340 protein-coding genes, 2 tRNA genes, 1 rRNA gene, 1 other RNA gene and 2 pseudogenes (1 of these 346 cut by a window edge) are annotated in these 461,373 nt (G+C 72.6%); 167 read left to right on the top strand and 179 right to left on the bottom strand.

Annotated elements, in window-relative coordinates; genetic code table 11:
- From WMF31_RS41530 to WMF31_RS41520, 3 genes are all read left to right on the top strand, one after another.
- Nucleotides 1-227 carry the 3' portion of an RHS repeat domain-containing protein gene (locus WMF31_RS41530; RefSeq protein WP_436607406.1) on the top strand. Its footprint begins 952 nt before the window's first position, so 227 of the gene's 1,179 nt are visible here — the last part of the coding sequence; the start codon falls outside the window, past its left edge; its stop codon occupies nt 225-227.
- Between the two features lie 87 nt (nt 228-314).
- Entirely contained in the window at nt 315-3,101 is a 2,787-nt protein-coding gene (locus tag WMF31_RS41525; protein ID WP_436607405.1) for an RHS repeat-associated core domain-containing protein, read from the top strand.
- 8 nt (nt 3,102-3,109) lie between these two features.
- Nucleotides 3,110-5,545: a hypothetical protein gene (locus WMF31_RS41520; protein WP_436607404.1), complete on the top strand. Its 2,436-nt coding sequence runs from the start codon at nt 3,110-3,112 to the stop codon at nt 5,543-5,545.
- 516 nt (nt 5,546-6,061) lie between these two features.
- Here WMF31_RS41520 and WMF31_RS41515 read toward each other — a convergent pair.
- From WMF31_RS41515 to WMF31_RS41495, 5 genes are all read right to left on the bottom strand, one after another.
- Nucleotides 6,062-6,568 carry a hypothetical protein gene (locus WMF31_RS41515; RefSeq protein WP_436607403.1) on the bottom strand — a complete coding sequence of 169 codons (507 nt, stop codon included), beginning with the start codon at nt 6,566-6,568 and terminating at the stop codon, nt 6,062-6,064.
- A gap of 234 nt (nt 6,569-6,802) precedes the next feature.
- On the bottom strand, nt 6,803-8,032 hold the full coding sequence (locus WMF31_RS41510; RefSeq protein WP_436607402.1) for a formylglycine-generating enzyme family protein: 1,230 nt from the start codon (nt 8,030-8,032) through the stop codon (nt 6,803-6,805).
- Complete coding sequence (locus tag WMF31_RS41505) at nt 8,029-10,041, bottom strand: M20/M25/M40 family metallo-hydrolase (RefSeq protein WP_436607401.1); 2,013 nt, start codon at nt 10,039-10,041, stop codon at nt 8,029-8,031. The genes WMF31_RS41510 and WMF31_RS41505 overlap by 4 nt, the downstream gene beginning before the upstream one ends.
- Complete coding sequence (locus WMF31_RS41500; RefSeq protein WP_436607400.1) at nt 10,035-10,448, bottom strand: hypothetical protein; 414 nt, start codon at nt 10,446-10,448, stop codon at nt 10,035-10,037. Before WMF31_RS41500 ends, WMF31_RS41505 begins: the two co-directional genes overlap by 7 nt.
- Before the next feature lie 308 nt (nt 10,449-10,756).
- Nucleotides 10,757-13,441 (bottom strand): HEAT repeat domain-containing protein, encoded by a 2,685-nt coding sequence (locus WMF31_RS41495; protein ID WP_436607399.1) that lies wholly within the window; start codon nt 13,439-13,441, stop codon nt 10,757-10,759.
- A gap of 229 nt (nt 13,442-13,670) precedes the next feature.
- Between WMF31_RS41495 and WMF31_RS41490 the strand changes: the two genes are divergently transcribed.
- The 3 genes from WMF31_RS41490 to WMF31_RS41480 all read left to right on the top strand — a co-directional run bounded on the left by WMF31_RS41490 (nt 13,671) and on the right by WMF31_RS41480 (nt 16,840).
- The gene (locus tag WMF31_RS41490; protein WP_129356034.1) at nt 13,671-14,216 is read left to right on the top strand and encodes a TlpA family protein disulfide reductase; all 546 of its coding nucleotides are present in this window, start codon (nt 13,671-13,673) and stop codon (nt 14,214-14,216) included.
- A gap of 28 nt (nt 14,217-14,244) precedes the next feature.
- Complete coding sequence (locus tag WMF31_RS41485; protein ID WP_436607398.1) at nt 14,245-15,447, top strand: SUMF1/EgtB/PvdO family nonheme iron enzyme; 1,203 nt, start codon at nt 14,245-14,247, stop codon at nt 15,445-15,447.
- Between the two features lie 856 nt (nt 15,448-16,303).
- The gene (locus WMF31_RS41480; protein WP_436607397.1) at nt 16,304-16,840 is read left to right on the top strand and encodes an AAA family ATPase; all 537 of its coding nucleotides are present in this window, start codon (nt 16,304-16,306) and stop codon (nt 16,838-16,840) included.
- A 350-nt stretch (nt 16,841-17,190) separates the two neighbouring features.
- Here WMF31_RS41480 and tnpC read toward each other — a convergent pair whose 3' ends face one another.
- From tnpC to tnpA, 3 genes are all read right to left on the bottom strand, one after another.
- On the bottom strand, nt 17,191-18,795 hold the full coding sequence (tnpC, locus tag WMF31_RS41475; RefSeq protein ID WP_436600135.1) for an IS66 family transposase: 1,605 nt from the start codon (nt 18,793-18,795) through the stop codon (nt 17,191-17,193).
- Between the two features lie 120 nt (nt 18,796-18,915).
- On the bottom strand, nt 18,916-19,287 hold the full coding sequence (tnpB, locus tag WMF31_RS41470; RefSeq protein ID WP_436600136.1) for an IS66 family insertion sequence element accessory protein TnpB: 372 nt from the start codon (nt 19,285-19,287) through the stop codon (nt 18,916-18,918).
- On the bottom strand, nt 19,284-19,625 hold the full coding sequence (gene tnpA / locus WMF31_RS41465; RefSeq protein ID WP_436600137.1) for an IS66 family insertion sequence element accessory protein TnpA: 342 nt from the start codon (nt 19,623-19,625) through the stop codon (nt 19,284-19,286). The genes tnpB and tnpA overlap by 4 nt, the downstream gene beginning before the upstream one ends.
- Before the next feature lie 202 nt (nt 19,626-19,827).
- Here tnpA and WMF31_RS41460 point away from each other — a divergent pair, with 202 nt between their 5' ends.
- Nucleotides 19,828-21,714 carry an AAA family ATPase gene (locus tag WMF31_RS41460; RefSeq protein WP_436607396.1) on the top strand — a complete coding sequence of 629 codons (1,887 nt, stop codon included), beginning with the start codon at nt 19,828-19,830 and terminating at the stop codon, nt 21,712-21,714.
- A gap of 79 nt (nt 21,715-21,793) precedes the next feature.
- Here WMF31_RS41460 and WMF31_RS41455 read toward each other — a convergent pair whose 3' ends face one another.
- The 4 genes from WMF31_RS41455 to WMF31_RS41440 all read right to left on the bottom strand — a co-directional run bounded on the left by WMF31_RS41455 (nt 21,794) and on the right by WMF31_RS41440 (nt 43,267).
- Nucleotides 21,794-22,618: an FkbM family methyltransferase gene (locus tag WMF31_RS41455; RefSeq protein WP_436607395.1), complete on the bottom strand. Its 825-nt coding sequence runs from the start codon at nt 22,616-22,618 to the stop codon at nt 21,794-21,796.
- 61 nt (nt 22,619-22,679) lie between these two features.
- Complete coding sequence (locus WMF31_RS41450) at nt 22,680-31,142, bottom strand: amino acid adenylation domain-containing protein (RefSeq protein ID WP_436607394.1); 8,463 nt, start codon at nt 31,140-31,142, stop codon at nt 22,680-22,682.
- Between the two features lie 39 nt (nt 31,143-31,181).
- On the bottom strand, nt 31,182-36,614 hold the full coding sequence (locus tag WMF31_RS41445; protein ID WP_436607393.1) for an SDR family NAD(P)-dependent oxidoreductase: 5,433 nt from the start codon (nt 36,612-36,614) through the stop codon (nt 31,182-31,184).
- Between the two features lie 2 nt (nt 36,615-36,616).
- On the bottom strand, nt 36,617-43,267 hold the full coding sequence (locus WMF31_RS41440; protein ID WP_436607392.1) for an amino acid adenylation domain-containing protein: 6,651 nt from the start codon (nt 43,265-43,267) through the stop codon (nt 36,617-36,619).
- A 448-nt stretch (nt 43,268-43,715) separates the two neighbouring features.
- Here WMF31_RS41440 and WMF31_RS41435 point away from each other — a divergent pair, with 448 nt between their 5' ends.
- Both WMF31_RS41435 and WMF31_RS41430 read left to right on the top strand, forming a co-directional pair.
- Nucleotides 43,716-45,710 (top strand): carbamoyltransferase family protein, encoded by a 1,995-nt coding sequence (locus WMF31_RS41435; protein ID WP_436607391.1) that lies wholly within the window; start codon nt 43,716-43,718, stop codon nt 45,708-45,710.
- Nucleotides 45,711-45,808: 98 nt separating this feature from the next.
- Entirely contained in the window at nt 45,809-46,855 is a 1,047-nt protein-coding gene (locus WMF31_RS41430) for a methyltransferase (RefSeq protein WP_129356016.1), read from the top strand.
- 17 nt (nt 46,856-46,872) lie between these two features.
- Here the strand turns inward: WMF31_RS41430 and WMF31_RS41425 are convergent, their stop codons facing one another.
- The 4 genes from WMF31_RS41425 to WMF31_RS41410 are packed head-to-tail and all read right to left on the bottom strand — an operon-like array spanning nt 46,873 to nt 49,667.
- Entirely contained in the window at nt 46,873-48,033 is a 1,161-nt protein-coding gene (locus WMF31_RS41425; protein ID WP_129356014.1) for an NADH-quinone oxidoreductase subunit D, read from the bottom strand.
- Nucleotides 48,030-48,578 carry an NADH-quinone oxidoreductase subunit C gene (locus WMF31_RS41420; RefSeq protein ID WP_436607390.1) on the bottom strand — a complete coding sequence of 183 codons (549 nt, stop codon included), beginning with the start codon at nt 48,576-48,578 and terminating at the stop codon, nt 48,030-48,032. The genes WMF31_RS41425 and WMF31_RS41420 overlap by 4 nt, the downstream gene beginning before the upstream one ends.
- Before the next feature lie 31 nt (nt 48,579-48,609).
- Complete coding sequence (gene nuoB, locus WMF31_RS41415) at nt 48,610-49,137, bottom strand: NADH-quinone oxidoreductase subunit NuoB (protein ID WP_420878057.1); 528 nt, start codon at nt 49,135-49,137, stop codon at nt 48,610-48,612.
- A 23-nt stretch (nt 49,138-49,160) separates the two neighbouring features.
- Nucleotides 49,161-49,667: an NADH-quinone oxidoreductase subunit A gene (locus WMF31_RS41410; RefSeq protein ID WP_129356008.1), complete on the bottom strand. Its 507-nt coding sequence runs from the start codon at nt 49,665-49,667 to the stop codon at nt 49,161-49,163.
- Nucleotides 49,668-49,840: 173 nt separating this feature from the next.
- Here WMF31_RS41410 and WMF31_RS41405 point away from each other — a divergent pair, with 173 nt between their 5' ends.
- Together WMF31_RS41405 and WMF31_RS41400 are read left to right on the top strand one after the other, a co-directional pair.
- Nucleotides 49,841-50,653, top strand: coding sequence for an undecaprenyl-diphosphate phosphatase (locus tag WMF31_RS41405; RefSeq protein WP_436607389.1), 813 nt, complete (start codon nt 49,841-49,843; stop codon nt 50,651-50,653).
- A gap of 89 nt (nt 50,654-50,742) precedes the next feature.
- Nucleotides 50,743-51,891, top strand: coding sequence for a mannose-1-phosphate guanylyltransferase (locus WMF31_RS41400; protein WP_436607388.1), 1,149 nt, complete (start codon nt 50,743-50,745; stop codon nt 51,889-51,891).
- A 10-nt stretch (nt 51,892-51,901) separates the two neighbouring features.
- Here the strand turns inward: WMF31_RS41400 and rsmI are convergent, their stop codons facing one another.
- Together rsmI and WMF31_RS41390 are read right to left on the bottom strand one after the other, a co-directional pair.
- Nucleotides 51,902-52,780: a 16S rRNA (cytidine(1402)-2'-O)-methyltransferase gene (rsmI, locus tag WMF31_RS41395; protein WP_436607387.1), complete on the bottom strand. Its 879-nt coding sequence runs from the start codon at nt 52,778-52,780 to the stop codon at nt 51,902-51,904.
- Nucleotides 52,781-52,783: 3 nt separating this feature from the next.
- Nucleotides 52,784-54,142, bottom strand: coding sequence for an RNA polymerase factor sigma-32 (locus tag WMF31_RS41390; protein WP_436607386.1), 1,359 nt, complete (start codon nt 54,140-54,142; stop codon nt 52,784-52,786).
- Nucleotides 54,143-54,288: 146 nt separating this feature from the next.
- Here WMF31_RS41390 and WMF31_RS41385 point away from each other — a divergent pair, with 146 nt between their 5' ends.
- From WMF31_RS41385 to miaA, 3 genes are read left to right on the top strand one after another with little or no spacing between them, the layout of a single operon-like run.
- Complete coding sequence (locus WMF31_RS41385; RefSeq protein ID WP_436607385.1) at nt 54,289-54,957, top strand: hypothetical protein; 669 nt, start codon at nt 54,289-54,291, stop codon at nt 54,955-54,957.
- Nucleotides 54,954-56,960, top strand: coding sequence for a DNA mismatch repair endonuclease MutL (gene mutL, locus WMF31_RS41380; protein WP_436607384.1), 2,007 nt, complete (start codon nt 54,954-54,956; stop codon nt 56,958-56,960). Before WMF31_RS41385 ends, mutL begins: the two co-directional genes overlap by 4 nt.
- Nucleotides 56,957-57,964: a tRNA (adenosine(37)-N6)-dimethylallyltransferase MiaA gene (gene miaA / locus WMF31_RS41375; protein ID WP_436607383.1), complete on the top strand. Its 1,008-nt coding sequence runs from the start codon at nt 56,957-56,959 to the stop codon at nt 57,962-57,964. The genes mutL and miaA overlap by 4 nt, the downstream gene beginning before the upstream one ends.
- A gap of 27 nt (nt 57,965-57,991) precedes the next feature.
- Here miaA and WMF31_RS41370 read toward each other — a convergent pair whose 3' ends face one another.
- From WMF31_RS41370 to WMF31_RS41345, 6 genes are all read right to left on the bottom strand, one after another.
- On the bottom strand, nt 57,992-58,795 hold the full coding sequence (locus tag WMF31_RS41370; protein WP_436607597.1) for a phytanoyl-CoA dioxygenase family protein: 804 nt from the start codon (nt 58,793-58,795) through the stop codon (nt 57,992-57,994).
- 143 nt (nt 58,796-58,938) lie between these two features.
- Nucleotides 58,939-59,616 carry a hypothetical protein gene (locus WMF31_RS41365; protein ID WP_436607382.1) on the bottom strand — a complete coding sequence of 226 codons (678 nt, stop codon included), beginning with the start codon at nt 59,614-59,616 and terminating at the stop codon, nt 58,939-58,941.
- 453 nt (nt 59,617-60,069) lie between these two features.
- Nucleotides 60,070-62,457 (bottom strand): methyltransferase domain-containing protein, encoded by a 2,388-nt coding sequence (locus tag WMF31_RS41360; protein ID WP_436607381.1) that lies wholly within the window; start codon nt 62,455-62,457, stop codon nt 60,070-60,072.
- Nucleotides 62,458-62,711: 254 nt separating this feature from the next.
- Nucleotides 62,712-64,046 (bottom strand): DUF1552 domain-containing protein, encoded by a 1,335-nt coding sequence (locus WMF31_RS41355; RefSeq protein ID WP_436607380.1) that lies wholly within the window; start codon nt 64,044-64,046, stop codon nt 62,712-62,714.
- 49 nt (nt 64,047-64,095) lie between these two features.
- Nucleotides 64,096-65,838: a DUF1592 domain-containing protein gene (locus tag WMF31_RS41350; protein WP_436607379.1), complete on the bottom strand. Its 1,743-nt coding sequence runs from the start codon at nt 65,836-65,838 to the stop codon at nt 64,096-64,098.
- 663 nt (nt 65,839-66,501) lie between these two features.
- A complete protein-coding gene (locus WMF31_RS41345) occupies nt 66,502-67,044 on the bottom strand; it encodes an inorganic diphosphatase (protein WP_436607378.1) in 543 nt (180 codons plus the stop codon).
- Between the two features lie 282 nt (nt 67,045-67,326).
- Here WMF31_RS41345 and WMF31_RS41340 point away from each other — a divergent pair, with 282 nt between their 5' ends.
- On the top strand, nt 67,327-68,991 hold the full coding sequence (locus tag WMF31_RS41340) for a hypothetical protein (RefSeq protein ID WP_436607377.1): 1,665 nt from the start codon (nt 67,327-67,329) through the stop codon (nt 68,989-68,991).
- A gap of 11 nt (nt 68,992-69,002) precedes the next feature.
- Here WMF31_RS41340 and WMF31_RS41335 read toward each other — a convergent pair whose 3' ends face one another.
- Nucleotides 69,003-70,160, bottom strand: a complete 1,158-nt coding sequence (locus WMF31_RS41335) for a DUF6882 domain-containing protein (RefSeq protein WP_436607376.1) — start codon at nt 70,158-70,160, stop codon at nt 69,003-69,005.
- A 124-nt stretch (nt 70,161-70,284) separates the two neighbouring features.
- Complete coding sequence (locus WMF31_RS41330) at nt 70,285-72,282, bottom strand: thioredoxin domain-containing protein (protein ID WP_436607375.1); 1,998 nt, start codon at nt 72,280-72,282, stop codon at nt 70,285-70,287.
- A 435-nt stretch (nt 72,283-72,717) separates the two neighbouring features.
- On the opposite strand from WMF31_RS41330, the gene WMF31_RS41325 reads away from it, so the two are divergent.
- Nucleotides 72,718-73,881, top strand: coding sequence for an IS481 family transposase (locus tag WMF31_RS41325; RefSeq protein WP_129346352.1), 1,164 nt, complete (start codon nt 72,718-72,720; stop codon nt 73,879-73,881).
- Between the two features lie 532 nt (nt 73,882-74,413).
- On the opposite strand, the gene WMF31_RS41320 is transcribed toward WMF31_RS41325, so the two are convergent.
- Nucleotides 74,414-75,064, bottom strand: coding sequence for a hypothetical protein (locus tag WMF31_RS41320; protein WP_436607374.1), 651 nt, complete (start codon nt 75,062-75,064; stop codon nt 74,414-74,416).
- 1,656 nt (nt 75,065-76,720) lie between these two features.
- Between WMF31_RS41320 and WMF31_RS41315 the strand changes: the two genes are divergently transcribed.
- The 4 genes from WMF31_RS41315 to WMF31_RS41300 all read left to right on the top strand — a co-directional run bounded on the left by WMF31_RS41315 (nt 76,721) and on the right by WMF31_RS41300 (nt 83,521).
- Complete coding sequence (locus WMF31_RS41315; RefSeq protein ID WP_436607373.1) at nt 76,721-78,016, top strand: GNAT family N-acetyltransferase; 1,296 nt, start codon at nt 76,721-76,723, stop codon at nt 78,014-78,016.
- A gap of 72 nt (nt 78,017-78,088) precedes the next feature.
- Complete coding sequence (locus tag WMF31_RS41310) at nt 78,089-80,941, top strand: DUF4175 family protein (protein ID WP_436607372.1); 2,853 nt, start codon at nt 78,089-78,091, stop codon at nt 80,939-80,941.
- Nucleotides 80,938-82,521, top strand: coding sequence for a hypothetical protein (locus WMF31_RS41305; protein WP_436607371.1), 1,584 nt, complete (start codon nt 80,938-80,940; stop codon nt 82,519-82,521). Before WMF31_RS41310 ends, WMF31_RS41305 begins: the two co-directional genes overlap by 4 nt.
- 319 nt (nt 82,522-82,840) lie before the next feature.
- Nucleotides 82,841-83,521, top strand: coding sequence for a hypothetical protein (locus tag WMF31_RS41300; RefSeq protein ID WP_436607370.1), 681 nt, complete (start codon nt 82,841-82,843; stop codon nt 83,519-83,521).
- Between the two features lie 66 nt (nt 83,522-83,587).
- Here the strand turns inward: WMF31_RS41300 and WMF31_RS41295 are convergent, their stop codons facing one another.
- Both WMF31_RS41295 and WMF31_RS41290 read right to left on the bottom strand, forming a co-directional pair.
- On the bottom strand, nt 83,588-85,069 hold the full coding sequence (locus WMF31_RS41295) for a sigma-54-dependent Fis family transcriptional regulator (protein WP_436607369.1): 1,482 nt from the start codon (nt 85,067-85,069) through the stop codon (nt 83,588-83,590).
- 56 nt (nt 85,070-85,125) lie between these two features.
- Nucleotides 85,126-85,968 (bottom strand): MBL fold metallo-hydrolase, encoded by an 843-nt coding sequence (locus WMF31_RS41290; RefSeq protein WP_436607368.1) that lies wholly within the window; start codon nt 85,966-85,968, stop codon nt 85,126-85,128.
- Between the two features lie 564 nt (nt 85,969-86,532).
- Here WMF31_RS41290 and asd point away from each other — a divergent pair.
- Genes asd through WMF31_RS41275 form a run of 3 tightly spaced genes read left to right on the top strand, consistent with a single transcriptional unit; the run spans nt 86,533 to nt 91,704 of the window.
- Nucleotides 86,533-87,267 (top strand): archaetidylserine decarboxylase, encoded by a 735-nt coding sequence (asd, locus tag WMF31_RS41285; RefSeq protein WP_436607367.1) that lies wholly within the window; start codon nt 86,533-86,535, stop codon nt 87,265-87,267.
- Nucleotides 87,264-89,630, top strand: a complete 2,367-nt coding sequence (locus tag WMF31_RS41280) for a methyltransferase domain-containing protein (RefSeq protein WP_436607366.1) — start codon at nt 87,264-87,266, stop codon at nt 89,628-89,630. The genes asd and WMF31_RS41280 overlap by 4 nt, the downstream gene beginning before the upstream one ends.
- 22 nt (nt 89,631-89,652) lie before the next feature.
- On the top strand, nt 89,653-91,704 hold the full coding sequence (locus WMF31_RS41275) for an FAD-binding protein (protein ID WP_436607365.1): 2,052 nt from the start codon (nt 89,653-89,655) through the stop codon (nt 91,702-91,704).
- A gap of 57 nt (nt 91,705-91,761) precedes the next feature.
- Here WMF31_RS41275 and WMF31_RS41270 read toward each other — a convergent pair whose 3' ends face one another.
- The 5 genes from WMF31_RS41270 to rpmE form a co-directional block, all read right to left on the bottom strand.
- Nucleotides 91,762-92,100 carry a histidine triad nucleotide-binding protein gene (locus WMF31_RS41270; RefSeq protein ID WP_436607364.1) on the bottom strand — a complete coding sequence of 113 codons (339 nt, stop codon included), beginning with the start codon at nt 92,098-92,100 and terminating at the stop codon, nt 91,762-91,764.
- Between the two features lie 9 nt (nt 92,101-92,109).
- Nucleotides 92,110-92,667 carry a hypothetical protein gene (locus tag WMF31_RS41265; protein WP_436607363.1) on the bottom strand — a complete coding sequence of 186 codons (558 nt, stop codon included), beginning with the start codon at nt 92,665-92,667 and terminating at the stop codon, nt 92,110-92,112.
- Nucleotides 92,664-93,767, bottom strand: coding sequence for a peptide chain release factor 1 (prfA, locus tag WMF31_RS41260; protein WP_436607362.1), 1,104 nt, complete (start codon nt 93,765-93,767; stop codon nt 92,664-92,666). The genes WMF31_RS41265 and prfA overlap by 4 nt, the downstream gene beginning before the upstream one ends.
- Before the next feature lie 68 nt (nt 93,768-93,835).
- Nucleotides 93,836-94,960 carry a DUF1385 domain-containing protein gene (locus WMF31_RS41255; protein ID WP_436607361.1) on the bottom strand — a complete coding sequence of 375 codons (1,125 nt, stop codon included), beginning with the start codon at nt 94,958-94,960 and terminating at the stop codon, nt 93,836-93,838.
- 312 nt (nt 94,961-95,272) lie between these two features.
- Nucleotides 95,273-95,479 (bottom strand): 50S ribosomal protein L31, encoded by a 207-nt coding sequence (gene rpmE / locus WMF31_RS41250; protein ID WP_129355960.1) that lies wholly within the window; start codon nt 95,477-95,479, stop codon nt 95,273-95,275.
- A gap of 528 nt (nt 95,480-96,007) precedes the next feature.
- On the opposite strand from rpmE, the gene dnaK reads away from it, so the two are divergent.
- The 3 genes from dnaK to WMF31_RS41235 all read left to right on the top strand — a co-directional run bounded on the left by dnaK (nt 96,008) and on the right by WMF31_RS41235 (nt 100,756).
- Nucleotides 96,008-97,921 (top strand): molecular chaperone DnaK, encoded by a 1,914-nt coding sequence (dnaK, locus tag WMF31_RS41245; RefSeq protein ID WP_436607360.1) that lies wholly within the window; start codon nt 96,008-96,010, stop codon nt 97,919-97,921.
- A gap of 161 nt (nt 97,922-98,082) precedes the next feature.
- Complete coding sequence (locus WMF31_RS41240) at nt 98,083-100,101, top strand: hypothetical protein (RefSeq protein WP_436607359.1); 2,019 nt, start codon at nt 98,083-98,085, stop codon at nt 100,099-100,101.
- Between the two features lie 232 nt (nt 100,102-100,333).
- Nucleotides 100,334-100,756: a TraR/DksA family transcriptional regulator gene (locus tag WMF31_RS41235; protein ID WP_436607358.1), complete on the top strand. Its 423-nt coding sequence runs from the start codon at nt 100,334-100,336 to the stop codon at nt 100,754-100,756.
- Between the two features lie 99 nt (nt 100,757-100,855).
- Here WMF31_RS41235 and def read toward each other — a convergent pair whose 3' ends face one another.
- On the bottom strand, nt 100,856-101,431 hold the full coding sequence (gene def, locus WMF31_RS41230; protein ID WP_436607357.1) for a peptide deformylase: 576 nt from the start codon (nt 101,429-101,431) through the stop codon (nt 100,856-100,858).
- Nucleotides 101,432-101,551: 120 nt separating this feature from the next.
- Between def and WMF31_RS41225 the strand changes: the two genes are divergently transcribed.
- Nucleotides 101,552-102,475: an acyl-CoA thioesterase gene (locus WMF31_RS41225; RefSeq protein ID WP_436607356.1), complete on the top strand. Its 924-nt coding sequence runs from the start codon at nt 101,552-101,554 to the stop codon at nt 102,473-102,475.
- Between the two features lie 155 nt (nt 102,476-102,630).
- Here WMF31_RS41225 and WMF31_RS41220 read toward each other — a convergent pair whose 3' ends face one another.
- Nucleotides 102,631-103,419 carry a hypothetical protein gene (locus WMF31_RS41220; protein WP_436607355.1) on the bottom strand — a complete coding sequence of 263 codons (789 nt, stop codon included), beginning with the start codon at nt 103,417-103,419 and terminating at the stop codon, nt 102,631-102,633.
- Nucleotides 103,420-103,650: 231 nt separating this feature from the next.
- On the opposite strand from WMF31_RS41220, the gene ffs reads away from it, so the two are divergent.
- Nucleotides 103,651-103,740, top strand: an RNA gene (ffs, locus tag WMF31_RS41215) — signal recognition particle sRNA small type.
- A gap of 48 nt (nt 103,741-103,788) precedes the next feature.
- On the opposite strand, the gene WMF31_RS41210 is transcribed toward ffs, so the two are convergent.
- Entirely contained in the window at nt 103,789-104,229 is a 441-nt protein-coding gene (locus WMF31_RS41210) for a deoxycytidylate deaminase (protein ID WP_129355946.1), read from the bottom strand.
- 249 nt (nt 104,230-104,478) lie between these two features.
- Here WMF31_RS41210 and purD point away from each other — a divergent pair, with 249 nt between their 5' ends.
- From purD to WMF31_RS41190, 4 genes are all read left to right on the top strand, one after another.
- Complete coding sequence (purD, locus tag WMF31_RS41205) at nt 104,479-105,816, top strand: phosphoribosylamine--glycine ligase (protein WP_436607354.1); 1,338 nt, start codon at nt 104,479-104,481, stop codon at nt 105,814-105,816.
- A gap of 17 nt (nt 105,817-105,833) precedes the next feature.
- On the top strand, nt 105,834-106,283 hold the full coding sequence (locus WMF31_RS41200; protein ID WP_436607353.1) for a hypothetical protein: 450 nt from the start codon (nt 105,834-105,836) through the stop codon (nt 106,281-106,283).
- 170 nt (nt 106,284-106,453) lie between these two features.
- Nucleotides 106,454-107,335, top strand: coding sequence for an FHA domain-containing protein (locus WMF31_RS41195; protein WP_436607352.1), 882 nt, complete (start codon nt 106,454-106,456; stop codon nt 107,333-107,335).
- Between the two features lie 3 nt (nt 107,336-107,338).
- Entirely contained in the window at nt 107,339-108,187 is an 849-nt protein-coding gene (locus tag WMF31_RS41190) for an FHA domain-containing protein (RefSeq protein WP_436607351.1), read from the top strand.
- Here WMF31_RS41190 and WMF31_RS41185 read toward each other — a convergent pair.
- From WMF31_RS41185 to WMF31_RS41175, 3 genes are all read right to left on the bottom strand, one after another.
- On the bottom strand, nt 108,078-108,749 hold the full coding sequence (locus tag WMF31_RS41185; RefSeq protein WP_436607350.1) for a DUF721 domain-containing protein: 672 nt from the start codon (nt 108,747-108,749) through the stop codon (nt 108,078-108,080). The two genes, WMF31_RS41190 and WMF31_RS41185, sit on opposite strands and share 110 nt — an antisense overlap.
- 431 nt (nt 108,750-109,180) lie before the next feature.
- Nucleotides 109,181-109,263: transfer RNA gene (locus tag WMF31_RS41180), tRNA-Leu, on the bottom strand.
- Nucleotides 109,264-109,380: 117 nt separating this feature from the next.
- Nucleotides 109,381-110,304 carry a Crp/Fnr family transcriptional regulator gene (locus WMF31_RS41175; RefSeq protein WP_242515678.1) on the bottom strand — a complete coding sequence of 308 codons (924 nt, stop codon included), beginning with the start codon at nt 110,302-110,304 and terminating at the stop codon, nt 109,381-109,383.
- A 149-nt stretch (nt 110,305-110,453) separates the two neighbouring features.
- On the opposite strand from WMF31_RS41175, the gene WMF31_RS41170 reads away from it, so the two are divergent.
- Both WMF31_RS41170 and nadE read left to right on the top strand, forming a co-directional pair.
- Nucleotides 110,454-111,422 (top strand): hypothetical protein, encoded by a 969-nt coding sequence (locus WMF31_RS41170; protein WP_436607349.1) that lies wholly within the window; start codon nt 110,454-110,456, stop codon nt 111,420-111,422.
- Between the two features lie 11 nt (nt 111,423-111,433).
- The gene (gene nadE / locus WMF31_RS41165) at nt 111,434-113,353 is read left to right on the top strand and encodes an NAD(+) synthase (RefSeq protein WP_436607348.1); all 1,920 of its coding nucleotides are present in this window, start codon (nt 111,434-111,436) and stop codon (nt 113,351-113,353) included.
- Nucleotides 113,354-113,409: 56 nt separating this feature from the next.
- Here nadE and add read toward each other — a convergent pair whose 3' ends face one another.
- Both add and WMF31_RS41155 read right to left on the bottom strand, forming a co-directional pair.
- On the bottom strand, nt 113,410-114,573 hold the full coding sequence (gene add / locus WMF31_RS41160) for an adenosine deaminase (RefSeq protein ID WP_436607347.1): 1,164 nt from the start codon (nt 114,571-114,573) through the stop codon (nt 113,410-113,412).
- Nucleotides 114,574-114,690: 117 nt separating this feature from the next.
- Nucleotides 114,691-116,010, bottom strand: a complete 1,320-nt coding sequence (locus WMF31_RS41155) for a vitamin K epoxide reductase family protein (protein WP_436607346.1) — start codon at nt 116,008-116,010, stop codon at nt 114,691-114,693.
- A gap of 89 nt (nt 116,011-116,099) precedes the next feature.
- Between WMF31_RS41155 and rnr the strand changes: the two genes are divergently transcribed.
- From rnr to WMF31_RS41110, 9 genes are all read left to right on the top strand, one after another.
- On the top strand, nt 116,100-118,481 hold the full coding sequence (gene rnr / locus WMF31_RS41150) for a ribonuclease R (protein WP_436607345.1): 2,382 nt from the start codon (nt 116,100-116,102) through the stop codon (nt 118,479-118,481).
- A gap of 316 nt (nt 118,482-118,797) precedes the next feature.
- Nucleotides 118,798-119,280, top strand: coding sequence for an MSMEG_0572/Sll0783 family nitrogen starvation response protein (locus WMF31_RS41145; RefSeq protein WP_436607344.1), 483 nt, complete (start codon nt 118,798-118,800; stop codon nt 119,278-119,280).
- Between the two features lie 19 nt (nt 119,281-119,299).
- Complete coding sequence (locus WMF31_RS41140; RefSeq protein WP_436607343.1) at nt 119,300-120,328, top strand: Nit6803 family nitrilase; 1,029 nt, start codon at nt 119,300-119,302, stop codon at nt 120,326-120,328.
- Complete coding sequence (locus tag WMF31_RS41135) at nt 120,273-121,610, top strand: MSMEG_0568 family radical SAM protein (RefSeq protein ID WP_436607342.1); 1,338 nt, start codon at nt 120,273-120,275, stop codon at nt 121,608-121,610. Before WMF31_RS41140 ends, WMF31_RS41135 begins: the two co-directional genes overlap by 56 nt.
- The gene (locus WMF31_RS41130) at nt 121,495-122,001 is read left to right on the top strand and encodes an MSMEG_0567/Sll0786 family nitrogen starvation N-acetyltransferase (protein WP_436607341.1); all 507 of its coding nucleotides are present in this window, start codon (nt 121,495-121,497) and stop codon (nt 121,999-122,001) included. Before WMF31_RS41135 ends, WMF31_RS41130 begins: the two co-directional genes overlap by 116 nt.
- Nucleotides 122,001-123,074 (top strand): sll0787 family AIR synthase-like protein, encoded by a 1,074-nt coding sequence (locus tag WMF31_RS41125; RefSeq protein ID WP_436607340.1) that lies wholly within the window; start codon nt 122,001-122,003, stop codon nt 123,072-123,074. The genes WMF31_RS41130 and WMF31_RS41125 overlap by 1 nt, the downstream gene beginning before the upstream one ends.
- Nucleotides 123,071-124,324 (top strand): MSMEG_0565 family glycosyltransferase, encoded by a 1,254-nt coding sequence (locus tag WMF31_RS41120; protein ID WP_436607339.1) that lies wholly within the window; start codon nt 123,071-123,073, stop codon nt 124,322-124,324. Before WMF31_RS41125 ends, WMF31_RS41120 begins: the two co-directional genes overlap by 4 nt.
- Entirely contained in the window at nt 124,303-124,590 is a 288-nt protein-coding gene (locus tag WMF31_RS41115; protein ID WP_436607338.1) for an MSMEG_0570 family nitrogen starvation response protein, read from the top strand. The genes WMF31_RS41120 and WMF31_RS41115 overlap by 22 nt, the downstream gene beginning before the upstream one ends.
- 16 nt (nt 124,591-124,606) lie before the next feature.
- On the top strand, nt 124,607-125,518 hold the full coding sequence (locus WMF31_RS41110) for a methylenetetrahydrofolate reductase (RefSeq protein WP_436607337.1): 912 nt from the start codon (nt 124,607-124,609) through the stop codon (nt 125,516-125,518).
- A 20-nt stretch (nt 125,519-125,538) separates the two neighbouring features.
- On the opposite strand, the gene WMF31_RS41105 is transcribed toward WMF31_RS41110, so the two are convergent.
- The 4 genes from WMF31_RS41105 to WMF31_RS41090 all read right to left on the bottom strand — a co-directional run bounded on the left by WMF31_RS41105 (nt 125,539) and on the right by WMF31_RS41090 (nt 130,391).
- Entirely contained in the window at nt 125,539-126,702 is a 1,164-nt protein-coding gene (locus tag WMF31_RS41105; RefSeq protein ID WP_436607336.1) for a flavin reductase, read from the bottom strand.
- 62 nt (nt 126,703-126,764) lie between these two features.
- On the bottom strand, nt 126,765-127,214 hold the full coding sequence (locus WMF31_RS41100; protein ID WP_436607335.1) for a 1,2-dihydroxy-3-keto-5-methylthiopentene dioxygenase: 450 nt from the start codon (nt 127,212-127,214) through the stop codon (nt 126,765-126,767).
- Between the two features lie 71 nt (nt 127,215-127,285).
- Nucleotides 127,286-128,347, bottom strand: a complete 1,062-nt coding sequence (locus tag WMF31_RS41095; RefSeq protein ID WP_436607334.1) for an FHA domain-containing protein — start codon at nt 128,345-128,347, stop codon at nt 127,286-127,288.
- Nucleotides 128,348-128,381: 34 nt separating this feature from the next.
- A complete protein-coding gene (locus WMF31_RS41090; RefSeq protein WP_436607333.1) occupies nt 128,382-130,391 on the bottom strand; it encodes a methyl-accepting chemotaxis protein in 2,010 nt (669 codons plus the stop codon).
- A 416-nt stretch (nt 130,392-130,807) separates the two neighbouring features.
- Here WMF31_RS41090 and WMF31_RS41085 point away from each other — a divergent pair, with 416 nt between their 5' ends.
- A complete protein-coding gene (locus WMF31_RS41085; RefSeq protein WP_436607332.1) occupies nt 130,808-132,625 on the top strand; it encodes an ATP-binding protein in 1,818 nt (605 codons plus the stop codon).
- A 16-nt stretch (nt 132,626-132,641) separates the two neighbouring features.
- Here WMF31_RS41085 and WMF31_RS41080 read toward each other — a convergent pair whose 3' ends face one another.
- Nucleotides 132,642-136,529 carry a DUF4215 domain-containing protein gene (locus WMF31_RS41080; RefSeq protein WP_436607331.1) on the bottom strand — a complete coding sequence of 1,296 codons (3,888 nt, stop codon included), beginning with the start codon at nt 136,527-136,529 and terminating at the stop codon, nt 132,642-132,644.
- A 533-nt stretch (nt 136,530-137,062) separates the two neighbouring features.
- Between WMF31_RS41080 and WMF31_RS41075 the strand changes: the two genes are divergently transcribed.
- From WMF31_RS41075 to WMF31_RS41045, 7 genes are all read left to right on the top strand, one after another.
- Complete coding sequence (locus tag WMF31_RS41075) at nt 137,063-139,453, top strand: type VI secretion system Vgr family protein (RefSeq protein ID WP_436607330.1); 2,391 nt, start codon at nt 137,063-137,065, stop codon at nt 139,451-139,453.
- Nucleotides 139,454-139,457: 4 nt separating this feature from the next.
- Complete coding sequence (locus tag WMF31_RS41070; protein ID WP_436607329.1) at nt 139,458-142,121, top strand: DUF2169 domain-containing protein; 2,664 nt, start codon at nt 139,458-139,460, stop codon at nt 142,119-142,121.
- On the top strand, nt 142,118-143,182 hold the full coding sequence (locus WMF31_RS41065) for a pentapeptide repeat-containing protein (protein ID WP_436607328.1): 1,065 nt from the start codon (nt 142,118-142,120) through the stop codon (nt 143,180-143,182). The genes WMF31_RS41070 and WMF31_RS41065 overlap by 4 nt, the downstream gene beginning before the upstream one ends.
- Before the next feature lie 76 nt (nt 143,183-143,258).
- Nucleotides 143,259-143,534, top strand: coding sequence for a hypothetical protein (locus WMF31_RS41060; RefSeq protein WP_436607327.1), 276 nt, complete (start codon nt 143,259-143,261; stop codon nt 143,532-143,534).
- A gap of 94 nt (nt 143,535-143,628) precedes the next feature.
- Nucleotides 143,629-144,270: a DUF3540 domain-containing protein gene (locus WMF31_RS41055; RefSeq protein WP_129355896.1), complete on the top strand. Its 642-nt coding sequence runs from the start codon at nt 143,629-143,631 to the stop codon at nt 144,268-144,270.
- 27 nt (nt 144,271-144,297) lie between these two features.
- Entirely contained in the window at nt 144,298-144,699 is a 402-nt protein-coding gene (locus WMF31_RS41050) for a DUF4150 domain-containing protein (RefSeq protein WP_436607326.1), read from the top strand.
- 308 nt (nt 144,700-145,007) lie between these two features.
- Nucleotides 145,008-145,973, top strand: a complete 966-nt coding sequence (locus WMF31_RS41045; RefSeq protein ID WP_436607325.1) for a hypothetical protein — start codon at nt 145,008-145,010, stop codon at nt 145,971-145,973.
- A 648-nt stretch (nt 145,974-146,621) separates the two neighbouring features.
- Here the strand turns inward: WMF31_RS41045 and WMF31_RS41040 are convergent.
- A complete protein-coding gene (locus WMF31_RS41040; RefSeq protein WP_436607324.1) occupies nt 146,622-149,228 on the bottom strand; it encodes a DUF2169 domain-containing protein in 2,607 nt (868 codons plus the stop codon).
- 373 nt (nt 149,229-149,601) lie between these two features.
- Here WMF31_RS41040 and WMF31_RS41035 point away from each other — a divergent pair, with 373 nt between their 5' ends.
- Nucleotides 149,602-151,110, top strand: coding sequence for a DegQ family serine endoprotease (locus tag WMF31_RS41035; protein ID WP_436607323.1), 1,509 nt, complete (start codon nt 149,602-149,604; stop codon nt 151,108-151,110).
- A gap of 24 nt (nt 151,111-151,134) precedes the next feature.
- Here WMF31_RS41035 and WMF31_RS41030 read toward each other — a convergent pair whose 3' ends face one another.
- From WMF31_RS41030 to WMF31_RS41005, 6 genes are all read right to left on the bottom strand, one after another.
- Nucleotides 151,135-152,064, bottom strand: coding sequence for a phosphatase PAP2 family protein (locus tag WMF31_RS41030; RefSeq protein WP_436607322.1), 930 nt, complete (start codon nt 152,062-152,064; stop codon nt 151,135-151,137).
- A gap of 31 nt (nt 152,065-152,095) precedes the next feature.
- The gene (locus WMF31_RS41025) at nt 152,096-153,442 is read right to left on the bottom strand and encodes a S1 family peptidase (RefSeq protein WP_436607321.1); all 1,347 of its coding nucleotides are present in this window, start codon (nt 153,440-153,442) and stop codon (nt 152,096-152,098) included.
- A 75-nt stretch (nt 153,443-153,517) separates the two neighbouring features.
- Complete coding sequence (locus WMF31_RS41020; protein WP_436607320.1) at nt 153,518-154,204, bottom strand: hypothetical protein; 687 nt, start codon at nt 154,202-154,204, stop codon at nt 153,518-153,520.
- Nucleotides 154,205-154,473: 269 nt separating this feature from the next.
- Nucleotides 154,474-156,669 carry a beta-propeller domain-containing protein gene (locus WMF31_RS41015; RefSeq protein WP_436607319.1) on the bottom strand — a complete coding sequence of 732 codons (2,196 nt, stop codon included), beginning with the start codon at nt 156,667-156,669 and terminating at the stop codon, nt 154,474-154,476.
- Nucleotides 156,670-156,999: 330 nt separating this feature from the next.
- Nucleotides 157,000-157,317 (bottom strand): DUF1330 domain-containing protein, encoded by a 318-nt coding sequence (locus WMF31_RS41010; protein ID WP_436607318.1) that lies wholly within the window; start codon nt 157,315-157,317, stop codon nt 157,000-157,002.
- Nucleotides 157,307-158,038, bottom strand: a complete 732-nt coding sequence (locus WMF31_RS41005) for an SDR family NAD(P)-dependent oxidoreductase (protein WP_436607317.1) — start codon at nt 158,036-158,038, stop codon at nt 157,307-157,309. Before WMF31_RS41005 ends, WMF31_RS41010 begins: the two co-directional genes overlap by 11 nt.
- A 110-nt stretch (nt 158,039-158,148) precedes the next feature.
- Here WMF31_RS41005 and WMF31_RS41000 point away from each other — a divergent pair, with 110 nt between their 5' ends.
- Nucleotides 158,149-159,084 (top strand): LysR family transcriptional regulator, encoded by a 936-nt coding sequence (locus WMF31_RS41000; protein ID WP_436607316.1) that lies wholly within the window; start codon nt 158,149-158,151, stop codon nt 159,082-159,084.
- A gap of 64 nt (nt 159,085-159,148) precedes the next feature.
- Here the strand turns inward: WMF31_RS41000 and WMF31_RS40995 are convergent, their stop codons facing one another.
- Nucleotides 159,149-159,979: a DUF4328 domain-containing protein gene (locus tag WMF31_RS40995; RefSeq protein ID WP_436607315.1), complete on the bottom strand. Its 831-nt coding sequence runs from the start codon at nt 159,977-159,979 to the stop codon at nt 159,149-159,151.
- Nucleotides 159,980-160,291: 312 nt separating this feature from the next.
- Entirely contained in the window at nt 160,292-162,007 is a 1,716-nt protein-coding gene (locus WMF31_RS40990; RefSeq protein WP_436607314.1) for a hypothetical protein, read from the bottom strand.
- Nucleotides 162,008-162,173: 166 nt separating this feature from the next.
- Here WMF31_RS40990 and WMF31_RS40985 point away from each other — a divergent pair, with 166 nt between their 5' ends.
- Together WMF31_RS40985 and vapC are read left to right on the top strand one after the other, a co-directional pair.
- Entirely contained in the window at nt 162,174-162,419 is a 246-nt protein-coding gene (locus tag WMF31_RS40985; RefSeq protein WP_129355861.1) for a hypothetical protein, read from the top strand.
- Complete coding sequence (gene vapC / locus WMF31_RS40980) at nt 162,416-162,817, top strand: type II toxin-antitoxin system tRNA(fMet)-specific endonuclease VapC (protein ID WP_129355859.1); 402 nt, start codon at nt 162,416-162,418, stop codon at nt 162,815-162,817. Before WMF31_RS40985 ends, vapC begins: the two co-directional genes overlap by 4 nt.
- A 105-nt stretch (nt 162,818-162,922) precedes the next feature.
- Here the strand turns inward: vapC and WMF31_RS40975 are convergent, their stop codons facing one another.
- Nucleotides 162,923-163,138, bottom strand: a complete 216-nt coding sequence (locus WMF31_RS40975; protein ID WP_436607313.1) for a hypothetical protein — start codon at nt 163,136-163,138, stop codon at nt 162,923-162,925.
- Nucleotides 163,139-164,124: 986 nt separating this feature from the next.
- Here WMF31_RS40975 and WMF31_RS40970 point away from each other — a divergent pair.
- Both WMF31_RS40970 and WMF31_RS40965 read left to right on the top strand, forming a co-directional pair.
- Nucleotides 164,125-165,054, top strand: coding sequence for a hypothetical protein (locus WMF31_RS40970; protein WP_436607312.1), 930 nt, complete (start codon nt 164,125-164,127; stop codon nt 165,052-165,054).
- 526 nt (nt 165,055-165,580) lie between these two features.
- Complete coding sequence (locus WMF31_RS40965; protein ID WP_436607311.1) at nt 165,581-166,522, top strand: hypothetical protein; 942 nt, start codon at nt 165,581-165,583, stop codon at nt 166,520-166,522.
- A 293-nt stretch (nt 166,523-166,815) separates the two neighbouring features.
- On the opposite strand, the gene WMF31_RS40960 is transcribed toward WMF31_RS40965, so the two are convergent.
- The 5 genes from WMF31_RS40960 to WMF31_RS40940 all read right to left on the bottom strand — a co-directional run bounded on the left by WMF31_RS40960 (nt 166,816) and on the right by WMF31_RS40940 (nt 173,251).
- Entirely contained in the window at nt 166,816-167,823 is a 1,008-nt protein-coding gene (locus WMF31_RS40960) for a UDP-glucuronic acid decarboxylase family protein (protein WP_436607310.1), read from the bottom strand.
- A 186-nt stretch (nt 167,824-168,009) separates the two neighbouring features.
- Nucleotides 168,010-169,281 carry a CgeB family protein gene (locus tag WMF31_RS40955; RefSeq protein WP_436607309.1) on the bottom strand — a complete coding sequence of 424 codons (1,272 nt, stop codon included), beginning with the start codon at nt 169,279-169,281 and terminating at the stop codon, nt 168,010-168,012.
- Between the two features lie 180 nt (nt 169,282-169,461).
- Complete coding sequence (locus WMF31_RS40950) at nt 169,462-170,541, bottom strand: NAD-dependent epimerase/dehydratase family protein (RefSeq protein WP_436607308.1); 1,080 nt, start codon at nt 170,539-170,541, stop codon at nt 169,462-169,464.
- Nucleotides 170,538-171,656: an SDR family NAD(P)-dependent oxidoreductase gene (locus WMF31_RS40945; protein WP_436607307.1), complete on the bottom strand. Its 1,119-nt coding sequence runs from the start codon at nt 171,654-171,656 to the stop codon at nt 170,538-170,540. The genes WMF31_RS40950 and WMF31_RS40945 overlap by 4 nt, the downstream gene beginning before the upstream one ends.
- A gap of 485 nt (nt 171,657-172,141) precedes the next feature.
- Nucleotides 172,142-173,251 (bottom strand): hypothetical protein, encoded by a 1,110-nt coding sequence (locus WMF31_RS40940; protein ID WP_436607306.1) that lies wholly within the window; start codon nt 173,249-173,251, stop codon nt 172,142-172,144.
- Nucleotides 173,252-173,378: 127 nt separating this feature from the next.
- On the opposite strand from WMF31_RS40940, the gene WMF31_RS40935 reads away from it, so the two are divergent.
- Together WMF31_RS40935 and WMF31_RS40930 are read left to right on the top strand one after the other, a co-directional pair.
- Complete coding sequence (locus tag WMF31_RS40935) at nt 173,379-174,593, top strand: hypothetical protein (protein ID WP_436607305.1); 1,215 nt, start codon at nt 173,379-173,381, stop codon at nt 174,591-174,593.
- A gap of 515 nt (nt 174,594-175,108) precedes the next feature.
- Complete coding sequence (locus tag WMF31_RS40930) at nt 175,109-175,687, top strand: hypothetical protein (RefSeq protein ID WP_436607304.1); 579 nt, start codon at nt 175,109-175,111, stop codon at nt 175,685-175,687.
- 19 nt (nt 175,688-175,706) lie between these two features.
- On the opposite strand, the gene WMF31_RS40925 is transcribed toward WMF31_RS40930, so the two are convergent.
- From WMF31_RS40925 to WMF31_RS40905, 5 genes are all read right to left on the bottom strand, one after another.
- Complete coding sequence (locus WMF31_RS40925; protein ID WP_436607303.1) at nt 175,707-176,894, bottom strand: glycosyltransferase family 4 protein; 1,188 nt, start codon at nt 176,892-176,894, stop codon at nt 175,707-175,709.
- Nucleotides 176,891-178,261: a phenylacetate--CoA ligase family protein gene (locus tag WMF31_RS40920; RefSeq protein ID WP_436607302.1), complete on the bottom strand. Its 1,371-nt coding sequence runs from the start codon at nt 178,259-178,261 to the stop codon at nt 176,891-176,893. Before WMF31_RS40920 ends, WMF31_RS40925 begins: the two co-directional genes overlap by 4 nt.
- Nucleotides 178,262-178,444: 183 nt before the next feature.
- Entirely contained in the window at nt 178,445-178,627 is a 183-nt protein-coding gene (locus tag WMF31_RS40915; protein WP_436607301.1) for a hypothetical protein, read from the bottom strand.
- A gap of 38 nt (nt 178,628-178,665) precedes the next feature.
- Complete coding sequence (locus tag WMF31_RS40910) at nt 178,666-178,854, bottom strand: hypothetical protein (RefSeq protein ID WP_436607300.1); 189 nt, start codon at nt 178,852-178,854, stop codon at nt 178,666-178,668.
- A 238-nt stretch (nt 178,855-179,092) separates the two neighbouring features.
- Nucleotides 179,093-183,127 carry a protein kinase domain-containing protein gene (locus tag WMF31_RS40905; RefSeq protein ID WP_436607299.1) on the bottom strand — a complete coding sequence of 1,345 codons (4,035 nt, stop codon included), beginning with the start codon at nt 183,125-183,127 and terminating at the stop codon, nt 179,093-179,095.
- Nucleotides 183,128-183,519: 392 nt separating this feature from the next.
- On the opposite strand from WMF31_RS40905, the gene WMF31_RS40900 reads away from it, so the two are divergent.
- Both WMF31_RS40900 and WMF31_RS40895 read left to right on the top strand, forming a co-directional pair.
- Entirely contained in the window at nt 183,520-183,669 is a 150-nt protein-coding gene (locus WMF31_RS40900; protein WP_436607298.1) for a hypothetical protein, read from the top strand.
- A 153-nt stretch (nt 183,670-183,822) separates the two neighbouring features.
- On the top strand, nt 183,823-184,230 hold the full coding sequence (locus tag WMF31_RS40895; protein ID WP_436607297.1) for a hypothetical protein: 408 nt from the start codon (nt 183,823-183,825) through the stop codon (nt 184,228-184,230).
- 160 nt (nt 184,231-184,390) lie between these two features.
- Here WMF31_RS40895 and WMF31_RS40890 read toward each other — a convergent pair whose 3' ends face one another.
- Nucleotides 184,391-184,546, bottom strand: a complete 156-nt coding sequence (locus WMF31_RS40890; protein WP_436607296.1) for a hypothetical protein — start codon at nt 184,544-184,546, stop codon at nt 184,391-184,393.
- Nucleotides 184,547-184,609: 63 nt separating this feature from the next.
- Nucleotides 184,610-188,434, bottom strand: coding sequence for a hypothetical protein (locus tag WMF31_RS40885; protein ID WP_436607295.1), 3,825 nt, complete (start codon nt 188,432-188,434; stop codon nt 184,610-184,612).
- A 543-nt stretch (nt 188,435-188,977) separates the two neighbouring features.
- Between WMF31_RS40885 and WMF31_RS40880 the strand changes: the two genes are divergently transcribed.
- On the top strand, nt 188,978-189,655 hold the full coding sequence (locus tag WMF31_RS40880; protein WP_436607294.1) for a hypothetical protein: 678 nt from the start codon (nt 188,978-188,980) through the stop codon (nt 189,653-189,655).
- 301 nt (nt 189,656-189,956) lie between these two features.
- Here the strand turns inward: WMF31_RS40880 and WMF31_RS40875 are convergent, their stop codons facing one another.
- Nucleotides 189,957-191,105, bottom strand: coding sequence for a glycoside hydrolase family 11 protein (locus WMF31_RS40875; RefSeq protein ID WP_436607293.1), 1,149 nt, complete (start codon nt 191,103-191,105; stop codon nt 189,957-189,959).
- A 234-nt stretch (nt 191,106-191,339) separates the two neighbouring features.
- On the opposite strand from WMF31_RS40875, the gene WMF31_RS40870 reads away from it, so the two are divergent.
- The gene (locus tag WMF31_RS40870) at nt 191,340-191,909 is read left to right on the top strand and encodes a dihydrofolate reductase family protein (RefSeq protein WP_436607292.1); all 570 of its coding nucleotides are present in this window, start codon (nt 191,340-191,342) and stop codon (nt 191,907-191,909) included.
- Between the two features lie 27 nt (nt 191,910-191,936).
- Here the strand turns inward: WMF31_RS40870 and WMF31_RS40865 are convergent, their stop codons facing one another.
- Both WMF31_RS40865 and WMF31_RS40860 read right to left on the bottom strand, forming a co-directional pair.
- Nucleotides 191,937-192,941 (bottom strand): hypothetical protein, encoded by a 1,005-nt coding sequence (locus tag WMF31_RS40865; protein WP_436607291.1) that lies wholly within the window; start codon nt 192,939-192,941, stop codon nt 191,937-191,939.
- 32 nt (nt 192,942-192,973) lie between these two features.
- Nucleotides 192,974-194,164, bottom strand: a complete 1,191-nt coding sequence (locus tag WMF31_RS40860; RefSeq protein WP_436607596.1) for an nSTAND1 domain-containing NTPase — start codon at nt 194,162-194,164, stop codon at nt 192,974-192,976.
- On the opposite strand from WMF31_RS40860, the gene WMF31_RS40855 reads away from it, so the two are divergent.
- The 3 genes from WMF31_RS40855 (at nt 194,083) to WMF31_RS40845 (ending at nt 198,561) form a co-directional block, all read left to right on the top strand.
- Nucleotides 194,083-196,149: a M12 family metallopeptidase gene (locus tag WMF31_RS40855; RefSeq protein WP_436607290.1), complete on the top strand. Its 2,067-nt coding sequence runs from the start codon at nt 194,083-194,085 to the stop codon at nt 196,147-196,149. The genes WMF31_RS40860 and WMF31_RS40855 overlap by 82 nt on opposite strands.
- Before the next feature lie 15 nt (nt 196,150-196,164).
- Nucleotides 196,165-197,643, top strand: a complete 1,479-nt coding sequence (locus WMF31_RS40850; RefSeq protein ID WP_436607289.1) for a trypsin-like serine peptidase — start codon at nt 196,165-196,167, stop codon at nt 197,641-197,643.
- 156 nt (nt 197,644-197,799) lie between these two features.
- The gene (locus WMF31_RS40845; protein WP_436607288.1) at nt 197,800-198,561 is read left to right on the top strand and encodes a hypothetical protein; all 762 of its coding nucleotides are present in this window, start codon (nt 197,800-197,802) and stop codon (nt 198,559-198,561) included.
- A gap of 80 nt (nt 198,562-198,641) precedes the next feature.
- Here the strand turns inward: WMF31_RS40845 and WMF31_RS40840 are convergent, their stop codons facing one another.
- Complete coding sequence (locus WMF31_RS40840; RefSeq protein ID WP_436607287.1) at nt 198,642-199,370, bottom strand: 2TM domain-containing protein; 729 nt, start codon at nt 199,368-199,370, stop codon at nt 198,642-198,644.
- A gap of 489 nt (nt 199,371-199,859) precedes the next feature.
- On the opposite strand from WMF31_RS40840, the gene WMF31_RS40835 reads away from it, so the two are divergent.
- The 7 genes from WMF31_RS40835 (at nt 199,860) to WMF31_RS40805 (ending at nt 205,964) form a co-directional block, all read left to right on the top strand.
- Entirely contained in the window at nt 199,860-200,054 is a 195-nt protein-coding gene (locus WMF31_RS40835) for a hypothetical protein (protein WP_436607286.1), read from the top strand.
- 241 nt (nt 200,055-200,295) lie between these two features.
- Nucleotides 200,296-201,744, top strand: a complete 1,449-nt coding sequence (locus tag WMF31_RS40830) for an endo-1,4-beta-xylanase (RefSeq protein ID WP_436607285.1) — start codon at nt 200,296-200,298, stop codon at nt 201,742-201,744.
- Between the two features lie 185 nt (nt 201,745-201,929).
- Complete coding sequence (locus WMF31_RS40825; protein ID WP_436607284.1) at nt 201,930-203,465, top strand: non-reducing end alpha-L-arabinofuranosidase family hydrolase; 1,536 nt, start codon at nt 201,930-201,932, stop codon at nt 203,463-203,465.
- A gap of 129 nt (nt 203,466-203,594) precedes the next feature.
- Nucleotides 203,595-204,110, top strand: coding sequence for a putative immunity protein (locus tag WMF31_RS40820; RefSeq protein WP_436607283.1), 516 nt, complete (start codon nt 203,595-203,597; stop codon nt 204,108-204,110).
- 288 nt (nt 204,111-204,398) lie between these two features.
- On the top strand, nt 204,399-204,770 hold the full coding sequence (locus WMF31_RS40815; RefSeq protein ID WP_436607282.1) for a hypothetical protein: 372 nt from the start codon (nt 204,399-204,401) through the stop codon (nt 204,768-204,770).
- A gap of 39 nt (nt 204,771-204,809) precedes the next feature.
- Nucleotides 204,810-204,980 carry a hypothetical protein gene (locus WMF31_RS40810; protein ID WP_436607281.1) on the top strand — a complete coding sequence of 57 codons (171 nt, stop codon included), beginning with the start codon at nt 204,810-204,812 and terminating at the stop codon, nt 204,978-204,980.
- 24 nt (nt 204,981-205,004) lie between these two features.
- Nucleotides 205,005-205,964 (top strand): alpha/beta hydrolase family protein, encoded by a 960-nt coding sequence (locus tag WMF31_RS40805; protein ID WP_436607280.1) that lies wholly within the window; start codon nt 205,005-205,007, stop codon nt 205,962-205,964.
- Nucleotides 205,965-206,049: 85 nt separating this feature from the next.
- On the opposite strand, the gene WMF31_RS40800 is transcribed toward WMF31_RS40805, so the two are convergent.
- Nucleotides 206,050-206,964: a LysR substrate-binding domain-containing protein gene (locus WMF31_RS40800; protein WP_436607279.1), complete on the bottom strand. Its 915-nt coding sequence runs from the start codon at nt 206,962-206,964 to the stop codon at nt 206,050-206,052.
- A gap of 116 nt (nt 206,965-207,080) precedes the next feature.
- Between WMF31_RS40800 and WMF31_RS40795 the strand changes: the two genes are divergently transcribed.
- The gene (locus tag WMF31_RS40795; protein ID WP_436607278.1) at nt 207,081-207,584 is read left to right on the top strand and encodes a MauE/DoxX family redox-associated membrane protein; all 504 of its coding nucleotides are present in this window, start codon (nt 207,081-207,083) and stop codon (nt 207,582-207,584) included.
- A gap of 330 nt (nt 207,585-207,914) precedes the next feature.
- Nucleotides 207,915-209,054 (top strand): hypothetical protein, encoded by a 1,140-nt coding sequence (locus tag WMF31_RS40790; RefSeq protein ID WP_436607277.1) that lies wholly within the window; start codon nt 207,915-207,917, stop codon nt 209,052-209,054.
- 283 nt (nt 209,055-209,337) lie between these two features.
- On the opposite strand, the gene WMF31_RS40785 is transcribed toward WMF31_RS40790, so the two are convergent.
- Nucleotides 209,338-209,874, bottom strand: a complete 537-nt coding sequence (locus tag WMF31_RS40785; RefSeq protein ID WP_436607276.1) for a GNAT family N-acetyltransferase — start codon at nt 209,872-209,874, stop codon at nt 209,338-209,340.
- A 726-nt stretch (nt 209,875-210,600) separates the two neighbouring features.
- On the opposite strand from WMF31_RS40785, the gene WMF31_RS40780 reads away from it, so the two are divergent.
- A complete protein-coding gene (locus WMF31_RS40780) occupies nt 210,601-212,133 on the top strand; it encodes a serine/threonine-protein kinase (RefSeq protein ID WP_436607275.1) in 1,533 nt (510 codons plus the stop codon).
- Nucleotides 212,134-212,138: 5 nt separating this feature from the next.
- On the opposite strand, the gene WMF31_RS40775 is transcribed toward WMF31_RS40780, so the two are convergent.
- On the bottom strand, nt 212,139-213,080 hold the full coding sequence (locus WMF31_RS40775; RefSeq protein WP_436607274.1) for a PEGA domain-containing protein: 942 nt from the start codon (nt 213,078-213,080) through the stop codon (nt 212,139-212,141).
- Between the two features lie 243 nt (nt 213,081-213,323).
- Between WMF31_RS40775 and WMF31_RS40770 the strand changes: the two genes are divergently transcribed.
- Together WMF31_RS40770 and WMF31_RS40765 are read left to right on the top strand one after the other, a co-directional pair.
- Entirely contained in the window at nt 213,324-216,170 is a 2,847-nt protein-coding gene (locus WMF31_RS40770; protein WP_436607273.1) for a hypothetical protein, read from the top strand.
- 220 nt (nt 216,171-216,390) lie between these two features.
- Nucleotides 216,391-219,012, top strand: a complete 2,622-nt coding sequence (locus WMF31_RS40765) for an FG-GAP repeat domain-containing protein (RefSeq protein ID WP_436607272.1) — start codon at nt 216,391-216,393, stop codon at nt 219,010-219,012.
- Nucleotides 219,013-219,160: 148 nt separating this feature from the next.
- On the opposite strand, the gene rnk is transcribed toward WMF31_RS40765, so the two are convergent.
- Entirely contained in the window at nt 219,161-219,583 is a 423-nt protein-coding gene (rnk, locus tag WMF31_RS40760; RefSeq protein ID WP_129355789.1) for a nucleoside diphosphate kinase regulator, read from the bottom strand.
- Nucleotides 219,584-220,342: 759 nt separating this feature from the next.
- On the opposite strand from rnk, the gene WMF31_RS40755 reads away from it, so the two are divergent.
- On the top strand, nt 220,343-221,038 hold the full coding sequence (locus tag WMF31_RS40755; protein WP_436607271.1) for an HAD family hydrolase: 696 nt from the start codon (nt 220,343-220,345) through the stop codon (nt 221,036-221,038).
- Between the two features lie 107 nt (nt 221,039-221,145).
- Here WMF31_RS40755 and WMF31_RS40750 read toward each other — a convergent pair whose 3' ends face one another.
- Nucleotides 221,146-221,865 carry an RNA polymerase sigma factor gene (locus WMF31_RS40750; protein WP_436607270.1) on the bottom strand — a complete coding sequence of 240 codons (720 nt, stop codon included), beginning with the start codon at nt 221,863-221,865 and terminating at the stop codon, nt 221,146-221,148.
- Between the two features lie 203 nt (nt 221,866-222,068).
- Between WMF31_RS40750 and hisZ the strand changes: the two genes are divergently transcribed.
- Both hisZ and WMF31_RS40740 read left to right on the top strand, forming a co-directional pair.
- The gene (gene hisZ / locus WMF31_RS40745; protein WP_436607269.1) at nt 222,069-223,430 is read left to right on the top strand and encodes an ATP phosphoribosyltransferase regulatory subunit; all 1,362 of its coding nucleotides are present in this window, start codon (nt 222,069-222,071) and stop codon (nt 223,428-223,430) included.
- Between the two features lie 112 nt (nt 223,431-223,542).
- The gene (locus WMF31_RS40740) at nt 223,543-224,826 is read left to right on the top strand and encodes an adenylosuccinate synthase (RefSeq protein WP_436607268.1); all 1,284 of its coding nucleotides are present in this window, start codon (nt 223,543-223,545) and stop codon (nt 224,824-224,826) included.
- A 78-nt stretch (nt 224,827-224,904) separates the two neighbouring features.
- Here the strand turns inward: WMF31_RS40740 and WMF31_RS40735 are convergent, their stop codons facing one another.
- Both WMF31_RS40735 and WMF31_RS40730 read right to left on the bottom strand, forming a co-directional pair.
- The gene (locus WMF31_RS40735) at nt 224,905-225,291 is read right to left on the bottom strand and encodes a hypothetical protein (protein ID WP_436607267.1); all 387 of its coding nucleotides are present in this window, start codon (nt 225,289-225,291) and stop codon (nt 224,905-224,907) included.
- Nucleotides 225,257-225,466, bottom strand: coding sequence for a hypothetical protein (locus tag WMF31_RS40730; RefSeq protein WP_436607595.1), 210 nt, complete (start codon nt 225,464-225,466; stop codon nt 225,257-225,259). Before WMF31_RS40730 ends, WMF31_RS40735 begins: the two co-directional genes overlap by 35 nt.
- Between WMF31_RS40730 and WMF31_RS40725 the strand changes: the two are divergent.
- Nucleotides 225,446-226,109: pseudogene (locus WMF31_RS40725) on the top strand (adenylosuccinate synthetase); the annotation flags it as partial. The gene WMF31_RS40730 and the pseudogene WMF31_RS40725 overlap by 21 nt on opposite strands.
- Before the next feature lie 106 nt (nt 226,110-226,215).
- Here the strand turns inward: WMF31_RS40725 and WMF31_RS40720 are convergent.
- Nucleotides 226,216-226,593 carry a hypothetical protein gene (locus WMF31_RS40720; RefSeq protein ID WP_436607266.1) on the bottom strand — a complete coding sequence of 126 codons (378 nt, stop codon included), beginning with the start codon at nt 226,591-226,593 and terminating at the stop codon, nt 226,216-226,218.
- Between the two features lie 288 nt (nt 226,594-226,881).
- A complete protein-coding gene (locus WMF31_RS40715) occupies nt 226,882-227,427 on the bottom strand; it encodes a hypothetical protein (RefSeq protein ID WP_436607265.1) in 546 nt (181 codons plus the stop codon).
- 318 nt (nt 227,428-227,745) lie between these two features.
- Between WMF31_RS40715 and WMF31_RS40710 the strand changes: the two genes are divergently transcribed.
- The 4 genes from WMF31_RS40710 to WMF31_RS40695 all read left to right on the top strand — a co-directional run bounded on the left by WMF31_RS40710 (nt 227,746) and on the right by WMF31_RS40695 (nt 232,020).
- Nucleotides 227,746-228,744 (top strand): SDR family oxidoreductase, encoded by a 999-nt coding sequence (locus WMF31_RS40710; RefSeq protein ID WP_436607264.1) that lies wholly within the window; start codon nt 227,746-227,748, stop codon nt 228,742-228,744.
- 274 nt (nt 228,745-229,018) lie between these two features.
- Nucleotides 229,019-229,759 carry a type 1 glutamine amidotransferase domain-containing protein gene (locus tag WMF31_RS40705; RefSeq protein ID WP_436607263.1) on the top strand — a complete coding sequence of 247 codons (741 nt, stop codon included), beginning with the start codon at nt 229,019-229,021 and terminating at the stop codon, nt 229,757-229,759.
- Between the two features lie 205 nt (nt 229,760-229,964).
- The gene (locus tag WMF31_RS40700) at nt 229,965-230,768 is read left to right on the top strand and encodes a class I SAM-dependent methyltransferase (RefSeq protein WP_436607262.1); all 804 of its coding nucleotides are present in this window, start codon (nt 229,965-229,967) and stop codon (nt 230,766-230,768) included.
- Nucleotides 230,769-231,207: 439 nt separating this feature from the next.
- Nucleotides 231,208-232,020 (top strand): DUF4142 domain-containing protein, encoded by an 813-nt coding sequence (locus WMF31_RS40695; protein ID WP_436607261.1) that lies wholly within the window; start codon nt 231,208-231,210, stop codon nt 232,018-232,020.
- A gap of 84 nt (nt 232,021-232,104) precedes the next feature.
- On the opposite strand, the gene WMF31_RS40690 is transcribed toward WMF31_RS40695, so the two are convergent.
- Nucleotides 232,105-232,773, bottom strand: coding sequence for a hypothetical protein (locus WMF31_RS40690; protein WP_436607260.1), 669 nt, complete (start codon nt 232,771-232,773; stop codon nt 232,105-232,107).
- Nucleotides 232,774-233,006: 233 nt separating this feature from the next.
- Between WMF31_RS40690 and WMF31_RS40685 the strand changes: the two genes are divergently transcribed.
- The 3 genes from WMF31_RS40685 to WMF31_RS40675 all read left to right on the top strand — a co-directional run bounded on the left by WMF31_RS40685 (nt 233,007) and on the right by WMF31_RS40675 (nt 236,604).
- Nucleotides 233,007-234,155 carry a hypothetical protein gene (locus WMF31_RS40685; protein WP_436607259.1) on the top strand — a complete coding sequence of 383 codons (1,149 nt, stop codon included), beginning with the start codon at nt 233,007-233,009 and terminating at the stop codon, nt 234,153-234,155.
- Nucleotides 234,152-235,219 carry a tetratricopeptide repeat protein gene (locus WMF31_RS40680; protein ID WP_436607258.1) on the top strand — a complete coding sequence of 356 codons (1,068 nt, stop codon included), beginning with the start codon at nt 234,152-234,154 and terminating at the stop codon, nt 235,217-235,219. Before WMF31_RS40685 ends, WMF31_RS40680 begins: the two co-directional genes overlap by 4 nt.
- Before the next feature lie 290 nt (nt 235,220-235,509).
- Nucleotides 235,510-236,604, top strand: a complete 1,095-nt coding sequence (locus tag WMF31_RS40675; protein ID WP_436607257.1) for a hypothetical protein — start codon at nt 235,510-235,512, stop codon at nt 236,602-236,604.
- Nucleotides 236,605-236,769: 165 nt separating this feature from the next.
- On the opposite strand, the gene WMF31_RS40670 is transcribed toward WMF31_RS40675, so the two are convergent.
- Nucleotides 236,770-237,621 carry a Uma2 family endonuclease gene (locus WMF31_RS40670; protein ID WP_436607256.1) on the bottom strand — a complete coding sequence of 284 codons (852 nt, stop codon included), beginning with the start codon at nt 237,619-237,621 and terminating at the stop codon, nt 236,770-236,772.
- Between the two features lie 429 nt (nt 237,622-238,050).
- On the opposite strand from WMF31_RS40670, the gene WMF31_RS40665 reads away from it, so the two are divergent.
- Both WMF31_RS40665 and WMF31_RS40660 read left to right on the top strand, forming a co-directional pair.
- Nucleotides 238,051-238,536 (top strand): SRPBCC family protein, encoded by a 486-nt coding sequence (locus WMF31_RS40665; protein WP_436607255.1) that lies wholly within the window; start codon nt 238,051-238,053, stop codon nt 238,534-238,536.
- 325 nt (nt 238,537-238,861) lie between these two features.
- The gene (locus WMF31_RS40660; RefSeq protein ID WP_436607254.1) at nt 238,862-241,399 is read left to right on the top strand and encodes a beta-propeller domain-containing protein; all 2,538 of its coding nucleotides are present in this window, start codon (nt 238,862-238,864) and stop codon (nt 241,397-241,399) included.
- Nucleotides 241,400-241,426: 27 nt separating this feature from the next.
- Here the strand turns inward: WMF31_RS40660 and WMF31_RS40655 are convergent, their stop codons facing one another.
- Complete coding sequence (locus tag WMF31_RS40655) at nt 241,427-242,245, bottom strand: Uma2 family endonuclease (RefSeq protein WP_436607253.1); 819 nt, start codon at nt 242,243-242,245, stop codon at nt 241,427-241,429.
- Nucleotides 242,246-242,343: 98 nt separating this feature from the next.
- Between WMF31_RS40655 and WMF31_RS40650 the strand changes: the two genes are divergently transcribed.
- A complete protein-coding gene (locus tag WMF31_RS40650) occupies nt 242,344-243,129 on the top strand; it encodes an HAD family hydrolase (protein WP_436607252.1) in 786 nt (261 codons plus the stop codon).
- Nucleotides 243,130-243,180: 51 nt separating this feature from the next.
- On the opposite strand, the gene WMF31_RS40645 is transcribed toward WMF31_RS40650, so the two are convergent.
- From WMF31_RS40645 to WMF31_RS40630, 4 genes are all read right to left on the bottom strand, one after another.
- Nucleotides 243,181-244,119 carry a hypothetical protein gene (locus WMF31_RS40645; RefSeq protein WP_436607251.1) on the bottom strand — a complete coding sequence of 313 codons (939 nt, stop codon included), beginning with the start codon at nt 244,117-244,119 and terminating at the stop codon, nt 243,181-243,183.
- A gap of 229 nt (nt 244,120-244,348) precedes the next feature.
- On the bottom strand, nt 244,349-244,729 hold the full coding sequence (locus tag WMF31_RS40640; protein ID WP_436607250.1) for a hypothetical protein: 381 nt from the start codon (nt 244,727-244,729) through the stop codon (nt 244,349-244,351).
- Between the two features lie 5 nt (nt 244,730-244,734).
- Entirely contained in the window at nt 244,735-244,983 is a 249-nt protein-coding gene (locus WMF31_RS40635) for a hypothetical protein (protein WP_436607249.1), read from the bottom strand.
- An 84-nt stretch (nt 244,984-245,067) separates the two neighbouring features.
- Nucleotides 245,068-245,622, bottom strand: a complete 555-nt coding sequence (locus WMF31_RS40630) for a glycine cleavage system protein R (RefSeq protein WP_436607248.1) — start codon at nt 245,620-245,622, stop codon at nt 245,068-245,070.
- A 249-nt stretch (nt 245,623-245,871) separates the two neighbouring features.
- Here WMF31_RS40630 and hisC point away from each other — a divergent pair, with 249 nt between their 5' ends.
- The 5 genes from hisC (at nt 245,872) to WMF31_RS40605 (ending at nt 252,010) form a co-directional block, all read left to right on the top strand.
- Complete coding sequence (hisC, locus tag WMF31_RS40625; protein ID WP_436607247.1) at nt 245,872-246,960, top strand: histidinol-phosphate transaminase; 1,089 nt, start codon at nt 245,872-245,874, stop codon at nt 246,958-246,960.
- Between the two features lie 333 nt (nt 246,961-247,293).
- Nucleotides 247,294-248,751: a hypothetical protein gene (locus WMF31_RS40620; RefSeq protein WP_436607246.1), complete on the top strand. Its 1,458-nt coding sequence runs from the start codon at nt 247,294-247,296 to the stop codon at nt 248,749-248,751.
- A 41-nt stretch (nt 248,752-248,792) separates the two neighbouring features.
- Nucleotides 248,793-249,041, top strand: coding sequence for a hypothetical protein (locus tag WMF31_RS40615; protein ID WP_436607245.1), 249 nt, complete (start codon nt 248,793-248,795; stop codon nt 249,039-249,041).
- Nucleotides 249,042-249,050: 9 nt separating this feature from the next.
- Complete coding sequence (locus WMF31_RS40610; protein ID WP_436607244.1) at nt 249,051-250,952, top strand: hypothetical protein; 1,902 nt, start codon at nt 249,051-249,053, stop codon at nt 250,950-250,952.
- A gap of 215 nt (nt 250,953-251,167) precedes the next feature.
- On the top strand, nt 251,168-252,010 hold the full coding sequence (locus tag WMF31_RS40605) for a hypothetical protein (RefSeq protein WP_436607243.1): 843 nt from the start codon (nt 251,168-251,170) through the stop codon (nt 252,008-252,010).
- Between the two features lie 144 nt (nt 252,011-252,154).
- Here the strand turns inward: WMF31_RS40605 and WMF31_RS40600 are convergent, their stop codons facing one another.
- From WMF31_RS40600 to WMF31_RS40590, 3 genes are all read right to left on the bottom strand, one after another.
- Nucleotides 252,155-252,397, bottom strand: a complete 243-nt coding sequence (locus WMF31_RS40600; protein WP_242515658.1) for a hypothetical protein — start codon at nt 252,395-252,397, stop codon at nt 252,155-252,157.
- The gene (locus WMF31_RS40595; RefSeq protein WP_436607242.1) at nt 252,394-252,555 is read right to left on the bottom strand and encodes a hypothetical protein; all 162 of its coding nucleotides are present in this window, start codon (nt 252,553-252,555) and stop codon (nt 252,394-252,396) included. The genes WMF31_RS40600 and WMF31_RS40595 overlap by 4 nt, the downstream gene beginning before the upstream one ends.
- 387 nt (nt 252,556-252,942) lie before the next feature.
- On the bottom strand, nt 252,943-253,101 hold the full coding sequence (locus tag WMF31_RS40590; protein ID WP_436607241.1) for a hypothetical protein: 159 nt from the start codon (nt 253,099-253,101) through the stop codon (nt 252,943-252,945).
- Between the two features lie 186 nt (nt 253,102-253,287).
- Between WMF31_RS40590 and hsdR the strand changes: the two genes are divergently transcribed.
- From hsdR to WMF31_RS40565, 5 genes are all read left to right on the top strand, one after another.
- Nucleotides 253,288-256,728: a type I restriction-modification system endonuclease gene (gene hsdR / locus WMF31_RS40585; protein ID WP_436607240.1), complete on the top strand. Its 3,441-nt coding sequence runs from the start codon at nt 253,288-253,290 to the stop codon at nt 256,726-256,728.
- A gap of 95 nt (nt 256,729-256,823) precedes the next feature.
- Nucleotides 256,824-257,987 carry an AAA family ATPase gene (locus WMF31_RS40580; protein ID WP_436607239.1) on the top strand — a complete coding sequence of 388 codons (1,164 nt, stop codon included), beginning with the start codon at nt 256,824-256,826 and terminating at the stop codon, nt 257,985-257,987.
- Complete coding sequence (locus WMF31_RS40575; RefSeq protein WP_436607607.1) at nt 257,944-258,354, top strand: hypothetical protein; 411 nt, start codon at nt 257,944-257,946, stop codon at nt 258,352-258,354. Before WMF31_RS40580 ends, WMF31_RS40575 begins: the two co-directional genes overlap by 44 nt.
- A gap of 79 nt (nt 258,355-258,433) precedes the next feature.
- A complete protein-coding gene (locus WMF31_RS40570; RefSeq protein ID WP_436607238.1) occupies nt 258,434-259,861 on the top strand; it encodes an N-6 DNA methylase in 1,428 nt (475 codons plus the stop codon).
- Complete coding sequence (locus tag WMF31_RS40565) at nt 259,858-261,501, top strand: restriction endonuclease subunit S (RefSeq protein ID WP_436607237.1); 1,644 nt, start codon at nt 259,858-259,860, stop codon at nt 261,499-261,501. Before WMF31_RS40570 ends, WMF31_RS40565 begins: the two co-directional genes overlap by 4 nt.
- Nucleotides 261,502-262,235: 734 nt before the next feature.
- On the opposite strand, the gene WMF31_RS40560 is transcribed toward WMF31_RS40565, so the two are convergent.
- Nucleotides 262,236-263,132 carry a hypothetical protein gene (locus WMF31_RS40560; RefSeq protein ID WP_436607236.1) on the bottom strand — a complete coding sequence of 299 codons (897 nt, stop codon included), beginning with the start codon at nt 263,130-263,132 and terminating at the stop codon, nt 262,236-262,238.
- Nucleotides 263,133-263,701: 569 nt separating this feature from the next.
- Entirely contained in the window at nt 263,702-264,586 is an 885-nt protein-coding gene (locus WMF31_RS40555) for a hypothetical protein (protein ID WP_436607235.1), read from the bottom strand.
- A 247-nt stretch (nt 264,587-264,833) separates the two neighbouring features.
- On the opposite strand from WMF31_RS40555, the gene WMF31_RS40550 reads away from it, so the two are divergent.
- The 3 genes and pseudogenes from WMF31_RS40550 to WMF31_RS40540 all read left to right on the top strand — a co-directional run bounded on the left by WMF31_RS40550 (nt 264,834) and on the right by WMF31_RS40540 (nt 266,389).
- A complete protein-coding gene (locus WMF31_RS40550; RefSeq protein ID WP_436607234.1) occupies nt 264,834-265,217 on the top strand; it encodes a hypothetical protein in 384 nt (127 codons plus the stop codon).
- Between the two features lie 67 nt (nt 265,218-265,284).
- Nucleotides 265,285-265,524, top strand: a pseudogene (locus WMF31_RS40545) (c-type cytochrome); the annotation flags it as partial.
- Between the two features lie 178 nt (nt 265,525-265,702).
- Nucleotides 265,703-266,389, top strand: a complete 687-nt coding sequence (locus tag WMF31_RS40540; protein ID WP_436607233.1) for an HAD family hydrolase — start codon at nt 265,703-265,705, stop codon at nt 266,387-266,389.
- A gap of 67 nt (nt 266,390-266,456) precedes the next feature.
- Here WMF31_RS40540 and WMF31_RS40535 read toward each other — a convergent pair whose 3' ends face one another.
- A complete protein-coding gene (locus WMF31_RS40535) occupies nt 266,457-268,424 on the bottom strand; it encodes a hybrid sensor histidine kinase/response regulator (protein ID WP_436607232.1) in 1,968 nt (655 codons plus the stop codon).
- Nucleotides 268,425-268,830: 406 nt separating this feature from the next.
- Here WMF31_RS40535 and WMF31_RS40530 point away from each other — a divergent pair, with 406 nt between their 5' ends.
- Nucleotides 268,831-269,442 carry an NADPH-dependent FMN reductase gene (locus WMF31_RS40530; RefSeq protein WP_436607231.1) on the top strand — a complete coding sequence of 204 codons (612 nt, stop codon included), beginning with the start codon at nt 268,831-268,833 and terminating at the stop codon, nt 269,440-269,442.
- Nucleotides 269,443-269,662: 220 nt separating this feature from the next.
- Here the strand turns inward: WMF31_RS40530 and WMF31_RS40525 are convergent, their stop codons facing one another.
- From WMF31_RS40525 to WMF31_RS40505, 5 genes are all read right to left on the bottom strand, one after another.
- Entirely contained in the window at nt 269,663-269,884 is a 222-nt protein-coding gene (locus WMF31_RS40525) for a DNA-binding protein (protein ID WP_436607230.1), read from the bottom strand.
- A gap of 169 nt (nt 269,885-270,053) precedes the next feature.
- Nucleotides 270,054-270,419: a GFA family protein gene (locus WMF31_RS40520; RefSeq protein ID WP_436607229.1), complete on the bottom strand. Its 366-nt coding sequence runs from the start codon at nt 270,417-270,419 to the stop codon at nt 270,054-270,056.
- A 23-nt stretch (nt 270,420-270,442) separates the two neighbouring features.
- Nucleotides 270,443-271,669, bottom strand: coding sequence for an RNA polymerase sigma factor (locus WMF31_RS40515; RefSeq protein ID WP_436607228.1), 1,227 nt, complete (start codon nt 271,667-271,669; stop codon nt 270,443-270,445).
- On the bottom strand, nt 271,666-272,037 hold the full coding sequence (locus WMF31_RS40510; protein ID WP_436607227.1) for a YciI family protein: 372 nt from the start codon (nt 272,035-272,037) through the stop codon (nt 271,666-271,668). Before WMF31_RS40510 ends, WMF31_RS40515 begins: the two co-directional genes overlap by 4 nt.
- A gap of 435 nt (nt 272,038-272,472) precedes the next feature.
- Complete coding sequence (locus tag WMF31_RS40505) at nt 272,473-273,135, bottom strand: glutathione S-transferase family protein (RefSeq protein WP_436607226.1); 663 nt, start codon at nt 273,133-273,135, stop codon at nt 272,473-272,475.
- 835 nt (nt 273,136-273,970) lie between these two features.
- Between WMF31_RS40505 and WMF31_RS40500 the strand changes: the two genes are divergently transcribed.
- Together WMF31_RS40500 and WMF31_RS40495 are read left to right on the top strand one after the other, a co-directional pair.
- Nucleotides 273,971-274,906 carry a transposase gene (locus tag WMF31_RS40500; protein ID WP_436607225.1) on the top strand — a complete coding sequence of 312 codons (936 nt, stop codon included), beginning with the start codon at nt 273,971-273,973 and terminating at the stop codon, nt 274,904-274,906.
- Between the two features lie 319 nt (nt 274,907-275,225).
- A complete protein-coding gene (locus WMF31_RS40495) occupies nt 275,226-275,501 on the top strand; it encodes an enolase C-terminal domain-like protein (protein WP_436607224.1) in 276 nt (91 codons plus the stop codon).
- Nucleotides 275,502-275,910: 409 nt separating this feature from the next.
- On the opposite strand, the gene WMF31_RS40490 is transcribed toward WMF31_RS40495, so the two are convergent.
- The gene (locus tag WMF31_RS40490; RefSeq protein WP_436607223.1) at nt 275,911-277,329 is read right to left on the bottom strand and encodes a vWA domain-containing protein; all 1,419 of its coding nucleotides are present in this window, start codon (nt 277,327-277,329) and stop codon (nt 275,911-275,913) included.
- A gap of 182 nt (nt 277,330-277,511) precedes the next feature.
- Nucleotides 277,512-278,624: a family 43 glycosylhydrolase gene (locus tag WMF31_RS40485; RefSeq protein ID WP_436607222.1), complete on the bottom strand. Its 1,113-nt coding sequence runs from the start codon at nt 278,622-278,624 to the stop codon at nt 277,512-277,514.
- A gap of 444 nt (nt 278,625-279,068) precedes the next feature.
- Here WMF31_RS40485 and WMF31_RS40480 point away from each other — a divergent pair, with 444 nt between their 5' ends.
- Together WMF31_RS40480 and WMF31_RS40475 are read left to right on the top strand one after the other, a co-directional pair.
- The gene (locus WMF31_RS40480; RefSeq protein ID WP_436607221.1) at nt 279,069-279,233 is read left to right on the top strand and encodes a hypothetical protein; all 165 of its coding nucleotides are present in this window, start codon (nt 279,069-279,071) and stop codon (nt 279,231-279,233) included.
- A gap of 238 nt (nt 279,234-279,471) precedes the next feature.
- Nucleotides 279,472-280,761: an endo-1,4-beta-xylanase gene (locus WMF31_RS40475; RefSeq protein WP_436607220.1), complete on the top strand. Its 1,290-nt coding sequence runs from the start codon at nt 279,472-279,474 to the stop codon at nt 280,759-280,761.
- Between the two features lie 232 nt (nt 280,762-280,993).
- On the opposite strand, the gene WMF31_RS40470 is transcribed toward WMF31_RS40475, so the two are convergent.
- Entirely contained in the window at nt 280,994-282,022 is a 1,029-nt protein-coding gene (locus tag WMF31_RS40470) for a hypothetical protein (protein ID WP_436607219.1), read from the bottom strand.
- Between the two features lie 1,581 nt (nt 282,023-283,603).
- Nucleotides 283,604-284,662, bottom strand: a complete 1,059-nt coding sequence (locus WMF31_RS40465) for a GDSL-type esterase/lipase family protein (protein WP_436607218.1) — start codon at nt 284,660-284,662, stop codon at nt 283,604-283,606.
- A 529-nt stretch (nt 284,663-285,191) separates the two neighbouring features.
- Between WMF31_RS40465 and WMF31_RS40460 the strand changes: the two genes are divergently transcribed.
- From WMF31_RS40460 to WMF31_RS40430, 7 genes are all read left to right on the top strand, one after another.
- Nucleotides 285,192-287,096 (top strand): DUF4215 domain-containing protein, encoded by a 1,905-nt coding sequence (locus tag WMF31_RS40460; protein ID WP_436607217.1) that lies wholly within the window; start codon nt 285,192-285,194, stop codon nt 287,094-287,096.
- Between the two features lie 451 nt (nt 287,097-287,547).
- Nucleotides 287,548-290,298 carry a YncE family protein gene (locus tag WMF31_RS40455; RefSeq protein ID WP_436607594.1) on the top strand — a complete coding sequence of 917 codons (2,751 nt, stop codon included), beginning with the start codon at nt 287,548-287,550 and terminating at the stop codon, nt 290,296-290,298.
- A gap of 80 nt (nt 290,299-290,378) precedes the next feature.
- Complete coding sequence (locus tag WMF31_RS40450; protein ID WP_436607216.1) at nt 290,379-295,511, top strand: AAA family ATPase; 5,133 nt, start codon at nt 290,379-290,381, stop codon at nt 295,509-295,511.
- A 561-nt stretch (nt 295,512-296,072) separates the two neighbouring features.
- Nucleotides 296,073-296,639: a hypothetical protein gene (locus WMF31_RS40445; protein WP_436607215.1), complete on the top strand. Its 567-nt coding sequence runs from the start codon at nt 296,073-296,075 to the stop codon at nt 296,637-296,639.
- A 269-nt stretch (nt 296,640-296,908) separates the two neighbouring features.
- Nucleotides 296,909-298,360 (top strand): peptidoglycan-binding domain-containing protein, encoded by a 1,452-nt coding sequence (locus WMF31_RS40440; RefSeq protein WP_436607214.1) that lies wholly within the window; start codon nt 296,909-296,911, stop codon nt 298,358-298,360.
- A 421-nt stretch (nt 298,361-298,781) separates the two neighbouring features.
- Entirely contained in the window at nt 298,782-299,558 is a 777-nt protein-coding gene (locus WMF31_RS40435) for an ABC transporter ATP-binding protein (protein WP_129355675.1), read from the top strand.
- Nucleotides 299,555-301,114: an ABC transporter permease/substrate-binding protein gene (locus tag WMF31_RS40430; protein WP_436607213.1), complete on the top strand. Its 1,560-nt coding sequence runs from the start codon at nt 299,555-299,557 to the stop codon at nt 301,112-301,114. Before WMF31_RS40435 ends, WMF31_RS40430 begins: the two co-directional genes overlap by 4 nt.
- Before the next feature lie 38 nt (nt 301,115-301,152).
- On the opposite strand, the gene WMF31_RS40425 is transcribed toward WMF31_RS40430, so the two are convergent.
- Nucleotides 301,153-301,911 (bottom strand): methyltransferase domain-containing protein, encoded by a 759-nt coding sequence (locus tag WMF31_RS40425; protein ID WP_436607212.1) that lies wholly within the window; start codon nt 301,909-301,911, stop codon nt 301,153-301,155.
- 977 nt (nt 301,912-302,888) lie between these two features.
- Here WMF31_RS40425 and WMF31_RS40420 point away from each other — a divergent pair.
- The gene (locus WMF31_RS40420) at nt 302,889-305,423 is read left to right on the top strand and encodes a hypothetical protein (protein ID WP_436607211.1); all 2,535 of its coding nucleotides are present in this window, start codon (nt 302,889-302,891) and stop codon (nt 305,421-305,423) included.
- On the opposite strand, the gene WMF31_RS40415 is transcribed toward WMF31_RS40420, so the two are convergent.
- The 3 genes from WMF31_RS40415 to WMF31_RS40405 form a co-directional block, all read right to left on the bottom strand.
- On the bottom strand, nt 305,354-306,172 hold the full coding sequence (locus WMF31_RS40415; RefSeq protein WP_129355667.1) for a hypothetical protein: 819 nt from the start codon (nt 306,170-306,172) through the stop codon (nt 305,354-305,356). The two genes, WMF31_RS40420 and WMF31_RS40415, sit on opposite strands and share 70 nt — an antisense overlap.
- Before the next feature lie 117 nt (nt 306,173-306,289).
- Complete coding sequence (locus WMF31_RS40410) at nt 306,290-307,414, bottom strand: hypothetical protein (RefSeq protein WP_436607210.1); 1,125 nt, start codon at nt 307,412-307,414, stop codon at nt 306,290-306,292.
- Nucleotides 307,415-307,509: 95 nt separating this feature from the next.
- The gene (locus tag WMF31_RS40405) at nt 307,510-308,088 is read right to left on the bottom strand and encodes a DUF4423 domain-containing protein (RefSeq protein WP_436607209.1); all 579 of its coding nucleotides are present in this window, start codon (nt 308,086-308,088) and stop codon (nt 307,510-307,512) included.
- A gap of 168 nt (nt 308,089-308,256) precedes the next feature.
- Here WMF31_RS40405 and WMF31_RS40400 point away from each other — a divergent pair, with 168 nt between their 5' ends.
- The gene (locus WMF31_RS40400) at nt 308,257-308,883 is read left to right on the top strand and encodes a hypothetical protein (RefSeq protein WP_436607208.1); all 627 of its coding nucleotides are present in this window, start codon (nt 308,257-308,259) and stop codon (nt 308,881-308,883) included.
- 105 nt (nt 308,884-308,988) lie between these two features.
- On the opposite strand, the gene WMF31_RS40395 is transcribed toward WMF31_RS40400, so the two are convergent.
- The 3 genes from WMF31_RS40395 to WMF31_RS40385 form a co-directional block, all read right to left on the bottom strand.
- Nucleotides 308,989-309,531, bottom strand: coding sequence for a hypothetical protein (locus tag WMF31_RS40395; RefSeq protein WP_129355663.1), 543 nt, complete (start codon nt 309,529-309,531; stop codon nt 308,989-308,991).
- Nucleotides 309,532-309,727: 196 nt separating this feature from the next.
- Entirely contained in the window at nt 309,728-310,081 is a 354-nt protein-coding gene (locus WMF31_RS40390; protein WP_436607207.1) for a hypothetical protein, read from the bottom strand.
- Nucleotides 310,082-310,532: 451 nt separating this feature from the next.
- The gene (locus WMF31_RS40385; protein ID WP_436607206.1) at nt 310,533-311,258 is read right to left on the bottom strand and encodes an SDR family oxidoreductase; all 726 of its coding nucleotides are present in this window, start codon (nt 311,256-311,258) and stop codon (nt 310,533-310,535) included.
- 479 nt (nt 311,259-311,737) lie between these two features.
- Between WMF31_RS40385 and WMF31_RS40380 the strand changes: the two genes are divergently transcribed.
- The 9 genes from WMF31_RS40380 (at nt 311,738) to WMF31_RS40340 (ending at nt 323,983) form a co-directional block, all read left to right on the top strand.
- Nucleotides 311,738-312,499: an ABC transporter ATP-binding protein gene (locus WMF31_RS40380; RefSeq protein ID WP_436607205.1), complete on the top strand. Its 762-nt coding sequence runs from the start codon at nt 311,738-311,740 to the stop codon at nt 312,497-312,499.
- Nucleotides 312,496-314,604: a TonB-dependent receptor gene (locus WMF31_RS40375; protein ID WP_436607204.1), complete on the top strand. Its 2,109-nt coding sequence runs from the start codon at nt 312,496-312,498 to the stop codon at nt 314,602-314,604. Before WMF31_RS40380 ends, WMF31_RS40375 begins: the two co-directional genes overlap by 4 nt.
- A 40-nt stretch (nt 314,605-314,644) precedes the next feature.
- Nucleotides 314,645-316,078, top strand: coding sequence for a DUF3526 domain-containing protein (locus tag WMF31_RS40370; RefSeq protein ID WP_436607203.1), 1,434 nt, complete (start codon nt 314,645-314,647; stop codon nt 316,076-316,078).
- Nucleotides 316,075-317,568 (top strand): DUF3526 domain-containing protein, encoded by a 1,494-nt coding sequence (locus WMF31_RS40365; RefSeq protein ID WP_436607202.1) that lies wholly within the window; start codon nt 316,075-316,077, stop codon nt 317,566-317,568. The genes WMF31_RS40370 and WMF31_RS40365 overlap by 4 nt, the downstream gene beginning before the upstream one ends.
- A 3-nt stretch (nt 317,569-317,571) precedes the next feature.
- The gene (locus WMF31_RS40360; RefSeq protein ID WP_436607201.1) at nt 317,572-318,372 is read left to right on the top strand and encodes a methyltransferase; all 801 of its coding nucleotides are present in this window, start codon (nt 317,572-317,574) and stop codon (nt 318,370-318,372) included.
- Between the two features lie 11 nt (nt 318,373-318,383).
- Complete coding sequence (locus WMF31_RS40355; RefSeq protein ID WP_436607200.1) at nt 318,384-319,748, top strand: MATE family efflux transporter; 1,365 nt, start codon at nt 318,384-318,386, stop codon at nt 319,746-319,748.
- Nucleotides 319,749-319,788: 40 nt separating this feature from the next.
- Nucleotides 319,789-321,594: an asparagine synthase (glutamine-hydrolyzing) gene (asnB, locus tag WMF31_RS40350; protein WP_436607199.1), complete on the top strand. Its 1,806-nt coding sequence runs from the start codon at nt 319,789-319,791 to the stop codon at nt 321,592-321,594.
- A 347-nt stretch (nt 321,595-321,941) separates the two neighbouring features.
- A complete protein-coding gene (locus tag WMF31_RS40345) occupies nt 321,942-322,778 on the top strand; it encodes a nicotianamine synthase family protein (protein ID WP_436607198.1) in 837 nt (278 codons plus the stop codon).
- Between the two features lie 53 nt (nt 322,779-322,831).
- Nucleotides 322,832-323,983, top strand: a complete 1,152-nt coding sequence (locus tag WMF31_RS40340; RefSeq protein ID WP_436607197.1) for a methionine aminotransferase — start codon at nt 322,832-322,834, stop codon at nt 323,981-323,983.
- Between the two features lie 15 nt (nt 323,984-323,998).
- On the opposite strand, the gene mtnC is transcribed toward WMF31_RS40340, so the two are convergent.
- The 3 genes from mtnC to WMF31_RS40325 are packed head-to-tail and all read right to left on the bottom strand — an operon-like array spanning nt 323,999 to nt 325,925.
- Nucleotides 323,999-324,727: an acireductone synthase gene (mtnC, locus tag WMF31_RS40335; RefSeq protein ID WP_436607196.1), complete on the bottom strand. Its 729-nt coding sequence runs from the start codon at nt 324,725-324,727 to the stop codon at nt 323,999-324,001.
- Nucleotides 324,724-325,269, bottom strand: a complete 546-nt coding sequence (locus tag WMF31_RS40330) for a 1,2-dihydroxy-3-keto-5-methylthiopentene dioxygenase (protein WP_436607195.1) — start codon at nt 325,267-325,269, stop codon at nt 324,724-324,726. Before WMF31_RS40330 ends, mtnC begins: the two co-directional genes overlap by 4 nt.
- On the bottom strand, nt 325,266-325,925 hold the full coding sequence (locus WMF31_RS40325; RefSeq protein ID WP_436607194.1) for a methylthioribulose 1-phosphate dehydratase: 660 nt from the start codon (nt 325,923-325,925) through the stop codon (nt 325,266-325,268). Before WMF31_RS40325 ends, WMF31_RS40330 begins: the two co-directional genes overlap by 4 nt.
- A 564-nt stretch (nt 325,926-326,489) precedes the next feature.
- Here WMF31_RS40325 and WMF31_RS40320 point away from each other — a divergent pair.
- From WMF31_RS40320 to WMF31_RS40295, 6 genes are all read left to right on the top strand, one after another.
- Complete coding sequence (locus WMF31_RS40320) at nt 326,490-326,789, top strand: hypothetical protein (protein WP_436607193.1); 300 nt, start codon at nt 326,490-326,492, stop codon at nt 326,787-326,789.
- Between the two features lie 142 nt (nt 326,790-326,931).
- Nucleotides 326,932-327,423 carry a GreA/GreB family elongation factor gene (locus tag WMF31_RS40315; RefSeq protein ID WP_436607192.1) on the top strand — a complete coding sequence of 164 codons (492 nt, stop codon included), beginning with the start codon at nt 326,932-326,934 and terminating at the stop codon, nt 327,421-327,423.
- 118 nt (nt 327,424-327,541) lie between these two features.
- A complete protein-coding gene (locus WMF31_RS40310) occupies nt 327,542-328,663 on the top strand; it encodes a Spy/CpxP family protein refolding chaperone (RefSeq protein ID WP_436607191.1) in 1,122 nt (373 codons plus the stop codon).
- A gap of 63 nt (nt 328,664-328,726) precedes the next feature.
- The gene (locus WMF31_RS40305) at nt 328,727-329,266 is read left to right on the top strand and encodes an RNA polymerase sigma factor (RefSeq protein ID WP_436607190.1); all 540 of its coding nucleotides are present in this window, start codon (nt 328,727-328,729) and stop codon (nt 329,264-329,266) included.
- A complete protein-coding gene (locus WMF31_RS40300; RefSeq protein WP_436607189.1) occupies nt 329,259-329,693 on the top strand; it encodes a hypothetical protein in 435 nt (144 codons plus the stop codon). Before WMF31_RS40305 ends, WMF31_RS40300 begins: the two co-directional genes overlap by 8 nt.
- The gene (locus WMF31_RS40295; RefSeq protein WP_436607188.1) at nt 329,690-330,151 is read left to right on the top strand and encodes a hypothetical protein; all 462 of its coding nucleotides are present in this window, start codon (nt 329,690-329,692) and stop codon (nt 330,149-330,151) included. The genes WMF31_RS40300 and WMF31_RS40295 overlap by 4 nt, the downstream gene beginning before the upstream one ends.
- Nucleotides 330,152-330,366: 215 nt before the next feature.
- On the opposite strand, the gene WMF31_RS40290 is transcribed toward WMF31_RS40295, so the two are convergent.
- Entirely contained in the window at nt 330,367-331,290 is a 924-nt protein-coding gene (locus WMF31_RS40290; RefSeq protein WP_436607187.1) for an NAD(P)/FAD-dependent oxidoreductase, read from the bottom strand.
- Between the two features lie 710 nt (nt 331,291-332,000).
- Here WMF31_RS40290 and WMF31_RS40285 point away from each other — a divergent pair.
- Nucleotides 332,001-332,852, top strand: coding sequence for a hypothetical protein (locus WMF31_RS40285; RefSeq protein WP_436607186.1), 852 nt, complete (start codon nt 332,001-332,003; stop codon nt 332,850-332,852).
- Between the two features lie 3 nt (nt 332,853-332,855).
- On the opposite strand, the gene WMF31_RS40280 is transcribed toward WMF31_RS40285, so the two are convergent.
- The 5 genes from WMF31_RS40280 to polX all read right to left on the bottom strand — a co-directional run bounded on the left by WMF31_RS40280 (nt 332,856) and on the right by polX (nt 339,255).
- Nucleotides 332,856-333,755, bottom strand: a complete 900-nt coding sequence (locus WMF31_RS40280; protein WP_436607185.1) for a cyclase family protein — start codon at nt 333,753-333,755, stop codon at nt 332,856-332,858.
- Between the two features lie 115 nt (nt 333,756-333,870).
- Nucleotides 333,871-335,268 carry a pyridoxal-phosphate dependent enzyme gene (locus WMF31_RS40275; RefSeq protein WP_436607184.1) on the bottom strand — a complete coding sequence of 466 codons (1,398 nt, stop codon included), beginning with the start codon at nt 335,266-335,268 and terminating at the stop codon, nt 333,871-333,873.
- A gap of 448 nt (nt 335,269-335,716) precedes the next feature.
- Entirely contained in the window at nt 335,717-336,250 is a 534-nt protein-coding gene (locus WMF31_RS40270; protein WP_436607183.1) for a DUF6223 family protein, read from the bottom strand.
- 110 nt (nt 336,251-336,360) lie between these two features.
- Entirely contained in the window at nt 336,361-337,251 is an 891-nt protein-coding gene (locus tag WMF31_RS40265; RefSeq protein WP_436607182.1) for an AraC family transcriptional regulator, read from the bottom strand.
- A gap of 282 nt (nt 337,252-337,533) precedes the next feature.
- Nucleotides 337,534-339,255: a DNA polymerase/3'-5' exonuclease PolX gene (gene polX / locus WMF31_RS40260; RefSeq protein ID WP_436607181.1), complete on the bottom strand. Its 1,722-nt coding sequence runs from the start codon at nt 339,253-339,255 to the stop codon at nt 337,534-337,536.
- A gap of 197 nt (nt 339,256-339,452) precedes the next feature.
- Between polX and WMF31_RS40255 the strand changes: the two genes are divergently transcribed.
- A complete protein-coding gene (locus WMF31_RS40255; RefSeq protein ID WP_436607180.1) occupies nt 339,453-339,908 on the top strand; it encodes a carboxymuconolactone decarboxylase family protein in 456 nt (151 codons plus the stop codon).
- A 198-nt stretch (nt 339,909-340,106) separates the two neighbouring features.
- Here WMF31_RS40255 and WMF31_RS40250 read toward each other — a convergent pair whose 3' ends face one another.
- From WMF31_RS40250 to WMF31_RS40215, 8 genes are all read right to left on the bottom strand, one after another.
- Nucleotides 340,107-341,642: a hypothetical protein gene (locus tag WMF31_RS40250; protein WP_436607179.1), complete on the bottom strand. Its 1,536-nt coding sequence runs from the start codon at nt 341,640-341,642 to the stop codon at nt 340,107-340,109.
- The gene (locus tag WMF31_RS40245) at nt 341,633-344,467 is read right to left on the bottom strand and encodes a hypothetical protein (protein ID WP_436607178.1); all 2,835 of its coding nucleotides are present in this window, start codon (nt 344,465-344,467) and stop codon (nt 341,633-341,635) included. Before WMF31_RS40245 ends, WMF31_RS40250 begins: the two co-directional genes overlap by 10 nt.
- 139 nt (nt 344,468-344,606) lie before the next feature.
- Nucleotides 344,607-345,029: a hypothetical protein gene (locus tag WMF31_RS40240; protein WP_436607177.1), complete on the bottom strand. Its 423-nt coding sequence runs from the start codon at nt 345,027-345,029 to the stop codon at nt 344,607-344,609.
- Between the two features lie 289 nt (nt 345,030-345,318).
- Nucleotides 345,319-346,731 (bottom strand): SIR2 family protein, encoded by a 1,413-nt coding sequence (locus tag WMF31_RS40235; protein WP_436607176.1) that lies wholly within the window; start codon nt 346,729-346,731, stop codon nt 345,319-345,321.
- Between the two features lie 53 nt (nt 346,732-346,784).
- Nucleotides 346,785-347,936, bottom strand: a complete 1,152-nt coding sequence (locus WMF31_RS40230) for a hypothetical protein (protein ID WP_436607175.1) — start codon at nt 347,934-347,936, stop codon at nt 346,785-346,787.
- A 307-nt stretch (nt 347,937-348,243) separates the two neighbouring features.
- Nucleotides 348,244-350,370 (bottom strand): biotin carboxylase N-terminal domain-containing protein, encoded by a 2,127-nt coding sequence (locus WMF31_RS40225; protein WP_436607174.1) that lies wholly within the window; start codon nt 350,368-350,370, stop codon nt 348,244-348,246.
- 323 nt (nt 350,371-350,693) lie between these two features.
- A complete protein-coding gene (locus WMF31_RS40220; protein ID WP_436607173.1) occupies nt 350,694-352,040 on the bottom strand; it encodes a tetratricopeptide repeat protein in 1,347 nt (448 codons plus the stop codon).
- Entirely contained in the window at nt 352,037-352,816 is a 780-nt protein-coding gene (locus tag WMF31_RS40215; RefSeq protein WP_436607172.1) for an RNA polymerase sigma factor, read from the bottom strand. The genes WMF31_RS40220 and WMF31_RS40215 overlap by 4 nt, the downstream gene beginning before the upstream one ends.
- 291 nt (nt 352,817-353,107) lie before the next feature.
- Between WMF31_RS40215 and WMF31_RS40210 the strand changes: the two genes are divergently transcribed.
- Together WMF31_RS40210 and WMF31_RS40205 are read left to right on the top strand one after the other, a co-directional pair.
- Nucleotides 353,108-353,344 (top strand): hypothetical protein, encoded by a 237-nt coding sequence (locus WMF31_RS40210; protein ID WP_436607171.1) that lies wholly within the window; start codon nt 353,108-353,110, stop codon nt 353,342-353,344.
- A 431-nt stretch (nt 353,345-353,775) separates the two neighbouring features.
- Nucleotides 353,776-354,870: a hypothetical protein gene (locus tag WMF31_RS40205; protein WP_436607170.1), complete on the top strand. Its 1,095-nt coding sequence runs from the start codon at nt 353,776-353,778 to the stop codon at nt 354,868-354,870.
- A gap of 115 nt (nt 354,871-354,985) precedes the next feature.
- Here WMF31_RS40205 and WMF31_RS40200 read toward each other — a convergent pair whose 3' ends face one another.
- Nucleotides 354,986-356,134 (bottom strand): ferritin-like domain-containing protein, encoded by a 1,149-nt coding sequence (locus WMF31_RS40200; RefSeq protein ID WP_436607169.1) that lies wholly within the window; start codon nt 356,132-356,134, stop codon nt 354,986-354,988.
- 242 nt (nt 356,135-356,376) lie between these two features.
- On the bottom strand, nt 356,377-357,864 hold the full coding sequence (locus WMF31_RS40195; RefSeq protein ID WP_436607168.1) for a serine/threonine-protein kinase: 1,488 nt from the start codon (nt 357,862-357,864) through the stop codon (nt 356,377-356,379).
- 195 nt (nt 357,865-358,059) lie between these two features.
- Here WMF31_RS40195 and WMF31_RS40190 point away from each other — a divergent pair, with 195 nt between their 5' ends.
- The 3 genes from WMF31_RS40190 to WMF31_RS40180 all read left to right on the top strand — a co-directional run bounded on the left by WMF31_RS40190 (nt 358,060) and on the right by WMF31_RS40180 (nt 364,444).
- On the top strand, nt 358,060-358,890 hold the full coding sequence (locus WMF31_RS40190; RefSeq protein WP_436607167.1) for a hypothetical protein: 831 nt from the start codon (nt 358,060-358,062) through the stop codon (nt 358,888-358,890).
- 125 nt (nt 358,891-359,015) lie between these two features.
- Nucleotides 359,016-363,233 (top strand): serine/threonine-protein kinase, encoded by a 4,218-nt coding sequence (locus WMF31_RS40185; protein WP_436607166.1) that lies wholly within the window; start codon nt 359,016-359,018, stop codon nt 363,231-363,233.
- Nucleotides 363,234-363,661: 428 nt separating this feature from the next.
- Complete coding sequence (locus tag WMF31_RS40180; protein ID WP_436607593.1) at nt 363,662-364,444, top strand: sugar phosphate nucleotidyltransferase; 783 nt, start codon at nt 363,662-363,664, stop codon at nt 364,442-364,444.
- Between the two features lie 50 nt (nt 364,445-364,494).
- Here the strand turns inward: WMF31_RS40180 and WMF31_RS40175 are convergent, their stop codons facing one another.
- From WMF31_RS40175 to aceB, 5 genes are all read right to left on the bottom strand, one after another.
- Entirely contained in the window at nt 364,495-368,445 is a 3,951-nt protein-coding gene (locus tag WMF31_RS40175; RefSeq protein WP_436607165.1) for a protein kinase domain-containing protein, read from the bottom strand.
- Between the two features lies 1 nt (nt 368,446).
- Entirely contained in the window at nt 368,447-369,277 is an 831-nt protein-coding gene (locus WMF31_RS40170; RefSeq protein WP_436607164.1) for a hypothetical protein, read from the bottom strand.
- A 192-nt stretch (nt 369,278-369,469) separates the two neighbouring features.
- Nucleotides 369,470-371,860 (bottom strand): glutamine--tRNA ligase/YqeY domain fusion protein, encoded by a 2,391-nt coding sequence (locus WMF31_RS40165; RefSeq protein ID WP_436607163.1) that lies wholly within the window; start codon nt 371,858-371,860, stop codon nt 369,470-369,472.
- Between the two features lie 392 nt (nt 371,861-372,252).
- Complete coding sequence (gene aceA, locus WMF31_RS40160; protein ID WP_436607162.1) at nt 372,253-373,551, bottom strand: isocitrate lyase; 1,299 nt, start codon at nt 373,549-373,551, stop codon at nt 372,253-372,255.
- A 74-nt stretch (nt 373,552-373,625) separates the two neighbouring features.
- Entirely contained in the window at nt 373,626-375,248 is a 1,623-nt protein-coding gene (gene aceB / locus WMF31_RS40155) for a malate synthase A (RefSeq protein WP_436607161.1), read from the bottom strand.
- Nucleotides 375,249-375,460: 212 nt separating this feature from the next.
- On the opposite strand from aceB, the gene WMF31_RS40150 reads away from it, so the two are divergent.
- Nucleotides 375,461-376,891, top strand: coding sequence for a helix-turn-helix domain-containing protein (locus WMF31_RS40150; protein WP_436607160.1), 1,431 nt, complete (start codon nt 375,461-375,463; stop codon nt 376,889-376,891).
- Between the two features lie 241 nt (nt 376,892-377,132).
- Here WMF31_RS40150 and WMF31_RS40145 read toward each other — a convergent pair whose 3' ends face one another.
- From WMF31_RS40145 to WMF31_RS40135, 3 genes are read right to left on the bottom strand one after another with little or no spacing between them, the layout of a single operon-like run.
- Nucleotides 377,133-377,504 (bottom strand): response regulator, encoded by a 372-nt coding sequence (locus WMF31_RS40145; RefSeq protein WP_436607159.1) that lies wholly within the window; start codon nt 377,502-377,504, stop codon nt 377,133-377,135.
- A complete protein-coding gene (locus tag WMF31_RS40140) occupies nt 377,501-378,199 on the bottom strand; it encodes a histidine kinase (protein ID WP_436607158.1) in 699 nt (232 codons plus the stop codon). Before WMF31_RS40140 ends, WMF31_RS40145 begins: the two co-directional genes overlap by 4 nt.
- A gap of 25 nt (nt 378,200-378,224) precedes the next feature.
- Entirely contained in the window at nt 378,225-379,658 is a 1,434-nt protein-coding gene (locus WMF31_RS40135) for a sigma-54-dependent transcriptional regulator (protein ID WP_436607157.1), read from the bottom strand.
- 302 nt (nt 379,659-379,960) lie between these two features.
- Here WMF31_RS40135 and WMF31_RS40130 point away from each other — a divergent pair, with 302 nt between their 5' ends.
- Both WMF31_RS40130 and WMF31_RS40125 read left to right on the top strand, forming a co-directional pair.
- Nucleotides 379,961-380,425, top strand: coding sequence for a hypothetical protein (locus tag WMF31_RS40130; protein ID WP_436607156.1), 465 nt, complete (start codon nt 379,961-379,963; stop codon nt 380,423-380,425).
- Between the two features lie 77 nt (nt 380,426-380,502).
- Entirely contained in the window at nt 380,503-380,982 is a 480-nt protein-coding gene (locus WMF31_RS40125) for a hemerythrin domain-containing protein (RefSeq protein ID WP_436607155.1), read from the top strand.
- 88 nt (nt 380,983-381,070) lie between these two features.
- Here the strand turns inward: WMF31_RS40125 and WMF31_RS40120 are convergent, their stop codons facing one another.
- Genes WMF31_RS40120 through WMF31_RS40110 form a run of 3 tightly spaced genes read right to left on the bottom strand, consistent with a single transcriptional unit; the run spans nt 381,071 to nt 382,191 of the window.
- Nucleotides 381,071-381,355, bottom strand: coding sequence for a hypothetical protein (locus WMF31_RS40120; RefSeq protein ID WP_436607154.1), 285 nt, complete (start codon nt 381,353-381,355; stop codon nt 381,071-381,073).
- A 16-nt stretch (nt 381,356-381,371) separates the two neighbouring features.
- Nucleotides 381,372-381,590, bottom strand: coding sequence for a hypothetical protein (locus WMF31_RS40115; RefSeq protein ID WP_436607153.1), 219 nt, complete (start codon nt 381,588-381,590; stop codon nt 381,372-381,374).
- A 46-nt stretch (nt 381,591-381,636) separates the two neighbouring features.
- Nucleotides 381,637-382,191, bottom strand: coding sequence for a hypothetical protein (locus WMF31_RS40110; RefSeq protein ID WP_436607152.1), 555 nt, complete (start codon nt 382,189-382,191; stop codon nt 381,637-381,639).
- An 805-nt stretch (nt 382,192-382,996) separates the two neighbouring features.
- Between WMF31_RS40110 and WMF31_RS40105 the strand changes: the two genes are divergently transcribed.
- From WMF31_RS40105 to WMF31_RS40095, 3 genes are all read left to right on the top strand, one after another.
- Nucleotides 382,997-385,843 (top strand): PAS domain-containing hybrid sensor histidine kinase/response regulator, encoded by a 2,847-nt coding sequence (locus WMF31_RS40105; protein WP_436607151.1) that lies wholly within the window; start codon nt 382,997-382,999, stop codon nt 385,841-385,843.
- A gap of 329 nt (nt 385,844-386,172) precedes the next feature.
- Nucleotides 386,173-386,589 carry a response regulator gene (locus WMF31_RS40100; RefSeq protein ID WP_129357101.1) on the top strand — a complete coding sequence of 139 codons (417 nt, stop codon included), beginning with the start codon at nt 386,173-386,175 and terminating at the stop codon, nt 386,587-386,589.
- The gene (locus tag WMF31_RS40095; protein ID WP_436607150.1) at nt 386,586-388,223 is read left to right on the top strand and encodes an ATP-binding protein; all 1,638 of its coding nucleotides are present in this window, start codon (nt 386,586-386,588) and stop codon (nt 388,221-388,223) included. The genes WMF31_RS40100 and WMF31_RS40095 overlap by 4 nt, the downstream gene beginning before the upstream one ends.
- A gap of 59 nt (nt 388,224-388,282) precedes the next feature.
- On the opposite strand, the gene WMF31_RS40090 is transcribed toward WMF31_RS40095, so the two are convergent.
- Together WMF31_RS40090 and WMF31_RS40085 are read right to left on the bottom strand one after the other, a co-directional pair.
- On the bottom strand, nt 388,283-389,065 hold the full coding sequence (locus WMF31_RS40090) for a hypothetical protein (protein ID WP_436607149.1): 783 nt from the start codon (nt 389,063-389,065) through the stop codon (nt 388,283-388,285).
- A 264-nt stretch (nt 389,066-389,329) separates the two neighbouring features.
- Nucleotides 389,330-389,620 carry a hypothetical protein gene (locus WMF31_RS40085; RefSeq protein ID WP_436601510.1) on the bottom strand — a complete coding sequence of 97 codons (291 nt, stop codon included), beginning with the start codon at nt 389,618-389,620 and terminating at the stop codon, nt 389,330-389,332.
- Nucleotides 389,621-389,845: 225 nt separating this feature from the next.
- On the opposite strand from WMF31_RS40085, the gene istA reads away from it, so the two are divergent.
- Entirely contained in the window at nt 389,846-391,333 is a 1,488-nt protein-coding gene (istA, locus tag WMF31_RS40080; RefSeq protein ID WP_436607148.1) for an IS21 family transposase, read from the top strand.
- Complete coding sequence (locus WMF31_RS40075) at nt 391,330-392,091, top strand: ATP-binding protein (protein WP_436607147.1); 762 nt, start codon at nt 391,330-391,332, stop codon at nt 392,089-392,091. Before istA ends, WMF31_RS40075 begins: the two co-directional genes overlap by 4 nt.
- Before the next feature lie 79 nt (nt 392,092-392,170).
- Here WMF31_RS40075 and WMF31_RS40070 read toward each other — a convergent pair whose 3' ends face one another.
- Nucleotides 392,171-392,305 carry a hypothetical protein gene (locus tag WMF31_RS40070; RefSeq protein ID WP_436607146.1) on the bottom strand — a complete coding sequence of 45 codons (135 nt, stop codon included), beginning with the start codon at nt 392,303-392,305 and terminating at the stop codon, nt 392,171-392,173.
- A 515-nt stretch (nt 392,306-392,820) separates the two neighbouring features.
- Here WMF31_RS40070 and WMF31_RS40065 point away from each other — a divergent pair.
- Together WMF31_RS40065 and WMF31_RS40060 are read left to right on the top strand one after the other, a co-directional pair.
- Entirely contained in the window at nt 392,821-393,135 is a 315-nt protein-coding gene (locus WMF31_RS40065) for a hypothetical protein (protein ID WP_436607145.1), read from the top strand.
- 1,518 nt (nt 393,136-394,653) lie between these two features.
- On the top strand, nt 394,654-395,409 hold the full coding sequence (locus WMF31_RS40060; protein ID WP_436607144.1) for a hypothetical protein: 756 nt from the start codon (nt 394,654-394,656) through the stop codon (nt 395,407-395,409).
- Nucleotides 395,410-395,563: 154 nt separating this feature from the next.
- On the opposite strand, the gene WMF31_RS40055 is transcribed toward WMF31_RS40060, so the two are convergent.
- The 11 genes from WMF31_RS40055 to WMF31_RS40005 all read right to left on the bottom strand — a co-directional run bounded on the left by WMF31_RS40055 (nt 395,564) and on the right by WMF31_RS40005 (nt 417,830).
- Complete coding sequence (locus WMF31_RS40055; protein ID WP_436607143.1) at nt 395,564-396,379, bottom strand: hypothetical protein; 816 nt, start codon at nt 396,377-396,379, stop codon at nt 395,564-395,566.
- Nucleotides 396,380-396,506: 127 nt separating this feature from the next.
- A complete protein-coding gene (locus tag WMF31_RS40050) occupies nt 396,507-397,370 on the bottom strand; it encodes a hypothetical protein (RefSeq protein ID WP_436607142.1) in 864 nt (287 codons plus the stop codon).
- Between the two features lie 74 nt (nt 397,371-397,444).
- Complete coding sequence (locus tag WMF31_RS40045) at nt 397,445-398,233, bottom strand: hypothetical protein (RefSeq protein WP_436607141.1); 789 nt, start codon at nt 398,231-398,233, stop codon at nt 397,445-397,447.
- A gap of 15 nt (nt 398,234-398,248) precedes the next feature.
- Nucleotides 398,249-399,325 (bottom strand): hypothetical protein, encoded by a 1,077-nt coding sequence (locus WMF31_RS40040; RefSeq protein ID WP_436607140.1) that lies wholly within the window; start codon nt 399,323-399,325, stop codon nt 398,249-398,251.
- Between the two features lie 507 nt (nt 399,326-399,832).
- Nucleotides 399,833-400,798 carry a PEGA domain-containing protein gene (locus WMF31_RS40035; RefSeq protein WP_436607592.1) on the bottom strand — a complete coding sequence of 322 codons (966 nt, stop codon included), beginning with the start codon at nt 400,796-400,798 and terminating at the stop codon, nt 399,833-399,835.
- A 1,193-nt stretch (nt 400,799-401,991) separates the two neighbouring features.
- Nucleotides 401,992-402,073, bottom strand: a tRNA-Leu gene (locus tag WMF31_RS40030).
- A gap of 267 nt (nt 402,074-402,340) precedes the next feature.
- Nucleotides 402,341-403,495, bottom strand: coding sequence for an ATP-binding protein (locus tag WMF31_RS40025; RefSeq protein WP_436607139.1), 1,155 nt, complete (start codon nt 403,493-403,495; stop codon nt 402,341-402,343).
- A gap of 135 nt (nt 403,496-403,630) precedes the next feature.
- Nucleotides 403,631-405,388 (bottom strand): carboxypeptidase-like regulatory domain-containing protein, encoded by a 1,758-nt coding sequence (locus WMF31_RS40020; protein ID WP_436607138.1) that lies wholly within the window; start codon nt 405,386-405,388, stop codon nt 403,631-403,633.
- A 493-nt stretch (nt 405,389-405,881) separates the two neighbouring features.
- Entirely contained in the window at nt 405,882-413,642 is a 7,761-nt protein-coding gene (locus WMF31_RS40015) for a tetratricopeptide repeat protein (RefSeq protein ID WP_436607137.1), read from the bottom strand.
- 233 nt (nt 413,643-413,875) lie between these two features.
- Nucleotides 413,876-415,744: a S49 family peptidase gene (locus tag WMF31_RS40010; RefSeq protein ID WP_436607136.1), complete on the bottom strand. Its 1,869-nt coding sequence runs from the start codon at nt 415,742-415,744 to the stop codon at nt 413,876-413,878.
- On the bottom strand, nt 415,737-417,830 hold the full coding sequence (locus WMF31_RS40005; protein ID WP_436607135.1) for a zinc-ribbon domain-containing protein: 2,094 nt from the start codon (nt 417,828-417,830) through the stop codon (nt 415,737-415,739). The genes WMF31_RS40010 and WMF31_RS40005 overlap by 8 nt, the downstream gene beginning before the upstream one ends.
- A 416-nt stretch (nt 417,831-418,246) precedes the next feature.
- On the opposite strand from WMF31_RS40005, the gene WMF31_RS40000 reads away from it, so the two are divergent.
- The 3 genes from WMF31_RS40000 (at nt 418,247) to WMF31_RS39990 (ending at nt 420,622) form a co-directional block, all read left to right on the top strand.
- Complete coding sequence (locus WMF31_RS40000) at nt 418,247-419,386, top strand: hypothetical protein (protein ID WP_436607134.1); 1,140 nt, start codon at nt 418,247-418,249, stop codon at nt 419,384-419,386.
- A gap of 186 nt (nt 419,387-419,572) precedes the next feature.
- Complete coding sequence (locus WMF31_RS39995) at nt 419,573-419,896, top strand: YtxH domain-containing protein (RefSeq protein ID WP_242515637.1); 324 nt, start codon at nt 419,573-419,575, stop codon at nt 419,894-419,896.
- Between the two features lie 312 nt (nt 419,897-420,208).
- Nucleotides 420,209-420,622: a hypothetical protein gene (locus tag WMF31_RS39990; RefSeq protein ID WP_436607133.1), complete on the top strand. Its 414-nt coding sequence runs from the start codon at nt 420,209-420,211 to the stop codon at nt 420,620-420,622.
- A gap of 265 nt (nt 420,623-420,887) precedes the next feature.
- On the opposite strand, the gene WMF31_RS39985 is transcribed toward WMF31_RS39990, so the two are convergent.
- From WMF31_RS39985 to WMF31_RS39970, 4 genes are all read right to left on the bottom strand, one after another.
- Nucleotides 420,888-421,199, bottom strand: a complete 312-nt coding sequence (locus WMF31_RS39985; protein WP_436607132.1) for a hypothetical protein — start codon at nt 421,197-421,199, stop codon at nt 420,888-420,890.
- A gap of 11 nt (nt 421,200-421,210) precedes the next feature.
- Entirely contained in the window at nt 421,211-421,417 is a 207-nt protein-coding gene (locus WMF31_RS39980) for a hypothetical protein (RefSeq protein WP_436607131.1), read from the bottom strand.
- Between the two features lie 282 nt (nt 421,418-421,699).
- A complete protein-coding gene (locus WMF31_RS39975) occupies nt 421,700-422,413 on the bottom strand; it encodes an HAD family hydrolase (protein ID WP_436607130.1) in 714 nt (237 codons plus the stop codon).
- A gap of 2 nt (nt 422,414-422,415) precedes the next feature.
- On the bottom strand, nt 422,416-424,194 hold the full coding sequence (locus WMF31_RS39970; RefSeq protein ID WP_436607129.1) for an AMP-dependent synthetase/ligase: 1,779 nt from the start codon (nt 424,192-424,194) through the stop codon (nt 422,416-422,418).
- Nucleotides 424,195-424,701: 507 nt separating this feature from the next.
- Between WMF31_RS39970 and WMF31_RS39965 the strand changes: the two genes are divergently transcribed.
- Nucleotides 424,702-426,735, top strand: a complete 2,034-nt coding sequence (locus tag WMF31_RS39965; protein ID WP_436607128.1) for a serine/threonine protein kinase — start codon at nt 424,702-424,704, stop codon at nt 426,733-426,735.
- A gap of 24 nt (nt 426,736-426,759) precedes the next feature.
- Here the strand turns inward: WMF31_RS39965 and WMF31_RS39960 are convergent, their stop codons facing one another.
- The 4 genes from WMF31_RS39960 to WMF31_RS39945 form a co-directional block, all read right to left on the bottom strand.
- The gene (locus tag WMF31_RS39960) at nt 426,760-427,455 is read right to left on the bottom strand and encodes a hypothetical protein (protein ID WP_436607127.1); all 696 of its coding nucleotides are present in this window, start codon (nt 427,453-427,455) and stop codon (nt 426,760-426,762) included.
- Nucleotides 427,456-427,600: 145 nt separating this feature from the next.
- The gene (locus tag WMF31_RS39955) at nt 427,601-427,960 is read right to left on the bottom strand and encodes a YXWGXW repeat-containing protein (RefSeq protein WP_436607126.1); all 360 of its coding nucleotides are present in this window, start codon (nt 427,958-427,960) and stop codon (nt 427,601-427,603) included.
- Nucleotides 427,957-428,919, bottom strand: a complete 963-nt coding sequence (locus WMF31_RS39950) for a prepilin peptidase (protein WP_436607125.1) — start codon at nt 428,917-428,919, stop codon at nt 427,957-427,959. The genes WMF31_RS39955 and WMF31_RS39950 overlap by 4 nt, the downstream gene beginning before the upstream one ends.
- 7 nt (nt 428,920-428,926) lie before the next feature.
- Nucleotides 428,927-429,202, bottom strand: a complete 276-nt coding sequence (locus tag WMF31_RS39945) for a hypothetical protein (protein WP_436607124.1) — start codon at nt 429,200-429,202, stop codon at nt 428,927-428,929.
- 73 nt (nt 429,203-429,275) lie between these two features.
- Between WMF31_RS39945 and WMF31_RS39940 the strand changes: the two genes are divergently transcribed.
- Nucleotides 429,276-430,562, top strand: coding sequence for a formylglycine-generating enzyme family protein (locus WMF31_RS39940; RefSeq protein WP_436607123.1), 1,287 nt, complete (start codon nt 429,276-429,278; stop codon nt 430,560-430,562).
- Nucleotides 430,563-430,604: 42 nt separating this feature from the next.
- Here WMF31_RS39940 and WMF31_RS39935 read toward each other — a convergent pair whose 3' ends face one another.
- The 5 genes from WMF31_RS39935 to WMF31_RS39915 form a co-directional block, all read right to left on the bottom strand.
- Nucleotides 430,605-431,054, bottom strand: a complete 450-nt coding sequence (locus tag WMF31_RS39935) for a YbjN domain-containing protein (protein ID WP_436607122.1) — start codon at nt 431,052-431,054, stop codon at nt 430,605-430,607.
- Nucleotides 431,055-431,118: 64 nt separating this feature from the next.
- Nucleotides 431,119-432,255: a hypothetical protein gene (locus tag WMF31_RS39930; RefSeq protein WP_436607121.1), complete on the bottom strand. Its 1,137-nt coding sequence runs from the start codon at nt 432,253-432,255 to the stop codon at nt 431,119-431,121.
- Nucleotides 432,252-433,223: an alpha/beta fold hydrolase gene (locus tag WMF31_RS39925; protein ID WP_436607120.1), complete on the bottom strand. Its 972-nt coding sequence runs from the start codon at nt 433,221-433,223 to the stop codon at nt 432,252-432,254. Before WMF31_RS39925 ends, WMF31_RS39930 begins: the two co-directional genes overlap by 4 nt.
- Nucleotides 433,224-433,265: 42 nt before the next feature.
- On the bottom strand, nt 433,266-433,496 hold the full coding sequence (locus WMF31_RS39920; protein ID WP_012241296.1) for a TIGR04563 family protein: 231 nt from the start codon (nt 433,494-433,496) through the stop codon (nt 433,266-433,268).
- Nucleotides 433,497-433,630: 134 nt separating this feature from the next.
- Nucleotides 433,631-435,613 carry an aconitase family protein gene (locus tag WMF31_RS39915; protein WP_436607119.1) on the bottom strand — a complete coding sequence of 661 codons (1,983 nt, stop codon included), beginning with the start codon at nt 435,611-435,613 and terminating at the stop codon, nt 433,631-433,633.
- A gap of 254 nt (nt 435,614-435,867) precedes the next feature.
- On the opposite strand from WMF31_RS39915, the gene WMF31_RS39910 reads away from it, so the two are divergent.
- From WMF31_RS39910 to WMF31_RS39895, 4 genes are all read left to right on the top strand, one after another.
- Nucleotides 435,868-437,217 (top strand): protoporphyrinogen/coproporphyrinogen oxidase, encoded by a 1,350-nt coding sequence (locus WMF31_RS39910; protein WP_436607118.1) that lies wholly within the window; start codon nt 435,868-435,870, stop codon nt 437,215-437,217.
- A complete protein-coding gene (locus WMF31_RS39905; RefSeq protein WP_436607117.1) occupies nt 437,214-437,957 on the top strand; it encodes a glycosyltransferase in 744 nt (247 codons plus the stop codon). The genes WMF31_RS39910 and WMF31_RS39905 overlap by 4 nt, the downstream gene beginning before the upstream one ends.
- Nucleotides 437,958-438,149: 192 nt before the next feature.
- Nucleotides 438,150-439,934, top strand: coding sequence for a glycerol-3-phosphate dehydrogenase/oxidase (locus tag WMF31_RS39900; protein WP_436607116.1), 1,785 nt, complete (start codon nt 438,150-438,152; stop codon nt 439,932-439,934).
- Nucleotides 439,913-441,160 (top strand): FAD-binding protein, encoded by a 1,248-nt coding sequence (locus tag WMF31_RS39895; RefSeq protein ID WP_436607115.1) that lies wholly within the window; start codon nt 439,913-439,915, stop codon nt 441,158-441,160. Before WMF31_RS39900 ends, WMF31_RS39895 begins: the two co-directional genes overlap by 22 nt.
- 34 nt (nt 441,161-441,194) lie before the next feature.
- On the opposite strand, the gene WMF31_RS39890 is transcribed toward WMF31_RS39895, so the two are convergent.
- Nucleotides 441,195-442,526, bottom strand: coding sequence for a S41 family peptidase (locus WMF31_RS39890; RefSeq protein WP_436607114.1), 1,332 nt, complete (start codon nt 442,524-442,526; stop codon nt 441,195-441,197).
- A gap of 418 nt (nt 442,527-442,944) precedes the next feature.
- Between WMF31_RS39890 and WMF31_RS39885 the strand changes: the two genes are divergently transcribed.
- The 4 genes from WMF31_RS39885 (at nt 442,945) to rpsT (ending at nt 445,705) form a co-directional block, all read left to right on the top strand.
- Nucleotides 442,945-443,532 carry an RNA polymerase sigma factor gene (locus WMF31_RS39885; protein WP_129355492.1) on the top strand — a complete coding sequence of 196 codons (588 nt, stop codon included), beginning with the start codon at nt 442,945-442,947 and terminating at the stop codon, nt 443,530-443,532.
- Nucleotides 443,529-445,079, top strand: a complete 1,551-nt coding sequence (locus WMF31_RS39880; protein WP_436607113.1) for a hypothetical protein — start codon at nt 443,529-443,531, stop codon at nt 445,077-445,079. Before WMF31_RS39885 ends, WMF31_RS39880 begins: the two co-directional genes overlap by 4 nt.
- Before the next feature lie 139 nt (nt 445,080-445,218).
- Nucleotides 445,219-445,407 carry a hypothetical protein gene (locus tag WMF31_RS39875; protein WP_129355490.1) on the top strand — a complete coding sequence of 63 codons (189 nt, stop codon included), beginning with the start codon at nt 445,219-445,221 and terminating at the stop codon, nt 445,405-445,407.
- Nucleotides 445,408-445,420: 13 nt separating this feature from the next.
- The gene (rpsT, locus tag WMF31_RS39870) at nt 445,421-445,705 is read left to right on the top strand and encodes a 30S ribosomal protein S20 (protein WP_436607112.1); all 285 of its coding nucleotides are present in this window, start codon (nt 445,421-445,423) and stop codon (nt 445,703-445,705) included.
- A gap of 180 nt (nt 445,706-445,885) precedes the next feature.
- On the opposite strand, the gene polA is transcribed toward rpsT, so the two are convergent.
- The 4 genes from polA to WMF31_RS39850 form a co-directional block, all read right to left on the bottom strand.
- Entirely contained in the window at nt 445,886-448,588 is a 2,703-nt protein-coding gene (gene polA / locus WMF31_RS39865) for a DNA polymerase I (RefSeq protein WP_436607111.1), read from the bottom strand.
- Between the two features lie 34 nt (nt 448,589-448,622).
- Entirely contained in the window at nt 448,623-449,963 is a 1,341-nt protein-coding gene (locus tag WMF31_RS39860; RefSeq protein ID WP_436607110.1) for a carboxypeptidase regulatory-like domain-containing protein, read from the bottom strand.
- A gap of 20 nt (nt 449,964-449,983) precedes the next feature.
- Nucleotides 449,984-450,184, bottom strand: a complete 201-nt coding sequence (locus WMF31_RS39855) for a hypothetical protein (protein ID WP_436607109.1) — start codon at nt 450,182-450,184, stop codon at nt 449,984-449,986.
- Nucleotides 450,185-450,268: 84 nt separating this feature from the next.
- On the bottom strand, nt 450,269-452,137 hold the full coding sequence (locus tag WMF31_RS39850) for a S8 family peptidase (protein WP_436607108.1): 1,869 nt from the start codon (nt 452,135-452,137) through the stop codon (nt 450,269-450,271).
- 311 nt (nt 452,138-452,448) lie between these two features.
- On the opposite strand from WMF31_RS39850, the gene WMF31_RS39845 reads away from it, so the two are divergent.
- A complete protein-coding gene (locus tag WMF31_RS39845) occupies nt 452,449-453,687 on the top strand; it encodes a pyridoxal phosphate-dependent aminotransferase (protein ID WP_436607107.1) in 1,239 nt (412 codons plus the stop codon).
- 306 nt (nt 453,688-453,993) lie between these two features.
- Here WMF31_RS39845 and WMF31_RS39840 read toward each other — a convergent pair whose 3' ends face one another.
- From WMF31_RS39840 to WMF31_RS39825, 4 genes are all read right to left on the bottom strand, one after another.
- Nucleotides 453,994-455,538: an aminopeptidase P family protein gene (locus WMF31_RS39840; RefSeq protein WP_436607106.1), complete on the bottom strand. Its 1,545-nt coding sequence runs from the start codon at nt 455,536-455,538 to the stop codon at nt 453,994-453,996.
- A gap of 92 nt (nt 455,539-455,630) precedes the next feature.
- On the bottom strand, nt 455,631-456,371 hold the full coding sequence (locus WMF31_RS39835) for an SDR family oxidoreductase (protein WP_436607105.1): 741 nt from the start codon (nt 456,369-456,371) through the stop codon (nt 455,631-455,633).
- 141 nt (nt 456,372-456,512) lie between these two features.
- A complete protein-coding gene (locus WMF31_RS39830) occupies nt 456,513-457,118 on the bottom strand; it encodes an HdeD family acid-resistance protein (protein WP_436607104.1) in 606 nt (201 codons plus the stop codon).
- Nucleotides 457,119-457,427: 309 nt separating this feature from the next.
- On the bottom strand, nt 457,428-458,009 hold the full coding sequence (locus WMF31_RS39825) for an Hsp20/alpha crystallin family protein (RefSeq protein ID WP_436607103.1): 582 nt from the start codon (nt 458,007-458,009) through the stop codon (nt 457,428-457,430).
- 334 nt (nt 458,010-458,343) lie between these two features.
- On the opposite strand from WMF31_RS39825, the gene WMF31_RS39820 reads away from it, so the two are divergent.
- Nucleotides 458,344-459,192 (top strand): hypothetical protein, encoded by an 849-nt coding sequence (locus tag WMF31_RS39820; protein WP_436607102.1) that lies wholly within the window; start codon nt 458,344-458,346, stop codon nt 459,190-459,192.
- A 152-nt stretch (nt 459,193-459,344) separates the two neighbouring features.
- On the opposite strand, the gene WMF31_RS39815 is transcribed toward WMF31_RS39820, so the two are convergent.
- A complete protein-coding gene (locus WMF31_RS39815; RefSeq protein ID WP_436607101.1) occupies nt 459,345-459,890 on the bottom strand; it encodes an HdeD family acid-resistance protein in 546 nt (181 codons plus the stop codon).
- A 456-nt stretch (nt 459,891-460,346) separates the two neighbouring features.
- Here WMF31_RS39815 and WMF31_RS39810 point away from each other — a divergent pair, with 456 nt between their 5' ends.
- Nucleotides 460,347-460,808: a hypothetical protein gene (locus tag WMF31_RS39810; RefSeq protein WP_436607100.1), complete on the top strand. Its 462-nt coding sequence runs from the start codon at nt 460,347-460,349 to the stop codon at nt 460,806-460,808.
- A gap of 444 nt (nt 460,809-461,252) precedes the next feature.
- Here the strand turns inward: WMF31_RS39810 and rrf are convergent.
- A 5S ribosomal RNA gene (rrf, locus tag WMF31_RS39805) occupies nt 461,253-461,369 on the bottom strand.
- Nucleotides 461,370-461,373: the final 4 nt, after the last annotated feature.

The raw sequence follows: 461,373 nt of genomic DNA, 5'->3' as shown, positions 1-461,373 counted from the left end.
CATGGGGCACCCACGCCGACGCGGGGCGCCTCGGCCTCGCCGAAGGGGTGCCCGACACCCTCGCCGACGGCACGAAGGCCCGAGGGATCTACCATTGCAAGCTCCTCTATGGCGACGACGGCTACTCGGAGGTCGCGGACTCGAGCACCGTGCACCGCTACTTCGCCAACGAATTCGGCAAGCTCGACAAGGCCGTGTCCGGCGGGGCCGTCTACAGCCGCACCTAGGATGAGAACGGCAACCTCCTCTCGTTCACCGATCCGCTGGGCTCGACCACGACCTGGGAGCGCGACGCCCGGGGCCGCACGCTCCGCGTGACCGATCCGCTGGGCCGCTCCACCTTCATCGACCGCGAGCCCGACGGGCATATTCGCCGCGTCACCGATCCGGCGGGCGGCGTGACGGAGGTCACGCGCACGGCGAACGTCCTTTACTGGACCGACCCGATCGGCGCGACCTTCGAGGTCCGCATCGACGCGCGCGGGCTCATCACGGAGACCGTGGCGCCGAACGGCGCGCGCACGCGCTTCCTCCACGACGCGCACGGCAACGTCGTCCAGAAGATCAATGGCATCGGCGCCGTCACCGAGCACGTCTACGATTTCTGGGGACGCTGCCTGTCCGTGCGCGATCCCCTCGGCAACGTCGAGTCGTACGCCTACAACAACCGTGGCGAGCGCGTCGCCGTGCGCCACGCCGACGGGAGCGTGACCCGCTATACCTACAACGGCGCCGGCGACGTCGTGCGCGTCGACCACCCGGACGGCACGGCGACCCGCTTCGAGAGGGGAGGGCTGCACAAGGTCTGCGCGATCCATCGCCCGAACGGCGAGGTGAACCGCCTCGGCTACGATCGCGAGGGCCGGCTCGTACGCGCCGAGAACGCGCGGGGAGACGTGTACCTCATGCGTTACGACACCGCGGGTCGCATGGTGTACGAACGGACGTTCACCGGGCTGGAGAAGTACTATCAGTACGACGTGGCAGGCCAGCTCATCGTCGAGCGGACCAGCGCGCACGAGACCACGGAGTTCGCCTACGACGCGGCCGGCCAGCTCGTGGAGCGCACCCTGCCGGACGGCGCCACGGAGACGTTCGACTACGACCTTTGCGGCAGCCTCATCGCCGCCTTCACGCCCGCGGGGGAGCTCACGTACAAGCGCAACGACGTGGGGTGGGTGCTGGAGGAGCGGCTGGTCGCCTCGGGAGAGACGTTCACCGTCAAGCGAACCTACGATCTCATGGGGAACGTCACGCAACGCGCGACGTCGCTCGGGCACACGGCACGCTTCGAGCGGGACGCCTGCGGCCGGGCCACGCAGGTCGTGCTGGACGGGCGTGTGTCGGTCGGCGTCGCGCACGATGCGCTCGGGCGCGAGATCGCCCGCGTGTTGCCCGGCGGCGGGCGTATCCAGGTGGTCTACGACGCGCTCGGCCGCATGGCCCAGCGCTGGGTGGGCAATCCCGCGCAGGCCAGCGCGGGCGCGGGGCGGCCCGACTGGGTCGGCCCTCGCCCACCGGGCACGACGGTCTACCAGGCGTATCGCTACGGACCGTGCTCCGAGCTCGTGGAGGCGTGGGACGATGCGTTCGGCCGGAGGCTGTTCGAGCACGACGCCGCGGGGCAGATCCTGGGTGTCCGCGGCGAGCGAGGCCAGGGGGAGCGATTTGCCTACGACGCCGCGGGCAACCTGCATGAGCCGGGCGGCGAGCAGCGCGCCTACGGGCCCGGGAACCGCCTCAAGCAGAAGGGCGAGTTCACCTATGAGTGGGACGAGTCAGGGCGCCTCGTCGCCGCGCGGGACGCGCAGGGCCGCTCGACCCGATATCGCTGGAACGCCCTCGGGCTGCTCGCGGCGGTCGAGAAGCCCGACGGGAGGGTGGTCGAGCTCAGCTACGATCCATTCGCACGGCGCATCGGGAAGCGCACGCTCGAGCGTGCGCCCGACGGGCAGCGGCGCGAGGTGTCGAGCGTGCGCTTCGTGTGGGACGGAGGCGTGCTCGTCCACGAGATCAAGCGCGTGGCGCAGGCGTCCGGGGATCCCGTCGTGCAGGAGCGCACGTACTGCTTCGAGGAGGCCCGGTACGCCCCCTGGGCGCACCGCGATGCGCGGGTCGCGGGCGGGCAGCGCGAGGAGAGCCCGTGGTTCCACTACCTCAACGACGACGTGGGCGCCCCCGAGCGGCTGGTCGGTCCGAGCGGCGAGGTGGTGTGCGAGCTCGAACGATCCGCGTTCGGCGCGAGGGTGAAGGAAGGCGGGCGGACCACGACGCCGCTCCGCTTCCCGGGACAGTACGAGGACGAGGAGACGGGGCTCGTCTACAACCGCTACCGCTACTTCGATCCGGCGGTCGGCCGGTACCTGAGCGCGGACCCGGCCGGGCTGGACGGCGGCTTCAACGGCTTCGACTACGCGGGCAACGCGCCGACGCGCTTCGTCGATCCGAACGGGCTGATGCCGTTCTCGACCGTCCGGAACGCGGCCGGGAACAACCCTGGGGGCAAGGACCTCACCGATCCGAGGAACCGCCGCGGGGTGCCGGGTGATATCGAGGGCAAGAGCCAGGGAGAGCGCGGCGGGGCAAAGGCAGAGGCCCAGCGCGAGCGGTTCGGCAAGGACGACGCGATCACCGAGGCCGTCAAGAACGCGCAGAGAGCGCGGGAGCCGAATAAGACCCCAACGGGAGACACAACGTGCGCGGAGGTCGACGCGCTGCACAAGATGGCGCGTCAGATCCGCGCCGAAGGCAATGCCCAGCGAACGGCGAAGGGGAAGGCTGAGATGACCAATGAGGAGGTGCGCGCTGCGCTTCAGAAGCGCTTCAGGAACGGCGCGACGATCGAGACCACGAACAAGGCGGGCGAGGGCATGGCGCCGTGCCCCATGTGCGCGCAGATCTTCCGGGAGCTCGGCCTCCACCCGGCGAACATTGGCGACGACGCGAAGGGGGGCGTGGTCGGCCCAAACAACGACACGGAAACCAAGGTGAACAAGATGGGACGGTGGGACGGGACCTTCACGCAGAGTAGCCAGGATACGAACTCTCGACGAGAGAACATCCGGACGGTGCGCTCCACGACACCCCCGTTCACCACCTGACGCGTGCGATGACGACACCGCCGCCCCAACTCCTCGCCCCGGCGCCCGTCGAGCGCGCCTGTCGCTCCGCCTGGGACGAAACGTCGCGCACCACGCTCGACCCCTCGGAGCAAACCGCGCTCGCCGCGCTCGGCCGGTGGCTGGAGGAGCCGGCCCGCCCCTATGCGATCCTGCACGGCCCACGCTCGAGCCGGCGCGCGGTCGTGGCCGCCCACCTCGTCCGCGCGTCGCAGGAGAACCCGGCCTGGAACACGCAGATCGCTCCCATCGGGCCTGATCTCAGGCTCGAGCGCGACCTGGTCGCGCTGCTGGTCTCGCGGCTGCTCAGCGCCTACGGAGGCGGTGCACCTCGGCGGATGCGCATGCGGATCGGAGAGGAGCATCTGCGCGTGGGGCTGGCGCAGACCACTCCCTCGCTGCTGCTCGCGATCACCGATGTCGAGGAGGCGGAGCCGCTCGTCTCCTGGCCGGCGCTGTTCTCCGCCGTAGGGCCCCGCATCAAGGTGCTCGCCACCGTCGAGGGCGACGATGCCGCGGCCCGCGCGTGGATCCAGCGCCTCGGCTTCGATCCTGCGCGCACGCGGGTCCATCCGCTGCCGGCGCGGCGATGGCCGGCGCTGGGCGATCCCGCGAAGCTCCTCGCGGCCGCCGGCGCCGTGCCGGCCCGGCTGCTCGGCCTGCTCGCGTGCGCGTTTGGGCGGCTGCGCGAGGACGAGATCACAACATCGCTCGGGACCTCGATCGAAGGGGCCCTCGCCGGGATCGAGCCGCTCGTCGCAGCCTTCGAGGGCACGTACGCGTTCCGCTCGAACGCGGCCCGTCGCGAGGTGGAGGAGCGGCTCGACCACGGCGCGCGGGACGCCTCGATCCGCCGGCTCCTATCGCTCCCGCCGGACGGCTATCCCTGCGCCTACGTGCGCGCGCACCTCGAGCAGACCGCCGCGCCGCTCCAGGCATTCGCCGCGCTGGTCACCGAGGAGCACCTCGCCCGCTGGATGGCTCGGCCCGAGGCCTACCTCGGCTTCGTCGCGGACCTCGAGCGCGTGCGCCGTCGGGCCGTTGAGGCGCTTCCAATGGGTCACGAGGCAGCGGCCCTCGCGGTGCGCGCGGCGCTGGTCGAGGCGAGCGTGAGGTGGTACGCCCTCCGCGAGGATCACGACGCCCCGGTGGGTGTCGAGGCGTTCGCTCGGAAGACGCCGATCGCGGACGAGCGAGATCAGGCCAGGGCGCTCACCGCGCTCGGCGCGGCGATGACGGCCGACCCGGCGCGCGCCGAGGTGATCGCATGGGCCGCGAACGCCGCACGGCGCATCCCGGACGTCGAGCTCCGCGGCGACGCATTCCTGAGCCTCGCCGGAGTCGTCGAGGGCGAGGCGGGATACGCGTTCGCGCGGGAAGCGCTCGCCGCGTTCCGGGCCGTGGAGAACGCGGAGGATCGAGCGCACCAGATGCTCGTCGCGACGGGGAGACTGCCTCCGGAGGAAGGCGTCACGGCCGCGCGAGAAGCGCTCAGAAGCCTCCGCGATGGCGCCGGAGATCCTGGCGATGCCGACTGCTTCGCCAAACATTTCCCGCGCGCGGTCGCCGAGGCGCTTTGGCCCGACGCGGAGGCGCTGCCTGGGCCCGCGCGGGCGCGGGTGCTCGCTGCGCTCGCGGGGGTCCTCGGCGATCCCGAGCGCGTACGCGCCGCGTTCGTCGCGGTGGAGCAGCACCTCGAGCCGTACGACCTGGACATGCACTGGACGCTCAAGCAGCTCGTGCCGGTCCTCGATGCCCCGGAGGCCCGCCGCGCCGCGGCGCTCGCTCCCCGGTTCGGCGAACAGGCCGCCGAGCTCTTCGAGGAGCTGATCCCGCGCCTCATCGCGCTGGGCGATCCCGCCGAGGACGTGCTCGAGGTGCTGCCGGAAGCGGCGCGCGTGCGTGCGCTGGCCCGGAGCCTCCCCTTCGCCGCGGAGCCGGCGCGGCTGCGGGCGCGCATCGACGAGGCCATTCAGAACGCCGAGCCGCGCGAGCGCGGCTGGATGCTGTTCGATGTGTGCCCATGGTTCGCGGCGACGGGCCACAGCGACGCGATGCTCACCGCGGCCGCGCCGCTCAGCGACGGTGCCCGCCTGACCGCCCTCGGCATCCTGGCCCGCCACGATCCCGCGCGCGCGCCCGAGCTGGTGCGTCAGGCCTTCCCCTTGGCCCTGCACTTCGGCGCCGACGAGCCGGATCGCCTGCTCGATCTGGTCCCGCTGGCCCGCCATTTCCCGGCCGAGGGGGCCGCCACAGCACTCGGGATCCTGCTCGACGCGCTCGCAGGCGATTACCGCCATGCCGCGCTCGCGGGCGACGGCGTGAGCCTCGTGAAGCTCGTGCCGCTCATCGCGGCGCTCGCGGGCGACGACGGCCTGTCCGGCGCGGCGCGCGAGGTGGTGCAGGTTGCTGCATGGTTCCCTTGAGCGCGCCGCCTTCTCCATCCCGCAGCCGCCCGGCGCTCCGACGGCGCCCACGCCCAGCGTCGCATCCACCAGCGAGGTATCGGCACGACCGGATCCGCTTCCCAGGAGGCTCCCGGCTGCCCGGCAACGACCGGATCCGGTGGCCGGCAGGCTGCTCAGCTGCCCGGCAACGACCGGATCCGCTTCCCAGGAGGCTCCCGGCTGCCCGGCAACGACCGGATCCGGTGGCCGGCAGGCTGCTCAGCTGCCCGGCAACGACCGGATCCGCTTCCCAGGAGGCTCCCGGCTGCCCGGCAACGACCGGATCCGGTGGCCGGCAGGCTGCTCGGCTGCCCGGCAACGACCGGATCCGCTTCCCAGGAGGCTCCCGGCCGCCCGGTCACGACCGGATCCGCTTCCCAGGAGGCTCCCGGCTGCCCCGACGAGGGCCGCTCTCTGTAGCGCCGCGACAGGCGGCGCTCCTGTCAGGATGCTCGAGGCCGCCGCACGCGCCGTGCGGCTGGGCCCAGGCGCTCGCTACTGGCCGCCGGGCACGCAGATCGCCGTCGCGGTGCCGGCGCCCATGCACGAGAAGCCCGCCGCGCAGTCGGTGTTCGCGGTGCAGGGGAAGGCGCACTTGCCCACCGCCGTGTTGCACCGGTGCGTGCCGCAGACCATGTCGTTCTGGCACGGGAGCGCGAGCGGGCTCGGCTGCGCCGACGTCGTGGCGGTCGGGGCCGGCTGCGGGTACTGCCCCGGCTGCTGATACCCCGGTTGCTGGTACTGCCCCGGCTGCTGATACTGCCCAGGCTGCTGGTACTGCCCAGGCTGCTGGTACTGCCCAGGCTGCTGGTACTGCCCAGGCTGCTGGTACTGCCCGGGCTGCTGGTACTGCCCCTGCTGGTAGGCGTTGTACTGCTGGTCCGACGGGTCCTCGGCGTCGCGGCCCCGGCTGCACGCGGAGGACAGGAGCCCGACGCTTCCGAGGGCAACGACGACCGCCGCGGCCGCGCGCGCGCTGGCAAAGCACATGGATCGCTTCATCAAAGTCTCCCGCTGGTGCGGGGTCGTCCCCCGCGTGGGCGGCGGGCCGATGTCGACCCGCCGCCGAGATCTGAGCCACCGCCCCCGGAGGGGCAACCGCAGGCCCTTCGTCGGTGAGCGCCGCGCCGCGGCGCCCGCTGGCCGAGGGTAGCCTCGGTCGGCGGCCGCGCGCGCTCCAAAAAAGCGCCGCCGGGAGATGGGGCCCCCGGGTGCTCACCTCCCGCCGCCGCGCGCTCACCGCGGCGACGCGTTCCGCGGCGACGCGCTCCGCGGCGACGCGTCCGGCGACGAAGCGTCCGGCGACGACGCGTCCCGCGGCGACGCGTCCTTGCAGCAGCGGAAGCCCGCCTCGTACCCGTAGTCCTCTTCCAGGTGGAACCCCACGGTCGGGCGGCATCGACCGCGCATCGGCCCCCACCAGCCCCCCTTCAGCCCGCTCCGCTCCGGCGCCTTGCGGCCCGCCCGGACGACCCACTCGTTGATGTTGCCGTTGAGATCGTGGACGCCGAACGGCGACACGCACCCGGGCATCGAGCCGGTCGGCACGCGCTGGTCCAGCCGCTCGAGCTCCGCCTTGCACTTCGGGTCGCGCATGCACCGCTCGTACCGGTAGAGCGCGATCTGACGCTGGCGAAACGGCCGGTCGATGTTGCACTTGGTCGCGTCGCGCACGTAGCCGTACGTGTACGGGAGCATCTCCTCGCCCTCGCAGGCGAAGTTGAACTCCTCCTCGGTGCAGAGGCGCTTGCCCACGCCCTCGCACTTCTTGACCGCCTCCCGCCACGAGACGAGCAGCGCGGGGAGCTCGCCCTTCCGGTTCGGCCACTCGTACCGGTCGACGCAGTACCGCATCGCCTTGCGCCGCTTCGAGAGGCACGTGGAGGGCTGCTTGTACTCGAGGCACCGCTCGCTGACGCTGCTCGGGGCCTCGGCCTCGGCGTACTCCAGCTTCGCCCGCCGCGCCCGGTCCTTCAGGTACTCCTGGTGGTGCTTCAGGCAGACCTGCGAGACCAGCGGGCAGTAGTCGCCCTCGACGAGGACCATGTCGTCCGGGCACCCCTCGGCGCCGCCGGCCAGCCCGCCGTCCGCCGCGCCCCCGCCGTCCGCCGCGCCACCCCCGTCCGCCGCGCCTCCGTCCGCTGCGCCGCCCCCATCCGCCGCGCCGCCCCCGTCCGCCGCGCCGCCGTCGAGCGGCGTCATGAGCGCCGCGCCGTCGAGCGACGCGGCGGCGTCGGGCTCCGCGGGCCCCGGGCGCGTCTCCGCGTCCGCCGCCGCGCCGGCGCTCGTCGCCGCGAGGGGCGCCGCGGCGTCGGCCGGGGTGGGGCCCGGGCGATCGCAGGCCGGGAGCGCGGCCGCGAGGCCGCACACGAAGGCGACGAGACCGCCCGCGCCGCGCCCGCGCGCGGCCCGGCGCCGCGGGACCGGCGCCTCCGGCAGCGCGGCGCGACGGGGACGCCGGCTCATCGGCCCGGGGCGGGGATGACCTTGAGCGGGACCCGGGTTCCCCCGCGGTCCACCTCGACCTCGACCTCGCGGCCCGGCTCGAGCTCGCGGAGCGCGAACATGAAGTCGTGGATGTTCGTGATCGCATGCGTGCCGATGCGCACGATCACGTCGCCGCCCTGCATGCCGGCGCGGGAGGCCGGCGCGTCGGGGCGCACGCCGGTCAGCTTCACGCCGGGCCCCTGGTAGGCGTAGTCCGGCATCGTGCCGAGCGACGCGCGGAAGCCGCCGCGCATGCCGCGGTGTGGGTCGGCCGGCGGATCGGTGAAGGCGAGCCGCGCGTCGCGCTGCGAGAGCGCGAGCGCCATGCGCGCCGCGAGCACCGAGCAGCGCGCGATGCCCGCGGCGTCGATCTTCTCCGCGGTGTCGCTCGGCCGGTGGTAGTCCTCGTGGACGCCCGTGAACAGGAAGGCGACCGGGACGCGCGCGGCGGTGAACGAGGTGTGGTCGCTCGCGCCGAACCCCTCGACGCCGTACTGGAGCGCGAGGCCGAGCCCGCGGGCGGCGCCGTCGACGATCGGCCGCCAGTCGGGCGAGGTGCCCAGGCCGTCGACGAGGAGCTTGTCGTCCCGCATCCGGCCGACCATGTCCGCGTTGATCATGGCCACGACGGGCTTCATCCCGGCGAGCTGCGCCGGCGGGTGCTCCACGAAGTGGCGCGAGCCGAGGGCGCCGAGCTCCTCGGCGCCGAAGGCGACGAACACGAGGTTCCGGTCCGGCCGCGCGGGCATCGCGGAGAACCGCCGCGCCACCTCCAGCAGCATCGCGGTCCCGGAGGCGTTGTCGTCGGCGCCCGGGTGGACGGCGCGCACGCCCGGCGCGCGCGAGGCCGACGTGCCCCCGTGGCCGAGGTGGTCGAAGTGCGCCCCAAGGACGATGTACTCGTCCGCGTGGGGGGAGCCCTCCCGCGCCCGGAGCAGGCCGATGACGTTCGACGCCGGCGCCATCCGCGGGGTGACCCGGGTCGTGATCTCGACGGTGACGCCGGCGAGCGGCCGCGGCGCGGGGGCCTTCGCCGCGGGCTTCTCGGCCGCGGCCTTGCCGGGCGGCGCGAGGCCGGCCGCCGGAAAGAGCGCCCGCGCCGCGGAGCGCGTGATGACCACGGCCGGGATGCCCATGCTCGCCGCGTCGCTGGACACGGCCGGGAGCTCGTCGCCTGCGGCGACGAGGATCACGCCGGCGGCCTTGTGCTCGCGGGCGGTGCGGAGCTTGTACCGCACGCTGCCGAAGTCGCGCAGCGCGTCCGCCGGGTGCGCGGCCGGCGCGTGGTGGTGCGCGGCGCCCTCCGCGCCCGCCGGCGCGTGGTGCGCGGCGCCCGCCGGCGCGTGGTGCGCGGCAGCCGTCGCCCCCGGGCCGCTGCTCAGCGTGGGGACGCCGTCGAGCACGAGCGCGATCTTGCCCTCGATGTCGCGGCCGCCGTAGTCGTCCCACGAGACCGCCGCCGCGGTCACGCCGTGGCCGACCAGCACCACGGATCCCGACACCGTGCCGCTCGCGCTGCCGTCCGCCGTGACCAGCTTGTCGGCCTCGACGCCCTGCTTCCGGCCCGCGCGCTGCACCGCGAGCGACGGCGGCGCCACGTCCGCGCCGACGCGCGCCTCGAACACCTGCCGGTACGGCTTCGCGTCCCTCGGCGCCTCGCCCAGGAGCTCCAGCTTGAGCTCGGCGAACCGGCGCGCGATGAACTCGGCCGCGAGGTCGGCCCCCGGCTCGCCCGTGCCGCGCCCCGCGAGCTCGGGCGACGCGAGGTACGCCACGTCCGCCTTGATCCGCGCCTCCGCGGCGGGATCGAGATCGATCGACGCCGGCGCGGCCGGCGCGGCCGCCGGCGGCGGCGCGGCGGGCGGCGCGGTGGCCTCGCGGGGCGGCGCGGCGGGCGGAGCGCACGCCGCGAGCGCGACGAGGAGCCCCGCCACGGCGGCGCGGCGGAGGCGCGCCGGCCGCAGCGCTGCGAGGCCGGCGCTCACCACGGCGCGGCCTTCTGCGCCGCGCGGACCAGCTCGAGCGCGCGGCGGCCGACGTACTCCTCCACGTCGGCGGGCGCGATGTGGCGGTCCTTCGCGAAGTCGAACTCGCGCGGCTTGCCGTCGCCGAAGGTCACCCGGACGACCGCGGACTCGCGCACGAGCTCCAGCGTCAGGCTGAACTCCCCGAGCGCGAGCCGGTGCTTGTCCGGCTCCTGCGAGAAGACGACGGGCTGCCCCTTCTCCTCGACCCGCGCGTGCGCGAACTTGAGCGACTCGGCCCCCAGCGCCACGGCCGACTCCGCGGCCGCGAGCGCCTCGGCGACCCGCTTCTTGTGCCGCGCGAGCTCCTCCGCCTCGCGCTCCGCCTTCGATTTCACGGCCTCGATCAGCTCATCACGCCAGGTTGCCACGCTGCACCTCGGCGCGAACACTCTTCCGAATCGTGCGTTTTGTCCAGCCCGAGACGCGCGTGGATCGCCCTGGCCAGCGCGCCGCTCGAGCGCCCCGCCGCACGCTTCGAAGAAAAAACAGGAAGCCCGGGCTCACTCGATGAAGCGGCCTCCGCCGATCGAGCGCGCCCGTCTTCCTGTTCGTTGTCCCCGAGGCTGTGCCCCTGCCGCCGCCTCGCCCGGGCTCGTCCTCGGCCCCGGCAGCCCGTCGAGATCACCGCCGGGATCGACCGCACCGGCGGCCACCCGCCCCCGAAAAGGGCGCCGCTCTACAGGTTGGCGCTGCCTTTTTCCGGCGCGAACTTGCTCAGATCCTCGGCCACCGTGGCCTTCGGGTTCATGAGCTCGTGGAACGCGCGCTTCGCGAGCGCGCCCGTCTCGCCCTGCTCGTGCCGCAGGGCCATGAGCGCGCCCTTCTCCTTCATGAACTTGAGCGTCTCGATCGCGCCCTTCTTCTGCGCGCCGTCGCCGCTCTTCGCCGCCTGGTAGAGCCGGTAGCGCAGCACGACGCGCGTCTCCGAGTGCGGGCCGTTGTCGAACTTCAGGTTGTCGAACTGCGCCTGGAGCCGCTGCCGCGCCCACTCCTGCGGCGCCTCGGCGATCTTCACCCGCGTGATCGCCTCGGCGTTCGCGACGTACCGGTACAGGTTGCCGCGCTTGAAGTCCTCCTCCGACCAGTAGCCGAAGGCGCGGTAGTAGTGGTCCTTCAGGTCGTCGAGCGCCGCCCTGTCGAGGTCGGCGTACGTCGCGACCGTCCGCGCCGCGATGTCGGTCGTGCCGCCGAGGATGAGCGCGAGCGCCGCGGCGTTCCGGACCTCGGTGTCCTTCAGCTTCTCGAAGAGCTGGTTCTGCACCGGCTCGTCGAAGCCGCCGATGCCGATCGCGCGCGCGAGCGCGATGCGCACCCCGGGCTCCATGTCGGGCGTGAGCAGCGACACGAGCTCGGCGGCCGCGCCGGGCACCGGGCGGAGCGCGAGCGACGACGCGTAGCAGGCGCCGATGAGCTGCTTGCGCGGCTCCTTCTGGCTCGCGAAGTCCTTCGCCTTCTTCGCCACCTCGATCATCGCCTCGTCGTCGGCGCACCAGGCGAGCGCCTCGCACGCGGCCTGGCGGGCCTCCTCGTGCCACGTCTCGTCCTCGATGAGCTTCGTCAGCGGCTCCACGGCGCGCGGATCGCCCCACTCGGCGAGCCCCTGCGCCGCGCCGTAGGCGACCGCGCGCAGCGCCATGCCCATCATCGCGAGGCCCGCGCCCTGGAGCCCGGCCTGGGTGATGTCCATCTTCGGGTCCTCCTTCCGACTGAACTGATCGATCAGCCGCGGGAAGGAGGGCTCGTCCTTCATCCGCCCGATGTAGCGGAGCGCGCTCTGCGCCGTCTCGAACGCCGCCGGGAACGGCGGCTGCTGCCCCTCCTTGGGCAGCGGGTCCGTCGGGAACGCCCAGTCGCGCATCGGCTTCAGGATCTTGTCGGACCTGACCGTGGCGAGGAACCGGAGGCCGTTGGCGTGCGGCTGCGGGCGATCCTTGAGCCACAGGATGACCGGATCCTCGGCCGCGGCCTTGAGCTCGTCGCTCTTGTCCGCGTGGATCACGGCGAGATCGGCGAGCATCCGGGCGCCGACGACGCGCGGCAGATCGGTGCGCGACAGGTGCCCGCCCTCGTCCGCCTCCCAGAACTTCTCGACCTTGTAGAGCTTGAGCGGGTCGGCCAGCATCCGCTCGCCGATGTACTTGGCGCCGCGGATGTCGCCGATCTCGGCGAGCCGCGTCCCCGCCTCGCCCTGCCAGTGGAGCGACGGCTTCTTCTTCTCGATCCACGCGACGAGCGGGTCGGCCGCGCGCGGATCGGCGAGCTCGCGCAGCATCTCCATGATCTGCTTCGTCTGGAACCAGGTCGTCTCCTCCGGCTCCTGCTTCACGCTGTCGAGGGCGAGGACGAGCCCCTCGCCGCCGATGCCGTCGCGCAGCGCCTCGAGGAAGCGCTGGCGGCTGTCCTTGTCGGCGTTCGCCAGGGCCTCGAGGAGCGGGGCGCGCGCGGTCTCGTCGCCGATCCGCCCGAGGCCGTTCGCGGCCTCGCGCGCGACCTCGACGTCCTTGTCCTTCACGAGCGCGATGAGCGCGCTCGTCCACTTGGACTCGGCGTTGCGCGACAGGACCGTCGCGACGAGCTGCCGCACCGACGGGCTCTCGTCGCCCGCGAGCTTCGCGAGCTCGTCGAGCGACACGAGGCCGGCGAGCTTCTCGGGATCGAACGCGGCGCCGCCGCCGAGCCGCTGGACCTTCGACAGGAACCCCTTCCTGTACTGGTCCATCGCGTCCTTGAACGCGGCCGGCTCCTTGAGCTCGACCAGCGCCCAGACGATCTGCGGTCGGTCGCTCTCGTCGGCGGCCTTGAGCGCCTCGAGCAGCGCGGGCTTCGCGCCGTCGGCCTTGGGCGAGCCGTAGTAGGCGAGCACCTGCGCGGCGACGCCCTTCACGCGGTGGTCGGGCTGCGAGAGCGCCTTCGTCGCGAGCGCGACGCCCTCGGCGTCGCCGGCCCACGCGAGCTGCATGAGCGCCTCCTGCTGGAGCGACGGCTCGGTGCTGGCGGCGGCCCACTTGCGCCAGAGGGGGATCTGGTCCTTCTGGGGCAGGACGAAGATGTTCTTCTTCTCCTTGGCGACGGCCTCGACGGACATCTTCTGGCTCTCCTGCTTGACGCCGAGCCAGACGGCGCCCGCGCCCCCGAGCACGAGGAGGACGCCGACGAGGATCGACACGGGGCTGAAGCGACCGCGCTTGAAGTTGCCGTCCTCCGCGAAGCCGCCGCCGCCGCCGCCGGGCGCCGGCGGGGCCCCGGGGCCGCCGAGGTCATCGTCATCGGGCGGCCACTTTGCCGCCAGGAGCCCGGGCGGCGGGCGCCGCTCGCGCGGCCCCGCAGGATTCTCTCGTGAAAGATTGGGACGATCGAGCATGGTTCCTCCAGCGCGCGGGCGACGACGTTACCCGAACGGCGGCGGCGTCGCGCGGCGAGCCGCGCTGCGCCCCCGACCCCCACCGGCGGGCGGCGGCGTCGCGCGGCGGGCCGCGCTGCGCCACAGACCCCGGGCCAGGCGCGAAGCGCCCGGCCGGTCGAGGCGCCGGACCCTACCAGAGCCGCTCGGACGCCGGCCCAAAGATTTGCTATGAAAGCCGTGGCCCCGTATGGCCGAACCCGAGTTCAATTCCAGTAAGATTCTCTACCCCGCCATCGCGGTGTTGATCGCCCTGAGCGCGCTCTTCGGGCTCGCGGTGCTCCCGCGCCTGTCGCCCGGCGCCGGGGGGATGATCGGCGCGGCGGCCCCCGACGTGACGCTGCCGGTCGCGGCGAACGGCGATCCCGGCGCGCGCATGCAGCTCGCGGAGCTGAAGGGGCAGCCGGTGATCCTCGACTTCTGGGCGACGTGGTGCGGCCCGTGCGCGGTGCAGGCGCCGATCCTCGAGCGGATCTCGCGTCGCTACCAGAAGAAGGGGCTCGTGGTGCTCGGCGTCAACGTGGACGATCCTCCGCACGTGGCCAGCCAGTACGCGATCCAGAAGGGCCTGTCGTATCCCATCCTCATCGACGCCGAGAAGCACGCGTCGGTCCGGTACGGGGTGGAGCGGCTGCCGAGCCTCGTGGTGATCGATCGGCAGGGGAAGGTCGTGGCCTACCTGACCGGCGTCATCGACGAGGCGAGCCTGTCCGAGATCGTCGCGGCGACGCTGTGATCTCCCCTCGCCGCTGACGTCCGTCAAGGTGCCCGCGCCGCTCCGCTCCTTGCGCCTCGCCCTCGCGGCGCTCGCCGTGGCCGCGCCGTCGTGCTCGCGGGACGGCGGGGGGTGCGGCCGCGAGGAGGGCGGCGCGCCGCCGTCGGGGAGCGCGCCCGCGCCCGCTCCTGCGCCCGCCGCGTCTGCGCCGGGGGGACCCGCGCCCGTGAGCCCGGCCGGCGAGCCGACGGGCTCGGCGGGCGGGCCTGCGCAGGCTCCTGGCGAGGGGCCGGGCGGCGAGGGGCCGGGCGGCGCGGCGCCGGGCGGCGCGGCGCCGGGCGGCGACCCGATGGCGATCCACCACGAGGCGCGGGAGGAGCTGCTCGGGCTGTTCTCGCTGAAGGCGTTCACGGAGCGGGAGCGCAGGCTCAGGAACCCCGAGCTCTTCCTGGAGAAGAACTTCGGCGGCGGCACGCCGGCGCGCATCCACCACGGCAACAAGGCGCTCGCGCAGCACACGCGCTCGAAGGAGCAGTGTCTCGCGGGCCTGTCGGGGATCGTGCTCCAGACGGAGGAGCAGCGCGCCCGGTGCGGCGGCGAGGAGAACATGGTGCCCGTCCACCGGTACCGGCGCGGGAAGCCGGCGCCGGCGGCGTTCTGCATCGACATCTTCGAGTTCCCCAACCGGGCGTGCGAGCTGCCGATGGTGTGGGCGAGCCCGACGCAGGCGGCGGCCGTCTGCAGCCTGCAGGGCAAGCGGCTCTGCACCGAGGAGGAGTGGAGCCTCGCGTGCGGGGGCGATCCGGAGGGCGGAGCGCCGAGGGTGTACGCGTACGGGGACGAGCTCGATCTGGCCGTGTGCAACACGCAGATGCGGCTGCGCGGGATCGACGGCAAGCCGTGCGACGGCGACACGGCGCGCTCGGCGTACGAGACGTGCGGGACCGATACCGAGCCTTCGGGGGCGTATCCTGCGTGTCGATCGCGGTTCGGGGTGTTCGATCAGCACGGCAACGTGGCCGAGATCATGACGCGGCGCGACCGGGACGACGGGAAGGTGTACAGCCAGCTCAAGGGGAGCGCGTGGTTCTACGCCGAGGTCGCCCGCGAGCACGACGCGCCCAGGCCGGCGGGGCGGGAGACGTACCCGGATCACTGCGCGTTCAGCCCGCGGTGGCACGTGGAGCCGATGGAGAACGCGTGGCACGCGAACTACCACCTGGGGTTCCGGTGCTGCAAGACGATCCGGTGAGGGGCGGGCGGGAGAGAGGGAGGAAGGGAGGGAGGGAGGGAGGAAGGAAGGGAGCGAGGGAGGAAGGGAGCGAGGGAGGAAGGGAGCGAGGGAGGAAGGGAGCGAGGGAGGAAGGGAGCGAGGATATGCCGAGCTGCCCGGCCCCCGGAGAGGGTGTTCGTGGGGCGGCGTGGGGGCCCCACCGAACTCGCCTGGGACGTTCTTTCACCGGCGTGTACTGCACGCCAGTGAAAGAACGTCAATCGGGCTCAGACATCGGTCCGTCCCCCACGCCGCCCCACGAACACCCTCTCCGGGGGCCTACCGCTTCCTTGATGGACACCCACTCGCACGGTAGCCGTTCCTGTTGCCCTCGAGTTCCGTGCCGCTCTATTTAGAACAACGAACAGGTTGAATTACCGCGAGACTCGCTGGGCACCATGGTCCGTTGCAGCCACGGGCTTCTGGTGCCTCGACGAACGAGGATCCGACCACCTGCGGCATACACCGGCCCATAAGCCAGCATTTTTGACACACTCGACGCCCTTCGATATTCTAGAAGATGATTTAACCGGGAGAATAGCACACAAAATCGCACCTGCCGTTTATACTGCCGCGAAGGTGCCAACGCCACAAACCACACAAACATCCTCACACAAATCATACCAACGAGAACCAAACCAGATCCACAACAACGAAGAGATCGATCCCAACGAGAAACCACAGACACGACACAACCAACAACAAAAGCAAATAACCAACCAGAAACATCAACGACACGATCAACAACATCAGAGCCCCGACACAAAACAAAAGATCCACAACCAAGCACAAGAACACGCTCGCCCAAACTTCACACAACCACCCAGACCACAGAATGCGACTAGCAAAGCTCATTATAAGAAATTTCAAATCCATCAGAGAGCTCGAGCTAACCATCCCCAAAACCGATCAATCGAGACCTGGCTCTGCCGACTTCTTATCCATTGTTGGAGAAAACAACGTTGGCAAGTCATCCGTGCTTGAGGCACTGTGCTTGGCATGCCCAGAAGTGCCGCCAATAAAGCCAACTGACGACCACTTTCCAGAAGGAAAAATCGATGGGACGGCTATCGAGGTTGAACTTGAGTTCGACAGTATAAACAGCGAAGACCTTAAGGAACCGGCAATTCATCCAAACGCCTACAATAATCGATTTCGAATAAAGAAGGTATGGAACAAGCCAAGCACAGAGCCAACGTGCTGGGCATACAAAACACGAACAAGATTTCCCACATGGCCTGACAATGCTCGCAAACGCATTGATCTCGAGCGGGCCAGTGGTTGGAACAAAGTCATAGATCTGTATGAACAAGCACACGGAAAGATAACGAACATAACAGCAGCACTCAGGACTAAGGTATCCGTTCTGTAGACCCCATCCTCGCGAGGTGCGTGCCGCCGCCGTAGATTCGCGACGCGATGCCAGAGCAAGAGCGGCCTGCGACGAAGGGAGGCTGGGCGCAGCAGCGAGCGGGGGACGCGGCGGTCGACGCCGACATCGCCGCCCGAGTGCAGGTCGCCCGCAGCCGCACGGCGGCGAAGCCGCGTGCCGCCGATGCCTCTGCCGAGCCCGAGTCGTCGACGCGGCGCCGGCGGCCACGCGCCGGCCGAGCGAGGGCCGAAGAGGCGGCACCAGCGCGTCAACGCCGGCGAGCCGCGAGTCTGGCGGCCGGCAACGGTGCGTCCGTGCCCGCGGCAGCGGATGGCGAGGCCGAGCAGCGATCAGCTCGGGGCTGCGGCCGGCGCCCGAGACCACGGACTGGCCGCGAGCCGTTGCCGAGTGTCAGCGTTCTCGAGGGTCTGCTTCCAGGACTTGGGAGCGAGCTCGATGACCCGCTCGTGAGGCCAGGTTGGCAGCAGGATCAGCACATCGCGCAAGTAAGCCCAGGGCTCGATGCCGTGCAGCGCACAGGAGGCGATGAGCGACACGATGGTGGTGTTCCACTCGGCGCCGTCCTGGCTGCCCACGAAGAGCCAGTTCTTCCTGCCCACGGCTTCACGGCGGAGCTCGAGCTCGCTCCGGTTGTTGTCCAGGCGGAGCTGACCATCCTCGAGGAAGCGAGTGAGTGCGACCCATTGGTTGAGCGCGTAGCCGATGGCGCCGGCGATGGGGCTCCTCGGCAGGACGAGCAGGTCCTCTGTCTCAAGCCAGGCGCGGAAGGCCACGAGCACGGGCTCGGCATCCGTCCGGCGCTGCTCGGTTCGACGGTTCGGAGACAGCTTCTTGGTCGCCTTGTCGATCGCGTAGAGCTTGCGGATGAAGCCGATGGCTACCGTCGCGCGGTCTCGGTCGGAGGTCATCGCCTCGAAGAACTTCCGCCGGCAATGGGCCCAGCAACCGACCTCGGTCACCTTTTCGGTGCGGAAGAGCTGCTCGTAGACGCTCGAGGCGTCGGCCTGAACATAGCCCTTGTAGCCGCGAAGGAACTCTTTGGGGCCATCCTGGTTGTGATGGGGCGTGAACCGGAACAGGACGTGATCCCGGTCCGCCACCAGGACCCAGAAGTGGCCCCGCCGGCACTTCTCCTTTGCTTGCACGAGCACGCCGGTGGCGTCGATGGCGATGCAGTGCGCATTCAGGGCGTCCTTGGCCATCGCCCCGACGAGGATCGCGAGCTGGTCGGCGCACGACTCGACCCAGCCGCACAGCGTCGAGCGCGACAGGTGAACGCCCCAGCGCTCGAACATCTTCTCCAGCCGGTTGAGCGGCAAGTGATCCGCGTACTTGCTCACCAGCACGTGCGCGAGCAACCCCGGACCGGCGAGGCTGCGCGGGATGGGGCTGTCGGGGACGTCCGCAATCGTGATACCTTGCTCGGGCTCACCCTTGACCGCGAACTTCGGCCTCACGATCTGCAGCCGCACGAAGCTCGCGGGCCGCCACTCCAGCGTCTCCGACACCTCCTCGCCGATACGGACAAGCGTGGTTGCGCGTTCATCCTGCGCCTCCGGCGGCAACAGCTCGATCCGCTCGACAGGCAGATGCTCGGGCAGGCGCTGCCGCCCGTGCGGGCGGGCCTGGCGCTTCTTGTCCCCGCCTCCGGAGGAGCCGTTCGGCGCCGCGCCATCGTGGCCGTCCGGCGAGCTGGTCGCGCCCGCGTCCGGCTGCGCACCGGCGCCCGCGAGCATCTGCACGATCGCGTCGAAGGCGAGCTGCATCTGCGCTGGGTCGACGTGCTCGGCCTTCTGGCCGAAGATGTGCCGGCGAAGCCGCTCCAGCTCGATGCTGGCGAGCTCGTAGAGCTTGCGGTACTCGTCCCGTTCGTGGGAAGCGCGCGCAAGCTTGTCCTTGAGCTCACGAATCTGCTCCTCGAGCGGCTTGCTCACGGCGCCGTAAGTACTCGTGAGCTCATGTTTTTTGAAGAGGATTGTTGAGGAAAATTACTACCTCTCACGGGAATGCAGCTATCGATGCACCCCGGAAGCATGCAGAGCTCTCGGGTAGGATCAGGGCGCTGGAGGCGGTGCAGCCTCGGCGAGCCGGACCTCTCGCCGCAGCTTCGAGGGCGAAAGCGCGATGCCTTCAAGGATCTTCGCGAGCTCGGCGGCGTCGATGACGACGCTCGTGCCGCCCGGTGTGATCGCGCGCGGGACTCGGAACGTTCCGCGCTCTAGCCTTTTGTAAAGCAGGCAATACCCGCTGCGGTCCCACCACAGGGCCTTGCAGCGGTCGGCTGCCCGGTTGAAGAAGAGGAACAGCGCGCCGGAGAGGGGATCCTGCCGCAGCACCTCGCGCACGACGGCGGCAAGGCCATCGAACGACCGGCGCAGGTCGAGCGGCTCGGTGGCAACGTAGATCGAGACACGGCCCGGGATCATCGCGCACCCCCGAGCGCACGAACGACGCGCGCCAGCGTGGCCTCGTCGAACGACGGCGGGACACGGACGACCGCACCGTCCGGCAAGACGATCTCCAGCGGTGCGCTCGACGAGGGCGCCGTAGCTCCTGCCGGGGCGACCACCACGGGCAGCAGCGCCGGCAGCGTCGCCCCCTCCGAGCGCTGCCGGTGCTCGCTCCGCTTCATGCCCAGCCGGCGGCTCCAGGAGTAGAGCGTGCCGGCGTTGACCCCCTCCTGCTCTGCGAACACGCGGGCGGAGTGCCCGCTCTTGTGCCAGCGCGCCACACGGTCGCGCCAGGTGCGTGTGCTCTCGTCCATCGATACCTCCGGTGCGGTTTTCTACGCAGCCCGGAGGCTCGAAGACAGTATGGGGACCGCCGAACGCATACGGACTAAGCTAGAGGAAATTGCTCTTGAGTCATGCTCCGATACGATTCCAGTTACATCTGAGGTGGACTGGGCAGAGAACCCCGGAGGGCTAAAATCTGTACTCGACTCAGTTTTGCCGCGAGTAATATACGTGCCTGCCATTCGCGAAACGAGAGAGGAGGCAGACGTTTCGCAGCGCAAGTCGGCGGTCAGACAGATCGTTGAGGCAATGTTTGAGAAGGAACTCGCAAATCATCCCGCCATAGCTGGATTTCATACCGAAATGGCTAGGTTGGCACGGATATTTGATGACGCGACAAAAGACGACGTTGTAGCTGACCTCGAGAGAGAGATTACTAACAAGCTTGAGGAGATGTTTCGCGCTGGCGGAATCGGAGCCAAGCTACAGTTTGATGCCCCGAGCTTAAGTGCTGATCTTGCTGCAAATACGAGATTATTGATAAGGGACGGCACTGTCATCACGAAACCTGAACATCAGGGCCATGGGGCACAGCGTTCGCTCGTCCTAGCCCTGCTTCAGTTGCTGGTCAAGCATAAGCAGTCGCATGATAGCGCTCGTCGACGCCCGATACTGCTGCTCGTCGAGGAGCCTGAAATATATATGCATCCCGAGATGTGCCGGCGCATGCGTGACACCTTGCTCCGCATTGCTCGTTCGGGAACAGCACAAGTAGTATGCACCACACACTCACCAACGTTTCTCGACCTGGCAGATCGCCACGATGGCATAGCCATTTTACGAAGAATCAACGGAAACGTCCACAAGACGCAGCGAGAGGACGACATATTTCATGGAGAGACAGCTTCCCAGCAGCGTCGCAGATTGAGAATGATGCTCAATTTCGATCCTACCGCAAACGAAGTGTTTTTTACCAACGAGGTGTGCCTAGTAGAGGGCGACTCTGAGGTTGCTGCGGTATCTGCGATCGCCGAAAGACTGTACCAGGAGAAACAAATTGACATCAATGTCTGCCTCTCACATCGGCGCCGCGTCGCCATCGTCAACTGCCGAGGGAAATGGACCATAACCGCATTTCAACACGTCTTAAACGCGTTTAACATCGCATACCGTGTTGTTCATGATGAGGATGCAGTCAACAATGACGAGAACATAGCTCCGGAAGGCTCTGCTGCACGTGCGAACCGCGTCATACTCGATTATATAAACAATGACAAAACTCGCCTCTTAAAACATCAGCCAAATTTTGAGCGTCAGATATTTGGAGAACAGTGGAAGAAATCGTGGAACAAGGACAAGCCATTTCGAATAACCCAAATGATTCAGGACATGCCGGAGATCTCTGCTGACCTACTCAGGTTTTTCGAGTTTGTACTAAACAAGAAAGTCTCAGAGCTTCGTGCCGCACCGAGACATTCTACTCGGACGTCTCCGGCCCCCTCCGTCTCAATCATCAAACTGCGACTTCCAGAGAGACGAAATTACCGATCAAGACTGGAGCGCATTGACTTTCGCACTCGAAAGTTTAATCGCGCCTGCGCTTTTGGTCAATTCGTCGAAATCGCCGCAGGCCCCGGTCGCGTGATCGAACTCTCGAGCGATGGCTATTTGGCGTCAGCACGAGATGGGCACACAGAATTTTTTGCACATGTTCGAGGCGACTCCATGGCCGACACTCTCGTGAGGGGTGATATGGTCGTGCTTCGAAAGAAGGACTTCCTCCTTGGTCGCACTGTGGACAACATGCTGCCCGCCGAGGCGTTCCTCGGCAATATTCGCAATGGCGGCGTGTACGCCATTGCGATCAACGAGCATATAGAGATGGCCTCGTACACGCTGAAGCGTGTTCAGGTATCGAGGCTTACCGATGGACGATGGCTGTGCGAGATTAGCGCTGACAATCCGGAGGCTGAGTGGGGTGATCGCGGAACAGTTGTAATTCACCGTCACGACTCGATACACTTTGCGGCAGAACTTGTTGGTTTAGTGGATGCCGAGTCGGCCGATGGGGCACTGGCTGCCATGTCGGGGGAGCAAGAATATCAATGGACCGAGTAGCGAAGAGTTTCTCCGAGAGCTAAGCAACCTCGCAAAACATCCATACGACCAGGAACGAGCGGGACCTGGCGACAATGTACTAACGATACCCCATCATGGTGATGATCACATCCTCGGGACACACGCGGTCGGTCTCGACTTCGAAACCGTGATCGACCAGCATCCGCTGGACGCGCTCGGCCCTCCCCTCGAAATCGTGGAGCTCGATGGCGATCGTCCGGATCTTGCCCCAGTCCCCAGGGCGGATGCCCTCCAGCACGTCGAGCTCGGCCTTCTCCGCGTCCACCTTGAGCACGTCGATGCGCTCGAGCCCCTCCCGCGCCATGAACCCGGAGAGCGTCGTCAGCGGGCAGGTCACGCGCGTCATGCCGCGCTTCATCCACCAGCCGTGACCGTCGATGAGCGCCGAGTTCACCGAGCGCGGGAGATACCTCATGTACGCCGGCAGCTCCGCGTGGTGCTTGTCGCATATCCGACGATCGTAGATGGCCGCGAGCGTCGCCTCCTTGTCGTCGCTCGCCATCATGTCGTACATGCTCGAGATCGCGCTCTGGCGCGGCGAGTAATGGAACGTCGCCTCCCCCGCCGCCCGCCCCAGGCCCGCGCGGTGCGCGCGGACCCGCTCGGACCAGGGCCGCACGTTCCTCGTGAGGAGCTCGAACGTCTCCGGGATCGGCTCGAAGCAGTGAATCCGCGCTCGACCCCGGGTGCGCTGGAGGACCTCGATCGCGAAGATCCCGATGTTGGCGCCGACGTCGACGACCGTCACCTCGTCCGCAGCGAGCGCGCCCAGCAGCCTCGGGCGAAAGTAGCCCTGCACCTGCTGGTACAGCGTCCTCGCCATGTCGGGCACGCGATCGTGCACGACCCTCCGGTTCGGCAGCGTGATCATGAAGGTCTTCATCTCGATGGCTCCCGTCGCCCCGCGGCCGCTCGCGCCGCGGATGCACCTCTCTGGACGCCGATCACCGGACCGCGCCCGCCACGTCCCGCAGGAACGCGATCACGTCGGCCGCGAGCCGCTCCACGGTCGCGAGCTCGTGCACGTTCGCGCTGTAGCGCCACCGGAACACGAGCTGCCCCCCGCGCACCAGGACGTGACACTCGAGCAGGTTGAACCGGAGGTTCGTCGCCGGCTCGTCGTATCCCGTGCTCTCCGCCGCCATGCGCATCACCGAGCCCGGGCCGGGCTCGTCGATCTGCCCCTGGTAGTTGAACAGGATCCCCGGCCGCTTCCGGAGCCGCCCGAGCGCCGCGGAGAGCTCGGCGTCGCCGCCGAGGTACCGGAGCAGGTTGTAGCCGTGTCCCCCGCTCGGGACGCGCTCGATCTGCTGGCTCAGGTCGAGCAGCGCCGCGACGGGCTCTCGCGCGCTCGGGCGCCGGAGCACGAGCACCCGCTCGGCGCTGAGCCACCCCACCGTGCGCGACACGTCGAGATCCGGGCGATGGGGCATGAGATCTCGGCCCGCGTGGAGCACCATGACGTCCTGCCACGCGCGCCCCGTCCAGCCGGTCACGCCGCGGAGCAGCGCGGCGATGAGCGCGCTCTCCGTGCTCACGCCGAGCCGCGCGGGCACCTCCCGCAAGAGGGCTCTGGACTCGCGCTCCGGGAGCGAGGCCCAGTGATCCCGGATCGACGCCACCGTGTACCGATGGCGCGTCGACGGGTGATCCGCCGGGAGCAGGTCGATCTCGCCCCAGGGCAGCCCGAGCCAGTACCCCCGCTCGGCCGGCACCAGCTCGTCCTGGACCCAGCGCTCGAGCGCCCGCGCCCAGCGGCCGATCGAGGTCCCCACGGGCGGTAGACGAGCCTCCGCCGCCGCGGTGAGCTGGTCGTAGATCGCCTGCAGATCGCGCGCGACGAGCACGATCGACATCCAGTCGACCACGAGGTGGTGCGCGTTGAGCCACAGCCGGCCACGCCCCGCCTCGTCCCACCGGAAGTACACGATCCGGAACAGCCGCCCGCGATCGAGCGCGTGGCCGTCCTGCAGGCGATCGCAGCGCCGCTCGAGCGCCGCCGCGCGCTCCTCCTCCGGCAGCCCGGACAGGTCCACGCACGTGAACGGCGCCTCGGTGAAGGGCGGATCGATCCGCTGGAGAAAGCCGCCGGGGGCGCGCTCGAAGCGCGCGCGGAGCGCCTCGTGGCGGTTCACGACGCGCAGGGCGGCGCGCCCGAGCCGGTCGAGATCGAGCGGCGCCGTGACCTCGAGCAGGAGGTTGACGTTCCAGCGCTCCGGCCGGCCGCGATGATCGACCTGCTCGAGGTACCAGCGCTGCAGCGGGGTGAGCGGCCGCTCCCCGGACGGGTCGTCGTCGTCGAGGACCGGGCTCGCCGCCGCGGGGCGCTGCGCCACGAGCCCGGCGACGGTCTGGTGCTGGAAGAGCTGCCGCGGCGTGATGTCGAACCCCGCCTCGCGCGCCCGGTCCACGAGGGCGATGCCCAGGAGCGAGTCGCCGCCGAGCGCGAAGAAGTTGTCGTCCACGCCCACCCGATCGAGCTTGAGGACCTCGGCCCAGAGCGCCGCCATCCGCCGCTCGGCCTCCGAGGACGGCGCCCGGGTCGCCGGGCCGGCCGCCTGGCCCCGGGAGCGCGCGCGATCGAGGAGCGCGGTCCGATCGACCTTGCCGTTGGCCGTCAGGGGCACGCGATCCAGCGCGACCCAGGCGCCGGGCACCATGGTCCGCGGCAGCCTGGCCGCGAGGAAGTCCGAGAGCGCCCGCGGCTCGACGGACGCCCCCGGCGCGGGCACGTAGCAGGCGACGAGGCGCTTGCCCCCGGCCGGGGCCGTGTCCACGACGACCACCGCGCGCTCGACGCCGGGATGCCGCGCGAGCGCGGCCTCGATCTCCCCGAGCTCGATGCGGTTGCCCTGGATCTTGACCTGGAAGTCCTCGCGGCCGACGAACTCGATGTTCCCGTCGGGGAGATACCGCCCCAGGTCTCCTGTCCAGTAGAGCCGCTCGCCCGTGTCGGGGTGCTCGATGAAGCGCTCCGCGGTCTGCGCGGGATCGCGGTGGTACCCGCGCGCGAGGCAGACGCCGCCGACGTACATGCGGCCCGTGACCCACTCCGGACAAGGCCGCATGCGCGCGTCGAGGACGTGGACGCGCTGGTTCCTGAGCGGCTTGCCGTAGGGGATGCTCGTCCAGGTCGGGTCCACCTCGCCGATGGGATAGAAGATCGACCAGATCGAGGTCTCCGTCGGTCCCCCCGAGCCGATGACCCGAGCCCCCGGGCAGGCGCGGCGGATCCGGTCGGGCAGGGGCACGGGGATCCAGTCGCCGCTCAGGATGACCCACCGCAGGGAAGCGCAGGCCCGCGCGCCGGCGCCGAGGTGCTCGACCAGCATCTGCATCAGCGCGGGCACCGAGTTCCACACCGTGACGCCGTGCGCGTCGATGAGGTGCCGCCAGTGCGCGGGATCCCGCAGGCCCTCCGGCGAGGGGACGACCAGCGCGCCCCCGGCGCCGAGCAGCCCGAAGAGGTCGTACACCGACAGGTCGAAATGCGCCGCCGAGAGCGCGATCGCGCGGTCCGACGGCGAGATCTGGAGGCGCTCGTTGAACTCCAGGATCGTGTTCAGCGGCCCGCGGTGGTCCAGCGCCACGCCCTTCGGCTTGCCCGTGGATCCCGACGTGAACAGCACGTACGCGAGATCGTCCGGCCCCTGGGCCGCCGGGAGCGGGGCGTCGTCCTCCGACGCGAGCGCGCCCTCGTCGTCGACCACGACCAGCCGGGCCCGCTCGGGCCAGGCCGGCGACGCGGCCAGGCGCGCCTGCGTGACGACGATCTCGGCCTCCCCCTGGTCCAGGACGGCGCGGATGCGCTCCGCCGGCCACTCCGGATCCACGGGCAGGTACGCCGCCCCCGACTTGACGACGCCCAGGATCGCCGCGATCTGCTCCCAGCCCTTCACCGCCGCCACCGCGACGAGCGCGTTCGGCCGGGCGCCGAGCCGGCGGAGCCGCCGCGCGATCGCGTTGCTGAGCCGGTCGAGCTCGCCGTAGCTCAGCGTCCGCTCGGGACCGATGACCGCCGGCGCGTCGGGCCGGAGCGCCGCGCGCCGCACGAAGCCGCTGTGCAGGAGCTCGTCGGGCAGCGCCCGGACCGCGCCGTTGACGCGCGCGCGGATCGCCCGCTGCCGCGCCGGCAGCGCGACCGGCGTGGCCTCGTGCCAGGGCGCGTCCCCCTGCGCGAGCCGCGTCAGGAGCGCCTCGTACGCCTCGAGCAGGTCCGCGGGGAGGCCCTCGGGGAAGAGCGCCTCGGCGGCGCTCCACGAGAGGGCGGCCCCGCCCCCGTCCCATCGCGCCTCGAGCGCCAGGCAGGCGCCCGGCGCGGCGGCGCCGCCGCGCTCGCCAGGAGAGGGCGCGGGGACGCGCAGCCGGAGGGCGGCGCCGCCGGGGTGATGCTCGCCCTGCGGCGCGGGCGCGCCCCTGGCCGCGAGGGCCCCGTCGATGGCCCGCGCGAGGCGCGCGAGCGTCACCTCGCCTTCCGGGATCCCCTCGAGGTGGCCGCCGCCCGAGCCGATCTCCACGTCGATCGCGCCGCTGTCCCCGCGCGACGGCGCGCGCGCGGCCTGGAACGTCATGGCCAGCGGCGACGTGCTCCAGTACGCCACGACCTCGGCGAACGCCGCGGCGACGGCCGCCGCCGGGCTGACCCCCGCCCTCGTCGCGCGCTCGGCCAGCCCGCGGACGACGCCGCCGTCGAGGCGCAGCGCGCGCCGGACGAGCCGGACGGGCTCCCCTCCGGCCAGGCCCCGCGCGAACGGGAGCGCGGGCGCCGAGAGCGCGCCGCGCCCGGGCGCCGGCGCCGCGAGGGGCTCGCCCTGGAGGAGCGCGGAGATCCGGGTGTCCGCCCGCCGCGCGGCCTCGACCAGGATGCGCTCGAAGAGCGCGGCGTGACGCGCGATCGTCTCGCCCTCGAACAGCGCCGTGTCGTACTCGAAGTGCCCGCTCAGGCACGATCCGTCGTGCTGCATCGACAGCGTGAGGTCGTACTGCGCGGTCCCGGGGTCGAGATCGATCGGGGTCACCCGCGCCCCGCCCAGCGTGATCGGCTCGGGCACCCTGGGCTGGAACGCGAACATCACCTGGAACAGCGGCGTCCGGCCGAGATCCCGCTCCGACCGGAGGGCGTTCACGAGCCGCTCGAACGGGATCTCCGCGTGCGCGAAGATCCGCACGGCCGTGTCCCGCACCCGATCCAGGAGCGCGGCGAACGTCGGATCGCCCTCCAGCCTCCCGCGGAACACGAGCGTGTTCACGAAGCACCCGATGACGTCCTCGAGCTCGGGGCGGTCGCGCCCCGCGATCGGGGTACCGACGAGGAGGTCCGTCTGCCCGCCGAGGCGGTGGAGCAGCGCGAGGAACCCGGCCATCAGCGTCATGAACGGCGTGGCGCCGCGCTCGCGGCCGAGGCGCTCGATCGCCCCGGTCAGCTCCCGCGAGAACCGGAAGGGGTGGCGCGCCCCCGCGTACCGCTTCTCCTCGGGGCGCGGGTGATCCGTCGGCAGGTCGAGCGCGTGGCTCGCCCCCGCGAGCTCGGCCTCCCAGAACTCGAGCTGCTCGCCCCGCGCCGCGCCGTCCCAGCACCGCCGCTCCCAGAGGGCGTAGTCGCCGTACTGGACCGGGAGCTCGCCGAAGCTCGGGCGCTCGCCCTGCTCGATCGCGGCGTACGCGGCGGCGAGCTCGCGCACGAAGATCTCGTGCGACCAGCCGTCGGTCACGATGTGGTGCATCGCGAACGCGAACAGGCTGCGCTCGTCGCCGATCCGCACGAGCTCGGCCCGCGAGAGCGGGCCGCTCGCGAGGTCGAAGGGGCGCGCGACCACCTCCCGCAGCCGCGCGACGGCCGCCGGGGCGCGCGCCTCCTCGGCGAGCCCGCGGTGGTCGGTGACCCGGAAGTCGATCGCCGCGGGCGCCTGCACGATCTGGACGGGCGCCCCGCCCACGGCGCGGAACACGGTGCGGAGCGCCTCGTGCCGCGCAATCACCGCGCGGAGCGCCCCCTCGAGGGAGCGCTCGCAGAGCGGCCCCTCGAGGACGGCGGCCGAGCCGACGTTGTACGCGCCGGTCCCGGGCGCCAGCCGGTCGAGGAACCAGAGCCGGGTCTGCGCGAACGACAGGGGGACCACCGCCGCCGGATCCCGCCGGCGCAGCGGCGGGCGCGCCGAGGACGCCGTGAGCTGCCCGATCGCCTCGGCCAGATCGGCGAGCGCCGGCCTGTCGAACAGCCACCGCAGCGGGACCTCGAGCCCCGCGCGCTCGCGGAGGCGGGAGACGACGCGCATCGCGAGCAGCGAGTGGCCCCCGAGCTCGAAGAAGCGATCGGTCCGGCTCGGGGCGCGCCCGAGGAGCTCCTCCCACACGGCGGCCACGAGCCGCTCCGCGTCGGTCGACGGCGGCTCCCGGTCCCGCTCTCGCGCCGCCGCGCCCCCCTGCTCGCCCGGGTCGGGGAGCGCGTTCCTATCGATCTTGCCGTTCGGCGTCTGCGGCAGCCGGGGCAGCGCGACGAAATGCGCCGGGACCATGTACTCGGGGAGCGAGGCGCGCGCGTGCGCCCTGAGCGCGTCGGGCGTCGCCCCCTCCGCCGCCGGCACGTAGTAGGCCACGAGCACGCCCTCGCCCACCGCGTCCCGGCGCGCCGCGCACACGCACTCCGCGACGCCGGGGTGCCGCGCGACGGTCACCTCGATCTCGCCGAGCTCCACGCGATAGCCGCGGATCTTGACCTGATGATCGAGCCGGCCGAGGTACTCGATGAGGCCGTCGTGCGTGATCCGGGCGAGATCGCCGGTCCGGTACATCCGCGCGCCCGGCTCGTCCGAGAACGGATCGGGGAGGAACCGCTCCCGGGTGAGCTCGGGCCGGTCGTGGTAGCCGCGGGCGAGGCCCGCCCCGCCGATGACGAGCTCCCCGGCCACGCCGATCGGGAGCCGATTCCGCCGGTCGTCGAGGATGTAGACGCGCGTGTTGGCGATCGGCGTTCCGAGGGTGATCCGCGCCGGATCGTCGATGCGCGCCACGGCGGACCACACGGTGGTCTCCGTCGGGCCGTACATGTTCCAGAGGGCGCCCACGCGCGCCCGGAGCGGCCCGGCGAGATCCCGCGGCAGGGCCTCGCCGCCCGCGAGCGCTCGGAGGCGCGGGCTGCCCGTCCACCCGGCCGCGAGGAGCAGCCGCCAGGTGCTCGGCGTCGCCTGCATCACCGTGGCCCCGGAGCGCTCCAGCGCCCCGACGAGCGCGGCGCCGTCCCGCGCCTCGGCCGCGGACAGGAGGACCGTCCTCGCGCCCACGCTGAGCGGCAAGAACAGCTCCAGGACGAAGATGTCGAACGACGCCGTGGTCACCGAGAGCAGCACGTCGTCGGCGTCGAGGCCGGGCCTGTCCTTCATGGCCCAGAGGAAGGTCACGACGCTGCGGTGCTCGACCTCGACGCCCTTGGGGCGCCCGGTCGAGCCCGACGTGTAGAGGATGTACGCGAGGTCCCGGCTGCTCGCCGGGGCCACGGGGGGCGCCTCGTCCGGATCGGTCTGCGCCTCGAGGTCCTCGAGGAGCAGGACGCGCCGGGGCGCGCCGGCGATCTCGAGGCGGAGCGCGCGCTCCGTGAGCAGGACGGCGCTGCCCAGATCGCTCAGGATGAACGCGATGCGCTCGCCCGGCAGCGCGGGATCCAGCGGCACGTACGCGCCGCCCGCCTTGAGGATCGCGAGCAGCGCGACGACGAGCCCGGGCGAGCGCTCCAGGCAGACGGCGACGGGGACGCCCGGGCCGACGCCCTCCGCGCGCAGCCGCCGCGCGAGCCGGGTCGCGGCGCGATCGAGCGCCCCGTAGGTGATCTCCTGCCCTGCGAACACGAGCGCGACGCGCTCCGGGCCGCGCTGCGCCTGCCGCTCGAAGAGCTCGTGGACGCGCGCGTCCGCGGGGAAGGGGCGCTCGGTGCGGTTCCACTGCTCGAGGCGCCGCGCGTCGTCCTCGGGCACGATCGGCAGGTCGAGCACGGCCGCCTCGGGCCGGGCGACCGACGCGCGGAGGAGCGCCTCGTAGCTCCTCAGCAGCCGGTCGGCGGTCTCGCGGCGGAAGAGGTCGGTGTTGTACTCGAGATCGAGCCGGAGGCCCTGCGGGCGGTCCCACGCCTCGATCGTCCAGTCGACCTTCGACGCCCTCGCCGGGACCTCCACCGGCTCGGCCGTGAGCCCCGTGAACGCCGGCAGCTCGGCCGCCGCGCTCTGGAGGATGAGCATCGTCTGGAACAGCGGCGGGTGCGACGGGCTCCGCTCGGGCTTCAGCGCCTCGACGAGCAGCGCGAACGGCAGCTCGGCGTGCGCCAGGGCGTCGAGCGTGTCGCGCCGGGTCCTCTGGAGGAGCTCCAGGAACGTGGGGTTGTCCGAGAGGTCGGCGCGGAGCGCGAGGTTGTTGACGAACATCCCCGCGAGCGGCTCGATCTCCCGCGCCGTCCGCCCGGCGACCGGCGACCCGACCACGACGTCCGGCCGCCGCGTGTACCGGCAGAGGAGCGTCTGGTACGCGGCGAGGAGGGCCATGAACAGGGTGACGCCCTCCCGCTGGCACAGGGCCTTGAGCGACTCGCACAGCGCGCGCGGCAGCGTGAGCGACGTCCTCGCCCCGCGGTAGGTCTGCGTCGCCGGGCGCGGCGCGTCGAGCGGGAGCTCGAGGAGGCCGGGCGCGCCGCGCAGCCGCTCCTCCCAGTACCCGAGCTCCCGCTGGAGGCGCTCCTGCGTCCACTGGCCGCGCTGCCAGACGGCGTAATCCCCGTACCGGACGGGCAGCTCGGGGAGCTCCGGGGCGCGCCCCGCGACCAGCGCGTCGTAGAGGGCGCCGAGCTCCCGGATCAGCACGCCCCACGTCCAGTGATCGCTCGCGATGTGGTGCGTCACGAGGAGCAGGACGTGCTCCTCCGCGGAAAGGCGGTGGAGGACGGCCCGCAGGAGGTGGCCGCGCTCGAGGACGAACGGCGCGTGGGCCGCCTGCGCGCACCGCTCGGCGAGCTCCCGCTCGCGGGCCGCCGGATCCATCGAGGACAGGTCCGTGAGCGCCACGGAGACCGCGGCCGCCGGCAGCACCTCCTGGTACGCGTCCCCGGCGTCCTCGTCGAAGCGCGTCCGCAGGATGTCGTGCCGCTCGGCGAGGCGCGAGAGCGCGCCCTCGAGCGCCGCGCCGTCGAGCGCGCCGCGGAAGCGCACCGCCGCGTGCAGGTTGTACGCCGGGCTGTCGGGCGCGTAGCGGTACAGGAACCAGAGCCGCTGCTGCGCGAACGACAGGGGGAAGCGCGTCCGCGCCCCGGTCCGCACCGGCCCCGGGGCCGCTCCGTCCGCGCGAGGGCGCCTCTGCTTCAACGTCGCGACGAGCGCCCTGAGCTCCTCGGACGACAGGCCTTTGATCCGCTGCGCTAGCTCGGTCACCTTCGCGCTCCTCTTCCGGCTCCGGTGCGTTCCCCCGCCTCAGGACGGCTCGTCGGCGGGGGCGGCGCCGCCCGCCAGGAGCTCGAGCTCCTCGAGCCGCGCGGCGAGCGCGCCCGTGATCTTCTCCGCGACCCGGGCGACGGTCGCCCCCTCGAACAGGTCGCGCGTCGACAGGTCGATGTCGAACGCCTCCTTGATGCGCGAGAGGGCCTGGACGGCCAGGAGCGAGTGCCCCCCGAGCTCGAAGAACGCATCGTGGATGCCGATCGGCCGGCGGCCGAGCAGCTCCTCCCATTGCGCGGCGAGCGTTCGCTCGATCTCGTCGCGGGGTAGCTCGTCCTCCCGGAGCGCGCGCGCCGACGCCGCGGGCGGCGCGACCCGGGCGAGGCGCCGCTGCTCGACGAGCGACGAGAGCTCGTGCGGCGACACCACGATCTGCTCGGGCCCGGCGAGCGCGAGGACCTGCTCGATGGCCTGGATGCCGTCCGCGGGGTCGATGCCCGGCGCGGTCCTCTGCGCCGGTGCGGAGAGCGCGGCGCCGGCGTCGCCCTGGACGCGCTCGAGCACGAAGCCCTCGATGGCGGCGATGACGCGCCCCTGCTCGTCGAACAGCGTCACGTCGGCGGAGAGCGCGCGCCCGGGCGCGGTGTCGTCGCGGCGCAGGCGAGCGTGGCTGAACAGCCTCGCGGGGGTGGGCGCGAGGCACACGACGCGGCCGCACGCCACGGGGAGATAGGCCCCCCGGGGGTCGAGCGCGGCGGCGATGGCGGTCGCCACGTCGAGCAACGCCGGGTGCAGGCCGTACTCGGCCAGGTCGGACGCGAGCTCCGGGCGCAGCGAGAGGAGAGCGAGCGCCTCGTCGCCCCCGACATGGAGCGATTCGATGCTGTCCCAGCGAGGCCCCCACCGCATGAGCCCGCTCGCGTTCACGGCCTCGAACAGCCGCCACGACGAGGCCGGGCCGCAGCGCTCGCGGATCGACGCGACGTCCACGACCGGGCGCGCGGCGTCCTCGTCCGCCCGGGTCCAGGAGCCCGACGCGATCCGGCCCTCGGGCCCGTCCAGGTCCGGGACGGCGATGGAGAAATCGGTCCGCGCCCCGCGCTGCCGGATCGTCAGGCAAACGGACCGCGGCGCGCCGTCCTCCACGCGGCAGGGGGCGTGGAACCGGAGATCGTGGATGGCGACGGCGCGCAGCCCGGTGAGCGCGGCCGCCGCACGCGCCATCTCGAGGAGCGCCGCGCCGGGCACCACCGCGTCCTCGCGCATCCGGTGCTCGGCCACGGTCCAGTCGCGCGCCAGGCTGAACGCCTTGTGGAACGCCCGCGGCGAAGGCGCCGCGCCCTCGACCCGGTCGATCAGCGGGTGCGGCCCCCGGCGCCGCGACGCGGGCCCCGGCCCGAGCGGCCCCGCCGCGGTGATCCCGGCCCTCGCCGCCATGCCGACCTGCGCCCAGCCGTCCCAGGCGATGGCGAACCCGGGGTTGCCGGTCTGGTCGTGGTACGCGCCGGCGAAGGCGTCGAGGAACGCGTTCGCGGCGGCGTAGTCGGCCTGGCCGATCGCCCCGACGTGGGAGAAGATCGACGAGCACAGCACGAGGAACGCCTGCGGCTCCTGCGCGAGCTGCGCGGCGAGGTTCCACGTGCCCGCGGTCTTCGGCGACAGGACCCGGAGGAGCTCCTCGTCCGTCCTTCCGCGCAGCGGGCCCGCGCCCGGGATCCCGGCGCAGTGGAAGACGCCGTCGATGCGCCCGAAGCGCGCCCTCGCCTCGGCGAACACCCGATCGACGTCCTCTCGCACGGCCACGTCCGCGGCGGCGACGAGCAGCTCGGCGCCTTCCTCCTCGAGCCGCCCGAGGACGTCGAGGATCTCGGCGACGGCGGCGCGCGCGTCGTCGCGCTCGCGGTACTGCGGCCATGCGGGCCGCGGCGGGAGCGGCGTCCGCCCGATCAGCACGAGCCTCGCCGCGTGGGTGCGCGCGAGGTGCTCGGCGAGGCGGAGCCCGATCCCGCCGAGGGCGCCCGTGATCACGTAGACGCCCCGCGCGCGCAGGCGCGACGGGCCCGGCGCGCGGGCGAGCGGCTCGAACGTCGGGATCCAGCGCTGCTGCGCGCGCAGGAGCACGAGGTCGTGCTCGGCGTCGGCCAGGAGCTCGCCGGAGAGCGCCCGGGCCCACGGCGCGCTCGCCCCCGCGCCCTGCGGGGTGAGCACGTCGACGACGCGGCAGCGGAGCGACGGGAGCTCGCTCGGCAGGCTGCGGCAGAGGCCGATGAGGGCCGCCTGGTCGGGCGCGTGCCTCGCCTCGCCGGCGACCGCGTGTGCCTCCCGGGTCACGACGGTCAGCTCGAGGTCCGCCGCGCGCGCGCCCGTGAGCGCGTCGGCGAGGCTCCGCGCGAGGGCGCACACGCTGAGCACGCCCCGCGAGAGGGCCTCCTCGGGGCGCGCGCCCGGGTCCGGCAGCGCGCTCCACAGGTGCACGATGCGGCGGGGCGAGAGGCCTCGCGCGTCGAGGGCCGCGAGGAGCTCCCGGAAGTCGCGCTCGCTGTCGGGGCGCACGACGAACGCGCCGGGGCTCGGCTCCGCGAAGCCCGGCCCGGGCCGCACGGGGAGGAGCCGGACGCCCGCGGCGCGGAGCTGCTCCTCCAGCGCGCGCGCGCCGTCGTGCTCGTCGGCGAGGAGCAGCCACGGCCGCTCGCGCGCCCGCTCGGACGCCGGCGCGGCCTGGAGGAGGCGCGACCACCGCAGCCGGAACAGCCGCGCGCTGCCCGCGCGCGCGGGGGCCTCCCGCTCCGCCGCGCGCGCGGGCGGCTCGGGGGCCGCCGCCTCCACGACGTGGCGCGTGCGCTCGAAGGGGTAGGTCGGCAGCGGCACGCGGCGCGCCTGCGCGCGCGGGGACACCCTGGGCCAGCGCAGGTCGGCGCCGCGCGCCCACAGCGCGCCCATCGCCTCGAGCAGCACCTGCCGGTCCTTGCCGGCCTCGCCGGGCCCGGGCAGGACAGGGACCGCCGCGCTGCCCTCCACCCCCCGGAGCTGCGCGCGCACCAGCGAGCACAGGGTCGAGCCCGGCCCGACCTCCACGAACAGGTGCGGCTCCCCGCCCTGGAGCAGCGCCCTCACGCCGTCCGCGAACCGGACCGTGCGCCGCAGGTGATCCGCCCAGTACTGCGGGCTGCGCGCCATGGCGTCCGTCATCCGCTCGCCCGTGACGTTGGAGAGGAGGGGGATCCGGGGCTCGCGCAGCGGGATCCCGGCCATCACCTCGCGAAACTCGAGCAGGATCGGCTCGGTCACGTGGGAGTGGAAGGCGTGGGAGGTCTGGAGCCGCCGGCCGCGCACCCCGCGCGCGCCGAGCCGCGCCTCGTACTGCGCGACGGCCGCCTCGCCGCCGGCCACGACGCAGAGCTCTGGCGCGTTCACCGCGGCCAGCGAGAGCTCCGCGGGCAGGCCGTCGAGCACCGCCCGTTCGGAGAGCGGCACCGCGAGCATCGCCCCGCGCGGCAGCGATTGCATGAGCCGCGCCCGCGCGGCGACCGCCCGCAGCGCGTCGTCGAGCGAGAGCACCCCCGCGACGCAGGCCGCGGCGAGCTCGCCCACGCTGTGGCCGAGGAGCGCCCTCGGGCGGACGCCCAGCGACTCGATCCACCGGGCCACGGCGACCTCGAGCACGAACAGCGCCGGCTGGGCGATCCCGGTGTCCCGGAGCGCGTCGCTCGATCCGTCGAACGCGACGCGGCGCACGTCGACGCCGAGGAGCGGCTCCAGCTTCCCCGCGCACTCGTCGACGATCTCGCGGACGAGGGCGTGCTCCTCGTAGAGCCACCGGCCCATCCCCGGGTGCTGGCTCCCCTGCCCCGTGAACAGCATCACGACGCCCGCGTCCTCGGCGCCCGCCGCACGCCCCTCGCCGGCGCCCGCCGCACGCCCCTCGCCGGCGCGCCGCAGCCGCGCGACGGCCTCGGACAGCGAGGAGGCCACCACGTGGTCGCGGCGCGAATGCCGCCGCCTCCCCTCGAGCAGCGTGAACGCCACGTCGCGCAAGGAGAGCTCGCCGTGGCGCTCCAGGTGGTCGGCGAGGCGCGACCGCAGGCGGGAGAGCGCCGCGTCGGTCCGCGCCGAGAGGACCAGGAGCTCGCCCTCGCCGCCGGGCGCCGCCTCGTAGCGCGGGCCCTCCTGCAGGACGACGTGCGCGTTGGTCCCCCCGATCCCGAACGAGCTCACGCCGGCCCGGCGGGGGACGCCGCCCCGCGGCCAGGGGCGGAGCTCCGTGTTCACGAAGAACGGCGTGCGGTCGAGGGCGAGCTCGGGGTTCGGCGTCTCGTGGTGGATCGTGGGCGGGATCTGCTCGTCGCGGAGCGCCAGCACCGCCTTGATGAGCCCGACGATCCCCGCCGCCGTGCCCGCGTGCCCGAGGTTCGCCTTGACCGACCCCAGCGCGCACCGGCCGAGCGGGCCGGGGTCGCGCCGGAACGCCTGCTCCAGGGCGCGGATCTCGATGGGATCGCCCAGCGGCGTGCCGGTCCCGTGCGCCTCGATGTACCCGAGGGTGCCCGGGCGGACGCCGGCCACCGCGTGCGCCATGGTGATCACCGACGCCTGCCCCTCGACGCTCGGGGCGGTGTAACCGACCTTCGCCGATCCGTCGTTGTTCGTCGCGGAGCCGAGGACGATCGCGTGGATGAAATCCCCCTGATCGAGCGCGTCCTCGAGCCGCTTGAGCAGGACCGCGCCGGCCGCGTCGCCGAACACGGTGCCCGCGGCCCCCGCGTCGAACGGGCGGCAGCGGCCGTCGGGGGAGAAGGGCCCGCCGCGCTCGTACAGGTACCCGCGGCGCTGCGGGAACATGAGCGAGACGGCGCCCGCGATCGCCATGTCGCACTCGAGGGCGCGCAGGCTCTGGCACGCCTGGTGGACGGCCACGAGCCCGGTCGAGCACGCCGTCTGGACGGTGACGCTCGGGCCCTTCAGGTCGAGCTTGTACGAGACGCGCGTCGCCAGGTAGTCCTTCTCGCTCGCGATCAGGAGCTCCAGCCCCTCCGCGGCGTCGAGCGCGACAGGCAGCGCGCGCTGGTGCTCGAGGAGGTAGGTGTTCAGGCTCGCGCCGGCGAAGACGCCGATCCAGCCGGCGTACCGCGCCGGGTCGTAGCCCGCGTGCTCGAGCGCCTCGTGCGCGCACTCGAGGAACAGCCGCTGCTGCGGATCCATCCACTGCGCTTCGCGATCGCTGTAGCCGAAGAAGCCCGCGTCGAACCCCTCGGGGTCCTCGACGCAGGGCCGCGCCTTGACGTACCGCGGGTCCTCCACGCGCGCCCGGGGGACCCCGGCGGCGAGCAGCTCCTCGTCGGTGAAGCGCGCGATGGACTCCTTGCCCTCGCACAGGTTCCTGAAGAACGCCTCCGGATCGCTCGCCTGCGGGAACCGCCCGCTCAGCCCGATGATCGCGATGGCGTCGCGAAGCTCTCCGAGCTCCCGCATGCTCACCCCTCCTGCCTGTTCCGGCGCGCGGCCTGCTCCTCGGCGAGCGCGCGCCGCCCGAGGCCGCGCTCGCGCTGCCGCTGGGCGCGCAGGGCGACGGCGTCGAGCCTCGCGTCCTCGGCCGCCCGCGGCGCCGCCGGGTCGTCCGCCCCGCTCCCCCCGTCCCCTCCGGCCGAGAGGGCGGCCCTCGGCCCGAGCGTCCTCAGATACGCGGCCTGTCGGGCCACGGTCGGGTGCTCGAAGAGGCGCACCAGGGCGACGTCGACGCCGAGGCGCTCCCGGAGGGCCCGCGCCACCCCGACGAGCAGGAGCGAGTCGCCCCCGATCTCGAAGAACCTGTCGTCGCGCCCCACGGCCGGCCTGCGGAGCGCCTCGGCCCAGATGCGCGCGATGGCGTCTTCGAGGTCGTCGTTCGCCGCGACCTCCGCGCTGGCCGGGCTTCCCCCCTCCGCGTGCGCGCCGAGCGCGCGAGGCGCCGCCGCGCGCTCGGCGCCGGGGCGCGCCCCGGGGAGCTCGTCGACGACGACGACCCGGACCGGCCGCTCCTGCCAGCGCTCGGCGAGGTAGGCCGAGAGCTCCTCCGCGAGCTGCCCGGGCGAGCGCTCCTGCGGCGCCGCCGGCCGGATCGGCCGCTCCGCCGCGGCGCGCACCGCGAGATCGACCATGGCGCGCAGCCCCTCCGACGCGCGGGCCAGCGCCTCGACCGTCGTGTCCGCGGGCGAGATGGCCCCGCCGACGAGGCCGTGCAGGTACTCGTGCCGGGGCCCGACCTTGAACAGACGGGCGACGGACGCGAAATCGAACCCGCCCGTCTGGCACAGGCCCAGATCCAGGTCCGGCGCCGACGCCTCGAGCAGGTGGGCGATGATCCCGGCCTCCATGAGGCAGAAATCGCGCGCCATGGCGCCGTAAACCGGCTCGATCGCGCCGAGGTCCGCCACGAGGAGCACGCTGAAGGCCGAGCTCTCGAACGCCGGCGCGTTGATCCCCGCGTGGGCAGAGACGTCGATGTGCGCCCCGATCTCGATGGGGACGAGCTCGTGCCGCTCCGGGTGATAATAGAACGTGCCGCCCGGGACCCGCTCGATCCGGCCCGGCTTCGCATAGAGATAGACCTGCACCGGGTAGAGGCCCCCGGCCGAGGCATAGGACTGCTTGGGGACCGGATAGCCGGGCAGCTCCACCTGCGCGAGCCGCGCCAGCAGGCCGGCCAGCCGCGCGAAGGCGATGGGCTCGCTCCGGAACTGGCGATGGCTGCGCCGCCTGGCGAAGGCGCGCAGCCGGTCGTCCGCCGGCCCGGGGCCGAGGGGGATCGCGGCCCCGGCGAGATCGGCGCGGAGCGCCGGCTTGCTCAGCTTGTGAATCGTCTTCTCGATGGGATCGAGCAGCAGGGGGGCCTGCGCCGCCCCGCGCTCCCGCGCGACCACGTGCGCGAGCCACCCGCCGCTCCCGTCCGTCGCCCGCTCGAGCCGCACGTCGCGCACGCGCGGGTGCGCGCGGAGCAGCGCTTCGGGGCTCCGCTCGCCCGCCGGCTCGGCCAGGGCGCCGCGGTCGACCTTGCCGTTGCTGGTGAGCGGCAAGCACGGCAGCTCCATCAGGGCGCTCGGGACCATGTAGTCGGGGAGCTGCGAGGCGACGAACGCGCGCAGCGCGGACAGGTCGACCGCCTGGCCCGGGGCCGGCACGACGCCGGCGATAAGCCGCTTGCCGCCGCTCGCGGTGGTCCCCACCGAGGCGACGGCGCTCCCCACGCCGGGGGCCCTGAGCAGCGTCGCCTCGATCTCCTCGAGCTCGATCCTGTGCCCCTGAACCTTCACCTGGAGGTCCTCGCGCCCCAGGAACTCGATGTGTCCATCCGGCAGGGCGCGGCCCAGATCCCCGGTCCAGTACAGCCGCTCTCCGGTCTCCGGGTGCGTCACGAAGCGCTCCCGGGTCCTCTCCTCGTCGCGGAAGTAGCCGCGCGCGAGGCCCACGCCGCCAATGTAGAGGCGCCCGGGCACCCAGTCGGGGCACGCGTCCATCTGCCGGTCGAGCACGTGGAATCGCTGGTTGGCCAGCGGCTTGCCATAAGGGACGCTCTTCCAGCCCGGATCGACGCGATCGATCGGATAGGCGATGGACCAGATCGACGCCTCGGTGGCGCCCCCGAGGCCGAGGACCCGGGCGCCCGGGAACGCCGCGCGGACGCGATCGGGGAGGGACACCGGGATCCAGTCCCCGCTGAGGAGCGCCGCGCGCAGGGGGGCGCAGGGGTCGGTCCGGAGCGCGCGATCCTCGATGAGCATCTGCATCAGCGCCGGGACGGTGTTCCACAGCGTCACGCCGTGCCGGACCATCAGGTCGTGCCAGTGGCCCGGATCCCGCGTGCGCGCCGGGTGCGGCAGGACCACGGCGCCGCCCGCGGCCCACACCCCGAACAGGTCGTACACGGAGAGGTCGAAGGTCAGCGACGAGAGCGACAGGACGCGATCCGAGGCGCCCACGCCGAGCCGCGCGTTCACGTCGTCGAGGGTGTTGACGGCGCCGCGGTGCGCGATCGCCACCCCCTTCGGCGTGCCGGTGGAGCCCGAGGTGAAGATGACGTACGCGAGGTCGTCGGGCCCCTGCGCGACGTCGAGCGGCGCGTCGTCGCCTGCCCCGCCGCCCTGGGCGTCGATCGGCAGGACCTGGACGCCCGCGGGCCACCGGCCCGGCTCCGCGAACCGCGCCTGCGTGAGCACGACCTGCACCTGGCCCTGCTCGAGGATCCCCCACGCCCGATCCCGCGGCCAGCTTGGATCCACGGGCAGGTAGGCGGCGCCGGACTTCAGGACGCCGAGGACGCCGAGCGCCTGCTCCACGCCCTTCTCCGCGGCGATGGCGACGAGCGCGCCGGGGCGCGCGCCGCGCGCGCGCAGCGCCCGGCCGAGCGCGTTGCTGCGCCGGTCGAGCTCCCCGAAGGTCGTGATCCCGTCGGGCGCGATCACCGCGGGCGCGCTCGGGTCGCTCGCCGCGCTGCGGGAGAACATCGTGTGGAGGAGCGCCTCCGGCGCGGCGCGCTGCGTCCGGTTCACCGCCTCGCGGGCCGCGCGCTGCGCGGGCGGGAGCGCCGCCCTCGCCGCCTGCCGCCACGCCGCGTCGCTGCGCGAGAGCTCGGCGAGCAGGTCCTCGTAGGACTCGAGCATCGCGTCGACCATCCCTTCAGGGAAGAGCGCGTCGACGACATCCCACGAGAACGTGAGATCGCCCCGGTCCTCGGCGACCTGGTGATCGAACGCCACGTGCGGGGTCTGGCTGATGCCGAAGGCCTCCCGGCCGAGCCAGGCGAACGGCGCCCGGGCGCTCGGCCCCCCCTGGCCGAGCAGGCTCGTGAACACGACGGGCACGCCGGGCGACGCGCCGGGCGCCCGCCGCTCGCGCAGCGCGGGGATCGCCCCGACGCGCCGGTGCTCGAGCGCGCCCCAGATCTGCTCCTGGGCGGCGCGGGCCGCCTCGCAGAACGGCCGGCGCCGCCCCAGGTCGAAGCCGACGAGCGCCACGGTGGTGAAGTCGCCGACGACCTCGTAGACGTCGTCGTGCAGCGGCGGCCGCTCGAACGACGTCAGCGTCAGCGCGAACTCCGGGCGAGCGCTCCACTTCCCGATCACCTGGGCGAACGCGGCGAGCACGGCGCCCGACGGCGTGAGGCGGTGCGCGCGCGCCCGCTCCTTGATCCGCTCCCACGCGGACCGGGCGAGGCGCCCTCGTCGCCTCACGAAGCGCGGCGGCGTGACGTCCCGCGGGCTCGCCGCGAGCGGCAGCTCGGGCGCCGGCGGGAGGCTCGCGACCCGCTCGCGCCAGTACGCGACGGAGCGCGCGTAGGCGGCCGTCTGCCGGTGCCGGAGATCATCGAGGACACAGTCCCTGAAGGTCACCCCGAGCGAAGGCAGCTCGAGGTCGGGCTGCTCGTAGAGCAGCGCCAGGTCGCGCGAGAGGATGCCGACGCTCCAGGCGTCGAGCGCGAGGAGGTCCAGGTTGAGGTGCACGCGACGGCGGCCGTCCGGCAGGAGCGACACCCCGACGTCGAACAGCGGCCACGCGCCGGCGGCGAACACGCGGTGGGACAGCCGGGCCCGCGCCGCCTCGACGGCGCGCTCGGCGGCGGCCGGCGCGTCCGCGCGGTGGTCCCACACCTTCGGCCGGAAGGCGGGCACGTCCCGCTGCACGCGCTGGAGGCCGTCCGACGAGACGACGGCCCGCAGCATGTCGTGCCGCGCGATGAGCCGGCTCCACGCCCGCTCGAACCGGTCGAGATCGAGCTCGTCCCGCTCGATCTCGAGGTAGGCGTGACAGCCGACGCCGCCGAGATCGAGGCTCTCCTCGCGCCCGACCAGGTAGGCCCGTTGCACCTCGGTCTGGGGAAAGGGCGCGTGCGGGTCGCCGCGATCCGGCTCCGAGCTCGAGACGGCGGCCTCCTCCCCGGCGAGCGAGGCGCCGGCGAGCGAGGCGCCGGCGGGCGAGGCGCCGGCGGCCTCCTCCCCGGCGAGCGAGGCGCCGGCGGGCGAGGCGCCGGCGGGCGATCCGCACCAGAGTGCGCCGCTCCGGGCGAGCAGCTCCTCCAGCTCGGCGAGCGTCATCCCCTCGAACAGGCGCACGGGCGAGATCGGCGCCGCGCCGAGCCGGGCGAGGCGGTTCGCGAGCTGGACCGCCTTGAGGGAGTCGAGCCCGTACTCGACGAGGGGCACATCCCGGCGCAGCGACCCGGCCTCGACCTGCAGGACGTCCCTGGCGAGCGCCTCGAGGCGCGTGGTCGCGCCCGCTCCGGAGGTCGGCGCCGCCTCGTCCTCCGCGGGCTCGCCGTGCGCGAGCGCCGCGCCCGGCTCCCCGTCGCGGTCGTCGTGGAACACCCCGAGCGTCTCCAGCTCGCCGCGCAGGAACGCCGCCTTGCACGCCCGGCGCTGGATCTTCCCGCTGGTGGTCTTGGGGAGGCGGCGCGGGCCGAGGAGGACGATCGCGGCCACGGGCAGGCCGAACTGCTGCGCCACGGCGCGCCGCGCGGCGCGCGCGAGCTCCGCGAGGTCGAGCCCGCGCTGGCCGCGCCGGAGCTCCTGGCAGACGACGAGCGCCTCCGGCTCGCCTGCGGGCAGGCGGAGGCCGTCCTCGGGGCCCACGGCGAAGGCCGCGCCCCCGTCGGGCGCGAACGCCTCGTGGGCGCTCGCGACCGCGAGCTCGACGTCCTGTGGATAGTAGTTGCGACCCCGGACGATGATGACGTCCTTGATCCGCCCGGTGATGAACAGCTCCCCCTCGTGCAGGAAGCCGAGATCGCCGGTGCGCAGGGACGGGGGGCCGTCGCCGCCGCGCGGCCGCGCGCCGAACGACGCCCGGGTGGCCTGCTCGTTCTGCCAGTAACCGCTCACCACCGCGTCGCCGGCGACCCACACCTCGCCGACCTGCCGCTCGGGCGCGGGCTCCCGGCTGCTCGGGTCGACGATCGCGACGCGCACGCCGGGCATGGGCGCGCCGCAGCTCACGAGCTCCTGCGCGCCCGGGTCCGCCGGGGAGCACGCGCGCGCCCGCCCCTCTTGCAGCGCCGCGGCGCTCACCGCGAGGACGCGCGGCGACGGGCGCCTCGGCGCGCACGTGACCCCGAGGGTCGCCTCGGCCAGGCCGTAGGCGGGCCGCAGGACGTCGGCCCGCAGCCCGCACGGCGCGAAGGCGTCCACGAACCGGGAGAGGGTGCGCGCGCGGACGGGCTCGGCGCCGTTGATGACCGTCTCCCAGCACGAGAGATCGAGCCGGGCGCGCTGCTCGGCGGTCGAGCTCGCCACGCACAGGTCGAAGGCGAAGTTCGGCGCCGCGCTGTGCTGGCCGCGGAAGCGCGAGATCGCCTCGAGCCAGCGCAGGGGGCGGAAGAGGAACGCCGCCGGGGGCATGACATAGCACCTGCCGCCCAGGAACAGCGGAATCATGAGGCCGTAAATCAGGCCGAGGTCGTGGAAGTGCGGCAGCCACGAGACGAAGGTGTCGCCCTCCTCCAGCCCGAAGCCTTCGGCGAGCATGCGGCAGTTCCGAAGGGCGTTGTGGTGGCTCACCATCACCCCCTTCGGGCTGGAGGTCGAGCCGGAGGTGTACTGCAGGTACGCGACGTCCTCGGGGGCAGCGCGCGGCCCCGGAGGGCCCTCTGCGTCCTCGCCTCGAGCGATCTCGCCCAGCGCGTGGACGGGCACCCCGGCGCGCGACGTCGAGCGGCTCCGCTCGCGCAGCGCGTGTCCTCCGGTGAGCGCGCACGCAGGCGTGCAGTCCGCGACGATGGCGTCGAACCGGGACTCCGCCTGATTCGGGCGCGGCAGCGACGTCGGTATGGCCACCATGTCGGCCAGGAGGCACCCGAAGAACGCCTCGATGAACTCCAGCCCCGGGGCGAACAGGAGGAGGACTCGGCTCCTCGGGGGGTAGCGCCGCCGGAGGAAGGCGGCGATCGCCCGCGCGCGCGCGTGGAGCGCGTCGAACGACAGCGCCGCGGTCTCCGCCTCGCCCTCCTGCAGGTAGATATAGGCCGGCGCGCCCCCGCGCTCCTCGGCGCGGCGGGCGAGCAGCTCGGGGAGCGACGCGATGTCGCCCCGCGCCCCCGGCGCCTCGAACGGCGCGGGGCGCCGCGCATCCTGGCCGGGAGGGGTCATGCCACGTGTCACGAGCAGGTCCTTTCACTGAAGCCGCGCTGGATCACGAGCTCGCACCGGACCCTGCTCCTCTGCGGAGCCAGAGCGCAGAGAGGGCGGCGCGTCGACGCGTCTCGAAGGGTCCGTAAAGCGCGCAGGCTGTCACAACGATTGACCGGGGTGGAACGCTCGTCGCCCGCAGTCGGGCGGAGATAGCGTATCTCGAAGGGTCGTTCCGGCGACCGGCGCAGGTGATGCCACGCCGGACAGGAGCTGTCCAGCGAGTTACCTGGCAGAGACGCCGCCCTGCGGCCATCCGCTTGACACTTCTTAACGGAATGCGCCGTTGACGCACCGTTGCCCCCAAACAGCAATTCTTGATTATTGCACCGCGCCCTCTGACACCGACGCACCCTCTGACACCGACGTACCGTCGTCTCCCGTGGTCGACACGGGCGGCGCTCCGATCCATGGTCCGCCCATGCGAATTCTTGGAATCAGCGGTGGGTACGAGCCAGATCACCAGGGTTATCCGAGGCCGGCCTTCAACGCGATCTCGGCGCATGACGGCGCGGCGGTCCTCCTCGAGGACGGGGAGGTCGTCGCGGCGATCGAGCAGGAGCGCCTGAGCCGCCTCAAGCATTCGAACAAGGCTCCATTCCAGGCGGTGCGCTACTGCCTCGAGGGCCAGGGGCTGCGCATCGACGACATCGATCGCGTCTGTTTCTACATCAGCGAGGCGTGGTGCAACGACCAGCTCCGGCGGGGATTCCTCCCCTTCGGCCCCGAGGTGCGCACGGCGCGCGACGTCATGCGGCGGCTCCTCGGCGCCGAGCTCGGCGTCGATCTCGACCCCGAGCGTATCCGGTTCGTCAAGCACCACACGGCCCATGCGGCGAGCGCGTTCTTCGGCTCGGGGTACGACGAGAGCCTGGTGCTGACGCTGGACGGCTGCGGCGACGGGGAGTCGGGCTCGCTGTCCATCGGCTCGGGCGGCGAGCTCGAGCCGCTGCGGGACATCCCCGAGCGGGACTCGCTGGGCATGTTCTACGTCCAGACGATCCGGTTCCTCGGCTATGGCATGTTCGACGAGTACAAGGTGATGGGCCTCGCCCCGTACGGCGATCCGAGCCGGCACCGCGCGCTGTTCCAGGCGATGTACACGCTGCTCCCGGAGGGCGGGTGGGCCGTCCACTTCGACAGGATCTTCGACCTCTACGACGTGCTCTCGCCGCGCGCTCCGGGGGAGCCGATCACCCAGGTCCACAAGGATGTCGCCGCTGCGCTCCAGGAGGCGCTCGAGACCATCGTCCTCCACTGCCTGCGCCATTTCCGCCGCGAGACCGGGCAGGAGAGCCTCTGCTTCGCCGGGGGAGTCGCCCACAACTGCACGATGAACGGCAAGATCCTCCGCTCGGGGCTGTTCAATCGGGTGTTCGTCCAGCCGGCCGCGCACGACGCGGGCTGCGCCCTCGGCGCCGCCCTGGCCGTGCACATGCGAGAGGCGCCGGGGCGGCGGCCTCCCGCGATCGAGCACCTGTACTGGGGCAGGCCCATCGGCGCGCGGGACGAGGTGCGCCGGGCGCTCGAGGCGTGGGGCGACTTCGTCACGGTGGAGGAGCTCGCCGACGCGCCGAGGACCGCCGCCGAGCTGATCGCGGGCGGCAGCGTGATCGGGTGGGCCCAGGGCCGCTCCGAGTTCGGGCCGCGCGCGCTCGGCAACCGCAGCATCGTGGCGGATCCCCGGCCGGCGAAGAACAAGGACCTCATCAACGCGATGGTCAAGAAGCGCGAGGAGTTCCGGCCCTTCGCCCCCTCCGTGATCGAGGAGGCCGCGCACGAGGTGTTCGATCTCGGCGGGGCAGAGGCCATGCCCTTCATGATCTTCACGGTGCCGGTCCACGAGGACAAGCGCGCGCTCCTCGGCGCCATCACCCACGTGAACGGGACCGCGCGGGTGCAGACCGTCTCGAGGCGCCATAACGAGCGGTTCTGGCGGCTCATCCGGGCGTTCGGCGACCTCACCGGCGTCCCGGTGGTGCTCAACACGTCCTTCAACAACAACGCCGAGCCGATCGTCGATTCGGTCGACGACTGCGTGACGTGCTTCCTCACGACGCGGCTCGACGGCCTGGTCGTGGGCGACTACCTCGTCCGCAAGAGGCCAGCGCCGCTCTCCGCCCACGCGGCGCTCGTCCCCGCCTTGCCCGCCTTCGTCAAGCTGCGCTCGCTGCGGGGCCGGACGCCGGGCGGCTACGCGCTGGAGCACGCCATCGTCACGACCTACAGCGAGGCGACAACCCCGGTGTCGCCCGGGGTGTTCGAGGTCCTGTCGCGCGCGGACGGCCAGCAGCGGCTCGGCGACCTGCTCGGCGCGGCGGCGGATCGGGAGTCGCTCATCGCCGAGCTGCTCGACCTCTGGTCCCAGCGCCTGGTGCGCCTCTCGCCCGCGGCGGGCGCGAACGGCGCCGCGTGAGGGCGAGACCCCGGCGGCGCGCGCGCGGGGGGAGGGAAAATCTTTACAATACCCCCGGCGCGGCGGTTCGTAGGGTGGGGCTCGAAGGAGCGATTGCCATGTCCAACGGGTCTCCCACGAACGTGCCCCCTGCATTTCGCCTGAACCGGATGATCATGAGCCTCTGGGTGCCGCAGGTCATTCACGCGGCCGCGGAGCTCGGCGTCGCGGACGTCCTCGCCGAGGCGCCGCTCCCGAGCGGCGCCGTGGCAGAGCGGCTGGGCACGCACCCCGACGCGACGGATCGCCTGCTCCGCGCGCTCGTCACGCTCGAGCTGCTCGAGCTGCGGGGCGATCGGTTCGAGCTCACCGAGGTGGGGAGGTGCCTCGAGACCCGGTCGCCGGTCTCGAAGCGCGCGTGGTCTCGCCTCATGGGCGGGCCGGGCGTCTGGCAGGCCTGGGGGCGCTTGACCGACTGCATCCGCACCGGCCGGATGGCGTGGAGCGCCGGCGAGGGGGAGTCGACCGGGACCGAGCATTTCGACGCGATGGCGCACGATCCCGCCGCCGCCGCGATCTTCCACCAGGCCATGGTCGAGCTCACGCGCGGGGTCGCCCCCGGCATCGTCGGCGCCGTGGACCTCGGCGGCGTCCGCCGGGTGGTCGACGTCGGCGGCGGTTACGGCGCGCTCCTCTGCGCGATCCTGGAGGCCCACCCGGCCGTGGAAGGGGCCGTGTTCGATCTCGAGCACGCGCGCCAAGGCGCGCTCGATCTGTTCGCGTCACGCGGCGTCGCCGGCCGCGCGTCGTTCGTCACGGGGAGCTGCTTCGACACGGCGCCGCCGGCCGCGGACGTCTACGTGCTCAAGAGCGTGATCCACGACTGGGACGACGCGCGGAGCCTGCGTTTGCTCGGCAAGTGCCGCGAGGCGATGGACGACAGGGCGCGCCTCCTCGTCGTGGAGCCTCCCGCGCCGGTCCGGCGCGGGGACCCGACCGCCGACTGGGTCATCACGTTCAGCGACATCAACATGCTGGTGAACACCGGGGGACGCGAGCGCACGGAGGCCGAGTACCGCGCGCTCATCGAGGCGGCCGGGCTGCGCGTCAAGGCCGTACGCGAGACGCCGACCCTCTTCCGGATCTTCGAGGCGGCGCGGGCCTGAGCCCCCGACAGCGCATCTTAGCGATCGATCTCCGGCGCGACGACATCGAAGCTCGCGATGAGCGCCACGAGGTCGGCGAGGAACAGGCCGGGGCTCTTCGCCTCGATCATCCCCATCGCGGTGAAGCTCCCCGTCCTGAACCGCACGCGGTACGGCTCCTCGGCCCCCCGGCCGATGACGTAGCAGCCCATGTCGCCGCGGGCACTCTCGATCCGCGCGTAAGCCTCGCCCTCGGGCCGCATCTTCTTGGGCAGCTTGCCCAGGATGTCGTCCTCCGGGTGCTCGTCGATCTTGTCGAGCGCCTGGCGCAGGATCTTCGCCGACTCGCGGCACTCCTCGACCCGGACGTAGAACCGGTCCCAGCAGTCTCCCACCGTCCCGTAACGCCCCTGCCCCACCGGCACGTCGAACTCGAGCTCCGGATACACCGAGTAGCCGTCTTCCTTCCGGAGATCCCATTTCACCCCGGACGCGCGCAGGTTGGGGCCCACGAGCCCCCAGTCCTTCGCCTCCTCGGCCGTGATCACCGCGACGTTGGCCAGCCGCTTGACGAAGATGTCGTTCAGGCTGATCAGCCGGTCGAACTCCACCATGATCGGCTCGAAGTGGTCGAGCCACCGCTTCACCTTGTCGGCCCACCCCTTCGGCATGTCGAACGAGACGCCGCCGATGCGGTGGTAGTTGTAGGTGAGCCGCGCGCCGCACAGCTCCTCGGTGAAGTCGTTGATGTGCTCGCGCTCGCGCAGCGCCCACGGGAACGGCGTGACCGCGCCGACGTCCATCGCCATCGCGCCGAGCGCGATCATGTGGCTCCCGATCCGGTTGAGCTCGCAGGAGATGACCCGCAGGTACTGCGCCCGCTTCGGCACCTCGATGCCCATCAGCTTCTCGCAGGCGCTCGCCCAGGCCTCGTTGGCGAACATCGCCGCGATGTAGTCGACGCGGTCCGTGTACGGCATGAAGCCGCTGTACGTGCAGCGCTCGCCGATCTTCTCGATGCTCCGGTGGAGGTAGCCCACGTCGGGCACCGCCTTGCGGATGATCTCCCCGTCCGTGGAGATGACGAAGCGGAGCACGCCGTGGGTCGACGGGTGATGAGGCCCCATGTTGAGCGTCATCTCGTCTTCCAGGTCGGGGCCCGCGCCGCCCCGGTCGACGCTGAAGACGACCTGGCTCATGACGCCTCCGCCTCCTTCTTCGGGAGCTTGATCTTGAACAGCTCCACCGGGTTCGGGCGCTGCGTCGGGATGCCGTGGTACTCCGCCTTCTCCTGCCAGTCCTTGCGGAGCGGGTGCCCCTCCCAGTCGTCGGGCAGGAGCAGGCGCCGGAGGTCCGGGTGCCCCTCGAAGCGCACCCCGAGCAGGTCGAAGCACTCGCGCTCTTGCCAGTTTGCCGACGACCACACGTCGACCAGCGTCGGCAGCGCCGGGCTCTCCCGGTCGAGGAACGCCTTGAGCACGATCCGGTGCTTCTTCGCGTACGAATAGATGTGATAGACGACCGCGATCTTCTTGAGATCGGGGTAGTCGACCCCGGTGATGCACTCGAGGGAATCGCAATCGAGCTCCGGCGCGTCGCGCAGGTGCTGGCACACCTCCTCGAGCTCGCCCGGCGCGACCTGGAACCAGGCGTCGCGGTCCTTCGCGGACACGGGGTGGAGATCGAAGACCGCCGCTTCGCCGAACTTCGCCTGGAGCGCCTGGAAGGTCTCTTCGGGTGTCATCAGGGTGCAGGGTGCGCAGGAGGACGCGGGATCAGCCGCCCGTCGCGCCGCGGCGGCCGAGGGCCCGCTCGCTCTTGATCTTCTCCTGGATCTTGAGGAGCCCTTCGAGGAGCGCCTCGGGGCGCGGCGGGCAGCCGGGCACGTAGACGTCGACCGGGATGATCTGATCCACGCCCTTGCAGACCGAGTACGCGTACTGGAAGAGGCCGCCGCAGTTCGCGCAGCTCCCCATCGAGATGACGAAGCGCGGCTCCGACATCTGGTCATAGAGGCGCCGGACCCGCAGCGCCATCTTGTACGTCAGCGTCCCCGCGATGATGAACAGGTCGCTCGACCGCGGGCTCGGCCGCGGGGCCGCGCCGAAGCGCTCGAGATCGCCGCGCGGGCCGCCCGTCTGCATGAGCTCGATCGCGCAGCACGCCAGGCCGAAGAGCATGTACCAGACGCTGTTCGAGCGCCCCCAGTTGAGCAGCCAGTTGAGCGTCTGGTCCACGTTCGTGGTGATGACGCCGCCGCCGTCCCCCTCGTACTTCGCCTCCCAGCTGCGGGGCGGGGCCATCAGGTTCAGGTTCGGGTTCGATGTCATGACTCCGCACCTCCTTCAGCGACGGCCACCCGCTCCCCGAGCGCCGCGGGCGCGCCCTCGGCGGCCGCGCGCGCGGCCGGACGAGCCCGGCTGCTCACGCCCTGAGCCCCCCGCGGATCCCCCTTGATGGCGCGGATCCAGTTGAGATCGCCCTTCGCCCAGACATAGGCGAAGCCGAGCATCAGGATCGCCACGAAGAGGAGGATCTCGACGAGCGCGTAGAGCCCGCTGCCCTGGTCCACCCAGCGCTTGAACACCGTCGCGACCGGGTAGATGAAGGCGATCTCGACGTCGAAGATGATGTAGATGAGCGCGATGATGTAAAACCGCGGGTTGAAGTTGAACCACGCGGGGCCGACCGGCGCCTCGCCGCACTCGTACGTCTCGACCTTCTCCGCGTACGGGTTGCTCGGGCGCACGAGCTTCCCGAACAGCATCGAGCCGAGGACGAAGCCGATCGCCACCAGGAAGAACGCCGCCACGCTGGCGTATGCCATCAACATCGAACGGGAACCTCGCCCGGCTCGCCTCGCTCGCCCCGGGCGAGAGAGCGCCAGATCCGTGGGTTATGTAGGTGAAATGATGAACCGCGGCAAGCCGGCAAACCCTGAACGCGGGGCGCGCGCCGGCGAGGTGGTGGTCGACAGGACGCGGCGGGCTGGGGTATCGGTCGGGCGTGGGTCTCGTGGACGTGGCAGTGCTCGCGGCCGTCCAGGGGGCGGCCGCGGCGCTGCCCGTCTCGGCGACGGGGCACGGCGCGGCGGCTCGGCTCTGGCTCGCGGGCGACGCCTGGGTCGACGCCGCGCACGCGCTCGCGGCCGCCGCGGCGCTCGCGCTCGCCGTGCGGCGGCGGCTGCTCCACGCGCTCGGCGAGGGCCTCCGGGCGGTCGCGCGGCCGTCGCTCTTCCGGGCGTCGCCGCCCGCGCGCGACGCGGCGCTGCTCACGCTCGGCGCCGCGGCCAGCCTGCTCGTCGCGGCCGCGCTCGACCGCGGCGCCCCGGCGCCCGGGCCCGAGGCGCCGCTCGCGGCGGGGCTCGGCCTGCTCGCGACCGGGGCCGCGCTCGCGAGCACCGCGCTCGCGCCCCGGCGCGCCGATCGCGCGAGGGCCGACGCGCCGTCGCTCGCCGGCATGCTCGCGGCCGGCGCGGCGCACGGGGCCGCCGCGCTGCCGGGCGGGTCGCGCGTCGGCGCGGCGCTCGTCCTGCTGCTCTGGCTCGGCGTCCGGCCGGCGCGCGCCGTCGAGCTCGCGCTCGCGCTGAGCATCCCCGCCCTGCTCCTCTCCGGGCTCGCGGACGCGCGCGCGCTCCTTCGCCCCGCGCCCGGCGCGGTCGCGCTCGGCCTGCTCGCCGCCTTCCTGAGCGCCCTGGGCGGCGCGGCGGCGCTCCACGCGCTCGCCGAGCGGCGGCGCACGGGCGCGCTCGCGCTGTGGGTCGTCCCGCTCGGCCTCGCGATGGTGGCCTACGCGCGCGCCGTGCCCGGCCCTGCCTGAGCGGGCCTCCCCTGCCCGGCCCGCCCGAGCGCTCGGCCCCAGGAGCCCGCCTGCCATGCTGTAGCCTACGTAGCCTACGAGGATCACCGATGAACGAGACCCACCCCCCCGTCCATGTCCTGATCCTCGCCGGCGGCGCGGGCACGCGCTTCTGGCCGGCGTCGCGCGCCGCGCGCCCGAAGCAGCTCCTGCCGCTGCTCGGCGGCGAGCCGCTCATCGCCGCCACGGCGCGCCGGGTGCTCCCGCTGTGCGCCCGCGGGGCGAGCGCCGGCTGGGAGCGCCTCTGGGTCGCGACCGGCCGGCGCCTCGTCGCGCCCACGCGCGCCGCGCTGCCGGAGGTGCCGGAGCGGCGCCTGCTCGTCGAGCCCGCGCCGCGCAACACGGCGCCGTGCATCGGCTGGGCGGCGGCGACCGTCGCGCGCGACGACCCCGAGGCGGTCTTGGTCGTGCTGCCGAGCGATCACCACATCGCCGACGTGCCGCGGTTCCTCGAGGTGCTGCGGGCCGCCGTCGCGTCGGCCCGGGGCGGCGCGATCACGACCGTCGGGATCCGGCCGACGCACCCGGAGACCGGCTTCGGGTACATCGAGGCGGAGGAGGCGGAGGAGGCGGCGGGCGCGCGGGGCGCCTCGCCCCGGAGGGTGCTGCGCTTCGTCGAGAAGCCGAGCCGCGAGCGCGCGGAGGCGTTCCTCGCGAGCGGGCGCTTCCTCTGGAACGCCGGGATGTTCATCTTCCGCGCCGGCGACATGACGGCGGCGATCCGCGCCCACCTGCCGGCGCTCGCCGAGGGGCTCGACGAGATCGATCGCGCGGCCTCGCTGGGCGCCGAGGCCGAGGCGGAGGCCGTGGAGCGGGTGTTCCCGCGCCTGCCGGCCATCAGCATCGACCACGGCGTGATGGAGCACGTCTCGGGCCTCGCGGTCGTGCCCGGCGACTTCGGCTGGAGCGACGTCGGGAGCTGGCAGAGCGCGTGGGAGCTCGCCGACAAGGACGCGCGGGGCAACAGCGCGCCCGAGGGGTCGGTGCTGATCGACGCGCGGGACAACCACGTGGTCGACCTGCGCGCGCGCCCGGGCGACGCGCCGGGGGCCCGCCGGACGATCGCGCTCCTCGGCGTGGAGGGCCTCGTGGTGGTCGAGACCGACGACGCGCTGCTGATCGTGCCGCGCGATCGGTCGCAGGACGTGAAGCTCGTGGTCGACGCCCTGAAGGCGGAGGGGCAGGACCGGCTGACGTGACCGGCGGGGCCTACGCGCGCCCCGCCCCGCGCCGCGCCACGGCGCGCGCGTAGATCTCCCGCCGCGGCAGCCCGAGCTCCACCGACAGCTCCTCCGCGATGTGCTTCGCCCGCCGCCCCGCCGCGAGCTCCCGGTCGATGCGCGCGTCGAGCTCCTCGTCGCTCGGCCGCGCGCCCTCGGGCGACACCTCCGCGGGCCCGAGCACGAGCGTGATCTCGCCGAGCCACTCCCGCTCGATCGCGGCGAGCTCCTCCACCGTGCCGCTCAGGATCTCCTCGTGCACCTTCGTCAGCTCGCGCGCGATCACGGCGCGCCGCCCGCGCATGCGCTCGGCGAGCTCGGCGAGCGTCTCGCGGAGGCGCCGCGGCGACTCGAACAGCACCACCGCCTCCTTCGTCGCCGTGGCCAGGGCCAGCGCCTCGCGCCGCTCGCGCCCGCCGCGGGGCAGGAACCCGAGGAAGCGGAAGCCCCCCGTCACCAGCCCCGACGCGCTCACCGCCGCCATCACCGCGCTCGGCCCGGGGATCGCCACGACGCGCGCCCCGGCCGCCGCGGCCGCGCGCACGAGCGCCGTCCCCGGATCGCTCACGACCGGCGTGCCGGCGTCCGTCATGAAGGCGATCGACTCGCCCGCGGCGAGCCGCGCGGCCGCCCGGGCCGCGTCCGCCTCCGAGGCGTGCGCGTCGAACCGGTCGACCGGCTTGCCCCCGACGCCGAGGTGGCCGAGCAGCGCGCGGGCGCGCCGCGTGTCCTCCGCGAGGATCCGGTCCGCGCCCCGCAGCGTCTCGACCGCGCGCAGCGTGATGTCGCCGAGGTTACCGATCGGCGTGGCGACCACGTAGAGCCGCCCCGGGCCGCCCGCGCCGCGCTGCTCGTCGCCGGTCGACAAGGCTCAATCCGCCTCGACGGCGTCGCCGAGCTCCTCCTGCAGGTACACCCTGAGCTTCGACTGGAGCCGCGCCTCGAGCTGGCGCACGCGCTCGCGCGAGATGCCGAACTCGTTGCCGAGCTCCTGGAGCGTGAGCGGATCCTCCGCCGCCATGCGCTTGTCGAAGATGATGACGTCCTTGCCCTTCAGCGTCTCGCGGAACTTCGCGAGCCGATCGTGGACGAGCATGCCCATCTCGCTCGCCTCGAACGCGCTGTCCGGGCCCGCCCCCGACGAGACGAGCAGCTCCACGCGCGGGATCGACCGGCCCTCGAGATCGCCGACCGGGGCGTCGAGCGACGCCTCGCCGCTCGAGAGGCGGCGGTCCATGTCGACCACCTCCTTCTCGTCGACCGACAGGCGCTTCGCGATCTCCGCCGCCGTCGGCTCGATGCCCATCGCCGAGAGCTTCGCCTTCTCCTTGTTGAGGTTGAAGAAGAGCTTCCGCTGCGCCTGGGTCGTGCCGAGCTTCACCAGGCGCCAGTTGTTGAGGATGAAGCGGAGGATGTAGGCGCGGATCCACCAGGCCGCGTAGGAGGAGAGCTTGACGCCGCGGTACGGGTCGTAGCGCTTCACGGCCTGCATCAGGCCGATGTTGCCCTCCTGGATGAGGTCCATGATGTTCTTGTAAGCGCGCCTGTACTCGTACGCGAGCTTCACCACGAGCCGCAGGTTCGCCGTCACGAGCCGCGCGGCCGTCGCGACGTCCTGCGTCTTCGCGTACTTGATCGTCAGCTCCTTCTCCTCGTCCGCCGTGAGCAGCGGGTGGCGCTGCACCTCGCGCAGGTAGGCCTGCAGCGGGTCGGTGCGGGAGAGCGCGGCCTCCCCGCTGCCGCGGGCCTCGCCGGCGCCGCGCGCGACGCGGGGGAGCTCGATGTCGTTCACGTCGATGCTCGCGTCGTCGATGACCTCGCCGACGACCTCGACGACGTCGCCCTCCTCGACGTCGCCCGCCTTGTCCGCGCTGCTCTCGGGCGCGGCCTCCGCGTCGTCCTCGTCCTCGCGCGCGCCTTCGGGCTCGCCGGCCGCGGGCTGCGCCTCGGCGCGCGCGCGCCCCGCGGCCCGCGTGGCGGAGCGCTCGCGGCGCTTCGGCGCAGGCCGGGGGTTCGCGGCGACCGCCTGCGCCTCAGGCTGGAGGGCCGCATCGCCCCCTCCTGGCCCCACGACCTCCTCGATCCCGGGTCGGGGGTCCGCTGCCGCGGCCTCCATCGCCCCGGGTCGGGGGCCTGCGTTCGCAGCAGCCCCCTTCAACCGGGGTCGGGGGCCTGCATCCGCAGCCCCCTCCGTTCGCTTCCCACGCGGCTCACTCTTGCTCTTCGCCACCCGGACCTCGTCTCTCGAAGTTCTAGTACAGCCCCGCCGCGTCGCGCCACCTGCGCCGGCGCGCAGGCACGCGGGCCCCTCGCGGTCCGGAGGCTAGCCGCTCCGCGATCTGCGGGTAAGGAAGGGAGCGCGCGAGATCGGAGAACGTGCTACACGGCAGCCTCTACGTGGACTCGATCCGACCCCCGCGCCCGCGCTCGCTGCGCCCCTGGTACCTGGTGGCCACCATGCTGCTCACCTGGATCATCGGCGTGCGCGGGTTCATGGCCGGGTGCGGGACGGCCATGTACCTGCGCAGCGGCATGGCCCCCGACGTCACGGCCGTGGCCGAGCAGGCGCGCGACCAGGGAGATCCCTTCCAGTTCACGTTCGCCGTGCTCGAGGCCGCCCAGGCCCACGCGATGAGCGCGCACCAGGACGTCGCCTTCCCGCTCAGCATCGCGAAGGTGCTCCTCGGCGGGCTGCTGGTCGTCGCGAGCGGCCTCGCGCTCGGCGGGCGGCCCGGCACCCGCGGCTTCGTCCTCCAGGTCCTGGCCGCCAACCTGGCCTTCGCCGCCGTCGAGTACGCCCTCACCCGCGACGTCCGCGGCGCCTGGATCGACATGGTCGCGCAGGCGGGCGCGCTCCTGCCGCCGGGCGTCCCCGAGCGAGAGGGCCTCACGAACCCGGGCCTCTGGTGGACGGCCGAGCGGGTGCGCTTCGTGCTCTTCGAGCTCTGCATCCTCGGCTTCGCCGCGCTGGCGCTGACGCGGGAGCGCACCAAGCTGTACTTCCAGGCGGTCGCCCGGGCGACCGATCCCGGCGACGAGCCATGAGCACCGTAGAAGAGAGGATCGCCGGCGCGGATCCTCGACCCATGCCCGCGCGGGCCGAGGAGCGGCGGGTCGCCCTGCTGCCGGACGACCTCGCCAACCAGATCGCCGCGGGCGAGGTGGTCGAGCGGCCGGCGAGCGTGGTGAAGGAGCTGGTCGAGAACGCGCTCGACGCGGGCGCGCGCCGCGTCCGCATCGACATCGAGGGCGGCGGCGTCGGCCTGGTGCGGGTCGCGGACGACGGCCGCGGGATGAGCCGCGAGGACGCCTCGCTCGCGGTGCTGCGCCACGCCACGAGCAAGATCGCCCGGCTCGACGATCTCCGCTGCATCCAGAGCTTCGGCTTCCGCGGCGAGGCGCTCGCGAGCATCGCCTCCGTGAGCCGCTTCTCGCTCCGGACGCGGCGCGACGGCGAGGCCGAGGGGACCGAGATCCGCATCGAGGGCGGCGGCGCGGCGCAGGCCGCGCCCTGCGGGTGCGCCGCCGGGACCGTGGTCGAGGTGCGCGACCTCTTCTACAACGTCCCCGCGCGCCGCAAGTTCCTGCGCGCCATCGGGACCGAGTCGGCGCACGTGACCGAGATCGCGCAGGCGATCGCGCTCGGCGAGCCGGGCGTGACGCTGATCCTGTCGCGCGACGGGCGCGTCGTGCGCGAGTGGCTGCGCGCGCCGAACCGCGCCGAGCGGGTGCGCGCGATGCTCGCGGGCGAGGAGCTCGCGACGTGCGCGGGGCAGCGGGGGCCGCTCACGGTCGAGGCGTTCGTGTCGCGGCCGGAGCGCGCCCGCTCGGGGGCCGGCTGGCTGTGGATGTTCGTGAACGGCCGGCACGTGCGCGACCGCTCGCTCGCGCGCTCGGTCGCGCTCGCCTACGGCAGCGTCCTCGAGCCGGGCCGCTACCCCATCGGCGCGGTGTTCATCGATCTGCCCGCCGAGCTCGTGGACGTGAACGTCCACCCGCAGAAGGCGGAGGTCCGCTTCGCGGACGGCCGCGCGGTCGCGGACGCGATCTACAAGATCGTCGCGGCGCAGGTGGCCGCGGCGTTCGGCCTGCCCGCGCCGGCCCCCGGCGGGTTCCAGGGCCGCAAGGGCAAGCTGTTCGAGGACGCGGCGCCGCCCCCCGGCGACGCCTGGGCCTGGTCGAACGGCCCCGGCGCGGCGCCGCCCGCGGCCGGCGCCCCGGCGGAGCGGCAGGAGCCGCCGGGCGATCCCTGGGGTCTCGGCGGCGACCTCGGCGGGGCCCCGCCGCCGGCGCGCCCGGACGCCGTCCAGGCGGGCCCGGGGGCGCCGGCGCAGGCCGGCGGGTGGACCGACGCCGCGCTCCCCTGGCAGGGCGGCGGGCCGGGTGGGCCGGCGATCGCGCCGGGGTCGCCGCCGGTCCCCTACCCGACCGGCAGCGGGCCCACGCTCACGGCGGCGGAGCGGGCCCCGGCCTGGAAGGCGCTGCGCTTCCTCGCCCAGGTGCGCAACACCTACTTCGTGTGCGAGGGGCCGGACGGGATCTATTTCCTCGATCAGCACGCCGCGGCGGAGCGCGTGACGTTCCACCGGCTGCGCGCGTCGTACGACGGCCGCGACGTCGCGACGCAGAAGCTCCTGTTCCCGGCGCTCGTCCCGGCGGCCCCCGCGGAGGTGTCGCTCATCGAGGAGGCGCAGGAGGCGGTCGCGCGGCTCGGGCTCGACGTCCGCCCGGCGGGCGCGGCGCAGCTCGCGGTGCACGCGGTGCCGACGCTGCTCCGCCGCGCGGCGCCGGAGCGCCTCGTGCGCGATCTCCTGGACGAGCTGAGCCACTCGGGCGAGCGCGCCTTCTCGGGCGCGGTGGACCTCGCGCTGGCGACGATGGCCTGCCACGGCTCGCTGCGGGCGGGCGATCCGGTCGCGCCGGAGGAGGCGCGCGCGCTGCTCGCGTCGCTCGACGAGGTCGACTTCGCCGGCCACTGCCCGCACGGCCGGCCCGTGGTCATGCGCATCGGCTGGCCGGAGCTGGAGCACCGCGTGGGGAGGCGGTGACCGGGGCGCTGCGCTGGCCCGATCGGCACGCGAGCGCGGCCGCGGCGAGCGCGCCGGGACCGAGCGCGCCGGAGCCGAGCGCGTCGGAGCCGAGCGCGGCCGTCGCGCCGGCGTCGTGGGAGGCCCTCCCGCCGCCGTCGCCGGGCGAGCTGATCGTCGTGGTCGGCCCGACGGCGAGCGGCAAGACCGAGCTGGCGATCCGCCTGGCCGAGCGCTTCGGCGGCGAGGTGGTGAGCGCCGACAGCGTGCAGATCTACCGGGAGTTCGACCTCGGCTCCGGGAAGCCGACGCCCGCCGAGCGGGCGCGCGCGCCGCACCACCTGGTCGACGCGGCCGATCCGCTCGAGGCGATCGACGCCGCGCGGTTCGCCGAGCTCGCGGACGCCGCCATCGCCGACATCCGCGGCCGCGGCCGGGTGCCCATCGTCTGCGGCGGCACCTTCCTCTGGGTGAAGGCGCTGGTCTTCGGCCTGTCGCCCGCGCCGCCCGCCGATCCCGGGGTGCGCGCGCGCCACCGCGCGATCATCGAGGCCGAGGGGCGCGCCGCGCTCCACGCGCGCCTCGCCGAGGTGGACCCGGAGAGCGCGGCCCGCCTCGCGCCGAACGACGCGGTGCGCGTGAGCCGGGCGCTCGAGATCTTCGAGCGCTCGGGGCGGCCGCAGAGCGCGTGGCACGCGGAGCACGGCTTCCGCGAGCGCCGGTACGCCGCGCGCCTCGTCGCGGTGCACCGCGACCGCGTCGAGCTCGATCGCCGCATCGAGGCCCGGATCGCCGGCTGGCTGGAGCAGGGCTGGGTGGACGAGGTCCGCGCGCTCCTCGGCCGCGGCTACGGCGACGCGCGGGCGATGGGCTCCGTCGGGTACAAGCAGGTCCGCGAGCACCTGGAGGGGCGCCTGCCGGCCGCGGAGCTCGCCGGCTCCATCGTGCGCGCCACGCGCGTCTTCGTGCGGCGGCAGCGGACCTGGCTGCGGGACCAGGCCATCGCCCATGTCGCGCTGGACTGACCCGCCGTCGGCCGGCGGCGGCGCGCGTCAGTAGGCGAAGGCCTGGTAGATCTCGGGCTCCACGGGCCCGTCGAGCGACTCGACGACGGGGTTGAAGCGGAGCAGCTGCCTCGCGCGGCCGGAGAGGTGGGGGAGGCTCGCGCGGGGCACCCGGATCGAGACCTCCGGGCGGAAGAGCCAGCGGCGGCTGTAGCCGATGACCACCATGGGCCGGGGCTCGCGCGTGCGGTTCGGGGTGCCGCGGTGGAGGCCGCGCACGTCGCGGACCATGACGTCGCCGAGCTCCATCATCACCGGCTCGAGCGCGATCTCGCCCGCCGCGAGGCGCCGCAGCCCCTCGGCCCGGGTGAGCAGGTGCGTGCCGCGGGCGATCTCGATGGGGCCATTGTCGGCCGTGACATCGACGAGGGGGAAGTTGACCGCGAGCTGGAACGCCGGCGTCTCCTGCGCTGTCTCGGGAAAGAGCGGCGGCGCGTCGCGGTGGACATCCTGGTAGTCGGACCCGAGCAGCGGCGTATCGGTCGCGAGCTGGACCATGATCATGTCATCGCCGACCAGGCGCGAGACGACCCCGAGGACGGTCTCGTCCTCGTAGATCCGCGGCTCCGCGAAGGGGGCCTTGAACGGGAGCGTCACGTAGTAGCGCTCGGGCCCCCGATTCCTGAGGTGGCCCTCCCGCGCGATGTGCGCGTCGAGGAGCGGCATGAAGGCCTCACGCCACGAGAGCAGCAGGCCCTTCGGGATGAGATTCTTTATCACACAGAACCCGTCGCGCCGGGTCGCACGGGCGAGCTCTTCAATTTCGGCGCTCGTGTAGCGGGAATGGCTCATCATTCGACGGCAAGCTTGGTCGGGCGTCGCCGCGGCCGTCAAGGTCACGACATGCGTCCTCGCCGGCGCATCGGCGCATTTTCTCCATGAAAAACGACGCTTTCGGAGAGCCCCCCCGCCGGCGGGGCGCGCCCCACCAGGGCTCAGAGGGCCTGTCCCTTGATCTCCCCGTCACAGCGCGGGCAGCCCGCGCCGCGCGGCCGGGCCTCCTGCGCGAACGCGACGCGCCCGCAGGCCGCGCACACGGTCATGTGACTCCGGTACAGCTCCGCGCCGGACAGGATCTCCGCGGCGAACAGGCTGAGCACGATATCGCTCAGGAAATCGCTCTCGCGCGGCGCCGGCAACCAGCCCGCGCGGTCGACCGCCGCGCTCCATCGCACCCGCGCGCTGTACAGCGCCGCGCGGAGGAACCCGCCCTCCGGGTTCGGCGCCACGAAATCGAGCAGCGCGAGCGCCACGCGCCGGCGCGCGCGCTCGGCGAGCGCCGCGACCTCGTGGCGCCGGTCCTCGATGCCACACAGCGCCACGACGTCCGCGCCGGGCTCGCGCACCGCGCGCGGCGCCTTCATCCAGCCGGGAGCGACAATGTGCTCGTGCAGCCACGCCGTGAGCTCGTGCGGCTCCCACGGCCGGGTGGTGACCTGCATGAACTGGAGCGCGCCGGCCAGGCTGGGGCTCGCGAGCATGCGCGCGCGCAGCGCGAGGAACGATCGCGCCCGTCCGACGTCGGCCCGGGCGCCCGGCCCGGACGTCTCGCTCTGGACGGAGAGGCGCGTTGTCCTGAGGCCAGCTACCGTGATCTTCGACGAATTGCTCACAAGGACCATGGAGTTTCCGTCCCGCGTCGCGCCGCCGGGGGAGCGGCCGGCGCGCCGACGAGTTGCGATGTTGTAAGCACCCGGCGACGCTGTAAGCGCCCGGCGTGCCAGCCTCGGTGTGCGCCTGGAACCCATCCCCACGCGTGGAAAACCCGCTGAGTGCGAGAAACCTGCTCGACGTGGCCAATGCGGCGGATGTCCGGGGACCGCCGTCCAGCGCACGACGCCGCGGAATGGGGCGTCGGCGAGCAGCTCGCGCGCAATCGAGCGTCGACCGAACGTCGACCGAACATCGACCGAACGTCGACCGAACGTCGACCGAACCCCGACGAACGCCGACCGAACACCGGCGCTCGTCGCGCAGAACGCGGAGCGCGCGCTCGAATTCCGTCGGTATGGCGCTCCCGCGCCGCCGAGCGGCGTGTGTCGCGGAGCGAGGGCGCGCTCCCCGCCTCAGCGTGAGCGCGACGGCCAGGTCGACGCGCCGAGGGCGTGGGCGGCGCGCAGGGCCACGACCCGGAGATGGCCGTCCGGCAGGTGCTCCCGTCCGGCGGCGAGCGCGGCCAGCGGCACCCAGTGCAGCCGGCGCGCAGGGCCGGACGGCGCGCGCTGCGGCGCTGCGTCGGCCGGGGCCGGCCCCGGCGCGGCGGTCGCGGTGACCACGAAGGCGAGCGGCTGGACCAGCTCCGGCGTCAGCCCGGCCGAGGGGCGGTACGCGCCCCCGAGCTCGACGGCCTCCCCCGCCTGAACCCCATATTCGGCCTGCAGGCGCGCCCGCACGAAGGCCTCGGCGGCCGCGAGCGAGCGCACGTCCCGCGGCAGCCGCCACGCCGGCGCGACCAGGATGCCGCTGTTCCCCGAGAAGCTCTGGGCCGCCGGCAGGTCGTCGTCGTCGACGCCCAGCACGACCTCGCCCGAGGGCGCGCGCGCGAGCAGCGCGGCCGAGGCGGTCAGCGCCCCGAGCGACCGCGGCACCACGTACTCCAGCTCGCGCGCGGCCACCACGCGGTCGCCCTCGGCGAGCTCCTCGAAGCGCGCGCGCCGCACCTCGAGGAACCCGGCGCTGGCGCTCGGATCCACCCGCGAGAAGCAGCGGCGGCTCGGCCGCTCGAGCAGCGCGCTCAGCGGCGTCGGCTGCACGGTGGCGACCGCGCCGCCGCGCTCCTGCGCCCCGGCGCCCCCGGGGTCCGCGCCGGGCTGCGCCGCGCGCGCCCCGGCGAGCGGGATCTCGTCGCCGATCCACGGCCCGAACGGCAACCCGAAGCGCGCCAGGAGGTCGTAGACGTTGAGCTCGAGCCGCGCGTCGGGGAGGCCCCCGACCTGCGCGGCGCGCAGCAACTGGCGCGCCTCGATGGCGCGGATGCGGCCCGAGGTGCCGAACCCCGAGACGTCCTCGGAGGGCGCATTCACGAACGTGGGCTCGACCTCCACCAAGACCGAGCGCACCTCTTCGAGGATGCCGCCCGGCGACGGGTAATAGGTCGTCCCCGCGATCATCCGCTGGATCGAGGCCGGGGACACGCCGGCTGCCCGCTCCAGCGCCCGCTCGACCGTGTGCCCGACCGGGAGCTCGGTCTGCACGACCGCGATCGGCTCCGCCAGGTAATCGGCGGGGCCGCTGCCGTCGAGGGGCGGAGTCTCCTCGCGGCAGGCGCGCGCGATCGGCCGCGGGTAGCTGGTCCGCGCCAGCACGTACGCGGTGTCGCCGGAGAAGAAGAACGGCACGATATCGAGCGTGGGATGGGGTCGCGCCGCCAGATCGAACACCCGGCCGGTGCGGCGATCCCGGTGGTGCTCTGTCCGCAAGAACTGCTGCGGGCTCTCCGCGGGCCTCAGCCGGAACGCGACCCCCTGGCCGGGCTTCACCTTCTCGCCCACGATCAGGTAATTCGTGGGCGGCCAGGGCAGCGGGGCGCCGTCCTCGTCCCGCAGCGCGAACCGGCCGACGAACCGGTTGCGCACGATCCACGGATTGCGCAGCGGCGTCGACGCGAGGACGCGCAGGCCGAGGCGCGCGAAGAGCGCCTCGAACTGCGCTTGCGAGAAGTAGGTATACTCCTCCTTGACCTCGGCCTCCCAGTCGGCGCGATAGTCCTTCCGCAGCACGAACTCGACAGCATGCTTGTGGGCGAGCCGGTACCGGCGCCACCCCGGCCGCGGCGCGGGCAGCGCGGGAGACGACGCCGGGGTGGCCCCCGCAGGCCGCCCGGGCGCCACGCGGGACAGCGGAAACCCCGGCTCGGGCGACAGCGAGCGAAACTCGCGGGCGAACCGCTCGAGCAGCGCCGCGGTCGAGGCGCTCCGCGGATCAGGGCCGTCGTCGCCGTCGTCGGCGGGCACGTCGAGCAGCACCGCCCCCGGCCCCGGGTCGACGAAGTCCCGCACGACCAGCACCCCGCCCGGCGAGAGCTGCCGCACCTGCGCCGCGAGCGCGTCCGCGGCGTTCTCGTGGCGATAGCCGCCGTAGGAGGTCACGTGGTGGAGCACGGAGGAGTCGAAGATCCCGTCGAGGCTCTCCGGGGGGAACACCGCCGTCGCGATGTCCCCGAGCTGGAAGCTCAGGTTCGGGCGCTGGTGAGCGCGGCGCGCGAGCTCGACGACCGTGGGATCGAGGTCCACGCCGATCACCTCGAGGCGCGGATAGAGCCGGGCCAGCGCGGCGCTGCCCTGCCCCGAGCCCATCCCCATGTCGGCGACGCGCCCCTCGCACAGGAGATGGGCGGCGGTCAGCGCGACCTTCTGGCGCATGGACGCGTCCATCGCGGCCAGGTACCGCGCGTAGGCGGACAGGTCGTCTCGCTGTTGATCCGCCTGGTACCCCGCCGCCGCGCGCGCCGTCATGAGGCCCAGTGTACGCCGGGCGCCCGGCGCGGATCGACGGCGACGTCCGCCCGCGCGCGGGCGCGGCCAGCGCGGCCGAGAGGAACCCCCGGTGACGCGCCGGGTGCTGGACATGTGCGGGGATCTCGATGAGGAGGTCGCGCGCGCCGAAGGGGCGCGCGCGCTGGGCTGACACGGCGCGGCGCCCCCGGCGCTCGCCGCGACAGGCGCGTGGGGGCGCGCCTGTCGCGGCGAGGAGGCGCGCGCCTTGGCGGTCAGGTCGCCGCGATGCCGGGCAGCGGCGACTTGGCCGAGAGGGTCGGATCGCCGAAGCCGTCGTAGTCCGTGACGCCCATCGCGTCGCACAGGTTGAGCAGCACCCGCTCGTGCCGCTCGGAGCTCTTGATGAACCGGCCGTTGGGGCTGGTCTTCAGGTAGCCGTTCGTGCCGCTCGCCAGGACGAACTTCATCTCGTTCTGGGTATGGGCCGGCGCGTCGCCCATGTCGCGGCACCAGGCGACCAGCGTGTTGTCGAGGAGGCTCCCCGAGCCGTCCGCCTCGGGCGTCTCCTTCAGCTTCTTGACGACGCGGACGAACTGCTGCGAGAGCCACCTCTCGAGCTCGGCGAGCTGCCCCTTCTCCGGGCCGTGGATCATCTGGTTATGCTGCTCGGCGCTGATGCTCATCTTGAGCTCCCACTGTTCCTTGTTCAGCCCCGTCACCATGTTCTGATCGTTGCCGAACTGGATCCCGGCGACCCGGGTGATGTCCGACGCGAAGGCGCCGGCGATGATGTCCAGGTGAAGGACGTTGCGCTCCAGCGGGACGGTCGGGTCGCTGGTGGGCGCCGTAGGGATCTGGGGGCCGCCGCCGCCCTCGCCCCCTCCGTTCCCCGGCATCGTCGCCGAGAGCCGCTGCTCGATCTGCCGGATCGACTCGAGGTGCAGATCCAGCTTGTACTGCTGCTCCTTGCCCAGGTTCCCCTTCAGCGTCGCGATCTCGCTCTTGAGGTTGTCGAGGACGCTCTTGCGCCGACGCAGCATGGCCTCCAGGGCGGCGGTGTTGTCGGTGCCCGGGGTGGTCGGGACCGCGTTCCCGAACACCGTCTTGAAGGCGGACACGGGCGAGTCGATGGGGACCAGGTTGTCCTTCTTGTAGAACCCCGTCTTGCCTTGCACCTCCTCCTTGGCGCCGAGCAAGAGCGTGGGGATCATCCCCGCCGGCCAGGTGGCCTTCAGCTTCTCGGCGATGAACTGATCGACCGAGATCAGCCCGTACTTGCCGTTGCTGTAGTAGCCCATGCCGGTGAGGCCGTCCGCGGACCCGTGGTTGTTGCTGGGGCTCCCGCTGGGGAGACCGTCCAGCATCACGATGTGCTCCTTGATCTCCGCGAGCGGCGACGTGGCCTCGCTGAACGTGGGGGTCTCCCCGGAGACGCTCGTGGGCCTCCAGATTCCGGGGTCCGTCCCCATCGTGAAGAACACGAGGAGCCGCTTCATCTTCTTGGGCGCCGCGTTGGCGATGGAATCATAGAACGGAGAGAACAGCAGGCTGGCTCCGACGCTGGCCCCGACACCCTTGAGAAAACATCGACGACTGTGGCTGCGCATGACCGATCCTTTCACTCGCTACGAACTTCTGGTGTTGCAGCCGTGGGGCTCACGGATCTTGAACTCTGCGGGTGAAGTGCGGCACGCGCGCGAGCGCGAGCCATACGCTCTTGAGGGCGAAGTTGCCGGCCTCCGCCTCTTGCCGGGCCGCCTCGTACGTGCAGCCGTCCTCATTCCAGGTGTCGCCGAACGCGTAATACGACCAGTGGCGGATCATGCAGTCCTTGACGTCCTCGCTCGCCGCGAGGTAGTCGGCCAGCTGGTTCACGCCGTCGAACACGAAATTTTCGCCCGAGGGCGGCTCGACGATCTCGCCGCTCGAGTCGATGGCGATCCCGTTCTCCTGGTCCCGCCATCGACCGATCGCGTCGTAATGCTCGAAGCCGAGCCCGATCGGGTCCATGTCGATGTGGCAGCTATGGCAGAAGCCCGGCTCCGTGTGCTGCTCGACCATTTCCCGCGTGGTGGCCGGCGTCTCGGGGATCTTGATGTTCGGATCCACGCCGGGCGGCGGGGGCTCCAGCGGCTGGCACAGCAGGCGGGTGCGGATCATCTTGCCGCGCTGCGTCGGCGAGGACAGCTTGGAGCCCGCGTGCCCGGCCAGGAAGCTGCCGTGGGCCAGGATGCCCTTGTCGCGCTGCCCTCCGGAGAGATCCACCCGGGTGAAGTCGGGGCCCCCGGCGCCCCCCATGCCGTAGTGCTGGGCCAGGTTGCTGTTGAGGAACGTGTAGCTCGCCGTCAGGAGATCGGAGAACGTGCCGGGGTTCTGGGGGTTGAACGCGACATCCATGATGAGCGCCCGCGACTCGTTCATCATGTCCTGGCGCAGCGCGTCCGGGAGATCGTAGAGCGCGGGGTCCTTGACCGTGGTGATCAGGCGGTTGAGCTGGAGCCAGCCGCGCATGAACCGCATCAGCTCCTCCTGGGCACGCGGGTCCTGCAGGAGGCGCTGCGCCTGCGCGTCGATCTGCTCGGGCGTCGAGAGCTGCCCCTGGTCGGCCGCCTGGAGCAGCGTGTCGTCCGGCATGCTCCCGGTCAGGAGGTACGAGAGGTTGCTCGCGATCTCGTGCTGGCCGAGGTTGAAGAGGGCCGGGTTGCTCGGGTCGGGGCTGCCGATCTCGCGGCGGTACAGGAAGTAGGGCGACTGCAGCATGGCGCCCACCACCACCTTGGCGCCGTCCTCGAACGAGCTCTCCGCGGCGAACAGCGCGTCGTAGGCGGCCACGCGATCTTCCGCGAGCGGCTCGCGGAACGCGCGGCGGCCAAAGTCGGTGATGAACTGCCGCCGACAGGCCTCGTCCGTGGTCCTGCAGGTGACGGAGGTGATGCCGCCGAGCTTGTTCGTCACCGCCCAGTCCGCGGTCGACTCGGCCCAGTCCATGATCTGGCTGGCCGTCAGGTCGCGGATCACCAGCGCGTTCGCGTCGCTCGCGAACCCGAGCACATGCGGATCATTGAAGATGCTCGGAAGATCGACGCTCGGATCCCTGAAGAGATCGCGGACGGTGGCCTCGAACTGCTGCACCGAGAGGCGCCGCACCATGCGCGGGCCGGGGGTGCTGTTGTCGGCCTGCATGCAGGCCGACACCTCCGGGATGTCGTGGGGCATCTCCGGCGGCTCGCCGATCGGGGTCTCGCCGCCGCCAGGACCGGAGCTGCTCCCGCTATCGCCGCCGCTGCTGCTGCTGCTCCCATCGCCGCCGGCAGGGGTGCCGTCGAGATCGCCCAGGTTGCCAAGACAACCGAGCGGGCCGGCGAGGAGGAGCGCCACCGCGGCGTAGCGACGGCACACGCTCGCCGGGACTAAGCTACCAAGCGTACTCATCATTGTTCGAGAAAAACCGATGTCTCTCATATTGTCAAGCCCCGATCATGCGGTGTCGACTCGATGTGCTCGAGTGCTCCAGCTGCAATCGCTGCTATCGCCGATTGACTCAGCGCCTCGGCGCTTCTGGCGGCCTCCGCTCGCGCGGCCGCACCCACAGTGACATTGTCATGATGAGACCGAGCCCAGACGCGCCGCGTCGAGCCGATTCACATGCTGGCCACCACGTGAGATCGTGAAGCGCGCACCGGCACCGGGATTCGAGGCGAGCAGCTGGCGAGCACCTCGGTCGCCGTGAGCATCGGAATGCGGTCCATGCCCGGATGTAAAGCAAGCGGTATGCCGCGGCGTTTCTCGCGGATTGCGCGGGAATCGTGCGCCGGCTTCTGAATTTTTTCGGGAGTTTGTCGGGTGGACCCGAGGAGGTCCAGGAAGCGCGATCCACCGCTACCGGGATCCAGCGGCGCCTTCCTGTGCCCGAGCCACGGGCCGGGAGCCGGGTCGGAGCGCCGAGCACGATCGGGCCGCACCAGGCCCCGGAGGGCGAGCGCAGCGCCAGGCGCGACGCGGAGCGGCAACGCGCTGCGCCAGCCCTGGCCGCCTGGCGACGGGGGGTGTCGAGAGGTGCTGTTAGCCCTTGGACCAGGCGCTGATCGACCGGTAGCTCGCGACGGACTCCTCGATGACCTCGAGGGCGCGCTTCCGGTCGTACATCGTGTCGACCTCGGCGAGCTTGTTCTCCAGCGTCTTGTAGTCGACGAAGAACCGCATGAGCTCCCTGGTGACGTGCGGGGGCAGCTCCTCGTGATTCATGTAATGGGCCACGGACGGGTCGTCGACGGCGACCGCGATGATCTTGTCGTCGACGCCCTTGTCGTCCCGCATGAAGAAGCCGCCGATCGCGCGCGCCCGCACGATCGTGAGCGGCACGACCGGCTCCTGCATGAGGACGAGGACGTCCAGCGGATCGCCGTCGCCCGCGTGCGTCTGGGGGATGAAGCCGTAATTGGCGGGGTAATGCACGGACGAGTAGAGGACGCGATCGAGCATCAGGAGGCCGGTCTTCTTGTCGACCTCGTACTTGCACTTGGACCCCTTCGGGATCTCGATGACGACCGGGAAGAAGTCGTGTCGACTGTCGGGAAGCAAGATGTCGTGGAGAGGATGAGTCATTGAGCGTCCTGGTCTGTCGCCCCACCCGGGAAGCGAGCCGGGCGAGGTGCGCGCAGGTATAGCAGACGCCCGGCGGATCGCCGCGGTGAGATGCCCCACCGGGCGAGGCGATGCGGGAGCGCCTCGCGCCGGCGATCGGACGAGCCCGAGCTCGGCGGTCGCCGGAGCTGGGGTGGGTGACGGACCCGCCCGGATGGATGAGCGTGACCGGCGGCCGCCGCCCGTGCGATGAGCTAGGCCCCATCGCGACGACGCCCCCAAGGCGGCTTCCAGAGGGATTTCATGCTCTCCAAGCGATCGTGCTCCACGCAGGCACCCTCCCGGCGACCCGAGCGGGCGTCTGCCACCCTGGACGCGACCGCTCCGCCGCCGTGGCGACGCGCGGCGCTCGCGGCGCTCGCGCTCGCCGGTCCCGTTGCCGGCCTCCAGGTCGCGTGCGCGCCGGAAGCAGCCGCGCCGCCCGCGCCGGAAGCAGCCGCGCGGCCCGCGCCGGAAGCAGCCGCACGGCCCGCGCCGGAAGCGACCGCGCTGCCCTCGGCGCTCGCGACCTCCGCCGGCGCTCAGGGCCGCGCGCCCGCGGCGGACGACGCCGGGGCGGCCCGCGGCCCCGCGGAGGGCGACGCCGGGGCCGCCGGCTCCACGGCCGATGCGCGCCCCGTGGTCTCGCCGGTGCTGCGACCCGCGCCGCACGAGGCCCCGCAGCGCGCCTGCTCCTTCACGCTGCCCCTCTGCGTGCACGCGCCCGCGGGGCTCCCCGGCGCGGCCCTCCTCGAGAGCCTCGCCCACGCCGAGGCCGCCCTGCGCACGTACGACGCGCTCGGCCTCCCGCGGCCGCTCCCGGACGGAGACCGGGGCGGCAGCCCATCGTACGACCTCTACCTCGAGCGCGACCCGCGCCGCGGCTTCCTCGCCCAGGACCCCCGCCACCACGACCCCCACCCCCGCCCCATCCGGGTCGGGCACGACCTGCGGGCGCCGGCCGAGCGGTTCGACGCCGCCAGCGCGTTCGCCGTCATCGCGGCGCCGGAGGGCCGCGGCTGCGCGGGCGCGTCCGACGCGGCCTACGCCCTCGCCCACGCCGCCGCCATGCGCCTCGACGCCGGGGCGGAGGAGAGCGCGCTCGCCATGACGGCGAGCTACCTCGCCACGATCGCGGCGCCGTGCGCGGCCGAGGAGCTCGCCGCCGTCGACGCCTTCCAGCGGGCGCCCGAGCGGGCGCTCACCGGCGCGACGCTCGGCGCGCTCGACGGCTCCCTGCTCTTTCCGTGGTACCTCGACCACGCCTACGGCACCGGGCCCCCCGCGCAGGTCGCCATGTCGCTGCTCGCCATCGCGGCGCAGTCCACGCCACCGGGCGCGCCCCGCTTCCGCGCCGAGCCCGACGTCTTCGACGCGCTCCGGGCGTCGCTCCGGGCCCGCGGCAAGGACCTCGACGACCTGCTCCTCGAGTTCGCGATCGCGCGGGCGTTCCTGGGCAGCCGCGGCGACGGCGCCCACCTGCCAGGCGCCGAGCGCTTCGGCGACTTCGGCCGGGTGCGCTTCGAGTGGTCGCTGCCGTACGCCTCGCTCCCGCGGCGGGTCGCGCCCCTGCGGCCCATCGAGCCGACCGGCGCCACGTACCTCTGGCTCGATCTCGGGGCCGGCGCCGCGGCCGCGGGGCCCGACCTGAAGGCGGCCGAGATCACGCTCGTGGCCGACTGGGAGCTGCCCGCGCTGTTCCGCTGGGCCATCGTGAAGGTCGACCGGCAGGGCGCCGAGGCGGGCCGCGTCGAGGTGGCCGGCATCTACGGCAGCACCCGCGCGCAGCGCACCGTGGTGGGCCTCGACGGCCTCGCGGGGCTGCTCATCGTGGGCGTCAACGCGGGGAGCATGATCCGGAGCCGGCCGTTCGACCCCGACGAGGCGCCGTTCATGCCGCACGCGTACACGGTCTGGCTGTCCAGGTAGCCGCCGGGCCGTCAGCCGAACAGGCTCCACTCGTCCTCGATGAGCGACAGCGCGTCGAGCAGCTCGACCGCGAGCTCGCGCTCCAGCCACTCGCCGACGCGCTGGCCGGCCGCGATCGCGCTGAAGCTCTCGCGCGGGATGCGCTTCGCGAGGTGCATCAGGCACGCGCCGGTCCGGTCGAGGCGCGCGACCCAGTCGGTGTCCCGGTACGCGTACCTGGCCTGGTGGAGCAGCGACTCGCTCAGCGCGGAGAGCCGGTCGCGGATCACGTCGGCGGGCTCGGCGCGCGACGCGATCGCCTCGCGCGCGTCGCGGATGCCGCGCAGCACCAGGCCGACCGGCGCGCCGGGGTGGAACGACGAGCGCTCCGGCGAGAACGTCAGCGCGTCGAGCGCCAGGAAGTACCAGGCCTGCGGCGACGCCACGCGGTAGAGGTACGCCGCGCCGCACGCGTCGGCCGCCTCCATCGCGATCTGCCAGGCGCCCTCCTCGTCGACGTCGTCCTGCTCCGCGAGGAGGCCGTCGATGCGCTCGACCCCCGTGTCGCGAAAGAACGGATCGGCCCACGCCATGACCAGGACCGACGTGGCGCGCGACCAGCTGCACAGCAGCCGCGCGCGCGCCTCTGCGGACACGCGGCCGCCCGGCGCGAGCCAGACGAAGCGCCCCTCCTTGAGATCGGCCCGGTACTCGTGCAGCGAGGCGCCGTGGGCGGCGAGCTCCTGGAAGAGCTGCTCGCCCCGCTCGGTCCAGCGCTGGGCGAGCACCTCGGCGGGGCTGCCGGACTGCGTGTCGTCCCAGTCGAGCTCCGGCGCCCGGGGCGGCGAGAGCGCCGCGTCCTCCTCCGCCGAGGCGGGCCGGACCCGCCGCTTCCGCGGCGCGGCGCGGGCCGGCTCGGCGGCGCGCGCGCGCCCGGCGCGCGCCTTCGGCGAGGCAGGCCGCTCCGCCGCGGCGCGCGCCGCCTTCGCCTTCGCGGCCTTCGCGCCCTTGGGCCGGGCTCGCGAGCTGGCGGGCCGCTCCGCCCCGTCGCGCAGCGCGGCCGGCGAGCCCGCCGTCGCGCCGCCGCGCGCGCGCGGCTCCTCGGGAGGCGCTGCGCGCGCGCGCCCGCTGGATGCCTTGACGGTGCGCCTGGGTTCGGCCGATGTCCCCCGACCGCGCGGTTTGGGCATTGGGACAGGGTACCATGAGGCCCGACGGCCACACCGTTCGAGCCGCGCGGGCGACCTGGGTTGCGGGCGGGTGGTGGTCGCGTCGGGCGCCCCGAGCGCCTCGTCCTGTGGGCTGCCCCGCGGGTCAGCCCGCCTCGCCGAGGGCGCGGCGCACGACCTTCTTGAACTTGACGAGCGGCTGGGCGCCGTTGACGAGGTAGCCGTTGATCACGAACGCCGGCGTCCCGTTGATGCCGGCGCCCCGCGCGACCGCGGCGTCGGCCTCGACGGCGGCCCTGTGGGTGCGCTCGTCGAGCGCCCGGGCGAAGCGCGCCGCGTCGAGCCCGAGGAGCGCGGCGTGCCGCTCCAGGGCCGCGCGATCGAGGTTCGAGGAGGCGGTGTCCTCGAAGAGCAGGTCGTGCATCTTCCAGAAGCCGGACGGCCCCTTTTGCGCCAGCGCCTCCATCGCCGCCTCGGCGGCGAGCTGCGCGTCGGGGTGGAAGGGGAGCGGCATGTGCCGGAAGACCACGCGCACCTTGCCCGGAAAGGCCTTGAGCAGCGCGTCCATCGTGGCCGCGCCGCGCGCGCAGTAAGGGCACTGGAAGTCGGCGAACACCTGGATGACCACCTTGCCGGCGGCCGCGCCCTTGCCGGGGTGGCCCTTCGGCGGCGGGGGCACGGACACCTTCGGCGGGGGCGCCGGCGGGACCGCCTGCTTCTGGATCGCCTCGTACACCGCCGCGCGCGGCGTCCCCGCCACCACCAGCGCCTCCGCCCGCCGGATCTCCTCGTCGATGATCGCCTGGAACTCCTCGATCGGCCGCGCGCCCGCCAGGCTGCGCCCGTTGATGAAGAAGTGCGGCGTCCCCCGCACGCCGAGGTCGTCCGCGAGCTCCATGTCGGCGTCGATCCGGGCCGCGTGCTTGCGCGAGGCGACGGCGCGCTTGGCCGCCGCGACGTTGAGCTTCAGCGCCGCGGCGACGGCCTCGAGCGCGGCGTCGTCCAGGGTGCCCTGACCGGAGAGGAGGCGCTCGTGGGCCTGCCAGAAGGCCGCGTCGCCCTTCTGGGCGCGGGCCTCGCGCGCGAGCTCTGCGGCGGGCTCGGCGCGCGCGTGGAACGAGAGCGGGTTGTCCTTCCAGACGACGCGCAGCCTGTCGCCGTACTGCGCCGTGAGCTTCTCGATCGTGGACATGGCCCGGCCGCAGAACGGGCACTGGTAGTCGCCGAACATCACCAGCGTGACGAGCGCGGTGTCCTCGCCGCGCACGGGCGAGTCCCCGACGGGCACGAGGTGCACCGTCGCGCTGTCCTCCTCGCCGGCGTCGTCGCGCGCGGCGGCGGCCGCGGCGGCGGCGAGGTTCTTCTTCGTGAGCGCCGCGTACACCTGCGCCGGCGGGGTGCCCTCGTCGCGCAGCGCCCGCGCCTCGGCGAGCTGCGCGTCGATGATCGCGGCGAACCGCGCGGCCGGCTGCGCGCCGACGAGGGGCACGCCGTTGATGAACGACGCCGGCGTGCCGGTCACGCCGAGCCGCGCGGCGAGCGCCATGTCCGCGTCGACCTTCCGCGCCGCCCCGCTCTTCTCCAGGAGCTGCTCGAGCTGGCCGGGCGTGACCCCCGCCCTCCGGAGCGCCGTCGCCTCGACCTCGGGCGAGAGCCGCTCGTCGGCCTGGAAGATCGCGTCGTGGAAGGCCCAGAAGGCGCTCGCGCCGGCGTGCGCGAACACGGCCATCGCCGCCTCGGCGTTCGGCCGGGCCCGCTTGTGGAACGCGAGCGGGAAGTTCTTCCACGCGATCCGCAGCCGCTCCGGGCCGTACCGCTGCTCGAGCTGCCTGAGGGTGCCGGCGAGGTGCTTGCAGTAGGGGCACTCGAAGTCGGAGAACACGACGATCGTCACGGGGGCGAGCCGGCTGCCGCGCGCCGGATCGGCGCGGGTGACCGGCACCGGACCTGGGTCGGCCTCCTCCTGCGGGGCGTCGGAGGGCGGCGCTTGCGGCGCGGGGCCCGCGCCCGGCGGCCGCGCCGCGACGCCGCCGACCTTCGCCGGCCGCGAGCCGTCCGGTGCGGGCGGTGACAGGGCGGGGCTGCATGCGAGCGAGAAGAGCAGCGAGATCCAGGCGACAGCGGCGAGGGTGCGGCGGAGCATCGCGCGACTGTACCCGCATTTGCGCTTCGCGCAGGATCCGCGAGGGCCGCCGCGTCCGAGGGAGCAGCACGGACGCGGCGCCGGCCGGGCTCACGGCGTGAAGCGGCCCGCGCTCGGCGAGCTCGCCTAGCCGCCAGCTTCCGCGGCCGCCGCGCCAGGCTGCGCATGTCCGGGTCGCGGCGAGCGGCTCCGGGCTCTCCAGCGCGGCGAAACGGCTCTGGCGCTCGCGATCGGGGCACCATGGATCGCGCATCGAGGGCGGATCCACCGCCGGGGCGGGCCTGGAGGTCGCCGGCGGGGGTCCCGAGGTCGCGTGGCGGGGGGTACGGACCGGTGGCCTGGGTAACGGTTCAGACCGGGAGCCTGGGTAGCACCCGGACGGACCGGGAGCCTGGGTGACATATGTCGTAGAGGGTCGGCGACGGAGGATCGCTGGTGCCCTGGAAAGAGACATGTTCAGTGGACGAGAGGCTTCAGTTCATCGCGCAGGTCAACGAGTCGGACGAGACGTTCGCGGAGCTGTGCCGACGGTTCGGCATCAGCCGGAAGACGGGGTACAAGTGGGTGGAGCGTTACGAGCAAGCCGGACCTCGTGGTCTGGAGGAGCGGCGGCCCGTGGCGCACACGTTCCCGCATGCGACGCCAGCGGCGATCGTCAACGCGCTGGTCGAGCTGCGGAAGGAGCGACCCACCTGGGGTCCGAAGAAGCTGCGCGCCCGGCTGGAGAGCATGGGCCTTGAGGGGCTGCCGGCGACGAGCACCATCGGCGAGCTGCTCAAGAAACACGGGCTGATCCGGCCCCGGCGGCGCCGCGTGGTGATGCCGACGTCAGCGATGCCGTCGACGCTGGCTCCAGCGGAGCAGCCTAATGACACATGGTGCGCCGATTTCAAGGGGCATTTCGCGCTTGGCGACAAGACCCGGTGCCACCCGCTGACGTTGACGGACCAGGCGTCGCGGTACTTGCTCAAATGCGAGGGCGTAGCGAAGCCGGACGAGGCCTCGGTGCGGCCGCACTTCGAGCGCGCGTTCCGCGAGTTTGGGCTGCCGAATCGTATCCGCTCCGATAACGGCCCGCCGTTCGCCACGCAGGGCATTGGAGGGCTCTCGGCGCTGTCGGTGAGCTGGATCAAGCTCGGCGTGGTTCCCGAGCGCATTGAGCCCGGCAAACCGCAGCAGAACGGCCGGCACGAGCGCATGCACAAGACGCTGAAGGCGGAGGCGACATCGCCGCCCGAAGCCACGCTCGCGGCGCAGCAGCGCGTCTTCGACCGCTTCCGGCACGAGTACAATGACCAGCGGCCTCACGAGGCGCTCGGCCAGAGGACGCCGGCTTCGCGCTACACGCCGTCGCGGCGGACGATGCCGAGCAAGCCCTCCTCGCCGGAGTATCCGGACACGATGGCCGTGCGACGCGTGGGGGACATGGGTCGGCTTCAGTTCGGTGGCGCGAACACCTTCGTCTCCAAGCTGATCGCCAACGAACCCGTGGGGCTGCTTCCGATCGCCGACGACGTCTGGGAGCTGTACTACGGGCCGGTTCTGCTCGCGCAGGTCACCTTGAAGAACAAGGAGCTGCAGCTCGCCAAGGCACGGTGACCTGCGCGCACTCACGCCGGAACGTGAGGAGAGGCTCGCGTGTACCGAGACCGCGGGAAGCGGTTCGTGTATAGATCCTGGCGGTCCGAGAGAGCGCGGTGAGCGTGTCGCGTCGACGAGGATCCGGCCCCTGTTCCCAGTCCTCCCGGAGCAGGGGCCCGTAGCTCAAGGAAGTGTCACCGCTGCTCCCGGTCAGAACTGTTACCAGGGCTCCGCTCGTACAGGGTCGGGGGCATCTCGAGACCCCCCTCGACCGTTCTCGAGACCCCCTCGACCGTCCTCGAGACCCCCCTCGACCGCTCTCGGGACTGCCGATCTCGCTGCCGAGACCCCCCTCGACCGCTCTCGGGACTGCCGATCTCGCTGCCGAGACCTCCCTCGACCGTTCTCGGGAGCGCGCGGCGGGTTCACCGCGCCGATTTGCACGACCCGGCCGCAGGCCTGCGGAGCCGCGCGGCCGGTGCTCCGCGGCCGCGCTGCATCCTCACGATTCCCCGCCTGGCAACCAGGTTCGTGAGGCGATCTCGATAGGCTACGGCTCCGCCGGCTCATCCACCTCTCCGCCGAGACGGCGCTTCACCCAAGGTGGAGCATCTCGACGCACCCTGATCGCCCCGTCTGCCTCACGCACGACGTTGGGCGCCAAGACGATTGTGGACTGGGTTGGCCGGAATGCGGCAGGGTCCGAGCGCGATCCGGCGTCTGGTCCGGCATACCATCCGATCTGTCCGTCGGGAAACTTGCGCCCGATGATGAGCCCATCACCGTCGATCGGCCATTCGTCGGGCTTATGATAGCCAATGGTTCCATCCGCGTGCTGGACGATCACAGCCTCGGGTAAGCTGTCCAATTGCTCGCGCACGCGCCGGATCTCCGCGGCGATTCGGGGCTCGATATCGGAGGAGCGATCGAGATCGGATGGCTCAGGGGCATCGGGCGCTTTCGTCTCGGAGTTCCATGCGCCAAGAGCCAGGCAGAAAGCCAGTTGCGCCTGCACCGGAGCGATCTCGTCGCGTTCAGCCTCGCAGCCCTTGCCGGCGGGCCCCGTGGGCGAAGGTGCGGGCGGCGCGGTCGGAGGCGCCAGGGCGCTTGATGCATCGCGTGGCACGAAGCGTCCAACGTAGGCGCCAGCAATGCCGATGGCGGCGATGAGCGCGACTGCGACGGAGCGATGAATTATCATGGACACATCTCACTGTGACCGCTTCACCGGTTCATCCACCTTTCCGCCAAACATGCGTTGCACCGCAGGCGGAGCAGGCCTCCCATCGATGGTGATCGTCCCGTCTGGCTCGACCCCCCAGTCAGTCGGCGGGATCTGTGCAGGATCGGAGGGTCGGAACGCGGCAGGGTCCGAACGCGGTCCGGCATCTGGTCCGGCATAAAATCCGATTTCGCCGCTTGGCAGCTTTCGCGCGATGATGACCCCATCACCGTCGTTCCCCCACTCGTCGGGTTCATAGACACCTGTGCTTCCATCGTAGTGCTGGACGATCACCGCCTCGGGATAACCATCCAAGAGCTTGCGATTCCGCCGGATCTCATCCGTGCTTGACCGGCCTCGCGAGCCTATGGAATCAGCCAGAGAATCGGGCTCAGATCGCTCGGGAGCCGTGGACGGTTCGGCGTCGGGGGCCCGCGTGCCAAGAGCCGTGCACATCGCCAACCTTGCCTTGATGGAGGCGAGCTCGGCGCGTATAGACTTGCAGCTAGGGTCAGAGGCCTTCGCGTCCGAAGGCGCGGAGGATGCGCTTGGAGCCGCTTGGGCGCTTGCCGCATCGCGTCGCAGGGCGCGTCCAATGAAGGCGCCAACGAAGCCTGCAATGAGCGCTAGTACAAGCCAGCTACGAAGGGTCATCGCGCATCTCTCTACTACATAGGACATCCTGGGGGTACAGGCTGGCAAGCCTCGTGGTCTTGATCAGCCCACTCCTTTGGAGGAATACCAACGTCGCATGGCGTCACGAACGTGCCAGGATTGGATGGGGGACATACCTCGAACCCTTGCGCTTCCAGCTCTCTCACGCCATTTATCACTTTAAGTTCGAATTCTATTTCCCGCTCATGAGCACCAACATCTTTGCATTCGGGCGTAAACGAGACTTCACGAACATTCGAACAATATGCAGCGCAGTAGATGGGCGGGTCCGCATGACAGAAAGGCAGGTCCGAGCCTTGACCGGAAATTCCAGCGCTAGGGAGGCAGTCCTTTCCTCCGATCGAGGAAAGAGCAAATACGAGCACCATAGTACGCGAAACGAAGCGCTTCATGCGAATCTCCTGTGGGGTTAAGCTCACGTCCCGCGCCGCGCACGCGTGAAGTCCGGCGACGCGTGGCCCATTCGCGCTCGCGTCCACGGAAGCGGCGTTGCGTCCGAACTGCACGCAGGCGCCTTCCTGGCGAGCAGCACCACGCCGCAGAACGGGCATGGTGAGCAATATAAGTCACAAAACGCTGAGGGGTCGCCGTGTGCATTCCGAATTTGGCGACGGTTGTCTGGCTGAAGCGCGGCGTCAACAGTGCCCTGGCACACACAGACGTCCTTGCGAGGCCATCCAGGGCCGCGGCGTCCGAGCTGGCGGTCGTCTGGACGGATCTCGGCGTCGTTATGGCCGACGCGATCGAGCTCCGGGAGGTGGCCGGCGCGGACTCGGCCAGCTCACCGGCTGCCGCGTGTCCCATGGACCGCGCCTCCGGCCCCCGCCGCAGGGCCGTAACCGAGCAACCCCCGGGTGGAGGCAGGCGTCATTGACGCCCCCGTCCCCTTCGGCCATGACGGGCCCGGCGCGCCGCTCGGCTGCGCCGCGCACTGCCAGGAGAAGCGCACCGGGGGAGCCCATGGAGAAGGTCTACAGCGCCGCCCGCATCCGGCCGGAAGAACACAGGGACGTCCTGGCAGAGCTCTGGAGAGTGAACCTCGCCGGCGGCGACGTGCCGCAGGAGCTCGTCGAGCGGCGGATGCGCTGGTTCCAGGAGCAGAACCCCGCGGGCCCCGCCAGGACCTGGATGGGCTACCACGGCCCCGAACGCGAGGTGATCGGCAGCGGCTCGTTCATCCCGCGCGACGTCCATGTCAGCGGGAGAATGCTCAAGGCCGGCGTCCTGGGCGACTTCGCCGTGACCAAGGCCCACCGCATCGCCGGCGCCGCCATGAGCATCCAGCGCGAGATCGCGAAGGGCTGCCGCGACGCCGGGGTCGACTTCCTGTACGGCTTTCCCAACAAGGCCTCTTTCCCGATCTTCCAGCGCGCCGGGTACAGGAAGATCAGCGATTCCACGACCTGGGTCCGGCCCCTCACGGCCGCGTACAAGATCCATGAGCTCGCCGCCCTGTCGGCCGGGGAGCAACAGGACATCGTGAGCGCGGTGACGCAGCGCGTGGCCGAGCGGGCCGCCTCGGCGGTGCCCCACGCCCGATGGCGCGCGCTCTGGGAGTCGGCCGATCCGGGCGCCCCGCCGGCGCCGCTCGCGCGGGCGCTGTCGACCGCGGCGGAGCGCGCCGTGCAGCGGGCGACGGTCCGGCCGGACAGCGCGCTGGTCCGCGCCGCGGGGCGCGCGCTCGACGCCTCGATGGCGCTCAGGGACACGGCGGCGCTGCTCGCGAAGCGGGTGAAGGGCGGGCGCGTGCGCACGGAGATCACGGAGAGCGCCGATCACCGCTTCGACGCGCTGTGGTCGCGGGCGAAGCCCTCGCCGATCGCCGGCGAGCGGAGCGCCGCGTTCCTGAACTGGCGGTACGCGCGGCTCGGCGCCGTCCACTACCGCTTCTTCTGCATGCTCGACAGGCACGACGGGCGGCTGCTCGGCTACGCCGTCTACACGGTGCGGAACAACAAGGTCGAGGTGGTCGACCTGTTCTGCGAGGACCACGGGCCCACGGCCGACCTCCTGCTCCTCGAGCTCTGCCAGGCGATGCGGCGCGAGGGGCACGCCTCGGTCGGCATCCTCCTCGTGAGCCCCCCCTCGTTCGGCGCGCGCCTTCGGGCGCTCGGCTTTTTCGCCCGCCCGCACCCCCCGGGCGTCGGCTCGCGGTGGCTGGTCGTGCACGTCGACCCGAGCTCCCCGGACGAGCTGCGGCGCGCGCTGCTCGACCCGAACAGCTGGTTCATGACCGACGGCGAGCTCGACGTCTGATCGCCGGACCCCGGGCCCCCGCGTCGCACCGAATCGCTGGACCGCCTCCGGCCGCCGATTACCCTTGCCTCCATGGATAACGAGGCGCCGGCCCTGTCCATCGCCCGGCTGCGCTCCGTCTGGGATGCGGAGGTGGGGCCCTCCGCGCGGCGCGCGCTCGCCGCGGCGGCCTGCGCGGGGCTGTTCGTCGCGGCGCACGTGGCGCGGCTCGGGTTTCCGCTCGCCCGCGGGCTCGCCGGCGCCGGCGTCGCGCTGCTCGTCGCGGCGATCGCCGCGCGGGCGATCGTCGTGCGGCGGCGCCGCGGCGACGCCCGGCGCACGGTGCGCGACGTCATCGGCCGCACCGACGCGGCGCTCGCCGCCGCGACCCTGAGGGCGCTCGCGCTCGTGGATCGCGCCGCGGTCGACGACCGCGTGGGCTCGCCCGCGCTCGCCGGCCTGCACCTCCGGCGGCTGCTCGGCCGCGCCTCGCAGCCGCGCATCGTCACCCGCGCGCAGCAGGCGGCGGCGCGGTGGGCGACCGCGGGCCTCGCCCTCGGCGCCCTCTCGCTCGCCGCCGCGGCGTTCGAGCCGGCGCGCGTCGTCGAGGGGCTCGACGTCCTCGCCGCCCGCGGCGGCGAGGCGCCGGTCGAGCTGCCGTGGATCGAGGACGTCGAGATGACGGCCACGCCGCCCGAGTACCTGCACGAGAGCGCCGAGGTGCTGCTGCCGTTCGCGCCGACGATGCAGCCCCGGGGGACCGTGATCACGGTGCGGGGCCGCCCGATCCGGGAGGGGCGCGCGCTCGTGCTGACGGACGGCGACGCCGAGGTCCCCTTCGTCGACGACGGCGCGGGCGGCGTGGTCGCGCGCTGGACGCTGGGCGACTCGACGACCCTCCAGGCGGCCGCGCGCTTCGGGCGGGTGCGCATCCGGCAGGCCGACGCGCAGCGCGTGGTGTCGATCGCGGACGACGCGCCGCGCGTCACGCTGGAGGGCGCGCCGCGCACGGTGAAGCTCCTCGAGGAGCCCAGCATCCCGCTCCGCTACACGGTCACCGACGATCACGGCCTGCGCGAGGTGGTCCTCGTGCTGCGCGCCGGCGCGAAGGAGGAGCGGCGCGTGCTCTCGCGGCCGGCGGGGGACGCGCGGGTCGACCGCGGCGGCTACGAGCTCAGGGCGCGCGATCCGTTCTTCCGCAGGACCTATGTCCCCGTCGAGGCGCGGATCGAGGCGCGGGACAACGATCCGATCGAGGGCCCCAAGTGGGGCAGGAGCGAGGCGATCGTGATCGTCCCGCCGCAGGTGGGCGAGCCGGAGGCGCGGCGCTACGTCGCGCTCGCGAGGGCGCGCGACGCCCTGACGGATCTGCTCGCCGATCGCATCGGCCAGCAGCCGCCGGGCGCGCCGGGCGCGGCGGCGCACGCGGCGCACGAGGCCGAGGTGCAGGCGGCCGCGGTGGCGGAGGTCGAGAAGGCGCTCGCCGCCGAGTACGGCGGCCTCCGGGTGCGGGGGCGCGCCGCCTCGCTCGCCCGGGGTCAGCTCGCCAGGCTCGACGAGGCGCTCGCCGCGGAGCGCAAGTCGACGACCCGCGCCGCGCACCAGAGGCTGCTCGACGAGACCGAGGGCGTGCTGCTCGCGTTCGACGCGGGCCTGCGCGGCCTGGGGTACCGGGACGCCCGGGCCGTCGCGCAGCGGCTCGCCGACGTGGCGGACGAGGCCGCGCTCGCGGCGGAGCTCCTGGAGAGCGGCGGCCGCGAGGACGGCGAGGGGCGCCTCACGGCGGCCGTCACGGTGCTGGACGGCGGGGGGGCCGAGCTGCGCAAGCTCGGCGAGCTCGGCCGCGATCTCGGCGAGATCGTCGCGAACGATCTGCGCCGGATCGCGCGGGCCCGCGGCGCGCGCGACTGGATGCACGCCGAGCTCGCGGCGCGCGACCTCGCGGCCCGGCTCCGGCGCCCGGAGCCCTCGTTCGGCGGCGGTCGCGGCGGGGTGGAGTCGGGCGCGCCGCGCGGGCCCGAGCCCGGGGACGCCTCGCGGGCCGACGAGAGCGTCGCGCAGGGCGAGCGGGATCTCGAGGAGCTCGCGCACGATCACGCCGCGGAGACGAGCGCCGTCGCCGAGGAGCTCGCGCGCGCGTCGTCGCCCGAGGACATCGCGGCGCTGCGCGAGGAGGCGAAGCGGCACGCGGAGGCGATCCGCGAGGCGGTGCGGCGCCTCCCGCAGCCCGGCGCGGCGCCGGGCTCCGCCGAGTCCGCGGCCGCGGCCGGCAGGGAGCAAGCCGAGGCGATGGCCGGCGCGCTGGAGCAGGGCCGCCCCGAGGACGCGGTCCAGAGCGGCAAGGGCGCGATGCGCTCGCTCGGCGAGGCGAAGCGGCTCGGCGCGCAGAGCGGCGGCTTCTTCCCCGAGGAGCGGGCGGGCCGCGAGGCCGCGGCGGCAGAGCAGGTGCTCGCCGGGGAGCTGGCCTGGGCCGAGGAGGCGCTGCGCAGGCTCCGGCAGGCGGCGGCGGAGCGGGCGCGGGAGGGCCTGGAGCGGTCGAGCCGGCGCGAGGGCGCGCTCGCCGATCGCGCGCGCGAGCTCCGCGAGCGGGGCGAGCGCGGCGACGCCCGGATGCCGGAGGAGATGCTCGAGCGCCTCGACGAGGCCGAGCAGGCGATGCGCGACGCCCAGCGCGCCCTCGCGGAGGGGGACGGCGAGCGGGGCAACGAGCGCCAGCGCGAGGCGCAGCGGCTGCTCGAGATGTCGCGCGGCGAGGACCTGGGCCAGGAAGGCGACGCTGAACCGGAAGGGGAGAGGGACATGGCGAGGAAGGCCGACATCCCGGACAAGGACGAACACAAGGGCCCCGAGGAGTTCCGGCGGCGCGTGCTCGAGGGGCTCGGGGGCACCTCGGAGCCGCGGCTGAAGGAGGCGGTCAAGCGGTACGCGGAGGGGCTCCTCCGATGAGGCGCGACGACCAGGGAGGCGCGGGGCGGCCGGCCGGCGCCCCGCGGACCGCGGCGGCGGCCGCGAGGCGCGGCCTCAGGGCGGTGATCCTCGCCGCGCTCGCGACGGCGTCGGCGACCGCGTCCGGCCGCCTGCCCGCGGTCGATCTCGATCGCGTCATGCGGGCGCGCGCGGCGATCCTGGAGATCGACGCCCCGGCGGCGCGGGAGATCCTGAAGGACGCCGATCCCGCGGACCTCGCGCTCGCGCTCGAGCGCGGGCGGCTCGCCCTCTACGAGGGCGACTGCGACGCCGCCTCGGCGATCCTCGCGCGCCCCGATCTGGCGGCGACGGCGGAGGGCGCGGCGCTCGGCGACATCGCGCGCGGCTGCGCCCGCGCCACCGCCGCGACGGTCGTCGTCCACGACGAGGCGCGCGGGGTCTGGGTGCGGCTCCAGGACGACGAGGATCGCGCGCTCGTGCCGCTCCTCGTCGAGGTCTCCTCGAAGATGCGCGACGTGCTCGCGGAGGATCTCGGCGTCGAGCTCCTCCGGCCGATCCGGATCGATCTCGTCCGGGACCAGTTCACGCTCTCGGCGATGACGGGCTTGCCGGAGGAGGCGGCGCGGACGACGGGCACCGTCGCCATCGCGAAGTGGGGGCGCGTCACGATGCTCTCCCCGCGCGCGACGCCGAACGGCTATCCCTGGCTGGACACGCTCGCGCACGAGCTGACGCACCTCGCGCTCTCGCGCGGGACGCGCGACAACGCCCCGCTCTGGCTGCAGGAGGGCGTGGCCAAGCGCGAGGAGGTCCGCTGGCGCGAGCCCGACCCGCTCGACGACGTCCCGTCCGCGGACGCGATCGCGCTGCTGGGCAACCAGCGGGGGCTCGGCCACCCGCTCGACAAGCTCGGCCCCTCGATCGCGATGCTCCCGAGCGCGGAGGAGGCGGCGGTCGCGTTCGCCGAGGTCGCGAGCTTCATCCGGTACTGGACGAAGCAGTCGGGCGACCGGGCGCTCCCGGAGCTCCTGCTCCGGCTCAAGGCGGCGACGAGCGACGCGGATCTCGAGCGGGCGATCACCGAGATCTCGGGGGCGGATCTCGCGACCTGGGACAAGCGCTGGCGCGCCTACCTCGCGACGGTGCCGGCCGACGTGCCGCCCGACCTCGCGCCCGGCGGGGACATGCCGCACCGGCAGGAGGTGGGCAAGCGGGTGCGCCTCGGCCAGCTGCTCCACGACCGCGGCCACTACCACGCCGCGGCGATCCAGCTCGCCCGCGCGCAGGCGCTCGCGCCGCACGAGCCGGCGGTGCGCTGCCACCTCGCCGCGGCGCTGCTCGCGTCCGGCGAGCGCGCGAGCGCCGCGCCGCTCGTCGAGCGGGCGCAGGACGTGAACAGCCGCTACGGCCGGTGGTGGTCGCTGCACGGGCTGCTCCACGGGGGGCAAGGGCCCGACGCGGACCGCGCCTTCTCCGTGGGCATCGAGCTCGATCCGCTGAGCCCGGAGGTGGCGTGCGAGGAGAAGCTGCCGCCCGAGCTCCCCGGGGATCCGATCCGGTCAGCGCTGTGCGAGGCCGCGCGCCGCGTGGCGCCCTAGCGCTACTGCGGGAAATCGGCCGGAGAGGCGAACCGCCATGACGCCAAGGGCGCCAAGAAACCAGGGAAGTAGAAGGGGAAAATGGAGGGACAACCCTTCCCCTCTCTTCTTGGCGTCGCTGGCGCCATGGCGGTTCTTCTGCTGATCCGGGGCAACTTCTCCTCCCGCTTCGCCGGACGCCGCCCTTGCGGGGGCGAGCGCGAAATCATGTCGATAAAATTGCTCCTCTGAACGTAATGGCATCGTCACGCCGGTTTCTGCGCCGGCGCGCTCGCTCCGGCTTTCCTTGCTCTGGAGCGCGGTCCTAGGGTGACGCCCGATGTCCAACGCCGGTCGCGCCGGTCGCATCGCCCTGGTCACCGCGCTGAGCCTCGCCACGCCAGCGTGGGCTCACGCGCTCGACCGGCAGGAGCCGTCCCTGGCGGATGTATCTGATGTATCCGGCGAGCTCAGCGCCGTCTCCGTGATTGCGTTCGGCCTGCTGCCCACCGCGGCCCTGGGCTTCTCGCCCGCCATGACCCTCCGCTGGCCCGCCGTCTCCCTGACGTTCGAGCCCCGCGTGCTCGTGGAGGTGGCGAGCGGCGCGCCCCCCGGCTCCGCGCTCGCGAGGATGAGGCGCAGGACCACGCTCGGGGCCATGTCGGCGTGCAGGCACGAGGACGCGCTCTTCGTGTGCGGCGTCTTCCAGCTCGGCGTGCTCAGCGCCTCGCCCCGCGAGGACGCGGCGCTGGAGACCGGGACCCCCCTGCTCGTCACGTTCGGCGCGCGCGGGGGCGTCGACTGGCGCTTCTCGCGGTCCGTGCACCTGCGCAGCTTCCTCGAGCTGCACGGCACCCTCGGGCGCCCCTTGCTGACGGTGGGCGGCGCCGAGGCGTGGCGGGCCCCGGCCGGCGCGCTCATCGCCGGGGTCGGCCTGACGTGGCCCATGGCCCCGGCCAGGGCGCCGCGCGCGCCCCGCACGGCGGGCCGGGGCGCCGGGGCGCAGGCCGGCGCCGAGTAGGTGCGGGGGCCCCGCGCGCGGCAGGTGCGGGCGCCCCGCGCGCGGCGCGCACGGCCGGACCTGGGGTCAGCCCTTCGACCGGAGCGCGCGCGAAAGGGTGTTCCTGCCGACGCCGAGCCGCTTCGCCGCCTCGGTCTTGTTCCCCTCGCACGCCCGCACCGTCGCCCCGACGTAGCGCCGCGTCACCTCGTCGAGGGTGAGGCCGAGCGGCATCGCGACCTGGGCGTCCCCCTCGGCCGCCGCGGCGGCGGGCGCCGGGGCGCCCTCGCGCCGCCGCGCCGGCAGGTGACCCGCGGTGATGCGGCCGTCCGGCGTGAGGGCGATGGCGCTCTCGACCCAGTGCTCGAGCTCGCGCACGTTGCCCGGCCAGGTGTGCGCGCGGATGTGGCGGAGCGCGTCCGGGTCGAAGCGCGGCGACGGCCTGCCGTACCTGGTCGCGTAGACGTCCGCGAAGTGCCGGGCCAGCGTCTCGACGTCCTCGGGGCCGCGCTCCCGCAGGGCCGGCAGGTCGATCTCGACGACGCGCGCGCGGTAGTAGAGGTCCTTCCGGAAGCGACCCTCGGCGACCGCGCGCTCGAGGTCGCAGTGCGTCGCGCACACGACGCGCACGTCGGCGCGGAGCGTCTCGCGGCCGCCGACGCGCTCGAAGGCGCGCTCCTGCAGGAAGCGGAGGAGCTTGCCCTGGATGTCGAGCGGCAGATCGCCGAGCTCGTCCAGGAAGAGCGTGCCGCCCTCCGCCAGCTCGACCTTGCCCGGCACGCGGCGATCCGCGCCCGTGAAGGCGCCGCGCTCGTGGCCGAAGAGCTCGCTCTCGACGAGCTGCGCCGGCAGGGTCGTGCAGTCGACGGTGACGAAGGGCCGGGTCTGACGCCGCGAGTTGACGTGGATCGCCCGGGCGAACAGGCCCTTGCCCGTGCCGGTCTCCCCGCGCAGGAGCACGGTCGCGTCGGTCTGCGCGGCGAGCTGGACCTTCTCGTACACGGCGGCGAGCCGCGCGCTGCGGCCGACGATGCGGTTGAACGGCCCCTGCAGCACGACCCCCGGCCCGCCGCCCTCGGCGGCGCGGAGCGTCGTCAGCGAGAGCGCGCGGGCGAGCTGCGTGGAGAGCGCGACCAGGTAGCGCTCGTCCTCCTCGTCGAAGGGCGCCCCGGCGCGGTTCAGGAGCTGGACGACGCCGCGGACCGGCGCGGCGCCGTCCTCGCGGATCGGCGCGACGAGCATCGAGCGCGTCGTGTAGCCCGTCGCGCGATCGGCGGACGGATCGAAGCGCGGATCGCGCGCGGCGTCGTCGACGCGCACGACCTCCCCCGTCCGGGCGACGTGCCCGGCGATGCCGCGCTCGAGCGGCTGCCGGAGCGCGGGGAGCTCGGGCAGGAGGGCGACGCGCGTCACGAGATCGCCGCGCTCCGCGTCGACGAGCCAGATCGTGGCGCGATCGGCGCGCAGCGCCCTCGCGAGCCGCTCGCACGCCGTGCCGAGGAGGGCGTCGAAGTCGACCTCCCGGGCGAGGAGGGAGGCGAGATCGACGAGCAGCGACAGGCGCGACATGGATAGCGGAGCAGGATCCAGCATAGAGGGCGCAGCCCCTGTCGTCACGGGGGTCGTCACGCGGCCCGCGCGAGGGCCCCCGCGTCGAGGCAGAGCCCCTCGCGCGCGGCGACCGAGGCCGGGAAGAGCTCGCGCGCGAGGCGCTCGATCTCCGCGACGCCCACGTCCGTCCGCTGCGGGTCGTGGTGGAAGAGCACGAGCTGGCGCGCGCCGCTCGCCCGCGCGATCTCGGCCCCCGCGACGTACGTCGAGTGCCCCCAGCCGACCCTCGAGCGCCCGTGGTCGCCGCGGTACTCCTCGGGGGTGTACTGCGCGTCGTAGATGAGCACGTCGGCGCCGTCCGCGAGCGCGCGCAGCGCCGGATCGACGCAGGCGTAGTGCTCGGTGTCGGTCGCGTACACGACGCTGCGGCCGTCGTGCTCGACGCGGTAGGCGAGCACCCCGCCGGGGTGGTTCAGCTTGGCGACGCGCACGTGCGCGTCGCCCACGTCGAACGCCTCGACGGGGCGCGCCTCCCGCAGGGAGATCTGCGCGCTCAGCTCGTCGAGCCGGACGGGGAAGCTCGGCGCCGCCATCTGGGTGGAGAGCGCCTCGCGCAGGCTCCCGACCCCGTGCGCGCTGCCCACGATCGAGAGCTTCGAGCTCGGCAGGTACGCCGGCACGAAGAACGGCAGGCCCTGGATGTGATCCCAGTGCAGGTGCGAGAGCAGCACCGTCGCCTCGACCGGCCCTTCCCGGAGCAGGGCGTCTCCGAGCTTGCGAACGCCCGTCCCCGCGTCGAGGATGATCCGGGACGCCCCGCAGCGGACCTCCACGCAGCTGGTGTTTCCGCCCACCGAGGCCGTCTCCGGCCCAGGCGAAGCGATGCTCCCGCGAACCCCCCAGAACCTGATCTCCATCGCTGTCTCGTGCCTCCTCGGGCCCCCTTCAGCGAGCGGCGTAGCGAGCCGCGTGCCAGCGCGCGGACGCATGAAACGGCTGGATTCGTCGGTCGATCCCGCGGTGGCCGCTCGAGCTTGCAGCGCGACGTCCGGATCGGCGCTTCAAAATGGATCGCACGGCCGAGGCGGCCTGCCGGCTCACGCTCCCGCTTCTTGCGCGGAGCGTCGCTTCACGGTTGACGCGCTGGCGGCGACGTGGATGGAACAGCGCCGCGGGCGGGCGGGCCTGCACCATGCCGCGGGGGCTGCGCGTTGTGTGTCGCGCGTCGCGTCACGGCTGAGCTCCTCCGCTGGATCGCGGGATCACGGCGGAGCGGGCACGTTCGCCCGACCCGAACGTTGACCCGGGTCCATCCCGGGGCCTAGCATTCCCGCACTGCTCTCTTTCCCGCATCGTTACCGCCGCTCCGCACAATGACCGTTGCTACCTACGCCGCCGCACAGCTGTTGCGGGTGCTTCCGCGAGAGCGCATTACCCGGGCCGTTGGCCGCCTCTGCGACGCCAGGGCACCCGCCGCTGTCATGAACGCGGTGGTCAAGCTCTACGCGCGCGCCTACCGCGTCGACATGGACGCCGCAGAGCCGCTGACGTGCCCTTACGAGAGCTTCGACGCGTTCTTCACGCGTCAGCTCCGCCCGGGGGTGCGCCCTGTCTGCTCCGATCCCGGAGCCATCACGAGCCCCGCCGACGGGCGGATCGAGGCCATCGGCCCCGTGACCGAGGGCGGGCGCCTGTTCATCAAGGGCCAGCCCTACCGGGTGGAGGACCTCGTGGGCGATCCCGCCGAGGCCGCGCGGTACGACGGCGGGCAGTTCGCGGTCGTCTACCTGTCGCCCCGCGACTACCACCGGGTCCACGCGCCCGTCGCCGGCCAGGTGAGCCTCATCCGCTCGATGCCGGGGGAGCTGTTCCCGGTGAACGCGATCGGCGAGCGCCACGTGCCAGGGCTCTTCGCGCGCAACCGTCGCGTGGCGATCGTGATCGACACCGAGCGTCAAGGGCGCGTGACCGTCGTGATGGTCGGCGCCATGATCGTCGGACGGATCACGGTGAGCGCCGTCGAGGCGCGCGACGTGCCGCTCGGCGTGCACACGATCACGCCTGCCCTCCCGGTCCGGTGTGGCGAGGAGATCGGCAAGTTCCACCTCGGCTCCACCACGGTGATGTTCGTGGAGCGCGGGGCGGCGCCCCCCTGGACCAGGGCTCCGGGGCCGATCCTCTACGGTGAGCCGCTCGGCGGAGGGGTCAAGGCATGACGAGCGAGCGGCCGCGCAATCCCCTGGCTGCGCCCGCCCTGGAGGGCGGCGCCTCCGGAGCCCCCGACGCACCCGCGCCGGGCGAAGCAGGGAGCGCGGCCGCGAAGGCACCGCAGGGAGAGCAGGGGCCGCCCCCCGCGCGCTCGTTCGTCCCACGCCCGGAGCGCGCGCCCAGCGTGCGCCCGCCCCTCGCGACGACCACGCCGCTGCCGCGCCTCGACGCCATCCCGGGCGTGGCCGGCAGGGGCGCCGCCGGGCAGGTGTCGGAGCTCCCGGATCTCGATCTCGATCCGCGCATCGCCGGGCCTCCCACGGAGCGATCGCGGCCCACGACCCCGTTGCCGAGCCCTGCAGCGCGGCGCACCGGGCAGTCGCTCGCCCCGGCGATGGAGCAGACCGCGGAGGTCGAGCGCGACGAGGGCGCGAGGGCCTCGCGGCGCCGCTCGCGGCGGCTCGTGAACGAGCAGGGCGACGCGCCGCCGCAGGGCGGAGACGAGGTCGCGCCCGGCGGGCCGGGCGCCGGGAGCCCGAGCCTTGCGCCGCGGTCGAGCGGGGCGAGCGCGCTCCAGGACGTCGACGACGACGGCTGGCTCAGCGCTGCCGCGAAGGCCCCCGCCGCTCCGGCGGCCGAGGAGCCCCGGCAGGCCAGCAGGCCGGCGCCGGCGCCGAACGCGGCGGAGCTGGTCGCGCCCCGGGCCGTCCCTCGCCCGTCGCCGAAGCCCTCGAGCATTCCGCCCGTACCGGCGCCCGCGCCGGGGGGGTTCATCGTCGATCCGGACTCGGTCGCGGTGATCCGGCCCCTGCAGATCGTCAGCATCGAGTCCAACCTGCCGCCGGTCGCCTCGCTGTCCGAGCCCACCAAGCCGCCGCTCTTGACCGAGCCGTCCGAGCACGACTGGCCGCCGCTTCAGTTCAGGATCAAGTCGGACGACCGGACGACGAAGCTCGGGCTGGAAGCGTTCCAGGACGGCGTCCCGGACGGCCCGCCGACGGCGCGCGACACGGCTGTCGATGCCGATCCGTCGGGGCCTCGCGGGTCGCGCGGCGAGGCGCTGACCTCGGCGCCGACGATCGAGCTGGGCGGCTCGATGGCCTGGTCGGCCTCAAGCGCGGACGATCTCGCGGAGGTCGAGCCCGAGCCCGAGTCGACCGACGAGAAGGCCGAGCTCCAGGGCGCCTCGCGGCGGGGCGACGAGGGCGGCGCGGGCGAGCAGGGGCAGGCCGACCCGACGCGCAGCACCCTGCCGCCCAGGAGCGGCGAGATCGAGCTGGAAGAGGTCGAGCCCGAGCGCGACGGGGACGGCGCCGACGAGATCGCGGCCGCCCCCGCCGACGCGGCGGCGGCGCATCCCAAGAAGCCGCCCCCCCCGCCCCCGCTGCCGCCGCGACGCGCGCAGGCGCTCGCCTCTCCCGATCTCGCGACGTTCACGAGCTCGGTGCCGCCCCCGCCCACGTCGGTGCCCCCCCCGCAGGGCGAGCCGCTCTCGGCCGTCCGGCCAGCCGCTCCCCCCGCGTCTCCCGCCGCTGCGCCGGCGACGCCCGCGGCGGCGGCGCCCGCGGCGAAGCCGGCGGAGATCGACTCGACCTCCGGCCCCTCGACCGAGCCCGCCGTGCGGCGGAAGCGCCCGTGGTGGGAGGAGCTCTTCGGGGACGATTTCCTGCGCACGCTCGACAAGCTCGACCCGAAGGTGGTGCGCCGCGAGGTGGACTTCATCGAGGAGCGGCTCGGCGTCGAGAAGGGCGCGGTGATCCTCGATCTCGCGTGCGGCGCCGGCGGCCACGCGATCGAGATCGCGAGCCGCGGCTACAGCGTGGTCGGCTTCGATCTGTCGCTGGCCATGCTCGCCCGCGCCGCCGATGACGCGCAGGACCGCGGCCAGAAGCTGAACTTCCTCCAGGGCGACATGCGCGAGATGACGTTCGAGGAGACCTTCGACGGCGTCTACTGCTGGTCGACCAGCTTCGGCTATTTCGACGACGAGAAGAACGCGGACGTCCTCGCCCGCATCCGCCGCGCCCTCCGCTCGGGCGGCATGCTCCTGCTCGACGTCGTGAACCGCGACTACGTGGCGTCCCGACAGCCGAGCCTGGTCTGGTTCGAGGGCGACGGCTGCGTCTGCATGGATGAAATGCAGGTGGATTTCTTCACGAGCCGGCTCAAGGTGAAGCGGACCGTGATGTTCGAGGACGGGCGCTCGCGCGAGATCGACTACTCGATCCGCCTCTACGGGCTTCATGAGCTCGGCAAGCTGCTGCACGACGCGGGCTTCAAGGTCACCGAGGTGACCGGCCACCCCGCGCATCCGGGCGTCTTCTTCGGCTCCGAGTCGCCGCGGCTCATCATCCTTGCCGAGCGGAGCTGAGGAGCGGGGGGGTGGTCACGGCATGAACATCGAGGCCGCGATCACGCGCGCGCTCCCGGGGATCCCGCGCAGCACCTCCCCGGTCGACCAGATTGCCTACGCCCGCGATCTCTGGCCGCGGCACCACCTCGCCGTGACGGAGGGCCGCATCGCCGAGCACCGGCCCGGGATGATCGTGTGGCCGGGGTCCACGGAGGAGGTCGCCCAGGTGGTCCGCTTCTGCGCGGACGAGGGGCTGCCGCTCGTACCGTACGGCGCCGGGTCGGGCGTGTGCGGCGGCGTCTTGCCAGACGATCGCACGGTCGTGCTCGACCTGAAGCGCCTCTCCCGCCGCCGCTCGATCGATCGGCAGGCGCCCTCGGTCGACATCGAGGCGGGCGCGCTCGGCATCCGCTTCGAGGAGGAGCTCAACGCCGAGGGCTTCACGCTCGGCCATTTCCCGTCGTCGATCCTGTGCTCGACCGTGGGCGGGTGGGTCGCGGCGCGCAGCGCCGGCCAGTGCTCGGGGCTCTACGGGAAGATCGAGGACATGGTGGCGTCGCTCGAGTGCGTCGTCGGCCGGGGCGAGATCGTCCGCTTCGAGCGGCGCGTGCGCGGCCCTGACCTGACGCCGCTCCTCATCGGCAGCGAGGGCGTGCTCGGCGTCGTCACCGCGGCGACCCTCCGGCTCCACCCTGCCCCCCCGGCCCGCGCGTTCGGCGCCTTCTCGTTCCCCACCCTGGAGGCCGGCTGGAACGCGATGCGGGAGATGTTCCAGGCCGGCCTCCGCCCCGCGGTCTCGCGGCTCTACGATCCGTTCGACTCCTTCATGGCGCGGCTCGGCGCGGTGCGACGGCATCGGGCGCGCCCGGACGCCGGCGCCGGCGCCTCGGACGGGGCCGCCGGGCGGGCGCGCGGCGCGCGGGGCCCGGGCGCCGGCGCCGCCGTGCTGCGCGGCCTGCTGCGCGCGCCGGGGCTCCTCAACGATCTCGTCGACGCCGTGGGGGCGCGCGTGCTCCGGGGCGCGACGCTCATCCTCATCTTCGAGGGCACGGCGCGCGCGAGCGCCGACGACCTCGCCCGCGCCGCGGCGATCGCCGAGCGCGGCGGGGCCAGGCCGCTCGGCGAGGAGCCGGCGCGCCACTGGCTCGCGCACCGCTACAGCGTGAGCTATCGCCAGGCGCCCGTCTTCATGGCCGGCGCGTTCAGCGACACCATGGAGGTCGCGGCGCCCTGGTCGCGCCTCGACGCGCTCTACCGCGCCGTCCGCGGCGCGCTCGGGCGCCACGTGTTCGTGATGGCGCACCTGTCCCACGCCTACCCGGACGGCTGCAGCATCTACTTCACCTTCGCCGGCAGCGCGCCGAGCGTCGCGGAGGCCGAGGCGAAGTACGACGCGGCGTGGCGGGCGGCCCTCGACGCCGCCATCGACGCCGGCGGCACGCTCTCGCATCACCACGGCGTGGGCCGCAGCAAGGCGCCCCGGCTCGGCGCCGAGCTCGGCCTCGGCGCCGACGTGGTCCACGCGCTCCGGGGCGTCTTCGACCCTGCCGGCATCATGAACCCTGGCAACCTGCTCCCGCGCGACGCCGCCGCCCCGCGCCGGCCGGTGCCGCCCCCCCCTGCGGCGCCCGCCCTCGACGCGGCCTCCCTGCTCGTGCACGCCGCCGGGAGCGCGCGCCTCGGCGACGTCGAGCGCGCGCTCGAGCCGCGCGGCCTCACGCTGGGGCTCGACCCCGGCGCCGCGCCGCGCGAGATGACGCTCGACGCCTGGATCGCGGCGGGCGCCCCGGGCGCCCCGGATCCGTGGAGCGATCCGGTGGACCACCTGGTCGCCGGGTTCACCGCGCGGCTCGCGTCCGGCGCCGATCTCGCGGTGCGGCCAGCGCCGCGGCGCGCGGTGGGCCCGGATCTCCTCGCGCTCTTCCTCGGCATGCAAGGGCGCGTCGGCGCGATCACGTCCGTGCACCTGCGCGCCCACGGCGCCTCGCGCCCCCGCGCGCTCCCGGCCTCGCTGCCGCGGCAGCCGCCGCTCGGGGACGCGGAGGCGGCGTGGCTCGACGCGGTGGTGAGCGCCGCCCGCGGCGTGCGCTGAACGGGGTCAGCCGGGCGGCCAGGCCATCGGCCGCCGCCCGCGGCGCGCTGAACGGGGTCAGCCGGGCGGCCAGGCCATCGGCCGCCCGCCGAGGACGTGGACGTGGATGTGGAAGACCGTCTGGCCGGCGTTCGCGCCGTGGTTGATCACGGTCCTGAAGCCGCTCTCCGCGATGCCGGTCTCCTCGGCCACCCGCCTCGCCGCGAGCAGCAGCCGGCCCAGGACGATCTCGTCCTCGGGCACGGCGTGGCCGATCCCGGTGATGTGGCGCTTCGGGACGACGAGCACGTGCGTGGGCGCCTGCGGGTTCAGATCGTGGAAGGCGAGCACGTCCTCGTCCTCATACACGACCTTCGACGGGATCTCCTTGTTCGCGATCTTGCAGAAGATGCACATGGTCGCCTCCTACGGTGCTTGCGTATCGCGCTGCGCCCGGTCACGCGGCAGCGGCCTGGTCGCGGCGTCCGGCTCTCCCGGCTCCGCAGGGCCAGGCGAATCCAGCGCTCCGCCCTGCCGTTCCTCGGGGAGCAGCCGGGCGAGCGCGCGCTCGATCCGCGACGTGTCCGCCGGCTCGGGGAGCAGATCCCTGGGCAAGGCGGCGCCGTTCGACGGGCGCTCCGGATCGATGTCCTGCTGCGCGGACGGCGGCGGCGCGCCGCGCGCGACCGCGATGCGCAGCACCGCGACCTCGAGGGCGTCGAGCGCGGCCGTGCGCTTCAGCCCGAGCGACGGCACGTCGTAGGTGAGCAGCGCGCCGCCGCTCTCGGCGGGCGCGAGCCCGGCGCGGTCCGCGCCCGAGACGAGCTGCCGCACGAGGCTCCGGAGCAGCGCCGCCCGCCGCCGCACCCGGCGCGCCCCCGGATCGGCGTAGAGCGAGAAGAAGCGATTGCGCGAGAACGTGGACGGCGCCAGCACGAGCGCGACGAGCAAGGCCTCCAGGTCGATGGGCGGCGCGCCCCTCACGTCGCGTGCTCCAGGGCGCCGCCGTCGGGCCCCGCGCCCCCGCCGCGCCGCAGAAGCTCGGCCTGGCGGTGCGTGCGCAGCGCGCCGATGAGCTCGTCGAGGTCGCCTTCCATGATCTTGTCGAGCTTGTGCAGCGTGAGGCCGATCCGGTGATCGGTCACGCGGTTCTGGGGGAAGTTGTAGGTCCGCACCTTCTGCGCGCGCTCCCCCGTGCCGACCATCGTCCTCCGCTCGGCGCTCTGGACCTCCTCCTGCCGGCGCTGCTCGAGCTCGAGCAGCCGGCTGCGGAGCACCTTCATCGCCTTCGCCTTGTTCTTCAGCTGCGAGCGCTCGTCCTGACATTTCACGATCATGCCGGTCGGGAGGTGCTTGATCTGCACGGCGCTGTTCGTGGTGTTGACGCCCTGGCCGCCGGGGCCGCCCGACGCGGCGATCGAGATCTCCAGGTCCTTGTCGTCGATGTGCACGTCGACGTCGTCGGCCTCGGGCAGCACGGCGACGGTCGCGGTCGAGGTGTGGATGCGCCCCTGGGTCTCGGTGGAGGGGACGCGCTGCACGCGGTGCACGCCGCCCTCGTAGCGCAGGTGGGAGTAGACGTCCTGCCCCGAGATCAGCGCCGCGACCTCCTTGTAGCCGCCGGCGGAGGCCTCGCTCACGTTGAGCACCTCGACCTTCCACCGCTTCGTCTCCGCGTAGCGGCAGAGCATCCGGAAGAGGTCGGCCGCGAAGAGCGCCGCCTCCTCGCCGCCCTCGCCGCTCCGGATCTCGATCACGGTGTTCCGCGCGTCGTTCGGGTCCTTCGGCAGGAGGAGCAGCTCGAGCTCGCCGGCCAGCCGCTCTCGCTCGAGCTCGAGCTCGGGCAGCTCCGCCTGGGCGAGCTCCGAGAGGTCGGGGTCGCTCAGCGCCTCGCGATCCTCGGCGATGCGCCGCTCGACGTCGCGGAGCCGGGCGAACGCCGCGACCACGGGCTCGATCTCGGTCCGCTCGCGGTTGAGCCGCTGGAGCTCGGCCGGAGCGGAGAGCACCGCGGGGCTGCACATGAGGTGCTCGAGTTCCTGAAAGCGGCGCTGGACCGCCTCGAGTTTCGCGATAGGTAGCATCTGCAATCCGAAGACGACGCGGGAGTTGACAGGCCGGCGGACGGGCCGGGCGGCGGCGCCGGCCCGCGTTAGCTGTGCGCGCCAGCGTAGCCGGGGTCGGCGAGCAGCTTGGCGTAGTCCGCGAACACCCGATCGGGCTGGGCCGGAGCGGCCACCGCCTCCTCGCGCCAGAGCGTCGCGCGGAGCGAGGCGAGCGCGACCTCGAGCTGCGCGTCATCCGGCTCGGCGGTCGTGATCTTCTGGACCAAGAACCCCGGCCAGAGCAGCACGCGGAGCGGGCCCGTGGTGCAATAGCGCGCGAAGAGCCGCTGGATCTCGAAGGTCACCGCGGCGATGAGCGGCAGGAACGGCAGCTTCAGGACGAAGAAGGTGAGCCACTCGACCGGCCGGCCGCCGGGCGGCTTGGGCAAGAGCGAGCCGAGGAACGCCCCGGCGATCGAGAACACCACGATCGACACGAGCGCCACCATCACCAGGAACGTCGTCCCGCAGCGCGGGTGCATCGCGGTCTTGCGCCGCGCGTTCGCGACCTCGAGGAGCTCGCGCGCCTCGTAGGTGGAGATCGCCTTGTGCTCCGCCCCGTGATACTGGAAGACGCGCCGCACCTCGGCGATCTGGCGGATCAAGAGGAGGTACGCGACCACGATGGCGAGCTTCGCCACGCCGGTGATCGCCTGGTACACCGGCGACGTGACCTCCAGCCCGAGGCCGAAGAGCTTGTTGATCAGCTCGGCCCCGCCCTGGGGAGCCGCCACGAAGAGCAGGATCGCGAAGGCGATCGGCAGCAGGCCCATCCCGCCGCCGCCCTTCTTCTTCGCGCCGGCACCGTCTCCGCCCGGCGCGGGGCTGCCTGCCGGCAGCGCGGGCTCCGCGTCCTGCGTCGCGATCGCCGCCATGCTGAGCGCCAGCGCGGAGAGGCTCACCCCGCTCGCCTGCCCGGAGCCCGGCCGCTTGGACGCCGGGCCCTTCCCCGAGGCCGCCTCCTCGGCCGAGAGATCCTGCTCGTAGAGGTCCGCGGACCAGCGCAGCGCCTGCGATCCGAGGCGCAGCGACTCCACCAGCGTCGCGACGCCTCGCACGAACGGCCAGGTGCGCGGGCCCCTCGACACGGCGGTCATCGGCTGCTCGCGCACCATGAGCTCGCCCGAACGACGTCGGCAAACGATCGCGACCGAGCTCGGCGATCGCATCATCACTCCCTCAATCACCGCTTGGCCGCCGATATACGGACGTGCAGGCTGCTCGCTCATACGCGTTCCAATCTAGCGCATAACCCGGCGGGCGCATCGCGCCCGGCCGATCCGCGCCGTCGATGGACGGCATCGCGTCCACCCGCCACGGCTAGCCCCCGCTGCGATCGAGCGCTCACGTCGAGCAGCGAACGGGCTCCGGACGTACCGAGCCCTCCGCCACGCCCCGGGCGGGCGCGGCGCGACGGGCGTACTTGAAATCAGGAGGGATGCGTCTCTGGGCGGAGGGGCGCGCGGCCGCCCTCTACCCGGCCTCTACTTGCCGGCAGCCGCGTACTTCCTGCGGAAGCGGTCGACGCGGCCGGCGACATCCATGATCTTGTGCTTGCCCGTGTAGAACGGGTGACACGCGGAGCAGACGTCGGTCGTGAAGCTGCCGCGGGTGGAGCGGGTCTCGACGACGGCGCCGCACGCGCAGGTGATCGTTGCTTCCTTGTACTCGGGGTGGATGCCGGGCTTCATGGTGAGTCCTTCGGGTGTTACGAGGGTGGGCGCCTATAGCTCAGACTGTCCGGGGCCGCAAGAAGCCCTCTCCAGACGCATCGCACGCTCGTCGTTCGCAGCGCCTGCCGCGCCTGCTGCCGTCCGCACGCCGGGCGCCGCGTGAAGTCGCCGGCGCGGGTGCCGCGTGAAGCTGGGCCCTCTGGCCTCTCCGGCAGGGGCCCGCCCCAGGTCCGCCCCGCGGCGCCGAGGGCGAGGTGCGCGGACGCGGCTTCTGCGTCCCGGAGGCGCCTCGGTCAAGGTCCCGAGGGCGCGCGCACGACAATTGCTAGGGCCGGCGTTGACGCTCTGGTGCACATGGTTAGTTTCGCGGTCGCGAGCCAGCGAGCTCGCGAAAACCGGCGAAAGTATCCGAATTCCCAGCAGATTTGACGGCTCTGGAGCAGGGGCTCTCGGCAGCTGTCAGCCGGCCCCTGCTGACCGGTCGGGTCTTCTCGCCCCCCGCGGTTACCACGCCGTCGCGCACACACTTCTCGGAGGGTTCACGTCATGGGCAAGATCATCGGCATCGATCTCGGCACGACCAACAGCGTCGTCGCGGTGATGGAGGGGAAGGAACCCAAGGTCATCGTGAACGAAGAGGGCTCGCGCCTCACGCCGTCCGTCGTGGCCTGGGACGACAAGGGCGAGGTGCTCGTCGGGCAGATCGCCAAGCGCCAGGCGGTCACGAACCCCACCAACACCATCTACTCGGCCAAGCGCTTCATGGGGCGTCGCCTCGAGGAGGTGCAGGAGGAGACGAAGCGCGTCCCGTACAAGGTCAGCAAGGGCAAGAACGGCGACGCCTCGATCGAGGTGCGCGGCAAGCAGATGTCGCCGCCCGAGATCTCGGCGAAGGTCCTCCAGAAGCTCAAGAAGGCCGCGGAGGACTACCTGGGCGAGAAGGTGACCGAGGCCGTCATCACGGTCCCCGCTTACTTCAACGACTCGCAGCGGCAGGCCACCAAGGACGCCGGCCGCATCGCCGGGCTCGACGTGAAGCGCATCGTCAACGAGCCCACGGCGGCCGCGCTCGCGTACGGGCTCGACAAGAAGAACGAGCAGGTCATCGCGGTCTACGACTTCGGCGGCGGCACGTTCGACATCTCGATCCTCGAGGTCGGCGACAACGTCGTGCAGGTCATCTCGACCAACGGCGACACGCACCTCGGCGGCGACGACGTCGACCACCTCGTGATGGACTGGCTCGCGGCCGAGTTCAAGAAGGACACCGGCATCGACGTCTCGAACGACAAGATGGTCGTGCAGCGGCTCAAGGACGCCGCCGAGCAGGCCAAGATCGAGCTGTCGAACGTGCAGGAGACGACGATCAACCTGCCGTTCTTGACCGCGGACGCCTCGGGGCCGAAGCACCTCCAGAAGCAGCTCACCCGGGCGAAGCTCGAGCAGATGATCCGGCCGCTCATCGAGCGCACGCTCGAGCCGACGCGCAAGGCGCTCGCCGACGCGAAGAAGTCGCCGCAGCAGATCGACGAGGTCGTCCTCGTCGGCGGCTCGACGCGCATCCCGCTCGTGCAGGAGACGGTCAAGAAGTTCTTCGGCAAGGAGCCCCACAAGGGCGTGAACCCGGACGAGGTCGTGGCGGTCGGCGCCGCGGTCCAGGCGGGCGTGCTCTCCGGCGACGTGAAGGATCTCGTGCTCCTCGACGTCACGCCGCTCTCGCTCGGCGTCGAGACGCTCGGCGGCGTGATGACGGTGATGATCCCGAGGAACACCACGATCCCGACGCAGAAGAAGGAGATCTTCTCGACCGCGACCGACAGCCAGCCGAGCGTCGAGGTCCACGTCCTCCAGGGCGAGCGCACCGAGGCCCGCTACAACCGGACCCTGGGCCGCTTCCACCTGGAAGGGATCATGCCGGCGCCCCGCGGCGTGCCGAAGATCGAGGTGACGTTCGACATCGACGCGAACGGCATCCTGTCGGTGCACGCCAAGGACACGGCCACCGGCAAGGACCAGCGCATCACGATCACGGCGTCCGGCGGCCTCAAGGAGGACGAGATCAACCGGATGGTCCAGGAGGCGGCGGCGCACGAGGCCGAGGACAAGCGGCGGCGCGAGGAGATCGAGCGGCGCAACAAGCTCGACAACCTCTGCTACACGCTGGAGAAGACGATCAGCGAGAACAAGGAGAAGCTGGCGGACAGCGACGTCTCCGCGCTGAACGAGATCATCGCGGAGAGCCGGTCGGCCATCGAGAAGCAGGACGACGCGGCGGTGACCGCGGCGCTGGAGAAGCTCGAGAAGGAGTCGCACCGGATCGCGAGCGTCATGTACGAGAAGGCCGGTCCGCCGCAGGACGGCGCGCCGCCGCCCGCCGGCGCCGCGGGAGGCCAGCCGCCCCCCGCCGGCGGCAAGGGGAAGGACTCGGTCATCGACGCGGAGTTCGAGGAGTCGAACTGACCGCCGCGAGGTGAGCGGACCTTGAGCGAGCGCGGCTTCGGCCGCGCTCGTTTTCGTTTGTCGCTCGCGACGCCGAGGAGATCGGCGGAGCCGCCCTCTTCCCCCGCGGCGCGCTCGTTGGGCGTCGACTCGGATGTCCGGGGGCCGTATAACGGGCGCTCATGCGAACCCTCCTGCCGCTCGCCACCCTGGTCCTGCTGGCCGGTCCCACCGCGTGTGGGCCGTCCCCCACGCCTGTCGCGCCGACAGGAGGTGGCGAGGTCCAGGTCGCGCCCGCACAGCCCGCCCCCGCCGGCCCGGCCTACGATCTCTCCCCCGTCGCCGAGCCCGCCGATATCGTGGGCGTGCTCCGCTGGAGCAACCCCTCGGCCACGCTCTCGAGCGTCGCCACCTGCGCCGGGCTGCCGCCGACGCTCGCCGAGTCGGGCGCGCAGGGCCTCTTCGCGGGCGTCCTGAGCGAACTCGTGAGCCCCTCCATCGACGCGGACCAGCTCGCCACGGTGGTCGCGCTCGATGCGCCGCTGCACCTGCTCGTCGCGCTCGACGACAGCTCGAAGCGGGGCAACCCGGTCGCGGCCGTGTCGCTCGGGCTCGCGTCGCTCGAGCGGGCGAGGGGCGCGCTCGAGGCCGGCGCCACCCTCACCGAGGTGAAGCCCGGCATGTGGAAGGTCGGCGGCAAGGAGCCGTCGAAGTCGAGCTGCTTCCTCGCCGCGTCCGCGGGCTCGACGCCGGCGCGGCTCCTCTGCGGCGACCGAGACCGGGACGTCTTGACCCTCGGGCCCTACCTCGCGCGCACGCTGCCGACGCTCGCGAGCGAGGCGCGCGACCTCCACGGCGAGCTCCGCTTCGTCCCGCTCAGCGCGAAGTACGGCGACATGGCGAAGCAGCAGCTCCGGGGCCTGCCGATCCTCGCGCAGAGCCAGCTCTCCATCGACCACCCCGGGTTCGACCGGGCGCTCACCGACGCGGCCACCGCCGTCCAGGGAGAGCTCGAGGCGCTGATCAACGACGCCAGCAAGGCGGACATCGACCTCCGGGCCGACGACCAGGCCTGCGTGAGCCTCACGGCGGGCCTCGAGCTCCGAGGCCAGTCGTCGTGGCTCGCGGGGACGATCGCCGACAGCGCGAAACGCGCCGGGCCCGCGCCGGCGCTCTACTGGCGCGTACCCAAGGACAGCCACGGCGCGTTCTTCGACCACGGCAGCAACCCCGCGCAGTACGAGGGCATGCTGAAGACGCTGCGCGCGATGCTCGAAGGGTGGATGGAGAAGGAGAAGATCGGCAAGCCGGCCGATCGCAAGGCGCTCGCCAGCGTCCTCTCGCTGCCGCTGAGCCAGGCGACCCCCAGCGTGTCCGCCCACGGCTACCCCGAGGCGCCGCCGGCCGGCGCGAAGGCCGGGAAAGCGACGCCGGACGAGCTCGTCAACAGCCTGATGGGCGGGCTGGTCGGCTGGAACCTGATCGGCATCGAAGCGGCGCCCGATGCGATCGTCAAGTACCTGAAGAACGCCGTCACGGCCTACAACACGACCGGCCTGCGCGCGCGGCTCCGGGACATCGACATCGACCCGAAGGAGCTGCCGACCGTCAGGACGGTGCCAGCGCCGAAGGAGCTCGGGAAAGGGTCGCTCGCGGTCGAGGTCCAGATCAAGGGTCTCCCGGACCTCGACGCCGGCGTGGTGTCGGGGTCGGCCCCCAAGGCCAAGCCCGTGACCGCCACGCTGCATGTCCTGGTCATGGGCGAGGACAAGGCGACGTGGATCGCGTTCGGTCACGACAAGCGCGATCTCCTGAGGCGGCTCGCCATCGTGAAGGCGGGCGCGCCGGAGGCCGAGACGCTCGCGTCGCGCCCGGGGCTCGAGGCGCTGAAGACCGGGAAATTCCCCTACGCTGGCTTCATGACGCTCGCCCCGGTCACCCGCAGCGTCCAGACGATGCTCTCGACGCTGTCGGACGCCGGCGCGAGCCCGGGCGTGCTGCCTCCGGAGGCGAGGCAGTTCGGCGAGGCGCTGGCAAAGCTGCCCCACAAGGGCGAAGGGCTGATGTTCCTCACGACGCAGGCCCGGGGCGGCGGTTCGCCGCGCGTCGAGCTCTCGTTCACCCTGTCGAAGCCCGTGCTCGAGGACATCGGCGCGCTCCTCGTGGCAGGGCTCCAGATGGCCGGCGTCACCAAGCCCTGAGCGCGCCACGCGCCCGATCCAGGGAGGAGCCGAGCGCGACCGCTCGCGCTCGGCATCGCCTCCGGCCGCCGGACATCGCCCGTGCGCCGCCCGCCCACGTCCACGCTCGGTACGCGAATTGCCCGCCTGCCCGTAAAGATGAGAGGAAGCAATGACCAATCGTGAAGGTGCGAGCCGCAACGGAACGAGCCCGGCGCGGCCAGAGGCATCCGGGAGCGCCACGACGGCACCCATGCCGAAGTCGCCCGTTCGCCGCCCGGCGGTCGAACCGGACGCCGAGCTGCCCGAGCTGACGCCGGAGCAGCTCGCCGAGCTCAGGCAGGCCCTCGAGGAGCGCCGGGCGAGCCTCGTCGCCATGATCGACGAGCGGCAGCACGCGGAGCGCGACATCTCTCGCGAGGTGGGCGACGAGATGGACGAGGCCAACGCCGAGGGCGCAACCTCGCTGACCTCGAAGCTCCTGGAGCGCGATGTCCGGGTGCTCGCCGAGATCGATCGCGCGCTGGCCAAGATGAAGGAAGGGACCTACGGGATGTGCGAGGGCACCGGCGAGCCCATCGGGTATCGCCGCCTCAAGCTGCGTCCGTGGGCGCGCTACAGCGTCGCCTACCAGGAACAGATCGAGCGCGAGGAGCGGACCGGCGGCGGCTCGTGACGCCCACGCCGCCCTGAGGAGGCGCGCCTCCAGCGGAGCGCTCGGGCTCGTCCCGAGCGCTCCGGTCCATGGGTCGAGCGAGCGCTGCGGCGAGGCCGTTCAGCCGCCCATCCGCTGGATGAACGGGACGATGCGCTCGACGAACGCCTGCTTGTGATAGCGGTCGAACTCCGCCCACGTGCAGAGCGTCCGCGGATCCCTCACGCGATCGACGAAGAGCACACCGTCCACGTGGTCCTTCTCGTGCTGGAAGGTGCCCGCCGAGAGCCCGCGCAGGACGCGATCGATCGGCCGCCCGTCGCGATCCAGGCCGGTCAGCCGGATCTCGGCGTGGCGATCGACGACGCCCCTCAGGTTCGGGACGCTCAGGCACCCTTCGTAGTTCTCGAACGTCTCCTCGGTGAGCGACTCGATCACCGGATTGACCACGATCGTGAGCGGAATGTTGGGCTTGTACGGATAACGAGGGTTGTCCTTCACCTCGACCGCGAAGATGCGCACCGGCACGTGGACCTGCGGGGCGGCGATGCCCGCGCCGTTCGCGTCGCGCATCGTCTCCACCAGATCGTCGATGAACGCCTGCATGACGGGGGAGGAGAGCTCCTCCGGCGTGACCTCGCGCGCGCGCTGCCTGAGGACGGGGTTGCCGATGTGGGCGATCTTCAGGAGCGTCACGCGGCCATCGTACCATACGGCCACGCCGCCGGACGCCTGTGACCCCGGGATTCGCCGCTCTGCCTGCCCGCGTCGGCCCGATCATGCGGCGAGCGGCTGCGTCGGCTATGGAGAGGGCGCATGGATCACTTCCCCGATGCGCCGCGTGTCCCCGAGCAGCAGCAGGCGACGGCCGTCATGCACCTCCGCTTCGAAGACGTGAGCCAGACCGGCCACGTGATGCTGGACGCGCTCCCGCACGGCCTCGGGCCCGCGATCTGGAGCAAGCTCATCCAGGGGAGCCCCATCGCGGCGCTCATGGGCTCCCACGGGATCATCCCGATCCTCACGCGCCTCGTCATCGAGGGCGGCGAGGGGCCGATCGCGGCGCGAGAGCCGCTCCATGTGCGCGGCCTCTACCAGCTCGCGCACACCGAGGACGCCGCCTCCGACGTGAACCGGCTGATCCTGGCCATGTGGCTCTCGGCCACGGCGCGCCGCAGCCGGACCTATGGCCCCCCGCCGCCCGGCGCCGGCGAGCCGCTCCCGGCGGGTCGCGTGTTCGCGGAGCACGTCTTCACGCGGCCGTTCGCGGCGCCGGGGGAGCGCAAGGTGCTGCGCTTCGAGTCGCCGGATCTGCCGGCCGTGCCGCCGGAACGCTACCCCTGGCGCTCACCGGAGTCGCTGATGGGCCTGCCGGAGGGCGCGCAGCCGCTCGACCCCGAGCCGACCCTGGATCCGATCACCGTGGCGTTCGGCCTCGATCACACGGACGCAAACCAGCACGTGAACTCGCTCGTGTACCCGCGGATCTTCGCGGAGGCGGCGCTCCGGCGCTTCGCCGCGCACGGGCGCAGCACGGCGCTGCTCGCCCGCCGCGTGGAGGTCGCCTACCGCAAGCCGTGCTTCGCGGGCATGCGCGTGAGGATCGTGCTGCGCGCGTTCACGATCGGCGGCGCGCCCGGCGCGCTCGGCGCGTTCGTGCCGGAGCCGCCGGAAGGCCCGGCCGACGCAGCCCCGGAGGCGCGCGCTTGCTGCTACATCCGCACGCTGTTCGAGGGCTGAGCGGCCTCCACACGGGCGCGCAGCGCGGAAACGCCGGCCGGGCGCGCAGCGCGGAAACGCCGGCCGGGCGCGCAGCGCGGAAACGCCGGCCGGGCGCGCAGCGCGGAAACGCCGGCCAAGCCGGCCTCCGCGCGCGGATCGGGAGCTCCGGAGCGTCAGGCGCCCAGCGGGCGGGCGAGGCCCGCGCGGTCGGCGATCTCGTCGTGGAAGGCGCGGAAGGTGGACTCCTGCGGCCACGGCGGCGCGTTGGCGAGGAGCTCCTCGACCCGGGCGAGCTCGCCCTCGTCGATGGCCACCACGGCCGCGGCGTAACGCATCGCCCAGAACACGAGCGGGCTGGCCTCGCTCGCGCGCTCCAGCAGCGCGCGATCGCCCGGGACGCTCTTGTGGGCGAAGGCGCGAGCGAGCGCGCCGGCGGCGGCGCGCAGCGTGACCACGCGATCGCGGAAGGCAGCGCTGACGTCCGGGAGGGGGAGGCGCTGCAGGCGCCCCGCCTGCTCGAGCGCCGCGTCGCGATCGCCCTCGAAGGTGTAGAGGAGCGTGTCGAGGAAGAGCCGGTGCTCGAGCGCCGCGTCCCACGCAGGCCCGCGCTCGGCGGCGGCCATGGCCGCGCGCGCCTTCTCGACCCAGCCATACGCCGCGAACGCCGTGGCCGTCATGAGCGGGGCCATCGTGGCCGGGTGCGGGATGCGGTGCAGCGTCGGCGACCAGCGCTGCAGCACCGACCGCACGTCGCCCGAGCGGAGCAGCCTGCGCAGCTTGCGGCGAGCGAGCCAGCGGCCCGCCGCGAACGCGAGGACACCGCCGAGCACCACCGCCATGACCGCCGGCTGCTGCCAGGCGAACCGGAGCGCAGCGGCCGCCAGCGCCGCCGTGCCTATGAAGAGGAGCGCCGGGATGAGCCGGCTGCCCCGCCCCTCGTCCTCGGAATCGAACGGATCCACGACATCTCCAAGCGTACGGGGCTTCCCGTACGAGGCAAGTCCCGGGCGCCCCGCCGCTTCGACCCGAGCGCCCCAGGAGAAACCACGAGGGGCCCGGCCCGCCGGACGCCGCGCCCCGGCGGCGCTGAACCCTGATGGCCTGACAGAAGCGCGCCGCGAGCGCCATGGGGCTCGACAAGGAACCGAGGTTCGACTACGAAGTGTCCCCGTCAGGCGTGAGCGCCTGGGACCTCATGGGTCCGCCGACAGCGCGCCGTGAACCCCGCCAGGCCCGGAAGGGAGCAACGGTAGCGGAAAGCGAGTGTGGCGGGCCCACTTATTTTTTGTGGTCGCATCAGCGCGCTGCGCCCACCCCCGCCGCGTGACGCCTCAGGCGGGCGGCTCGCGCCGCGCCAGCGGGGCGAGCTCGATCCCGAGCTCCGTGGCGAACCGGAAGATGCGCTCGTCCCGGTAGAACTCGCCGAAGACGATCCGCGAGAGCCCCGCGTTGGCGATCATCTTGAAGCAGCCCCAGCAGGGCGAGGCCGTGGCGTAGATCGTCGCGCCGTCGATCCGCACCCCGTTCCGCGCGGCCTGGATGATGGCGTTGGCCTCGGCGTGGATCGTGCGCACGCAGTGGCCGTCCTCGATCAGGTGCCCCTCCTCGTCGCAGTGAGGCAGCCCGCGGATCGAGCCGTTGTACCCGGTCGCGAGGATGCTCTTGTCGCGCACGATCACCGCGCCGACGTGCTTCCGATCGCAGGTCGCCCGCGACGCGACGACCTCGGCGATGCGCATGAAGTATTCGTCCCACGAAGCCCGGTGAGTCATCGCTCGTCTCCACGGCGGGGATCCGCGTTCGTCGTCCCCTCCAGAATGCACAAGGAGCCGCCCTCCGATCCCGTCACGAGATTCCCCTCACGAGACGGCCCGGCGACGCGCGCCCCGACCCCGGCTGAGCCGCGCCGCGCGCTCCTCGGCGCGCTTCTATCACGATGTCGGGCGCCGCGGAGCCCCCGCCGGCCGGAGACCGCGCGAGGCGCCTCGACAGCGAGGGGCGCCGCGTGGTAGCGCGCGGGGGTGAGCTCCACCGCGAACATCCGTCGATCAGACCGCCGCATCCTCGTGCTCGGCTCGGGCGGGCGCGAGCACGCCCTCGCGCGCGCGCTCGCGCGATCGCCCTCGGTCGCCGAGGTGATCGTGGCGCCCGGGAACGCCGGGACCCACGCGGCGGGCGGCGCCGGCCGCGCCCCGATCCGCCGCGCCGCGCTGGCCTCGCTCTCGCCCGAGGAGGCGACCCGCCTCGCCGTCCGCGAGCGCGTCGACCTGGTCGTCGTCGGGCCCGAGGCGCCGCTCTGCGCGGGCGTCGCCGACGCGCTCGCCGCCGCGGGCGTGGCCGTCTTCGGGCCGAGCCGTGAGGCGGCGCGCCTCGAGGGGTCGAAGGCGTTCCTGAAGGAGTTCGCGGCCCGCCACGGGATCCCGACCGCGCCGTTCACGATCGCGCGCTCCTTCGACGAGGCGGCGCGCGTCATCCGCGAGCGCGGCGCGCCCATCGTCGTGAAGGCCGACGGGCTCTGCGCCGGCAAGGGCGTCGTCGTCGCGACGGCCGTCGACGAGGCGCTCGCGGCCGCGAAGGACATGCTCGTCGAGCGCCGCTTCGGCGACGCCGGCGCGGCCGTGATCCTCGAGGACGCGATCCGGGGCGAGGAGGCCAGCCTGCACGCCATCAGCGACGGCCAGGCGATCTTCGTCCTGCCGGCGGCGCGCGATCACAAGCGGGTCGGCGAGGGCGACACCGGGCCGAACACGGGCGGCATGGGCGCGTTCGCGCCGAGCCCCCGCGTCACCCCCGCCCTGGCCGCGCGCGTCGAGCGCGAGATCCTCCGGCCGACGATCGACGGCATGCGCGCGGAGGGGCGGCCCTTCCGCGGGGTGCTGTTCGCGGGCCTGATGATCACGCCGGAGGGCGACCCCATCCTGCTCGAGCACAACGTCCGCTTCGGCGACCCGGAGTGCGAGGCGCTCATGGAGCTCCTCGAGGGCGACGTCGCCGAGCTCTGCGCGTCGGTCGCGGCGGGCGCGCTGGATCCCGGGGCGGCGCGCGTCGCCCCCGGCCGCCACGCGCTCACCGTCGTCCTCGCGGCCCGCGGCTACCCGGCGGCGCCCGTGACCGGCGACGTCATCCGCGGCCTCGACGCCGCGGCCGCCGTCGAGGGCGCGTTCGTGAACCACGCGGGCACGGCCGAGCGGGACGGCGCGATCGTGACGGCGGGCGGCCGCGTGCTCGCGGTCACGGCCGCGGGCGGCTCGCTCGCGGAGGCGCGGGAGCGCGCGTTCCGCGCGGCCGACGCCATCGACTTCGACGGCAAGGTGCTCCGCCGCGACATCGGGGTCGACGCGACGCGCGCGGCCGTTTGAAGGCGGAGCGCGAGCCCATGCAGCCCATCATCGACCTTGCCCCGGGCGCAGAGGAGAACCCGCTCGCCGCCCACTTCGGCCGGCTCATCCGGGAGCACCTCGCGCGCGACGCGAGGCGCGTGTCCGATTTCCGGACGCTGCGCGGCTCCGTGCTCGTGGTCGCGCAGGACTCCGGCACGTCGATGACGATGCGCTTCGATCACGGGCGCCTCACGATCCACGACGGCGCCATCGGCATCCCGTCCGTCACGTTCTGCGGCGACGAGGACGTACTGTTCCGCCTCCCGGAGGTCGCGTTTCACCGCTGGCTGCGGTTCCCGATGCTGGGGCTCTTGCACCGCCGCCAGAGCGGCCCCCTGCGCGAGCTCACGCGCCTCGTGGCACGCGGCGACCTCAAGATCTACGGCCTCGTCGCGCACCCGCGGCTCATCCTCACGCTGCTCCGGGTCCTCTCGCGCCACCCCTGAGCCCCCCGTCCAGACATGCCGGACGGACGTCCCGCCAGTGCGATACTGTGAGAGGACAACGGACGTCTCCGTCCCCGCTCCAGGACGGTTCTTGTGGGCTTGCAAACCAATGCTACGCGGGCCAGAAGCTGACTTTTGACGGCCTCTTGGGCTGTTGGTATGGCTCGATCATGGGCATCCGATTGCGCTACCTCGCCCACGATCTCGAGGTGCCGCTCGGCGAGTTCTTCATCGGACGGAGCGCCGACTGCCAGCTGTCGCTCGACGACCCGCTGGTGTCGCGCCGGCACGCGCTGCTGACCGTCAGTGAGAGCGGCGTCGCGATCGAGGATCTCGGCAGCCGCAACGGCGTGCTCATCAACGGGGCCCGGATCTCGGGGCGCCACATCCTGTCCGACGGCGACAAGATCGCGATCGGGGGACAGGAGATGTTCCTGCTCGGGGCGATCGAGCCGAGCTCGGCGCACTCGCCGCGGAGCGCGCCGCTCTGGATGCGGCAGGCGCAGAACGCGCGCACCGTCGACATGAGCGAGATGCCCGCGGGCGAGGACGACGGCGCGACGGCCATCGCCTCGCGACGGTCGCTGCCGGGGCTCATCCCGCAGCACCCCGACAAGCGCGTCCACGCGCTGAGCCTCATCGGCAGCGTCGCCGACAAGGCGCTCGCCCTGGGGCGCGTCGACGAGGCGGAGCGCATCCTCCAGCGCTCGCTCAGCGACATCCTCACGAAGGCCCGGGAGGGGGGCGTCGGCGCCGTGCAGCCCGAGCTGGTCGAGAAGGCGAGCACCTACGCGGCCCGCCTCGCCGCGGCCACCGGGCGCGGCTCCTGGATCAACTATATTTTCGAGCTCAACACCCGGCTCGAGCTCCTGCTCCCCGCCTACCTCGTCGATGAGCTGTATAGTGTCCTGCGCAAGGTGAAGGCCGTCGACATGTCCGTCCTCCGTGGCTACGCGAAGCGGCTCCGCGAACGAGCAGGAGAGCGTACCCCGGCGGAGAAGTTCATCCTCCAGCGCATCGAAGGGCTCGAGCGCCTCGGCGCACTGAAATAGACCATGCCTTTCCGCCTCCGGTATTTGGCGCACGACTTCGAGCTCCCCGAAGGGCCCTTCGTGATTGGCCGGAGCGGCGACTGCCAGCTCTCGCTCGACGATCCGCTGGTGTCGCGGCGCCACGCGAGCCTGCAGGTGCGCGCCGACGGCGTCTCGGTGCTCGATCTCGAGAGCCGGAACGGCGTGTACGTCAACGGGTCGCGCATCAGCGGCCAGCGCGAGCTGAACGACGGCGACCGGATCGTCATCGGCAGCCAGGAGATGCTGCTCTACGGCGGGGAGGAGTCGCGGCCCCACGACGCGTACGGGGTCGAGTTCCGGCGCGCGACGGCGACGCTCGGCGCGATGGCGCTGACCGAGATGCGCAAGATGTCGGACGACCCGACCGAGCTCACGAGCCCGACGGGCGACGGCGGCTCCAAGGGCTTCCAGTCGCTGCGCCTGCTCGCGAGCCTCGCCGACAAGGCGCTCGCGATGGGCCGGAGCGAGGAGGCCGAGCGCATCCTGCAGACCGTGCTGATCGACATCCTGAGCCGCGCGCGGACGAACGTCCCGCTGGAGATGCCGGCCGCGGAGCTCGCCGCCCGCTACGCGGCGCGCCTCGCGGGCGCCACGACCAAGGGGAGCTGGGTCAACTACGCGTTCGAGCTGTTCACGATCGCGCGGCGCCCGCTGCCCGGGCCCGTCGTCGACGAGCTCTACACCGTGGTCCGGCGCGTCAAGTCGCTCGATATCCAGCCGCTCAGGACCTACCTCGACGACCTGCGCCGGATGGCGCCCTCGTTCGGTCCGACCGAGCGGTTCCTGATGCAACGGATCGAGGGTCTCGAGCGGCTCGTCGCAGCGAAGTAGCGTCCGAGGCCTCGTCGCCCGGCGAGGCGGGCGCCGCGGCGGCGGGTCGCGCCACGCGCACGGCGGCGTCCGGCGAGGCGGCGGTGGGGGGCGCCACGCGCACGGCGGCGTCCGGCGAGGCGGGCGCCGCGGCGGCGGATCGCATCGCGCGCGCTCCCGACGGCGACGGGTCGCGGGGAAGCGCGCTCGCCTCCGCCTCCTGCCAGCCGAGGTTGCGCGCGGCGGCCTTCGCGATCGCGTCGCGCAGGTCGGGATCGACGACCTTGCCGAGCTCTCGCCGGACCTCGGGCGGGAGCGGCGCCTCCCGCGGCGCGGGGCGCACCTCCTCGCGCCAGGGGGGCCGCGCGACCGGCGCCACCTTGCCGACGCGGAACCGGAGCGACTGCACCGGGAGGCCGCGCGACCGGAGCTGCGCGAGGATCACGTCGCCGAGCATCGAGAGCTCCTGCGCCCAGGTCGAGCTCGCCGCCTGGACGTGGAGCACGCCGCGCTCCAGCTTGAGCGGCCTGGCGCGCGCCGCGATGCGTGACCCCACGGCCGCCTCCCACTCGCGAAACGGCATCGGCGAGGTCTCCACCTCAGCCGGCGCCGCCAGCGACGTATTCCGCTGGATCAACGCGCCCAGGCGCTCGACGGCTCCGCTCCGACGCGACATGGACGCCGAGCGTAGCAGGCCTTGCGGCGTGTGGTTTCGGCGGAGCGCGCCGCCCACGCGCGCCCAGCGTCGCGGACGACCGCGCGCCGCCCGAGGCAGGACAGCAACCCGCCCGCGCAGCCCGCTCAACCGCGGAGGACTGGCCGCATGTGCAAGCGCGCTCGCCTGGCTGGCGCGGCCCTTTGGGGGCTCACCTCCGGGGCTTGCGTTCCGGCGAGCCCCTTTTGTCGCTCGCCTGCACTTCAGCCCCTCCGGTGAGCCCCCAAAGGGCCGCACCACCCTCGCCTGCAAGGGGCGAGCTCCACCTGGACGACCTCCGTCCAGGGATTCGTCAGCGGTACCGAAGGTGGGACTCGAACCCACAAGCCCGTGAGGACAGCGGATTTTGAATCCGCCGCGTCTGCCATTCCGCCACTTCGGCTCGGCGTTGCGATGTCAGTGAACCGATCGAACGGTAGATCACCGGGCACGACCCTGGCAATGGGCGACGCAGCGAGGCCGCGATCACGGCGGCCGCGCCCGGGATGCCGCGAGGGCGTCAGACCACGAAATCCAGCATCTGCAGGCGCGTCAGGTAGTCCTGGAGCGCGGTGGCGTACTCGTCGATCAGGAGATCGAGCTTCACGAGCGCGCCCTGCTCGCTCACCGAGTCGATGGTCCCGCTCACCGGGATCTCGCGCGTCGGCAGGATGAGCACGCCGCTCCAGTACGCGCCCTTCTCGGCGTCGCGCAGGCCGGCGAGGCGCAGCCAGCCGTCGGAGAGCTCGGTGACGGGGACGAGGGCGCCGCTGTCGAGGCGGACCGAGCTCTTCAGCGTGTGGGCCGGCTCGACCAGGTAGTGCGAGCGCCGGTTCTTCTCGATCAGATCCTCGAGCGTCGAGCAGATGACCTTGCTCAGCGGGGTCTCCTCGCTGTCGAGCACGAGCTCGAGCAGCCGCTTCATCGACTTCTGCGTGCGGATCAGGTTCGCGCGGACCTCCTCGAGGCGCCGCGCGTCCCGCCGGATCTTGCCGGCCACGACGTTGAGCAGGTTGTTGTAGAACGGATAGGCGACGTCGCCGTGCGCCTCGAAGAAGTCCCGGAGCTCGGCGATGCCGATGCGCCAGATCTCCGACGGCTGCGTCGTCACCGCGGTCGTCATCCGCCGGATGCCGGTCAGCGCGCCGAGCTCGCCGATGGGCGAGATGGGGCTCAGGCGGAAGCGCGTCTCGCCCGCCTCGATCAGCGCGACCTCACCCTGGACCAGGAGGAGCAGGTGCGAGGGCGCGCTCCCGGCCTCGAAGAGCACGTGGCCGGAGGGGACCTCCTGGCGCTGAAACGCCTTCATCAGCGCGTCGAGGTGCTCCTCCGTGATTCGCTCGAACAGGGGGATCGCGTGCAGATCAGCAGGGCGGACCGCCATGGGGTGACACTCCTCGTTCAACGTGGGATCGGGCTCCGCGCCCGCGGCCTTGCGAGACACGGTCCTCGCGGCGCGCACAGCCTCGGCGTGGACCGCGGAGGGGGCATCCTACTCCAGGTCTCGACCTGAGGAAGGGGGATGGGCGGGCCGCGCCCCGGACGGGCCCGCTCCGCTGGCGGGATCCGGTGGGTGCCGGTAACGTCGCCCGGGTGAAGCAGCCCGTCCGCCCACGGCCCCTCGCGGCGACGCGCCGGGCATCGCTGCGGCTCCTCGTCGCCGGCCTCGCCCTCCTCGCCGTCGCGTGCGGCGCCACGCCGGGCAAGCCGCCCGACGCCGAGGCGCCGCCTCCCCCGAGGCCGCGCAACGCCGCCGCGATCGCGCAGTCGATCGCGGGGGGGCGGGTCTCGGTGCTCGTCTACGCCGACAGGACCCGGGGCCACCCCATCATGGCGCGGCTCGCGGCGCTCGATCTGTGGGGCCCCGTGCTCGCGGGCACCGGGCTCGATCCGGAGCGGGACGTCGAGCGCGCCTTCGTCACCGCGCCGCGGGTGGACGCGGCGAACGAGGCGGTCGTCGTCCTGGAGCACAGCGTGCCGGAGGACCGCCTGCAGGCAGCGCTCGACACGCTCCTCTCGCGCAGCGACCCGCCGGGGGCCCGGGAGAGCGGGCTCGGCGTCCCGGCCGTGCGCGTGACGATCCGGGGGCACACCCGCGTGGTGGCGAGCGTGGAGCCGACGTTCCTCGTCGTGCTGCCCGAGGCCAAGGCGCGCGAGGCGCGGCGCTTCGTCGGCACCGGGGGCTTCCCCGACCCGACGGGCGACGAGGCCGCGCGCGCCGTGGCGATCGACCCGGCGAGGACGCTCCGGGCGCCGCGCGCGCCGCGCGTGCCGCCCACCCTCGGCGCGCTCGAGGCCGCCGTGACGCTGGCCGACGACGGCGGCGCCGTGGTCGCGCTCGACGGCGCGAGCGCGAGCCCGGAGCAGGCCGCCCGCGACGCGGCCGCCCTCAACGAGGAGATCGAGCGCGCGACCACGGTCCGCATCGCCATCGTGAAGCTCCGCGTCGTCGACCCGATCGGGTTCTTCGCCGAGGGGGACCGGGTGAGGGCGAAGCGGCGCGTGACGCCGGGGGAGCTCGACAAGCTCTTCGGCCTGCTCAGCGCCGTGTTGCCGCGCTAGGCTGCCGCCCGATGCGACTCGTCAAGATCGGAATCGCCAACGTGAACTCGACCGTCGGCGCGGTCCGCTCGAACACCGACAGGTGCATCGCGCTCGCCCGCTCGATGGCGCGCGAGGACGTGACCCTGGCGGTCTTCCCCGAGCAGGCGATCGGCGGCTACGCGGCCGAGGATCTCGTGCAGTGGCCGGCCTTCGTCGAGAGCCAGCGGCGCGAGCTCCACCGGTTCGCGCAGGAGACGGCGGCGCTCCGCACCGTGTTCGTCATCGGCGTGACCGTCGGCGTGGGGGGCGACCTGTTCAACGCGGGCGCGGTCGTCCACGGGGGCCGGGTGATCGCCTTCTCCCCCAAGGAGAAGCTGCCGACGTACAACATCTTCTACGAGGCGCGGACGTTCTCGCGCGGCATGCCGTTCATGGAGCTCGACGCCGGCGGCGTGCCCTGCGGCGACCGCATCTTCACCTTCGATTTCGGGACGATCGCCGTCGAGGTGTGCGAGGACATCTGGTCGCCCGAGGGCCCGATGCGGCGCCGCTGCTACGCGGGCGCGGAGATCGTCTGCAACATCTCGGCGTCGCCGTTCCGCGCCGGCGTGGTGGGCACCCGGCGCGAGATGATCGCGACCCGCGCGTCGGACAACCAGTGCACGATCGTGTACGCGAACCTGGTCGGCGGCAACGACGGGCTCGTCTTCGACGGCGGCGGGCTCATCAACCAGAACGGCCGCCCGATGCTGGAGGCGCCGAGGTTCCGCGAGGGGTTCGCCGCGGCGGTGGTCGATCTCGACCGGACGACGCGCTGCCGCCGCGAGGCGAGCACCTGGCGCAGCGACCTCGAGGAGTTCCGCCGCACCTCCCCGCAGATGGTCAAGGCCCTCCGGATCGACGGCGAGACGGCGGACCGCTCGCGCCTCGCCTACCCTGCCCCGCCGCCGGGCACGACGCCGTTCCTGCCCGCCGCGGCGCCGCCGTCGGCCTCGCCGCGCGACGAGCTGCTCGACGACTTCTACGAGGTGCTCGCCCTCGGCGTCGCCGACTATTACCGCAAGATCGGCGCCTTCAAGAGCATCGGCCTCGCGCTCTCGGGCGGCCGCGACTCGCTCCTCACGCTGCTCGTCGCGCACCGCGCGGTGGAGCTCCTCCACCCGGGGCTCGAGGGCGCGGCGCTGCGGGAGCGGGTCGGGGCGTCGCTCCACGCGTTCTTCATGCCCTCGCGCTACTCCAGCGACGCCACGCACCGGGCGGCCGCGCAGATCGCGGCCGATCTCGGGGTGTCGTTCGCGGTGATCCCGATCGAGGACGCGTTCCCGCGGGAGCTCGAGGCCGCCCAGTCGATGCTCGGCGACGATCGCTCGTTGACCGAGCTCACCAGGCAGAACGTGCAGGCGCGCATCCGCGGCGGGCGCATGTGGAACTGGGCGAACTCGAGCGGCGCGCTGTTCCTGCAGACGGGGAACATGAGCGAGAAGGCGCTCGGCTACACCACGATGGGCGGCGATCTCGAGGGGGCGTTCAGCGTGATCGCCAACCTGCCGAAGACGGTGGTCATCGCCCTGCTCGAGCGGCTCTCCCGGCGCTTCGGCTGGAAGGGGATCCAGCAGACGCTCGCCACCACCGCGGGGCCGGAGCTCGCCGAGAACCAGTCGGGCGAGGCCGAGCTCATGCCGTTCGAGGTCCTCGACGCGTGCCTCTACCTGTACGGCGCGGAGAAGCTCGCGGCCGACGAGGTGGCGGCGGCGCTCCCCAGCCTGTTCCCCGACAGGGATCCCGCGGCGCTCTGCGCCTGGGCGGAGAAGTTCGCCGCGCTGTTCTCCCGGTCGATCTTCAAGTGGGTCCAGTCGCCGATCGCGATCCACCTCGGGTCGCTCGACCTCGACCGCGAGCGGGCGCTGCAGCTCCCGGTGGTGCAGCGGACCGAGTGGAAGGGCGGCTGAGCAGGAGGGCCTGAGTGGAAGGGCGGCCGAGCGGGGGGGCCTGCTCGACGCGGCGCTCAGTTGACCGCCTTCTCGACGGTCGCGGGCGCGCCCGGCCTCGCTCCGTCCCTGGGGACGCCCTCGACGGCGGGGGGCGCGGCGCTCGCGGCGCGGATGGATCCGTCGGCCGAGAAGCGCTCGAGATCCTCGGTGACGCGGCGGAGGTAGGCCTGCTTGATGTGGAACGGCAGGAAGGCGCTCTTGAAGCCCGCCACGATGATCGACTTGATCTCCTTCAGCCCGAACCCCATCCGCGTGTGGCAGTGCCAGAGCTCCTGGGACACGGTCGTGTCGGTGACGAGCCGGTTGTCGGTGTTGACCGTCACGCGCAGGCCGAGGCTCTGGTAGAGCTTGAGCGGGTGCGAGGCGAGGTCGCGCACGGCGCCGGTCTGCACGTTCGATGACGGGCAGCACTCGAGCGGGATGCGGTGATCGTTGATGTAGTGCAGCAGGTCGCCGTCCTCCCGAAGGCGGCACCCGTGGCCGATGCGGTGCGCGCCGCAGACGTGCAGCGCCTGCGCGATCGACTCGGGGCCGTACGCCTCGCCCGCGTGGATGGTGCAGTTGATGTTGTTCTGGCGCACGAGCTGGAAGGCGGCCTTGTGGTGCTTCGCCGGGTGGTCGTACTCGGCGCCGGCGAGGTCGTACCCGACGACGCCGCGGCCCTTGTAGGCGACCGCGAGCTCCGCCATCTCCAGCGACGACTCCGGCGAGATGTTGCGGATGCCGCAGAGGATGACGTTGCTCTCGATGCCCAGCGCGTCGTGCGCCGCGCGGAGCCCGGAGAGCACCGCCTCGACCACGCTGGTCAGGCGCAGCCCGAGGCGGGTGTGCAGCATCGGCGAGTAGCGGACCTCCATGTACCGGACGTTCTCGCGCGCGGCGTCCTCCGCGAGCTCGTAGGCGACGCGGGAGAGCGCCTCCTCGGTCTGCAGGACGCGCAGCGTGATGTCGAACGCCTTGAGGTACTCGACGAGCGAGCCGCAGTTCTGGCCCAGGTTCATCACCCGGCGCAGCTCGGGCGGCTCGTACGCCGGGAGCTCGACCCGGTGGCTCCGGGCGAGATCGATGATCGTCTCGAGGCGCAGGGAGCCGTCGAGGTGAACGTGGAGATCGGTCTTGGGTAGCTGGCGAAAGAACTCCAGAGGGAGCTTGCCGGATAGCTCGGGATGATCGGACATGAACCATTGTGTCACCCGGCGACCGGCCGCGGAAGGCGGCGGCGGGCGCGGAGCACCCCGCGTCCGATCCCGCCCCGACCCCCGCGCCCGCCCTCGCCGACGTGGGCGACGGTGTGGTCACGTCCGCGCGGACGACGCGGGCGACGAGCCGGGCGAGGGCGACGAGGGCGGGGAGCCGGGCGAGGGCGACGAGGGCTGCGAGCGACGCAGGAGCTCCCCGCTGCTCACGGCCACCGCGACGGCGGACACCCCGAAGAGGGCGACGAAGAGCCACGCGAGCGGCAGGCCGAGCTGCTCTCCGGCCGCCTCGCGGCGCAGCGCCTCGCGGAGCCGCTCGGGGTTGTACCCCAGGACCACGCGCCGCCCGACGTAGGTCAGCGGGAGCCCGCGCGCCTCCATCCGCGCATAGAGCGCCATGTCGGCGTCGATCGCCGCCCTCGTCGCGGGCGAGGACATGCACGCCGAGAGCTCGGCGGGCGAGAGGCCGAGCGGGCGCAGGACGGAGACCACGCCCTCCTCGGTCAGCCTGCGCGGCGACGCGCTGTAGAGGAGCGCGGCGGCCTGCTCGCGCTTCTCCTCGGGCGTACAGACGTAGGCCTGCGCGGCGGGGAGCGCGCCGGGGTGGCCGGGGAGCGGCACCATCTTGCGCACGTGGCGCAGCCGCTCGCCGTAGGGCTCCTCCATCTTGCTCATCTCGGGGTGGAGCCTGCGGCAGAACGGGCACTCGAAGTCGGTGAAGGCGACGACCGTGATCTTGCCCGGCGCCTGCATCGCCGCGATCTCCGCCGGGAGCGGCGGGATGACCGGGTGATTCCCCCAGAGGAACGGCAGGCCGATGGCGGCCGCCGCGGCGGCGCCCCACGCGGCGGTGCTCACGGGGCCGCCCTGCGCGGCGCGATCGAAGGCCTCGCGCGGCGTGCGTCGCGCCTGCCGCGCGAGGAGCGCCGCGGCGACGGCCGCGGCGAGGGCGGCGAGGTCGACCGCGACGCACCACGCGCAGAGCGCGCCGATCGCGAAGACCTGCAGGCCGAGCAGGACCAGGGCGGCGAGCCCGCCGGCGGCCGAGGCGGCCGCGAGCGCCGCGTGGTGCCAGCGCTCCCGCGCGAGCAGCGAGCCGGCGAGGAGCGTCGTGTACGCGGCGAGCCCGAGGTTCGGCAGCGGGACGCCGAGGAGCCGGCTGTACGGCGATACCCTGACGGCGAAGCAGCCCGAGGTGACGCCGCAGAAGGCAGGGTCGCCCGCGTTCTGGTACTCGACGATGAGCACCGCGCTCGCCGCGATGGCGAGGAAGAGCGCGAGCCGGAAGAGCGTGACGAGGAACCGGGCACGCCCAGCCTGTCGATCGCTGCCCGGACGTACGGCGAAGACGGCGCCTCGGCCGGCGAGGACGAAGAGGAGCACCAGCGCGAGGAGCAGGGCGATCGAGTTCAGCAGCATCGGTCCCGGTGGCTCGTGGTTGGGCTCGAGGCATACCGGACCGGAGCCGGGGCAGCCAGCGAGAGGAGACTCGTGCTAGTCGACTCGGCATGTGTCCCTCCTCCCGCGGAGACTCCCCGACGACCGGCTCCGGCGCGCGCCGCCGGGAGGCGGTCGTCGACCTCCTGTCGTCCTTCAAGCGCGCCCTGCACGCGAACGAGATCGCGGAGCGGCTCGGCGTGGCGCCGAGCCGGTACCCGAAGCTGCAGCGCCTGCTCGAGGAGCTGTCGCTGGAGGGGAGCATCGTCGCCCTCCCGGGCCAGCGGTTCCGCCTGAGCCAGCGGCAGGTCGAGGGGCGCGGCGCCGAGCACGAGGGGACGCTCAGCGTGAACCCGCGCGGCTTCGGCTTCGTGTCGCTCGGCGGCGCGGCCGAGGACGTCTACATCCCGCCCGAGGCCATGGGCGGCGCGCTCCACGGCGACACCGTGGCGGTGCGCATCGCGACGCGCTCACGGCGCGGCGTGGAGGGGGAGGTCGTCCGCGTGATCAAGCGGCGGCACGCGCGCGTGGCCGGCGTGCTCCGGCGCCGCGGCAAGAGCGCCTGGCTCGAGCCGGACGACGTCCGCGTCCGCGGGCCGATCGTGGTCGTGCCGCGCGAGCCGGGCGGGCCGCTCGGGCCGGCGGACGCCGAGGACGGCGCCGCGGCGGTCGTGACCATCACCCGCTTCCCGGCGCTGCCCGAGGAGAACCCGGAGGGCGTCGTCGAGGCCGTGCTCGGGATGCCCGGCGATCCGAATGTGGAGGTCGCCAAGATCCTCGTGCGCGAGGGGATCGAGGAGGAGCACCCGGCGGAGGCGATCGCCGAGGCCGAGGCGTTCGGCGACGACGTGCCGGCCGAGGCGCTCGCCGGGCGCACGGACCTCACCCACCTGCCGATGCCGACGATCGACCCGGAGGACGCGCGCGACCACGACGACGCGGTCTGGGTGGTCCGCGAGGAGGACGGCTCGTACCGGGCCTGGATCGCGATCGCCGACGTCTCGCACTACGTGCAGCCCGGCAGCGCGCTCGATCAGGCGGCGCTCGCGCGGGCCAACTCGATCTACCTGCCCGACCGCGCGATCCCGATGCTGCCGCGGGCGCTGTCGTCGAACCTCTGCTCGCTCCTGCCGGGCGTGATCCGGCTCTGCCTGTGCGTGGAGGTCGAGCTCGACCCGGCGGCGACGGTGAAGCGCGCGCGCGTCGTCGAGGGGTACATCCGCTCGATCGCGAAGCTCACCTACCCCGGCGTGGCGCGCGCGCTCGGCCTCACCGCCGAGCCGCCGCGCAGCCCCGAGGCCGAGGCGCTGCGGAACGATCTCCAGGTGATGTGGGACCTCGCCCGGCTGCTGCGCGGCAAGCGGATGCGGCGGGGCGCGCTCGACCTCGAGCTGCCCGAGGCGAAGGTGGTGCTCGACCCGGAGACGGGCGCGCCCCTCGACGTGCAGAAGCGCAGCCACGACCCCGGCGTGGCGAAGGCCTACCAGCTCATCGAGGAGCTGATGCTCCTCGCGAACGAGACGTGCGCGCAGTTCGTCGTCGACCAGAGCATCCCCACCGTCTTCCGCTACCACGCGCCGCCGGACCAGGCGAAGCTCGAGCGGTTCGCGACCATGTGCGCCGAGCTCGGGCTCGCCTTCGACCCCGAGGACGCGACCGAGCCCAAGCGGCTGTCGGTGTTCCTGAAGAAGCTCCACGCGCACCCGCAGAAGCAGGTGCTGCACATGCTGCTGCTCCGCGCGATGAAGCAGGCGGTGTACGACGTGGCCAACGTGGGCCACTTCGGCCTGGCGTCGAGCGCGTACCTGCACTTCACCTCGCCCATCCGGCGGTACCCGGACATCACGGCGCACCGGGCCATCCGGGCGGTGCTGCGCGGCGAGCGCATCGACCGGAGCGAGGCGGCCCTGGAGCGGCTGCGCGAGGCGGCCATCACGGCGTCGGAGCGCGAGCGCAAGGCGATGGAGGTGGAGCGCGAGGTCGTCGACCTGCACCGCGCGATCGTCATGCGCTCGCGGCTCGGGGACCTCTTCGAGGGCACGGTCACGGGCATCGTGGGGACCGGCGTCTACGTGAACATCGAGGATCCGTTCGTCGACGTGCTCGTCCGCATGGAGTCGCTCGGCCCGGATCAGTACGAGATCGACGACGAGGGGCTGCGCGTCATCGGCCTTCGGTCGGGGGACCGCATCGCGATCGGCGACTCGATGCTCGTGCAGATCGAGGACGTGGCCATCCTCCGGCGCACCGTCTACGCCCGGCGGCTCGCCGGAGAGGGGGAGTCGAGCGAGGCGAGGCCGCGTCGGCTCCGGCGCGGCGAGGCGGACGCACGGGTGAAACGTCGAGTCAAGACCACCAAGAGCACGCTGGACGCCAAGGGGGGCAGGGGCGCCCGCGGCGGCAAGAGCAAGCAAGGCGACAAGAGCACCAAGGCGCGCAAGAAGCAGCGGTAGCCGCGCGGAGCGCCGCCCCTCCTCTGCCGGCGCCGCCGCCCGACGCGCGCGCGCCCTCCCCTCCCCGAGCCCGCCCGATCCCGCGGACAGCTCCTAGAAACATCATTGAAATCCTCGAGATCGAGGCCCGAAATCGAGATCGTGGCTCGCGCGCGATCGCCCTCGGTCGCGCGCGAATCAAGCCCGTCGAGCGCCGCCATCGTCGCGCCCCCGCCGCGACCGACGCGGGATCAAAAAAGTAAAGAGTCCTGCATTTCGCTTGCGTTCGGAGGATCGCTATGGTCTCACCTGATTCATTACTAGGGAGAGGTGATCCATGCCGAAGCCGACGTATCCCGCGTACAACACCGGTGACTTCCTGGTCGATTACGAGGAGAAGGTCTTCGAGGACGTCAAGGCGAAGCCGGGAGAGAAGGCGCTGGTCACCTTTCACACGGTGGCTTTCGAGGGGTCCATCGGGCTCGTCAACCTGCTCACCGCCATCCGCCTCCAGCGCAAGGGCTTCGAGACATCGGTCCTCCTCTACGGGCCGGGCGTCACGCTCGGGCTGCAGCGCGGCTTTCCCAAGCTCGGGAGCGAGGCGTTCTCCGGGCACCTCGCGGTGAACCAGCAGATCGTGCGGTTCATGGAGGAGGGCGGCAAGGTGTATGCGTGTCGGTTCGCGCTGCAGGCGCTCTACGGCCACGGCGAGCACGCGCTGATCCCGGGCATCAAGCCGATCAGCCCGCTCGACGTGCTCGACATCCAGCTGCTCCACCGCCGCGAGGACGCGTTCATCCTGCACTCCTGGACGCTCTAGCCGGGCGCGGCGTCGGTCGATGGATACCAGGCGCAAGGTCAGGGCCGCCGCGGTGCAGCTCAGCCCCGTCCTCGGGAGCCGGGACGGGACGGTCGAGCGCGTCGTCGCCGCGATCGCCAGGGCGGCGAAGGAGGGCGCGGAGCTCTGCGTCTTTCCCGAGGCGTTCGTCCCCTGTTATCCGTACTTCTCCTTCGTGCTCCCCCCGCCCGCCATGGGCAAGGAGCACATGCGGCTTTACGACGAGGCGGTCACCGTCCCTGGCCCGGTGACACGGGAGGTGGCCGCCGCCGCGCGCGCGCACGGCGTGGTCGTGGTGCTCGGCGTGAACGAGCGCGATCACGGGACGCTGTACAATGCGCAGCTCGTCTTCGACAAGGACGGCGCCCTCGCGCTCCGGCGGCGCAAGATCACGCCGACGTACCACGAGCGGATGATCTGGGGGCAGGGCGACGGCGCGGGGCTCAGGACCGTGGACACCGCGGTCGGGAGGATCGGGGCGCTCGCCTGCTGGGAGCATTACAACCCCCTCGCGCGGTTCGCGCTGATCGCGCAGCACGAGCAGATCCATTGCAGCCAGTTCCCCGGCTCGCTGGTCGGGCCCATCTTCGCCGAGCAGATGGAGGCGACCATAAAGCACCACGCGCTGGAGTCGGGCTGCTTCGTGGTGAACGCCACGGCCTTCCTGACCCCGGAACAGGTGCGCGAGATCGCGCCGAGCGAGCAGCTCCAGGGCGTGCTGCGCGGCGGGTGCATGACGGCCATCGTGACGCCGGAGGGCGCGCACGCGTGCCCCCCGGTGACCGACGGCGAGGGCATGGCCATCGCGACGCTCGACTTCGCCCTGATCACGAAGCGAAAGCGGATGATGGATGCGGCGGGCCATTACGCCCGCCCGGACCTCCTGCGGCTCTGGATGGATGCGGCGGAGCGCTCGATCACGCTCGGCCCGGGCAGCCCAGGGGCCCCCTCCCCCGATCGTGCGGTGATGGACCATGGAACCACAGACGCTGATCACCGAGCTCCAGTCGTCCGGCCTGAGGGTGGTTGAGGGCCCCGGGGGCGCGCCCGGAGACGGCGCCGCGCCCCTCGCTCCCCCGGAGCCCGGGGCCGGCCAGGACGACGGCCGCGCCGCGGCGTGGACGTCGCGCCGCGGCGGGGCCGGGCCGACCGGGCACGTGGCCGCGGCGCTCGGCGGCGCCACGGTGATGATCCCGATCCACACGGGCCCGGCCGCGACATCGCCCTTCGTGGCGCGGATCGGGCGCGACGGGGCGGGGGTGGTCGAACGCGACGGCCGGGCGCTCGCGCCGATCGCGCTCGTGAAGGCGCCCCGCTTCTACGCCCTCTCGACCCGGGACGGGATCCCGTACCCCAAGATCGCGCTGCTGCACGGCGCCGACGTCCTCGCCTCGACGGTGCTCCAGACGTGCGTCCGGTACAGCGACCCGGCCAGGGCGTGCGCCTTCTGCGCGATCGGGCAGTCGCTCGCGGCGGGCCGCACCCTCGCGAAGAAGACGCCGGAGCAGCTCGCCGAGGTCGCCGAGGCGGCGGCGCGGCTCGACGGGGTGCGGCACGTGACCCTGACCACCGGCACGCCGCGGTCCGCCGACCGCGGCGCGGCGCACCTCGCCGACTGCGCGCGCGCCATCAAGGCGGCCGCCGGCCTGCCGGTGCAGGCGCAGTGCGAGCCGCCCGAGGATTTCGCCTGGTTCGAGCGGATGCGCGCGGCCGGCGTCGACAGCCTGGGCATGCACCTCGAGGCCGTCGAGGACGCGGTGCGCGCGGCCGTGATGCCGGGCAAGGCCGAGGTGAGCGTCGCGCGCTACTTCGAGGCGTTCGAGGCCGCCGTGCGCGTCTTCGGGCGCGGCCAGGTGTCGACCTACCTCATCGCCGGCCTCGGCGACTCGCTGGAGGCGCTGCTCGGCGCGAGCGAGCGGCTCGTCGCGATGGGGGTCTACCCGTTCCTGGTCCCGCTCGTGCCCGTCCCGGGGACGCCCTCGGCCGACCGCGCCCCGCCCTCGGCGGACTTCATGCGGGCGCTCTACGCGCACCTCGGCCCGCGGCTCGCGCGCGCCGGGCTGCTTTCGACGGACGTGAAGGCGGGCTGCGCCCGCTGCGGCGCCTGCTCGGGGCTCTCGGGCTTCGAGGCGGCAGGGCGGGCCGCGGCGCCGGCGGACCCCGCCGCGGTCGTGACACCCACCTCGGAGAGCACCGATGACGCCACGTTACAGCTTCGAGCTGGCGCAGAGCCGGGAGGCCTATCTCCAGTACCTCCGCTTGCGCCGGGCCATCTTCTGCGACGAGCAAGGGCTGTTCAGGGGCACGGATGAGGACGCGTGGGACGCCTCGGCGTCCCCGATCGTCGCCGTGCAGCGCGGGGCGCGCGAGGGCGAGGAGGTCGTCGGCGTGGTGCGCATCTACGAGGTGGAGCCCGGCGTCTGGTACGGCGGCCGGCTCGGCGTCGCGCGGGCCCACCGCAAGCAGGGCGTGGTCGGCCGCGGCCTCGTGCGCAAGGCGGTCACCACGGCCCACGGCTGGGGGTGCCGGCGGTTCCTCGCGCTCGTCCAGGCGGCGAACGTCCCGTTCTTCGAGGGCATGCACTGGCGCTCCCTGGAGGAGCGCACCCACCGCGATCACCCGCACCACCTGATGGAGGCCGACCTCGCGAGCTACCCGCCGGGCGACGAGCCCCGCCGCCCGCCCGGGCCGGGGCTCCGCTGATGCTCGCCGGCATCGCAGCCCACCTGCGCGGCGCGCTGGGCATCCTCGCGAAGAAGGACGTGCAGATCCCGGCGCGGCACCTGGCCGGCGGCGCCGGCGCGGCCTGGCCCGCCGGCAGCCCCGGCGCGGCCCCGTCGCCCGCGGCGCGCGGCGCGGGCGACGTCGCGCTCGGCGACGACTGCGCGGCCATCCCGGACGGGGACGGCCACCTGCTCCTCGCGGCCGAGGGGATCTGGCCCGCGTTCCTCGAAGGGGATCCGCGGTTCGCCGGCTACAGCGCGGTGATGGTCAACGTCAGCGACATCCACGCGATGGGAGGCCGCCCGCTCGCCGTGGTCGACGTCGTCTGGGGGACCTCGGCCGGCGCGCTGGAGCCGGTCTGGGAGGGCATGATGGCGGCGTCGCGCGCCTACGGCGTGCCGATCGTCGGGGGCCACACGAGCGCGCGCAGCCCGTACAACGCCCTGGCCGTGGCCATCGTGGGGCGGGCCCGGCGGCTCATCACGAGCTTCGCGGCGCGCCCGGGCGACGTGCTCGTCGCGGCGATCGACCTGCGCGGCAGGATGCACCCGGAGCACCCGTTCTGGGACGCCTCGACCGGCGCGGATCCGGCGCGGCTCCGCGGCGATCTCGAGGTGCTGCCCGCGCTCGCCGAGGCGGGGCTGTGCGACGCCGGCAAGGACATCAGCATGGGCGGCCTGGTGGGGACGCTGCTCATGCTCCTCGAGACCTCCGGCGCCGGCGCGGTGCTCGACGTCGAGGCCGTCCCGCGGCCGCGCGATCTGCGCGATCTGCGCGATCTGCGCGATCTGCGCGATCTGCGCGATCTGCGCGATCTTCCGATCGAGCGCTGGCTCCTCGCGTTCCCGAGCTACGGGTTCCTGCTCAGCGTGCGCCCCGAGACCGCCGGCGACGTGCTCTCGGCGTTCGCGCGCCGGGGCATCGCGAGCGCGGCGGTCGGCGCGGTCGACGGCTCCCGGCGGCTCACCCTGACCGCCGGCGGCGAGCGGTACACGCTCTGGGACCTCTCCGCGGAGCCGCTCACGGGGCTCGGGCGCGAGGCGGCCCGATGAGCGCCGGGACCGCAGGCGGCGCGATGAGCGCCGGCGCCGCGGGCGGCGCGCCGCTCTCGGTCGCGCTCCTCACCTACTCCACGAAGCCGCGCGGCGGCGTCGTGCACACGGTGGAGCTCGCGGAGGCGCTCCAGGATCTCGGCGTGGCGACGTGCATCTACGCGCTCAACAAGGACCAGGGCGGCTTCTACCGCGCGCCGCGCTGCCCCGCGGTCCTCGTGCCCGCCGCCCCCGCCCCCGCGGGCATCGACGCGGTCGTGGAGCAGCGCATCGAAGAGCTCGTGACCGGGCTCCGGCGGCTCGGGACGCGGCACGACATCTGGCACGCCCAGGATTGCATCAGCGCGAACGCGCTCGCGACGCTGCGCGCCGAGGGGCGCGTCCCCCATTTCCTCCGGACGGTGCACCACCTCGACGATTACGACAGCCCGTACCTGCGCGCGTGCCAGGAGCGCGCCGTGCGCGAGGCGGACGCGTGCCTCGCGGTCAGCGAGGCGTGGCGGAAGGTGCTCCGGGCGGACCTCGGCGTCGACGCGGCGATCGTGCCGAACGGGGTCAGCCTCCGGCGCTTCACGCCGGCGCCGGACGGAAGCGAGGCGGCGCTGCGGAGGCGCCTCTCCGCCACCGGGTCGCCGCTCTTCGTGACCGTGGGCGGCGTCGAGCCGCGCAAGAACTCGATCCACCTGCTCAAGGCGTTCATCCGGGTGCGGAGGCGCCTGCCCGGCGCCCAGCTCGTCATCGCGGGCGGAGAGACGCTGTTCGATCACGCGCCCTACCAGCGCGAGTTCGACGCCATCGCGCGGGAGAGCGGCCTCCTCCCGGCGCCCCAGGGCCCCTCGCCGCCGCCGCTCGTCCTCGCGGGCGTGCTGCCCGACGCGCTGATCCCGCCCCTCTATCGCCTGGCCGACGCGTTCGTCTTCCCGTCCGTCCGCGAGGGATTCGGCCTGGTCCTGCTCGAGGCGATGGCGTCGGGCGCGCCGGTGGTGAGCTCCGCGCAGCCTCCGTTCACCGAGTTTCTCAGGGACGGAGAGAATGCGCTGCTGGTCGACCCCGCGAGGATCGAGGATCTCGCCCGAGCGATGGAGGCTATCCTGGACGAGGGGGTGAGGCGGCGCCTGCGCGCCGCGGCGATGGAGACCGCGGGCGGCTACACGTGGGATCGATCGGCCCGCATTGCGGCCGCCTTGTACCGCGGTTTCCTCGATCATCGCCCGAGCAGGAGCGACCCATGCCGGAGATGCGTTTCGTGATCGAGTGGCCGGGCGGCGAGCAGCAGATCTACTATTCGCCGTCGCTCGTGATCAAGGATCACCTCGATGTCGGGGGGAGCTACGACATCGACGATTTCGTGTCGCGCTGCCGGACGGCGCTCGGCATCGCGAGCGAGCGGGTCCTCCAGAAGTACGGATTCCACTGCACCCTGGCCCAGGCGGAGGCGGCGCGCATAGCGAGCACGGCCGCGCGATTCCGCCGCCAGCGCGGGGCCCAGGTCCGGGTCCTCAGGTTTGTCGAGTGACGGAAGGAGCAGGACGATGACGACCCGGTCGAAGATGGAGCGCCTCCTGGAGGAGCGCCGGTTCCTCGTATCCGCCGAGCTGACGCCCCCGCGGCACCACGATCTGACGCGGCTGCTGCAGCACGCGCGCGCCATGGCGGGCTGCGTGGACGTTGTGCAGATCAACGACCACCTGCTCTCCCAGGCGCGCTGCGCGAACATGGCGGTCGGGCACCTCGTGCGGCAGGAGGGGGTCGAGCCGGTGCTCCAGTTCTCGCTCCGCCACAGGAACAAGATCGCCCTCCAGGGCGACCTCCTCGGCATGGCGGCGCTCGGGCTCTCGAACCTCATCATCCTGGGCGGCTATCCGTGCTCCATCGGCTCCGATCCGGACGCGAAGGAGGTGAGCGACGTGGACAGCCTGACGGCGATCCGGCTGACGAGCCGCATGACGCGCGAGGGGAAGCTCTTCAATGGCGACGGCCTCTCGCCGGCGCCCTACTTCCACGTCGGGACCATCGATTTTCCGTGCCCCGAGCAGGCGATCGCGGGGGCGATGGAGCGGCTCGCGGCGAAGATCGAGGCGGGCGCGCGCTTCATCCAGGTGCAGGCGGTGTTCGAGCTGGCGCCGATGCGCCGCTGGATGGCGGCGGTGGTCGAGCGCGGCCTGCACGAGCGCGCGCGCTTCGTCGCGGCGATCTTCCCCTTCGCGGGGGTGGATCGGCTGAGCTTCCTGCAGAAGGTGCCCGGCCTGGTGGTCCCCGAGCACCTCATCGAGCGCGTGCGCAAGAGCGGCGACGCCGAGGGCGAGAGCTACCGGATCACGCTGGAGCTGCTCCAAGGGCTCCGCGACGTCCCGGGGCTCGCGGGCCTGCACATGCGCTCCATCGGCGCGGAGGACTGGGTGCCGCGGCTCGTGGAGGACGCGGGCCTGCGGCGGGCGGCCTGACCGGACCGCCCGACCCGGGGCTACGCCTTGTGCGCGATCCAGAGCAGCGCGAGCCCGTTGAGCCGCCGCTCGCGGCGGTCGACCTGGAAGCCGGCGCCGTCGAGATCGGCGCTCAGCCGGTCCTCGGTGTGGCGGTAGGTCGCCTCCGCCGCGTCCGCCCACGCGAGCATCGCGTGCGACGTCTGCGGGTTGTACCGGTGGCCCCGCAGGAACGCGGCCATGGCGGTGCGGTTCATCGCGGCCGCGGGCTCCAGCAGCCCGAGGCGGCCGCCCGGCCGGAGCACCCGCGCCACCTCCGCCAGCACCGGCCCGAGCTCGGGCAGGTGCAGGAGCAGGTTCGACGAGGTCACCACGTCGAACGACGCCTCCGGGAACGGGAGCCGCGTCGCGAGCGCCTCCCGGAACGTCACGTTGTCGAGCCCGAGCGCCCTCGCCCGCTGCGTCGCGCGCTCGACCATCGCCCCCGCCGCGTCGATCCCGATCGCCTCGCTGCTCCGGCGCCCCATCTCGCGCGTCAGGCGGCCCGTGCCGCAGCCGAGGTCGAGGCAGCGCTCCTCCACCCCGGGATCGACCAGCGTGACGAGCTCGTCGACGAGCGTCGCGTACGGGCCCTCCGCCTGCATGCGATCGAAGAAGTCCACCAGCTCGTGGAACGGGGTCGCCTGCTCCTTCGCCGCGTACCGGTCGCGCCAGCGCCAGGCGTCGTCGAGCGCCTGGTACGTCCCCCGGTAGTAGAGGAGCGGCGCGCCCGCCTCGCCCCGGCCCGCCGCGAGCGCGCGGCCCACGTAGATGATGTGATCCCCCCCGTCGTACGCGTGCTCCACCTTGCAGTCGATGAAGGCGAGCACGTCCTTCAGGATCGGGCTGCCGGACTCGGCCACGTGCGCCTCGGTGAGCACCGCCTGCCGGTCGATGTCCGTCCCCTTCCCGGCGAACAGGTCCGAGACGTCCCGCTGCTGGTCCCGCAGGATGTTCACCGCGAAGACGCCCGACGCCTCGATGGCTGCGCTCGTGCGCGACCGCCTGTCAGCGCAGAACAGCACGAGCGGCGGCTCGAGCGAGACGGCGCTGAACGAGTTGACCGTCATCGCCAGCGGCGCGCCGTCCTGCACCGTGGTCACGAGCGTCACCCCGGTCGCGAACTGCCCGAGCACCTTCCGGAACTCCGCGGGATCGAAGAGCATGCGGCATAGTACGCGCTCGGCGCGCGGCGGGGATCCAGGATCTGCGCCGCGCGCGCGCCGCGTCAGAACGCGCGGGTCCGGTCGTCCGACACGCGATAGAGCTGCATCAGGAGGTGCCGGCCGCCGTACGGCTGCACGTAGCGCAACGCAACCGCCTTGCTCGCCACGAAGCGGTGATAGCGCCGCGCCGGCACGACGATGAGATCGCCCGCGCCGACCCAGACGCGCATCCACTCGTCGTTCACGCAGCGGATGTCGTAGACGCCCTGCCCCTCGAGGAACAGCCGCACCTCGTCGGCGAGGTGGCAATGCTCATCCGCCTCGCGCGCGCTCTCGGCCTCGTCGCGCGGCTTGCTCGCGTCGCGGCAGACGTCCTCCTGCTCTGTCCAGCCGCGCTCCGCGCGGATGCGCTGCACGGCGAGCGCGGCGGCGGCCAGGTCGAACGACCCGCACCGGATCCCCTCCGCCTGAAGCTCCGCGTCGGTGCACTCGATCTCGTCCTCAGCTCTCATCCGGATCGCACGCATCCGCATCCCTCCCGGGCCTGTGAACTTCGACCCCGCGCGCGCGCGACGTCAAGACGCTAACCGCGTCCGAGGAGCCAGACGAGACCTGCAATGCTGAGCGCCAGCACACCCAGCGCGAGCAGCGCAATGAGCGCCTCCGCGATCCCCCACCCTCCGCCCGGGGCGACACGGGGAACCGACGCGGGCGGCCGCGCGAGCGACGACGGCGCGCTCGCAGCGGCCGGCGACGGCGTCGGCGTGGCGGGCGGCTCGTCGGGCGCAGGAGCGTCGACCACCTCGTCGGGGCGCAGCGGCTCGCACGGGCTGCGCTCGATCTCCGCGAGCGCCTCCGCCGCGGGGTGCTCGAAGACGAGCCGATCGCGGCAGAGCGAGAGCACCTGTCCGGGACGCCAGATCGTGTCGAACTGAGGCACCGGGACCCCGTCGAGCGACGCGCCGGCGCGCGATCCGAGGTCCTGCACGGAGAATTGATCGGCCCTCCGCGTAATGGCGATGTGGCGACGCGAGACGTCCGGGTCGTCGAGGGGCAGATCGGTGTCCTTGGCGCGGCCGATGACGTACGGGCGCGCCGCCTCCTCGAGGCGCAGCACGCGGCCCTGGTCCGGGCCTTCGACCACGACGACCCGCGGCGTGGGGTCCTCGCCCTGCGCGGCGAGGCCGCGCGAGACGAGCTCGAGGGCGAGCTCCTTGGCGGCCGCCGCGGGGGCGGCCGTCGCGATGGCGGGCTCGATCCGGAGCGCGAGCCAGACGCGCCCCACCCGGATGCGGTCGCCGGTGCGCAGCGGCATCGCGGTGCGCGGCGCGATCCTCGTCTTGCCGAGGAACGTGCCGTTGTCGCTGCCCTCGTCGAGGAGCAGGTAGGTCGCGCCGCGCTGCCGGATCGACGCGTGCCTGGGGCTCACGCTCGGATCAGGGAGGCGGACCTCGCAGCCGTCCGCGCGGCCGATGATGATGCGGGGCGCGTCCAGGGTCAGCGCGAGCTCGCCGCCGGCCCTGCCGCCGAGCCCCCCGCCGGCCCCGCTGCCAGGCCCGCCGCCGGCTCCGCTGCCAGGCCCGCCGCCGGCTCCGCTGCCAGGCCCGCCGCCGGACCCGGCGAGCACCACGATCGTCAGCGCCATCGATGCTGCCTCCGCGCGCCGGGGCGGCGCCGGCTCAAATCGCCGCCGTGCGCCGCATCCGCTCGGCCGCGCTGACGAGCTGCCGCACCGCCTGGTCCTGCAGCCGCGCGGCCTCCTCGATCCGCTTGCCGGCCTCGACGAGCTGCTCGCCGCCGCGCGTCTGGCTGCGGTGCGAGGCGTTGAGGCTGTGGACCATGTTCGAGATCTGCTCGATCGCGCTCGTGATCTGGCGCCCGCCGCGCGCCTGCTCCTGGGCCGACCGCTCCACGTGCTGCGTGATGGTCCGCATCTTCTCCGCGCTCTTCATGATGAGCTCCGAGCCGCGCGCCTGCTCCGCCGTGGCCGCGGCGATCTGCTGCACCGTCTCGGCGATGCGGCCGATGGCGTCGGTGACCTGCTTCGACCCCTTCGCCTGCTCGACCGTGGCGCGGGCGATGGCGCGCACCATGTTCGTCGACTTCTGCGAGCTCTCGAGGATCTTCTTCAGGGCGCGCTCGGCCTCGTTCGACACCTCGACGCCCCGGTCGACGTTGTGGGCGCCGCGCTCGACGGCGGCGATCGCGTTCTTCGACTCGGACTGGATGGTCTTGATGAGCTCCGCGATCTCCTTCGTGCTGCCGCCGGCGCGCTCGGCGAGGTCCTTGATCTCGTCGGCGACGACGGCGAAGCCCTTGCCGTGCTCGCCGGCCTGGGCGGCGATGATCGCGGCGTTCAGCGCGAGCAGGTTCGTCTGCTCGGCGACGTCGTCGATGACCGCGAGGATCTGCCCGATCGCCTCGATCCGGAAGCCGAGGTTCGAGATGACCGCCACGGCCTCCTGGCTCGACTCCTTGATGCGATAGATCTCGCCGATCGTCTTCAGGATCGCCTCGGCGCCCTTCTCGGCGTCGGTCGCCACCTCCTCGGAGAGCCGCGCCGTCTCGTTCGCGTTCGACTGGACCTGGTCGATGGAGACGTCCATCTGGTTCATCGAGGAGCTCGTCTCCTCGGCCGTCAGGGCCAGGGCGTCGACGTTCTTCGCCACCTCGCGGATGGAGTACGCCATCTCCTCGATCGAGGAGACCGTCTCGCGCACGCTCGACCCGAGCTCGCCGACGTTCTCGGCGACCTCCTCGTTCGTGGCCGTCATCTCGAGGATGCTCGAGCTCGACTCCTCCGCGCTCGACGCGAGCGACTCGACCGACTGGGCGATGTTCGCGAGGGCGGTCGTCATCTCGCGGATGTAGACCGTCGCCTGCTCGCTCGCGTGCATGACGCTGCTCACCCCGTCGCTGAGCTTCGGCAGGAGCTCGTCGAGGAGCACGGTGGCCTGGGCGAGCTCGCTGCGGCGCTGCTTGTCGCGCTGCTCGGCCTGGGTGATCCGCTCGGCGATGCCGGTGAGCTCCGCGTAGAGGCGCGAGAGCTCCTGCGGCGCGCCGGCCGGGGCGCGCACCCGCTCGCCGGCCGTGGCGCGCAGCACGGCGTCCACGAGCTCGTCCACGTCGATGTCCGGGCCCCGCTGCGACAGCTCGTTCACCTTGCGGGTCAGGGACGCGCACTCCCGCTCGAGGGCGTCGCGCTCCTTCGCGAGCTCGTCGCGCTCCTTCGCGAGCCCGTCGCGGTCCCGGCTCAGGGTGTCCCGCTCCTTCGCGAGCTCGTCGCGCTCCCGCTCCACGCCGTCCCGCTCCCGGCCCAGGGCGTCCCGCTCCCTGGCGAGCTTGTTGCGCTCGTCGGCGAGGGCGCGGTGCTCCTCCGCGAGCTCGACCTGGCGGCCGGCGATCTCGGCGATCTGCTCGTACGCCTCGGCGAGCTCGGCGGTGGCGCCCTCGGGCACCGGGGGCCGCTTGCCCCGGGCGGCGGCGCGGAGCGCATCGCGCAGGCCCCCGAGGGGGACGCCGCCCTTGCCCGCGAGGCTCGCGTACAGCACCGCCACCGCCGCGGAGACGCCGAACATTCCGAACAGCTGGCCCGAGAACTCCGCCAGCGGCTTCGACGCGAGGCTCAAGCCGAAGCCGACGAGCACGAGGATTACGGCGATGGCGATGGAGAGCTGCTTGGCGTTCATTTCGTGCGTTCCGAGCGGGGCAGCCGGCCGCGCGCGCGGCGGCGGCGCCCACCGTCGACCCCGAGGGACGACCGAGCGTAAGAGGCGAGTGCCCCCGGGTGCAAGGAGAGCGCGCGGCGGAGGCGCGGGCGAGCCGCCGCCGGCGGCGCGGGTCGACGTCCGGTCCGCGGCGCGGGGTGGGCCGGCCACCGGCGCGGGGACGGCGCGCGGCGGGGCGACGGCCACGAATTTGGACGATCGCGACCGGATCGCGTAAGCCAGAGGGGCCGCGGAGGAGGCTCGCCCGCCGCGCGCCTCGGCGCGGGCGCGGCCCCCTGAAGGTCCGCTAGCATCGACGCCGAAGACCGCCGCGCGCCGCGGCGGCCGCCTGGCCGCCAGGGCCGCCGGGCGGCCGGCCGGCCCTGGCGGCGCCGCCCATGACCCTCGCCGCCCGCCTCCTGCTCGCCTTCGGGGTCGTCGCGATCATCGCGACCGCGTTCGTCGGGCTGACCCTGCGCGAGGCGTCGCGCGAGATCATCGAGAGCGGCTTCGCCGATCGGATGGACGCGGCGCACGCGGGCGTCCGGCAGCAGCTCGCCGCCGAGGCCGACGCGCTGCGCGATCTCCTGCCGCCGATGTGCCAGCACGACACGTTCGTCGACAAGGCGCACATCGAGCTCGAGCGGGCCAAGGGCGATCCGAACGCGATGGATCCGCGCAGCCGCATCGCCCTCCGCCGGCAGGTCCCGAGCCAGGCCATGGCGCTGCGCCTCGACGAGCTGACGCTCGTGACGGCCGACGGCAGCATCCTCGCGGCCGTGGACGCCGCGCGCATCGGCACCCGCGACCGCCGGCTCGCGGCGCTCATCCGGGCGCCCGGGGGCGCGCCGCGGCTCCGGCCGGCGCGCGCGGGGGGCGAGGCGTCGCTGGAGGTCCACTGCGCCCTGTCGGCCCACGGGGTGACGCTCGGCCTCGTGGGCGCGCGGCGGATCGGCCCGGTGCTCGCGCGGATCGGCGAGGCGTACGACGTGGAGCTCTCGGCGGCGAGCGAGGGGGAGCCCGCCCCGCGGGGCGGCGAGGCGGAGGTCGCGCGGCTGCTCCACTTCGCGGAGATCCCGGGCCTGCACGTGGTCGCCTCGGTGTCGCGCGAGCCGCTCCGGCAGGCGCTCGCCCGGCTGGACCGGTCGATCGCCCTGACCGGGATCACGGTGCTGACGATCGCCCTCGCGATCGCGGTCGTGCTGGCGCGCAGCCTGTCGCGGCCGCTGGTGGCGCTGGCCCACGAGACGCGCGAGGTGATGAGCGGCGCGCCGCGGCGGGTGGAGGGGCGCGGCGGGCGGGAGATCGCGGACCTGGCGGCGGCGTTCAACGCGACCATCGACGAGCTCGCGGCGATGCGCAAGCGCCTGGCCGCGACCGAGCGCATCGCGGCCCGCCGCGAGGTCGCGCGCCAGATCGCGCACGAGATCAAGAACCCGCTGGCGCCGATCCGGGCCGCGGTGGAGACGCTGCGGCGGCTCCGGCAGCGCGACGACCCGGCGTTCGACGACTACTTCGAGGAGGCGACGTCGACGGTGCTCGACGAGGTGCACCGGATCGCGAACATCGTGACCGAGTTCACCCGGTTCGCGCGCCTGCCGCCGCCGAACCTGGAGCCGGTCGATCTCGTCGCGATCGCGCGCGGGGTGGTCACGCTGCACGCGGCGCCGGCGTCGGGCGACGCGACGTCGGGCGAGGCGGCGTCGGGGGGCGCGGGCAGCACGGGCAGCACGGGGGGCACGGGCGGCGCGGGGGGCACGGGCGGCGGGAAGCGGCCGCGCGTGGAGCTCACGGCCGACCCGATCCCAAAGGTCTCGGCCGACCGGGACCAGATGGTCCAGGTGCTCACCAACCTGGTCCAGAACGGGCTGGACGCGGCGGGCGCGGTCCGGAGCGACCCGCGCGTGACGGTGACGATCGGCCCGCTGCCGAACGACCGCGTGCGGATCGTGGTGCGCGACAACGGCCCGGGCGTGGCGGAGGAGATGGTGCCGCGCCTGTTCGAGCCGTACGCGACCAGCAAGGAGACGGGGACGGGGCTGGGGCTCGCGATCGCGCAGCGGATCGTGTTCGAGCACGGGGGGGAGATCGGCTACCGCAAGGCCCAGAAGGGCGGCGCGGTGTTCGAGATCTGGCTGCCGGTGGCGGGGCCGCCCCTCCTGGAGAAGCCGCCGGGGGACACGACGCTGCGGCCGCGGGGGCCCGAGGCGCCGTGATCCCCCGGCCGGGGGGCTAGCGGGGCACGTTGTCGAACTCGCAGGCCGTGCTGCAGCCGTCGCGGTTCTTGTTGTTGCCGTCGTCGCACTCCTCGTAGGCGGACTGCAGCCTGCCGTCGCCGCAGTAGGGGCCGTACACGCAGCCCGGCGCGCACTTGCCGTAGCCGCCGGTGTTGTTGCCGTCGCCGTCGTCGCACTGCTCGGGGCCGTTGACCACGCCGTCGCCGCAGCGCGCGCCGACCTGGCAGCTCGGGCCGCACTCGCCGTAGCCGCCGTCGTTCACGCCGTCGTCGCACTGCTCGCCGGTCTGCACGACCCCGTCGCCGCACTGGGCGCCGAGGCGGCAGTTGTCGCTGCACCCCTCGGCCTCGTTCGGCGGATCGCACTGCTCGCCCCAGTCGTCGTCGACGCGGCCGTCGCCGCACTGCGCCGCGGGGGTGCAGTCGGGGAAGCAGCTTCCATAGAAGCCGTCGTTCACGCCGTCGTCGCAGGTCTCGGTGCCGTTCACGCGGCCGTCGCCGCAGTACGGCCCGTACGAGCAGGTCTCATCGCAGCCGTTGTACTCGCCGGTGTTCTGCGCCTCGCCGAGATCGCACGCCTCGTCGTCGGGCTGCACCACGCCGTCGCCGCAGCGCGGCCCGTGCAGGCACATCGGCCCGCACTCGCCGTAGCCGCCGTCGTTCACGCCGTCATCGCACTCCTCGCCGTACTCCGGCTGCGTCACCGAGTCGCCGCAGAGCGTGCCGAGCTGGCAGCTCGAGCAGTTCGGGTCGTCCGGGTCGTCGCACTCCTCGCCCCACTCCGCGTCGACGCGGCGGTCGCCGCACCGCGGGGCGCTCGTGCAGTCCGGGTTGCAGGTGCCGTAGAAGCCGTCGTTGGTGCCGTCGTCGCACTCCTCGCCGCGGTCGATGTTGCCGTCGCCGCAGCGGGGCCCGATCTCGCACGAGGTCGTGCAGCCGCCGTAGCCGTCCGGCGTGTTGCCGTCGCCGAGATCGCACGCCTCGAACGGCGCGTTGACCTGGCCGTCGCCGCACCGGGCCGGGAGCACGCACCCGGGCGCGCAGGCGCCGGAGGCGTTGGCGTACATGCTGTTGTTGACGCCGTTGTCGCACTCCTCGGGGCCGTTCCTCACGCCGTCCCCGCAGTAGGGCCCGAGCTGGCAGTCGTTGCACTGGCCGTAGCCCGACCCGTTCCTGCTGCCGTCGTCGCACTCCTCGCCCAGCGTCACGACCGGCGGGTCGACCCCGCACTGCGGCGTGCAGACCGAGGTGCCGGCGCTGAAGCCCGCGAGCGTGAGCTGGTAGTTCGACCCGGTGACGTGGCGCTCGGCCTGGAACACCGCGATCTCGTAGACCCTGCCGTGCTCGAGATCGAGGTCGACGAGGTAGGGCGTGCGATCCGGGCAGCTGCCCTGGGTGCAGGGGGTCACCCGGGCGGTGCCGTCGTCGAGGATGGTCACGCTCTCTTGAAGCTGCCCGTGAATGCCGCCGATGTCCGCGGTCAGCGTGTTCTTGATGAAGACCCAGACGTCGTCGTCACCGTAGAACGTGAGCACCGGATCGTTGGCCGCGTTGTTGTCCGAGTTGAACTGGAACCAGTAGCGGACCTCGCTCGTGAAGTAGAAGTTGTGCTGGCCTCCATCGCCGGCCTGCGTCCTCTCCAGTCCGGCGGAGACCAGGCTCTCGAGCGCGGTATCCGGGACAGGCGGGTTGAGGTCCAGCGGCCAGAACGGGTTCCGCTCGTAGACGAAGGTGCCGGGGTTCACCTCGTCCAGCGCGATGGTGGTGAAGAGGGTCCTGTTGAAATTCGGGTTGTCCCGGTACCACCACTGGAAGTTGTCTTGCCCCGTGGTCCAGCCGTTCGTGGCGCTCGGCGTCAGGGGGCCGGCGCCGTGGGCGTTCACGGGCTTGCCGTCATCGTCGAGCGTCAACAGGACCGTTCCGTCGGTCTGCGTGATGTTGCCGGTCGGCGTGATCTCGAAGTCGAGGTGCCCGCGGAGATCATCGGCCTGGTCGGCGTCGCAGGCGCTGTTGGCCGTGGCGCTGAAGGTGTTGCCCGTCGGGCAGTAGCCGATGAAGTCGCGCAGGACCATCGGCAGCCGCATCTCGGTGGGCTGCGTGGTGCAGACGTAGCCGTCCTCGACCTGGCAGTCGGCGGAGCAGCCGTCGCCGCTCTCGGTGTTGCCGTCGTCGCACCGCTCGTTGGGATCGCCCGGGAGGAGGATGCCGTCGCCGCACCGCGAGGTGCACGCGCCGGCCGCGCAGTCCGGCTCGCCCTTGCAGTCCGGCGTGCAGCCGTCGCGCCAGTTGCCGTTGCCGTCGTCGCAGACCTCGGTCCCCTCCCGGATGCCGTTGCCGCAGACGGAGAAGCCCGTGCAGTCCTGGGGCTCGCCGTCGTCGCACACCCGGCCCGGCTCGATCCGGCACGACGCGTCGCAGCCGTCGCCAGAGAAGACGTCACCGTCGTCGCACTGCTCGTTGCCGCGCAGGAGCCCGTCCCCGCACACGGCCTTGCAGGGGAAGCCGACGCGCGAGCAGTCCCAGCCCGGCTCGATCGTCTGGCAGTTCGCGCTGCAGCCGTCGCCGCCGGCCGGGGGCTGGCCGTCGTCGCACACCTCGTCGCCGCCGATCACGCCATCGCCGCACACGGGCGGCGCGGGCGGGGTGCAGGGGCCGCCGGAGGGCGGGCACGTCCAGCCGGCCACGATCCGGCACTGCGCCGTGCAGCCGTCGTCGCCCGCGGTGTTGCCGTCGTCGCACTGCTCGCCGGCCTGCACCGCGCCGTCGCCGCAGAAGGTCTTCCGCGTGCACGGCTGGTTCGGCCTGCAGACCCAGCCCTCCTCGAGCTGGCACTCCGCGGAGCAGCCGTCGCCGCTCTGCGGCGGGTCCTGGCCGTCATCGCACCGCTCGGTGCCGTTCACGCGGCCGTCGCCGCACTTGTAGATGAGGATGCACGGCTCGCCCGGCTCCGGGCACACGTACGCCTGATCCCGCACCTTGCAGTCGGCGCTGCAGCCGTCGCCGTCGGCCGCGTTACCGTCGTCGCAGAGCTCTCCAGGCTGCACCACGCCGTCGCCGCACTCGATCAGCCGCTCGCACGGCTGCCCCGGGGTGGCGCAGTTGTAGTAAGGCTCCTGCCGGCAGAGGCTCGAGCAGCCGTCGCCGCTCGTGGTGTTGCCGTCGTCGCACCGCTCGCCGCCCTCCCTGACCCCGTTGCCGCACACCGGCAGCTTCGAGCACGGCTGGTTGGGCGTGCTGCACTGGAAGCCTGGCTCGCGCTTGCAGTCCGCGCTGCAGCCGTCGCCGGACACGGGCGGGTCCTGGCCGTCCTCGCACTCCTCCGAGCCGTTCACGCGGCCATCGCCGCACCGATACAGCAGGATGCACGGCTCGCCCGGCGTCCGGCAGACGTACGACGGATCGACGTGGAGGCAATCGGCGCTGCAGCCGTCGCCGTCCGCGGTATTGCCGTCATCGCAGAACTCGCCCGGGTGGAGCTCGCCGTCGCCGCAGGCGATGGTGAGCTCGCACCGCTGGCCGGGCGTGGGGCATCGCCAGTACGGCTCGACCTGGCACTGGCCGGAGCAGCCGTCGCCGGGCAAGGTGTTGCCGTCGTCGCAGACCTCGGTCTCCTGGTTGATCGTCCCGTCGCCGCAGGCGGGGTCGGGAGGCAGGTAGCAATCGGGGGGCGCGTCCTCGACGTCGCAGGGATCGGGCTCCTCACCGCCGCTCCCGCCGAAGCCACCAAAGCCGCTGCCCGTGCCGAAGTCCGGCACGCCGCCCGCGCCGCCCGAGCCGTCGCCCGAGCCGCCGGAGCCCGCGGTGCCCCCTCCGCCGGGGCCGGTGCCGCTGGTCGTGGGCGAGGAGGCATCCCCCCCGCCGCAGGCGGCAGTCACCTGGAGCAAACCCACCACCAAAGCCAGATAAGAGGTTCTCAAAGCCACGGCCACCTCGTCGGCGCGCGTTGCGCTCTCCTGAAGCAAACGGCGCCGTTCCGCACCTTATCGCGAAGGCGCGCCGCTTCTCTAGCCGGAAATTGCGCGCCGTGCAGGACTCGACCCGTGCTCCCGCGGCCTTCGACAGCCTCGCGACGGGATGACGCACCTGACGCAACGCAGGGTGGGGACCTGTCCGCGTCCTGAACCCTGAAGATGCGAGTCGAATCGAGCGCGGCGAGGGGTCGCGCTTGACATCCGCTCGCCTGCTGCGGATCGAGCCGCCTGGGGGCCGGAGCCGGGTGGTGGCAGCCTGAGGAGAGGGAGCGCCGCGGCGGTCACTGCCGGTGAAGCCGGTGCGGGGATCGAGCAGAGCGCGCGAGCGCGCCGCGCTGACGTCCTTGCGCTTCGAGCGCCGTTCCGTTGTACCCTCGCGGGATCCGACATCGTCCGCGCGGCCGCTCCACGAGCGTCGCGACGGACCCTCGCCAGGGGGTGAGCCCATGAGCGCCGACGTCCTCTCCATGCAGTGCGCATCGCTGCCGACCGCCCGGGTCATGGGCTTCAAGGGCACCGAGGCGCTCTGCCGTCCGTTCGAGTTCGAGGTGCTGTTCACCGTGCCCGCGGGCACGGACGTGCGCGGCGCGGTCGCCGCGCCCGCGACGCTCGCGCTCCAGCGCGGGGGCGACGCGGCGCCGATGTGCTGGCACGGCGTGTTCGTGCGCCTCCGGCTGCTGCGCGAGTCGGCCGACCGCGCGCTCTACCTGGGAGCGCTCGTGCCCAGGCTGTGGCTCCAGCGCCACTCGGTGCGCAGCTTCGTCCACACGAAGAAGAAGATCGACGCCTTCGTGACGGAGACGCTGCTCCACGGCGGGCTCGCGGCGAGCGATCTCCGGTTCAGCGTCGACGCGGACCGCTATCCGGAAGAGGAGTTCGTCTGCCAGTACCGGGAGAGTCACCTCGATTTCGTCCATCGATGGCTCGAGCGCGAGGGGCTCTATTATTACTTCGAGCACCCGGTCGATGACGGCAGCGTCGAGATCATGGTCGTCGTCGACAGCAAGGAGCAGCACGAGCCGCTGAGCGGGCGAGGCCGGGTCCGCTATCACCCGCACTCGAGCGCCGACGTGTCGGCGGGCGAGTGCTTCTGGGAGGTGCACGTCGATTTCAGCTCGCTGCCCGCCGCGGTGCACATCAACGATTACAACTATGCGAACCCGTCCGCGCCGGTGTCCGGGGAGCACCCCGTGTCCAGGAGCGGCCGGGGCGAGGTCCGGGAGTACGGCTACCGCGTGTTCACGCAGGACGAGGCGGCGCGGCTGGCCCAGGTCAAGGCGCAGTCGCTCGCCTGCCGCGAGCTCACCCTGCACGCGACGGGCAACGCCACGGGGCTGCGGGCCGGGTACGTCTTCGAGCTGGAGGACGGACCGTCGGACTTGCCCGTCCGGTACCTGGCCGTCGAGGTGCGGCACGCGGCCGCGATCACGGGCGGCTCCTTCGACGTCGCGCGCACCACGGGGCTCGACCGGGGCGAGACGTACCGTGTCGAGGTCGTGGCGATCCCGGCCGACGTGCAGTTCAGGGCGCCGCAGTCGACGGCGTGGCCGCGCATCTACGGCTTCGAGAACGGCGTCGTCGACGGCCCGAGCGACAGCCAGTATGCGCAGATCGACGACATGGGGCGTTACCTGGTCCGCTTCAAGTTCGACGCGAGCGACCTGCCGGACGGCGCCACATCGACCTACCTGCGCATGATGCAGCCGCACGGGGGCAGCGTCGAGGGGTGGCATTTCCCGCTGCGCAAGGGGACCGAGGTGATGGTGTCGTTCCAGGGCGGCGACCCGGACCGGCCCGTGATCGCCGGCGTGGTGCCGAACATGCACCGGCCGAGCACCGTCACGAGCCGCAACCTGACGCAGAACGTGCTGCGCACGGGCGGCAAGAACCACATGGTCGTCGAGGATCTCGAGGGCAAGCAGCACATCGATCTGTACACGCCGGTGGGCGGGACGAACCTCCACCTGGGCGGGCCCACCCATCAGGCGTTCATCGCGCCCCCGCTGACGCCGGACGCGAACCCCGCCATCCGGGGGGTCGACTGCATGTTCTACGTGTACACGGACGGCAACGCGGGGTTCAACGTATGCGGGGAGTGGTGGCAGAACGTCGGCGGCAAGCTCCGGCTCGATGTCAGCGACGACGCGATCATTCATTACGTCGGGATTCACACGCTCAACGTGGACGGGGACTCGAACGAGTTCTACAACAGCCACCAGAACATCAAGGTGCGCTCGGGGCGCACCGACACGGTCGAGGCGGGCGGGGTGGAGCAGCATATCCACGGGGGGCTCACCCAGAGCATCGAGCCGGGCGGCAAGCAAGAGGTGACAGGGGGCTGGACGCACAAGGTCAGCGGGCAGAACCACGATGACTACGGGGAATGGAAGACAGACGTGGGCAAGACGTGGACGGCCACCGTGACCGGCAACATCAGCATCGAGAGCAAGGCAGGGGGAATCGTCATCAAGAGCCCTAACGAGATCACGCTCGACGCCCCGAACGTGAAAAACAAGGCCCACGGCCAGTGGTTCAAGGCGACGGCCGCCTCCGTGGAGCTCTACGGGACCAAGAACTCGGCGGGGATCCACAAGTTCGACGGGGCGGGGATCGCGATGAGCGTCAACGGGCAGAAGCTGGAGGCGACCGTCAGATCCATGGCGGCGACGGGCACGAAATTCGAGAAGGTAGGACAGGCCATGTCCATCGCGCAGCTCAAGGTCGACCTCACGCGCGCGAAGTGCTCGTGGGAGAAGCACAAGCTGGAGGTCGACGACCTCACCTTCGCCAAGGGCAACTTCGAAGCCAGGGCGAAGGCATTCCTCAAGCTCGGCTAGCCCCATGAAGGTCGTCAAGCCCGCCAAGATCCCCGTTCTGACGCGCGTCGTCGAGCTCGGCCGCCACCCCTTCTTCCACGCGGCGGGCATCATTGCGTTTCCGCTCGGCGCTCCCCGAGCGCTCCACGACGAGCTCACGTTCTGGCGAACCACGGCCGCCGCGCTCGGCGAACGGGGCATCTTCGACGAGGGCTTCGCCCGGGTCCGCGGCGAGCTCCTCGTCGCCGGCAGCTTCTTCGCCCCGGGAGGCACGCCGCTGCCGGCGTCCTACGTGCGCGCACGCGTCGGCGCGCTCGACAAACGCCTGGCGGTCATCGGCGATCGGTTCTGGCGCGATGACGTGCCGACCCCGCCGCAGCCGATCGCGACGCTGCCCATCGACTGGGCGCACGCGTTCGGCGGCCCCGGGGTCGACAGCAATCCGCACGGCAAAGGAGCTGCGCCCATCACCATGAACGGGCACACCGTTCATCCCCTTCCGAACATCGAGCGCTACGGGGCCATGATGCGCGCGCCCTCGGAGCGGCCGGAGCCGGCGGGCTTTCTGCCGATGGACGTCACCTTCGCGCAGCGCCGCAAACGCGCCGGGACCTACGACGAGCGCTGGCACGAGGAGCATTTCCCAGGATTGCCACCGGACGCGGAGCCGACCTTCTTCAACGCCGCGCCGGAGGACCAGTGGCTGGACGGCTTCTTCCGCGGGGACGAGGAGTTCCTCGTCGAGAACATGCACCCGGACAGCCCGCGCATCGAGGGGCGGCTTCCCGGGCTGGTCACGCGCTGCTTCGTCACCCACCGCACCCCGGAGGGGGAGCGCTTCGTCGAGCTCCCGCTGCGCTGCGACCTGGTCTGGCTGTTCCCCTCGGCGGGGCTCGGCGCCGTCGCCTTCCACGGGGCGATGCGGATCGCCGAGGACGACGCGGCCGACATCGTGCACCTCGTGTGCGCGTGCGAGGAGCCCGCGGCCCCGCGGTCGTTCGAGCACTACCAGCAGGCGCTCCGGCGCCGGCTCGACAAGGACCAGGCAGCGGCCGATCTCTCGGACGCCGATCTCATGCCGCCGCGCGGGTCGGGCGTTGTGCCCGACCTCGGAGGGTCCGACATGGGCCGGTGGGTCAAGAGCGAGCACCTCACCGAGAAGAACGTCCGCCGAGGGCAGGAGCGCATGCTCGCCGCGGCGCGCGCGCGCCTCGAGGCCGAGGGGCTCGACCCGGACGAGCACGGCGCAGCGGCGCTCCCGCCCGAGCCGGCGACGCCGCCCGCCGACGATCCCGAGGCCCTCGCGGCGCGTGTGCAGGAACAGCTCGCGCGCATGGACGATGAGGTCCGACAGCTCGAGGCCCTGGAAGCCGAGGGCAAGGAGCAGGCGCGCAGGCTCTATGCGGAGGTGGGCAAGGACCTCGACGAGGTCATGGCCGAGGCGGCCGGGGCGAGCGCCGGCCCGCCCACGTTCCGCGCGGCGGATCACCTCGCCCGGCTGGGTGCGATGGCCGCGGAGGCACGCGCCGAGGGCATCGTGCTGGAGGAGCTGGAGCAGCGGATCGCGGACCCGCGCACCTCCGCCGAGCTCGAGCAGCAAGAGGAGGGGATGCGCGAGATGTACCGGCGCTTTGCGCATCATCAGCCTGCGGCCGCGGCGATGGATCCAGGCGCCCTGGCGCGAGCGCGCATCGTCGTCGAGCTCGCGCTCGACACCGGAGAGTCGCTCGCACACCGCGATTTCACAGGGGTGAACCTCGCCGGGATGCGCCTGTCCGGCGTCGATTTCTCGGGCGCCTTCCTCGAGTCCGCCGATCTGTCGGGCTGCGACCTGTCGGGCGCGAACCTCGAGGGTGCGGTGCTCGCCCGGGCAAACCTGCGCGGCGCGGATTTGCGCGGGGCCCGGCTCCGCGGCGCGAACCTCGGCGGCGCCGCGCTGCACGACGCGGCGCTCGATCGCGCCGACCTCGGAGACGCCGTGCTGAACGGCGCGGATCTCGCCGGCGCTCGCCTCCCCGCCGCGAACCTCACCGGCACCGACTTGATGGAAGCCAAGCTCGGCGGGATCGATCTCTCGGGCGCCGTGCTCGCGCAGTGCACGGTGATCAAGGCGGATCTGCGCGGGACGCGCTTCGCCGGCGCGGACCTCTCGGACGCGACCTTCGTGGAGTGCACGCTCGACGGGGCCGACCTGTCGCGCGCGACACTCCAGAAAGCCACGTTCGCGGGGTGCACCGGGACCTCCGTTTCGTTCCGGGGCGCGCGATTCCGCCAGGGCATCATCGTGCACGGCTCGTCGTTCCCTGGCGCCGATTTCCGTGATGCCGACATGGAGAAGGCGAACCTGCGCGGCACGGCGCTTCCCGGCGCGCGCTTCGACGGCGCGAACCTCGCCGGCGCCGACCTCTCCGAGTGCGACGCGGAGCGGGCGAGCTTCGAGACCGCCGTGCTCAAGGGGGGGCTGCTGATTCGCACGAGCCTGATTGATGCGTCGCTGGAGGGCGCGAACCTCATGGATGCGCTCGCCTCCAAGGCGCGGCTCGCGGGGGCCAGGTTCACCGGGGCCAACCTGTTCCGCGCCGATCTCTCCCGTGTCGTCGGCGACGGGCGGACCACGTTCGCCGGGGCGGAGGTCGGACACGTGCGCTTCCTGCCGAAGGCCGATGTCCCGCCGCGAGGTGACGCGTGAACCGGGACGAGCTCCTCGATCGGGTCCGGCACGGCGAGCCGGTGCGCAGCGAGAACCTGTCGCACCTCGAGCTCGACGGCGTGGATCTCTCGGGCGCGCTGTTCGAGGACGTGCGCTTCCCGAGGTCCCTGCGCGCCGCGCTCCTCAAGGAATCGATCTTTGTCGGCTGCGACCTCGGCGGGTGCGACCTGAGCTCCGCCGACCTGCACCTCGCGAGCTTTCACCGCTCGAGGCTCGCAGGCGCGCGTTGCGATGACGGCAAGCACATCGCGGCGAGCTTCGTGGAGTGCGACGCCGAGGGAGCCTCGCTCGTGGGCGTCGAGGCGCCCATCGTGACCTGGGTGAGGACCTCGCTCCGGGGCGCATCGTTCGCGGGCGCGAACCTCGACCGCGCGGACCTGATCGAGATCGACGCCGACCGGACGAGCTTCGCCGGCGCCAACCTCGAGAAGGCGACCCTGTACCGGGCCGATCTGCGAACGGCCGACCTCGCCGGCGCGAACCTTGCGCTGACGACGCTCGTCGAGGCCAAGCTCGGGCCGAAGCGCTTTGCCGACACGAAGCTCTTTCGCACGCAGTTCATGAAGAGCGATCTCGCCGGCGCGAGCTTCGCGGACGCCGACTGCGCGCAGTGCAACTTCATGGGCGCCGACCTGCGCGGGGCGACGTTCGCGGCTGCCCGCGCGCCGCAGTGCTATTTCGGCGAGGGCCGGCTCGACGGGGCGAAGCTCACGAACGGCGACTTCCGGCAGGCGATCTTCGAGAGGGCGGAGCTGCGCGAGGCCGACCTGTCGGGGGCGGCGCTGGAGGAGGCGTATTTCGGCCACGCGCGCGCCCTCGGCGCGCGCTTCTCCGGCGCGAGGCTGAGAGAGGCAGATTTCTCGCATGCCGACGTGACGGGCGCCGAGTTCGACGGCGCCGGCCTGTACCGGACGAAGTTCCACCGTGCCAAGCGCGAAGGCGCCGCCCTGCGCGGCGCGCTCCTCGCGGGCTGGCTGGGGGACGACGAGGAGCTGGCCAGGGCAGAGGCCTGGCAGCCCAGGCGCGGCGCGGCAGGGTGAGAATGGACAAGCGCCAATCCGGCCGCTCCTCGCTGCACCGCGCGCTCGACAAACAACGCACTCCATCGAGGCCATCATGAAAGCATCAGGAACCTGCCCCAAGTGTCAGTGCAACGTCCTGTGGTACGTTGCCGACGTCGCAAAGAACACGGAAACTGGCACGGCGCAGCAGCAGCCCACGTTCCAGCTTGCAGTCATTGGCCTTGGCGAGAAGGGTTGCGCCGGGAAGACCGAGGCCTACGCCTGCCAGCAGTGCGGGTACGTCGAGCTCTACCTCAAGGAGCGGCTGGCGGTGGACGGCCAGCATGTGTTCGAGCGGCGACCGCCCCCGGGCTCCCCTTATCGCGGCTGACACTTCCTGCAGGTGGTAGACTACAGGAGAAACCGCGGAGAAGTCCTGTCGAGCGCGGGCGAGGGACAGGGAACGTGGAGAGAGGGGTATCATCGTGACAGCCGCAAAGAAGCTTGCCAGGCCGGAAACCTACCTCGAAGCAGGCCGCGTCGAGCGGGTCGGCGAGGCCGTCGTGGTGCGCCTCGCCTCGGGCAGCTTCGAGGCGAGGCGCGCCAAGAGCTGCCTCGTCGCGCCCGAGGCCGGCGACAAGGTGCTCTGCGCCGTCGAGCCGGAGGGGGTCTATCTGCTGGCCGTGCTCGAGGGCCGCGGGGGCGCGCCGACGAAGCTCGCGACCGACGGCGATCTGGAGGTGCAGGCGCGGGGCGGGCGGGTCGCGGTCTGCGCCTCGGAGCGCGTCGACATCGTGGGCGCGCGCGAGGTGGCCGTGACGGGCGCCGAGGTGCACGTGCGCGCCAGGAAGGGGTCTGTCGCCATCGAGGAGCTCGGCTTCTTCGGCCGGCTCGTGCAGGCCGAGGTGGCCAGGGTCGCCCTGGTCGCCCAGGAGGTCGACTCGCGGCTCACGAGGCTCACGCAGCGCGTGAAGAGGGTGTTCCGCTTCGTGGAGGAGCTCGACCAGACGCGCGCAGGAACCGTCGACCTGCGCGCCGAGAGCCTGCTCGGCCTTCGCGGCGAGAACGCGGTCATCTCCGCGCGTGTGCTCGCCAAGATCGACGGCGAGCAGATTCACATCGGTTGACCCGAGCGAGACAGAAGGAGGCTTTCGATGCTGGCAAAGAGCTCTGCAGGCGGCCTGTGCATGGCGTTCCCGGACGTGTGCCTCACGCCGGCCCCGCCGTCGCCGTCGCCCGTTCCCGTTCCCTACCCGAACGTCGGCCTCGATCCGACCAACACGGGGTTCGTTCCTCACGTGCTGCTCACGTGCGCGCCGGCGCACAACATGTCCTCGCAGCCCCCGCTCACGAACGGCGACAACGCCGGGGTCGCCATGGGCGTCGCCTCGGGGACGGTGATGGGGCCGGCGCGCACCGTGACCGCCGCGTTCACCGTGATCGTCGGGGGAATGCCCCTGGCGCGGCTCACCAGCATCACGGTCCAGAACAGCACCAACGCGCCCGGCGCCAAGATCGTACCCAGCGCCACCAACGTGCTCGTCCTGGCGCCGTGAGCGCATTGCGCCGGGCGAGGTGACGGTGCGCGTCGCGCCGTCACCCGCCCGGCCCCGCCGCGGTCAGCGGTACGGCGTGCCGGCCGCCCCCCCGTCGGCGTAGCGAACCTCGGGTCGCCACGGATGCGCCGCGAGCCGGGCGAGGGCCGTCTCGACGGCGCGGTCCCGGTGCCCACCTGGGGACCGCGAAGCAGCCGCACGCCGCGCGCGCCTGCCCTGGCGCCCCTTTCTTGCTCGCGCATTGAAGTCCGAGATCACCGCGCGATAACCTGCTCCGGTTACGCATCGCCCTCAGCCAAGGAGCGAAGATGAACCCGGAACCCAAGAGAATGAATGACCTGTTCGCCGAGGCGAAGCCGGCCCTGCTCGAGCTCCCGTCGGAGTCGCTGGTGCAGCCGCGCGTCTCGCGCGAGCGCGCGCTCCAGCTCACCGCCGTGCTGCGACAGGAGTTCGCGCCGCTCGTGCCGTCGCTCTCCGAAGAGCTCGGCCCGGCCCGCGCCAGGAGGCGCAAGGCCGATTTCGAGGCGCTCGAGCCGCGCGCGCTCGTGTTCTATGCGGCGGATCTCGCGGTCGATGTGCCGTGGACCTCGACCCAGAAGGAGCGGCGGGCGGCGCTCGCGCGCAAGGTCCGCGAGCACGACGAGCTCCTCTCGGCGTGGGCCGTGCCGCTCTTCCGCAAGAATGACGAGGCGAGCGCCATCGTCGCCGACATCCTGCGCGGCAAGGGCATCCGCGACGACGCCGAGGACACGGTCCGGCTCGTCGCGCTGTTCCGCAAGCACTGGACCGCGGCGAAGGGCCAGACTCCCATCAAGCAGAGCACGCTGGACGAGGCGGAGGCCGACGCGACGGAGCTGCTCGGGCTGCTCGACGCCGGCGCAACGTCCGCGAAGGGCTCCCCTCGGGATCTCCGGCAGCGGGCGTACACCCACTGGCGCAGCGCCTACCTCGAGATCTACCACCTCGGCCGCTACCTGACGCGACACGACCCCGCGGCCATCGAGCGCTTCCCCGCCGTGGCAGCCGAGCGCACCGCCGCGCCGGCCGAGCGCGACGCCGCACAGCCCGAGCGCCCCGCCGCCCAGCCCGAGCGCCCCGCCGCCCAGCCCGAGCGCCCCGCCGCCCAGCCCGAGCGCCCCGCCGCCCAGCCCGAGCGCCCCGCCGCCCAGCCCGAGCGCAATGCGACGACGCCCGCCGCACCGCCCGAAAAGCCCGCGCGCGCCGCATCCGCGCCGGCGGAAACGCCGATCGACGACAGCATCGACCCCGCCTGATCCGCGTCGTCCGTCGCCGCCCGCCGCTCGTGCTGCGGGCGCTCATCACGCACCAGTCTGAGCCCTCCGTGGCTCGCTCGGGACTCGCGGGATGCCGGAGCGCACAGGCGTCCCCCACCCCGTCGATCCACGGATCCCTTTCGGCGCCGGCCCGGGCGGCGACGCGCATCTGCGGATGCCCCGCCGCGCCAATGCCCGCGGCGACGCGCATCTGCGGATGCCCCGCCGCGCCAATGCCCGCGGCGACGCGCATCTGCGGATGCCCCGCCGCGCCAATGCCCGCGGCGACGCGCATCTGCGGATGCCCCGCCGCGCCAATGCCCGCGGCGACGCGCATCTGCGGATGCCCCGCCGCGCCAGCCGAGACGGCGAGGCGCATCTGCGGACGCCACGCCGCGCCAATGCCCGCGGCGACGCGCATCTGCGGGTGCCTCGCCCCCCAGCGCGGGCGGCAACGCGCATCTGCGGGTGCCTCGCTACCCCAGCGCGGGCGGCAGCGAGCCGGGCGGACGAATTCCCGCAAGAAGGAGGGGCTCTCTCAACGCCGGAACCCATGCCCTGGGTCGAACGGCGGATCGCCGGTCTGGATCTCGACCGCGACGCCGGCGGCCTTCTCAGCGCCGTGTTCGGAGCCCGATCGTCAATCGCTCACGCGCGCCGGGGATCTTCCGGGCTCACCGGCGCCGTCTCGTCGATGTCCTTCATGTTGGCGCCCGCGATCTTCGCCCTCCGCCGCGCGGCGCCGTGCACGTTCGCGCGCTCCAGGTCGGCGCCGCGGAGATCGGTCATATCGAGCCGCGCGTGCGCGAGCACCGCGGAGGCGAGGCGGGCCTTGCGGAAAGAGGCGCCGCCGAGGTCGGCGCGATCGAGCCGCGCAGAAGCGAAATCGGCGCGATCGGCCCTCGCCTCGCGCAGGTTGGCGCCGACGAGGGAAGCGCCCACGAACCGCGCTTCCTCCAGATCGGCGCTTGAAAGGTTCGCCGCGGAGAGGATTGCACCATCGCCGCGGGCGCGCGCGAGCCGCGCTCGCTCGAGGTTGGCCCCGGGCAGCGAGGCGCCACGGAGGTCCGCCTCCTCGAGCACGGCCTCGACGAGCTCGGCCCTGTCGGCGTGCGCCCTCGCGAGGACGGCGCGGGACAGATCCGCGCCGCGGAGGTCCGCCTCCTCGAGCGCCGCCTCGACGAGGCTGGCGCCCGCGAGGCGCGCGCCGCGGAGGTTGGCGCCACGCAGCGAGCATCGCGCGAGCGAGCGCCCGCTGAAGTCGAGTCCCGACAGGTCACCGCCCGACAGATCGTCGCCGTCGAGATCGCAGCCTCGAGCGAGCTTCGCCTCGGCACGCTTGCGCGCCTCGATCCCGGCGAGCGGCAGGTTCGCGGCCGGAGGCGCCATCTCGGCCAAAGGCGCCACCTCGGCCGGAGGCACCGCGTTGGCCGGCGCCGCCTCGACCGGCAGCGCCACCTCGGCCGGCGGCGCCACCTCGGCCGGCGGCGCCACCTCGGCCGGAGGCGCCACCTCGGCCGGAGGCACCGCGTTGGCCGGCGCCACCTCGACCGGCAGCGCCACCTCGACCGGCGTCGCCACCTCGACCGGCGGCGCCACCTCGACCGGCGGCGCCACCTCGACCGGCGTCGCCACCTCGATCGGCGGCGCCAAGTCAACCGACACGACGGCGCCCCCCTCGCGCCGCTTCCCGTCCACCAGCGTGCGCGGTTCCTGGAAGCCGCCAGGGTCCGCGGGGCGGATCAGCGGCGGCGCGGGCACGGGACTCCACGGCGCGCCCGGAATCGGCGGCTCCCCGCCCGACGCGCCCGTACCGGGCGCCGCGAGCGGGAACTGCGCCCGCTCTGCCCCGACCTGCGCGAGCAGGTCCTCGGGGATAGGCATCCTCTGGTCCAGCGGTCCCGTCTCTCCGCGCACCGCGAGCGCGGGCTGCGCCTGCGGAGCAGCAGGCGTATCGCGGAACGGGAGCACCGGCGTTTCCACCCTCCGGAGAGGGCCGGTCTCCACCAGCGCGAAAGGCGGCTCGTTGCGCCTCGGGAGAGACGTGGCCCGCGCCGGGCTCCGGGGCGTCACCTGCTCCCGGAAGAACGACACCGCGCCGGAGCCCGGCGCGACGGCGTCCGGGAGCGCCGCCCTGTCTGGCCCGCCGCGCGCGTGGGCCGGAGGAGCCGTATCGCCGGGCTGCGGCCAGGCGATGGTCATGGTCCGCGTCTCGACCCCCGCGAACAGGCGGATGTCCTTCAGGACCTCCAGGCGCTCGATGGCAAAGCTGCCGCGCCATACCAGCGAGGCGATCTGCCGATCGGCGTCGAGGACGAGCAGGTCGGCGCCGAGCGCGATCTCCTGGAATCCGCCCACCCCGGCGCCGTGGACGCGGTAGCGGCGCACGCGCGCCCGCGCCGACGGGAGCCGCACCTGGACGCGCGCCCTCCGGTCGCTCAGATGATCCAGGACGATCCACTCATCGCCCTGCAGAAAGGGGATCTGCTGATCGAACGGCGCCGGGTTGAAGGCGCGAAAGTCGAAGCCTTCGGGGACGTCGAGCACCTCTGCCTCCGCCGCGCCGGTGGGCACCGCGCGGATCGATCCGCGCTGCGCCGGGGGCGCCGCGGCGCGCGCCTCGAGGCCGCCGAAGAGCCGCCTCCGCAACGGCCAGTGCGGCGCGATCGGCCCGAAGCCGGCCGGCCGGTGAGGGCTCACGGGATGGACGAGGTTGGGGCGCATCGCGCCGGACCCCGGCGGTCGACTCCACCCGTCCGCGCGCGCGCCCGCGCCGGCGCCGGAGATGCCGACCGGGTTCCACGGAGCGCTGGGCCCGCCCTGCGCGCGCTCGTACACGAGCGGCATGCGCTGGAACGGACCAGGGCCGTCGCTGCCGGGCGCGGGGTCGCCGAAGACATGAATCGTCTTGTCGAGCAGCAGCGCGTCCCGGAAGAGCGCGAGCCGCGCCGACAGGGCCGCCACCGGCCCGGCCGGCGGCGCGTGGGCGTGCCCCGTGAGCACGACGCCCGCGCCCGGGAGGTACGGCGCGGTCTCGCTCGCCGATCGCAAGCTGCGCGAAGGATCATCCTCCTCGTAACGGTCCTCGCGCTGGACGGGCTCGGGCGCCGAGAGGGCCGCCTCGCCGTCCGCGCCGAGCGAGAAGGTCGCCTTCACGACGACCGTGACGCGCAGCACGCCGCCGGTGCGCCACAGAACCGAGCCGCACGCGACGGGGTTCAGGGCGACAACGTCCACCGGCCAGCTCGAGCGCATGCGCCCATCCTACGTGCTCGCGCTCCCCGGAGGGCCGCTCACGATGCGGCCGGGGGGACCTGAGGCAGGATGCGAGCCCCCGAGGCAGAATGTCTCGACGGCGCGCAGGCGTCGATCATCGACATCCCGTCACCAGGAGGACGGACACCGGATGATCGGCAGGCCAGCGACGGTGTTCGGCGGGACAGCGGCGGGACAGCGGCGGTGTTCGGCAGGCCAGCGGCGGTGTTCGGCAGGCCAGCGGCGGTGGCTCGGCGGGACAGCGGCGGTGGCTCGGCGGGACAGCGGCGGTGGCTCGGCGGCCGGCTCATCCGTGGGCGCGCCCGAGGCCGCCTGCGCGCCGCGAGGCACGGGAGATGAATGCGACGCCGGCATGCAAGCTCGCTGGGCCCTCCCCCTCGCCGCGCTCATCACCCTCCCGCTCGGCTGCCGCGACCGGGGCGAGTCGCCGCTCCGGCGCGAGCAGGTCGCCGAGGCCACGCCGCGCCCCGGCGCGCCGCCGCCCTCGCCGGGGCCGCTCCAGGTGCCGCCCTCGACCCGCGAGGCGGTCTCGTTCCAGGAGGGGTTCGCGCCGATCGTGGAGCGCGTGAGCGCCGCGGTCGTGAACGTCTCGTCCGTGCGGTTCGTGCGGCCGCCCTCGCCGGAGCGCGTGCCGTTCTTCTCCAACCCGTTCTTCCACGAGTTCTTCGGGCCCGAGTGGGGCGGCGGGCCGCCGTCCGGCCCTCGCGTGCAGCGCGAGCAGAGCCTCGGCTCGGGCGTGATCGTGTCGCGCGAGGGGCACGTGCTCACCAACGCCCACGTGGTCGAGGGCGCCAGCCAGGTCCGCGTCACGGTGCCAGGCCGGCCCGAGGTGAAGGCCAAGGTCGTCGGCGTGGACGCGAAGACCGACGTCGCCGTCCTGAAGCTCGACGGGGGCGACTTCGCGTTCGCGGCGTTCGGCGACTCGGAGGCCGCGCGGGTCGGGGACTTCGCGCTCGCCATCGGCAACCCGTTCGGCATCGGTCAGACCGTCACCCTCGGGATCATCAGCGCGGTCGGCCGCGGCAACATGGGGATCGTCGATTACGAGGACTTCCTCCAGACCGACGCGGCCATCAACCCGGGCAACTCGGGCGGCGCGCTCATCAACATGGCCGGGGAGCTCATCGGCATCAACACGGCCATCCTCGCGCGCGGCGCGCAGGGCAACCAGGGGATCGGGTTCGCCGTGCCCTCGAAGCTCGCCCGCGCGGTGATGGAGCAGATCCTCGAGCGCGGCCGCGTGATCCGCGGCGCGCTCGGCGTCGCGATCCAGGACGCCTCGCCCCCGCTCGCCGAGGCGCTCGGGCTGCCGAAGGACACGCGGGGCGCGGTCGTCAGCGACGTGGCCGACGGGAGCGCCGCCGAGAAGGCGGGCCTCCGGCGCGGCGACGTGATCGTCGCGATGAACGGCGAGCACCTCGTCGACGGCCGCGATCTCAGGATGCGGGTCGCCGAGACGAAGCCGGGCACCCGGGTCACGCTGCGCGTCCTCCGCGACGGCAAGAGCCTGGAGCTCGCCGCGACGCTCGACGAGCTGCCGGAGCCGAAACGGGAGGCGCCGGCAGCGGGGCCGGCGCCGTCGAGCGCGCTCGGGATCGAGATCGCCCCGCTCTCGGACGAGGCGCGGCGGAGGCTCGAGATCCCGGGCGAGGTGCGCGGCGCGCTGGTCGTGGGGCTGAGCCCGGACAGCCCCGCCGGCAGGGCGGGGCTCCTGCCCGGAGACGTGATCGTGGAGGTGAACGAGAAGCCGGTGGCGGGCCCCGAGCAGATCAAGCAGGCGGTCGAGGCGGCGGGCAAGCGGCCGGTGCTGCTCGTGGCGTGGCGCGAGGGGCGGACGCGGTTCGTGCTCGTGGAGCGGTGAGCCGCGCGCCGGCCACACGGCCGCTCACGTCGGCTGCGGGCGCTCGCCGGCCGCGCTCGGCCTGCGGCGCGCGACCTCGATCCCCGAGATGCAGGCGGCCAGCCACACGGTGCCCGCGGCGAACCCCGCGAGCACGTCGCTCAGGTAGTGCACGCCGAGGTACATCCGGCTGAAGCCCATCGCCACGGTCCAGGCGAGCGCGAGCGCGAGGATCGCGAGGCGCGCGCGCAGCGTCCGGACGAACAGGACGCCGAGGTACGAGAGCATGCCGAAGGTGATGAACGTGCCCATCGCGTGTCCGCTCGGGAAGCTCCACCCCTCGGCCACGGCGTGCGGATCGGCGAACGCGGGCCGCGGCCGGGCGAACAGGGCCTTCAGCGCGAGGTTGAGCAGCCCGCCCCCGGCGAGCGCGATCAGCCACCCGACGGCGAGGACGCGGCGCCGCCGCCAGAGCAGCGCCGCGGCCACGATGAGCGCGACGACCGTGAGCACCGCGCCGCTGCCGAGGTGGGTGACGGCGCGGAGCGCGGCCACGCCGGCGCGGCTGGACGAGGCGTGGAGCGCGCGCGCCAGCGCGAGGTCGATGTGGACGATCGGCTCGCCCCCGTGCACGCCCTCCGCGAGCGCGACGAACACGAGCGCCGCGCCGCTGAGCGCGAGCCCGAGGCCGAGGTGGATCACGAGGTACTCGGCGGCGGAGAGCTCGCGGAGCTGCCTCGCGACGGCCGGGAACCGGGCCGAGAGCCGCCGCGTCGCCGGGTGAGCGGCCAGCGCGGCGAAGGCCCGGACGCCCCGCCCCCACAGCGCGCGCGCGTGGCGCTCCGCGAGGCGCGCGACCACGACGAGCCCGAGGAGCGCCCCCACCGCGCTGATCACCATCAGCGCGAGCAGGATGAACGGCCGCGCGCCGACCGCCGCAGCGATCTGCTCCGCAGGGAGATCCAGCGCTTGCATCGCGGAGGCTCTAGCATGGCACTCGGCCTGTTCAGCCGCGGATGGTGAGGGAGCCCGGGCGGCGCGCCTGGGTGCGTCCGCGACGCAGGGCGCGCAGGCCGACGGCGCGCAGGCCGACGGCGCGCAGGCCGACGGCGCGCAGGCCGAGGAGGAGCGCGCCGCCCGCGAGCAGCGCGAACCCGTGAGGCGCGGCGCCGGAGCGCGGCAGAGGCCGCCCGGCCGAGCAGCCGCCCACCGCCTCGAGCGGCGGGGGTGCCTCGAACTTGCAGCCGTGGACGAGCATCCCGACGGCAGGCGCGCAGACGCCCCCGTGAGGGCACGGCTCCCGGTCCTCCGGAAAGCAGAGCGCGCTGCAGGTCGGGCCCGCCTCGCCGCGGAACAGCGCGCACAGGCCGAGCTCACACGCATCGTGGCGGTCGCAGGCGGCGCCGATCGCGCCCGGGCTCGGCCCGGCATACCGGCACTGCGGGCGCCCCTCCTCGTCGCCGTCGCAGCGCATCCCGGCGGGGCAGTCGGCCGAGCGCCCGCACGGCCGCGAGCAGTACGCGAAGCTCGGCGCGTCCTCCGGGGCCACGCACAGGCCCGAGGCGCAGTTGCCCGGCTCCACGCAGCGCTCGCCGATCGGCCCCGCGGTCCCGTCGATCACCGCGAGCAGCGGCTCGATGAAGCCGCCGAGGTGCGCGTCGACGCGGACGGCGCTGGCGCGCTCGGCGCACGCGTCGTCCCCGCGCGAGATGACGCCGAGCAGGACCTCCTCGCCCTCCGCCGCCGCGGAGCCCAGGACAGGCCCGCCCGAGTCGCCGCCGCAGGCGCCCGAGGGCGACGGCGAGAGCGAGAAGGTGAGCGCCGACAGCCCGCCGAGCACGGCCGTCCCCTGCATCCGCCGCGCCTCGCCGCCGCGGGCGTCCGGGTCCTCGCGCCCGAAGCCGACGATGCGGACGATCCGGCCGGCGTCGTCCTCGGACAGGGGCCGCGCGCGCGCCGGGACCGGGGCGATGTCGAGGGGCTCGCGCAGCAGCAGCGCGCCGAGGTCGTGATCGGCGACGCCCGACCGGTACTCCGGCGACGACCACGCCCGGACGACCTCCACGTGGACCCCCTCCGCGGCGGACAGGCCCACGAGCACCGTGTCGGGCGGGTCGCCAGCGAGGCAGTGGGCCGCGGTGAGGACGACCCGAGGGTGGATGAGGACGCCGGTGCACCCGACCACGCCGCCCCGGGCCACGCCGACGACCGCCGCATCGGAGATCGCCGGCGTGCCGTTCGTCACCTGCTGCCGCGCCCCGGCGAGCTCCGGCGGCGGCGCGGGCCCGTCCGCGGGGGCGCACGAGAGGGCCGCGAGCAGGAGCAGGGCGGCCGCGAGCGGCCCTCGTGCCATGCGCGCCGTCATGGACAGGACGCCTGCGTCACCTCGCCGGGGCTGGCCGCCGCCTCACCGGGGCTGGCCGCCGCCTCACCGGGGCTCGCCGCAGTTGCCCCGCCAGCAGCACGCGCTGGGCCCCGGGTTCAGCGCCGTGAAGCAAGCGACGGCCGAGGCGTTGCAGAGCACCGAGCACTGCCACGGCTCGCTGCCCGGGTTCGTCCAGCTCCCGGCCGTGCAACCGTACGTGGCAAAGCACGCGTCGTGAACGTCGCAGCACGCGCCCTTGGTACCACAGCTCACGATCCAGTTGTACTGGCCCGGCAGGAGATCGCACCCCCAGTTGTCGTACTCTTCCCCCGAGATCACGCGGGAGACCTGCGCCTGGATCACGGCCGCGCCGGTGATGGCGCCCTCGAGGGACGGGAGCTGCTCCAGCTCCACCTCCATCGATCCGGTCGTCGCCTCGGGCGCCGGCGCGTCCGCCGTCGCGGGGTGGAGGTACGTCCACTCGACCGTGGGCGTCTGCCCCTGAGGGACGCGAAAATCCGCCGAGAACTGCGGGGTCCCGGCGCGATCGTAGATGTCCACGCGGACCCGCGACGCGTCGAGCCGGACGGCGTGCGCGACGCTGCCGTCGAGATCCATCGTCAGCGACGCCGCCCCGTCCTCGAGCTGCGAATCGCCGGCGAGCTCCGTGCTCGAGTCCACGCTACAGCCCACGAACGAGAGGACGCCCACCGCGGCGAACGCACCAAGACGCAGCAAGACCCTTCCCATCGCTGCCACCTCCGCGTCATCACGCCGGCACCACCGGCGCTGTATCATTCTATATGCCAATGCGCGGACCGTCGTGTCCGCGCAGCGCTGTTTAGCAGGCGTCACGTTACAGGCGATCCTCGTCGCGGTGGCGGTCTCTCGAAGCGGGAGCGCGACGCAGGCAATCCGCGGCGCGGGGCGAGTCGACGGACGCGCCTCGGGCGCCGCCGCCGTGGAGATGCCGGCTGCGCCCGACGCGGTGTTGCGGCGCCCCGACGCCGCGGACCCGCTCACGGGGTGAGCGACACGATGGCTGCGGGGGTCTCGAGGTCGCCGAGGTGGGCGACGCGGATCTCGTCCTCGGAGACGGAGTAGACATGATCCTCCATGAAGACGCTCCGCTTCACGAACGAGCGCGCGTCGGTCCACCAGCTCCGACAGCCGGCGTTGACCGGGCTCGAGCTCGTGTCGGGCAGCGGGTGCGGGACGCCGCCGACCGAGGTGAAGCCGCCGCCGACATCCACCTCGTAGACGAGCAGCCCGCTGAACGTCATCGTATCGCCGGACGAGCCGCCGCTCCCGCCCTCGCAGACGACCATCGGGATGCCGAGGAGCCCCCGCTGCGCGAAGTAGTTGAACGCGAGGTGGTGTGTCGCGGCGTCGCTCGCGGAGCCGCGCGTCCCGATCACCTCCTTGTGCGCGAGCCTCGGCGCGTCGAGATCCGTCACGTCGAAGATCTGGAGCATGACGCCCTGGAACCAACCGAAATCGCCCTGATCGTCGGCGTCGTAGCCGATGCTCATGAGGTGGCCCGCGTCGATCATGTGCATGTACGTCGAGAACCCCGGGATCTCGAGCTCGCCGCGCACCCTCGGGGACCCGGGATCGGAGAGGTCGAGCGTGAAGAGCGGGTCGGTCTTCTTGAACGTCACCACGAACCCCACGTCGCCGTAGAAGCGCGCGGACCGGATGTCCTCGCCCCTGGCGAGGTGGTCCACCATGCCCTTGACCACGAGCTCGCCCCCCTCCTGCTTCAGCGACGCGACGGTGTTGTGCGTGTCCGGGTCGGGCAGGCGGCCAGTGGTGGTGGCGACGCGGAGATAGCCGTCGTGCTCGCTCAGGGCGAGCTGGTTGAGCACGCGCCCCTTCACGACGCCGCTCCCCAGGTACGCGCTCGGCGACGCGCTGTCGCTCAGGGCAAACTCGTGGATCGTCGTCGCGTCGGGCGTCTTGGCCCCGTCGTCGTAGAACCAGCCGGACGTCTGCCCGTACTGGTGCCGGCTCGCCACGTAGAGCGATGTGGAGGTGGCGTAGACGACGCCCGGCTTGCCGACGATCGTGACCTGGCCGAGCCCCTCGCCGCCGAGCTCGGTCGAGACGACCGAGAGGAAGCGGTGGCCATCGCCGGTGTTCGACAGGTAATAGCCGTCGCAGCCGGCGAACGGGTCAGCGCGGCGCGGCTGCGCCACGCCGTCCCGGTACGGCGTATCCCGCACGGTGGGCATCATGTCCTCGAACGAGGCCGCGTCGATGAGCGCGAGGTTCTCCTCGATGAGCGCGTCGAAGGCGTCGCTGACGGTCTGCTCGGCGGCCGGGCTCGACCCCCCCTCGGCCATCGCGCAGAGGGAGAGGCCTTCCGGCCACGACCGGAGGTTCGCCAGGACCGGCTCGGGAGAGGACACGACCGTGTGCACGACGTCCCCGACGCGGCGGGCGTTGATGAACGAGCCGGAGAACTCCAGGGTCCGCGTGACGACCGGCGCCGCGAGATCGCCGAGGTCGAGCTCGGTGACGAGGAGCGGCGCGCCGTCGCCGGTGAGCTCGCAGTCGTAGCCGTACGCGCACTCGGCGCCGCTCGTCTCGACGATGAAGTCGTTCTGCGCCGGGACGAGCGATGAGTACACGAGGGCGCGCTCCCCGTGGACGAAGAGCTTCCTGGGCACCCCCCGGATCGGGACCGAGGCGACCCGATGCGCGTCCGCGGCCGGCCACGCGTCGACGATCTGGAGCGCTCCGTGGGCGAGGAGATAGATGTGCTCGCCGTCGTTCTTGATGAAGTCCGCCTCGTCGACGCCCGCTTCCTGCGTGTTGGTCGTCGAGTACGCCGCGGCGGCCTCGCCGCCCCCGCCGGCCGCCTCGTCGACCGGCGCAGGGGCGACGCCTCCTCCCGCGCCGACGCCGCCGGCGGCGGCCCCGAGGCCGCCCTCCAGCGCGGGCGGCGCACACCCGTTCTCGAGGCTGCGCAGGGCGTTCGAGCGCATCCTGTCGACCGACGCGATCATGGTCTGCTTCAGCCGCTCGCGCAGCAGCGCCTCGACCTCCTCGCAGCCCCTCGCGGGCGTGAGGGCGCTGATGACCCGGGCCGTCGGGGTCGGCGTCGGCCCCGGCGCCGGGGTGGGCTCGCCCGCCCGGAGCGAGCAGGCCGCAACGCCGCATCCGACGGCCAGGAGCGAGAGGAGCGTGTATGTCCCGAGGAGTGAGCGCATGAGAAGTCTCCGTGCCAGCGTCGTCTTGTGAAGGATGGCCGGACACAAGCACGCGACATACCTCGTTGCTCAGCCTGAGATTTCAAGGAGATAGCCATGCTCTGGCTGACACACAGCGGCACACCTGGCCTCCGGTGGCGCAGGGTGGCCTGGGTCCGCGACGGGACGCCGGCGGGAGTCGGTCCGAGCTTCTCGTTCTCCTCCTGGCTCGCGAGGCGCAGTCGCGGCCGGGACCGCCCCCCCCGCCGGCGGGCCGCCGTGCTCGCCGCTCGCTCCGAGACGCTCACGCGCGCCGCGCGGCGCGCCTGTCATCGTGTCGCGCGGGACGGCTCACGCCACCTCCGCTTCGAGCTCGCCGAGCACAATCGCCGTCGAGACCGAAGGCTCGAAGAGCTCGGCGCGCGCGGCGCGGTACTCCGGATCGGCGAAGAACCGCTCCCGCGCCGCGCGGTCGGGGAACAGGATCGTGAAGACGCGGTTGATGCGCGCGTCGCCCTTGAGCACGCGCGCCACGATGAAATCGTGGCCGAAGGCGCCGCCGTAGGACGACAGGATCGGCGTCATGCGGGCGCGGTAGCCGGCGTAGGTCGCCTCGTCCGTCACCTGGAGCCCCATCAGGAGCACGTGCTTTCGCCCCTCAGCGCCCATGGGAGTAGCCTCCATCCACGTCGAGCGTCGTGCCGGTCACGAAGCCGGCTCTGGCCAGGAACAGCGCCGCGTCCGTCGTGTCCCGCACCTCGCCGATGCGCCGCAGCGGGTGGATCGAGGCCATCGAATCGGCGCCTTCGCCGATGAGCGGTGTGCGGATGATGCCGGGCGCCAGCGTGTTCACGCGGATATTGTGGCGGGCGAGCTCGGCCGCGAGCGACACGGTGAGCGCGTGGACGCCGCCCTTGCTGGCCATGGCGGCCGAGGCCGGCATCCCCGTCATGGCCTGCTGGACGAGCACCGTGCCGACATTGAGGATCGATCCCCCGCCGCCCTCGATCATCATCGGCACCACGGCCTGCGTCATCAGGAACGTCCCTTTCAGGTTGGTGGTGAAGAACCGCTCCAGATCCTCCTCCGTGCTCTCGAGGAACGGCTTCACGCCGAAGATCCCGGCGTTGTTGATCAGCACATCGACGCCGCCGAGGTGCTCCTGCGCGGCGGCGGCCACCGCCCGCGCCGTGGCCCTGTCGCCCACGTGGCCCGGCACGGCGACGACGCGCGCGCCGCCCTCCAGGCTCCGCCGCGCCCGCTCGAGCTTCTCCGGATCGCGCCCGTTCACGATGAGGCGCGATCCTTCGGCCAGAAAGCGCCTCGCGAGATCGAGGCCGATACCGCTGCTGGCGCCGGTGATGACGACGCGATCGATTCGGTTGGACATGGGGTGTCGTTCCTTTCTGGTAAGCAACCTAGGACCGCGCGCCCGATCAAGAAATTGGTATATTTCTATGGACTTTATAACCTCCCGTTCTGGACCCTGCGCGCGCCGCCATGACCTACGATCAGCTCATCGCCTTCCTCGCCGTCGCGGGCGAGGGCTCGTTCAGCGCCGCCTCTGCGCGGCTGCACAAGTCCCAGCCGGCGGTGAGCAAGCTGGTGCGCAACCTGGAGAGCGAGCTGGGGGTCGAGCTGTTCGATCGCCGCGAGTACCGCGCCACGCTCACCGACGCCGGCCGTTTGTTCCACGAGCGCGCGTCGGTCGTCGTCGAGGGCACCGAGGCGCTGCGGAGCTTCGGCATGCGGCTCTCGGGCAAGGTGGAGCCGATCGTGCGGCTCGCCGTCGATGCCGTGACGCCGCTCGGGCCGATCATGGACGTCTTCCGCGGGGTGCAGGCGCGTTATCCCTCGGTGCGCCTCGAGCTCGGCACCGAGCGGCTGGCGGGCGCCGCCGACGCGCTGCGGGAGCGCCGCGCCGATCTCGCCGTCGCCACGAGGCTCGGGATCGACGCGTCCGAGGTGGAGGCCGCGCGCTTCTGCGACGTGCGGGTGCTCCCGGTGGCGCGCTTCGATCACCCGGTGGCCACCTGCGGCACGCCGATCCCGCCGGCGCTGCTGCGGGCGCACGCGCAGATCGTCCTGCGCGACAGCGCCAGGGGGGGCGCCTCGCCGTCGCTGAACGTGCTGGAGGGCGGCCTGCGCTGGACGGTCACCGACGTCGCGGCGAAGAAGGAGGTCATCCTCGCGGGCATGGGCTGGGGCGGGCTGCCCGAGCACGTGGCCGCCGACGCGCTCGCGTCAGGCGAGCTCGTGGCGTTGCAGGTCCCCGAGTTCGAGGCCGACGTCATGGAGCTGTTCGTGATACGCCGCCGCGACCGCCCGCACGGCGTGGTCGCGCAGGCGCTCTGGGAGGCGCTGCGGCGCGGCGGCCGCGACGCCGGGGCGCCGGCAGCGGCCGGGGAGGCCCGGCGCCGGCGGAGGAAAGGCTGAGGCACGAGGGTCGGGCTCAACCCCCCTCGCCATCGCGCAGAGAGAGACCTTCGGGCGCGCGGGCCTACTGGAGCGAGCCCAGGCCGGGGAGCTTCGCGAAGTCCTCGCGCAGGCGGCGATCGCGCTCGACGAGGCGGCCGTCGAGCTCCTCGTCGGAGGCGTGCCGCGTCCGGCGGTGCCGCTCCGCGAGGCGGCTGTCGATCGCCCGCACCATGAGCACCGCGAGCAGCGCGGCGAGGATGGAGACCACGTCCGACGCAATGAAGACGGCCCGCGCCTGGATGAACTCCGCCACGGTATGGTCGCGCATGCGCGAGGCGAGCCAGGCGAGCCAGCCGCTCGCGAGGTAAAGCCCCCACCACGCCCCGATGGCGCCATGGTGCACGGCGCCGGCCCGCGGGGCGTGGACCATCTCGACGCGCCGGTAGCCGCCCGCGCCATCCAGGAGCGGGCGCGGCGCAGGCTCGGGCACGCCGTCCGGGGCGAGGTGGTCGTGCAGGTCGCGCAGCAGGCTGTACGGGCGTACCAGGTTGAGGAAGGGGATGAAGAAGGCGGTGACGGCCTGGAACGGAGTCCAGGGGAGGCCGCGATCGATCCCGAGCGCGTCGGTCACGGCCACGGCCCTGGAGAGCCAGCGCAGGAACAGCACGCCCGTCACGGGAACGAGCACGAGCTCGCTCAGGCCCCCGATCTCACGGAGGGTATTGGCGAGCGCCCACGTCGGCGCCGGGACGTCCGTCAGGCGGAGCAGCACGATGTGCCACGCGCCGACCAGGCCCGCGAAGCCAGACAGCGCCGCCATCGCGCTCAGCGCGACGATGGCCACGCGCGCTCGCGCGCGCGCGACGCGGACATCACGGTCCCACCCTTCCCGTGCCTCGTCCCAGCCCCTCATCCGGAGGAGGCTATCAGCGCGACACGAGGCGTCGCAAGGGGAGCGCCGGAGGCGCGGCGCGAGACGTCATGGGCGTGAGCGCGAGGCGCGCGGGTCATGCGGTGATGAGACAGGAGAGCAGCGATGTCGCGGGGAGGAGGGAGGCGTGAAGAATGCGTGACGGATCCAGGGGGTCAGGCGATCAGGAGGTCAGGGGGTCAGGCGATCAGGGGGTCAGGGGATCTGGTGGTCAGAGGATCAGGGGATCCGCCGCTCGCGCGCTCGGCCACACAGGCACATCCCCGATCCTCGACGCAGCACGCCTCGCGCCCGTCAGCCGCCACGGACTTGCTGCACCAGCGCGGCGACGCCGCTCGCCCCCGCATTGTCCCCTTCGCTGGCGTCGCCGCCGGGCCCGCCGGGACCGGGCATTCCCACCTGGATGCTCACGCCGCGGATCTGCCTTGGAATCGCGCCGACGTGGGCGATCCCGAAGGAGGAGCCGCCGGCCCCGCCTCCCCCGGGGCCGCCGGCGCCGCCGGCCCCGCCGGGGCCGCCCGGGCAGGCGGCCCTCAGCCCGCCGCGCGCAGGTCCTCCGGGACCGCCGGCGCCGCCCGCTCCGCCACGCTGGCCGTCGGCCCCCGCGCCGCCAGGGCCGCCGTTGCCCGCCGTGATGCGCACGTCCGTGAGCGTCAGCGCCGCGCCCAGGCTCGCGAGACCGAGGCTCGATCCGCCTGGCTGTCCGCCGGCGCCGCCCGCGCCGCCGCAGCCTCCGGCGCCGCCGCTCCCGCCGCCCGCGCCCGCCGTGCCCAGGAGCGGGTTGAGGCAGACCCCACCCGGGGCGCTCCCGCCGCCGCCTCCGCCCTGGCCCGGCGTCCCGGGCTCGCCGGGCATCCCGGCCGGCCCCGCATAGCCCGCCGCGGTGAGGCGACCCAGGCCCATCCCGCCGGCGCCTGGAGCGCCCGGCGCGCCGTCCGCGCCCGGTGCTCCAGCCCCGCAGCCGGCCAGGCCGGCGCCGCCTCCGACGAGGGGCGGCAGGCCGACCGCCCCCGGCAGGCCGGCGCCGGCCGTCGTTTCACCGCCCGCGCCGCCGATCGAGGCCGGGCAGGCCGCGTTCGCCGTGGGAGGCGCGATCGCGGCGAGGGCGAGGCACGCAGCCGCCCCCGCCGCGCCGTCCGCGCCCGAGGGCGCCGCCGGGCGCTCGCGCGGGGCGGCGCCGGCCGCGCCGTCGCCCGCGACCAGGACGCATCGGGTGAGCTCGGCCGTGGCGCCGTCGGCCAGGACGGCGATGGACGACCCGCCGGGCTGCGTTGCGGGCGCGGCCTGGAACCAGAAGTCCTCGATCCGCGTGACCCCCTCGCCGCCGCGCAGCACCGCCGCCACGACGCCGGGCTCGGTGGCGACCGTCGTCTTTGCTTGATCGCCGATCCAGCGCCAGCCGTCCTCGCAATCGAGCCCGCCGAAGAGCTCCACGCCCGGCGAGACGACGACGGGCTCGTTGAACGCCTCGGCGCACGCGTACACGCGGCGCGTGGCCTGCGCGGCGAGCGCGATCGCCTTGTTGAGCGTCTTCACCGGCGCGGCCCGGGTGCCGGGGTTGAGGTCGTTGCCCGAGGCGGCGACGAAGATGCCCAGGGCGTCGTCGAGCACGCAGGCGTCCTCGGCGGGCGAACGCGCGCTGTCGCAACCTTCCGCGCCGCCGGCGCCGCCGGCGCCACCGGCGCCCGAGGCGGCGCTGTCCGAGCCGGCGCCGCCCGAGCTGCCGGCACCGCTCGAGCCGCCCGAGCCCGCGCTGTCCGGACCGCCAGCGCCGCCCGAGCCGGCAACGCCCGAGCCGCCGGCGCCCGAGCCCGCGCTGCCCGAGGCGCCCGTGCCCGAGCCACCGGCGTTGCCCGGACCCGGCGCGGCGCCGGTCGATGCAGCGCCGCCGGCGTTCTGGAAGTCACGGTCGGCGGGTGAGCACGCAGCGACGGTCGTGGAGGCGGCGCCGAGCAGGGCGGCCGCGGCGGAACCGCGGAGCAATGCGGCCCGAACGAAGCCTGGATTCATGGGAATCCCATGCGCCCGGTGGCATCCGCCGTCAACCGATGAGGCTGCTTGCTGACCGAAGGCCCGTCGCAGCGCGGCCGGCAGTGCCCCGCCCGCACGTGGCATGGTACACGGTGCCCTGCGCGCCGGCCGCGTGCGGTACGATCGCCGAGGAGGTTGGAGATCGATGAACACGGTACGCACGGTTTGCGAGAGTGACGAGCGCGGCACGGCTCATGTCGCCGTGCCGATCGGCCTGCCACGCCGCCGCGTGGAGATCGTGATCGTGTGGCAAGAGGTCGACGGCGACGACACACCGGATGCACACGGCTGGCCGCCCGGCTGGTTCGAGCGCACGGCTGGGACCATCGAGGATCCGTCCTTCGTGAGGCACCCGCAGGGGGAATATGAAGCGCGTGAGGCGCTTCCGTGAAGTTCCTGCTGGATACCAACGCGTGCATCGGCCATCTGACGGGCCGCTCGCCGAGGATCACGGCACGGCTGAGAACACTCTCCGTCTCCGATGTCGTCCTGTGCTCTGTCGTCAGGGCAGAGCTCTGCTACGGCGCGCACAAGAGCGTCAGGACAGAGCAGAACCTCGAGAAGCTCAAGGCGTTCTTCGCTCCCTTGCTCTGCCTCAGCTTCGACGATGTAGCCGCGGAGATCTACGGGCGAGTGCGGGCAGAGCTGGAGACTCGAGGGACGCCGATCGGCCCCAATGATCTTCTGATTGCCGCCACGGCGCTCGCGCATGGCCTCACGCTGGTGACCGGGAACGAGAGAGAGTTCGGGCGGGTGCCCGGGCTCCGCATCGAGAACTGGGAATCGTGAGCCGTCGTCCAGGGCCGGTGCGGGGCGCGCACCGCGCCTCTCGGGGCGCGCGCCGCGCCTCTCGAGGAGGCGGCCGCGCCCCGTCGAGGGGCGCGGTGGCGTTCGTCAGAAGCTGCCTTTGGCGCCGAGGATCGCCCCCGCCGGCCCCGCCTCCAGCACGCCGGCGCTGAGCCACCTCGGACGCGCGCCGGTCGCTGCGCCGGCCTGCTCTGGCTCGGTCCACAGCAGCACCGCCGCCGCGCCGAGCCCGGCCAGGCCCACGCCGAAGGCGATGGTGCTCACCCGGGCCATCGCGTGCGCGCTGTTGGCGGCGTCGTGCACGCCCCTCCGCTGCACACAGGCGCCGCCGCAGCGCACGGCTCCGCGTCCTCCCAGGCTCCGCGCTCATCACATCGCTGCGGCCGGTTCTCCAGACAGCGCGACTCCGCCGGTCCGCACTCTCCGCTGCACTTCCCCTCCACACACGTCTGCCCAACGCACTCCTCGGCGTCCTCCCACGCCCCGCCCTCATTGCACCGCTGCGGTCGATTCCCCGAGCAGCGCGCCTCGTCAGAGACGCATTCTCCGGTGCACTTCCCCTCCACGCACGTCTGCCCGACGCACTCCGCTCCGCCTGGCGTGCACTCTTCGCCACCGCCACCACCCCCGCCACCGGCCGCATCTCCAGCGCCCGCGCCGTCTCCGACGCCGGTCCCGCCTCCGCTGGCCTCCCCTCCGCCAGCTCCGCCATTCCCCCCGGTACCGCTCGCGGTGCCTCCACCGTCGCCTCCGGCCCCGACCCCCCCGCTTCCTTCCCGCAGGTAACAGCCGTCTTCCAGCCCCACGAGCGCTCCACACCCGCCGGCCGTGAAAGCCCACGCCGCCCACATTCATGCCGCGCGCTGCCGCTTCGCCATGTCCTCTCCTACAGCCCCCGCGCAGGCGCTGTCCACCACGGCGCGTGACCAGGCTCACCCCCTGCTGCGCCCCCGGACTGCGTCCTCTCCGCAGCCTGCCTCGCCGAGCACGCCGCGATGCCCCCCTCGCGCGGTCGGTTCGCCGCATCGACGGCGCTGACCCAGCATACGCGGCCATCGCGCCGCTCCTGGACGCTCCGCGGCCGCTCCGTCGGGTCGCGCGAGCTGCTCGCCAGGATGGAGCGCGCCAGCCAGCGCCAGCCGCCCCCAAGCGTGCGCGCACGTTCCCTGTGATCAGAGCATGAAGCCCCACGCAATTACGCGCCATCTGCCGAATTGAGGCCTCTATTTCCGCCAAACAGAGTGCCTATTTCAAGTGCGCTCCTCCACGAGCGCTGGTATCACACCCGCGTGGGCAAGCTCGATCGGTTCGCGAAGGTGACCTTCGCCGAGGAGACCGCGCGCGTCACCCGCGGCGCAGCCGCCTGGCACGACGCACCCGAGGTCCGCCTCGAGCGCGTGCAGGCCGACGGCTACCTCCGGGTCCTGCGGCCCGAGGAGCTCGCCTCGCTTGCCGCCCCCTGGCCCGAGGCCAGGGAGCACGACGAGGCTCTCGTCGAGCTCAAGATGGCCGGCGACCACGTCGACGTCGTGCAGGTCAAGCGCGCACTGCTTCGCCGGCAGGCGCGCGAGGTCGAGCGCGTCGAGGAGCGCGACCCGCCCTGGATGGGCGAGCAGCCCCTCTGGTTCGTCGCTCCCCACCTGCCCGCATGGCTCCGCGGCGTGCGCGTGCTCGAGAGCTTCTCGCCCGGCTGTTACCGCGTCGGGCCCTCGCCATTTCAGTTCCTGTGGATCGCCGCCAACGAGCTGCCCTTGCGCGACGAGCTCGTCCCTTTCCTGGTTGCCCGCTCGGGGCGCCCCCTCGACGAGTTTGCCCGGTGGGTCGCTCCGCGGCGGAAAGCCGAATGGGTGTTCTACATGCTACAGTACATGCCGATGTCACCGTGGACGCGCGAAGAACTGGAGCAACGGTTCGCTCGCTCCGACGATCCCGAGGTCGAGGCTCGACGGCAAGAAATCTTGCAGACCTTGCTCGCTCACAGCCCGGACGTGAAGGAGCGGCTCATCGAGCAGGGGGTTGAGAAGGGTCTCCAGCAAGGAACAGAGAGGGGCCAGCTCATCGAAGCACGCGCCGCGTTGCGCAGGGTGCTCGCGCGGCGCGGGCTCGCGCTGACCTCCGCGCTGGAGGCTCAGATCGACGGCTGCTCCGATCTGGCCACCCTGGAGCGATGGCACGACCAGGCTGTGACCGCAGCGAGCGCCGAGGAAGCGCTCGCCTAGCCTCGCTCTCGCGGGACGGCGGACGGAGAACGGAGACCGGTGCTCACGGCCTCCGACGCCCTCCGAAATCATCGGTCCGCGGGGCGAGGAGCAGCGTGGCTCCTCGTCCGGTGAAGACTCGATCCAGGCACTTGTCCACGCCCTCCCCTCTCATAACGGCCCTTCTGGAGAAGATCACTCAGGGAGGTGAGCTCCTCTGGGATTGGAAGTCCCGGGCACTACTTCCCGCGGATGATCATGCAGGATGACGACGCGGGGTCGAGCTCGCCGCAGGGCGCCGCTCCGGACCAGCGCGGCGTGGATCGGAGCACGGGTAGCACCGAGCCCTGTCCAAGAGCCTCGCGAGACTCCCGCGCGCCCGCTCTGCGGCGCTCCGTCGTGTCGCGTGAGCCGATGACGCGCGAGGGAGCGCGTCAGCCGGCCAGCCGCCCGAGAGCGAGCGTACACGTTCCTGTGATCAGAGCACGAAGCTCCACGCAATTACGCACAATCTGCCGAATTGATGCCTCTATTTCCATCGCTCAGAGTGCCTATTTCAAGTGCGCTCTTCCAGGAGCGCTGGTATCACACCCGCGTGGGCAAGCTCGATCGGTTCGCGAAGGTGACCTTCGCCGAGGAGACCGCGCGCGTCACCCGCGGCGCAGCCGCCTGGCACGACGCCCCGGAGGTCCGCCTCGAGCGCGTACAGGCCGACGGCTACCTCCGGGTCCTGCGGCCCGATGGCCTCACCTCGCTCGCCGCTCCCTGGCCCGAGGCCCGGGAGCATGACGAGGCCCTCGTCGAGCTCAAGATGGCCGGCGACCACGTCGACGTCGTGCAGGTCAAGCGCGCACTGCTCCGACGACAGGCGCGCGAGGTCGAGCGCGTCGAGGAGCGCGACCCGCCCTGGATGGGCGAGCAGCCCCTCTGGTTCGTCGCCCCCCACCTGCCCGCCTGGCTCCGCGGCGTGCGCGTGCTCGAGAGCTTCTCCCCCGGGTGTTACCGCGTCGGGCCCTCGCCATTTCAGTTTCTGTGGATCGCCGCCAACGAGCTGCCCTTGCGCGACGAGCTCGTCCCTTTCCTGGTCGCGCGCTCGGGGCGCGCCCTGGACGAGTTTGCCCGGTGGGTCGCTCCGCGGCGGAAAGCCGATTGGGTGTTCTACATGCTACAGTACATGCCGATGTCACCGTGGACGCGCGAAGAACTGGAGCAACGGTTCGCTCGCTCCGACGATCCCGAGGTCGAGGCGCGGCGGCAAGAAATCTTGCAGACCTTGCTCGCCCACAGCCCGGACGTGAAGAAGCAGCTCATCGAGGAGGGTCAGCTCACCGAGGCGCGCGAGGCGTTGCGCAAAGTGCTGACGCGGCGCGGGCTCGCGCTGACTGCGACGCTGGAGGCGCAGATCGCCGGCTGTTCCGACCTGACCACCTTGCGTCGGTGGTATGAGCAGGCCGTGACCGCATCGAGCGCCGAGGAAGCGCTGGCGTAGCGCACACCGCACGGCACGGCACCGGCGAGCTGCACGGCGGCTCCCTCACGTCCGCGTCCTCGCGTTGCGCTCTCGCTCTCGCCCTCTCCCTTTCCTCCCCTGCCCCGTCCTCCCGTCCCCGCTTCAGCTCGCCATCGCCGTCTCCCCCTTCGCTTCCCCTCCCCCGCCGCCGAAAGCTCTAAAATTCGAGTAATTTCGCAATGTTATGCGAGATGCGACGGACGCTCAGACGTCCACGACCACGTTGGTGGGCGCGGGGGGAGGCGGGGATCGTGCCCTGATCGCGCCCCGCCTCAGCTCGCCATCGCCGTCTCCCTCCGCTCCCCCTCCCCCGCCGCCGCGAGCGCAGCCCGGAAGCTCTGGATCGTCGCGTACAGCCCCTGCCGCAGCGCCACCCGCGGCTCGAACCCCAGCACCCGCCGCGCCGTCTCGATCACGGGCCGCCGCTGCTTCGGATCGTCCTCCGGCAGCGGCCTGAACGCGAGCCGGCTCGCGCTCCCCGTCAGCCGCAACACCTCCTGCGCCAGCTCCAGCACCGTCACCTCCGCCGGATTGCCCAGGTTCACCGGCCCCACCGCCACCGGGTGCTCCATCAGCCGCACGCACCCCTCCACCAGATCGTCCACGTAACAGAAGCTCCGCGTCTGCGACCCGCTCCCGTACACCGTGATCTCCTCCCCCCGCAGCGCCTGCACGATGAAGTTGCTCACCACCCTCCCGTCGTCGATCGCCATCCGCGGCCCGTACGTGTTGAAGATCCGCGCGATCCGCCCCGACGCCCGCCCCTGACGGTGGAAGTCCATCACCAGCGACTCCGCGCATCGCTTGCCCTCGTCGTAACAGGCGCGCGCACCGACCGGGTTCACCCGCCCGAAATAGCCCTCCGGCTGCGGGTGCACCTCCGGATCGCCGTACACCTCGCTCGTCGACGCCTGCAACAGCCGCGCGCCGTGCCGCTCGGCGCACTCCAGCGCGTGCAGCGTGCCCATCACGTTCGTGATCGTCGTCCGGACCGGATCCTCCTGGTAACGCGCCGGGCTCGCGGGCGAGGCGAGGTTGTAGATCCGGTCGATCTCGTAATCGAACGGCGTCGTCACGTCGTGCTCGACCAGGTAGAAGCGGTTGTTGCGCATCAGATGCGCCACGTTGGCCGGCGAGCCGGTCGAGAAGTCGTCGAGCGCGATGACCTCGTGGCCGTCCGCGAGGAGCCGCTCGCACAGGTGCGAGCCCACGAATCCGGCGCCCCCCGTCACCAGGATACGCATGCTCCTCCCCACCGATCTCCCGTTCGCGTCAACCATCGGAACACCTCCGTTCCCGCGTCACGTCGCGCGTGAACCGCTGGACGCTGTGAAAGCTTCGATGCGCGCCCGGCGGAACCTGCTCGGTTTGCGGTGCGTTCGCAAGCCAATCGACGCCCCCAGGGCGCCGCGCGCCCGCGACGGCGAGGCTCGCCCGCCCCCCGACGGGCGCCTCGGGCCAGGGCCTCATGCGAGCGGGCTCCGGGGTTGCGCGGGATCGCAGAGCCGAACCCCCGACGGCGCGCCGTCCCGCTCCAGCACGTCCTCGCCCTCTCCGTGGCCGTCGCCGTCCAGGCTCCCGCCGTCGCCGTCCAGGATCAGGCCGTCGCCGTCCAGGATCCGGAACGACGGCGGCCAGAGGGACGGCGGCAACAAGAGCTCGTCGGCCAGATCGAGGAGCGCGTCCACCCGATGCGCGCACGTGTGCCGCGCGAGCACCGTCCGGCGCCCCTGCTCGGCCACGCTGCGCGCAAAATCGTCGTTCGCGAGCAGCGCGCCGAGGTGCGCCGTCATCTCCTCCGCATTGCGCGCGACCAGGTAGTCGCGGCCGGGCGAGAAGAGCCGCTCCACGTCGCTCCACGGCGCGCTCACGAGCGGGATGCCGCAGGCGAGCGCCTCGAACGGCCGGATCGTGGGCACCCCGGGCAGGAGCGCCGTGTACGGCCGCCGCGGGATGTGCACCGTGACGCGCGCCCGCGCGAGCGCGTCGGGGACGAGGGGGTTGGGGAGCCAGCCGGCGTACTCGATCCCGGCGTCCGCGAACGCCGCGAGCACGCGCTCCGGGTAGCTCACCCCGTGCACCCGCGCGCGCAGCCCGAGCGCCTTCACGGGCCGGATCAGGAACTCGTACAGCTCCGCCGTCCGCTCGCCGTCGCCCCAGTTGCCGATCCACACGAGATCGCGCTCCTTCTCGACCCCCGGCAGCGGCCGGAAGCGGCGCACGTCCGCGGCCTCGTGCCACACCACGGCGCGCCGCGCGAAGCCGCGGGTGAGGTAGAGATCGCAGAGGCTCCTCCCGGCCGCGAGCACGCAGTCGTACTGCGCGAGATCGCGCCGGAGGATCGCGGCAGGATCGGTGATCAGCCGGTGATGGGTGTCGTGGAAGAGCAGGTGGTAGCGATCGGTCCGCGCGCGGTGCTCGCCGAGCCGCCGCACGAGCTCGGGATCGTTCCATTCATGGACGATCACCACGTCGATGCCCTCGAGCGCGGCGTCGAGATCCAGCGTGGCGAGCGCGTACCGCCGCGGCGAGAGGCGGGGATAGGCGGCGACGACCCCGAGCAGCGCGGCCGGCCCGTGGGCGGCGACGAGGTGGCGGGCGCTCCAGGCGTCCTCGGGCTCGAAGACGAAGACGTCGTGGCCGCGCGCGTCGAGCTCCGCGACGATCCCGCGGAGGAAGTGCGCGTTGCCGTGATTCCAGTCCGAGAGCAGCGAATGGCAGAAGAGGGCGATTCTCATGAGGTCTCTCAAGCGGTGAGCGGTGAAGTATCGGAAGTGCGGAATGCGCTCCGGAGCGACGGGGCGCCGGGCGCCGGGGCCGGTCAGGCCGCGCCACGCGCCCGCGAGGCGGCCGCGCCCGGCCGCGCCCCCGCCCCCTCACGGGGCGAGGCCGCCGCGCCCCGCCGCGCCCCCGCCCCGTCACGAGGCGACCTCGAGCGGCGGGGCCAGCGTATCGCCCGCGTAGACGGCCCCGAGCCGCTCCTCCACGCCGAGGCGCCACGCGTGGAGCGCGCGCAGCCCGTCGCGCAGGCCCACGCGCGGCGCCCAGCCGGTGAGCGCCTGGAAGGCGCGGCAGTCGGAGACGTAGTACCGCGGATCGCCCGGCCGCCACGGCGCGAGCGAGACGGCCGGGCGGCGGCCCGACAGCTCGGCGATGAGGTCGAGCAGCTCGAGCAGGCTCGCCGCCCTCGCCGGCCCGCCGCCGAGGTTGAAGGCGCGGCCCGACGCCCGCCGGATCTCCCGCCGCGCGAGGAGCAGCGCGTCGACGAGATCGTCGATGAACAGCGCGTCCCGGACCTGCAGCCCGTCGCCGTACAGGGTGATCGGGTCCCCGCGGAGCGCGCGCGCGACGAAGTGGGCGATCCACCCCTGCTCCTCGTTGCCGAACTGCCGCGGACCGTAGACGCAGCTCATCCGGAGCGCCGCGGCGTCGAGCCCGAAGGTGCGGGCGTAATCGAGGACGTACTGGTCCGCGGCGCCCCTGGAGCAGCCGTGAGGGCTCCGGAGATCGAGCGGCTGCTCCTCGGAGATGCCGTGCTCGCGCAGGCGCTCGCAGCGGGGCTGGTAGCGGTCGCCGTCCGCCTCGAGGGCGACGTCGGGCAGCGCGCCATAGACCTTGCTGGTGGAGGCGAACAGCAGCGGCGGCGGCCGGTCGAGCCTCCGGAGCGCCTCGAGCACGTTGAAGGTGCCGCGCGCGTTCACCTCGAAGTCGAGCGCCGGATCCGACACGCTCCGGGTGACGGCGGCCTGCGCGGCGAGGTGGAACACGAACGACGCGCGCCGCACGGCGTCGCCGACGGCCACCTCGTCGCGGACGTCGCTCACCCACAGCTCCACGCGGGCGCCGTGGCGCCCCCGGAGGAGCTCGACGTTGCGCTCGACGAACGCGCGCGAGAGGTTGTCGAAGAGGAGGACCGGCTGCCCGCCGCGGAGCAGCCGATCGGCGAGGTGAGCGCCGATGAAGCCGGCCCCGCCGGTGATGAGGACCGGCGCGCTCACAGCGAGAGCCCCCGCGCCTCGAGCTCGGCGCGCGCCTGGGCGGCGCCGTCGCGCGCGAGCTGCCCCTCGATCCAGCCGGCGAGCTCGGCGACCCCGCGCTCGAACGGCACCGCCGGCTCGTACCCGAGGACGCGCCGCGCCTCCCCGAGGTCGGCGAAGCAGTGGCGGACGTCTCCCACGCGGCAGCGGCCGGTGATCTCGGGCTCGATCGTGTGCTTCCCCAGCGCCAGGCAGAGCACGCTCGCCGCGTCGCGGATCGAGCGCGGGCGGCCGCCGCCGACGTTGAGCGCCCGGCCGGCGGCGGCGTCCTCGGCAAGCGCCCGGAGGCAGGCCGCCACGACGTCGTGCACGCTCACGAAGTCGCGCTGCTGGAGGCCGTCCTCGAAGAGGAGCGGCGGGCGGTCGTTGAGCAGGCGCGCGGCGAAGCTGGCGAGCACCCCCGCGTAGGGGTTGGAGAGCGCCTGACGCGGGCCGTAGACGTTGAAGAGCCGGAGCGCGACGGTCGGGATCCCGTAGGCGCGGCCGGCGATGTGGCAGAGCCGCTCTTGATCGTGCTTGGAGAGCGCGTAGACCGACTCGATGACAGGCGTCTTGTGCTCGGGCGTCGGCGCCGGGACGAGCGGCTCGCCGTCGGGCGCGCAGAGCTCCCAGGCGCCGCGCCGGAGCTGCTCGACGGGCCGGCTCGGCGGCTCGACCGGCTCGCCGCTCGCGCGGCGATAGAGCCCTTCGCCATAGATGCTCATGCTGGAGGCGATGACGAGCCTCCGCACGGGCTGCTCCGCCAGCGCTTCCAGGAGCACGGCGGTGCCGACCGTGTTGACGGACGTGTACCGCTCGACGCGGTACATGCTCTGTCCGATCCCGACCGCGGCGGCGAGGTGGACGACCGCGTCGACGCCCTGGAGGGCGCGCCGCACCGCCTCGCGGTCGCGGACATCGCCGGCGAGGAGCTCGACGGCGGGATCGAGGTGGGCCGGGCGCCGCCGCGCCGGGCCGTGGACCTGGGGCACGAGGGCGTCGAGCACGCGGACGCGGTGCCCTGCGCGGAGCAGCGCGTCGGCCAGGTGGGAGCCGATGAAGCCGGCTCCCCCCGTGATGAGGACATGATCAGGCATATCTTGCTCCGTTCCGATCTGGACAGGCAGCGGGCGGCGCGAGAGAGCACCTCGGGACCGGGGAACGCAGGACGGCGCCGCGGGCAGACCGCTCGCCGGCCGCGCGATGTTTCCCCCCGGTCCGCGCCTCGCTGCGCGGAAATCCCTGCGGGGACACCGATTAACATGCGGTCCGGAGACCCGCAAACCGATCAGGGGCGCTTTGTCCATCGGGCCGAGATCGCGCGCGACGCGCGCCGTCGGCGCGTACGGAGCCGCCGGACGCGGGGTGCAGAGGCGATGTGCCGCAAAGGGTCCTGGGCAGGAGAATCGATGTGCGAGAGGCCATGAGCGCGGCCCGGGACACCGGCGAGGAGGGGTGAGCGGGCTCGGCGCGGGGCGGAAAGGAGCGGAGATGCGCGGGGGCGCGGGGGACAGCGCGGCGGCGACAGCGCGGCGGCGACAGCGCGGCGGCGACAGGCCGGCTCCGGCTCGCCGGACCGGGACTACCTCGCTGGAGGGCCGTCCAGGCAGAGCCCGGCGACGCTGCTCGTGAACGAGGTCCCGTCGTTCCGCCGGACCGTGGCGGAGTTGCCCCGGAGCGGCGAGGAGAACACCTCCTCGACGACGCCGGCGCCCGCCTTCGCCGTCACGGCGCGGCCGACGAGCGAGCCCGGCGACACCGCCTCGATCGGGGCGCCCGGCGCGAGCGCCTGCTCCTCGGGCAGCTCCGGCCGCCGGAACGCGCCGAACCGAACCGCCGGCGCGGCGCCGCCATCCGCCAGCGACGTGAGCTTGCCGATGCACGGCCCGAGCGGGGTGCTGACCGCCGCGTAGCGCACGGTCGGGTCCACCGGCAGCCGCCGCGACTCCCCCGCGAGGGTGACGGCGATGGCGAGGGCGAACGCGGTCACCGGGACCACGAGGGCGATGGCCACGACCGACGCGGCGGCCCCGGAGGTCGCCCGGTCGAAGGAGGCGAGCTCGGCGCTCACGGCCTGCTCGAACGACGCGAAGAGGACGACCTGGCGGGCGCGCGCGCGCGCCAGGACGGCGGGCGCGACCAGGTTGTCGGCCGCGCAGAAGCCGCAGCGCGCGATCGCGCCCGCGCCGCCGCCGTCGAGCGGCGCGCCGCAGACGTGGCACGCGGCCGGCTCGCCCGGGGCGGCCGGCGGGCGCGCCGCGCACGCCTCCTCGATGCGCCGCTGCCTGCCGCGCACGAGCGCGAGCACGGCCGCGCCCGTGCCGACGGTGCCGAGCCACGCCGCCACGGTCATCCCGCCCACGACGAGGTTGCCCTCGGTGTCGGGGGTGACCCACAGCCCGAGCAGGAGGAGCGCGCAGAGCGCGGAGATGGGCACCGCGGCGAGCGCGAACACGACCAGGAGCCGCGCGTGCCGTTGCGACGCCGTGGCGAGCATCCGCCGCAGCGCCTCCGAGAGCTGGCGGCGGCGGACGTCGGTCTGGAAGAGGGCGTGTGCCGCGGCGCGCAGGCGCTGCGACGCGTCCCCGGGCGGCGGACCGCGGTGATGGCACGCCGCGCAGGCCATGAGATCCGGGCTGGCGAGGGACACCGGCGCGGGGCGCCCGCATTGCGGGCAGTGCACGGCGAGCATCGGGGGGATTCTACGCCGGCCGCGCCTCGGCCGGTCAAGGCGCCCTCGCGGCGCGCCACGCCCTCGCGGCGCGCCCTCGCGGCGCGCCGGCGCGCCGGGGCGAGCGCGCCGGTGCTATCCTCGGTCGATGCGGTACCGCGACGAACGGGACGCGCTGCGGGGTCGCGTGGACAGCCTCGAGCAGCAGCTCGCGACGGCCAGGAAGGAGCTCGAGGCGCAGCGGGACGACGACCGGGCAGCGCGCGTCGAGCAGATCGAGCGCCAGATGGCGGAGGCCCGGCGCGTGCTCGACCAGCTCGGTCGCGAGCTCGACGAGGTGCGCGGCCGGCCGCGGCGGCCGTCGGTCGCGCCGCGCGTGGCGCTCCTGGGCGTGGTGGTCTGTTCCGGGATCGCGGGCGTGCTGCTGATCGCCCGGCGCCCCTCGCCGACGCCCACCTTCTTGCCGACCTTCCCGCCCACCCCCGCGCCCCCCAGGCCCACGACCCCCGTGCCCTCGATCACGCCGCCGGACGCCGAGCCCACGGCCCAGCCCCCGGAGGCCGAGCCCACGGCCGCGCCGGCCCCGGAGCGCCCCCTGCGGACGGCGCGCGCGACCTGGAAGGCGACCGTCACGCGCGCCACGGGCCTGCCCCTCGCGGCGGGCGCGACGTGCACCATCGAGGCGACGCTCACGAGCGCGGGGGACGACATCCATGTGCCCGGGCTGGAGGTCGTCTGCCGCGGGACGCCGATCTACCGCTCGAGCGACGAGCTCAGCGGCATGTCGATGTTCCGCAGCGGCGTGGAGGAGGACTCGGGCCCGGCCCCCGGGACGACCCTTTATGCGATCTCGTACGAGGACAAGGGCGCTCGCGCCGGGGCGAGGGCGGAGATCTCGCTCGACAGCGTGCGCAAGGCGGGCCTCGTCTGGCGCGACGCGGCGCCCGCGTACCGCGTGGAGCTCGCGATCCCCTACCAGAGCGCGCCCGTGAAGGGCGAGCCGCTCCTCGACGCCACCGGCCGGGCGCTGCGCGCGTCCGCGCGCGTCACCGACGCGACCGGGCCGAGCCCGGTGAAGGTCGGCGCGCGGTGCACGCTGCGCGCCTCGCCGCTCGCGCGCCCGGGCAAGTGCCTGACGCGCCTCGAGTGCGGCGGTCGCATGCTCTACGGCGCGGGCACGACCGGCGTCTCCGCGTGCACGGTGGTGGGCGACCAGGTCGTCCGCGTCCACGACGGGAACACGAGCCGGAGCGGGGGCGATCCGGCGCTCGATCTCGACGTCTCGACGGGGCGAATCACCGTGCGGGACGAGGTGGGCTCCGCCGCGTGGACCGTCGGGATGACGCTCGATCCGAGCGGCTGATACCGCGCGAGGGTGCCCCGGCGACGTGCGGATGGGCGCCGCCGGGCAGCGCACGACGCCAGCGGCGGCACGCCGCGCGACGGCACGCTGGCACGGACACGGCCGCTGGCACATTCGCGGGCACGGGCACGGGCACGGGCACAGACGAGGCGAGGGCCGTCACGCCGGCTGTCCCCGGCACGGCGCCCAGGCCACGGACACGCTCCGGCGCCGCCCGCCAGGGGCGCCCCGCCCTCCTGGCAAGCGCGTCGACGCACGCCACGAACCGCCGGGCGCCTCGACGAGGAGGTCCTCGCACGCGCGGTCCATCGGGTCCCCGCCCGGCCGCGCCAGGTCGGCACACGCATTGCTCCGTTGCGGGCGAGGTCAGGGAGCGAGGTGCTGGACGGCGGCCTGCGAGCGAAGAGAGGCGCTCGAAGCAATCGCATGTTCCTGTCTGCTTTGACGACCAGCTCGCCGAGCGCCCCCGGGCCGAGCTATCGATTTCACCAACCGTTCAATTTCGAGGTGACGACATGATTCGCTTCAACCGTATCGTGGGCTTTTTCGTGGCTTCCATGGCCGCCACGGCGGTCGCGGGGTGTACCGCGCAGGTGGAAGACGACGCCGTGCCCGAGGACGTCGCGCAGGCGGAGCAGGCGTTCGACGTCGTGACCTGCGGGGTCGATCCCCCGACGGCCACGTTCGTCGGCGGGATCGACTACCTCTCGAACCGGTCGTACAACGACTGCTACAAGGGCTTGATCCTCGACGTGACAAACTATGAGACGGGGTTCACCCCGAAGCCCCCCGGGAATAGCTACCTCCTCACGAAGGTGACGTGGGCGGACGCCTACCCCGGCAACGAGGCCGCGTGCGAGAGCCTGTGGATGGAGGTCTACCTGTACAAGGAGGTCAACGGGGTCATGGTGCACCAGCAGACGGAGACGAGGCACGGGGCCTGGACTGACCTCTTTGGGTGTCTGGTCGGCTATCCGACCATCTCGTTCACGGGCCTGGATGCCGGGGCGAAGTACCGCGTCGCCGCCACCGCGCGCGAGGGCAGCGCGCTGCGGAAGATGCACGTGAAGACCGAGTGGTCTTACTACCCCTGATCGCCCCGGGACCGCCGCCCTACTGCCCGAGCACCTCGTCGTAGAGGTCCTCGTACGCCCGCGCCATCCGGTCCACCCCGAACCGCTCGACCACCCGCGCGCGCCCGCGGAGGCCCATCTCGGCGCGATCCTCCCGGGCGGCCACCGCCTCGAGCGCCGTGGCCAGGCCCTCCGGCGCGCCGGGGGGCACGAGCAGCCCCGTCTCGCCCTCCCGCACGATCTCCGGGTTGCCCCCGACGCGCGTCGCGACGATCGGCAGCCCCGCCGCGGCCGCCTCGATCAGCGTGAGCGAGATCCCCTCCGTGAGCGACGCCAGCGCGAACACGTCGAACGCGGGCAGCAGCGCCGCCACGTCGCCGCGCGTCCCCGCGAACGTCACCGCGCCCCCGAGCCCGAGCCCCGCCCCCTGCGCCTCCAGCGCCGGCCGCAGCGCGCCGTCGCCGATGAGCGTGAGGTGCGCGTCCGGCCGCGCCCCGCGGAGCCGCGCGAACGCGGTGAGCAGCGTCGCGTGGTCCTTCTCGGGCGCGAGCCGCGCCACGCAGCCGACGTGGTAGCCCGACGCGGGCACGCCGAGCCGCGCCCGCGCCGCGGCCGCGTCGCCCGGCCGGAACGCGTCCGTGTCGACGCCGTTCAGGATGGTCACCACCTTCGCCGGATCGATCCGCTCCACCTCGAGCGCCACCGCCCGGGCGTCGTCGCTGACCGCGACCACCCGGTCCGTCAGCGCCGACGCCACCTGGTTGACCAGCACCTTCCGCCGCTGCCGGGGGTAGTTGCGCCCGTGCTTCGTGTGCACGACGCGCGGGCCGCCCCCGCCCGGGAGGCTCGCGGCGCGCGCGAGCCCCGCGGCGAGCGCGCCGTACAGGTGCGGCCCCGGGTTGTGCGTGTGGACCAGCCGGATCCGCTCGCGCCGCATCCACGCCGACAGCCGCACCGTGAGGGCCGGATCCAGGCCGCGCGCGCGCGGGAGGACGACCAGCGGCACGTCGAGCCGCGCGAGCTCCTCGGCGAGCGCGCCCGGCTCCTCCAGGGCGCACACCACGGGCGCGAACCGATCGCGCGCCGTCCGCTCCAGCAGCCGGAGCACCACGCGCTCGAGCCCGCCCACGTTGAGCGACAGCACCAGGTGCGCGACCCTCGCGGGCCCGCTCCGCGCGACGCGCGGCCCCGCCCTCCGCGCCGGCGGGGCCTCGGTGGGCTCGATCACGCGGCGACCTCGCGACCGAACTCGATGGGCACCTCGGAGACGGTGAAGCGGAACTTGCCCCCCTTGGTGACCGGGATCTCGTCGACGACCTGCACCCGGATGTCCGCCCGCTCGCCGAGGAACCGGCGCAGATCGCGCTCGATGGCCTGCGACGTCTCCGGCCCGTAGCCGTCGCCGGGGACGATCCGGATCGTGATCGCCCGCGACCTGTCCTGGTGGACCTGGTAGCGCTCGACCGTCGGGTTGTCCTTGAAGAAGTACGGGAAGAACACGGCCGAGAGGAGCTGGCCGTCCGGCCCGACGATCATGTCGAGCACGCGCCCCTCGACCGAGGCGAGCAGCGGCAGCCCGCGGCCGCACGAGCACGGCTTGTCGGCCGCGATCACGACGTCCTCGTTCTTGTAGCGGATGAGCGGCATCGACCGGCACACGAGGTCGCTCAGCACGATCTCGCCCGGCTCGCCGGGCTTCGCGTGCCGGTCGCCGCACTGGATCTCGACGAAGACGTTCTCCATGTTGAGGTGCTTGCCCTCGTGGCGCTCGCACTCCGCGCCGATCAGCATCATCTCACGACAGCCATAGCGATCGAACACCGGCGCCTGGAACGCCTTCTCGATGATCTCGCGCTGGTGGGGGAAGAGCCGCTCCGCCGTGGCGACGATCCCGCGCGGCGAGGGCAGCTTGCGCCCCACCTCGAGCGCGTAGCGGGCGGTGTAGTAGAGCGGGCTCGTGTACCCGACGATGAGGTTGGGCTGGTAGCGGAAGATCTCGTCCACCACCCCCGCGAGCCGCGCCTCGGACAGGTCCCACGCGCTGATCGTCTTCCTGCGGAGGACGGTCTCGTACAGCGTGCGCTTCGCCTTCTTCCAGCGGGGCTCCATCGTCGGGATCCCCCAGATGTAGAGCTCCTTCTCGCCGAGCCGGGCGCCCGCCCAGCGCTCGGCGCGCAGGGCCGCGGCGATGCGGCGCTCGTACGTGGCGTGATCGTAGAAGAACCGCGCCGGCTCCCCGGTCGAGCCGCCGGTGCCGCTCCTGTAGAGCTTGCCGTGCCAGCCGTCGGCGATCAGCTCGTTGCCGTTCTTGCGCAGATCGGCCTTGGTGAGGACGGGGAAGCGCGCGAGATCCTCGGGCGCGTGGACGTCCTTCGCGCGCACCCCGTACTCGGCGAAGCGGCGCCGGTACCAGGGCACGTGCTGCTCGGCGAAGCGCAGCGCCTCCTGCATCTTTCGCCAGTTGAGCTCGCGGAGCTCGCGCTCCGGCCGCCACTGGGAGCGCTCGAGCTCATCCAGGTGGGCCAGTGTCGCCCGCCCTCGGAGCCGTGTTTCATAGAACGGGAAGAGAACGTGACGAAAGAGCGCTCCGTACATGGCCAAGGGATCCTCTCGAAAGGGTGGGAACTGTAAGTTATCCTCGGAGGGAGGCTCCTTCCAAGGGGAAAGACCGGGTGGCGAGCGCCGGAGTCGTCGGCTGATTCCGCCCGAGATGGCAGCATTGGGAGGTGGCCAACGCGGGATGCCCGGGGCGGGGCGCGGGGGCGGACTGGAGGAGAATCAGGAGTCTTCCTGAGCGCAGCCGCGCGTTCCGAGGCGCTTGCGGGGCCCGTCCACGACCACGGCCACGACCACGGCCACGTCTGCGTCTACGTCTACGTTTACGTTTACGTGGACGTGGACGTGGACGTGGACGTAGACGTGGACGTGGTCGTGGTCGTGGTCGTGGTCGTTATCGATCAATCGTGAACGTAGTCGACAGCTCCTCGTCTCAGCATCCATCACATCTCGCTTCGCTCAACTTCGCGGGATTCCTTCGCGAGATTTCTCCCGTTCGCCCCGAGACCAAAGCTCAAGCATTTCGAACACTTGAACGACCCGTAAAGGTTGTTGAGACGTCCACGTCGACCGTCGACGACCACGACCACGACCACGACCACGACCACGTTCACGTCCACGTTCACGACCACGTAAACGTCAACGTAGACGTGGACGTCTCATCATCCGTCACATCTCGCTCGAGTCCTCGAAAGGATTGGACTTTGCCCTCAGGCCAAATGCGAGTGATTTCGCAGGGTTAGGCGAGATGTGATGGACGCTCAGACGTGAACGTGGTCGTGGTCGTGGTCGTGGTCGTGGTCGTGGTTGTCGACGGTCGGCGACCGATGGAAGCCGGACGGAGGCGGACGAACCGGGCGGATCCCCCGGCTACTGCACGGTAGTCTCCGCCTCCTGCTGCCACAGCGCGGCCAGCGCGAACGTCTTCGCGTTCTCCGGGACCGCCTGGCAAAAGCTCTGCCGCCTCGCCGGATCCGAAATCCGCTGCGCCCGCGCGACGAGCCGCTGCATCGCCACCCCGATCGCCTCCCGCGCCGCCTCGAGGTGCCCCGAGGCCCGCAGCGCCTCGGCATACCCGAGCCGGATCTGCGCTTCCCCCTCCTCCGTCCCCCCCACCGCCACGAGCAGGCCCAGCCCGCGCCGCGCCGCCTCCAGCGCCTCGCGCGCGCGCCCCTGCTCGAGCAGCACCCGCGCGCGCACCGCGAGCGCGAGCGCCTGGAGCGTCGGCACGTGCGCCAGCATCGCCACCGCCGCCCCCGCCTCGTCGTCCGCCGCGCCGAGGCTGCCGAGCCGCGTCAGGATCGCCGCGTGGTAGGCGCGCGACCGCGCCTCCTGCCGCCGGTTCGCCTGCGCCGCGAACGCCTCGATCGCCTCGACCGTGACCGCGCGCGCCGCCGCCAGGTCGCCCTGCTGCGTCCAGAGCAAGCCCAGGTTCTGCTTCGCGAACGCCGCCACGTTGTGCAGCCCCATCCGCTCCGCCTCCGCGAGCGCGTCGCGCAGCCCCGCCTCCGCGCTGCCGTACACCCCGAGCTGCACGAGGCAGTGCGCCGCATTCACCCGGCTCAGGCACGCGTTCCTGAGATCGCCCGTCTGGAGGTACGCGGGGATGCTCTGCTCCGTGCACTCCAGCGACGCCGCCGGATCGCCGTAGCAGAGCGCCCGCGACGCGCGCAGCGCGTGAATGCGCGCGGCCACCGCCGCGTCGCGCTCGGCGAGCGGCATCGCCACGCGCGCGAGCTCCTGCACGATCTCCTCCGCCGCCGCGTACTGGCCGCCGTGCAGGAGCGACCCCGCGATGCGCGCCAGCGCGCTCACGCACGCGCCGGTCGCCTCCTCGATGTACGTCGGCGCGCCGCGCCCGGCATCCCCTCCGCGCCCGGGCTCCCCTCCGCGCCCGCCCGCCGCGGCCCCGCCCTCCACGCCGCCAGGGCCCGAGACGGAGCCGCCCCCGGCGTCCGCCCCGCCGGGGCCGCGCCCCCGCAGCGCCTCGACGAGCTCCGCGAGCCGGTCGCCCATGCCGAGGCGCACGCGCATCGACGCCGCCTCCGCGGCGGCCGCGTACCAGAGCGCGCTCCGCCGGGGGAAGCCCTGCATCGCCGCCACCGCGCACCGCTCGGCCTCGGCCGCCTCGCCGAGCCACTTGTGCGCCTCGGCCTGCACGAGGCGCAGCGCCGCGAACAGCTCGCCGTCCGCCTCGGCGCTCGCCGCGCCCTGCTCCGCCCGGAGGATCGCCGCCCGGAAGTCGTTCGCGCCGAGCGCCTGCTCCGCCGCGCGCCGGAACCAGACGGCCGCCCGCTCGGCGTCGCCGCCCCGCGCGAAGTGATCCCCGAGGAGCGCCGCGTCGCGCTCGCCCGCGGCCTCCAGCCACTCGCCCGCCAGGAGGTGGCCGAGCGCGCGGTCCGCGTCGGTCAGCGTCGCGTACGCCGCCTCGCGCACGAGCGCGTGCCGGAACACGTACTCGTCCTCGCCCCGGAACCTGCCCTCGCCCCGCCGCGCGATGAGCTCGCGGTCGACCAGCACCGCGAGCCACCCGTCCGCCTGCGGCGCGCGCCGCTCGCCGCCGAGCAGGGCCACGAGCCCGCCGCGCCAGAACTTCTGGCCGAACACGCTCGCCGCGCGCAGCACCCGCCGCGCCTCGCCGTCGAGCGCCTCCAGCCGCGCCTGCACCATCGACAGCACCGTCTCGGGCAGCGCCTCCGTCCTCCCCGCGGCGGCCGCGCGGATGAGCTCCTCCAGGTAGAACGCGTTGCCCCCGGCCCGCTCGCACAGCCGCGCGCAGAGCTCGGGCGGGACGGCGTCGCCGAGCACCTCGCGCACGAGCCGCTCGCTCCCCCGGCGCCCGAGCTCGCGCAGCCGGATCTCCTGCACGCCGCGCGAGACCCACACCTTCGGGAAGATCGCCTCGACCTCGGGCCGCGCCAGCGCGAGCACCATGAGCGGCTGATCCCGGTGCGCGAGCGCCGCGTCGATGAGCTTCACCGTGGGCACGTCGCCCCACTGGAGATCCTCGAGCACGAGCAGCACCGGCTCGGCCCGGCACTCGGCCAGCACGAAGTCCTCCCAGGCGCGCCGGATCTGGTCGCCCATGAGCATCGGGTCGCTCCGCGCGGCGCGCAGCTCCACCCGGCCCTCGTCGGAGAAGCGGATGCGCGCGATCTCGCCCAAAAACTCCGTCACGCGCTCGAGGTCGCCGCCGCTCAGGGTGCGGCCGACGCGCGCGCGGAGGCGCTGCTCGCGGAGCTCCTGCGGCTCGCCGCCCGAGAGCCCCGCCTCGCGGCGCAGGAGCTGGCGCAGCATCCCGAACGGCGAGCCGGCGCTCATCGGATCGGCGTGGCCGAGCCAGATCTGCACCCGCTCCTTCCGCTCCTCGACCCGGCGCAAAAATTCGTAACGCAGCCGGCTCTTGCCGATGCCCGCGGGCGCCGTGACCAGCACCGCGCGCGCGGTCGGCTCGGACACGCACTCGTCGAGCACGGCCTCCAGGATCGCGAGCTCGTGGTCGCGCCCCACGAACGGCGTCGTCCGGCCGAGCAGCGTGCGGGCGGCCTCGACGAGGTCGCGCTCGGCGCGCAGCACGAGCCCGGTCGCGTCGCCGCCCACGTCGAAGCGCGCGTCGAGCAGGCCGGCCATCACCTCGTCGAGGCGGATCGAGCCGCCGGAAGCGCGATCGAGCAGGCGCACGGCGCGATCGATCGTCGGCCCCATCGGGAGCCGGTCGTCCGCGGAGCCGCGGCCGGCGACGAGCGCCATCTGCACGCCGGGGAGGAGGCCGCGCACCTCGAGCGCGCACCGGGCCGCCCGGGCGGCCTGGTCGGTGATGAGGCCGCGGCCCTCCAGCGTGATGAGCAAGAGCCCGTCCGCCAGCGTCTGCAGCGCGCCGCCGAAGCGCGAGGCCACGCGCCGCACGTCCTCCTCCGGGACGGCGCGCGCGAGCGGCAGCGTCATCGGGAGCGTCATCGGCATGGTGGGCCCCTGCCAGGCCGCCTCCGAGGGGCCCGTGCGCGCGAGCATCAGGCAGAGCGTCCGCCGCTCGCCGGTCGTGAGCGCGCCGGAGCGCCGGCTCACCGGCGCCGGCGGCGAGCTCTCGATCTCGCCCACGCGGAGCAGCGCGTCGGCCGCGGCGCCGCCGTCGGCGGGCCGCGCGGCCGGGTCCTTCGCGAGCATCTGCGCCACGGCGGCGTCGATCGCCTCCGGGACGTCGGGGCGCACGTCGCGCAGGCGCGGCGCCTCGTCGAGCACGACGCGCAGCAGCGCGGCGTGAATGTCGTCGCCGACGAACGGCGGGCGCCCGGTGAGGCAGTGGAACAGGACGCAGCCGAGCGCGAACACGTCGGCCTGCGGCCCCACGGCGCGCTCGCCGCGCGCCTGCTCGGGCGCCATGTAGAACGGCGTGCCCATGACGACCCCGGTCATCGTGAGCGGCGCGAGCGCGGTGAGCCGCGCGATGCCGAAGTCGAGGAGCTTGATCCGCTCGACGGATTTACCGAGCAGGTAGAGGTTGCTCGGCTTGAGGTCGCGGTGGACGACGTTGTGCCGGTGCGCCTCGGCGAGCGCCTCGGCCACGCGCAGCCCGAGCGTGACGCTCTCGGCCACGGTGAGCCCGCGCCGCCTGAGCCGGTCGGCGAGGCTCTCGCCCTCGAGCCACTCCAGCGCGAGCCACGGCTCGCCGCTCGCGGTGGCCCCCTGCGCGATGTACCGGACGATGCCGGGGTGGCGCAGCTCGGCGAGCACCTGCGCCTCGCGCGCGAAGCGCTCGCCGTGCTCGAGGCCGTGCCCCGACATGACCTTGAGCGCGGCCGCCTCGCCGGTGAGCCGGTCGAGCGCGCGGTAGACGGAGCCCATCCCGCCCGACCCGGCGAGGCGCTCGATCACGAAGCGGTCGGCGACGATGTCCCCGGGTTTCATCGGGACGGCGAGTATCACACGGCGGGGACAGCGCGCGATGCGAGATCCCGGCGCCGGACGCGCCGCGCGGGCGGCTCGGCGCGGGGCCGCAGCCGCGCGGGTGGGAGCGCAGCGGCCGGTGCGTGGAGGGCGCCCGGGGTGTGCGACAGCGTCGGGGGCCCAGCGGGCGGAGTGACACTACGTGTGTACAAACGTTTACAGATCTGCATGCGAAATGACACTACGTGTGTACAAACGTTTACAGATCTGCATGCGAAATGACACTACGTGTGCCCGAACGTTTACAGATCGGCATGCGAAATGACACTACGTGGGTCCGAGCGGGTGCACCTCCGGCTGCGCCCGGAGCCGGGTGGCCTCGCCCGCCGGCAGCGGATGGCCGCCTGGTCGAGGTGACCGACCGCGTGGGGCGGCGGACACGGCTCCGCGACAGGACCTGGGGCGAGCCGCGGGTCACCACGATCGAGCTACAGCTCGACGGGGAACGCGGCGAGCGGCTCGCGCTCGGCAGCCAGGTCAAGGACGGCGCGACTGGAAGGTAAATCCACATGGCAAGCCCGTGGTCGGAGACTCGGGCTCCGGACTCGGCAAGCATTCGCGGTCAGCGATCGAGAAGCAAGGCGGCATCGCCGCGGAGAGGAAAGACCTCGACACACGCATGGACGCAATTACACCAGACCCAAGACGAGGCCAAGATGAGATCGTTTTACACGTTCGTCCAGGCGCCCGAGGAGGCGATATCCACATGGCTCGACTCTGTAGCGCAGCGAACGCCGAACACACGACAATGGATCTATCCGAGCCCAGACAAGAGAGGTCTGTACATTGAGCTCGCAGATGAGCTCTATGACGAGCTGGAACCCGAGACCAAGCGATCGCTGCTCGACCATTTCAAAGGCGAGCAGCCTCGAAGCATCTGCGTCGACGTATCACGCCATTACTCAGCGGAACACGAGGTCAAAGCGTTCGCCGCAGCCATTCTTCACCAATTTGGCGGAGTCGCCATGGATGACGAGAGCGACCACTGCTGGACAATCGACGAGATCGAGGCCGACCGAATGGTTCAAGGCCGTCGTTTCTTCGGCCGCCCCGGAGCGGCATGAGCCACGCCACGCTCACACGCGCAACGCACAGGATAGCTGAGAGAGCCCCGTCTGAGCACCTCATAGGCTGGAAACGCCGGACCGGCCGCTCATGCACGGTTGCGCTCCACGGTAGGAGATGCGCCCAAGGAGAAGCCGCTCCGCCACCGCGGCAAGTCGTTCAACATCCCCGGGCGCGGCCGAGCGCGAACACGGGTGGCCTCGCCCGCCGGACGGCCAGTTCGAGCACCTCACCGATCTCGCGCGTCGGCCAGTCACCGAGCTCGTTCCCCACGAGATGGTCGCTGTCTTCGTGATAGGCACCGTCGAGAAACACGACGCGCCCATGGGGCGCCCTCGCCGAGCAGGCGCCCCTGGTCGTGGTGCGACTCGCCTCGCCCTACGTGCCCCAGCGGCGGCGTTCGTCCTCCTCGTCGGCCACGTGCTGCTCGTGGCTCCGCGTCAGCGTTTCGATGAGCCGCTCGGCAAAAGCGCGGACGCGTGGATCGGGGTCGGCGCGCCACGCGCGCGCGCGAGAGAGCTGCTCCGCGTCGTGCTCGGCCAGGCTCGCGACCAGCCCATCGGTGCTGTGGACACGGCTGATGATCTCGCCCGCGACCGAGCTCCGCGGACCGAACCGCTGCACCAGGGCGCGCCAGATGGGATCGAGCTCGGGCGCGCGGGGGCGCACGATGGCGGCGGCCGTGCGACCACGGCGCGCATCTTGCCCCACCCAGGCGAGGACGTCCTCGGCCGGCCAGGCGAACGAGGAGCGATGATGAAACATGAACGCCATCTGCAAGCGCCCCGCCGCCGGGTCGCGCCGATCCAGGGCCGCCGCGACGGCCCGCCACGCCGCCAGCGCGTCGCGCGCGGCGGCCGCGTGCAGCGCCGCCCACGCGTGCTCCTTGGCGCCGTGAGGCTGCGATAGCGCCACGAGCGCAAGCTCCGCGACGCGCGCGGCCTCCCCCTGATCGACGAGGAGCCGCGCCCCCAGCTCCCAGAAGTGATCGGTCATGCCGTGCACGCGGTGAGGCGCAAGCCGCTCGAGCGCATTGAGCAGGAGAGCTCGCGAGGTCGCCGCGCGCTCGGGTCGCTCCTCGATGTGCTCGACCAAGAGTTCCAGCGCCGCCGCGGCGTGCTCGATCGGCGTCCCCTCGACGAGCGCCCCTGCGAAGGCGGCGAATGCCGCCTCACTCACCTGGAGCAGCCAGCGTCGGCGCCGGCCCAGCTCCAGCACGCAGGCCCCGTCGAGGAGATCCCGCTGCACGGCCGACCGGATCCAGGCGAGCTGCTCGTCCGTCGCGCCTAGCTCCATGACAGCCAGCGCAAACAGGGGCGCCTCGGCCGCGTCCAGCTTCAGATCGCGCAGAACCGCCTCCGCCGCCACGCCTCGGCCCGCCTGCGCCCAGCCGCCCAGGTAGCGCGCAAAGACGGCTCGTCTCCTCCACGCCCGCGCCCCGCGGCACGTCCTCGCCCGCTCACGGAGCCCCGCGAGCAGGGTCCCGCGCTCATCGCACCGGCCCAGCGCGTAAGCGAACACGTGCGCGCGCACCGCCTCATCGGACACGAGCCAGTCGAGCTCGGAGCGCAGCGGGACGTCGCCCGCGAGCCCCTCGCGCGCGAGCGCTTCGTCGAGCGCATCGTCGTTCTCGCGGAGCGCGGCCGGCCCCCACGCCCCGACCCGCTGGCGAAGGCGCTGCTGGAAGGAAGACGGCGCGAGCAGCGCCTCGAGGCGCCCAGGGTACTCGCCGTCGGGCGCTAGCCAGCCCGCGTCGTAGGTGCGCACGGCCGCGAGCGCGTCGCGGAGCTGGACGCGCTCGGATTCCGTGAAATCGGCCAGATGAGCGGCGAGGATCGCCATGGCATGCTCGCCCATCCCGGCCCGGACTGCGCCGCGCAGCTCACCGGCGACCGCTCGCTTCGCCTTGGCTGCCACATAGGGATGGGGATCGCCGAAGCGCTCGGCGAGGAGCGTCCATGCCTGGGCTCGGGCCAGGCGCACCTCCTCGCCCGCAGGTGCCGTCCAGGCGCCGTCGATCGCCTCGTGCGCGAGGCGGAACGCCCTCGTCGCCAGGACCGCCTGGATGCCCTCGAGGGCAACCGCGCGCACGGCGGGATCGGGATCACTCAGTCGATGTTCCAGGAGGGCCATGCGCTGGGCGAGCGATCGGTGCGTCGCGTTGAGCTCGACGAGGAACAGGCTCGCCCACGTCGCCGTGGCGTTGTTCGCATACGCTTCGTTCTCGGCCTGGGCGAGCCGGAGCAGCGCGGCCTCCGCGTCCTCGAAGGCGTCCGCGCGGGTCGCGAGCTCGTCCAGGGCGAACACGATTCCGCGGCGCTCCTCGATGCAAGCGCGCAATTCGTCGATGCTCGACGCCTCGATCCGCCGGCGGAGCTCGCGCGCGGTCGCGCCGGGCGCATGCCGGGCGATGAACCGGAGGCGCGGCCCGAGCAGGCCGAGCGATCGGAGCTCCCCCCAGTCCGCTGGCGCCCGCTCGAGGTCCTCGACGCCGACCCGAGCCATGCCCACCAGAAGCTCGCGGGGGAGCCCGAGCCGCAACAGGGTCTCGAAGAAGTCGTCCAGGTAGAGCTGGCCGTATAGCACCAGCGTCCGGCCTCCCGGGTCGCGCCCGCCGTCCGGGTCGAGGAGCCACGCGATCACCTCCCGCTCGAGCACGAGGGGCGTCACGTACTTGTACTTCCAGCCCTGGTTGCGCCGGAGGATCCCGCGCCTCACGCACTGATCCGCGACATCGAACAGGTCCTGCCCGCGCTCGAGACCCACGGCGCGGGACACGTCCTCCCGTTGCGCCGGCGAGAGCTCGCCCCAGTCGATCCGTCGCGTGATGGATGCGGCGAGCAGGCAGCGCGCACGACGGAGACGGAGCGCCTCCAGCTCTGGGCCCGGGCTTGCCTCCCAGGACGCTGCGAGCGCCCACTGTGCCGCCTCGCGCACGTCGCGGGGCGGGCGATCCTCGACACGAGACTCGCGCGCGAGCAGGTCGACGAACCAGGGATAGCCCTCGCTCAGCCGGGCGATGTCGTGGACCCCCTGCGCGTCGGTCGACACCCCGAGCACGTGGGCTGCGAGCGTCCGGGTGGCGGTCGGATCGAGCGGCTTGAGGTACCAGCGCGGGGAGAGCCTCGCCTTCGCCAGCACCTGCTCGGGCGCCGGTGTCACGATCAGGAGCCGCGCCGACGTGTGCGTCCTCGTGGCGGCGACGAAGCGCGCGGCGAGCGGATCCACCTGGATCGTCGGGCAGTCATCGACGATCAAGACGACCGCGGGGTGGCGGACCAGGAGCCGTCCGCGGTCCAGCGCCCCGAGCGCCTCCTCGGGGGTCCGAGCCACCCGCACGCGCTGCTCGATGGCCGGGTCGCTCGCGAGCGCCTCCAGCACCAGGCGCGTCTTGCCGACGCCCGGGGGGCCGACGAGCCATGCCGCCAGCTCGCGGGGCGTGGACGGGGCGTGCCGGATGAACCTGAGCAACGCGTCGCGCAGCGCCTCTCGTTCCGCATCGTCGGTGAACTCCGGCTCGCTCCTGTCTTCCTGGTGGTGAGCGCGCCATGCGTCGAGGCCGTGCAGCAGCGGGAGGACGCTGAACCGGTCGGCCCACCTGGCGACGCTCCCGCCCTCGGGCTGGCGCGCGCGCAAGAAGTCGGTGAGCGCATGGGCATCCAGGATCTCGATGTGCGTGCTGGGGTCATCCGCGTCCGGCCGCTCCTGCTTCATGCGCTCCCAGAGCGCGGCGGCCAGGTGCTCGTGCGGCGTTCGTTGGACGCCGCCTCGCGTCACCTGGCTGTCGAGGTTGCCGACGGTGTTGATGAGCAGCTTGAAGTAGCCGCCCTCCAGCAGCACCTCGACGACCCGGCCGAGGCCCTTCCGCTCCTGCACGTCTCGCAGCGCCAGGTTAAGCCAGTTGTCCCCGCTCTTGCAGCTGTACGCCGTTCGGGTCTGACCGTCCTCCGTGAGCGGACCCAGGTGGTACGCTTTCTGGTAGTCGGCCTTGGAGAGGTGAGGCGATCTCCTGACGGTGAGCAGGATGTCGCGTCCACCGTCCGCAACGCTCCGTTTCGCTGGACCGTCGACGGCTGGACCGTCGTGACGATCGTAGGCCTCGAACCGGATCAGATCGAAGCAAAACTGCTCGAAATCGTCCGGCTCGAGCGCCTCCAGGAGCTCGACGCTGAGGTCCGTCCAGCCGAGCGGGTCCCGTACCATGACGGCAGTGTGGACCGGCGACGCCTCACGGGTCAACGAAGGCACCTGCCTGCGGGAGGATGGCGGAAGCGGACGCCGGACGTCGCACGATCAGGCGAGCGAGACAGGTGGACGTCGGAGCCGTCACCCATCGCAGCGGTCGCGCTCAGCACGCTGGCGCCCGACCTCCCCGGCACCTGCCTCTCCCAGCAGGCGCGATCCGTCACGCCACCCCGTCTCCACCCCCTCGCGACGGATCCGATCCGTCGCGCCCCCTCCGCCGCCCCTCGAGCGCGAGCGCGCGCGCCGGCGGCCCACCGCGATAGGGTCTTGGGCTCCGCTCAACGATGCGCCAACGCCGCTACCCCTCCGGCGGGTGGACGCGTAAGTAAAACAAGCCCGATCGTGGCGCGACGAGGCGTGGCGTGGCGGACGGCTCCGGCAGGGTCGGGGGCATTGGAAGGCGGCGCCCTGGGGGGGTCCGGAGACCCTGGAGCGCGGCGCAGAGCGCGCGAACAGGCGCATGGCCTGGCGAGGGCAACGTCTTCCGCGCCCCAGCCGATCATGCGGGCATCCTGCGCCTGCCCGTCGGTCGGTACCGCGTGCTCGCCACGCTGGACCCTGTGTGATGCGTGCGAGGCGCGCGCGCAGCAGGCGCGGCGCGCCATAGCCGCCGGCGACCAGGGCTGGAGCGGGCTCACCTTCGTCCAGAAGACCGGTGTCATAGTCCTGCTGTCCGGGATGTTCGCGGCCATCGTTTCAAATGGGTTCGATGATCCTCCGTCGCGCAGCATCCCCCGTCCGACCCCGGACGCCGACGTATTCGCCAGGGCCGCGCGCGCAAACCAGGCGCTGCGCGAGCGGCAGGAGCGCGAGCAGCGGGAGCGGGAGCGGAAGCAGGAGAAGGCACGCCTCGCGACCATCGATGCGGCCAGGCCACCGGCGGAGCGCACCGCCCTCGCGACCGAGGCCCTCACGAGCGACGGCGGTGACACGAAGAGGACCTATTGCAGAGCCCGTGAATTGCTTGACCCGATCGAGCCCAAGGACAGAGGCGCCGCGGACGTCCGCAAGGCGCTGTCGCTCATGAAGTCGAAGGAGGCTCTCGTGCTGCGGGCCGAGCGCCTCGCCTTTGAGAAGACGCGAGGACTCATGTGCCGGGACGGGACGGAGCCCCACCTGCCGCTGCCACGGACCGCACCGCGGGTGCTGCTCGCACCACCGCGGCATCGCTGGTTGTGAGCCGCTGCCGACCGAGGTTTCCTGCCCGTAGCCGACGTGCGCGTGCGCGGCGTCCGTCCCGAAGTGGGGGCCGCCTCCACCTCGCGCGCCACCTCTCCCAGAGCGACTGGCTCCCCTCGACCAGGATGGGCAGGCGCGGGTTCGGATTCAGCGCTCGAAACCTCTCCTGCTGTGACGGGTCAAGAGGAGCGGCGTGGACGCATCCCACGGGTGCGTCGAGGGGGCGCGCCACGGCAGCGGCGACCCGTGAATTCAAGCTTCGGCTGAAGCACAGCTTCACGGGTCGTCCCCTCCTGCCCGCTCATTTCACGACGAACTTCGCCGTCGTGAAATTGACCGTCCCGCTGTTGAACTGGGCCTCGATCAACAGCTTGACCTCGTGCAGATTCCCCAGGGAGAGGCCGAGCTTTTCCCACTGGGTGAAGTGTTCGGAGACGGAGATGGTGCCGCAGGTGCGAGCCGTCCGCCGGATGCTGAAATACTGGTCGAACGTTTCACTTGGACCCGTGATGGCCGGCTTGTTCACGCGGGTCTTCTTCCACACGTCGTAGGTCTCGCCATCGGCAACGAGCGTGCCCACCTCGTCCCGCGGCGTCCCATCGGAGGAAAAACCTCCCGGCTTCTCGCTCCCCCAGTCGTCGAGGATGTAGAACTCGCGCAGCGGGTTGACGGTCCAGCCGTAGATGCCGATGTACGTGAAGCCACCGTCCTCCTCCGTCTTGGTATGCGCGAACTCCGCCGAGATGGTGCCGATCTGGGTGTGCTTCCGGGTCTGGTTGAAGTCGAGCCCGACGCGCGCCAGGAAATCCTCGACGTCGTTCCATGCCGCGCTGAACGCGGCGTCGACGCCGTGCACGGTCATGCAGCCCGACCCGCCTCCCTCCGCCCAGAGCTCATAACCGTAACCGTTGCCCGCATTGCCTCGACTGTTCGAGCAATACTCCCTGCCTCCGGTCAGCGGTGTCGCCGGCGGGCAGGCGTTCGCGCCGCCGCCCGTGGCCCCGCCGCCGCCGTCGCCGGTGCCGCCGCCGTCGCCGGTGGAGCCACCTCCACCCGTCGCTCCGCCCGCACCGGGGAGCCCACCGCTGCTGCTCGCGCCGCCACTCCCGCCGCCGCTCCCCGTGACGCCTCCGGTAGCGGATGTAGCGCCCGCGCCCCCGGCGCCCGGTTGACCACCGCTGCCGCCCGCGCCGGTGGATCCTGCGATCGATCCGCCGCTCCCGTCTGCGTCCTTCACCTCCCCGGAGCCGGCACAGCCCGTGAAGGCCGCGCCAGCCAGGCAAGCGGCGAGGATGCCCAGCGACCAGCGGGACGGAGCGAAAATCTTCATGGTCGGAGCATGCCCCGGTTTGCACATTCGAATCAAGCGAGGCGAACCGTCTGAAGGATAGCTCGTCGTCGGCTTGCCGCATCGAGCAGAAGTTTCCAGAACCGCGAAGATCTCCTTCACTTCGTCGCGCCCGACACTGCCGAGTGAGGACCAAGGTCCCCGCTCACCTCACAATCGTCGCCGCGGGCGCGCGATCACGATCGGAAACCGCGGTACAAGATCGTCGAAGCGATCCTGAAGAGCCGCCTCGACAAGGCTGCGCTGCGCGAGGACCACGATGAAGTTTGACCTCAGGACCGTGCAGTCCTAATTCAGGACCATCGCCTGGCAACGAGGTCGCGCGAGGAGGGTGCGATGAGAAAGCTGACGGTGTTCGAGAGCGTCTCGCTCGACGGCTACTTCGTCGACGCGCGAGGTGACATGAGCTGGGCCCACGCGTCCTCCGCGGGGGATCCCGAGTGGGCGCGCTTCACCTCGGAGAACGCCAGGGGTGGCCGGGGCACGCTGCTCTTTGGCCGCAGGACCTACGAGCTCATGGCGGGCTTCTGGACGACCGAGGCGGCGCGCCAGCAGATGCCCGAGGTCGCCGAGGGCATGGCCCGGATGGAGAAGCTCGTCGTCTCGCGCACGCTCGAGCAGGTCGGCTGGACGAACGCCTCCCTGCTCCGCGGCGACCTCCTGGAGCGGATCGCCGCGATGAAGCAGGGCAGCGGCGAGCCGATCCTGGTGATGGGGAGCGGCACGATCGTGGCGCAGCTCGCGCGGGCCGGGCTCATCGACGGCTACACGTTCGTCATCGCGCCGATCCTGCTCGGCGGCGGCCGCACCCTCTTCGAGGGCCTCGACCACGCCGTCGCGCTCCGCCGCGTCTCCGAGCGCACCTTCGAGAACGGCAACATCGTCGCGACGTACGAACCGCGGTGACGCGCGCCGAAGGACGAGCCGGGCGCTTCAAAACGAGAGCTGTGCTGACAGCCCGGCGATCGCGCCCGACGCCGCGGGCACGATCCGGAGCTCCACGCCACCTCGATCCTCGCTGCGATACGTCCGCGGCATGTTGAGGAACACCAGGACCGCTCCCGCCGCCAGGGTCGCGCCACCGGCGATGAACAGGCCGGTGGCGACATGGCCCTCCGTCACACCCCCGCGCGTCGCGTCCGACCTCGTCGGAGCGCAGCTCGACCTGCAGGTCTCTTCAAACAGCTGCTCCGCCTCGTCCACATGCTCGTCGGCCTGCCAGCGCAACACCGCACCGGCCAGCCCGAGGGCCGCGCCGGCCCCGACCACGGCCCACGGTTTCCAGGCGGACCACCTGCGCACCGTGACGATGCCGTCCGCGCTCAGCTTGAGCACCCCCGAGGCCTGGGCGCCGGCGAGCACGACGACGGGCTTCACGAGGGGGAAATACCCCTCCTTCGTCGCGCTGATGACGTGCTCTCCGGGCGTCAAGAACCGGCGTGACGAGCCCGGAGCGACGAACCACGGGCTCCCGTCGAGCAGCACCGAAGCGCCGGGCTCATCACAGCGCACCTCGACGACGGCCAGCTCGCGCTCGACGAGCTCCTTCATCAGCGCGCGCGCCTCTTCATCGTCCGCGGGCTCGAGCGACGCCGGCCCCCACCGGAGCGCGAGGCGCAGGTTCTCGTAGGCGAGCAGCGGCATCCCCATCGTCTTGAGCACCCTGCCCAGGTAGAACCGGAGATCCGGGTGCTCCCACAGGGCGAGCGCCTCCTCGTACTTCTTCCTGGCGTCGCCGAGCATCATCCTCCTGTGCAGGTCACGCCCCTGCATGAAGAGCTCCAGCGCCGCGCGCTTGCGCTCCTCCGCGACGCCCTCGTGCCAGGGGGGCAACGCCGGCTCGGCCTGAGCCCACGCGGGCGCGGCCCGGGACGCGAGGAGCGCGATCGAGAGCCATGCACAGATCGCAGCTCGGGTGCTCGTGGGCGTCCTCTTCATGGGAATGTATCGATGATCTCCCGGAGCGATGTTTACCTCAAGCGATCCCGGACCCGCCCGACGGAGCGCGTGATGAGCTGCTCCAGCGCCTCCTTGCTCCGGCGCTCGTCGGCTGCCGCCTGCCTGGCCCTCTGCTCCTCGACGCCAGCCCTGGCCCGCTCGTCATCGGCCCTGGCTTCGGCGCGCCGCGCCTCGGCCTCGGACGCCCGCGCCTCGTCGCGCGCCGTCCGGGCCTCCTCGGCCGCGGCGCGGGCCTTCTCGGCCTCGGCTTCGGCCCTGTCCCTGGCCTCCTCGGCCTCCTTCTGCAGCCGCTCGGCCCGCCGCCGCTGCTCTTCCGTGCTCATCCTCGCCTGCTCGGCGGCCTGTCGAGAGGCCGTCTCTCTCGCGAGCGCCTCTTCGAGGCTGCCCTCGGTCCGGCGGATGTCCTCGAGCTGCGCGCTGATGACCCGATTCTGGCGGACCACCGTGACGATCCCCGCGGCGGCGCCGACGACCAGGAGGGCCAGGCTCGTGATGGTCCCGACGATGAAATTGCGCTTCCTGCGCTGCGCCTGGCCGGCCAGCCTGACCACGGCGTCGAGGTAGCGCTGCTCTCGCTCGGGCAGCCGGCGCTCGGAGCGCTCCCGGAAGCGGCGCGCCTCCTCGGCGAGCTTGCCGCGCCACAGGAGGTCGTCGGCGCAGCCGCTCGACGCCCACTGCCGCGCCGCCGCGCGCAGCTTGTCGAGGAACACCGAGTCCCCCTGGTTCTCGTCGAGCCAGCGCAGCAACGTCGGCCAGCGCGCGATGAGCGACTCGTGCACGATCTCCACCCTGCTGCCGGCGCTGTCCCGCCCGGTCTCGATGGCGAGGAGCCGCGCGTCGGCCAGCAGGTGGACGACGCTCTCGAGCTCGTCGGGATCGCCGTCTCCGGGCAGCTCGCGGAGCTCCTCCAGGCTGGCGATGGCCCGCGTGCGCTCGGGCGTGACCAGGCGCTCCAGGATGGCCCGGCAGTGCCTCGCCTGGCGGCCGCCGAGCCCGGCCAGCACCGCGTCGGCGTGGCTCGCCAGCGCGCCCGCCACGCCGCCGATGGCCTCGTAGCTCGCTCGCCGTGCGGCGACCCGCCGCGCGCGGGACGCGCAGGTCCTTAGAAAGCAGGTAGGAGATGATGAAGAGAACGTGTGCTCTTTCTTGGTCGACGTGGCTCGTCCTCGGCGGAGGGCTCGTCGCCGCGGGGTGCGTGGCAGGCGACACCGGGCCGGCCGTCGCCGGTCCAGCGGTGGATGCGTGCGGCATCGACTCGGTGGATCCCGCTTGCAACCAGTCGATGTCGGCCGAGCTCAACATCAAGAGCAAGGGCGAGAGGCGGTCGCTGCTCGTGGAGGGCAGGAACGGCCCCGAGGAGCTCCATTACGAGGTGGTGGACGGGCTGGCCATCCTCGATGGCGATATCATCCTGGGCACCGCAGAGGAGATCGAATCGCGGCCGAAGGGCTCTGGCGTGGCGCTGCGGGATTACCGGTGGCCCGACCGCACCATCCCGTACGAGATCAACGCTGCCCTGCCGCCGGACCTGCAGGCCAGCATCAACAGCGCCATCGCCCACTGGGAGACGAACACGGACATCGATTTCGTCCCCCGTACGAGCCAGGCCGACTACGTCGAGTTCGTCCTCTCCAGCGCGTGCAGCTCGAGCGTCGGACGGCGGGGCGGAAGGCAGACGATCAACCTCTCCGCGAGCCAGAGTCCGTCCGACATCGTGGGCATGGGCATCGCGAAGTCGAACGACTGGGTGTATACCTGGTACAACGACGGCTATGTCTCCGTGGGGACCAGCGCGACCCTCGACTCGCGCGTGCCGCTGTATGAGTACGAGCTCCCGAGCGGGTACGCGCCGGCCGATATCGTCGCCATGTCGATCTCGTCGATCGATCGGGTGTATACCTGGTACGATGACGGCAAGTTCTCGGTCGGCAACTCGTGGGATCTCGACGCGCATCAGGGGCCGACGAGCTACTCGTTACCGCCGGGCTACGCGATCTCGAGCATCCGAGGCATCGGCATCGCAGGCTCGAACGACCACGTCTACGTCTGGTACTCGGACGGGAAGGTCAGCAGCGGGACGTCGGGGGACCTCGACGCCTACCTCGCGCCCTACGCGTACACGCTGCCGCCCGGAGAGACCGTGGGCACGATCGTCGAGATCGACATCGCCGGGAACGATCGCGTCTATGCCTGGTTCACCGACGGGCAGAAGAGCTCTGGAAACAGCGCCGATCTGGACGCGGTGAGCGGGCTGACGGGCTACACGCCCCCGGGGGCATGCAGCTACGGCAGCATCGTCCACGAGATAGGGCACACCGTGGGGCTCTGGCACGAGCAGAGCCGATGCGATCGTGACGAGCACGTGACGATCGACTCGAGCAACATCCTGCCGGGCAAAGAGCACAATTTCACGAAATACTGCGGCAGTGACGGGCGCGATCTCGACGAGTTCGACTTCGGATCCATCATGCTCTACCACTCGTGGGGCTTCGCCAAGAACCCCAGCCTCCCGACCATGGTCAAGGCGAGCGACGGCAGCACCTTCTTCGCGCAGCGGTCAGGCCTGAGCGCGGGCGACATCACCTCCGTCAAGGAGCTGTACGGCTACTCTCCGCCGGAGGGCAGGACGCCGACGGGCATCGTCGGGATGGGCATCGCCAGCACCGACCGCGTGTACACCTGGTATTCGGACGGGAAGGTCGTCGCCGGCAGGAGCACCGATCTCGACTACGACTTCGCGCCGTACAGCTACACGCTCCCGCCCGGCAAGACCACGAGCGACATCGTGGCCATCTCGATCGCGAAGTCGAACGACTGGGTGTACGCCTGGTACGATGACGGCACCGTGAGCGCCGGCACGAGCAGCGATCTCGACGCGCACCTCAGCCCGTCCGCCTACTCCCTCCCGCCCGGCAAGACCATCGCCGACATCGTGGAGATCGGGATCAACCCGTCCGACAACGCCTATGTCTGGTACGACGATGACACCGTGAGCATCGGCACGACGTCGGATCTGGACGCCGTGCAGGCGCCGACCGCGTACGCCTTACCGCCCGGCAAGCCGGCGTCGATGATCCAGGGCATCGACATCGCGGACAGCACCTCGCGCGTCTATGTCTGGTTCTCCGACTACACGCTGTCCATCGGGACCAGCGTGGACCTCGATTACTACCAGGCGACCTGGTAGAGCGCGGGAGGAGCCATGCTGCGCGCGTCGCTCGCCATCCGCCTCGCCTCGGCCGCGCTCCTCGCGTCGGTCGAGGCGGGGTGCGCCGAGGGGCAGGCGGGCGGCGCGCAGCCGCTCGACTCCTCTTCTTCGCCGGTCGTCTACGGGACCGACAGCCGGCGTGAGTTCTTCGAGCCTGCCTCGGAGGCGCTGCGGCGCCTCGCGAGGTCGTCGAACCTGGCCGTGTTCCGGCGCTCCTCCCTGGACGGGACCGATCCGGCGAGCGTCCGTGTCGCGGCGCCGAGCCTCGGCGAGGCGCGCGGCCTCTGCGAGGACGCGCGCTTCGTCGACCAGCCCTCGGCGGCCGTGTGCTCGGGCGTGCTCATCGACGAGGATCTCCTGCTCCTCGCCGGTCACTGCATCGAGGGCGAGTTCTCGTGCCAGGATCTCCTGTTCGTCTCGGGGTACTACTATGACGCGCCCGGCGCGCTGCACCCGATCCGGCAAGAGGACGTCTTCGCCTGCCGGCGCCTGGCGTACTGGCAACCCGGGCGCGAGCGCGGCGAAGGGGCGCTCGACGCGGCGGTCGTCCAGCTCGACCGCCCCGTCCAAGCCCCGCTCCTCCCGGCCGCCCTCGCGGCGGGCGCGCCGCCGCCGGACGCTCCGGTGACGGCCATCGGGTACGGCGAAGGGCTGCCCGGGAAGCTCGATGTCGAAGGGAGGTGGCTCGAGTCCAGCGCGCCGGACGGCGGCCGCGCCGAGGCCCAGGTCGACGCCTTCACGGGGTCCTCGGGCGGAGGGGTGTTCGATGCGCTGCACGAGCTCGCGGGCATCGTCGTGTCGGGGCGGCGAGACTACGCGCTGAGCGAGGAAGGGTGTGTCACGGTCCACGTGGAGCCGGAAGCGGCGGCGAAGGGAGAGGGGGTCGTCCTCGCGGGGCGCGCCGTTCAGGCGCTCTGCGAGGAGGGGTGGCCGAGCGAACGGCTCTGCGGGGACGCCGGCGTGTGCGGGGATTCGATCTGCGCGCTCGGCGAGGAGCTGGCCACGTGCGCCGCCGACTGCCCCGCCGCGGCCTGTGGCGACGGGCGCTGCGAGGCGGACGAATGGCGCACGTGCAGCCTGGACTGCGGGCCCACGCCGCCCGGCCACTGGGTGTGCTCGTCTCTCTGGTATGCCGAGGGAGCGCATTGCGATTGTGGCTGCGGTGCTCCCGATCCGGACTGCCGCGCTGGGGAGTGCGGCGCACCTGAAGGAAGCGCCCCGGGCGAGGACGTCACCCCCGGAGACCGGGCCCGCGACCGCGGCGGATGTTCCGTCGCCGGCGCGCCGCGACGCTCGGCGGGCCACGTCCTCACGGGCGTCGCGCTGCTCGCTCTCTTGCTACGTGTTCGACGATGGGAAAGGCCGGGCGACCGTGCGGGACGAGGTGGACGGCATCCCGTGGACGGCCATCGTGCAGCGCGATCCAGCCGGCGAGGAGCAGCCAACGACTCCTGGCCGACGCCCTCGTCGTGAAGGTCTTCGCACGCGCAGCCCCATCCCGGCCCGGTCCGGTCGCGCCGCCACCGCCCCGAGCGCCGCCGCCAGGACCTCGGGGGCGCCGGGCGACACGATCAGCGCCCCGGGAGCGCCGAGGTGGATTCAAGCCTCGATGGAGAATAGGATCACCTCGTGAACCGATCGGCAATGGTCTTCGCGGGCGTCCTGCTCGCCGCCGGCTGCGGGCGCGGCGCCATGGCACCTGGGTCCTCCTCGTCGAGCTCGAGGACGGCTGCGGTGTCTGGCGGCGACCCCGGAGCTCGGCCGCCCGCGGCCGCGACCCCGACCGCCACCCCGGCGCCCGCCCAGCCCGCGCCGCGCACCGCAGCCCCCGACGCGGCGGCGGACGCCGAGCGCCAGAGGGACGCCCGGGAGGCGACGAACGATCCTCGGATCGAGGAAATCCGGAAGAAGTATGCGGAGATCCAGGCGGACAAAGGCCTCGAGACGAGCGAGCTCCGCATGGCCTGCGCCGCTGGCGAGGGGAGCGCCGAGGTCCGGCTGCACCGGAAGGGCGATACCGTCTACCGAGTTGTGCTGAAGGACAACGCCGCGGGAGACGCCGGGTCGACCTATCACTTCTATTATGACGACGGCCTGCCCATCTTCGCCCTGAACGACGCCTACCCCTTCGGCGACCCCGCGGCGACCCGCCTCCTGCAGCGCCGGTACTACTACCACCAGGGCAGCCCGATCCTCTGCACGCGCAAGCGCGCGGAGGGGCCGGCCGACGAGGTCGAATCCCTGCTGCGCCAGGCGCCGAGCGAGCCTGTCGACTGCTCCTTCGCGCCCAAGGTGCAACGGCTGGCCTCGCTCGCGCTGAGGGGCGCTGAGGGGATGGCCGAGCTGAAGAAGCTGCTCTGTCCCGAGCCGCCCCGGCAGACCGACCGGTAGGCGCACCTTCCGGCGCCGTTCCTCGCGCGTCGCGCCCTCCCTGCGTCGCTCCCCGCGAAAGGACCACGCCGCCGCCGCCGTCAGCGCCGGCCGCGGCCTCGCCGCGCCGCGCGCTCCGCTTCGTCCTCCCCGAGCGCCTCGGACTCGGCGTCGTCCGCGTCGAGCGGCGCGATCCGCTGCTTGCGCGCCGCGTCCTCGGCCGGCGCCGGCGGAACGCTGCCGCGGATCTCCTGGGCGATCCGGGAGAGCATCGTCGCCACGCCCTCCTCGACGGCGTGCCCGAGCTCCTCCGCGCTCCGCTCGAGGCGCTGCTTGCGCTCGAGGTGCTCGGCCCTGCGCTGCTCCTTCAGCCGCCGGAGCTCCTCCCGCCGCGCCCGCTCGGCGCTGCGCGCGATCTCCCGCCGGATCTGCCGCGGGGACACGTCGCTGGAGAGCGCGGCGCGCGCATGAAAGGCGAGCCCCAGCCCCCACCCGAGCAGCGGCCAGAAGAACCACCACGGCCCGGGCGTGAGCGCGTTGACCGCGAAGAGGAACGCGTTCACCACGACGAAGGAGAACAGGTGCGACCGGAAGCCCTTGCGCCGGCGCGCGACGATCGCCGCGCGCGCCTCCTCCTCGCCCCGGACCAGCTCGATGTCGCGCGACGCGGCCTCGATCGCGGCCCGCGAGATGCCGATCTCCTCGGCCGCCGCGACCAGCTCGTCGTGGCCGACCTCGCGCGTCTGCGCGTCACGGAGGGCGCGCTCCAGGATGGCCCGCACCTCGGCCTCGGTGTACTGCCGCCCGCCCTGCTTTCCCGGTCTCGCCATCGCCCACCGCTCCTCGCGCGCTCGGAGCATACGCGCGACCGCGCGCGGGCGCCCCTTCCATGAGCGCAGGGACGCCATGCGCAGCGACATGTCGACGGAGGACCGGCCTTGCTGGCATCAAGGAGGGACATCACAGCGGATCCCATTGCCCGGCCGGGCTCCAGACCAGCAAGCGGAGGTCGTCGACCGCCACGGCGCCTGGACCGGAGAGCTCCACTCCATGACTCGGCCGCTCGGCATCGCTCGAGAAATTCAGGCGCACTGTCGTGCGGAAGCGTGATTGAGGCCAGCGCCCTCTCCCCTTGACGCGGCGCTCCGGAGGAGCCCTGTCCGCCTCGTCCTCACATCCGTCTCGAGGACACCGCAGGGCGGTCGATCGGGATTGACATCGGCCCTGTGAGCGTTCACATTTGGGCCCGTTCGTATCTTGCTTCGCTACGGAGGGTTGGTCCTGCGCGCCGAGGGCTTCGTCGGCCGCTCGGTCTCGGCGTGGGTTTCATTCGCTCGGTCGTCACGCTCGCGAGCAACGGTGAGCTCGCGGACGTCGCGGTCGCGCGTCAGCAGCGCTGGGCGCGAGGTCTCCACGACGACCCGCGCGCGCGTCGGCTGGCGAGCATCCGCTCGACGCCCCGCGCCCCCGCCGAGCTGACCCGCGTCGACGCCCTCAGGCGGATTGCGACCTGAGAAACCCGTTGAGACAGTCATGAGACGACCCGCGGTGCCGCACGGACGCCCGTGCATTTCATCGGCCAGCTCATCCAGCTCGACGCGTGCACGTCGAGAGGGCGCAGCCGTGGGCGCGCGCGGCGACGCTCGCATCCGGCCCCCCTGCAAAGAGACGCCATATCGACAATTCATCCATACATTGAAGAGGCCTCTCTCACTCCACCCCTGTAACACGCCCACCTGGGCACAGGAGAACCTCATGAGACTACGATTCGAACGATGGTCCCTGCTGACGACGCTCGCGCTCATCGCGTGCGGTCCCGCCGAGCCGCTCGACGAAGACGGCTTCGAGTTCGACGAAGCAGCCGAGAGCATCACCATCGACACCGCGGCGACCTACACGATCGTCGGCGTCCAGAGCGGGAAATGCGTCGAGGTGGCTGGAGGCAGCACCGCGGACGGGGCGGGCCTGCAGATCGCCGGCTGCAACGGCTCGACGCGGCAACAGTTCCGCATCGAATCGACAGGCGGTGGTTACTATCGCATCCGCAACGTCAACAGCAACCGCTGCCTGGACGTCACGGGGGCCTCCACCAGCGACGGCGCCCGCATCCAGCAATACTCCTGCTGGAGCGGGGAGAACCAGCAGTGGTCGTTCACGGACGTCACCAGCGGCGTCGCGCGCCTCACGGCGCGTCACAGCGGCAAGTCCCTGGACGTCTACAGCCGCGGCACCGCGGACGGCACCGCCGTGATTCAGTGGTCGTGGAACGGCGGGACCAATCAGCAATTCCGGGTCACGCCCGTGAGCTCGGGCGGCTCGGGCGGCTCGGGCGGCGGCAGCGGGGGCGGCAAGTTCGTCGGTAACATCACGACCGGCGGACAGGTGCGATCGGACCTGATCCGATACTGGAACCAGATCACCCCGGAGAACGAGGGGAAGTGGGGCTCCGTCGAACCCCAGCGGGACGTCATGAACTGGGCCGGCATGGACCGGGTCCGGGATTACGCGCGCCAGAACGGCATTCCTTACAAGGGTCACACCCTGATCTGGGGCGCCCAGCAGCCGAGCTGGCTCGCCGGCCTGCCGCAGAGCGAGCAACGCGCGGAAGTGGAGGAGTGGATCCGCGCGTTCTGCCAGCGCTACCCGGACGTCGCCATCATCGACGTCGTGAACGAGCCGCCCCCGCACACCACCCCGGTGTACATGAACGCCCTCGGCGGCGCGGGCTCGAGCGGATACGACTGGATCGTGCAAGCGTTCAAGTGGGCGCGGCAGTACTGCCCGAACGCCATCCTGCTGCTCAACGACTACAACAACATCGAGTACAGCGCCGACAACCAGAACACGATCAACATCGTCAACCGGATCCGGGCGGCGGGCGCGCCCATCGATGGCATCGGCGCGCAGGCCCACGCCGCGTTCTCGATCCCGACCAGCACCGTGAAGGGCTTCCTCGACCGGCTCGCCGGCACCGGTCTGCCGGTCTACATCACCGAGTACGACATCGACCTGGCGAGCGACGCGCAGCAGCTCAACGTGATGCAGAGCCAGTTCCCCATGTTCTACAACCATCCGAGCGTGAGAGGCATCACGCTGTGGGGCTACGTCAGCGGCCAGACGTGGTTGAGCAACTCAGGGCTCATGAGCAGCGGCGGCCAGATGCGGCCCGCCATGGCCTGGCTGATGGACTACCTGGGGCGCTGACGCCGAGCGCGCCGACGCGCGCACCACGGAGGGCCGCGCGCCCGGAGATCGCCGCGCAGCCTCGTCCGCGCGGCCGCAGGTCCGGCGGGGACCACCCGCGGAGCCAGGGTCCGCGCGGCCGATCCCGGGCGCCCTCGAATGTGCCTTGCTTGCCGCCTCACCCCCGGTGAACAGAGGAAATGATGATGAGAATCAGACTTGAACAATCGCTGCTGTTCACGATGCTCTCTGCCACGGCCGCGTGCGGCTCCGCCGAGCAGTACGACGACGTCGACCTCGAGCTCGACGAAGCGGCCGAGAGCATCACCATCGACACGGCGGCGACCTACACGATCGTCGGCGTCCAGAGCGGGAAATGCGTCGAGGTGGCCGGAGGCAGCGCCGCGGACGGGGCGGGCCTGCAGATCGCCGGCTGCGACGGCTCGACGCGGCAACAGTTCCGCATCGAATCGACGGGCGGCGGCTACTATCGCATCCGCAACGTCAACAGCGACCGCTGCATGGACGTCACGGGGGCTTCCACCGGCGACGGCGCCCGCGTCCAGCAGTACTCCTGCTGGAGCGGGGAGAACCAGCAGTGGTCGTTCTCGGACGTCGCCGGCGGCGTCGTGCGCCTCACGGCGCGTCACAGCGGCAAGTCCCTGGACGTCTACGGCCGCGGCACCGCGGACGGCACCGCCGTGATCCAGTGGTCATGGAACGGCGGGGCCAATCAACAGTTCCGCGTCGTACCCGTGACCTCGGGCGGAGGGTCGGGGGGCTCTGGCGGCGGGGGTTGCGGCTTGCCCACCACCTTCCGCTGGCAGTCGAGCGGCGTCCTGGTGAGCCCGAAATCCGACGCGACGCACAGCATCGTGTCCATCAAAGATCCGACGGTCGTCTTCCATGACGAGCGCTGGAACATCTATGCCACCACGGCGAACACCGCCGGCAACTGGCAGATGGCTCACATGAGCTTCACCGATTGGTCCCAGGCCGCGTCCGCGCCGCATTACTACATGGATCGCACGCCTGGCTTCAGCGGCTATCGGTGCGCGCCGCAGATCTTCTTCTTCAGGCCCCAGAACAAGTGGTACCTCATCTATCAATCCCAGCCGCCGCAGTTCTCCACGACCGACGATCCGAGTCGCCCGGAGACGTGGACCCGACCCCAGAGCTTCTTCGCGTCCACTCCCCCTGGCATGCCCAGCCTGCCGATCGACTACTGGGTGATCTGCGACAGCGCCAACTGTCACCTCTTCTTCACCGGCGATGACGGTCGGATGTACCGCAGCCAGACCACCCTGCAGAATTTCCCGAGCGGGTTTGGTCCGGTCTCGGTCGCGCTTCAGGACTCGAATCGTTTCAACCTGTTCGAGGGGAGCTCCACGTACAAGATCAAGGGCATGGACAAGTACTTGACCCTCGTCGAGGCCATCGGCCCGACGGGCGCCAGGTTTTATCGCGCGTTCACCGCCGACCGCCTCGACGGCGCGTGGACCCCGCTCGCGGACACCTGGAACGCGCCGTTCGCGGGCCAGAACAACGTCACCTACGCGCCGGGGGTGGCGGACTGGAGCGACGACATCAGCCATGGCGAGCTGCTGCGCGATGGCAACGACGAGACCGCGACGATCGACACCTGCAACCTGCAGTTCCTGTATCAAGGACGCAACCCGAGCTCGGGCGGCGAATACTCGCAGCTCCCGTATCGCCTCGGCCTGCTGCGGGCGATTCGCTAGGCCTCCGCTCCGCCCCGGTCTCCTCTCGCCGTCGCCCTCGAACGAGGCGCGGAGCGCCGGGGAGCGACGGCGAGGGTGACGGGCGAGCGCGGATTGGGTATATCCATGGACGGCGCGAGGACGAGCCCCATGATCCTTCCCAAGAAGCGTGACCCACGGTTCATCACCATCCGCCGCGGAGGGCTCCTGGATGATGGCACCCATCACGCGCTGGCGATCTGGGCCGCAGATTGCGCGCAGCACGTCCTGCGCTTCTTCGACGACTACAGGCCAGACGACGACCGGCCGCGGAGAGCGATCGCGCTCGTGCGGGCGTGGACCCGGGGCGAGGCCACGATGAGAGAGTGTCACAAGGCGGCGTTCGCTTCCAACGCCGCAGGCCGCGAGGCGCCCCCCGCCGCCCGGTTGGCCGCCCTCTCGGCAGGCCAGGCGGTGGCCGTGGCGCATGTCGCCGCCCATGAGCTGGGGGCTGCGGCGTACGCCATCAGGGCTGCCAGGGAGGCCGCTCCACGGGGCCAGGGGGACGCGGCTGCGCGAGCCGAACGCCAGTGGCAGTGGGAACAGCTGCCCGACTCGATTCGAGACCTCGTCCTCGACGACCAGAAGCTGCGCAACGCGCTCTGCTGGAACGTGTTCGTCGACTGAGCCGACGACGCTGCAGCGCGGGGACGTGACGTTCGAGGTCCGTTCCATCGGTGGGCCTCTCGCTGGTCGAGCTCGCTCGGCTTCGACACGGCCGAGCGCGCCACTCCTCCCCGCCGCGGGGGTCCACGACGCTGTTCGTGACGTCGACCACGGCGCCGCCCACCACGTTACCGAGCGCCTCGGCGCCGTTCGCGGTGCCATGGCGCTGCCGGGCGCGAGGCGGGCGGGGGCGGGTGGTGCGGCCTTCCCGGCTTGCCGGGGCGCGCGCGCCGTGCCTTGATCGCGCGCGTGACGACGGGGTTCTTCGAGGCGCGCGGCCTTCGTTTCCGGCTCGATCGCGAGGGGGTCCTGGTGAGCGAGGGGCCGGCGCGCCCGGTCCAGGCCAGGATCGACCCCGACGAGGCGGGCCTCGGCGGGGACGAGCCGCTGGCCGAGCTCCTGGGCCGCCGGCTGTCGGCGCTGCTCGGCGCGCCGGTGAGCGACGAGGAGGGGACCTTCGACCTGGCGGTCGAGCGCGAGAGGGCCGTGGTCGCGGCCGTGCAGCTCTCGTGCGGCGAGGACGACGAGGACGTGCTCGATCTGCTCGGCGAGCGGGCGCCCTCGCTGCCGGTGCGCGCGCTCGTCGAGGCGCTGATCGAGGCGCTGCGGGGCTCCGGGTGACTGATCCGGCGCGCGAGGCGCCAGAACGCAGCCATCGGGATGGAAATGTCCGGTTCGTTCAATCGCCAGGCGGCGGCGGGAGGTACGAAGGCGGTGGTGAACCGCGGCCCGCCCGGCGACGAGGCGTGTCCGGTCGTCCAGCGCTGGAGGAAGGGCCCGGTCCATCTCGTGCGCACGGGTATCGAGCACGTGCGCGGCGGCCTGCGCTGAAACCCACGAAAGGAGATCGACCTCATGAGCGAACCGACGCCCGCAGCCGACACCCCCCGCGCCCCCACGCCGGTCCTCTCGGTCAGCCCCGTCGTGCTGCCAGCCCCCGGCCGCGCCGTCGATCTCCAGGTGCGCGTCTCCGCGCCCGTGACCGGAACCGCGCTGCCCATCCTCTTGCTCTCGCACGGCCACGGCCCCTCCAACCACCTCTCCTCCTTGAACGGCTACGCCCCGCTCGCCAGCTACCTGGCGGCGCACGGCTTCGTCGTGCTCCAGCCCACCCACCTCGACTCGAAGACGCTCCCCTTCAGGAGCTCCGATCACCCCGAGGCGCCGCTGTACTGGCGCTCGCGGGCCGAGGACATGAAGCGACTCCTCGACCAGCTCGACGCGATCGAGGGCGCCGTCGCCGCCCTCGCCGGGCGTCTGGACCGGAGCAAGGTCGCCGTCGTCGGGCACTCGATGGGCGGGCACACCGCGAGCCTGCTGCTGGGCGCGCGGCTCACCGATCCCCACGACGGAGCGGAAGTGAACCTCGCCGAGCCCCGGATCGAGGCGGGCGTGCTGCTCGCCGCGCCCGGCAGAGGGGGCGATGCCCTCACCGAGCGCGCGAAGAGGTATTCTTGCTTCTCGACCATCGACTTCTCCTGGATGACGACGCCCGCGCTCGTGGTCGCCGGTGACAAGGACGCCTCTGCCCACCTGACGGTCGCAGGCGCCGGCTGGCACGCCGATCCCTACTTCCTCTCCCCAGGCCCCAAGTCCCTGGTCACCCTGTTCGACGCAGGGCACGGGCTGGGCGGCGTCTCGGGATACGACGTCGCCGAGACCACGGACGAGAACCCCGCGCGCGTGGCCGCCGTCCAGCGCCTCACCTGGGCCTACCTCCGCACCGCGCTCTACCCCGGAGACCCCGCCTGGCAGGAGGCGCAAGACGCGCTGACTAGCGCGGCCAGCCCGCTCGGACGGGTCGAGTCCGGATGAGCGGGGTCGCCCTCACCCCACGGCCTTCGGGCCGCCGAGGCGCGCCGTATCGACCTCAGGGTGCTCCGCGGCCGCGCGGGAGGGCCTACGCCCCGCCGAGCAGCCCTCCCGCGACGCGGGCGAGCAGGTCGAGGAAGCGGCGCGCGCGCGCCGGCACCAGCCGCCCGCTCGCGTGGAGCGCCCAGACCCCGCGCCCGGGCAGCGTCCAGGCCGGGAGGAGGCGCACGAGGCGGCCCGCCTCCACGTCCTCGCGCACGAGGTAGGCCGGGAGCAGCGCCACCCCGGCCCCCGCGAGCGCGGCGGTGCGCAGGGCGCCGAGCCCGCTCGTGACGAGCGCCGCGCGCGCGGTGAACGACGTCGCGCGCCCGTCGCGCTCGAAGCGCCACCGCCCCCGCTCCGCGGCGTGGGCGAGCTCGAGGCAGCGGTGCGCGCGCAGATCCCCGGGGCGGCGCACGGCGCCTGCGCGCGACAGGTACTCCGGGCTCGCGCACGGCCAGCTCGCCTGCGTGCCGATGCGCCGGCCCGTGAGCGAGCTCGAGCGCAGCGCCCGGCCCACGCGCACGACCACGTCGAACGACTCCTTCACGACATCCACGTAGCGCTCCGTCAGCTCGAGCTCGACGCGCACGCCCGGCGCCGCCACGAGGAACGACGCGACCGCCCGGGCCACGACGTGCTCGCCGAGCACCGTCGGCGCCGAGATCCGCAGCGTCCCCTGCAGGGCGCCCTCCTCGCCGCGCACCTCGCGCTCGGCGGCGGAGAGGTCGGCGAGCAGGCGCTCGGCGCGCTCCCTGTAGAGCGCGCCGGCCGGCGTGAGCGACAGCGAGCGCGTCGTCCGCTGCACGAGCCTCACCCCGAGGCGCTCCTCGAGGCCCGAGAGCCTCCGGCTGAGCGCCGACGGCGAGACGCCGAGGCGCTTCGCGGCGCCGGCGAGGCTCCCCGCCGCCGCGAGCGCGACGATGAACCGCAGATCGTGAAAGGCATCGTGGCCGGCCGTCATTCGTGATCTCCATGCACGACAGTCGTCCCGTATCATGACTGGAACGCACGGTTCCACGCCCGCATGATCCTGCGCGCAGGGTGCGCCGGAGCGCGCCCGAGGAGCGATCGGATCGTATGGACAGGGAGCGTTCGGACGGGGTTTCTGGGGGATCGGGCCGCATCTGGGCCCACGCTTGTCTCAGGCTCGTGCTCGGCACGAACATCGCCGTGCACGGGCTCGCGCGGGTGCGCGACGCCGCCGGGTTCGGGGCGAAGCTCGCCGCGGATTTCGACGGTCTGTTGCCGTCATGGCTCGTCGGGCCGTTCGGCGCCGCGGTGCCCTTCCTCGAGCTCGGCATCGGCGTCGCCGTGCTGCTCGGCCTGCGGCTCCGCGAGGCGCTCGCGGCCGGCGGCGTCCTGCTCGCGAGCCTGACGTTCGGCATGGGCCTGCGGCAGCAGTGGGAGGTGGTCGGGCTGCAGCTCGTCTACGCGCTCGCCTACTGGGCCCTGCTCTACCGGATGGAGGACGCGCGGCTCACCGCGGACGCGCTGCTGCTCGACCGCCGCGCCGGGCGGGCGCCGCTCGGCGCTGCTGCTCCAGGGGCTCGCACGCACCGCGGCCGCGGTCTGCTGGAGTAGTCCCTCGTAGAGGACAAGACACCCATCATAGCAGACGATGGCCGCTGGCTTTCCCGCGGCGCCCGACCTCGCGCGCGCCCCGGGCTCGACGCCGCAGGTAAGCTGATGTGGCTGCCGCGCTTGCAGCGGAGTCAGCGCCGACGATTACCAGGTGAGCTGAGCTACCGACAACGGATTATTACGTCTGCATGGTTGAGTGAGACGTCCGTCCAAGGTAACCTCACGGTGTGCGAGGCTGGTTCGGAGTCGCTCGAGTGTGGGGGGAGCCGCGACGGCGACGGCGGGTTTCGGCCGCGGGACCTCGCGGGGGACAGCGAAGGAGGGGCTAGCATGAGAACCGTTCTTTCTTTGGCGGTGTACGGGCTCCTGGGCGGCGCGTTCGCCGTGGCGGGTTGCGGTGGCGACGACTCGGGCAAGGACGGCGCCGGCGGGAGCTCCTCCAGCACCTCCACGTCGTCGAGCGCGGTGAGCGGGACCGGCAGCTCGACGAGCGCGGGGACTTCCGGCGGCGGCGCGGGCGAAGGCGGCGGCGGGAGCGTCGACCCGAGCGAGCAATGCCCCGGGTGCGCGCGGCTCTCCGTGCCGCTCACGAGCGCGGCGCAAGCGACGCAGTTCTTCATCGAGTTCGACGAGCCGGTCGACCTGACCGGCGCCACCGTCACGTTCCGCGTGAAGGCCCACACCGGCACCAGCGGCGGCGTGCAGCCGTTCGTGCAAAACGGGGCTGACCTGTTCTGGGCGAACATCGGCTATTCATGGAATCCGGTCGCCGACCTGGGAGCGTGGGCGGACCTCACGCTCGATGTCGATGCGTTGGCCCCAGCGTCTCCCTCGTTCAACCGCACCGTGGTGAAGTTGATCGGGCTTCAGGTCGCAGCGGGCGCCACGGGGCCCTGGACCAACCCGACCGTCATCTACGTCGACTCCATCACCGTGACGAGGCCAGGCAGCACGAACGGCGCCGGGGGCCCGAGCAGCCAGCGGGGCGCCGGGAGCCCGGGCGATGAGCCTGCAGAGTTCGGCGCCGGGGGCGCGGGCGGCGCCAGCGGCGAAGGCGGTGCCAGCGGCGTCGGCGGCGAAGGCGGCACGGGCGGCGCCAGCGGCGGAGGCGGCGAAGGCGCCGCAGGCGGCGCGGGCGGCGAAGGCGGCGCCGGCGGCGCAGGCGGCGCGGGCGGCGAAGGGGGCGGCGGCGGCTCCGCCGGTGGCGGCGGCGTCGGCGGCTCCGCCGGTGGCGGCGGCGAAGGCGGCTCCGCCGGTGGCGGCGGCGTCGGCGGCTCCGCCGGTGGCGGCGGCGAAGGCGGCTCCGCCGGTGGCGGCGGCGCGGGCGGCGAAGGCGGCGCGGGCGGCGGCTCCGCCGGAGATGTGATTCACGTGGTGGGTCCGTTCGAGTTCGCGACCAGCGTGGAGCCGCTGGAGATCGGCAATTACATGCCCGTGGCGGGCTCGACGCTCCTCCACATCTCCGAGTGATCCCGGGCCAGCCAGCCTGTGGCGCCCGCGTCTCCTCACCAGGGGAGGGAGCTCGCGCCGAGCTCCCGCACGGTGAGCCTCCGCCCGGTTGGTCTGGTCCTCCAGGATCGACGCTCGACCAAGCGCCACAGGCCCAGGACGAAAAAGCCGACCTTCGAGGGCCGGCTCTCTCGCATCGATCGAAACAGATTGCCGCCTGGGCGAGGACGGCGTCTCGGTGGAGTCGCGCCGGTCTCCTGAATGGCTGGATCGGAGCTCGCCCGCGCCCGCGCGACGACGCTGTTCAGCTGGAGCGCGGCTTCGCGCGATCGGCTGCGACAGCATGTTGGGCATCGCGCGTGTAGACGTTTGGGTTGTGCCGCTCCATGAAGAAGTGCGGGTTGCTCAGGGCAGTGAAGCCGTACTTCTCGTAAAGCCCATGCGCATCGGAGGTCACGAGCATCCACCGGCGCAAGCCTTGCAGACCGGGATGAGCGCTGACGCACTCCATCAACCACTTGGACAACCCCTGCCCTCGATATTCCTCCAGCACGAAGACATCCCCGAGGTACGCGATCGTCGCAAGGTCACTGATCACCCGCGCGAACCCAACCTGCTTGTCGTTATGCAGCAGAGCAAAGCACAGGGATCCGTCGAGCGATCTCCTCACCGTCTCTCTCGTGATCCCCTTCGCCCAGTACGATCGGCTGAGAAAACCGTGAATCACCTCCAGATCCTGCTTGTCTGGATCGCAGGTGACACTGAATTCCCCCTTCTTCCACTCCATTGCCATTGCTCCGCGCGTGGTCCTGCCCAACCCCGCGTTCACGAGGTCCGACATGGAAACATGTACGTCTACGCCCTGACCAGGGCCAAGTGATCGATCCGCTCTCCCGTCGCCGCCCCCCCCGCCCCGCTGCTCGCAGCCGGCTCGCCCGCCCGCCGCCTCTGGCTCGCCGGCATCGCCTCGCGGCAGGCCCCGCACTGCCGCGACAGGGCCCACCGGTCGCCTCTAGCCCGCGGCGCTGGCCGCGCGCCCCCGGATCGCGCGGTTCGACGCGACCCGGCTCGCGTCTCCGCTGGAGGGCCGAGCGTGTCCCGATGAAGCAGGTGCGCCCCATCGAGGACGAAGACCGGGAATATGCGCCCCGGGGTGGGACTTCCAAACGTGGTCCGAAAGTCAAGCTCATCGCAGCGGCCGTCCCACCATACAGCCACGCTGCACGCGCTGGTGAACCTGGAGAACCTCGTGCGATCCAGCTCTCATGAAAAGCGACGCTGTATCTACAATGCATCCATGCACCAGACGGTGCCGCCTTCACGCCGCAGCCTGCGGGAGCGGCGGCTGCCCGCCTGCGAAGCGCCGCCGCTGGCTGCCAGCGATGTAAGGAGATGGGGGCACCGGTGCGACAGACGCCGCTTGTCTCGCCGTGTTTCTTGTCGCTAGGCTCTTGCCTGGTTTCGCCACACACCCGTACAGTCGGGGAACGTAGTCAACCTTTCGAGTAGCGTGAATCCTGCACCGAACGCCTTACCCACCGGCCCGGCCGAGCTCGGACCCGGGTCCGTGCTGGGTCGTTACGAGCTGCTGCTGCCGATCGCAGCAGGCGGCATGGCCATGGTGTGGGCGGCGCGGCTGAAGGGGACGCGCGGCTTCCAGAAGATCGTCGCCGTCAAGACGATGCTGCCGCAGCTCTCCGAGGACGACCAGTTCGAGCGCATGTTCCTCCTGGAGGCGTCGCTCGCGTCACAGATCCGCCACCCGCACGCCGTCGAGATCCTCGATCTCGGCGAGCAGGACGGCGTGCTGTTCCTGGCCATGGAGTGGATCGACGGCGTCCCGCTCAGCCAGGTGATGAAGGTCGCGAAGCGGCGGACGGGCGTGCCGATCCCGATCGCCGTGCGCATCGTGATGCAGGCCTGCGCCGGCCTGCACGCCGCGCACGAGCTCAAGGACAACAGCGGCAACCTCGTCGGCCTGGTGCACCGCGACATCTCCCCGCAGAACATCCTGGTCACGTACAACGGCATGGCCAAGGTGGTGGACTTCGGCGTGGCCAAGGCCACCGCGTTCAACGACAGCACGACGCGGGCCGGCCAGCTCAAGGGCAAGGTGAGCTACACGGCGCCGGAGCAGGTGCGCGGCGACGCGATCGACCGGCGCGTCGACGTGTTCGCGATGGGCATCGTGCTCTACGTGCTCACCACCGGCAAACACCCGTTCCGCAGGGAATCCGAGGGCGCGACGCTGTTCGCCATCTCGTCACCGGACCCGGTGGTGGCGCCGCACACGTTCCTGGCCGACTACCCGGCGTCGCTCGAGGCCGTGCTGCTGCGCGCGCTCGAAAAAGAGCGCGACCAGCGCTACGCCACGGCCAACGAGCTGCTGCGCGCGCTCGACAAGGCGCTGCCGCCCGGCCAGCGCGCCGACGACGAGGACGTCGCCGATTTCATCCGCGAGCTGTTCGAGGAGCAGCAACAGCAAACGCGCGCGGCCCTCACCGAAGCGCTGGAGCGCGCCGACCGCCATCAGCTGAGCAACAACCTCGGCATCTCCGACGTGACCGGCACGAGTCACTCGGTGGTGAGCGCCTTCAAGACCGTCGACATCGACATCCGCCGGGCGACCCCGGACGAGGCCGGGACGAGCTCGCCCGACGACGAGATCCCTCCGTTCGCGCGCCCCAGGAGCCGCGCGCCGCTCGCCGTCGTGGTCCTCGGTCTCTTTGCCGCCGGCGTGCTCGCCGTGCTGCTGCTCCGAGGCGCCGACGCACCAGCCCCTCTTCCTTCCGTCGCCGCGCCCGCCGCCCCGGCCCCGGCGCCTCCCAAGGCGGAAGCGCCGGCGCCCGCGCCTCCCGAGGCGGAAGCGCCGGCGCCCGCGCCTCCCGAGGCGGAGGCGCCCCCTTCGACCGAGCCCGGCGCGCCCCCGGGCGAGCCCTCCGCCTCGGCCAGCGCAGCGCCGGCGCCGGCGCCGCGCCCGGTGTCACGCGCGGGCGCAGCGCCCCGCCGTCAGCACAAGCCCGCCGAGCAGATCGATCCGCCGAGCCCGACGCCGAAGCCCGCGCCGCCCAAGTCGTGGAAGCATGATCCGGGGTTCTAACTCCCTCAGAACGCTCCCGAGAGACTCGCGCCTATCTCGGAGCCGCCCGCGACGGGCACGAGCGTGAGCGAGGTCTTCGCGGGCTCTTTTGGCTTCTTCTTCTGAAGGAGCAAGAACGCGGTCGCCGTGCCGACCGCGGCGACGCCGACGCCGAGCGCCACCTGCGCGCCGTAGTGATAGAACTTGAGGTCGTCGTAGCGCGACCCCATGGAGGACGGGCACGACGTGCCGCCCGGACCGCAGGCGTCTTCGAGATCCTGGAGCGCTCCCTGGCGGAGCACGAACAACACGCCGGAGCCGATCAGGCTCGCGGCGCCGACGCCCCCGATGACGTACGGCACCACCTTGGACGGCGGCCTCTCCGGCAAGGCGCCCGCCTGGATCAGCACCTCTTGCGGCAACGCTTCGAGCGTCACCTCGACGCGCGTCACCCCCCCCTCCTTCAGCACCACCGTCTCCTGAAACGGTTTGTGATTGGGTGCCCTGGCGGTGAGCGCGTGAGGCCCGGGATCGAGCGGCACCTCGACGCCGATGGACGTACCCCCGAGGGCGACGCCGTCGAGCGCCATGGCCGCGGAGGCCGCCCCCTTGCCGCGTACGATGACGAGCTTCGGGATCCGGGCGCGCAGCCGGCCGATCGACTGCTCGACCTCGGCCCGAAAATCGGCCCCTACGGCGTCGGCCTCCGCGAGCGCCAGCTCGTAGCCACCGAGCGCGGCCACGAGCCGCCCCAGATTCTCCTCGCACACGGCGATGTGGAAGCGAACCTGCGGAGTCATCCGCACCTGGCCGACCTCGCGGAACCGCTGCAGGGCCGCGGCCCAGTTCCCCGCTTGCTCGAGCTCGGTCGCCTGCTGAAACAGCGCGCGAGCTCGCGTGAGCTCGTCGGCGTCCTGGGCGAGCGCGGGCGCCTCGAGCAGCAGCAGCACCGCCGCGACGCGGAACATTCGTGGAAAATTCCTCACCGCCGCGACGCGGAACATTCGCGGGAAATTCCTCATGCGAGGCTCGCCATAGTGACTTGCCGTCTCCGCTGCTGTCAACGTGGCGGCGCGGCCTTCGCGGCGCGCGACGCCGCGCCGCGTCGTCGTCGGAGGTGCGAGCGTGCCGCAGCGCCCCGCGCGCGGATCCTGAAGACGTCTCGATTTGTGGCCACGAAATCCGCCAGAGAATGATATTTTTGTCGTTGGATGTCGACCCCGAGCTCTCTTCGTTGCTTCGCGCTGCTCCGCGCGTTCTCGGCCGCCGCGCTGGCGGCGGGGATCTCCGCCGTCTCGTGCAGCGTGCCGGACTTCGAGTTCGCGCCGCCCGACCCCGGCCTGCCGGCGCACTGTACCGACGACACGCAGTCCGACGGCGAGACGGGCCTGAACTGCGGCGGCGAGTGCGATCCGTGCCCGCTCGGCTCCGGCTGCGACGCGAGCCGCGACTGCGCCGAGGGCGAGTGCATCGACGGCATTTGCCAGGAAGCGGGTTGCATGAACGGCGCCCGCGACGGCTCGGAGTCGGACGTCGATTGCGGCGGCAGCTGCGACAGGAAGTGCGCGACCGACCAGCGCTGCAACCGGGCCAGCGACTGCGAGAGCGGCGTGTGCCAGGAGGGCCTGTGCGTCGGGGCGACCTGCACCGACGGCGTGCACAACGGCACCGAGAGCGACGTGGACTGCGGCGCCGACTGCGAGGGCTGCGAGGACGGCAAGGCTTGCCGATCGAGCAGGGACTGCCTCAGCGACGATTGCATCGACGGGGTGTGCGGCCCCACGTGTTCGGACGGCTACGTCAACTGCGATCGCCAGGCCGCGGGGGAGTGCGAGGTGAACGTGCGCACCGACGCGGACAACTGCGGCGACTGCGGCCAGAAGTGCGCGCTGCCGCACGCGACGGCCGAGTGCCAGGGCGGCGCCTGCAGGGTCAAGGAGTGCGAGGCGCCTTACGCCGACTGCGACGGCGATCCCGAGAACGGCTGCGAGGTGGACACCTCGACCGACTCGAGCCACTGCGGCAAGTGCGACGAGCTGTGCCCGGCCGTGAACGGCGACGCGTACTGCGAGGCGTCGGAGTGCAAGGTCGAGTGCAACGAGGGGTTCACCGACTGCAACGGCCTGGTCGGCGACGGCTGCGAGAGGGCGACCACCCGCGACGTGTTGAACTGCGGCGGGTGCGGCGTCGAGTGCGTGCCCGAGAAGGGCGGCAGGCCCTGGTGCCGCGACGGCGGGTGCGGCGAGACGGTTTGCCCGGTCGGCCAGGGCGACTGCAACGGTGACCCCGAGGACGGCTGCGAGGTGGATCTGGCCGCCGATCCGGAGAACTGCGGCACGTGCGGCGGCCTGTGCACGGTCGCCAACGGCACCGGCAAATGCACGCCCACCGGTTGCGCCATCGGGAGCTGCGAGCCGGGCTTCGCCGACTGCGACGGCCGCTACGAGAACGGCTGCGAGACCAACACGGAGACGAGCCTCAGCCACTGCGGCGGCTGCGGCGAGACCTGCACCGTCGCCGGCGGCACCCCGAAATGCGAGGACGGCGCCTGCAAGGTGAGGACCTGCGACAGCGGACGGGGCGACTGCGACGGCAACCCGGACAACGGCTGCGAGACGAACGTCAACACCAACCAGACCCACTGCGGCGCCTGCGCGGCCGCCGGCGGCGTCGACTGCAACACCATCTACGCGAACGCCACCGCGACCTGCCAGAACGGCGCCTGCGCCTTCGTCGGCTGCAAGGCGGACTACGACAACTGCAACAGCTCGCTGACCGACGGCTGCGAGGCCAACGTCAGGACCGACGAGGGGCACTGCGGCGGCTGCGGCACCCGGTGCAACACCATCCACACCACCAGCAACCAGTGCATCGACGGCACCTGCAACCCGGTGTGCACGACCGCGCAGTACGATGAATGCGGGGTGCCGGAGAACGGCTGCAACATCGACCTGTGGAACGACGAGAACAACTGCCTCGGCTGCAACCTCGTGTGCCAGAGCGGGGCCAGCGCCCACGTCCTCAGCAACGAGTGCAGCTCGTCGGGCTGCAGCCCGGTGTGCAGCGGCCTGTGGCGCGACTGCGACGGCAACGGCATGAACGGCTGCGAGAAGGACGTCTCCGGCGACATCGACGCCTGCGGCGGTTGCAACAGCCGGTGCCTCCAGGCGCACGCGAGCGCCACCGCCTGCAGGAGCGGCACCTGCGTGCCCACCTGCGACCCGGGCTGGAAGGCCTGCGGCGACCCGCGCGACGGCTGCACGACCCAGCTCGGCACCGCCAGCAACTGCGGCGACTGCGGCCACGTGTGCTCGGGGACGAGGTCCATCTGCTCGAACGGCAACTGCGTCGTCACGCCGGACATCATCGTCGTCAACTCGGGCACGACCGGCAGCGTGAGCTCCAGCGGGTCGTCGACGCCCATCGTCAACATGACCCACGCGCTGCAGACGCCGCGGGACAACGATCGCATGGTCCTGGTCGGGGTCGTCGCCTCCGAGAACTCGCTCGTGCCGGTGAGCGTCACCTACGACGGCACGCCGATGACGCTCTTCAACACGCAGCAGGTGCGGGGCGAGGACAACGCCGCGGCGCACATCTACTACCTCCTGGACAGCCAGCTTCCGGCCGCCACCGGCAACAAGCCCGTGGTGGTGCGAATGGCGAGCTCGGCCAGCTGGGGCATGTACTTCGCCAACGTGGTGGAGCTGAAGGGCGTGCATCAGTCGAACCCGTTCGCGAGCACCACCTCGACCGGCACCCACGCCAGCGCGACGGACTGCGGCGGCACGGCGTCCCGAGGGGTCAGCACCAGCTTCAGCGCGACCGGCTCGTTCGTGTACACGGTGATGGCGGCGCGCAACGGCAACGCCGGCGCCACCCTCAGCCCCACCGCGGCGACCTCCATCATGAGCCTGCGCCTGACGTCTCCGGCGACCATGCTCGCGCTGGCCGGCTACCTCGTGGCCGACTCCAGCACCACCCTCTCCTGGACGATGGGCGGCTGCTGGAGCACCGCCGGCGTCGGCGTCGCCGTGCGGCGCGCCGGCGGCGGCTGAGCCCCTCGGGGCGCTACGCTCCGCGCGGCGGCTCGCGCGGAGCGGCCGGCGGCGAGCGGGGCATGACCGAGAGCGGCAGGTGGCTGACGCGCCCTGTCGCTGGCTGGCGCGGCGTGAGGCCTAGGCCTCGGAGGGGACGCACGTCGCGCCGCCGCTGCGTTCCTGCGCGATCCGAGCGGCGAGCCGGCTTCGCGGCGCGGCGTCGCCGAGGCGCAGCGGGATGCGCACGGATCGGACGCAACTCGCGCGCTCCATGCGAGCGACCTCATGTACATTCGGCGCTCGGGGACTGCTTGATCCCGCGGCCCGGGAGGCGACGATGAATCGACACACGAAGGCGATGCTGGCGGCGCTCGCGATCGCGTTGGCCCATGGCTGCAGCGATCCGTCGAAGCCTGAGGGGAACGCCACCGCCGGCAGTGGCACGGCTGGCGACGGCGGAGGCGACAGCTCCGGCGGCGCCAGCGGCTCCGGCGGCAACAACGCCGGCGGCGCCAGCGGCTCCGGCGGCAACAACGCCGGCGGCGACGCGAGCTCGGATGGCGGCGCCGGTGCCCATGGCGACGGCGGTTCCTCGGCCACGCTCGGCTCTGGTGGGTCGACCGCTGCCAGCGGTGGAGCTGGCCCGGGCGGGGGAGCCCAGGGTGGAGCTGACCCTGGAGGCGCAGGAGGCCTCGGCGAGGGGGGGGCCACGGGGGGTGGCGATGGCAATACGGGTGGCGGCGGCGAAGTCCCTGCCTGGGATGCCGACGACTGCATGCTGCCGCTGGGCGTTCCTCCTGTGCTCCGTGAGGAATACAACTACTCACATGCGGCGGGGGTCGGCGACTTCGATGGCGACGGCCGGCTCGACATCGTCGCCGCGGGCACCAACTTCCTGGACTGGCACTTCGTCAACATCCGGCGCGGCAAGGGCAACGGCGTCTTCGCTGCCCCGGTGGGGTACGGCGTAGCCCAGGACTCGGAGGCCCTCGCGGTGGGCGATGTCAACGGCGACGGCAAGCTCGACGTGGTCACCGCGCACCAGGACGCCGACACCTTGAGCGTCCTGCTGGGAAGGGGCAATGGCAGGTTCGACCCCGCCAGCTCGCTCGACGGTGGAAGCCAACCCAGCGCGGTCGCGATCGCGGACGTCACCGGGGATACACGAGCAGACATCGTGGCGGCTTACTACGGGAGCGGCAATGTTCGAATTTTTGCCGGCACCGCGAGCGGCTCGTTCACGGCCCTTTCATCCATCCGTCTCGACGGCCAACTCTCGTCGCTCGCGGTCGTCGACGTGAACGGCGACGGAACGCTCGACATCCTCACGAGCGGGCGGGCCGTGTCTGCCGCCAACGTGCACGTGCTCCTGGGCACGGGTAGCGGAACCTTCGCCACGCCAGCCACGTACGCATTTTCCCCGCAGCAGCTTTCCGGCGTCGCCGCGGGTGACTTCGACGAGAACGGCAGCGTCGACCTGGTCGTCACCGTGTCAGGGAGCTTCGTCGCGATCCTGCCGGGCACGGGCAACGGCAGCTTCTCGGCCACGCCGACGTACCACAGCGTGGGGCAGGGCCCGAGGGCCGTCGCGGTGCATGACTTCAACAAGGACGGCCACCTCGACATCGCCACGGCAAACTATACGAGCCACGACGTCACGATCCTGAATGGCGCCGGCGACGGTCAGTTCCCCACGAGCGCGACGTACTTCGTCGGCGGAAGCCCACGGACCTTGACGGTCGGGGACGTGAGCGGCGACGGCGCGGCCGATCTCGTGATCGCCCAAGGGCACGTGGTCACGCTGCTGGCCGATGGCAAGGGCGGATTCGGTGCCCAATCGAGGGTCGCCGCCGGGGCGAAGCCCAGCGCCGTCGCGGTCGGTGACTTCAACAGCGACACGCGACTCGACGTGGCGGTGGCGAACAAGACGTCGAAGACGGTGAGCGTGTCGCTGGCGTCTTCGACCTACGGATTCCCGACGCCGACGTCGTACAACGTCGGCACCGATCCCGTCGCGCTCGCGGCTGGGGACCTCACGGGCGACGGCGCGCTCGACATCGTCGTCGCGAACAAGGGCGACCACTCCATCAACGTGCTCGCGGGCAGCGGCGCGGGGTCGTTCACCGTTCGCTCGGCGACTGGGGCGGGCGTCGGTATCAACGCGCTCGCCCTCGGGGACGTCGACGACAGCGGCACGCTCGACGTCGTGACAGGCAACGAGCAAGGTGGGAGCGTCAGCGTCCTGCTCGGGGCAGGAGGCGGTGCGCTGGCCGCGCCCGAATCGATCTCGCTGTTCTCGAGGACCACGGCCGTGGCGCTCGGACACCTCGACGCCGACGCGAACCTCGACCTGCTCTTCGCGACCAGCTCCCCGCAGCAAACCAGCGTCCTGCTCGGCAAGGGCGACGGCACCTTCGATCTCGGAGACTCCTATCCGCACTCCAGGCCGCTCGCGATCGCGACGGCCGACTTCAACGGCGATGCAGTGCTCGACTATGCGACGCTCGGGGCCGGCGGCATCTCCGTCCATCTCGGCGTCGGCGATGGAACCTTCGGCTCGCCGTTCAGAACTTCGCAGCATATGAGTGATCCGGCGGCGCTGGCGGCAGGAGATTTGAACCGCGACGGTCGGGTCGATCTCGTCGTTGCCCAGAGCAACAACATCGCGATCACCGTCTTCTTCGGCCTCGGCGACGGGACGTTCGCGACCGGGCTCGACTATCCGGCGGGCGTGAAGCCGGTCGGCGTCGCGCTCGGCGACTTGAACCGGGATGGCTGGCCCGACGTCGTGACCGCCAATCAAGACAGCGACGGCTTCGGCGTCCTCTGGAACCGCGGGATCGTCTGCGGCGCTCCGTGAGCTCGAGCAGCTTGGAGCGCCGAACAAGACCGGACCGAGCCAGGCGGCCGAGGGTGGGTGCAGCGCCAGGCGCGGGCCCCGCCGCTCACGGACGGGCGTCCAGGGGGGTACGGCGTGGGCCCCGCCGTGTTCAGCGACCAGACCGGGCTCAAATGTCGAAGCGACCCGACGCCTCGGGCTGGTAGACGATGCGCTGGATCCGGAGGCGTCGCGTGCGGCTCGGCGTGGGCCACTCCACCTCCTCGGTCTCGCGACAGCCGAGCAGCGCGAGCCCCATCGGCGCGAGCACCGAGATCCGGCCGCTCTTCACGTCGGCGGCCCCGGGGAACACCACGGTCATGCAGAGCTGCTCCTGCGTGTCGAGGTCGACGAGCTCGACCTTGGAGTTCATGGTGATCACGTTCGGCGGGATGTCCCCCGGCTTCACGACGTCCGCGCGCTCGATCTCGATCTCGAGCTCCTCCAGGTTCGGGGTGTCTCCCCCGGGCCGCTCGCGCATCGCTTCGATCAGCCGCACGAGCCGATCGCGATCAAATTCGGTGAGGACAATGGGGTTCGAGTGAGGTGCCATGAGCTGGGATCTCCTTGTGTCGTCGACTCGATCCGGGCTCGGCCGAAGGTCCGCGCCGGGTGAGCTGGCCGGCGCGAGTGCTTGTCCAGGTCGCCCGCGCAGGCCCCCTCGACGCCAGCCCGCTTCATCCCGGGAGCGGCCAGCGAAAGGCGCCGGATGGCCGCTCCCCTACGAGCGTGCGGGCGACCTCGGGCAGAGGAGCCGGGTTCGCAGGGAAATGAGCGCGCTACGCGCGCCGCGGCTAGGCCACGAACGCGACGCGACGAGGTGCAGGCAGGCGCTCATTCCACGGGGACCGTAACACGACGCTCCTCCGCGGGCCACGACAAGGGAGCGGCGCGTCCGGCAAGCCGTCCCGTTTTCCACCTCCCGGACCGGCTCGTCCACCGGCCGGGCTCGCGCCGGATCGCCGCGGGAGCCCGCGGCCCGAGCTCGTCGGCCGAGCAAGCCTCGGACGAGTCGGACAGCACCGCGACGATCACGCCGGGATTCCTCAGCGTGTCGGCCCCCCGTGTCCTCGAACACGGGCTCATCGAGGGGGCGGGCCGGGATCGCGCGTGACGTCGAAGCGGCCGGGATCGCGTCGGGGCTTGTACACACGGGCTGAACAGGCGGGCGGAACGCGCTCGCTGAACGCACGGACGGAGCGGCGGGACCCGCGCCTCGGCGCGCGCGCGGACGTGTCAACCCCAGGAATGCGTGGATCCAGCGCACGCCGCACCTTCCACTACCCGGGGTGCCGGCGTACGATCCGCCGTGATGCTCTCTCCTACAGCGGTCGCGTTCGATCTCGACGGCACGCTGATCGACAGCCGGGGCGACATCGTGGCGGCGATGAACCACGCGCTCGAAGCCACGGGACGCCTGCCGTTGCCAGGGCAGGTGATCGCCCGGTACGTGGGCGACGGCGCGCGCACGTTGTGCGCACGGGCGGCCAGGCTCCCGGAGTCGTCCGCGGCCGTCGAGGATCTGCTCCAGCGCTACCTCGCCTACTACCTGGAGCACCCCCTCGACTTCACCCGCTGGATGCCGGGCGCGCAGGAGATCATCGAGAAGCTCTCCGAGCTCACCGATCTGTCGCTCTGCGTCTGCACGAACAAGTCGCGCTCGGCGACCGAGGCGGTGCTCGCCGGGCTCGGGGTCCGCGCGCGCTTCCGCGCCGTGATCGCGGGCGACGACCTCGTCGAGAAGAAGCCGGCGCCCGAGCCGCTGCTCCGCCTCGCGCAGCGCCTCAACGTCCAGCCGGACCGGATGGTGATGGTCGGCGACGGCCCCCAGGACATCGAGTGCGCGCGCCGCGCCGGCGCGCGCTCGATCGGCGTCCTCGGCGGCATCGCCCAGGAGCAGGCGCTGCTCAGCGCGCGGCCCGACGTGCTCCTCCACAGCCTGAGCGAGCTCTGGGACGTCCTCCGTCGCTGGCGCGAGGCGACGACCCGGCTCTCCACGCTCCGCTAGCCGCGGGCCGCGCGCCACGCTCCGCCAGGCGCGCGCCACGCCCCGCCAGGCGCGCTCCGCGCTCCGCCAGGCGCGCGCCACGCCCCGCCAGGCGCGCTCCGCGCGCCTCAGGCCGCGACGCCCTCCGCGATCTCGCGCCCGAACGCGGTCGCGTTGAGGATCGCGCGCAGGCGCACGCGCGCCCGGTGCAGCCGCGAGCGCACCGCGCTCTCGCTCACGGCGAGCTTCTGCGCGATCTCCTGGAGGCCGAGGTCCTCGTGGTAGTGCGCCAGCACCACGTCGCGGTAGTCGTCCGGCAGCTCGCACAGCGCCTCGCGGACATACGCTTCCCGCTCCGCCGCCGACGCGGCGTCGTCCTCGCCGGTGGTGCTGCGCATCGTCGGCAGGAGGCCGAGCTCCTCGAAGTCGAGCCCCTCGACGATGCGGGCGCGCTGCCTTCGCTGCGACCGCATCAGCATCAGCGCCTCGTTCGCCGTCACCCGGAACAGCCACGTGGTGAAGCTCGAGTCGCCCCGGAACGAGCGGATCGTCCGCACCACCTGCAGCAGGGTCGACTGGACCAGGTCGAGCCGGTCCTCGTCGGACACCGGGTAGCGCGCGAGCTGCCGCTCCACGTGCGGACGGATGAGCCGCGTGAGCTCGTCGAGCGACTCCCGGTCGCCGTCCTTCGCCCTGCAGATCACCTCGGCGAGGGGGCTCCCGCTCGCGGCGCGGCACGCCGGGCGCGCGGAGACCGCGCCGGGCCGGGTGAAACCGCGCTGCGGCGCGGGGGCATCGGGCCTCTTGCTGGGGCTCGGAACATCGGTCGGAACGGCGGTCAGAGCCATGAACCATTCTCCGTCGAGGGCGCCGCGTGCGCATCCGGCCCACGGCCCGGTGGTGCGCTCCGATCAGCAAACGGCTTGCCACGGCAAGCTCAACGGACGTGCGCGCCACGTGCGCACAGGGTGCTCAGCCGGTATAAGCGGCCATCATGTCCAGCGACGCTCCGCGATGGGAAGCCCCCCGAGGGGGAGACCGCCTTGTTCCGATGCCGGAAGTGGACCGGCCCGCGCCGTCCGTCTCCACGCCCCCGCGCGCGCTCGCGCACCCGCTGCCCGCGGGCATGCGCGATCTGCTCCCGGAGGAGGCGCGGCGCCGGCGCGCGCTCGCCAAGCGGGTGCTCGACCACTTCGTCCTGCACGGCTACCAGCCGGTCGCGCTGCCGGCGTTCGAGTTCGCCGAGGTGCTCGAGCGCGGGCTCGGCACGCTGGACGCCGCGGACGTGCTGCGCTTCATCGAGCCCGAGTCGGGCGAGGTGGCAGCGCTGCGCCCCGACATGACCCCGCAGATCGCGCGGCTCGTGGCGACGCGGCTCGCCGACGCGCCCCGGCCGATCCGCCTCTGTTACGAGGGCACCGTCCTCCGGCGGCGCCAGGGGCGGGCGCGGCGCCACCGGCAGATCCCGCAGGCCGGCGTCGAGCTGTACGGCGTGAGCACGCTCGGGGGCGACCTGGAGATGCTCCGGCTCGCGGCCTCCTCGGTGCGCGAGGCCGGCCTCGACCGGTACGTGGTCGACCTCGGGCACGCGATGATCGCCCGCGCGCTGCTCGATGCCGTCCCGGCGGGCCTCGCCGCGGAGCTCTGCGAGGTGCTCGAGCAGAAGGACACGTCCCGCCTCGCCGCGGTGCTCGCGAGCCCGCGCGCGGCCGACGTCCCGCGCCGCATCGTGGACGCGATCGCCGCGCTCCCGGACCTCGCGGGCGGCGGCGAGGCCGACCCCGACGGCGCCGCGGTGTTCGACCGGGCCGCCCGCCTCCTCGACGGCACGCCCGCCGAGGCGCCGCTCGCGGAGCTGCGCGCGCTCTGGGACGCGGCGAGGACGAGCCCCGAGCTCGGCCCGGCGCTCCGGGTCGACCTCGGCGAGCTGCGTGGGCTCGCCTACTACACGGGCGCCATCTTCCACGTGCTCGCCGACGGCCCCGGGGAGCCGATCGCGGCGGGCGGGCGCTACGACGATCTGCTCTCCCGCTTCGGCCTGCCGATGCCGGCCGTCGGCTTCGCGCTGAACCTGGACGCGGTGGCCTGGGCGCGCGAGGTCGCCGGCGCCGCGGACGAGCCCGCGCCGCGGGTGCTCGTGGCGGTGCGGCCGGAGCGGGCCGAGCCGCTCGCGGCGGCGCTGCGGGCGCGCGGCGTGCCGGTCGTCGCGCACCCGCCGGACGAGGATCCGGAGGGGTACGCCCTGGCGTGGCGGTTCTCGCACCTCCTGCGCGAGCAGGACGGAAGGCTCGTGCTCTCGGCGCCGGGGGGCGGGCCAGCCGGTGCGAGCGCCGTGCCAGGAGGCCTCGACGACGCCGCCGTGGCCCAGGCGATCGTGCTGAAGACGACGGCCGCACATCCCGGTGACAAGTAGACGCTCGCTCGGCACGCCAGCCTGGGGTAAAGGCGAACGTGGACCTGGACGGAGCCGCTCGGCCTGACGAGCGAGCACAGGCTGGGCCAGGTGACCCGGGAGGAGCTTCGGAATGACCGCGATCGTGATCGTCGGCGCGCAGTGGGGCGACGAGGGCAAGGGAAAAGTCGTCGACCTCTACACGGAGAGCGCTGACCTCGTGGTGCGCTATGCCGGCGGGCCCAACGCCGGCCACACGCTGGTGGTGGGCAACGAGAAGCTCATCGTGCGGCTGATCCCGAGCGGCATCCTCCGCTCGAACGCACGCTGTGTGATGGCGCAGGGAATGGTGGTCGATCCAGGGGTGCTAGTCTCCGAGATCGACGCGGTGGAGGCGCGGGGGTGCTCGACCGAGGGGCGGCTGTTCGTCTCGGATCGGGCGCACCTCATCCTGCCGTTCCACCCGCTCATCGACACGCTGCGCGAGGCGGCGGCGGCCGACGGCGTGCGGCTCGGGACGACGAAGCGCGGCATCGGCCCGTGCTACGAGGACAAGGCGTCGCGGCGCGGGGCGCGGCTCGGCGATCTGCGCGACATGAAGCGGCTCGCGGCGCTCGTCGCGCGCTCGCTCGAGGCGTGGACGCCGACGCTGCGCGCGCTCGGCGGCGAGCCCCCGGCGCTCGACGCGATCCTCGACGAGCTCGCGCCGCTCGCGAAGCGGATCACGCCGATGCTGGCCGACACGTCGCAGCTCATCGACGGCGCCCTGCGCCGCGGCGAGCGCGTGCTGCTGGAGGGGGCGCAGGGGACGCTGCTCGACATCGATCACGGCACGTTCCCGTTCGTCACCTCGTCGTCGGCGATCGCGGGCGGCGCGTGCGTGGGGGCCGGGGTCGGCCCGACGCGCATCCGCCGCGTGCTCGGCCTCGCCAAGGCGTACTGCACGCGCGTGGGCGAGGGCCCGTTCCCAACCGAGCTCGGCGGCCCGCTGGGCGAGCGGCTGCGGACGGTCGGCGGCGAGTTCGGCTCGGTGACCGGTCGCCCGCGGCGGACCGGCTGGCTGGACCTGCCGGCGCTGCGCTACGCGGCGCGGGTGAACGGCCTCGACGGGATCGCGCTCACCAAGCTCGACGTGCTCACGGGCATGCCGGAGCTCAAGGTGTGCGTCGCCTACGACACGCCCTCGGGGCGGACGCGCGAGTTCCCCATCGACGAGCTCGCGACGGCCAAGCCGGTGCTCGAGCCGGTGGCCGAGTGGAGCGAGCCGCTCGACGCCGCCCGCTCGATGAGCGAGCTGCCCGCGGCCGCGCGGCAGTACGTCGAGATGGTCGAGAAGGAGACCGGCGTGCCGGTCGACGTGGTGTCGGTCGGCGCGGACCGCGACGCGACCATCGTGCGGCGCAACGCGTTCGCGTGAGGGGAGTCGGCGGCTGAGGGCGCCGTCGCCGGAGAGGGCGCCCCGCCGTCGAGGTGGGAGCGCCCGTCCGACGATTGCTTACGGCTTCGACGGGCGTCCCCGGCTATCGGCCTGACGACGGCGGCGCACCTCGAGAGAAGCGCCGAAGATCGAGAGCGGCATCGCGGACATGCACAGGATTGCGGCAATGCGCCGCGCGAAGTCGGCTTCCATCGACGCAGCGCCGATTGCAACACCCGCGCCAGCCGCCGCCAGGAGCCCAAGACCCACCTTCCCTCGGCCGCTCGCTTTGAAAGCAAGCCGGCATAGAGATGCCACGGCACAGAAAACGCCGAGGACGCCTAGCGGCATCGTCACATCGGGCGACGGTCCTGCCAACGAACGTCCCATCGCATACATGGCAGAAGCAAAAAGTACCATCGCCACGAGCCTAACGTTGGACCAAATCTGGTTGCGGGTCTTCATACTGTACCAGGGATCCGAATCCTGTTCGCAGCATGTAGTATCTCCATGGCGAGGTGATCCGGTGGACGTCGATGGTGCTGGAGCTGATGTCATCCCGGTAGATCTGCTCGAGCCGCAACGTCGCGGACACGACCGTCGCTGCAGCCGGCACCGGCGAGAAGTCGAAGCGGAGGATGGCGTACCGTACACCGAACTCGGCCAGGGTGCCGGTGCGAAGAAGCACGGTCGAATCGCGACCTGCGCGACATGAAGCGGCTCGCGGCGCTCGTCGCGCGCTCGCTCGAGGCGTGGGCGCTGACGCTGCGCGCGCTCGGCGGCGAGCCCCGGCGCTCGACGCGTACTGCACGCGCGTGGGCGAGGGCCCGTTCCCGACCGAGCTCGGCGGCCCGCTGGGCGAGCGGCTGCGGACGGTCGGCGGCGAGTTCGGCTCGGTGACCGGCCGCCCGCGGCGGACCGGCTGGCTGGACCTGCCGGCGCTGCGCTACGCGGCGCGGGTGAACGGCCTCGACGGGATCGCGCTCACCAAGCTCGACGTGCTCACGGGCATGCCGGAGCTCAAGGTGTGCGTCGCCTACGACACGCCCTCGGGGCGGACGCGCGAGTTCCCCATCGACGAGCTCGCGACGGCCAAGCCGGTGCTCGAGCCGGTGGCCGAGTGGAGCGAGCCGCTCGACGCCGCCCGCTCGATGAGCGAGCTGCCCGCGGCCGCGCGGCAGTACGTCGAGATGGTCGAGAAGGAGACCGGCGTGCCGGTCGACGTGGTGTCGGTCGGCGCGGACCGCGACGCGACCATCGTGCGGCGCAACGCGTTCGCCTGACCGCGTTGCGCCCGACGGGGGCGGACGCCGGCTCAGCGGGCCGGATGCGATGGCCCTCCGCCGCCCCGTCCGCGCGCCCTCGGAGCCGCGCGGGCGGGGCGCTGGCTCAGTCGATGTGCTCCGGGTCGAGCGCGTCGTTCGGCGCGCCCTGCCTGGCCCGGCGCCGCCCACGAACAACGAGCCACCCAATCTCTCGCGCGAACAGCGCGTTTCCTGCGACGGAGAGCAGGCCTACCGCCCCCAGCGAAGCCAGCTCGCGGAATTCCCCGTGCTGCACGCTGAACGCAACCGGAAACGGGAACCCCAACACGTGCACGTCTCCGTAAGAGAGCGGCACGTAGCTGAGCGCGATGCCGATCACCGCCGCAAGCCCCCGGTGCGCGGCGCGAAGACGTTGCGGCGGGTCCAGGGCTCGTCGCAGGCGCCAGAGGCCAACCACGACGAGGAGCCCGACAGGGACGGGCCAGAGCAGCGCGAGGTTCATTCCTGGTTGCGCGGGAGGGTGTGCCGAGCCGCACCGCACCCCGGAGAGGGTGTCCTCCGCGCGGGGTGGGGATCCTCGCCATAACGATGCGCGCGGCCCCGGTGTTCCCCTGCGGCGCCCGCCACGGCCCGCCCGGGGAGCATCCCCCGGAGAGGGCCTGCGGGTCACGTCGATGAGCGGGAGAAATGAATCGCCAAGGTGCCAGGCCAGGTCTCTGCGCCTGGCGTCCCTGGCACCTTGGCGGGCCGGAGTTCTGCTCTTTCAGGCGGGTTTACCCCGCTGGTCGCGCTAGCCGCCGCCCTGCTGGCCGGTCCCGCTGCCCTGGGTGCCTCCACCCTGGGTGCCTCCACCCTGAGTGCCTCCGCCCCGGGTGCCTCCACCCTGGGTGCCGCCACCCTGGGTGCCTCCGCCTGGCCTCGTGGAGCCCCCTGGCGTCATGGTGCCGCCCCCGGGGGCGCCGGTCCCGCCCGGCCCCGTGGTGCCGCCCGGCGTGCCGGTCCCGCCCGGCCCCGTGGTGCCGCCGGGGGTGCCGCCGGGGGTGCCGCCCGGCCTCGTGGTGCCGCTCCCGGGGGTGCCGGTCCCGCCCGGGCTGCCCCACTCGTGGGTGCCGCCGCGCGTGCCTGCGCCGCCCTGGGGACCCATTTCGCCCTCCGGCGCGCCCGTCTCCCCTCCTGGCGTCTCGCCTGTGCCCGGCGTTTCTCCCTCGGGGGCGCCCTCAGGTGCGCCTGTCTCGCCGCCCGTCTGCCCGGCGCCCGGCGCGCCCGTACGTTCACCGCCCCGGCTGCCCCCACAGGCCACCATGAGCGGCAACGCGGCCACGACTACCAGCAACATGCTTCGCATTGATGTGTCTCCCACGTCGTCTGCGTTCGCGGCTCGTGCCGAGCCGCCGGCGTTGAGGACGCGTCCTGCGCACGCGGGCCGCCCCAGCGAGGCCCGGCGTCGCGTCCCGCGCTCGACATGCTGGGGGCTGACCTCGACCCTCGGAATCGAGACAGGGCCGGAACCCTGCATCGGGGCACGCCCGATCGAGCGCCGTTGCCCGCCCCTTGCATGTGGCCATCACGGCCTGTGAGCGCGGAGCACGCATCCGTCGCGCCCGGCCGCACGCCGCGCGGCGCAGGGCGCGCGGCGCAGAAGAGAGGGTGACGCATGCGCGAAAGATTCCGGGATACGGTCGTCGTGATCACGGGCGCCTCGAGCGGTATTGGCCGCGCGACGGCGCTGGAGTTCGCCAGGCGAGGCGCCGCGGTCACGCTGGCGGCCAGGCGGGAGCAGCCGCTGCGCGAGGTCGCCGCCGAGTGCGAGCAGGCAGGGGGCAAGGCGCTCGTCGTGCCCGCCGACGTCACGAACGAGGCCGTGGTCATGGAGATCGCGCGGCGCACCGTCGAGGCCTTTGGCCGGATCGACGTCTGGGTCAACAACGCGGCGGTGACGCTCTTCGGCCTGTTCGAACAGACGCCCTCCGAGCCCTACCGACGCGTCATCGAGACCAACCTGTTCGGCTACATCCACGGCGCCCGCGCCGCGCTCGCGCAGTTCCGGCGGCAGGGCAGCGGCGTGCTCATCAACGTCGCGTCCATGGTGTCCAGGCTCTCGGAGCCCTACGTCAGCGCCTATGTCGCGTCGAAGCACGCGATTCGCGGGCTGTCCCAGAGCCTCCGGCAGGAGCTCGAGGTGCTGCGGGCCCGCGATATCCACGTGTGCGTCGTCATGCCCGCGACGATCGACACCCCCCTCTTCCAGCACGCCGGCAACTACACGGGACGCGCGCCCAGGGCCATGCCCCCGGTCTATCCACCGGAGCGCGTGGCGCGCGCCATCGTTCGTCTGGCACGGACACCGCGGCGAGAGGTCTATGTGGGGGGCTCGGCGCTCCAGCTCGCCCTGCTGTCCTTCCTGGCGCCGGGCCTCACCGAGCGCCTGCTCGCCCGGACCGTCGACCGGCTGCACCTGCAACACGGGCGGACGGCCTACGCGACGAACGGCAACCTGTTCACGCCGCTGGTGGAGGGGACGACGGTGAGCGGCGGATGGAAGCCGCGGGGCAAGAAGCGGCTCCTGCGCGCCGCGGTCGTCGGGCTGGCCGCGCTCGCGCCGGCGATGCTGGGGCTGCTGTGGCTCCGCCCGCGGCTCCTCGCCGCCCGGTGACCGCGCGCTCGCGCCCGCCGGGAGCCGCGCTGTCGCAAAACGACACACGCGCTGACCTGGGTCCGGCGGCCGCGCTGGCCGGGCGCGTGGTCTCCAAGAAATCGGCTCTCGCCTCGGTTGCGGACCGTCGCACCGGCTCTAGGGAAGCCGAGGGACGATCGTGAAGAGCCATGTCCGGAGCACAGGACGGGCAGCGCCATCGGCGTCCCGGAAACGCGCCGGTCGCCGGTGATCCGATCCGGCACGTCGCCGCCGCACAACCGGTGAGGTCAGCATGACTGGACGAAAGAGGCTTGCAGGGAAGCGGATAGCAGCGCTCGCAGCGGACGGGTTCGAGCAGCTCGAGCTGACGGTGCCGATGAAGGCGCTCCGCGCCGAGGGCGCGGAGGTGGAGGTCGTCTCGCTTCGCCGGGGCAAGATCCGCGGGATGAACCTGCACGAGCCCGGCAAGAGGGTGCATGTCGACCGGACGCTCGACGAGGCGGATCCGGCCGTGTACGACGCGCTGCTCCTGCCGGGGGGGTTCATCAGCCCGGATCTTCTCCGGCAGAGCGAGGAGGCGCGCCGGTTCGTGCGTGCCTTCGACGATCAAAGAAAGCCCATGGCGACCCTCTGTCACGGCCCCTGGCTGCTCGTCTCGGCGGAGCTCGTGAGCGGCAGGCAGCTCGCGTCCTGGCCTGGCATCCGCGACGACATCGTGCATGCCGGCGGCGTGTGGCGCGACGAGGAGGCGGTGCGCGACGGCAACTGGCTATCGAGCCGCGGGCCGCAGGATCTGCCCGCGTTCGTGCGCGCGATGGTCGACCTGTTCGCCGAGGCCCACCCGATTCACGCCGCCGCGTCGCCGCTCGCCGTCCAGTCGGCCCCGCAGCGGACGTCGCCCCCGCTCGCGGCGCTCGGCGCGGCCGCGTTCCTGCCGAGCCCGTCGAGGGCGCGACGCGTCTTGCGCGGCGCGGCGGCGCTCGCGGTGGGAGGCCTCGCGGTGCTCGCGTTGCGCCGGGTGGTCCTCGCGTAGGACCGCAGCAGGCAACGGTGGGCTGGGACTGGGCGTTGGGCCTCGCCATACCGGGTGATCCGGGCTGCCCGGCCGCCGGGGAGGGTGTTCCCGGGGACATCGGTCCGTCCCCCGCGTCGACCCGCGAGCTCCCTCGGGGGCCTCCGGGTGAGGCCGGAGGGGAGATTATCGCTCTTCCGGCCAGGGAATGTACTATTCTGCCTGCATGGCGGAGAGCAGGTACACGTTTACGGGCGCGGAGCGTGCGCGAGAGCTGGAACGCCTGAGGCGGATCGAGGAGATCGCCGACCCCGGGAGCCGGCACCTCCTCAAGGCGTCCGGGATGGGTCCTGGCTGGAGCTGCCTCGAGGTGGGGGCAGGTGCCGGATCCATCGCCGCGTGGATGGCAGAGCGTGTGGGCCCCGAGGGCGAGGTGGTCGCCGTCGACCTCGATGTCGGGTTCCTTGCGGCATCGCAGCTGCCGGGTGTCCAGATCATCGAGGGCGATATCCGACAGCTCAACCTCCACGCGGCCCGCTTCGACGTGGTGCACGCCCGCTACGTGCTGGTCCACAACGCGGAGCACGAGGCGCTGCTCGACGCCATGCTGGCGGCGCTCAAGCCCGGGGGGCGTCTGGTCCTCGAAGAGCCCGATTTCACCGCGGCCAAGGGCGCGTCCGGCGCGGAGCTCGAGGCCTTCGATCGGGTCAACCAGGCGATCGTCGCGATGTTCGAGGCCGGCGGAAAGGACCCAGGGATAGGCCTGCGCCTGCCCGCGATCGTGACGTCGCGAGGGCTCGCCATCGAGCTCGTCGAGAACGACGCGCCGCTGTGCCAGGGCGGCCATCCTCAGGCCGAGGTCATGCGCCTCTCCGCACTCCAGCTCCGTGATCCCTACCTCGCGACCGGCCGGATCAGCGAGGTAGATCTCGCCGGATATGCCCGGTTCGCGGCGGATCCCGCGTCGTGGGGTATTTACTACGGCACCGTCGGCGTCGTGGCCCGCAAGCCGGCCAAGACGACGGATTGACGCCCCGCCCGGGCGGGCTGACACCGGAGCTCCGGGCCCGTCCTCCAGCAAAGCGTCGAGTTCCGCATTGCCCCCCTCTGGCCCGCCCGAGCACCAGAGCACGTCGCTCGCCCGACAGCATCGCCGACGGAGCGCCTCCGGATCTTCCACGAGCTCGCGCCGGCGCCGCCGCCCGGCCGGCGGCCGCTTCCGTTCATCGACACGACGGGGTGGCACCTCCGCGGAGGATCGTCGCGCGGTGAGGAGAGTTCCTCCGATCCTGTGCGCCGGTGAGCATTGCAGCTTTCGTGAGCTCGCGGCTTGCGTATCCCTATATCGGTTCAAGATAGATGGCGGGGCGGGCCAGGCATCACCGCCAAGCGCTCGATCGCCGGACCGCTTCCGTCATTGACATGGGGGGATTATGAACATCGGAATTGACTCTCTTCGTTTTGCATGGATGGCAGCTCTCGCGCTCGGAGGAGCCAGCGCCTGCTCCGTCGCGACGGAAGACGGCGACCTGGCGGCGGCGGGCGACGACCGCGCGGCGGAGGCGGTCGAGTCCACGTCGCAGGCGGTCGCGCTGGCCGCCCCGGATCTCGCCGCGGTGCTCGCCGCCTTCTACTCGGTCGAGGTCGCAGAGGCGCAGCTCGCCCTGACCCACGCGACGGACCAGCACGTCCGCGAGTTCGCCCAGGCGATGCTCGACTACTACACCGCGGCGAACCAGGAGCTCGTGGCCGCGCTCCAGCAGCTCGGCCTGACGCCGCAGGAGAACGCGGCCAGCCAGGCGCTCGCCCAGCGGGGCGCCGAGGAAGCGCGGACCCTGGAGGGGCTGACGGGGGCCTCCTTCGACCTGACGTACGTGAACGCTCAGATCGAGCTGCACCGGCAGATGCTGGCCCAGCTCCAGGAGCAGCTCCTCGTCGTCGGAGTGGATATGACTCCGGGGCTCTCTCAGCTCGTCCCACAGATCCGGACGGCCACCTCGCGGAACCTCAGGTTCGCGACGTCGCTCCTCTCGCTCATGGGTAGCCGTTACATCCCGGGGACCTCCGGCACCTACCCGCACCCGTATTACGGAAACGGCGTTTACAACCCGTACCCCTACTACGGCGTCAATGGGTATCCTTACGCCTATCCGTACAACTCCCCGTACAATTCGTATTACGGAAACAACGGGTATTACTACCCGCCTGGCTCGTATGACCCCGCGACCGGCCTCCCCCGGAGCGGCACGTCCTCTCCTTATCCCCCCGGCTCTCGCCCGTGAGGCCCGGGCGCCTGGTCCGATAAGGAACGGCCACCGTGACCCGCGCCGGGGCTCTCGCCCCGCGCGGGGCGCGGCCGCGACGCCCTACAGCCGCCGCCGCGCTCGCCCGCGATCCGGGATGACCGCGTGAATCTCCGCCTCGCTGAAGCCTGCCGCCTTGTAGAGGCGCTTCAGGTGCACGAGCTCGATGTGGGCGCTCTTCGCCACGGCGGCGCGGATGCGATCGAGCACGCTCAGCCGCTCGAGCGGGAGCCGCGTCGCCTCGACCGTGGACCGCAGCGCCGCGGCGGCCGCCTTCACCTCGGCCGCGGCCGCCTGCGCCTTGTCCAGGCTGAGCTTCGGGTGGATCCCGGAGCCGAGCAGCTGCGCCAGCACCTCCAGCCGATCGGGCTGCCCGGGGATGTCGCCGTCCTCGTGGTCGGCGAAATACGCCATGCCGCCGGGGAACAGGATCGACAGCGCGGGATCCGCGGTGGGGCGCCCGACGGCGTTCCAGACGTCGTCGGCCACCTTGGCGAGGGCGTCGTCGGCGCGCGCGGACTCGGCCTCGACCTTGGCGAGCAGCGGCTCGGCCTCGGCGCGCGCGGCGTTGCGCTGGGCCTCCACCCCGTCAAAGAGCGTCAGCACGGGCACGAGCCGCTGCTCGGCGAGCTCCCGCAGCGACCCGCCCTTCGCCGAAGCGGTGTGGAGCGTCGCGCGTACGTCACCGATGATGTCGTCCGCTGGCGCGTCCTTGCGAATCACCTCGCCCATGATGTCGATCCTCCTCCGGCCTTACGAGGCTCCAGGGTCGCAGGGTCCGGCGAAACACGACCCCGCAAACGCCCCCCCGTCGGCGCTGTCACCCTCGGCACCATAACGGAGCATCGCCCGCCCGATCAACCGGATCGCATCCCCCGGACATCGCCCGCACGATCGGCCGGATCGCGCCCCTGGGACATCGCCCGGCGTGAGACCGGGGCGCGCGGCGCTGGTACACTCACCACGTGCACCTCGGTCCGATGTTGCTCCCGGCGCTCCTCGCCCTCCCGCTCGCCGCGCACGGCGCCCCGGGCAAGGGCGACCTCGTCGCGGCCGCCGCGGCGGCAGGGCGGCCGCCGGAGTGCTCGGCCCGGACGGGCCGCGCCATCGCCCGCGGGCCGAGCGTCTGGGAGCGCGCGCGCGCCCCGGAGCTGCCGCGCTACTGCGACCTCCTCGCGCGCGGCCAGGCGCAGCTCGGCGACGACGCCGAGGCGGCGCGCGCCTCGGCGCGCCTCGCCGATCAGCTCCTCCCGGGCCACGCCGCGCCGCAGGTCCTGCTCGCGCGCGCGGCCCTCGCGCTCGGCTCGACCGAGGACGCGGCGCGCGCCTTCGCCCGCGCGCGGAGCATCGACCCGCGCAGCGTCGAGGATCCGCACACCCTGCACGACCTCGCCCGGTCGCTGTCGCGCACCGGCCAGCGCGACGAGGCCCTCGCGGTCTACCGCGCGCTCGTCCCCCGGATCGATCTGCTCGCCACCGCGGACCAGCGCGCGCTCGTGCTGCTCGAGGCGGCGCACCTGTCGATGGCGGCCGCGGGGGACGCCTCGGGGCCCACGGCGGCCGCGGGGGACGCCTCCGCGGCGCACACGGGCGAGCGCGGGGAGAGGGCGCGCCCCGTGCTCGACGAGGCGATCGCGTACCTGCGCGAGGCGCGCCAGCGCGCGCAGGCGCAGCTCGCCCGCGACGTGATGCTGTCGCTCGCGCTCGCGCTGGATCGCGCCGGCGACAGGGCGCAGGCCGACGCCGCGCTCGAGGCCGCGACCGCGGGGGTCGCGCCCGCGGCGGCGCGCGCGCTCGACCGCCACGCCGGCGCCGCCGCGCGCCAGCACGCGGCCGAGGACCTCGCCGGCGCGGCCGCGCGCCTGCGCACCGTCGACTACCTCGCGGTCCCCGACGACCGCCTCGCGCTGGAGGCGCTCGCGCTGGAGCGGATCGCGGCGGCTGCGGCGATCGATCGCTGGGAAGCCTACCTGTCGGGCGCCGGCGCGCGTGGGCCGTGGGCCGCGGCGGCGCGCGCGCGCCTCGACGCGCTCCGCAAGGCCGCCGGCGGAGCTCGCCGGCCCGCGCGCGAGAGGCCCGCGCCCCCCGGGACCAGGGCCGGAGGCGCCCGGTGAGCGCGCCGCCTCGCGCGCCCGCCCGGAGCGAAGCCCGGAGGCGTCCGGCGGGCCGGAGGTCGCGCTCGCTCGCCACGCTGCTCGGCGCCGGGGCGCTCGCGGCGGCCGCGCTCGTGACCGCGCCCCTCGGCGCGGCGCCGACCGTGTGGGCCCGCGCGCTGGATCCCGAGGCCGACCACCGCGCGGCGCTCATCGCCCAGGCCGACGCGCTCCTCGCCCGGTACAACCGGCTCCGGCGCTCGCCGCTGCTGGAGCGGGTCGAGGAGATCGGCCCGCTCTGGCTCCGCGAGGCGCGCGCCCTGTACGAGCGCGCCGGCGCCGCGACGTCGCGCGACCACGCGGTGCGGCTCCGCTACGCCGACATCCTGGAGTCCCTCGGCGACGTGCAGAGCGCGGCCGCGAACCTCGAGGCGCTCCTGCGCATCCACCCCCCGGCGCCCGCCCGCGCCGAGGCGTGGCACGCGCTCGCCGTCTGCTACGCGCGGCTCGGCAGGTACGCCGACGAGATCAAGGCCTACGACGAGGCGCTCGCGCTCGAGCCGCACACGGGCTCCCGGGCGCTCCTCCTGGCCAACCAGGCCGAGGCGTTCATGGTGCTCGGCGACATCACCTCCGCGGTCGATGGCTACCGGGCCGCGCTCGCCACGCTCGGGTCGCTGGACATGTTCCGCTACGGGGTGACCACGCTCTGGGGGCTCGCGGTGGCGCTCGACCGCTCCGGCGATCTGGAGGGCGCGATCGAGCACATCCGGCTCGCGAGGACGTACGACCGGAACGATCAGCAGATCCATGGGTCGGGCTGGTTCTATGTGCCCCCGTACGACGAGGCCTGGTACGCCGCGCTCGGCCACTGGGCCGCGGCGCGGAGCGCCGATCTCGACGAGCGCGCGGGGTGGTACCAGCAAGCCGTGGACGCGTGGGCGTCGTACATCGCCCGCGCCCCCGCCAGCGATCACTGGGTGCCGCTGGCGAGGGCACGGCGCGCGCAGTGCGAGAAGGAGCGGGCCGAGACGCTGAGGCGCCAGCGAAAGCCGCCCGCGCCCGCGGCGGCGCGCCGGCGCTGACGCCGCAGCGCCCGCCATGTCGCACCGGCGCCGACGCCGCAGCGCCCGCCATCTCGCGCCGGCGCTGACGCCGCAGCGCCCGCCATGTCGCACCGGCGCTGACGCCGCAGCGCCCGCGGCGTCGCACCGGCGCGGCGGAGCTCGCACGCCGCGGCGGCGCGCCCCGCGGCCAGGCGAGGGCGACGGCGCCCCCCCTTTACGACATCGCCCGGCGGCTTCACCTTATCGAGGCCGCTCTCGCCCGCGGGGGCGGCGCCGGTCCAGCTCACCCCGAACGGAGATCCGTCGAGATGCGCGACTCGGTGTTCAATGAGCCGTTGCTCTGGTCGGGACGTCCGAAGGTCATCGCGACGCCGCCCCTCTACTCCGTGAGCGCGGCGGTCTGCGGCGTGACCTCCGCGATCAGCACCGCGTCGGCCATCGTCGTCAGCAAGGCGCTCGGCGCGTCGCCGACCCAGCTGCTCGCCTTCGCGGCGTGGATGGCGAGCCTCGCGGTCGCCTTCAGCTACCTGCCCCGCTGGTGGCGCTCGGAGCTCGAGTACATGCTCACGGACCGGCACATCGTGGTGCGGCGCGGCAAGCTCCTGCGCTGCATCGAGCGGCGGTCGATCAGCTACGCGCGCATCCACTGGAACCCGAAGCACCCGGGCGTCGGCGATCTCGAGCTCGTGCGGGCGGTGCCGACCGGCGCCCTCCGGCGGCGGCTGTCCATCGTGCTGAACGGCGTCGTGGCCCCGGACCGGGTGTGGGCGATCCTGCGGGGCGTCGTGCCGTCGGCGCCCGCGGGGGACGGTCACCGGCTGCTCTCGCAGCGCCTCGATGAGGGCGAGCGGGTGCTCTGGTCGGCGCACCCGGTCGACTGCTGGCACAAGTGGATCCCGACCGGGTTTCGCGGCATCGGCTCGGTGCTGATCGGCGTGCTCCTCGGCGGCTTCGCGGTGGTGACGGCGGTGCACGCCGTGCGGAGCGTCCGCATCGTGACCGCGGCGGGGATGGATCCGGAGAGCCTGTCGTTCGTGGCGCTCGTCGCCTCGCTGTCGCTCACGATCGTGCTGCTCGTCGCCGCCGGGGCGGCGATGCTCTACGTGTCGGTGGTGCGGCCCGCGCGGCTCGCGGCGCGGACGCGGTACCTCATCACCGATCGGCGCGTGCTCATCCAGCGGGGCGACGAGGAGCTGCACCTCGATCGCTCGCGGATCGTCGACGTCATCGACGCCCCGGGCGCCGGCGGGCTGCGGGACGTGTTCCTCGTGCTCGACGGGCCGCGCGCGCGCGCGGTCGCCGCGAGCGGCGCCTTCGGCGAGGCCCCGGGCAACGGCCTGCAGCCGGTGCTGCAGCGGCTGACCGACGTCGACTCGGTCCGCCAGATCCTCCGCCCCGCCTAGAGCGGCGGTCGCCCGCTTCGGATACGGGCCCATCTCGGCGTTTTCGGTGCTCGGCGCACTGGAGTACGCCTGCGCGCCGAAAACGCCGATCTGGGCCCGTCTCCTGTGCGGGCGACCGCCGCTCTGTGGGGCGTGTGCCGGAGGGGAAGGGGGTGGGAGCCGGGCTCAGGGCGGGGGGCGGCGGGCGGCGCGCGCCTCGAGGTCGCGCACGCGCGCCTCGAGCTCGCGGACGCGCTGCTCGGCGGCGGCGCGCGCGCGCTGCTCGGCGGCGCGCGCGCGCAGCTCCACCGCGCGCGCCTCGCCCTCGGCGCGGAGGGCCTCCTCCGCGGCGGGCACGAGATCGGTCGCGCGACAGGTCCGCGCGACGCGCAGCGCGGGGTGCGGGCCGTCCTTCAGCACGACGAGGTGGGCGTCGAGCGCCTCGACCCGGACCGGATCCGCACCGGTGTGGACACGCAGGAACGTCCCGTCCGGCTCGCGGCGGTAGAGCTGGAGCGGCACGCGCTCCTCGGGCAGCGGCGCGCGCGCGGCGGCGGCCTCGGGATCGAACAGCAGGAGCTCGAAGCAGCCGAGCTGCCAGTACTTGGCCGGCGCCTCCTCGTAGACCCGGCGCCAGTCGCCCGTGACGATCTCCAGCGCGAACCGGGGCGGGCGGTGCCCGTCCAGCCACGTCTGCCACTGCCGCGGGAGCGGCGGCACGGGGCGGTGGTCGAGGACGTAGAGGTCGGGCAGGACGCGCACGAGCGGTTCGCCCCGCACCCAGGCGAACGGGTGGTCGCCCCCGGCGTACCAGTCGGTCCAGCCGCGCTCGCGCGCGAGCTGGGCGAGGACCGAGAGCAGCAGGCGGACGACCTCCGCGCGCTCGGCCCGGCCGGGGCGCTCCGCGCCGTCGGGCAAGTACCAGCCGGACCAGTCGATCACGGCGCTGGCCTCGTCCGGCGACAGATCGCGGAGCACGAGCGCGCGTGGCGCCCGCCGGGGGTTGAGCAGGAACCCGAAGCGCTTCGGCGATGCCACACGCGCAAACTAGCACCGGCCGGCCCCGCGTGGAGGATGCAGCGCGCTGGAGAGCCGCGCCGGGCCGGACGCGCGGATCGGGACAGAAAACCGGTGTGCGACGGGGTACGTGGGCCCGGGGAGAGCCTGCAGGGATCCCGTGGACAGACGGGACAGGCGCGGGAGCTCGGGTTCAGCCGTCGTGGGTTCAGCCGCCGTCGTCGAGCCGCGGGCCTCGCCCCCCGGTGGATCGAGGGATCCGCGGGCCCGCGCTCGCCTGGCCCGCCGGCGCAGGCGCGCTGTCGCTCGACGCCGACCGCCCGCGCCGTGAATCCGGAGCGAGCCGGCCGGGCACCGCACCAGAAAAGAAGCGGGACGACCGATGAGTTCCCGGCCGCCGAACGGTCCAACGCCTCGACAGGTGAGAATCACCGAGCAAGGAGCCGACGAATGACCACCACAACCGAAGCCACCCCGACCTCCGACCGCGAGCTGGTGTTGACCCGCATCATCGACGCGCCGCCCGAGAAGGTGTTCAGGGCCTGGACCGACCCCGAGCTGCTCAAGCAGTGGTTCGCGCCCCGGCCGTTCACCACGCCGGTCGCCGAGCTCGACGTGCGGCCCGGCGGCGCCAACCTCATCGTGATGCGCGACCCGCAAGGCAACGAGTACCCGAACAGGGGCATTTATCTCGAGGTCGTCGAGAACGAGCGGCTCGTCTTCACCGACGCCTACACCAGGGCGTGGGAGCCGTCGGGAAAGCCGTTCATGACGGTGATCTTGACGTTCGAGGACCAGGGCGGAAAGACGAAGTACACCGCCCGCGCGCGCCACTGGACGGTCGCCGACCGTGAGGCGCACGAGAAGATGGGCTTCCACGAGGGCTGGGGCCAGTGCGCCGACCAGCTCGAGGCCCTCCTGAAGGCCGGCAGGTAAGGGCGCCTCCCCGGGCGCGGCCGTGCCGACGCGCTGCGGCGAGGCTCCCGAGGAGAAAACACACGCTCGCCTCCACCATGCCCCCAGTGCCCACCATGCCCCCAGTGCCCACCTCGTGGGCTCCGGCGCCGGTTCCTCCGGATGCGTCGGACACGGAAGATGCCTGTCCCGTCCACACCACCGCATGGCACATGTGCCAGGGGGCCCGCTCAAGGACCCTGCGTGTCGTGCTCGCCGCGCCGCCGCGCGGCCGGAGCGCGGGAGAGCCCGAGAAGATCCGAGGGAATGGATTTCTGGCTCGGTCCTTGCGGAGCGCCTGGACACCATGCGAACCCAACGTTTCTCCTCCCTCTGGCTCATCGCTGCGACCGGGCTGCTCGCCGCCGGGTGCGATACCGGCGCCACGGCGACGGGGACGCACAGCGCCCCGCTCCGCCGGGCGCAGTCCTGCGAGGATCTCGAGGCCTCGTTGAAGCAGGACGCGCTCGCCAAGATGAACGCCCAGATCGACGCCATGATCGCGAGCTACCACATGGCGTATTTCGGTCCCGCGGTCGGCCCGGACCAGAATGGTCCCGTGGCGGTCCCCGGCGAGCCCGCCGTCACGCCCACCCCGGCGCCCCCTGGAGCGCCCGGAGCGGGCGGCGACGCCGGGGCGGAGGCCGGCGGCGATGCGCCGCAGACCGCCGGCGGCGCGGCGAACGACAGCGCGGCGCCGGCCCACTCCGACACGAACACCCAGGTGGCCGGCGTCGACGAGGCGGATATCGTCAAGACCGACGGCAACCACATCTACCTGCTCCACGGCGAGAAGTTTTACACGCTGACCGCGTGGCCAGCCTCGTCCCTGGCCGTCGGGAGCTCGCTCGCGCTCGAGGGCGACCCGCGCGAGATGTTCGTGGCGGGCGACAAGGTCGTGATCTACTCGTCCGTGAACGGGGCCCAGATCTACGAGCGCGCGGGCGTCGAGCCGCGGCCGGAGTTCTACGACTACGGGTTTGGTGGCGGCATCGGCAGGCCTGTGGATACCGTCCCTGGGACGGTGGATCCCGCGCTGCCGGTGGACGCCGGCGGAAGCGATCCGTTGCCCCCGCCCGACGCTGAGCCGCCGTCCGGCGGCGATACCCCCTCCTCCGACGCCGAGCCGCCGTCCGGGGGCGACACGCCGTCTTCCGACCCTGTGCCGCCGTCCGACGGGGGCGGGACCAATGGCTCGGCGGGGGCCGACGAGGACGTCGCGCCCACCGGCGGCGCTTACGCCCCGCTCACGAAGATCACGGTCCTGAGCCTCGCGAGCGGCGGCCCCAGCGTGGTCAAGGAGCTCTATTTCGAGGGGTGGTACGCCTCGGCGCGGCGCGACGGCCAGCACGTCCGCACCGTGCTGACCGGCGGCGCCCACGGCCCCGCGCTCCGCTACTGGCCCGAGGCCCTGACGGAGTACCGCTCTTCCGCCGAGGCGTGGCGCGCGGCCTTCGAGCAGCTCCGCGCCGAGAACACGGCGATCATCGAGGGCGCGCCGGTCTCCACCTGGCTGCCGTATCGCTTCGAGGAGCGGGGCGATGCGGTCGCCCTGCTCGAGGCGCGCTGCTCGGACTTCTACGTTCCCGAGGCGGGCACGACGTCGTACGGGCTGACGCAGATCGAGGCGATCGACCTCGACCACCTCGACCGGGAGCCGGCGTCGACCTCGGTCATCGGCGCGACCGACACGGTCTATGCGAGCCACGATGCCCTCTATGTCGCGGCGCGCGGCTGGCAAGAGCCCCTGTCTCGCGCGGACCTCGGCGACGAGCCCGTGAGCCTGGACGCCACGCACCTGCACAAGTTCGACCTGACCGCGGATCCGAGCCAGCCCCGGTATGTCGCCTCGGGCTCGGTGCCCGGACACCTCCTCAACCAGTTCTCGCTCGACGAGCACGACGGCCGGCTGCGCATCGCCACGACCGCGCAGCTCGCGTCGGCGACCGCGTGGACGACCGCCAACAACGTGTTCGTGCTCGAGGAGCGCGGCGCGGCGCTCGCGCGCGTCGGCGCCGTCCTCGACCTGGCCCCCGGCGAGCAGATCCGGTCCGCCCGGTTCGTCGGGGATCGCGGCTACCTCGTGACGTTCCGCCAGGTCGACCCGCTGTTCGTGCTCGACCTCGCCGACCCGGCGGCGCCCGCGGTCACCGGAGAGCTCAAGATCCCCGGCTTCAGCGAGTACATGCACCCCATCGACGACGGGCACCTGCTCACGATCGGCAGGGATGGAACCGACGACGGCCGGGTCACCGGCGTGGCGCTCCAGGTCTTCGACGTCACGGATCCGACGGCGCCCGCGCTCCTGCACAAGGAGACGCTCGACGCGCCAAACGCGCACTCGCCCGCGGAGCACGACCACAAGGCGTTCACGTACGACGGCGAGCGCGGGCTGCTCGCCTTCCCGCTCGTGAGCTCCGCGCGGGATACCGGCGCGATGGAGAGCGCGCTCCAGCTCTACCACGTGGACCTCGACGACGGGTTCCGCTGGCTCGGCGCGGTCGACCACAGCGCCTTCTTCAACGCCACGCCCGACGACTGGGGCTGCTACGCGTACCTCCCCGAGGTGCGGCGCGGCCTGTTCATCGAGGACCACGTCTACTCGATCTCCCTCGGCGGCGTGATCGCGAGCTCGCTCGACGACCTCACGACCCCGGTGGCGTCGCTGGCCTTGCCCGCGCCGGTCCCCACGTGGGGCGCGTGCGGCGGCGTCGCCGAGCCCGTGCCGGAGCCCGGCGTCGATGCCCAGCCGGATCCCGGCGTCGAGCCCCAGCCGGATCCCGACGTCGAGCCGCAGCCAGAGCCGGGCGTCGAGCCCTCGCCGGTTCCCCGCATCATGGAGTGACGGGCGCCGGGGCCAGCGCCCCGGCCGTCACCGCTGCTCCAGCGCCTCGAGCTCGCGCACCCGCGCCTCGAGCTCGCGCACCCGCGCCTCGGCCGCCTCCCTGGCGCGTACCTCGGCCTTGGCGACCTCCTCCTCGGTGGGCACGAGCTCGCCCTTGCCGCCGGCGCGCGCGAGGCGGAGCCGCGCCTCCGCGCCGCTGCCCACGACGCAGAGCCAGCTGTCCAGCGCGGGGGAGAACGCCGGGCCGGGGCCGGCGTACGCGCGCACGTAGGCGCCGTCGGGGTCGCGCCGGTAGACCTGGAGCGCCACCCGGCCGACGGGCGGCCGCGGCGCCGCGGCGGGCGGGTCGAAGATCGCGAGCTCGGGACAGCCGAGCTGGCAGTACTTGAGCGGGATGTCCTCGTACGCCCGCTGCCAGTCGCTCGGCACGATCTCGAGCGCGAAGCGCGGCGGCCGGTGGCCCGGCAGCCACGTCTGCCACTGCTTGGGCAAAGGCGGCGAGGGCCGGTGGTCGAGCAGGTAGACGTCCGGCGAGACGCGCACGAGCGGCTCCTCGCGGATCCAGGCGAAGAACCGATCCGAGCCGGCGTGGTGGTCGGTCCAGCCGCGCTCGCGCGCGAGCTGCGCGATCGACGACAGGAGCAGCCGGGAGATCTCGTCGTGCTCGCCCCACGCGCCGATGCCGTCCGCGTCGTCGAGGTACCAGTCGGACCAGTCGATGGTCGCGCGCAGCTCCTCGGGCTCCGGATCGCGGACGACGAGCGCCCGAGGCAGGCGCGTCGTGCGGGGGTGAGGAGCTCCGGTGCGGACAGGCGGCGCGGGCGGCACGAGCTGCCACCGTAGCATCGCCTCCGCGGCGGCGGGAGCCGGCAGGCGGGCGACGTGACCACCCCCCGGCGCGGCGCGGGGCTCCCGGCGCGGCGCGCCGGCGCCATGTCGGCGGCATGCGTTTCATGGGGGTCCTCTTCGATGTCGACGGCGTCCTGGTCGACTCGCCGCACGAGCGCGCCTGGCGGGAGGCGCTGGCCTCGCTGATGACCGGCGACTGGCGCGACATCGCGCCGCGGACGCGCTACGCGCCGGAGCGGTTCACGACGGCCGTCTACCAGCGCGTGATCGCGGGCAAGCCGCGCGAGAGCGGCGCGCGCGCGGCGCTCGAGCACTTCGGCGTGCCCGACGCCGCGGCGCGCGCCGGCGCCTACAGCGAGCACAAGCAGGCGCTCATGCTCCAGCTCATCGAGGCCGGGGAGTTCGTGGCCTTCCCTGACGCGGTGCGGCTCCTCTTGCGCGTCAAGGCGCGCGGCGTGCTCACCGCGGCGGCGTCGTCGTCCAGGAACGCCAGCCAGCTCCTGCGCCGGCTCCGCGCCGGCGCCTTCTCGACGCCGCAGCAGGGCGGCGACATGCCGGAGGTCGCGCCGGGCGCGACGCTGCTCGACCTGTTCGACGCCGACCTCTGCGGCGCCCCGGTGCCGCGGGGGAAGCCGGCGCCGGACCTGTTCCTGGCCGCGGCGCACGCGCTCGGCGCCCCGCCGGAGCGCTGCCTCGTGATCGAGGACGCCTCCTCCGGGGTGCAGGCGGCCAAGGCGGCCGGGATGGCCGCGCTCGGCGTGGCGCGGCTCTCCGACCAGGCGCTGCTGGTCGCGGCCGGGGCGGACCGCGTCGTGACCTCGCTGGACGACGTGGACCCGGACGCCCTCGTCGACGGGCGGCTCGCGGCGCGCGCGGCGTGAGGCCGCGGCGGCGACGCGTGCGGCCGCGGCGCCATGCGGCCGCGGCGTCGCTCAGCCGGCCTGCTTGCGCACGACGGCGAGGCTCCAGATCTCCCCGGCGCTCGTCCCCACCCAGAGCGACGGCGACGCCTTGCCGGCGACGGCCAGCACCCTGGGCTCGCCGCGGGCGCCGAGCGTGACCGTGGCCGTCGGCGCGAGCGGCGCGCCGGAGGCGGCCTCGATGGCGGCGCCGTCGAACAGCGCGACGCGGCCGTCCGCGAACGCCGCGAAGAGGCTCGACTCGACGACCGCCACGTCCGCGGCGGGCGCGTCGAGCGCGATCATCCGGGCGGCGAGCTTGCCGGACGACCGCGTGACCGCGCAGACCGCGCTCGACCCGCGCCGGTACACGGCGGTGAGCTTCGGGCCGCCGCGCACGCGGTCGAGCGGCTCGGCCGCGCGCGGCAGGGCGGCGCGGAGGGTCGGGCCGGGCTCGGGCGTCGCGCCGGGGTGGACGCGGAGCTCGCCGCCCTCCCCTGCGCCGTTCACGACCACGTGCGTCTCGGTCTCGGTCAGGTCGAACGCCCGCGCGTCGCCCCGCAGCGCGAACGGGCGGGCGCTCACCTCGATCCGGTCGAGCTTGAGCTCGGTCGCGCCGCCGTCCCAGCCGAGCGCGAGCGCCGTCTCGCCGGACGGGCGCGCGGCGAGCAGCCGCGCGTCGCGGCCGACCTGATCGAGCTTCGGGGTGTGCGTGATGCCGAGCAGCGCCCAGACCGCGTCCTCGCTGCGCACCACGACGACGTCCTTCGAGAGGAACGCGACGTCGTCGGCCGAGGACAGCGACAGGTTCGTGGTCCTCGCGCCGGAGCCGCCGGCCGGGCAGACGCCGAGGCGCACGGGATCGGTCGAGAGCATGGCGACGAGCCCCGGGCTCGCGAGCACCGAGGCGCCTCGGATCTCCGCGTCGAGGCTGTGCACCTTGCGCGGGGCGGTGAGTTGGCTGAAGGGCATGGCCGGCGAGGATACCGGTTCTCCCGGGCGAGCGGCCGGTGTTCTCGCGGCCTCGCGGCGAGGCCCGGGCGGGGCCCCTGGATCCGCGGCGCCGCGGTCTCGTCCACACACCTCCTGCGCGCGACGTCGCCCCACGGACCTCGCCCGGTCGACGTCTTCTGGTTCTGCCGCGGCGAGGCGCGACGGCGACAGCAACGGCTTGCCGGGCGGCGCCGTGCGACAGTGCCTGTCAGACCTTCTCCACCTTGACGCCGTGCGCGTGCTGGGCGAGCGCGGAGAGATCGCCGAGATCCGACGTGATCACGGTTCCGCCAGGCTCCGCGAGGGCGACCACGAGCGCGTCGACGGCGGAGCCCCGACGGGCGCGCCTCCGCAGCAGCGCAGCGCGCCGCGCCAGCGGCGCGGAGATCTCTTCAACGATATCGCAGGTCTTGAGGAAGCTGTTCGCGAGAGCGTCGCGACCAGGATGCCCTTGCAGACACTCGACGAGCACGACGGACGGGACGATTGGCGGCCACAGATCCTGCTCGCGAAACGCCATGATCAGCGCCGCGGCCTGCCGCGATCGCTCGGATAGACGGGTGACCCCGCCCGAATCGAGGACCAGCACGAGGCTCAACCCACCTTGCGGGTGGGCCGCCGCGCGACCCGTCGTGCCACGGCCGCGGCGCGCGCGCGCTGGTCTGCGGCAGGCGGCCCCACCTCGGCCACCAGCTCCGTCACGTAGCGATCGGCCTCGGCGAGCAGATCGAGCCGACGCAGCTCGGCCCGCACCGCCTTCTGCAGCAGCTCCGAGGCAGGTAGCCCGCGCGCCTTGACGAGCTCGTACAGATCGTCGGGGAGATACACCTGCATGCGGGGCATACGCCTAAGTATACACCCTCGATGGTTGAGCGCCAACCTGACGAGCCCTCGCAGCCCTGGATCGCGAGCGGCGCGGATCGCCCGTCAGCCCTTGAGCAGCGAGCGGACCTCGATGTCGAGGTTCTCCGACTCCGCGACGGCGTCCATCGCCTTGCGGAGCTGGGCGAGCGTCACGCCGGAGGGGACGTCGACGCGCGCCTCCATCCGGAAGAGCTGCGAGCCGGTGACGGGCGCCTCGTAGGCCGAGGTCTCGAGCGACACGATGTTGACGCCGGCGCCGTGGAGCGCGCGCGACACGGCGCGGACGATCCCCTCGTGATCGAGCGCGTCGACGGAGATGAGGCACGGGATGGTCGCCGCGCGCCGGTGCGCCTCGGGGCTCTTCGTCCTGCGGCTCTGGACCGTGAGCCCGGTCGTCGTCGTGAGCGCCCCGGCCTCGCGCTCGATCGCCTCGATCGCGCCGGGGGGCCCCGAGGCGAGCACGAGGATGCCGAACTCGCCGCCGAGCACGGCCATCCGGCTGTCCTCGACGTTGGCGCCGCGCTCGGTGAGGAAGTGGGTCACCTCCGCGACGAGGCCCGGGCGGTCGGGGCCGAGGCAGGAGAGGACCAGGAAGGTTTCGGTCTCGGGTGTCGCCATGCGGCGCATCTTAGTGCGATCCGCGGGGCCGGCGGGCCAATCCGACCGGCTGGCCTGCGGCCCCGGCGCGCCCGGGAGGTGGCCTCGTCCGGGGGGCTCACCGGAGGGGCTGGAGTGTAGGCGGGCCACGAAAGAGGCCCGCCGGAACGCAAGCCCCGGAGGTGAGCCCCCCGGACGAGGCCACCTCCCGGGCGCGCGCCATCGACGCGCTTGTCGCCGGCGGGGCGCCGGGCCACAGCACGGCGCGCCATGCCGTACGAACGCGACAACATCCACCGCCTCACGCCGTACACGCCCGGTGAGCAGCCGCAGCGGGCCGACGTGGTCAAGCTCAACACGAACGAGAACCCCTACCCGCCGCCGGCCGCCGTGCTGGAGGCGATCCGGCGCGTGTCGGCCGACCAGCTCCGCCGGTACCCGCCGCCCCGGGCGCAGCCGTTCCGCGAGGCCGCCGCGCGGCTCCACGGCCTGTCGCCCGAGCAGGTGATCGCCACGAACGGCGGCGACGAGCTCCTGCGCATGGCCGTGACCGTGTTCTGCGAGCCCGGCGGCCGCGGCCTCGGCGAGACGTACCCGACCTACTCGCTCTACGACGTCCTCGCGGACATCCACGGCACCTCCATCACCCAGGTCCCGCTCGAGGACGACTGGTCGGTCCCGGAGGACTTCGCGGCCCGGCTCAACGACCACGGCTGCCGGCTCGGGCTCCTCGTCAACCCGCACGCGCCGTCGGGGCGGCGCGAGCCGCTAGACAAGCTCGAGCGGCTGGCCCGGGCGTTCCGGGGCGTGCTCCTCATCGACGAGGCGTATGTCGACTTCGCGGAGGGCGACGCGACACCGCTGCTCGACCCGGAAAGGGGGCTCGACAACGTGCTCTTGCTCCGGACCTTGAGCAAGGGCTACTCGCTCGCCGGGCTCCGCTTCGGCTACGGCCTCGGGCACCCGCGGCTCATCGAGGCGCTCGACAAGGCGCGCGACAGCTACAACACCGACATCCTCTCCCAGGCCGCGGCCACGGCGGCGCTGTCGGCCCGCGACGAGGCGCGGGAGAGCTGGAAGAAGGTGATCGCCGAGCGAGCCCGCCTCGCCGGGGCGCTCCGGCAACTCGGCTTCTCGGTCGCGCCGAGCCAGACCAACTTCCTCCTCGCCGCGCCGCCGGGAGATGGCCTGTCCGCGCAGGCCCTGTACCGGGCGCTCCACGACCGCGCGATCTTCGTCCGTTACTGGGACGCGCCGCGCCTCGACGACAAGCTCCGCATCACGGTGGGCACACCGGAGCAGGACGATGCGCTCCTCGGGGCGATTGCGGAGATCCTCCGCGAGGGGGCCGGCGGGTAGAGCGCCGCCCCTGCGACTCGCGAGGCCGGGGCGGCTCAGGTCGCCCCGCCTCCTGACGATGCGCCGCCGGGTCGACCCGTTGTCTGGTGGTGACCTCCCGCGCGTGCACGCGCGGGGCCCCTCCCAATATGCAGCCGACAGGCTCTCTCCGCCGTCTGTGTTGGGAAGCCCGAAGCCCGGAGAAGTGGCCTGTGCCGAGGCCGGGTAGAACGAGCTACGGGCGCGAGGCTCGGCCGATCAATGTCCTCTCGCCTCGATGTGGACGCTTGCAGCTGGACAGCGAGCGGACGAGCGTGTGCGGGCGAGAAAACTCGCAGGGTGGAGGGGATGCGAATGAGAACGGGGGTACAGGCGAGGCTCCTCATGGGGGCCGTGGCCGCCTTGGCGCTCGGCGCCGCGGCGTCCGGGTGCTGGAAGCGCAGCGACGACTCGCTCGGGCGCTTCTGCGCCGTGCCGGCGAACGGCGACGAGGACGGGAAGGAATATTGCGTGGGCGCCAACCGGAGCCCGAGCGACGCGTGGAGCCAGGCCGAGAGGCATGGCGATCTGCCGATCGAGATGTGGGCGGATCCGCCGCGCGGCGTGGCCATGCGCGAGCTCGCCGGGAGCGAGGACATGCTGGCGCTCTGGCTCGGCAACGTGGACAAGGTCGTCTCCTATGTGCGCGACCAGGAGCGGAATGCCGAGTCGTACAGCGCGACGCTCGCGGGCAAGCTCCGCTTTCTGCTGGACTATGCCGCAGGCCAGCAGAGATCGCTGCTGGAGGAGGAGCCGGTCCGCGCGGCCGATCGGTTCAAGGAGGCGATGACCGAGAAGGCGAACGCCGAGAAGGAGCCGCTCCTCGCGGCGCTCGCAGAGGACAAGCAATCGATGGCGGCCGTGCAGGCGATCTTCGACCGGGCGCGGGAGGACGCGGCGCCGCTCCAGGCCGAGTACGCGAGCGTCGTTGCGCGGTTCGCGGAGTACCGGGCGACCGAGGCGGCGGAGACCGCGGCGGTTGCGGCGCTCTCGGCGCAGGCGTCGCGGTCGGCGATCGGTGATCTCGACGGCGTGGAGCCGGCGATCCTCGCGGCGGCGCGTGAGGCGAGCCGCGCGCCGGGCGAGCTCTCCGTCGCGATCATGGCGCTCTCGGCGCGGATCCAGGCGTCCGCGGTCGCGCTCGACGAGGCGCTCGCGCCGCACGAGGAGCTCCTCGCGACGCACGGCGCGGCGATGCCGGACATGAGCTCGGGGGCGCTGCGCTCGCTCAACGCGATGCTGGGGTATGCGCAGCAGCGGGTCGCCCGCAGCGACAGGACGGCGACGGCGCTGCTGGGCGGGGTCCGCCTCCGGCGGCAGGCGCTCCTCGCGCTGCAAGGGGACGAGGGCGCGCGCGAGGCGAGCGCGCGGTCGCGGATGGAGACGGCGTCGGCGACGTTCCTCGCCGGCGCGCAGGCGCGGGCCGCGGCGATCGCGAGGCCGCTGCCGGCGGCCATTCGCCTGGGGCTGCCGTACGTCGCCGATCAGTGCGGAGAGCTCGCGGCGCTGTTGCAAACGCGGCCGCTGTGCGAGGCGCCGTCGTCCTCGTGGCGCGAGGCCGGGTGCGCCGCGCTCCGCGGTCGGTACGAGGCCGCGGAGACCGAGCTCAAGACGACCCTGCCCCGGAGGATTGAGGCAGGCCTCGCGGCGATGCGCGCGAAGGGGGTGGACGCGGCGCTGCTCGATGCCGCGCAGGCGAGGCTCGACGCGGGCGACGTGATGGGGGCGGCGATCGCGCATGACGCGGCCGTGAGCCGCGCGGAGGGGACATGAGCCGGTCGGTCTGCGCTGCGCGGTGTGGCTGGAGCGCCGCGGTGCTCCACAAGCTGGTCGCGCTGGTCACGACGCTGGCGGTGCTGGCGCCGTCGTTCACCTGGGCGGGCACGGCGTACAGCCTGAGCTGGAGCCGCACCCAGTCTTACTTGTCATGTGAAGGTGCCTTCCTCGTCGAGAGCGGAGACCCATTCTTCAGCGTGAACGACACGCCACTGCCGACCTACGAGGTTCCCGGCACGCTGGTGACGCACGCTGACGGCTCGCAGAGCAACCTGGCGGAAGCGTAGTTCGACTCGGTGCTGCTCCGCATGGGGGCCAACGAGTTTCATTTCCGTGTGAGGAACTCCAGCGGCAACGACTCGTGCACGCATTCGCACGAAGTGGTGAACCTCGTGTCGATCCCGCTCGGGCTGAACAAGCCGGTCTTCGACGTGTGGCGCGACGGGACGGCGTTCTCCGGCAGCGCCGAGGTCGACCTGAGCCTCGCGGAGATCACCCCGCCGCTCGCGCGCGACATCGTGAACCTCGAGGCCGCGCTCGCCGAGCTGCGCGAGAAGCTCGTCCGGAACGCCGCGAGGATCGCGGACCTGCGGGCGAGGATGGGTCGGCTCCAGCAGCTCGACACCGAGCTGCACGATCTGGTCGCCCGGCCGCTCGACGAGATCGCGCGGGTCGACCTCGACGAGATCCTGGACCGCTACGAGGACGTGGTCGACCCGGAGACGCGGGCGGCGATGGAGCAGCTCGTCGACGACCTGAAGCAGAGCGTCGGCGACCTGGAGGACGAGCTCGGGCGGCTGATCGACGAGTTCGGCGCGCAGGCGGACGAGGTCGCGGATCTCGCGACGCAGGACGCGCGCGCCGAGGGGTGGGATCCGGACGACTCGTCGAACTACGCGCTCGGCGAGCACGACGTGCCGTGGGTCGAGGTGCCGGACATCTCGGGGGAGCCGGGGGCGTTCGACGAGGGGAGGGATCCGTATGCGGCCTATGCGGATGCGGTGATCGCGGCGCTGGAGAAGGACGTGAGCGGCGACGTGGTGGTCGCGCGGGCGGACTTCGTGACGAACGTGCGGGCGTGGCGGGAGAACAGCGCGGCGCTGGAGATCGCGCTGCGCGACCGGATGGGCGTGTCGCTCGCGGAGACGAACGCGTTCCTGAACGCGCAGAACCGGGTCACGGCGGTTGTGCGGCGGTACATGGATGCGTCGGACTGGTTCCTCGATACGCCGGTGCCGCCGGACCTGCGGGCGCAGGTGGACCTGGTGCTGAGGCCGCGGTTCGAGGCGCTCGCCGACCAGATGAAGGACAGCCTCAACCTGTTGACGGGCGATGCGCTCGACCTGGAGCAGACGCAGCTCTACCAGACGATCAGCGCCTTCGCGGGGGCCATGTCGACGGTCGGCGAGGGCTTCCAGGCGTACGCGGGGATGATGCAGACGCTCGTGCATACCACGACGCGCATCGGGGTGGGGTTCGTGCCGGTGGTCGGGCCGGTGCTCGACCTGTGCGAGGCGGTCACCGGGAAGGCGTTCTGCCTGCCGGCGGGGCAGGAGCTCAGCGACGAGGAGCGGATCTTCTCGGGGGTGGGGTTCGGGCTCGGGGCGATCGGGCCCATGTGGCGGGTGATCAAGACCAGCAGCGGGCTCAGGCCGTCCGCCATCCGGGTGGCCGGGGAGATCGCGGAGATCGAGGAGGCGTTCGCCCAGATCCTGAAGACGAACCGCGTCAGGGGGTACAAGAACCTCACCGGGGCGATGACGACCAAGCCGGTAAACATCTTCGAGAAGAAGGCGGCCCAATTCCTGGTGGACGACGGCCGGTCGCTCGTTGGGGTCGGCGACGACGGCGTGCGCACGGTGCTCGGCATTCCGAAGGAGTCACCGACCGGCACCATCGAGGGGAAGGCTCCCGATTTCCTCTCGGTGTCCAGCGGGCACAAGCTCATCCTGAGCGAGGCAAAAGGCGGAACGATCGACGTCTTCGAGGTGCGCAATCAGCTCACGAACGCGATGGAGGCGGTGAAAAAGAAGGGGCTCGCTGGAGACGTGCAGCGGGCCGAGCTCATCATGGAGCAGGGGGCGGAGTTCAAGCCGGATAAGTTCATCGTGAAGGACGGCTACCTGTTCGACACGGACAAGGGGAAAACCGTAACCCTGAAAGGCTTCAACACATTCATCATGGTGATCCGGCCATGAGCGAATCAAGACCTCACTTCTTCGGCTGGTGTGACGAACCAGAACGCATCGATGCATTCGCGGCGGCGCTATATGCGCTGGTGATCCCAGGGGATCTCATGAGCGTGGACCTGAGCACCGATATTTGGTGCAAGACGTCCTCCATGGACGAAGCGCTCGCGATGGTCCGCGCTCACTTCGGAGGAAGGAACAGCGCTCACGTATCGTCCGGCGTGATGCTGAGCGATTCTGAGCGCGTCATGGTGTTCAGCGCCGCGTGCTACCCTGAAGAAAGCGAACGTCGTCGTCCCTTCGGCCCGCTCAGCATGGCGGCGGGTGAACGCAAGTGGGATTTCTACCCGTACGAGATCGCCGTGGGCAGCTACAGCCCGCGCTTCGTGGAGGCCGAGGCGGCGGTCGCCTACCACATGGTTCAGGACGACGTCGAGGACCTCCTGCTCCGCCTCTGCGCGCCGGACGCGAGCGGGCGCGTGCCGACCGGCGCCTGCACGGGCGAGGAGGACTGGATCGCCCCGGTCGAGATGTGCGCGACCTACAACGCGAACGCCACGGAGCTCGCGCGCGATCTCGCCCTCTCGTGGGTGAGCCTCCATGACAAGGAGAGCGTCTCACGCATCGCGGGCATGTCGCTGGAGGCGCTCTGCGCGCGCGTCGACGCGGCGCCGCGCGGCGCGCGCGTGCCCATGAAGGGCACGCGCGAGCTCACGCGTTCGCTCTCGCGCGAGACCGTCCTCAAGGCGCTCGCCACGTCGCCGACGGAGCTCCTCGATGCGCTCGAGGCGGCGGCGGTGCCGGATGACGCGTGGCGCGCGGCCGAGCCGCAGGCGCGCGAGATCATGGAGCTGCTCCGTCAGCTCGGGGAGGCCGCCGAGGGCGAGGGCCCACCCGCCTGGCGAGCAGACATCACGACGCGTGGGCACACCCGCTTCCTCGAAGAGCACGCCCCGTTCCACGTCCGGCGGCTCCCGAGCGGCGGCGTCGTGCTGGCGACCCACCCCTACCGCACGCTCTGGCCGCTCTGGGCCGACGCGCTCTTCGTGCTCGGCCTGACATCCTGACACCGACCACGCGCGCCCTCGCCCGATGGCAGGCCGGGCGCCTTTCGCGCCATGAGGTCAGACGGCGCCCCCTCTGCGCGAGACGGCTCCTCCCGCTCGACGGGGTGTGCTCTCGGCCGGGGCCGTCCACCCCGACCTGCCCGATCAGAGCGACTTCAGGTACTCCACGAGCTGGCGCTGCTCGCGGGGATCGAGCCTCAGGCGGAATCGCCTGTCGTAGCTCCGCACGACGTCCAGCAGCGTCTCGAAGCGGCCATCATGGTAGAATTGACCCTTGTTCTCCGGCCGCATGAACAGCCCTCGCTCCCGGACGAAGAGGGCCTCCAGGTTCATCGTCCTGTACGCGTCGCCAGGCGCGCGGTTCGCCTGGAAGGGGTCGATCCTCATCTCTCGGGGCGAGTGCAGTGCTCTGCTCCCTCGTCCTCGGCGGAGGCGACGTGCGCTGCTCCCTCGTCCCGGTCGGCCGAGCTGCAAGAGAGCGCGGTCAGGCCGAGCGGGACCGCCGCTCCAGCGAGCACGAACAGCGCGGTGAGATGCATCTTCATGGCAAGACCTTTCAATGTCTTCTCGTTATGGCGCGAATCCAAAAGTGATGGACGCCGGCCTTCCTGCGCAAGTAAGAGAGTTCATGATCGCTCCATCGGGTGAGCCGCGCATGCGCGGTCCGTCGGCGGTGACAGGCGTCGAGTGCGCGGATTCCATCTTCATCGCGCTCGTGCGCGATGGCCGCTGCTCATGGCGACCGCGAGTTTGCTGGATCCGGAGGGGATGAATGGCGCTGCGGGCGTGGTCGCCGCGCGCCGCGCACACAGGGGTGCAGGTCGCTCAGCGACGCCGCGCGCCGGGAGGGCGCTCGATCGAGCGCGAGGCCGCCGGCGCGACCGTGAAGCCGAGTTGCCGGAGCACCCCGGCGAGGCGGGCTCGCTCGGCGATCACCTTTTCCAGCTCTCCCTCGCCTCGTCGCGGGCCAACAGCGCCGCCGTGGCCGCGGCCTGGGAGAGGATGTCGGTGTTGTAGCCGTCGCGCGCCTCGGGCGCCGTCGTGGCGTCCGGCTCATCGAAGGGCCCCCGAAGGCTCGCTCCAGCGCACATCCTCCGAGCACCACCTGCATCGACGGCCCATCTCGGCCCATCTCGACCTAACTCCCACAGATGGCGCCCCCCTGAACCCCCGCTCCTTGCGCGATGCCGTCCCGCACGATCGCGTTCCGCTTCCGCTCGCCCCCCCGGCTGGTGTTTCATGGGACGGTGGCCCCACCAACACGGAAGCCCGATCCCGTGCCCCCTTCCGCCTCGCCCAACTTCGCCTTCCTCGCCCACCACGACCCCCGCCTCGTCGTGCTCGGGACGCAGGCGGAGCGGTACTTCGCCGAGGATCCGAACACCTGCCTGGTGAAGCTGCGGCAGTTCGGCGAGATCCTCGCGCAGCGCGCCGCGGCGCGCCTCGGGCTCTACACCTCGCCCGAGGACAGCCAGGCCACGCTGATCAACCGCCTCCGCGAGCGGGGCGCGCTCGACGCGACCACCCGGCAGCTCTTCCACGACCTCCGCGTCGCCGGCAACCAGGCGGCCCACGAGCTCCGCGGCGAGCACCACGAGGCGCTGCACCAGCTCAAGATGGCGCGCGAGCTCGCCGTCTGGTTCCAGCGCTCGTTCGGCAACAACAGGAAGTTCGACCCCGGCCCCTTCGTGCCGCCCCGCGATCCGGCGAAGGAAGACGCGCAGCTCGCCGCCGAGCTCGAGAAGCTGCGCGGAGAGCTGGAAAGGAGCAAGGTCGATCTGGCCAGGAGCAAGGTCGATATCGAGGCCGTCCGCGCCGCCGCCGAGGAGGAGGCGAAGAAGCGCCTCACCGCCGAGGAGCGCGCCCGGAAGGCGGCCGAGGACGGGGCGCTCTGGGAGGCCCTCGCCACCGAGGCCGAGCAGCGGCGGGCGAAGGACGTCGAGGCGTTCGAGCGCCAGAAGGCGCAGCTCGCCGCGGAGCTCGCCGCCCTCCAGGCACAGGCCGCGCAGGCGCCCCCCGCCGTCGTCCAGGCCGCGGTCGACCGCGCCGCCGAGGCCGCGCAGGCGGTCCACCTCGACGAGGTCGCCACCCGCCGGATCATCGACGAGCAGCTCCGCAACGCGGGCTGGGAGGCCGACTCGGAGCACCTGCGCTTCGAGCGGGGCAGCCGGCCGGAGAAGGGGAAGAACCGCGCGATCGCCGAGTGGCCGACGGCGAACGGTCCGGCCGATTACGTGCTCTTCGTCGGGCACGACGCCGTGGCGGTGATCGAGGCGAAGCGCAAGCGCAAGGACGTGGCCGGCGCCATCGAGCAGGCCAAGCGCTACAGCCGCGGCTTCCTCGCGCAGGACGGCGCCGCGGCGCCGGGCGGCCCGTGGGGGAGGGACCGGTACAAGGTCCCGTTCCTCTTCGCCACGAACGGGCGCCCCTACCTCAAGCAGATCGCCGAGAAGAGCGGTATCTGGTTCCGCGACGCGCGCCGCGACGACCACCACGCGCGCGCGCTGCCCGGCTGGTACTCGCCCGAGGGGCTCGCCGCCCTCCTCAAGCAGGACGTCGCCCAGTCGCACGCGAAGCTGCACGGCGAGCCCACGGACTACCTCGGCCTGCGCGATTACCAGATCCGCGCCATCCAGGCGGTCGAGGCGGCCATCGAGGCGGGGCAGACCGCGTGCCTCGTCGCGATGGCGACGGGCACCGGAAAGACCAGGACGGCCATCGGGCTCGTGTACCGCCTGCTCAAGGCGAAGCGCTTCCGGCGCGTGCTCTTCCTCGTCGACCGCACCGCCCTCGGCGAGCAGACGGCGGACGCCTTCGGGTATCACAAGCTCGAGAACCTCCAGACCTTCACCCAGATCTTCGATCTCAAGACGCTCGAGGACATCACGCCGGATCCCGACACCCGGGTCCACATCGCCACCGTGCAGGGCATGGTCAAGCGCGTCCTCGATCCGGCGAGCCCGGGCGATACGCCGCCGGTCGATCAGTACGACTGCCTCGTCGTCGACGAGTGCCACCGGGGTTACGGGCTCGACCGGGAGATGAGCGACGCCGAGCTGCGCTTCCGCGATCTCGACGACTACATCTCGAAGTACCGGCGCGTCCTCGACCACTTCGACGCGGTGAAGATCGGCCTGACGGCCACGCCCGCCCTGCACACCACCGAGATCTTCGGCAACCCCACGTTCCGGTACTCGTACCGCGAGGCGGTCATCGACGGCCAGCTCATCGACCACGAGCCGCCCGTCCGCATCATCACCGCCCTCGCCCAGCAGGGCATTCGCTGGGGCAAGGGCGAGAGCGTGCACGTCTTCGATCCGGGGACGCAGCAGCTCGATCTCGTCCACCTCGAGGACGAGGTGAACATCGAGATCGACGGCTTCAACCGGCTGGTCATCACCGAGGACTTCAACCGCGTGGTCTGCGCCGAGCTCGCGAAGCACCTCGACCCGCTCGGGGCGGCGAAGACGCTCGTGTTCGCCGCCAACGACACCCACGCCGACCTGGTCGTGCGGCTGCTGAAGGAGGCCTTCGCGGAGAAGTACGGGAGCGTCGATGACGACGCGGTGCTCAAGATCACCGGCGCGGCCGATCAGCCGCTCAAGCTGCTCCGCCGCTTCAAGAACGAGCAGCTCCCGAGCGTCGCCGTCACGGTCGACCTGCTCACCACGGGCGTCGACGTGCCCCGGATCGCGAACCTCGTCTTCCTGCGGCGCGTGAGGAGTCGAATCCTGTACGAGCAGATGCTCGGTCGGGCCACACGGCTGTGCCCGGAGATCGGCAAGGCCGTATTCCGCATCTTCGACGCGGTGGACCTCTACGCCGCGCTCGCGCCGTACACCGAGATGAAGCCGGTCGTGCCGGCGCCGAGCATCTCGTTCTCGCAGCTCGTCGGCGAGCTCGACACCGCCCCGGACGAGGAGGCGCGGCAGGTGGTGCTCGATCAGCTCATCGCCAAGCTCCAGCGGCGGCGCCAGGCGCTCGAGGGGGCAGAGCTCGGGCGCTTCGAGGGCATCGCCGCGATGTCGCCGAAGGAGCTCGGGCAGATGCTCAAGCGAGGGACGCCGGCGCAGGCGGCGGCCTGGTTCCGGGAGCACCGGTACCTCGTCCCCGTGCTCGACGGCGGCGTCTCCGAGGCGCGGCCGCTCCTCGTCTCCGAGCACGCCGATCACCTCGTCGGCACGGAGATCGGCTACGGCACGGCCAGGCGCCCGGAGGACTACCTCGAGGGGTTCACCGCCTTCCTGCGCGAGAACCTGAACAAGATCCCGGCGCTCGTCGTCGTGACGCAGAGGCCGCGGGATCTCACGCGCGCGCAGCTCAAGGAGCTCCAGCTCGCGCTCGACGAGCAGGGCTACACCGAGGCGGCGCTCCAGGTGGCGTGGCGGGAGAGGTCGAACGCCGACATCGCCGCGTCGATCATCGGCTACATCCGGCAGGCGGCGCTCGGCGACGCGCTCGTGCCGTACGACGAGCGGGTGGACCGGGCGCTCAAGAAGATCGCCGCGAGCCGGAGCTGGACGGCGCCGCAGCGCGACTGGCTGCGGCGCATCGGCGCGCAGCTCAAGAAGGAGAAGGTCGTCGACCGCCAGACGCTCGACGAGGGCGAGGCGTTCAGGTCGCACGGCGGGTTCAAGAGCCTCGACCGGGTGTTCGGCGGCGGGCTGGAGCAGCTCCTCGGCGACCTGCGCGAGGAGATCTGGAAGGACGCGGGGTGACGCCGCCGCGCGCGTGCGAGCGGCGAGCGGCGTGCGCAGGAGCGGACCCCACGGCGTGCTAAGCTCCGGCGGCACCGACGTCCCGAGGCGAAGCCATGCTCACGCTCCATGCACGCAACGTCCGCGCCTTGCGCCACCTCGTCTGGCCGCTACGAGACGTGTCGGTCCTCACGGGCGGCAACGGCGCCGGCAAGACCACCGCCCTGCTGGCGCTCAAGACGCTGCGCACCGCCTTCGATCGCGGCTTGCCCGAGGCCGTCTCGCTGTCGCTCGGCGGTAGCTACAACCTCAGGAGCCATGCGGCTGCCGAGGACGAACCGATCGAGCTGGGCCTCGACGCGGGGGAGCTGTCGTGGCGCGTTCGCCTCATCCCACGCGCCGCGACGGTCGATCACCTGACGGATGAGCGCCTGACCCGGGGCCGTGAGACCATCTTTCTCCGGGACAGCCTCGGCAACTTCTTCTACCGCGGCCAGCGCCAGGATCTGGCGGCGCCCGCGGCCGAACGGCTCGGCTTGCGCCTGGTGGTCGAGGCTCACCCGGACGATCAGGACGTGACGCGGATGGCGACGCTGGTCCGCCACATCCAGGTTTTTTACGATCCCGACATCCGCGGTCTCCGCGAGGGAGGCTCCAGGGCGACGGAGGATCGTCACCTGCACACGCACGGGCGCAACGTGTTCACCATGCTCCGGAAATGGCGAGACCGAAGGGAGGACGTCCCCCGGTTCACCTTCGTGGACGAGGGGCTGAAGGTGGCCTTTCCTGGCGTCTATGACGGCCTCGACTTCGACGCGGGGCAGACGATCACCGCTCGCGTGTTCCGCCCTGGCGACGAGGTGCCGAATCCGATCAGCCACGAGGCGAACGGTCTCCTCTCCATGTTGCTCTTGCTCGCCCAGGTGGCCGCGACGCCTCCGGGCGGCCTCGTCGCCGTCGACGAACCTGAGAGCTCGCTGCACCCCTATGCCATCCGGAGGTTCGTGCGCCTCGCCCGGGCGTGGGCGCAGCAGCACGATCTCACCATCCTCCTGGCGACGCACTCGCCGGTGCTGCTCGACGAGTTCAACGGCGAGCCCGACCGGATCTTCGTCCTGGAGCGCGGTCACGAGGCGCTCCCCGTGCGCCTCGACGAGCTACGTGATCGTGAGTGGCTGGCCAGCTACACGCTCGGCGAGCTCTATACGGGCGGCGAGTTCGCCAGCGCTGACACGGGTGGGTGTCCGGCAGGACATCCCTGTTCATCGACGTGGGAATGACGTCGAGGCATTCGAGACGGACGATCCCGAGTTCCTGCCGGCCGCGTTGAAGAAGAACGCCGAGATGGCGGAGCACGGCTATCCCTGGTGGCGCGAAGAGCGGCATCCGAAGCGCTATCTCGAGTTCCTCGTCGGCCGCGGAGGGGGGCTGTATCAGGAGATCGACGGGGGCGTGCGGGCGCTCGAAGCGCTCGACTGGCCCGGCGTTGGCGCCGATCCTCGAGCGGTTCATTTCGCCCGGGCGCTGTTCGAGGATCTCTCGGACGCGCTGGCCATCCCGAACCCGCTCAACGCGGGCGACGTCAGCGGATGGACCTACCCGGCGCAGACCATCCGCCGCGAGACGCTGACCTTGCGCAACCTGTGAGCCGCGCCGAGGCGGCAGCCGGCGCGCGCATCTGGACGCCCGCCGCCGCCTGGCGTAACCCTCTCGTCGCACGGCTCCCATGACAACCCAGGATATCGTCCAGAAGCTCTGGAACCTCTGCAACGTCCTCCGCGACGACGGCATCACGTACCACCAGTACGTCACCGAGCTCACCTACCTCCTCTTCCTCAAGATGATGAAGGAGACGGGGCAGGAGAAGGGGCTTCCCAAGGGCTACCGCTGGGGCGACCTCGAGGCCCGGGAGGGCGTCGAGCAGCTCACCTTCTACCGCGAGCTGCTCCTCTACCTCGGCACCCGGGGCTCGGGCCGGGTGCAGGCGATCTTCGCCAACGCGCAGACGATGCTCACGCAGCCGCGGAACCTGAAGAAGCTCGTCGACTCGATCGACGACCTCGACTGGTACTCGGCGCGCACCGAGGGCCTCGGCGACCTGTACGAGGGCCTGCTCGAGAAGAACGCGGCCGAGAAGAAGTCGGGCGCCGGGCAGTACTTCACCCCGCGCCCGCTCATCGACTCCATCGTGCACCTGGTGAAGCCGAAGGCGGGCGAGCGGGTGCAGGATCCGGCCGCGGGCACGGCGGGCTTCCTCATCGCGGCGGATCGCGCCATCAAGGCCGAGACCGACCAGCTCTTCGAGCTCGGCGAGCGGGAGCAGCGCTTCCAGAAGCGGGACGCCTTCTGCGGCGTGGAGCTGGTGCCCGACGCGCACCGGCTCGCGCTGATGAACCTGATGCTCCACGACATCGAGGGGGAGCTCGCGCTCGGCGACACGCTCTCGCCCCTCGGCGCGGGCCTCGAGCCCGCGGACGTGATCCTCACGAACCCGCCCTTCGGGACCAAGAAGGGCGGCGGCCTGCCGACGCGGGACGACTTCACGTACCCGACGTCGAACAAGCAGCTCGCCTTTCTCCAGCACGTGTACCGGGGGCTCCGCCGGGGCGGGCGCGCGGCGATCGTGGTGCCGGACAACGTGCTCTTCGAGGAGAACGCGGGGGCGGAGATCCGGCGCGATCTGATGGACAAGTGCGAGCTGCACACGATTTTGCGGCTGCCGACGGGGATCTTCTACGCGCAGGGGGTGAAGACGAACGTGCTGTTCTTCACGCGCGGGGAAGCGGGGAAGGACAAGGGGAACACGAAGGCGGTGTGGATCTACGACCTGCGGGCGAACATGCCGGCGTTCGGGAAGCGGACGCCGCTCACGCGGCAGCACTTCGCGGAGTTCGAGAAGGCGTTCGGGAGCGATCCGTACGGGAAGAGCAAGCGGAAGGATCAGGGGGCGGAGGGGCGGTTCCGGCGGTTCACGCGGGAGGAGATCCGGGCGCGGGGGGATAACCTCGATATCGCGTGGCTCAGGGACGAGAGCGTGCACGGGGCGGATGACCTGCCGGAGCCGGAGGAGATCGCGGCGGAGATCCTGGAGAAGCTCAGGGTGGCGATGGAGGAGATGGAGGGGCTTCAGGCGGAGCTGGGGGTGGAGGCGTGAGTGACGAGCTTCCGAAGGGGTGGATGGTCGTTCGCTTAGGGGATCTGGCGGACGACGTTCGCAACGGGATATCGACCAAACCTGCAGACGACGGCACTCATCCTATTCTCAGGATCAGCGCCGTTCGCCCGATGCGCCTGGACATTGCTGACACCCGATTTCTCGGTGGCTCCTCGGAGCAATGGGCTTCGTATTCAGTACACAAGGACGACCTTCTCTTCACGCGCTACAACGGCAATCCTCAGCTCGTCGGTGCATGCGCACTGGTGAGGGAGGAGCCGGAGTGGCCGCTATTCTATCCCGACAAACTCATCCGTGTCCGGGTGCGCCGCGCCATCGTCGAGCCCTCGTTCATCGAAAAGGTCGTCAGTGTCGGCATTTCTCGCGCTGCGATTGAGGCAAAGACGAAGACTTCTGCCGGTCAAGTAGGCATTGCTGGAGGTGACCTGAAGGATGTTCCGCTCCTGCTTCCTCCTGTTGCCGAGCAGCGCCGCATCGTCTCCAAGATCGAGGCTCTGACCACCAAGAGCCGCCGCGCCAAGGAGGCGCTCGACGCCATCCCCGCGCTCCTCGCTCGCTTTCGAAAGGCCGTGCTCGCAGCCGCCTTCCGCGGCGATCTCACGGCAGACTGGCGGGAGAAGAACCCCGACGTGGAGCCGGCCGAGGAGCTGCTCAAGCGGATCCGCGCCGAGCGGCGGCGGCGGTGGGAGGAGGCGGAGCTCGCCAAGATGCGGGCGAAGGGGAAGGTGCCGGGGGACGATCGGTGGAAGGAGAAGTACGAGGAGCCGGCGCCGGTGGACGCGAGCGAGCTGCCGGAGCTGCCGGAGGGGTGGGAGTGGGCTCCCCTGGGCGAGCTGGCCTGGGATACCGGATACGGGACCTCGGAGAAGTGTGATTACAGCGGCATAGGCGCTCCGGTACTTCGAATCCCCAATATCGCAAAAGGAAAATTGGATTTAGCCGATCTGAAGCGAGCGCTTCGTCGTGGCGATCTGAATCCTGATGACGCTATACATCCAGGGGATCTACTAATCGTCAGGACGAACGGCAGCAAGGATCTTATCGGACGAGCAGCACTTGTCCATGAGCGCCTCCCGGAACCGCACTATTTCGCATCCTATCTCATACGGTTTCGCCTCTTGCCGTTCAACCAACTTCCGGCGTGGATCGCAATGATCTGGAGCTCGCCCCATATCCGAGATTTCATCGAGGGCATGGCTGCAACTTCAGCCGGTCAGTACAACGTCAGCCTTGGCAGCCTGAATCGCTTACCCCTTCCAGTCCCGCCAATGGAGGAGCAGGACGAGATTATTAGGAACCTTACAAGATCGATGGTCGTCGTCGAGCGCTTGGAGACTCTTATGGGCAACATACGGGAACAGGTGGGTACAGTCGACCGCTCCATCCTCGCCAAAGCCTTCCGCGGCGAGCTCGTCCCCCAGGACCCGAACGACGAACCCGCCTCGGTCCTCCTCGAGCGCCTCCGCGCCGAGCGCGCGCAGAACGGCAAGCCCACGAACGGCGCCGGCCGCCGCCGCGCCGCCGCCTCCCCGCCCCCTGCCCCCTCCGACCCCGCCGGTCGAACGGCGGAGCCCCAGGCAAGCCGCCGAGGCCAAGCGCCAGCGCGCTCTCGCGGGTAGCCAGCGGTTCCTCGTGCCGCCCTCCCCGCGGCCGTGCTCCGCGCAGCGGTGCCACGCGACAGGACCGTCGCTGATGCCCTTGCAGAGGGCCAGCCCGCGGCGTCGCCCCGTGCCGCCCCCGGGGGCGACGCAGGACGAGGACGAGCGGCCGCGCACGGCCCCGAGCCCCGGATGCGCTCCGCGATCCGCCGCGAGGCGGTCCCGAGCCCTGACGGCCGCTCGGCCTTGCGGTCCCGAGGGGGTCCCGACCCCTCGCGCGCGCTCTGATTTGCGGTCCGGAGGGCTCCGGACCCCCCTTCCGGCACAACGAACAGCGCCTCCGGGGGGTCGATGGCACAGAAAATCGAAAGAAATGGCAACGTCTGACACAAATTCACCCCCTGAAGACGCTCTGCATTGCATCCGGGGGTGCACTGGCACGCGGTGTGTCGCAATGCATTGCGTTTGTGCCAGTGCCAGCGCACCCTCACCTGACACAGATCAGGGTCGTCCTGGCACAGATCCGGGGCGCTGTACGCTCCGAGGCGGCAGGGAGATCGAGACGGGGCGGAAGTGCCAGCGACAGCGGCGCCGCCGTCGGAGGGGCGTGCTCCCGGGGCGGGACCACGAGGGAATGCGGGAGCCACGACCGGGGAAGAGCATCCCCGGTCCGGTTCCTCTGCCCGGTCGCGGGGCGCTCCACGGGCACGCGCCCGAGACGTGCCGCCCCCCCCGGGGCGTACAGGGTCGCGCGCTCAGGAGCTGGTCGTGGCGAGGAGCTCCCGGGCGTCGCAAACAACCGCAGCGCGACGGATCCAGCGGTCCAGCTCGGCGAGGTCCGTGCTCGCGAGGACGCGCTCCCGCACCTCGGCGGGGACCTCCAGCCCGCGGGCCTCGAGGAAGGCGAGCACGTCGTGCGCCTTGGCCTTCAGGGTGCCCTCCCGCACCCCTTCCTCCCGGCCCTTCGCCACGTAGCCGCGCGCGAACTCACTCTGAAACTCGTATCCGCTCTTCATCATCGCCTCCAGCATCCGCCTCGCCGCTGCGTTCAGCGAGGATAGCACCACGTCCGCGTACAAGGCGCGCCGCTCCTGGTCGAGTCCGGCCGCCGCCGTCAGGAACGCCACCCCGATCGCCTCCGCCGCCTCGCCCTGCCCGTGCGCCATCGCCGACAGCACCGCCACCTCGGGCGCGGCCTTCGCCTGCTCGGCGTCCGTGACGACCGGGACGCCCTCGGGCCCGAGCACCAGCGGCCTCAGCGTCAAGCCGGGGTGGCCCGTCTCGATCGGCCGCGAGCACCAGCGCACCATCTCCGGGTCGATCGTCACGACCAGGAGCCGGGTCGGGCAGCGGTGCCGGGCCCTCGTCAAGATGACGTACGCCGGCCACACGTATGGCTTGTCCGGGTCCACGCCGAGCTGGACCTCCACCACGATCGCCATCGCCGGCCGCTGCTGCGCGCCGACCAGCAGCACGATGATGACATCCGCCCGGCGGGTCGAGGGCACGATCTCGGTGAGGTCGGAGGACTCGACGCGCGCCTCCGTGAACGTCGGGACCGGCTGGCCGAGCGCGTCCCGCAGCATCTCGGCGGCCAGCGTCGGCCGGTTCTTGAACAGCTCTACCAGGGCTTCATGGGTCATTGAGGGCATCGGGGGGTCTCCCGGCAAGTCACATCCACACTGGAGCTCAGGCAGCGCGCCAGGCTCGTGCGGTGTCTCCCGCAGGGGCCGGAGCAACTACCTCCCGTTCTTGAATTCCGGCCGGCTCGCCAGGTTGGTCACCCGGAATGACCGTGGGAGCGCCGTGGGCCCCGACGTCAGGGCACGGGACTCCACGAAAGGGACGGCGTATCGGTAAGTCGAGCGTCGGCCGCCGAGGCCGGGCTGCAGCGTGAGTGCCTGGCCTGAGCCCCACGAGAGCGGCCGCAGGCGGGGCGCGGCGACCCAACGCGGCGGGAGCGCGCCGCCTCGCCAGCGTCGGCGCGCGGTGCCCGCCCGCGGCAAGCGCGGCGCGGCGCGCGGTGCCCGCCCTCGGCAAGCGCGGCGTCGCTGGAAGCTACCGGCAATGCAGAGCAGGCGCCGACGCGCTCACGCGGCCAGCAGGGCCGGCGCCCGGGTTCACAGGCTGGCAGCGAGCCGGTGCCGAGCCTCGGTGGTCTCGAGGGGCTGCTTCCAGGACCGGGAAGCGCGCTCGATCACCGCGAGGACGACATCGACGTTCAGGAGCCGTTGATGGCGAGAAGCTCTGTCGCGTGGTGGACGACCGCCGCGCGGCGGATCCAGCGGTCGAGCTCGGCAACGTCGGTGCTCGCGAGGACGCGCTCCCGCACCTCGGCGGGGACCTCCAGCCCGCGGGCCTCGAGGACGGCGAGCACGGCCTGCGCCTTGGCCTTCAGGGTGCCCTGCTCGACGCCCTTCGCCACGTAGCCGCGCGCGAACTCACTCTGAAACTCGTATCCGCTCTTCATCATCGCCTCCAGCATCCGCCTCGCCGCTGCGTTCAGCGAGGATAGCACCACGTCCGCGTACAGGGCGCGCCGCTCCTGGTCGAGTCCGGCCGCCGCCGTCAGGAACGCCACCCCGATCGCCTCCGCCGCCTCGCCCTGCCCGTGCGCCATCGCCGACAGCACCGCCACCTCGGGCGAGGCCTTCGCCTGCTCGACGTCCGTGACGACCGGGACGCCCTCGGGCCCGAGCACCAGCGGCTTCAGCACCCAGCCAGGGTGCCCCGTCTCGATCGGCCGCGCGCACCAGCGCACCATCTCCGGATCGATCGTCACGACCAAGAGCCGGGTCGGGCAGCGGTGCCGGGCCCTCGTCAAGATGACGTACGCCGGCCACACGTACGGCTTGTCCGGGTCCACGCCGAGCTGGACCTCCACCACGATCGCCATCGCCGGCCGCTGCTGCGCGCCGACCAGCAGCACGACGATGACATCCGCCCGGCGGGTCGAGGGCACGATCTCGGTGAGGTCGGAGGACTCGACGCGCGCCTCCGTGAACGTCGGGACCGGCTGGCCGAGCGCGTCCCGCAGCATCTCGGCGGCCAGCGTCGGCCGGTTCTTGAACAGCTCCACCAGCGCTTCATGGGTCATTGAGGGCATCGGACCGTTTCTCGGGGGTTTGCAGCCATGCTCGATCTCCAGGCGGCGTGCCTGGCGCCTGCGGCGGCCCCGCACGGAGCGCGGAGCAACCGCCTCCCGCTCCTGAATTCCGGCCAGCTCGACGGGTTGGTCACGCCGTGTGGCGGCCGTGCGCCCCGACGTCAGGGCACGGGGCTCGACGAGGGATCGAGGCAGAGGGCTTCCCGTGGGGCCGCCGCCGGGATACGACTGGAGCGTGAGGCGCGCGATGGCACGCTGGACCCTCCGGACCCTCCTCCTCGCGGCGCTCGCCCCGGCGTGCGGCCCCGCGCCCGTGGACCCCGCCACCCCGGCGGACGACGAGGACCTCCCCCGGCGCGCCGCGAACGCGGCGATCGCCGCGCTGGCGAATCGCAACTTCGACGTCCGCGACTGCGCCGCCTCCCGGGCGCGGCTCGTCGAGGAGCCGGGGGCGCGCTTCGGCACGCCCCCGGGCGACCGGTGCGGCATCCTCGTCGCGCGCAGGAGCGACCGGACCTGGCTCGTCGTCGTCCGCTCCGCGCTGCCGTCGAGCTCCGCCGGGGCGCGGGCGATCGTGACCGTGCTCCCCGAAGCCCAGGGCGTCAGCGCGATCGAGTACGCTCCCCCCTGATCGATCCGGGCGGCCGCTCAGGCGAGCCCCCAGCCGCTCACGCCAGCCCCATCTCCTCGAAGCCGCGCTGGATAGACGAGATCCGCGGCCCAGCGCGCGCCGAGTTGCCGGCCCGCGGCGCCGCCCAGACCGCCGCGCAGCGCGGCGCAGGCCAGGCTGCCACCCGGGCGGAGCCGGTGGGCTCGGGCCGGGGCTCAACGACGAGCCGGCGCCCGCGGCCGCGATCGAGCGCCAGAGTCGAAGCGGGCCCGGCGCGATGCCGGCCTTCGACGAAAAGGAGATCTCGGACGCGGACGTGGACGCGATCGTGGACTACATGCTGGCCATCAGGACCTACGAGGAGGACGATCGAGCGCGCGCCCCGGTCAGGCGCGCTCGGCGCCGCGCCGCCCCACGCCGGCCGCGTCAGGCGGACGGGCCGCCGCCCCGAGGTCGACGCCACGCAGCGCCAGGGGGCGCACCAGGAACAGAGGGAGAGCCCGGACATGGCGGCCATTCGCGGCGTGATCTTCGATGTCGATGGCACCCTGGTCGACAGCAACGACGCGCACGCGCGCTCGTGGGTCGATGCGCTGAAGGAGCTCGGGCACGACGCCCGGTTCGACGAGGTGCGGCGGCTCATCGGGATGGGGGGCGACAAGCTCCTCCCGGAGGTGACGGGCATCTCCAGCGACAGCCCGGAGGGGAAGCGGATCACCGAGCGCGTCTCGGAGATCTTCATGAAGCAGTATCTGCCCGAGATCCGCGCGCTCCCGGGCGCGAAGGAGCTCCTGGAGGCGCTCCGCCGCCGCGGGATCAGGATCGCGGTCGCCAGCTCGGCCCGGCAGGAGAAGCTGCGCAAGCTGCTCGAGATCGCGGGCGGCGACGGGGTGGTCGAGAGCGCCACGTCGGCGAGCGACGCCGAGCAATCCAAGCCGGATCCCGACATCGTGCAGGCGGCGCTCGACAAGCTGGGGCTCGCCGCCGACGAGGTCGTGATGATCGGCGACACGCCCTACGACATCGAGGCGGCGGGCAGGGCCGGCCTGCGCACGATCGCCGTCCGCTCGGGCGGCTGGCCCGACAGCGGCCTCGCGGGCGCCCTCGCGATCTACGACGATCCAGCCGACCTCCTCGCGCGCCTCGACACCTCGCCCCTGGCCGGGGGCGCGGGCGATTCACCCCCGCCGTAGGCCCGCCCCGAGGGCCGGGCCGATCGGGCGCGCCTCCCCTCGCCGAGCGCCCACGACGCCGCCCCGCTCAGCGCGCGATCTGATCGAGCAGCACCTCGTGCGCCACCGGCTTGACCAGGTGGGCATCGCACCCGGCCTCCCTGGACCTGCGCCGGTCGTCGTGCTGCCCGTAGCCGGTGAGCGCGACGATCCGCAGCGCGCGCTCGCCCTGCTCCTCGCGCAGCCGCCGGGCGACCTCGTAGCCGTCGATGTCCGGCAGCCCGATGTCGAGCAGGATCACCTCGGGCGCGAAGCGCCGCGCCGTCTCCAGCGCCGACGGCCCGTCGTGGGCCAGCGCGACCGCGTGCCCCGCCTGCTCCAGGAGGAGCGAGAGGCCCTGCGCGTGGTCGCGGTTGTCGTCCACCACGAGCACCCGGCGCGCGAGCCCGCGCCGGGGCGGCGCGGCCTGCTCCCGCGGACGCGCGGGCTCCTCCGTGACCGGCAGGCGCACCGTGAGCTCGCTGCCCCGCCCCTCCCCCTCGCTCGCCGCCGACACCGCGCCCCCGTGCATCTCCACGAGCCGCTTCACCAGCGTGAGCCCGATCCCGAGCCCGCCGCGCGAGCGGTCGAGCGTCGGGTGCGCCTGCTCGAACAGGTCGAAGATGCGCGGCAGCATCTCCGCGGGGATCCCGATCCCCGTGTCCCTCACCCGGATCGCCACCCCCGCGCCCTCGCGGCCGGCCGTGAGCCAGATCCGCCCGCCCTCGCGCGTGTACTTCGCGGCGTTCGTGAGCAGGTTGACGATCACCTGCTCCAGGCGCGCCGGGTCGCCGAACACCCAGTACGGCCCCTCGCCCGCCGCCACCGAGAGCTCGTGCCTCGACGCGTCGATGATCGGCCCGGCCGCCGCCACGGCCTGGTGGATGACGTGGCGGAGATCGATCGGCTCCTTCTTCAGCACGATCTTGCCGCGCGTGATCCGCGAGACGTCGAGCAGGTCGTCGACCATGCGGCCGAGCTGCCGTAGCTGCCGCTGCATCACCGACAGCGCCCACGCCCGCCGCGCCTCGGGCACCGAGGGGAGCTGCGTCACGCCGAGCGCGAACTGCATGGCCGAGAGCGGGTTCCGCAGCTCGTGCGCCAGCATCGCGAGGAACTCGTCCTTGCGGCGATCGGCCTCCCGCAGCGACTCCTCCGCCCGCTTCCGCTCGGTGATGTCGATGTTCATCCCGACCCACTCGCGCACGCGCCCGTCGCGGTCCACGACGGGCACCGCCCGCGCCAGCGTGAGGCGATAGCCGCCGTCGGCGGAGCGGACCCGGTACTCCGTCTCGTAGCGCGACATCGTCGCGATCGCGTGCGTCCAGCGCTGCAGGGTGCGCTCGCGGTCGTCCGGGTGAACGGACTCCAGCCAGCCGAGGCCGAGCATCTCTTCAGGCCGCTGGCCGGTCATGGCGTACCAGCACGGCGACTCGCTGGTGGTGAGCCCGTCCGGCGACGTGATCCAGACCGTCTCCGCCGTGGCCTCGACCAGGCACCGGTAGCGGTCCTCGCTCCGGCGCAGCGCCTCCTCGGCCCGCTTGAGCCCCGTGATGTCGATGATGATCCCGACGGTGCGCACCGGCGTCCCGTCCTCGTCCCAGATCATCGCGCCGCGCACCGCCACCCAGCGGATCTCGCCGTCCTTGCGGACGTAGCGCTTCTCGCTGCGCCACTCGCGCTTCCATTCGCGCGCCACCTGCTCGTACCGGGCGTGGTCCATCGCGCGATCCTCGGGGTGCGTGAGGTCGAAGAAGGTGCGCTCCAGGAGCTCCTCCTCGGAATAGCCCGTCAGCTCGCAGAACTCCCGGTTGGCCCGCAGGATCCTCGCCGTCGCCGGCTCCCCCTGGGCCAGGGCCACCCCGGCCTGCTCGAGCGCCGCATAGAGCTCGCCCCCGCTGAACAGGTCCGAGGAAGGTCCCCCGGGAGCGGGGCAAGCCCGCCCGGGGTCCGAGGCCTCGATGCGGGGCGGCGCCGCGATGTCCGTGCTTTTCCGCCGGTCTTGAGCCGATCTCACGCCCCCCCGTGACGCCTCCCCCGAAGCGCCGGCCAGCGTGCCGACGGCTGAGCGCGCGACGTCGCGCACATCGTAGATCAACGGCGCGCCGCTTGCAGCGCTTGTCGCGGGGGGATCGATCGAGCGGGGCGCCGGACGGCCACGCCCGCAGGCCCGCGACGGCCGCGACCGCAGGCCCGCGACGGCCGCGACCGCAAGCCCGCGACGGCCGCGACCGCAGGCGTGGACGCGCTCGCCCCTGCATCGCGTCCCCTCGTCCGGCTGGGCATGAACACGCTGCGGCCTGCCGATGAGGAACTCTTCACCCGCCGCGCCGGGACACGGTAGCATCTCGTCGCTTCGGACCCTCAACCCATGACAGCGAGCGCGCGCGGACGCGGCGCCCGCACGACGTACAGCACCCCCTATGAAGCTTGCGATTATCTCAGGCAGTCACCGCGCCGGATCCGAGTCGGGCAAGGTCGCCCGCTACGTGCAGCACAAGCTGACCTCGGTCACCGACGTGGCCTCCACCTACTCGCTCGATCTCGCCGACAACCCGCTCCCGCTCTGGGAGCCGGAGGTGTGGCAGCCTTCCGAGAAATGGGAGCGCCTCTGGTCCCCCATCTCCGCGCAGCTCGCCTCGTCCGACGCCTTCGTCGTCGTGACGCCGGAGTGGGGCGGCATGGTCCCCGCCGGGCTGAAGAACTTCTTTCTCCTCTGCAATCGCGGCGAGCTCGCGCACAAGCCCGCGCTCATCGTCTCGGTCTCCGCGGGCCCCGGCGGCACCTATCCTGTCGCCGAGCTGCGCATGAGCAGCTACAAGAACACCTATCTCTGCTACATCCCGGATCACGTGATCATCCGCAACGTGCGCGAGCTCCTCAACGACGTGTCGGCGCCGCAATCCGCTGACGACGAGCGCATCCGCGAGCGGCTCCACTACGCCCTGGGGATCCTCGTGCAGTACGGGAAGGCGCTGAGGCAGGTGCGCGCGAGCGGGCTCATCGACCTGGCCAAGTACCCCTTCGGGATGTAAGGCGACGGGGCGCCCGGCGCGGCGGGCCTCGGCCGGCGTGCGCACGCCGTCCCTCGCCGCTCCCGGCCTGCGCGCCGCCCGCGCCTCGCGGATCTCCACCGCCTCCGATCTCCGTGGACGAGCGCGCGGAGGGCGTCGTGGTCGTGATCGCCGGCGTGCCGTCCGAGCCGCTGCCTCCCGCCGATCCCGTCCCCGGAGCGGCGTCGCGGCGAGGATCGCGCTACGCGTCGCTGGCCAGGGATTTTCCCTGCGCGTCGAGGGCGGCCTTGAGGATCCTGATCGCCTTCGGCCCTACGCCGTGAAGGGCGAGGAGCTGGGCCTCCGAGAACCTCGTGACCTGCTCCAGGCGCGAGATGCCGATGGTCGCGAGCGCTCGCGTCGCTGGCTTCCCGATCCCCTTGGGAAGCGCGGACTCTGGCTGTTCCTTCACTCGATCCGGCATGCGGCCCATCCCAGGTCGGTCACCGGCTCACGAGCTGACGTCCAGCGGCGTCGTCGAGGCCCGGCCTCACGACCGCAGGATGCCAGGGCCGCGCTCGCGGCACAAGATCGCGCGCGCGGCCAGGCTGCCGCTGCCCCGCGGGGCTCGGGTGCTCGCCGCGCGGGGTGGGCTACGGCGGCAGCTCCTCGAACCGAGGGAGCGCGTCCGTGATCGTATGCCAGGCCGCCTTCGAGCCGACGTAGATGTGGTGATCGGGTCGACGCGCCGGTACGCCGGAGAGCGCGCCGAGCTGCACGTGTGCGAATCTGTGCTCGCGCGTCACGTCGACCATGGGCGAGAAACACCGCTCGCAGAGGCAGCGGTACCCATCCTCGGATTCGTCGACCTTCAAGAGCTGGTCGCGCCCGTCGGCGATGCGGACCTTGTCGATCTCGATCCCGCCGATGGAGGCGCAGGCCGCGCCGGTACGCCGCCGGCACCGCGAGCAGTGGCAGTAGAACGCATAGAGGAACGCATCCTCGACCTCGAAACGCACGGCCCCGCAGTAACAGCTACCGTTCAGCACAGGTCCTCCATCTCCCTCAAGCGCTTCTCCAGAAAGCGCCGCTCCGCCTCCTGGGCCGTGAGCTCGAGCGCGCGCCGGTACGCGGCGCGGGCATCCTCATGGCGGCCGAGCTTTCGCAGGAGATCGGCGCGCGCCGAGTGCAGGAATCGGTAATCGCGGAGCTCGCCGCGCGCGTCGAGCGCGTCCAGGAGCTCGAGGCCCGCCTCCGGGCCGGCGTGCTGGCTGACGGCGACCGCTCGGTTGAGCTCGACGACGGGCGTCCTGTCCGCGGTCAGCAGCAGATCGTACACGCGGACGATCCCGCCCCAGTCCGTCGAGGCGCTGTCCGGCGCCGTGGCGTGCTTGGCCGCGATGGCAGCCTGCAGCGTGTACGTCCCGACAGGGGGACGGGCCCAGGCGTGGCGCAGCAGGCTGACGCCCTCGGCAATCTGCGCCCGATTCCAGCGCGTTCGATCCTGGTCCGCGAGCAGCACCACGTCGCCCGTGCTCGACACGCGCGCCTCACGACGCGCGTCGTGCAACAAGAGCAGGGACAGGAGCCCGAGCGCATCCGGCTCGGGCAAGAGCTCGGCGAGCAGGCGCGCGAGCGCGATCGCCTCGGCGCAGAGATCGCCGCGGGTCAGGCGCGCCCCGGTGGAGGCGGCGTATCCCTCGTTGAACACGAGGTAGATCACGTGCAGGACGACATCCAGCCGCGCGGGCAGCTCTGCCGCCTCGGGGATCTCGTACGGGATCGCCTCCTCGCGGATCTTTCGCTTGGTGCGCACGATGCGCTGCGCGATCGTCGCCGGCCTCGCCAGAAACGCAGACGCGATCTCCTCGGTCGTGAGCCCACACACCTCGCGCAGGGTGAGGGCGATTTGCGCGTCCGCGCCGAGGGAGGGATGACAGCAGGTGAAGATGAGCCGCAGGCGATCGTCCTTTAGCGCCGGCGGCCCGATATCGACCGGCATCGAAGCCTCCATCCGGCGCGCGAGCTCGCCCTGCGCGCGATCGAACCGGGCGCGCCGGCGCAGCCGGGCCAGCGCGGTGAGCCGGCCGGTCGCGACCAGCCAGGCCCGCGGGTGATGCGGCACGCCGTCGCGCGGCCACTGCTCGGCCGCGGCGAGGAAAGCGTCGTGCAACGCCTCCTCGGCGAGGTCGAAATCCCCGAGCAGGCGGATCAGCGTCGCGAGCGCGCGGCGCGATTCCGCGCGGTACAGCGCGCCGACGTCGATCACCGGCCTCCGCCCTCCGGGGTCGGGATCTCGTAGATCGGGCGCACCTCGATGGTCCCCAGCGCGGCGAGCGGGATGCCAGATGCGATGCGGATCGCCTCGTTCAGGTCGCGCGCCTCGATCAGGAGGAAGCCGCCGAGCAGCTCCTTGGTCTCGGCGAAGGGCCCGTCCGTCGTCGAGACCTGGCCGCCCCGGACCTTGACCAGCACGGCGCTGTCGGGCGACTGGAGCGCCTCGGCGGCCAGCAGATGACCGCCGGCGCTCAGCTCCTCATCGTAGGCGGTGGAGCGAGCGTCCAGCGTGCGCTTCTCCTCGTCGGTCAACGAGCTCAGCGCGTCGGGAGCGAAATGTACGAGACAGACGTACTTCATGAGGACCTCCAGCCCTGGGTTGCCCTTGGTTCAAGATGGTGCGGTCAGCCCCTGGTTGCCCGGCGAGCCCTCGGATCGACACCGGTCGCGCGGGTCGGTGCATTTTTGTCGGACATGCCCCTCCCTCCGCGCCGCCGCGAGGAAACCCCGGGGGGGTCTGACGCCAGCCATGTATATAAGCCGAAGCACAACAGATCCGTGACGGCGCCAGACGGCGCCGTGCCCTGGATCGTCGACCACGCCAACGACGGCGTGGACGGCGGGTGAGAGACGAAGCGCACGATGCGCGAGCAGAAGCTCACCTGGAGCGAGGAGGGCAGGCCGAGGGTCGGCGTGCCCGTTGCTACCGAGGTCGAGATCCCCGTTCCCTCGGGGGGACGACAGCCGCCGAGGCGGTCGTGCGCAGCGCACGCGTGCCGCCGCGGCCGGTCATCGTTACTTGCGCCGGCTGGCCAGGAAGGCCTGGAACGACTGGGCGGCTTCGGCCTCGACCTTCTGCACGTGGGGGCGCTGTCGCAGCAGCGCGAAGTAGCTGTGCAGCTGCGGCCAGTCGTCGTAAGGATCCTTGCCGGAGAGCGTCTTGAGCACCATGCCGGCGAGCGGCATGACCGTGATCGCGGCGATATCTGCGTAGGTGAGCTCGCTGCCGACGATGTGAGGGCTGAACTTCGCCATGCGCTTGAGGCCGTTGATGCCGCGCTGGACGCCCTGCTGCGCGTGGGCGACCTGCTCGGGCGTCGTGCTCGCGCCGAAGAACGCGGCGGGCAGCAGGGGGCGAATCGGGCCGTCGATGCTGGAGTCGATGACGGACATGATCGCGCGACACTGCGCCGCCTCCCAGGGGTCGGCGGGCAGCAGGCGGTTCTCCTTCGGTCCGATGGCCTCGATGTACTCGACGATCGGCTGGGACTCGATGAGATAGTCGTCGGAGCCCGATCGCTTGATGAACGGGATCCTGCCCAGCGGGCTCTTCTCCAGGAACGCCGGGTCCTGGGACGGCGGCGCCTGCTCCTCCACGAAGGGGATTCCCTTCTCGAGCAGGGCGAGCTTCACCTTGTTGTAATAGTTGCTCAACGCGATGCCATAGAGCGTGATCATCGGAAGTCCTCCTGCTTTCAGGACGGCCTAGCAGACCGGAGGTCCCCCCTCGCTGTCAAGGCGATCGCCGATGTGACTCGGGCGGTGGCCCTGCGCCAGGAGGAGCGCGCCCCAAGAGCGCGTCCCCACCATCGCAAACATGGCCCTCGCGGCGGGGGCGACCCGACCCGGCGACCGGCGACCCGGGGGGCGACCCGAACCAGGTTGGCGACCGGCGACCCGGGCGACCCGGGCGACCCGAACCCGACCGGCGACCCGGGCGACCCGGGGGGCGACCCGAACCGGGGCGACCCGAACCAGGTTGGCGACCGGGGCGACCCGAACCAGGTTGGCGACCGGGGCGACCCGACCCAGGTTGGGGCGACCCCACCCGAACCAGGTTGGGGGGCGGGCGGCAGGTGGGGGAGCGACCCCGGGCGACCCGAACCAGGTTGGGGTGGGGGGGGGCAACCTGAACCAGGTCGGTGCGGGGCAACCTGAACCAGGTTGCGCGGCGACCCGAACCAGGTTGAGCCCGGCCACCCGTCCCGGGTTGGGCGACCCGGGGCGACCCGACCCAGGTCGAGCCCAGCCACGGGCGACCCGACCCAAGTTGAGCCCAGCCCGGAGCCCAGCCCCGACCCAAGTTGAGCCCAGCCCGCAAGTTGAGCCCAGCCCGAGCGCAGCCCGACCCAGGCTGCCAGCGCAGCTACCCAGACTGCCAGCGCAGCTCGCGTCCTCGGGCGAGCGTGGCGGAATCCGGCGACAACTGGCGGCCGCCACCCCACGAGCGGCACAAGTCCTTGAAATAACTCACGCCGGCCCGCGGCACGACGCTTGTCTGTGCACTCCGCCCATGAGCCAGCCTCGCGAGATCGTTCCAGGCGCGACCTACCTCCTCACCCGTCGGGTCCTGCGCCGGCACCTCCTGTTGCGCCCCGATGCGGCCATCAACCAGCTGTTGGTCTACGCCCTCGCGGTCTCGGCCCGCCGTTATGGCGTCGAGGTCCATGCTCTCTGCGCGATGTCGACGCATCTGCACCTGGTCGTGACCGATGTGCAAGGTGTGCTGCCACGCTTCCTGCAGTTCTTCCATCGCCTCTTCGCGCTGGGCACCAAGGTGCTGCGCAATTGGGAGGGACCGGTATGGGACCATGAACCCACGAGTGTGGTACGGCTGCTGACGCAGGCGGCGATGGTCGAGAAGATCGCCTACGTGCTCGCGAACCCCGTTGCCGCTGGCCTGGTCCGGCACGCGAGAGAATGGCCGGGCGTCAAAGTGGATGCCGGGGAGCTCGGCCGTGGCGTGCTCCACGCGACGCGCCCCTCAGCATATCTCGATCCCGAGAATCCCCAGTGGATCGAGCAAGCAGCACTCCCGCTCGCGCTGCCGCCGGACATTGATCAGGAGGCCGCGGAGGGCTTTCGCCATCAGGTCGCTGCCGAGATCGAGCGCCTGGAAGCGCAGGCGCATGCCGAGGCGGAGCGGCAAGGGATCGGCTTCCTGGGCGCCGAGCGAGCCAGCGAGGTCTCCCCGTACGAGCGAGCCACGAGCTTCGAGCGGCGGCGTGAGCGCAACCCGACATTCGCGGTCGGCCGTGAACAGGGAGACGCATGGCGAGCCGCTGCTGCCGCCGTGCGAGCGTTCCGTTCGTCGTACCGCGCGGCGCTGGAACGATGGCGTGCCGACGTTCGCAGCGCCCTGTTTCCGGCGGGAACGTGGTGGATGCGCGTGTTTCACGGCGCCTCTCTAAGCAGCACCTGTGCCATCGACGTGACGCTCGCCGCATGAGCCGCGCCGCTCACGCACGAAGCGTGCGCGAAGCACCGGAGACCCTTCCGGTGCCGATGGAATCGTTCCGCTCCGCGAGACGAGCTTAGCACCGCGCCGCCTGCGTTCGTCCTGGGTTGCACACCGCTGGCTGCGGTCGGCTTCGGTAGGCCCAGAGAGAGTGCTCGCCATGCGGGGTGAGGGACGGGTCGCGTCTGAACCCAATCGACGAGAACGTCCGCTGCGTCAGCTTCCGCTACAGCACGGATGTGCGCAGCCCTGAGGAGGCGCTCGATAGGCGCCGCCGGAACGCGCCCCCCGCGGAGCGCGCGAGGAGGAGATGAGGGAGCACGGCTTTCCCGCCTACACAACCTCGGTGGGTTGGCTCGGCTACTCGGAGGCCAAGCTGCGCCGCCTGTGCCGCGAGGGAATCGCGCGCGGCTTGTCGCATTTCAAGATCCAGCTTGGAGCGAGCGTCGGCGACGACACCCGCAGGACACAGATCGTCCGTGACGAGATCGGAGAGTATCGCAAGCTCATGATGGATGCCAATCAGGTGTGGGACGGCGGTCAAACCATCGCCAGCATGCAGCGGCTCGCTGCGTTCGAGCCATAATGGATCGAGGAGCCCACGAGCCTTGACGATATTGTCGGCCACGCCGCGATTCCGAGAACGATCTCGCCAATCGGCGTGGCCCGCCAACCAGGACGGGTTGCCCCCGGGTTGCCCCGACCCGGGTTGCCCCAACATCGGGTTGCCCCAACATGGGTCGGGTCGCCGCCCAACCTGGGTCGCCGCCGCAACCTGGGTCGGGGCGCCGCCGCCCCGCCGCAACCTGGGTTGGGGCGCCGGGGTTGGGGCGCCGCCGCCAACCTGGGTCAGGTCGGGTTGCCCCAACCTGGGTCGGGTCGCGGGTTGGGTCAGGTCGGGTTGCCCCAACCTGGGTCGGGTCGCGGGTTGCCCCGACCTGGGTCGGCTCGCCGACCCAGGGTCGGGTCGCCGCCGGGTCGGGTCGCCGGCCCGATCACCGCGGGACCACGATCACGTCCTCGCAGGTGAAGTCGACCCCCAGGGACACCTCGACGTCAGCCTGCACCACGGCGCACGTGTCATCGCAGAGCACGATCGCCGTCGGGCTCGCGGCGTCGTCGTAGCGCCATGTCCCCTCGGCCGCGCATTCCTGGTCGTACACGAGGGTCACCGGGGTGTTGCTCGTGGCGCTCGTGTACGTCACGTTGACCTTCTGCTTGTCGAACGTCCTCCCATCGGGCGGCGGCGGGATCGGGATCGTGCACGACACGGCAGCGCCACGGATCTTGTCGACGGCCGCCTTGAACGTGGCCGCGGTCTGCTTGGGGTCGCCGGTGTCGATGATGAACGCCTCTCCCGTGCCGCCTGCCGCGGCGATCTCCTGCAGGTTGGTGAGGCTCGGCGGTGCGTCCTCCACCGGCGGATTGTTGACCCCGACCACGAAGGTCGAAATGCCGCTGGCGTGCGCCGCCTCGACGTGCTCCACGACGGCCTCGATCCTGTCCGCCTCCGGGCGCCCCTCGCGGCTGCACAGCTCCGGATAGCCATCGGTCACGAGCACGATCGCATATTTCCCGGGGTTCTGCTGCCGTTGCGCCTCGACGAACGCGATCGTGCCTTCCATCACGAATGCCGTGGGCGTGCCCATGCGCCAGCTCGTGTCGTCCGGAGGCGTGACGGCATCGATCGCCTCTCCGAACACAGGAGAGGGCAGCGGCGTCATCGCAACGTCCGGGGTCACGTACGTCTCCCCCGCGCACATCCGTCGCGCGCCGGGGAAGAACGTGAGCGACGCCCTGAACCCGGTGGACGCGGAATCCATGAAGAACTCCTTGGTCGCGGCGACGACGGGATCCCACTTGAGGGACTTGTCGCGCCAGGGCGCGTTGTTCGCTCCCATGCTGGCCGACACGTCGAACGCGAAGGCAAGGTACACCTGTTGAAACCCGGCTTCGGACGACTTGGTGGCGCAGGCCTCCCCTGCAGCCGTCGAGCCACCGCTGCTGGCGCTGCTCGCCTCCGAACCACCGCCCAGGCCCAGATCGCCATCACCGCCGAACACGTCGCCGGAACCGTCCCCGGTATCGCTGCCGGTCCCGCTGGCGGTGCCGCTGCCACTGCCGCTGGGGGTGCCGCTGCCGTGCTGCGGCGAGCCACCGCCGCCCTCGCCGCTGTCCGGGGCCCCGCTGCAGGCCACGCCGACCAGAGTCACCATTGACAAAGCAATGGCCATCGCAGGCAATCTCATAAACCAACTCCTCTTCGAGCGCATGCCAGCGCCGTGCACCGGCACGAAAGCACTTGAAAGCGAGAGGCTCCCGAAGGCGGAATTTTGCAGGACCGCGCCTCGCTGAAACCCCGGGACCGGCGGCGAGTATAATCGATGGTGCGGATCTGTGCGCGGGATACGCATCGGAAAAGATGCCGCGTTGCATTGCGACCCTCATGACGCAATGCGACCGCGACCACGCAGCGCCCCTGGATGGGTCAAGCGCCTCGTGGCGGGCCTCCCATCATACACCCCGCTGCATGCGCTCGGGACAGAGGGCGCCCTCGCAATCCGCCTTCGTGGAAAATCAGCGCTATCTCAGCATTTCACGCTCGACGGCTCGGGCCGCCCAGCGGTCTGTCAGATCGCGCCTCGACGGACCTGTCGAGCGAGACGACGCCGCCCTCGAAGCGGACCGGCGCGGTGAGCAGCGCGCGGAAGGCCTTGTATCCCGGCGCCCCCGGGCGGAAGGCGTGCAGGAAGACGTGGTGCCGCCCGTCGGCGCCGATGGCCACGGACGGGTGCCCTGGCCCCCACCACTCCGCGCTGGAGCTCAGGAGGATCTCCGACGACTTCCGGTACGGGCCCGTGGGCGTGTCCGCCACCGCCGCTCCGATGCCGTAGTGCGCGGTCGAGAAGTCATTGCCGGCGTAGAGCAGGTAATAGCGCCCGCCCTCCTGGGTGATCCAGACGCCCTCGATGAGGTGCGCCTCCCAGGGCTGGTCGTTCTCGAGGAGGACGGCGGGCCCACCCTCCAGCGTGCGTCCGTCCGCCGACAGCCGCTGGGCGTGGATGCGCGTCCTGAGCGCCCGTGAAATCATGGCGATCTCCGTCGCCTCCGCGCCGCCTGCCCGCGCCCGCAGGCTCTCCAGCCGCTCCGCGAGCTCCGTGAAGTGCGCTGTCGCCGCCTCGATCAGCGGCTGCAAGACGAAGAACTGCTCCATGGGCTCGAGCGTCTCCACCCACGGCCACAGCGTCAGCGTCAGGACCGCGGTGCGCTGGTCCTCGCCGGCATCGAAGAGCTCGCGCACCCGGTCGGGTTCGCGGTGGAGCATGGCGACCAGCCTCCGGGGCCACACGCCGTTGTCGTCCTTCTTCCAGACCAGCCAGGGCGCGCCGTGCGCGTCCACGAGGAGGTGGGAATCGAGCACGTCCCCCGTGACGATCGGCGCATCGTCGGGCTCGAAGGGGCCATCCGGGCGCTCGGATCGGGCGAGGCCGATCGCCAGCGAGCGGTCCTGCATGCGGGCCGTGAAGCAGACCCAGAATTCGCCCCTGACCCGGTGCATCTCGGGCGCCCAGAAATCCGCCTGGTTGACGCCGGTCAGCGTCCAGGCCGGCGTGCGCCCTTCCGGGAAGACGAAGCCAGTCAGCCGCCAGGTGGTCAGGTCGCTGGAGGCCAGGATGGGGAACGCGTTCGGCGCGTCGTTCGAGGTCACCAAAGACTCCGGCGTTCATGCGACGGGCTCTTCCTGTGATCCTCATGCTCAAGAGGGACGCGCGCCAGCACGTGAAGCGTCTTCCACGCAACGAACAATTTTCCACCCTCTCGGCTCCCGCGCCGGGTGAGCGCAGGGAGATCGCGGGCGAGAACGCGGAGGACTGCGCCCTTCTTGATAGCATGGTCGGATGTTCAGATCCGGGCGCCTCCCATGGTGCTCGTGATCAGATGGGCCGTGCGCGGGAATACTTGCTGAAAGATGTCTTGTGCTCGGATGCTTCCTGGCTCGCGCCCTTCCTTCTTCGGCGTCGCACTGCGTGCTGCTGCGCGTGTGGAGGCCGGCTGCGGAGGCGACGCCCCGCCCGGTAGCTCTTCGATCAGCGACACGGCCACGAGCGGCGCGGGCGGCAGCCGCACGACGGGGAGCGGCGCAAAGGCTGGCGTGACGGACACCGGAGCTGACGGAGCCGGAGGCGGCGCCACGGGCGCCGCGGCAGGCGGCGGCCAGAGCGGCGCCGGCGACGGCAGCGGCGCCGTGGCAGGCGGCGGCCAGGGCAGCACCGGCGACGGCGGCAGCGTGGTCTGGTCGTTCTTCGCTGGCCTCTGAGCTGCCCGACGACTGTAGTGCGCAGCGCTGTCCACGCTTCTCCTCGGCAGGAAGCGCCAGATGCGGGTGCCTTCACGTGTGTGTCGTGATCACTTCCAGAGACGACGGGAATTGTAGGTGCCAGTAGGCCCTGGCGCGCACATCGTCGAGCGCAGGCGCTCCGCCTCGTGCCGCTGCCCATCGACTTTCCCGCTCCGAGAATCAATCCCCACAATCATCTGACTTGCGGAAGCCCAACATGAACAAGAACCGTTCTTCTCGATGGCTGTTCGGCGCGACCTGGTTCGCGCTCGGAATCGCGACCCTCATTGGCTGCAGTGTGAAGATCGACGATGGTGAAGGTGGCGTGGGCGGCGCGGGCGGCTCGGGTGACGGGAGCGGCATCACGAGCACCTCCGGCGCGTGGACGACCACCACGACCACGACCGGCTCGGTGACGCCGACCACCACGACCACGACCGGCTCGGTGACGCCGACCACCACGACCACGACCGGCTCGGTGACGCCGACCACCACGACCACGACCGGCGTCGGGGGCGCCGATGCGACGACCACGACGGGGGTGGGGGGCGCCGGGGCCGGCGGCTCGGGCGAAGGCGGCAACGGGGCGGGGGGTTCGGACACCGGGGCCGGCGGGAGCGAGCCCGTCAGAAAGTTCGTCGGCAACATCACGACGAGGAACGCAGTGCGCCCGGGCTTCGCGACGTACTGGGACCAGATCACGCCCGAGAACGAGGGCAAGTGGGGCTCCGTCGAGCCCAGCCGCGGCCAGCGAAACTGGGGCCCGCTCGACGCGATTTACAAGTACGCGAAGGACAACAACATCATCTTCAAGCACCACGTCTTCGTGTGGGGCAGCCAGCAACCCAGCTGGATCGGAGGTCTCCCCGGGCCGCAGCAGGAAGCGGCCGTGAAGGACTGGATGAAGGCGTTCTGCGAGCGCTACCCCGACACGAAGTACATCGACGTCGTCAACGAGCCGCCGCCCCACACCACGCCCTCCTACAAGAACGGCATCGGCGGCGACGGCGCCAGCGGCTGGGACTGGATCGTCAACTCCTTCAAGTGGGCTCGCGAGTACTGCCCGAACGCGGTCCTGATCCTCAACGACTACAACAACATCGAGTACGAGGGCGAGCACCAGAACTTCATGCGAATCGCAAAGGCGGTGATCGACGCGGGCGCCCCGGTCGACGCGCTCGGCGCTCAGGCGCACGACGCGTGGAGGATCAGCACCAACCAGGTGAAGAAGTACATCGACAATCTCGCCTCTCTGGGCAAGCCCGTGTACATCACCGAGTACGACATCGGCATCGCGGACGACAACCGGCAGAAGCAGGTGATGGAAGAACAGTTCACGATGTTCTGGAATCACCCCGCCATCCCCGGCATCACCCTCTGGGGTTACATCGTCGGCGCCACCTGGCGGGACAACACCGGCATCGCGCATCCGGTGGGCAACGACCAGCTCCGCATGCGGCCGGCCATGACGTGGCTGATGGAGTTTTTGGGTCGGCCGACCCAGTGACGCCACGCTGACGCGATGTTCTCGCGCGAGCTCCCTCAACCGGGGAGCTCGCGCGCCTGTCTCCGGGACAGCCGAGCCGACACCGACCCGGCCGACGTCAAGCCACCCGGACGAGGCTGGCCCACCTGAGCGCCCCGGCGATCCCCCGGTTGAAGCGCCCCCGACCGAGCCGCCCGGCGCCCGGGCGACCCGACCGACGGCTCGGGCCGCGCAGCAGCTCCTCCGGCAGAGCCTAGTCGCAGGTGTTGTCGCGTGCGTTCATCAACGTGAGATTGCGGAAGGTGCTGTTGGTGGCGCAGGGGCTCTCGTTGACGGCGGTGTTCGTGACCGTGAGGTTCTGAATCGTGATGTCGGAGGAGTTCGCGAACTCGTCGCGCGCGGCGAGCCGGATGTCGCCGCCGCCGGTGACGGTCCCGGATTCAGCGGCGATGTTCACGTTATGGCAGTTCTCGATCAAGATCGAGTTGCTGCCCGTGTCGGCGACGTCGATGCGGTCGATCGTGACACCCCCACTCTCGGACACGCAGAAGATCCCGCGCCCGCCGCCGCGGGCGACGACCTGGCCGACGCGGATGTTGGTGGGATAGCCGTTGCCGATGCGCCCCGCCCGATTGGCGAGTCGGAACGCCGCGTAGCCGGTGCCCGTGCCTGCGTTCACGGCGTCGACGATTCCGATCTCGGCGTTGACCGTGTCGTTCAGGAGGACGCCGCACTCCCCGGTGTCGCGGGCGATGACCGTACCGATGCGGAGGCCGTCGACGCCGTAGGTCTCGACGCCGTGAGAGCCGGTCCCCTCGGCGTAGACATAATCGATGTCGATGTTCTTCACCTTGTCGGCGCGGTTCGAGCGCCCATGGTTGTCGACACGAATTCCGAGGCCGTTCGAGACACGCAGCTCGACGTGGCCGAGGCGCAGGTTCTCGACGTCGCGGAAGAACATGGCGTAGAGCGGGGTGCCGCTGATCGTGACGTTCGGGATCTCGATGTCGGTCCTGCCCCGCGCATAGATGGGCGCGTTGTCGCCGGAGCCGCTGCCGGTGACATCGATCGTGCCGCAGATGTTGAGCACGGTGTAGCTGGGCACGCTCAGCCGGGAGCTCGCGGGCATGGCCCCCGAGCCCTGAACCAGGACGCTCTCCTTCCGGGTGCGGTTGCGGCTCAAGCTGTCGAGCGCCGCCTGGATCGCGGCCCGCATGTCGCCACCACGGTAGACGTCGCGGGCGCCGTTCTGCGCGACCCAGCTGGATCCGGAGCTGGTCACCACGGCGTTGTAGCCGCTCGTGTCCCCATCGCAGGGATACGCCGCATCACCTCCACCGCTCCCGCTGGTTCCGGCGCCCCCGGTGCCCGCTCCGCCAGAACCGGCGCCTCCGGTGCCTGCTTCGCCGGTTCCGGCGCCCCCGGCGCCCGCTCCGCCGGTTCCGGCGCCCCCGGCGCCTGCCCCGCTGGTCCCCATCCCGCCCGTGCCGTCGATGCCGCCTCCCGTCCCCCCGGTGCCACCAGCAGGTGCTCCGCCGGTCCCGCTGTCGATGCCGCCCGAACCAGCCGCGCCAGCCCCCGATGTCCCACCGGTCAAGGCTCCCCCGCCGACGCCCGAGCCGCCCACGGCCGAAAGTCCGCCGCCAGCGCCGCTCGGCAGCGTGCTCCCCGGGGTGGAGCTGTCACCGCTGCCCTCCGGATCGCTGCCCGAGCCCGAGCCGCAGCCTGCCGCCATCAGCACGCCGGAAAACGCAACGGACAGAGCGGAAATACCTAGCATTCGATTCTTCATCATCGGCTCCGAACGGTGAGAGGGACCTGCCGTCCCCGGGTCGACGCTGGCGCTGGGACCCGACGCCCGGGGCCCCGAAGGGCAGCGCTGGACGACGCGGTAGAGCTGCTGGCGCCAGGATGGTGTCGATGCGGGAGCAGAACCAATCACGATTCTCGACAAATGATGACGGATTCGCCCACGGGCGCATGATTACAGTATTAGAGCAGCGGAGCGACCGGAGTGACCGGAGCGACCCGACCCCGGAGCGACCCGACCCAGGTTGGCCGGCGGCAGCGACCCGACCCAGGTTGGCCGGCGGAGCGACCCGACCCAGGTGGCGACCCGCCCCAGGTTCGCCAGCGGGGCGACCCAACCTCGGACGAGTCGCCTCGCAGCTTGCCTCAACCTCGGTCGATCAACCTCGGTCAGGTCGCCCCCAACCTCGGTCAGGTCGCCCCAACCTCGGTCAGGTCGCCCCAACCTCGGTCAGGTCGCCCCAACCTCGGTCAGGTCGCCCAACCTGGGTCGGGCCGCCGAACCTCGGTCAGGCCGCCCCGTCAGGCCGCCCCAACCTGGGTCGGGTCGCCCCGCCCGCCAACCTGGGTCGGGTCGCCCCAACCTGGGTCGGGTCGCCGCCCCAACCTGGGTCGGGTCGCCGCCCCGCCAACCTGGGTCGGGTCGCCGCCCCGCCAACCTGGGTCGGGTCGCCCCGCCCGCCAACCTGGGTCGGGTCGCCCCAACCTGGGTCGGGTCGCCGCCCCAACCTGGGTCGGGTCGCCGCCCCGCCAACCTGGGTCGGGTCGCCCCGCCCGCCAACCTGGGTCGGGTCGCCCCAACCTGGATCGGGTCGCCGCCCCACCCGCCAACCTGGGTCGGGTCGCCCCGGGTCGCCGCCCACCGGGTCCGCCGCCCGCCAACCTGGGGTCGCCCCAACCCACGGCGGCCGACCTCGGTCAGGTCCCCCACGGCGGCCGGCCGCCAACCTTGGTCAGGTCGCCTCGGTCGGGTCGCCCCAGCAGAGCGCCGAGCGTGCGTGCCCCCGTGGTGGAGCGCCGCTGCCCGCGCCTTGCCCGTCGATCGCGTCTCGTGTCACTTGAGATACGCCGCCAGGCCGAGGTTCTGTTCGCGAATCGCTCCCGCCACAAGCCCGGCGATCTGTGCCGCCCCGGAGCGCGCAAAGTGCGTGTGGTCGTCGCAGAAGAACTCGCCAACCGGCCCGCCGGTCGTCGCGCTCACATCGCCCCCGGGGACCGGACAGAATTGCAGGGAGTTGTACAGAGCGACGCTGAGCTCGTGAAGATCGATCACCGGCACACCGTACTCCGCCCCGGCCTCGTGGGTCGCCGTCACATAGCCGCCGCGCGTCCCCCGAGCGGTGCTGCCGTTGCACGCGATCGCGCTCACCGGCGTCACGAACACCGGCCGGGCGCCGCGCTCCTGGGCCGCGCGGGCCATCATGCCGTAGCTCTCCTTGAACGCGTCGAGCCCCACGTGCCGATCACACGTCCGCGAGCCGTCATTGATGCCGAACTGGATGAACAGAGAATCGCCCTGCTCCATGCCGTCGAGCATCTGCGCCCACCTGTCCTGGAGCAGGGGCTCGCCGCTCGCGTCGCGGTCGAGCACGCACTCCCCCGTGTCATCCATGACGCCCTGCACATGGTAGAGCCACGTGCGCACGCTGCGGCCGCCGACGGCGCGGTTCACCACGGTGACCCGCTCGTCGAAGAGCGCGGCGAGCTGGCCGCCCCAGCCGGCCGGGCAGGGGGTCTGCCCGTTGGCGACCGTGGAGTCCCCCGCGATCCAGATCGTGATGTCCGGCAGCGGCCCCACCCCGCCTGCCCCGGCGCCGCCACCGCCGGAAGCACCGGCCGACCCCGCCGCGCCGGCGGACGCGCCACCACCGGCCCCCGCGCTTCCATCAGCGCCCGTCGACGCCTGCGAGCTGCCGCCCGTACCCCCAGCTTCCCCCGCGCCGCCCACTCCAGCCGTGCCCCCCGCTTCCCCCGCGCCGCCCACCCCGGCCGTGCCCCCCGCCCCGCCCGTACCCCCCGCTTCCCCCGCGCCGCCCGCTCCAGCGCTGCCACCGCTCCCCGCCGTCTCCGGATCGGCGCTGCAGGCGGCGGCGAGCAACGTGAGACAGGACATTCGTGCAACCATCCGGTACGCGGCAGCTCGATCGCTCCAGTGCGTGAACATATCTCTCCTCCAACCACGAGGCCCGCATGTGTCCATCCGGCAGGGTGCCGGTGACTTCGTCGCCGCGACCGGATCACCCAGGTCATGACGCCCGGCGTCGCGGCACTCTCCTCCAGCACCCGCGCGCCTCCACGCGGATCGCACCTTATCAACGCCGGGCCGGGCGGCTCGAGCTCGGTGGGCCAGAAAGCTCAAACGTGGTCCGAAAGTCAAGCGCCTCGTGTCGCTCATCCTCCTGTACAGTCATGCTGCACACCGGTCGACCGTTGGATCCCCGTGAGATCCGCCCTCGTGGCAAGGTAACGCTGTATCAACAATTCTTCGCGCCCCGAGGAAGCCGCCTTCGCGCCGCCGGCCTGCGGGAGCCCTGCGGCGCCGGCGAGAGAGAGAGAGCGCTCGAATTCAGGGCATCTGCGTGGGAAGCTATCGGTCACTTCACGCGTCCCGAGTGGTCCCGGGCGACCAGAAAGAGCAGGTCATGCGTCCTCGTGCTTCGTGGCTTGGTTCGACGATCTTCCTCACGAGCTGCCTCGCCCTGGTGGTGAACTGCTCTGCAGTGGGCGAGCGCAACAGCGGCACCCCCGGTGGCGGCGGCGGCCCGGGCACAGGGCCCGGCGCCGGCGGAGATCCGGGCTTCGGCGACCCGGGGGGTCCGCCGGACATCGACCCCGGCGGCAGCGGCTTGACCCAGTGCGGCGATGGAATCCTGACCACGGACGAGGCCTGCGACGACAGCAACGTCGTGGGTGAGGACGGCTGCGCCGCGGATTGCCGCTCGGTCGAGCTGGGCTGGTCCTGCCCCATTCCCGGCGCCGCCTGCACGCGCATGGCCCGCTGCGGCGACGGCGTCGTCGTGTTTCCGGAGCTGTGCGACGACGCCAACACCGCCCCGGACGACGGCTGCTCGCCGACCTGCAAGGTGGAGGTGGGCTTCAAGTGCGACGGCAGCCCGAGCGCCTGCATACCGACGACCTGCGGCGACAACCGGCAAGAGGGCTCGGAGAGCTGCGAGGACGGCAACACGATGCCGTTCGACGGCTGCTCCATCGATTGCCAGGCCGAGCCCGATTGCTCCGCGGGCTCCTGCGTCTCGCGCTGCGGAGATGGCCTCGTGCTCGGGGAGGCGTGCGACGACGGCAACAACATCGACGGCGACGGCTGCTCCGCGACGTGCGCCAAGGAGCCCGGCTACGAGTGCACCGTGCCCCAGCCCGCCGGATCCATGGATGTGCCGGTGGTGTTCCGCGACTTCAGGGCAGCGCACCCCGACTTCCAGCCCAATGGCCCTGGCCGCGACACGCCGGTCTTCGGCATGGTCGCGGCCCAGCTCGACGCCGAGAAGAAGCCCGTGTACGTGGCGGCCGCGAACAGCCTGGTCACGAGCAAGGACGCCTTCGCCCAGTGGTACCACGACGTGCCCGGCACCAACAGCACCACGGCCACCACCCTCACGCTGTGGGAGACCGAGGGCGGCCGCTTCGTGAACCGCTGGGGCGCCGACGGCGAGCCCTGGACCCTGCTGTCCGAGGCGAGCGCGCACTACTGCGGCAACGTGGGCTACGAGGTGGACGGGGAGCCCTGCACCTCGACGGAGCAGGCCACCCCCAACTGCGGCGATATCCACAGCCCCGAGTTCCACAGCTGCGAGGTGCGCGGCGGGGTCTACTGGGCCCGGTACGTGGACGAGACCTACGACGGGAGTCCGCTGTTCTTCCCGGTCGACGGCGATCCGTTCACCCCGGCGGCCGAGCGCGGCCCGGCCGATGTCTCCCCGGGTTACGGGGGCTGGATGAAAGAGCAGGGCTCCCCGAACCACAACTTCCACTTCACGAGCGAGATCCGCTACTGGTTCCAGTACACGGCGGGCCAGGAATACGAGCTCGACTTCACCGGCGACGACGATGTGTGGGTGTTCATCAACGATCGCCTCGCGGTCGACCTCGGCGGCATCCACAGCGCCGTCAACGGCCGCCTCGTCATCAACGCCGCGGGGGCAGCCACCGTGAGGTACGCCACGGAGGACGACGATCCCATCCCGAACCGGCCCCCCGTCGACCTCGGCCTCGTGGACGGCAACGTCTACCAGATCGCCGTGTTCCACGCCGAGCGCCAGACCACGGCGTCGACGTTCAAGCTCACGCTCGCGGGCTTCGCGACGGCGCGCAGCGAGTGCACGCCGATCTGCGGCGACGGCATCGTCAGCCTGGGCGAGGAGTGCGACGACGGCGTGAACGACGGCGGCTACGGCGAGTGCGGGGAGAACTGCCGCCTCGGCGAGTTCTGCGGCGATGGCATCGTGCAGGCTGTCGAGCAGTGCGACGACGGCAATAACCTCGACGGGGACGGCTGCGGCAGCGGCTGCCGCAACCTCGACGTCCGCTGAGCTGCCCAGTACGGGGTGGAGGTCGCGCTCGGGGTGCTCACCCGTCGCACAGCCACGCCACATGCGCTGATTGACCGAGAGTGTCTCACGCGCTCCGCCCTCGTCAGGCATGCCGCCCTCATCGCCGTAACACCCCAGAGGCCGCGAGCGGCGCCCGCTCCCCTATCCGTCGCTCGCCGGCGCCGCCGTGCGCGGCGCCAAAGGTGCGCGACGGTGTCGTGCGACAGGCTCGCTCTGTCCACCTGCGCCCGGAGCGCTGCCGCGCGCGTGAGCTCCACGCTCACGATGGCAGAGCGCAATACGCACGTTGGATGACAGCGGAAAGACGCCGCGATTTTATAAATTCCTTGAACTCAGGACGAAATTCCTGAAAGTGGATCCGACGGCGTACGCCCGCCCGCACGCCGAAGAATGGAGGGGTCTTGTCATGCTATCCAAAATTCCGCGCTGGATGCAGCGGCTCGGTCTGGGGGCGCTTCCGGTCCTCTCGTTCCTCTGTGCCACGCCCGCGTCGGCGGGCTCGTTCGCGCTCTTCGAGAGCGGTCAGGTGCGGCCCCTCGCCCTCTCGCCGGACGGGGAGCGCCTCTTCGCCGTCAACACGCCCGACAATCGCCTCGAGATCTTCGAGGTGACCGGGAACGGCCTCCTGCACAGCGGCTCGGTCGCCGTCGGCCTGGAGCCCGTCGCCGTCGAGGCGCGGAGCAACGACGAGGTCTGGGTCGTCAACCACCTCTCCGACAGCGTCAGCGTCGTCGACGTCTCGTCTCCGCAAGAACCCCGCGTGGCGCGCACCCTGCTCGTCGGGGACGAGCCGCGCGACATCGTGTTCGGCGGCCCCTCCCGCCAGCGCGCGTTCATCACGACCGCCCACCGCGGGCAGAACGCCCCCTTCGACCCGCAGCTCACCACGCCGGGCGTGGGCCGCGCCGACGTCTGGGTCTTCGACGCCGCGAACCTCGGCGCGAGCGCCCTCGGCGGGACGCCGCTCACCATCATCACCCTGTTCACCGACACGCCCCGCGCGCTGTCCGTCACGCCGGACGGGTCCCGGGTCTACGCGGCCGGCTTCCACACGGGCAACCGGACCACGACCCTCCACAGGTTCGTGGTCGAGGACGGGCACGGCCCCCTCCCGCCGTTCACGGACCACCTCGGCGTGCCCCAGCCGAGCACCCCGCTCATCGTGAAGTTCGACGGCAGCCACTGGCTCGACGCCGCCGGGCGGACCTGGGACGGCTCGGTCAAGTTCGACCTGCCGGACAAGGACGTCTTCGTCATCGACGCGACCGCGAGCCCGCCGGCCCAGCTCCCGGGGACAGACGGCTTTCACGCCGGCGTCGGGACCATCCTCTTCAACATGATCGTGAACCCGGCGAACGGGAAAGTCTACGTGACGAACACCGAGGCGAACAACCTGGAGCGCTTCGAGGGGCCGGGGATCTTCGGCGGCTCCACGGTGCAAGGCCACCTGCACGAGAGCCGCATCACGGTGCTGAGCCCGGGCAGCGTGGAGCCGCGGCACCTCAACAAGCACATCGATTACAGCGCTTGCTGCGCGCCCCTGCCGAACGCGGAGAACGAGAAGAGCCTCGCGACGCCGCTCGGGATGGCCATCACGAGCGACGGCGCGACGCTCTATGTCGCCGCGCTCGGCTCCAGCAAGATCGGCGTGTTCGACACCGCCGCCCTCGAGGACGACACCTTCGTCCCGAGCGCGGCGGACCACATCGTCCTGGATCACGGCGGCGAGCCGGTCGGGCCGACTGGCCTCGTGCTCGACGAGGCGCGGGGGCGCCTCTACGTGATGACCCGCTTCGACAACTCCATCGCCGTGGTCGACACGGCGACGCGGGCCGTGGACGCGCGCGTCCCGCTGCACAACCCCGAGCCGCCGAGCGTCGTCGAAGGGCGCCGGTTCCTCTATGACGCGAAGTCCTCGTCGAGCAACGGCGAGACGTCGTGCGCGAGCTGCCACGTCTTCGGCGACGTCGACAGCCTCGCCTGGGACCTCGGCAACCCCGACGCCACCACCCTGCAAAACCCGGGGCCCATCTTCGCCTTCTTCGGGACGCTCGTCGATTTCTACGCGCTCAAGGGCCCGATGACGACGCAGAGCCTCCGCGGCCTCGCCAACCACGGCTCGATGCACTGGCGCGGCGACCGCACCGGCGGCTACACCGAGCCGAGCGCGCAGCCGAACAGCGGTATCTACGACGAGCGAGAGGCGTTCCGGCAGTTTTTGCCCGCGTTCGTCAGCCTGCAAGGCCGCAGCGAGCCGATCCCGGCCGGCGACATGGAGAAGTTCATCGATTTCGCCCTCCAGATCATGTACCCGCCCAACCCCATCCGGAACCTCGACAACTCGCTCACGCCCGATCAGCAAGCGGGGCTCGACCACATGCTCGACCCGCTCGGGGTCGTCCAGGACCGGTCCTGCGAGGACTGCCACACGATCGATCCCACCGGGAACGCCGAGCTCGGCGAGCCGTTCCCCGGCTTCTTCGGCTCCGACGGCCGGTTCATCGGGTCGGAGGTCGTGCAGAGCTTCAAGGTCCCGCACCTCCGCAACATGTACCAGAAGGTCGGGATGTTCGGGATGGCCTCCATCCCCACGGTCGTCCCCGGCGACAACGATCACAAGGGCGATCAGATTCGCGGCTTCGGGTTCCTCAACGACGGCGCCCACGACACGATCTTCCGCTTCATGCGGACGGCGGGCTTCGACAAGGCGAACGGCGGGCCCAACGGCTTCGACGACAGCCCCGGCGCGGACGGCGACGTCAAGCGGCGGCAGGTCGAGCAGTACCTCCTCGCGTTCGACAGCAACCTGGCGCCGATCGTCGGGCAGCAGGTCACGCTGACCACGGACAACGCGGCCGCCGCGCTGCCCAGGATCAACCTCCTCGTCGAGCGCGCGGAAGAGAGCGAGTGCGATCTCGTCGTCAAGACGCGGCTGTTCGGCGAGGAGCGCGGCTATCTCTACGACGGCGCGGGCAGCTTCCTCCCCGATCGGTCGAGCGCCGCGCCGCTCACCAAGGGCCTCCTGGTCGCGAGCGCGCTGCTCCTCGATCATCCGGTGACGTTCACGTGCGTGCCGCCCGGCTCCGGCGAGCGGATCGGCGTCGACCGCGACGAGGACGGGTGGCTGGACGGCGACGAGCTGGACGCGTGCACCGATCCCGCGGATCCGTTCAGCCCGTGAGCTAGACGCCGACGTCGAGTGGTCTCGGAGGGCGGGATCGGCGTAGGGTCGCCCGGTTCGAGGCGGAGGAAACTGACGACATGCGATTTGTGTCTGGTGCCGATCCATCGAGGCCGCTCCCCGGGTACTCGTCTGCGGTCCTCATCGACGAGGGCCACGAGACCGCCGTCTACAGGGCGGTGCGGGACGCGGACGGCGAGCCCGTCATCCTGAAGCTCACGAGGGGCGACTACCCGACCTCCCGCGAGCTCGCGCGGCTGCGGCGCGAGTTCGGGATCCTGCGGGCGCTCGACGTGCCCAGGGTCCCGAGGGCGTACGCCCTCCACGAGCACGACCGCGGCCTCGCGCTCGTGATGGCCGACGTCGGGCGCCCGATGCTGCGGGACGTGCTCGACTCGCGGAGGCTCGACGTCGGCGCGGCGCTGGCCATCGCCGTCTCGCTCGCCGAGGTGCTGTCGTCCGTGCACCAGCGGCGCATCATCCACAAGGACGTCGTGCCCCGGAACATCCTGGTCGACCCGGCGACCAGGGAGGCCTACCTCATCGATTTCGGCATCGCCGCGCGCCTGTCGTACGAGACGCAGCGGGTCGCCGGCCCGGACGCGCTGGAGGGGACGCTGGCCTACCTGGCGCCGGAGCAGACCGGGCGGATGAGCCGGGTGGTCGATCTGCGCGCCGACCTCTACGCGATGGGCGTCGTCCTCTACGAGATGCTGACAGGCGCCCTGCCCTTCCCGTCGGAGAACGCGACGGAGCTCATCCACAGCCACATCGCGAGCGTCCCGGTCGCGCCGCACGCGCGCGCGCCCGAGGTGCCGCTCCCGCTGTCGAACGTGGTGATGACGCTGCTCGCGAAGACGCCGGAGGAGCGTTATCAGAGCGCCGAGGGGCTCAGGGCGGACCTCGTGGAGTGCGCCCGCCAATGGGAGAGCGCGAGGAGCATCGCCCCGTTCCCGCTGCGGCGCCACGACCGGGTGACCGAGCTGCGCCAGGCCCAGCGGCTCCACGGTCGAGAGCGCGACGTCGCGCGGCTCCTGGAGGCGTTCGAGCGCGCCCGCGCGCGGGGGCCGGAGCTCGTCCTCGTCTCGGGCTACTCGGGCGTCGGCAAGTCGGCGCTCATCCACGAGATCCACAAGCCGATCGCCCGCAAGGGCGGCTACTTCGTGTCCGGCAAGTTCGATCAGATGTCCAGGGACGTGCCGCTCGCGCCGGTGGCGCACGCGCTCCGGGAGCTCACCCGGCAGATCTTGACCGAGCCGTCGGAGTCGCTCGAGGCGTGGAAGAATGAGCTCGGCGCCGCGCTCGGGAACAACGCGCGGATCCTCGTCGATCTCGTCCCCGAGCTCGAGCTCGTCCTCGGCCCGCAGCCCGAGGTCGCGGCGCTCGGCCCGGTGGAGACGAAGAACCGGTTCGACTTCACGGTGCAGAGCTTCATCGGGGTCGTCGCCACGGCCGACCACCCGCTCGTCCTCTTCCTGGACGATCTGCAGTGGATCGATCCCGCCTCGCTCAAGCTGATCCAGATGCTCCTGCGCGACGCGCACAGCGAGCACCTGCTGCTCATCGGCGCGTACCGTGACAACGAGGTGGAGCTCGGGCACCCGCTCTCGGCCCTGCTGGAGGAGCTGCAGCGGGCGGGGTTCCGGTCGACGGACATCCGCCTCGGGCCGCTCGACGGCCCCAGGGTGGCCGAGCTCGTGGCCGATACGCTGACGACCGGGGTCGAGGAGGTCGAGGCGCTCGCCGCCCTCGTCTTCGAGAAGACCCAGGGGAACCCGTTCTTCGTGCACCAGTTCCTGGACGCGCTGTACCGGGACGGCCTGCTCCACGTGGAGGCGGGCGCCTGGCGGTGGGATCTCGATCGCATCCGGGGCGCGCGCGTCACGGACAACGTGGCCGACCTGATGATCGGCAAGCTGCAGCGGCTCGCGCCGGAGACGCGGCGGATGCTGATGCTCGCGTCGTGCATCGGCTTCAAGTTCGGCCTGCGGACGCTGGCGACCATCTCCGAGAGGTCGCTCCGGGACGCGGCGCGCGACCTCTGGGGGGCGCTCCTCGCCGGGCTCGTGGTGCCCATCGACAGCGATTACCGGCTCCTCGAGGCCGACCTCGGCGACGACGGCGGCCTCCCCGACGCGATCCCGGTCGATTTCGACGTCGATTACAGGTTCCTGCACGACCGCGTGCTCCAGGCGGCCTATCAGCTCGTGGAGGACGCGCACAAGCAGCAGGTCCACCTGACCGTCGGGCGCCTGCTCCGGCAGCACGCCGGCGAGCCGCCGCGCGACGACGAGCTGCTCGACATCGTCCACCACCTGAACCGCGGCGCCCCCGGGATGAGCGATCCGGCGGAGCGCGCGGCCCTCGCCGCGCTGAACCTTCGCGCCGGCCGGAAGGCGAGGGCGTCGACGGCCTACCACGCCGCCGCCGCCTTCTTCGCCGCGGGCGCCGCGCTCCTGTGCGAGGAGAGCTGGGAGCGCCGCCACGAGCTCGCCTGGGCGCTCCACGCCGAGGGCGCGGAGTGCGAGTACCTGAGCGGCAACATCGAGCGCGCGGAGGCGATCTTCGACGCGCTCCTGCCGAGGGCGAAAGGAGAGGTGGAGCGGGCGGGGCTCTACCTGCTGCGCACGCGCATGCTCAACTCGCTGGCGCGGCACTCCGAGGCCCTCAAGGCCGGCAACGAGGGGCTCGCCGCCCTCGGGCTGGGGCTGCCGCTCGACGGCGACATCGGGGCCCTCTTCCTCGAGGAAGAGCGGCAGATCAAGGCGGCCCTGGGCGATCGCCGCGTGGAGGACCTGGTCCTCGCGGCGGAGGCCCGAGATCCGGTGATCCGGGCGGCGGAGCAGCTCCACGCGGCGATGCTCCTCCCGGCGTTCTTCGCGCACCAGAGCGCGTTCGGGCTCCTCACGGTCCGGCGCGTGAAGCTCGTGCTCGAGCACGGCCCCACGTGCGACTCGGCGAGCGCCTACTCGAGCTACGGCTCGCTGCTCGCGGGGGCGATGGGGCGCGTCGCGGAGGGCATGGCGTTCGGCAAGCTCGCGATGGCGCTCAACGAGCGGCTCCCGAACCCCGGGCTGACGGCCCTGGTCAAGGTCACCTACGGCACGTACGCGTACCTGCGCGAGCCCATGCGCGATATCACGCCGTACTACCACGCGGCGTGCCAGGCGGGGCTGGAGGCGGGCGACTTCACCACGCTCGGGGTCGCCACCTTCCTGACGACGCAGTACCTGTTCGCCGCGGGCTACCAGCTCGAGGACGTCCTCGAGAACGCCGAGAAGAACCTCGCGCTCAACCGGCGGACGAGGGAGGCGTTGCCCATCGCCGTGCTGACGGTCACGAGGCAGGCCGTCGCCAACCTGATGGGCAGGACGCTGAGCCGCTCGACCCTCAGCGACGGCCACTTCGACGAGGAGGAGTTCCTCGCGACGCTCGACGAGAAGGAGCACGGCAACACCCTGTTCCACCTCCACGTCATGATGCTCCGGCAGCGCTGCTTCTACGGCGACTACGCCGGGGCGCTCGCGGCCGCGGAAGCGGCCGACCAGAAGGCCGCCTACGCGTCCGGGGACACGCACACGACCGAGCTCGCCTTCTACTGGTGCATCACGCTGCTCGGGCTGCCCCCCGCCGAGGCGCCCGGGGAGGCCGCGCGCAGGGCGGAGCTCCTGCGGCGGAACAAGCAGCGGGTCGAGGAGCTCGCGGCGGGCTCGCCGAGGAGCTTCGAGCACAAGCGCGTCCTCGTCGAGGCGGAGGAGGCGCGCGTCGCCGGGGACGTGAAGCGGGCCATCGCGCTCTACGAGCAGGCGATGACCCTCGCGCGGGAGGACAGGTTCCCGCAGATCGAGGCGCTGGCGAGCGAGCTCTGCGCGAAGCTCTACCTGGGCCTCGGGGCGACGGCGGCGGCGGGCGCGTACCTGAGCCGCGCGCACCGGGCGTACCTCCACTGGGGCGCGCTCGCGAAGGCGGACGCGATCGAGCAGGATCACCCGGAGCTCCTGCCCGCGCAGGTGGACGAGGGCCGCAGGTTGACGACGAGCGTGTCGGCGAGCACGGGCTCGCTGAACCGGACGCTCTTCGCGCGGACGAGCATCGGGAGCATCCGGGACGCCGCGCTCGTGGTGCGCGCCGCGCAGGCGATCTCCAGCGAGATGGACCTGAACCGGGTGGTCGAGCGCCTGATGACGATCGTGCTGGAGAACTCGGGCGCCCAGCGCGGCGCGCTGATCCTGTCGCGGGAGGGCACGCTGGTCGTGGAGGCGACCTTCCAGACGGACCCGAACGAGGTGAAGGTGGACCAGGAGATCCCGGTCGAGGAGTACGCGAGCCTCGCCCGGTCGGTGGTCGTCTACGTGGCGCGCACGAAGGACCCGGCCGTGCTGCACGACACGAGCGAGGCGAACCGGTTCTCCGAGGATCCCTACCTCGGCGGCGGGGCCGCCCGGTCGCTCCTGTGCTTGCCGCTCTTGCACCAGGGGCGCCTGAGCGGCGTGCTGTACCTGGAGAACGGGGCGATGCGGGGCGTGTTCACGGCGGCGCGGGTGGAGCTGCTCGCGCTCCTGTCGTCGCAGGCGGCGATCGCGATCGAGAGCGCGCGGCTGTTCGCCGGCATCCGGAGGGCGAAGGAGGAGGTGCAGCACGCGAACGAGCGCCTCGAGGCCGAGGTCGCGCAGCGCACCGAGCAGCTCCGGCGCGCGAACGCGGAGCTCAGCGGGGCCAACGCGAAGCTCGAGCGCGAGCTCGTGCAGCGCGAGCTCGTCGAGCGGGAGCGGGCGGCGCTCCAGGAGCAGGTGCTGCTCTCGACGCGGATGCGGCTCGCGGAGCTGTCGACGCCGCTCCTGCCCATCACCGACCAGATCATGGTGATGCCGCTCATCGGCACGGTGGACGAGGAGCGCGCGTCGCAGGTGATGGAGGTGGCGCTGGAGGGGGCGCAGCGGCACGCGGCGCGGGTGGTGATCCTCGACGTCACGGGGCTCAAGCAGATCGACTCGCACGCGGCCGGCGCCCTGTGCCGGGTCGCAATGGCGCTCCGGCTGCTCGGCACCGAGGCCGTGCTCAGCGGCGTCGCGCCGCAGGTGGCGCAGACGCTGGTGGGGCTCGGCATCGATCTGTCATCCATCGCGACCAAGGGGACGCTGCAGAGCGGGATGGCGTACGCGCTCCAGCGCGTGCGCCCTGGCGGGGGGCACGTCGGGGTCGATCCGCGGTAGGCCGCTGTCGGGCGCGGGGCGCGCGGGGCGCGCCTCGTGTCCTCATCCTTTGACCGTGACGAGATCCTTTGACCGTGACGAGCGGCCACAGTCGCGCCGCGCGGTCCCCGCGTCCTCGACCGAGCGCACGACCGGCGTGATGGGTTTATAGGCATACGGCGCCTCCTCTTTCATCCGCTGGTGGTACTTCGCGAGGATGGGAAGAAGATCGCGCGGAGCCGCTGCTTCAAGGCGCCGAGCCGCGGCGCGAGCTCGCGCCGATCCACGTCCGTCGCGAGCAGGCGCATGCCGCAACGGATATCGTTAGCAGCGGCGCCCAACGTAGTCGCACAACGCCGACCGTCAAGCGGCGTCGCGCGGGTCCGTTCTGCCAGAATGCGCGCGGCGCACAGGGGCGCGAAGATGTGCGCGCTCCTGGCCGCTTGGCCCACCCCAAAGAAATGAGATCGCCGCCGTGTCGATCCGGCGCCCCCTCGTTCGGCGTGACGTTAGAACCAGGGCTTATCCGGTCGGGACTGTCCGGGACACCCAACTCTCGACCAGAAGTAAGGAGACACCACGATGCGATCCATGAACACCGCGGGACCGGCGACGAACGAGGCGAAGACCGAGGCGGGGCAGCCTGATCGATCTCCGCCTGTCGGGCGCCGGACGGGACGAGACGGCGCGGTCGTGAGGCGCATCTCGGCGGCAGCGTGCCTGTTCGTCGCCGCCTGCGGCGCAGGGGACGACGGCGAGCCGGAGCAGGTCGCCTGGCAGGACATGAGCGTCGAGGAGCGCCTCGAGTACATGAACGACGTCGTCCTGCCGCGGATGACCGAGGTCTTCGTCGCGTACGACACGAAGTACCAGACCATGACCTGCATGACGTGCCACGGCGCCGACATGGCCGGCGGCACCTACGAGATGCCGTCCCCGGCGATCACGCCGCTCCCCGACGAGGAGCACTTCCTCGAGTGGGCAGGCGATCCGGCGTATCCGGAGCGCGAGGCGTTCGGCACCTTCATGTTCGAGCAGGTCGTGCCCGAGATGGCCAAGCTGCTCCAGGTCGAGCGATACGACCCGAACACGAACACAGGCACGTTCTCGTGCGCCAATTGCCACACGGTGGCGAGCATCCAGGAGTGACCCCCCGGCCGCGTCCAGCCGGCCACGCGCCCGCGGTCACCGCGTCGCTCCCAGGGAGCCGGCTCCGCTCCGCGCGGGCCAGGGTGAACAGCACGTCGACCGACCAGCTCCCGCAGGCTGTGGAGCGAACGCGGCTCCTTCGCTGCATGGATGCGTTGTTGAGCGCCCGTCACGAGCGCGAGGGCTGCGGACGAACGCCGCGAGCCTGACCTCCCGCCGTGGTATCCTGAGACGGTCTCGGCGCGTGTGGCGACTTCGGAGGGGGATCGATGGGCGACAACGGGAACACGAGGCTCGGCGCCCCCGAGCTCGCGTCGGACGAGCTGTTGCGAGAGGTCGCGGCGGGCGCGGCGACGCTCGCGCAGGGGGCGCACGGCGACGGCGTGCGCGCCTTGCAGGAGGCGCTCGGCGCGGCCGGCCACCCGGCGACGGTCGACGGCTCGTTCGGGCCGAAGACGCACGCGGCCGTCGCCGCGCTGCAAGCCGCGGAGCGGCTGCCGCCGACGGGCATCGTCGACGCCGCGACGCTCGCCGCGCTCGACAGGGCCCTCACGGCCCGGCGTGCGCCGTCGCTCCGCGAGGCCATGGCCCGGGCCGCAGGGCTCAGCCCGGACCAGGTGGCGGCGCTCGGCCGGACACCTCACGCGGTCCAGGCGGCCTCCGCGCCCTCACGCCACGACGTCGACCATTTCACCGACGCGAGCGCCCTGCCCCAGCTCGTGCCCGGGGCCGTGCCGGACCCCGACGCGCCGCCGCCCTCCGTCGACTCCGTCGAGACTCGGCCCGCGGCGCGCGCCCTCGGCGCGCTCGCCCCCGATCGGAGCGCGCGCTTCGACGAGGTCCGGCGCGCGCTCGCGGGCGACGCGCCCGCGCTGGCCGCGCTCGACAGGCTGCTCGCGGCGGGACGGCTGCACGCGGGGCCGCTCCTGCCGAGCCTCGCGGCCATGGCGGGCGTCCGGCGCGATGGACGGCTCGTGATCGAGGGCGGCATCGATCCCCACCTCGTCCTCGCGCAGGCGATCCGGCACGTGGACAACCCGCTGCGCGTCCGGCAGGGCGTGGGGCGCGGCACCTGCGGCGCAGGCACGATGGAGTACGTCCTCTTGCGGCTCGATCCGGCCGAGTTCGTGCGGATCCTCGACGGGATCACGCGGGGAGCGGGCGAGGTGGCGCTCCGCTCGGGCCGCGCGCTCAGGATGCCGCGCAACGCGATCCCGCGCGACGCCTCGGGCCGCGTCGACATCGACCGGCTCCTCCAGTCCGCGCTCATGAACCACGCGACCGCGATGAGCTGGATCTTCGATTACGACAACCCCGAGGACAACGGCTCGTTCTGGGCCGCCCTGGGGGGCGACACGCGCGTCCCGCTCGGCAACTTCACGAGCCTGTTCCAGGACATCATGGGGGGCAGCTACACGAGCGTCTCATCGCTGCTGCGCAGCGGCGCGTCCGTGGCCGAGGACGTCGCCGGGGCGGTGGACCGCGGCGAGCGCGTGCCCGCGCTCCTCAAGTGGCGCGAGGGCTACCACTGGGTCGCGGTCGAGAAGATCGAGCGCGGGGCCGACGGCGTGGCCGGCTCGGCCATCCTGCGCAACCCCTGGGGATGGGACAAGTGCCAGGGCCCCCCGCCCCGCACGCCGGTCCCCGAGGGCGGCGGCCGGTTTCGCATGAAGTACGCCGATCTCGCCGAGCACATCCACGGGGCGACCCTCAAGGGGTGATCCGATCGATCTCCTCCGGGTCGGCCGCGTGACGGCGATCGATCCCCTCCCGCGCCGCGTCGACATCGCCCGGCAGAGGACCCGCGCGAACATCGCGACGGCGGCGGGCGCGCCGAGGACCTCTCCGCCTCCGCGGCGAGGAGCGTTGATGTCGTGTACGTGCACAACCTCCTTCACGGGCTGAACGAGGACCAGGAGAATCGACCGCCAGCGGGGAGAGCGACGGCGAGGCGGGCCGAGGCGAAGAGGCGGGCCGAGGCAGGCGACGGCTCCAGCGCGTCAGCGTGGGGAATGTGCGTTTGGCGCGTGCCCCGGGGCTGCGTCGGCAGGGTTGCGCGACATCGGGGGTTGGGCCTATGGTCCGGGACGTCGTGCGTCGATCCACCCCCTCCCCGCCCTCGACCGACCGCCCAGGGTCTCCATGATCCGGCTCGACGCCGTGAAGAAGAGCTTCGATGGCAAGGTGTTCGCCGTTCGCGAGGTGTCGCTCCATATCGCCAGAGGGGAGCTCGTCGTCCTGCTCGGGCAGTCGGGGTGTGGGAAGACGACTACGCTGAAAATGGTGAATCGCGTCATCGAGCCGACCGACGGGACAATCGTCGTCGATGGCAAGGACACGCGGGCCATGGACCCCGTCGCGCTGCGCCGTTCCATCGGGTACGTGCTCCAGCGGACAGGCCTGTTTCCACACATGACCGTCGCCGAGAACATCGCGATCGTCCCTGCGCTGCTCCGCTGGTCGCGACAGAAGATCGACGCCCGCGTCGACGAGCTCCTCGAGCTCGTGCGGCTCCCGCCTGCGCGCTACCGCCACCGCTCGCCGCGCGAGCTCTCCGGCGGCCAGGCCCAGCGCGTGGGGGTCGCGCGCGCGCTCGCCGCGCGGCCGCAGGTCATGCTGCTGGACGAGCCCTTCGGCGCGCTCGACCCGCTCACGCGCGACGCGCTGCAGGCCGAGTACCGGCGCATCCACCTGGAGCTCGGCCTCACCACGCTGATGGTCACCCACGACATGACCGAAGCGCTGCTCCTCGCCGACCGGATCGCGGTCATGGACGAGGGGCGCATCGTCCAGCTCGCCCCACCAGGCGAGCTCCTCTCGGCGCCCGCAACGGAGTACGTCCGCGCGCTCATGCAGGCGCCCAGGCGCCAGATCGAGCAGCTCCTGCGCCTCACGCGGGCGGACGCAGCCGGGGCATGAGCGAGAACCTGCGCCAACAGCTCGTGCGGCTGCCGCGCTACCTCGACCAGCACGTCACGCTCGTGGTGATCGCGCTCGCCCTCGGGGTCGCCATCAGCTTGCCCGCGTCGATCCTCCTGGCCAGGAGCCCACGCCTCAGGTGGCCAGCGCTGGCGGCGGCGGGCGTCGTCCAGACGATCCCGAGCCTCGCCCTGCTCGCGCTCATGGTGCCGCTCCTCGGCGGATTCGGGTTCTGGCCCGCCCTCGTCGCGCTCGTCCTCTACAGCATGCTGCCGATCCTGCGGAACACCGTCACCGGGATCGCCGGCGTCGATCCCGCGCTCACCGAGGCGGCGCGCTGCATGGGGATGACCTCCGGCCAGGTGCTGCGGCGGGTCGAGCTGCCGCTGGCTGCGCCGGTCATCCTCGCGGGGATCCGCACCGCGGCCGTCTGGGTCGTGGGCACCGCCACGCTGGCCACGCCGATCGGGCAGACCAGCCTCGGGAATTTCATCTTCGGTGGCCTCCAGACGCGCAACTGGACGGCCGTCCTCGTCGGCTGCGTGGCCGCCGCGCTGCTCGCGCTCGTGCTCGACCAGCTCATCGCGCTCCTCGAGTCGGCGGCGCGCTCGCGGAGCCGAGCGCGCGCGCTCGGCGCCGGCATCGGGCTCACCCTCGTGCTGGGCGTCGGCGCCGTCGCCGACGCCGTCGTCGCGTGGGGGCGCGGTGGTCCGAGGACGGCGGCGGCGGACGCCGCGCCGCCCGTCGAGCGGAGCGCCGTCACGGAGGTCCGCGTGGGCTCGAAGACGTTCACCGAGCAATACGTGCTCGCGGCCCTCATGGAGGCGAAGCTCCGCGACGTCGGCCTGAACGTGGCTCGCGCGGAGAGCCTCGGCTCCACGGTCGCCTTCGACGCGCTCGTGCAGAGCCAGATCGACGTCTACGTCGACTATACCGGGACGATCTGGGCGAACACGATGAAGCGCACCGACGCCCGGCCGTCGTGGGAGGTCCTCGCCGGGATCACCGGCTGGCTCGCGCTGGAGGCGCAGGTGCGCTGCCTCGGCCCGCTCGGGTTCGAGAACGCCTACGCCTTCGCGATGCGGCGCGACCGCGCGGAAGCGCTCGCCATTCGGACGATCGACGACCTCGCGCGGCACGCGGCGTCGCTCCGCCTCGGCGCGGACTACGAGTTTCTGCAGCGTCCGGAGTGGCCGCGCGTCCGCGACGCCTATGGCCTCCGGTTCCGCGAGGCGGCGAGCTTCGACTCGACGTTCATGTACGGCGCGGTCCAGCGCGGCGAGGTCGACGTCATCACCGCGTTCTCCAGCGACGGCCGGATCGACGCGCTCGACCTGATCGTCCTCTCCGATCCTCGCCGCGCGTTCCCGCCGTACGACGCGGTCATCCTCCTGTCGCCCCGCGTCGCGGACGACGCGCGCGTCATCGCCGCGCTCACACCCCTGCTCGGCGCGATCCCGGTCGAGAGGATGCGGCGAGCGAGCCTGATGGTCGATCGCGACCGGGACAAGAAGACCCCCGCCGAAGCCGCGGCCTGGCTCGGCGGGGCGCTGTGATCGCCCGAACGGTCGGGAGGGGTCCGGGGGCGAGCGGATCAGTCGATGAGGTCGACGGGGATGTGCCGCAGCTTGGTGGCCACCATCGCGGTATAATAGAGCGGTACGCCCTGCGACGACCGCCTGTGCACGTAGCGGCGGCTGGCCTCGAGGCGGAATAGCTTCTGCTCGAACACCGTCCGGATCAGGTGCGAGAACCCGAATCTGTATTTCGTGTCGAGGAAGGCCTCCTTGATGTTGAACGCCACGAGGCCGCCGTCCTCTATCAGGTTCACGGCGGCGATGAAGGCCTGGTGGGGGATGTCCCCGAAGCCCAGCGCCGCAACGCACGTCATCGTGTTCAGGCGGGCGTCGATCAGCATCTGCCGCTCCCGCTCGGTCAGCGAGCAGATGTCGCCGGCGACGTAGCCGCGGTACATGCCGGGGCGGTCTCGCTCGGCCGCGGCCTTGGCCTGCTCCAGGAGGTCGACCCCCCACACGTCCGTGATGCCGCGCGAGCGCAACCTCTCCGCGACGATGCCGTTGCCGGCCCCCAGGTCCAGCACCCGCACATCTCCGCTCATCCCCAGATCGCGCCGGACGTCATCGAGCAGACCCACCACCCGGCTCGGTGATCGGCATTGCAGCCGATCATAAAAGAGATACTCGTAGAGCCCCGGCTCGGCAAAGATCTTGCCATAGTCGTGCATCCGCAGCGGGACCCAGCGCCCATCCACGGCGAGCTCGCAGTATTCCTCGTGCTGGTCGACGCCGGGGTCGAGCCGAGGAAATCGGACGCGGCCCTCCCACCGCGCCATGTTCTCATCACGTTGTCTCGATCCTTCAACGGACATCTCACCTCCAGGAAATGGACACAGGTCAGTCGTCAGGTTCTCAAAGAGGGCCGGGTGCGTGAAACGATGCACGCTCTCAGGGGCGACCTGGGGCGCCTGATGCTCGCGGCCCCCCGTCGCCCGGTCCATGGTACGCCTGGCACATCGTTCGGTTGATCCCCGGTTGTCCCGGAGGGGGCGAGCTCACGGGAAGGCGGGAGGAGCTCCCATGGCTCCCCCCGTCTTCCCGCTTTGATGCTCAATTCTCTCTCCGTCACGAGCCGGCAGGCGCAGCCAGGGAGGATATCTGGGTGAAACGGTACCGCGGCGCGCACGCGGAGCCGACTTTCATCATGGAACATTCTCGCCCCGACTTCCAGCACCATCGATACGTGCGAGCCGGATCCGGCGGCGGGCCAGCGCGGGCTGGAGGCGCCCTGTGCTCTCTCGCGCAGTCTGCCCGGTCACGGTGGCGCGCGAGGCGAGCTGCCCTGATCGGAAGGATCGTGAGGGCACGCTCACCGACATCTGGGAGATGGTGCGCGCCGAGCGAATCAAGGGCCAGTCGAGATCCTGGCCGGCCGGGTGCTCACTTGTACGTTGTCACCCAAGCTCGTCCCGGGGTCGTCGCGCACAGGGCCTGCGCTCCGCGACGACCTTGGGTGACGCAAAACTCGGAGTGGCCGACCAGGAGGTGCGAGCGATCGAGCTCGTTCATATCAGACCACGCGGTGCCGCCCAGGAGCGTCGTCGAGACAAATAGGTCATCCGTCGAGGTGAACGAGGGCAGGTCCGTGGGCTCGATATCCAGTCCAGGCTCTCCTGCACGCCGAGGGTCGAGCGGGTGATCCCATCCCTGGTCCCTGCCGTGGCCGGCGGGAGACCCGCACAGGCCGGTTCGCCGGCGTCCGGCAGCACAGCGGCGGCCACCGGCGCGCCCGCACGGGATACGATCGCCGCCCATGGACACCGCCGCCTTCCTTGCCGAGATCGAGCCGCTGAAGAACGACGACCGCGTCCGCCGCGTCGTTTCGCTCGGGCGCGACGCCGCGGCCGGCGACGCCGGCGCCCGCGCGATCCTCGCCGCGCTCTCGGTCAGCGCGCAGCCGTACGAGCGCCTCCTCGCGCTGCTCGGCGTCCATGGCACAGGAGACGGCGCGCGCGTCGTCGCGGCCCTCTCGGACCCGTCCCGCACCGTGCGGCGCCGGGCGGCCCGCATGGTGCCCCGCTTCTGCGACGACGCGCAGGCGCTCGCGGCGCTCGACGCCATCGTCGGGCGGCGTCTCCTCCGGCGCACGGTGGCCGCCCTCGCGCGGCGCAAGCGCGTCGCGGTCGTGGACGCGTTCCTCGCCGCGCGCATGAAGCAGGGGCGCGATCCGACGATCGTGGATCTGCTCCCGTTCGGCTCCGAGCCGCTCGTGTCGGCGCACCTGCGCGACATCGACGAGGCGGGCGGCCCGTCGTGCCTCGATCGGCTCGCCGACAGGCACCCGGCGGTCACGGGGCGCTGGTTCCAGGCGTCGATCGAGCGCTCCCGGGCGCTGGACGTCCGGCAGCGTTATCGCCTCGCGTCGCTGCTCGCCCCGCTCGCCCGGCGCGCCCCCGACGCGGCGCTCCGGCTCGTCCAGTCCCTCTTCCAGCTCGGCGAAGAGCCCTCCTCCCTCTCCGGCGCCCTCCGCGTGCTGGTCCGCGCGCGCCCGCGCGGCACGTTCGACCTCCTCAAGGCCCGCCACGAGGGCGGCCGCCCCGCGCGGCCGCCGGGCGCCTTCGAGGTCGCGCGCTTCGACAAGGTCGCGCCCGCGCTCGGCGCCGAGCGCCTCGATTACCTCGTCCGCCACGCCTGGGCCGCCCTCGGCGACGGGAAGCGCGGCGTGCGGTGGTTCCTGCGCCTCGCGGCCGACGATCGGCAGGCGGTCTTGCGGGCCTTCCTCGCCGGCGAGCGAGGTGGCTTCGGCGCGTTCCTGTTCCGCCACGTGACCGCCGGGTCGCCCGGGGAGATCGCGGCCCGGGAGCGGGCGTTCGAGCGCTGGTCGTGCGCCGCCAGAGGGTCCGACGGCACGATCAAGCCCGAGGTGCTCGACTTCTTGCCGCGCGACCTGCGCGAGCGCGAGGCGCGGCGGCACCTCGACGACTGCCCCGCGCTCACCACCAGGCCGGACCGGCGGATGGCGTACGCGCGCCTCCTGGGCTTCGCCGAGGCCAGGGCGGCGCTCGCGCCGTTCCTCGGGCACCCCGAGGGCGAGGAGCGGGCGAAGGCGCAGCGGCTCCTCGTCGCGACCGTGCTGCACGACCGGGGGGCGCTCGCCGAGGCCCTCAAGAACGTGCGCGGCCGCAAGTTCGAGCAGGACCCGGTGCGGCGCGCGATGATCGAGGCCCTCGCCGCGCTGCCCGTGGCCCGGTTCGGCCCCGAGCACCTGGAGGACGTGGGCCAGGTGGTGCAGGACGCGCTCGACGCGGCGGACCTGTCCCCGGCCACCGCGGCCGCCGTGGAGCGGCTCGTGGTCCGCCTGTTCCGCGTCGACGGCGCGTGGGGCGCGCGCTGGCTCGCGAAGCTCCTGTCGGTGCGCGGCGCGATCGCGACCCTGGGCCTCGGCGAGGGGCTCACGCGGGAGGAGGCGGCGCGGCTCGCCCCGGCGCTCGCGCAGCTCGTGGACCTGTGGTGCACCAAGGAGCGCGCCGCCGCGGTGATCTGGCTCGCGCAGAGCCTCGGCGAGCGCCTCGCGGCGGTGCCGCCGGTGCTCGGGGCGCTGGAGCGGCTGGCCCGCGAGCTCCCCTTCGCCGGCGTCGCGGCCCGCGCGCTGGCCCTGCTCCGCGCGCACGATCGGCCGAGGCTCGCGCGGCTCGTGCCCGAGCTCCTGCGCGAGGACCGGAGCTTCGTCCTGATCGACACCGTGGCCAGGCTCGTGAGCCTCAGGCGCCAGGACCTGCTCGACCCGCTGCTTCTTGCCGGAGCGGCGGCACCTCGTGGCGTTCCTGCCGGCGCTCTCGGCGCGGCTCGGCCCCTACGCCCCGCCGCATCACGTGGCGGTCGGCCACGGGGTGCTGGCCGCGCTGAAGGCGGACGCGCTGGCGACGCCTCAGTATCTCGCGCTCGCGGCGCGCCTGCTCGACTGGAAGGGGCTCTCGGAGGCGCTCGCCGAGCTCGCCGAGCGGGACCTCCTGCACCACGACGCGATGGTCGCCGCCATCGCCGCCGTGCGGGGCTGCGTGCATCCGGCGCGCCTCGAGGAGCGGCTGCGCGAGAGCCGCGATCCGCGGCTGCGCCGGCTCGCGCTCGCGGCGCTCGAGCGGGCGGCGGCGCCGAAGAACGGGTGGTCGAAGGAGCGGCGCGCGCTGCTCGAGGTGTACCGGCGGGATCCGTCGCCCGCGGTGGCCGGGCCGGCGTCGTTCGTCGCGCCGCCGTGAGCGGCGCCGGGGCCGCCCCTCGTCACGCCGCGCGCGCCGGCATTCCCGTCAGGAACAGCGCGGATCCCGCGACGCCCGCCTCCCACACATAACGGTCGCCGCCGGGCACGGAGCGCGCGATGGCGAGCACCTCGTCCGCGGTGTAGGCGCGCAGCGCCGAGACCGTGCCATCCCAGGCGAACAGCAGCGGGATCAGCGGCAAGAGGTACGTCAGGAGCACCCGCGTCAGGCGGAACGGGCGCACCAGCGGGACGAGGAAGAGCGCGCCCACGAAGAGCACGATCATGTTCATCGCCATCGCGGGCGGCGCGAGCACGACGGGCGCCCGCCGGAGCGCCGGCGACGCCGCCACGTCGAAGAACGCGAGCGGCGCGCCCTGCGCGACGATGCTCGAGATCAAGGCGCGCACCTCGTCGGGCCGGAAGTGGTGCAGCGCGCCCGACATGGTGCGCACGCCGTCGAGCGCCGCGCCGTCGACCGCGCCGGGCCCCGCCATCGCGTCGACCGGCCGCTCCAGGTACGAGGTCCGCGCATCCCCGAGCGCGCGGACGCGCGCCATGCCCGCCTCGCTCGGGTTCCGATCCGTCAGCACGAGCTCGACCTCGCTGCCCGCCGCGCGCACGAGGCGGCGCATGTGCAGCGTGCCGCCCCCTCCGCCCGAGCAGACGTCGACCACGCGCCTGGCCCCGGTCGCCTCGAGCAGCGCGAGGAGCCTGGGAGCTACGCCGTCATAGAAGCCGATCTTCGTGAAGCCCAGATCGAGGAGATCGGTGGCGCCGTCGCGGACGGCGCGTGGAACCCAGTCGAAATCCTCGAGCTCAAAGAGGTGGATCCGGCGCATGGCGAGTCGTCCTCCGGGTGGGTGCGGCGTGGGCGGGCCGAGCTCCCGCGCTGGCGCGCGATCGCTCCGCGCGATGCTACACGGCGTGATCGTCGTGCACGACGAGGAGCCGCGAGGCTACACGGCGTGGTCGTCGTGCACGACGAGGAGCCGCTGGAGGCCGAAGCACTCGACGACCGCGTTCCAGTCCGGCGGGCCGACGACGTAGCGGGGCGCGGGCAGGCGCGGGACCGCGTCGGCCCACGCGAAGCGCGTGTCGTGCACCCCCAGGGTCACGTCGCCGTGGCCCGGGACGCGGAGGACGAGGGCGGCGAACGTGAACGTGCCGCTGCGCATGCGGAACAGGGAGAAACCGCGCGTGCCGGAGACGGCGCCGAGCGGCGCCGCGGCGAGGAGCCGGCCCGTCTTCGGGTCGTGCAGCCGGAGCTCGCGCGGGTCCAGCTCGAGCTCGAGCGCAGGGCGCGGCCGCGATGAGCGCACGACCGTCGTCACGAGCCCGGCCACGATGATGAGCAGGGTGAGCGGCATCGCCACCCACCGTCCAGCCGCCGAGTCGAGGACCCCCAGCGCTCCGAGCGCGACGCTCACGACGCCGACGAGCGCCATCGTGAGGAGCCAGGGCGCCATCGCCGAGAGCCCGCCGCGCAGCGAGGAAGGGTTCGGCATGAGCGAGACGCGAAGCGGCCCGTGTGCGGCGTGACCGGGGACCGTGGCCAGCGAGGGCACCGAGGCGAGCAGCGCCTCGAAGGCGCCCGCGGGGAGAGCCACGTCGACGCTCTCGACGGGGGGCGCGGCCAGGCGGTGCGCCGCCCCGGGCCGGTGATCGCGGCCGCCGATGCGCAGCGGGCGCTTGCCGCCCGCCAGGTGGAGCACGGTGCCCAGGGTGACCCCGGTGCCCGGCATGCGCCAGAGGCCGAGCGAGGCGCCCGGGAGCGCGAAGACGCCCCCTCGGCCCTCGTCGACGAGGAGGCGGTCGCGATCGACGTCCAGCACCGCCTTCTTGCCGCGGAGCGTGGGCGCGACGAGGAAGCCGTAAATGGCGATGACGAGGATGAAGCCGAGGGGCACGACCGCCTTCATCGCCCGAGGCGGCAGCACGGCGGCGAGCCCCGCGAGCCCGGCGAAGAGGGCGAGGCTCACGAGGATGGCCGAGACCCCGAACCCCTTCGACGGCGAGCTCACGGCCTCGAAGCGACGAGGGGTGTCCCCGCGCGGCGCGGGCCACGGTGTGCCAGGGTGCATCTCCGAAAGGTAACGCCGATCGCCGGCAGGACGAAATCCCCGCCACACTCCTGTCTCACGCACCACCCCGACTCACGCTCCGACGGACATCGATGTCACCCGGAGCGCGCCCGGCGCCTTCGCTGCCGCCCCAGCGAGCCCCCGGGCGCAGCAGGCCCACGGCGCAGGGAGCCTGACGCGCCCAGCTCGAAGAGCTGCATCGCCACCAGCGCGACGCAGTCGGGATCGCGCGAGTCCGAGACGATCTGGCGGAGCTCGTGGAAATACCGCACGTGCAAGGCCCGCAGCCGCTCGAGGTCACGGCGCGCGACGCTGAACAGGTTGTAGGAGTACAGGCCCGGATCGCCGCGGCGCTGGCGGCTCGCGGCGACGTCGAGCCAGTGCGCTTTCAATCGCTGTCGCGGCTCGGCGGCGCCTCGGGTCATGTCGACCGTCTCGGCCGTGGCGACGTACCGCCCTTTACGCCATCGGACCAGGCCCGCCCGCGACAGGGCCTCGAGGCACGCGCGCACCTCGTCGCCCGGGAGCCCGAGGCGCGCGGCGACCCAGGCGTCGTCGTGGCGGGGGAGGGCCGCGTAGCTCGCGAGCTCGAGGGCGCGCAGGACGGCGTGAGACCAGGGGAGCTCCGTCGCGATCCGGCGGCGCTCCTCGAGCACACGGAAATCGCGCGCCACCGAGGGCACCTCTCCCGGGTGGACGAAGAGGGCGAGGAAGTCGAGGAGCCGGTCGGTGGTCGCATCATCGATGATAGCATATCGGCGCGATAGATAGTGCGTAGCTGCGCTACACCGCGCTTGCGCTGACTCCCGCGCCGCGGCAAGTGGATGGCGAAGGAGGCTTCGATGAACGTACGAGGTGCTTGCTGGCTCCTCTCGGGGCTGCTCATGGGGTGCGTGAGCGCCGCGGGACAGACGGGGGAGGTCGCCGCCGATCCCTGCGACGCGCTCCCGGAGGGGGCGGGTCAGCTCGTGGAGCACGGCCTCAGCGACCCGACGCCCCTCGGCGTGAGCGGCCAGGAGGCGATCGATGCGACAGGCGGCTCCGGGAGCTTCGATGTGGCGTGGGCCAACGGAGCGACGAGCGCCGTGAGCTGGTCGCTCGCCGCCGACACCGAGAGCTCGCCGGTGGTGGCGTACATCGACCGCCGCAGCGCGTGTGACGACGCGTACCTGCAGGTCCTCGTGCTCGGGCATCTCTCCAGCGCCGACGGCGTCCTCGGCCAGGAGCAGCGCGGGGCGCTCTACCGGGGCGACGACGGCGTCACGCACCTTCGCCTGTCCTTCCTCTTCGACGAGAACCCGTTCCCGGACGTGTACGCCGGCGGCGGGTCGGGCGACGGCTGCGCGGGGTGCGGCGGCGACTTCGAGCTCTCCGTCGAGCTGCGCTGGGGCGCGGGCGAGTCGACCCCTCGGGGCCATGTGGACCTGATCGAGAACGGGACGCTGCTCGGCGAGGTCGGCGCGTTCTGAGCCCGATCTGCGGTGAGCGCGGCGACGGCGGCGCGGCCACGGGCGACGGCCGCGGCGCGAGCCTGGACCCCGAGCTCGCCCCGCCGGCGCCCGGGACACGGGCGGTCACGGGGTCATGTGACACCCGAGGTCGCGGCCGAGGGCCCAGCACGACGGGCAGACGCCTTCGGGGCAATGCTCGTCGGAAGCGCCGGCGAGCCGTATGTCGTACGAGGTGCACGTCGCGTCCGGCCTGATCACCAGCGTCCCGTTCATCGTCCCCCCTGCGACGGTGCAGCGATAGAGGCGCGTCCCTGGAGCGAGCCCGAGCGGCTCGCCATGCCGGCTGATCAGCAGGCAACCGATGCGACGGCTGAGGTCCCGGCACGCCAGGCAGCCGTCGTCGTCGCAGTATTGCCCGGAGGCCCCCGCCAGGTTGCTGGTGTACTGGACGCAGGTCCCGTTCGGGTGGACGACCAGCGATCCCTCCCCCCTCCTGCCGCTCGCGCAGCGGTAGATACCCGCCGTGACCGCCTCCGCCCCCTCTCCGATCGACGCGCCCGCGCGTCGCCCCGGCTCGCCGGCGGGGTCGGCCGAGAGACAGCCGATCATGTGGGCGAACGCGGCGAGGACCGCGAGCCCGGCCCCGGCCTGAAGTGCGCGCCCCATGGGATGATGACGAGTGTTCATATGTTCGCTCCGTTGTTCGTCGACCCGCGGCACGCGGACACCACGCTGGCCCCCCCCCGACGCCATCGCCTCGAGGCGCAGCGGGCCCCGACGTCCCCCCTCACCCCGGGGCCGGAGGCAGGATCGAACGGGCCAGGCGCAGGTCAGGCCGCCGCCTCGCCCCGTCCCCAGCGCGCTAGTTCTGCAGGATGCACTGGAGATCCCTGGCGAGGACCCAGCAGGACGGGCAAGCGCCGCCGACGCAGTACTTCCCGGAAGCACCGGGCCTGTACCCGGCATACCGAGTGCATGTCGAGTAGGGATCTGGCTGGACAATCAGGTATCCCGGCTGCCCTCCCCCGATGGTACAGCGAAAGATCCCCGAATCGAGGACGGCTTCCTGGGCGTCCTCGATCGGCTCGACCTCCGGTTGTCCGGTCTCGTCGGCCGCGTCCATCGCCGCGCAGCCGTTCACGAGGGCGAACGCGGCCGCGAGCGCGAGCCCGAATCCGGTCTGGAGAGCGCGGCCCGTGGTTCGATGAGTGCTCATACATCCCCCCTTTTTCTCGGTTGCGATGAAGCGTGCATGACAGGGCGCTTCACCCCCTCGCCGCTGAAGGTTGCAACAAGAATGCCCGGGGCATCGCGCCGGCTCCCGGTCGCAGCGAGGCGTCGGCGGTGACCCCCGCCTGCTCAGCGGGGCGATCCAGCACGTCGCGTCATGTCGAATACGGGCGTTCCACCCAGGAGCTGCAAATTCGACCGGCGGCCGGCCCCGCCCCGGCTCCGCCATCCTGCCGATGCCCGCGGCGAGGCCGGTCATCGCAGGAGGGAGATGGTCGACGTGCATGGGGCCCCGTCCTCGCCCTTCGTCGACGTGTCTCGTCCGACGAACCCGCGCGCGTCGTGTGAAGCGCGGGCCAGGGAGAGCCGCTCGAGCTGCCCGCCGAGCGGCGAGGCGCTCTCGCGGGGTCCGGTGTGGCCTCGACCCGCCCGGCGCTCTAGCTGGCTTCGTTCATCGGTCGCATCACGATCTGCACGATGCGGGAGCGCTCCCGGGGCAGCGCGGCGAGCACGACGGCCTCGGCCACGTCCTCCGCCGTGGAGAAGCCCCGGAGGCGCTCCGAGCCGGCGGTGCGGCCGTCGCCCAGCGCGAAGTGGGTCTCGACGCCGCCCGGGCAGACGGCGCTCACCTTGATGTTCTCCTGCCAGAACTCGCGGTCGAGCGCCTGGGTCAACCCGACCTGCGCGAACTTCGACGCACAGTAGATGGCCTCGCGCGGATAGCCCTGGAGGCCGGCGACGCTGGCGACATTGATGATGTGACCGCCCCCCTGGCGGCGCATGTGAGGGATGACCTCGCGGCAGAACAACCACGTCCCCTTCACGTTCGTCGACATGATGCGGTCGTAGTCCTCCTCCGACCACTCGAGGAACGGCCGGTAACCGCCGATCCCCGCGTTGTTGACGAGGATGTCGATCCGCCCGAGCTCACTCACCGCCCGCTCCACGCACGCGGCGACCGACGCCGCGCGCGTGACGTCGGCCTCGATCATCAGGCAGCGGCCGCCCGCCGCGAGGATCTCCCGCTCGAGCGCCGCCAGATCCGCCCCGGTCCGCGCCACGCCGACCACGACGGCCCCCTCGCGGCTCAGCGCCAGCGCGCTGGCCCTCCCGATCCCCCTGCTCGCCCCGGTGACGAGCGCCACCTTGTCCTTGAGACGCACGGTATCCCCCTCTCTGCGGCGCGCAGAGGCGAGCGAAGCGCCGTTCCCCCCACGCCGGCGGCGGGCACCGTATCACGTGCGCGGCGTGCCGGCGCGGAGCCGGTAGGCGACCTCGGGCGGAGCGCCGCCGTCCAGCCAGGAGCGGGCGCGGTCGCCCTCGCCCCCCGGGTTGACCGACACGATCGTCCGGAGCGCACGGACACGCCGCGACGCACCGGCAAACAGGCTGCGTGCGGCGGCGTGTCGTCGATGCGCGAGGTCTCGACCTCCGAGGTGAGCCCCGGCCTCTCCAGCGCCGCGCCGAGCTGCTCCTGGCGAATGCCTCCCGAGGCACGATACGCCCCCTGCGCCCGCCGAGCACGCCCCCGCGCAGCGGCGACGCCACGCATGTGCAAATGCATCACATTTGCAATTGACTTCAAGTTGTTTCGGTCGCATAAGGTGCGCCGCCGGCGGCGATGGCCCCCGGCCGTACCGTCATGCTTGCTGCAAAGAAGCTCTCGAAGTCCTATGGCGGCGCCGCCGCGCTCGACGCGCTCGATCTCGAGATCCCGGCCGGCGAGGTCTTCTGCCTCCTCGGCCCGAACGGGGCGGGCAAGACCACCACCCTGAACCTCTTCCTCGGCTTCACGAGGCCCTCGTCCGGCGCGGCCTACGTGGCGGGCGCCCACGTGGAGCCCGATCCGATCGGGGCGCGCCGGAAGATCGCCTATGTCCCCGAGCAGGTGCGGCTCTATCCGCACCTCACCGGCTGCGAGAACCTCGCCTATTTCCTCGCCCTCTCGGGCTCGCGCGCGCCTTCGCCCGCGGAGCTCTCGCGGCTGCTCGCCGCCGCCGGGCTGCCCGAGGGCGCGGCGCACCGCCCCGCGGACGGCTACTCCAAGGGCATGCGGCAGAAGGTGGTGCTCGCCCTGTCGCAGGCCAGGGGCGCGGCCGCGCTGCTCCTCGACGAGCCGACCTCGGGCCTCGATCCGGGCGCCGTCCGCGAGCTGTGCGCCGCGATCCGGCGCGAGAGCGACCGCGGCGCGGCCGTGCTGATGGTGACCCACGATCTCGGCGCCGTGGCGAGCATCGCCCACCGGATCGGCATCATGAAGGCGGGCCGGCTGGTCCACGTCGCGCGCGCAGCCGGCCTGTCCGAGGCCGACGTCCTCTCGCTGTACCGCCGGCACTTCGAGGGTCCCGACCGCGCGGCTCCCCCGCCCCCCTCGCGCCGCGCCGCGCCCGAGGCCCTGTCATGAGCCCGAGCCTGCGCCCCCGGGCCGCCGGCCTGGCGACGGCGCTCGCCGCGCTCGTCGCGGCGCGCGCCGCCGAGGCCGCGCCGCCCGAGCAGGCCGCGCCGCCCGCGCCGGAGGCCGCAGCGCTCGACGCCTCGCCCCCGCCCGCCGAGGAGGTCGTCGTCATCGGCCAGCGGATCGGCCCGAGCGACAGCGCCGACGTCCTGACCTCGGTCGACATCCTCGGCGGCGAGGAGCTCCAGAAGCAGAGCACGGCCGAGCCGCTGGAGCTGCTCCGGCGCGCGCCGGCGGTCTACGTCGAGTCGTTCAACCAGGGCATCATCACCGCCGATCTCGGGCTCCGCGGCTTCAACACGCAAGGCGACGTCGCCCACACGAAGCTGCTCATCGACGGCATCCCGAGCAACCATTACGTCGGCCTCCCCGACATGAAGGCCGTCTTCCCGCTCGAGATCGAGCGGATGGAGGTCGTCAAGGGCACGAACGACCCGCGCTACGGGCTCAACAACGTCGCCGGCAACGTCGACGTCGTCACGCGCAGGACCGGGAACGAGCGCGTCGCCCGGCTCCGCGCCGGGAGCTTCTGGACCGTCGAGCCCCAGGTGCTCGTCGCGACCCAGGACGACACGCTGAGCCAGACCTACTTCGCCGGCTACCACGGGTCGGACGGCTACCGCGATCACGCGCGGAGCGACAAGGTCGCCGGTTCGGCCAAGTGGTTTTACGAGCCGTCCCGGGAGCTCCGGGTCGGGCTCATCCTCCGGGGCATGCTGCTCGACGCGGACGCGCCCGGCTACCTGTCCGCCGAGGACGCGCGCGCGCGGCCCACCGCGTCGCCCGCCCACTCGGCGGCCGACGGCGGCCGGCAGTCGACGCTCCACGCCAGCGTCCACCTGGACCACGAGCTCGCCGAGGGCCTCTCCTGGCAGCTCAAGGCCTACGGACAGGCGTTCTTGCGGGACCGCTGGGTGAGGTTCGACCCGGAGCTCTCCCAGCAGATGCGCGTCGAGGACGACAGGCAGTACGGCGCCATCTCGGTGCTCACCTACCGGACGCGCGATCCCCGGGCGCTCGGCCTCGCCGTCGAGTGGGGGGTCGATTACCAGCTCCAGGACAGCAGGTACCGGCGCTTCCCCTCGGTGGATCGCGCGCGCCAGGGCGCCGCGTTCCGCGACGAGGACTTTGCCCTCCACGCCGCCGGCTCCTATGTCCAGGCCAGCGCGCGCCCGCTCGAGCCGATCAAGCTGGTCGCCGCGCTGCGCGCCGACCGCCTGGCCGGCGCCGGCCGCTTCCTGGAGCAGCCCGAGGGCGGGGCGCCCCGCAGGGTCGAGCGCGACCTCAACGACTACGGCTTCATCTGGCAGCCGAAGGCGAGCGTCATGGTGACGCCGGTGAAGGGCCAGAGCCTGTATGCCAATTACGGGCGCACGTTCCAGATCGGCACGGGCAACGGCGCCTACGCCACCCAGGGCGCGCCGCTCGATCCGTCGATCAACGACGGCTGGGAGGTCGGCTACAGATCGAGCGTCTCCCCGTGGCTCAAGGGGCACGTCGCCTACTGGGAGCAGCGCGCGAGCGGCGAGGTGCGGGACAAGGGCGACGGCTCCGGCGACGCCGAGAACGTCGGCGAGACGTTGCGGCGCGGCTTCGACGTCGAGCTCACGCTCCGCCCGTTCGAGTTCCTCTCCGTGTGGGGCGCGTTCAGCCGCGCCCTCTCCGAGCAGGTCGAGCCCGGGCCGGCGCTCGCCGCGAACAAGGGCAAGGAGCTCGACCACGTCCCGAGCTTCAGCGCCAAGGGGGGGATCGACGTCCGTCCTCTCCAGGAGCTGCTCGTCTCCGTCTTTTGCTACGCGCAGGGAGATTACTACCTGACCAAGGAGAACACCACCGAGGAGCTCGGCTCGCGGAAGGTGGGCGACTACGTCCTCGTCAACGCGAGCGCGTCCTACGACGCGACCGAGACGATCTCGCTCGGCGTCGAGGTGAACAACCTGCTCGACCAGTCCTACGACACCTCCATCTGGCACAAGGACTACGGCGCCGTCGGGGCCCAGCACAACCCGGGCAACGCTCGCTCGGCGTACGTGACTGGCACCCTGATCTTCTGAGATCGCCGCGGTCCGACGAGGCCCTCAAGGGAGTCAGCGCATGAGAGCCCTCTGGACAGCCGCGCGGCACGAGGCGATCCGCTCGTTCCGCAACCGCACCTTCCGCATCGTCGCCGCGCTCGTCGCGGCGCTCCTCGCCGCCGCGTTCCTGCTCGAGGCGGCGCGGCACACGGGGGAGGCCCGCCAGCGGGCGGCCCTCCAGGAGCTGGTCCACCGTCAGTGGGTCGAGCAGCCCGGACGCCACCCGCACCGCGCAGCGCATTACGGCTCGTTCGCCTTCCGCCCCCCGGGCCCGCTCGGGTTCTTCGATCCGGGCCTCGAGTCGTTCGCCGGCACATCCATCTTCCTGGAGCCGCACCAGCGCAACGCCCTGAGCTTCAGCGAGGCCGCGCAGTCGAGCGAGCTCGCGCGCTTCGGCACCCCGAGCGCCGCCTTCGTCCTCCAGGTGCTCTTGCCGCTGCTCCTCTTCTGCATGACCTTCGCCAGCGTCGCCGGAGAGCGCGAGTCGGGGACATGGGCCCTCGCCGTCTCCCAGGGCGTGGACGCGCGCGTCCTCATCGCCGGCAAGGCCCTCGGGGCGCTGCTCGCCGTCGCGCTCTGGCTCGCGCCGCTCCTCGCGCTCGCGCTCGCGGGCGCGCTGCTCGCCGGCGTGCTCGACGCCTCCAGGGACACGCTCCTCCGCGCCGGCCTGCTCGCGGGCGGCTACGCCGTCTACCTCGCCGCCTGCACGGCGCTCGGCGTGCTCGTCTCGGCCCTCCACCGCCGCGCGCAGGGCGCCCTCCTGACGCTGCTCGGCCTCTGGGTCGCGCTCTGGATCGTCGTGCCGCGGCTCGCCACCCAGGCCGCGAGCCGCCTCCACCCGACGCCCTCGCGGGCCCAGATCGAGCTCGACCTGGCGCACGCGATCCGCGACCTCGGCGACAGCCACGACCCCAACAACCCCCGCTTCCAGGCGCTCCAGCGCCGCACGCTCGCCGAGCACGGCGTGTCCCGGGTCGAGGACCTCCCGGTCAACTACGGCGGCGTCGTGATGCGCGAGGGGGAGAAGGTCAGCACCGCGGTGTTCAACGACTACTACACGCGCCTGTTCGAGGCGCACCGCGCCCAGGACGGGCTCGCGCTCCGCGCCGGCCTGTTCACCCCGCTGCTCGCGATCCGGTCGTTCTCGATGGGGCTCGCCGGCACCGACGCCCACCACCTCGTCGACTTCGAGGAGCAGGCCGAGGCGCACCGCTACGCCTTCATCCAGCGACTGAACCACCTGCACATCACCAAGATCCGCTGGCACGACGACAAGGCGCAGCGGGTCGACCCGGCCGAGTGGCGCGCGTTCTCCCCGTTCGAGCACAGGCGGCCCCCCGCCGCGTGGGCGCTGTCCCGCGTCGCGCCCGCGGGCCTCGCCGTGATCGCGTGGGCGGCGGCGCTCTCGCTCGCCGTCGCGCTCTTCACCCGTCGCCACGGAGAGGCGTCATGAGCCCCTTCCTCGTACGCGCGCGCCTGGAGCTCCGCCAGCTGCTCCGCGCGCGGATGCTGCTCGTCGCCGTCTGCCTCGTGCTCGCGGCCGGCGCCCTCGCCATCGTGGACGGCGCGGCCCGCGTCGACGGCGAGCGCGAGGTCATCGCGGCGCTCGAGCCCGAGCTCAGGGAAGAGGAGCGTTATCTCCGCAAGACCCACGCGCCGCAGGACGACCTCGGGCTCGTCCTCTACTACCTCGCGATGCCCGTGGCGCACGAGCCGACCGGGTGGACGGCGCTCTCGACCGGGCTGCGCGACGTCCACCCGTACAGCCGGCACCTGCGCTTCATCGGGCTCGTGCCCCAGCTCTACCAGGCGGACATCGCCAACCCGCTCCGGCAGCTCGCCGGCAGCTTCGATTACGGGTTCGTCCTGGTCTTCCTCGTCCCGCTGCTCATCATCGGCGTGAGCTACGATGTCCGCTCGCGCGACGAGGACCTCGGCACCGAGCCGCTCGTCTGCTCCCAGCCGACGCGGCTGTCGCGCCTCCTGGCCCTCCGGCTCGGCCTGCGCGCCGCGCTGGTCGCCGCCGTCGCGCTCGCGCTCTTCGCCTTCGCCGTGGCCTGGCTCGGGCTCCCGCTCGACGCGCGCGCCGGGGCCTTCGCGCTCGCCTCGCTCGCGTACATCGCGCTCTGGTTCGTCCTCGCGTTCCTCGTGGCCTCCCTGCGCCGCTCGTCCGCGTGGAACGCCATCACGCTGGTGGGCGCCTGGATCGCCTGGTGCGTCCTCCTGCCCGCCCTCGTCAACCTGGCGATCATGACAGCCGCGCCCGCCCGCGGCGGCGTCGAGCTCACGCTCTCGCAGCGGCAGGAGATGAACGCGGGCTGGGACCGGCCGAAGCGCGCGACGCTCGATCCGTTCTTCGCGCGGCGGCCCGAGTGGGCCGCCACGGTCGTGCCCGAGGACCGCTTCTCCTGGCCCTGGTATTACGCCATGCACGAGATGGGCGACGCGCACGTCGCGCGGGAGGTCGAGGCCTACCACGCGGCGCTCGCGCGGCGGGAGCAGTGGACCGCGCGCGCCGCCCTCGCGATGCCGCCCCTCGCGCTGCAGCTGTTGCTCGACCGGATGGCGGGCACCGACATGGCCACGGAGCTCGCCTTCCGGGACAGCATCGCCGGCTACCACGAGCGGCTGAAGCAGTACTTCTATCCGCTCATCTTCAACTACAAGGGCCTCGCGGCGTTCGACATCGACGCCGTCCCGCGCCACCGCTTCGAGGGCGCCGAGCAGCCGATCCACCTCCCCGGCCTCGCGGGGCTGCTCGGCGCCCTCGCGCTGCTCGGCGCCATGCTCCCGTGGGCCGTCCGGCGCATCGACGCGACGCCCGGGCGCGAAGAGGCCAGCGCGTCGACGCGCCGCCGGATCCGGCCGTCCGCGGCCGAGGAGCCCCCGAGTCACCCCCCCTGCACCTCGCTGCCCCACGACGGGCGAGCCCGGGAGACATGAGCCATGGAGGATCGAACGCCGCGAATCGAGGACATTCACCGTCTGCTGCTGAGCCCAGGGGAGATCGCCGCGCTCGCCGAGCCAGAGAGGAGCCTCTACCTCTCGCTGCCACCCACGCTCCCCGCCGAGGAGATCGAGCGGGTCAACCGGGGCACCCGGGTGGCGGGGGGCGATTACGTCTATCGCGGCCTCGAGTTCGCGGTCCCGCCCGGCGTCCTCGTGCCGGGCGGGACGAGCGAGGTGATCTTCGACGCCCTCCACGACGGGCTCGTGGAGGCGCGGGGCGCCTCGGTGATCGTGATGGGATGCGGGGCGGGCGTGGAGCCCGTGCTCGCGCGGCAGCGCGGCGCGCGCGAGATCCACGCCATGGACATCCACGAAGCGAGCGTCGCGTCGAGCCTCGCGAGCTTCGAGCGGCACACCGGCCCGCGCGACCCCGAGCGGCACCATTTCCTGGTCTCGGATCTCTTCTCCGCGCTGCCGCGCGGCGAGCGCGCCGACGTGATCGTCTTCAATCCGCCCGCCAACCCGCTGCGCGCGGACGATCCCGATCTCACGCGGGTGAACTTCTCGGGCTCCGCGATCATGGTGCGCTTCTTCGACGAGATCGCCTCGCGAGCGCTGCTCGCGCCGGGCGGGAGGGTCATCACCGTGCTGTCGAACGCCAGCGACCTCCGGGGCATCGTCGCGCACGCGCTGCGGCGGGGCTTCCGGCCCGAGCTCCTCCGGCGGAAGACCTGGGCCGCTCCCTACGACAGGATCCTGACGCACCTCCTCTCCCTCACGCTGGACGAGCGCGGATGAGGACAGGGCCGATGCCACAGCGCCGCGCGCAGCCCGGCCAGGAGGCCCTGAGCTTCGGGTCGTACGCGCGGCTCGCGCTCCCGCTGACCCTCGCCGGCCTGTCGGGGCCCCTCATGAACGCCACCGACACCGCCGTCATGGGGCACTTCGGGGACGCGGCCACGATGGGGGGAGTCGCCGTCGGCAGCCAGATCTTCAACACCCTCTACTGGCTCCTCGGCTTCTTCCGGACCAGCACGAGCGGCTTCGCCGCGCAGGCGCGCGGCGCCGGGGACCGGCAGGACGCCGCCTTGCAGCTCTTTCGCCCGCTGCTCTTCGCCGCCCTGGTCGGGTGCGCCTTCGTCCTGGTCAGGGCCCCCCTGGAGGCCGTCGCCCTCGATCTGATGGGGGCCCACGGAGACGTCGAGTCGCACGCGGCGACGTATTATGAGGCGCGCATCTGGGGGGCGCCTGCGGTGCTGATGGGCTACGTGGTCGCGGGCTGGCTCATCGGCATGGGCGAGGTGCGCTGGACGATGCTGCTCTATGTCGGGATGGACCTGCTCAACCTCGCGCTGACGGTCGCCTTCGTCACGGCGCTCGACCTCGGGGTGCGCGGCGTCGCCTGGGCCACCGTGCTGGCCGAGGCGACGAAGATCCTCGTCGGCCTCCTGGTGATCTGGCGCAAAGGCCACCTGCGGGGCGTCCGCGTGAGGTGGCGGCGCTTCGCCGATCTCCACGCCGTCACCCGGATGTGGCGGGTGAACGGCGACGTGCTCCTGCGCACCACCTGCCTGCTCGGCGTCTTCGGCTGGATCACCCGGCAGAGTGCGCTGCTCGGCCCCGAGGTCCTGGCCGTCAACGCGATCCTCATGCACGTGCAGCTCATCATCTCCTGCGCGCTCGGCGGGCTCGGCAACACGGCGGGGATGCTCGCCGGCCAGGCGATAGGGGCGCAGTCCCGGGAGCGCTTCCACGACACGCTCCGGCTCTCGTTCTGGACCGCCTCGCTGAGCGCGGTGGCCCTCAGCCTCGCGTGCCTCGTCGCGCAGCCGGCCATCATCGGGCTATTCACCCCGCTCGCGTCCATCGCGCAGATGACCGGACACTACTTCATCTGGATGGCGCTGTTCCCGGTCGCCATCTTCTGGAGCATGATCCTCGAGTGCGTCTTCACGGGCGCGACCCGGGCCGGTCCCGTCCGCAACTCGCTGCTCGCCGCCACCCTGGTCTTCTTCGCCGCCTGGCCCGTCCTCTCCACCCGCTGGGGCAATCACGGGCTCTGGATGGCCTTCCTCCTGTTCAGCTTGACGCGCACTGTTTACCTCCACCTGGCGCTCCCGAGGCTCCTGCCGCTGGCGTTCCCCGCGCGGCCTCGAGAGCCCGTCACCGCCTGACGCCGGGCGGCCGTCCCCTGCACCTCCAGGAGAGCGCTCGATGTGCTCGATAGCCGGCATCCTCCACAAGAAGCGGCCCATCGCCGCCGCGCAGCACGACGAGATGGCGTCGCTCCTCGACGCCATGCACCACCGCGGGCCGGACGCGCGGGGCGCGCTGCAGTGCGCGAGCTGGGCCCTGCTCGGCAGCAACCGGCTGCGCATCACCGACGCCGACAACCCCGGCGCGGACATGCCGCTCACCTCGGTCGACCAGCGCCTCACCATCGTCTATAATGGCGAGATCTACAACCACCGCGACCTGCGCGGCCGGCTGTCGCGCTTTCCGTTCAGGACCGCCTCGGACACCGAGGTCGTCCTCGCGGCGTACGAGGCCTGGGGCCTCGCCTGCTTGGAGCGGCTCGAGGGCATGTTCGCCTTCGCCCTGTTCGACCGCGCGACCCAGACCTGCCTCATCGCCTGCGACCCCACCGGGCAGAAGACCGTGTACCTGTGGGAGGACGACGAGGCGCTGGTCTTCGCCTCGGAGATCGACCCGCTCATCAAGGACCCCTACCGCAGGAAGGACTGGGACCTCGACGGCCTGGCGGAGTTCACCGCCCATCGGTTCATCCTCGGCAGCGGGACGCATATCCGGCAGATCCGCAAGCTCGAGTCCGGCACCTACCTGACCCGGACGCCCGGGCGGCAGGAGACAGGGCGCTATTACCTGATCCCGCGCGGCGACCTGTCGAGGACCGACGTCCCGGCGATCGAGCAGGAGATCAGGAGCGCCGTCATCGACGGCTGCCGCAGGACGTTCGATCTGGAGGTCCCCTATGGCCTCCTGCTGAGCGGCGGGATCGACTCCACGGCCGTCCTCGCCGCGGCCCGCGGCGCCGGGCTGCCCATGAGGACGTTCTCCATCGGCTTCCAGCCCACGGGTCAGCTCCTCCCGCGGAGCGCCAGCGTCTTCGACGAGTTCGCCTACTCGCGGGCGCTGGCCCGGGAGCTGTCCGCGCAGCACACCGAGATCACGCTGTCGGATACCGAGTACTGCGCCTACCTCGATCGGTGGATCGAGACCGCCGGCGAGCCGCTCGGCTCCCAGGAGGCGCCGTGCCTCATCCGCCTGTTCGAGGAGGCCGGGCGAGAGGCGCGCGTCATCTTCTCCGGCAGCGGGCCCGACGAGGTCTTCGACGGCTACTCCTATGGACGGGCGATGGCGGACGCGCCCCTCGCCGAGCTCCCCGAGCGCTACTACGCGGCGTTCCGCTGGTCCGGGGCGACCGATCTCGAGCGGCTCATGCCTCGCCACGACGCCGCGCGCCTCCTGACCGACAAGGTCCGCCAGATCCTCTCGCTCTACCGCGACTGGCCGCTCGACAGCCTGCAAGCCGTGCAGCTCCTGCACTTCCACGGCCGGCTCGCCGTCTACGAGTTCCGGCAAATGGACCTCATCAGCATGCGCCACAGCGTCGAGGCGCGCTCGCCGCTCGCGAGCACCGAGATGGTCCGCGCCGCCTTCGATTTCGCGAGCGGGCTGAAGCAATCGGGCGGCCACGAGAAGGGGATCTACAAGCAGGCCCTCGCGGGCCTCGTCCCCCCGGCCATCGCCGCCCGCAAGAAGCAGGGGTTCCCGATCCCCGCGGAGATGTGGTTCTCGAGGCCCTTCGCGGAGAGGGCGGCCATCCTCTTCGACCGGGGCGCCGTGCTGAGCGGCATCGGCCTCGTCGACCCGCGCTACCTGAGGCGGCTCTGGGAGGACCCGGACCCGGCCACGCGCAACCTGTTCTCCCGGCTGTACACGGCCGAGGGCATCCTCCGGCGCCAGGCGCCCCACCTCGCGCCGTCGCGCGCCGCCTGATCGCGGGGCGCATCGCGGCCGGGCCCGGAAAATGAGAGGCCTGTCGCAATGCGCGCGGCCAACAATAGCAATTCATTTGCAATTGACTTTTGATTGCTCGTATCACATAAGGAGCCAGCCGCGCTGAGCCTCGCGCCTCCTGTGCCCGCCTCGATCTCTCCGGGTGCGCCCGCGCCCGCGCACGCCCCTGACGGGGGTGAATGAGCCTGCCCCGCGTGCCGGCGGGGCTCCCCGACGAGCCGCGGTGCGGCTCCGCGCCTCGCTTCCGGCTGCCCGCGAGGGGAGCACGGCGCCCTTGCCCTGGCACACCGATCCTGACGAACGGCTCCGCCGACCTGGAGGGCATCATGAACACGGTCACTGATTCTTCGCTTTCAACGCGCATTCATCGCATCTACAACGAGCTCGCGAGCATGGGCTCCCTCGAGCCGAGCCAGCGGGTGAACCACCTGTTCAGCGAGCTCGTGAGCATCTCGATGTCTCGCTCGCGCGACGAGGCCGACGAGGTGCTCGGAGATCCTGTCGTGAGCGGGATCCGCGAGGACCTCTGGCGCGTCTGCTCGCGCGGCGAGCTCGAGCTGGAGCGCCACTGGGCGCGGCGCATCGCCGCCGCGGACGACCCGGCGGCCGAGCTCCGGAGCTTCCCGTACGCCGTGAACTACGAGAAGCTGACCCGGCTCGAGCTCTCCGGCCTGAGGGGCGTGCGCGACGAGCTGCCGCGGCGCGTGCTGTTCATCGGCTCCGGGCCGCTGCCCTTCACCTCGATCCTGCTCGCGGAGCGCCACGGCCTCCCGGTCAGCAACATCGACGTCGACGAGGAGGCGTGCGCCGCCGCCCGCACCCTCGCGCGGCGGCTCGGGCTCGCGGACAGGCTCAAGTTCATCTGCGCCGACGCCCTTTCCTGCGCCGATCTATCGGAGTTCGACTGCGTGTTCCTCGCCGCGCTCGTCGGCATGAACCGGCGCGAGAAGGGCCGCCTGCTCCACCACCTCCACGGGGCCATGCGCCCGGGCGCGCTGCTCCTCGTCCGCAGCTCGCAGCGCCTGCGCGCGCTGCTTTACCCCGAGGTCGACATCCACGGCATGGCGCCGTTCGAGCCGCTCCTCGAGATTCACCCGCACGACGAGGTGATCAACTCCGTGATCCTCGCGGAGAGGCCGGAGCGTGGCCGGAGCGCCGGCTGACGAGGTTGTATGGTAAGGTCCCGGCCTGCCAGGAACCGGCCGAGGAGCCCCTCATGACCACACCGCTGCTCCCCTCGAAGCTGCCGTCGACCGGCGTCAGCATCTTCTCGGTGATGACGCGCCTCGCGAACGAGCACGGCGCCATCAACCTGTCGCAAGGCTTCCCGGATTTCGACTGCGCGCCCGGGCTGGTCGAGGCCGTCGCCCGCCACATGCGCGCCGGCCACAACCAGTATGCCCCGATGGCGGGCGTGCAGGCGCTGCGCGAGGCGCTGGCCGCGAAGATCGAGCGGCTTTACGGCAGGCGGTATGATCCGGCCACCGAGATCACGATCACCTCGGGCGCGACCGAGGGGCTCTTCAGCACGATCACCGCGTTCGTCCGGCCCGGGGACGAGGTCATCCTGTTCCAGCCCTGTTACGACTCCTATGCTCCGGCCGTCCGGCTGAACGGCGGCACGCCGGTGTTCGTCACGCTCCGCTTCCCGGAGTACCGCGTCGACTGGGACGAGGTGCGGCGCGCGCTCACGCCCCGGACCCGGCTCCTGCTCCTCAACTCGCCCCACAACCCGACCGGCACGATGGTGTCGGCCGACGACATGCGCGAGCTCGCGCGGGCGCTGGACGGCCGGGACGTCGTCGTGGTCGGCGACGAGGTCTACGAGCACATCGTCTTTGACGGGCGCCGGCACGAGAGCCTCGCGCGGTATCCGGATCTGGCGGATCGCTCGGTGGTCATCAGCTCGTTCGGCAAGACGTACCACACGACCGGCTGGAAGGTCGGCTACTGCGCGGCGCCGCAGGCGCTGTCGGCCGAGATCCAGCGCGTGCACCAGTTCGTGACGTTCTCGGTGAACGCGGCCATCCAGCAGGCGTATGCCGAGGTCGTGGCCCGAGATCCGTTTGCCGACGGCCTCGCGGCCTTCTATCAGGAGAAGCGCGACCGGTTCCTGCGGCTCATCGAGGGCTCGCGGCTCCGCCCGCTGCCGTGCCAGGGGACGTATTTCCAGCTCCTCGACCACTCGGCGATCACGGCGGAGCGGGACACGGACTTCGCCCTTCGCCTCCTGCGCGAGCACGGCGTCGCCGCCATCCCGACCTCGGCCTTCCTCCAGGGCGAGGAGCCCGGGCCCGTCCTGCGGTTCTGCTTCGCCAAGCGCGACGAGACGCTCGAGCGCGCGGCGGCGAAGCTGCGGCAGGTCTGACAGGGATCGTCAGGGTCAGCCGCTCGGGAGGTCGCTGGGTGTCGCGCTCGAGAGCGCAAAGGGGTCGAGCCCCTCGAAGCTCTGGAACGTGGGGTGGCCGTGCCCGGGCGCGATGGGCGCCTCGCCCCGGTCCAGGCACGCGGTGCGCAGCCCGGCCCCGCGGGCGGCGTCCAGCTCGGCCACGCTGTCCGAGAGGAAGAGGATGTCCGCGGGCGGCAGATCGAGCGCCTGGGCGATGAGGCGGTAGGACCGAGGCTCCGTCTTCGGGCCGGTCGTGGTGTCGAAGTAGCCGGAGAACAGCGGCGTCAGGTCGCCGTGCGCCGTGTGGCCGAACAGCAGCTTCTGCGCGGCGACCGAGCCGGACGAGTAGACGTAGAGGCGCAGCCCGCGCGCGTGCCAGGCCCGGAGGGCCGCCGCCGCGTCCGGGTGGACGTGGCCTGTCAGCTCGCCGCGCGCATAGCCGTCCGCCCAGATCAGCCCCTGCAGCGCCTTGAGCGGCGTGGCCTTGCGGTCCTCGTCGATCCAGCGCAGCAGCAGCGCCACGAGGGCGTCGTCGCCCGGCCCCACCTCGCCGGCGAGCGCCCGCGCCTCGTCCAGGTGTCGCCGCACCTCCGGGTCGCCCGACCGCGACGCCACGAAGGCCGCGAGGTGCCGCCGCGCATAGGGGAAGAGGACCTCCTTCACGAAGGCGATGGAGCTGGTCGTGCCCTCGATGTCGGTGACGACCGCGCGCGCGCCGCTCATGGCGCGTACTCCGGGAAGCGATCCGCGATGTCGCTCCCGGTGAAGCTCCCCACCCAGCCGTCCGGGCGCTCGAAGAAGCGGATGGCCGCGAACAGGGGCCGAGGACCCATGTCGAACCAGTGCCGCATCTCCGCGGGCACGCGGATGAGGTCGCCGCGGGCGCACACGACCTGGAACACCCGCCCTGCGGCGTGCAGGTAGAAGCAGCCGCCGCCCTCCACGAAGAGGCGGGACTCGTCCTCGGCGTGCGTGTGCTCGGCGAGGAACTTCTTTCGCGCCTGCTCCGCGCCGGGCGCGTCCGGCTTCATGCGCACCACGTCCACGATCTCGTAGCCGTGGGCCTCGCGCTCGGCCTCGACCACGTCGCGGTACGCGGCGAGCACCTCGTCCTGGCCGGCGCCCTCCTGCAGCGGAATGGACGCGTCCACGCGCTCGAAGTGGACGCCGATGGCCCCCAGCTCGCGCTGGATGTCGTCCAGGGCGGTGTACTCCCCCAGCGGTCGGGACGGCTGGTCCTCGGGATAGACAATCAAGTGGCTCATCGGCATAGCCTCATCCTCTCGAGCTCACAGGTCAACAGGTGCTCCAGCGCGACCGTGTGGCGGCGCGCCTCGGGCACGGAGCGGCCCCAGGCGTAGAGGCCATGGCCGGCGATGAGATACCCCACCGCCTCCGGGCGGCGGGCGAGCTCCGCGGAGACGCGCTCGGCCAGCCGCGGGACGTCCTGGTCGTTCGGGAAGACCGGCACCACCACGGTGGCCTCGTGGGTGCGCGTGTCGCCGAGGGCCTTGAGCAGCTCGAGGTTGTGCAGCACGACCCCGCCGTCCGCCTCGCGGAGCGAGGAGAGCAGCGCGCTGACGACGGAGTGGGTGTGCAGCACGGCGCCCACCTCGGGACGCTCGCGGTAAAGCTGGAGGTGCAATGGCGTCTCCGCCGAGGCGCCGGGCGGCGGAGGGGCATGGATGTCCGCGACCAGGACATCGGCCTCGGTCAGCTCGCCCTTGTCCACCCCGGAGCGCGTGACCGCCGCGGTGCGCGCGTCCAGCCGGCGCGAGAAATTGCCGCTCGTGGCCGGCACGAAGTTGCGCAGGCTCAGGAAGCGGCCCACCTCGACGAGATCCCGGGCCGCCTCCGCCAGGGTGACCAGGGTGGCGGACCCCAGAGCGCTCGCAGCGGGAGAAGCTGCCGTTGCGATCATCGATCCTCTCCTCGGCTCCTCATCCTCTCCATCCAGCGCAGCCCAGCGGACGGGCGTCGCCGCGCAGACGGGCGCGGCGCGTGGCGAGCGGCATCACACCACAATAGAAATTCAATTGCAACTGCAATCGACGGCTGGAGGACGGGCGGCGGCGAGGATCGCGGGCTCACCGCGCGATCGCGCGCGTGTCCTCGAGCAGGAGCGAGCGCTCGTGAGCCGCGCCCGCCGCGCCCGGGAGGCAGAGCGCGAGCGAGGCGGCGCCCGCCGACCCGAGGCGGCGAGCGCGCGCACCGCGGCGCCCCCCTGGCGAGCGCACGCGCCCCGGGCGCCACGCCGCGCCATGGCTTGCTCGCGCGCGGTGCCCGCGGAGGGGCGCGGCGATATCCCTCGAGAGAAACGCTGGCTGACGGCGAGGAATCGCGCCCTCGGCGTCGAGGTGCCCTGATCTCCGCGCGGAGCCCTCCCGCTTGCCAGCGACACGGGGGTTCGCCTATCGTCGCTGGGCGACGGGAGGCTCGCGAGGGCTCCTGGCGACGCTGGGATCGGCAGATCATGCGCAGGACGATGCAACCACAGATGGGCGCGCTGACAGGCCCCGCACGGGCGAGCGCCGGGGCGCGCCCCGTCCGCTCCGGCATGCGGCTCGTGCTGCTCGCCGCGCTCGTCGTGGGCGGCGCGTTCGGCTGCCGCCACGCCCTCTCGCCGGGCGACGCGGGCGCGACGCGCGACTGCCCGACCGAGTATCGCCCGAGCTGCCTCGGCGGCGATGATCACTGCGTGACCGACAAGAACGGCTGCCAGGTCTGCACCTGCGTGGACGCCGGCACGCGCGCGCGGCCGATCGATCCGCGCGACGTACAGTAGCCGCGCGACGCGCAGGAGCCCGGCGCCCGGCGGCCCCGAGATCTCCAGGGTCCAGCGGGGCGCCGCGGGCAGCGCCGGGGCGTCGCGCCGGGCCGACCGCGGGGTGACCGTGGCGATCCGGTCTGGTAACGTGCGCCCCGTCATGCCTCCGGTCATCGACAAGCGCGCGTTGCTTGCGACCCTGAAGGATCAGCTCGCTCGCGAGCTGGAGCGCTCCGCGGAGCGGGCGCGCGACGCCGCGGACGCCGCGACGCACGAGGAGAACCGCGCCGAGGGGGACAAGGACATGCGCGCCACCGAGGCGTCGTACGTGGCGCGCGGCCACACCGAGCGCGTGCTCCAGATCGAGCAGGCGCTCGCCCGGCTGGGGGCCGTCACGGTGCGCGATTTCGGCCCGGGCGACGCGATCGCGAGCTCGGCGCTGGTGGAGCTCGAGAGCGGCCCCCGGCGCGCGCTCTACTTCCTCCTGCCGGCGGCCGGCGGGGAGCGCATGCAGGTCCAGGGCGTCGAGGTGCAGACGCTCGCCACGACCAGCCCGCTCGGGACGGCCTTGCTGGGCCTGTCCGAGGGCGACGAGGCCGAGGTCGCCACGCCGCAGGGGACGCGCGTGTACCTGATCACCGGCGTGCGGTGACGCCGGGACCGGCGCCGGAAAAAAAGAAGACCGCCTCGTAGGGAGCCCCCGCCCGCCGGCGTCCCAGGGGGTGAACGACCCGCGCGGCACGGCGCGGGCGACCCAGGAGAGGAGAGCCATGATGCAGTCTCGTCGGTGGAGGCTTTTTGGGATCTTGCCGCTCGTCGGCGCGCTCGCCGGTACGGCCGGTTGCACCGCGGAGACGGGCCAGCGCGACACGTCCCCGACCGGGGAGGCCGCCGAGGCCGCGGCCGCCCGGGGCCCGAAGGGCGGTCGGCATGGCGGGCACCGGAGGGGCCCCGGCGGCCACCACGGCGGCGCGCACGGCCCCGAGCGCCTCCTGCGCGCGGCGCTCCACGAGCTCGACCTCTCGGACGCGCAGCGGTCGACGATCCAGGGCGCGCTCGAGGGGCTGCGCAACGGCGCGAAGCCGCCCCCGGAGGGTGGAGCCGTCTTCGCGGCGCTCGCCGAGGGCGTGCGCGCGGGCGCCATCGACCGGGCCGCGATCGAGGCGAAGCTCCCCGCGGCCGGCCGCTGGACCGAGGAGCGGCGCGCGCGCGTCGCCGGGGCGCTCGGCACCCTGCACGCGACGCTCACGAAGGAGCAGCGCAAGCAGCTCGTCGACACGATCGCGGCGAGGATGGAGGCGATGGGAGAGAAGGGCCGTCGCGGCCCGATGGGCGCGCGCGGCGGGCACGGCCCGATGGGCGCGCGCGGCGGGCACGGCCCGATGGGCGGCCGCGGGATGAAGGGGGGCCCGCTGGGTCACCTCCTCCGCGGGCTCGACCTGCGCGACGAGCAGCGCGCGCAGATCGACAAGGCCCTCGAGGGCGTGCGCCCGAGCGCCGCCGAGCGGGGCGCCCGGAAGGAGGACTTTGCGGCGATGCGCGCCGAGATGCGGGCGCGGCTCGCGACGTTCGCCGAGGACCGCTTCGACGCGAACGCCTTCCTGCCGGCCGCGGGCGCACAGAAGGGGCCGCGGGCGCACCTCGACCGCATGGTCGATGCGCTGGCCGCGATCGTCCCGATCCTCGACGAGACGCAGCGCAACGCGCTCGCCGATCGCCTCGAGCAGGGCCCGCCTGCGGGCAAGCACAGGCGCGGCGGGCGCGGGCACGCGCACGGCCACGGCCCCGGGCACGGCGACCACGGCCCCGGGCACGGCGACCACGGCCCCGGGCACGGCGACCATGGCCCCGGGCACGGCGACCACGACGGGCGCGCGCCCGGGCGCCGCTGAGCGCCGCCGAGCGAAGGACCCGGTGGCGCGCGCGATGCGGCAGGCGCAGAATCGCGGGGGCTCGTGACCGTCGACCTGAGGCTCGTCGCAGCGCGCGTCGCCGGGGGCGACGACGCGGCCTTCCGGCAGATCGTCGACCACACGCGCGCGCCGATGTACCGCCTCGCCGCGCGCCTCGTCGGCGACCTGGGCGAGGCGGAGGACGCCCTGCAGGAGGCGTTCGTCGACGCCTACCGCGCCCTGCGCGAGGGGCGCTACGACGGGAGATCGAAGGTGGAGACCTGGCTGTACCGCATCGTCACCAACGCCTGCCTCGACGCGCTCCGCCGCCGCCGCGACGCCCCGCGCGACGCGCCGGGCGAGCCGCGCTTCGACGGCCTGGTCTCCGCCGAGGCGCGCGTCGCGTTGCGCGAGCTCGACGCCCTGCTCGCCGGCCTGCCGCCGCTGGAGCGCGCCGCGCTCGTCCTCGTCGCCGTCGAGGGGCTGCCCGCGAAGGAGGCCGCCGTCGCCCTCGGTTGCTCCGAGGGCGCGGTCGAGCAACGTTTGGTGCGTGCCCGCGCCGCGCTGCGCGCGCGACAGACCGAGGAGGCGCCCCGTGCCTGACCGCGACGACGACCGGACCGAGCTCGATCGGGACCTCGCGCGCCTCGCGGCCGCGACCTCCCGGCTCGACCCCGGCGACGGCTTCACCGACGCCGTGCTGCGCGCCGCCGCGGCGCAGGCCGATCCGGCGCAGCCCGATCCGGCGCAGCCCGCCGCGGCGCAGGCCGACCGGCTCGCCCGCATCGCCCGCGCCACCCGGGACGTCGCGCCGGACCCCGCCTTCACCGACGCCGTGCTGCGCGCCGTCCAGGCGGCTCCCCTGCCCGCGCGGCCCACCGTGACCGACGGCATCGTCCGCTCGGGCCGCGCCGCGGTCGTCCTCACCGCGCTCGCGGCCGCCGCGAGCGTCGCGTTCGTCTGGCAAGCGCAGCGCCAGGTCGACGCCGCGATCATGGCCTCCGTGGACCCCATCGAGGTCAGCGAATGACGTCGCGCCCCCCCGCCCCCGCGCGCTGGAAGCCCGCGGCCGTGCTCGCCGCCGTCTTCCTCTTCGGCGGCGTCGCCGGCGCCGCGCTCGGCCACGGCGTCACCCTCCACCACCTCCGCGCCACGTTCCGGAGGCCTCCGGCCGAGGCGCGCGCCCAGTTTCGGCTGGAGGCCATGCGCCGCCGCCTCGACCTCACCGGCGCCCAGGAGAGCGAGATCGAGGCCATCCTGGCCGAGGCCGAGCTCGAGCGGGAGCGGCTCCTCGCCGAGTGCCGCCCCGGCCTCGACGCCCTCCGCGACCGCACCAGCGCCCGCGTGAAGGACGTGCTCACCGCCGACCAGCGCGCCCAGTACGAGCAGTTCGAGGCGATGCGAAGGCGGCGCCCCGGCCCGCCGGACGGGCCGGGACACCACCACCGCGGGCGTGGCCGCGGGCCCGGGGAGCGGCGGGGCGACTGAGGGTCGCGCGCGCGGGCGCGGCCGCCGCCGAGCGGCCGTCGCTAGCACGACTGCGGGAAGTTGCCCCGGATCAGCAGAAGAACCGCCATGGCGCCAGCGACGCCAAGAAGAGAGGGGAAGGGTTGTCCCTTCATTTTCCCCTTCTACTCCCCTGGTTTCTTGGCGCCCTTGGCGTCATGGCGGTTCGCCTCTCCGCCCGACTTCCCGCCGTAGCGCTAGGCCAGATCCTCTTCCTGCAGCGCGCAGTTGATCCCGAACGCCGCGTCCGCCCCCTCGGCCGCGGCCATGATCGCGAGCAGCACGTCTCTGGACGCGTCCCCGGCGACGAAGACGCCGGAGGTGGTCGTCTCCTCGTGCTGCTCCGCCGTCTCCACGCCGCGCTCCTCGCTCACCGCGCACCGGAGCTTCGCCGCGAGGTCCGCCCTCTGCTCCTGCCTCGCCTTCAGGAACAGCGATCTTCGCTCCACCGCGCTGCCGTCCGCGAGCACGACGCGCGAGAGCCACCCGTCCTCGCCCTCGAGGCGGGCGATCCGCTCCCTGCGCACGACCACGCCGTGGCGGGAGAGCCGCGCCTCCTCGGCCTCGGACAGGGGCGCCGGGCCGTCCGTGAACAGGATCACGTCATCGCTCCACGTCTTCATCGTCAGCGCGAGCTGGACGCCGGTGGAGCCCTGCCCGTAGACGCCGATCGGCTGGTCGCGCGCCTCCCAGCCGTCGCAGTACGGGCAGTGGTGCACGCTCTTGCCGTACATCTCGCGGAGCCCCGCGAGCTCCGGCAGCCGGTCGACGAGCCCGGTCGCGAGCAGCAGCTTGCGGCACACGAGGCGCTCGCCACCCCCCAGCGAGACCTCGAAGCGCCGCGCGCCGGCGCGGACCCCCGTGACGGCCACCTCCCGCAGCTCGACGCCGTAGGGCGCGAGCTGCTCGCGCCCGATTCGCCTGAGCTCGGACGGCGCGATCCCGTCGCGCGAGAGGAAGCCGTGCATCGCCTGCGCTGCGGCGTTACGGTACTGCCCCGAGTCGCACACGAGGACGCGGCGCCTGCACCGGCCCAGGATCAGCGCCGCGCTGAGGCCGGCAGGCCCCGCGCCCACGATGATCACGTCGTACCCCGGGAGCCCCTCGTTCTGTGTCGCCATGGGCAGGGCCCCCTCGCAACGGGCGCGCCGACCCCCCCACGCGCCCGCGAGGGGCGCCGCGCAGCCCGTCCGTTCGCGTCCAGGGCCCGGCAGGAGGGGCAGCGAGGCGAGGCCGCGAGCGCGGGCGCGAAGCGAGCGCGCTCCGCGCTCACGTCCTGCTGCCTCGCACCTCCGTTCCAGGCCGGCGTTGCATCGCTGTTCCGCGCGGCCGTGACGCGACGGCGCCATGCAATGGAGAAAGGGTCCTCTCGGCTCTCCGGGCCGAAGAGATCCGAGAGGCGCATTTGTCATCGCTTCTTCCCGCACCATCACCCACCCGTTCCGTCCTTACCCGGTGTCACGCGGCGATCTGCAAATGGTCCTGCGGACGCCCGGCGCCGGGCTGTCTCTCGAGCCTCCCTGCAAGGCGAGCATCCGGCCGCCTCCCGCCTGTCGCTCCGTGCGGCTTCATTCCCGGCGCCGGAGCGCGCCTCGGCGAGCACGCAGCGCTCCGCAGCAATGAAAGGGTGTGGGGTAAGCGGAGATCCCGAGGGGCGCACGATCTTCGCGACAGGATGGTCCACGTCTCGGACAGAGCCTATTGCCCGCTGATCAACACAGAATTTTGCAGCGATAACCAATGAGTCATGGACACGCATGACCGCTCACGGATAGAATCACTGCATACCCTTCGGTCCCGCCACGAAGGGCCAGCCAAGGGGGGAATCACCATGTACCGGATCAGCGCCGCTGATTTCGCCGCGCTCGCGTTCGTCTCATTGGCTTCCTGCGTCACGACTCAGGAAGAGGAGGATGGTTTCCTAGGCACCGCCCCGATCCCGCTCGAGTACATCAACGCGCTGAACCCCAACGCGCTGAATCCCAATGCGCTCGTCCCCAACGCGCTCGTCCCCAACGCGCTCGTCCCCAATGCGCTCGCGCCCGGCGCGCTGAGCCCCGCGGCCCTGAGCGCGATCCAGGATCCCGGGGCGGCGGGCGAGCTCTCGCGTCAGTTCCTCAGCTATGTGGTCGGATGTGCGCTCTCCCCGTCGCAGTCGTTCAGCTTCTCGTGGACGGATGCGGGGGGCACGGTCCACGAGGAGGTCTATGCGGGGCTCATCGGCCTGGCGCCGGGCTGGGCCACCAAGCCGCTCGGGCAGACGGAGCAACAGTGGGTCTCGGCGTGCCTCGGGTCGCGGGTGAACTGGTACGGCGCCTCCGTGGTCATCTCGTCGCGCGCCAGCCACGCGGCGCTCGACAAGACCGGCAGCGTCGAGCTCTCGACGTACACGCAGCAGGAGGGCGCCTTCTGGGGGAACCTCTTCGATCCCTCTCCGTACCTGCACGCCTGCTATCACGAGCCCAATCGCGACTACGCGCGATCGATGCTGCGCGAGTGCGCCGCCGGTCACCTCGGCGCCGGCGGGAGCGTGGCGGAGTGCGGGCTCATCCGCATCCTCGGGTCGTGCGACAGCCACTGCCTGCCGCTCAACCCGAGCGGCCAGTACTACCCGACCTGCGTCGACAACCTCACCGGGCCCCCGGACGCGACCACCAAGGTCGTCACCGTCTTCCTTCAGTGATCTCTACCGCGCCGGCGCCCCGGACGCCGGCAGGAGCGCCAGCACCCGGGCGGGCGCGCCGCTGCCGCGCGCGAGCGGGAGCGGCGCGACCACCACGAACGCCCCCGCCTCCGGGAGCTGCTCCAGGTTGGCCAGGTTCTCGATGTGGTAGCCGCCCGCGCCGAGGAACGCCCTGTGCTGATCGAACGCCTGGCTGGGCCCCGGGTCGGTCGAGAGCGTGTCGATGCCGATGCAGCGGACGCCGCGCTCGCGCAGGTAGCGGCTCGCCTCCACGGACACGCCGGGGAAGTGCATGACGCCCTGCGCGTCCTGGTTCCTGTACTTCACCGGATCGGACCAGCGAGCCCCCCAGCCGGTCCGGATGAGCACGATGTGCTTCGGGCCGAGCGCCCCGTGCCGCGCCTCCCAGGCCTTCAGGTCCTCGGTGGTGACCTGGTGATCGGGGCTCACCGCCACCTTCGCCGTCACGTCGACGACCGCCGCCGGCCCCACGAGCTGCTCCGGCGCGATCTGCTCGACGGTCTCCGCCCCGGCCTTGAAATGCGCCGGCGCGTCCACGTGCGTGCCCGCGTGCTCGTCCATCGAGAACCGGCTGGAGTAATACGCGTCCTTCTCGACGGTGCTGAGCGTCTCCGCGGCGTAGGGCTTGTTGCCGGGGAAGAGGGGCATCTCCGGCGTGATCGGGTGCGTCAGGTCGACGATCCGCGCCGCCGCGAGATCGAGCCCCGCGGGCGCGGCCTGCCCCGCGCCCTCCGCCTGCGCGGCGGCGGCCGGCGGCGGCGCGGCGGGCGCGCTCACGGCCGGCGGCGCCGCGGCGGGCGCGCACGCCGCGAGAGCGATCGCCGCCGGGCCCAGCGCGTGGGCCCGAGCCCGCCTCGCGCCCGCGGAGAGCCTCCTCGACATGCCGATTCCATGCGCCTTGTGCATGGCGCGCATGTCATCACAGGCCCGCTCCACGCACAAGCCGGGGCGCGGCCTCGCGCCGCCGCGCGGGGGTGCTGCACGCCGGGCGCTCGGCTCACACCTCGTGCAGCTTCACCCGCCGCCGCAGGTGGTTGAGCAGATCGATCCGCGTGACCAGCCCGACGAACTCGTCGCCGTCCGTCACGATCGGCACGAGCCCCGCGTCGAACATCGGGAGGAGATCGCGGACCGGCGTCCGCACGTCGACCGTCCGGAGCCGCGTGGTCATGGCCGACGCGACCGGGTCGCGGAAGCGCGCGACGTCGTCGACGGCGGCGAGCAGGAGATCCGACTCGTCCACCAGGCCGACGACCTTGCCGTCCTGCAGGACGGGGAGCTGCGAGACGTCGTAGAGCTTCATCCGCGCATACGCGACCAGGAGCGTGTCCGTCGGCTGCACCGTGACGACGGCCCGCTCGGCGTGCCGGCGCGTGATCACGTCGCGCAGATCCCCTGTCGGCCGGCGATCGGTGAAGCCCTGATCGGCCATCCAGAAATCGTTGTACATCTTCGAGAGGTACTTGTTGCCGCTGTCGCACACGAGGGTGCAAACGCGCTTCGGCGACGACTGCTCGCGGCAGTAGCGCAGCGCCGCGGCGAGGAGCGTCCCGGACGACGAGCCGGCGAGGATCCCCGCGCTGGAGAGGAGCGCCCGGGCCGTCTCCAGGCTCTCGCGGTCGGGGATCGTGTACGCGTGCTTGACGCGGGAGAGGTCGAGGATGGAGGGGAGGAAGTCCTCGCCGATGCCCTCGACGAGCCACGAGCCCGCCTTGCCGAGGTGGCCAGTCCTGACGTAGCCCGCCAGCACCGAGCCCTCCGGATCGGCGAGCACCATCTCGCAGCCCGGGATGGCCTTCTCGAAATAGCGCGAGAGCCCGGTCAGGGTGCCGCCGGAGCCGACGCCGCACACCATGGCGTCGAGCTTGCCGCCGAGCTGCGCGGCGATCTCGGGGCCGGTCATGGTCTCGTGGGCGAGCGGGTTCGCGGGGTTCTCGAACTGGTTCACGTAGAACGCGCCTTCCTCGCGCGCGATGCTGGCGGCGAGGTCCTGGTAATAGCTCGGGTGGCCCTTCTCGACGTCGGAGCGCGTCATCACCACGTCCGCGCCGAGCGCCTTCAGGTGGAAGATCTTCTCCTGGCTCATCTTGTCGGGGATGACGAGCGTCAGGCGATAGCCCTTCTGCGCCGCGACGAGCGCGAGGGCGAGCCCCGTGTTGCCCGCCGTCGCCTCGATCAGGTGGCGCCGGTCGCCGCCGAGCAGGCCGGCGCGCTCGGCCGCGGCGATCATCGAGAGGCCGATGCGGTCCTTGATGCTGCCGCCCGGGTTCTGGTTCTCCAGCTTGAGGAACAGCTCGCACGGACCGGTGTCGAGCTGAGTGACCTTGACCATCGGCGTGTTGCCGATGAGGGAGAGGACGTTCTCGGCGGCGCCCGCGGACGGCATCGGTGTCATGGCATCTCAACGTCACACGGCGCGCACCGTCTGTCGAGGTGTTCTGCCCGCCGCGGCCGGCGCGCGGCCGCCCGCCCGCTCGCCCGGGCCGGCGTGGAGAACGGATGACGAGCGGTCGCGATGGGCTGTACCGCACGGACGCACACGGCCGGATGCTGTACGCGCCCCGCGCGCTATCCCCCGTGCTCTGCGTGAACACGCGGCATCGCGCGGCGCTCCCCCTCCGCAACGATTCGCCGCTTCCTGGATCACAGTCGCCCAGTCCACTTGTTTCAGGCGCACGCCATCATCGTACTTGAACCCAAGCACATCTATTCGAGGTCCTTTTCGAGCCCTTCATGCCCTTCATCCACCGCGTCAGCGTCTCCCCATCGAGGCGCTCGAGGACGAGGTACGGGAAGCCTCCTTGACGCGGGCACGGAGCCGGCACCATGGCGGGGTCAGCCGGTCAGCCGCTGCGGTGGGAGCGGGCCCGGGCCAGCCGACCGAGGGCCATGCCGATCAGCCCCAGCACCAGGGCCACGATGGCCCCGCCTCGCCCGTTGCCGGTGCCGATGCCACCGGGGGAGGTCGCCAGGTGCAGCCCGGCGAGGACCGTGCCGATCAGCCCCAGCACCAGGGCCACGATGGCCCCGCCTCGCCCGCTGCCGGTGCCGATGCGGCCGGCGGAGCGGGCCAGGGCCAGCCCACCGACGCCCACGCCGATCAGCCCCACCACCGCCGCCACGGTGGCCCCGGCTCGCCCGGAGCCGGTGCCGATGACACCTTGCGCGGCCGCCGGTGCGGCAAGCCCGACGCCGCCGAGCAGGGCGGCGGCGGCGGCGGCGACGCGGCGCGGCGATCGGGTGCGTGTCATGATTCGCTTCCTTGCCCCGATCACCGTGACGGCCTTGCGCGGCCGTGCGGCCGCCTGCGGAACGACCCTGCACTTCTTCCCGCGATCATCGACCTTTGTGCCAACTGGGAGCGAGCGTTGCGTCATGACCCACGTCTACGCCCGGCGGGCAACCCGGTCTTGGACGAATTGGAAGCCGCCGGGCTCGCTGCCGGTCGCGCCGCGGTGCGTCCCGGCGCCGCGCCGATCCTTCGCGGTCACCGGGTCAGGACCGCTCGAGGTCGCGCGCGCTGTCGGCCCCTTCCCCGCGCGCCATCCGACGCGGCCGGCGCGGCCGACGCGGCGACGGCAACGTGGTGCAACGTGACGCGTTCGCGGGAGGACCGAGCGATGAGCGCGGTCGGCGAATCGCCGGAGAGGGCCACGAACTCGCGGATCAGGTGCGACTGATCGCAGAACCCTGACGCGGCGGCGAGCCGGGCCCAGTCCGGATCGCGCTCCCGCTCGGCCCGCGAGAGCGCCCGCCGAAAGCGTGTGATCCGGGCGAAGGCCTTCGGGGCGAGGCCGGTCTCGGCGGTGAACACGTCGACGAGCCGGCGGTGGCTGATGCCGAGCATGGCCGCGACGTCGGCGACACGCCGCTCGCCTCCCTCGAGCGCCGCGATCGCGCGCGGCACCAGGGGATGACCCGGGCGCGCGTTCGAGAGGCGGTCGAGCAGCGCGCGCTCGAGCAGCGCGAAGCGAGCGCGCGGCTCCGGCGCCGCGCACAGGCGGTCGCGGAGCTCCGCCGCTCGGCGCCCCCAGAGGTCCGCGAGGTCGACGTGCGCGTCGGTCAGCGCGCCGGGCGGCGCGCCGAGGAACGGCCACGCGCCGCCGGGGCGGAAGTGGACCCCGACCATCGACACGTGCGCGCGGGTGTCGACGCCGAAGGAGGACTGGTACGCGCCCGACACGGCGGCGCCGGAGTGGCGGCGAATGGTGGGGCCGTCGTGGACGCGAAGCTCGTCCTCGTCGAGGTTGACGATGAGCTGGAGGGTACCGGAGGGCAGGATGCGCTCGGCTGCGCGGGGCGGAGCAGTCGAAAGATACCAGAGCTCGGCGACGTGCGCCGAGAGCGGCGGACCCGGCACGTGGCGGACATACAACACGTGGACATCATGGCCGACAATCGCGCCGCCGGCCACATCGCTGCGCGGCGATCGTCCACGTCGGTCAGTCCCTCGCGCGCCGCGCGCGGCGCGGGTCAACGCGCGGCCGGTCGACTCTCAATGACTCATGGCACGGACCCATTGGAAGCCGCGGTCCCGAGCGACTGCGGCAGGCGCCGCGACCCTCCGCGTGAACGCGCGTGACGTCGGCCGCAGCTCGGGGTGCTGGTGAGCGAGGCGTCCACCGCGGCGATGGGACGACGCGATCGCGACACAGCGGTGCTAGGGTCGCACCGCTTGGGCGAACGCGTCCGGGCCGAGCGCGTTCAGCACCTCGCCCCGGCAGAGGCCGCCCCGCCGCGCGGTCCCCACGCCGAAGCGCAGGTTGTGGAGCCCGCCCGTCGAGTGCGCGTCCGTCGAGATCACGAAGCGGATACCGCGCTTGCGCGCCTCCTTGATCCACCGGGGCTCCATGTCGAGGCGGTGCGGATCGCCGTTCACCTCGATGGCCGCCCTCGACCCGGCCACCGCGTCGAGCACCTCCTCCACCCGGCACGCGAACGGCTCGCGCCGCTGGATGAGCCGGCCGAGCGCGTGCCCCCAGATCTTGAAGACCGGAAGCCGCATCGCGTTCACCAGCCGGCGCGTCATCTGGTCCGCGTCCATCTTCATGCGAGAGTGGATGCTCGCGATGATGACGTCGAATCGCTCGAGGATCGCGTCCGGGTAGTCGAGCGCCCCGGACTCCAGGATGTCGGACTCGGTGCCGCGGAGCAGCTTCACCTTCACGCGCTCCTGCACCCGGGCGATCTCGTCCCATTGCTGCTTCAGCCGATCGACGCCCACGCCGTTCGCGTAATGGGCGGCGGGCGAGTGGTCGGTGATGGTGAGGTATTTCATCCCCATCGCCTCGGCCGCCTGGGCCATCTCCTCGATCGTGTTCTTGCCGTCCGAGAACACGGTGTGGCAGTGCACCATGCCCTGGATATCGGCCTCCTCGATGAGCCCGTCGTCGCGCTCACCCGCGCGGGGCGCCGCGGCGGCCTCGATCTCGCCCTCGCCTTCGCGGAGCTCGGGCGCGATGAACGGGAGCCCGAGGTGCCTGTACAGCTCCTCCTCGGTCCTCGCCGGGAGGCGCTCGCCGCCGCGGAGGAGCCCCCGCTCGTCCAGGGAGAGCCCCTGTCCGCGCGCGAGCGCGCGGAGCGCCTCGACGTGGGCGGGCGCGCCCGTCCTGTGGAGCAGCGCGGCGGCGTAGTCCCCGGGCGGCACGCAGAGGAGCTCGCCCGACAGGCCCCCCGAGAACCTCACCGCGCACCGCGACGCCCCCCGCTCGTCGACCGCCGCGACGCGCGGGAACCGGGCGAGGCAGTCCATCACCGCCGCGGGGTCCTCGGCCGCGGCCACGAGGTCGATGCGGTCCACCGTCTCTTCCCACCGCCGGATCGCGCCGGCGAGGTCGGCCTGCGCGGTCGCCTCGCACCCGCGCACGTGGGCGAGGAGCGGCTCGGCCACCTCGAGCGCGTCCGCGAGGAGGACGCGCTCGTCGCGCGTCTCGTGCCGGTAGATCCCCTCGAGCAGGGTCGCCTCGATCTTCGCGCCGAAGCCCTTCACGCCCCGGACCTTCCCGGTGAGGCACGCCTGCTTGAGCTCCTCCACGCTGCCGATGCCGAGCGCCTCGTGGAGCGCCTTGATCCGCTTGAGGGTCATCCCCGGCACCTGCGACAGCTCGAGGACGCCGCGGGGCAGCTCGGCGCGGAGCGCCTCGAGCTGCTCGGAGCGGCCGGTCTGGAAGAGCTCGGCGATCTGGCCGGCGAGCGCCGCGCCGATGCCGCGCACGCTGGTGAGCTTCTTCTCCGCGACGAGCGCGCCGAGGTCGTCCGTGAGCTCCTCGAGCGCCTGGGCGCCCGTGTCGTAGGCGCGCGCCTTGAACGGGTTCTCCCCCTTGAGCTGGAGCAGCAGCGCGATCTCGCGGAGGGCGCGGGCGATGTCGAGCTTGTCGTGCATGGACGCGCTGCACCATAGCACCCGCCGGCCGACGGTTCAGGGCCGCACGGCGCCGGGGACCGGGTTCAGCCGTGCCTGCGCCTCGAAGAGGCCGCCGACATTTTTCTCTGCGCCCGCGTCACAGCCGCTCGTCGTGGATCGTCGGAGCCATGACGGACGATGTCCCGTCGATCCGATCGAATCGAAGGAGAGCGACGATGCAGGCACGGATGAAGAACCCCGCGATGATCCTTTCCGAGGCGATGCCGGCGATCCTCAAGGTGTACGACGCCACGAAGCAGGGCGGCGTGCCCGAGTCGACGCTCGAGCTCGTCCACCTGCGCGCGAGCCAGATCAACGGCTGCGGCTACTGCGCGTACGGGGGCGCGATGGTCGCGAGGAAGGCCGGCGTGAGCGACGAGAAGCTCTTCGCGCTCGCGGCCTGGCGAGAGGCGCCCTGGTTCACCGACGCGGAGCGCGCCGCGCTGGCGCTCGCCGAGGCCGCCACCCGGCTCAGCGACCGCGCGGATCCGGTGCCGGACGAGATCTGGAACGAGGCCACAAGGCACTACGACGAGCGGGGCCTCGCGGCCCTCGTCCTCATGATCGGCGTGACCAACCTCTTCAACCGCCTCAACGCCACCACCCGGCAAGTCGCGGGCCCGACCTGGTAGTCGTCGGAGGCTCTCGGGGGCCTCCCGGGAGGATCAAAACTCAACCGGAGGCCTCCGACAGCCATCGCGGAGCGCGCTGAACGCATGCAGATGCGGGAGCAAGCGAGACCGCAAAGGCACGAGGGCGCGAAAGGCCTGTTTCCCTGCATTCCTTGCGCCCCTGGCCTCAGGCGGCCTCATCGTCGATGTTCCAGGCCCTCACTGGCACGCGAGCCGGCACACCATGGCCGCCGTGTACGCGCACCCGTGGTCGCCCCACAGGGACGAGCTCGGCCCCGTGCACCGGAACGAGCACCCGCGGCCGTCCGGCGTCGCCTCGGCCGTCAGCCGGTAGCCCTCCGCGTTGCAGCTCCCGGTCGACGACAGGCAGCTCGACCGCTGCGGCTCGCACTGCTGCACCACGTAGCCGGCCGGGCACGTCCAGTCCACGCTCGCCCGCCCGTAGTCCGGCGACCGCCCCGTCTCCGTCGCGATCGGCTCGTGCTTCGAGAACGTCGGCATCCCCGTCGTGACCTGCTGCGGCACCACGACCGCGCGCTCGCGCGGCACCACCGCGGCGCCCGGATCCTTCGGCCGCACGAGGAACGTGTCCCGCCGCGTCTGCCGCTCGCAGCCCGCCGCCTGGCCCTCCGGCGTCCACGTGAACGTCAGCGCCGCGCTCCCGTGCGCGGGCACCTCGACCGAGCGCTCGCCGTGCGTCACCCGCACGTCGACCTGCGCCCGGTTGCGGAGGATCGCCTGCGCCGTCGCGGTCGCGCCGTACGGCACCACGCCGAAATCGAGCGGCAGCGGCGTGATCTCCGGCTCCGCGAGCGAGAAGCGGCACACGTCCGCGATCGGGTAGACCGCGTACGCGAGCGGCACCGCCTTCTTGACCTCGAGCCGCAGCGCGCCGAGCGCCGACCCGCCCCCCGCCGCGCCGCCGGCTCCGCCGGCCACGGGCGCGCCCTCCACGCCCTCGATGGACAGCTCCCCGACCGAGGTCATGGTCACCCGGCGATCCCCCGCCGCGATGCGGGCCTTGAGCAGGCCGAGCGCCGTGCCGTGCGCCTCGCCGGCGGTCACGTCCGTCTCGTAGGCGACCATGGCGCCGCGCCTCACGGCCCCGATGAAGTGCGTCGCCCGGCCGCAGGCGCAGCCCCCTCCCGGCGCGGGCACGACGTCCCCGGTCGGCTCGAAGAACTGCGGATCCTCGTCGGCGACCAGCGCCATCGCGATGAGCCGCAGCCGGCGCCTGTCGAGCGTCCCCCCCGCGCTGAAGTACGCGGGCAGATCGACGTCGGCGCCCACGAGGACCGAGTCGACCGCGACGCCGACGTAGCGAAAGTCGATCGCGCGCTCCCCCGGCGCCGGCGCGGCCGCGGGCGCTGCCTCCGCCCTCGGCCGGGCGCAGGCCAGGCCGACCGGCGAGAACGCCCCCGACGCGCTCCGCGACAGCCCGCGGCCCGGCACCATCGCGCTCGACGTGTCGAGCAGGTAGTCGTGCCGCACGTCGCTGAACGCCCGCGCGGCCGCGAGCAGCGCCTCGGCCTGCGAGCAGCGGCCCTCCCTGCAGCCCGACGCCGCCGCCGCGCCCGCGGCGCCGCCCGGCGGCGGGACAGGCACCTCCGGCGCGCCGGAGCAGCCGGGCGACGACGCGAGCGCCCCGAGCGCGAGCGCGCCCGCGCAGGCCCGCGCGGCGCGCGATCGTGCCGCGCGAGGGCGACGAGCGCGCGCCGCGTCGCTCACGGCCATGCGATCGTCATCCACCGCACGCGGCCCGAGCCGCTCGCCGCGTCGTCCGCGAAGAACAGCGACCCGCCGGAGCGCCCCGCGAACACCGGTGACACGTCCTGCGACGCGGCGCCGGTGAGCCCCACGAGCGGCTTCGGCGGCGACGCGGCGCCCCCGCCCGGCGCCAGCGTGAAGGCGCTCAGCGACACCGCGTCGCCCGGCGCCGACGCGAGCACGCCGCGGCAGACCTCGCCGCAGGCGAGCGCGACCGACGACACCGCCGCGCCCTCCGGGCCGGCCAGCGCGACCGGCGGCCCGACGAGCGCCCCCTTGTCGTCGAGCCGCGCGATCCGCGCGCCCCCGCCCGTCGACGCGCCCTCCCCGGCCGGCTCCTCGACCCAGCCGACGACCAGGCCACCCTCGCTCGGCGCGAGCACCGGGCTGCGCGAGTGCTCGGGCGACGCGTGGAGGCGCGCCTCGTCCCCGAGCTTCTGGAGCGTCTTCGTGTCGAGCCGCGCGAGGTAGATGTCGCCGGCGCTCTCGCCGCCCGGATCGCCCGCGCCGGCCGCGTCGCCGGCCGGCCGCGCGTCCGACCACACGAGCCACGTCTCCTGGCCGCGCACCGCGATCTGCACCTCGGACGCGTCGAGGGGCGCGCTCGTGATGCGCCGGTCCGGCACCGTCCGGTTCAGCGTGCGGTCCACCCGCGCCGCGTACACCTCGGCGTTGCCGTCGCGCGTGTCGATCCACGCGACGATGTAACCCCCGGCGCCGTCGTGGGCGATCGCCACGTCGGACGCCTCGCTCGGGACGCCGCCCCGCTTCTTGCGCGGCGCCGTCGTGAGCCGCTTCTGGGCGACCTTGGCGCCCGCCGCGTCGAGCTTCGTCACGAACACCTGCGTCTCGCCCCGCTCGCGCGCGACCCACGCGAGCACGCTCTCGGCCTGCGCCGCGCCGCCCTGCCGCCCCGGGGCGGCCGGGGCCGGCGGCGCCGCCGCGATCGCCACGCCGCCGAGCGACGACGCCCGCTGCGAGACGACGTTCAGCTTGCCGAGGCCGCTCGCGGAGGCGGCGCGCACCGCCAGCGTCGCGGAGAGGTCCTGCCCGCGGGGCGCGTCCGACGCCCCCTCGACGAAGTAAGTGACCCACGCCGCGAGCAGGGCGCCGCCCCCGAGATCGGCGGCCGCGACCCGGGCGATGTGGTCGCCCTCGACGAGCGCGCGCAGCGCGGTCGCGCGCGGCGGCGGCTCCCTGTCCTCCCGGAACGCGGGCGCGCGCCACGCGCTGTCGCGCACCGGCAGCGACACCAGCGCGAGCGGCGCCCCCGCGCCCGCCGCCTCGCCCTGCCGCGGGGCGGCCCCGGCCGCGGCGCTCGCGAGCGTCCAGCAGGCGCCCGCGTGGCAGCTCAGCCCGCGCACGAGGTACGGCACGCCCTCGGTCGCCGCGAACGGCGCGGCGCGCACCGGCTCCGCCGCCCGCACCGAGAGATCCGGGCCGAAGCGCACGAACGTCGGCCAGATCGGCGGGGCGGCCGCCTCGCCGCCCGCCGCCTCGAGCGCCGCGGGCGCGAGCGTCACCGCCGCGAAGCCGTCGCCGTCGGCCGCGAGGTCGGGCGGCCCGCTCGCGCTGAAGACGAGCCCCGCCCGCTCCGCGCCGAGCGCCCCGTCCGGGCCGACCGCCGCGAGGTGGATGAGCCGCCCCGCGCCGCGGCCCTCCGCGCCGCCGCGGGCGCGGAGCATGTCTTCCCACGCGAGCAGCGCCCGGCCGCCCCCCTCCGCGGAGGGCGCGACGAGCGACACCAGCGCCTGCTCGCCGGACGGCGGCGTCGCCGGCCGCGGCGCCACGACCACCTTGCCGCCCGGCTCGACCGCCGCGAGGTAGACCGCGCTGTCGATGTCGCGCTCGTCGGTCCAGGTGAGCAAGTAACGCCCACCCGCCGCGACGATCTCGAGATCGGTGCGCGCCGTCGGCTCGGGGCTGACGACCGCCGGCGCCGACACCTTCCCGGCCGCGTCGATCTCCAGGATCGACACGGCGCCGAGCTTGGCCGCGTCGAGGGCGTCCTCCGCGGCGGCCTTGGTCGCCGGTGCGCGCTCGCCCTTCGCCGCCGGGCCCGGCCGCGGGAGCACCAGCGCGACCGCCGCGCCCCGCTCGGTCGCGACGGCGTTCCACCCGAGCACCTCGCGCGCGACCGACGCCGGCGTCGTCGGCTTGATCGCCGGGCCGCTCCCCTGCGCCACCGCCGACACGACCACATCGACGCGGTCCTCGCGCGGCACCTCCCACACGACGAGCGCGCCCTTCGCGTTCGGGAGCACGTCGAGCCACGAGATCTCCTCCGCCGTCTGCGCGACGAGGCTCGCCGGGGCGAGCGGCTTGCCGGCCGGATCGAGCGCGAGCACGCGCACCGCGCGGCCGCCCTCGAGCTGCTCGATCCACGCCGCGAGGTAGCCCTTCGGCGCGGCGCGGAGCGCGGCGACGGGCACGTCGGCCGGGACCGGCCCCGCCTCGATGGCGTCGCCTCGCGGCGCCCCATCCGCGCCGAGGACGCGCGTCCGCCACGTGCCTCCGGCGGCGTAGAGCAGGAGCGCCTCGTCGCCCCGCCGGGCGAGGTACGGCGTCGCGTCCTCGTCCTCGAGCGCCGCGATCACGTGCGCCGGCAAGAGCGGCGGCCCCTCCGGCGCCCGGGGCCGCACGGACGGCGTCTTCACGACGGGCGCCGGGCGCGCGGCAGGGGCGGGCGTCGCGCCGCCGGAGCACCCGAGCACCAGCGCGAGCGCGGCGCCGAGCAGCCCCGGCGATCGGCGCCGGAGCACGGGGCCGACCAGGCGGCTTGCGCCGCCCACGGGGCCGCGTCGGATCCACGAGAGAGGGCTGCGGACGAGCATGGCGGCGACCATGCCAGATGCGCCCAGCCCCCGCTACAGGGCGCCGCGCGCGGGCGCCGTGCATGCCCGGGTCGGAGCGCGGGCGCCCTGGACCGAGCTAGAAGGCGAGCAGGCGCCCGAGCAGCGACCGGTACCTGCGCAGGGCGAGCCGGAGCTCCTCCGTCGACACCTCCGACCGCCCGAGATCGCTGTCGAGCAGGTGCTGCAGCGCGCTCCGCTCCTCCCGGAAGCTCTGCGCGACCCGTTGGATCACCTCGGTCACGAGCGCGTCGGCCTGCTCGACCGCCAGGCGAGGCGCCTCGATGAAGCCCGCCTGGATCGCGCTCCATCGCTCGGACAGCTCGCGCGCCTCCTCCGGCGTGAGCACGGGCGGGCGCTCCGGCCAGGGCTCGCCGGTCGGCCCGCCCCGCGCCGTGTAGACGGCGGGCTGCCGGCCCGACTCCGGCGGGAGCTCGTCGTCGGTGCTCCGCGCCTCGGTCTGGCTGCTCTCGCGCGCCGTTACCACACGCTCTCTGTGCATTGGACTCACGATGGCCACCTCTCCGCTCGTTCGCGTCGTCCGCCCAGCGGGCCAAGCAAGCGCCATGCGCGTCCCGCTGTGCAGGCGTGCTCGCCGCGGGGCGCGCGGCGCGGCAAGCCCAGAGGCCCCGAAGACACCGAGAAGCTTCGACAAAGCACAGGCCTCGGCCCGCGGCGCCGTTCGGACCCGATCCGCGGGCCGCCGGAAATCCTCCCGGCCGGGGAGGCGGAAGAGTGAGGAAACCGCGCGCCGCGCGGCGGCGCCGCCGCCCGGACGAGGACGCTCGCGCTCAGCCGCGCGGGGCCAGGAGGCGGGTCACCACCGCGCGGAGCTCGTGCACCACCTGCAGGAGCGCCTCGTCCACGTTGCTCCAGTCGGTCACGGGCCGGACGACCTTGCCGACGCGCGGCACCGCCTGCAGCCCGGCGAAGCGGGTCGCCTCCCAGTCGCACGGCCGGAGCACGACCGGCACGACGGTCGCCTGGTTTGCGGCGCGCCGCTCCATCGCGCGCGACACCTGCGCGTCGTCCTGCTCGGAGGCGAGGTAGCTCGCGCTCACCAGGAGGAGGATGAGATCCGCCGCCTCGAGTTGCTCGCGGGTGGTGCGCTCCAGGTCCTCGCCGGCGCCGATCTTCCCGCTGTGCCACGGGGCGATGAGCCCCTGCCGCCTCAGCGGGCTCATGTGCGCCTCGAGCTGCGCGAGGAGATCCTCGTCGCGCGAGGCGTACGAGAAGAAGACGCGGACCGGCCCCTTTGCGAGCGGTCCCACGTCCGCCGGCCGCCCTGCGGTCGATCCCGCCGGCCGCTCTGCGATCGGGCCCGTGCTCGCTGGCCGCCCCGTGGCCGAGACCCCGGGCGGGTCCAGAGGGGGCGGCGGCGGCGCCGGCCGCGCCGCGCCCGGCTCGAGGCTGCGGAGGATCTCGGCGACCTCCGCGTGATCGCCGCCTCGGTTCTCGTAGACGATGAGCCGGATGCCCGACGCCTCGAGCAGCCGTCTCCGGAACGGCTGCACGCCCTCCGGCACGAGGGCGAAATGCATCGGCGGCTGCCCGCCCGAGAGCGCGCGCACGCGGGCGAGCGTCTGATCGATGTTGTCGTCGGCGAGGCCGAAGCCGACGAACAGGAGGGTGTGCGTGCGGTAGAGCGCGCCGAACGCGTCCTGCAGGAGCGGCGAGCCGAAGATCGCGCTGTCGTACTGGTCGCGCGAGAAGACCCAGGTGTCCCACGCGCGCAGCGTCCCGTGCAGCTTGAGGATGTACCCGCTGTCCGCCGCGATGTCGCCGGTCGGCCGGTCGACCGCGCGCCACTCGCCCGCGAACGCGCGCTCGAGGAACCGGTCGATGTTGGTGGTGAGCACCGCCTTGAGCCTCGGCTTGAGCGCGGCGATCGCCTTCGCCGTCTCCGGGATCTCGCGGCCGCGATCGTCGAGCGCCCCGTCGATGATCGCGCCGAAGTCCTGCGGCCCGAGGGCGAGCTTCGCCGCGGAGAGCGCGTTGATGAGCTGGTTCGCGTCGATGTAATGCTGGATCTCGTCGAGGGCCGCGCGATCCGCGCCCTTCCTCCGCGCGCTGTCGCGCAGCCTCTCGGCGAGCTGCTTCCAGGTGGGCATGCCCGCCCCGGCCGACACGCCCGCCCCGGCGAAGACGATGAGGTTCCCTGACGCGTAGCGCTCGCGCAGCCGCTCGAGGATCTCGTCATCCATGCATGGATACGATACCGCGGATCCACGCGGGCGGGCGCGGGCCCCCGCGGGCCTCACCGCGGCGGCGAGGCGCGGCGCTCGGAGGTCAGCGAGACGCCGACCCCGAGCCAGGCGCCTTCGACGGCGCGCGCCGCGCCGTGGGCGTCCTCGTAGGGCGCCGGCCGGAGCACGACGCCCGGGTCCAGCGTGAGCCCGAGCCACAGCGGGCCGCCGAGCCGGGTCTCCAGCCCGAGCCCGAGGCCGGCGCGGGCGGACCAGGTGTCGCGCTCGCCCTCGATGCCATCGACCGCGACGGCCGCGGGCAGCCTGACCGAGGCCACCGACGCCGTGGCGCCGATCGACAGGCGCCACGAGGCCGCGAGCCAGATGCGGTAATCTCCCGAGATCCCCCCCTCGATCCAGCGCAGCGCCTCGCCCCCGGGCGGCGCGGCGAGCAGCCGGGCGAACAGGTGCTCCGTGAACCGCAGGCGGCGCAGGCCGAGCGCGACGCCGGCGCCGCCGAGCGCCCGCGGACCGCCCGAGACGACCGCGGCGTACGGCCCGGCCGAGGCGGTGAGCGCGTCGAGATCGCGCGAGGCGAGCTCGATCTCGTCCGGCGTCGGCCGCCGGGGCGCCGGGGGGCGCCGGGGGGCGCGCGCGCGGCGCATCTCGGCGAGGATCATCTCCGAGGTGGCGATCGCGAGGAGCCGCGCGGCCACGTCCGAGGTGAGGCCGGCGACGGCGATCTGCCGCCGCAGGACCGGGCGCCCGTCGAGGCGCACCTGGATCTCGAGGCGGGCCGCGGTGGGCCGATCGATCCACACGGTCGCGACCCGGTCGCCGAGCGGCCCGACCGGCTCCGCGGCGAGCGAGGCGCCGTCCGGGAGCTCGATCTCGAGCAGGCGCCGCAGGCGGACCCCCGCGACCTCCTCGGCCGCGCCGCGCGACAGCGCGATGCGCACCTCGACGGGCCGCGCCGGGGCGGCCGGCCGCCGCGGCGCGGCCGCCGCGGGGGCGCGGCCGCGGCCCGTCGCGACGGCGCGCGGCGCGGCCGCCCTCGCGGGCGAGGCGCAGGCGAGCAGCAGGGCGGAGCTCAGCAAGAGGAGCGCGAGGCCGGCGGTCGAAGGCCGCTCCCGGCGCAGGGCGCACACCGGCGGCCGGAGGCCGGCGCGGCGCGGGCTCTTGCTCGGCGACGGCGTCCTCGCCGGAGATGATCCGCTGGGCATCCTCGCACCGGCCATCGGGGTACCTGCTGGCCACATACCCCGTTGCCATCGGAATTGCCTCTTTCTTGTGGCCCGCGCCCCCCTCGCCCCGGCTGCGCCTCGCCGGACGACGCCGCCGTCGAGCGACGGCGACCGTGCGTTCGTAATACTTCGCTGTCGGCGCGCGCCTCCACCGGGGTGCGGTCCCCCGGCCTGGCCACGGAGCCCTGGGACGCGCGGCGTGCCCTCGCCCCCGCCGAGCCGCGCACGGGTGCCGCGCACGGCCCCGCCGTGCCGCGTGGCGCCCGCGCGCCGGGCGGCCGAGGCGCTATCCTTCCTGGCGGAACGCGGCCACGAGCCAGTTCACGTGACGACCGGTGTCGTCGTGGTTCGCGTGGCGCTTGAGCAGGGGCATCTTCAGGATGCGCACGTGATCCTGGAGGTTCGTCCTGAAGGGCGAGCCCGCGATCGGCGTCCCGTCGGGGCGCACCTGCCGGCCCTCGATCTTCATCTTCCGGAGCACCGCGATGGACGCGAGCCGCAGCAGCTCATAAGCCCTCTCCGGATCCTCGCCGCTCACGGAGACGATGAGCTTGCCGAACGTGGGGTCCTTGTTGACCAGGACATCCCCCTCCTCGAAGCCGCAGTCGAAGCGGATCTTCAGATCGGAGAGGCCCTTCTCCGCGAGCGCCTCGCGGATCGCGTCGACGTCGGGGAGCTCGATGCGGTCGAAGATGCCCGCGTTGGGCAGGAACAGCCCCTTGCCGCCGTCCCGCGAGTCCCTGAGGTCCGGATTCCAGCTCTCCGCGTTGATGCGGAACTCGCGGCTGACGTGCGTCTGCACCACCTGCTGCTGCTCGAAATCGATCGCCTGTCCGTCCGCGATGCGCATCTGCCAGGCGACGAGGTTCACCGGGGCGCGGCTGCGCTTCCGCCGGATGGCGTAGCTCTCCTCGCTGACCGGGTGCTCCACCTGGATCCGCGTGTTCATCTCCAGGAAGTAGAACTTCCCCTCCTTGAACATCAGCTCCACGGTGCCCGCGCCCACGTAGCCGACGCGCTCCGCGATCCGCACGGCGAGCCCGCAGATCCGCTCTTCCATGCCAGGGTACCGCCGGAGCAGCGCCGGCGGCGCCTCCTCCTGGATCTTCTGGCTCGCGCGCTGCTCGCTGCAGTCGCGCATGCCGAGGTGCCGCGTGTTGCCGTAGCGATCCCGCAGCACTTGCACCTCCAGGTGGATCGTCTCCGGGATGTTCTGCTCGAACATCACGCCCGGCTGCCAGTTGTACGCCCGGATCTCCCCGAGGACCTTCTGGATGGCCTGGGGCACCTGGTCCGCGGTCGGGATGACCGCCTGCCCGCGCCCGCCGCCGCCGTTCGCGGCCTTCAGCCGCCCCGGGAAGGTGAAGCGCCCGGCCGCGTGCGCCTCCAGGATGGCCCGCTGGATCACGTCGGGATCCTCGCTGTCGATGACGATCCCCGGCGTCACGGCCCCGGGGTCGAACTCCTGGGCCATCAGGCGGAACTTGCGCTTGTCGCCGGCGTTCTCGACGACGTCCTGCATGGGGCCGATGAAGACGATGTTCTTCTGGCGGAAGTGCCGGATCGCCGCGGCGTTCTCCGCGAGCGGGCCGTAGCCGGGATAGAGCCCCGCGCGCGACAGCTCCTCCTGCCAGCCGTCGCCGAAGCGCTCCTCGAACTCGGCCCTCACCCGGTCCGCGATCTGGACGTAGTTCGCGTAGCTCTCGCGGAAATTCCCCTTGAGCCCCACCGCGAAGCCGCCGCCCTCGCGCGCGATGCGCACCTGGAGCGCGTTGGCGTCGTCCTCCAGGCTGTAGAGGACCACCGGGATCTTGCCCAGGGCGATGGCCTCGCGCGTGGCCCGCACGCCCATCTCCCCCTTGTCCGCCACGAGGATGTACTTGAGCCGACCCGCGCTCACGGTCGTGGCGGGATAGCCGTCCAGCCGGAACACCGCCGCGTAGAGGAGGTCCAGCACCTCGGGGTCGCCGCGGTGCAGCTTGCCGGCCCGGGCGCGCAGGAACTCCGCGGCCTGCTCGCGCAGCGAGGGCACGTCCTGCTCCAGGATGAGGAACTTGAGGAAGCGAGCGTCCTCGAAATCGCGGCGCTCGAGCGCCTCCAGCAGCCCGCCCTCCAGGTATCCGGCGAACCCGTCCCGGTCCGCCGGCGCGAGCGACACGCGCGCCTGCCGGATGCGCGAGAGCAGGCCCTCGGCCGCCGACAGGAGCCCCGCCACCCGCGCCTCGTCCGCGAGCTGCCTGCGCAGCGCCGCCTCCAGCGGCCGCTGCCAGCCGAAGTGCGTCCTCCACACCTCGCCGTTGGCGATGAGATAACGAAGCCCGACGAGGCGGTGCGCGTCCGCGCCGCCGGCCAGCGTCCCGAGGTCGAGGAGCACGAACCCAGGGACGCCCAGCGCCGTGGTGAACGCCTCCATCGAGGAGATATACCCGCCTCGAGGCAACACCAGCTTCCACGGCGGGAGGGCTTGTGCGTCCGTGCGAGCGGGCATCGAGCTGGTGCGGACGGCGGTGATCATGTTCAAGCGGTCCTCCGGCCGGGCAAGCAAGCACAGAACCGTTACGGGATGTCAAGCCGTCGCTCGACAGCGGGTGTTCGTGATCGGCTGTGGCTCGGGGGGTGAACCGCTCGACGTCGCCACGCACCGCGGGCGCGGCGGGGGGGGTGCAGCCCCCGCGGGGGCGAGTCACACGACAGACGCTCAGCGCGGAGCGGGCGACAGGGACGGACGTGGGCCGATCACGGCGCAGGGCTCGCGTCGAGGGCGGGCTCCGAGGGCGGCTCGGGCTCCGCCTCCGCTTCCTCTTCCTCGGAGGCCTCCTCGCCGGAGACGAGCTGCCGGACGTCCTCGCACCGGCCGTCGGGGTACGTGGCCACGTACTCCCGGGCCATCACGGAGGCCTCCTCCTTGCGGCCGGCGACCACCTCCGCGCGGATGCGCTTGCAGAACGAGTCCTCCGCGAGGTTGCCCTCGGGCGACAGCGTCCGGGCCTGCTCGTAGTACTTCGCCGCCAGCGCCTGATCGCCCATGCTGGCGTACATGTTGCCGAGCGTGTAGGCCGCGATCTGCGCGTTCGCGTCGCTCGGGAAGCCCTCGACCACGCGCGTGAGCGCGCGCATCGCGGCGCCGCGATCGTCGCCCGTGCTGTGGTCGCCGCTCTTGTCGCGCAGCAGATCGCTCAGATCCATCAGCTCCTTCGCCGTCCTCGCGGAGGCGATGGCGCCGTCGACGCCGCCCGGCTGCTGCTTCAAGCTCCGCAGCGCCTCGGCGACGTCGCCCGCGTTGTAGCGCGCGCGCCAGTCGGGCGCCGGCGGCGAGGCGGCCGGGGACTCGACGTGGGCCTGCGCCGCGCTCGAGCGCGGCGGCGGCGGCGACGACGACGACGGCGGCGACGGCGCGACGGCGACGCGGGGCCGCGGCGCCTCCTCCGGCGGCGCGACGGCCGTCGTGCGCCGCCGGATGGGCACCTCGGCGGCCGCGTCGCCGCGCCCGAGCTCCCGCGAGCCCGCGGGCGACGTCAGCTTGACCGCGCCGTCGGTGACGTCGACGTCGATGTCGTCCACGTTGTGCCGCACGCGGAGCACGCTGCCCGCCGACGTCGAGAGCCGCGCCTCCCCCGCGACGATGGCCAGCGCCGCCGTGCGCACCGCGCTCGCGGTGTCGACCGACGCCTCGCCCTGCACGAGCCGCAGCGTCAGCGCCCCGCCGTTCGCCTGCTCGACCTCGACGGTCGTGCCCGGCCTGAGCACGATCTTGCCGCCGCCCGGCAGCGGGAAGGTGCGCGCGTGCGAGCCCGCGGCGAACACGTCGACGAGCGACGGCATGTCGTCGGCCTTCGCCACGGCGAGGGGCGCCGGCGCGGCCTGCGGCTCGCGAAAGACCGCCCTGCCGACCCACAGGCCGCCGGCGAACGCCGTGAGCGTCGCCGCCGCGAGCAGCGCGGCCACGCCCGCGCGGCGCGGCGCCTGGGGCTCGCGCGCCTGGACATCGTGCTCGATGCGGTCCCATACGCGCGCGATCCGCTCTTCGGTCGCGTGGTCGCGCAGATCTGCCGGGGCGATCCGGGGTAGCCCTCGCCGGCTCATGAGGAGACCTCGTTGTGGGTTGGATCGACAAAATGACCGTCGAGGAACTGTTGCGCACGCGAGATCCGCCGCTTGACGGTCGCCAGCGAGCAGCCGCACATCTGCGCGACGGTCTCGAGCTCGTGCCCCTCGACCGAGCGGAGGATCCACGCGATCCGGTCGTCGGCCGGCAGCGTGTGCAGCAGGGCGTAGATCTGGGCGATCTGGGCGCGGGCGTGGGGCGAGGCGGCCGGGCTCGCGAGCGCGTCGAGATCGACCGGCTCGCTCGACTTGCCCATGCCGAGCAGGCCGAGCAGGCGCGCGCGCCGCATCCGCGAGCGGACCTTGTGGACGACGATCGAGCCGAGCCACGCGCGGAAGGCGGCGGGATCCACGAGATCGCCGAGGCGCTCGAACGCGCGGAGGAACGCGTCGTGCACGATGTCCTCCACGTCGCGCGCCGAGCCCTCGATGCGCGTCGCCAGGTGGATGGCGAAGGCGGCGTGCCGCCGGTAGAGCTGCTCCAGCGCGCTCACGTCCCCGCGGGCGCCCAGGATCACGAGCTGCGCGTCCGGCAGCTCCGTAAGGCCGGCCCCCCGCTCCCCCGACGCAGGCGCGACGGAGCGCCGGCTGCCCTCGGCGCGCGCGCCCCCGGGCTGGACATCCCTGCGGCCGCGATCCTCGGGCGCGGAGGCGGGGCCGACCGCGCCCACGTCCTCCAGGGCCTCCGCGGCCGGGGCGGCCGGGACGACCGGTTCGACAAGGCGCAGGCGCGCTCGCTGGGGTCTCGCAGACATGTCTTCGTACCTGAAAGGAGCGGGGAGAGGGTCGCCACGCCGGGCGAGGAGCGGACCGCCGGCGGTGGCGAGGCGCCGCACCCCGGGCTCCTGTCCCGGGCGGCGTCCGGAGCGCCCCGAACTTTCCACGGTTTTGTAGACGCCTGGTAGGGCCCGGGCGGCTCATCGAAAAAACTTGTGAGCCGTTCTGGCCCCCCGAGGCGTCTGGGTGGTGGCCGCCGGATTGGCGTGCGGCTCATACGCCATGTTTGATTGGGGGCGGTCTGGCCGCCCTCGTTTTCGGAGGATTCCATGAACAAGCTCGTCCTTGCGCTCGTCGCCGTGTCGGTTTCGTCCCTCGCCGTTGCCTGCGGCGGCGCCCCGGCGGAGCCGACCGACCCGTCGGCGGCGCCGACCGACCCGGCGGCGGCCCCGGCCGATCCGGCGGCGGCTCCGGCCGACCCGGCGGCGGCCCCGGCCGACCCGGCGGCGGCCCCGGCCGACCCGGCGGCGGCCCCGGCCGACCCGGAGGCGGCCCCCGCGCAGTGAGCCTCTGCGCAGCGTGCCGCTTCCTCGGGGAAGCGCGCGCTGCGGAGCGCTTTGGGCGACACCTCTCCGGAGGTGTCGCCCTCTTTATTTTTGTGGCCCCGATGTCTCCTGGGCCCCCGGCCTCGCGCACGACCCGGCCTCTCAGGTGACCCAGACCGCGGGATCGGCGCGCCGCGCCCTGCCACCTCGCGCGCTGGCCCGCCGCGCAGCGCCGGGGCCTGCGCGGGGCTCTCGCCGGCGCGCCCGTGCTTTCGCGCCATTCCGCCCGCCGACTCATGTATCTTCCGCCCACGCGCCTGGCCGTGGACGGTCCCAGGCGGCGCAATGACGGTTCGCGAGCCGTCCAACGGTTCGCGGACCGTCCACGGCGGCCCGCGAGCCGTCTCTCCAACCACCCCCTGCCCCCTACCCATGTCCCGGGGATCGATCGAATGGATCACTCCAGCCGCCTGAGCTTCGTTCAGCGGTCCGGGCGGCGTCGCCCTGGCTTCCTCCCCGCGCGCGCCCTGGCGTGGACCGTGCTCGCCGCCCTGACCGCGACGGGGCTCGGCGCGGGCTGTGGCCGCTCGGGGGTGTGGGACGAGGTCGACCCGGCCTACGGGGTCGACCCGGTCGATCCCGGGGGCCCCGCGTGCGGTGACGGCGTCTGCGACGGCGGCGAGTCGTGCGAGAGCTGCAGCCCCGACTGTGGCCTGTGCCCGACCTGCGGCGACGGCGCCTGCGACGGCGCCGAGACGTGCTCGAGCTGCGCGAGCGACTGCGGCCCGTGCCCGACCTGCGGCGACGGCGCCTGCGATGGCGCCGAGAGCTGCGGCACCTGCGCCGCCGACTGCGGCCCGTGCCCGACCTGCGGCGACGGCGCCTGCGCCGGCGCCGAGACGTGCTCGAGCTGCCCCATGGATTGCGGCCCGTGTCCCGGCTGCGGCGACGGCGCCTGCGCCGGCGCCGAGACATGCCAGACGTGCCCCGGCGACTGCGGCGTGTGCGCCCGCTGCGGGGACGGCGTCTGCTCGGCGCCGGAGGACTGCCTCTCCTGCGCTCCGGACTGCGGCGCCTGCGCCACGTGCGGCAACGGCGTGTGCAACGCCCCCGCCGAGGGGTGCTTCACCTGCCCGGCGGACTGCGGCCCCTGCGGCCGCTGCGGCGACGGCGTCTGCTCGGCGACCGAGACGTGCGCCTCGTGCCAGGCCGACTGCGGCGTGTGCTCGGTGTGTCCGAACGGCGTCTGCGAGAGCTTCGAGACGTGCGCTGTCTGCCCGGCGGACTGCGGCGCGTGCGAGCCCGCGGGCTGCCGCGAGGTCCTGACCTGCACGTTCGCCTGCATCGATTTCGGGCGGACGCCGCCGGACTTCAGCATCGCGTGCGTCTCGAACTGCGTGGCCCGTGGCTGCGCCAACGCGCAGTTCTTCATCGATCGGGTCATGACGTGCACCCTCGCGTCGCGCCCGGCCTGCGGCGGCGACCTCGCGTGCGTCCGGCAGCGGTGCAGCGCCGAGATCGCGGCCTGCGTGGGGGCCAGCTGCTGAGCGCGTTCCGGGGCGGGCGCGCGCGCCCCCCCGTCCCCGGCGCCCCATCTCCCGGCCGCCGGCGCCCCATCTCCCGTCCCCGGCGCCCGGCCCCCCCGCCCCGGTCGCCCTCGCCTCACGTGTCGTCGAGGAGCTCCCGGGCGGTCAGCTCGCTGGCCGACCGCCCATGCTCGTATTCGAGCAGGCCGATCGCCGCGTAGCGCGGCCGGATCCGCGCGGAGAGCAGCCCGATCCGCTTCAGGTTCGGCACGATCCGCTTGAACATCGTCCGGCGGAAGAACCCCATCAGGTCGCTGGCCAGCATGAGCTTGTCCCACTCGCCGCGCGTCACGCGGTGGGCATAGAACTCGTCGTAGAACTCGTGCGCCAGGAACCGGTTGCGCAGGAGCAGCGACATCTCGAACGCCCAGTCCTCCCGCTCCCGACGCGCCGTCTCGTCGATCCCCTCGCGGTAAAACTTGCTCAGCGCGAGGACTCCATAGTGCACGTGACGCGCCTCGTCCGTGATCACCGACCGGAGGATGTCCTTGAGCAGCGGCTCGCCCGTCACCTGCCGGATCGAGCCGAAGGCGCCGAGCGCGAGGCCCTCGATCATGATCTGCATCCCGAGGAACTTCATGTCCCACCGGCCGTCGCGCATGATCGCGTCGATGACGACATACAGGTTGTCGTTGATCTCGTAGAGCTTCTCCAGCTTCTGCGTGAGGTAGGTGTGGAACACCTCGACGTGGCGGCCCTCGTCGGCGACCTGCGTGCTCCCGTAGAGCTTCGCGTCGAGCCAGGGCACGGACTCGATGATCTGCGACGCCGCGAACAGGGCGCCCTGCTCGCCGTGCAGGAACTGGCTCAGCATCCAGCAGAGGAGGCCGTGGCGGTGCGTCGCCCGCTCTCGCTCGGAGAGCCGGCGCCAGATGGGCAGCTTGGACGGCGGCATCCAGCTGTCGGGCAAGAGCGGCATTGCTGGATCGAGCCTGTCGACCTGCCGCGACCAGTCGAGGTCGCTCGTGGCGTTCCACTGGGACGTCTTGGCCAGGTCGTAGAGCCTCGCCATGTCGGGGTCGTCCCGCCCGTAACTCCAGTTGAAGCTGGCTTCGTATCCAACAGGGATACAGGTCGATCTCACCCCCTTGCCGCGCTGCTGGACGAAGCCGCGGAAAGCAGGCCCGAGCAGCGACGCGAGCACCCGGACGTTGCCGCTCATCGACGCGTCGCGGAGGAGAGGGGCGGAATCGAGGAGGGTCTGGATAGCTTGCTGGATTCGCATGGACAAGGAGAGCTTTCCGGAGCGCCGAGGCGCGAACCGACGCCCGCGAACGAGCGTTATAACGACATCCATCGCCCAGCCGCAATCAAACCATGATCTTTTTACGTCGTCATATCGACTCCGGGAGCTCCCGAGCTCCCCGGAGGGGAGACGCCGAGTCGGCGCCCATCGCTCCCCTGATATCCCGCGTCGCGCGGAGCGGTCCCGCGCGGCTGCGCCGGAGCGGCCGCGCGCTCGCCGCCTCACGCCGGGCCGCACCGCAGCGTCGGCGATGGCGGCGGGCACAGCGGGCGCGCGGCGACCAGCACGAGGCCCGGCGGCCCCGCCGCGAGCTCGAAGCCCGAGATCCCGCGGACCGCCTCCTCGGTCGCGCAGAGTCCGTGCACATCCTCGACTGGCGCCCACGAGCCGACCTGGGCGAGGGCGCCGCCGATGATCTCCGGGTTGAGCATCGATCGCACCGTGACGGGCCCGGCGTGCAGGCACAGGTTCACGTGCACGCGGGCGTCCGGGCGCGTCGTCTGCGCGATCTCGTCCTGGAGCATCACGGCGGCCTCGAGCACCTCCTCGCGCCCCCGCTGCGCCTCCTCCGGGTCGAAGGAGAGCTGGCGCACCGCGAGGATCTCGTTGCCGGTGGTGGACACCAGCGTGAGCCCCGCGCTCCGGAGGCGCTCCTCCGCGAGGTCGAGCACCCGGCCGAGCTCGTCGGCGATCAGGTCGTCGAGGTCGTCCTCGTCGAAGCGCGCCCGGAGGTCGAGGTAGACCGCGATCGCGTCGACGGTGACGTCGGGCAGGCTGCTCCGCCCCGACGCGGGCTCGCCCACCGCCTCGCGCAGCGTGCAGAGGAAGCTCTTCACCGAGGCGAACCGGTGCTCCGGCTGCTTCTCCAGGCAGCGCAGCACGACCGCGTCGAGCGCCGGCGGCAGCGGGGTCCGCCGGCTCGGGCGCGGCGGCGGCTCCTCCAGGTGCTGCCGGAGCAGCTCGGTCGCGTCCGGCGAGTAGAACGGGAGCTTGCCCGTGAGGAGCCGGTGGAGCAGGACGCCGAGCGCGTACACGTCGACGCGCGCGTCGATCGCGCCGCCGAGGATCTGCTCGGGCGCCATGATCGTGAGCGTGCCGGGCGCCCTCCCCGCCGTCGTGAAGCCGGTCGCGCCCGCGTCGGGCTCCATCAGCTTCGCGATGCCGAAGTCGAGGAGCTTCACCGCCCGCGGCGCGCTCCGCGTGACGAAGATGTTGCTGCCCTTCACGTCGCGATGGATGATGCCCGCCGTGTGCGCCGCCTCGAGCGCGGAGCACACCGGCTCGAGCAGGTCGAGCGCCTGCTCCGGCGAGAGCCTCCCCTCCTCCCGGAGCAGCACGTCGAGCGTCACCCCGTCGAGGTGCTCCATCACGTAGAACGGCCTGCCGTCCGCGAGCTCGCCGGCGTCATAGATCTCGACGATCCCCGGGTGCTTGAGCAGCCGCACCACCTCGACCTCGCGCAGGAAGCGCTTCACCATCTTCGGCGAGGCGGCGAGCGTCCCGTGGAGCACCTTCATCGCCACGCGCGCGCCGGTGCGGCTGTGCCTCGCCTCGTAGACGGCCCCACATCCGCCCCGGGCGATGGCGTAACCGACGATGTACTCCCCCGCGCGCGCGCCGCTCGGCAGCTCTCCCCTGGAGAAGGACCTCTCCTCCTGCGAAAACGCCCGCGTCTCATCATCTCGTGTCGCGAATCCATCGATCGTCATAATCCCCCCGATAGGTCTAAGGCCTCGCCCGAGCGACGTTTTTTCCAGCGCGGAAGATCGTGTTGCCACTACACGCCGCTCCCCCTGGTGGTACAGTAAATCCATCGTTATCGACACGGTAGCCTATTCCATCTGCTGGCAGAATAGGGGGGACAGATGAAGAGGCGAGTTCCTTCGTGCCACCTGCGTACGTTGGTGTTTATTTCGCTGATCGGCTGCGGCGGCGCCGACGGATTTTCAACGGAGGCGGGGTCGGTCGAGGCAGCCACAAGTGCGCTCCTGAATCACAATGCCCTCAATCCGAACGCGCTGAACCCGAACGCGCTGAACCCGAATGCACTCGACCCGAACGCCCTCGACCCCAGCGCGCTCGCCCTGAACAGACTCCAGGAGACGAGCGTCGGGGCGCGCATCCTCTCGTCGATCCGCGCCCCCGGGGAGCTCGGCGCCCTGTCGAGGGAGCTCCTTCGGTACATCGTCAGCTGCGCGCTGAATCCATCGCAGTCGTTCCGTTTTTCATGGCACGACGAGCAGGGCGAGCGTCACGAGGAGAGTTATCCGGGGCACCTCGGCCTCGCCGCGAGCTGGAGCCACGAGCCGCTGAGCGCGTCCCGGGAGCAATGGGTCTCGGCCTGCGTGGCGTCGCGCGCCAATCTGGCGGGCATCTCCGTGCTGATCTCGTCGCGCGCAGCGCACGCGGCGCTCAGGTACCCGGACCGGTACGAGGTCGAGGCCTATCCGCGCGAGGAGGGCGCGTTCTGGGGCAATCTGTTCAGCGACCCACCTCGCCTTTATGCCTGCTACAACGAGCTCAACGTCGAGAACTCCCGCGCCATCGGGAGGGAATGTGCGGCCGGACACGTCGGCGAGGAGGACGACCGCGCCACGGAGTGCCCGAACATCCACATCGTGGGCTCGTGCGATCGCCAGTGTGCCGAGCTCGACGGTCCGGGCGAGTACCGGACGCGTTGCCGGAACGATCGCGGGGAGTGGTCCACCGCGGTGGTCACGACGTACTTGCGTTGAGGCCCATGCAGCCCGATCCTCGTGAAGGCGGAAGCGGGGCTCGCGAAGGAGCGCCCCCGGCGCGGTGCAGGGAGTGCGGGCGGCGGGTCGCGCACGCGGATCCAGGGTGCCCCGAGCACGGCCCCGTGACGCGGCAGGCCAGCCCGGACGCCCACGCGGCGGGCGACCCCGAGGACGCCGACGCCGGCTGGCTCCGCGCGATCACGCCGCCCGACATCGCGGGGTTCCGGCGCGTCCGGCTCGTCGGCGCGGGCGGGTTCGGGGCCGTGTTCGCGGCCGAGCCCGAGGAGGGGGGATCGACCGTGGCGATCAAGGTCGCGCGCGACGATCGGCCGCACGCGAGCCTCCGCCTCGTCGAGGAGATGCGGGCCCTCTACGACATCGGGCCGCCGCACGTGCCCGCCGTCCACGCCTGCGGCCAGCTCCCCTCGGGCCTGCCCTACTTCGTCATGCAGTACCTCGACGACCGGACGCTGGCCGATCGCCTGGTCGCGCGCGGCGTCGCCAGCCCGGCGCCGCCGCGCGAGGCGTGCGCCCTCGCGCGCGCCACGCTCCGGGCGCTGGAGGCGATCCACGCCCGCGGCTACGTGCACCGCGACATCAAGCCCGAGAACATCCTCATCGCCGGCCCGCCGGCCGGCGCCGGCGACCGCGGGCCCCGCGCGACCCTCATCGATCTCGGCCTCGCGACGCGCGATCCCCGCCTCACGGCGGGGCCGGGCGGGCAGCCGCCGCGCCTCACGCTCGAGAGCGACGCGCCCGGCACCGCCGAGTACATGGCGCCCGAGCAGTGCGACGGCGGCGGCGACGTCGACGCGCGCGCGGACGTGTACTCCCTCGGCGTCGTGCTGTTCGAGCTGCTCGCCGGCAGGCCGCCGTTCTGGGGCCCCCCCGCCGTGGTGCGGCAGGACCACCTGAGCCGCCGCCCTCCGCGCCTCTCGTCGATCGCGCCGACCGCGCCCCCCCTCGAGGAGATCGTGCTCCGGTGCCTCGCCAAGGACCGGAGCCAGCGCTTCGAGAGCGCCGCCGCCCTCCGCGCCGCGCTGGAGGGCTTCGAGCGCGCCCAGGAGCGCCGCCCGGCGCGCCCCGCGCGCGTCGCCGCCGAGGCGGCGCCGCTGAGCGCCCGCAGGATCGAGCGGCGCGCCGTCGCGCTCCTCTTCTTCGAGGCCGAGCTCGACGTGGTGACGCTCCAGCGCAGGCTCAGCGCGCTGGGCGGCGAGCTCGCGCACGCCGCGGGCAACCGCTTCGTCGCCGCCTTCGATCACGAGGACGGCGCGAACCCGCTGCGCCGCGCGATGCACGGCGCCCGCGAGCTCGAGCAGCAGCGCGTCCTCTCCCGCGGGCTGCTCGATCTCGCGTCCGTCTCGGTCCAGATGCGGCCCGACGGCACGCGGCGCTTCTTGAGCCCGCTCTTCCACCGGGAGGACCGCTTCGCGGGCGACGGCGCCGCGGGGCTCCTCGTGTCCCCCGCCGCCGCGGCGGCGCTGGGCGACGGCGCGCAGCCCCCGGGCGATCCCGCCGCCCCGCCCGGGCCGGCCTCCCTCCTCCCCGGGCCGGCCTCCCTCCTCCCCGGGCCGGCCTCCCTCGTGCCCGAGGCCGATCCGGCGGTCGAGGGGACCTCCGAGCCCTTCTTCGGCCGGAGCGACGTCCTCGGCGAGCTCGTCGCCGGCGCGCGCAACGCCGTGGCGACCGCGACGCCCACCGTCGTCAGCGTCATCGGCGGCGCCGGCCAGGGCAAGAGCCGCCTCGCCGGCGCCCTCGTGCAGCGGCTGCGCGAGCTCGAGGACCGCGCCGAGGTGATCGAGCTCCGGACCGGCGAGCCGGTCGCGGGCGGGGTCGATCGCGTCGTGCGGGAGATCCTCCAGCAGGCGCTCGCGCTGCCGTCGTCCCCGCCGGCGGACGGCGGCAGCGCGCTCCTCCGGCGGCGCCTCGGCGCCCCGCAGCACGCGAAGCTCGGGGGCGCCGTCGCGCTCGCGCTCGGCTGGATCCACGAGGGCGGCTCCGGCCCGGGGCGCTACCCGGAGCTCCGCGCGCTCTCCGCGGCGCCCGGCGCGCTCCGCGCCGCGCTCGCGGTGGCCGCGGGCGAGGCCCTCCGCCGGCGGGCGCAGCGGACGCCGCTCTTCGTGGTGCTCGACGACGCGCACGCGGCCGACGACGCGGCGCTCGCCGCGCTCGAGTACGCGGCGCTCGCCGAGGTGCAGGCGCGGCTCTTCATCTGCGCGCTCGCGCGGCCGAGCTTCGAGAGCGCGCGCCCCGGCTGGGGCGAGCGCGCCGCGCGCCGCGAGACCTACCGCCTGGAGGCGCTCGACCGGGAGAGCGCCGTCGCGCTCTGCCGGCGGCTGCTCCTGCCCGCCGAGGACGTGCCCGAGCCGGCGCTCGTCCACCTGGTCGAGCGCGCGCAGGGCGTCCCGCTCCTGCTCGTCGAGCTCGTGCGCGGCCTCAAGCGCGAGGGCATCGTGCGCCGGCACCCGCGGGGGGACGCCTGGTACCTCGCCACGGACGAGCTCGATCGCCTCCCGGACATGCCGCTCCTCGACTGGCTGGCGCTCGGCGAGATCGACGCGCTGCCGCCCGCGCTGCAGGCGCACGCGCGCCTCATCGCGCTGCTCGGCCCCGACGTCACCGTCGCCGAGGTGGCGGGCGTGCTCCAGCGGCTCGACGAGCACGGCGAGGCCGACGACCTCCCGCTCGACGCCGCGGTGTCGGTGAAGCGCCTGGTCGCCGCCGGCCTCCTCGTCCAGGACCGGCGGGGCCGCATCGGCTTCCGCCACGCGCTGGTCCGCGAGGCGGTGGCCCGCGGGGCGCCCGACCTGCTCCGCCGGCGCGTCCACCTCGCGGCGTTCAAGCTGCATCGCGACGCGGCCGCCGGGGAGGGCGGCGAGCGCGCCGCGCCCCACCTCAAGGAGGCGCGGCTCCTCCCGTTCGCGTACCACGCGGCCCAGGCGGGCCTCGGCGCGGTCGCCGAGCGCGCCTACCTCACGCTGGCCGAGCGCGCGCGCGCCCGGCACGCGTACCTCGACGCCGAGACCTTCTACAGCCGCGCGCTGGAGCAGCCGCCCGATCCGACGTCCCCGAGCGCGCCCCTGCGTCAGGGCCCGCACGCGGGGGAGCCCGGCGCGCCGGGCGGCGCGCGCCCCGACCGCGCGGTCGCGCACCGGGGCCGCGGCCTCATGCGCTACCGCCTCGGCCGCTACCACGACGCGCTCGCCGACTTCGCCAGCGCGCGGGCCATCGCGCGCGCGCGGGGCGACGTCCCGGCGCAGATCGACATCCTGCTCGACGAGGCCACGGCGCTCGACTGGATGGAGGAGTTCAAGAGCTCCGAGGAGCGCGTCAAGGAGGCGGGCGTGCTCGCGAGCAAGATCACCCTGTCGCCGGCGCTCGCCGCGCGCCTCTCGCTCGGCGTCGGGCGCTCGCTGCACCGCTTCAGCCGGGAGGAGGAGGCCGCGTCCGCGCTCCGGTACGCGGCGGCCGCCGCCTCCACGCTCGGCCACGAGGGCTACGAGACGCTCGTCATCTCGCTGCTCATGCTCGGCTTCGTCCTCCAGGGGCTCGGCCGCCTCGACGAGGCCGAGCGCGCGCTCGACCGGGCGATCACCCTCTGCGAGGCGCACCACGACACGCTCCACCTCGGCTCGGTGACGAACAACCGCGCGCTGCTCTGGGCGTGCCGGGGCGACAAGGCCCGGATGATCCGCGACCTCGAGCGGGTGCTCTCGCTCGCGCGCGACCTCGGCCAGAGCGGGCTGGAGCGGGTCGGCGAGTACAACCTCGGCGAGTACCTCTACCTCATGAACGACCTCGAGGCGGCGAGGCCGCACATCGAGCGCGCGCTCGCGATCGAGCAGCACCGCCTCTGCGGGAACTGCCGCCCGGTCGCGCTGCTCCTGAAGGCCCGGTTCCTGTACTACCGCGGCGAGGAGGCCGAGGCCCGCGCGCTGTACGAGCGGATGCGCGACATGCAGGAGCAGGCCCGCGCGGAGGGCCCCGCCGACGCGCTGATGGTCCCCTCGGAGGAGGTGCTCTGCGCCATGCTCGACCTGGCGACCCGCGACGGCGGCGACGCCGAGTGGGACGCCCTCGTGGACCGTTCGGCGCGGAGCTCCGTCGGCCAGGAGCACATCGAGGTGCTCGAGACGCGCGCGGTCGCCGCCCTCCGCCGGGGCCGCCTCGCGGCCGCGCGCGCCGCGCTGTCGGCCGCGTTCGGCGCCGCGGGGCGCATCCCGAACGTCATGGGCGACCGGCTGCGGCGCCTCGCGGCCGCGCTCGCCGAGCGCGAGGCCCTCGAGGCGGAGCCGCCCGATCGAACGACGCCGGACGCGGAGCCACCTCCCACCGCGTAACACCCATCACACACATGCAGACACCAGGCATCGGAGCCGCGCGTCACGCCCTTGCCTGATCTATTCTGGGGCAGTCCCTGCGTCTCCTCCATGCCTCCACGCAGCGTCCTGGATGGACTCCTCCGCTCCTGCCCAATTCCACCCGCTGAATCCATCCGGCCCCGGCGACGACGACACCACGTCGCCCGAGGCGCGTTTGCGTGCGCTGGAGTTCCCTCCTGGCTTGACAAACTGGCCTCTCGGCTCGATGGGACCGGCCTGGCGCGTTGATCGGACTGGCAGGTGGGAATCTCGGCCCGACTTGACAGACTGGATCCTCGGCATGACATGACGCGACGACCGCATGCATGATATCGGGCTTCGATTCACGCGAGGGGCCGCGGGTCGCCCCTGAAGGAGGCGTGAGCGTGAGAGAGAGACAAGCGACCGTGTGGGGGATCATCCCGGCCGCCGGCGTGGGGAGTCGACTTCAGCCGCTCGCCGTCTCGAAGGAGCTGCTGCCGGTCGGCAGCCGCCTCGACCAGGGGGTCGAGCGGCCCCGGGCCGTGAGCGAGCACCTGGTCGATCGCATGTTGCTCGCCGGCGCGACCAAGATCTGCTTCGTCATCTCCTCGGGCAAGTCGGATATCCTCGACTATTACGGGGCCTCCGTGGGGCAGGCGAGCCTGTCGTACGTGGTGCAGCCGAGCCCGGCCGGCCTCTGCGACGCCATCTTCCGCGCGCTCCCGCTCATCCCGCCGGAGGATGTCGTGATCGTCGGCCTCCCGGACACCCTCTGGTTCCCGGAAGATGGGCTCTCCGCGCTCCCGCCTCGGGAGCTCTCGTTCCTCCTCTTCCCGGTCGAGCGCCCTGAGCTCTTCGATGCCGTCGTGACCGACAGCGAGGGGCGTATCCTCGAGATCCAGGTGAAGCGCCCCGACGCCGCGACGCGCTGGGTCTGGGGCGCCTTCAAGCTGACCGGCGCCGCGCTGCAGCAGCTCCACGAGCTCTGGTGCCAGCGGAACCGGTGCGACCGGTACATCGGCACCCTCGTGAACGAGCACATCGCCCGCGGCGGTGTGGCGCTCGGCGTCCGCGCCGGGCACGCGTACGTCGATGTGGGGACGCTCCACGGCTACCGCGAGGCCATCCGCCTGCTGACCACCCGGCCGCCCCAGGCGACCGCCGCGGAGGGAGAGCGGCGCGAGGCGCCCGGGGCGCGCCCGCTCTGAGCGCGTTCGCCCGGGAGCGCGCGCCGGGGGCGAGAGGTGGGGCGCGCCCGTCAGGTCGACCCGGAGGCGAGCGCCAGCGTCTTCGCGTTGTCGGGCACGCACGTGAGGAACCGCTCGCGGATGCCCGGGTCGCTGATCTTCTCCGCGCGCCGCAGGAGCTGCTCGCGCGCGGCGGCGAGCGCCTCGGCCGCCGCCCGCTCCGCCCCCGCGGCGGCGAGCGCCTCGGCGTAGGCGAGCCGCACCAGCGACTCCCCCTCCTCCAGCGAGCCGGTCTCCTCGAGCTGCGCGAACGCCTCGCGCGCGACCGGCAGCGCCTCGGCCGCGCGGCCCTGCGCGAGCAGCGCGCGCGACAGGAGCGCGACCGCGGCGGCGCGGAGCGGCGGCGCCACCGTCAGCGCCTCGACCGCGGCGCGCGCCTCGCGCTCGGCCGCCGCCGGGTCGCCCGAGAGCAGCAGGATCTTCGCGAGGTACGTCAGCGTCACGCCCTCCATCCGCCGGTCGCCCTGCTGCTGGAACGCCGCGGCGGCGCGCTGCTCCAGGAGCTTGGCCTCCTCGAGCTGCCCGAGGTGGGCGATGACGTAGCCGAGGTTCTGGAGCGCCGCGGTCTCCAGGTCGTCGAGGCCCATGCGCTGCGCCGCCGCGAGCGCCATCCGGAGCGCCGACTCGGCGACCTCGAAATCGCCGAGCTCGCCGTACAGAAAGCCCAGGTTCGAGCGCACCGCGCACGCGTTCCGGCGGTCGCCGGCCTGCTCGAACGCCGCGAGCGCCGCCGTGAGCCCGCTCAGCGCGGCCCCGATGTCGCCCTTCGTCTGCGCGCGGATCGCGCGCACCTGCTGGTAGAGCCCCGCGGTCTGCGGATCGAGCGAGGCGGGCCCGCTCGCGACGGCGTCGAGCATCCCGATGATCCTGTCGGCCGCCGCGTAGCGGCCCCCGAACGCCAGGTACGTCGCGCCCTCGCACAGGCACATGATCCGGGCGCTCGGCGCGCCCGTCGCCTCCGCCACGCGCGCCGCCCAGCTCTCCACCCGGTCGAAGTGGCCGAGCTTCCCCTCCGCGATGATCACCTGCCCGATGGCGCGGAACCACGTCGAGCTGCCGGGCCGCACCAGGCTCGCCGCCTCGGCGCCACGCTGGGCGGCGAGCGCCGTGTCCTGCCGCCAGACGCTGGCCTCGGCCTCCACCAGCCGCAGGCGGCCCAGCTCCTCGTCGGTCGCCCCGCACTGCACGCCCATCTCGGCGCGCGCGAGCGCGCTCGCGAGGTCGTTCGCCTCGATCGCCTGCTCCGCGGCCCGCCGGTACCACCGCACCGCGCGCTCGGGCTGCCCGCCGAGGCGGAAATGCTCCGCGAGCGCCATGGCGTCGGTGTGCCCGCTCCGCTCGAGCCACTCGCCGGCCAGCTTGTGGCCGAGCGCGCGGTCCTGCTCCGTCAGCATCGCGTACGCGGCCTCGCGCACGATCGCGTGGCGGAACACGTAGTCCGTCGGGCCGAGCCACCCCGGGGTCGAGGCCGGCGCGATGAGCTCGCGCGCCGAGAGCGCGTCGAGCCACGTCTCGGTGTCCTTCATGCGCGCCGCGCCGCCGAGCAGCGACGCCACCCCGAGCTTCGAGAAGCGATCGCCGAAGATGCTCGCCGCCCGCAGCACGCGCTTCGCCTCGTGCCCCTCGGCGTCGAGCCGCGCCTCGACCGTGCCCAGCACCGAGTCGGGCAGCACGTCGCCCTTGCCGTCGGCGACCGCGCGGATGAGCTCCTCCAGGTAGAACGGGTTGCCGTCGGCCCGCTCCACCACCCGGGCCACGGTCTCGGCGGGCGTGTCCTCGCCGAGCGCGCTCCGCACGAGCCGCTCGCTCGCCTTCGACGGCAGCGGCCCGAGCTTGATCGTCTGCACCTCGCGGTCGGCCCACAGGCCGGGGAACTGCTTGTTCACCTCGGGCCGGGCCAGCGCGAGCAGCATGAGCGGCAGGTCCCGCAGGTTGCGCAGCGTCGCGTCGATGAGACGCACGGTCGCCGCGTCGCCCCACTGCAGGTCCTCGAGCACGAGCAAGACCGGCTGCGCCGCGCACTCGGCGGCGAGCCAGTCCTCCCAGGCGCCGCGCGTGGCGTCGGCCATCAGCATCGCGTTGTCGCGCGCCGCGCGCAGCCCGCTCGCCTCGCCGTCGGGGAACGGCGTCCGCGACAGCTCGCCGAGGAAGGCCGCGATCCGGTCGAGCGCCTCGCCGCTCAGGTGGCGCCCGAGCCGGCGCTTCAGCTTGCGCCGCCGGCCCTCCACCGGCTCGCCCTCGCGGATCCCCGCCGTCTTGCGGATCGCGTCCGCGATGAGGCCGAACGGCGACCCCGCGGCCACCGACTCGGCCCTTCCGGAGAGGATCTCCACCGGGCCGAACTGGCGCCGCACCCGGGTGAGGAACTCCAGGCGGAGCCGCGATTTGCCGGCCCCGGCCGGGCCGATCACGAGCACCGCGCTCGCCAGCGACTCGCTCACGCACCCGGAGAACACGCCCTCGAGCATGGACAGCTCGCGGCTGCGGCCGACCCAGAGGCTCGGCTTGCCGAGCAGCACCGGGGTGCTCTCGTCGGCCGCCGTCTCGCCGGCCAGGAACGGCCCCTCCTCGTCCGCGTCCACCTTGAGCCGGCCGCCGACGATGCTGGCCGTCACGTCGTCGAGCCGCACGATCCCGGCCTGCGTCGCGCGCAGCGCGCGCACCCCCCGGTCGATGACGTCGCCCTCGATGAGCTTCGCCGACGACACGCCGCGGCCCGTCGCGACGGCGAGCGGGATGCCCGGGAACCGCGCGCGCAGCGCGAGCGCGCACCGCACCGCCCGCTCGGCCCGGTCGACGGCGCTCCCCGCGCCGGCGAGGATCGCGACGAGCGAGCCGCGCGAGATCTCGGTGATGTGCGCGCCGTAGGGCTCCACCGCCGCCCGCACCTCCGACCGCGGCACCGCGGAGGCCGGGCCCTCGCCCGTGAGCTCCTGCAGCACGCTCGAGACGTCCGACGCGCTGGGGACGCCGCCGGCCGCGGCCACGCTCGTCTCGACGTCCTCCGGCTCGCCGGCGAGCACCAGGGACACGAGCCGCTGCTCGCTGCGCGTGAGGAAGCCGGGCCCCCGCGCCGAGCGCATGGTCGCGTCGCGCGGCGACGCCAGCGTCACCGGCCGCGGCGTCGCCCATGCGTCCAGCACGTCCGCGATCTTCGCGAGCTGCGCCCCGACGTCGCCGCAGTCGCGCGGCCGGTCGTCGGGGTGCTTCGCCATCATCCGGGAGATGAGCTGCTCGAGCGGCTCCGGGAGGTCCGCGCGGATCTCGCGCAGCTTGGGCGTCTGCTGGAACAGGAGCTTGGCCAGCGCGGCCATCACGTGCGCCCCCTCGAAGGCCGGGCGCCCCGCGATGCACTCGTAGAAGACGCACGCGAGCGAGAACACGTCGGCGCGCGCGTCGTGGGTGCTCCCGCTCTCGATCTGCTCGGGCGCGATGTACCCGGGCGTCCCGAGGATCCCGCCCGTGTACGTCAGCCGCCGCGACTCCCGGTCGGGGCGCGCGATGCCGAAATCGACGAGCTTGAGCTGGCCGACGTCGCCGGCCACGAGGAAGATGTTGCTCGGCTTGACGTCGCGGTGGATGATCCCGCGGGCGTGCGCGAAGGCGAGCGCGTCGGCCGTCCTGCGCAGCACCGCGAGGCTCTCGGCGGCCGTGAGCTGCCGGCGCGCGAGGCAGGTCGAGAGGTCCTCGCCCTCGAGCCACTCCATGGCGAGGTAGTGCTCCCCCGTTCCCGTGCTCCCGTGCGCGACGTAACGCACGATCCCGGGGTGGCTCAGCTCGGCGAGGATCTGCGACTCGCGCTCGAACCGCTCGACGTCGAACGCCTCCCGGCTGTGCAGGACCTTGAGGGCGACGCGGCGGTCGTCGAGGCGATCGAGCGCGCGGTAGACGGTGCCCATCCCCCCGGCCGCAACTTGCCTTTCGACGACGAAGCGGCTGGCGAGGACGGTGCCGGAATCCACGCTACTCTAGGAAGGCGGTGATCGCTCTCTTGTATACCTCGGTTCGCGGAGGAAAGACACGGATGCCGAACGGGAGCCGGATGGGCTCCCGGTCCCGGCAGCGCGGGAAGCTGCCGTCCGGCCTCGGGCGGCCGCAGACGTCGTCGCAGCTGCCCACGACGTCCACCACGCAGTCCTCGAGCGAGTCCCCGCAGACGCGCGGGATCGACGTCTCCCCGGGCGCCATGCACGCGAAGCGGCGCTGCCGCTCCAGGAACACGTTGCCGTAGTAGGCGGCCTCCGCGTGGTCGTAGCGCCTGCGCTCGGCGCGCGTCGACGCGAGCGCGTGGTCGTTCCCGCGGAGCGAGATGGTGACGTGCGCGCCCATGTAGTTCACCCGCGAGAGCAGGCAGGCCGAGACCCACTCCTGGCACTTCTCGTCGCACCGGCCGCGCGCCTTGCCCCACTCGGGCGCGAGGCCGAGCTCGCCGCGGAAGCGGTAGCGCCTGCCCTTGACCTCGATGTCGACGTGCTCGTCCTCGGGGAGAGCGCAGCTCACGATGAAGCTGAGCAGCTCCCTCGACTCGGGATCTCGGAGCGCCTCGCTCGTGAACGCATTGCCCATCAGCGCGTTGCGGGTCAGCGCGTTATGGGTCAGCGCGTTGCGCGTCAACGCGTTGCGCGTCAGCGCGTTACGCGTCAGCGCGTTACGCGTCAGCGCGTTGTGGACGATGACCTCCTGCTGCACCTCCGCCACCTCCTCATCATCGAGCTCGGCAGAGGCGACACAAGCGATCTGCGAGGACGACACAGCCACGCAGACGATGAGAGCGATCTGGTGTGCAGATTTCATGGTCCTAATTTCATCTACACCACTGCCGCTCTCAAATTCAATTATTTTATGGACATTTTTGGGAACATACTTCTCCACACTCCCCTGACACGCATCACGTGGTCAGGTGCCGGGAGCGGAGCTGCGCAGGGCGCAGCACTCGCGCGCACCTCCGAGTCATGGCGGCACGGGAGCAGCGCGCGGGTGGGAGATTTACGCCAGCTTCCTGGTCAGCAGCGAATTGACCAGGTCGGGGTTCGCCTTGCCGCCGGAGGCCTTCATCACCTGGCCGACGAAGAACCCGAGCAGCTTCGCATTGCCCGCGCGGAAGCGGGCCACCTCGCCGGGGTGCCCGGCGATGATCTGGTCGATCATGCGCTCCACGGCGCCCGCGTCGGCGACCTGCCGGAGCCCTCTCTGCTCCACGATCGCCCGCGGACTACCGCCCTGCTGCACCATTTCAGCGAGCACGTCTTTCGCGATCTTCCCTGAAATGGTCCCGTCATCGATCAGCGCCTGAAGCTCGCCGATCTGCGCACCTGAGAAGGGCAAGTCGTCTACCTTTCTGTCCTTCAGCTCACGCGAGAGCGAGTGAATGATCCAGTTGGCGGCGCCCCTCGGGTTGTCGTGCGCGGCCACGGCCCCCTCGAAGAGCCGGAGCAGGCCGTCGTCCTCGGCCAGGACGACGGCGTCGTCGCCCGGGATCCCGCGCGCCTCGATGAGGTGCCTGGCCTTCCGGGCGCGCGCCAGGTCGAGCCGCGCGAGCCGCTCCTCGAGGGAGGCGCGCTCGCCCCTCGGCTTCGCGGGCTGGGGCCTCTCGGGCGCGGGCGCCGCGGCCTCGGGCCTCTCGGCCGCTCCCCGGGGTCCGGGCGCCGCGGCCTGGGCGGGCCTCGGCTCGGCCCGCCTCCCCCACGAGTCCTTGAGCGCCACCGTGCGATTGAACACGGGCGCGCCGGGCGCGGAGTCGACCGGATCCACGAAGAAGAACCCCTGACGCTCGAACTGGACGTGGCTCCCCTTCTCCACCGTGGACAGGCTCGGCTCCACGCAACATCCGGTCAGGGTGACCAGCGAACTTTTATTCAAGTTATCCAGAAAGTCCTGACCTTCATCGACCGCGTCGGGCCGTTCGACCGCGAAGAGCCGGTCGTAGAGCCGCACCTCGGCGGGGATCGCGTGGGCGGCGGAGACCCAGTGCAGCGTCCCCTTCGGCCGGCGGCCGTCGGGCGCGGCCCCGTCCTTCCAGGGCGGCTCGTAGGTGCAGCGGAGCTCGACCACCTCGCCGGAGGTCGGGTCTTTCACCACCTCGCGGCAGGTGATGAACCCGGCGTACCTGAGCCGCACCCTCTGCCCGGGCGCGAGGCGGAACCACTTGCTGGGTGGTTCCTCGAGGAAGTCGTCGCGCTCGATGTAGAGCACCCGCGAGAAGGGGACCTTGCGGGAGCCCTGCTTCGGCACGTCCTCGGGCCAGTAGGGTGCGTCGATGTCCTCCACCTTCCCCTCGGGGTAGTTCTCGAGGACGACGCGGAGCGGGCGCAGCACCGCCATGACGCGCGGGGCGCGGAGGTTCAGGTCGTCGCGGATGCACGACTCGAGCTTCGCGATGTCGACCACGCTGTTCGCCTTGGCGACGCCGATCTCCTCGCAGAAGGCGCGGATCGCCTCGGGCGTCACGCCGCGGCGCCGGAGCCCGGCGAGGGTGGGCATGCGCGGGTCGTCCCACCCCGTCACGTGCCCCCCCTTCACGAGCGCGAGCAGCTTCCGCTTGCTCATCACCGTGTAGTTCAGGTTGAGCCGCGCGAACTCGTACTGCCGGGGGCGGGACGGGACGTCGAGCTGGTCGATGATCCAGTCGTACAGCTCCCGGTTGTTCTCGAACTCCAGCGTACAGATGGAATGGGTGATCCCCTCGATCGCGTCCGAGAGGCTGTGGGCGAAGTCGTACAGCGGGTAGATGCACCAGGCGTCGCCCGTCCGGTAATGGCGCGCCCGCTTGATGCGGTAGATCGGCGGATCGCGCATCTTCATGTTGGGAGCGGCCATGTCGATCTTGGCCCGGAGCACGTGCTCGCCCTCCGCGAACTCCCCGACTCTCATCCGCGCGAAGAGATCCAGGTTCTCCTCGACAGACCGGTTCCTGTACGGGCTCTCTCTCCCGGGCTCGGTCACGGTGCCGCGGAGCTCGCGCGTCTCGGCCTCGCTCAGGCTGCACACGTACGCCTTGCCCTTCCTGATGAGCTCCACCGCGAACGCGTACAGCCGCTCGAAGTAATCGGACGCGAAGAAGAGCTCGCCGCCCCAGTCGCACCCGAGCCAGCGCACGTCCCGCTGGATGGACTCCACGTACTCCAGGTCCTCGGCCGCAGGGTTCGTGTCGTCGAAGCGCAGGTGGCACGCGCCGCCGAAGTCGGCCGCCAGCCCGAAATTCAGCAGGATGGATTTCGCATGTCCGATGTGGAGGTAACCGTTCGGCTCGGGTGGAAACCGGGTCACCACCCGCTGGTGCCTGCCCGCGGCGAGGTCTTCGGCGATGATGGTGCGGATGAAGTTCGAAGGGGCGGCGCCGCTATCGCCGTCGTTCGATCGGGGGCTCGACGTTGTCACAGGTCCTCTCACCTCGGCTCGGGCGGCGGGGACGGGCGCGACCAGGCGCGACCGGGCGCCGCCGCCGAGCGGAGCCTACTCGAACGGCACCTGCCGGACCACCGCGGAGAGGGCGCGGCCTTTCGCGCATCGACGCGGACGGGCGTGGGCCGGCCGGCGGGTGGGTGGGGGGCCTCTGCGGCTCACCTGCGGGGCTTGCGTTCCGGCGAGCCCACGTTGTGGCTCGCCTCCACGCCAGCCCCTCCGGTGAGCCGCAGAGGCCCCCCACCCACCCGCCGGCCGGAGCGACGGTGCACGGGCGGGCCGGAGGATAGGCGGGCGGGCTGGAGAACGCGCGGGCGGGGCGCGGCGCACCCGGGAAGGAGCGCCCCCCGCCGGCGCGCGGCCGCCGCTCAGAACTGGGCGGCCTCGGTCGACTCGTGCAGGGCCAGCGTGGACGCCGCGCCGCCCGAGATCACCTGGGCGACCTCGTCGAAGTAGCCCGTCCCCACCTCGCGCTGGTGGCGCGTCGCGCTGTAACCGAACTGCTCGCCGGCGAACTCGGCCTGCTGGAGCTCGGAGTACGCCGCCATGCCCCGGCGCTGGTACTGCCTGGCGAGCTCGAACATGCCGTGGTTCAGCGAGTGGAACCCGGCGAGGGTGACGAACTGGAACTTGTACCCCATCGCGCCGAGCTCGCGCTGGAAGCGCGCGATGGTCGCGTCGTCGAGGTGCTTCTTCCAGTTGAACGACGGAGAGCAGTTGTACGCGAGCAGCTTGCCCGGGAACTGCTTGTGGATCCCCTCCGCGAACCGCTTCGCCTGGTCGAGGTCCGGCGTCGACGTCTCGCACCACACGAGGTCGGCGTACGGCGCGTAGGCGAGCCCGCGCGCGATCGCCGCCTCGAGGCCGCCCTTCAGCACGTAGAAGCCCTCGGGCGTGCGCTCGCCGGTGATGAACGGCTTGTCGCGCGGATCGATGTCCGACGTGATCAGCTTGGCGCTGTCCGCGTCGGTGCGGGCGACGAGGACCGTGGGGACGCCCATGACGTCGCTGGCGAGGCGGGCCGCGACGAGGGTGCGAATGAACTGGCTGGTCGGGACGAGGACCTTGCCGCCCATGTGCCCGCACTTCTTCTCGGAGGCGAGCTGGTCCTCGAAGTGCACGCCCGAGGCGCCCGCCTCGATCATCGCCTTCATCAGCTCGAACGCGTTGAGCGGCCCGCCGAAGCCGGCCTCCGCGTCGGCCATGATGGGGGCGAGCCAGTAACGCCCCGATTTGCCCTCGGCGGCCTCGATCTGGTCCGCGCGGAGGAGCGCCTGGTTGATCCGGCGCACCAGCGTCGGCACGCTGTTCGCCGGATACAGGCTCTGGTCGGGGTACATCGTCCCCGCCTCGTTGTTGTCGGCGGCCACCTGCCACCCGCTCAGGTAGATGGCCTTGAGGCCGGCGCGGACCTGCTGCATCGCCTGGTTGCCGGTGAGGGCCCCGAGCGCCGCCACGTAGGGCTCGCTGTGCATGAGGTTCCAGAGCCGCTTGGCCCCGAGGGTCGCGAGCGTGTACTCGATACGCACCGTCCCGCGGAGGCGCGCGACGTCGGCCTCGGAGTACGGACGGACGACGCCGTTCCATCGGCCGGGGGCGAGATCGCTCTGGGTCGCGTGCAGCGCGTCGGCGGAGATCGGCGTGTTGAGCGGGAAAGCAGCGGACATGTCTGGGCTCCTGATGCGTTTGGGTTACGGGCGGCCGCGGCCGCTGTGCTGTTGTCGAATCATCCGGGCCGAGCTCACGAGCGCTGTTCCTTGTCCCCGGAGACCAGGAGCTCGTAAGCCGGCAGGGTGAGGAATTCCTCGAACGTGTCGCCGATCGACAGGCGCTCGAAGAGCGCGCGCGCCTCCGAGAAGCGGCCCTTGTCGAAGCGCGCCTCGCCGAGCGCGCCGCGGAGCGCCGCCATCTCGCTCTCCATGACGGCGCGGAAGCGCGCCTCCGTGAGCGGCGCGCCGTCGTCCAGCGTCGCCTTGTGGCGGATCCACTGCCAGACCTGGGTGCGGGAGATCTCCGCGGTGGCCGCGTCCTCCATCAGGTTGTAGAGCGGGACGCAACCGAGGCCGCTGATCCACGCCTCGAGGTACTGGACGCCGACCCGGATGTTGTGACGCAGACCCGCCTCGGTGCGCACGCCAGGCGGGACCTGCAAGAGGTCTGCCGCCGTCACGCGCACGTCCTCGCGCTTCCTCTCGATCTGGTTCGGACCGGGCATGTGCGCGTCGAACACCTCGCGCGCGAGCGGCACGAGCCCCGGGTGCGCGACCCACGTGCCGTCGTGTCCGTCCTTGACCTCGCGCAGCTTGTCCGCGCGCACCTTCTCGAGCGCGACGCGGTTCGCCTCGGGGTCGCTCTTGATCGGGATCTGCGCGGCCATGCCGCCCATCGCGTGCACGCCGCGGCGGTGGCACGTCTTCACGAGGAGCTGGGTGTACGAGCGCAAGAAATGCTGCTCCATCGTCACCAGCGCGCGATCCGGCATCACGCAAGCCGGGTCGTTCCGGAGCTTCTTGATGAAGCTGAAGATGTAGTCCCAGCGACCGCAGTTGAGCCCCGCCGAGTGCTGACGCAGCTCATGGAGGATCTCGTCCATCTCGAACGCCGCGGGCAAGGTCTCGATGAGGACCGTCGCCTTGATCGTGCCTGCGGGCAGGCCGAGCGCCTCCTGCGCGAACAGGAAGATGTCGTTCCAGAGCCGCGCCTCGAGGTGGCTCTCCATCTTCGGCAGGTAGAAATAAGGGCCGGTGCCGCGACGGACGAGCTCGCGCGCATTGTGGAAAAAGAAGAGCCCGAAATCGAAGAGCCCGCCCGGCAGCGGCTTCCCGTCGAGCTCGACGTGCTCCTCGAGGAGGTGCCACCCGCGCGGGCGAACGAGGAGGGTCGCCAGCCTGTCGCCGAGGGCGTAGCGCTTGCCCGTCGTCGGATCCTCGTAACGGAGCTCGCGGCGCACGGCGAGCCTCAGCGCCGCCTGCCCCTCGATGAGGTTCTTCCACGTGGGCGACGTGGCGTCCTCGAAGTCCGCCATGAACATGTTCGCGCCCGAGTTCAGCGCGTTGATGATCATCTTCGGATCGACCGGGCCGGTGATCTCCACGCGCCGGTCGAGGAGGTCCGCCGGCAGCGGCGCCACCTTCCAGTCGCCCTCGCGCACCTCCCGCGTCTCGCGGAGGAAATCGAACCGCTCGCCCGCATCCAGCCGCGCCTGCACGTCGCGACGACGACCGAGCAACGCCGGCACCCGGTCGGCGAACTTCCGCCCGAGCTGAGCGAGGAAGCGGAGGGCCTCCGGTGTGAGGACGGATTCATCTCCCGCCACCCGCGGAGCGAGGAGGCGGAGGTTCGGGGTCTCATGATTCTGGCTCATCCACATCTCCTGCAACGCTTCGCGTCGTTACAACGACCTTATGTTTGTCGACGCGGTTTCTGCGTCAACTTCGCATTGAAATTCAATCGGACAACGATGTTGACAAAAGACCTTTACAACCAGTCAACGAGTAAACTATTGTAAATTTCCATCGCGGTGAGCTGGTCCTAGGCGCCAGTTCAGTAAGGAAAGCTACGTTCGGGAGGGTCCCCATGGCCGATACGCCTCTTCTTGGAGCCAAGGTCCGTGCGCTCCGGCGTCGCGAGCACATGACGCAGGTCGATCTGGCGGAGCGCCTCGGCGTATCGGCGAGCTATCTGAATTTGATAGAAAACAACCGCCGTCCGTTGACCGCGCCACTGCTCATCCGTCTGGCCCAGATATTCCAGCTCGATCTCCAGACGTTCGCCTCGGAAGAGGACGTCCGGCTGACGGCCGATCTCCACGAGGTCTTCGGCGACCCGATCTTCGAGAGTCACGGGCTGACGAACGCGGATCTGCGGGAGCTCGTCGCGACGTCACCGAATGTCGCGCGCGCGGTGCTCACGCTGTACCGCTCGTACGCGTCGACCCGGGAATCTTTGGATACCCTGGGAGAGCGGCTGGCGGGCGACGGGTTCATCGGGGTCGACAACTCGCGGCTGCCGTCGGAGGAGGTCAGCGACCTCATCCAGCGCCGGATGAACCACTTCCCCGAGCTCGAGGAGGGCGCCGAGGCGCTCTGGCGCGAGGCCGAGCTCGACGCGGACGACGTCTACCGCGGCCTCGTCCGGTACCTCCACGCGACGCGCGGTATCGAGGTGCGCATCGTGCGCGTCGCGGACGAGCGGCAGGCGATGCGGCGGTATGACCCGGACAGGCGCGTGCTCAGCATCTCCGAGGTACTGCCGCCCCGCAGCCGCCGCTTCCAGCTCGCGCACCAGGTCGGCCTCTTGACGCAATCCGCGGCCATCGACCGCAGCCTCCGCGACGAGAACCTCACGACCCCGGAGTCCCGCGCGCTCGCGCGCGTCGCGCTGGCCAACTACTTCGCCGCGGCGGTCCTCATGCCCTACCAGCCGTTCTTCGAGGCGGCGCGCACCGAGCGGTACGATATCGAGCTGCTCGCGCACCGCTTCGGCACGAGCTTCGAGCAGGTGTGCCACCGGCTGACGACGCTCCGCCGCCCCGGCGCCGAGGGCGTGCCGATGCACATGGTCCGCGTCGACATCGCGGGCAACATCTCGAAGCGCTTCAGCGGCTCGGGCATCCGCTTCGCGCGCTTCAGCGGGGCGTGCCCCCGCTGGAACATCCACGCCGCGCTCATGACGCCCGGCATGATCCGGATCCAGCTCTCGCAGATGCCCGACGGCGCGGTGTACTTCTGCATCGCGCGCACGGTGCGCAGCGACCGCGGCGGCTACCACGTGCCCCACACCGTGTGGTCGATCGGGATGGGCTGCGACGTGCGCTACGCCCGGGAGCTCGTCTACGCCGACGGCGTCGACCTCGACAACCTCGACGCGGCCGTGCCGGTCGGCGTGACGTGCCGGACCTGCGAGCGCCTGGACTGCGCGCAGCGCGCGCTGCCGGCGCTCCAGCACCCGCTGCGCCTCGATGAGAACCGGCGGGGGGTCTCGTTCTACGCGTCCGTCGAGAAGTGACGGCCCCGGCCGGCCCGCCGGAGGTAGGGGCCCCCTGGGGTGCCCCCCTCCGGGGCTTGCGTTCCGGCGAGCCCCTGTCGTGGCTCGCCTGCACTCCAGCCCCTCCGGGGAGCACCCCAGGGGGCCCCCACCTCCGGCGGGCCGGCTCTGCTCGGCCCGCCTGGCCGAGGTGCTCGGGTGGGCCTGCTTTGCTCGGCGCTCTGGCCGAGGTGCTCGGGAATGCCGCCTCGGGCGGGGCTGCTCAGCCCGTCTGGCCGAGGAGCTCGTTCAGCGTGGACACCAGGCGGGCCACGTCGACGGGCTTGATCAGGTGCGCGTGGACCCCGGCCGCGCGGCTCTTCTCGCGATCGTCGTCGCTGCCGAAGCCGCTCACCACGATCACCGCGCGCGGCTTCGCCTCGAGCGACGCGGCGAGATCGAGGCCGCTGCCGTCCGGGAGCGATACGTCCGTCACCAGGGCGTCGACCGCGCGCTCGGCGAGCAGCGCGCGCCCCTCGGCGCACGAGCGCGCGATGTCCACGCGAAAGCCCCGGCGGCGGAGGGCCATGCCGAGCAGCGACGCGGTGTCGTCGTCGTCGTCGACGACGAGCACGAGGGGCAGCTCGGCGGTCATCGGGCGCCGCCGGCCTTGCGGGCCGCCTCGCTCAGCGGCCACTCCAGGGTGATGCGCGTCTCCGCGCCGGCGCGCTCGACCCGCGCCGCGCCGCCGTGCGCCCTGAGCACGCCGTCGATCACCCGGACGGGCAGCGCCCCCTCGTCGAGCGGATCCGCGCCCGGCGAGAGCGCGGCCTCGAACAGCTCCTCCACCGACGCCGTGTCCGAGTCGCTCGTCACCACCACGCGCGCCACCTCGCCGTGAGCCCCGAGCTCCACGGCGACCCGCGAGCGGGCGGCGCGCAGGGCGAGCATGAGCGCGTCCGCGAGCGCCGCGGTCATCGAGGAGGGGTGCGCGAAGCCGCGCAGCGGCGCGAGATCGAGCGCCACGGTGACCTGGCGCCGCCCGTACACGAACGACGCCTCCGCGACGGCCTGGCGGACGAGCGCCTCGACGTCCAGGAGCTGCACCGGGGCGTCCATCTGCCGCGCCAGCTCCGACGCGACGGTGTAGCGGTCGGCGAGGCGCAGGAGGCGGCGCACGCCGCGCCGCGCCATCGTGAAGAACGCCGCGTTCCGGGCGGTGGTCTCGCCGTCCAGCGCCTGCTCGAGCTCGTCGAGCGCGCCGGAGACGACGCCCGCGGGCCCTCGCACGTCGTGACCGGTGCGCGCGAACAGCTTGTAGACCGACTCAGGCAACGCCTTCTCCGCCATTCTTCTTCGACGCCTCGCGCCCCTGTCAGCTCAGCGAAGAGCTCGCCGATCCCGGTGAAGAGGCGACCTTGTCCTTGTCCAGGGCTTCGTCACCGCCGGAGCCATCCTGCTCCCCGTACCGCTCCAGCTTCCGGTAGAGGGTGCGCCGGTCGAACCCGAGCATCTGGGCGGCGCGCGACTTGTTCCCGCCGACGAGCGCGAGGACGCGCTTGATGTAGCGCTTCTCGAGCTCGTCCATGGTCATGATCTCCGCCGGCTCGTCGACCGCGACGACGAAGCGGTCGGGCCGGTACGCCTGGACCTTCTCCGGCAGGTCCTCGACCGTGATCTGCTCGAAGCGGGCGAGCGCGACGGCGCGCTCGATGCTGTTCTCCAGCTCGCGCACGTTGCCCGGCCAGTTGTACGCGGTGAGCTTCTCGGCGGCCGCGGTCGAGAGCGAGAGCACGCCCTTGCCGCTGCGGGACGAGAACTTCTCGAGGAAGTGCATCGCGAGGTGGAGCACGTCGGTCCCGCGCTCGCGCAGCGGCGGCAGATCGATCTTGACGACGTTGACGCGGTAGTAGAGGTCCTCGCGGAACCGCTTCTCGTACACCTCGGTCTCGAGGTCGCGGTTCGTGGCGGTGACGATGCGGGCGTCGAAGGGGATCTCGGCGTTGGAGCCCACGGGGCGCACCTTCCGCTCCTGGAGCGCGCGCAGGAGCTTCGGCTGGACCTCGAGCGGCATCTCCCCGATCTCGTCGAGGAAGATGGTGCCGCCGCTCGCCTCCAGGAACAGGCCGGTGCGCTGGGTCTTCGCGTCGGTGAAGGCCCCGCGCGCGTGGCCGAACAGCTCGCTCTCGAGCAGCGCCTGGGGCACGGCGGCGCAGTTGACGGCCACGAAGGGGCCGGGGCGGCCGCTGGCCTCGTGGATCGCGCGCGCGATGAGCTCCTTGCCGGTGCCCGTCTCGCCGTGCACGAGCACGGACGCGTCGCTCCGCGCGACCCGCCCGATCAGGTCGTACACGCGCTTCATCGCGGGGCTGCGCCCGACGAGCCCCTTGGTGTGCTGGACGTCGTGGGCCGCCTCACGCAGGCGCCGCACCTCGGCGCGGAGCCGCCGGTGCTGGACGGCCCGGGAGACGGTGAGCCCGAGGAGGTTCGCGTCGAGCGGCTTCGTGACGAAGTCGAACGCGCCGGCGCGCATCGCGGAGATCGCGGTCTCCAGGCTCCCGAGCGCCGTCATGACGATGACGAGCATGTCGGGCCGCGCCCCGAGGATGCGCTCGCAGAGCTCCAGGCCGCTCATCTCGCTCATGCCGACGTCGGTCAGCACGACATCGAAATCGTCCTCGCTGACGAGCTCCAGCGCGCTCTTGGCGGAGGTGCGAGCTGCCACGGAGAACTCCTGCCTCTTGAGGAGGGCTTCGACCAGATCACACGTCGCTTCGTCGTCGTCGACGACGAGTATCCTGCCGCTCATCGCGTGTCCTTCCCCGGCAGCTCCGTCGGTCGACCGCTGCCCTGCCTGAAGTTGCAGGGACCGTGCCACGGAGATACCGCGCCATCAAGCCCAGGCGGAGCGAGCTCCGCGGCGACCCGACGTGACGTTTCGCCACACCTGCGCGTTCCTGCCTCGGGCGGCTCCGCGCTGCGGCCGAGAGACGCCGACCATGACGTCTCCGCGGCGCGGCGAGAGCGCGCCGCCCTCGGGCGCGCCCCAGGACGCGGCCCACTTTCGCTCCGGCGAACCCAGCCGGCATGGCGCTTGCTCGACTCCGCATCATGAAGAAGAGGGGGAAGAAAGGCGGACGCCGCGGCGAGGCGTGCCTGCTCATCGCTGAGTCCGGCGCTCCGTGGGTCGAGTGCGCCGCGTGGCTGCGCACCCGGACGCCCGAGCTGGAGACGGTGGTTCAGCTGCCGGACGAGCCCCCTTCGACCTTCTTCTCGCGCCTCCTGGACCGGCTCCGGCGGGCGAACCGGGTGAGCACGGCCGTGTTCGTGGCGGCGGCGGCGTCGACCCGGCTGACGCTCCGGTCCTCGCTCCTGCGCGCCCTGCTGGGCGCGCTCCCCGGCGTGAAGCGCGTGATCCTGTGCCCGGGCTCGGATCCGCGGGCCCCTGCGGCGCGCGAGCTCGCCGGCCTGTCGCTGACGGTGCGCGAGCTGCTCGGCGGCGACTCCGTCACCATCTCGCTCGCGGGGCCCCGCGGCGAGCCGCTGCGGGGCCTCGCGCACCTCTCGGCCGCCTGAGCGCGGCGCGCCGGGGACAGCGAGCCTCCTCTCACCGCCTCGACACCTCGAACCACGTTTTGCCGGGAGAAGAACGCATGAAGGCAACACAGGTCTTGAAGGCGCAGCACCGCGAAGCCGAGAGGCTGTTCGAGCTGGTCCTGTCGGGCACGGGGGATGTCCGAGGGGCGGCGGACGAGCTGACAAGGCACCTGCTCGCCCACATGCTCGCCGAGCAGGTGGTCCTCTTCCCGGAGCTGCTCGCCATCGAGCCGGATCTCGTCCGCGGGGCCTGCGAGGAGCACACGGTCGCGCGGTTCGAGATCCGGCGCGTCGTCGACACCCTGCCTGGCGACCCGACCTTCAAGGCCAAGCTCGTCACCCTGAGGGAGCTCGTCTCCCATCATGCCGAGGAGGAGGAGCGAGCGCTCCTGCCGAGGGTCGAGGGGGAGCTCTCGGACGACATGAACGAGCGGCTCGGCGAGCAGATGCAGGAGCTCTTCGACGCGCTCGTCGCGCACGCCCGCCGCACCCGGAATCCGGGCCTCGCCTCGAAGCACGTCGCCACCGCGGCGTGACGCCCGGCCGGCCGGAGAGCCGGTGAGGCTACCGTGCCCCAGGCGCCGGGCCGCCTCGTCGGGTCGCCCGGCCGAGGAGGGTCGACCGTCAGGGGTTCGTCCCCGGCGCGTCGCCGGGGCCCGTGGGGCCGCCGTGCGAAGGTCCGTAGCCGTGGGACTCTCCATAGCCGAGATCCTCGGGGACCATGGTGTCCGCCGGGGTCGGCGGGTCGGACGAGGCGGCGCTCCGCGCGTCGTTCACGGTGATCTCGTGAATACCGCGCTGGAGCTCCACCTCCTCCATGTCCGCGCCGCACGCCCGGCAGGGCGCGGCCGCCGTGGACACGAAGATGTACCGGCGGCCGCAGGCATTGCAGCGGAGCTCTCGGATCATGGCCGGCTCGCCACGCTCAACCGGGCCTGCCGCCCCGCGCCGCCTCCTCGGCGTCGCGCAGCGCGTCGCCCTCGGGGCCGTCCAGCGCGCGGGCCGCCTCCTCGCCGAGCGCCTCGGCGTCGCCGCGCTTCACCGACTGCTCCACCGCCTTGCGGTAACGCCGGTCGGCCGTCCGGTCGCCCTCTCCTTCGATGCCCGTGGACGGGCCCTCTCCAGAAACCTTCCTGTCATCCATGAATTCCTCCTGATGTCGAGTCGCCGGTCCGCGGAGGGCCCCGCGCTCAGACGCGCCGCCTGGCCTCCTGGATCGCGCGATCGAGCGCCTCGACCCGCTCCGTCACGCCCTTCTTCACCTGTTCAAGATCCGTGCTCGTCGCCGCATCGAGATCGCGCAGGCTCCTGCGGACCGCCTCCGACTTGTCCTGGAGCTCCTTCACGACCCTGTCGGCCTCGGCCTTCGACATCTTCTTCTCGAGCTGCTGACGCAGCTCGGCCACGTCCTTCTCGAGGGCCTCGACCCTGCGTGTCGTGGCCTCGCGCACGTCCGCGCGCGCCTTCGCGAGCTCCGCCTGAGCCTCCACGGTCTTCTCACGCGCCTCGAGGGCCGCGTCGTTGAGCTTCTCGGCGGCCTCCCGGAGCGCGGAGTCGGTCTCCCGCTCGGCCCGCTGGTCGATCTCGGCGACCTTCCTGTCCAGCTCGTTCGACACCTCCGCCGCCCGCTGCTCCGCCTCGCGCTGCGCGCGCTCGGCCTTGGCCTGCGCGTCCGCGGGCGACTCGCAGCCCGCGAAGAGGCTCGTGACGATGGCGATGGGAAGGAACGTTCGGATGGTCAACATGGCAATCTCCTCTGGTCTGCGGTCAGGCCCCGACGTCGAACCCTGGAGAGCGCCGGACGCGGCGCGCCGGCCCCATCGAGGCTGCCCGGGATGGTCTCTCTGCGCCCGGGTGCGTCTCCCCACAGGCATTGCGACGGGCGTGCCACGCAGAGCGCGATACTCCGGCTGAGCACGACGACCCCCCATCGGATGAATCGGTATTCCGGCGCCTCGACACGGGAGGACGGACGGGTCGCATTCGCTCGTTCCCCGCGTCGGCACCTCGCTCGCCGTGTCCGCGGGTCGTAGCCGCCAACTCCGTCTTGATTCGACGGCGCCTGTCACGTCGCTGCGTCCATCGTGCCGCCGACGTCCGATGGAGACGAACACGACAGCACCTCGCGTCATGCAGCGGGCTCACGTCGGATTCCGTCCAGCGGCGCACGACAGCGAAGCGCGTGCGGCAAACCGCCTCATCCGTGACGCAACGCACCGCACATCACGAGAGCAACCCGATGTCCATGACCGGCGCAAAATTTGCTTAGCCGGACCGAGGGGGGAGCCAGGTCCAGATGAGCGTCCCCGGCGGAAGCGGGCTCGACGGGGGGCGCGGGGCGCGCGCCACGCGGACGCGGAGGTCGCCAGCCCGACGCCCCGCGCTTTGCGGCGGCGGGGCGTCTTGTGGCGCTCGCTCAGCTCACCGAGTATGCCGTGCGCGCTGACGCCACCCGAGGTCGATGTCGCCCACGATCGCTCGCAGCTCGCCGCCCGATCCCCTGAGGGGGATGACCGTCGAGACGGAGCCCAGGCCGCGACCGATCCCACCATGACGATGCCGCTCTCCACGCTGATCAGGGCCCGCCGCGAGGCGATCATCGAGCGGTTCGTCGGCGAGCTGCGCCGCCAGGGGACCGCGGCGCCGGAGACGCGGGAGCCGCTGCTCCTCCACGCGCTGCCGAGCTTCCTCGACGAGGTGGCCGCCCGCCTGGAGGACGGCGTGCCGCCGAGCGGCAGCGACGGGGCGGCGCACGCCCAGGGTGAGGCAACGTGGGCCCCCGGCTTCGACCTGGAGGGGACGATGCGCGAGTACGGCGTCCTCCGGCGCGCCATCCTCCGGGAGATCCGGGAAGCGGGGCTCACGCCGAAGCCGGGCGAGGTGGAGGCGCTCTCCGACTGCGTGGACGCCCGCATCGCCAGGGCGGTCAGCGAGCACGCGCGGCGCCAGCGGGAGGCGCTCGAGGCCGAGCGCCGGCGCGCCGAGCTCGAGCGGGGCCAGAGCGGCGCGCTGCTCTCCCAGGCGCCCGCGCCGATCTGCCTCCTCCGGGGCGAGGGCCTCGTGCTCGAGCTCGCGAACCCGCCCTTCTGTCAGATGGTCGGCCGCGACGATCTCCTCGGCAAGCCGCTCGTCGAGGCCGTCCCCGAGCTCCGCGGTCAGGCGCTGCTCACGCAGATCGCGGCCGTGGCGGCGAGCGGCGAGCCCGCGGTCGCCCGCGCGCTCCCGGTGCGGATCGCGCACTGGACCGGCGAGCTCGTGGAGCGGCTGTACGACGTCGTGTGCAGGCCCGTGCACGCCGTGAGCGGCGCCCCGGAGGGCGTCCTCTTGATGGCGCTCGACGTGACCGAGCCGATCGGCGCGCGCCAGAAGGCGGAGCGGCTCGCGCTCGAGCTCCAGCAGAGCGTCGCCCAGCGCCAGCGCGCGGAGCAGGCGCTCCGCGTGAACGAGGAGCGGTTCCGCAGGGCGCTCCGGGGCTCGCCGGTCATGGTGTTCAACCAGGACCGAAACCTGCGCTACACGTGGACGCACAACGCCTTCGGCAAGGCCGAGCGCGAGGTGCTCGGCAAGACGGACGCGGAGGTGCTGGAGGATTTGGACGCGGCGCGGTCGCTCGATCGGATCAAGCGCGAGGTGCTCGCGAGCGGGGTCGGCCAGCGGCGCGAGATCGCCCTGCACGCCGGCGGGCGCACGCAGCACCTCGACCTCTCGATCGAGCCGCTGACCGACGACACGGGCGAGATCGTCGGCATCACGTGCACGGCCACGGACATCACGGAGCGAAAGTCCATCGAGCAGGCGCTGCGGGCGAGCGAGGCCCGGTTCCGCACCGTGAAGGAGGCGTCGCCCGACGGGTTCATGATCCTGCGCAGCGTGCGCGACGCGTCCGGGGCGATCTCGGATTTCGAGTGGGTCTACGTGAACCCGGCCATCGGGCCGATCGTCGGCGGCCGGGGCAAGGACCTCGAGGGCAAGCGGCTGCTCGTCGAGATGCCGGGCAGCGCGCTCGCGAGCGCGCTCGACACGTACGCGCGCGTCGTGGAGACCGGGGAGGCCACCCGGGTCGAGATCTCCTGCGCCCACGACGGCGCCCCGCGGATCTTCCGGGCCATCGCGGTCGCGCTCGGCGACGGGGTCGGCGTCACGTTCCACGACATCACCGAGCAGAAGCGCACCGACGCCGAGCGCGCCCAGCTCCTCGAGCAGGAGCAGCGGGCGCGGCAGCACGCCGAGCAGCTCAACCGGCTCAAGGACGAGTTCCTCGCGACCGTGTCGCACGAGCTGAGGACGCCGCTCCAGTCGATCCTCGGCTGGGCGCGCATCCTGCGGACGGGTGAGGTGGACGCGGAGTCGCTCGACCGGGGGCTCGCCACGATCGAGCGCAACGCCAAGGCGCAGTCGCAGCTCATCGAGGACGTCCTCGACGCCTCGACGATCCTCGCCGGGAAGCTGCAGCTCCGGACCGAGCCGGTGGACGTGCGGCAGGTGCTCGCCACGGCGCTCGACCTGGTGCGCCCGGCGGCGCTGGCGAAGGGGGTCGCGGTCAACGCCTGGGTCCTCGACGACGTGGGCATCTTCCTCGGCGACGCCGACCGGCTGCAGCAGATCGTGTGGAACCTCCTCACGAACGCGGTGAAGTTCACGCCCTCGGGGGGTCACGTCCGGGCCGGGGCGCGGCGCGTCGACGCGATGCTCGAGGTCGAGGTGGAGGACGACGGCGAGGGGATCCCGGAGAGCTTCCTGCCGTTCCTGTTCGAGCGGTTCCGGCAGGCCGACGGGGGGATGACCCGCGCCCACGGCGGGCTGGGGCTCGGGCTCACCCTCGTGCGGCACCTGGCCGAGGCGCAGGGCGGCACGGTGCACGCGGAGAGCGACGGCGAGGGCAAGGGCGCGCGCTTCCGGGTCCGGCTCCCGATCCGCGCCGAGGCGCAGCCGGCGCTCCCGTCCACGCAGCGGCCGGGGAGCGACGGACAGGGGCCTGCCGCGCGCCGCGTGCTCGACGGCATCCGCGTGCTCGTGGTCGACGACGAGACCGACGCCCGCGAGCTGCTCGGCATCATCTTCGTGCGCGCCGGCGCGACGGTGAGCGAGGCCGCCTCCGCCGGCGCGGCGCTCGAAGCGCTCCGCGGGGGCGAGTTCGACGTGCTCATCAGCGACATCGGCATGCCGGGGGAGGACGGCTACGCAATGATGCGGCGGCTGCGCGCCCTCGGGCCCGAGGTCCCCGCGAGCGGCATCCCGGCCCTCGCGCTCACCGCCTACACGCGCATGGAAGACCGCCGCCAGGCGATCGCCGCCGGCTTCCAGATGCACCTGGCCAAGCCGATCGAGCCGAACAGCCTCATCACCGCGGTGGCGCACCTCGTCGGCCGCGCCGGCCACCGCGGCACCTGGCCGTAGCCCGGTCCGCCGCGCGCGCCACCGGACGCGCGTGGCGCCGTCCAGGGCGTCCAGGCCCCACGGCGCCGCCGCGCAGTCGGCCCTTCCCGGCGCTGCGAGCCCACGATAACGTCACCGGCGTCGGAACGGGCCGCGGCCGGGCACGGAGCCCCTGGAAATCGACCCTACCGCGGGCCGGGTGCAGTGCGCAGCAGGCCCTATGCGGTGTCTTCCGTCTCCAAGAGCAGGTGAACGGCCCTCCAGCGCCGTCCCCATCGCACTGCGTCACGTGCAGCGTTGCTCTCGTATGCTATCGACGAGCCTGCGTCGTGCCCCTCCGTGAGGACGTGATGGACGGTAAAATCCTGAATATTATCCTGATCGAGGACGACACCGTCGACGTGATGAACGTCCGGAGGGCGTTCGAGAAGGGCAAGATCACGAACCCGCTCTGGGTCGCGGGCGACGGCGTGGAGGGGCTCGATCTGCTGCGCGGCAACCAGGTGCCCCGGGATCGGCGGCTCGTCCTGCTCGACCTGAACATGCCCAGGATGAACGGCATCGAGTTCCTCCGCGAGCTCCGGTCGGACGTCACGCTGCGGGCGACGCCGGTCGTCGTGCTGACGACGTCGAACGACGATCGGGACAAGGTGGACGCGTACGACCTGAACGTCGCCGGCTACCTGCTCAAGCCCGTCACGTTCATGAGCTTCGTCGAGGTCATGACGGCCATGAACCGGTACTGGACGCTCGTGGAGATGCCTTGAACCAGAGGTTGGTTCGCCTCCTCGTCGTCGACGATGACACCGTGGATCGGCTCGCGATCCTGCGAGCGCTGCGGAGCGGCCGCGTCGACGCCGAGATCCGGGAGGCCGACTCCGTCGACACGGCGCTCGCGGTGCTGTACGAGCAGCAGATCGACTGCGTGCTCCTCGATTTCTACCTGCCCGGCGGCGACGGGCTGGCGGTGATCGAGGCGGCCCGCAAGGCGAAGCTCACGGCGCCGTTCATCATGCTGACCGGGCAGGGGGACGAGTCGCTCGCCGTCGATCTGATGAAGCGCGGCGCGGCGGACTACGTGCCGAAGAACCTGCTGACGCCCGAGCGGCTCGTGCAGAGCCTGCGCTACGTCCTCCGGCTGAACGAGGCGGAGCGCCGCGAGAACGAGGCGCGCCGCGCGCTCGCGCGCCACGCGAGCCAGCTCGCGCAGCTCACCGAGGCGACGCTCCGCATCCACAGGTCGCTCTCGCTCGACGAGCTGATCCAGCGCACCACGGACGAGGCGCGCGCGCTGCTCGACGCGCACGTGGCGGTCGCCCGCCTCGCCGCGCGGGGCGTGGAGCAGCGCTCGATGACGGGCGTCTCGATGTCCGAGGAGTACGCCGCGCGGGAGGACCGCGACAGCGTCCGCGAGATCGCGGTCGGCCTGATCGAGCGGAGGAGCGCGAGCGTCCGGCTGACGGAGGACGAGATCGCGAGCGACCCGACGTGCGCCGACGCGCTCTCGCGCGCGCCGGCCGGGCTGCAGCCGCGCTCGCTGCTCGCGGCGCCGCTGCGCGGCCGGGACGGCCAGTGCATCGGGAGCCTCCAGCTCCTCGATCGCCGCGACGGCCCGTTCGACGAGAGCGACGAGGTGCTGCTCACCCAGCTCGCGCAGTCGGCGTCCGTGGCCCTCGAGAACGCGCGGCTGTACAACGAGGCGCAGGCGGCGACGCGCGCGCGGGACGATCTCCTGGCGATCGTGTCGCACGATCTCCGCAACCCGCTCAACACGATCGCCATCACGGCGTCGCTCCTGCGCAGCGATCTGCTCCAGCGCCAGCAGGGCGAGGAGGACGAGGCGGTCCAGCTCGTCGACCGGATGGACCGCGGGATCCAGCGCATGACGCGGCTCATCGAGGATCTGCTCGACGCGTCGCGCATCGAGGCGGGGCGGCTCGTGGTGTCCCCGCGGGTGGAGCGGGGCGGCAGCCTCGTCCGTGAGGCGCTCGAGGCCGCGGCCTCGCTCGCGGAGGCGAAGGGCTGCAGGGCGGTGCAGGGCGCGATCGACGCGAGCCTGGAGGTCCTCGCCGATCGGGATCGCGTGCTCCAGGTCTTCTCGAACCTGCTCGGCAACGCGCTGAAGTTCACGCCGAAGGGCGGCGTCGTGAGCGTCTCGCTCTGCCGGGTCGCCGGCCTCGCGCGCTTCTCGGTGGCGGACACCGGCCCGGGCATCCCGCCGGAGCATCAGCCCCACCTGTTCGATCGCTACTGGAAGGCCACGCAGGAGTCGCGCACCGGCGCGGGGCTCGGCCTGTACATCGCGCGCGGCATCGTCGAGGCGCACCACGGGGTCATGGCGGTCGAGAGCACCCCTGGGCAGGGGACGACGATCCACTTCTCGCTGCCGCTCGCCTGCTGAGGGCGGCGGACTGACGATCCACGTCTCGCCGGGGCGCGAGGCGGCGGGCTATGGCCGCTTCAGGTGGGGCTCACCGGGGGCGGCGGCGCGCCGGGCGGCGGCGCGCCGGGCGGCGGCGCGTCGACCTTCTTCGCGCGGCGCTTGGCCTCGGCGCGGCGGCGCCGCCCGTAGGCGCTGGTCACCTCGCGCACGATGTCCGGCCGGTCCCGGAACACGAACCGCGCCGCCGCGCGCACCGTCGACATGCGCGAAAGGAGGAGCCCGATCACCTTGTTGCGGAGGACGAGCGCCTCGCGCGCCTTCTCGCTGAGCCCGGCGTTCTCCGCGGGGCGCGCCCGGAGCGCGGCCGCGAGCTCCCTGGCCTCGTCGAGCATGGCCGCGTCGAACCCGCCGAGGCCGTCCATCGCCTCGCGGTGGGGCGCCGCGAGGGCGGCATAGTCGTCGAGGGCCAGCGCGAGCGCATCGGCGGTGGCCGGGTCGCCCGCGTGGGCCTGTCCGAGCTTGGCGAGCCTCGCGTCGTTCTCGTCCTCGACGCCGTCGTCGAACAGCCACTCGAGCGTCGCGGTGATCTCGTCGAGGACGATTTGCCCGCGCTCGAACGGGCTCGCCTTCTTCGGGTCCACGACGAGCAGGTAGCGCGTCCCCGCCTCCACGCCGGCGCGCTGGAGCGAGAGGATCTCCTCGCCGGTCTTCGCGGTCAGCGCGTCCCCGTTCTTCTTCTTGCTCGCCGCCATCTCGAGGCCGCGGCGCACCACCTTCCCGTCCTTCACCTCCGCTTTCCAGTAGGTCTTGTGGAACCTCGCGATATCGACCGCCTCGCCGAACAGCACATGAAGGGGCACGGGGAGGGAGAGCTCGCCGTTTCCCGGAGAGGCGAGCGCCTCGTCCATCCACAGGTGTCGGTGATCATCACGTCCCGCGTCCGATCGGTGAAGACCGCGGCCACGTGATCGCCGGCGTTCACCTTTCACCGCCGGCGCTTGCGCCGATCTGGGCCCCGCTCGCCTCCGCAGCGTAGACGTTGGGCCCGCCGAAAAGTCGAAGGCCCGAGGGCTGCCACCCTCGGGCCTTCTGGAGCTCCGCCTTGTCGGAGTCCCCCACCTTCATCACAAGCCGGGCTCCAGGTCCAGAAATCGGCGGCATGGAGCTCGTTGCCTTCGTCCACCTACCGCCTCGCCCTCTGCGCCTGCTGCCGCGTCCAGCTTCGCCTCTGCCGTCGCTGCGATCGCGGCCAGCGCCTCTGCCTCGACTGCCGCCCGCTCCGGCGTCGTGAGTCGCTCCGCCGCGCCGGCGCCGCCTATCGGACCCGGCTTCGCGCTCGCCGCCTCCATGCCGCTCGCCAGGCCCGGTACCGCGAGCGGCAGCGGGACAAGTTCTCGGCGCAGAAAGTGACGCATCACAGGGTGACGGAAGCCGCGGCCGCGTCGATGTCCCAGGTCGCGCCGGAGATCACCCCCGGCCGAAAGGACAACGATGACGATCGGATCCGAGATGTCGGCCGCTGCTCGCTCTGCGGAGCGCGGCTTCCACACTGGGCCATGCGCGAGCGGCGCGCTCGGCCAGCTCTCCACCGACGCGCTCCCCGCGTCCCACGAGGGCCTCCGCGGTGACGGGAGGTGGCGGTGATCGCCAAGGAGAAGGAGGCCGAGATCCTGCGCCTCTACCACGGCGAGAAGTGGCCCGTTGGCACCATCGCCAGCCAGCTCGGGCTGCACCACACCACCGTGCAGCGCGTGCTCGGGCAAGCGGGCGTCGACCCGAAGGTCGTCGCGCCGCGCCCGTCCATGGTCGACCCGTTCGTGCCCTTCATCGTCGAGCAGCTCGGCAAGTATCCCTCGCTGCGCTCGAGTCGCCTCTTCGTCATGCTCAAGGAGCGCGGCTATCCGGGCGGTCCGGATCATCTGCGCCGAGTGATCTGCCGTCTCCGCCCCAAGAGGCCGGCGGAGGCATTCCAGCGGCTCCGCACGTTGCCGGGCGAGCAAGCGCAGGTTGACTGGGCGCACTTCGGCAAACTGGCTGTCGGCCGGGCTCGGCGACCGCTCTGGGCCTTCGTCATGGTGCTCAGTTACTCGCGGCGGATCTTCCTGCGCTTCTTCCCGGGCGCGGCGATGCCCTTCTTCGTGCGCGGACACGTCGAGGCGTTCGCCGACTTCGGCGGCGTGCCGCGCGTGCTGCTCTACGACAACCTCAAGAGCGCCGTCGTCGAGCGCCACGGCGACGCGATCCGGTTCCACCCCATGCTGCTGGATCTCTCAGCCCATTACCGCTTCGAGCCGCGCCCCGTCGCCGTCGCCCGCGGTAACGAGAAGGGCCGCGTCGAGCGCGCCATCCGCTATGTCCGTGAGGCGTTCTTCGAGGCCCGGGCCTACGCCGACCTCGACGATCTCAACCGGCAAGCGGCCGAGTGGACAAGCTCCGCGGCGCTCGATCGCTCCTGGGTCGAGGACCGCAGCCGCACCGTGCGCCAGGCCTTCGACGACGAGCGCAGCGTGCTCTTGCAACACCCCGACACGCCGTTCCCGGCCCACGAGCGCGTCGAGGTCGAGATCGGAAAGACCCCCTACGCGCGCTTCGATCTCAACGACTACTCCGTCCCCCACGACCGCACGCGCCGCACGCTGGTCGTCTTCGCCGACCTCGATCAGGTGCGCATCGTCGACGCCAACGAGATCGTCGCGACCCACGCCCGCTCGTGGGACCGTGGCCAGCAGATCGAGCAGCCCGAGCACATCCAGCGCCTCGTCGACGAAAAGCGCCGCGCCCGCGAGCACCGCGGCCTCGATCGCCTCGCCCGCGCCGCCCGCAGCAGCCAGGCCTTCCTGCGCATCGTCGCCGAGCGCGGCGACAACGTCGGCAGCGCGATCGCTCGGCTTCTGCAGATGCTCGACGCCGTCGGCGCCGCCGAGCTCGAAGAGGCCCTCGTCGAGGTGCTCGAGCGCGACACGATCCACGTCGGAGCCGTCCGCCAGGTGATCGACCGCCGCCGCTCCGAGCGCCGTCTGCCGCCTCCGGTCTCGATCCCCGTCACGCGCGGCCAGCACGCCAACGTCGTCGTCACGCCGCATTCACTCGCCACCTACGACGCCCTGAAGAAGGACTCGACGCCATGACCGACTTGACGCCCACCGAGACCAAGTCCCGTCTCAAGAGACTCGGTCTCTTCGGCCTGCTCGCCTGCTTGGATGAGCTCGCCGACAAGCCCTGGCTTCACGAGGTGCTCGCCATCGAGGAGCGCGAGCGCCACAAGCGCAGTCTCGAACGCCGCCTCAAGAACTCCCGCGTCGCCACCTTCAAGCCCATGAGCGACTTCGACTGGTCCTGGCCCAAGAAGATCGACCGCGAGGCCGTCGACGACCTGTTCACCCCCGGTTTCGTCGCCACCGGCCACAACGCCGTGCTCGTCGGCCCCAACGGCGTCGGCAAGACCATGATCCTCAAGAACGTCGCTCACCAGGCTGTCGTCCGGGGCCACACGGTCCGCTTCTCGACCGCGAGCGACATGCTCGCCGACCTCGCCGCGCAGGAATCCTCCGCCGCGCTCGCGCGAAGGCTGCGCCGCTACACGGTCCCCGCGCTTCTCTGCATCGATGAGGTTGGCTACCTCTCCTACGATAGCCGCTACGCCGACCTGCTCTTCGAGGTCGTCACCCGTCGCTACGAGGCGCGGAGGCCGATCCTGCTCAGCACGAACAAGGCCTTCTCCGACTGGGGCCAAGTCTTCCCGCACGCCGCGTGCGTCGTCACGCTCGTCGACCGGCTCGTGCACCGCGCCGAGGTGATCGAGATCGAGGCCGAGAGCTACCGGCTCAAGGAAGCCAAGGAGCTGAGCGCCCTCCGCACCAAGCAGCGCCGCGCCAAGAAGCGCTGAGCCGCCTCTTTCCCGGGATACCTCACCGGCATCGGACGTGGATTTCACCGGTGAACTTCACCGGCAGCCGACACGATTTTCACCGGCATCGACTGCGGATTTCACCGGTGAACTTCACCGAATTCCCGCGGGTTGCCGGGATCATCAACAACAGGTCCAGATCGGTCTTCGCTTTGGGCATCGGAATCTCCTGATGTGCCGAGGGATTGTTCATGGGGAGTCAGCATCTCCCCAAGCGTTCCGGGTTAACAGACGCCCGCGGCGAGCGGCAAGACCGCTCGACCGGGATCCCCGAGGAGAGCATGAATTCGACGGCGGCGCGGTGCGGTCCGGGAACCGGACGGCGCCGTCCAGGAACTCAGGCGCGCCGTCCAGGAACCAGGGCGCACCGTCCAGGAACCAGGGCGCGCCGTCCAGGAACCAGGGCGCACCGTCCAGGAACCGGGGCGCACCGTCCAGGAACCAGGGCGCACCGTCCAGGAAACGGGGCGCACCGTCCAGGAACCAGGGCGCGCCGTCCAGGAACTCAGGCGCGCCGTCCAGGAACCAGGGCGCGCCGTCCAGGAACCAAGGCACGCCGTCCAGGAACCAGGGCGCGCCGTCCAGGAACTCAGGCGCGCCGTCTGCTGCATCCAGCCAACGCGCACGTCTTCACGGCGCCATTGGCGCTCGTCCCGGTCCCGTTGCTCGTCCGACGCACGCCCGTGCTCCCCGCGACCATGGCGGTCCATGACGCGCGAGCTCGGCCATGTCGCGGGCGTCGAACGGCTCGGCCGCGGCGAGGTCCTCTGCGCGTCGAACAGCCCCATCGCGCGTTACGGCGGCATACTGTCCCTCACGGTAAAGCCATGGTTCGCCAGCTCCACGCCGTCGCGCTCGTACACCACGCCGGTCGGCGACCGGCGCGGACGCGGAGGCCGAGGCGCACGTCGGCGATACGGATCCATCGTCGTCCACCCGTACGCACTCGGTGAAGGCAAGAACCGTCGTGCGCGGCGCTGTGTGAATGTCTGGGTGCTGATCATTCGCCAATCAGATGGTTGACGAACACTCCCGCCGTGCAACCGACCGCGCACATAGGCACAGCCTGGACGGTGAAAATGTCATCGCGTCCGACTCGCCGGTTTTCTCCTTGACGCCCACGCTACACCCACAGCAAAATGGTTTACGTCCTCCGGCGCGTGTCGCGATCTGGCCAGGCCTTCCGCCATGTCTATGCGCTCACACTGCACGGTATGCCTGCTCTGCGCTTGTTCGCTCGTCGTTGTCCCGGCGCCGGCACAGGCACTCGAGGTCAGCGGTGGCCTGAGTGTGGGCGGGATCCAGGTCGGGACCGAGCCATGACTTGCGGTGAGTCCTTTCGTCGGGTGGCTCTGGCGCAGAGAGAAGGACTTCCGGATCGAAGTCCACAACATGCTCAGCATCGTCCCAGGGGCGCGCGTAGGGGTCTATGATCGAACGGCCGTCACGCTTGGATACGTCACGAAGACAGGCAACGTCAGTCTTGGGCCGTCCCTGGCGATCTACGTGATGCCGGCGTGTGGTGCCATGTGGTGTGACAGCGTGGTGGGTCTCGCACCAGGTGTTCGCGGACAGTCCGACTGGTTCTTTGCTGGGCGCCTGGGCGCGTCCGTGAGCGCCAACGTGGACTGGGTTGGCGGGAATAGCCACTTTCTTCCTGGTGGCTGGGTTGTGATGATTACCGCTGGGCCTGTTTGGAGATTTGGCGGAGAGTCCCAATGAACAAGCCGTTTATTGTTCTATGCTTCGGTCTCGCGGGGTGCAATTTCGATGTCGGCGATTGCTACCTCCGGGGTGAGGGCGAGGGTGGCGCCGGCGGCATCGTCCTCACCGCGACAGGGGCCGGCGGCTACGGGTTCGGCCCGACAGGATCCGGAGGCTTCGGGCCTGTGCCGCCGCTGGAGCCGCAGGGCATGGATCCTCCTCCTCCTCCCGTCTGCAACATCGCGAGCCAGACACCATGTGAGGAAAAATGCGAAGCGGACTCTGAATCTGACAACATTCAGTGTGGAAGGATCGAGAACGAAGCGCAGCGGATAGCGTGTCGGGATAACGCATACGCTAGATACAAGAGCTGTCGAGAGGGTTGCGAGCGGACAAGCAATCGAAGCTGCGATGAGAAGTATCAGGATTGCGTCAACCGCGGGCCGTGGTCTTGTTCAAGACGACGGTCTGGAGACGCAGGCCAAACGAAGTGTCGAACCTGCAATATACGATGCAAGTCCGGGGATCCCCCAACGCCGGATTGCAAAAAGTGCTTGTTCTGAGGTTTCGATGGCTATTCACCTCACTACAGACGAGGACATTCGGAGAGCGGTCCAGCGTGGGCTTCGCCTTCCGGTGCGTTTCATGCGCGATAACGTGCTGGAGGGGCCGTGCGCGTCCGATCCCGAAGACCACTGTGAGCGGCGGTGCGATTATTGGAACCTTCGAGGGCGGGGAAAAACACAATTTCGTTCGCGGTTTTATGATGTCATCGATGCGTTGAAATCGCGGCAGAGGATCGTCGTATGGACGTCCGGGCTGTGGAGGGATAGGCTGATGCTGTGGGCGCTCTGCGCGTGGAGGCTCCGCTATCGGCCCGAGCACCCGGATCTCGACATCGTCGTCCTGGGAGATGCGCCGGAGGATGGGTTTGGCTATGGATTCGTCCACGTGAAGCCGGCTGACGCGCGCCGCGGTCTGGACGACGCGCGCGCTCTATCTCGGACGCGCGTCCAGCACATGGCGCGCTCTTGGCGAAAGGTATCCGGTCGGTCTCCGGTGCTGTCCACCGAGGGGGGGCGTGCAGGTCGAGTGCGGAAGGACCTCGCAGAGCTGGGCACCCACCAAGCGGCATTTTTTCCTCGGGTGGACGGTAGCGCGCTCACCCTATCTTGGGTTGACGAACTCTTGTTCGCGTGTCTCGATAAAGACTGGTCGACGCCCGTGGACGTATTGATGCACCGTTCATCGGCTGGCGAAGAGCTGCGGACTGGTTGGGGGATGCGCATCGGCGATTGCTTTCTCGCCATGCGGCTGCGCCAGTGGGCCGAGCACCGTGGGGCCGAGGCCGCGCTGGAGAGTGTGCCCTACAGGACGGACAGACCACCTATGCTGGAGGCTCGCTATAGGTTGACGGTCGTCGGAGATGAAATAAAGCGACACGGTCTTGCAGACATCGCTCAAGGACCACCGCTGCCGGTGTGGGGTGTCACGGCGTACGACCCGCGGGCGCCTTGGGTCGTCGTGGACTACGGCACAGCGCACCAGCGCATCCAGCGACTTGAAGCGCCCGCCACGCAGGACGCGGAATGACGCGGCGAGGCGCGCGCGCTCCTTGAGAGCGCCCACCGTCGACGCGCCGGTACTCCCAGCGTAGTAGTGGGGCCAGGGCGAGGGCGCCGCGGTTCGACGATCAACGACGCGGCCGCGGCGATGGCCTCTGCGCGCCGAGCCGCCCGACCGCGCGCTACGGCAGCGTGGTGTCCGTCACGGTGAGGCAATGGTTCGTCAGCGCCACGCCGTCGCGCTTGTACACGACGCCGGTCGCCACATCGGTCATCGCGCCAAGGTTGAGCTTCCCGTAGTCGACCTCAAGCCGAGTCACATAATCCGGAGAACCGTCGCCCTCGGTCGGAACGTCGGTGCTGAACGTGGCGCCCGTGAACAGGTTCTGCAGGTAGTAGGTCGCCGTGTCCGGCACCGGCACGTTGGCCCGCTCGACGTCGATTAAGGTATAGTGGTCGACCAGTACAGCGTCATCGGACGAAATGTCCTCCTGGAGGGCGAGTTGAGCGGCGCGCTCGAGGCCGATGGCTCGAGAGATCTTGTTGTCCGGCCAGCTGGCCAGCAAGAAGAAGCTCGTCGTGTAGCGCTCCTCGCAACCGAAGCCCATCTCGTCGGCGGACAGCGTCACCGACCAGTAGGTGCGGTCCGCCTCGTCCCGCACGAGATCCCAGCCTCGGAGCGTGCCAGCGGGCATGTCCCACGCGACGAACACGATGCGCTCGATCCGCGGCAACGCGCGCTCGCGCCCCAGCCGCCCGCCCGCAGGCCAGTAGACCTCGGGGAGCCAGACGTCGTCCTCGCACCAGAGACCACGCTCCGCGAGGTCGAATGCCACGTTGTAGTCGTCGCTGCTGTGTCCGGCGCGCGCGAGCAGCTCCACGATGCCGGGCCGGTCGTCGCCGCCGCAGGAGACCGCCGCGAGCGCGACCATCGCGAGACCAACGAGCTTCAACCACTTCATCCGTTCCTCCTCGACTCCCCGGGGAAAGCTGCTCACATCGATGGCCAGGCCATGGTCGCCCGCAGAGGCAGGTACGCTCGGGCTCGCTCCAGGCCCACGCCGCGGACATGGGACAGCTCGGCCTCGAAGAGGTCCGCTGCGCACCGAACCGCCCGACCGCGCGCTACGGTCCTAAGCTGTCCGTCACGGTAAGGCAATGGTTCGTCAGCTCCACACCGCTGCGCTTGTACACCACGCAGGTCACCACATCGGTCATCGCGCCAAGGCCGAGCTCTTCGTAATCGACCTCGATCCGGGTGGAATACATCGGAAAACCGTCGACGCCGTCGGTTGGAACGTCGGTGCTGAACGTAGCGCCCGTGAACAGGTTCTTCAGGTAGTAGGTCGCCTTGTCCGGCGCCGGCACGTTGGCCTTGTCGACGTGGATCGAGGTCGAGTGGACAACCAGCCCGCCTTCCTCGGCCCAAATTTGCTCGCGGAAGGCGTCTCGCGCGGCCCGCTGGAAGCCGACGGCTGGAGAGATGTTGTTGTCCGGCCAGCTGGCCAGCAAGAAGAAGCCCGTCGTGTAGCGCTCCTCGCAGCCAAAGCCCACCTCCTCGACGGGCACCAGCACCGACCAATAGTAGTCATGCACGTTGCCCTGCTCCAGATCCCAGCCTCTGAGCGCGCCGCCGGGCATGTCCCATGCGACGAGCAGGATGCGGTCGATCGGCGGCCACGCGAGCTCGCGCCCGGGCCGCATGGTCGGAGGCCATATAACCTCGGGGAGCCAGTCACGGTCCGTGCATCCGAGATCACGCTCCCGAAGGTCCGCTGCCACGTTGTAGTCGACCCAACTGTGCCCGGCGCGCGTGAGCAGCTCCGCGACGTCGGGGGGGTCGCTGCAGGAGACCGCCGCGAGCGCGAGCATCGCGAGACCAACGACCTTCGACCGCTTCATCCGTTCCTCCTCGGCTCCCTTGAGAAGGGTGCCCACGTCGATGGCCAGTTCACGGTCGCCCGCAGCGGCAGGGGAGCTGGGGCTCACCGCAGGCCCACGTCGTTGCTCCGATCGCTCGGCCGCAGCGTAGTCGTCTGCGCGCCAAGCCGCCCGACCGCACGCTACGGTAGTGAGGCCTCCTCCACGGTAAGGCATTGGTTCGTCAGCTCCACGCCGTCGCGCTTGTACACCACGCAGGTCACCACATCGGTCATCGCGCCAAGCCCGAGTTCGCCGTAACCGACCTCGAGGCCAGCGAAATAATCCGGAGAGCCGTCGTTGCCGTCGGTTGGAACGTCAGTGCTGAACGTGGCGCCCGTGAACAGGTTCTGCAGGTAGAAGGTCGCCGTGTCCGGCGCCGGCACGTCGGCCATGTCGCTATCGATCCAGGTCGAGTAGTCGACCAGCACACCGTCATGGGACCTAATGTCTCCGGAGAAGGCGCCTCGATCGGCTCGCTGGAAGCCCGCGGCTACAGAGACGTTGGTGTCCGGCCAGCTGGACAGCAAGAAGAAGCCCGTCGTGTAGCGCTCGCCACAGCCGAAGCCCACCTCCTCGGCGGACAGCGCTGCCGACCAGGTGTGGCGGTCCGCCGCGTTCCGCACGAGATCCCAGCCGCTGAGCGTGCCAGCGGGCATGTCCCAAGCGACGAAGACGATGCGCTCGATCCGCGGCGGCCCGAGCGGGGGCAAGAAGACCTCAGGGAACCAGATGTCGTTTTTGCACACGAGATCATGGCTGAAAGGGGTCGAAGCCGAGATGTCACCGGTCCAGCTGTGACCGGCGCGCGCGAGCAGCTCCGGGACGTCGACGGGGGAGTTGTCGCCCCCACTGCCGACGGGGAGATGATCGCCGCAGGAGACCGCCGCGAGCGCGACCATCGCGAGACCAATGCGCGTCGACTGTCTCATCCGTTCCTCCTCAGCTCACTGGGGAAAGCTGGCCACGGAGATGGCCAGCCCATCATCGCCCGCAGATCCAGGGATGCTCGGGTTCGCCCCCAGCCCGCCCTTGCCACCCGTTCCCGCCGTGGGCTGAACGTTCGCCATCCTCGGCAGCAATGCGCTCACCACGGCGATGCCGATTGAGGGCCCGCCCTGCCCTCCGCCGCCGTGCCCGCCGTTGCCCCCTTTGCCTCCATCGCCGCCCGAGCACCCGAAGGGCGAGCCGCCGAAGCCCTGCCCGCCGGGCGCCCCGAGCCCGGGCGCCCCGCCGATCTGGAAGATGCCGCCATGGCCGCCGTCGCCGCCTCGTGCGGCTCGGATCGCGGTATCATTGACGTCCACGCGCGCGTTCAGGGTCACGAGGCCAATGCTCGCGCCGCCATGACCGCCGCCGTGCCCACCGAGCCCGCCGCAGCCTCCCGAACCGCCGGAGCCACCGCCCGCGCCGCCGGCCTCGAGCGGGGCGCCGCAGAACATCGCGCCGGCCCGCGTGCCGCCCCCGCCGCCGCCCCCCTGCCCGGGGAGCCCGTCGCCGCCGTCGCCGCCGTTCACGCCGACGTAGTTCCCTTGCTCATCGAACCTGCCCAGGCCTCGTGCGCCGAGCCCGTGCGCGCCGTCAAGCCCATCCGCGCCGGTGTCCCCGTTCAAACAACCGTCAGTGCTAGTCGCCCCTTGGCCACCGAGGCCGAAGCCGCTGGGGTTCGGGATCGGCATCAGCTCGCCGTCGCCGCCGGGCCCTCCGTGGTCGATCGTTCCATCACCGCCTCGCCCGCCGATCGAGACTCCTTGCTCACAGCCGGCCTGAACCACCTCGTCACCGCCGGGCACGAAGTCGCCGGTACACGCGTCCTGCCCGAACCGGCCGTGGCGCCCCGCCCTGGCCGCCGCGTGCTTCGGCTCGCCCGGTGCACCGTCGCGGCCCGGCGCACCGTCACCCGCGGCCAGCTTGCCGCGGTGCAGGGTGACTCCAGCGCCCTCCAGCACGATCGCCGCGATCGAGGAGCCGCCCGGCGCCGTGGCCGGCGCCGACTGTGCCTCCAGATCGAAGACCGTTGCCATGGCGCCCGCTTCGAACGTGAGCGGGATTTCATTCGACCCGGGCGCAATCACGGTGTTTCTCCCGCCGCCGGAGTGAACCCACCGGGTCGCGCAGTCAACGAACCCGCCCCAAATCTCCAGGGTCCCGCGGACGCGCACGGCCTCGGGGAAGGATTCGCTACAGGCATGGATACTCGGCCGCCGCTCGGGCTCCTCGGTCAAGAGCTCGATGGCCCTCGCGATCGTCTTTACGGGGGCTTTGGTCGTCCCCGGGTTCCAATCGTGGCCAAGGCTCGAGCTGACGAAGACGCCACACTCGTCCGTTGCCTCAAGGCCCTTCTCGGGTTCGTCGGGGCAAGGCGGCGCCTCCTCGACCGGCGCCGGCGGCTCACAGCGAAGGCGAGGCCCGCAGGGGACCTCCGCGCAACCGGTGCCGAGGCCGCAGGAGGCCAGGATCACGACCATGGCCTCCGCGGAGGCAGCGCGCCTCGAGCGCATGCGCTGGATGAGTCGCGGCATGGCGGTCACCTACCACACACCATCGAACGAGATGCCGGCCTGATCGCCGGTGATCCTCGGCGTCACACGCACAGGATGCCGACTCCGCTCGATGCCATCGTGGAGGAACGAGCCGATCGTCGCGGCGGCGACGACCCCTGCCCCGATGAAGAAGCCCGTCGCGACGTCCCGACTCACCTCGTGCGCATCGTAGAAATCGTTGATCTCGGCGCACTCCACGGCGTGCGCGGGCGAAGGCGACGCGCAGATCCATGAGCTGCTGTCGTGGGTGTTCCGCCGGAGCCGCGCGACGCGCCGCTCCGCCTCGCCGGCGAACTGCGCCGCGAGCGATGAGGCGACGAGGCCCCCGGTGAGCGCGAACGCGGTGGCGCCGATCCCGGCGATCCGCTGCGCGCCCGCCGTCCCGTCGAACGGCCCGGGCGGAGCCGGTTGGGCCAGGGGCTTGGCCGGGCGCCTGGCCAGGGTCTTCTTGGGGGTCGCGGACTTGGTCGAGGCCGGAGCAGGCGCCGGCGCCTCCCTGGGCTCCTCGACGAACCGGAGCACGACCTTGACGGCCTTCCCCTTCTCCACCTGGACGGTTTGCTCGGCATCGAGGAAGCCGGGGAGCGTGGCCTTGATCGTGTGCGTGCCGGGCTCGACGTACGTGTAGCCGGTCGTCGATGCGTCCCTGTCCCGCACCTCCCCGCCGATCGTGAGCAGCGCGCCGTGATGGCTCAAGTCGACGTCGAGCTGGCCCACCTCGCGCCGGGCTTTCTCGAGGCCGTTCGTGTAACGCCGCCGCTCGGCGGCCGTCCCCGCGCCGGGATCCCGCAGGCATCGGTCGATGGCCATGGCGGCGTCGACGTGCCGCCGGAGGGCGAGCAGGGCCATTCCCCATTCGCAGCGGACCCTACCGCCTGCGCCGAGCTTGTGCGCGAGGTAATACGCCTCTTCTGCCTGCTCCCATCTCCCCTGGTTGCGGGCGCGGTCTCCCACGCGGATCAACGCCTGGATATCGACACCGGGCTTGCCCTCCGCCGTCGCCGGAAGGCCGCCATCGTCGGGCCGAGGCGCGTCAGCACGGCTCGGCGCAGCGACAGCCAGGCTTGCCGTAAGGAACAACAGCGCCGTCACGCACGATGGTATGCGCTGAGCTTGCGACAAGCACGCTCGTGGGATGCGAATGCGCACGGCTCACCTCGCGCCATCGAGGGGGAGCTGCCGCCATGCTGGCTTACCCAGCGCGGCGTCGTCTCGTTCGGCACCCATAACAGCCTCTCGCGGCACGGCGGTCAAGCGTCTATCGCATCCGTCGCGCGCCAACTTCTCCGAGGGAGCACGCCGATCCGGCGCCCGAAATGCTGCCCGCGGGCCGCTGATGGCGCGAGCCGGCGAGAGTGAGTCTGCACGGCGAATTCGTGAGAAATGGAGACCGCTCAACGGAATGCAGAACTCGGAGAACCGAGCGCCCGATGGGCCCCGTCTCGCTGGAGCACACGTCGCTGAAGCCCTCGGTTGGCCGAGGCGCCGAAGCCGTTGCGAACATCGACGCTCGTCGGCCTCGCCTGGTCGAAAGCCGGCGGTCGCGCGCAGGCGCCGCACCCAGGCCATGGAGCGATGGCCCCGTGGCAGGCGAGGAGCCATCGAGGACGTACAGGCGGCCGGCCTGGCTGGTCCGAGGCGCGGTGGACCGACACGCGACCGAGCGCCGTCCTTGCCGGAGCGGGCGAGCAGAAGCGCCGCGGTCGCGGGCCAGAACGGGCGCCACGTCGCGGTCAAGGGATCTGCTGGAGCGCGGCGCATGCAGCCCCATGCTCCCGTCGGATCAGGCAGAACGCGGAGGCCGAGGGTCCGCGTGGACGAGGCTACCCCCGCGCGGGTCGGCCCGAGGATCTCTGCGGCCCTTCGCGTGGCCCGCGCACATTCGGCTTGACATATGCCGAAATAGGCACCGGTCCTGTCGCACGCCCCAGGACTTCACGTGCGCAGCCTGCGTCCATCTCCGCGGGCTGGTGCCGCGGACCAACGGTCCGTTCCGCAAAGCGAAACCAAACCGCCGAGATCGCAAGCCTTCTCAAAATCAGAACCGGCGGGCTGAGGTAAAAACGCCGGCGCTGGTGCTGAACACGCGCTGACCGGGATACCGCGGTCAGCTTGCAAGAAGGAAGAAGATTCTACGAAGAACAGAGTGCGAAGGGGGGGACTTGAACCCCCACGGTGTTACCCGCTAGCACCTCAAGCTAGTGCGTCTGCCAGTTCCGCCACCTTCGCGAGTGGGTCGCGCGACGGAACCTACCCAGCCGGCCAGGGAAGTCAAGCGAATCCTCACGAAGCCGTGACCTGGACGCGATTGTCCGGGGTTCCACGCCCCGCGCGCGGCCTCGGCCGACGGTCCGCCGCGGCTTCGCGGCGCGCTCCAGCCGGTCGGCCGCGCCGCGATCACGGCGTCGCGCGCACGGCTCGCGCCTGCGCCGTGCGCCGCACACCGCGCGCCGCCAACGGTGTGCCGGAGCGCAGCGCGGCGCCCCCTGCGGCCCCTCAGCGGACGAGCGCCTCGACGATCTCGCGGATCTCGAACGGCTTGCGCACCCAGGACACGCCGCAGTTGGCCGGCAGAGGCGCGGCGCCGGCGCTGCCGGACATGACCACGAGCCGCGCCTCGGGGTTGGCGCTGCGCACCGCGGACACCGTGCCGAGGAGGTCCTGCTCGATCGGAGAGATGTCGAGCAACGCCGCCTGGAACGGGCCGGTGGCGAGGGCGCCCGGGAGATCGACCGCCTTCTGCACGCTGACGATGCTCGCGCCGCGCGCGGTGAGCGCGGTGTCGAGCAGGTCCACGACCGCATCGTCGTCCTCGACCACGAGGATCCGGACGCCTTCGAGGACCGCGCTGGCGAGCGATGGGGTCGTGCTCGGCAGCACGGACGGCGCCTCGTCGGCCTCGGCGTCGGACGACGCGCCAGCGGGGCGGCCAGCGCCCTCGATGGGCCAGCGCAGCTCGAAGCGAGCGCCCTCCTCCGACGGGACGAGCGCAAGCGCGCCGCCGGCGGCCCGCGCGAGCGCGGCGGAGTGCCGGAGGCCGATGCCCGCCCCCCCCGGACGGGTCGAGACGCCCGAGCTCAGCAGCGTCGCCCGGCGCGACGGCGGGACGCCGGGGCCCTGGTCCGCGACGCCGAGGACGACCGCGTCGCCGTCGAGCCTTCCATCCACGCGCACGACGGAGCCGCGAGGCGAGAGCGCCACGGCGTTGAGCAGCAGGTTCGTCAAGATCTGCACGACCGTGGCGCCGCTGCTCACGGAGGTCCGCGCGAGGGCGGGATCGAGCCCGGCGTGGAGCGTGATCGCCGAGCGGCGCGCCTCGGGCTCGAGGCCCGTCACCGCGTCGTCGATCACCTCGCCGAGCAGGCGCAGCGCTTCCCCCAGCGGCGCGGACGCGACCTCGGCGTCCCCGGCCGGACGGCCCCCGGTGTCGGCGCCGATCGCCCGCCGGATCAGGCGGCGCGCGTCGCGCGCCCGGGAAGCAGCCACGCCGAGCGCGCGGCTCAGCTCGGCCCCTTGCTCGCCCTGCGCCCGCTCGATGCAGCCCACGATGACCGTGAGCGCGTTGGAGACCTCGTGCAGCGCGATCGCTAGCTCCTGCGCGGGCGGAAGGCATGCCGCGCTCGCGCGCTCCTCGTCCTCGCGATGTCCCAAGTCGTCCCCGAGAGGAGGCGTGGCGGTCTGGCCATCCTCTGTTGAAGACTCCGATGTTCCGCGCGTCCGCTGCGCCACGGGCGCTAGCCTATCTCGCTCTGCCCTGAGCTGGTACCGCCCTTTTTCGCTCCGACTTCACCGGGAGGTCGACGGGGGGAGCGGCAGGACGTAGGAGCCGTCGGGAGCCGACCGCGTCTCGCCGATCTGGATGACCCCCGCGACCGTCCCCCGCGCGGTCTCGCTCTCGACCAGGAGCCAGGCCACCACCATGGCGTCGCCGAGCCGAGCGCCCGCGTGGTCGCGGATCACGCCCTGGAGCACCGCGGGGTATGGCACGGTGAGATCGAGCTCGGTGACCGCGGAGGCCACCGCGGGCACCGTGAGGCGCGGCCGCACGAGCCACGGATAGGCGGAGCCCGGCGTGGGCCGGACCGAGAAGTCGAACTCCCCGGGATCGGTGCCAAACGAGAACCCGCCGCCGCGCAGGACCCCGGATGCCTGCCGTGGGAGGAGCGGATCGGGCCCCAGCACCCGGCCGAGGTAGTCGGACACCTCGCCAGTGGAGGGGATCGCGAACACGTCCGCGCCGCGCATGGGCTCGCCCGCAGGGCCACGGACCCTGCCGCGCAGCGTTCCGGCCTCCGGGATGAGGACCGACTGGCCGCAGTAACAGTCGTCGCCAGCGGGGACCTTGAGGACCTGCTCGCCCTTCGCCTTGGTGGTGTCGTTGAGCGGCTGCGCGAAGACGACGTACTCGCCGGGCGGCAGGCTGGCCTGGAAGAGGCCGTTCGTGTCCGTCTCGGTGTCCAGCTTGAAGCCGGCGGTCTGGGTCATCTCGAGGTTCGCGCTCTGGATGCGGACGGCCGCGAGCACCGGGTTGCCCTCCGCGTCGAGCGTCCGCCCCTCCACGCGGCGCGATTCGGCGCCGATCGGCAGCAGCGAGAGGTCCAGGTTCCCCGTGGAGCCCTGCAGCGCGAGCGCGGCGAGCTCCCAGTAGACCGTCGGACGCGGGTCCAGGTCCTTCGGACGCAGGCGGATGAGCGGGCTCCTCTCCTTGTCGGTCCAGTAGAACTTCACGCTGAAATCGACGCGCGAAGGCGACAGGCTCAGGTCCGGCTCGTGCTTGAGGAGGCCGACCTGGGAGATGACGCTGCCGGTCAGCGCGTCGACGAGATCGAGCTTCCACCCGTCGACGCGGACGCCCTGCGGCACCTCCATGGCGCCGTGCAGCACCTCGGGAGCCCCGGCCTTGATGTCGGGCGTCCACCGCTCGGGGATGCGCTGGTTCGGCAAGAAGATCGGCGGGGGGGTGTCGTCGCACTCGCCGGACGCCTGCGGGATCAGGTAGACGTGGTAGTTCCCGGTCGGGATCGCGAGCCGGAACCGCTGGCCGCCGGCGCCGTCCGGCTCCGAGATCGTCGCGTAGCGCTGCCCGGGCAGGCCCTGGAAGGACGCGACGCGCCGGAACTCGACCCGCACGGGAAACGCCCCGCCGTCGATGGCGCCGTCGCAGTAGGAGCCGCCCATGCTCAGCGTGGCGTCCACGCGCGCGGGCGCGGGGACCTGGAGATCGAGCGAGTGCACCTGCCCGCCGGGCTCATGAGGTGGAAGGCCGATCCCGCCCGGCGCGAAGAGGAGATGCGAGACCTCCGTGCCCAGCTCGCGCGAGGCGCCTGGCCGGATCTCCAGGATGAGCCCCTCCAGGCTCGCGCTGGTCGCGACGCATGCGCGCTGCCTGCCGACGCTCGCGCAGGTCGCCTCCGGGCCGCACTCGGCCGAGCTGTCGCAGGCGTTCTGCGGGCCGACCTCCAGCGCCTCGAGGGGGATGCCGCACGCCGCCGCGAGCGGCAGGCAGGCCAGCAGCGCGGCGCGCACGGCGGGCCGCCGGCTCACGACCCCCTCCTCATCCGGGAGCGCGCCGCATCCGGGAGCGCGCCGCCGAGATCCGTCCGGCGCTGCGCGAGGGTGGAGCGCTGCGGCCCCGTGAAGACGCCGACGCTCGACCGCCGGACGGCGGACGCGCGCGACGCGCAGTGCCCGGGCGGATCCGCATCCGAGCAGGCGCAGGAGGACATCACTCCGCGGCGGGCAAGCGATGTTCGTGCCAGCTCGTCGCGCGCGTTCCGAGCAGCGCGCGACGTGCCTGGCGCCGGAGCTCCGGCGCGCAGCGAGAGACGGAGCTGTGACAGCGATGTCGCGTCGACAGCGCGGCGCCGATGTGGCCGGGCCGCAACCGTCGCGGCGGGGTGAAGCGTGGGCGTGCACACGGGAGGGCCTCACGTGGGACGGGCTACGAGAATGAGCCCGATGGGGGTGCAGGGTGCGCGCTGCCGGCTGCAGGAGGACCAGCTCGCTGCCGACGTCAGCGCGGTGGCGGTCTCAGCGCCTACGTGCCTGCACGAAAGCGCGAGCTGCCCGAGTCGATGCGTCGGAGTGAGGGCACCGTCCCGGGCTGCCATCGCGCCTCGGCGTACTCCATCCGCGTCGCGAGGCGTACGAGATCGGCGATCTCGGGGTGCGCCGCGCACGCGGCGGCGAGCCCGTCGGGCCGGGAGAGCGGAACGGAGAGCTCCAGGCCGCGCTCCCTGATGGTCGCGCGGATCGCCGTGGCGAGGTCGCCCGCGGCGAAGAGGCCCGCGCGGCGCATGGCCGTGCGGGTCGTCTTCATGACGCCCTCGTACGTCATCTTGCTCTCGCTGTCGCAGATCTCGCGGAGGCGGCGCTCGGCGCGCGGCGGGATGAGCTGCCAGAGGTTCTGCTCGAGCCGCACGACGGCCGGGTTGCCGCGGGTGCTCTGCGCGGTGGCTTCCAGCGGGCCGAACGCCGCGACCACGGCGGAGAGGAGCGTGCGGAGCTCGTCCTCGGTGCTGGTGTTCGCCAGGACATGCTCGGGCATGGCCCCCGCCAGGTGAGCGCCGAGCATGAAGCGCAGCTCGGGCGTGTCGTCGCGGACCTCGCCGCGCAGCAGCACGGCGGGCGGGCTGAGCCGGATGATCTGCCCCTCGGGCGCGGAGGGAGCGGGCGACGGCGCGCGCTGATGGTAAAGGGCGGTGCGCAGGAGGCCCAGGTGACCAGCCACCACGCCGTAGATCTCCCCGAGGAGGGTGGGCGAGGTCGGCTGGACGCGCTCGGCGCCGGAGAGCGCGGCCTGGCTGGTGTCGCGGCGGAAGAGGCCCGTCTCCCAGACGATCGCGAGGGCCTCGCTGGCCGGAGCCTCGAGGTCCCGGAAGAGCAGGGCGCTCACGAGCTCCGGCGCGTCACGCTGCGCGGCGAGCAGCGGCGGCGAGATGAAGCCGTCGCTCCGCCGGTCGGAGGGCGCGTCGCCGTCGCCCTCGAAGGCGCGCAGCACGTGCTCGATCGCGCGGGCGTAGGTCATGTTCTTGTCGGCGATCGCGGCGGCCTGGAGGCGCTCGAGGGCGCCCCGGTCGCCGAGCCGCAGGTGCGCCTGCATCCGGCGCACGGCGAGCGCCTCGCGAGAGCGGTCTTCGCGCTGGGCGAAGCGCGTCATGAGCCGCTCGCCGGCGTCGTACGCGCCCGCGGCGAGCTCCCGGAAGAGCGCGGCCTCCTCGAAGCTCTCGGCCGCGGACGGCGGCCACGTGGTCACGAGCCGCGTCGCAGACGAGGGCGGATGGATCGACGCGGGCGAGGTGACCAGGGGGACGGCGCCCGGTGCGCCGGCGCTGGACGGGCTCGCGGGCACGCTCCCGCGCCGTTCGTCGCTGTCCACGGCCCCCGGCGCGGCCTCCGCCGGCGCCGCGGCGAGCTCCGGCGCGGCGAGCTCCGGCGCGTCGAGCAGGTCCTCCTCCGGCGGCTCGACGACGGCAGATCGAGGAGAATCGACGGCCAGCGACTCGTCCAGCGGGTCGGAGAGCTCGACCAGATCGATGCGCGGACCGCTGGAAGCCGGTGCATCGCCGCTCGCCGGCGCGCGGCCGCTCAGCGGCGCGCGGCCGCTCGCCGGCGCGCGGCCGCTCAGCGGCGCGCGGCTGCTCGTCGGCGCGTGGCCGCTCAGCGGCGCGCGGCTGCTCGCCGGCGCGCCGCCGCTCACCGCGGGCCGGGAGCTGGGCGGCGCGTCCGATGGGGGCTGGACCGGCGCCGCCGCTGGGGTCAGGTGCGGGGCGGCGCGGTCCACCTCCTCGGGTGGCAGGGTCGCCCGCTCGCTGGCCAGCTCGGCGTTCAGCTCGGCGATCTTCAACCCCAGCGAGCGATCGGAGCCCGCGAGCGCCGTCGCCTGCGAGAGGATCTGCGCCGCGCGATCCGGATCGCTCGACATGAACAGGCGCGCGAGCTGCATCAGCGCGCGCGCGCGATCGATCCCGGAGCTCTGGGCGACGAGCTCTTCGAGCGCCCGCCGGGCGGCCTCGGGCTCGCCTCGGGCGGCCGTGAGCTCCAGCTGGCGCCGCAGGGCCAGCGCGCGCGTCTCCGGCTCCGCCGCGGCCTCCTCGAGCAGGCGCGCCGCCGCCTCGAGATCGCCGGCGCTCTGCGCGGTCTCGGCGGCGGCGAGCGCGACGCGGCCCCGGGCGCGCATGCCCTGGAGATCGCCCCCGAGGGCGCGCTCGAAGAGCGGGAGCGCGGCCGAGAAGTTCCGCTTCAGCGCGAGGCGCTCCGCCATGCCGAGCGCGACCAGCGTGCTCGGGCCGACCTCGGCGTGGCGCCGGGTCAGCTCGCGCATGCCCGCGCCGTGGCCCTGGATGACGTCGAGCGTCTCGGCGAGCAGGAAGGCGTGCAGATCGACGTGCGCCGGGCGCAGGCGCGGCGCGATGCGGCCGAGCTCCTCCACCGCGGCCTGCGCGTCGCGCGGCGTCCCGGTCCCGCGCAGGCGGTACTCGATGCGGCGGGCCTCGAGGACGGCGTCGGGCGAGTCGGGGGCGAGCTTCACGGCGCGGCGAGCGCGCTCGAGCGCGGTGACGTCGTCGCCGAGCGACGAGGTGGCGTGCGCCGCCTCGACGAGCAGCTGCGCGCGCCGCTCGGGCGCGTCACGGGACGCGCTGGCGAGCTGATCGAGCGCGGCGGCGAGCGCGTGGCCGTCCCCCTCGCGGCGGGCGATCTCGACGCGGAGCTCGATGACCGCCTCGCGCGGCGCGATGCGGGCGACGCTCTCGAGGGTGTCCCTCGCGGACTCGACGTCCCCGCCGGCGAGGTAGCTGCTGCACGCGCGGAGGTTGTACTCGGCCCTCTCGTCGGTGGTCGTCGCGAGATCGCCCAGCCTGCACCAGAGCGGGGCGGCGCGGAGCGGGGTCCCGAGCCGCTCATGGATGTCGGCGAGGAACCTCAGCGCGCTCACGTCGTCCGGCGACACGTCGAGCAGGGCCGAGAGCTCGGCGCACGCCTCGTCGAGCAGGCCGAGGCGCTGCTCGAGCAGCGCCGCGCGCCGGAGCCGCAGCGCGCGCCGCGTGTCGGGCAGCGGCGCGGCCTCGATGCGACGCGCGAGCAGGGCGGCGACCGCGGCGTGATCGCCGCGCTCGCTCGCGTCCTGCTCGAGGATCTCGAGGGCGTGCATGTCGGCGGGGTCCAGCCGAGCGATGGCCTCGTAGAGCGCCGCCGCGGCGCCGCGCTCGCCGAGCTCCTGCGCGAGCGGCGCGAGCTCGCGCAGCACCAGGAGCCGCGCCCCGTCATCGGCGCAGGCGCCCTGGAGCAGCGTCAGCACGTCGAACAGCCGCCTGCGATCGTCGGTGCGCCGCGCGAGCCGGATGAGCTCGTCGAGGTGCGCCTTGTCGAACGGGGTCTCCTGCGCGACGTCGACGAGGAGCTCCAGCGCGCCGTCGAGATCGCCGCGCGCCGCGAGGACGGCCGCGAGCTCGCGCGTCATCTCGAGCCGGACGGCGTCCGGCAGGTCCACGCGCGCGAGCTCGGCCCGGACGAGCGACTCGAGCTCGTGGCCGCGCCCGATCGCCGCGTACAGCCGCCGGAGCCGGGTGACGGCCTCGACGCGCCCCTCGCGGTGGAGCTTCCCGCTGGCGAGCGCCCGCTCCAGGGCCACGGTGGCCTCCGCGCGCTCGCCGTCGCGCTCGTGCTTGTCGGCGAGGTGGAGCAGCGCCTCGACGCGCCGCGTGACCGGCAGGGCGTCGTCCAGGGAGCGCTTCAGCGCCTCGTCGCCCGTGGCCTCCACGGAGGCCTCCGCCTCGTACGCGAGCGCGTCGTCCTCGGGCGCGCGGCGGGCCGCCTCCACGAGCAGCGCCGCCGCCACGGGCGGCACGTTCAGCGCGGCCGCGAGCTTGCTCGCCCACCGGAGCAGGCCGGGGCCGACGCTGGAGTGCGGCCTCATCGCGGCGGCATACACCGCCGCGATGAGGTGCGACGCCGGCTCCGTCTCTCGCGCGAGCGCGCCGGCGATGCCGAGGAGCGTCATGAACTCGTCCACGTCGCCGTCGGCGAGCATCGCCCGCTCGATGGCGGCGAGCGCGAGCGCCGGCGCGTCGAGCACCTCGACGGCGATGCGCGCCATCGCGATCCCCGCGCGGGCCCCGTCGGGGCCGTCGAGCTTCGTGAGGCTCGCCTTCACGGCGCGATCGAACCGGATGGCCTCGACCTCCGGCTCTCCGGTGCACGCGATGAGATCGCGGATGGCCGCGCCGACATCCTCGACGATCGCCGGGTCCGGGCGCACGACCATGGCGCGGAGCAGGATGTCGAGGCGCAGCCGGAGCCCCTCCTCCGTGCGCCCGGTGAGGGCCGCGGCGCGCTTCAGCCACGCGTTGCGCGACGACGGATCGACCGTCGCCGCCACCCGCTCGATCGCGCGCACGGCCTCCGACGGCTCGCCGACGTGCTCGGCGAGCCGCGCGAGCAGCACGTACGAGGTGCCCTCGGTGGGCACCGCCTCGAAGCTCGCCACGGCGTGCGAGAGCGCGAGCTCGTAGGCGCCGCGCCGCTCCAGCTGGCGCGCCGCGCGGTAATGGGCGGCGCGCCGGCCGTAGCAGCCGAGGGCCGCGCCGGCGAGCAGGCGGTAGGTCCTGTCGAGGACGGCGACGCCGCCCTCCGCGTCCGCCGATTTCTCGACGAGCGCGACGGCGTCGGCGCGGAGGGGATCGAGCTCGATCGCGCTGGCCGCGGCGGCGAGCGCGCGCTCCGAGAGGCCGTGCTCGTGCGCGAGGTTGGCCGCCTCGATCAGCAGGCTGGCGCGCCTGCGGCGCTCGTGCCCGACGTCGCCCGACCACCTGCCCTCCTCCGCCGCGGTCGGCTCACCCCGATCGCCCCGAGGCGCGGCGGCGCGGGCGAGGATCGCCTCGATCGCCGCCTCGAAGCCGGCGAGCTCGCACATGTCCCGCGCATAGCGCTCGACGCCGGCGCTCGGCGCGAGCTCGCTCGCGCGGAAGAGCGCGTCCTCGGCGCCGCGATGATCCTCGGCGAGATCCCAGAGCAGGCTGCCGAGCTCGCGCCACGCGGCCGCGGCCTGCTCCGCTGCGTCGTCGCCCCGGGCGGTGAGCGCCCGGGCCCTCGCCCTGGCCAGCGCGATCCGGCAGTCGGAGCTGAGCCCCTTCGGATCGACCGGCGGCGCCTCGAGGCGCTGGATGCGGGAGAGGATCTCCTGCGGGTCGGCCCCCGCCTCGGCGGCGCGGGCGAGCTCGAGCGCCGCCCCGTCGGCATCGCCGCCGTCGAGCCGGCAATCGGCGAGCATGAACATGAGCTCGACGGCGTGCGGCGCCGTGATCTCGGCGGCGAGCCACCGCTCGAGGACGGTGATCGCGAGCTCCGGGTCGCCGGCGCGGCGCGCGAGCTCCAGGAGCCGCTCGCGCAGGAGCGGGTCCTGCGGGCCGAAGACGTCGAGAGAGCGCCTCGCGAGCGCCGTGCCCCGCTCGGGATCGAGGTCGTAGAGGGCGTGCAGCGCGCTGGCCAGCCCGGCCGCCATCTCGCCGAGCGGCTTGGGCTGCGCCAGGATCCACGCGAGCGCGTCCGAGAGCCGGCTTGCGTCGCCGGCGATCGCGGCGCGGCGGATGAGCTCCGCCGTCGCCTGAGGGCTCCCGGGTCGCAGCGCGAGCCAGCGCTGGGTCCACGCGAGCGCGAGCGGCAGCTCACCGAGCGCCTCCAGCGCCTTCGCGAGGCCGTCGCAGAGCGCGCCGCGCGGGAACACGGCGGTGATGGAGCGCTCGATCGCGGCCGCGATCGCCCGGTCGATCTCGAAGGGAGGCGGCCCCGCGACCGCCGCGGCGAGCTCCGCCGTCAGGATCGAGGCGAGCGTGGCCACGGCGCGCGCGCACGACGGATCGGCCTCGCACGCGAGCACCGCCGCCTCGCGCGCGAGCGGCGCGGCGCCCGCCCGGTCGTAGAGCGCCGCGGCGAGCGCGAGCAGCACCGCGCGCAGCGCCGGCCAGGCCGGGGCCGCGAGCTGCACCATCGCGTCGGCGCGCCCCCGCGCGCGCCCGGTCCGCGTGGCCAGCACGAGCGCAGCGCTGGCGGCGCCGCGGTGCCCCGGCGCCTCGACGAGCAGCGGCAGCAGGTCGTCGAGGGCCCGCTCGTCGCGCCCCAGCCGCCGGTCGATCGCCGCGAGGAGGAGCCGGGCGCGCACCCGATCGACCCGCGTCAGCGAGGGCGCGCGGCTCGCCTCGCCCCTCGCCGCGCGCGCGCCCCCCGAGAGCCGCGCGCGCAGCAGCGCCTCGAGCGCGGCTGAGCCTCCGGTCCGGCGGCTCAGCCGGTCGAGCGCCAGCAGGCAGCCGCGATCGGTCGGCAGCGCCTGCGCCAGCCCCACGAGCGCCTCCTCGTACGCGGCGCGCTCCTCCGGGCGGCCCCGATAGATGACGACGAGCCGGCGCAGCGCGTCGATCTTCCCCTCGGCGGTGTCCGCGCCCGCGAGCGCCCGCTGCGCGGCCAGCAGCGCTTCGTCCTGCGCCTTGAGCCGCCCGGCGACGCGCTCGAGCCCCGCCGCCGCGCGCGCCGGGTCGGCGCCGAGGCCCTTCAGGGTATCGAGCGCCCACCGCGCGAGGCCCGGGTCGCCGATCTTCTCTTCCGCGAGGCCCGCGAGCTCCCAGAGCGCATCGATCCGCCCCTCCGCGTCGTCCCTCGCCCTCCCGTCCGAGCCCTCGCCGACGCGGATGAGCGCCTCGACGAGGGGCGCCATGTCGTGCAGCGCCGCCGCGTGCTCGCGCAGCGCGGACCGCGCCGCCGCGTTGCCGCGGTCGCTCGCGGCGGCCTCGATCCAGGCCTCCACGGCGCGGTCAGGGCTCGCGAGCGGGCCGGCGTAGAGCCGCGCCAGCGCGGCGTACGCCTCGGCCCTCGCGGCGCCCGTCCGCCGCTCGGCCCTGAGCTCCAGCCGCGCCGCCACGAGCTCGTAGAGCCCCGCCTGCTCGAGCACCTCGTCGGTCACGCCGGCGGCCTCGCCGTCGACGTCCGCCTCGAGCCCCGCGTCGAGCACGCACCCGACGGCGCGCGCCCAGTCGCCGTCGCTCATCGCTCCCTGGAGCCGGTGGCCGTGCAGCTCCATCGCGCGCTGCAGCGAGGAGCGCCCCGCGACCTCGCCCGCGCCCCCGGACGCCCGCGCCGCGAGCGCCTCCGCGTGCGCCCTGAGCACCTCGTCCGCGGCGCCGAGCCTGCCGCGCACGAACAGCGCCGCGGCCATGGCCTTGGCGGCCGTGTCGTCGTGGGGCGCGATCTCGAAGGCGCGCAGGCGGTCCTCGAACGCGGCCTCCCGCTCCCGCCCGGCCTCGCGCCGCCTGGCCGCCTCGAGGTACGCCCGCGCCGCGGCCTCGGGGGGCACCTCGTCCGAGGCCCAGGTGGCGATGGTGCCGAGCAGCTCGCTCGCCATCGCGTCGTCCGGCGCGAGCTCGCTCGCCTCCTTGAGGGCGTCCACCGCGCCCGCGACGTCGCTCGCGCGCGCGAGGAGCACGGCGATCTTCACCAGCATCCGCGCCGTCGCGCCCGCGGGCTGCTCGTCGTCGCGGATGCCGCGCAGCGCCGCGGCCGCCAGGGCGGGCTCGCCCAGCCCGGCCAGCCAGCCGGCGAGCTCGCTCCTCATCGCCGGGTCGTCGCCGAGCGAGAGCGCGCGGCGGGCCAGCGCCGCGGCCCTGTCGAGCTCGACGCCGCGCGCGGCGAGGAGCCTCGCGAGGGTGAGGGTCGCCTCGCGCTCCCCCTGGGCGTCACCGGCGGCGCGGCGCTCGTCGACGCGCGCGCGCCAGTACGCCTCCTCGGCCCGCGGACCGCGGTGGCGCGGCACCGGCGCGACCCCTCGGCTCCCGCCGAGGACCAGCTGCCCAGCAGACGCTGGACCCGCGGGTTCCATCAGCTCCGGCGACGACAGCGTTCGCCGCGCGCCCGACGCTGATGCTGCCCGATCCGGAGTTGAAGAGCTCATGTCGGCGACGGCGACCCGCTTCTGGTAGACGGATACCGCTCAGACTACCAGAAGGGTCCAGGCCCAAGGCCAGTCTTCGGGTGAAGCGCCGCGCTTTACCGGAGCGTCACCGCGAACGGCAACGCCGCGAGCGCCCTCTCTCCGGCCAGGAGCGGCGCCATCGACGCGGCGAAGGTCCCGAGCTCCGGCGCGACATCGAGCCACTCGGGCAGGAGGGCGCCGGCCATCGCGTCCCGCGCGCGCGCCCTGAGCGCCGCGCGGTCGGGGGCGCCGGCGCCGCCCTCGCCGCCGCTCTCGGCGCTCTCGTCGCCGGCGGCGAGGAGCTCGAGGAGCCCTCCATCGTCCTGCTCGATCTCGACCGGCGCGTCCGCGGGCAGCTTCGCCAGCTCGCGCGCGAGCTCTATCGCCCGGTCCAGCCCGCCGAGCTCATCGACGAGCGAGCGCTCCTTGGCCTCGACCCCGCCGAAGATGCGCCCTTCGGCCGATGGCGCGATCGTCTCCCGCGGGAGATTCCGCCCCTCCGTGATGCGATCCAGGAACAGGTCGTAGGTCGCCTCCATGAAGGCGAGCACGCGCGCGCGGGTGGGCTCGTCCCACGGCGTGAGCGCCGACATGTACGCGGCGCGCGCCGCCCGCTCCGGATCGGGGTTGGCGGCGACGGTCTCCGCGTTGATGCCGAGCTCCGAGAGCGCCTTCCCGACGGAGAGCTTGCCGCCCACCACGCCGATCGAGCCGATGATGCTGGTCGGCTCGGCGAGGATCTTGGTGCCGGCGCAGGCGAGATAGTAGCCGCCGCTCGCCGCCATCCCGCCGATGGAGACGACGAGCGGCTTCTCTTTCCGCAGCCGCATCAGCTTCTGCCACAGCAGATCCGAGGCCAGCGCGGATCCGCCGGGCGAGTCGATCCGGAGCACGACCGCCTTCGTGCTCGTATCCTTGGCGAGGCGCGTGAGCACCCGCCCGAGCTCACGCTCGCCGATTCCGTCCGAGGAGCCCAGGGGCACGCCGCTGGCCGTCATGGTGATGCCGCCGATCGCGGGGACCACCGTCACGTGCGGCGCGCCCAGCGCGCTCGCCCCGGAGAACGTCCGGAACACATCCACCAGGCTCCGTGAGAGGCTCGGGTCGCGCTCGACACCGCCGAAGCGCGGCACGGACAGCTCGGTGCCGGCGAGCTTCTTTGCATCCTCGCGCGCGTCCTCGAGATCGCCCAGCGCATCGACCAGCCCGCGGGCCTTCGCCTCTTCCGGGGCGAACGGGCCGTCCTCCACGGCCTCGCGGAGCTCCGGCTTGCCGCGCCCCTCCACGATGGCCGACAGCCACACCTCCCGGAGCCCGCCCAGCGCGGCCTCGAGCGACTGACGCGCCTCGGGGCTCGACCCCTCGCGCGTGAACGGCTCGCTCGCGCCCTTGAACTTCCCCACCTGAAGGAAGTCGACGTCCACGTTGAGCTTGTCCAGGAGCCCCTTCGCGAACACCAACTGCGCGGCGATCCCCACCGTGTCGACCTGCCCTGCCGGGCTGAGCCAGAGCTTCCCGCAGCCGGTGGCGGCCAGCAGGATCGTCGCGTTGTTGTACTCGTCCGCGTGGCACACGACCGGTCGCCCCGCCTCGCGGATCTCGCCCAGGGTCCGGCCGATCTCGTGAGCCCGCGCGAACGCGAGGCGCGAGGTCCCGAGCCGCACCAGGAAGCCCTTCGCGCTCTTGGCCTCGGAGAGCTTCCGCAGCGACTGCACGAGCTGCACGTGGGTCCGGCGGCTCGGCGGGCCGAAGATCGCCGCCGGCGCGCTCTCCGGGAGCCCCCGCGAGAGGTCGATCTCGACGACCGCCGGCTCCCCGGGGCTCCCGGCGGGCGGCGCCGGCAGCGAGGCCCGCTCTCTGCCGGTGCAGCCCGCGATCAAGGCCGCCACCGCGAGGGCGCCGACACAGGTCCGCCCTCTTCGTCGCTCTCGACGCTCACTCATCGTTGATCCCAGGCAGATCCGAGGTGTCGATCTCCGGCGCGGCCGTGCTCGGCGGGCTCGGCGGGTGGATGCCGGGCAGATCGCTCGTGTCGATGATCCCGCCCGGAGCCACGTAATCGTCGGGCACCCGGCCGTCGTCCGGCACCGGCGCGCGGCGGACCCGCCGCGGCGCCGGCGTCGGCGCGGGCGTGGCGGGCGTGGCCGACGGGCCGGGCCCCGGAGCGCCCGCCGGAGCAGGGCCCTGAGGGCGCCCGCTCGGCGCCGGCGCGGCGTCGCCGGGGGGCTTGCCCTCCGCCTTGTCCAGCCGGTCGAGGAACGCCCGGAGCGCGTGCGCGAGCGGGTGCGGCCGGCTCATCGCGAGCAGGCGCTCGTTCTCGGACCGCGCGGCCGCGAGATCGCCGGAGCGCGCGAGCGCGTAGACGAGCAGCGCCCGCGCCCGTCCGGGGATCCGCTCGCTGCTCGCCGCCGCCCGGAGCCGATCGACGACCGCGGCCCAGCTCGGCTGCGCCTCCGCGAGATCGAGCGCGGCCAGCGTCAGAGCGTTCTCCGGCTGCGCGCTCTCGGCCGAGATCGCGCCCACGAGCTTCCGCGCGGAGGGGACGTCCCCCTGCACGCGCAGCAGGTCGATGGCCGCGCGGGTCACGGCCGGGTCGTCCGGCGCGACGCGGCGCGCGTGGTCGACCGCCTTCCTGGCGCGATCGGTCGCGACCTGGAGCTCGTGCCGCGTCGCGTCCCGCGCCGGGTCGTCCGGCGCGAGCAGCTGGAGCCGCAGCCACCGCATGTCCGCGCTCACCGTGTCGATCACGGCCAGCCCCGCGGCCACCCGCGGATCGTCCTCGGCGAGCGCGCTCGCCTTCACGAGCTTGTCCCGCGCCGTCTCGAGGTCGCCCTCGGAGAGGCTCCGCTCGCCCTCGCCGATGAGCGTCGGGACGCGATCGTCGCTCGTCACCGGCCGCGCCTGCGGGACCCGCTGCAGGTACTTCGGCCCGAGGGTCGCGGCGGTCACCACCGCGAGGCCCGCGACGATGAGGCCGACCACCCATCGCGCGATCCCGGTCCTCCGCTTGGGCAGCGCGGTGATCCGCGTATCCCCATCGTCGTCGGCAAAGAACGAGCGCCCCTCGGGCTCCGCCGGCATGCCCAGCGGCGACCTCGCGCCCGACCGCCGCGGCGCCGCGCGCTCCTCGCCCGGCGCGCGCAGCGCCGCCCCGCGCCTCGCCACGGGGCCGTCGGCCTCGTCGTCGTCGGCGGCGGCAGGCCCCGCCGCGGGGCCGACGCGCGGCGGGACGTGGCCGTGGATCCGCGGCGACGAGAGCCCCTCGGCCTCGCCGGCGCCGCCGGCCGCAGACATGACGTTGCCCTGACGCCCCTCGGCGCCCCTGCCGCCGCGGAGGGCTCGTGGATCAGGCCGGCGCGCGGGGTGCCCGTCGGGCAGCGGCGGCGCCTCCTCCGGCGGCACGACCACCCCGGGCAGCGCCGCGCGGCGTGCCGCGGGGCGCTGCCTGCCCGACTGCACGTCCCGCACATCCCTCACGACCGTATCGGCCTCGTGGATGGCCCCGGGCGCCAGCCCCGCGCCGTCCTCCGCCCGGGGGAGCGGGATCGCGACGGAGCCCTCGGTCTGCGCGGGCGCCGGACCGCCGAGCCCCTGGGGCGTCTGCGACCTCGACCGGCCGGGCACGGGCGCGGGCCCCCCGATGCCGAGCGCGGTCCCGGCCATGATCATGCTCCCCGGCCCCTTGAAGAACGGCTCCAGCTCCGCGATCGACCCGAGCCGCCGCGGCCTGGCGTTGCCGCGCGAGATCACGTCCTCGCGGGTGATCTGGCCCTGTGAGATGGCCGCCTGGAGCTCCCGGAGCATCGTGAACTCGAGCTCCCGGCCGCCCAGGGTGCGCACCACCCACCGCTCGGGGAGCGCCCCGTCGGAGCGGCGCACCTTGAACTGGTAGCCGCAGTTCGTGCACTTGACCGTCGTGCCGCGCTCCGACACGAGCGCGTCGTCGAACTCGTATTCGGTGCTGCAACGCTCGCAGGTGACATCCATCTGCTCGACCGGTCCCCGTGTCCTCGCGAACGGCTGGCCCACAGGCGCGAGCCTGCCGGGTATCCTCGTTCGGAGGTGGCCGCCCGGATCCCGGCCGAACGGTAGCACGGGTTCCCCCTCGCGCGCGCCAGGCGTGGGCGCCGGGCCCTCCCCCTTCCCCTTGCCCTCCCCCCTTCCCGGTCGGTACGCCGTGGAGCGGCCGGCGCGGCGCGACGCGCGCCGGCGTACGGTCGCGGGCTCACGGTGCGCCGGCGCTCGTTCGCCGGCTCGCCGCGCGCAGGCCACAGGCCGACGTGAACGCGGCTTCACGGCGCGCGGGCGCGAGCGGGCCAAATGCGTCGAGCCTCGCTGAGCTTGTACGGGGCATGTCGCTTGCTACGCTCGTCCGGTCGCGACCGCGACGCGCGAGGGCGCCGCCCCTCGACGCCGCGCGACCCAATGCTTTCGGGAGACGGTTCATGAAGCGACTTTCTCTGCTGAGCCTCGCGAGCGTGCTGGCGCCCCTCCTCGCGGGTTGCCCGATCTACGAGGAGACCGAGGACCACTTCTGTGACGCGGAGGACTGCGTAACCGGCACCCCGGGCGGCTGCGAGGCGCCGGTCGACTGCGGGATCAACGAGACCTGCGGCGAGGACCACCGGTGCCACGTCGGCGACTGCACCCTCTGGGGGTGCAGCGACGGCTTCGCGTGCGAGGTCGCCGACGATCGCACCGCGTCGTGCGTGGCGGGCGACGCCCCCGGGGCCGGCGGCGGCTCCCCCGGGGCCGGCGGCAGCGGCGGCGGTGGCAGCGACACCGTGTACTGCGGCAACCCCGACGACTGCGCCGCCGGGGAGACCTGCGCGCCGGACGGCACGTGCCGGCCCGGCAGCTGCGCTCAGGGCCTCCCGGCCGGTGAGCCCCTCGGCTGCGTCGAGGGCTTCGTCTGCGAGGGCGACGGCACGACCGCGACCTGCGTGCCGGAGACCCCGGCCGCGTGCGGCGCCGACCTCGACTGCGCCGGCCTCGGCCCCGGCTACCTCTGCGTGAGCGGCATCTGTACCGCGCCGCAGGACCAGTGCCTCGACCAGACCCAGTGTCCGGACGGCGCCAGGTGCGTCGAGGGCAAATGCACGCCGGCCTGCAGCGCGGACGATGACTGTCCCAGCAGTTACCGTTGCGACACCACCCTCGGCATCTGCTCCCAACCTGCGCAGCCCTGCGTCATCACCGACGACTGCGGCGGACCTGCCAGCGTGTGCGTCGATGGCGCCTGCGTCCCGAGGAGCGACGGCGCCACCTGCCCAGACGGCCACGTCTGGGTCGAGAACGGCTGCATCCCGAATCAGTCGAGCAACTTCGTGTGCTCGGCGGATGGAGAGCAGGACGTCTGCGCGCCCGGGTCCATCTGCCTCAATCACAGCTGCTACATCTCGTGCGACCAGCCGAACACGAACGCCTGTGACAGCCAGTCGCCCTCGCTCCGCGAGTGCAGGACCGTGGCGACGTCCTCCGGGGTGCATCAGGTGTGCGGGTCGAGCGAGAACCTCGGCGGCGAGTGCGATCCCGAGACGCCCTGCAGCGAAGGCAAGATCTGCATCGACGGCTTCTGCAGGTAGCGCGGCGGCGCGCTTCCACCGAGATCGCCTCCCCGGGGCGGGCCCCGGCCCTGCTCCCTCCGTGCGCAATCCGCCCTTGGCATGCGCGCTGCCTCACGTCCCGCCGGTCACTGTTCAGCCACGCCAATCCGCGCTGAGGGGACGCGACGCCCGCGTACCCACGCGATGTGAACCGACGGAGCCACAATGAAGGCAGACGATCTCGTCAAGTACATGGCCGACATGTTCCCTTACAGGAGGAAGAGCTCACGCGACTGGATCGGTCCCGTCTCGGTCGGGCTCGGCCTTGGCATCGCAGTCGGGGTCGGGCTCGGCTGCCTGGTCGCGCCGACGACCGGCGAAGAGACCCGCCGCCGGTTGCGCGACAGCGCGGGTCGGCTGCGCCACAGCGCCGAGCGGGCCAAGGATCGCGCCCTCGGCGCCGCGCACCGGGCCCGCGATGAGCTCCAGGAGAGCACCAGCTCGATCACCGGAGAGCGCTCGTTCGCCGACGAGATCGGCGCTCGCTGAGCGGCAGCGCGCTCGCCGGCGGTGGCCGGGGAGCGCTCGGAGGCGCCGCACCGTCCCAACCACGGTGCGGCGCCTTCCATCATTTCCCGGCCGCTTTTCACCAGCCGAGCGACATCTGCGCAGCCGGAGCGGCACAAGCGATGCTTTTCCGAGCGCGGATGGATTGAACGAGACACCTCGCGAAGCGCGCCACAGGGGCTTCTTCAGATCATGATTTATCGGACGCTCACCGCATTCTTCCCAGGTCGCACGGAAGCCACCGGCGCCCTTGGCCGGCTCCTCGCCTTGGGCGTCGCTGCCGAGGACATCAGCATGGTGCCCAGGCAGCATTCCCGCCTGGACGAGATCGAGCTCACGGTCCACAGCAAGGCGTCCGAGGGCGCTGCCCTGGGCGCCGTCATCGGAGGGCTCCTCGGGGGCGCGCTCGCCGCGATCACGGCCGGAGGCGCGCTGATCATCCCGAGGCTCGACGCGTTCCTGGCGGGGCCCCTCGTCGCGTGCCTCGCTGGCGCGGGCGCCGCCGGCGCGGCCGGCACCCTGCTGGGCGCCGTGCTCGGCGCGCGTCTGCCCGAGTACGAGGCGCGCTGCCTCGACGAGGCCAGCGGCCTGGGCGGTGGCGCGCTGCTCTCGGTCCGGTGCCTGCCCGACGTCTCCCGCAGCGTCGAAGAGGTGCTGAGCGAGAGCGGCGGTCGCCGCATCCGCAAGACGTACAGCCGCAGCGCCTGAGACGGGCGCGGCTCCGGCGCGGCGCGGCCCGGAGCACAATGGGCACCGGCATGGCCGGCGGCGAGCCCGATCGCTCGACGCGCATCGCGTGGCCCCGAGCAGGTCGCGTCGCCGCGCGGCTCGCCATCGCGGTGGCTCGGCACAACGAAGGAGCGCGCAGGTGGCGGCGAGCGCCCGTGGCGCGGCCTCGTGTCGTGCCGCGCCACCGAGCGGTCGTCGCTCTGGGCGAGTCCGTGTCCGGGCGACGCCCCTGGGTGTGCTCGTGTCAGGGCGACGAGCCGAGCTGGCTCTGGGGGCGCGCCTGCTCGTTGAGGATGCTCTCGACCGCCTGGGCCAGGGTGCTCTTCACGTAGCTCCGGCTCGCGAGGGTCCCGAGCCTGCCGAGCACCCGCGGCGTCAGCCCCCCGCCGAGCAGGAACCCGAGCCCGGCCGCCGCCGCGAGCGCGACGTGCGGGTTCTCCCGCGCGAACGCCGAGATCGCCCGCGTGATCTCCGTCGCGTCGAGCCGGCTGAGCGTGTCGTTCACCTTCTCTCGCGCCTCGCCGTCCTGTGTCGCCTCGACCTCGCCTTCCGCCATGCTGACCTCCCTCAACTCAGCCGTGTGACAACCCGTCCGACCAGGTATCCCACCGCAGCCACCGCGCACAGCGTGGCGATGGGGCGCTCTTGCACCAGCGAGACGAGCCGCTCGTCCGCGCGACGGACCTCGCTGAGGACACGAGGAACGGCGGCGGGCATGCTGGTTTGTCCCTCTCGGCGTCCGGGCTCCTGCTCGATGTTTCCATTGACGACCATCGTGGATCCCTCTCCAGCAATGCCCGAACCACCCGAAACGAGTGCATCGGCTGCACGATCCAGGGACCGGCGCAGCCTGGCAGTACGGTCGGGAGGGGAGAGCCAGGAACCGAAGAGAGAGAAGAGGGCGCGATGCGCACGGACGATCGAGCCCTTCCGGGAGGTTCGTGCTCACACGGCGAGCGGCACCGGCCGGCCCCTCACGCGATCCCCCGCGAGCAGCGGGTGCTCCGGAGCGGCCCCGGTACAAGGCACCGCAGAGCGCCTGGTACAGGCGCCGCTCTAGAAGCGGAGGCCGAAGTCGCGGAGCGCGCGGCGCAGCGCACCCGCGCCGTCGCACACGGCGATGCGCTCGGCGTCTGGCATCTGCGCGGCCCTCCGAGGGTCCCCCTTGAACCACACGGCCCGCATCCCCGCCGCGAGCGCGCCATCGACGTCCGCAGCGAGCGAGTCGCCGACGTGGACCACCGCGGCGAGCGGCGCGCCGAGGCGCTCGGCCGTCCATGCGAAGATCTCCCGCCCCGGCTTCTCGAACCCGAGCCGCCCCGAGTCCGCGATCGCCAGGAAATGCGCGGACCAGCCGAGCTCGTCGACCAGATCGGCGAGCCGGCCCTCCGAGTTCGAGAGCACCGCGACCGGCACCCCGGCCTGCCGGAGCTCGATCACGACGTCGATCATCCCCGCGATCGGGCGGCGCCAGAGGTTCTTCCGGGGTTGCTCCGTCCAGAGCCAGTCGACGACCGCATCGAGCGCGTCCGCCGCGACGCCGCCCGCCTCGAGCAGGCGGCGCATCATGATCTTCCACGGGTGCCCGCTGACCCCGCGGCGAATGGCCTCGTTGTACGCGCGCCAGCCCTCGTCGACCGCCGCGTCGAGCTGCTCTCGCGGCGCGACGACGCCCCGCTCCGCGAGGCGGGCGGAGAGCATCCCGGTGTCGAGCTCCACCAGCGTCTGGCCAAAATCGAAGGAGACAGCGGTCGCGGGCTCGTGGCGCATGGCTAGTCGGCGTACATCGCCTCGATCTCGCGCGCAAAGTTCTGGGTCACGTTGCACCGCTTGATCTTGAGCGTGGGCGTCAGCTCGCCGTCCTCGACGGTGAAGCCGCGCGGCAGGATCGCGAACTTCTTGATCGTCTCGGCCTGCGCGAGCTGCCCGTTCACCTCGTCGACGGCCCGCTGCACGCCCTCCCGGACCTCGGGCGCGTCGCGCGGGAGATCCGCGCCGAGCCCGCGCGCGGCCGCGAGGCGCCTCACGGCGTCGGGGTCGGGCACGATCAGGGCCGTGAGGAACTTGCGCCCGTCGCCGATGACCACCGCCTCGGCGATGAGATCGTGGCGCTTCAGCGCGCCCTCGAGGTTCGCGGGGGAGATGTTCTTTCCTCCGGCGGTGATGAGGATCTCCTTCTTCCGCCCGGTGATGTGGAGGAACCCCTCCTCGTCGATCTTGCCGAGGTCGCCCGAGCGCAGCCAGCCATCGACCAGGGCCTCCGCGGTCGCCTCCGGATCCTTGTAGTAGCCGAGGAACACGTTCGGCCCCTTCACGAGGATCTCGCCGTCGTCCGCGATCCTCACGTCGACGCCCGGCACGCTCGGCCCCACGGAGCCGAGCTTCGTCCTGCCCGGCACGTTGTAGCTCGTCGGCCCGCTCACCTCGGACTGGCCGTAGACCTCGGTGATCAGGATATCGAGCGACGCGAAGAACTCGAGGACCTCCTTCGCGATGGGGGCCGCGCCGCTGCTCGCGGCGTGCGCCCGGGAGAGCCCCACGGCGGCCTTCACCTTCGAGTAGACCAGCTTGTCATAGAGGCGGTGCTGCATCGCGAGCAGCGGCCCCGGCGGCTCACCCCGGGCGCGGAGCGCGCTGTACTCCCGGCCGACGCGCCTCGCCTGCTCGATCGTGAGCTTCTGGAAGCCCTTCGCCGCCGAGAGCTTCGCGCTGATCCCGGCCCGGATCTTCTCCCAGATGCGCGGGACCCCGAACAGGACCGTGGGCTGCACCTCCCTGAGGTCGTCCGCGACCGCCTCGAGCGACTCGGCGAAGTAGACGGCCGAGCCGACCGAGGCCGGGAGGTGGACCGTGAACATCTGCTCGGCGATGTGCGACAGCGGCAGGTAGGAGAGCGTGACGTCCCACGGGGACATCGGGATGATGCGCGCCGACACGTCCGCGACCCACGTGAGGTTCCCGTGGCTCAGCATGACGCCCTTCGGCGGCCCCACCGTCCCGGAGGTGTAGATCAGCGCCGCGAGGCCGCCCGGATCGAGCGCGTCGAGCCGCTGCTCGAGCGCCTCGTCCGCGACGCGGCTGCCCCTCTCGAGGAACTCCTCCCAGGAGAGGACCCGCGGGTCGCGCGGGCGCTCCGCGCCGCGCATCATCACCGCCCACTGGAGCTGCGGCAGCCCGTCCCACCGGCTGAGGACCTTCTCCAGCTGGCGCGTGTCCTCGACCAGCACGAGCTTCGAGGCCGCATGGTGGACGATGTGGCGCACCTCCTCGGGCGAGCAGGTCGTGTAGATGCCCGCGGGAGCGCCCCCGACCGCCATGCAGGCCATGTGCATCACCACCCACTCGGGCCGGTTGAAGCCGAGCAGGCTCACCGTGGAGCCGGGCTCGACGCCGAGCGCGATGAGCGCCTTCCCGGCGCGGCGCACCTCGCCCGCGTACTCCCGGAAGCTGGTCATCCTCCAGAAGCCGCCCTCCTTCACATAGTGGGCCGGAGCCTCGGGCCGCGCCTTCGCCTGACCCAGCAAGCGCCGCGGAATCGAGTCGCAAGCCATCGGTCACCTCTCGCCAGCAAATTGTGCGCGAGCAAACGCGACATTCCTACATCTTCAACGCATCCCCTTCGCGCGTCAGGAGCGGCCGGAGGGTGATGCTTCTCACGGTAGCAGGGGCAACGTCAATTTCTTGAGAACGGAACGCTACCGCTCCGCCGGTACGCCCTGCCGGCGCGCGGAAACGATCGCACCCACGCGCCGCTCACAGCGCTGCGCGCGCCCGGCTGCGGGCCGCCGTAGATCGCCGGGTTCGGCTCCGGGACCGACTGGGACGCCGGGGCGCCGTCGACTGGGACGCCGGGGCGCCGTCGACTGGCACGCCGGGGCGCCGTCGACTGGGACGCCGGGGCGCCGTCGACTGGGACGCCGGGCCGCCGTCGCGGGCGAGCCGTCGGCCGCCTGCGCACGGTTGACTTCGCCCGCCGCCAGCTTGACTGCACGTCTTCGGATCAGGACCATTCGGCGGTGAGCGCGCACAAGGGGAGGGGTGGGGAGGCTGACCGGGCGGTGGACTCCGCCCGCAGCGACGAGCTCGCCGCCTCGGGCCCGCCGGAGCATGTGCATGCGGCGCTCGAGACCCGGACCCTGCGCTCCAGGCAGCTGACCCTCCCGGGGCCCACCGAGCCCCCGGCGACCGTCCCGATGCGGCGCCCCGACCGCGACGCGCCGACGGCCGTCGGCCGGGATGCGCCGCCTTCCCCCTCGGACCGGCGCTCGCGGAGCCTCGGCAAGTATCAGTTCATCGCGACGCTCGGGCGCGGCGGCATGGCCGACGTGGACCTGGCCGTCGCGGTGGGGCCGGCGGGCTTCAGCAAGCTGCAGGTCATCAAGCGCCTCCGGCGCAACATCGCCGACGAGCCCGAGTTCCGGGACATGCTGCTCGACGAGGCCCGCCTCGCCGCCCGGCTGAACCACCGCAACGTCGTGCAGACCAACGAGGTCGGCCTCGTGGACGGCGAGTACTTCATCGCCATGGAGTACCTCGACGGCCAGCCGCTGAGCCGGGTGCTCTCCCGCGCGCGCGAGCAGGCGCGCCCGATCCCGCTCGCCGTCTCGCTCTGGATCCTCAGCGAGGTCCTGGCCGGCCTCCACTACGCCCACGAGCTCGTCGACTACGACGGGACGCCGCTCAACGTCGTCCACCGCGACGTCAGCCCCCACAACATCTTCATCACGTACGACGGTCAGGTGAAGATCGTCGACTTCGGGATCGCGCTCGCTGCCCGCCGCGTCGTCGAGACGCAGGCGGGCACGCTGAAGGGCAAGGTCGCGTACATGGCGCCGGAGCAGGCGTTCTCGCCCTCCTCGGAGATCGACCGGCGCGCGGACATCTTCTCGATCGGCGTCATCCTCTGGGAGGTGGTCGCGTCGCGCCGCCTCTGGCGCGGGCTGACCGACCCGCAGATCATCTCGTGCCTGATGCGGGACATCCCCGACGTGCGGACCGCGCGCCCCGAGGTGCCGTTCGAGCTCGCGCGCATCTGCGGCCAGGCGCTCGCCCACGCCCCGAGCAGGCGCTACGCGACGGCCGCCGAGCTCCGGGCGGAGCTCGATCGGTACGCGGAGCGCCTCTCGGAGCAGGTGACCGCGGAGCAGGTCGGCGGGCTCGTGGGCGCGCTCTTCGCCGACGAGCGAGCCGAGATCCGGACGATCATCGATCGCCAGCTCAAGAGGCTGCGCGAGGGCGGCCCCGACGCGGCGAGCGCGGAGCGCTCCGGCCACGCCTCGAGGCTGCCGTCGCTGCCCTTGCACGAGCGCCTCGACTCGTACCCGCCTGCCCCGGAGGAGGGGGCGGCCACCCCCTCGACGCCCGCGGCTCGCCATCGCTCGAGCCCCCCGCAAGGAACGCTGCACGCGGTCGTGCGGCCCGAGCCCACGGCGGCCGCTCCCCCGGCGCCGGCGCCGCGGCGCTCGCGGCTCCCGCTCGTCGCGGCCGCGGCCGTGATCGCGGCGCTCGGCGCCGTCACGCTGTACCTGAAGCTGCGCGATCCGGCGAGAGAGAGCCCCGGCACGCCCGCATCGCCGCCGGCCCAGAGCGCGCCGCTCGCGCAGGCGCCGCCCCCGTCCAGCGCCGCCCCCTCCCCGCCGGCCGCCCAGCGCAGCATGCCGCGCGCGGCGGTGGAGGCGGGGCTCCTCCGCGCCACGATCAAGGCGAGCCCCGCCAGCGCGAGGATCCTCCTCGATGGGGTGGCGCTCCCCTCGAACCCGTTCGAGGGCAAGCTCCTCAAGGACGGCGCCGCGCACCGGATCGAGATCTCCGCGCCGGGCCACGTGACGCAGCGGCGGATGCTCATCTTCGACAGGGACATCGAGCTCGCGGTGACGCTCCACGCCGCGCCGAACCACGCCGCGCCGAAGGCCCCGGCGCCCTCCCCCGCAGCGCCGGCCACCGAGGCGACCACCGCCACCCGGGCCCGATCCGCCGAGCCCGCCTCGCCGCAGCCCGCCGAGCCGGCCTCGCCCCGCCCCGCCGAGCCGGCTTCGCCCCGCCCCGCCGAGGTGGATCCGACCATCCCGCCGCCGAAGCCCGACCCGTACTGACCACGGCCGAGGAACGGCGACTGATCACAGATCCTTGTACCCGGTCGGCGGCTCCTCGAGCTTCGCCGCCCGGGCCACGCCGCGGAACACGTAGTCGGAGTAGCTGTACGGTCCGTCGGACCACACGAGAAAGTCGTCCGCGAGCATCCCGTCCGGCGCCCCGTCGCAGAGCTCTGGCGCCGCGATGATGGGGCCTTCGTTGTAGACCGGCGCCGAGGCGTTCACTTCCTCCTCGGCCTCTTCCATCGCGGCCAGGGCGCCGGCGTGCCGGTCCGCGTCGAGCTCGTCCACCGGGTAGAGCTCCCAGTCGAGCAGCACGAGCTCCGGATGGGGCGGATCGTTCGGAGGAGACGCGAAGGGGGCGTGCGCGGCCTCGGGGAGGCCCGTCCGCGCGAGCGCCTCGAGCAGGCGCGTCCGGTACCGCAGCGCCTCCTCCCCCGGGGTCCAGAACGCCGTGAGCGCCGCGATCACCTCCTCGGTCCTCGCCTCCCGCCAGAGCGACGGATCGCGCGAGCCGAGCTCGAGGCCGCGCTCCTTCCCGAGGCGCGCGTCGAACGCCGCGGCGTGCGGCGCGAACTCGGGCAGCTCGGCCAGCGCGTGATCGACGGACCAGTGGAGCCGATGATCCACCTCGCGCACGTACCGGTGCTTGCCCAGCGAGCGGAGGAGGCGGGCGATCTCGTCGACGGTGCGCGCAGCGAACGACCAGGCAAGCATCATGGGGCAGGGCTCATCGATCCGTGCAGGGGGGCCGTGCAGGGGGTCGCGCGCGAGCTGGCTCACCCGTGTCGATCGGGCCACGGCCGGCGCGGGCGCCGAGCACCTCCGCACGGCGTGACTTTCCATCGCGCGGCCGCGGCGTCGATCACTTCTTGGCGGGGACGTGCCACGCCCCGGCAAACCACACCAGAGATCCGTCTGCGCGGCGTACGGTGGTGGCCGGAGCGAAGTACGCGCCCAGCGGCACGGGCTCCCACCGGCCTGGCAGCCACGCCCAGCGGCGGCTCCTCCACTGCCACTCGCCGTCGATCCAGACGAGCCCGCCGGGTTTCTCGGGCATTTCGATGATCTCGACCCGCGCCGGGGGCGGCGGGTACGGCACGACGATCGCAGGGTCGCTGGGCAGGTGCGGGCCGGTCGGGGGCAGCGGGAGCGAGCTGCCGCAGCCGCCGAGGAGGGCGAGCGCGAGCGAGCCACCGAGTACGCCGTGGGGCAGCGGCTTCATCCGGCGTCGATCCACGAGAGATAGGCGTCGAGGAGGTCGCGACCGAAGAGCAGGCACTCCAGCGTCGCGAGCGCGAGGAACGGGCCGAACGCGATGCGGGCCTGGCCGAACCCTTCGCCGGGCTCCTCCGCGAGCGGATCCAGCGCGAGCTCCTCCTCGGCGGCGGCGCGCTCGTCGGGGGACATCGCCGCGAGCTCCTCGCGGATCTGGGCGCGCTCCAGGCGCACCGCCTCGGGCTCCTCGATGCCGCCGCGCAGCAGCAGCATGGCGATCGCCGCGATCGAGCCCTGGACGGCGCCGGCGCACAGGACGAACAGGGCGCCCCCCCAGCCGAACCAGGCGCCCGCCAGCATGAGGAGCTTCGCGTCGCCGAGGCCCATGCCGACGCGGCCGCGGATCCGCGGGTAGATCACGACGAACGGGAGCCAGACGATGGCGAAGCCGACAGCCGCGCCGAGGAGCGCGTCGTCGAAGCCCATCGAGCGCAGCGACGCGGTGGCGACCCCGAGCACCGCGCCCCCGATCGTGATCGCGTCGGGGATGTACATGTGCTCGAGATCGATGAACGTCGCCGCGAGCAGCCCGAGCGCGAGCGCGAGGTCGGCGGTGTACGTGGCGAGCGCGCGGAGGACCGGCGTCGACCCGGGGAGATCGAGGAGGATGAGCTCGACGATCGCGAGCGACAGGACGCCGCCGGCCGCCTCGACCAGGGGATACCGCGGCGACACCGCCGCCCCGCAGCAGCGGGCGCGGCCGCGCAACAGCAGGTAGCTGAGGACGGGGATGTTGTCGAAGGCGCGGATCGGCGCGCCGCACGCGGGGCAGCGCGAGCCCGGGTGGACGACGCTGAGCTCGCGCGGGACGCGGTGGATGACGACGTTGAGGAAGCTGCCCCAGAGCAGGCCGAAGCAGACCGCGAAGGCGCGGAGGAACCAAGGAGGGAAGTCGGCGAGCGTCACCTTCGGCTCATGTCCTCGGGTTCGACGCGGCGAGCCGGAGCATCATCGTGAGCGCCTGCTCGAGCTCCGCGACGGAGGGCTGCACGGGGTTCTCGGAGAGCGCCGCCTTGAGCTCGACGAGCCGCCCGCCGAGCTCCTGGTAGCGCCGGCGTATGCCCTCGGTCGGCGCCTCGGCCACCCACCGGCGCACGATCTCCCGCAGCTCGTCCAGATCGCTGCCGGCGAGGAGCCGCGCCATCTGGGAGGCCATCGGATCCGGTGCGTCGTCCACGCCCTGCCCCATCCCGGCCAGCATAGCGCGGGCACTTTGACGGGCGAGGGGTCCTGCGACATAAGGCGAAGCGCTTCGAGGAACCGTGCGGACGACGACGCCTGAGCTTGCCCTGATCCTGCTGGCCGCCATCGCCGGGGGGGCCGGGTGCGACCGCGGGGCGCCGCGGCAGGCCGAGGAGCAGCGCCCGGACGGCGGCGCCCCTTCGGCGCCCGCGCCGCAGGGGAAGGTGCTCGAGGCGGCCGAGAACGAGGCGCCCGCGGCCAGCGCGAGGCCGCAGGCGGGCGCCGCGGCCCAGGCGGGGCCCGCGCGCATCGAGATCCCCGCCGGGAAGCTCGTCGCGGGCAGCACGCCCGGGGACAAGGGGCGCGACCCGACGCTCGAGCCGGCGTTGCTCGCGGTCGAGCTGGGCGGCTTCACCATCGATCGCTACCTGTACCCGAACGATCCCGCGCAGCCCCCGCTCACCGGCGTGACGCGGGCGCGCGCCTCCGAGCTCTGCCAGCAGGCCGGCGGGCGGCTGTGCACCGAGCTCGAGTGGGAGCGCGCGTGCAAGGGCCCCGAGGGGACGCCCTACGCGGGCGGCGCGGCGTGGGACCCGGCGTGCGCCAAGGCGCCGACGTCGTGCGCGTCGGGGTTCGGCGTCGTCGGCATGGGGGCCGCGCTGCGCGAGTGGACCGCGAGCGACGTCGCCCCGATCGAGGACCTCCAGCCCAAAGCGGCGTCGGTGCGAGGGGCCACGGCGAGCGCGAGCGGCGTCGATCACCGGTGCGCGCGCCGCGCCGCGGTCGACCCGGCCGCGTCGGGCGACGACATCGGCTTCCGCTGCTGTCACGGGGCGCCGAACGCGGCGACGATCCCGTCGCCGCAGTGGCAGCAGACGTTCCGGCGCGCGGAGATCAGCCCGCAGCAGGTGACGGAGCTGCTCGCGTCGGTGCGGCAGCTCCGCGATCTCGGCGGGGACATCTCGTTCTTCAAGGAGCCGGACGACGTGAGCGTCGTGCTCCGGCGCGGCCGGACGCGCCTCTCGCCGGGCGGCACCCCGGCGAACCCGCCGGAGTCGATCCCGCCCCCGAACACGACGCTCACCACGTCGCCGCTGCTCTGGAACCCGGTGCCGGGCGAGGAGGTGCTCGTGGTGACGGGCAAGTCCGACGACGACTCGTTCATCGTCGCGTTCCTGAAGCTCCCCGGAGATCGCTACCGGATCGCGTCGTCGATGCTGCTGAAGGGCGAGCGGGGGCCGATCGCGCTCGGCTACAACGGCTACGTGCGGCGGCGGCTCGGGTGGGCGACCTGCTGGGACTGCCGCGGCGAGTCGGGCAACATCACCTACCGGGACGATCACCGCGTGGTGATCACGCAGCGGTGAGCGCGCGTCAGCGCAGGTCGCGGGCCAGCCTGCGCCGGCGCCTCACCCGCCGTCGCCGAGCAGGGCGTGCCGGTACGCCGTGGCGTACTCGATGATCCGCTCGAGCGCGTCGGCGAACTCGGATTGATCGAGCGACTCGGTGGGCATCTCCGCGCACAGCAGGATCTCGTCGCGATGGTCGAGGGCGAACTTGGCGACCCGCATGTCGCGGTTGGCCTCGAGCAGGTAGCGATGCAGCCCGATCCGCTGGCCGGCGTCCTCGACCAGGGGATCCGGGCCCTCGTCGCCTCCCGAGCAGCCCTGCGGGTCGATCTCGTCGAGCACGCCGAACATCGAGAGCACGACCCAGTTCTCGGTGCACTGGACGTAGAAGGGCGGCAGCTCGACGATCCCCTCCTCGCGCGGACGGATGCGCAAGGTCGACGGCTGCTCCAGCTCGGCGCTGTAGCCGATCTCCTCCGTCCAGCGCTGCAGGGTGGTCACGTCGATCACGGGCTCCCGTGATCGCCCTGCGGCCGCCGGGGATCAAGACGCGGCGCGCGGGGCCGCCCGGTTGCTACAGGGCGAGGACGGCGGCCTCTCCCCGGGCGGCGATCTTCGCCGCGATGAGGCTGAGCAGCGCCTGCCTCCGCTCCTCGAGCTCCACGAGGGCGCGCGGCGGCACCAGCTCCTCCTCGATCCCGCCGCCGCCGGGGCGCAGCGCCGCCGCGGCCTGCTCGGGACCGAAGCGCAGGAGCGCGTCGTGGAGCGCGCGGGGAAACCGCGCCGCTTCGACCAGGCGCTCGAGCTGTCGATCGAGCTCGCGCGCCTTCACGTGCGGCGGGAAGGCGCTCGCGTTGGCCTCCAGCACCAGCGCCCCCGCGCCCACGTCGATGACGATCTCCTTGCGGAGGCCGTTGCCGGCCAGGTAGTCGAGCGCGAGCATCTCCAGGTAGCCGCGGAGGATCGAGGCGCGCTCGCCGCGCGCCGGCGATCGAGAGCGCGCCCAGCGCGCCCACACGTCGAGCTCGGGCGCGTCGTCGAAGCGAACCGATCGCAGGCGGGCCGCCGCCCAGCGCGGGCCGGGCGGGCCGGGAGCGGGCGACTGGACCAGGGCGTCGACCGTCCCGTCGTTCATGACCGCGAAGCGACGCAGCAGCCTCCGTCCGCCGGGCTCACGGCCGACGAGCGCCGCGAGCTCGCCGATGCCGATCCGGCGCGCCGCAGCGGCGGGCACCACGTGCGCGTCGAGCGCCCTCGCGAGCCGGTAGAACGCGAGGGGCCGCCGGAATCCGAGCGGATCCTTCTTCAGCGCCGGCGCGAACCTCACCTTGATCTCGCGCGCGGGCGCGCCGCTGTCGGCAGCGCCGAGCGCCAGCGTGGCCTCGAAGCGGCCCTCGCCCCGCTTGCCCGCAGGTCGCAGCGCGCGCAGCGGCGCGCGCTTCAGGGCACGCGCGAGCTGCTCCTCGTCGAGCGCGCTGGCCCGCGGCGCGGAGCGCGCCGGCGCGCTGCCCGGCGGGCGCGCCGGCGGCGGCCCGATCGCGGGCGCGACCTCGGCCTCTGCCAGCGCCGCGATCGAGCCGGCCGGCGCGCCGCTCCGCTCGGCCTCCGGTCGCGCGCACGCGGCCGCGAGCAGCGCCGACGCGATGAGCAGGCGCCCCGGAGACCAGCGGCCCGCGCTCGCCGCGCGCTCGCCTGGCGCGCGGCGGATCATCCGTTCTTCGCGAGCCCGCGTGGCACCTCCGGCGAGGGCGCATCGCTCGCCGACGAGCCGCTGAAGACGCGCTCGAGCAGGAACTGCTCGATGCGCTCGATGACCATCTTCTTGCGCTCCAGCGGAACCACGTGCGTGCCACCGGCCACCATCATCAGCTCGCCGCGCGGCAGCGCCGCCGCCATCTCCTCGGCGAGGCGAGGCGGGGTGAACGTGTCCCGATCGCCGGCGATCACCAGCGCCGGCACGTCGATCCGCGGGAGCAGATCGGCGGCCGAGTGCTCGCCAGCGCTCTGCAGCATGTGGAGGAACATCGAGAAATCAATGTCGACCATGTGCCGCATGTACGGCAGCAGATCCGACGGGGTGATCGCGCTCGCGTCGACCTCGCGGGCGAGCAGCGCGATCCGCAGCGCCATCGGCGCCGGCACGCGGCTCCAGATCGCGCGCGCGATGTGCGGGTACGCGTCGACCTGCGCGATCACGCGCGGCAGGAGCTGCGCGAGCACGTCCGTGCCCTTGAAATGGTGCGTGATCCGGCCGGACGAGCCGCAGATCAGCACCAGCCCGCGCACGCCCTCGCGGTGGGTCCGCAGGTGCTCGAGCGCGACCTGGCAGCCCATCGAGTGCCCGAAGAGCACCACGGGGCCGCCGCCGATCGCCGCGCGCACCGCCGCGAGATCGCTCGCGTGGTCGCGCAGATCGATCGCCTGCGGGTCAGCGGGCAGGCTGCTCCGACCGTGGCCGCGGTAGTTCCAGTGGGCGACGTTGACCGTGCGGGCCAGGTCGTCCCACAGGTACTTCCAGATGAAGCCGTCGCATGCGATGCCGTCGCAGAGCACCGCCGTCAGGCGTTCAGAGCCCGCCCCAGCCCCGCCGGCGAGGCTTTCGATGCCGCCGGGACCTTCCCGGTAGCGGACATAGATCCGCGTGCCGTCCTTCCCGGCGGCAAAGAGCTCTCGAACCATCGATTCCCGAGCGACGCGGCGTACGCGAGGCCCGCGGCGAGGTTAGTCGCCGCTGTCCTCGTCGTCAGCCACGTCATTGACACTCGGAAGCTTTTTGATGTCTATCCGCGCCAGCTTCCAGGCGCGCTGCACGACCCAGGAGAGCGAGCGGTCCAGCCGCGCCGCTTCCTCTTTGATTTCCTGCAGCATCGACTCCGGAAAGTAGAGGCTCTGCTTCCGCTTGTCCGTCTTCGAGGCTTCGTTGTTCTTTGCCAGCGTGTCCTTGTCGGTCATACGCTCTTGGGGCTCCTCCCGATCCGCCACAGAGGAGCACCTTAGCGTACGGTGCACTTCCGTGGAAAGCATTCGTTTTTCCATGATGCCGATTCCGGCCACTATGTATGTAACACCGCGACAGGCGCTCTGCGTCAGAGCTCCGGAAATGCAATCTTCCCCGCAATCGCGCTCGCCGCGACGATCAGGGGACTGGCCAGGTAGACCTGCCCGGGGCCGCTCCGGCCCGGGAAGTTCCGGTTGATCGCCGAGACCGTGACCTGCTCCTTGCGGCTCGAGACGCCCGGCCCGGCCTTGATGCACGCGCCGCAGGAGGGGTCGACGAGCTCGGCGCCGGCCCGCTCGAAGATCTCGAGGTAGCCGTTCGCCTCGGCGTAGCGGCGGATCTCCTGCGAACCGAACTGGATGTACAGGTGCACGCCCTCGGCGACGCGCTTGCCCTGCTCCACCGCGCGGCGCAGCACGGCCGCGTACATGTCCATGTCCGCCTTCTTGCCGCCCGTGCACGAGCCGCCGTACGCGATGTCGATCTTGACGTCACCGCCCGCGATCTCGCGGAGCGACCGCAGCGGCACGCCGTTGCGCGGATCGCCCGGCGTCGCGACCATCGGCTCGATGGAGGAGAGGTCGACGTCGAACGTCGCCGCGTACTCCGCGCCGGGATCCGCGCGCACGATGCGCGCGCGCACGTCGTCCGCGGCGAGCCCGCGCCGCGCGACGAGGTAGCGCACGATCTCCTCGTCGGCCTCGATGATCCCGGTGAAGCCGCCCGCCTCGACCGCCATGTTGGTGAGCGTCGCCCGCTCGTCGAGGCCCATCGCGCGGACGCCCTCGCCCGCGAACTCGAGCACCTTGCCGATGCCCTGGCCCGTCTTCCAGAACGGCTGCGAGAGCAGGGAGAGCATCACGTCCTTCGCCGTGACCCCCGGCCCGAGCCGCCCGGTCAGGTTGAAGCGCACCGACTGCGGCACCGCCACGCGCACGTCGCGCGTGAGCCACGCGTTCGCCATGTCGGTCGAGCCCACGCCGAAGGCGAAGCACCCGAGCGCGCCCGCCATGCAGGTGTGCGAGTCGGTCCCGGCCACGATCTGCCCCGGGAGCGCGAGCTCCTCGATCACCTTGTTGTGGCAGATGGCCTCGGAGCCCACGGTCCTGCCGTCGCGCTCGACCTCGCCGTAGAGCTTGATCCCGTGCCGCTCCGTGAACGCCTGCTGCACCGTCGCGAGCGAGGCGGCCTGCTCCCTGAGGCCGAGCTTGAGGTGCGCCTCCGGCATCACGCGGTCGAGGAACGTGAGGTGATCGCGGAAGGCGAAGACGCTCTCGGGCTCGCTCACGACCGCGTCGGGCCCGAAGCCGGCCCGGAAGAGCGACTCGGCCATGGGCGTGACGTACTCGTGCGAGAAGCGCACGTCCACGCGGACGAAGAGCGCGTCGCCGGGCTTCACCGCAGGGGCGCCGATCTCGCCCGCCGCGGCGTCCACGATCGCGTGCGCCGCGATGATCTTCTCGCACAGGGTCATCGGCCGCGGCGGCGTGGCGAGCGTCGGCGGCGAGACCTCCCCGGCCAGGCGCGCCTTGTTGTAGGCGAACAGGCCCCCGTACTCGACGACGTCGGCGCTGATCGGGTCGAGCCCGCGGGTGAACTCGCCGATGGGGATCTCCTCGCCCCGCGCGATCCGGTCGAGCAGCGAGAAGTCGGTCGTCGTGAGCAGCCCGATGTTCTGGCAGTTCTGACCGTAGATCTTCTCGATGCTGCGCGCGACGACGAGCTGGATCCCGGCCTCCCGCTCCGAGTACGGCGCCGTCTCCCGCGAGCTGCCGCAGCCCTTCGAGCGCCCGCTGACGATGACCCCGAAGCCGCCGTCCTTGATGGCGTCGCGCTCGATGAGCCCGCCGCGCAGCCCGACCAGGCAGTACCGGGCGAGCGTCTCGTCGTAGTAGTAGCAGACCCAGCCCGGCGTCAGCTCGTCGGTCGAGATGTTGTCGATCAGCGCGTGCCGCTCGGGATCGAAGCGCAGCGCGCCGCCCGAGAGCTGCTGCTTCAGGAGCTCCGGGTCCTCCGTCAGGTAGAGGATCCTCCCGGTGACTTGAACGGACGTGCGGCGCGGGATGGGCATCTGGACCTCGCCCCCCCGGCGCGCAGGGCAGGCGCACCGGGGACCTGGACACACCTAGTCGCTCTGCGCGGGGGCGCCAATCCTGGTCTGCTCGCCGCGCGCGGGGTGCGTAGCGGCGTGCGCCGCGTAACGCTCCGCGCGCTCACCGCGGCGGCGAGAAATCCAGCGTCGGCGCGGCGTGCGGCGCGGGGCAGCGCGCCTTGACGGCGCACCGGGGAGGTGGTGTCTTCGCGGCCGCGGCCGGGCCGCGAGCGATGACCCGACCCACGATTTCCAGCGTCCCCGTCGCGATCCTCGGCGCCGGCCTGACGGGCATGGCCGCCGCGTACCACCTCGGTCGAGCCGGCGTCCCCCACCGCGTGTTCGAGCGCCTGCCCCGGCCGGGCGGCCACGCGATCACCACCGTGGACGACGGTTTCCGCTTCGATCGGACAGGCCACCTCCTCCACCTGCGCGACCCGGCGACCCGCGAGCTCGCCCTCGGCTGGATCGGCCCCGACGCGCTGGAGATCGAGCGTCGCTCGATGGTGTGGTCGAACGGCACGTACACCCGCTATCCGTTCCAGGCGAACACCTTCGGGCTACCGCCGGCGGTCGCGTACGACTGCCTGCGCGGCTTCATCGAGGCGCGCTTCGCGCCGCGCGGGCCCGAGCCCAGGAACTTCGAGGAGTTCTGCCTGGCGCATTTCGGCGAGGGGATCAGCCGGCACTTCATGCTCCCCTACAACAGCCGCCTCTGGGGGGTGCACCCGCGCGAGATCACCGCCGACTGGTGCTCCCGCTTCGTCCCGATACCGAAGCTCGAGGACGTGCTCGCCGGGGCGGTCGGGCTGAACGACAGGGAGCTCGGCTACAACGCGCGGTTCCTCTACCCGCGGCTCGGCATCGGGCAGCTGACGCGGGGGCTCGCGCGGGCGCTCGCCGAGCAGCGGCCGCGCGACGCCGGCGCGCCCGCGATCGAGCTCGGCCGCGCCCCCACGGCGATCGACTGGCGCGCGCGGGAGCTCGTGTTCGACGACGAGATCGTCCGTTACGACGTGCTCATCTCCTCGGCGCCGCTGCCCGTGCTGGTGCGGCTCCTGTCGGACGCGCCCCGGGCCGTCGGCGAGGCGGCCGCCCGGCTGCGCTGCACGCACCTCCACTACCTCGACGTGGCGCTCGACGCCCCCTGCGGGAAGCCGCTGCACTGGGTGTACGTCCCGGAGGAGAAGTACCCGTTCTACCGCGTGGGCTGCTACTCGAACTTCTCCCCGGCGATGGCGCCGCCGGGAAAGGCCTGCCTCTACGTCGAGCTGGCCGACCGCGCCGAGCCCGAGCTCGCGACGCTGCTTCCCCGCGTCGCGGACGGGCTCGTCGAGATGGGGCTCATCCCCTCCCCGGGCGCCATCCGCTTCGCCCGGACGCGCCGCATCGACCACGCGTACGTCGTGTTCGATCACAGCTACTTCGCGTCGCTGGGGGCCGTGCGGCCGTTCCTGCAGAGCCAGCGCATCGTCTCGTGCGGGCGCTACGGCGGCTGGAACTACTCCTCGATGGAAGACGCGCTCCACTTCGGGCGCGACGCGGCGGCGGAGGCGCGGGCGCTCCTCGGAGGCGCGCCGTGAGCAGCGCGGGGTCCGGCCCCGGCGACGCCGGCGAGGCGCCGGAGGTCTCGATCGTCATCCCGATCTACAACGAGGAGGCGATCCTCCACGCGGCCGTGGTGGACCTGCGCGAGCGGCTCTCGCCGCTCGGCTGGCGCTGGGAGCTCGTGCTCGCGGAGAACGGCTCGCGCGACGGGACGCTCCGCATCGCCGGCGAGCTCGAGCGCAAGTACCCGGAAGTGCGGCGCTTCTCGATCGGCGAGCCGAACTACGGGGCGGCGCTCCGCGCGGGCATCGAGCGGGCGCGCGGGCGCTTCGTGCTCTGCGACGAGATCGACCTGTGCGACGCGGATTTCCACGCCCGGGCCGTCGACATGCTGCGGGAGGGCGGCGTCGACATGGTGATCGGCTCGAAGCTGCTCCCGGGGGCGCGCGACGACCGCCCGTGGGCGCGGCACGCGGCGAGCCAGATCTACAACGGGCTCCTGCGCGCCGCGCTCGGCTTCCGCGGGACGGACACCCACGGGCTCAAGGCGTTCGTCCGCGAGCCGCTGCTCGGGATCGTGCGCGACTGCGTCGTGGACAAGGACGTCTTCGCCAGCGAGCTCGTCATCCGCGCCTACCGGGCGGGCCTCCGGCTCGAGGAGATCCCCGTGCGCGTGCTGGAGAAGCGGCGGCCCTCGATCAACCTCACGCGGCGCGTTCCGAACGTGCTCCGCAGCCTCGTGAAGCTGACCTGGGCGATCCGGGTCCGCGGCTGACGGCCCGGCCCGGACCTTGGCGGGGGGCGCTGCGCGCCGGGAGCTCCCCTCCGGGGCCTGGCTTGCGTTCCGGCGAGCCCCTCTCGTGGCTCGCCGGAACGCAAGCCCCTCCGGCGAGCCCCCGGCGCGCAGCGCCCTCCGCCAAGGTCCGGGCCGCTCGTGAAAAATTTCTGGCATGCTATACGCCCTCCAGTGACGATCCTCCCTTCAAGCGCCGCAACACCGGCTCGCCGCGCCGGCACCGACGTGGACGTGGTGGTGATCGGGGGCGGGGTGAACGGCGTGGGCGTCGCGCGCGATGCGTCGCAGCGGGGCTTGAAGGTCGCCCTGTTCGAGCGCAACGATCTCGCCTTCGGCGCGAGCGGGAACTCGAGCGGCATGATCCACGGCGGGCTCAGGTACCTGACCAGCGATCCGCACGTGACCGAGACGTCGTGCCGCGACTCCGGGCACATCCAGGCGATCGCGCCGCACCTGCTCTTCCGGATCCCCTTCCTCGTGCCGTTCGAGAACGCGGCGCGCGCGCGCGTCCTCTACACGCTCGCCGACGCGTTCTTCGAGGCGTACGACGCCTACCAGCCGCTCAAGCGCGGCAAGCCGCACGCGCGCCTGTCGTCCGACGAGCTCAGGACGCTGGAGCCCGGGCTCCACGGCGACCTCGCGGGCGGCTTCAGCTTCGACGAGTGGGGCATCGACGGCGCCCGGCTCTGCGTCGCCAACGCCATCGACGCGATCGAGCGGGGGGCGAAGGTGTACGTGGGGCACACGGTGGAGCGGATCGAGCGCCGCGAGGACACCGGCGAGATCCTCGCCGTGCGCTACCGCGATCTCAGGACCGGCGAGGGCGGGCGGCTCCGCACGAGCGTGGTCGTGAACGCGACCGGCGCGTGGTCGCCGATCACGGCGTCGCTCGCGGGCCTGCCGGCCGCGAGCTCGCGGGTGCGGCCCGGCAAGGGCATCCACGTCGTGTTCGACCGTCGCCTCACGAACTACGCGATCATGGGGACGACGATCGACGGCCGGCAGATCTTCCTCGAGCCGTGGGAGAACATGAGCGTCGTCGGCACGACCGACGACGATTTCTACGGCGACCTCGATCAGGTCCGCGCGACGAGCGAGGAGGTCCGGTACCTGGTCCAGGGCATCGCCCGCGTGTTCCCGCAGATCCGCGAGGCGCGCGCGATCGGCACGTTCGCGGGCGTGCGGCCCACGATCCACGCGTACGGGCCGACCGAGGACGACCTCTCGCGCGAGCACCAGATCATCGACCACGCGGCGCACGGCGCGCCGGGGCTCTACTCGATGATCGGCGGCAAGCTGGCCAGCTTCCGGCTCTTCGCCGAGCAGATGACCGACGTCCTCGCGCGGCGCTTCCAGCTCGGCGCGCGCTGCGCGACGCACACGACCGCGCTGCCCGGCGGCGACCGCCCGGCGGACGCGCTCGCGCTCGCGCGGCGGCTGGAGGTCGACGCGGTGGCCGCGCGCCGGCTGGTGTACCGGCACGGCTCGCGCGCGCTCCGGATCGAGGAGCGCGTGCGCGAGCGGCCGCGCGAGGCGGCCACGGTGTGCGCCTGCGAGCCCGTCATCGAGGCCGAGGTGCGCTATGTCCTCCGGCACGAGCTCGCCCGGAGCGTCGCCGACGTCGCGCGCCGCACGCGCCTCGGCCTCGGCGCGTGCGGCGGCATGCGCTGCGCGGCGCGGTGCGGGCAGATCGTGGCGCAGGAGCTCTCGCTCCCGCCGCGCGAGGGCGCGCGGCAGGCGATGGAGTTTCTGTCGCGGCAGGCGACGACGCGCGCCGTCGCGCTCGGCCCGGAGCAGGCCCGGCAGGAGGCGCTCGCCATCGCCAGCGTGCGGTCGGAGCTCGGCGCGCCCGCGGGCGACGAGGCGGCCCTCTCGGCGCGCGAGGAGGGCGAGCCGCGGGCGCCGCGCCCCGCGAGGGACCTGGAGGAGAGGGCATGGCGCGATCGATCGTCGTGATCGGCGCCGGCGTGGCCGGCCTCGCCGCGGCGTGGAGCGCGCGGCGGCGCGGGGCGCAGGTCACCGTGATCTCCGCGGGCGTCGGGGAGACGGCGCTCGCGGGCGGCGCCGTGGACGACGTCCCGTGGGACCAGCTCGAGCGGGCCGCGCGGCTGCTCGGCGGCGACCTGCCCGCCGGCGATCTCGCGCCCGCGGCGAGGCAGTTCGCGGCGGAGCTCGGCCTGTGGGACGTGCCGCAGGCGGCGGCCGCGCGCCTCGCGACCGTCGCCGGGCGGATCCGCCCGGCCCGCGCGCGGGATCGCGCGCTGCTCGATCTGGGCCCGCTCCGCCGCACGCGCGTCCTCGTGCCCCGCGCACCGCGCGGCGCGTGGGACGCCGACGCGCTCGCGGCGTCGCTCGCGGACGAGCCGTTCGCCCGCGCGCGGGGGCTCCGCTTCCTGCCGGTCGACGCGCCGATCCTGCGCTTCGACGACGAGCGGCGGATCCCGGACGGCGACCTCGCGGCGCGGCACGACGACCCGGCGCGGCTCTCGTGGCTGCTCGAGCGGCTCCGCGAGGCGCTCGAGGGCGCGGGCGGCGCGGGGGCGATCCTGCTCGGCCCGTGGCTCGGCGCGCGCGCCCCGCGGGCCGAGGCGCTGTCGGCTCGCCTCGGGGTCCCGGTGGGCGAGGCGCTGGTCGGCGCCGGCTCGCCGGCGGGGCTGCGCTTCGAGGCGGCGCGCGACGCGCTGCTCGCCGCGATCGGGGCGACGCGGCGCCACGGCCGCGTGCGCGCGGTGGGGGCGCGCCGCGACGGGCCGGGGGATCGCGCCGAGCGCGTCTCGGTCCACGTGGAGGGCGACGACGCGCCGCTCGAGGCGGACGCCGTGATCCTGGCGATCGGCGGCCTCGCCGGCGGGGGCGTCGCGTACGCCCCGCCGGAGCGCGGCGCCGGCCATGACCTCGCGGCGCGCGGGGCCGCGCCGTTCGCGCTCTCGATCGCGGCGCCCGTCACGCTGGGTGACGCGCGCGGGCCGCTCGGCGTGGTGAGCTCCATGCAGGGCCCCGAGCTCGACGTCATCGCGTGGCCCTGCGGCGAGCGCCCGGGCGCGCTGGAGACGGTGGGCATCCGGTGCGAGGGCGTCCGCGCGGCCCCCGGGGTGCTCGCGGCCGGGTCGGTCGTGGCCGGGCGGGCGCGCACCGTGCTCGACGCGGTGACGACCGGGCTGCGCGCCGGCGCCGAGGCCTGACGGCGTCGAGGCGTGGCGCGACGCCGGAGAGGCGTCAGCGGGTCGCCGGCATCTCGCGGAGGAGCTGCTGGTAGCCGACGGCGAGGGCGAAGTCGGTTCCGCGGGTCGGATCGGCGGGCACGTCGCCGTCGGGGGCGCGCGCGTCGGCCGGCCCCGTGGGCTTCTCGATGAGCACGGCCCTCGGCGCGCCGGCGGCGATCTCGCCCTCGGCGGGGAGGTGGCCCTCGAGATCGCGCTCGCGGAGGATGGCGGCCGAGACCTGCTGCTCCGGGCTCTCGATGACGATGTCCGGCCGGATGCCCTGCGCCTGGATCGAGCGCCCCTTCGGCGTGTAGTAACGCATCGTCGTGAGCCTCACCCCGGCGCCGCCCGGCAGCTCGAAGATGGTCTGCACCGACCCCTTGCCGAAGGTCGTCGCGCCGACCACCGTGGCGCGCCCGCTGTCCTGCAAGGCGCCTGCGACGAGCTCGGCGGCGCTCGCGGAGTACTCGTTCACGAGCGCGACGACGGGCAGCGCGGCGAACGCGCCGCCCGCGTGCGCGCTCGCCTCGTCGACGACCCTGTCGCGGTGGCGGGTGGAGTAGATCGTCCCCGACGCGAGGAACTCGTCAGCCACGGCCTCTGCCTCGTCGACGAGGCCGCCGGGGTTGTTGCGCAGGTCGAGGATCACGCCGGCGAGCGGCGCCTTCGAGGCGGCGCGCAGCCTCGCCGCGGCGCGGAGCAGCTCCTCGTGGGTGCCGTCCTGGAACTGCTTCACGCGGACGTACGCGACGTCGCGCTCGAGGCGCTTCGCCGCGACGCTCGTGACGTGGATCCGCTCCCGGGTGAGATCGATCGTGAGCGGCTCGGCGACGCCCTGCCGGCGGATCGTGAGCTTGACCCGGGTGCCGGCGGGCCCGCGCATGATCTTCACGAGCTTGTCCAGGCGCTCGCCGCGCACGGGGCGCCCGTCGATCGCGAGGATCTGATCGCCGGACCGGATGCCCGCCCGCGCCGCGGGCGAGCCCTCGATCGGCGCGATCACCGTGATGACGTCGTCCCTCGTGTCGACCTCGATGCCGACACCTCCGAACGTCCCCCCTGTGTCCTCCTGGAACAGGGCGAACTCGGCGGCGTTCATGTAGGCGGAGTGGGGATCGAGCTCGGCGACCATGCCCTTGATGGCGCCCTCGATGATCTTGCTCCGCTGCGCCGGCTCGACGTACTGGTTCTCGACGAGCACGAGCACGCGCGCGAGCTGCGCGAACGGCGCGTAGGGGCTCTGCGCCTGGGTGCTCGCGCCCGCGAGGTGGGACGTCACGGCACCTCCCGCGAAGGCCGCCGTGACGAGCCCGATGGTGCGCATCCATCTCGAGAAACGTCGCATCCGCCGACCATAGCAGCGGCGCGGCCGGCCGCGCGCGGGGCGCCCGTGCGCAGGCCGCGCTCGCGCAGCCATCGCGTGGGGGCGCGGGCGCGCGGGCGCGCCGGCCCGGCGCCGTGTCGACCAGGACGCCGAGACCGGCCGGCGCCGCGCGCCAGCACGGGCATACTGCCCGGCCAGTCGAAGGCACACGCGGCGCCCAAGGTCCAGGCGCATGGTTTGTCCTAGAAGAAGTGTTCGGCTATCTTCGCGCGCCTGAACGTGGAACTTGCCTCCTTAGCGCCCTGCTACGCGTCCGCGAAGCGGGGCTCGCCGCGAGGGGCGCCTCCCGCCGGGACAGCCAGTGGCGGTCGCGAGGGGCTGGCCGCGGCTGCGCTGTCGTCCGTGCGCTGGAGACAACTCGCACCCCGAGGCGGCTAGGATGGCCAAACCCACCGATCGTGAGCTCGTCGATCAAGCTCGGAGCGGAGACGCCCAGGCCTTCGGGGTGCTGGTTCGTCGATATCAGAAGCGGATCTTCCGGCTGGCGTTCCATCTCGTCCGCTCGGGCGCGGAGGCGGAGGACGTGACCCAGGAGACGTTCGTCCGGGCCTACCAGGCGCTCGATCGGTTCGACGGCCGGAGCGAGCCGTTCACCTGGCTCTACCGGATCGCCGTGAACCTCTCGCTCAACATGATCCGGGCCCGCAAGCCGAGCAGGAACTCGACCCCGTCGGACGATCCGCGGATCGAGTCTCTGCTGCTCGAGACGCGCCCGAGCCACGGCGTCGATCCGGCCGCGACGACGCAGCGGCGCGAGCTCGCGGCGGCGCTCTGCGAGGGCATCGACGCGCTCTCGGACACGCTGCGGACGACGTTGATCCTCGTGTGCATCGACGGCGTGCCGCACGACGATGCCTCCAAGATCCTGGGTTGTCCGGAAGGAACAGTCGCCTGGCGCGTCCACGAGGCGCGCCGCAAGCTCCGCGCGTACCTCGCGGAGCGCGGTTTCGGAGGGGACGCCGAATGAACGTCACCAGCAGCAAGCTCGACCTCGACGGGATGCTCCACGGATGGCCTGCCACCGACGACGACGAGGCGGCGTGGGAGGCGCGAGCAGCTCGGATCGTCGAGGCCGCCACGTCGCGGCGCCCGGAGGACACGGCCGAGCTGGCCAGCCTCCTCGCGGCCCCTGATCTCGCCCCGGAGCCGGGCGAAGCGCAGATCGAGGACATCACGCACGGAGCCCCTGCAACGGGAGAGCACGGCGCCATGGCGCCCCGATCCGGCGCAGCCGGGGCCGCGAGCGCCTCGCGGCCGCCGGAGAGGAAGCGCCCGTCGTTGAAGGAGATCGCCGAGCGGGCCAGCCAGGCGTCGGGCCGCACGAGCAGCGCGCCCGGGGTGGGCAGCGCGGCGCTCGTGACGCCGCTGCCGTCCAGCCGCAGCGCCCTGACCACGCCGCTGCCGTCATCGGGCCGCGCGTCCACGCCGCTGCCGCCCTCCGGCCGCGGCTCGACGCCGCGCGGCTCGCTCCCCTCCACCGGCCGTGGGTCGTCGCCTTCGCTGCGCCCGGCCGAGAGGGTGGCCGAGGATTCAGGGGTCATCGATCTCAACCGGCTCAGCGCGTCGGCGGCCCAGGAGCAGGTGGACGCCGCCGAGCAGGCGCAGCCTGGCACGGCCGACCCGCTCGACGGCGAGAGGCCCGCGGAGGTCGCCGCGGTGTCCGCGGGGAGGCGGCGCGCTCCGGCCCGCGCCTCCGCGGCCGAGGCCTCGGCCCGGCGAGTGTCCGGCGGGATGATCGCCGGCGCGGCCGTGGCAGCCCTCGGCATGGCCGCGGCGGTCACGATGATGTTGCGGACGCCCGCGGCCGTGCCGCAGCAGGAGAGCGCGGCAGCGCCGCCTGCCGCCCCGGCGACGCCGGCGCCTCCCGTCGACGAGCAGGCCGCGCCGACCGCACCGGCAGCGCCCGCCCCGATCGCCGCCGCGCCGGCGGCGGCCGCGGCGAACGCGGAGAAGAACGCGGTGACCGAGCAGCCGCTCGTCCCAGCGGAGGGGAAGCTCGCCGTGTTGCCCAAGGCGAGGACGCCGACCGGCGCGCCGGCCGTTGCCCCCGCGCCGGCGGCGCCTGCGGCGGCCGCCGCGGCGCCGAAGGCGGAGCCGGGCAAGGTGGCGGCCGCGCCGGCCGCGACCGGCGAGGCGGAGGACCTGTCGTCCGCCATGCAGGCCGCGGTGGGCTCTGATGGGGCCAAGAGCCCGTCGGTCGTGTCCGAGGCGCCGGTGCCTGCTTCGGGTCCGCTCCGGCAGCAGCAGAACATTCCCGAGCAGCCGTCGCAGGGATCGGTCCAGGCCGCGCTCGGTCCGGTCATGGGTGGCGCGAGGGCCTGCGTGGCGGGCGCCGACGGCGTGTCGCGCGCGCAGATCACGTTCTCGTCGTCAGGCGCGGTGAGCAAGGTGACCGTGAGCGGCTGGGCGGCGTCGAACGGCCAGTCGAGCTGCGTGCAATCCGCGCTCAAGGGCGCGAACGTGGGTCCGTTCTCCAAGCCGTCGTTCTCGGTCCACGCGACGATCCGGCCGTAGCGCCCGCGCCGCGGCCGGCCGGGGCCGGCCGGCGTGCGCCGCGCCGAGGCCCCCCTGAGCGTCGAGCCACGCTGGGGAAGACAGGCGCAGCGCGGTCCAGGTTGACAGGGATGTCCCCGCGGGTAGAATGCGCGCCCCCATGGTTTCCGCGACTCAGCAAACCCAGCGCATCCGTCAGCGCAAGGCGCGTACTTCGGGTTCCCGCCGCAAGCGCTTCGAGCGTGCGAACGGCACCCCGAAGTTCCCGATCCATCCGGCGGGCTACGATCAGAACGCGCCGGACGCCCTGCGCGCTGCCCCGTCCGACGGGACGCAGGCGAAGAAGTAGGAGAGCTTTTCTCATGGCCAATCACGCATCTGCCGACAAGCGCAACCGCCAGCGCATCACGAGGACCGCGCGCAATCGCGCCGCCAAGTCGGAGCTCCGCACGACCATCAAGAAGGCGCGCACGGCGCTGAAGGGCGGTCCGCAGGAGTCCGCCGCGCTGGTGACCGCCGCGGTGAGCGCGCTCGATCGCGCCGCGTCGAAGGGGACGATCCCGGCCAAGCGCGCGTCGCGTGTGAAGAGCCGCCTGGCCCTGGCCCTTCACAAGGCGAGCGTCGCCGCCAAGGCCGCCGCGAGCTGAGCTCCCACTCCCTGCACGAACGTCCCGCTCACCGCAAGGTGGAGCGGGCGTCGTCGTTTTGTCTGCTCGTGGCGCCGCGGGGCCGCGGAGCCGCCGCTGTGATGCCGCGGGGCCGCGGAGCCGCCGCTGGCTCTCCGCCGGATCTCGCCGCGCGGCGTTCCGTCGGTCCTCGCGGCGCGATCAGTGGGCGTCGGCCCAGGTCGGGCCGTGGCCGATGTCGACGACGAGCGGCACGTCGAGCGGGAAGACCGACTCCATGGCCTGGCGGATCCTGGCCTTCGCCTCGTCCACGGCCTCGACCGGCACCTCGAACGCGAGCTCGTCGTGCACCGTGAGCACCATGCGCGCGCCGGGGACGACCGGCCGCGGCACGCGCACCATCGCGAGCTTCAGGAGGTCCGCCGCCGTCCCCTGGATGGGGGTGTTCTGCGCGATGCGCTCGGCCTGGGCGCGGCGCATGCGGTCGCTGCTGCGCAGATCCGGGAGGAGGCGGCGCCGGCCGAGCAGCGTGCGCACCGACTCGGAGCGCCGCGCGTCGGCCATCGTCCGCTCCATGAACTCGTGCACGCCGCGGTAACGCGAGAAGTAGGCGTCGATGAAGCGCGCCGCCTCCGCGCGCGAGATGTCGAGGCGCTTGGCCAGCGCCGCCTCGCCCATCCCGTAGATCACGCCGAAGTTGATCGTCTTGCTCCGGCGGCGCATCTCGTCCGTGACCCCCGCCTCGTCCACGCCGAAGATCTCCATCGCCGTGCGCACGTGCACGTCCTGCCCGGCGCGGAAGGCGTCGACGAGCACCGGATCCCTGGACAGGTGCGCGAGCACGCGCAGCTCGATCTGGGAGTAGTCGGCGCTCACGATCACGCTCCCGGGCGGGGCGACGAACGCCCGCCGGATCATCCGGCCGAGCTCCGTGCGGATCGGGATGTTCTGCAGGTTCGGGTCCTGGGACGAGAGCCGCCCGGTCGCGGCCACGGCCTGGCTCCAGCGCGTGTGGATGCGGCCCGTGACCGGGTGCACGAGGCGCGGCAGCGCGTCGACGTACGTGCCCTTGAGCTTGGCGATCGCGCGGTGCTCGAGCACGACGCCCGGGAACGGGTGGTCCTCGGTGAGCGCCTCGAGCACGTCGGCGTCGGTCGAGCGGCCGGTCTTGGTCTTGCGCTGGGAGCGCAGCTTGAGCTCGTCGAACAGCACCGCCTCGAGCTGCTTCGGCGACGCCAGGTTGACGTCGTGCCCGAGCAGGTCGCGCGCCTTCTGCTCCAGCGCCGCGAGCTCGGTCGTCATCTGCGCGCCGAGCGCCGCGAGCGCCTTCGGATCGCAGAGCACGCCCGTGAGCTCCATCTCCGCGAGCACCGCGGCGAGGGGCAGCTCGATCTGCACGAGCAGGTCCTCGAGCCGCTCGGCGCGGAGCCGCGGGCGCAGCCGGTCGGTGAGCGCCAGCGCGACGTCCGCGAACGCGGCCGCGAAGCCCGACGCCTCGCCGAGCTCTATCTCGTCGAGGCCGCGCTGCGCCTGCCCGCGCCGCTTCGGGGCCGCCTCCTCGAGGGTCCGCATCTTCTGGCCGAGCTCGCGCTCGGCGAGCTCGTGGAGCTGGTTCTTCGCCTCGGGATCGAGCAGGTAGCTCGCCAGCATCGTGTCGAACGCCACGCCGACGAGCCCGATGCCGTGCCGCAGCAGGATCACCTCGCAGAACTTCACGTCGTGGCCGACCTTCGGGAGCTCGGGGTCGGCGAGCGCCGGGCCGAGGACCGCGTCGACGTCGCGCATCGACAGCTGGGCCGGGGCGCCGAGGTAGCGGTGCCCGAGCGGGACGTACACGGCGTCCCCCGGCTCGCAGGCGAGCGCGACGCCGCAGACGTGGGCGCTCATCGGCTCGCGGCTCGTCGCCTGCACGTCGAGCGCGAGGCGCCCCGCGGCGCGCGCCTTCCTGACGAACTCCTCGAGCTCCGCGCGCGCCGTGATGACGCGGTAGGTCGCCGCGCGCGCCGTGGGCTCCGGCGCGCGGACCGCCTTCAGGAAGCGCGAGAAGCCGAGCTCCGTGAAGAGCTCTCGCAGCCTGCCCGTGTCCGCGCCGCCGTAGCGCAGCGTCTCCAGATCGAGCGAGACGGGCGCCGAGCCGTCGAGCGTCACGAGCTTCTGCGAGAGGAGCGCGTCCGCCTCGTTCTGCCTGAGCGACTCGCGGATCCTCGGCTTCTTGACCTCGTCCAGGCGGGCGTAGATCGAGGCGAGCGATCCGAACTGCGCGAGCAGCTCGGCGGCCGTCTTCAGGCCGACGCCGGGCACGCCGGGCACGTTGTCGGAGCTGTCGCCGACGAGCGCGAGCAGATCGCGCACCTGCCCCGGCGGCACCCCGAACTTCGCGATCACCTCGGGCTCGCCGTAGACCTTGTCGCGCATCGCGTCCCAGAGCACCACCCGCTCGCCGTCGACGAGCTGCATGAGATCCTTGTCGCTCGACGCGATGACGACGCGCAGCCCCCGCTCCATGGCCCGCGCGACCGCGACGGCGATGAGATCGTCGGCCTCGAGCCCCTCGCGGATGAAGATCGGGATGCGGTACGCCTCGACGATCTCCCGGCACCGGCTCATCTGCACCCCGAGGTCGGGCGGCGGCGGAGGCCGGTGCGCCTTGTAGCGGGCGTCGAGCTCGTCGCGGAACGTCTTGCCCGGCGAGTCCATCGCCACGCCGAGGTACGCGGGCTTGCGCTCGTCCACGAGCTTCGTGAGCATCGCGACGGTGCCGTACGTCGCATGCGTCGGCTCGCCGCTCGGGCTCGAGAGCGGGCTGATCGCGTGGTAGGCGCGGAAGACGTAGCCGGAGAGGTCGATCAGGTAGAGGACGTCCGGAGCTCCGGCCGGGGGCAGCGCGGTGGGGCGCGGGGACATGGACGGACCCTTAGCACCTCGGCGCGCGGCCGGTTCACCGAACCACGACGTCGCGCCGCATTGTCACGTCGAGGGCGCGGCCCTCCCGCTCCACCCCGACGGTGACGCGCGTCCCCGGCGCGCCGCGGAGGCGCTGGATGCAGTCCGAGAGCGGGAGATCCGCCGCGCTCTCCCCGTCGATCCGGACGATGACGTCGCCCCGCGCGAGGCCGGCGAGCGCGGCGGGCCCGCCCTCGATGACGTCGGCGATCACGACGCCGCTCGGGGAGACCGAGAGCATCGCGCCGATGCCGGTGAGCTCCTCGCGCGAGCCGTCGTCGCCCAGCGGGCGGAGCTCGATGTCGGCGCGCGCCGAGCCCGCGCCGCGCGCGTCGAGCCCGGGCACGATCTTGCTCACGTACGCCTCGTGGCGCACGCGCACCGAGAACGGCCCGCTCGCGGGCACCCCCTCGAGCTCGTAGTCGCCGTTCGCGTCGGTGAGCACGAGCGAGATCGCGTTCGCGCCGGAGGACGTCACGGAGTCGAGCTCGACCTGCGCCTCGACGACCGGCGCGCCCGACGCGGCGTCGACGACCCGGCCCCGCAACGTCGCGCCCTGCGGCAGCACGATCCGCACGCCGCGGGTGACGCGGCCGGCCTCCACGTCGACGGACGGGCTCCGCGCGGGCGGGCGGCCGGCCGCGCTCGCCGCCAGCACGTAGCGGCCCGGCGCGAGGTCGCCCCACTGGAACGCGCCGCCCGGGTCGAGCACCTTGCGCGCGCGGCCGTTCACGCTGCCGCGATCGGCGGTCCCGGCCGGCACGAACGACTCGATGGCCAGGAGGTACGCCTCGACCGGCCTGCCCGACTCGTCGACGACCTCGCCCGCGATCCCGCCCGCGGCGAGCAGGCGGAGGACGTTGTCGCCGCCCGCGGCGACACGCGTGGGCTCGGCGTCGCCGAACGGCGCCTGCTCGGCGGTCGCCTCGCAGCCGTCGGCCTCGGGCGGCAGCTCGAAGCGCCCCTCGGCGTCGGTGCTCGCCGACACGCCCGGCGGCTCGCGGCAGCGGACCACGGCGCCGGCGCTGGGGCGGCCTTCCGGATCGAGGACCACGCCGCGGACCGGCCCCGCGCTCGCGACGACGGTCTCCCGCGGCGGCGGCGGCGGCTCCGGAGGCGGCGCCACGGCCACGACCTCGGCCTCGTTGGGCGCCGAGGCCTCCGGCTCCGGCCGGGGGAGCTCTGCCGGCGCGGGCTCGGGCCGCGCCGGCATCACCGGGGCAGGACGCGGCAGGAACAGCCAGACGAGGAGCGGCGCGACCAGCAGCGCCACGGAGAGCAGGGTCGCGGTGAGCCAGGCCCTCCGCTGCGCGCCCGCCGTCCCCCCTCCCGCCATGCCGTCCTCCCGCCGCGGGGTCAGCGGCCGGCGTCAGCCGGCCCCGCCGCCCCCTCGTTCACGTCTTCGGGGGCCGCGCGCGGGTCGGCCGGATCGGACACCTCGTCCGAGGGGCCGAGCGCGGGGGTCTCCGGCTCGGCGGGCCACGGCGTCTCGCTGGAAGAGCCGCCGCAGGCCCCGAGGAGCAGCGTGAACAGCAGGAGCAGGATGCCGGGCCGCATGGCGCGGCATCCTAGCTCGTTTTGGAGGGGCGGTCTCTGAGGACCGGGCTGTCTGCCCGGGGGTGGCGCGGTCGCGCGCCGAGCTCAGCGCGACGCGGACAGGTTGGTCCGGGCGATCCAGAGGCAGGCCGCGGCGTTGACCGCGCACCAGACGACGAGGGCCAGCCGGCCGAAGGGGCCGGCGGCCTCGCCGAGCACGACGACGGACGTGAGGTAGGCCGCCGTGCCGACCGCCACGCCCGCGATCACCGGCCTGAGCCGCTTCACGCCGAAGAAGAGCGAGGTCAGGCCGAGCGGGAGCAGGGCGTTGGCGAGCGGGAGCCAGCGGTGGACCGACGCGCCGATCAGCAGATCGAGATCGGCGATCGGCCGGGCCAGCACGTCGACGACGAGATCCACCCGCGGCAGGAGCCACGGCGCGAAGAAGAACAGCCCCGGCCCCGCCGCGAGCGCGGGGATCAGGAAGCTCGCCTGCCACGGGCTCGAGGCGCTCGCGTCCCTCTTGCGGGCGCGGCGGCCCACCCAGCCCGCGAGCAGCAGCAGCGCGAGCAGCCGCACGACCATGTGGGTCTGCGTCACGCGCGCGACCGAGCTTGCGGCGTCCAGGATGCCGGCGCCGTAGAGGAGCTTGCCGCCATCGGAGTCGTCGACCACGCGCGCCCCGGCGCGGAGCGCGTCCTCGACCGCGCGCGGCTCCGACACGCCGAGGCTCACGAGCAGCGCCGCGGCGCCGGCCACGTGGGGGGCGGCCATCGAGGTGCCGCTGTACACGGAGTAGTTCTCGCACTTGTCGCGCCCGCGGTTGCAGATGGTCTGCTGGGTGACGTTGACCCCCGGCGCCGCGACGTCGACGCCCTGGCCGCGCGAGGAGAACCTCGCGAGCTTGTCGTTCGCGTCCGTGGCGCTCACGCCGATGACGCCGTCGGAGGCGCCGGGGTACTGCACGCGGCCGCCGGTGTTGCCGGCCGCCGCGACGACGACCGTGCCGCGCGAGATCGCGTGGTCGATCGCGCTCTGGAGGACCTTGGAGTTGCGCGGGCCGCCGAGGCTCAGGTTGATGACGTCGGCGCCGTTCTCGGCGGCCCAGCGGATGCCGTCGGCCACGTCGGCGGTCGTGCCCCAGCCGTTCTCGTTCAGCACCTTGACCGGCATGAGCCGCGCGTGGAACGCGAGCCCCGCGGCGCCGAGGCCGTTGTTCGTCGACTGCGCGATCGTCCCCGCGACGTGCGTGCCGTGGCCCTGATCGTCGTTCGCGTGCGTCGTCTTGTTGACGAAGTTCCAGCCCCCCACGCACTCGGTCGACTTCAGGTCGCTCCCCTTGGTGAACGGCCCGTGGTCCTCGCACGCGATGCCGGTGTCGACCACCGCGACCGTGACCCCGCGGCCGGTGGCGAAGTCCCACGCGCGCTCGGCGCCGACGCGCGCCATGTGCCACTGGTCCTTCAGCAGCGGATCGTTCGCGACGAACGACGCCCGCACCCAGGCGAGCGGCTCGGCCACCTCGACGCGCGGGTCGCGCGCGAGCCGCGCGAGCGTCGCGCCGAGGGGGCCATCGACCGTGGCGATGTGGATCCGGGTGTCGGAGGCGAGCGCGGTCGGCGTGACCTTCAGCAGGGAGAAGTCGCGCGCGAGGGTGGCGAGCGCGCTGTCGTCGAGGTCGTCGCGGGCGTCGACGACGATCTGCCCGGGGATGTCGTAGCTCGACTCGTCGAGGTCGGCGCTGAGGCCGAGCAGCGGCTCGCCCGCGGTCGCGACCGGCTCGATCAGCCTCTCCAGGCCGCGCACGGCGGGTTCGGCCATGCCCGGGAGCCCGGGGTCGGCGTAGTCCGGGAGCCCGGGCGGCCCTGGCGAGCGCGCCGCGAGCGCGGCCTCGGCGCCCGGGTCGTCCGCGCCGTCGGCCCTGGCGGCGCCGGGCACCGCGACCAGCGCGGCCGCGGCGAGCAAGGACGTCACGAGCGCCGCACGCCCGTTCCGTCCGGTCGGATGGGTGGCGATCCCTGACCCACGCTGAAGGCGAGACTTGTGCATTGGCGTCTCCTCCTCGGCAGGGTAGCGCCGCGGCTTGCGCGCAGCCATCGCCTCCGGCGTCGACGCATCGCGCTTGCTGAGGTTGTCATGTCTGTCACGTTTGCCGCGTTGCCCCGGCGCCGCAGCGCCGGCGGCGCCCGAGCGGGCGCTGCCCTGCTCGGCCGCGGGGATCGCGCCCCGCGCGCCGCCCGCCCCGTCATCGCGGCCGCGCGACAAACGTGCTAGCCGCAACGTCCATGGATTTTCTGATCCCGTCACGCGCCGACCGACCTGGCAACGACCCGATCTTCACGCTGAACGCGGAGGCGAGCGAGCGAGCGGCGGCGGGCGAGTCTGTCGTGAACGCCACCATCGGGGTCTTGCTGGACGATCGCGGGGAGCTTGCCGTGATGAGCGGCGTGGCCGAGGCGCTGCGCGAGCTGCCGGCCAGCGTCATGGCCGGCTATGCGCCCATCGCGGGCCCCCCTGAGTTCCTGCGCGGCGTGGTGGCCGACGTGCTCGGGCAGCGGCCGGCGGCGGCGTGGGCGGCCGCGGTCGCCACGCCGGGCGGCAGCGGCGCGGTGCGCCTCGCGATCGCGGACTTCCTGGAGCCACAACAGACCGCGCTCACCACGTCGTACTACTGGGCTCCTTACCGCACCTTCACGGACGAGCTCGATCGGGGGCTCACGACCTTCCGGATGTTCGATGAGCGCGGCCGCCTCGACACGGTCGATCTCGAGCGGAAGCTTCAGGGGCTCGTCGAGGCGCAGGGGCGCGGGATGCTCATCTTGAACTCGCCGTGTCACAACCCGACCGGCTATTCGTTCGATGAGGAGGAGTGGGCCCGCATCGCGGAGATCGTCGATCGGGTCGGCGAGGCGGGCGGCGCCGCGGGCGAGCGCGCGCCGATCACGGTCGTGCTCGACGTGGCGTACACGCACTACAGCGCCGCCGGCCTCGACAGCTGCCTCGACCCGCTGCTGCGGCTCGCGGGCAAGGCGATGATCCTGGTCACGTGGTCGGCGTCGAAGGCGTTCACGCAGTATGGCCTCCGGGTGGGCGCGCTCCTCGCGATCCACCCTGACGACGAGGAGCGCCGTCGCATCCAGAACGCGCTCAACTACTCGTGCAGGGGCACGTGGTCGAACTGCAATGCTGGCGGCATGGCCGCGATCGCGCGCGCGCTGACCGAACCCTCTCTCCGGGCGCGCACGGAGAAGGAGCGCGCGGCGCTCAAGGCGCTCCTGGACCGTCGCGTGGCCCTGTGGAACGAGCTCGCCTCGGCCCGGAAGCTGCGGTATCCGCGCTACGACGGCGGCTTCTTCATCACGGTGTTCTGCGACGACGCGCAAGCAGCCGCGTCGCGGCTGAAGCAAGAGGGCGTGTTCGTGGTCCCGATCGCCGCAGGGGCCTTGCGCGTCGCGCTCTGCGCCGTGGCGGAGCGCGACATCCCCCGCCTGGTCGACGCGATCGCGCGGCAAGTCGCAAACTAGTCGCCATCTCTCACAGGCGAAGCACGCCCCCCGCGCTCCCGACCCACGCCCCCCCGCCCCCCTCGGAGAGAGCCGCCGGGGGAGGGGGTGGCGCGCGCGAGGGCGGCGGGGGTGGGCCCCACAAACCCGAGCGCCGGCCCGCATCGCAGCGAGTCGCCCCCGGACCTCCTGCCCCCTTCTGTGAGGCAAGAGCCCCCCAGAAGGCGCGAGTTTGTGGGGGGACCCCCGCCGCCCTCGCGCGCGCCACCCCCTCCCCCGGCGGCTCCCCCGCGGACTACGAGGCCCCCGGCCGCCCCCCTCCGCCGATCACCCCCGCGGCGCCGCCCAGAGCCCCGCCATCCAGGCCTCCACGTCGCTCACCGTCCGCGGGATATCGATCGAGAGGTTCCGGCACCCCGACTCCGTGACGAGGATATCGTCCTCGATCCGCACCCCGATGCCGCGGTAGCGCTCCGGGACCGTCTCATCGTCGAGCTGGAAGTAGAGGCCGGGCTCCACCGTGAGCACCATGCCCGGCTTCAGCTTGCCGTACTTGTAGACCTGCTGCCGCGCCTGCGCGCAGTCGTGCACGTCGAGGCCCAGCATGTGGCTCACGTTGTGGAGCGAGTACCGGCGATAGAACTGCTTGTCCTCCTTGAGCGCCTCCTCCGCCGAGACGTGGAGGATGCCGAGCCGCTCGAGCCCCCGCGCGAGCACCCGCATCGCCGCGCGGTTCGGCTCCATGAAATCGTTGCCCGGCTTCACCTCGCCGATCGCGGCCTCCTGCGCCTCGAGCACGAGCTCGTAGATCGCGCGCTGCTCCGGCGAGAACCTCCCGCCGATCGGCAATGTCCGGGTGATGTCTGCGGTGTAGAGCGCGTTGCCCTCGACGCCCGCGTCGAGCAGGAGCAGCTCCCCCGGCTCGAGCCGGCCGTCGTTCCTCGTCCAGTGCAGGATGCAGGCGTGGTGCCCCGCCGCGGCGATGGTCCCGTAGCCGACGTCGTTGCCCTCCACCCGGGCGCGCAGGTTGAAGATCCCCTCGACCTCTCGCTCGCTGCGCCCGCCGGGGAGCGCGCGGATGACGTCCTCGAACCCCCGCTTCGTCGACGCCACCACCGCCTCGAGCTCCGCGATCTCCAGCGCGTCCTTGAGCAGGCGCATCTCCGAGAGCGCCTCGCCGAGTTGCTTGTCGCGATCGTGCCGGGGCAGGAGCTTGTCGACCCGCTCGGACATGCCGCGGAGCACGCGGTGGGGGCGCGTCACCGCGCCGACCAGGCCGCCCAGGAACGCGTCGAGCTCGGGCAGCCCGCGGCACTCGTCGACCCCGAAGCGCGCGCGGCTCTGCTCGATCCCGAGGCGCGGGCCGACCCAGAGCTCCCCCTTCGCCCGATCGGTGAAGAACGTCTTGTCGCCGCGCCCAGGGTTCGGCTCGACGAACAGGATGTCCCGGTGCCCGCCGCCCTCCTGCGGCGCCATCACGAGCACGCAATCAGGCTCCAGGTTCCCCGTCAGGTAAAAGAAGTCCGAGCCGGGCCGGAAGCGATAGTGGGTATCGTTGGCGCGGACCTTCTCGTGCCCGGTGGGGATGACGAGCGTCTCCGCCGGAAACTGCTTCGAGAGCGCGCGGCGCCGCGCCGCGTACACGTCCGCGTGCGCGATCGGCTGGGGCAGATCGCGGGACACGGGCGCCCACCGCTCCAGCATGAACGCCACCAGCGCGTCCGGCAGCGCCGAGTCGTGGCTCGCCGGCTTCGCTTCAGCCCCTCCGCCCGCAACAGCAGGCGCCTCGGCAGGGCCGCTCTCTGCGGACGCGCCGGGGGCGGGATCGGCCTGGAGAGGGACGGATGCGCTGGTGTCGGGCGTGTGGCTCATGGGAGTGAAACTATGGTTCGATCGGGCGCGGTCGTTCAAGCCAAAGCGCGCGAAAGGCGCCGCGCCAAGCGAGCCGGCCCCGAGGCGGCGCGTCACGCCACCGAGACGCCGCCGTCGACCGCGAGGATCTGACCTGTAATGAAGTCGTTCTCGGCGAGGAACACCACCGCGCGTGCGATGTCGCCGGCCTCGCCGATGCGCCGGAGCGGGATGCGCTCGCGGAGGCGGGCGAGCGTCGCCTCGTCGTACGAAGAGGGCGGCAGGACCGTTCCAGGCGCGACGCCGTTGACGCGCACGTCGGGGGCCAGGCCCACCGCGAGGCCGCGCACCAGGTGGGCGAGCGCGGCCTTCGAGACGGAGTACGGGATGTAATTCTTCCAGGGGCGCTCGGCGCTGATGCAGGCGAGCGCGACGATGGCGCCGCGGCGCTCGCGCAGCGCGGGGGCGAGCTCGAGCGTGAGCAGGTACGGCGCGGTCGCGTTGAGCGCCATGGCGCGATCCCAGGCCTCGGCGGAGAGCGCCTCCGGCGCGACGCGGTCGAAGTTCGCCGCGTTGTGGACCAGCACGTCGAGCCGCCCGGACGACCAGTCGAGCGCCGCCCGGGCCAGGCCGGCGAGCGCCTCGCGATCGTACAGGTCGGCCTGGAGCGCGATCGCGCGGCGGCCGAGCGCTCGCGCCTCCGCGACGACGGCCTCCGCGCCGGCGCCGCTCGTGGCGTAGTGGACAGCCAGATCAGCGCCCGCGGCGGCGAGAGCGCGGGCGATCGCGGCGCCGAGGCGGGTGCCGGCGCCTGTCACCAGGGCGACGCGGCCGGTCAGGGGGACGTGGGGCATGGCCCTGGTTTAGCCGATCCATGACGGCGACGACGCGGTTCGTCGTACCCGGATCGACTCCGAGGATCTTGGCCGTGACGACACACACCCTTCCTGGTGGGTCCAGTACCTCGGCTTCGGAGCTCCTGAGCCTGTGTCCCGTCACGCGCGCGAGCCGAGCAGGGGTCGGGGTCGCGCGCCGAGCCCGATCAGCAGCATCGACGCCCCGCCGATCATGAGATCGACGCCGACGAGCAGGCCAATCGCCCACGCCGCGGTGCTCGGCCAGCCCCACAGGATCAGGACGCCGAGGGCCAGCGTCACGAGCCCGTCGAACAGGAGAAAGCCCCACGCGGGCATCTCGCGGTGCTGGACGGCGCGGATGATCCTGAGGAGGCCGTCGGCGAAGAAGAACGCCGCGAGGATCAGGGTCAGCGTGACCTTGCCCGTCGTCGGGAAGGCCATGATCAGGACCCCCGCGACGATCTGGACGAGCGCGCTCACCAGCGACCAGGCGGAGCTGGCCCAGCGCCGGATCCGGAAGGCGTGAATGCCCAGAAACAGGCCGCTGAGCACCAGCAGCGCCCCGATGGCGACCGCCGTGACCAGCGAGGCGACCACGGGCATGAGGATCGCGAGGACGCCGAGCACGAGGAGGGCGGTACCGAGCCCCAGAAACGAGCCGCGGTTCTCCTGCACGGTGTTCATGTCGACCATCCCCAGCCCGAAAGCTGTCGTGCGGCGACGGATCTCCAAGCGCTCAGTCATGTGCCCCCTCCTCGTTCCGAGCCAGCGTTTCGTCAGGACCTGAGGCCCAATGCCCGTCGCGCCTGCCCGCCACGGGATCTCCGCATCACGGGCTCTCCGGGAGCGCGGAGCGCAGCGGGCAAGGCCAGGTCGCGGTGCGGCGAACAAGGTGTCGTCGTCGAACGGTGTCAAGGGACGGCCACCCGGCGGCCAGCGCCGGCCCGCAGCCTGCGCGACGCCGCGGCTCCGGACCGCGCGACGCCGCGGCCCCGGAGGCCGACCTGCCGGGCGCCGCGGCGTCACCAGGACGTGCAGCCGAGGCCCGAAGGCCTAGGCCGCCTTGCTCTCGCCCTTCGCGGTGCCCGTCTCCGCGCTCTCGGCGGTCCGCCCGGACGCGCTCTCCTTTCCGCCGGTCTCCTCGCCGCCACGGATCTGGATGCGGCGCGGCTGCATCTCCGCCTTCTTGGGCACCGAGAGGTGGAGCACCCCGTCCTTGAGCTCGGCGCTGAGGCTGCCGAGATCGGCCGCTTCGGGCATCACGAACGAGCGGCTGAAGGCGCCGTAGCAGCGCTCGTAGGCGAAGAACCGCTCGTCCTCGCGCCGCTCCTCCTCCTCGCGCTTACCGCTCACCGTGAGGCGGTTGCCGGTGATCGACACCTCGAGATCCTGCTCGCGCACGCCGGGCAGGTCGATGTTGATCATGTAGCTGTCCTTCGTCTCCTTGATCTCGGTATCGGGCACGAACGCCGTGCCCGTCGCCGGGACCATGCCGGCGAACGGGTCGCTGCCCAGGAAGTCGCGGATCATGCGGAAGGGATCGAACGCGCGGAGCGGCTCCATCATGCGCATCGGATCCCAGGCGTTGGCGACCGGCTCGCCGAGCTCGCCTCGACGAATGTTGAGATTGGCCATGATACCTTCCCTCCAGCCGACAACGTAAGGATGGGCCGCGCGTGGCGCACCGGCGGTGCAGATGCGCAGGGCCCCGCGGCGTGTCGTGTCGTGCTCGCCGGCCCGATCTGGCCGTGAGCGGCCGCAGGCCGGATTGCGATCCATCTGGTCCATCAAGCGTGCCCTGGCCAGCAAGCGTGCCTTGGGGGCGCGGAGGTCCCGTGTCGACGGCTCATCCTGCTCGTCGACTGCCTCTCTCCTCGCCGCGGAGGGGTCCTCGGCGGTGGGGGCACGGGCGCGCTGCCGTTTTTTTCTCCCGCGCGGCGCGCCGTGGCAGGCTGGCCCGGCCTTGCCCATGCCCCCGACACGCCGACGAGCCGAGAGGGAACGCTCCAGGGGACCGGCGCGCTTCCGGCGCGCCCTCGCCGCCGCGCTGCTGCTGTGCGCGGCAGGGTGCACCGAGAAGCTCGAGTCCATCGGGCTGCCTGGCCTCGAGCTGCCGGGCGCTGATCGGCCTCAAGCCGGCGCGGCGCCCGCCGGCTCGGGGAGCGGCGCGCCGCGGGCTCAGGGCGCGCCGGGCCCGTCGGCGGCGGCGAGCGCCGGGCCGCGGGCCCAGGCGGCGGCGTCGGACGAGTGTGATGAGCTGCCGTCGGAAGAGGAGGAGCGGCGCGCGCAGCTGCCGCCGCTGACCGCGCTCGGCAAGGTCGTTCGCGCGGAGCCCTGGACCCCGCCGCCGTACAAGGTGCTGCCGGGCGTGACGCTCCCCGCGAAGATCGCCGCGAAGCTCGAGAAGATCGACCGGGGCTACGCGCGCCGCACGCGGGGGGAGCACCTCGTGATCACGAGCGGGACGCGCGACGCGAACCGCCAGGCCAGGGCGATGTTCACGAAGCTCAAGCTCGGCGAGGATCTCCTCCAGCTCTACCGGAACAAGGCGGCAGCCCGGGAGATCACGCGGGCGTACCAGGCAAACGCCCGCAAGCCGCCGGAGCAGGTGGTGGAGGCCATGGAGGCCGTGATCCGGGACCAGATCGACCGGGGGATCTACATCTCCGCGCACCTCCGCAAGGGCGCGGTCGACGTGCGCAACAGGACCATGTCCTCCAGGGAGAAGCGCGCGTTCCTCGAGAGCGCCGCCGAGGTCGGGGGCGTCCGGGTCATCGCGGAGGCGACGCCGCCGCACTACCACCTCCAGATCGACTGACGGGCGATACCGCTCAGATCATCGCGGAGATGACGCCGCCGCGCGATCCGTCTCCGGATGGACGGACGCGGGCGGTGTCGTGCCCGCGCCCGTCGCGCCCCCGGCGCTCTGGCGCCCCGAGGCCCCTCCGGCCGCCGCGCGACAGCGGCGCGTCAGGAGAGGCGCAGCGACACCGTGGAGCTGGCCGTGCGCCGGAGGCGCAGCGCGAGGCCGAGGAGCATGGCGCCGATCGCGATCGCGAACGATCCGATGAGCCAGCCGAGCGAGAGGACGCCGGACACGGGCAGCGTCGCGAGGGTGATGCCGAGGAGCACGGAGGTGAGCCCGCTCAGCCCCAGCCAGAGCTCGCCCGGGATCATGTGCCGGAGACGGATCGCGCCGATGACCCTGAAGAGGCCGATCACCGCGGCCCACGCCGCGATGACGCTGGAGAGCGCGTACGCGGTGAGGATCGGCTGCCAGAACGTCAGCACGGCGATGGCGACGCCGAAGATGCCCTCGACCACCGAATGCACGCCACAGCGGTCGGCGATCGCGCACGTGAACGCCGCGGAGCCGTCGAGCAACGCCCACGCGCCGAACAGCAGGACCAGCGTTCCGAGCGACGGGAGCGGCCAGATGAAGAAGAGGATCCCGACGAGAATCCCGACAAGGCCTCTCACGGCCAGCACCCACCAGGTCCGCTGAATCGATTCCATACCTCACTCCTCCTCCGGCGCACACGCGCCGACGGCGCTCACGACCGGGGAGCGCGCGCCGTTGCCTGGGCTCGCCCCCGGCCGACCCGCGCGGCGCGCTGTGCCGTTCCTGCCCGCACGGATCCACACCGCCGGGCCTGCATGCACGTCCCCTGCCCGACGCGGCGAGCGAGCTGCGCGGCGACCTCGGACAAGAGCCACTGCGCCGTGGGCCGCACCTGCGCGCCCCCGCCCCGACGCCAAGCCTCGCCGGCAATGTAACACACATCACATCATCGAGACCGGACAGGGGTGGGCGCTCGAGGTCGCTCCCCTTCGTGCCCTATTTTGCGATGAGTTTTGCAGGCGGCTGGGGTCTACAGGGCAGGGCGCGGATGAGGCGGCCCTGCGGCTCCCGGGCCGGGAGCCACGATCGACTGGATGGACGTCGGAGCGAGCTGCAGAGGGAGAGGAGACATGGTCATGAAGCGCGTCTGGATCGCAGTGGGTCTGTTCGTCGCCGCGTGTGGTGGGGAGGGCGACGCGCCCGACGTGGAGCCGCTCGCGTGGAAGGACATGAGCTTCGAGCAGCGCGACGAGTTCATGGAGGATGTCGTCCTGCCGCGGATGACGGAGATCTTCGTCGCGTTCGACGCGAGCTTCGAGGGCATGACCTGCGCCACGTGCCACGGCGACGGCGCGACCGACGGGACCTACGCGATGCCGAGCCCGCAGCTCACGGTGCTGCCTGGCACCGAGGAGGCGTTCATCGAGAAGTACGAGACGGATCCGGAGCACGCGCGCTGGAGCGACTTCATGTTCGAACGGGTGGTGCCTGAGATCGCCAGCCTGCTCCAGGTTCCCCGGTTCGACCCGATGACCCAGACGGGCGAGTTCTCGTGTTACAACTGCCACACGCTGGAAGGCGTCGAGCAGTGAGCGCACAGACGGCCGCTGCCCGGGAGGTGACGGCGACGAGGGTTGAGCACCTCGTGCGCGCTCTCCCGGTGTCCGGACGTCCGCCTCTCCGAGCGCCTCCGTTCAGCCCGTCCGCTCTCGGTCCAACCCGCCTGCATACACCGGCTCGACGAGGAGCTTCCCGGTCGCCGACGCTCGGCTCGGCCGGGCGATACGGCAGGTGGCCCCATGTCCGGACCTCTTGCAGCGGTTCCGTAGCTCGTCTGCCAGCTCGGCCGGCCGAGCCGGCGGGCGGTACGCAGCACTGAACCCCGGCCCCCCTCGCCAGCGACCAGGCAGATCGGACTCCCGGCGCCCCCCTCGCCGCCAGCCGGACGAGCGCTTCCGCGGGCGCCCCGCAGCCCGGAGCGCGATGGACAAAAAAAACCTGCGCACAGGAACACCTGTGCGCAGGTTCGAAGAAAATCCCGGCGACGTCCTACTCTCCCACCAGGTCACCCTGGCAGTACCATCGGCTCCAAGGAGCTTAACTTCCGAGTTCGGTATGGGATCGGGTGTGGCCTCCTTGACATCATCACCGGAAACT

The sequence above is a fragment of the Sorangium sp. So ce1036 genome (genome assembly GCF_051369805.1).
Lineage (GTDB): Bacteria > Myxococcota_A > Polyangia > Polyangiales > Polyangiaceae > Sorangium > Sorangium cellulosum_F.
Note: the sequence above shows the minus strand (reverse complement) of the source record. Positions and strands in the feature narration are given on the sequence as shown.

Coding starts and splice junctions, on each gene's coding strand:
- WMF31_RS41520 (WP_436607404.1), top strand. CDS start 3,110: ATGACGACACCGCCGCCCCAACTCCTCGCCCCGGCGCCCGTCGAGCGC.
- WMF31_RS41515 (WP_436607403.1), bottom strand. CDS start 6,568: ATGAAGCGATCCATGTGCTTTGCCAGCGCGCGCGCGGCCGCGGCGGTC.
- WMF31_RS41510 (WP_436607402.1), bottom strand. CDS start 8,032: ATGAGCCGGCGTCCCCGTCGCGCCGCGCTGCCGGAGGCGCCGGTCCCG.
- WMF31_RS41495 (WP_436607399.1), bottom strand. CDS start 13,441: ATGCTCGATCGTCCCAATCTTTCACGAGAGAATCCTGCGGGGCCGCGC.
- WMF31_RS41490 (WP_129356034.1), top strand. CDS start 13,671: ATGGCCGAACCCGAGTTCAATTCCAGTAAGATTCTCTACCCCGCCATC.
- WMF31_RS41480 (WP_436607397.1), top strand. CDS start 16,304: ATGCGACTAGCAAAGCTCATTATAAGAAATTTCAAATCCATCAGAGAG.
- tnpB (WP_436600136.1), bottom strand. CDS start 19,287: ATGATCCCGGGCCGTGTCTCGATCTACGTTGCCACCGAGCCGCTCGAC.
- tnpA (WP_436600137.1), bottom strand. CDS start 19,625: ATGGACGAGAGCACACGCACCTGGCGCGACCGTGTGGCGCGCTGGCAC.
- WMF31_RS41455 (WP_436607395.1), bottom strand. CDS start 22,618: ATGAAGACCTTCATGATCACGCTGCCGAACCGGAGGGTCGTGCACGAT.
- WMF31_RS41445 (WP_436607393.1), bottom strand. CDS start 36,614: ATGCGGGAGCTCGGAGAGCTTCGCGACGCCATCGCGATCATCGGGCTG.
- WMF31_RS41435 (WP_436607391.1), top strand. CDS start 43,716: ATGCGAATTCTTGGAATCAGCGGTGGGTACGAGCCAGATCACCAGGGT.
- WMF31_RS41430 (WP_129356016.1), top strand. CDS start 45,809: ATGTCCAACGGGTCTCCCACGAACGTGCCCCCTGCATTTCGCCTGAAC.
- WMF31_RS41425 (WP_129356014.1), bottom strand. CDS start 48,033: ATGAGCCAGGTCGTCTTCAGCGTCGACCGGGGCGGCGCGGGCCCCGAC.
- WMF31_RS41420 (WP_436607390.1), bottom strand. CDS start 48,578: ATGACACCCGAAGAGACCTTCCAGGCGCTCCAGGCGAAGTTCGGCGAA.
- nuoB (WP_420878057.1), bottom strand. CDS start 49,137: ATGGCCCCGCCCCGCAGCTGGGAGGCGAAGTACGAGGGGGACGGCGGC.
- WMF31_RS41410 (WP_129356008.1), bottom strand. CDS start 49,667: ATGTTGATGGCATACGCCAGCGTGGCGGCGTTCTTCCTGGTGGCGATC.
- WMF31_RS41400 (WP_436607388.1), top strand. CDS start 50,743: ATGAACGAGACCCACCCCCCCGTCCATGTCCTGATCCTCGCCGGCGGC.
- mutL (WP_436607384.1), top strand. CDS start 54,954: ATGAGCACCGTAGAAGAGAGGATCGCCGGCGCGGATCCTCGACCCATG.
- WMF31_RS41370 (WP_436607597.1), bottom strand. CDS start 58,795: ATGAGCCATTCCCGCTACACGAGCGCCGAAATTGAAGAGCTCGCCCGT.
- WMF31_RS41360 (WP_436607381.1), bottom strand. CDS start 62,457: ATGACGGCGCGCGCGGCGGCGGGGTACCAGGCGGATCAACAGCGAGAC.
- WMF31_RS41355 (WP_436607380.1), bottom strand. CDS start 64,046: ATGCGCAGCCACAGTCGTCGATGTTTTCTCAAGGGTGTCGGGGCCAGC.
- WMF31_RS41345 (WP_436607378.1), bottom strand. CDS start 67,044: ATGACTCATCCTCTCCACGACATCTTGCTTCCCGACAGTCGACACGAC.
- WMF31_RS41340 (WP_436607377.1), top strand. CDS start 67,327: ATGCTCTCCAAGCGATCGTGCTCCACGCAGGCACCCTCCCGGCGACCC.
- WMF31_RS41335 (WP_436607376.1), bottom strand. CDS start 70,160: ATGCCCAAACCGCGCGGTCGGGGGACATCGGCCGAACCCAGGCGCACC.
- WMF31_RS41330 (WP_436607375.1), bottom strand. CDS start 72,282: ATGCTCCGCCGCACCCTCGCCGCTGTCGCCTGGATCTCGCTGCTCTTC.
- WMF31_RS41320 (WP_436607374.1), bottom strand. CDS start 75,064: ATGATAATTCATCGCTCCGTCGCAGTCGCGCTCATCGCCGCCATCGGC.
- WMF31_RS41315 (WP_436607373.1), top strand. CDS start 76,721: ATGGAGAAGGTCTACAGCGCCGCCCGCATCCGGCCGGAAGAACACAGG.
- WMF31_RS41310 (WP_436607372.1), top strand. CDS start 78,089: ATGGATAACGAGGCGCCGGCCCTGTCCATCGCCCGGCTGCGCTCCGTC.
- WMF31_RS41305 (WP_436607371.1), top strand. CDS start 80,938: ATGAGGCGCGACGACCAGGGAGGCGCGGGGCGGCCGGCCGGCGCCCCG.
- WMF31_RS41300 (WP_436607370.1), top strand. CDS start 82,841: ATGTCCAACGCCGGTCGCGCCGGTCGCATCGCCCTGGTCACCGCGCTG.
- WMF31_RS41295 (WP_436607369.1), bottom strand. CDS start 85,069: ATGTCGCGCCTGTCGCTGCTCGTCGATCTCGCCTCCCTCCTCGCCCGG.
- WMF31_RS41290 (WP_436607368.1), bottom strand. CDS start 85,968: ATGGAGATCAGGTTCTGGGGGGTTCGCGGGAGCATCGCTTCGCCTGGG.
- asd (WP_436607367.1), top strand. CDS start 86,533: ATGAACGCGGTGGTCAAGCTCTACGCGCGCGCCTACCGCGTCGACATG.
- WMF31_RS41280 (WP_436607366.1), top strand. CDS start 87,264: ATGACGAGCGAGCGGCCGCGCAATCCCCTGGCTGCGCCCGCCCTGGAG.
- WMF31_RS41275 (WP_436607365.1), top strand. CDS start 89,653: ATGAACATCGAGGCCGCGATCACGCGCGCGCTCCCGGGGATCCCGCGC.
- WMF31_RS41270 (WP_436607364.1), bottom strand. CDS start 92,100: ATGTGCATCTTCTGCAAGATCGCGAACAAGGAGATCCCGTCGAAGGTC.
- prfA (WP_436607362.1), bottom strand. CDS start 93,767: ATGCTACCTATCGCGAAACTCGAGGCGGTCCAGCGCCGCTTTCAGGAA.
- WMF31_RS41255 (WP_436607361.1), bottom strand. CDS start 94,960: ATGATGCGATCGCCGAGCTCGGTCGCGATCGTTTGCCGACGTCGTTCG.
- rpmE (WP_129355960.1), bottom strand. CDS start 95,479: ATGAAGCCCGGCATCCACCCCGAGTACAAGGAAGCAACGATCACCTGC.
- dnaK (WP_436607360.1), top strand. CDS start 96,008: ATGGGCAAGATCATCGGCATCGATCTCGGCACGACCAACAGCGTCGTC.
- WMF31_RS41240 (WP_436607359.1), top strand. CDS start 98,083: ATGCGAACCCTCCTGCCGCTCGCCACCCTGGTCCTGCTGGCCGGTCCC.
- WMF31_RS41235 (WP_436607358.1), top strand. CDS start 100,334: ATGCCGAAGTCGCCCGTTCGCCGCCCGGCGGTCGAACCGGACGCCGAG.
- WMF31_RS41225 (WP_436607356.1), top strand. CDS start 101,552: ATGGATCACTTCCCCGATGCGCCGCGTGTCCCCGAGCAGCAGCAGGCG.
- WMF31_RS41210 (WP_129355946.1), bottom strand. CDS start 104,229: ATGACTCACCGGGCTTCGTGGGACGAATACTTCATGCGCATCGCCGAG.
- WMF31_RS41200 (WP_436607353.1), top strand. CDS start 105,834: ATGCAGCCCATCATCGACCTTGCCCCGGGCGCAGAGGAGAACCCGCTC.
- WMF31_RS41195 (WP_436607352.1), top strand. CDS start 106,454: ATGGGCATCCGATTGCGCTACCTCGCCCACGATCTCGAGGTGCCGCTC.
- WMF31_RS41190 (WP_436607351.1), top strand. CDS start 107,339: ATGCCTTTCCGCCTCCGGTATTTGGCGCACGACTTCGAGCTCCCCGAA.
- WMF31_RS41185 (WP_436607350.1), bottom strand. CDS start 108,749: ATGCCGTTTCGCGAGTGGGAGGCGGCCGTGGGGTCACGCATCGCGGCG.
- nadE (WP_436607348.1), top strand. CDS start 111,434: ATGCGACTCGTCAAGATCGGAATCGCCAACGTGAACTCGACCGTCGGC.
- add (WP_436607347.1), bottom strand. CDS start 114,573: ATGTCCGATCATCCCGAGCTATCCGGCAAGCTCCCTCTGGAGTTCTTT.
- WMF31_RS41155 (WP_436607346.1), bottom strand. CDS start 116,010: ATGCTGCTGAACTCGATCGCCCTGCTCCTCGCGCTGGTGCTCCTCTTC.
- rnr (WP_436607345.1), top strand. CDS start 116,100: ATGTGTCCCTCCTCCCGCGGAGACTCCCCGACGACCGGCTCCGGCGCG.
- WMF31_RS41145 (WP_436607344.1), top strand. CDS start 118,798: ATGCCGAAGCCGACGTATCCCGCGTACAACACCGGTGACTTCCTGGTC.
- WMF31_RS41140 (WP_436607343.1), top strand. CDS start 119,300: ATGGATACCAGGCGCAAGGTCAGGGCCGCCGCGGTGCAGCTCAGCCCC.
- WMF31_RS41135 (WP_436607342.1), top strand. CDS start 120,273: ATGGAACCACAGACGCTGATCACCGAGCTCCAGTCGTCCGGCCTGAGG.
- WMF31_RS41130 (WP_436607341.1), top strand. CDS start 121,495: ATGACGCCACGTTACAGCTTCGAGCTGGCGCAGAGCCGGGAGGCCTAT.
- WMF31_RS41125 (WP_436607340.1), top strand. CDS start 122,001: ATGCTCGCCGGCATCGCAGCCCACCTGCGCGGCGCGCTGGGCATCCTC.
- WMF31_RS41120 (WP_436607339.1), top strand. CDS start 123,071: ATGAGCGCCGGGACCGCAGGCGGCGCGATGAGCGCCGGCGCCGCGGGC.
- WMF31_RS41115 (WP_436607338.1), top strand. CDS start 124,303: ATGCCGGAGATGCGTTTCGTGATCGAGTGGCCGGGCGGCGAGCAGCAG.
- WMF31_RS41110 (WP_436607337.1), top strand. CDS start 124,607: ATGACGACCCGGTCGAAGATGGAGCGCCTCCTGGAGGAGCGCCGGTTC.
- WMF31_RS41105 (WP_436607336.1), bottom strand. CDS start 126,702: ATGCTCTTCGATCCCGCGGAGTTCCGGAAGGTGCTCGGGCAGTTCGCG.
- WMF31_RS41100 (WP_436607335.1), bottom strand. CDS start 127,214: ATGAGAGCTGAGGACGAGATCGAGTGCACCGACGCGGAGCTTCAGGCG.
- WMF31_RS41095 (WP_436607334.1), bottom strand. CDS start 128,347: ATGGCGCTGACGATCGTGGTGCTCGCCGGGTCCGGCGGCGGGCCTGGC.
- WMF31_RS41090 (WP_436607333.1), bottom strand. CDS start 130,391: ATGAACGCCAAGCAGCTCTCCATCGCCATCGCCGTAATCCTCGTGCTC.
- WMF31_RS41085 (WP_436607332.1), top strand. CDS start 130,808: ATGACCCTCGCCGCCCGCCTCCTGCTCGCCTTCGGGGTCGTCGCGATC.
- WMF31_RS41075 (WP_436607330.1), top strand. CDS start 137,063: ATGAGCGCCGACGTCCTCTCCATGCAGTGCGCATCGCTGCCGACCGCC.
- WMF31_RS41070 (WP_436607329.1), top strand. CDS start 139,458: ATGAAGGTCGTCAAGCCCGCCAAGATCCCCGTTCTGACGCGCGTCGTC.
- WMF31_RS41060 (WP_436607327.1), top strand. CDS start 143,259: ATGAAAGCATCAGGAACCTGCCCCAAGTGTCAGTGCAACGTCCTGTGG.
- WMF31_RS41050 (WP_436607326.1), top strand. CDS start 144,298: ATGCTGGCAAAGAGCTCTGCAGGCGGCCTGTGCATGGCGTTCCCGGAC.
- WMF31_RS41045 (WP_436607325.1), top strand. CDS start 145,008: ATGAACCCGGAACCCAAGAGAATGAATGACCTGTTCGCCGAGGCGAAG.
- WMF31_RS41040 (WP_436607324.1), bottom strand. CDS start 149,228: ATGCGCTCGAGCTGGCCGGTGGACGTTGTCGCCCTGAACCCCGTCGCG.
- WMF31_RS41035 (WP_436607323.1), top strand. CDS start 149,602: ATGCAAGCTCGCTGGGCCCTCCCCCTCGCCGCGCTCATCACCCTCCCG.
- WMF31_RS41030 (WP_436607322.1), bottom strand. CDS start 152,064: ATGCAAGCGCTGGATCTCCCTGCGGAGCAGATCGCTGCGGCGGTCGGC.
- WMF31_RS41025 (WP_436607321.1), bottom strand. CDS start 153,442: ATGGCACGAGGGCCGCTCGCGGCCGCCCTGCTCCTGCTCGCGGCCCTC.
- WMF31_RS41020 (WP_436607320.1), bottom strand. CDS start 154,204: ATGGGAAGGGTCTTGCTGCGTCTTGGTGCGTTCGCCGCGGTGGGCGTC.
- WMF31_RS41015 (WP_436607319.1), bottom strand. CDS start 156,669: ATGCGCTCACTCCTCGGGACATACACGCTCCTCTCGCTCCTGGCCGTC.
- WMF31_RS41010 (WP_436607318.1), bottom strand. CDS start 157,317: ATGGGCGCTGAGGGGCGAAAGCACGTGCTCCTGATGGGGCTCCAGGTG.
- WMF31_RS41005 (WP_436607317.1), bottom strand. CDS start 158,038: ATGTCCAACCGAATCGATCGCGTCGTCATCACCGGCGCCAGCAGCGGT.
- WMF31_RS41000 (WP_436607316.1), top strand. CDS start 158,149: ATGACCTACGATCAGCTCATCGCCTTCCTCGCCGTCGCGGGCGAGGGC.
- WMF31_RS40995 (WP_436607315.1), bottom strand. CDS start 159,979: ATGAGGGGCTGGGACGAGGCACGGGAAGGGTGGGACCGTGATGTCCGC.
- WMF31_RS40990 (WP_436607314.1), bottom strand. CDS start 162,007: ATGAATCCAGGCTTCGTTCGGGCCGCATTGCTCCGCGGTTCCGCCGCG.
- WMF31_RS40985 (WP_129355861.1), top strand. CDS start 162,174: ATGAACACGGTACGCACGGTTTGCGAGAGTGACGAGCGCGGCACGGCT.
- WMF31_RS40960 (WP_436607310.1), bottom strand. CDS start 167,823: ATGGTTGACGCGAACGGGAGATCGGTGGGGAGGAGCATGCGTATCCTG.
- WMF31_RS40955 (WP_436607309.1), bottom strand. CDS start 169,281: ATGAGAATCGCCCTCTTCTGCCATTCGCTGCTCTCGGACTGGAATCAC.
- WMF31_RS40945 (WP_436607307.1), bottom strand. CDS start 171,656: ATGCCTGATCATGTCCTCATCACGGGGGGAGCCGGCTTCATCGGCTCC.
- WMF31_RS40940 (WP_436607306.1), bottom strand. CDS start 173,251: ATGCTCGCCGTGCACTGCCCGCAATGCGGGCGCCCCGCGCCGGTGTCC.
- WMF31_RS40935 (WP_436607305.1), top strand. CDS start 173,379: ATGCGGTACCGCGACGAACGGGACGCGCTGCGGGGTCGCGTGGACAGC.
- WMF31_RS40930 (WP_436607304.1), top strand. CDS start 175,109: ATGATTCGCTTCAACCGTATCGTGGGCTTTTTCGTGGCTTCCATGGCC.
- WMF31_RS40920 (WP_436607302.1), bottom strand. CDS start 178,261: ATGTACGGAGCGCTCTTTCGTCACGTTCTCTTCCCGTTCTATGAAACA.
- WMF31_RS40905 (WP_436607299.1), bottom strand. CDS start 183,127: ATGAAACCCGGGGACATCGTCGCCGACCGCTTCGTGATCGAGCGCCTC.
- WMF31_RS40895 (WP_436607297.1), top strand. CDS start 183,823: ATGAGATCGTTTTACACGTTCGTCCAGGCGCCCGAGGAGGCGATATCC.
- WMF31_RS40885 (WP_436607295.1), bottom strand. CDS start 188,434: ATGGTACGGGACCCGCTCGGCTGGACGGACCTCAGCGTCGAGCTCCTG.
- WMF31_RS40880 (WP_436607294.1), top strand. CDS start 188,978: ATGCGGGCATCCTGCGCCTGCCCGTCGGTCGGTACCGCGTGCTCGCCA.
- WMF31_RS40870 (WP_436607292.1), top strand. CDS start 191,340: ATGAGAAAGCTGACGGTGTTCGAGAGCGTCTCGCTCGACGGCTACTTC.
- WMF31_RS40865 (WP_436607291.1), bottom strand. CDS start 192,941: ATGAAGAGGACGCCCACGAGCACCCGAGCTGCGATCTGTGCATGGCTC.
- WMF31_RS40855 (WP_436607290.1), top strand. CDS start 194,083: ATGATGAAGAGAACGTGTGCTCTTTCTTGGTCGACGTGGCTCGTCCTC.
- WMF31_RS40850 (WP_436607289.1), top strand. CDS start 196,165: ATGCTGCGCGCGTCGCTCGCCATCCGCCTCGCCTCGGCCGCGCTCCTC.
- WMF31_RS40840 (WP_436607287.1), bottom strand. CDS start 199,370: ATGGCGAGACCGGGAAAGCAGGGCGGGCGGCAGTACACCGAGGCCGAG.
- WMF31_RS40830 (WP_436607285.1), top strand. CDS start 200,296: ATGAGACTACGATTCGAACGATGGTCCCTGCTGACGACGCTCGCGCTC.
- WMF31_RS40825 (WP_436607284.1), top strand. CDS start 201,930: ATGAGAATCAGACTTGAACAATCGCTGCTGTTCACGATGCTCTCTGCC.
- WMF31_RS40820 (WP_436607283.1), top strand. CDS start 203,595: ATGATCCTTCCCAAGAAGCGTGACCCACGGTTCATCACCATCCGCCGC.
- WMF31_RS40810 (WP_436607281.1), top strand. CDS start 204,810: ATGGAAATGTCCGGTTCGTTCAATCGCCAGGCGGCGGCGGGAGGTACG.
- WMF31_RS40805 (WP_436607280.1), top strand. CDS start 205,005: ATGAGCGAACCGACGCCCGCAGCCGACACCCCCCGCGCCCCCACGCCG.
- WMF31_RS40800 (WP_436607279.1), bottom strand. CDS start 206,964: ATGACGGCCGGCCACGATGCCTTTCACGATCTGCGGTTCATCGTCGCG.
- WMF31_RS40795 (WP_436607278.1), top strand. CDS start 207,081: ATGGACAGGGAGCGTTCGGACGGGGTTTCTGGGGGATCGGGCCGCATC.
- WMF31_RS40790 (WP_436607277.1), top strand. CDS start 207,915: ATGAGAACCGTTCTTTCTTTGGCGGTGTACGGGCTCCTGGGCGGCGCG.
- WMF31_RS40785 (WP_436607276.1), bottom strand. CDS start 209,874: ATGTCGGACCTCGTGAACGCGGGGTTGGGCAGGACCACGCGCGGAGCA.
- WMF31_RS40775 (WP_436607274.1), bottom strand. CDS start 213,080: ATGTTCCGCGTCGCGGCGGTGCTGCTGCTGCTCGAGGCGCCCGCGCTC.
- WMF31_RS40770 (WP_436607273.1), top strand. CDS start 213,324: ATGTCGACCCCGAGCTCTCTTCGTTGCTTCGCGCTGCTCCGCGCGTTC.
- WMF31_RS40765 (WP_436607272.1), top strand. CDS start 216,391: ATGCGCACGGATCGGACGCAACTCGCGCGCTCCATGCGAGCGACCTCA.
- rnk (WP_129355789.1), bottom strand. CDS start 219,583: ATGGCACCTCACTCGAACCCCATTGTCCTCACCGAATTTGATCGCGAT.
- WMF31_RS40755 (WP_436607271.1), top strand. CDS start 220,343: ATGCTCTCTCCTACAGCGGTCGCGTTCGATCTCGACGGCACGCTGATC.
- WMF31_RS40750 (WP_436607270.1), bottom strand. CDS start 221,865: ATGGCTCTGACCGCCGTTCCGACCGATGTTCCGAGCCCCAGCAAGAGG.
- hisZ (WP_436607269.1), top strand. CDS start 222,069: ATGCCGGAAGTGGACCGGCCCGCGCCGTCCGTCTCCACGCCCCCGCGC.
- WMF31_RS40740 (WP_436607268.1), top strand. CDS start 223,543: ATGACCGCGATCGTGATCGTCGGCGCGCAGTGGGGCGACGAGGGCAAG.
- WMF31_RS40735 (WP_436607267.1), bottom strand. CDS start 225,291: ATGAAGACCCGCAACCAGATTTGGTCCAACGTTAGGCTCGTGGCGATG.
- WMF31_RS40720 (WP_436607266.1), bottom strand. CDS start 226,593: ATGAACCTCGCGCTGCTCTGGCCCGTCCCTGTCGGGCTCCTCGTCGTG.
- WMF31_RS40715 (WP_436607265.1), bottom strand. CDS start 227,427: ATGTTGCTGGTAGTCGTGGCCGCGTTGCCGCTCATGGTGGCCTGTGGG.
- WMF31_RS40710 (WP_436607264.1), top strand. CDS start 227,746: ATGCGCGAAAGATTCCGGGATACGGTCGTCGTGATCACGGGCGCCTCG.
- WMF31_RS40705 (WP_436607263.1), top strand. CDS start 229,019: ATGACTGGACGAAAGAGGCTTGCAGGGAAGCGGATAGCAGCGCTCGCA.
- WMF31_RS40700 (WP_436607262.1), top strand. CDS start 229,965: ATGGCGGAGAGCAGGTACACGTTTACGGGCGCGGAGCGTGCGCGAGAG.
- WMF31_RS40695 (WP_436607261.1), top strand. CDS start 231,208: ATGGCAGCTCTCGCGCTCGGAGGAGCCAGCGCCTGCTCCGTCGCGACG.
- WMF31_RS40690 (WP_436607260.1), bottom strand. CDS start 232,773: ATGGGCGAGGTGATTCGCAAGGACGCGCCAGCGGACGACATCATCGGT.
- WMF31_RS40675 (WP_436607257.1), top strand. CDS start 235,510: ATGCGCGACTCGGTGTTCAATGAGCCGTTGCTCTGGTCGGGACGTCCG.
- WMF31_RS40665 (WP_436607255.1), top strand. CDS start 238,051: ATGACCACCACAACCGAAGCCACCCCGACCTCCGACCGCGAGCTGGTG.
- WMF31_RS40660 (WP_436607254.1), top strand. CDS start 238,862: ATGCGAACCCAACGTTTCTCCTCCCTCTGGCTCATCGCTGCGACCGGG.
- WMF31_RS40655 (WP_436607253.1), bottom strand. CDS start 242,245: ATGCTACGGTGGCAGCTCGTGCCGCCCGCGCCGCCTGTCCGCACCGGA.
- WMF31_RS40650 (WP_436607252.1), top strand. CDS start 242,344: ATGCGTTTCATGGGGGTCCTCTTCGATGTCGACGGCGTCCTGGTCGAC.
- WMF31_RS40645 (WP_436607251.1), bottom strand. CDS start 244,119: ATGCCCTTCAGCCAACTCACCGCCCCGCGCAAGGTGCACAGCCTCGAC.
- WMF31_RS40635 (WP_436607249.1), bottom strand. CDS start 244,983: ATGCCCCGCATGCAGGTGTATCTCCCCGACGATCTGTACGAGCTCGTC.
- WMF31_RS40630 (WP_436607248.1), bottom strand. CDS start 245,622: ATGGCGACACCCGAGACCGAAACCTTCCTGGTCCTCTCCTGCCTCGGC.
- hisC (WP_436607247.1), top strand. CDS start 245,872: ATGCCGTACGAACGCGACAACATCCACCGCCTCACGCCGTACACGCCC.
- WMF31_RS40620 (WP_436607246.1), top strand. CDS start 247,294: ATGAGAACGGGGGTACAGGCGAGGCTCCTCATGGGGGCCGTGGCCGCC.
- WMF31_RS40605 (WP_436607243.1), top strand. CDS start 251,168: ATGCTGAGCGATTCTGAGCGCGTCATGGTGTTCAGCGCCGCGTGCTAC.
- WMF31_RS40600 (WP_242515658.1), bottom strand. CDS start 252,397: ATGAGGATCGACCCCTTCCAGGCGAACCGCGCGCCTGGCGACGCGTAC.
- WMF31_RS40595 (WP_436607242.1), bottom strand. CDS start 252,555: ATGAAGATGCATCTCACCGCGCTGTTCGTGCTCGCTGGAGCGGCGGTC.
- WMF31_RS40590 (WP_436607241.1), bottom strand. CDS start 253,101: ATGTGCGCTGGAGCGAGCCTTCGGGGGCCCTTCGATGAGCCGGACGCC.
- WMF31_RS40580 (WP_436607239.1), top strand. CDS start 256,824: ATGCTCACGCTCCATGCACGCAACGTCCGCGCCTTGCGCCACCTCGTC.
- WMF31_RS40570 (WP_436607238.1), top strand. CDS start 258,434: ATGACAACCCAGGATATCGTCCAGAAGCTCTGGAACCTCTGCAACGTC.
- WMF31_RS40560 (WP_436607236.1), bottom strand. CDS start 263,132: ATGCCCTCAATGACCCATGAAGCCCTGGTAGAGCTGTTCAAGAACCGG.
- WMF31_RS40555 (WP_436607235.1), bottom strand. CDS start 264,586: ATGCCCTCAATGACCCATGAAGCGCTGGTGGAGCTGTTCAAGAACCGG.
- WMF31_RS40550 (WP_436607234.1), top strand. CDS start 264,834: ATGGCACGCTGGACCCTCCGGACCCTCCTCCTCGCGGCGCTCGCCCCG.
- WMF31_RS40540 (WP_436607233.1), top strand. CDS start 265,703: ATGGCGGCCATTCGCGGCGTGATCTTCGATGTCGATGGCACCCTGGTC.
- WMF31_RS40530 (WP_436607231.1), top strand. CDS start 268,831: ATGAAGCTTGCGATTATCTCAGGCAGTCACCGCGCCGGATCCGAGTCG.
- WMF31_RS40525 (WP_436607230.1), bottom strand. CDS start 269,884: ATGCCGGATCGAGTGAAGGAACAGCCAGAGTCCGCGCTTCCCAAGGGG.
- WMF31_RS40510 (WP_436607227.1), bottom strand. CDS start 272,037: ATGAAGTACGTCTGTCTCGTACATTTCGCTCCCGACGCGCTGAGCTCG.
- WMF31_RS40505 (WP_436607226.1), bottom strand. CDS start 273,135: ATGATCACGCTCTATGGCATCGCGTTGAGCAACTATTACAACAAGGTG.
- WMF31_RS40500 (WP_436607225.1), top strand. CDS start 273,971: ATGAGCCAGCCTCGCGAGATCGTTCCAGGCGCGACCTACCTCCTCACC.
- WMF31_RS40495 (WP_436607224.1), top strand. CDS start 275,226: ATGAGGGAGCACGGCTTTCCCGCCTACACAACCTCGGTGGGTTGGCTC.
- WMF31_RS40490 (WP_436607223.1), bottom strand. CDS start 277,329: ATGCGTATCCCGCGCACAGATCCGCACCATCGATTATACTCGCCGCCG.
- WMF31_RS40475 (WP_436607220.1), top strand. CDS start 279,472: ATGAACAAGAACCGTTCTTCTCGATGGCTGTTCGGCGCGACCTGGTTC.
- WMF31_RS40465 (WP_436607218.1), bottom strand. CDS start 284,662: ATGTCCTGTCTCACGTTGCTCGCCGCCGCCTGCAGCGCCGATCCGGAG.
- WMF31_RS40460 (WP_436607217.1), top strand. CDS start 285,192: ATGCGTCCTCGTGCTTCGTGGCTTGGTTCGACGATCTTCCTCACGAGC.
- WMF31_RS40455 (WP_436607594.1), top strand. CDS start 287,548: ATGCAGCGGCTCGGTCTGGGGGCGCTTCCGGTCCTCTCGTTCCTCTGT.
- WMF31_RS40450 (WP_436607216.1), top strand. CDS start 290,379: ATGCGATTTGTGTCTGGTGCCGATCCATCGAGGCCGCTCCCCGGGTAC.
- WMF31_RS40445 (WP_436607215.1), top strand. CDS start 296,073: ATGCGATCCATGAACACCGCGGGACCGGCGACGAACGAGGCGAAGACC.
- WMF31_RS40440 (WP_436607214.1), top strand. CDS start 296,909: ATGGGCGACAACGGGAACACGAGGCTCGGCGCCCCCGAGCTCGCGTCG.
- WMF31_RS40435 (WP_129355675.1), top strand. CDS start 298,782: ATGATCCGGCTCGACGCCGTGAAGAAGAGCTTCGATGGCAAGGTGTTC.
- WMF31_RS40430 (WP_436607213.1), top strand. CDS start 299,555: ATGAGCGAGAACCTGCGCCAACAGCTCGTGCGGCTGCCGCGCTACCTC.
- WMF31_RS40425 (WP_436607212.1), bottom strand. CDS start 301,911: ATGGCGCGGTGGGAGGGCCGCGTCCGATTTCCTCGGCTCGACCCCGGC.
- WMF31_RS40420 (WP_436607211.1), top strand. CDS start 302,889: ATGGACACCGCCGCCTTCCTTGCCGAGATCGAGCCGCTGAAGAACGAC.
- WMF31_RS40415 (WP_129355667.1), bottom strand. CDS start 306,172: ATGCGCCGGATCCACCTCTTTGAGCTCGAGGATTTCGACTGGGTTCCA.
- WMF31_RS40410 (WP_436607210.1), bottom strand. CDS start 307,414: ATGCACCCTGGCACACCGTGGCCCGCGCCGCGCGGGGACACCCCTCGT.
- WMF31_RS40400 (WP_436607208.1), top strand. CDS start 308,257: ATGAACGTACGAGGTGCTTGCTGGCTCCTCTCGGGGCTGCTCATGGGG.
- WMF31_RS40395 (WP_129355663.1), bottom strand. CDS start 309,531: ATGGGGCGCGCACTTCAGGCCGGGGCCGGGCTCGCGGTCCTCGCCGCG.
- WMF31_RS40390 (WP_436607207.1), bottom strand. CDS start 310,081: ATGAGCACTCATCGAACCACGGGCCGCGCTCTCCAGACCGGATTCGGG.
- WMF31_RS40380 (WP_436607205.1), top strand. CDS start 311,738: ATGCTTGCTGCAAAGAAGCTCTCGAAGTCCTATGGCGGCGCCGCCGCG.
- WMF31_RS40375 (WP_436607204.1), top strand. CDS start 312,496: ATGAGCCCGAGCCTGCGCCCCCGGGCCGCCGGCCTGGCGACGGCGCTC.
- WMF31_RS40370 (WP_436607203.1), top strand. CDS start 314,645: ATGAGAGCCCTCTGGACAGCCGCGCGGCACGAGGCGATCCGCTCGTTC.
- WMF31_RS40365 (WP_436607202.1), top strand. CDS start 316,075: ATGAGCCCCTTCCTCGTACGCGCGCGCCTGGAGCTCCGCCAGCTGCTC.
- WMF31_RS40360 (WP_436607201.1), top strand. CDS start 317,572: ATGGAGGATCGAACGCCGCGAATCGAGGACATTCACCGTCTGCTGCTG.
- WMF31_RS40355 (WP_436607200.1), top strand. CDS start 318,384: ATGCCACAGCGCCGCGCGCAGCCCGGCCAGGAGGCCCTGAGCTTCGGG.
- asnB (WP_436607199.1), top strand. CDS start 319,789: ATGTGCTCGATAGCCGGCATCCTCCACAAGAAGCGGCCCATCGCCGCC.
- WMF31_RS40345 (WP_436607198.1), top strand. CDS start 321,942: ATGAACACGGTCACTGATTCTTCGCTTTCAACGCGCATTCATCGCATC.
- WMF31_RS40340 (WP_436607197.1), top strand. CDS start 322,832: ATGACCACACCGCTGCTCCCCTCGAAGCTGCCGTCGACCGGCGTCAGC.
- mtnC (WP_436607196.1), bottom strand. CDS start 324,727: ATGAGCGGCGCGCGCGCGGTCGTCACCGACATCGAGGGCACGACCAGC.
- WMF31_RS40330 (WP_436607195.1), bottom strand. CDS start 325,269: ATGAGCCACTTGATTGTCTATCCCGAGGACCAGCCGTCCCGACCGCTG.
- WMF31_RS40325 (WP_436607194.1), bottom strand. CDS start 325,925: ATGATCGCAACGGCAGCTTCTCCCGCTGCGAGCGCTCTGGGGTCCGCC.
- WMF31_RS40320 (WP_436607193.1), top strand. CDS start 326,490: ATGCAACCACAGATGGGCGCGCTGACAGGCCCCGCACGGGCGAGCGCC.
- WMF31_RS40315 (WP_436607192.1), top strand. CDS start 326,932: ATGCCTCCGGTCATCGACAAGCGCGCGTTGCTTGCGACCCTGAAGGAT.
- WMF31_RS40310 (WP_436607191.1), top strand. CDS start 327,542: ATGATGCAGTCTCGTCGGTGGAGGCTTTTTGGGATCTTGCCGCTCGTC.
- WMF31_RS40295 (WP_436607188.1), top strand. CDS start 329,690: ATGACGTCGCGCCCCCCCGCCCCCGCGCGCTGGAAGCCCGCGGCCGTG.
- WMF31_RS40290 (WP_436607187.1), bottom strand. CDS start 331,290: ATGGCGACACAGAACGAGGGGCTCCCGGGGTACGACGTGATCATCGTG.
- WMF31_RS40285 (WP_436607186.1), top strand. CDS start 332,001: ATGTACCGGATCAGCGCCGCTGATTTCGCCGCGCTCGCGTTCGTCTCA.
- WMF31_RS40280 (WP_436607185.1), bottom strand. CDS start 333,755: ATGTCGAGGAGGCTCTCCGCGGGCGCGAGGCGGGCTCGGGCCCACGCG.
- WMF31_RS40275 (WP_436607184.1), bottom strand. CDS start 335,268: ATGACACCGATGCCGTCCGCGGGCGCCGCCGAGAACGTCCTCTCCCTC.
- WMF31_RS40270 (WP_436607183.1), bottom strand. CDS start 336,250: ATGACGCAACGCTCGCTCCCAGTTGGCACAAAGGTCGATGATCGCGGG.
- polX (WP_436607181.1), bottom strand. CDS start 339,255: ATGCACGACAAGCTCGACATCGCCCGCGCCCTCCGCGAGATCGCGCTG.
- WMF31_RS40255 (WP_436607180.1), top strand. CDS start 339,453: ATGCAGGCACGGATGAAGAACCCCGCGATGATCCTTTCCGAGGCGATG.
- WMF31_RS40250 (WP_436607179.1), bottom strand. CDS start 341,642: ATGGCCGTGAGCGACGCGGCGCGCGCTCGTCGCCCTCGCGCGGCACGA.
- WMF31_RS40240 (WP_436607177.1), bottom strand. CDS start 345,029: ATGCACAGAGAGCGTGTGGTAACGGCGCGCGAGAGCAGCCAGACCGAG.
- WMF31_RS40235 (WP_436607176.1), bottom strand. CDS start 346,731: ATGGATGACGAGATCCTCGAGCGGCTGCGCGAGCGCTACGCGTCAGGG.
- WMF31_RS40230 (WP_436607175.1), bottom strand. CDS start 347,936: ATGCCCAGCGGATCATCTCCGGCGAGGACGCCGTCGCCGAGCAAGAGC.
- WMF31_RS40225 (WP_436607174.1), bottom strand. CDS start 350,370: ATGGAGGCGTTCACCACGGCGCTGGGCGTCCCTGGGTTCGTGCTCCTC.
- WMF31_RS40220 (WP_436607173.1), bottom strand. CDS start 352,040: ATGAGCCGGCGAGGGCTACCCCGGATCGCCCCGGCAGATCTGCGCGAC.
- WMF31_RS40215 (WP_436607172.1), bottom strand. CDS start 352,816: ATGTCTGCGAGACCCCAGCGAGCGCGCCTGCGCCTTGTCGAACCGGTC.
- WMF31_RS40210 (WP_436607171.1), top strand. CDS start 353,108: ATGAACAAGCTCGTCCTTGCGCTCGTCGCCGTGTCGGTTTCGTCCCTC.
- WMF31_RS40205 (WP_436607170.1), top strand. CDS start 353,776: ATGGATCACTCCAGCCGCCTGAGCTTCGTTCAGCGGTCCGGGCGGCGT.
- WMF31_RS40200 (WP_436607169.1), bottom strand. CDS start 356,134: ATGCGAATCCAGCAAGCTATCCAGACCCTCCTCGATTCCGCCCCTCTC.
- WMF31_RS40195 (WP_436607168.1), bottom strand. CDS start 357,864: ATGACGATCGATGGATTCGCGACACGAGATGATGAGACGCGGGCGTTT.
- WMF31_RS40170 (WP_436607164.1), bottom strand. CDS start 369,277: ATGAAATCTGCACACCAGATCGCTCTCATCGTCTGCGTGGCTGTGTCG.
- aceA (WP_436607162.1), bottom strand. CDS start 373,551: ATGTCCGCTGCTTTCCCGCTCAACACGCCGATCTCCGCCGACGCGCTG.
- aceB (WP_436607161.1), bottom strand. CDS start 375,248: ATGAGCCAGAATCATGAGACCCCGAACCTCCGCCTCCTCGCTCCGCGG.
- WMF31_RS40150 (WP_436607160.1), top strand. CDS start 375,461: ATGGCCGATACGCCTCTTCTTGGAGCCAAGGTCCGTGCGCTCCGGCGT.
- WMF31_RS40145 (WP_436607159.1), bottom strand. CDS start 377,504: ATGACCGCCGAGCTGCCCCTCGTGCTCGTCGTCGACGACGACGACGAC.
- WMF31_RS40140 (WP_436607158.1), bottom strand. CDS start 378,199: ATGGCGGAGAAGGCGTTGCCTGAGTCGGTCTACAAGCTGTTCGCGCGC.
- WMF31_RS40135 (WP_436607157.1), bottom strand. CDS start 379,658: ATGAGCGGCAGGATACTCGTCGTCGACGACGACGAAGCGACGTGTGAT.
- WMF31_RS40130 (WP_436607156.1), top strand. CDS start 379,961: ATGAAGAAGAGGGGGAAGAAAGGCGGACGCCGCGGCGAGGCGTGCCTG.
- WMF31_RS40125 (WP_436607155.1), top strand. CDS start 380,503: ATGAAGGCAACACAGGTCTTGAAGGCGCAGCACCGCGAAGCCGAGAGG.
- WMF31_RS40120 (WP_436607154.1), bottom strand. CDS start 381,355: ATGATCCGAGAGCTCCGCTGCAATGCCTGCGGCCGCCGGTACATCTTC.
- WMF31_RS40115 (WP_436607153.1), bottom strand. CDS start 381,590: ATGGATGACAGGAAGGTTTCTGGAGAGGGCCCGTCCACGGGCATCGAA.
- WMF31_RS40110 (WP_436607152.1), bottom strand. CDS start 382,191: ATGTTGACCATCCGAACGTTCCTTCCCATCGCCATCGTCACGAGCCTC.
- WMF31_RS40105 (WP_436607151.1), top strand. CDS start 382,997: ATGACGATGCCGCTCTCCACGCTGATCAGGGCCCGCCGCGAGGCGATC.
- WMF31_RS40100 (WP_129357101.1), top strand. CDS start 386,173: ATGGACGGTAAAATCCTGAATATTATCCTGATCGAGGACGACACCGTC.
- WMF31_RS40085 (WP_436601510.1), bottom strand. CDS start 389,620: ATGCGTCACTTTCTGCGCCGAGAACTTGTCCCGCTGCCGCTCGCGGTA.
- WMF31_RS40075 (WP_436607147.1), top strand. CDS start 391,330: ATGACCGACTTGACGCCCACCGAGACCAAGTCCCGTCTCAAGAGACTC.
- WMF31_RS40070 (WP_436607146.1), bottom strand. CDS start 392,305: ATGAACAATCCCTCGGCACATCAGGAGATTCCGATGCCCAAAGCGAAG.
- WMF31_RS40065 (WP_436607145.1), top strand. CDS start 392,821: ATGACGCGCGAGCTCGGCCATGTCGCGGGCGTCGAACGGCTCGGCCGC.
- WMF31_RS40060 (WP_436607144.1), top strand. CDS start 394,654: ATGCTGTGGGCGCTCTGCGCGTGGAGGCTCCGCTATCGGCCCGAGCAC.
- WMF31_RS40045 (WP_436607141.1), bottom strand. CDS start 398,233: ATGAGACAGTCGACGCGCATTGGTCTCGCGATGGTCGCGCTCGCGGCG.
- WMF31_RS40040 (WP_436607140.1), bottom strand. CDS start 399,325: ATGGCAACGGTCTTCGATCTGGAGGCACAGTCGGCGCCGGCCACGGCG.
- WMF31_RS40010 (WP_436607136.1), bottom strand. CDS start 415,744: ATGAGTGAGCGTCGAGAGCGACGAAGAGGGCGGACCTGTGTCGGCGCC.
- WMF31_RS40000 (WP_436607134.1), top strand. CDS start 418,247: ATGAAGCGACTTTCTCTGCTGAGCCTCGCGAGCGTGCTGGCGCCCCTC.
- WMF31_RS39995 (WP_242515637.1), top strand. CDS start 419,573: ATGAAGGCAGACGATCTCGTCAAGTACATGGCCGACATGTTCCCTTAC.
- WMF31_RS39990 (WP_436607133.1), top strand. CDS start 420,209: ATGGTGCCCAGGCAGCATTCCCGCCTGGACGAGATCGAGCTCACGGTC.
- WMF31_RS39985 (WP_436607132.1), bottom strand. CDS start 421,199: ATGGCGGAAGGCGAGGTCGAGGCGACACAGGACGGCGAGGCGCGAGAG.
- WMF31_RS39980 (WP_436607131.1), bottom strand. CDS start 421,417: ATGGTCGTCAATGGAAACATCGAGCAGGAGCCCGGACGCCGAGAGGGA.
- WMF31_RS39975 (WP_436607130.1), bottom strand. CDS start 422,413: ATGCGCCACGAGCCCGCGACCGCTGTCTCCTTCGATTTTGGCCAGACG.
- WMF31_RS39970 (WP_436607129.1), bottom strand. CDS start 424,194: ATGGCTTGCGACTCGATTCCGCGGCGCTTGCTGGGTCAGGCGAAGGCG.
- WMF31_RS39960 (WP_436607127.1), bottom strand. CDS start 427,455: ATGATGCTTGCCTGGTCGTTCGCTGCGCGCACCGTCGACGAGATCGCC.
- WMF31_RS39955 (WP_436607126.1), bottom strand. CDS start 427,960: ATGAAGCCGCTGCCCCACGGCGTACTCGGTGGCTCGCTCGCGCTCGCC.
- WMF31_RS39945 (WP_436607124.1), bottom strand. CDS start 429,202: ATGGGGCAGGGCGTGGACGACGCACCGGATCCGATGGCCTCCCAGATG.
- WMF31_RS39930 (WP_436607121.1), bottom strand. CDS start 432,255: ATGATCCGCCGCGCGCCAGGCGAGCGCGCGGCGAGCGCGGGCCGCTGG.
- WMF31_RS39925 (WP_436607120.1), bottom strand. CDS start 433,223: ATGGTTCGAGAGCTCTTTGCCGCCGGGAAGGACGGCACGCGGATCTAT.
- WMF31_RS39920 (WP_012241296.1), bottom strand. CDS start 433,496: ATGACCGACAAGGACACGCTGGCAAAGAACAACGAAGCCTCGAAGACG.
- WMF31_RS39915 (WP_436607119.1), bottom strand. CDS start 435,613: ATGCCCATCCCGCGCCGCACGTCCGTTCAAGTCACCGGGAGGATCCTC.
- WMF31_RS39910 (WP_436607118.1), top strand. CDS start 435,868: ATGACCCGACCCACGATTTCCAGCGTCCCCGTCGCGATCCTCGGCGCC.
- WMF31_RS39895 (WP_436607115.1), top strand. CDS start 439,913: ATGGCGCGATCGATCGTCGTGATCGGCGCCGGCGTGGCCGGCCTCGCC.
- WMF31_RS39890 (WP_436607114.1), bottom strand. CDS start 442,526: ATGCGACGTTTCTCGAGATGGATGCGCACCATCGGGCTCGTCACGGCG.
- WMF31_RS39885 (WP_129355492.1), top strand. CDS start 442,945: ATGGCCAAACCCACCGATCGTGAGCTCGTCGATCAAGCTCGGAGCGGA.
- WMF31_RS39880 (WP_436607113.1), top strand. CDS start 443,529: ATGAACGTCACCAGCAGCAAGCTCGACCTCGACGGGATGCTCCACGGA.
- WMF31_RS39875 (WP_129355490.1), top strand. CDS start 445,219: ATGGTTTCCGCGACTCAGCAAACCCAGCGCATCCGTCAGCGCAAGGCG.
- rpsT (WP_436607112.1), top strand. CDS start 445,421: ATGGCCAATCACGCATCTGCCGACAAGCGCAACCGCCAGCGCATCACG.
- polA (WP_436607111.1), bottom strand. CDS start 448,588: ATGTCCCCGCGCCCCACCGCGCTGCCCCCGGCCGGAGCTCCGGACGTC.
- WMF31_RS39860 (WP_436607110.1), bottom strand. CDS start 449,963: ATGGCGGGAGGGGGGACGGCGGGCGCGCAGCGGAGGGCCTGGCTCACC.
- WMF31_RS39855 (WP_436607109.1), bottom strand. CDS start 450,184: ATGCGGCCCGGCATCCTGCTCCTGCTGTTCACGCTGCTCCTCGGGGCC.
- WMF31_RS39845 (WP_436607107.1), top strand. CDS start 452,449: ATGGATTTTCTGATCCCGTCACGCGCCGACCGACCTGGCAACGACCCG.
- WMF31_RS39840 (WP_436607106.1), bottom strand. CDS start 455,538: ATGAGCCACACGCCCGACACCAGCGCATCCGTCCCTCTCCAGGCCGAT.
- WMF31_RS39835 (WP_436607105.1), bottom strand. CDS start 456,371: ATGCCCCACGTCCCCCTGACCGGCCGCGTCGCCCTGGTGACAGGCGCC.
- WMF31_RS39830 (WP_436607104.1), bottom strand. CDS start 457,118: ATGACTGAGCGCTTGGAGATCCGTCGCCGCACGACAGCTTTCGGGCTG.
- WMF31_RS39825 (WP_436607103.1), bottom strand. CDS start 458,009: ATGGCCAATCTCAACATTCGTCGAGGCGAGCTCGGCGAGCCGGTCGCC.
- WMF31_RS39820 (WP_436607102.1), top strand. CDS start 458,344: ATGCCCCCGACACGCCGACGAGCCGAGAGGGAACGCTCCAGGGGACCG.
- WMF31_RS39815 (WP_436607101.1), bottom strand. CDS start 459,890: ATGGAATCGATTCAGCGGACCTGGTGGGTGCTGGCCGTGAGAGGCCTT.
- WMF31_RS39810 (WP_436607100.1), top strand. CDS start 460,347: ATGGTCATGAAGCGCGTCTGGATCGCAGTGGGTCTGTTCGTCGCCGCG.